At 39.2% G+C, this 461,373-nt stretch carries 431 protein-coding genes, 2 tRNA genes, 1 other RNA gene and 1 pseudogene (1 of these 435 only partly in view); 356 read left to right on the top strand and 79 right to left on the bottom strand.

Translation table 11 applies throughout. The annotated features are described in order from the left end of the window. From ACFSGI_RS14865 to ACFSGI_RS14800, 14 genes are all read left to right on the top strand, one after another. Positions 1–1,070, top strand: partial view of a methyl-accepting chemotaxis protein gene (locus ACFSGI_RS14865; RefSeq protein ID WP_204824874.1) — the 3' portion only. Its footprint begins 466 nt before the window's first position; 1,070 of the gene's 1,536 nt are visible here — the last part of the coding sequence; the start codon falls outside the window, past its left edge; its stop codon occupies positions 1,068–1,070. A 385-nt stretch (positions 1,071–1,455) separates the two neighbouring features. Next, entirely contained in the window at positions 1,456–1,749 is a 294-nt protein-coding gene (locus ACFSGI_RS14860) for an acyl carrier protein (RefSeq protein WP_204824873.1), read from the top strand. Between the two features lie 201 nt (positions 1,750–1,950). Beyond that, complete coding sequence (locus ACFSGI_RS14855) at positions 1,951–3,153, top strand: radical SAM/SPASM domain-containing protein (protein WP_204824872.1); 1,203 nt, start codon at positions 1,951–1,953, stop codon at positions 3,151–3,153. Positions 3,154–3,168: 15 nt separating this feature from the next. Beyond that, a complete protein-coding gene (locus tag ACFSGI_RS14850; RefSeq protein WP_204824871.1) occupies positions 3,169–4,527 on the top strand; it encodes a preATP grasp domain-containing protein in 1,359 nt (452 codons plus the stop codon). A 39-nt stretch (positions 4,528–4,566) separates the two neighbouring features. Then, on the top strand, positions 4,567–4,812 hold the full coding sequence (locus ACFSGI_RS14845) for an acyl carrier protein (protein ID WP_204824870.1): 246 nt from the start codon (positions 4,567–4,569) through the stop codon (positions 4,810–4,812). Next, on the top strand, positions 4,805–5,821 hold the full coding sequence (locus ACFSGI_RS14840; protein WP_204824869.1) for a BtrH N-terminal domain-containing protein: 1,017 nt from the start codon (positions 4,805–4,807) through the stop codon (positions 5,819–5,821). The genes ACFSGI_RS14845 and ACFSGI_RS14840 overlap by 8 nt, the downstream gene beginning before the upstream one ends. Positions 5,822–5,852: 31 nt before the next feature. Beyond that, a complete protein-coding gene (locus tag ACFSGI_RS14835; RefSeq protein ID WP_204825039.1) occupies positions 5,853–6,845 on the top strand; it encodes an ABC transporter ATP-binding protein in 993 nt (330 codons plus the stop codon). Then, a complete protein-coding gene (locus tag ACFSGI_RS14830) occupies positions 6,835–7,641 on the top strand; it encodes an ABC transporter permease (protein ID WP_204824868.1) in 807 nt (268 codons plus the stop codon). Before ACFSGI_RS14835 ends, ACFSGI_RS14830 begins: the two co-directional genes overlap by 11 nt. A 4-nt stretch (positions 7,642–7,645) precedes the next feature. Then, positions 7,646–8,458 (top strand): ABC transporter permease, encoded by an 813-nt coding sequence (locus ACFSGI_RS14825; protein ID WP_204824867.1) that lies wholly within the window; start codon positions 7,646–7,648, stop codon positions 8,456–8,458. Between the two features lie 27 nt (positions 8,459–8,485). Continuing rightward, a complete protein-coding gene (locus ACFSGI_RS14820) occupies positions 8,486–9,916 on the top strand; it encodes an ATP-grasp domain-containing protein (RefSeq protein ID WP_204824866.1) in 1,431 nt (476 codons plus the stop codon). A gap of 73 nt (positions 9,917–9,989) precedes the next feature. Beyond that, entirely contained in the window at positions 9,990–11,129 is a 1,140-nt protein-coding gene (locus ACFSGI_RS14815; protein ID WP_204824865.1) for a UDP-glucuronosyltransferase, read from the top strand. Positions 11,130–11,143: 14 nt separating this feature from the next. Further along, a complete protein-coding gene (locus tag ACFSGI_RS14810) occupies positions 11,144–12,223 on the top strand; it encodes a Gfo/Idh/MocA family protein (RefSeq protein WP_379283540.1) in 1,080 nt (359 codons plus the stop codon). 20 nt (positions 12,224–12,243) lie between these two features. After that, complete coding sequence (locus tag ACFSGI_RS14805; protein ID WP_204824864.1) at positions 12,244–13,539, top strand: type III PLP-dependent enzyme; 1,296 nt, start codon at positions 12,244–12,246, stop codon at positions 13,537–13,539. Next, positions 13,536–14,993 carry a hypothetical protein gene (locus ACFSGI_RS14800; RefSeq protein ID WP_204824863.1) on the top strand — a complete coding sequence of 486 codons (1,458 nt, stop codon included), beginning with the start codon at positions 13,536–13,538 and terminating at the stop codon, positions 14,991–14,993. Before ACFSGI_RS14805 ends, ACFSGI_RS14800 begins: the two co-directional genes overlap by 4 nt. Before the next feature lie 123 nt (positions 14,994–15,116). Here the strand turns inward: ACFSGI_RS14800 and ACFSGI_RS14795 are convergent, their stop codons facing one another. Next, on the bottom strand, positions 15,117–16,361 hold the full coding sequence (locus ACFSGI_RS14795; protein WP_379283973.1) for a pectate lyase family protein: 1,245 nt from the start codon (positions 16,359–16,361) through the stop codon (positions 15,117–15,119). A 399-nt stretch (positions 16,362–16,760) separates the two neighbouring features. Continuing rightward, on the bottom strand, positions 16,761–17,435 hold the full coding sequence (locus ACFSGI_RS14790; protein WP_379283971.1) for a 4'-phosphopantetheinyl transferase family protein: 675 nt from the start codon (positions 17,433–17,435) through the stop codon (positions 16,761–16,763). A gap of 106 nt (positions 17,436–17,541) precedes the next feature. Between ACFSGI_RS14790 and ACFSGI_RS14785 the strand changes: the two genes are divergently transcribed. Then, positions 17,542–18,396, top strand: a complete 855-nt coding sequence (locus ACFSGI_RS14785; RefSeq protein ID WP_204824860.1) for an alpha/beta hydrolase fold domain-containing protein — start codon at positions 17,542–17,544, stop codon at positions 18,394–18,396. Between the two features lie 56 nt (positions 18,397–18,452). Then, entirely contained in the window at positions 18,453–21,527 is a 3,075-nt protein-coding gene (locus ACFSGI_RS14780) for a PAS domain S-box protein (protein WP_379283537.1), read from the top strand. Positions 21,528–21,621: 94 nt separating this feature from the next. Here the strand turns inward: ACFSGI_RS14780 and ACFSGI_RS14775 are convergent, their stop codons facing one another. Both ACFSGI_RS14775 and ACFSGI_RS14770 read right to left on the bottom strand, forming a co-directional pair. After that, positions 21,622–22,479, bottom strand: coding sequence for a DegV family protein (locus tag ACFSGI_RS14775; protein WP_204824858.1), 858 nt, complete (start codon positions 22,477–22,479; stop codon positions 21,622–21,624). 178 nt (positions 22,480–22,657) lie between these two features. After that, positions 22,658–23,245, bottom strand: a complete 588-nt coding sequence (locus tag ACFSGI_RS14770) for a hypothetical protein (protein ID WP_204824857.1) — start codon at positions 23,243–23,245, stop codon at positions 22,658–22,660. A 117-nt stretch (positions 23,246–23,362) separates the two neighbouring features. Here ACFSGI_RS14770 and ACFSGI_RS14765 point away from each other — a divergent pair, with 117 nt between their 5' ends. Next, a complete protein-coding gene (locus ACFSGI_RS14765; protein WP_204824856.1) occupies positions 23,363–23,746 on the top strand; it encodes a DUF423 domain-containing protein in 384 nt (127 codons plus the stop codon). 133 nt (positions 23,747–23,879) lie between these two features. Here the strand turns inward: ACFSGI_RS14765 and ACFSGI_RS14760 are convergent, their stop codons facing one another. Next, on the bottom strand, positions 23,880–24,422 hold the full coding sequence (locus ACFSGI_RS14760; protein ID WP_204824855.1) for a hypothetical protein: 543 nt from the start codon (positions 24,420–24,422) through the stop codon (positions 23,880–23,882). A 318-nt stretch (positions 24,423–24,740) separates the two neighbouring features. Then, complete coding sequence (gene mtnA / locus ACFSGI_RS14755) at positions 24,741–25,838, bottom strand: S-methyl-5-thioribose-1-phosphate isomerase (RefSeq protein WP_204824854.1); 1,098 nt, start codon at positions 25,836–25,838, stop codon at positions 24,741–24,743. A 285-nt stretch (positions 25,839–26,123) separates the two neighbouring features. On the opposite strand from mtnA, the gene ACFSGI_RS14750 reads away from it, so the two are divergent. The 7 genes from ACFSGI_RS14750 (at position 26,124) to sufB (ending at position 32,720) form a co-directional block, all read left to right on the top strand. Further along, on the top strand, positions 26,124–26,588 hold the full coding sequence (locus ACFSGI_RS14750) for a Dps family protein (RefSeq protein WP_204824853.1): 465 nt from the start codon (positions 26,124–26,126) through the stop codon (positions 26,586–26,588). A gap of 109 nt (positions 26,589–26,697) precedes the next feature. Then, positions 26,698–27,294, top strand: coding sequence for a DUF1802 family protein (locus ACFSGI_RS14745; RefSeq protein ID WP_204824852.1), 597 nt, complete (start codon positions 26,698–26,700; stop codon positions 27,292–27,294). A 249-nt stretch (positions 27,295–27,543) separates the two neighbouring features. Continuing rightward, entirely contained in the window at positions 27,544–28,326 is a 783-nt protein-coding gene (sufC, locus tag ACFSGI_RS14740) for a Fe-S cluster assembly ATPase SufC (RefSeq protein ID WP_069326962.1), read from the top strand. 29 nt (positions 28,327–28,355) lie between these two features. Then, positions 28,356–29,657 carry a Fe-S cluster assembly protein SufD gene (gene sufD / locus ACFSGI_RS14735; RefSeq protein WP_204824851.1) on the top strand — a complete coding sequence of 434 codons (1,302 nt, stop codon included), beginning with the start codon at positions 28,356–28,358 and terminating at the stop codon, positions 29,655–29,657. Continuing rightward, positions 29,654–30,874 carry a cysteine desulfurase gene (locus ACFSGI_RS14730; protein ID WP_204824850.1) on the top strand — a complete coding sequence of 407 codons (1,221 nt, stop codon included), beginning with the start codon at positions 29,654–29,656 and terminating at the stop codon, positions 30,872–30,874. Before sufD ends, ACFSGI_RS14730 begins: the two co-directional genes overlap by 4 nt. Beyond that, positions 30,864–31,289 carry a Fe-S cluster assembly sulfur transfer protein SufU gene (sufU, locus tag ACFSGI_RS14725; protein WP_069326965.1) on the top strand — a complete coding sequence of 142 codons (426 nt, stop codon included), beginning with the start codon at positions 30,864–30,866 and terminating at the stop codon, positions 31,287–31,289. Before ACFSGI_RS14730 ends, sufU begins: the two co-directional genes overlap by 11 nt. Before the next feature lie 33 nt (positions 31,290–31,322). After that, positions 31,323–32,720 carry a Fe-S cluster assembly protein SufB gene (gene sufB / locus ACFSGI_RS14720; RefSeq protein ID WP_204824849.1) on the top strand — a complete coding sequence of 466 codons (1,398 nt, stop codon included), beginning with the start codon at positions 31,323–31,325 and terminating at the stop codon, positions 32,718–32,720. An 84-nt stretch (positions 32,721–32,804) separates the two neighbouring features. Here sufB and ACFSGI_RS14715 read toward each other — a convergent pair whose 3' ends face one another. The 3 genes from ACFSGI_RS14715 to ACFSGI_RS14705 all read right to left on the bottom strand — a co-directional run bounded on the left by ACFSGI_RS14715 (position 32,805) and on the right by ACFSGI_RS14705 (position 36,183). After that, positions 32,805–34,136 carry a TerD family protein gene (locus tag ACFSGI_RS14715; protein WP_204824848.1) on the bottom strand — a complete coding sequence of 444 codons (1,332 nt, stop codon included), beginning with the start codon at positions 34,134–34,136 and terminating at the stop codon, positions 32,805–32,807. Positions 34,137–34,298: 162 nt separating this feature from the next. Further along, entirely contained in the window at positions 34,299–35,345 is a 1,047-nt protein-coding gene (locus ACFSGI_RS14710; protein WP_204824847.1) for an HD-GYP domain-containing protein, read from the bottom strand. An 88-nt stretch (positions 35,346–35,433) separates the two neighbouring features. Next, positions 35,434–36,183 (bottom strand): molybdenum cofactor biosynthesis protein, encoded by a 750-nt coding sequence (locus ACFSGI_RS14705; RefSeq protein WP_379283530.1) that lies wholly within the window; start codon positions 36,181–36,183, stop codon positions 35,434–35,436. Positions 36,184–36,275: 92 nt separating this feature from the next. On the opposite strand from ACFSGI_RS14705, the gene ACFSGI_RS14700 reads away from it, so the two are divergent. From ACFSGI_RS14700 to ACFSGI_RS14675, 6 genes are all read left to right on the top strand, one after another. Continuing rightward, the gene (locus tag ACFSGI_RS14700; protein ID WP_204824845.1) at positions 36,276–37,718 is read left to right on the top strand and encodes a bifunctional metallophosphatase/5'-nucleotidase; all 1,443 of its coding nucleotides are present in this window, start codon (positions 36,276–36,278) and stop codon (positions 37,716–37,718) included. A 98-nt stretch (positions 37,719–37,816) separates the two neighbouring features. Continuing rightward, positions 37,817–38,950 carry a radical SAM/CxCxxxxC motif protein YfkAB gene (yfkAB, locus tag ACFSGI_RS14695; RefSeq protein WP_204824844.1) on the top strand — a complete coding sequence of 378 codons (1,134 nt, stop codon included), beginning with the start codon at positions 37,817–37,819 and terminating at the stop codon, positions 38,948–38,950. Between the two features lie 62 nt (positions 38,951–39,012). Further along, on the top strand, positions 39,013–40,401 hold the full coding sequence (locus tag ACFSGI_RS14690; protein ID WP_204824843.1) for a hemolysin family protein: 1,389 nt from the start codon (positions 39,013–39,015) through the stop codon (positions 40,399–40,401). 96 nt (positions 40,402–40,497) lie between these two features. Beyond that, entirely contained in the window at positions 40,498–41,184 is a 687-nt protein-coding gene (locus tag ACFSGI_RS14685; RefSeq protein ID WP_204824842.1) for an HAD family hydrolase, read from the top strand. Between the two features lie 132 nt (positions 41,185–41,316). Next, entirely contained in the window at positions 41,317–41,664 is a 348-nt protein-coding gene (locus tag ACFSGI_RS14680; RefSeq protein ID WP_204824841.1) for a YlbF/YmcA family competence regulator, read from the top strand. A gap of 226 nt (positions 41,665–41,890) precedes the next feature. Further along, on the top strand, positions 41,891–43,228 hold the full coding sequence (locus ACFSGI_RS14675; protein ID WP_204824840.1) for a DRTGG domain-containing protein: 1,338 nt from the start codon (positions 41,891–41,893) through the stop codon (positions 43,226–43,228). A gap of 293 nt (positions 43,229–43,521) precedes the next feature. Here ACFSGI_RS14675 and ACFSGI_RS14670 read toward each other — a convergent pair whose 3' ends face one another. Next, positions 43,522–45,474, bottom strand: a complete 1,953-nt coding sequence (locus tag ACFSGI_RS14670) for a methyl-accepting chemotaxis protein (protein WP_204824839.1) — start codon at positions 45,472–45,474, stop codon at positions 43,522–43,524. Between the two features lie 232 nt (positions 45,475–45,706). Here ACFSGI_RS14670 and ACFSGI_RS14665 point away from each other — a divergent pair, with 232 nt between their 5' ends. The 6 genes from ACFSGI_RS14665 (at position 45,707) to ACFSGI_RS14640 (ending at position 54,427) form a co-directional block, all read left to right on the top strand. Further along, complete coding sequence (locus tag ACFSGI_RS14665) at positions 45,707–49,522, top strand: DNA polymerase III subunit alpha (protein WP_204824838.1); 3,816 nt, start codon at positions 45,707–45,709, stop codon at positions 49,520–49,522. A 234-nt stretch (positions 49,523–49,756) separates the two neighbouring features. Next, a complete protein-coding gene (gene accD, locus ACFSGI_RS14660) occupies positions 49,757–50,656 on the top strand; it encodes an acetyl-CoA carboxylase, carboxyltransferase subunit beta (protein ID WP_204824837.1) in 900 nt (299 codons plus the stop codon). Next, positions 50,657–51,757: an acetyl-CoA carboxylase carboxyltransferase subunit alpha gene (locus ACFSGI_RS14655; RefSeq protein ID WP_204824836.1), complete on the top strand. Its 1,101-nt coding sequence runs from the start codon at positions 50,657–50,659 to the stop codon at positions 51,755–51,757. It abuts the gene before it with no gap. Positions 51,758–51,916: 159 nt separating this feature from the next. After that, positions 51,917–53,344, top strand: a complete 1,428-nt coding sequence (gene pyk / locus ACFSGI_RS14650; RefSeq protein ID WP_204824835.1) for a pyruvate kinase — start codon at positions 51,917–51,919, stop codon at positions 53,342–53,344. Positions 53,345–53,467: 123 nt separating this feature from the next. Beyond that, positions 53,468–53,986 (top strand): acyl-CoA thioesterase, encoded by a 519-nt coding sequence (locus ACFSGI_RS14645; RefSeq protein ID WP_204824834.1) that lies wholly within the window; start codon positions 53,468–53,470, stop codon positions 53,984–53,986. 30 nt (positions 53,987–54,016) lie between these two features. After that, positions 54,017–54,427, top strand: a complete 411-nt coding sequence (locus tag ACFSGI_RS14640; RefSeq protein WP_379283524.1) for an FxsA family protein — start codon at positions 54,017–54,019, stop codon at positions 54,425–54,427. Between the two features lie 207 nt (positions 54,428–54,634). Here ACFSGI_RS14640 and ytvI read toward each other — a convergent pair whose 3' ends face one another. Beyond that, complete coding sequence (ytvI, locus tag ACFSGI_RS14635) at positions 54,635–55,750, bottom strand: sporulation integral membrane protein YtvI (protein WP_204824833.1); 1,116 nt, start codon at positions 55,748–55,750, stop codon at positions 54,635–54,637. A gap of 385 nt (positions 55,751–56,135) precedes the next feature. On the opposite strand from ytvI, the gene ACFSGI_RS14630 reads away from it, so the two are divergent. From ACFSGI_RS14630 to nrdR, 17 genes are all read left to right on the top strand, one after another. Beyond that, positions 56,136–57,248, top strand: a complete 1,113-nt coding sequence (locus ACFSGI_RS14630) for a citrate/2-methylcitrate synthase (RefSeq protein WP_204824832.1) — start codon at positions 56,136–56,138, stop codon at positions 57,246–57,248. Between the two features lie 250 nt (positions 57,249–57,498). Beyond that, positions 57,499–58,794 (top strand): NADP-dependent isocitrate dehydrogenase, encoded by a 1,296-nt coding sequence (gene icd, locus ACFSGI_RS14625; protein WP_204824831.1) that lies wholly within the window; start codon positions 57,499–57,501, stop codon positions 58,792–58,794. 12 nt (positions 58,795–58,806) lie between these two features. Continuing rightward, positions 58,807–59,751 (top strand): malate dehydrogenase, encoded by a 945-nt coding sequence (gene mdh / locus ACFSGI_RS14620; protein ID WP_204824830.1) that lies wholly within the window; start codon positions 58,807–58,809, stop codon positions 59,749–59,751. A 224-nt stretch (positions 59,752–59,975) separates the two neighbouring features. Beyond that, positions 59,976–60,401, top strand: coding sequence for a hypothetical protein (locus ACFSGI_RS14615; RefSeq protein WP_204824829.1), 426 nt, complete (start codon positions 59,976–59,978; stop codon positions 60,399–60,401). A 332-nt stretch (positions 60,402–60,733) separates the two neighbouring features. After that, positions 60,734–61,594 (top strand): SDR family oxidoreductase, encoded by an 861-nt coding sequence (locus tag ACFSGI_RS14610; protein WP_204824828.1) that lies wholly within the window; start codon positions 60,734–60,736, stop codon positions 61,592–61,594. Positions 61,595–61,833: 239 nt separating this feature from the next. Continuing rightward, positions 61,834–62,808, top strand: a complete 975-nt coding sequence (locus tag ACFSGI_RS14605; RefSeq protein WP_204824827.1) for a bile acid:sodium symporter family protein — start codon at positions 61,834–61,836, stop codon at positions 62,806–62,808. Continuing rightward, entirely contained in the window at positions 62,805–64,622 is a 1,818-nt protein-coding gene (pnpS, locus tag ACFSGI_RS14600; RefSeq protein ID WP_204824826.1) for a two-component system histidine kinase PnpS, read from the top strand. Before ACFSGI_RS14605 ends, pnpS begins: the two co-directional genes overlap by 4 nt. An 89-nt stretch (positions 64,623–64,711) precedes the next feature. Next, complete coding sequence (locus tag ACFSGI_RS14595) at positions 64,712–65,443, top strand: response regulator transcription factor (RefSeq protein WP_204824825.1); 732 nt, start codon at positions 64,712–64,714, stop codon at positions 65,441–65,443. A gap of 125 nt (positions 65,444–65,568) precedes the next feature. Beyond that, positions 65,569–66,750, top strand: coding sequence for a methyl-accepting chemotaxis protein (locus ACFSGI_RS14590; RefSeq protein WP_204824824.1), 1,182 nt, complete (start codon positions 65,569–65,571; stop codon positions 66,748–66,750). A 132-nt stretch (positions 66,751–66,882) separates the two neighbouring features. Then, positions 66,883–67,638 (top strand): phosphate ABC transporter ATP-binding protein PstB, encoded by a 756-nt coding sequence (pstB, locus tag ACFSGI_RS14585; protein ID WP_204824823.1) that lies wholly within the window; start codon positions 66,883–66,885, stop codon positions 67,636–67,638. Between the two features lie 25 nt (positions 67,639–67,663). Next, complete coding sequence (gene phoU, locus ACFSGI_RS14580) at positions 67,664–68,323, top strand: phosphate signaling complex protein PhoU (RefSeq protein WP_204824822.1); 660 nt, start codon at positions 67,664–67,666, stop codon at positions 68,321–68,323. A gap of 170 nt (positions 68,324–68,493) precedes the next feature. After that, positions 68,494–71,160 carry a DNA polymerase I gene (gene polA / locus ACFSGI_RS14575; protein WP_204824821.1) on the top strand — a complete coding sequence of 889 codons (2,667 nt, stop codon included), beginning with the start codon at positions 68,494–68,496 and terminating at the stop codon, positions 71,158–71,160. A gap of 35 nt (positions 71,161–71,195) precedes the next feature. After that, positions 71,196–71,324 (top strand): hypothetical protein, encoded by a 129-nt coding sequence (locus ACFSGI_RS14570; protein WP_379283517.1) that lies wholly within the window; start codon positions 71,196–71,198, stop codon positions 71,322–71,324. 85 nt (positions 71,325–71,409) lie between these two features. Continuing rightward, positions 71,410–72,255, top strand: a complete 846-nt coding sequence (mutM, locus tag ACFSGI_RS14565; RefSeq protein ID WP_204824820.1) for a DNA-formamidopyrimidine glycosylase — start codon at positions 71,410–71,412, stop codon at positions 72,253–72,255. Between the two features lie 9 nt (positions 72,256–72,264). After that, positions 72,265–72,861: a dephospho-CoA kinase gene (gene coaE, locus ACFSGI_RS14560; RefSeq protein ID WP_204824819.1), complete on the top strand. Its 597-nt coding sequence runs from the start codon at positions 72,265–72,267 to the stop codon at positions 72,859–72,861. After that, positions 72,858–73,421, top strand: coding sequence for a lytic transglycosylase domain-containing protein (locus tag ACFSGI_RS14555; protein ID WP_204824818.1), 564 nt, complete (start codon positions 72,858–72,860; stop codon positions 73,419–73,421). Before coaE ends, ACFSGI_RS14555 begins: the two co-directional genes overlap by 4 nt. Positions 73,422–73,544: 123 nt before the next feature. Further along, complete coding sequence (gene nrdR / locus ACFSGI_RS14550) at positions 73,545–74,024, top strand: transcriptional regulator NrdR (RefSeq protein ID WP_204824817.1); 480 nt, start codon at positions 73,545–73,547, stop codon at positions 74,022–74,024. A gap of 214 nt (positions 74,025–74,238) precedes the next feature. On the opposite strand, the gene ACFSGI_RS14545 is transcribed toward nrdR, so the two are convergent. Beyond that, the gene (locus ACFSGI_RS14545) at positions 74,239–75,117 is read right to left on the bottom strand and encodes a LysR family transcriptional regulator (RefSeq protein ID WP_204824816.1); all 879 of its coding nucleotides are present in this window, start codon (positions 75,115–75,117) and stop codon (positions 74,239–74,241) included. 166 nt (positions 75,118–75,283) lie between these two features. On the opposite strand from ACFSGI_RS14545, the gene ACFSGI_RS14540 reads away from it, so the two are divergent. Both ACFSGI_RS14540 and ACFSGI_RS14535 read left to right on the top strand, forming a co-directional pair. Beyond that, positions 75,284–75,679: a tautomerase family protein gene (locus tag ACFSGI_RS14540; protein WP_204824815.1), complete on the top strand. Its 396-nt coding sequence runs from the start codon at positions 75,284–75,286 to the stop codon at positions 75,677–75,679. Next, positions 75,680–76,663, top strand: a complete 984-nt coding sequence (locus tag ACFSGI_RS14535; protein WP_204824814.1) for an aldo/keto reductase — start codon at positions 75,680–75,682, stop codon at positions 76,661–76,663. A 74-nt stretch (positions 76,664–76,737) separates the two neighbouring features. On the opposite strand, the gene ACFSGI_RS14530 is transcribed toward ACFSGI_RS14535, so the two are convergent. Further along, positions 76,738–76,821 (bottom strand) — tRNA-Leu (locus tag ACFSGI_RS14530). 268 nt (positions 76,822–77,089) lie between these two features. Further along, entirely contained in the window at positions 77,090–78,064 is a 975-nt protein-coding gene (locus ACFSGI_RS14525; RefSeq protein WP_204824813.1) for an ABC transporter substrate-binding protein, read from the bottom strand. Between the two features lie 233 nt (positions 78,065–78,297). Here ACFSGI_RS14525 and ACFSGI_RS14520 point away from each other — a divergent pair. The 7 genes from ACFSGI_RS14520 to ACFSGI_RS14490 all read left to right on the top strand — a co-directional run bounded on the left by ACFSGI_RS14520 (position 78,298) and on the right by ACFSGI_RS14490 (position 84,962). Continuing rightward, positions 78,298–78,370 (top strand) — tRNA-Ala (locus ACFSGI_RS14520). A 97-nt stretch (positions 78,371–78,467) separates the two neighbouring features. Continuing rightward, on the top strand, positions 78,468–78,836 hold the full coding sequence (locus ACFSGI_RS14515; RefSeq protein ID WP_204824812.1) for a hypothetical protein: 369 nt from the start codon (positions 78,468–78,470) through the stop codon (positions 78,834–78,836). A 59-nt stretch (positions 78,837–78,895) separates the two neighbouring features. Next, entirely contained in the window at positions 78,896–79,051 is a 156-nt protein-coding gene (locus ACFSGI_RS14510) for a hypothetical protein (protein ID WP_204824811.1), read from the top strand. Positions 79,052–79,068: 17 nt separating this feature from the next. After that, complete coding sequence (locus tag ACFSGI_RS14505) at positions 79,069–80,127, top strand: hypothetical protein (RefSeq protein ID WP_379283511.1); 1,059 nt, start codon at positions 79,069–79,071, stop codon at positions 80,125–80,127. 350 nt (positions 80,128–80,477) lie between these two features. After that, the gene (locus ACFSGI_RS14500) at positions 80,478–82,379 is read left to right on the top strand and encodes a beta-glucoside-specific PTS transporter subunit IIABC (protein WP_204824809.1); all 1,902 of its coding nucleotides are present in this window, start codon (positions 80,478–80,480) and stop codon (positions 82,377–82,379) included. A 150-nt stretch (positions 82,380–82,529) separates the two neighbouring features. Further along, positions 82,530–83,984 (top strand): glycoside hydrolase family 1 protein, encoded by a 1,455-nt coding sequence (locus ACFSGI_RS14495; protein ID WP_204824808.1) that lies wholly within the window; start codon positions 82,530–82,532, stop codon positions 83,982–83,984. A gap of 303 nt (positions 83,985–84,287) precedes the next feature. Next, on the top strand, positions 84,288–84,962 hold the full coding sequence (locus ACFSGI_RS14490) for a TetR/AcrR family transcriptional regulator (protein ID WP_204824807.1): 675 nt from the start codon (positions 84,288–84,290) through the stop codon (positions 84,960–84,962). Between the two features lie 150 nt (positions 84,963–85,112). Here ACFSGI_RS14490 and ACFSGI_RS14485 read toward each other — a convergent pair whose 3' ends face one another. Beyond that, positions 85,113–86,201, bottom strand: coding sequence for a low temperature requirement protein A (locus tag ACFSGI_RS14485; RefSeq protein WP_204824806.1), 1,089 nt, complete (start codon positions 86,199–86,201; stop codon positions 85,113–85,115). A gap of 225 nt (positions 86,202–86,426) precedes the next feature. Then, positions 86,427–87,503 carry a polysaccharide deacetylase family protein gene (locus ACFSGI_RS14480; protein ID WP_204824805.1) on the bottom strand — a complete coding sequence of 359 codons (1,077 nt, stop codon included), beginning with the start codon at positions 87,501–87,503 and terminating at the stop codon, positions 86,427–86,429. A 307-nt stretch (positions 87,504–87,810) separates the two neighbouring features. On the opposite strand from ACFSGI_RS14480, the gene ACFSGI_RS14475 reads away from it, so the two are divergent. Continuing rightward, positions 87,811–89,649 carry a UbiD family decarboxylase gene (locus tag ACFSGI_RS14475; protein WP_204824804.1) on the top strand — a complete coding sequence of 613 codons (1,839 nt, stop codon included), beginning with the start codon at positions 87,811–87,813 and terminating at the stop codon, positions 89,647–89,649. Between the two features lie 433 nt (positions 89,650–90,082). Continuing rightward, the gene (locus ACFSGI_RS14470; RefSeq protein ID WP_204824803.1) at positions 90,083–91,528 is read left to right on the top strand and encodes an FAD/NAD(P)-binding protein; all 1,446 of its coding nucleotides are present in this window, start codon (positions 90,083–90,085) and stop codon (positions 91,526–91,528) included. Positions 91,529–91,661: 133 nt separating this feature from the next. Here ACFSGI_RS14470 and ACFSGI_RS14465 read toward each other — a convergent pair whose 3' ends face one another. Continuing rightward, on the bottom strand, positions 91,662–92,039 hold the full coding sequence (locus ACFSGI_RS14465; protein WP_204824802.1) for a ribosomal protein L7/L12: 378 nt from the start codon (positions 92,037–92,039) through the stop codon (positions 91,662–91,664). Between the two features lie 226 nt (positions 92,040–92,265). On the opposite strand from ACFSGI_RS14465, the gene ACFSGI_RS14460 reads away from it, so the two are divergent. The 3 genes from ACFSGI_RS14460 (at position 92,266) to ACFSGI_RS14450 (ending at position 95,232) form a co-directional block, all read left to right on the top strand. Next, a complete protein-coding gene (locus tag ACFSGI_RS14460) occupies positions 92,266–92,919 on the top strand; it encodes a serine/threonine protein kinase (protein ID WP_204824801.1) in 654 nt (217 codons plus the stop codon). A gap of 109 nt (positions 92,920–93,028) precedes the next feature. Further along, positions 93,029–94,021: a Gfo/Idh/MocA family protein gene (locus ACFSGI_RS14455; RefSeq protein ID WP_204824800.1), complete on the top strand. Its 993-nt coding sequence runs from the start codon at positions 93,029–93,031 to the stop codon at positions 94,019–94,021. Positions 94,022–94,242: 221 nt separating this feature from the next. Further along, positions 94,243–95,232 (top strand): D-cysteine desulfhydrase family protein, encoded by a 990-nt coding sequence (locus ACFSGI_RS14450; protein WP_204824799.1) that lies wholly within the window; start codon positions 94,243–94,245, stop codon positions 95,230–95,232. Positions 95,233–95,370: 138 nt separating this feature from the next. Here ACFSGI_RS14450 and ACFSGI_RS14445 read toward each other — a convergent pair whose 3' ends face one another. Continuing rightward, entirely contained in the window at positions 95,371–95,991 is a 621-nt protein-coding gene (locus ACFSGI_RS14445; RefSeq protein ID WP_204824798.1) for a 50S ribosomal protein L25, read from the bottom strand. A 383-nt stretch (positions 95,992–96,374) separates the two neighbouring features. Here ACFSGI_RS14445 and ACFSGI_RS14440 point away from each other — a divergent pair, with 383 nt between their 5' ends. The 5 genes and pseudogenes from ACFSGI_RS14440 (at position 96,375) to ACFSGI_RS14420 (ending at position 100,722) form a co-directional block, all read left to right on the top strand. Further along, positions 96,375–97,556, top strand: a complete 1,182-nt coding sequence (locus ACFSGI_RS14440; RefSeq protein WP_204824797.1) for a glycosyltransferase family 4 protein — start codon at positions 96,375–96,377, stop codon at positions 97,554–97,556. 1 nt (position 97,557) lies between these two features. After that, positions 97,558–98,667, top strand: coding sequence for a prenyltransferase/squalene oxidase repeat-containing protein (locus ACFSGI_RS14435; protein ID WP_204824796.1), 1,110 nt, complete (start codon positions 97,558–97,560; stop codon positions 98,665–98,667). Continuing rightward, positions 98,660–99,502 (top strand): annotated as a pseudogene (locus tag ACFSGI_RS14430) (mannose-1-phosphate guanylyltransferase); the annotation flags it as partial. The gene ACFSGI_RS14435 and the pseudogene ACFSGI_RS14430, both read left to right, overlap by 8 nt. Beyond that, the gene (locus tag ACFSGI_RS14425; RefSeq protein WP_379283969.1) at positions 99,482–99,739 is read left to right on the top strand and encodes a hypothetical protein; all 258 of its coding nucleotides are present in this window, start codon (positions 99,482–99,484) and stop codon (positions 99,737–99,739) included. The pseudogene ACFSGI_RS14430 and the gene ACFSGI_RS14425, both read left to right, overlap by 21 nt. A 20-nt stretch (positions 99,740–99,759) precedes the next feature. Next, complete coding sequence (locus tag ACFSGI_RS14420; RefSeq protein WP_204824793.1) at positions 99,760–100,722, top strand: DUF1861 family protein; 963 nt, start codon at positions 99,760–99,762, stop codon at positions 100,720–100,722. A 137-nt stretch (positions 100,723–100,859) separates the two neighbouring features. On the opposite strand, the gene ACFSGI_RS14415 is transcribed toward ACFSGI_RS14420, so the two are convergent. Then, positions 100,860–101,630: a cyclase family protein gene (locus ACFSGI_RS14415; RefSeq protein ID WP_379283503.1), complete on the bottom strand. Its 771-nt coding sequence runs from the start codon at positions 101,628–101,630 to the stop codon at positions 100,860–100,862. Positions 101,631–101,933: 303 nt separating this feature from the next. Between ACFSGI_RS14415 and ACFSGI_RS14410 the strand changes: the two genes are divergently transcribed. From ACFSGI_RS14410 to ACFSGI_RS14365, 10 genes are all read left to right on the top strand, one after another. Then, on the top strand, positions 101,934–102,680 hold the full coding sequence (locus ACFSGI_RS14410; protein WP_204824792.1) for a DeoR/GlpR family DNA-binding transcription regulator: 747 nt from the start codon (positions 101,934–101,936) through the stop codon (positions 102,678–102,680). A gap of 2 nt (positions 102,681–102,682) precedes the next feature. After that, complete coding sequence (pfkB, locus tag ACFSGI_RS14405) at positions 102,683–103,594, top strand: 1-phosphofructokinase (RefSeq protein ID WP_204824791.1); 912 nt, start codon at positions 102,683–102,685, stop codon at positions 103,592–103,594. A 36-nt stretch (positions 103,595–103,630) separates the two neighbouring features. Beyond that, positions 103,631–105,586, top strand: coding sequence for a PTS fructose transporter subunit IIABC (locus tag ACFSGI_RS14400; RefSeq protein ID WP_204824790.1), 1,956 nt, complete (start codon positions 103,631–103,633; stop codon positions 105,584–105,586). 442 nt (positions 105,587–106,028) lie between these two features. After that, complete coding sequence (locus ACFSGI_RS14395; RefSeq protein WP_204824789.1) at positions 106,029–106,793, top strand: DeoR/GlpR family DNA-binding transcription regulator; 765 nt, start codon at positions 106,029–106,031, stop codon at positions 106,791–106,793. 166 nt (positions 106,794–106,959) lie between these two features. After that, a complete protein-coding gene (locus ACFSGI_RS14390) occupies positions 106,960–108,342 on the top strand; it encodes a PTS fructose transporter subunit IIC (protein ID WP_204824788.1) in 1,383 nt (460 codons plus the stop codon). 120 nt (positions 108,343–108,462) lie between these two features. Continuing rightward, complete coding sequence (locus ACFSGI_RS14385) at positions 108,463–108,921, top strand: PTS sugar transporter subunit IIA (RefSeq protein ID WP_204824787.1); 459 nt, start codon at positions 108,463–108,465, stop codon at positions 108,919–108,921. A 214-nt stretch (positions 108,922–109,135) separates the two neighbouring features. After that, positions 109,136–110,062 (top strand): prenyltransferase, encoded by a 927-nt coding sequence (locus ACFSGI_RS14380; protein ID WP_204824786.1) that lies wholly within the window; start codon positions 109,136–109,138, stop codon positions 110,060–110,062. Between the two features lie 224 nt (positions 110,063–110,286). Beyond that, positions 110,287–111,450 (top strand): sn-glycerol-1-phosphate dehydrogenase, encoded by a 1,164-nt coding sequence (locus tag ACFSGI_RS14375; protein WP_204824785.1) that lies wholly within the window; start codon positions 110,287–110,289, stop codon positions 111,448–111,450. 61 nt (positions 111,451–111,511) lie between these two features. Beyond that, on the top strand, positions 111,512–112,606 hold the full coding sequence (locus ACFSGI_RS14370; RefSeq protein WP_204824784.1) for a GntR family transcriptional regulator: 1,095 nt from the start codon (positions 111,512–111,514) through the stop codon (positions 112,604–112,606). Positions 112,607–112,649: 43 nt separating this feature from the next. Further along, positions 112,650–113,255: an SMI1/KNR4 family protein gene (locus ACFSGI_RS14365; RefSeq protein ID WP_204824783.1), complete on the top strand. Its 606-nt coding sequence runs from the start codon at positions 112,650–112,652 to the stop codon at positions 113,253–113,255. 141 nt (positions 113,256–113,396) lie between these two features. Here the strand turns inward: ACFSGI_RS14365 and ACFSGI_RS14360 are convergent, their stop codons facing one another. Then, the gene (locus tag ACFSGI_RS14360; protein ID WP_204824782.1) at positions 113,397–113,999 is read right to left on the bottom strand and encodes an XRE family transcriptional regulator; all 603 of its coding nucleotides are present in this window, start codon (positions 113,997–113,999) and stop codon (positions 113,397–113,399) included. Between the two features lie 602 nt (positions 114,000–114,601). Here ACFSGI_RS14360 and ACFSGI_RS14355 point away from each other — a divergent pair. The 6 genes from ACFSGI_RS14355 (at position 114,602) to racE (ending at position 118,328) form a co-directional block, all read left to right on the top strand. Further along, complete coding sequence (locus tag ACFSGI_RS14355) at positions 114,602–115,255, top strand: 50S ribosomal protein L25 (RefSeq protein ID WP_204824781.1); 654 nt, start codon at positions 114,602–114,604, stop codon at positions 115,253–115,255. 154 nt (positions 115,256–115,409) lie between these two features. Further along, entirely contained in the window at positions 115,410–115,697 is a 288-nt protein-coding gene (locus ACFSGI_RS14350; protein ID WP_204824780.1) for a Dabb family protein, read from the top strand. Between the two features lie 15 nt (positions 115,698–115,712). Further along, positions 115,713–116,186 carry a DUF86 domain-containing protein gene (locus tag ACFSGI_RS14345; protein ID WP_204824779.1) on the top strand — a complete coding sequence of 158 codons (474 nt, stop codon included), beginning with the start codon at positions 115,713–115,715 and terminating at the stop codon, positions 116,184–116,186. A 168-nt stretch (positions 116,187–116,354) separates the two neighbouring features. Then, positions 116,355–116,996: a helix-turn-helix transcriptional regulator gene (locus ACFSGI_RS14340; protein WP_204824778.1), complete on the top strand. Its 642-nt coding sequence runs from the start codon at positions 116,355–116,357 to the stop codon at positions 116,994–116,996. Between the two features lie 126 nt (positions 116,997–117,122). After that, a complete protein-coding gene (locus tag ACFSGI_RS14335) occupies positions 117,123–117,437 on the top strand; it encodes a YtxH domain-containing protein (RefSeq protein WP_204824777.1) in 315 nt (104 codons plus the stop codon). Positions 117,438–117,512: 75 nt separating this feature from the next. Further along, a complete protein-coding gene (racE, locus tag ACFSGI_RS14330; protein ID WP_204824776.1) occupies positions 117,513–118,328 on the top strand; it encodes a glutamate racemase in 816 nt (271 codons plus the stop codon). A gap of 192 nt (positions 118,329–118,520) precedes the next feature. On the opposite strand, the gene mtnK is transcribed toward racE, so the two are convergent. The 4 genes from mtnK to ACFSGI_RS14310 form a co-directional block, all read right to left on the bottom strand. Beyond that, positions 118,521–119,729, bottom strand: a complete 1,209-nt coding sequence (gene mtnK, locus ACFSGI_RS14325) for an S-methyl-5-thioribose kinase (protein WP_204824775.1) — start codon at positions 119,727–119,729, stop codon at positions 118,521–118,523. Between the two features lie 122 nt (positions 119,730–119,851). Continuing rightward, the gene (locus ACFSGI_RS14320) at positions 119,852–120,838 is read right to left on the bottom strand and encodes an ABC transporter permease (RefSeq protein WP_204824774.1); all 987 of its coding nucleotides are present in this window, start codon (positions 120,836–120,838) and stop codon (positions 119,852–119,854) included. Next, complete coding sequence (locus ACFSGI_RS14315) at positions 120,835–122,364, bottom strand: sugar ABC transporter ATP-binding protein (RefSeq protein ID WP_379283493.1); 1,530 nt, start codon at positions 122,362–122,364, stop codon at positions 120,835–120,837. Before ACFSGI_RS14315 ends, ACFSGI_RS14320 begins: the two co-directional genes overlap by 4 nt. Before the next feature lie 108 nt (positions 122,365–122,472). Further along, a complete protein-coding gene (locus ACFSGI_RS14310) occupies positions 122,473–123,567 on the bottom strand; it encodes a sugar ABC transporter substrate-binding protein (RefSeq protein ID WP_204824773.1) in 1,095 nt (364 codons plus the stop codon). A 505-nt stretch (positions 123,568–124,072) separates the two neighbouring features. Here ACFSGI_RS14310 and ACFSGI_RS14305 point away from each other — a divergent pair. The 6 genes from ACFSGI_RS14305 (at position 124,073) to ACFSGI_RS14280 (ending at position 129,453) form a co-directional block, all read left to right on the top strand. Further along, complete coding sequence (locus tag ACFSGI_RS14305) at positions 124,073–125,452, top strand: methyl-accepting chemotaxis protein (protein WP_204824772.1); 1,380 nt, start codon at positions 124,073–124,075, stop codon at positions 125,450–125,452. Between the two features lie 31 nt (positions 125,453–125,483). Continuing rightward, a complete protein-coding gene (locus ACFSGI_RS14300; RefSeq protein WP_204824771.1) occupies positions 125,484–127,433 on the top strand; it encodes a hypothetical protein in 1,950 nt (649 codons plus the stop codon). A 6-nt stretch (positions 127,434–127,439) separates the two neighbouring features. After that, positions 127,440–128,078, top strand: coding sequence for a class D sortase (locus ACFSGI_RS14295; RefSeq protein WP_204824770.1), 639 nt, complete (start codon positions 127,440–127,442; stop codon positions 128,076–128,078). A 240-nt stretch (positions 128,079–128,318) separates the two neighbouring features. After that, on the top strand, positions 128,319–128,579 hold the full coding sequence (locus ACFSGI_RS14290) for a hypothetical protein (RefSeq protein ID WP_204824769.1): 261 nt from the start codon (positions 128,319–128,321) through the stop codon (positions 128,577–128,579). A gap of 307 nt (positions 128,580–128,886) precedes the next feature. Further along, positions 128,887–129,189 carry a heme biosynthesis protein HemY gene (locus ACFSGI_RS14285; protein WP_069327047.1) on the top strand — a complete coding sequence of 101 codons (303 nt, stop codon included), beginning with the start codon at positions 128,887–128,889 and terminating at the stop codon, positions 129,187–129,189. Between the two features lie 24 nt (positions 129,190–129,213). Then, positions 129,214–129,453: a YuzB family protein gene (locus ACFSGI_RS14280; RefSeq protein ID WP_204824768.1), complete on the top strand. Its 240-nt coding sequence runs from the start codon at positions 129,214–129,216 to the stop codon at positions 129,451–129,453. Between the two features lie 214 nt (positions 129,454–129,667). Here the strand turns inward: ACFSGI_RS14280 and ACFSGI_RS14275 are convergent, their stop codons facing one another. Together ACFSGI_RS14275 and ACFSGI_RS14270 are read right to left on the bottom strand one after the other, a co-directional pair. Continuing rightward, positions 129,668–131,683 (bottom strand): LTA synthase family protein, encoded by a 2,016-nt coding sequence (locus ACFSGI_RS14275; RefSeq protein ID WP_379283488.1) that lies wholly within the window; start codon positions 131,681–131,683, stop codon positions 129,668–129,670. 52 nt (positions 131,684–131,735) lie between these two features. Continuing rightward, positions 131,736–132,887, bottom strand: a complete 1,152-nt coding sequence (locus tag ACFSGI_RS14270; protein ID WP_204824767.1) for a THUMP domain-containing class I SAM-dependent RNA methyltransferase — start codon at positions 132,885–132,887, stop codon at positions 131,736–131,738. A gap of 316 nt (positions 132,888–133,203) precedes the next feature. Between ACFSGI_RS14270 and ACFSGI_RS14265 the strand changes: the two genes are divergently transcribed. Further along, positions 133,204–133,848, top strand: a complete 645-nt coding sequence (locus tag ACFSGI_RS14265) for an O-methyltransferase (protein ID WP_204824766.1) — start codon at positions 133,204–133,206, stop codon at positions 133,846–133,848. Positions 133,849–133,965: 117 nt separating this feature from the next. Here the strand turns inward: ACFSGI_RS14265 and ACFSGI_RS14260 are convergent, their stop codons facing one another. Further along, positions 133,966–135,222 (bottom strand): MFS transporter, encoded by a 1,257-nt coding sequence (locus tag ACFSGI_RS14260; RefSeq protein WP_204824765.1) that lies wholly within the window; start codon positions 135,220–135,222, stop codon positions 133,966–133,968. 343 nt (positions 135,223–135,565) lie between these two features. Here ACFSGI_RS14260 and hemE point away from each other — a divergent pair, with 343 nt between their 5' ends. The 8 genes from hemE (at position 135,566) to ACFSGI_RS14220 (ending at position 144,908) form a co-directional block, all read left to right on the top strand. Beyond that, a complete protein-coding gene (hemE, locus tag ACFSGI_RS14255; RefSeq protein ID WP_204824764.1) occupies positions 135,566–136,624 on the top strand; it encodes a uroporphyrinogen decarboxylase in 1,059 nt (352 codons plus the stop codon). 53 nt (positions 136,625–136,677) lie between these two features. Continuing rightward, positions 136,678–137,625 carry a ferrochelatase gene (gene hemH / locus ACFSGI_RS14250; RefSeq protein WP_204824763.1) on the top strand — a complete coding sequence of 316 codons (948 nt, stop codon included), beginning with the start codon at positions 136,678–136,680 and terminating at the stop codon, positions 137,623–137,625. After that, positions 137,625–139,058: a protoporphyrinogen oxidase gene (hemY, locus tag ACFSGI_RS14245; protein WP_204824762.1), complete on the top strand. Its 1,434-nt coding sequence runs from the start codon at positions 137,625–137,627 to the stop codon at positions 139,056–139,058. Before hemH ends, hemY begins: the two co-directional genes overlap by 1 nt. 267 nt (positions 139,059–139,325) lie before the next feature. Next, complete coding sequence (locus ACFSGI_RS14240) at positions 139,326–140,825, top strand: CapA family protein (RefSeq protein WP_204824761.1); 1,500 nt, start codon at positions 139,326–139,328, stop codon at positions 140,823–140,825. 47 nt (positions 140,826–140,872) lie between these two features. Beyond that, positions 140,873–141,496 (top strand): fumarylacetoacetate hydrolase family protein, encoded by a 624-nt coding sequence (locus ACFSGI_RS14235; protein WP_204824760.1) that lies wholly within the window; start codon positions 140,873–140,875, stop codon positions 141,494–141,496. Continuing rightward, the gene (locus tag ACFSGI_RS14230; protein ID WP_204824759.1) at positions 141,496–142,332 is read left to right on the top strand and encodes a DUF92 domain-containing protein; all 837 of its coding nucleotides are present in this window, start codon (positions 141,496–141,498) and stop codon (positions 142,330–142,332) included. The genes ACFSGI_RS14235 and ACFSGI_RS14230 overlap by 1 nt, the downstream gene beginning before the upstream one ends. Positions 142,333–142,344: 12 nt before the next feature. Beyond that, complete coding sequence (locus ACFSGI_RS14225) at positions 142,345–142,968, top strand: TetR/AcrR family transcriptional regulator (RefSeq protein ID WP_204824758.1); 624 nt, start codon at positions 142,345–142,347, stop codon at positions 142,966–142,968. Continuing rightward, complete coding sequence (locus tag ACFSGI_RS14220; protein ID WP_204824757.1) at positions 142,965–144,908, top strand: ABC-F family ATP-binding cassette domain-containing protein; 1,944 nt, start codon at positions 142,965–142,967, stop codon at positions 144,906–144,908. Before ACFSGI_RS14225 ends, ACFSGI_RS14220 begins: the two co-directional genes overlap by 4 nt. 181 nt (positions 144,909–145,089) lie before the next feature. Here the strand turns inward: ACFSGI_RS14220 and ACFSGI_RS14215 are convergent, their stop codons facing one another. The 5 genes from ACFSGI_RS14215 to ACFSGI_RS14195 all read right to left on the bottom strand — a co-directional run bounded on the left by ACFSGI_RS14215 (position 145,090) and on the right by ACFSGI_RS14195 (position 149,206). After that, positions 145,090–146,130, bottom strand: coding sequence for a M42 family metallopeptidase (locus ACFSGI_RS14215; RefSeq protein ID WP_204824756.1), 1,041 nt, complete (start codon positions 146,128–146,130; stop codon positions 145,090–145,092). Between the two features lie 245 nt (positions 146,131–146,375). Continuing rightward, the gene (locus ACFSGI_RS14210; RefSeq protein WP_204824755.1) at positions 146,376–146,726 is read right to left on the bottom strand and encodes a LapA family protein; all 351 of its coding nucleotides are present in this window, start codon (positions 146,724–146,726) and stop codon (positions 146,376–146,378) included. A gap of 152 nt (positions 146,727–146,878) precedes the next feature. Beyond that, positions 146,879–148,669, bottom strand: a complete 1,791-nt coding sequence (gene pepF / locus ACFSGI_RS14205) for an oligoendopeptidase F (RefSeq protein WP_204824754.1) — start codon at positions 148,667–148,669, stop codon at positions 146,879–146,881. A 108-nt stretch (positions 148,670–148,777) separates the two neighbouring features. Beyond that, the gene (locus tag ACFSGI_RS14200) at positions 148,778–148,966 is read right to left on the bottom strand and encodes a hypothetical protein (protein ID WP_204824753.1); all 189 of its coding nucleotides are present in this window, start codon (positions 148,964–148,966) and stop codon (positions 148,778–148,780) included. 9 nt (positions 148,967–148,975) lie between these two features. Beyond that, positions 148,976–149,206 (bottom strand): hypothetical protein, encoded by a 231-nt coding sequence (locus ACFSGI_RS14195; RefSeq protein WP_204824752.1) that lies wholly within the window; start codon positions 149,204–149,206, stop codon positions 148,976–148,978. Between the two features lie 153 nt (positions 149,207–149,359). Between ACFSGI_RS14195 and ACFSGI_RS14190 the strand changes: the two genes are divergently transcribed. Beyond that, entirely contained in the window at positions 149,360–149,557 is a 198-nt protein-coding gene (locus ACFSGI_RS14190; RefSeq protein WP_069327064.1) for a cold shock domain-containing protein, read from the top strand. Positions 149,558–149,699: 142 nt separating this feature from the next. Here ACFSGI_RS14190 and ACFSGI_RS14185 read toward each other — a convergent pair whose 3' ends face one another. Next, positions 149,700–151,013: a multi antimicrobial extrusion protein MatE gene (locus tag ACFSGI_RS14185; RefSeq protein ID WP_204824751.1), complete on the bottom strand. Its 1,314-nt coding sequence runs from the start codon at positions 151,011–151,013 to the stop codon at positions 149,700–149,702. 396 nt (positions 151,014–151,409) lie between these two features. Between ACFSGI_RS14185 and ACFSGI_RS14180 the strand changes: the two genes are divergently transcribed. From ACFSGI_RS14180 to ACFSGI_RS14165, 4 genes are all read left to right on the top strand, one after another. Beyond that, positions 151,410–152,489, top strand: a complete 1,080-nt coding sequence (locus ACFSGI_RS14180) for a tetraprenyl-beta-curcumene synthase family protein (protein WP_204824750.1) — start codon at positions 151,410–151,412, stop codon at positions 152,487–152,489. Between the two features lie 26 nt (positions 152,490–152,515). After that, the gene (gene pfkA / locus ACFSGI_RS14175; protein WP_204824749.1) at positions 152,516–153,487 is read left to right on the top strand and encodes a 6-phosphofructokinase; all 972 of its coding nucleotides are present in this window, start codon (positions 152,516–152,518) and stop codon (positions 153,485–153,487) included. Positions 153,488–153,767: 280 nt separating this feature from the next. After that, positions 153,768–154,364, top strand: a complete 597-nt coding sequence (locus tag ACFSGI_RS14170) for a TetR/AcrR family transcriptional regulator (protein WP_204824748.1) — start codon at positions 153,768–153,770, stop codon at positions 154,362–154,364. Between the two features lie 28 nt (positions 154,365–154,392). After that, positions 154,393–155,274, top strand: a complete 882-nt coding sequence (locus ACFSGI_RS14165; RefSeq protein ID WP_204824747.1) for a DUF72 domain-containing protein — start codon at positions 154,393–154,395, stop codon at positions 155,272–155,274. Positions 155,275–155,361: 87 nt separating this feature from the next. Here the strand turns inward: ACFSGI_RS14165 and ACFSGI_RS14160 are convergent, their stop codons facing one another. The 4 genes from ACFSGI_RS14160 to ACFSGI_RS14145 all read right to left on the bottom strand — a co-directional run bounded on the left by ACFSGI_RS14160 (position 155,362) and on the right by ACFSGI_RS14145 (position 159,610). Then, entirely contained in the window at positions 155,362–156,729 is a 1,368-nt protein-coding gene (locus tag ACFSGI_RS14160; RefSeq protein WP_204824746.1) for an MATE family efflux transporter, read from the bottom strand. A gap of 183 nt (positions 156,730–156,912) precedes the next feature. Then, positions 156,913–158,085 (bottom strand): putative glycoside hydrolase, encoded by a 1,173-nt coding sequence (locus ACFSGI_RS14155; RefSeq protein WP_204824745.1) that lies wholly within the window; start codon positions 158,083–158,085, stop codon positions 156,913–156,915. Between the two features lie 256 nt (positions 158,086–158,341). Next, a complete protein-coding gene (locus tag ACFSGI_RS14150; protein WP_204824744.1) occupies positions 158,342–158,536 on the bottom strand; it encodes a hypothetical protein in 195 nt (64 codons plus the stop codon). A gap of 252 nt (positions 158,537–158,788) precedes the next feature. Beyond that, positions 158,789–159,610, bottom strand: a complete 822-nt coding sequence (locus tag ACFSGI_RS14145) for a YitT family protein (RefSeq protein ID WP_204824743.1) — start codon at positions 159,608–159,610, stop codon at positions 158,789–158,791. A gap of 392 nt (positions 159,611–160,002) precedes the next feature. Between ACFSGI_RS14145 and cshA the strand changes: the two genes are divergently transcribed. The 4 genes from cshA (at position 160,003) to ACFSGI_RS14125 (ending at position 163,573) form a co-directional block, all read left to right on the top strand. After that, positions 160,003–161,586: a degradosome RNA helicase CshA gene (cshA, locus tag ACFSGI_RS14140; protein WP_204824742.1), complete on the top strand. Its 1,584-nt coding sequence runs from the start codon at positions 160,003–160,005 to the stop codon at positions 161,584–161,586. A 208-nt stretch (positions 161,587–161,794) separates the two neighbouring features. Beyond that, on the top strand, positions 161,795–162,661 hold the full coding sequence (locus ACFSGI_RS14135; protein ID WP_204824741.1) for a YesL family protein: 867 nt from the start codon (positions 161,795–161,797) through the stop codon (positions 162,659–162,661). A gap of 122 nt (positions 162,662–162,783) precedes the next feature. Further along, positions 162,784–162,973: non-coding RNA, 6S RNA (ssrS, locus tag ACFSGI_RS14130), on the top strand. Positions 162,974–163,177: 204 nt separating this feature from the next. Beyond that, positions 163,178–163,573: a DUF1499 domain-containing protein gene (locus tag ACFSGI_RS14125; protein WP_069327075.1), complete on the top strand. Its 396-nt coding sequence runs from the start codon at positions 163,178–163,180 to the stop codon at positions 163,571–163,573. Positions 163,574–163,733: 160 nt separating this feature from the next. Here ACFSGI_RS14125 and tpx read toward each other — a convergent pair whose 3' ends face one another. Beyond that, the gene (gene tpx / locus ACFSGI_RS14120) at positions 163,734–164,252 is read right to left on the bottom strand and encodes a thiol peroxidase (protein WP_204824740.1); all 519 of its coding nucleotides are present in this window, start codon (positions 164,250–164,252) and stop codon (positions 163,734–163,736) included. A gap of 121 nt (positions 164,253–164,373) precedes the next feature. Between tpx and ACFSGI_RS14115 the strand changes: the two genes are divergently transcribed. Continuing rightward, complete coding sequence (locus tag ACFSGI_RS14115) at positions 164,374–165,057, top strand: rhomboid family intramembrane serine protease (RefSeq protein WP_204824739.1); 684 nt, start codon at positions 164,374–164,376, stop codon at positions 165,055–165,057. Between the two features lie 259 nt (positions 165,058–165,316). Here the strand turns inward: ACFSGI_RS14115 and ACFSGI_RS14110 are convergent, their stop codons facing one another. Then, on the bottom strand, positions 165,317–166,009 hold the full coding sequence (locus tag ACFSGI_RS14110) for a zinc metallopeptidase (RefSeq protein ID WP_204824738.1): 693 nt from the start codon (positions 166,007–166,009) through the stop codon (positions 165,317–165,319). A 27-nt stretch (positions 166,010–166,036) separates the two neighbouring features. Next, positions 166,037–166,471, bottom strand: coding sequence for a MerR family transcriptional regulator (locus tag ACFSGI_RS14105; RefSeq protein ID WP_204825033.1), 435 nt, complete (start codon positions 166,469–166,471; stop codon positions 166,037–166,039). Between the two features lie 476 nt (positions 166,472–166,947). On the opposite strand from ACFSGI_RS14105, the gene ACFSGI_RS14100 reads away from it, so the two are divergent. The 3 genes from ACFSGI_RS14100 to ACFSGI_RS14090 are packed head-to-tail and all read left to right on the top strand — an operon-like array spanning position 166,948 to position 170,187. Next, the gene (locus tag ACFSGI_RS14100) at positions 166,948–168,330 is read left to right on the top strand and encodes an ammonium transporter (RefSeq protein WP_204824737.1); all 1,383 of its coding nucleotides are present in this window, start codon (positions 166,948–166,950) and stop codon (positions 168,328–168,330) included. A 40-nt stretch (positions 168,331–168,370) separates the two neighbouring features. Next, positions 168,371–169,453: a DUF294 nucleotidyltransferase-like domain-containing protein gene (locus ACFSGI_RS14095; protein WP_204824736.1), complete on the top strand. Its 1,083-nt coding sequence runs from the start codon at positions 168,371–168,373 to the stop codon at positions 169,451–169,453. Beyond that, entirely contained in the window at positions 169,450–170,187 is a 738-nt protein-coding gene (locus ACFSGI_RS14090; protein ID WP_204824735.1) for an exonuclease domain-containing protein, read from the top strand. Before ACFSGI_RS14095 ends, ACFSGI_RS14090 begins: the two co-directional genes overlap by 4 nt. 27 nt (positions 170,188–170,214) lie before the next feature. Here ACFSGI_RS14090 and ACFSGI_RS14085 read toward each other — a convergent pair whose 3' ends face one another. Both ACFSGI_RS14085 and cimA read right to left on the bottom strand, forming a co-directional pair. Continuing rightward, positions 170,215–170,760: a M67 family metallopeptidase gene (locus ACFSGI_RS14085; protein WP_204824734.1), complete on the bottom strand. Its 546-nt coding sequence runs from the start codon at positions 170,758–170,760 to the stop codon at positions 170,215–170,217. Positions 170,761–171,061: 301 nt separating this feature from the next. Further along, positions 171,062–172,681 (bottom strand): citramalate synthase, encoded by a 1,620-nt coding sequence (gene cimA / locus ACFSGI_RS14080; RefSeq protein WP_204824733.1) that lies wholly within the window; start codon positions 172,679–172,681, stop codon positions 171,062–171,064. A 185-nt stretch (positions 172,682–172,866) separates the two neighbouring features. On the opposite strand from cimA, the gene ACFSGI_RS14075 reads away from it, so the two are divergent. From ACFSGI_RS14075 to ACFSGI_RS14025, 11 genes are all read left to right on the top strand, one after another. Further along, a complete protein-coding gene (locus ACFSGI_RS14075; RefSeq protein ID WP_204824732.1) occupies positions 172,867–173,427 on the top strand; it encodes an Imm50 family immunity protein in 561 nt (186 codons plus the stop codon). A 108-nt stretch (positions 173,428–173,535) separates the two neighbouring features. Then, a complete protein-coding gene (locus ACFSGI_RS14070; protein ID WP_379283473.1) occupies positions 173,536–173,991 on the top strand; it encodes a hypothetical protein in 456 nt (151 codons plus the stop codon). A gap of 18 nt (positions 173,992–174,009) precedes the next feature. Further along, the gene (locus ACFSGI_RS14065; RefSeq protein WP_204824731.1) at positions 174,010–174,540 is read left to right on the top strand and encodes a hypothetical protein; all 531 of its coding nucleotides are present in this window, start codon (positions 174,010–174,012) and stop codon (positions 174,538–174,540) included. Between the two features lie 12 nt (positions 174,541–174,552). Further along, complete coding sequence (locus ACFSGI_RS14060) at positions 174,553–175,029, top strand: hypothetical protein (protein ID WP_204824730.1); 477 nt, start codon at positions 174,553–174,555, stop codon at positions 175,027–175,029. Positions 175,030–175,063: 34 nt separating this feature from the next. Continuing rightward, positions 175,064–175,771 carry a metallophosphoesterase family protein gene (locus tag ACFSGI_RS14055; RefSeq protein ID WP_204824729.1) on the top strand — a complete coding sequence of 236 codons (708 nt, stop codon included), beginning with the start codon at positions 175,064–175,066 and terminating at the stop codon, positions 175,769–175,771. A 33-nt stretch (positions 175,772–175,804) separates the two neighbouring features. Next, a complete protein-coding gene (locus ACFSGI_RS14050; RefSeq protein WP_204824728.1) occupies positions 175,805–177,451 on the top strand; it encodes a HEAT repeat domain-containing protein in 1,647 nt (548 codons plus the stop codon). Positions 177,452–177,489: 38 nt separating this feature from the next. Continuing rightward, a complete protein-coding gene (locus tag ACFSGI_RS14045; protein WP_204824727.1) occupies positions 177,490–177,867 on the top strand; it encodes a hypothetical protein in 378 nt (125 codons plus the stop codon). 42 nt (positions 177,868–177,909) lie between these two features. Then, a complete protein-coding gene (locus tag ACFSGI_RS14040) occupies positions 177,910–178,287 on the top strand; it encodes a hypothetical protein (protein WP_204824726.1) in 378 nt (125 codons plus the stop codon). An 11-nt stretch (positions 178,288–178,298) separates the two neighbouring features. Further along, entirely contained in the window at positions 178,299–178,646 is a 348-nt protein-coding gene (locus tag ACFSGI_RS14035; RefSeq protein WP_204824725.1) for a hypothetical protein, read from the top strand. A gap of 91 nt (positions 178,647–178,737) precedes the next feature. Then, positions 178,738–179,184: a DUF6386 family protein gene (locus tag ACFSGI_RS14030; RefSeq protein ID WP_204824724.1), complete on the top strand. Its 447-nt coding sequence runs from the start codon at positions 178,738–178,740 to the stop codon at positions 179,182–179,184. A gap of 14 nt (positions 179,185–179,198) precedes the next feature. Further along, positions 179,199–179,705, top strand: a complete 507-nt coding sequence (locus ACFSGI_RS14025) for a DUF6756 family protein (protein ID WP_204824723.1) — start codon at positions 179,199–179,201, stop codon at positions 179,703–179,705. Positions 179,706–179,862: 157 nt separating this feature from the next. Here the strand turns inward: ACFSGI_RS14025 and ACFSGI_RS14020 are convergent, their stop codons facing one another. Further along, positions 179,863–180,027 (bottom strand): hypothetical protein, encoded by a 165-nt coding sequence (locus ACFSGI_RS14020; protein ID WP_379283468.1) that lies wholly within the window; start codon positions 180,025–180,027, stop codon positions 179,863–179,865. A gap of 142 nt (positions 180,028–180,169) precedes the next feature. Between ACFSGI_RS14020 and ACFSGI_RS14015 the strand changes: the two genes are divergently transcribed. The 13 genes from ACFSGI_RS14015 to ACFSGI_RS13955 all read left to right on the top strand — a co-directional run bounded on the left by ACFSGI_RS14015 (position 180,170) and on the right by ACFSGI_RS13955 (position 192,724). Then, on the top strand, positions 180,170–181,459 hold the full coding sequence (locus ACFSGI_RS14015; protein WP_379283466.1) for a DNA polymerase IV: 1,290 nt from the start codon (positions 180,170–180,172) through the stop codon (positions 181,457–181,459). Positions 181,460–181,670: 211 nt separating this feature from the next. Further along, positions 181,671–181,913 (top strand): ferredoxin, encoded by a 243-nt coding sequence (locus tag ACFSGI_RS14010; protein ID WP_204824721.1) that lies wholly within the window; start codon positions 181,671–181,673, stop codon positions 181,911–181,913. A gap of 238 nt (positions 181,914–182,151) precedes the next feature. Continuing rightward, positions 182,152–183,564 (top strand): L,D-transpeptidase, encoded by a 1,413-nt coding sequence (locus ACFSGI_RS14005; RefSeq protein ID WP_204824720.1) that lies wholly within the window; start codon positions 182,152–182,154, stop codon positions 183,562–183,564. Positions 183,565–183,778: 214 nt separating this feature from the next. Continuing rightward, complete coding sequence (locus ACFSGI_RS14000) at positions 183,779–184,873, top strand: quinone-dependent dihydroorotate dehydrogenase (protein ID WP_204824719.1); 1,095 nt, start codon at positions 183,779–183,781, stop codon at positions 184,871–184,873. Between the two features lie 52 nt (positions 184,874–184,925). Continuing rightward, complete coding sequence (yjbM, locus tag ACFSGI_RS13995) at positions 184,926–185,750, top strand: GTP diphosphokinase (RefSeq protein ID WP_204824718.1); 825 nt, start codon at positions 184,926–184,928, stop codon at positions 185,748–185,750. Then, complete coding sequence (locus ACFSGI_RS13990; protein ID WP_204824717.1) at positions 185,734–186,213, top strand: DUF309 domain-containing protein; 480 nt, start codon at positions 185,734–185,736, stop codon at positions 186,211–186,213. The genes yjbM and ACFSGI_RS13990 overlap by 17 nt, the downstream gene beginning before the upstream one ends. A gap of 302 nt (positions 186,214–186,515) precedes the next feature. After that, positions 186,516–188,171 (top strand): RsmF rRNA methyltransferase first C-terminal domain-containing protein, encoded by a 1,656-nt coding sequence (locus ACFSGI_RS13985; protein WP_204824716.1) that lies wholly within the window; start codon positions 186,516–186,518, stop codon positions 188,169–188,171. A 5-nt stretch (positions 188,172–188,176) separates the two neighbouring features. Further along, a complete protein-coding gene (locus ACFSGI_RS13980) occupies positions 188,177–188,929 on the top strand; it encodes a pseudouridine synthase (RefSeq protein WP_204825031.1) in 753 nt (250 codons plus the stop codon). 22 nt (positions 188,930–188,951) lie between these two features. Then, complete coding sequence (locus tag ACFSGI_RS13975; RefSeq protein ID WP_204824715.1) at positions 188,952–189,764, top strand: Cof-type HAD-IIB family hydrolase; 813 nt, start codon at positions 188,952–188,954, stop codon at positions 189,762–189,764. 102 nt (positions 189,765–189,866) lie between these two features. Continuing rightward, on the top strand, positions 189,867–191,045 hold the full coding sequence (locus ACFSGI_RS13970) for a glycosyltransferase family 4 protein (protein WP_204824714.1): 1,179 nt from the start codon (positions 189,867–189,869) through the stop codon (positions 191,043–191,045). A gap of 80 nt (positions 191,046–191,125) precedes the next feature. Then, complete coding sequence (locus ACFSGI_RS13965; protein WP_204824713.1) at positions 191,126–191,695, top strand: xanthine phosphoribosyltransferase; 570 nt, start codon at positions 191,126–191,128, stop codon at positions 191,693–191,695. Positions 191,696–192,004: 309 nt separating this feature from the next. Then, entirely contained in the window at positions 192,005–192,334 is a 330-nt protein-coding gene (locus ACFSGI_RS13960; RefSeq protein ID WP_069327821.1) for a hypothetical protein, read from the top strand. A 135-nt stretch (positions 192,335–192,469) separates the two neighbouring features. Next, the gene (locus tag ACFSGI_RS13955; RefSeq protein WP_204824712.1) at positions 192,470–192,724 is read left to right on the top strand and encodes a hypothetical protein; all 255 of its coding nucleotides are present in this window, start codon (positions 192,470–192,472) and stop codon (positions 192,722–192,724) included. Between the two features lie 305 nt (positions 192,725–193,029). Here the strand turns inward: ACFSGI_RS13955 and ACFSGI_RS13950 are convergent, their stop codons facing one another. Next, positions 193,030–193,527: a YhjD family protein gene (locus ACFSGI_RS13950; protein ID WP_204824711.1), complete on the bottom strand. Its 498-nt coding sequence runs from the start codon at positions 193,525–193,527 to the stop codon at positions 193,030–193,032. Positions 193,528–193,928: 401 nt separating this feature from the next. Here ACFSGI_RS13950 and ACFSGI_RS13945 point away from each other — a divergent pair, with 401 nt between their 5' ends. The 9 genes from ACFSGI_RS13945 to ACFSGI_RS13905 all read left to right on the top strand — a co-directional run bounded on the left by ACFSGI_RS13945 (position 193,929) and on the right by ACFSGI_RS13905 (position 203,908). Then, on the top strand, positions 193,929–195,044 hold the full coding sequence (locus tag ACFSGI_RS13945) for a glycerol dehydrogenase (RefSeq protein ID WP_204824710.1): 1,116 nt from the start codon (positions 193,929–193,931) through the stop codon (positions 195,042–195,044). A gap of 294 nt (positions 195,045–195,338) precedes the next feature. Beyond that, positions 195,339–196,541 (top strand): MFS transporter, encoded by a 1,203-nt coding sequence (locus ACFSGI_RS13940; protein ID WP_204824709.1) that lies wholly within the window; start codon positions 195,339–195,341, stop codon positions 196,539–196,541. Between the two features lie 74 nt (positions 196,542–196,615). Continuing rightward, positions 196,616–196,936: a cupin domain-containing protein gene (locus ACFSGI_RS13935; protein WP_204824708.1), complete on the top strand. Its 321-nt coding sequence runs from the start codon at positions 196,616–196,618 to the stop codon at positions 196,934–196,936. Between the two features lie 371 nt (positions 196,937–197,307). Beyond that, positions 197,308–197,748: a ribonuclease gene (locus ACFSGI_RS13930; protein WP_204824707.1), complete on the top strand. Its 441-nt coding sequence runs from the start codon at positions 197,308–197,310 to the stop codon at positions 197,746–197,748. Between the two features lie 96 nt (positions 197,749–197,844). Continuing rightward, on the top strand, positions 197,845–198,132 hold the full coding sequence (locus ACFSGI_RS13925) for a barstar family protein (RefSeq protein WP_204824706.1): 288 nt from the start codon (positions 197,845–197,847) through the stop codon (positions 198,130–198,132). A gap of 270 nt (positions 198,133–198,402) precedes the next feature. After that, on the top strand, positions 198,403–199,755 hold the full coding sequence (locus ACFSGI_RS13920) for a stalk domain-containing protein (RefSeq protein ID WP_204824705.1): 1,353 nt from the start codon (positions 198,403–198,405) through the stop codon (positions 199,753–199,755). A gap of 66 nt (positions 199,756–199,821) precedes the next feature. Continuing rightward, the gene (locus ACFSGI_RS13915; protein WP_204824704.1) at positions 199,822–200,664 is read left to right on the top strand and encodes an imm11 family protein; all 843 of its coding nucleotides are present in this window, start codon (positions 199,822–199,824) and stop codon (positions 200,662–200,664) included. Between the two features lie 238 nt (positions 200,665–200,902). Further along, positions 200,903–201,763 (top strand): hypothetical protein, encoded by an 861-nt coding sequence (locus tag ACFSGI_RS13910; protein WP_204824703.1) that lies wholly within the window; start codon positions 200,903–200,905, stop codon positions 201,761–201,763. Positions 201,764–201,790: 27 nt separating this feature from the next. After that, positions 201,791–203,908 carry an SNIPE associated domain-containing protein gene (locus ACFSGI_RS13905; protein WP_204824702.1) on the top strand — a complete coding sequence of 706 codons (2,118 nt, stop codon included), beginning with the start codon at positions 201,791–201,793 and terminating at the stop codon, positions 203,906–203,908. On the opposite strand, the gene ACFSGI_RS13900 is transcribed toward ACFSGI_RS13905, so the two are convergent. Beyond that, positions 203,903–204,175, bottom strand: a complete 273-nt coding sequence (locus tag ACFSGI_RS13900; protein WP_204824701.1) for a hypothetical protein — start codon at positions 204,173–204,175, stop codon at positions 203,903–203,905. The genes ACFSGI_RS13905 and ACFSGI_RS13900 overlap by 6 nt on opposite strands. A gap of 140 nt (positions 204,176–204,315) precedes the next feature. On the opposite strand from ACFSGI_RS13900, the gene ACFSGI_RS13895 reads away from it, so the two are divergent. The 4 genes from ACFSGI_RS13895 to ACFSGI_RS13880 all read left to right on the top strand — a co-directional run bounded on the left by ACFSGI_RS13895 (position 204,316) and on the right by ACFSGI_RS13880 (position 206,387). Next, positions 204,316–204,489, top strand: a complete 174-nt coding sequence (locus tag ACFSGI_RS13895; RefSeq protein ID WP_204824700.1) for an Arc family DNA-binding protein — start codon at positions 204,316–204,318, stop codon at positions 204,487–204,489. 334 nt (positions 204,490–204,823) lie between these two features. Next, on the top strand, positions 204,824–205,228 hold the full coding sequence (locus ACFSGI_RS13890) for a hypothetical protein (RefSeq protein ID WP_204824699.1): 405 nt from the start codon (positions 204,824–204,826) through the stop codon (positions 205,226–205,228). A gap of 72 nt (positions 205,229–205,300) precedes the next feature. After that, positions 205,301–205,753 carry a WapI family immunity protein gene (locus ACFSGI_RS13885; protein WP_204824698.1) on the top strand — a complete coding sequence of 151 codons (453 nt, stop codon included), beginning with the start codon at positions 205,301–205,303 and terminating at the stop codon, positions 205,751–205,753. Positions 205,754–205,886: 133 nt separating this feature from the next. Next, complete coding sequence (locus ACFSGI_RS13880; RefSeq protein WP_204824697.1) at positions 205,887–206,387, top strand: hypothetical protein; 501 nt, start codon at positions 205,887–205,889, stop codon at positions 206,385–206,387. Positions 206,388–206,463: 76 nt separating this feature from the next. Here ACFSGI_RS13880 and ACFSGI_RS13875 read toward each other — a convergent pair whose 3' ends face one another. Then, on the bottom strand, positions 206,464–206,733 hold the full coding sequence (locus ACFSGI_RS13875) for a hypothetical protein (RefSeq protein WP_204824696.1): 270 nt from the start codon (positions 206,731–206,733) through the stop codon (positions 206,464–206,466). 202 nt (positions 206,734–206,935) lie between these two features. Here ACFSGI_RS13875 and ACFSGI_RS13870 point away from each other — a divergent pair, with 202 nt between their 5' ends. From ACFSGI_RS13870 to ACFSGI_RS13855, 4 genes are all read left to right on the top strand, one after another. Then, positions 206,936–207,505 carry a ribonuclease domain-containing protein gene (locus ACFSGI_RS13870; RefSeq protein ID WP_379283456.1) on the top strand — a complete coding sequence of 190 codons (570 nt, stop codon included), beginning with the start codon at positions 206,936–206,938 and terminating at the stop codon, positions 207,503–207,505. A gap of 147 nt (positions 207,506–207,652) precedes the next feature. After that, positions 207,653–208,141 carry a tetratricopeptide repeat protein gene (locus tag ACFSGI_RS13865; RefSeq protein ID WP_379283454.1) on the top strand — a complete coding sequence of 163 codons (489 nt, stop codon included), beginning with the start codon at positions 207,653–207,655 and terminating at the stop codon, positions 208,139–208,141. A gap of 45 nt (positions 208,142–208,186) precedes the next feature. Further along, complete coding sequence (locus ACFSGI_RS13860; protein WP_204824695.1) at positions 208,187–208,675, top strand: GNAT family N-acetyltransferase; 489 nt, start codon at positions 208,187–208,189, stop codon at positions 208,673–208,675. Positions 208,676–208,799: 124 nt separating this feature from the next. Beyond that, entirely contained in the window at positions 208,800–209,669 is an 870-nt protein-coding gene (locus tag ACFSGI_RS13855; protein ID WP_204824694.1) for a hypothetical protein, read from the top strand. A gap of 25 nt (positions 209,670–209,694) precedes the next feature. Here the strand turns inward: ACFSGI_RS13855 and ACFSGI_RS13850 are convergent, their stop codons facing one another. Continuing rightward, positions 209,695–210,006 carry a hypothetical protein gene (locus tag ACFSGI_RS13850; RefSeq protein WP_204824693.1) on the bottom strand — a complete coding sequence of 104 codons (312 nt, stop codon included), beginning with the start codon at positions 210,004–210,006 and terminating at the stop codon, positions 209,695–209,697. A 234-nt stretch (positions 210,007–210,240) separates the two neighbouring features. Next, complete coding sequence (locus ACFSGI_RS13845) at positions 210,241–210,972, bottom strand: superoxide dismutase family protein (RefSeq protein WP_204824692.1); 732 nt, start codon at positions 210,970–210,972, stop codon at positions 210,241–210,243. Between the two features lie 182 nt (positions 210,973–211,154). On the opposite strand from ACFSGI_RS13845, the gene ACFSGI_RS13840 reads away from it, so the two are divergent. Further along, entirely contained in the window at positions 211,155–211,883 is a 729-nt protein-coding gene (locus ACFSGI_RS13840) for a class I SAM-dependent methyltransferase (RefSeq protein ID WP_204824691.1), read from the top strand. 136 nt (positions 211,884–212,019) lie between these two features. On the opposite strand, the gene ACFSGI_RS13835 is transcribed toward ACFSGI_RS13840, so the two are convergent. Then, the gene (locus tag ACFSGI_RS13835; RefSeq protein ID WP_379283450.1) at positions 212,020–213,000 is read right to left on the bottom strand and encodes an ROK family protein; all 981 of its coding nucleotides are present in this window, start codon (positions 212,998–213,000) and stop codon (positions 212,020–212,022) included. 182 nt (positions 213,001–213,182) lie between these two features. On the opposite strand from ACFSGI_RS13835, the gene ACFSGI_RS13830 reads away from it, so the two are divergent. Beyond that, complete coding sequence (locus tag ACFSGI_RS13830; RefSeq protein ID WP_204824690.1) at positions 213,183–213,800, top strand: sugar O-acetyltransferase; 618 nt, start codon at positions 213,183–213,185, stop codon at positions 213,798–213,800. Between the two features lie 161 nt (positions 213,801–213,961). Here the strand turns inward: ACFSGI_RS13830 and phnE (ACFSGI_RS13825) are convergent, their stop codons facing one another. From phnE (ACFSGI_RS13825) to ACFSGI_RS13810, 4 genes are all read right to left on the bottom strand, one after another. Next, a complete protein-coding gene (phnE, locus tag ACFSGI_RS13825) occupies positions 213,962–214,759 on the bottom strand; it encodes a phosphonate ABC transporter, permease protein PhnE (protein ID WP_204824689.1) in 798 nt (265 codons plus the stop codon). Then, a complete protein-coding gene (gene phnE / locus ACFSGI_RS13820) occupies positions 214,756–215,535 on the bottom strand; it encodes a phosphonate ABC transporter, permease protein PhnE (protein WP_204825027.1) in 780 nt (259 codons plus the stop codon). The genes phnE (ACFSGI_RS13825) and phnE (ACFSGI_RS13820) overlap by 4 nt, the downstream gene beginning before the upstream one ends. Positions 215,536–215,537: 2 nt before the next feature. After that, positions 215,538–216,377 (bottom strand): phosphonate ABC transporter ATP-binding protein, encoded by an 840-nt coding sequence (gene phnC / locus ACFSGI_RS13815; protein WP_204824688.1) that lies wholly within the window; start codon positions 216,375–216,377, stop codon positions 215,538–215,540. A gap of 147 nt (positions 216,378–216,524) precedes the next feature. Beyond that, on the bottom strand, positions 216,525–217,472 hold the full coding sequence (locus ACFSGI_RS13810) for a phosphate/phosphite/phosphonate ABC transporter substrate-binding protein (RefSeq protein WP_204824687.1): 948 nt from the start codon (positions 217,470–217,472) through the stop codon (positions 216,525–216,527). Positions 217,473–217,825: 353 nt separating this feature from the next. Here ACFSGI_RS13810 and ACFSGI_RS13805 point away from each other — a divergent pair, with 353 nt between their 5' ends. Further along, positions 217,826–219,778 carry a bifunctional 2',3'-cyclic-nucleotide 2'-phosphodiesterase/3'-nucleotidase gene (locus tag ACFSGI_RS13805; protein ID WP_204824686.1) on the top strand — a complete coding sequence of 651 codons (1,953 nt, stop codon included), beginning with the start codon at positions 217,826–217,828 and terminating at the stop codon, positions 219,776–219,778. Here the strand turns inward: ACFSGI_RS13805 and ACFSGI_RS13800 are convergent. Continuing rightward, a complete protein-coding gene (locus ACFSGI_RS13800) occupies positions 219,773–220,492 on the bottom strand; it encodes a TetR/AcrR family transcriptional regulator (RefSeq protein ID WP_204824685.1) in 720 nt (239 codons plus the stop codon). The two genes, ACFSGI_RS13805 and ACFSGI_RS13800, sit on opposite strands and share 6 nt — an antisense overlap. A 369-nt stretch (positions 220,493–220,861) precedes the next feature. Between ACFSGI_RS13800 and ACFSGI_RS13795 the strand changes: the two genes are divergently transcribed. Both ACFSGI_RS13795 and ACFSGI_RS13790 read left to right on the top strand, forming a co-directional pair. After that, positions 220,862–221,431 carry a DUF1572 family protein gene (locus ACFSGI_RS13795; RefSeq protein WP_204824684.1) on the top strand — a complete coding sequence of 190 codons (570 nt, stop codon included), beginning with the start codon at positions 220,862–220,864 and terminating at the stop codon, positions 221,429–221,431. 163 nt (positions 221,432–221,594) lie between these two features. Next, entirely contained in the window at positions 221,595–222,197 is a 603-nt protein-coding gene (locus ACFSGI_RS13790) for a cupin domain-containing protein (RefSeq protein WP_204824683.1), read from the top strand. A gap of 174 nt (positions 222,198–222,371) precedes the next feature. On the opposite strand, the gene ACFSGI_RS13785 is transcribed toward ACFSGI_RS13790, so the two are convergent. After that, positions 222,372–222,587: a helix-turn-helix domain-containing protein gene (locus ACFSGI_RS13785; protein ID WP_204824682.1), complete on the bottom strand. Its 216-nt coding sequence runs from the start codon at positions 222,585–222,587 to the stop codon at positions 222,372–222,374. Continuing rightward, complete coding sequence (locus ACFSGI_RS13780) at positions 222,533–222,886, bottom strand: sigma factor-like helix-turn-helix DNA-binding protein (RefSeq protein WP_204824681.1); 354 nt, start codon at positions 222,884–222,886, stop codon at positions 222,533–222,535. Before ACFSGI_RS13780 ends, ACFSGI_RS13785 begins: the two co-directional genes overlap by 55 nt. A 279-nt stretch (positions 222,887–223,165) precedes the next feature. Between ACFSGI_RS13780 and ACFSGI_RS13775 the strand changes: the two genes are divergently transcribed. The 11 genes from ACFSGI_RS13775 to helD all read left to right on the top strand — a co-directional run bounded on the left by ACFSGI_RS13775 (position 223,166) and on the right by helD (position 234,484). Further along, positions 223,166–223,372, top strand: coding sequence for a hypothetical protein (locus tag ACFSGI_RS13775; protein WP_204824680.1), 207 nt, complete (start codon positions 223,166–223,168; stop codon positions 223,370–223,372). 32 nt (positions 223,373–223,404) lie between these two features. Next, on the top strand, positions 223,405–223,878 hold the full coding sequence (locus ACFSGI_RS13770; RefSeq protein WP_204824679.1) for a DinB family protein: 474 nt from the start codon (positions 223,405–223,407) through the stop codon (positions 223,876–223,878). Between the two features lie 87 nt (positions 223,879–223,965). Next, positions 223,966–224,580: an alpha/beta hydrolase gene (locus ACFSGI_RS13765; RefSeq protein WP_204824678.1), complete on the top strand. Its 615-nt coding sequence runs from the start codon at positions 223,966–223,968 to the stop codon at positions 224,578–224,580. A gap of 212 nt (positions 224,581–224,792) precedes the next feature. Next, complete coding sequence (locus ACFSGI_RS13760) at positions 224,793–225,815, top strand: ABC transporter substrate-binding protein (RefSeq protein WP_204824677.1); 1,023 nt, start codon at positions 224,793–224,795, stop codon at positions 225,813–225,815. Positions 225,816–226,021: 206 nt separating this feature from the next. Next, a complete protein-coding gene (locus ACFSGI_RS13755; protein ID WP_204824676.1) occupies positions 226,022–227,458 on the top strand; it encodes a serine hydrolase in 1,437 nt (478 codons plus the stop codon). A gap of 162 nt (positions 227,459–227,620) precedes the next feature. Next, on the top strand, positions 227,621–228,361 hold the full coding sequence (locus tag ACFSGI_RS13750; RefSeq protein WP_204824675.1) for a glycerophosphodiester phosphodiesterase: 741 nt from the start codon (positions 227,621–227,623) through the stop codon (positions 228,359–228,361). Between the two features lie 168 nt (positions 228,362–228,529). Then, positions 228,530–229,066, top strand: a complete 537-nt coding sequence (locus tag ACFSGI_RS13745) for a DUF2062 domain-containing protein (RefSeq protein WP_204824674.1) — start codon at positions 228,530–228,532, stop codon at positions 229,064–229,066. A gap of 97 nt (positions 229,067–229,163) precedes the next feature. Further along, complete coding sequence (locus ACFSGI_RS13740) at positions 229,164–230,246, top strand: FUSC family protein (RefSeq protein ID WP_204824673.1); 1,083 nt, start codon at positions 229,164–229,166, stop codon at positions 230,244–230,246. Positions 230,247–230,299: 53 nt separating this feature from the next. Next, a complete protein-coding gene (locus tag ACFSGI_RS13735) occupies positions 230,300–230,740 on the top strand; it encodes a MarR family winged helix-turn-helix transcriptional regulator (RefSeq protein ID WP_204824672.1) in 441 nt (146 codons plus the stop codon). Between the two features lie 409 nt (positions 230,741–231,149). Next, on the top strand, positions 231,150–231,893 hold the full coding sequence (gene map, locus ACFSGI_RS13730; RefSeq protein ID WP_204824671.1) for a type I methionyl aminopeptidase: 744 nt from the start codon (positions 231,150–231,152) through the stop codon (positions 231,891–231,893). Between the two features lie 233 nt (positions 231,894–232,126). Next, positions 232,127–234,484: an RNA polymerase recycling motor HelD gene (gene helD, locus ACFSGI_RS13725; RefSeq protein ID WP_204824670.1), complete on the top strand. Its 2,358-nt coding sequence runs from the start codon at positions 232,127–232,129 to the stop codon at positions 234,482–234,484. A gap of 143 nt (positions 234,485–234,627) precedes the next feature. Here the strand turns inward: helD and ACFSGI_RS13720 are convergent, their stop codons facing one another. After that, positions 234,628–235,560, bottom strand: a complete 933-nt coding sequence (locus ACFSGI_RS13720) for a helix-turn-helix transcriptional regulator (RefSeq protein WP_379283441.1) — start codon at positions 235,558–235,560, stop codon at positions 234,628–234,630. Between the two features lie 690 nt (positions 235,561–236,250). On the opposite strand from ACFSGI_RS13720, the gene yicI reads away from it, so the two are divergent. Further along, positions 236,251–238,563 (top strand): alpha-xylosidase, encoded by a 2,313-nt coding sequence (yicI, locus tag ACFSGI_RS13715; RefSeq protein WP_204824669.1) that lies wholly within the window; start codon positions 236,251–236,253, stop codon positions 238,561–238,563. 162 nt (positions 238,564–238,725) lie between these two features. Here yicI and ACFSGI_RS13710 read toward each other — a convergent pair whose 3' ends face one another. Beyond that, positions 238,726–240,108, bottom strand: a complete 1,383-nt coding sequence (locus tag ACFSGI_RS13710) for an MFS transporter (protein WP_204824668.1) — start codon at positions 240,106–240,108, stop codon at positions 238,726–238,728. 33 nt (positions 240,109–240,141) lie between these two features. Next, on the bottom strand, positions 240,142–240,600 hold the full coding sequence (locus tag ACFSGI_RS13705; RefSeq protein WP_204824667.1) for a MarR family winged helix-turn-helix transcriptional regulator: 459 nt from the start codon (positions 240,598–240,600) through the stop codon (positions 240,142–240,144). Between the two features lie 348 nt (positions 240,601–240,948). On the opposite strand from ACFSGI_RS13705, the gene ACFSGI_RS13700 reads away from it, so the two are divergent. The 5 genes from ACFSGI_RS13700 to ACFSGI_RS13680 all read left to right on the top strand — a co-directional run bounded on the left by ACFSGI_RS13700 (position 240,949) and on the right by ACFSGI_RS13680 (position 246,410). Continuing rightward, positions 240,949–242,580: an ABC transporter substrate-binding protein gene (locus tag ACFSGI_RS13700; RefSeq protein ID WP_204824666.1), complete on the top strand. Its 1,632-nt coding sequence runs from the start codon at positions 240,949–240,951 to the stop codon at positions 242,578–242,580. Positions 242,581–242,591: 11 nt separating this feature from the next. Further along, complete coding sequence (locus ACFSGI_RS13695; protein ID WP_204824665.1) at positions 242,592–243,542, top strand: ABC transporter permease; 951 nt, start codon at positions 242,592–242,594, stop codon at positions 243,540–243,542. A gap of 8 nt (positions 243,543–243,550) precedes the next feature. Further along, positions 243,551–244,393: an ABC transporter permease gene (locus ACFSGI_RS13690; protein ID WP_204824664.1), complete on the top strand. Its 843-nt coding sequence runs from the start codon at positions 243,551–243,553 to the stop codon at positions 244,391–244,393. Between the two features lie 102 nt (positions 244,394–244,495). Continuing rightward, positions 244,496–245,500: an ABC transporter ATP-binding protein gene (locus ACFSGI_RS13685; RefSeq protein WP_204824663.1), complete on the top strand. Its 1,005-nt coding sequence runs from the start codon at positions 244,496–244,498 to the stop codon at positions 245,498–245,500. Beyond that, a complete protein-coding gene (locus ACFSGI_RS13680; RefSeq protein WP_204824662.1) occupies positions 245,478–246,410 on the top strand; it encodes an ABC transporter ATP-binding protein in 933 nt (310 codons plus the stop codon). The genes ACFSGI_RS13685 and ACFSGI_RS13680 overlap by 23 nt, the downstream gene beginning before the upstream one ends. 122 nt (positions 246,411–246,532) lie before the next feature. On the opposite strand, the gene fsa is transcribed toward ACFSGI_RS13680, so the two are convergent. Continuing rightward, on the bottom strand, positions 246,533–247,213 hold the full coding sequence (gene fsa, locus ACFSGI_RS13675) for a fructose-6-phosphate aldolase (protein ID WP_204824661.1): 681 nt from the start codon (positions 247,211–247,213) through the stop codon (positions 246,533–246,535). Between the two features lie 490 nt (positions 247,214–247,703). Between fsa and ACFSGI_RS13670 the strand changes: the two genes are divergently transcribed. The 4 genes from ACFSGI_RS13670 to ACFSGI_RS13655 all read left to right on the top strand — a co-directional run bounded on the left by ACFSGI_RS13670 (position 247,704) and on the right by ACFSGI_RS13655 (position 252,054). Then, positions 247,704–248,603 carry a methyl-accepting chemotaxis protein gene (locus ACFSGI_RS13670; RefSeq protein WP_379283436.1) on the top strand — a complete coding sequence of 300 codons (900 nt, stop codon included), beginning with the start codon at positions 247,704–247,706 and terminating at the stop codon, positions 248,601–248,603. A 150-nt stretch (positions 248,604–248,753) separates the two neighbouring features. Then, positions 248,754–249,428: a uracil-DNA glycosylase gene (locus ACFSGI_RS13665; protein WP_204824660.1), complete on the top strand. Its 675-nt coding sequence runs from the start codon at positions 248,754–248,756 to the stop codon at positions 249,426–249,428. A gap of 109 nt (positions 249,429–249,537) precedes the next feature. Then, the gene (gene fumC / locus ACFSGI_RS13660; RefSeq protein WP_204824659.1) at positions 249,538–250,926 is read left to right on the top strand and encodes a class II fumarate hydratase; all 1,389 of its coding nucleotides are present in this window, start codon (positions 249,538–249,540) and stop codon (positions 250,924–250,926) included. A 342-nt stretch (positions 250,927–251,268) separates the two neighbouring features. Next, a complete protein-coding gene (locus tag ACFSGI_RS13655) occupies positions 251,269–252,054 on the top strand; it encodes a hypothetical protein (protein WP_204824658.1) in 786 nt (261 codons plus the stop codon). A gap of 278 nt (positions 252,055–252,332) precedes the next feature. On the opposite strand, the gene ACFSGI_RS13650 is transcribed toward ACFSGI_RS13655, so the two are convergent. From ACFSGI_RS13650 to ACFSGI_RS13635, 4 genes are all read right to left on the bottom strand, one after another. Next, positions 252,333–253,541: a S8 family peptidase gene (locus tag ACFSGI_RS13650; RefSeq protein ID WP_204824657.1), complete on the bottom strand. Its 1,209-nt coding sequence runs from the start codon at positions 253,539–253,541 to the stop codon at positions 252,333–252,335. A 273-nt stretch (positions 253,542–253,814) separates the two neighbouring features. Next, complete coding sequence (locus tag ACFSGI_RS13645) at positions 253,815–257,525, bottom strand: non-ribosomal peptide synthetase family protein (RefSeq protein ID WP_204824656.1); 3,711 nt, start codon at positions 257,523–257,525, stop codon at positions 253,815–253,817. A gap of 185 nt (positions 257,526–257,710) precedes the next feature. Then, positions 257,711–259,468, bottom strand: coding sequence for a methyl-accepting chemotaxis protein (locus tag ACFSGI_RS13640; protein WP_204824655.1), 1,758 nt, complete (start codon positions 259,466–259,468; stop codon positions 257,711–257,713). Positions 259,469–259,957: 489 nt separating this feature from the next. Continuing rightward, positions 259,958–260,155, bottom strand: a complete 198-nt coding sequence (locus tag ACFSGI_RS13635) for a hypothetical protein (protein WP_204824654.1) — start codon at positions 260,153–260,155, stop codon at positions 259,958–259,960. A gap of 176 nt (positions 260,156–260,331) precedes the next feature. Here ACFSGI_RS13635 and rpiA point away from each other — a divergent pair, with 176 nt between their 5' ends. The 30 genes from rpiA (at position 260,332) to ACFSGI_RS13485 (ending at position 296,031) form a co-directional block, all read left to right on the top strand. Further along, a complete protein-coding gene (gene rpiA, locus ACFSGI_RS13630; protein ID WP_204824653.1) occupies positions 260,332–261,015 on the top strand; it encodes a ribose-5-phosphate isomerase RpiA in 684 nt (227 codons plus the stop codon). 193 nt (positions 261,016–261,208) lie between these two features. Then, positions 261,209–261,835, top strand: coding sequence for an FMN-dependent NADH-azoreductase (locus ACFSGI_RS13625; RefSeq protein ID WP_204824652.1), 627 nt, complete (start codon positions 261,209–261,211; stop codon positions 261,833–261,835). A gap of 130 nt (positions 261,836–261,965) precedes the next feature. Continuing rightward, positions 261,966–262,448, top strand: a complete 483-nt coding sequence (locus tag ACFSGI_RS13620) for a MarR family winged helix-turn-helix transcriptional regulator (RefSeq protein WP_204824651.1) — start codon at positions 261,966–261,968, stop codon at positions 262,446–262,448. A 278-nt stretch (positions 262,449–262,726) separates the two neighbouring features. Beyond that, positions 262,727–263,482 (top strand): FadR/GntR family transcriptional regulator, encoded by a 756-nt coding sequence (locus ACFSGI_RS13615; protein ID WP_204824650.1) that lies wholly within the window; start codon positions 262,727–262,729, stop codon positions 263,480–263,482. Then, entirely contained in the window at positions 263,482–264,711 is a 1,230-nt protein-coding gene (locus ACFSGI_RS13610; RefSeq protein WP_204824649.1) for a M20 metallopeptidase family protein, read from the top strand. Before ACFSGI_RS13615 ends, ACFSGI_RS13610 begins: the two co-directional genes overlap by 1 nt. A gap of 38 nt (positions 264,712–264,749) precedes the next feature. Then, positions 264,750–266,285 carry an ABC transporter substrate-binding protein gene (locus ACFSGI_RS13605; protein ID WP_204824648.1) on the top strand — a complete coding sequence of 512 codons (1,536 nt, stop codon included), beginning with the start codon at positions 264,750–264,752 and terminating at the stop codon, positions 266,283–266,285. A 96-nt stretch (positions 266,286–266,381) separates the two neighbouring features. Continuing rightward, positions 266,382–267,299, top strand: coding sequence for an ABC transporter permease (locus ACFSGI_RS13600; protein WP_204824647.1), 918 nt, complete (start codon positions 266,382–266,384; stop codon positions 267,297–267,299). A 32-nt stretch (positions 267,300–267,331) separates the two neighbouring features. Further along, positions 267,332–268,195, top strand: coding sequence for an ABC transporter permease (locus ACFSGI_RS13595; protein ID WP_204824646.1), 864 nt, complete (start codon positions 267,332–267,334; stop codon positions 268,193–268,195). 68 nt (positions 268,196–268,263) lie between these two features. Then, the gene (locus tag ACFSGI_RS13590; protein ID WP_204824645.1) at positions 268,264–270,276 is read left to right on the top strand and encodes a S9 family peptidase; all 2,013 of its coding nucleotides are present in this window, start codon (positions 268,264–268,266) and stop codon (positions 270,274–270,276) included. Next, complete coding sequence (locus ACFSGI_RS13585) at positions 270,273–270,740, top strand: hypothetical protein (RefSeq protein ID WP_204824644.1); 468 nt, start codon at positions 270,273–270,275, stop codon at positions 270,738–270,740. Before ACFSGI_RS13590 ends, ACFSGI_RS13585 begins: the two co-directional genes overlap by 4 nt. Positions 270,741–270,973: 233 nt before the next feature. After that, complete coding sequence (locus ACFSGI_RS13580) at positions 270,974–272,068, top strand: cobalamin B12-binding domain-containing protein (protein ID WP_204824643.1); 1,095 nt, start codon at positions 270,974–270,976, stop codon at positions 272,066–272,068. A 28-nt stretch (positions 272,069–272,096) separates the two neighbouring features. After that, positions 272,097–273,824: an ATP-binding protein gene (locus ACFSGI_RS13575; protein WP_204824642.1), complete on the top strand. Its 1,728-nt coding sequence runs from the start codon at positions 272,097–272,099 to the stop codon at positions 273,822–273,824. Positions 273,825–273,963: 139 nt separating this feature from the next. Next, positions 273,964–274,725: a class I SAM-dependent methyltransferase gene (locus ACFSGI_RS13570; protein ID WP_204824641.1), complete on the top strand. Its 762-nt coding sequence runs from the start codon at positions 273,964–273,966 to the stop codon at positions 274,723–274,725. Positions 274,726–274,821: 96 nt separating this feature from the next. Then, positions 274,822–275,259, top strand: a complete 438-nt coding sequence (locus tag ACFSGI_RS13565) for a GNAT family N-acetyltransferase (protein ID WP_204824640.1) — start codon at positions 274,822–274,824, stop codon at positions 275,257–275,259. 264 nt (positions 275,260–275,523) lie between these two features. Further along, a complete protein-coding gene (locus ACFSGI_RS13560) occupies positions 275,524–277,116 on the top strand; it encodes a PucR family transcriptional regulator (RefSeq protein ID WP_204824639.1) in 1,593 nt (530 codons plus the stop codon). A gap of 261 nt (positions 277,117–277,377) precedes the next feature. Then, complete coding sequence (gene uraD, locus ACFSGI_RS13555) at positions 277,378–277,896, top strand: 2-oxo-4-hydroxy-4-carboxy-5-ureidoimidazoline decarboxylase (RefSeq protein WP_204824638.1); 519 nt, start codon at positions 277,378–277,380, stop codon at positions 277,894–277,896. Positions 277,897–277,957: 61 nt separating this feature from the next. Beyond that, positions 277,958–278,308, top strand: a complete 351-nt coding sequence (gene uraH, locus ACFSGI_RS13550; RefSeq protein ID WP_204824637.1) for a hydroxyisourate hydrolase — start codon at positions 277,958–277,960, stop codon at positions 278,306–278,308. 101 nt (positions 278,309–278,409) lie between these two features. Beyond that, positions 278,410–279,801, top strand: coding sequence for an allantoinase (locus ACFSGI_RS13545; protein WP_204824636.1), 1,392 nt, complete (start codon positions 278,410–278,412; stop codon positions 279,799–279,801). Further along, positions 279,794–281,068: an allantoate deiminase gene (gene allC, locus ACFSGI_RS13540; RefSeq protein ID WP_204824635.1), complete on the top strand. Its 1,275-nt coding sequence runs from the start codon at positions 279,794–279,796 to the stop codon at positions 281,066–281,068. The genes ACFSGI_RS13545 and allC overlap by 8 nt, the downstream gene beginning before the upstream one ends. After that, positions 281,055–282,311 carry a pyridoxal-phosphate-dependent aminotransferase family protein gene (locus tag ACFSGI_RS13535; RefSeq protein WP_204824634.1) on the top strand — a complete coding sequence of 419 codons (1,257 nt, stop codon included), beginning with the start codon at positions 281,055–281,057 and terminating at the stop codon, positions 282,309–282,311. Before allC ends, ACFSGI_RS13535 begins: the two co-directional genes overlap by 14 nt. A 5-nt stretch (positions 282,312–282,316) precedes the next feature. Beyond that, positions 282,317–283,897 (top strand): gamma-glutamyltransferase, encoded by a 1,581-nt coding sequence (gene ggt / locus ACFSGI_RS13530; protein WP_204825024.1) that lies wholly within the window; start codon positions 282,317–282,319, stop codon positions 283,895–283,897. Between the two features lie 29 nt (positions 283,898–283,926). Beyond that, the gene (locus ACFSGI_RS13525) at positions 283,927–285,249 is read left to right on the top strand and encodes a 5'-deoxyadenosine deaminase (RefSeq protein ID WP_204824633.1); all 1,323 of its coding nucleotides are present in this window, start codon (positions 283,927–283,929) and stop codon (positions 285,247–285,249) included. 68 nt (positions 285,250–285,317) lie between these two features. Continuing rightward, positions 285,318–286,349, top strand: a complete 1,032-nt coding sequence (locus ACFSGI_RS13520; RefSeq protein WP_204824632.1) for an XdhC family protein — start codon at positions 285,318–285,320, stop codon at positions 286,347–286,349. Then, complete coding sequence (locus tag ACFSGI_RS13515) at positions 286,315–286,971, top strand: nucleotidyltransferase family protein (protein ID WP_204824631.1); 657 nt, start codon at positions 286,315–286,317, stop codon at positions 286,969–286,971. The genes ACFSGI_RS13520 and ACFSGI_RS13515 overlap by 35 nt, the downstream gene beginning before the upstream one ends. A gap of 318 nt (positions 286,972–287,289) precedes the next feature. Then, the gene (locus tag ACFSGI_RS13510; protein ID WP_204824630.1) at positions 287,290–288,246 is read left to right on the top strand and encodes an FAD binding domain-containing protein; all 957 of its coding nucleotides are present in this window, start codon (positions 287,290–287,292) and stop codon (positions 288,244–288,246) included. Between the two features lie 6 nt (positions 288,247–288,252). Further along, the gene (pucD, locus tag ACFSGI_RS13505; protein WP_204824629.1) at positions 288,253–290,628 is read left to right on the top strand and encodes a xanthine dehydrogenase subunit D; all 2,376 of its coding nucleotides are present in this window, start codon (positions 288,253–288,255) and stop codon (positions 290,626–290,628) included. Continuing rightward, entirely contained in the window at positions 290,625–291,149 is a 525-nt protein-coding gene (locus ACFSGI_RS13500) for a (2Fe-2S)-binding protein (protein WP_204824628.1), read from the top strand. The genes pucD and ACFSGI_RS13500 overlap by 4 nt, the downstream gene beginning before the upstream one ends. Before the next feature lie 502 nt (positions 291,150–291,651). Beyond that, on the top strand, positions 291,652–292,704 hold the full coding sequence (locus ACFSGI_RS13495; protein ID WP_204824627.1) for a phosphotransferase: 1,053 nt from the start codon (positions 291,652–291,654) through the stop codon (positions 292,702–292,704). Positions 292,705–293,029: 325 nt separating this feature from the next. Further along, positions 293,030–294,526, top strand: a complete 1,497-nt coding sequence (locus tag ACFSGI_RS13490; protein WP_204824626.1) for a tagaturonate reductase — start codon at positions 293,030–293,032, stop codon at positions 294,524–294,526. Continuing rightward, a complete protein-coding gene (locus ACFSGI_RS13485; protein WP_204824625.1) occupies positions 294,523–296,031 on the top strand; it encodes a UxaA family hydrolase in 1,509 nt (502 codons plus the stop codon). The genes ACFSGI_RS13490 and ACFSGI_RS13485 overlap by 4 nt, the downstream gene beginning before the upstream one ends. A gap of 206 nt (positions 296,032–296,237) precedes the next feature. Here the strand turns inward: ACFSGI_RS13485 and ACFSGI_RS13480 are convergent, their stop codons facing one another. After that, on the bottom strand, positions 296,238–298,274 hold the full coding sequence (locus ACFSGI_RS13480) for a beta-galactosidase (RefSeq protein ID WP_204824624.1): 2,037 nt from the start codon (positions 298,272–298,274) through the stop codon (positions 296,238–296,240). A gap of 111 nt (positions 298,275–298,385) precedes the next feature. Here ACFSGI_RS13480 and ACFSGI_RS13475 point away from each other — a divergent pair, with 111 nt between their 5' ends. From ACFSGI_RS13475 to ACFSGI_RS13460, 4 genes are all read left to right on the top strand, one after another. Further along, positions 298,386–299,219 carry an AraC family transcriptional regulator gene (locus ACFSGI_RS13475; RefSeq protein WP_204825023.1) on the top strand — a complete coding sequence of 278 codons (834 nt, stop codon included), beginning with the start codon at positions 298,386–298,388 and terminating at the stop codon, positions 299,217–299,219. Between the two features lie 185 nt (positions 299,220–299,404). Beyond that, a complete protein-coding gene (locus ACFSGI_RS13470) occupies positions 299,405–300,184 on the top strand; it encodes an alpha/beta hydrolase (protein WP_379283424.1) in 780 nt (259 codons plus the stop codon). Between the two features lie 54 nt (positions 300,185–300,238). Then, positions 300,239–300,901, top strand: coding sequence for an SGNH/GDSL hydrolase family protein (locus tag ACFSGI_RS13465; RefSeq protein ID WP_204824623.1), 663 nt, complete (start codon positions 300,239–300,241; stop codon positions 300,899–300,901). A gap of 47 nt (positions 300,902–300,948) precedes the next feature. After that, positions 300,949–301,827, top strand: a complete 879-nt coding sequence (locus ACFSGI_RS13460) for an SMP-30/gluconolactonase/LRE family protein (protein WP_204824622.1) — start codon at positions 300,949–300,951, stop codon at positions 301,825–301,827. Positions 301,828–301,977: 150 nt separating this feature from the next. Here ACFSGI_RS13460 and ACFSGI_RS13455 read toward each other — a convergent pair whose 3' ends face one another. Continuing rightward, positions 301,978–302,154: a YjfB family protein gene (locus ACFSGI_RS13455; RefSeq protein WP_069327434.1), complete on the bottom strand. Its 177-nt coding sequence runs from the start codon at positions 302,152–302,154 to the stop codon at positions 301,978–301,980. A gap of 452 nt (positions 302,155–302,606) precedes the next feature. Between ACFSGI_RS13455 and ACFSGI_RS13450 the strand changes: the two genes are divergently transcribed. From ACFSGI_RS13450 to ACFSGI_RS13435, 4 genes are all read left to right on the top strand, one after another. After that, positions 302,607–302,990 (top strand): NucA/NucB deoxyribonuclease domain-containing protein, encoded by a 384-nt coding sequence (locus ACFSGI_RS13450; RefSeq protein WP_273616281.1) that lies wholly within the window; start codon positions 302,607–302,609, stop codon positions 302,988–302,990. 224 nt (positions 302,991–303,214) lie between these two features. After that, positions 303,215–303,820, top strand: a complete 606-nt coding sequence (gene rsmD, locus ACFSGI_RS13445; RefSeq protein ID WP_379283964.1) for a 16S rRNA (guanine(966)-N(2))-methyltransferase RsmD — start codon at positions 303,215–303,217, stop codon at positions 303,818–303,820. After that, entirely contained in the window at positions 303,813–304,328 is a 516-nt protein-coding gene (coaD, locus tag ACFSGI_RS13440; protein WP_204824620.1) for a pantetheine-phosphate adenylyltransferase, read from the top strand. Before rsmD ends, coaD begins: the two co-directional genes overlap by 8 nt. Before the next feature lie 92 nt (positions 304,329–304,420). Further along, a complete protein-coding gene (locus tag ACFSGI_RS13435; protein ID WP_204824619.1) occupies positions 304,421–305,446 on the top strand; it encodes a YlbL family protein in 1,026 nt (341 codons plus the stop codon). Positions 305,447–305,466: 20 nt separating this feature from the next. Here ACFSGI_RS13435 and ACFSGI_RS13430 read toward each other — a convergent pair whose 3' ends face one another. Beyond that, on the bottom strand, positions 305,467–306,687 hold the full coding sequence (locus tag ACFSGI_RS13430) for a nucleotidyltransferase (protein ID WP_204824618.1): 1,221 nt from the start codon (positions 306,685–306,687) through the stop codon (positions 305,467–305,469). A 156-nt stretch (positions 306,688–306,843) separates the two neighbouring features. Between ACFSGI_RS13430 and ACFSGI_RS13425 the strand changes: the two genes are divergently transcribed. From ACFSGI_RS13425 to ACFSGI_RS13290, 28 genes are all read left to right on the top strand, one after another. Continuing rightward, positions 306,844–307,350, top strand: a complete 507-nt coding sequence (locus ACFSGI_RS13425) for a YceD family protein (protein ID WP_204824617.1) — start codon at positions 306,844–306,846, stop codon at positions 307,348–307,350. Positions 307,351–307,410: 60 nt separating this feature from the next. Beyond that, complete coding sequence (rpmF, locus tag ACFSGI_RS13420) at positions 307,411–307,584, top strand: 50S ribosomal protein L32 (protein WP_069327428.1); 174 nt, start codon at positions 307,411–307,413, stop codon at positions 307,582–307,584. A gap of 322 nt (positions 307,585–307,906) precedes the next feature. Further along, complete coding sequence (gene fapR / locus ACFSGI_RS13415; protein ID WP_204824616.1) at positions 307,907–308,503, top strand: transcription factor FapR; 597 nt, start codon at positions 307,907–307,909, stop codon at positions 308,501–308,503. After that, a complete protein-coding gene (plsX, locus tag ACFSGI_RS13410) occupies positions 308,487–309,470 on the top strand; it encodes a phosphate acyltransferase PlsX (RefSeq protein ID WP_204824615.1) in 984 nt (327 codons plus the stop codon). Before fapR ends, plsX begins: the two co-directional genes overlap by 17 nt. Positions 309,471–309,556: 86 nt before the next feature. Then, a complete protein-coding gene (locus ACFSGI_RS13405) occupies positions 309,557–310,546 on the top strand; it encodes a beta-ketoacyl-ACP synthase III (RefSeq protein ID WP_204824614.1) in 990 nt (329 codons plus the stop codon). A 46-nt stretch (positions 310,547–310,592) separates the two neighbouring features. After that, positions 310,593–311,525 carry an ACP S-malonyltransferase gene (gene fabD / locus ACFSGI_RS13400; RefSeq protein ID WP_204824613.1) on the top strand — a complete coding sequence of 311 codons (933 nt, stop codon included), beginning with the start codon at positions 310,593–310,595 and terminating at the stop codon, positions 311,523–311,525. Positions 311,526–311,580: 55 nt separating this feature from the next. Beyond that, the gene (gene fabG, locus ACFSGI_RS13395) at positions 311,581–312,330 is read left to right on the top strand and encodes a 3-oxoacyl-[acyl-carrier-protein] reductase (protein ID WP_204824612.1); all 750 of its coding nucleotides are present in this window, start codon (positions 311,581–311,583) and stop codon (positions 312,328–312,330) included. 83 nt (positions 312,331–312,413) lie between these two features. After that, positions 312,414–312,647, top strand: a complete 234-nt coding sequence (gene acpP, locus ACFSGI_RS13390; protein ID WP_069327422.1) for an acyl carrier protein — start codon at positions 312,414–312,416, stop codon at positions 312,645–312,647. A gap of 124 nt (positions 312,648–312,771) precedes the next feature. After that, on the top strand, positions 312,772–314,010 hold the full coding sequence (fabF, locus tag ACFSGI_RS13385) for a beta-ketoacyl-ACP synthase II (protein WP_204824611.1): 1,239 nt from the start codon (positions 312,772–312,774) through the stop codon (positions 314,008–314,010). Between the two features lie 12 nt (positions 314,011–314,022). Next, a complete protein-coding gene (gene rnc / locus ACFSGI_RS13380; protein ID WP_204824610.1) occupies positions 314,023–314,715 on the top strand; it encodes a ribonuclease III in 693 nt (230 codons plus the stop codon). A 158-nt stretch (positions 314,716–314,873) separates the two neighbouring features. Beyond that, positions 314,874–318,443, top strand: coding sequence for a chromosome segregation protein SMC (gene smc, locus ACFSGI_RS13375; protein ID WP_204824609.1), 3,570 nt, complete (start codon positions 314,874–314,876; stop codon positions 318,441–318,443). A gap of 171 nt (positions 318,444–318,614) precedes the next feature. Further along, positions 318,615–319,622 (top strand): signal recognition particle-docking protein FtsY, encoded by a 1,008-nt coding sequence (gene ftsY / locus ACFSGI_RS13370; protein WP_204824608.1) that lies wholly within the window; start codon positions 318,615–318,617, stop codon positions 319,620–319,622. A gap of 223 nt (positions 319,623–319,845) precedes the next feature. Beyond that, positions 319,846–320,496: a PAQR family membrane homeostasis protein TrhA gene (gene trhA, locus ACFSGI_RS13365; RefSeq protein ID WP_204824607.1), complete on the top strand. Its 651-nt coding sequence runs from the start codon at positions 319,846–319,848 to the stop codon at positions 320,494–320,496. A 178-nt stretch (positions 320,497–320,674) separates the two neighbouring features. Next, positions 320,675–321,031, top strand: coding sequence for a putative DNA-binding protein (locus ACFSGI_RS13360; RefSeq protein ID WP_204824606.1), 357 nt, complete (start codon positions 320,675–320,677; stop codon positions 321,029–321,031). An 84-nt stretch (positions 321,032–321,115) separates the two neighbouring features. Further along, complete coding sequence (ffh, locus tag ACFSGI_RS13355; RefSeq protein WP_204824605.1) at positions 321,116–322,498, top strand: signal recognition particle protein; 1,383 nt, start codon at positions 321,116–321,118, stop codon at positions 322,496–322,498. A gap of 55 nt (positions 322,499–322,553) precedes the next feature. Then, complete coding sequence (rpsP, locus tag ACFSGI_RS13350) at positions 322,554–322,826, top strand: 30S ribosomal protein S16 (RefSeq protein WP_069327414.1); 273 nt, start codon at positions 322,554–322,556, stop codon at positions 322,824–322,826. A 22-nt stretch (positions 322,827–322,848) separates the two neighbouring features. Then, positions 322,849–323,079, top strand: a complete 231-nt coding sequence (locus tag ACFSGI_RS13345; RefSeq protein WP_069327413.1) for a KH domain-containing protein — start codon at positions 322,849–322,851, stop codon at positions 323,077–323,079. Between the two features lie 110 nt (positions 323,080–323,189). Further along, positions 323,190–323,711, top strand: a complete 522-nt coding sequence (gene rimM / locus ACFSGI_RS13340) for a ribosome maturation factor RimM (RefSeq protein ID WP_204824604.1) — start codon at positions 323,190–323,192, stop codon at positions 323,709–323,711. Continuing rightward, positions 323,711–324,442, top strand: coding sequence for a tRNA (guanosine(37)-N1)-methyltransferase TrmD (gene trmD / locus ACFSGI_RS13335; protein ID WP_204825020.1), 732 nt, complete (start codon positions 323,711–323,713; stop codon positions 324,440–324,442). The genes rimM and trmD overlap by 1 nt, the downstream gene beginning before the upstream one ends. A gap of 184 nt (positions 324,443–324,626) precedes the next feature. Continuing rightward, positions 324,627–324,998: a hypothetical protein gene (locus ACFSGI_RS13330; RefSeq protein ID WP_204824603.1), complete on the top strand. Its 372-nt coding sequence runs from the start codon at positions 324,627–324,629 to the stop codon at positions 324,996–324,998. Between the two features lie 197 nt (positions 324,999–325,195). After that, on the top strand, positions 325,196–325,540 hold the full coding sequence (gene rplS / locus ACFSGI_RS13325) for a 50S ribosomal protein L19 (protein ID WP_204824602.1): 345 nt from the start codon (positions 325,196–325,198) through the stop codon (positions 325,538–325,540). 306 nt (positions 325,541–325,846) lie between these two features. After that, positions 325,847–326,518 carry a signal peptidase I gene (gene lepB, locus ACFSGI_RS13320; RefSeq protein ID WP_204824601.1) on the top strand — a complete coding sequence of 224 codons (672 nt, stop codon included), beginning with the start codon at positions 325,847–325,849 and terminating at the stop codon, positions 326,516–326,518. Positions 326,519–326,570: 52 nt separating this feature from the next. Continuing rightward, positions 326,571–327,431 carry a ribosome biogenesis GTPase YlqF gene (ylqF, locus tag ACFSGI_RS13315; RefSeq protein ID WP_204824600.1) on the top strand — a complete coding sequence of 287 codons (861 nt, stop codon included), beginning with the start codon at positions 326,571–326,573 and terminating at the stop codon, positions 327,429–327,431. 17 nt (positions 327,432–327,448) lie between these two features. Then, complete coding sequence (locus ACFSGI_RS13310; RefSeq protein ID WP_204824599.1) at positions 327,449–328,069, top strand: ribonuclease HII; 621 nt, start codon at positions 327,449–327,451, stop codon at positions 328,067–328,069. 321 nt (positions 328,070–328,390) lie between these two features. After that, positions 328,391–330,535, top strand: a complete 2,145-nt coding sequence (locus ACFSGI_RS13305) for a hypothetical protein (RefSeq protein WP_204824598.1) — start codon at positions 328,391–328,393, stop codon at positions 330,533–330,535. Continuing rightward, positions 330,532–330,837, top strand: coding sequence for an EscU/YscU/HrcU family type III secretion system export apparatus switch protein (locus tag ACFSGI_RS13300; RefSeq protein WP_204824597.1), 306 nt, complete (start codon positions 330,532–330,534; stop codon positions 330,835–330,837). The genes ACFSGI_RS13305 and ACFSGI_RS13300 overlap by 4 nt, the downstream gene beginning before the upstream one ends. Next, entirely contained in the window at positions 330,834–331,202 is a 369-nt protein-coding gene (locus ACFSGI_RS13295; protein WP_204824596.1) for a YraN family protein, read from the top strand. The genes ACFSGI_RS13300 and ACFSGI_RS13295 overlap by 4 nt, the downstream gene beginning before the upstream one ends. A gap of 122 nt (positions 331,203–331,324) precedes the next feature. After that, positions 331,325–333,079 carry a YifB family Mg chelatase-like AAA ATPase gene (locus tag ACFSGI_RS13290; RefSeq protein WP_204824595.1) on the top strand — a complete coding sequence of 585 codons (1,755 nt, stop codon included), beginning with the start codon at positions 331,325–331,327 and terminating at the stop codon, positions 333,077–333,079. A 133-nt stretch (positions 333,080–333,212) separates the two neighbouring features. Here the strand turns inward: ACFSGI_RS13290 and ACFSGI_RS13285 are convergent, their stop codons facing one another. Continuing rightward, positions 333,213–334,781 carry an FAD-dependent monooxygenase gene (locus ACFSGI_RS13285; RefSeq protein ID WP_204824594.1) on the bottom strand — a complete coding sequence of 523 codons (1,569 nt, stop codon included), beginning with the start codon at positions 334,779–334,781 and terminating at the stop codon, positions 333,213–333,215. Positions 334,782–334,897: 116 nt separating this feature from the next. On the opposite strand from ACFSGI_RS13285, the gene ACFSGI_RS13280 reads away from it, so the two are divergent. Further along, positions 334,898–335,530: a TetR/AcrR family transcriptional regulator gene (locus ACFSGI_RS13280; RefSeq protein WP_204824593.1), complete on the top strand. Its 633-nt coding sequence runs from the start codon at positions 334,898–334,900 to the stop codon at positions 335,528–335,530. Positions 335,531–335,566: 36 nt separating this feature from the next. Here ACFSGI_RS13280 and ACFSGI_RS13275 read toward each other — a convergent pair whose 3' ends face one another. Then, positions 335,567–336,796 carry a replication initiation protein gene (locus ACFSGI_RS13275; protein WP_204824592.1) on the bottom strand — a complete coding sequence of 410 codons (1,230 nt, stop codon included), beginning with the start codon at positions 336,794–336,796 and terminating at the stop codon, positions 335,567–335,569. A 717-nt stretch (positions 336,797–337,513) separates the two neighbouring features. On the opposite strand from ACFSGI_RS13275, the gene ACFSGI_RS13270 reads away from it, so the two are divergent. Both ACFSGI_RS13270 and ACFSGI_RS13265 read left to right on the top strand, forming a co-directional pair. Further along, positions 337,514–338,188, top strand: coding sequence for a sulfite oxidase-like oxidoreductase (locus ACFSGI_RS13270; protein ID WP_204824591.1), 675 nt, complete (start codon positions 337,514–337,516; stop codon positions 338,186–338,188). Positions 338,189–338,207: 19 nt separating this feature from the next. After that, the gene (locus ACFSGI_RS13265; protein WP_204825045.1) at positions 338,208–338,363 is read left to right on the top strand and encodes a hypothetical protein; all 156 of its coding nucleotides are present in this window, start codon (positions 338,208–338,210) and stop codon (positions 338,361–338,363) included. Between the two features lie 165 nt (positions 338,364–338,528). Here the strand turns inward: ACFSGI_RS13265 and ACFSGI_RS13260 are convergent, their stop codons facing one another. Together ACFSGI_RS13260 and ACFSGI_RS13255 are read right to left on the bottom strand one after the other, a co-directional pair. Then, positions 338,529–339,164 carry a hypothetical protein gene (locus tag ACFSGI_RS13260; RefSeq protein ID WP_204824590.1) on the bottom strand — a complete coding sequence of 212 codons (636 nt, stop codon included), beginning with the start codon at positions 339,162–339,164 and terminating at the stop codon, positions 338,529–338,531. Between the two features lie 387 nt (positions 339,165–339,551). After that, complete coding sequence (locus ACFSGI_RS13255; protein WP_204824589.1) at positions 339,552–339,980, bottom strand: organic hydroperoxide resistance protein; 429 nt, start codon at positions 339,978–339,980, stop codon at positions 339,552–339,554. 231 nt (positions 339,981–340,211) lie between these two features. Between ACFSGI_RS13255 and ACFSGI_RS13250 the strand changes: the two genes are divergently transcribed. The 73 genes from ACFSGI_RS13250 to ACFSGI_RS12890 all read left to right on the top strand — a co-directional run bounded on the left by ACFSGI_RS13250 (position 340,212) and on the right by ACFSGI_RS12890 (position 418,712). After that, the gene (locus ACFSGI_RS13250; protein ID WP_204824588.1) at positions 340,212–340,694 is read left to right on the top strand and encodes a MarR family winged helix-turn-helix transcriptional regulator; all 483 of its coding nucleotides are present in this window, start codon (positions 340,212–340,214) and stop codon (positions 340,692–340,694) included. Between the two features lie 276 nt (positions 340,695–340,970). Further along, the gene (gene sucC, locus ACFSGI_RS13245) at positions 340,971–342,128 is read left to right on the top strand and encodes an ADP-forming succinate--CoA ligase subunit beta (protein ID WP_069327396.1); all 1,158 of its coding nucleotides are present in this window, start codon (positions 340,971–340,973) and stop codon (positions 342,126–342,128) included. Positions 342,129–342,170: 42 nt separating this feature from the next. Beyond that, positions 342,171–343,100, top strand: a complete 930-nt coding sequence (gene sucD, locus ACFSGI_RS13240) for a succinate--CoA ligase subunit alpha (RefSeq protein WP_204824587.1) — start codon at positions 342,171–342,173, stop codon at positions 343,098–343,100. 275 nt (positions 343,101–343,375) lie between these two features. Next, complete coding sequence (gene dprA, locus ACFSGI_RS13235; RefSeq protein ID WP_204824586.1) at positions 343,376–344,515, top strand: DNA-processing protein DprA; 1,140 nt, start codon at positions 343,376–343,378, stop codon at positions 344,513–344,515. A gap of 37 nt (positions 344,516–344,552) precedes the next feature. Further along, entirely contained in the window at positions 344,553–346,658 is a 2,106-nt protein-coding gene (gene topA / locus ACFSGI_RS13230; RefSeq protein ID WP_204824585.1) for a type I DNA topoisomerase, read from the top strand. Positions 346,659–346,834: 176 nt separating this feature from the next. Beyond that, entirely contained in the window at positions 346,835–348,166 is a 1,332-nt protein-coding gene (gene trmFO, locus ACFSGI_RS13225; RefSeq protein WP_204824584.1) for an FADH(2)-oxidizing methylenetetrahydrofolate--tRNA-(uracil(54)-C(5))-methyltransferase TrmFO, read from the top strand. A 35-nt stretch (positions 348,167–348,201) separates the two neighbouring features. Continuing rightward, a complete protein-coding gene (hslV, locus tag ACFSGI_RS13220; RefSeq protein ID WP_204824583.1) occupies positions 348,202–348,744 on the top strand; it encodes an ATP-dependent protease subunit HslV in 543 nt (180 codons plus the stop codon). Between the two features lie 128 nt (positions 348,745–348,872). Next, entirely contained in the window at positions 348,873–350,273 is a 1,401-nt protein-coding gene (hslU, locus tag ACFSGI_RS13215; protein ID WP_204824582.1) for an ATP-dependent protease ATPase subunit HslU, read from the top strand. A gap of 836 nt (positions 350,274–351,109) precedes the next feature. Then, a complete protein-coding gene (gene flgB, locus ACFSGI_RS13210; RefSeq protein WP_204824581.1) occupies positions 351,110–351,520 on the top strand; it encodes a flagellar basal body rod protein FlgB in 411 nt (136 codons plus the stop codon). A 3-nt stretch (positions 351,521–351,523) separates the two neighbouring features. Next, positions 351,524–351,976, top strand: a complete 453-nt coding sequence (flgC, locus tag ACFSGI_RS13205) for a flagellar basal body rod protein FlgC (RefSeq protein WP_204824580.1) — start codon at positions 351,524–351,526, stop codon at positions 351,974–351,976. A 30-nt stretch (positions 351,977–352,006) separates the two neighbouring features. After that, complete coding sequence (fliE, locus tag ACFSGI_RS13200) at positions 352,007–352,315, top strand: flagellar hook-basal body complex protein FliE (protein WP_204824579.1); 309 nt, start codon at positions 352,007–352,009, stop codon at positions 352,313–352,315. Positions 352,316–352,360: 45 nt separating this feature from the next. Beyond that, a complete protein-coding gene (gene fliF, locus ACFSGI_RS13195) occupies positions 352,361–353,956 on the top strand; it encodes a flagellar basal-body MS-ring/collar protein FliF (protein WP_204824578.1) in 1,596 nt (531 codons plus the stop codon). A gap of 11 nt (positions 353,957–353,967) precedes the next feature. Continuing rightward, on the top strand, positions 353,968–354,984 hold the full coding sequence (gene fliG, locus ACFSGI_RS13190) for a flagellar motor switch protein FliG (RefSeq protein WP_137222700.1): 1,017 nt from the start codon (positions 353,968–353,970) through the stop codon (positions 354,982–354,984). Further along, the gene (locus tag ACFSGI_RS13185; protein ID WP_204824577.1) at positions 354,977–355,834 is read left to right on the top strand and encodes a FliH/SctL family protein; all 858 of its coding nucleotides are present in this window, start codon (positions 354,977–354,979) and stop codon (positions 355,832–355,834) included. Before fliG ends, ACFSGI_RS13185 begins: the two co-directional genes overlap by 8 nt. Then, a complete protein-coding gene (gene fliI / locus ACFSGI_RS13180; RefSeq protein ID WP_204824576.1) occupies positions 355,821–357,140 on the top strand; it encodes a flagellar protein export ATPase FliI in 1,320 nt (439 codons plus the stop codon). The genes ACFSGI_RS13185 and fliI overlap by 14 nt, the downstream gene beginning before the upstream one ends. Before the next feature lie 6 nt (positions 357,141–357,146). Beyond that, a complete protein-coding gene (gene fliJ, locus ACFSGI_RS13175) occupies positions 357,147–357,590 on the top strand; it encodes a flagellar export protein FliJ (RefSeq protein WP_204824575.1) in 444 nt (147 codons plus the stop codon). 69 nt (positions 357,591–357,659) lie between these two features. Continuing rightward, positions 357,660–358,580: a magnesium transporter MgtE N-terminal domain-containing protein gene (locus ACFSGI_RS13170; RefSeq protein ID WP_204824574.1), complete on the top strand. Its 921-nt coding sequence runs from the start codon at positions 357,660–357,662 to the stop codon at positions 358,578–358,580. Positions 358,581–358,680: 100 nt separating this feature from the next. Beyond that, positions 358,681–360,138 (top strand): flagellar hook-length control protein FliK, encoded by a 1,458-nt coding sequence (locus ACFSGI_RS13165; RefSeq protein WP_204824573.1) that lies wholly within the window; start codon positions 358,681–358,683, stop codon positions 360,136–360,138. A gap of 20 nt (positions 360,139–360,158) precedes the next feature. Then, positions 360,159–360,890: a flagellar hook capping FlgD N-terminal domain-containing protein gene (locus tag ACFSGI_RS13160; RefSeq protein WP_379283403.1), complete on the top strand. Its 732-nt coding sequence runs from the start codon at positions 360,159–360,161 to the stop codon at positions 360,888–360,890. Next, positions 360,887–361,267: a TIGR02530 family flagellar biosynthesis protein gene (locus ACFSGI_RS13155; RefSeq protein WP_204824572.1), complete on the top strand. Its 381-nt coding sequence runs from the start codon at positions 360,887–360,889 to the stop codon at positions 361,265–361,267. Before ACFSGI_RS13160 ends, ACFSGI_RS13155 begins: the two co-directional genes overlap by 4 nt. Before the next feature lie 94 nt (positions 361,268–361,361). After that, on the top strand, positions 361,362–362,177 hold the full coding sequence (flgG, locus tag ACFSGI_RS13150) for a flagellar basal body rod protein FlgG (protein WP_204824571.1): 816 nt from the start codon (positions 361,362–361,364) through the stop codon (positions 362,175–362,177). A gap of 79 nt (positions 362,178–362,256) precedes the next feature. Beyond that, positions 362,257–362,481, top strand: a complete 225-nt coding sequence (locus ACFSGI_RS13145) for a flagellar FlbD family protein (protein WP_204824570.1) — start codon at positions 362,257–362,259, stop codon at positions 362,479–362,481. Then, the gene (locus ACFSGI_RS13140) at positions 362,478–362,960 is read left to right on the top strand and encodes a flagellar basal body-associated FliL family protein (protein ID WP_204824569.1); all 483 of its coding nucleotides are present in this window, start codon (positions 362,478–362,480) and stop codon (positions 362,958–362,960) included. The genes ACFSGI_RS13145 and ACFSGI_RS13140 overlap by 4 nt, the downstream gene beginning before the upstream one ends. A 53-nt stretch (positions 362,961–363,013) precedes the next feature. Beyond that, positions 363,014–364,012 (top strand): flagellar motor switch protein FliM, encoded by a 999-nt coding sequence (gene fliM, locus ACFSGI_RS13135; RefSeq protein ID WP_204824568.1) that lies wholly within the window; start codon positions 363,014–363,016, stop codon positions 364,010–364,012. After that, on the top strand, positions 364,002–365,291 hold the full coding sequence (gene fliY, locus ACFSGI_RS13130) for a flagellar motor switch phosphatase FliY (RefSeq protein ID WP_204824567.1): 1,290 nt from the start codon (positions 364,002–364,004) through the stop codon (positions 365,289–365,291). Before fliM ends, fliY begins: the two co-directional genes overlap by 11 nt. A gap of 27 nt (positions 365,292–365,318) precedes the next feature. Further along, positions 365,319–365,684, top strand: a complete 366-nt coding sequence (locus ACFSGI_RS13125) for a response regulator (RefSeq protein WP_069327372.1) — start codon at positions 365,319–365,321, stop codon at positions 365,682–365,684. Between the two features lie 12 nt (positions 365,685–365,696). After that, on the top strand, positions 365,697–366,227 hold the full coding sequence (locus ACFSGI_RS13120; RefSeq protein ID WP_204824566.1) for a FliO/MopB family protein: 531 nt from the start codon (positions 365,697–365,699) through the stop codon (positions 366,225–366,227). Beyond that, positions 366,224–366,991 carry a flagellar type III secretion system pore protein FliP gene (fliP, locus tag ACFSGI_RS13115; RefSeq protein ID WP_204824565.1) on the top strand — a complete coding sequence of 256 codons (768 nt, stop codon included), beginning with the start codon at positions 366,224–366,226 and terminating at the stop codon, positions 366,989–366,991. Before ACFSGI_RS13120 ends, fliP begins: the two co-directional genes overlap by 4 nt. A gap of 37 nt (positions 366,992–367,028) precedes the next feature. Next, positions 367,029–367,298 carry a flagellar biosynthesis protein FliQ gene (gene fliQ, locus ACFSGI_RS13110; protein WP_069327369.1) on the top strand — a complete coding sequence of 90 codons (270 nt, stop codon included), beginning with the start codon at positions 367,029–367,031 and terminating at the stop codon, positions 367,296–367,298. A gap of 11 nt (positions 367,299–367,309) precedes the next feature. Then, on the top strand, positions 367,310–368,101 hold the full coding sequence (gene fliR, locus ACFSGI_RS13105) for a flagellar biosynthetic protein FliR (protein WP_204824564.1): 792 nt from the start codon (positions 367,310–367,312) through the stop codon (positions 368,099–368,101). Between the two features lie 25 nt (positions 368,102–368,126). Next, positions 368,127–369,215 (top strand): flagellar biosynthesis protein FlhB, encoded by a 1,089-nt coding sequence (gene flhB, locus ACFSGI_RS13100; RefSeq protein ID WP_204824563.1) that lies wholly within the window; start codon positions 368,127–368,129, stop codon positions 369,213–369,215. Positions 369,216–369,242: 27 nt separating this feature from the next. Next, on the top strand, positions 369,243–371,276 hold the full coding sequence (flhA, locus tag ACFSGI_RS13095) for a flagellar biosynthesis protein FlhA (protein WP_204824562.1): 2,034 nt from the start codon (positions 369,243–369,245) through the stop codon (positions 371,274–371,276). After that, positions 371,273–372,622, top strand: a complete 1,350-nt coding sequence (gene flhF / locus ACFSGI_RS13090) for a flagellar biosynthesis protein FlhF (protein WP_204824561.1) — start codon at positions 371,273–371,275, stop codon at positions 372,620–372,622. Before flhA ends, flhF begins: the two co-directional genes overlap by 4 nt. After that, a complete protein-coding gene (locus ACFSGI_RS13085) occupies positions 372,619–373,503 on the top strand; it encodes a MinD/ParA family protein (protein WP_204824560.1) in 885 nt (294 codons plus the stop codon). Before flhF ends, ACFSGI_RS13085 begins: the two co-directional genes overlap by 4 nt. A gap of 26 nt (positions 373,504–373,529) precedes the next feature. Further along, positions 373,530–375,047: a protein-glutamate methylesterase/protein-glutamine glutaminase gene (locus ACFSGI_RS13080; protein ID WP_204824559.1), complete on the top strand. Its 1,518-nt coding sequence runs from the start codon at positions 373,530–373,532 to the stop codon at positions 375,045–375,047. A 44-nt stretch (positions 375,048–375,091) separates the two neighbouring features. After that, the gene (locus ACFSGI_RS13075; RefSeq protein ID WP_204824558.1) at positions 375,092–377,194 is read left to right on the top strand and encodes a chemotaxis protein CheW; all 2,103 of its coding nucleotides are present in this window, start codon (positions 375,092–375,094) and stop codon (positions 377,192–377,194) included. A 27-nt stretch (positions 377,195–377,221) separates the two neighbouring features. After that, on the top strand, positions 377,222–377,683 hold the full coding sequence (locus ACFSGI_RS13070; protein ID WP_204824557.1) for a chemotaxis protein CheW: 462 nt from the start codon (positions 377,222–377,224) through the stop codon (positions 377,681–377,683). A 4-nt stretch (positions 377,684–377,687) separates the two neighbouring features. Next, complete coding sequence (locus ACFSGI_RS13065; protein ID WP_204824556.1) at positions 377,688–378,314, top strand: chemotaxis protein CheC; 627 nt, start codon at positions 377,688–377,690, stop codon at positions 378,312–378,314. Continuing rightward, entirely contained in the window at positions 378,307–378,804 is a 498-nt protein-coding gene (locus tag ACFSGI_RS13060; RefSeq protein ID WP_204824555.1) for a chemotaxis protein CheD, read from the top strand. The genes ACFSGI_RS13065 and ACFSGI_RS13060 overlap by 8 nt, the downstream gene beginning before the upstream one ends. A 3-nt stretch (positions 378,805–378,807) precedes the next feature. Further along, positions 378,808–379,257, top strand: a complete 450-nt coding sequence (locus ACFSGI_RS13055) for a hypothetical protein (protein WP_204824554.1) — start codon at positions 378,808–378,810, stop codon at positions 379,255–379,257. A 15-nt stretch (positions 379,258–379,272) separates the two neighbouring features. After that, the gene (locus ACFSGI_RS13050; RefSeq protein WP_204824553.1) at positions 379,273–380,061 is read left to right on the top strand and encodes a FliA/WhiG family RNA polymerase sigma factor; all 789 of its coding nucleotides are present in this window, start codon (positions 379,273–379,275) and stop codon (positions 380,059–380,061) included. A gap of 34 nt (positions 380,062–380,095) precedes the next feature. Next, positions 380,096–381,502, top strand: a complete 1,407-nt coding sequence (locus tag ACFSGI_RS13045; protein ID WP_204824552.1) for a DUF342 domain-containing protein — start codon at positions 380,096–380,098, stop codon at positions 381,500–381,502. Between the two features lie 25 nt (positions 381,503–381,527). Then, positions 381,528–381,839, top strand: a complete 312-nt coding sequence (locus ACFSGI_RS13040; RefSeq protein ID WP_204824551.1) for a hypothetical protein — start codon at positions 381,528–381,530, stop codon at positions 381,837–381,839. Positions 381,840–381,867: 28 nt separating this feature from the next. After that, positions 381,868–382,467, top strand: coding sequence for a DUF6115 domain-containing protein (locus ACFSGI_RS13035; protein WP_204824550.1), 600 nt, complete (start codon positions 381,868–381,870; stop codon positions 382,465–382,467). After that, positions 382,464–383,093, top strand: coding sequence for an endolytic transglycosylase MltG (locus ACFSGI_RS13030; RefSeq protein ID WP_204824549.1), 630 nt, complete (start codon positions 382,464–382,466; stop codon positions 383,091–383,093). The genes ACFSGI_RS13035 and ACFSGI_RS13030 overlap by 4 nt, the downstream gene beginning before the upstream one ends. 228 nt (positions 383,094–383,321) lie before the next feature. Further along, the gene (rpsB, locus tag ACFSGI_RS13025) at positions 383,322–384,017 is read left to right on the top strand and encodes a 30S ribosomal protein S2 (protein ID WP_069327352.1); all 696 of its coding nucleotides are present in this window, start codon (positions 383,322–383,324) and stop codon (positions 384,015–384,017) included. A gap of 135 nt (positions 384,018–384,152) precedes the next feature. Further along, the gene (tsf, locus tag ACFSGI_RS13020) at positions 384,153–384,803 is read left to right on the top strand and encodes a translation elongation factor Ts (protein ID WP_204824548.1); all 651 of its coding nucleotides are present in this window, start codon (positions 384,153–384,155) and stop codon (positions 384,801–384,803) included. 203 nt (positions 384,804–385,006) lie between these two features. After that, a complete protein-coding gene (gene pyrH, locus ACFSGI_RS13015) occupies positions 385,007–385,735 on the top strand; it encodes a UMP kinase (protein WP_204824547.1) in 729 nt (242 codons plus the stop codon). Continuing rightward, positions 385,735–386,289: a ribosome recycling factor gene (frr, locus tag ACFSGI_RS13010; protein WP_204824546.1), complete on the top strand. Its 555-nt coding sequence runs from the start codon at positions 385,735–385,737 to the stop codon at positions 386,287–386,289. The genes pyrH and frr overlap by 1 nt, the downstream gene beginning before the upstream one ends. A 66-nt stretch (positions 386,290–386,355) precedes the next feature. Next, entirely contained in the window at positions 386,356–387,123 is a 768-nt protein-coding gene (locus ACFSGI_RS13005; RefSeq protein WP_204824545.1) for an isoprenyl transferase, read from the top strand. A gap of 55 nt (positions 387,124–387,178) precedes the next feature. Further along, positions 387,179–387,979, top strand: a complete 801-nt coding sequence (locus tag ACFSGI_RS13000) for a phosphatidate cytidylyltransferase (protein WP_204824544.1) — start codon at positions 387,179–387,181, stop codon at positions 387,977–387,979. 48 nt (positions 387,980–388,027) lie between these two features. Further along, positions 388,028–389,176, top strand: a complete 1,149-nt coding sequence (locus tag ACFSGI_RS12995; RefSeq protein WP_204824543.1) for a 1-deoxy-D-xylulose-5-phosphate reductoisomerase — start codon at positions 388,028–388,030, stop codon at positions 389,174–389,176. A gap of 229 nt (positions 389,177–389,405) precedes the next feature. After that, entirely contained in the window at positions 389,406–390,677 is a 1,272-nt protein-coding gene (rseP, locus tag ACFSGI_RS12990; RefSeq protein WP_204824542.1) for an RIP metalloprotease RseP, read from the top strand. 272 nt (positions 390,678–390,949) lie between these two features. Further along, entirely contained in the window at positions 390,950–392,407 is a 1,458-nt protein-coding gene (gene proS / locus ACFSGI_RS12985) for a proline--tRNA ligase (RefSeq protein WP_204824541.1), read from the top strand. Between the two features lie 204 nt (positions 392,408–392,611). Further along, entirely contained in the window at positions 392,612–396,931 is a 4,320-nt protein-coding gene (locus ACFSGI_RS12980; RefSeq protein WP_204824540.1) for a PolC-type DNA polymerase III, read from the top strand. Positions 396,932–397,240: 309 nt separating this feature from the next. Next, positions 397,241–397,702 (top strand): ribosome maturation factor RimP, encoded by a 462-nt coding sequence (gene rimP, locus ACFSGI_RS12975; protein WP_204824539.1) that lies wholly within the window; start codon positions 397,241–397,243, stop codon positions 397,700–397,702. 34 nt (positions 397,703–397,736) lie between these two features. Continuing rightward, complete coding sequence (nusA, locus tag ACFSGI_RS12970; protein WP_204824538.1) at positions 397,737–398,834, top strand: transcription termination factor NusA; 1,098 nt, start codon at positions 397,737–397,739, stop codon at positions 398,832–398,834. Positions 398,835–398,953: 119 nt separating this feature from the next. Continuing rightward, positions 398,954–399,262: an RNase P modulator RnpM gene (gene rnpM / locus ACFSGI_RS12965; protein WP_204825018.1), complete on the top strand. Its 309-nt coding sequence runs from the start codon at positions 398,954–398,956 to the stop codon at positions 399,260–399,262. Then, positions 399,255–399,596 (top strand): L7Ae/L30e/S12e/Gadd45 family ribosomal protein, encoded by a 342-nt coding sequence (locus tag ACFSGI_RS12960; RefSeq protein ID WP_204824537.1) that lies wholly within the window; start codon positions 399,255–399,257, stop codon positions 399,594–399,596. Before rnpM ends, ACFSGI_RS12960 begins: the two co-directional genes overlap by 8 nt. After that, a complete protein-coding gene (gene infB / locus ACFSGI_RS12955) occupies positions 399,571–402,099 on the top strand; it encodes a translation initiation factor IF-2 (protein ID WP_204824536.1) in 2,529 nt (842 codons plus the stop codon). Before ACFSGI_RS12960 ends, infB begins: the two co-directional genes overlap by 26 nt. Positions 402,100–402,116: 17 nt before the next feature. Further along, positions 402,117–402,473, top strand: a complete 357-nt coding sequence (gene rbfA, locus ACFSGI_RS12950) for a 30S ribosome-binding factor RbfA (RefSeq protein ID WP_204824535.1) — start codon at positions 402,117–402,119, stop codon at positions 402,471–402,473. Between the two features lie 57 nt (positions 402,474–402,530). Continuing rightward, positions 402,531–403,508: a DHH family phosphoesterase gene (locus ACFSGI_RS12945; protein WP_204824534.1), complete on the top strand. Its 978-nt coding sequence runs from the start codon at positions 402,531–402,533 to the stop codon at positions 403,506–403,508. After that, positions 403,505–404,443 carry a tRNA pseudouridine(55) synthase TruB gene (gene truB / locus ACFSGI_RS12940; protein ID WP_204824533.1) on the top strand — a complete coding sequence of 313 codons (939 nt, stop codon included), beginning with the start codon at positions 403,505–403,507 and terminating at the stop codon, positions 404,441–404,443. The genes ACFSGI_RS12945 and truB overlap by 4 nt, the downstream gene beginning before the upstream one ends. Before the next feature lie 33 nt (positions 404,444–404,476). Further along, positions 404,477–405,433 carry a bifunctional riboflavin kinase/FAD synthetase gene (locus ACFSGI_RS12935; RefSeq protein WP_204824532.1) on the top strand — a complete coding sequence of 319 codons (957 nt, stop codon included), beginning with the start codon at positions 404,477–404,479 and terminating at the stop codon, positions 405,431–405,433. A 158-nt stretch (positions 405,434–405,591) separates the two neighbouring features. Further along, a complete protein-coding gene (gene rpsO, locus ACFSGI_RS12930; protein ID WP_204824531.1) occupies positions 405,592–405,861 on the top strand; it encodes a 30S ribosomal protein S15 in 270 nt (89 codons plus the stop codon). A gap of 225 nt (positions 405,862–406,086) precedes the next feature. Then, positions 406,087–408,195, top strand: a complete 2,109-nt coding sequence (gene pnp / locus ACFSGI_RS12925) for a polyribonucleotide nucleotidyltransferase (protein WP_204824530.1) — start codon at positions 406,087–406,089, stop codon at positions 408,193–408,195. A 225-nt stretch (positions 408,196–408,420) separates the two neighbouring features. Continuing rightward, positions 408,421–409,674 carry a M16 family metallopeptidase gene (locus ACFSGI_RS12920; RefSeq protein ID WP_204824529.1) on the top strand — a complete coding sequence of 418 codons (1,254 nt, stop codon included), beginning with the start codon at positions 408,421–408,423 and terminating at the stop codon, positions 409,672–409,674. Continuing rightward, on the top strand, positions 409,658–410,113 hold the full coding sequence (gene dut / locus ACFSGI_RS12915; RefSeq protein WP_379283381.1) for a dUTP diphosphatase: 456 nt from the start codon (positions 409,658–409,660) through the stop codon (positions 410,111–410,113). Before ACFSGI_RS12920 ends, dut begins: the two co-directional genes overlap by 17 nt. A gap of 204 nt (positions 410,114–410,317) precedes the next feature. Continuing rightward, positions 410,318–411,364 (top strand): aspartate-semialdehyde dehydrogenase, encoded by a 1,047-nt coding sequence (locus ACFSGI_RS12910; protein ID WP_204824527.1) that lies wholly within the window; start codon positions 410,318–410,320, stop codon positions 411,362–411,364. An 18-nt stretch (positions 411,365–411,382) separates the two neighbouring features. Further along, the gene (dapG, locus tag ACFSGI_RS12905) at positions 411,383–412,621 is read left to right on the top strand and encodes an aspartate kinase (RefSeq protein WP_204824526.1); all 1,239 of its coding nucleotides are present in this window, start codon (positions 411,383–411,385) and stop codon (positions 412,619–412,621) included. A gap of 54 nt (positions 412,622–412,675) precedes the next feature. Next, a complete protein-coding gene (gene dapA, locus ACFSGI_RS12900) occupies positions 412,676–413,554 on the top strand; it encodes a 4-hydroxy-tetrahydrodipicolinate synthase (RefSeq protein ID WP_204824525.1) in 879 nt (292 codons plus the stop codon). 502 nt (positions 413,555–414,056) lie between these two features. Beyond that, the gene (locus tag ACFSGI_RS12895) at positions 414,057–415,736 is read left to right on the top strand and encodes a ribonuclease J (protein ID WP_204824524.1); all 1,680 of its coding nucleotides are present in this window, start codon (positions 414,057–414,059) and stop codon (positions 415,734–415,736) included. Between the two features lie 171 nt (positions 415,737–415,907). Beyond that, the gene (locus ACFSGI_RS12890; RefSeq protein WP_204824523.1) at positions 415,908–418,712 is read left to right on the top strand and encodes an FtsK/SpoIIIE family DNA translocase; all 2,805 of its coding nucleotides are present in this window, start codon (positions 415,908–415,910) and stop codon (positions 418,710–418,712) included. A 176-nt stretch (positions 418,713–418,888) separates the two neighbouring features. Here ACFSGI_RS12890 and ACFSGI_RS12885 read toward each other — a convergent pair whose 3' ends face one another. Beyond that, positions 418,889–419,965: a stalk domain-containing protein gene (locus tag ACFSGI_RS12885; protein WP_204824522.1), complete on the bottom strand. Its 1,077-nt coding sequence runs from the start codon at positions 419,963–419,965 to the stop codon at positions 418,889–418,891. A 396-nt stretch (positions 419,966–420,361) separates the two neighbouring features. Here ACFSGI_RS12885 and yfmF point away from each other — a divergent pair, with 396 nt between their 5' ends. From yfmF to ACFSGI_RS12770, 23 genes are all read left to right on the top strand, one after another. Next, positions 420,362–421,645, top strand: a complete 1,284-nt coding sequence (gene yfmF, locus ACFSGI_RS12880; RefSeq protein ID WP_204824521.1) for an EF-P 5-aminopentanol modification-associated protein YfmF — start codon at positions 420,362–420,364, stop codon at positions 421,643–421,645. 2 nt (positions 421,646–421,647) lie between these two features. Then, the gene (gene yfmH, locus ACFSGI_RS12875) at positions 421,648–422,931 is read left to right on the top strand and encodes an EF-P 5-aminopentanol modification-associated protein YfmH (RefSeq protein WP_204824520.1); all 1,284 of its coding nucleotides are present in this window, start codon (positions 421,648–421,650) and stop codon (positions 422,929–422,931) included. A gap of 44 nt (positions 422,932–422,975) precedes the next feature. Beyond that, positions 422,976–423,704 carry an elongation factor P 5-aminopentanone reductase gene (ymfI, locus tag ACFSGI_RS12870; protein ID WP_204825017.1) on the top strand — a complete coding sequence of 243 codons (729 nt, stop codon included), beginning with the start codon at positions 422,976–422,978 and terminating at the stop codon, positions 423,702–423,704. A 322-nt stretch (positions 423,705–424,026) separates the two neighbouring features. Then, positions 424,027–424,794 carry a DUF3388 domain-containing protein gene (locus ACFSGI_RS12865; RefSeq protein WP_069327324.1) on the top strand — a complete coding sequence of 256 codons (768 nt, stop codon included), beginning with the start codon at positions 424,027–424,029 and terminating at the stop codon, positions 424,792–424,794. A 35-nt stretch (positions 424,795–424,829) separates the two neighbouring features. After that, a complete protein-coding gene (locus tag ACFSGI_RS12860; RefSeq protein WP_204824519.1) occupies positions 424,830–425,891 on the top strand; it encodes a helix-turn-helix domain-containing protein in 1,062 nt (353 codons plus the stop codon). Positions 425,892–426,017: 126 nt separating this feature from the next. Further along, a complete protein-coding gene (locus ACFSGI_RS12855) occupies positions 426,018–426,506 on the top strand; it encodes a YajQ family cyclic di-GMP-binding protein (protein ID WP_204824518.1) in 489 nt (162 codons plus the stop codon). A 128-nt stretch (positions 426,507–426,634) separates the two neighbouring features. Continuing rightward, the gene (gene pgsA / locus ACFSGI_RS12850) at positions 426,635–427,222 is read left to right on the top strand and encodes a CDP-diacylglycerol--glycerol-3-phosphate 3-phosphatidyltransferase (RefSeq protein WP_204824517.1); all 588 of its coding nucleotides are present in this window, start codon (positions 426,635–426,637) and stop codon (positions 427,220–427,222) included. Positions 427,223–427,385: 163 nt separating this feature from the next. Continuing rightward, complete coding sequence (locus ACFSGI_RS12845; protein WP_204824516.1) at positions 427,386–428,645, top strand: competence/damage-inducible protein A; 1,260 nt, start codon at positions 427,386–427,388, stop codon at positions 428,643–428,645. Between the two features lie 330 nt (positions 428,646–428,975). Next, positions 428,976–430,043, top strand: coding sequence for a recombinase RecA (recA, locus tag ACFSGI_RS12840; RefSeq protein ID WP_204825016.1), 1,068 nt, complete (start codon positions 428,976–428,978; stop codon positions 430,041–430,043). Positions 430,044–430,194: 151 nt separating this feature from the next. Next, positions 430,195–430,956 carry a regulatory protein RecX gene (locus ACFSGI_RS12835; protein ID WP_204824515.1) on the top strand — a complete coding sequence of 254 codons (762 nt, stop codon included), beginning with the start codon at positions 430,195–430,197 and terminating at the stop codon, positions 430,954–430,956. Positions 430,957–431,322: 366 nt separating this feature from the next. Beyond that, a complete protein-coding gene (gene rny / locus ACFSGI_RS12830) occupies positions 431,323–432,864 on the top strand; it encodes a ribonuclease Y (protein WP_069327318.1) in 1,542 nt (513 codons plus the stop codon). A gap of 66 nt (positions 432,865–432,930) precedes the next feature. Next, positions 432,931–433,725 (top strand): TIGR00282 family metallophosphoesterase, encoded by a 795-nt coding sequence (locus ACFSGI_RS12825; protein ID WP_153226900.1) that lies wholly within the window; start codon positions 432,931–432,933, stop codon positions 433,723–433,725. Positions 433,726–433,881: 156 nt separating this feature from the next. Next, positions 433,882–434,142 (top strand): stage V sporulation protein S, encoded by a 261-nt coding sequence (locus ACFSGI_RS12820; protein ID WP_017813748.1) that lies wholly within the window; start codon positions 433,882–433,884, stop codon positions 434,140–434,142. Between the two features lie 278 nt (positions 434,143–434,420). After that, positions 434,421–434,993 (top strand): phosphate propanoyltransferase, encoded by a 573-nt coding sequence (gene pduL / locus ACFSGI_RS12815; protein ID WP_204824514.1) that lies wholly within the window; start codon positions 434,421–434,423, stop codon positions 434,991–434,993. Positions 434,994–435,105: 112 nt separating this feature from the next. Continuing rightward, on the top strand, positions 435,106–435,846 hold the full coding sequence (locus ACFSGI_RS12810; protein ID WP_379283372.1) for a L,D-transpeptidase family protein: 741 nt from the start codon (positions 435,106–435,108) through the stop codon (positions 435,844–435,846). Between the two features lie 170 nt (positions 435,847–436,016). Beyond that, on the top strand, positions 436,017–437,567 hold the full coding sequence (gene miaB / locus ACFSGI_RS12805; RefSeq protein ID WP_204824513.1) for a tRNA (N6-isopentenyl adenosine(37)-C2)-methylthiotransferase MiaB: 1,551 nt from the start codon (positions 436,017–436,019) through the stop codon (positions 437,565–437,567). A gap of 32 nt (positions 437,568–437,599) precedes the next feature. Further along, complete coding sequence (locus ACFSGI_RS12800) at positions 437,600–438,061, top strand: YlbF/YmcA family competence regulator (protein WP_204824512.1); 462 nt, start codon at positions 437,600–437,602, stop codon at positions 438,059–438,061. 160 nt (positions 438,062–438,221) lie between these two features. Beyond that, positions 438,222–439,262: a GNAT family N-acetyltransferase gene (locus ACFSGI_RS12795; protein WP_204824511.1), complete on the top strand. Its 1,041-nt coding sequence runs from the start codon at positions 438,222–438,224 to the stop codon at positions 439,260–439,262. 29 nt (positions 439,263–439,291) lie between these two features. Beyond that, a complete protein-coding gene (locus ACFSGI_RS12790; RefSeq protein WP_204824510.1) occupies positions 439,292–439,690 on the top strand; it encodes a PaaI family thioesterase in 399 nt (132 codons plus the stop codon). A 71-nt stretch (positions 439,691–439,761) separates the two neighbouring features. Next, entirely contained in the window at positions 439,762–440,535 is a 774-nt protein-coding gene (locus ACFSGI_RS12785; RefSeq protein ID WP_204824509.1) for an NUDIX domain-containing protein, read from the top strand. Positions 440,536–440,583: 48 nt separating this feature from the next. Continuing rightward, positions 440,584–441,126: a cysteine hydrolase family protein gene (locus tag ACFSGI_RS12780; RefSeq protein ID WP_204824508.1), complete on the top strand. Its 543-nt coding sequence runs from the start codon at positions 440,584–440,586 to the stop codon at positions 441,124–441,126. A 91-nt stretch (positions 441,127–441,217) separates the two neighbouring features. Then, positions 441,218–442,672, top strand: a complete 1,455-nt coding sequence (locus ACFSGI_RS12775) for a nicotinate phosphoribosyltransferase (RefSeq protein WP_204824507.1) — start codon at positions 441,218–441,220, stop codon at positions 442,670–442,672. A 159-nt stretch (positions 442,673–442,831) separates the two neighbouring features. After that, positions 442,832–443,830 (top strand): acrylyl-CoA reductase family protein, encoded by a 999-nt coding sequence (locus tag ACFSGI_RS12770; protein ID WP_204824506.1) that lies wholly within the window; start codon positions 442,832–442,834, stop codon positions 443,828–443,830. Positions 443,831–444,036: 206 nt separating this feature from the next. Here ACFSGI_RS12770 and ACFSGI_RS12765 read toward each other — a convergent pair whose 3' ends face one another. After that, entirely contained in the window at positions 444,037–444,549 is a 513-nt protein-coding gene (locus ACFSGI_RS12765) for a MogA/MoaB family molybdenum cofactor biosynthesis protein (protein ID WP_204824505.1), read from the bottom strand. Positions 444,550–444,698: 149 nt separating this feature from the next. Here ACFSGI_RS12765 and ACFSGI_RS12760 point away from each other — a divergent pair, with 149 nt between their 5' ends. From ACFSGI_RS12760 to ACFSGI_RS12745, 4 genes are all read left to right on the top strand, one after another. Beyond that, positions 444,699–445,718: a CobW family GTP-binding protein gene (locus ACFSGI_RS12760; RefSeq protein WP_204824504.1), complete on the top strand. Its 1,020-nt coding sequence runs from the start codon at positions 444,699–444,701 to the stop codon at positions 445,716–445,718. Positions 445,719–445,797: 79 nt separating this feature from the next. Then, on the top strand, positions 445,798–446,136 hold the full coding sequence (locus ACFSGI_RS12755) for a four-helix bundle copper-binding protein (RefSeq protein WP_204825014.1): 339 nt from the start codon (positions 445,798–445,800) through the stop codon (positions 446,134–446,136). Between the two features lie 585 nt (positions 446,137–446,721). Further along, entirely contained in the window at positions 446,722–448,431 is a 1,710-nt protein-coding gene (argS, locus tag ACFSGI_RS12750; RefSeq protein ID WP_204824503.1) for an arginine--tRNA ligase, read from the top strand. A gap of 114 nt (positions 448,432–448,545) precedes the next feature. Further along, positions 448,546–449,475 carry an S-layer homology domain-containing protein gene (locus tag ACFSGI_RS12745; RefSeq protein ID WP_204824502.1) on the top strand — a complete coding sequence of 310 codons (930 nt, stop codon included), beginning with the start codon at positions 448,546–448,548 and terminating at the stop codon, positions 449,473–449,475. A 156-nt stretch (positions 449,476–449,631) separates the two neighbouring features. Here ACFSGI_RS12745 and ACFSGI_RS12740 read toward each other — a convergent pair whose 3' ends face one another. After that, positions 449,632–450,798, bottom strand: a complete 1,167-nt coding sequence (locus ACFSGI_RS12740; RefSeq protein ID WP_204824501.1) for an AI-2E family transporter — start codon at positions 450,796–450,798, stop codon at positions 449,632–449,634. Between the two features lie 343 nt (positions 450,799–451,141). Between ACFSGI_RS12740 and ACFSGI_RS12735 the strand changes: the two genes are divergently transcribed. Then, positions 451,142–452,413 carry a methyl-accepting chemotaxis protein gene (locus ACFSGI_RS12735; RefSeq protein ID WP_204824500.1) on the top strand — a complete coding sequence of 424 codons (1,272 nt, stop codon included), beginning with the start codon at positions 451,142–451,144 and terminating at the stop codon, positions 452,411–452,413. 75 nt (positions 452,414–452,488) lie between these two features. Here ACFSGI_RS12735 and ACFSGI_RS12730 read toward each other — a convergent pair whose 3' ends face one another. Continuing rightward, complete coding sequence (locus tag ACFSGI_RS12730; RefSeq protein ID WP_204824499.1) at positions 452,489–454,624, bottom strand: ABC transporter ATP-binding protein; 2,136 nt, start codon at positions 454,622–454,624, stop codon at positions 452,489–452,491. Positions 454,625–454,633: 9 nt separating this feature from the next. Beyond that, positions 454,634–456,379, bottom strand: a complete 1,746-nt coding sequence (locus ACFSGI_RS12725; protein WP_204824498.1) for an ABC transporter ATP-binding protein — start codon at positions 456,377–456,379, stop codon at positions 454,634–454,636. A 519-nt stretch (positions 456,380–456,898) separates the two neighbouring features. On the opposite strand from ACFSGI_RS12725, the gene ACFSGI_RS12720 reads away from it, so the two are divergent. After that, positions 456,899–457,198: a HesB/YadR/YfhF family protein gene (locus ACFSGI_RS12720; RefSeq protein ID WP_204824497.1), complete on the top strand. Its 300-nt coding sequence runs from the start codon at positions 456,899–456,901 to the stop codon at positions 457,196–457,198. A 110-nt stretch (positions 457,199–457,308) separates the two neighbouring features. Here the strand turns inward: ACFSGI_RS12720 and ACFSGI_RS12715 are convergent, their stop codons facing one another. From ACFSGI_RS12715 to ACFSGI_RS12705, 3 genes are all read right to left on the bottom strand, one after another. Continuing rightward, the gene (locus tag ACFSGI_RS12715) at positions 457,309–457,815 is read right to left on the bottom strand and encodes an ADP-heptose synthase (RefSeq protein WP_204824496.1); all 507 of its coding nucleotides are present in this window, start codon (positions 457,813–457,815) and stop codon (positions 457,309–457,311) included. Between the two features lie 138 nt (positions 457,816–457,953). Further along, on the bottom strand, positions 457,954–458,406 hold the full coding sequence (locus ACFSGI_RS12710; protein ID WP_373461954.1) for a DUF441 domain-containing protein: 453 nt from the start codon (positions 458,404–458,406) through the stop codon (positions 457,954–457,956). Positions 458,407–458,521: 115 nt separating this feature from the next. Further along, positions 458,522–459,505, bottom strand: a complete 984-nt coding sequence (locus ACFSGI_RS12705) for a YpdA family putative bacillithiol disulfide reductase (RefSeq protein WP_204825012.1) — start codon at positions 459,503–459,505, stop codon at positions 458,522–458,524. Between the two features lie 305 nt (positions 459,506–459,810). Between ACFSGI_RS12705 and ACFSGI_RS12700 the strand changes: the two genes are divergently transcribed. Together ACFSGI_RS12700 and ACFSGI_RS12695 are read left to right on the top strand one after the other, a co-directional pair. Beyond that, on the top strand, positions 459,811–460,326 hold the full coding sequence (locus ACFSGI_RS12700) for a DUF3939 domain-containing protein (protein ID WP_204824495.1): 516 nt from the start codon (positions 459,811–459,813) through the stop codon (positions 460,324–460,326). Between the two features lie 224 nt (positions 460,327–460,550). Further along, complete coding sequence (locus ACFSGI_RS12695) at positions 460,551–461,234, top strand: HAD family hydrolase (RefSeq protein ID WP_204824494.1); 684 nt, start codon at positions 460,551–460,553, stop codon at positions 461,232–461,234. Positions 461,235–461,373: the final 139 nt, after the last annotated feature.

Raw genomic sequence — 461,373 nt, 5'->3', positions numbered from 1 at the left:
TGGTAGTTGTAACCATTATGGTTGGTTCTGCTGGTGTATCGATTTGTATTTTGGGTCAGAAAATGATGAGCAACTTGCATCAACAAAAAACGCAAATTGATAATTTACTTCAAGAAGTAGAACGTTCTGCTCAAGAATTGACTCAATTTGGTGGACAATTACAACGTAATGCAGAAGATACGGATCGTATAGGTAAAGAACTAAATACAGGGTTTAACGAAATTGCTAAAGGGATTGATTCACAAGCAAGCAGTATTGGTGAGATCAACACATCAATGCAGAATTCAGAAACATTTATTCGCAGTATCGGTAATACCGCTAATCATATGACAGAACTTGCTGAACGAACAGCTTCATTGACACGTTCAGGAAATGAACAGGTTATTCGTTTGCGTGAGGGTGTACATGAAGTCGGTCAGACGATAGATAATACTCATGCAGCAATGGATACTTTACGTAATTACGCACAAGAAATTTCTTCTGTTTCTCAAGCCATTGAAAATATAGCTCGTCAAACGAATATGCTTTCATTCAATGCAGGCATCGAAGCTTCTCGCGCGGGCGAACATGGTCGTGGATTTGCTGTTATTGCAACTGAAATTCGTGATCTTGCGAGTGAAGCACAGCAATCAACAGTATTAATAACAGATATTTTGCATCGTATTCATGATCAGACAGAAGTGGTATCCGGTCGTATTCAGCAAGGGAAAGAAGCGATTGATGTGATTCAGCTTTCTGCCGAGCAGACAGAATCATCTTTTGGAGATATCATGACAGAAGCCAATACCGTATCTAATCGTTCTGTAGAAATCGGTGGCATGATCAAAGAATTAATCGAAGGGATTCGTCATTCCGTCTTAGAAACAGGAACGATCTCTGCGGTTACAGAACAATCAAGTGCTTCTATCGAACAAATGACTTCAAGCTTACAAGAACAATCAACACGAGTAAGCAGTATTGCGAATAGTATAGATGAATTGAAACAATTAATCGATATGTTAAATCATTCACTTGAACAAAATAATGCTCTAGTAGAAAGTGACGAAATTGTGTCTGAAAAAGTATCTTAATCTGTCAATAAACAGACAAATTGTATTCAGATTGATGCACTATTTCGACAAAATAATTATCGGGATATCTACTTGCTTTCTGTAAAACAAAGATTAAAAAGTGTTGTAAAACGATTGAACAAACACTACTCATGTGGTTTTCACATACGAGTAGTGTTTTTTTTGGTGGTAATTGTGCATGTTGGGTCTTTTGACCAGTTTCTTATTATAAGGATTGACTAATTCTGGAATATAGATGAATATATATGCATATAATTCCATTAATTGGTTTACGGAATTGTCGATTGTGTAGCATCCACTTTCGTTTATGATTTTGTTCATTTGTAAGCGTGCTTTACCTGATTCTCGCCACTCGATACATCTATATCTAGAAGGAGGAATTAGAATGCAGCAATCCCCAGTTTCTGTCGAGCAAATTATTACTATGATTAGTGAGGTAAAACAAGACCCTTCCTGTTTGACACGTCTAGACCGCGATTCTGATATTATTCATGATGCCGGACTGGATTCTATCCAATTAATTCATTTTATTTTACGTGTAGAAGATGACTTTAATGTCGAGATTGATTTTGAAGAGTTTGATATGGAGCATTTGGGCTCTATTCAAGCGTTCTGCAATTTTGTCAGTCATGAGACAGGTCAAGACAATCTAACTGAAGAAAAGGTCAACACGTTATAAGCGCTTACATAAAAATTAAAGCGCTAACACTTGTTGATGATATACACGCTCACATGCTAATTCCAAACCTGTTTCATCGAACATAACTAACACATATTGTGTACAAATCACTTTTTCTGACACTTATCGGGCTTATGATGCTATGCGTCATTAGATTCAAGTATGCTTTGAACATTGAATTCAAAGGAAGAGGTGTTTTTTTTGCAACCAAGAAGCGAAGTAACCATTGACCGCAAAGAATTCCAACTGATCAAACGAACTGTTCGTAATGCAACTGTCTCTTACCGTAATCAGATTAAAGACCCGACATACAAAACGCCTATCCCTCAATCGCTAGGCATTAAATTAACCAACCGTTGTAATCTACGGTGTACACACTGTTTCCAATGGAACGAAGACGGATATCATCATCAAATGGACAAAGCCGAGCAGAATATGGATCTAGATCCAGCTATTTTCAAACAACTGTTGGATGATACTAAAGAAGCCAAATCTCGTCTGTACCTATGGGGCGGAGAGCCGATGTTCCACCGTCAATTTGGACAAATATTAGAATATATTCAAAATGATCGTCGTGAAATGACTATCTGTACCAATGGATTGTTAATCGACAAATTTTTGGAACCTATTTTGGATTTGTCTGAAAATTTAGAGTTATTGATTGCTGTTGAAGGATTTGAATATGAGCATAACCTGATTCGTGGTAAAGGCACATTTCAAAAAACAATGGCACAAATTGATCGCCTCGTAGAATTGCGTGATCAAGGATTATACAAAGGCAGAATTTCAGTTCATGCAGTTATCAATGACAATATGATTGGACGTATGACTGAATTGCTAGAATTTTTTGAATCGAAAAAGCTAGATTTAGTAATGCTATGCTTCCCATGGTATATTTCACGCGAGACATCCCTCAAAATGGATACGTATTTCTCGGAAAAATTCCAGTGGTTGCGTCAGTTGGATGAGCGTCATATCAGTAGCTGGCATGCATTTAAATATAAAATTAATCCTGATCGTATGGATGCGTTGATGGAAGATTTGCATAAAATCAATGATCGTATCTGGAAAATACGTGTTCGTTACCAACCAGGTCTAGATTACGATGAGATTGATAAATTTATTCATGGTGATGAAATGACAAGTCGTTGTTCTAATCACTGTCTGGCGTTAACATCGCGTACAGATATTGTACCGGATGGTAGCGTTATGCCTTGTAAATTCTTTTCCGAGTTTACGGTAGGGAACTTGAAAGAGAAAAGCTTGAAAGAAATCTGGGATTCTGAAGAATACGAAAATGTAAGACATATTATTAATAAAGAAGGGCTCACGCCTGCGTGCTCGAAGTGCAGTGTATTGTATCTACATGGTGCAGGTACAGTAAATTCGCTCGACTATATCTAAGAGCGGAGGGAGTTTATGAGACAGCAGTTATCTTTAATGGATGCTTTGACCGATCGGCGTGATAAAGGTCGCTTAGTATGGATTTTTAATATTGGAGCTGAATCGGTCTGGCATAATATCAGTAAAGGAGTGAGTGATCCCCAAGAACAAGAAGTAGTCAATCGAATAGAAGAGATGAATCTTTTACTCTGTCGTAAGCAGGATATTATGATTTTACGTAAACAACCAGACCCGGATTATCTAGATATGTTGGAAAATCTGGGTTTTGAGTTACCTCGAATCGAGATTCCTGAAGGGGAAAGTGATGATCCTTTTGTATCGATATCGCAATTGATTTTGCAAGATGAAGCATTGTTAGAACGTTTGCAATTATACGGTATGCAAGGGCGCGCCGCTTACGAAGAAACGTATCTTGTTCCTTATGCAGTCACGCAGTGGGAAGAAGAAATTGCGCATACTTGTGAGATTCCATATATCGGAGCGCCTTCGGATATCTGTAAATTAGTCAATGACAAAATATTTAGTCGTCAGGCAGCTATTGAATTAGGATTCCCTGTCAGTAGCGGAACTGTATGTGCGACAGTAGAAGAGATTAGACGTGAGTGTTTGGCGATAGGTACGGCTGATGCCGATGCGCAAATTATTATTAAAGAACCGTATGGCGCTTCTGGCAAAGGCTTGTATTTATTACAGGGCACACAAAAGCTGGATGCGACGCTCAGTGTAATGAGTCGTTTTGCACGCAAGCAGAACAATCCTGATCAAGCATGGTTAGTAGAACGCTGGCACAAAAAGCAAATGGATTTGAATTATCAAATTTATATTCATCCTGATGGTGATGTAGAAGTCTTTTCACTAAAACGTCAGATTGTAGATGGAACAGTCTATATTGGTTCTTATATGCCTTCAGGAGTAAGCGAATCGATTCGTCAGCAATCCCGTCAATATGCGATGGAATTAGGGCACTATTTATACGAAAAGCAGTATCGTGGTATAGCTTCGATAGATGCTTTTATCGATGAAAGTGGTGAGTTGATTCCTGTTATTGAAATTAACGGGCGTTTTACGTTATCCACGTATATTTCATTATTACCGCAAGTGTTTGGACTTAGAATATTTCGTTCTCGTTATTTCCGGCATATTACGAAAGAGCGGTTAACGTATCAAGCTCTTTGTCAGACGTTGGAAGAGCATGATCTGTTGTATACGTCTTTGCATCCATTTGGCGTATGGATTTATACAGCAGGTACATTATCGGCAAGTAAAACGACCAGCGGGTATAACAATCGGATTTTTGCGATTGTGATTGCAGATACTCAAAAAGAAGCACAACGACTGGAAGAACAATTGGAGCACGTTATTGCTGGATTATAACCACATGATCGTTAACGATATGTCAAAGGAGGCACAACGATGGAAGTAAGTGAACAACAGGTTGTACCATTGCTTGCTCAAGTGTTAAAAATGGCTCCAGGCGATCTGGAAAATTTACAGCCTGACGATGATTTGCGGGAGTATGGTCTTAATTCATTATCGGCAGTCGAATTAATCGTAGAGTTAGAAAACCATCTGAATATCATGATTGATGATGATAATCTACTATTGGAAGAATTATCGACGTTACGCCGAATCGAAAATATATTAGCTCAGTATGTTTAAAAGGTCATTATCCAAACAAGTTTTGCCTGAAACAGTAGGAGCGCCAGGACAGCATTGCTTTTATGCTAGCCTGCACGCTTTGCTACTGCGTCATGGTGTATATACCGATGAAGCCGATTTGTATTTTCTGTGTAACGGGTTGTCGATCTCGTACAAAGGAAATTTCGATTCATTCGGTCTACGTCCGATGGCGGATTTGTTATCTCAATGGTCAGCCAATACCCAAGTCGAAGTAAAACATGTCACTATTGATCCTTCGTTATCTAAGCGAAATGATTTTTTGATTTTACAGGATTGGTCTAATGCATTGGAAAATGGTAAAAGTATTCTTTTGCATTTACAAAGTGGTTGTCTAAATTTCCATCCGGTGTATCAAAATAACCCGAGTAAAGGGCATGTTATTCAGTTATACGGGTTAGATATGAAGCAAGATGAAGCGTATGTATCGGATCACTTTTTGTTAGAAGAGTCAGGGCATGTGCTTAGTTATAGTGGCAAAACCAATCTGACTTTATTGCTAGAAGGAATATTAGAATATGCCTATCTCAATGGCAATCCAGCAGAAGAATTGAGTGTGAAGCAAGTGATTCAAGCTTGTGATCTTCATTTAGAGCAGTTTTTGCAGGAAAGTTGGTCTGCGTATGCTGTCTTATTCTGCGATCTGGATCGCTTATTGGAAATGGATGATGAACAATTTCGAGCAAGTTGCGATACATTATATTATCAATTACGGATTGAGAGCTTGATGCATTTACTGCAATATACCGAACAGTTTATTAGTCGGTATGAAGGATTGATGGGCAGTGAGCATCATACCGAGCAATTGCGATCAGATCTTCATGAACTCAGACAAACATGGAAAAGACATTTGCTTCAACTGTATAAAATAGGCTTACGTGTGAATCGCAATAAGTTACCTGAATATATTCAACATAGCCTGCGTTTGTTAGCCGAATTAAAAGCGGTATTAGAACGAATGAGAATGACGGTGAACCATATCCGTCTATAGGGAATAGGCAACATGAAGGAGGTCGTGTCATCTGTCTGCTATCACATTAAACCAACTATCCAAGACGTTTGAATATTACAAAAAAGAACCCGGCTTACGCAAATCTTTTTCCAATTTATTTAAAAGGGAAAAGTTGCATAAAGAAGCAGTGATCGATCTGAGTTTTGATATTGACGAAGGCGAAATTGTAGGCTTTCTAGGACCCAATGGAGCAGGAAAAACTACCACACTCAAAATGTTATCCGGTATTCTACATCCCAGTGATGGAGAAGCTTCAGTACTCGGATATACGCCGTGGGAACGTAAAAAAGAATTTAAACGTCAGTTCTCGATTGTGATGGGTCAAAAAAATCAATTGTGGTGGGACTTACCTGCAAGCGATTCGTTTGAACTCAACAAATTAATCTATGATCTGGACGATACAGAATATAAGCGCACACTGGATGAACTGGTCGAATTGCTCGGTGTGGGTGAACAATTACATGTACAAGTACGCCGTCTGTCGCTAGGCGAACGGATGAAAATGGAATTGATTGCTTCGCTACTTCATCGTCCCAAAGTCATTTTGCTCGATGAACCGACCATCGGACTCGATATTATTTCTCAAAGTAAAATTAGGCAATTTTTCAAAACATATAATCAGACGTACAATACAACGATTTTGTTAACCAGTCATTATATGCGCGATATTGAAGATTTGTGTTCACGAACGATGATTATTAATCATGGACAACTGGTCTACGATGGTGATCTGAAAAGTGTAAATGATGTGATCGGTTCTTGGAAATTACTCAAAATCCAACTGTCAGCACCGGTATCAGAGCTATCTTTAAATGGATACGGTAAAATCCGTTCTCGATCTGAATTGGAAGTCGTTTTTGAACTTAGCAAACACGATGTATTACGCAAATCCAAAGAAATACTGGATCATTTACCAGTGATCGATTTTACGATAGAAGATATTCCTTTAGAAGAAGGGATTGCGATTCTGTACGAAAAAGGTGGATTGCCCCATGCCCAATAAAGTATATCGCAAAATTTTACATATGGGGATTCAGAATGAAATGGAATATCGAACCAACTATTGGATTCAACTGGTCAGTTTTTTGGTACCGATGATGACCCAGTTTTTTTTATGGTTAGCGATTTTTCAATCATCCGGTCAGGGAACGATTGTAGGTTATACATTTCAAGAAATGCTGATCTATATTATTATGGCAGCGGTAACAGGTAAATTAGTAGCAGCCGGATTTGAATACGAGATTGCCGGAGATATCAAAGAAGGCGGATTAGGCAAATTTTTGGTACAACCGTTAAATTATTTTGCATATCGCATTTTGAAATTTCTTGGAGCCAAAGCTGTCCAATCTATTCTGGTGATAGTCTTTGCAGCGGTCGTATTGATCTGGTTACGGATCGCTATGCAGGTTCCTGTCGGTTGGGATAGTGCACTACGTTATCTTATTGCTTTACCTGGCGCTCTTTTACTGAACTTTGTAATCTACTATGCACTTAGTGGTATTGCTTTTTGGCTGACCGAATCGACAGGATTATTTTATACGTTATCGTTAATTATTTATATTGCGAGTGGCAGTGTATTTCCATTAACGATTTTTGGAGAAACGATCGCCAAGTTATTAGGAATGTTGCCTTTTTCGTATATCGTCTTTTTCCCAGTCAATATGATTACAGGTAAATTAACTCCGACAGAAGCTTTAACAGGTATCGGAATGCAATGGTTATGGATCGTTGTTATTTTGCTGGTGGCTAGATGGGTGTGGAGCTCAGGAGTACGCCGTTATGTAGCGGTGGGAGGATAATGATATGCAAATGATCTGGAAAGAAGCAAGGCGCTATTCACGCATTTATGGACGATTTATGAAATTCTCTGTGATGTCGCAAATGGAATATCGTACTAACTTTATTACAGCTTTTCTGATTGAGACTGCGTATCTACTGATCAAGCTATTATATGCGATTCTGCCTTATCAGGTAGGAACCGATATTAATGGCTGGTCGCCGGATGCGATTTTGTTATATGTAGGCGTATTTACGATTATGAGTGGATTGTATAGTGGGTTGTTTTTTACTAATTTTACGCAGTTACCGGATAAAGTCCGTACGGGTTCACTGGATGTATTGATTACAAAGCCCATCTCGTTACAATTTGCTGTTACTTTACGTCAATTTGAATTAGGGTATACGATTCCAAATGTGGTCGGTGGCGCTATTATGGTGGCGATTGGATGGAGTCGTATAGGCTTGCCTGTAGACTTTTATCATGTAGGCGGATTTATCTTTTTTATCGCTATCGGAGTATTAATTGCTTATTCGGTATTTCTGTTGCCTCAATTACTTGCTTTTTGGACAGTACAGACCACAGGAGTCACCGATATGTCGAACAGCGTTTTTGAAACGAATTATGTACCGATGGCTGTCTATAATCGTATTATTCAGCGTTTGGGAACCTTTTTATTGCCTGTATTTGTGATTTGTAATTTTCCGCCTATGTTTGTGATGGGTGCTTTGAATCCAGGTATGATCTGGTGGGCATTGCTTGCGCCAGTCTGGTTGTTAATTATTATTCGTGTGATCTGGAGTTATGCTTTGCGTCATTATTCCAGTGCCAGTCAATAAGGGTCTACAAATAAAGGAGGAATACATATGACAGAACGTGTTGGTAACCAGCCATTACTACACATGGGTGCTTTTGAAGCGGAACTGTACTGGCGTGAAGATGATCTAGCTACCTTACCAGCTTTACCGGATAAAGAAGCAGAGAAAATAGTTACAGCTATGGATGAACTGCTATTTACTTTTTGTCATCCTGGAGATTTGCTGTTTACTCGGTATGCGATTGAGCCGGCGCAGCGTCAATATATTCAACAATTGGGATTCAGCGTATATGGCAATACGCAAGATTTGGAAATGGATGCAGCCAAAATCAAAGATCATATTCTAGCAGGGCAAGATCAGACGATGGCAGGCATCAATCGCTTGAGCGCAGGCAAACAAGCCGGAATGTCTGCACGTCCTGTATCTGTGTTTCAATGGATGCAAGAACAAGATCAACAGCTAACCGATCCATTTCCACTGTCTACGATGACCTTATCGCCATTTGCATGGATTCCTCATATTCAAGAGATGAATCAACGCTTTGGTATCGGTTATCATGCTCCTGATCTGGAAGTCGTCAAAAGAGTCAATACCAAACATTACTCTGCTCAAATGAAACAAAAACTAAATTTGAGCGGTGTAGGGGTATTGGTGGAGAGTAGTGAAGAACTGGTTGAAAAAGGAAGCGAATGGTTGAATGAAGGGTCTTTTTTAATCAAAGACAATTACGGGGTATCCGGCAAAGGCAATATGCTGATCGATTCTCCTGAACTTCTGGTGCGGATCGGTCATGGTCTGCATAAGCAAGAAGAAAAAGGCAAAAAAGTTCAATTTCTAATCGAGAAATATCTGCAAAAAGAACGTGATTTCTCATGCCAATTCTATATCGATCCGCAAGGCAATATTGAAATGCTGTCTGTTCAATGGTTGGCTAACTCGCAATTTGCTTATCGCGAATCGCTTTCTCCTGATCCTGCTTTTATGATGCGACTTGAACAAGAAGGTTATTTTGTATTGATGGAGCAGATCGGTAAGCAATTGTATCAAGATGGTTATTTTGGACACGTCTGTATTGATTCTATGGTGTTGCAAGATGGTAGTCTTGAGCCAATGGTAGAGATCAATGCTCGCAAATCAATGAGCCTGATCAAGCACCAGATGGATCAATATCTGCGTACGTATGGATTAGTAGGTAATATGACCAACTATAATGTCTCCCATACTGGTGAAGTCTCTCATGAGCAATTGCTTCATCTGTTAGAACAAGCGAATCTGCTCTATCTGCCGAATCGCCAACAGGGTATTATCCCGTTAACATCAGCAGCTTTGCATGTGAATCATCACTTCCGCAATGACAACAAAAAGCACAAAGGCAGAATCTACCTTTCGGTTGTAGCCAGTCACGACTATATTAAGCAACAACTACTAACCCAATTTGAACAACTGCTAGAAACGAACCAATTTAGCATATTAAATTAAACCCAACTCATATCGAATTTTAAAAGTATAGTTCTTTTCTTCACCATCCTATGATTGGAAGGATTTGATGATCATGACTGTAACGATACTGTGCTCTGGTTTTGGATTAGGCTTTTATACACCTGGTTTACTGGTAGAAGCAAGCTTAAAGCGTATGGGTATTCCAACAGACGTTCTTGTTTTTGAAAATGTAATGCAATCCGATCAATTGCAAAAAGTAGATAAAAGCCGACAAGCATATCACGCTAACTTTTCGGTTGCCTTGATGTCTCAACGGATTCCGCAAGATATCCGTAAAAGTATGGACGACGAGCAGATTACAACTCTATTACAGCAGTGGGAAGCGGAAGGAAGGCAACATTTTATTTGTTTATCAGGGCATTGGATCTACATTTTAGATCGCTATCGGGAGCAAGTAGGCGAAGCCAATATTCATGTGGATTTATTATATCTGGATGTAGTCGATTCTCCATCCTGGAAAAGTGTACGTAAACGATTAGGTCAGCTCCATGAGAGTTATCATGAAGTCTGGCTATTTGGTCATGGACAACAAGAGATGTATACCTATATTGATATTCCTTTATCCGACCCGGTTATTCCATATAGTCAAAGGCAACATCGACTACTGGTGCATGGCGGTGGTTGGGGAATGGGGACGTATCGTGAACGAATTGCTGAATTAGAACAAGTCGGTTATGGACTGGATATTATTTTGTACGATCAAGATGAACGCGGTCATTCAGAACAAGGACAACGTTATTACCGAATGAATCCAGAGTGGCGTACATGGCAACAAAATGAACAGGGTAAGCATACATTTCCACCGCTAGGAGAAGTTCAAGAAGATCAATCGGTACAGTATGAATCACGAGCAGAATACCATATTTTGTGCGAGATTGAACGCAATGTACAAGCGATTGTGAGCAAGCCCGGTGGAGGCACATTAGCGGATTCTTTTGCACTTAGTACTCCGATTATCTTTCTGGAACCATTTGGTGAACATGAAGCTCAGAATGCAGCGCAATGGGAAAAATATGGATTCGGATTATCGTATGAACGCTGGATGAGTGAATATGGTGGAGGTACAGATATTTTAGAGCAGATGCACCAGCAATTACTGCAAGCACGTCAGCAATTTCCAGCGTACGCAGACGAATATATTCAACGTCATATGCAGCTCCTTCATCCTACGATAGCGAAAGGTACATTATGATGAAGTCTTCTGAAATGAGTATCAGGCAATCGATGACAGAGACAGATGAACATATTCTGGCGGCTCAAGTCAGCCATCATCCAGAAGCAACTGTCAAGTTAGGTATTCTAGGATGCTCTGGAATCGTTCCACGCGCTGTACTTGATCCTGCACCTTATGTCGATGGACTGGAAATTGTAGGTGTTGCTAATCGTACATTATCCAAAGCAGAATCGTTAGCAGAACATTATGGCATTGCGACTATTTATAACAGTTTGGACGAGTTGTTAGCTGATCCTCAATTGGATGCTGTATATATAGGGCTGAGTAATGAACTTCATGCAACATGGATTCGCAAAGCGTTATCCGCAGGCAAACATGTGCTAGTCGAGAAACCACTTTGTTTGTACCCGGAAGAATTGCCGATCATGAGTGCGGCGGCGCAACATTACGGATTGCAATTGATCGAAGGGCTTATGGTTGCACATCATCCCTGGCAACATACATTGCGTGAATTGATACAGTCTGGCGAATATGGAAATTTGATTCGTACAGTTACCCAGCTTACGATTCCTGCCAAAGACAATCATCAGGATAATTATCGTAGCCATCCAGAGCAAGGCGGAGGGTGTTTCTGGGATTTGGGCTGTTACTGGCTCCAATTTTTGCAACAGGTGATTGGTATACAACATAGCGAATTTGATGGACATTCACTGTTTGATGGCCCGAATGGATGTGATTGGACATTTGAAGCGCAAGCCAGACTTGCTCATGGAGTGACAGCAGAAGCGATATTCTCTTTTGAAAAGCCATATAGTAGCCGTCATGTGATTTACCTTGAACACGCTACAATAACGATCAATGACTTTTTCCGTTGTAATCTAGGCTTTTACAAATTGAAGTTAAAGATTGCTTTGCTGGACAATGGACAAGAAACAGGTGAGGTTCGTTATCATACGTTTGAGCCTATGAATTATTATGTAAATCAATTGCGCTTTTTTCGTGATGTAATTCATCATCCGTCTCATCATCACTCATTAGATGAATCGGTAGAACGGATTCATCTACTTTCTCATATTCATGCGACTGCCAAAGCCAAAAGTGTTATATCTTGAGTCAAAGGAGATGAACATAGATGAGTCATTTATCCGAGCACGATCCTTTACATGAAGCATTACAACAGTATCCAACCCCTTTTTATTATTACAATGGAGATCAATTAGCCGCTCATATTCAATCGTTTCAACAAATGCTACATCCCAAAGTTCAATTGCATTATGCATTAAAAGCTAACAACAATATAGCGATAGCTGGTCTTTTGCGTGAATGGGGTTGTCATATTGAGATCGCTTCATTGGGAGAATTGCGTTTAGCAGAAGCGGCAGGGTATTTACCGGAAGAGATTATTTATACAGGTCCCGGTAAAAGCGAAAAAGAATTACGCACCGCGATGGCTCATCAGATTTATTGTATTAATATCGAATCACTGGCGGAGTTAGAAACGATCCATCAGATTGCTACAGAATATGATCGCAAAGTGCAAATAGGGATTCGGGTGAATCCAGATGGAGCAGGAATCGGTGGATCATCCATTCAGATGGCAGGAGTAGCCCGTCCATTTGGAATCGATGAGTCTCAACTTGAACAAGTATTTGAGCGTGCTGCAGAGATGCCTTATATTCAAGTGATCGGTATTCAAGTATATGCCGGTACACAGATTATGGATGCAGAAGTATTGCTGAGTAATTTTAGATATACATTATCTTTAGCAGCGCAACTTCAAGCTCGATATCCGGTTCAACTGGATATTGTAAATCTGGGTGGTGGATTTGGAGTTCCTTACTTTTCCCATGAACATCCGCTGGATATGGAATATGTGATGCAACAACTGACATCGCTGATAGACGAATATAGTGTTCATCTTCCGCATAGTTCTTTTATTATCGAAAGTGGTCGCTATTTATTAGCCGCCGCTGGAATCTATGTCTGTCAGGCGCAATATACCAAAGTATCCAAAGGCGAACATTTCGTTATTGTTGATGGTGGGATGCATCATCATGCAGGAGCTACATTTCGAGGTAGACGGCCACGCAACAATTATCCAATCGAAATTATTCCAAGACATCATATAATAGATGCAGAGCAGACACAGATTACCAGTATAGTAGGGCCTTTGTGTACACCGGATGATTGTTTATTCAAAAATGTAGAATTGCCTGTTATCCATGCTGGTGATTACATATGTATTTTGCAATCCGGTGCTTATGGATTAACATACAGCCCTATTCAGTTTTTAGGGCACGCTACACCTGCTGAAGTACTATATTATAAAGGCAAATCGTATTTAATTCGTGAGCAAGGTGCTCCTGAAGATTTGTTACTGCGCCAGCAAAATATCATACCTTCTACAGAATGGACGGCGGTTCCATGATCAAATCTACTACGTATTCTTATACCCATGATGAATTATCGTTAGCCCGTCAATCTGATCAGTATGATGCGCAGAAGATATTGCCTTTAGCCAAACCATTTGTGAAAGGATATCAGTATCTGGGCTATGCGCTATCTGTTATTATGACTCATGAAGAGTCGTTGCCCTGGGTATATCATCAATTTATCCAGTTGAGCTCTCCTAATTACCAGTGGGTTGATTTTTACCATCCACATGACTTTAGCGATTATCCCTGGTTAGAAACAAACGAGACCGATTGTGCCGATCTGAATGCAGAGCAATTGATTCATACATGGATTCAACTTATTAATGAAGAAAAGTATCTGGTTATGTTTATTGATGAATATTATTTGTCTCATACTGCTTTTTATCAAGAAGAGCATTATTCTCATGATATTATGCTACATGGGTATAATTTGGAGAAAGGTGTATTCTGGGCGAGCGGATACAATCGTGATTTTCAATATGGGGAGTATTCTATTCCTATCGAAGAATTGCTTGCGGCTCACTTTTCATTTCAAGAATCGCATAAGCGTCTCATTACGATTCGATATCAACAAGCACCTGTACATTCTCCCAAAGTGATCGCTGTCGTTGTGGCATTAGAAGGTCTTATCGAACAATTACAAGACTATGTAGATTCTCGCCCTTCTTCTTGGAGACGAAATGATATTCAACAAGCCAGTGCTCACTTTTATGGAATGGAAATCTATAATATTTTACAAAATAGTATTCAGAACTTTATCGATAATCGTATCAAAGCAGATATTCGAGCATTTCATATCTGGTACGAGCACAAAGAAGCTATGGAGCAACGATTACTATATTTGATGCAAAATGTAACCGGCTTATCAGAGATAGTAGACCAACATCCTGACCTTATGCCATCGCTCAAAGAACTTACTCGCAAAGCGACTATTATTCGTAATCTATTGCTCAAATACAATCGAAGTCACAATATAGCTAGCTTGGAGCGTGCTTCAGAATTGCTATACACGATGCGTGGTGAAGAAGAAGTAGCATTACAGACAATGCTTACTATACTTCAACAAAGTATTCAGCCAGTATCTGTATTGGAACAATCGCGTGAGTTAAAACGGCGTGTAGTGGATCGTCAGCTACGCAAAACCGTCGCAGATCGCTTGATCATCTTCGATCAATTAGAAAAGCTAGATCATCCTAATGAATGGATAGAAATTATGCTGATTATCGATCAACAGCTATGGGAGCAATTAGCTCAGACCGATTCGGTACGGACAGACCGTCTAATCGTATTCTGGTGTGAGTTGCTTCAAAGCAAACCGTGGGTAGCCAGTCAATACGATACATTGCGTAATGTAGTAGAGCGAATGCAGACCGTTGCACAAGACGAGCAAGTCAAAGCTCAGTTGGACTACTGGCATACAACAATGACTGCTATTCGTTCTCAATAAGTTATGACTTTATCTCCAAGCATTATGACTTGAGATGTACAGATGATAACAACAAAATCATAAATAAAGCCGTAGGACTCTCTAATCGTTAAGAGAATCCTACGGCTTATTTGTGAGATACAGTTACAGCTTACCCGAGCCTGCTTGAGCAGTAACGGTAGCTTTGACAGTTGTAGAAGCGGCAATCGCATCATACAACGTAGGCGTCCAGCCTACATCTGTGCTAAGACCTGCACTGGTAGCGGCATTAATAGCTACTCCATTTAATAAAGTGCCATTATCATACAACGCTGTTCCTTTGAGTGGACTTGCTACTTGGTCTGCGGTTAGACCTGTCACATCGCTTACATTATTTTGAGCGTAGATTTTGGAAGATTTACCAACACCCCAGATATAAAGGGTAGCATAAGCACCTGTAGTACTGCCTTGATAATAATTGTTATACACATGGATTTGACCATAGCGTACACGAGGAGTACGTTGAACAGTATTTTTGTAATAATTATGATGCAAAGTAGCGCGTAGTTTACCTTCATCGCTGGTTGTACTATCGCTAGAGCCGATAATTGTAGTTTTGTCATGATCATGGAAATAGTTATAAGAAAGAGTGAGCAGATCAGCTCCATTGCTCATATCAACAGCGCCATCATGATGCTGGTATTCACGACCATAATATTCTCCATTGCCACTATCAGGATGAGCGCCATCGTCAAATGTACAATGATCTATCCATAAATGAGTAGCCCCTTTGATCGTGATACTATCATATTCCGAATTCCAATTTCCGGTACTGCCATCGGTAGGGTCCCATGAAGGGAAATAATCATAGGCATCTTGAAATTCAATATTACGAATAATGATATTGTCTGTACCGCTTTTAACTTGAAAATTAACACCGTTGATAATAGCATTGGTGCCTTTACCTACGATTGTAGTATTGGAAGGAATCGTTATACTAATTCGACTGGCTTGATTTTTTTGCGAAGCTTTACGAGCGTCTTCCTGTGCGCCGGAAGGGACTTTAGACATTCCCCATGTTGCCGGATCATACGCTTTGAGATAAGCATTAAAATCATAACCAGCATCTTTATAATCATTAGCGCTAAGTGATTTGTTATTATCGTCTACATTCACATTAATTGTACCGCTTACATAAATGATTTTGGGAGTGGTATTGGTGGCACTTCCAAGCGCATCGACCAATTGTTTGCGATTAGTTACAGTGAATATATTGGCAGTAGTTGCTTTGGCACCACCTGTGGTTCCACCAGAGTAAGCCGCCCATCCATTTTTGGCTCCTAATGTTTCTTTGCCGATATCTGTAGCCGCTTGTACAGAAGGATTCCAGACCGCTATTGATGAGAACATTAATAATGTAGCTAATCCTATACTCCATTTTTTATGCATAGATTATGCTCCTCCTCAAATATATACCATCACATCAATATCATAAGTAAGACAATACTAAGCGCAACAAGTGAGTAAGTAAATGCAGTCATAAAAAAGCCCGGGTACTTTTTCTAACTACCTATACAGCGTAATCATTTTTACATAAAGTGACAATATAAGAATAAATACGTAAATATAAATGTAAATGATTACATATAGAAAACATAAAAAAGACCTTTGTTATCGACTAGATATAACAAAGATCCTTTTAAATCATAGGAATTAGATGTTATGATTGTAGAAGTGTATAATACATAGTTATACAAATTGCATAAAAATAAATTTAAATTTGAACTAAATGTTTCCATATGTATAAAATTACGGAATTAGTTCTGTCCAATCTAGCATAACGAGTGGAAGCGGCCCTAATGATTCTGCGGCGCATACCGCTAATTTGTACTGTGAATCAATAAAGATATGACGGAAAAAGCTCGGTGTATCGATAGGCTTAGTGGAAGTCACTTGATAATTTTGGAGATCGTCTTGCAAAATAGAAAATGAATCTAACGGCAAAGAAAGTCCTTTACCTACAAATTTGATGTAGCTTTCTTTTAATGTCCATAATTCATAAAAAGTCTGTAGTTGTTGATATTTGGGTGCATTCAATAGCAATTGATATTCATCTTGAGTATAAAATCGTTCTGCTATTCCAAAGTCGATCGGGCGTACTTGCTCAATATCAATACCTACGGGAACATCCCCATCAGCACATACAATCCAGTTCCCTGCATGAGATACATTAAAGTGGATATGAGGATGATTGCGTAAGTAAGGCTTGCCATACTTATTTTTATCCAATTGAATCTGATCATTTTGCAAATGATAATGGGTACGCAATCTATATAAAATAAGCAATTCTCCTATTAGTCCACGCTGAGCATCTTGCTGTCGTACAAATTTCAAAGAAGCTTCTTTTCTTGCAGGCGATACTTGACTACGTAATATATCCATATCTTCTAACGATAATAAATCAGGCAGATGTATCCCTGTCACTGTAATCAATCTCTCGTCTCCCCACTTTCGAATTTGGATCTATTGTTATATAACAAATGGTTCTATTGTCTAAATTATACAATATCATTTTCAAGGAGGAAATATTGTGCCAGAAATCAAACATTTAGCTCATCAGACCGAGGACGGTTATTTTGTTCAATTGATTCCCGATGTTCAATTTGCTCGTTTTGCCAATGGACAATCTTTAAAAATGAATATTTTACGTCCGGTTTCTCATTTACCGTTGCCATTGATCGTCTGGGTAGTGGGTGGAGCATGGGTAGATATCGATCCGTACAAACATATTCCTGCTCTATCCAAATTAGCTCGTCAAGGATATGTGATCGCTTGTGTAGAATATCGAACCGTCAACAAAGCGCCTTTTCCTGCTCAATTAGAAGATATCAAAACAGCGATTCGTTTTTTACGTGCTCATGCGCTTGATTATCATATTGATCCTGAGCATATCGGTATCTGGGGACACTCCGCAGGAGCTCATTTATCTGCATTAGCAGGAGTAACAGGAGAACAATCCGAATGGGATCAACAAGGACAATGGCAAGGTTATTCGAGTAGCGTCAAAGCTGTAGTCGATTTTGCAGGTCCGATCGATATTCAAGCAGATTTTCAAAGTGAATATGAATTGCCTGTGATTTCGTTACTGATGGGTGGCCCATTACGACATAAAATAGACACTGCGGATCAATCCAATCCGATTCACCATCTTGCTTCTCATATTCCTGCTCAAGTACCGCCGTTTCTGATTATGCATGGAGATCAGGATCAAGTTGTCCCTCTACGTCAAAGTCAGTTTTTATATGATGCGTTAGCAGCAATGTCTGCGGAAGTGGATTTATATATTTTGGAAGGTGTCGGTCATTCTTCGACGACTTTTATGACTCGAAATGATGTGCTTGAAATTGTTAGTGAATTTTTTGCGCTACATTTGAAAGGTTCATGACCAATATAGGTTAATAGTAAAGTAGACCATTTATCAAAAGTCCAAACAGTTCATTAATGCTTTACATTAAGGGCATAAGAAAGATTGAGAGGGATAGACCATTGGACAATCATGAACATGAAATTCTTCAAAACCTGATATCTGAAAGTGGTGCGTACCGATCTCTTTTTGAATACCACCCTGATGCGATATACGTTATGGACAAAAAGGGAAACTATATTTATACCAATCCATGTGTAGAGAAGATTTCAGGTTATACCATAGATATGTTAGACGAAGTTGATAATGTTAGAATTTTTGGAGCGGGGCGTACTGATATACGCTCTCCTTATGTTGCAGAAGTATTGAAAGGCAAATCTATTCAATTTCAGACTCAAATTTACCATCGACAAGGGCATTTGATCGATTTAGATGTTACATATACACCGATTGTGATTCAGGAAGAAATTGTAGGGATTTATGGAATTGCCAAAGATATTACTTCACGCAACAATATCGAACAAAAGTTCAAAGAAGCTGAACGGATGTATCGCTTAATTTCTGAAAATGCAGATGATTTGATTACTTGTTCAGATGCAGAAGGTAGAATTACATATATTTCGCCTTCTGTAGAAAAGATTCTCGGATACTCTCCTTCGGAATTAATACAAACGTTATCTACGGATTTGATTTATACCGAAGATATTTTGCAATTAGAACCTCCATTTCAATCTCGGAAAGCTGTTGAAATTCGTTGTATATGCAAAGACAGAAGTTTTAAATGGATAGAACTTACAGTCAAAGCGATTACAGATGAGGATGGCGAAACGGTTCAATATATGGGTATAGGACGCGATATTACAGCGCGTAAACAATCGGAAGAAAAACTTCGCAAAAGTGAAGAACGGTTATCTTTAGCACAAAGTATTGCAGGCTTCGGATACTGGGATTGGAATCTGGATACACAGGAATTAATCTGTTCGGAGCAATTTCTGGCTATTCTAGGATTAGAATCTCCTTCTGCTAAATTGTTATACCGTCATTTTTTGGCGATGGTGCATTACGATGATCGGGACAAAGTTCGTTCTGCTTTTCGGCAATCGGTTGCTCAAGAACATATTAGCATTGAATGTAGGTTAGTTGATTCTAACAATCAGATCAAAACGGTCAATATTCAGGGTACTCTTGTTAGCGATGATCAAGATGGTACACGCCAAATTGTAGGTACGATTCAAGATATAACAGAAAGTCGTCTGATGGAAGACCTGATTCGTGAAAGTGAACGTCAATATCGCATGCTGTCTAATAATACATTAGATCTGATTTCTTCACATACCGCAGACGAACATTTGAATTTTTTATATACCTCTGCTTCGGTGAAAAAGTTACTTGGATACACAGGAGAAGAATTGATCGGCAAAAGCGCTTATCTTTTTTACCATCCTGAAGATTTTCAAAATGTGATTGATTATATCAAAGGGATCACAATTGCAACAGAGCACAATGAACAGCAGACAGTACATTATCGTTTTCAGCACAAAGCAGGTCATTATATCTGGTTAGAAAGCACAGCCACCTATACTCCTAGTCAGGTCGAAGGAATTCAAGGCACAGTGATCGCTGTATCTAGAGATGTCACCGATCGGAAATTAGCAGAACAGCGTCTACAAGAAAGCGAACAGCGTTACAAATCACTTGTCGAATATAATCCTTCGGGTGTGTATACATTTGATCTGCAAGGTCGTTTATTTAATCTTAATCCTGTAGCTGAAATTCAAAGTGGTTATGATCGTACAGAACTGAAAAATATCTATTTTGCCGAGTTGATTCATTCTGATCTGCGTGAACAAGCTTTAGATCATTTCAACAAAGCCAAAATGGGAATGCCACAAAATTATGAGACTACTCTTGTACATCATAAAGGTCATCAAATCGAAGTGAATATTACCAATGTCCCTATTATCGTTAGCGGAGAAATTACAGGTGTATTCGGAATAGCAACAGATATTACCGAAAGTAAAAAGTATGTAGAACAGATTAAAAAGATCAGTGACGAATACAATTTAATTCTGAGTTCGGTATCCGAAGGTATTTATGGAGTAGACACCGAAGGTAACGGTATCTTTTTGAATGCAGCAGCGGCTTCGATGTTAGGTGTGTCCAAAGAAGAATTTATAGGATCGCCTGTACGCGATATATTGATGCACACAAGAGCTGATGGAGAGCCATATGCGCTTGCCCACCATCCTGTAGAGTTAACGATGCAAGACAGCATCTCAAGGCGTGTGACAGAAGATGTGTTTTTTCGCCGGGACGGTTCTAGCTTTTTTGCTTCTTATCAGACCAATGCGTTACGGGATCGAGATCGGATTATCGGTGTAGTTGTTGTTTTTAGCGATCGAACGAACGAGAAAGCGATTATCGAAGCCAAAGAATCGGCAGAGCGTGTTGCCTATGCGAAGTCCCAATTTATTTCGATGATGAGCCATGAAATTCGTACACCAATGAACGGTATTGTCGGTATGGCCGAGTTGATGCTTGATCTCGATCTCAATGAAGAACAAGCTAGTTATATTCATATTATTCGTCAAAGTGGTAACGAATTGATGCAGATTATTAATGATATTATGGATGTGCATCGACTGGAAAATGGAAATGTAGAATTGGAACAAAATCTATTTGATCTTCATGAGTTGATCAACGAGGTCTATCAGTGGTTTTTACCGACAGCTCAAAGTAAACATCTTGTATTTGAAAAAAATATAGAGCAGGAAGTTCCTCAATTAGCTAGAGGAGACATGCCTCGAATTAAGCAAGTACTGGTCAATATTATCGGCAATGCAATTAAGTTTACAGAAAAAGGAAATATCCGTATTAGTGCTGGAATTTCTTATATGTCGCAAGAGGATGGAATGATGTTGCATTTCCGTATTACCGATACAGGTATTGGAATACCAGCAGATAAATTAAATGAATTATTTCATTCATTCTCACAGGTACACCCTGTTATGAATCGGCGTTATGGAGGAACAGGCTTAGGATTATTTATTTGCAAAAATCTGATCGAGCTGATGAATGGAACGATTGGAGTCGAAAGTCAAGAACATCAAGGATCTACATTCTATTTTAGTATTCCGCTACAACTAAAATAATGATAAAAAAACCTGTTAAGAGGCATACCATCAACGATGCTTCTTAACAGGTTTTTTGCTGATTTATTATAGATGGTTACAGTCTAAAGATACGTTAATCCATTTTTCTAGCATACATAATAGCGATAGTCTGAGGGCCACAATGACTGGAAATAACGCATCCTGCTTCGGTAATCATAACTTGCCGAGCATCGGTTTGTTCTCGCAACACAGCTTGCATATGTCTTGCTTCGGCTTCTGCAAAAGAATGCACTACAAAAATAACATCTTGATCGATATTATGTCGATGAGCCAGTGTATTGCGAAGAAGTTGTTCGACTGCTTTTTCACGCTTGCCTCGTATTTTATAAGCAGGCACAAGTGTACCCTGTGTAGTGACTTGAATTACCGGACGAATTTTGAGCAAGCTACCAATCAGGTTTTGCATACCTGAACAACGTCCGCCTTTGTATAAATATTCTAAAGAGTCGATAGCGAACTCGGTCTCAACCTGCGAACGCATCGATTCCAATAAATGTACAATGTCTGTAACCGATTGCTGTTGAGTGATAGCTTGGACAGCTTTCATCACCAACAAGCCGATTGAACTAGACAAATTCAATGAATCGACGATAGTGACTGCACCTGCGGGAAATGTATTTGCTGCAAGATGTGCATTGGCATACGTAGAAGATAGAGCAGAGGACAGACTAATATAAATAATCGTGTCACCCTTTTCGATAACAGGCTCAAAAGCTTGAATAAAATCAGCAGGGGAGGGCGCAGACGTTTTGGGCGTTTGTCCGGTTTGTTTTACTTTCTCATATAATTGTGCTGGCGTAATATCTATACCATCTCTGTATACTTCATCATTAAAATTCACATATAAAGGTACGACACCGATCTGATTTTCTTGTAACCATGTTTTCGGCAAATCGCAAGTACTATCTACAAAAATACGAATAGATGTCATAATAATCTCCTGTCTTTCTTTCTAATCCAATTATTCTATATACCTGTAAGCATACATTGTAATAGTATATCATGATTCACTGTATACAAAAAAGCAGGTAGTGACTGCTATTCCTAAGAATAGAAGTGACCACCTGCTGTAGATAGAATGTATCGCTTATCCTGCTAATCCATAGCTATTAATAATTACCTTCAGAGAAGATACCCAAAAGCAACGAAAATAACAGAAACGCTGCGGGAAGAGCATTTAACACGACTCCAAGAATTGCAAAAATCTTGCGACGTTGCTTGATGCAACAACCAACAATACCTAAAACAAGACCGGTAAAGTTAGCAAAGATCATAAATCCCCATATTAAAATAAGTACAACAAGTCCACCTAACATTCCAGACATCCATGCTGTAATATGTTCTTCATCCAACATCTCAAAAGAAGTTCCTGTACTGCTAACCGCAGAAGCAACCATAATCACAGCAATAACCACCAAAATGATATTGATTATGATCGTAGACAGTCCAATCACAAAAGAAGCAACTCCTAATTTGGAATGAGGCCATTTTTGCCCGGGTGGCAACGCATATGGATCATTGTAGGGAGGCTGGTTATAATCAGTATAGTTCGGAGGAGCTGTTGATGAAGAATAATCCTCTCTATAAGGTTCTGATGCTAATGGATCTCTAAATTCATTGTCTTGAGCTGGATCGTTATCCGTATCCTTTTTTAAGTTAGGAAACGATGAATTGCGCTTTGGATCATAAGGGTCCATAAATGTAATCTCCTTTACAGTATATGTATGTACCGTTACTTTTTCATAATTTCCTCACAAATGCAAGTATCTGATTAAGGTATAATTAAAATAAATAGATTAGCAGGAGGCATATTCATGCAACGCACATATTTAATCATCGGCTCTATTCTAGGCATGATCGGAGTAGGGATAGGCGCTTTTGGCGCTCATTTATTAGAACCTATTATTGGAGCGCAGTTGATGCAGACTTTCAAAACAGGGGTAGAATATCACTTTGTACATACATTAGCGATTATTATAGTTGCTATTTTAGCAGGAGTGATAGGAGAGTCCAGTCTGTTACGCTGGGCAGGTCGATTGTTCACGATCGGTGTTATTATTTTTTCAGGGAGTCTATATGTATTGAGTATCACTGGAATCAAAGTATTAGGCGCGATTACACCTATAGGCGGGGTATGCTTTATTGCCGGTTGGTTAATGCTCGCTCTAGTCGGTGCAAAATACGGCAAACGTGCGTAAAAGCAGCCGATATTCCCTATTGCTTCTACAATAAAGTCACCAAAAAAAGCGTTCTTCTCTATACAAAGAGAAAAACGCTTTTTTTGATCATAATCATTAGCACACCGATAAATGACATGTGTACGAAAATGATTTAAGTATGTTGAAAATCATCAATTTCATTTAATTTGAACGTATACACTTGTTTTTCATCAACATGATATACACTAATCGTTTGATTTTCATTATCAAAATTTAAGATACGACATGGTATAGAAAAACGGTCACCACGATTGTTAATCGTTAAACGTACCAATGTATTATCTTTGATGTAAAGGGCTAACCAGCTATTCATATCATTTTCAATTTTTTCATGTAAGATAGCTGCTGATTTCGCTTCCTGTTTTTGTTTTTCTAACTTTTTGACCAGTGAAGCTGTTTGAGCAGTAATCGCTTTTTTGCTTTCAGAAATACTTGAGATATCTAAAGGCGTCTGTTGCTTGGTTGTATCTTTCAACGAGTTTTCGATCTTTTGTCCAAGTTTGATGCCAGAAACGACTCTAAAATCCGCCAATTCTTCGTGATTATTAAGAATTTCAAGCAGTTTTTGAAGAGCAACAGCATTGTTTCGACCAGAGATCATCAGGTCAACGTTAAATAAAAATTCGGCTTCGTCGTTAGTTGGCTTTTTATCCATGATTCTCCCATCTCACTTATCCTATCAGAATGTTAAAATTTTTTACAATTCATTATAACCTATCATTTTTAAAATGAAGCATATCCTTTGTAAATACTTCTCAACCCGTTACAATTGTATCAACAAGCAAAAACATATGAACCATAAATGTAAGCCTTATCTATTACTTTTATCGGATAGAATGTCGAAATATGTTACAAAAATATATTGCATTTTAGGGGCAAAAAGACCGGTATCCTATCGGACCCGGTCGGCTCAACAAAATCATACGTGATGCAAAGCAGACATCACATTATACGAAGATAATATGAATATGGATTACACTTCAAATATATTTCTTAGACCTTCTTCATATGAAGGATAAACAATACCTTTTTCAGTGATAATTGCAGTTACGTATTCGTTAGGTGTTACATCAAATGCCGGGTTAAACACTTTAATATCTTGTGGAGCAGTACGTTTGCCGAATCCTTCAGTCACTTCTTCAGCAGAACGTTCTTCAATCGGAATTTCAGCGCCATTAGCAGTCGATAAATCTATCGTAGATAACGGACAAGCAACATAGAACGGAATATTGTGCGCTTTCGCCAAAACAGCCACACTATACGTACCAATCTTATTGGCTACATCACCATTCGCAGCGACACGATCTGCCCCTACGATAACGGCTTGAATCCAGCCTTTAGACATCACCATTCCTGCCATATTGTCACAGAGAAGCGTAACATCAATACCCGCTTGTTGCAATTCAAATGCTGTTAAACGAGCACCTTGAAGCACAGGACGAGTCTCATCTGCATACACTTTTAAGTTGATTCCTTTTTCATGAGCCAGATACATAGGAGCAAGTGCTGTACCATATTTGGCTGTTGCGAGTCCACCTGCATTACAGTGAGTCAATACACCCATACCATCGCTAAATAAAGGCAGTGCATGTTCACCGATCATCCGGCATACTTCTTCATCCTCAACATGAATAGCTATCGCTTCAGCCAAAAGACCTGCGTTACGATCAGCAGTAGTTCCAGTTTGTTCTGCTAATTGGTGAGCTTTCTTGTTCATACGATCTAATGCCCAGAACAAGTTAACTGCTGTTGGACGAGATTCCGCCAGATAAGCAGCCGTTTTGAGCACATGTTTGAGCCAGTGGTCTGCATCTTCGCCTTTGTACTCCCACGCGCCTAGAACAACGCCATAAGCCGCAGAAATACCGATAGCAGGTGCTCCGCGTACTTTCATTGAGCGAATCGATTCAAACACTTGCTCGGATGTGAACAATTCAAGCATCACAATTTCATCCGGCAATAACCGTTGATCAAGCATTAGTAATTTATCGTTATCCCAGCGCAATGATAATAGAGGTTCAAATGGCGCTTTTACTGGATTCTCATCCGAAGTTGAAAATGATGGATTCATATAAAGAAACACTCCTTGTCCTATATATCGTAAAACATACATCAACGAGCAGCAGAGAATACCTATCTCTACTATAGATATGAATAGCTTACGCTTTATTCATAACCAACATTTAAATAGTAAACGTTAAAATATAGGATATCGGAAAAGAAAGGATTTGCACAGTCTTTTTTCAATATCTATTTGTTTCGTAAATGAAATACAAGGGTAATTTGTAAACAGACGAGGCTGAGGATAGAAAGTCTCCATACTTAAACCTAAATGAAGAAAGAGGGATAACTAATCATGACGAACACAACTAATAAAGGTCAAACTAAAAAAGTTGAAGAACTTCTAAATCTACAGGTTGCTAACCTGAATGTATTATATGTAAAAATTCATAATTTCCACTGGTATGTAAAAGGTGAAAACTTCTATACATTGCATATCAAATTCGAAGAATTGTACAACGAAGTAACGTTGAAAATGGATGAAATCGCTGAGCGTCTATTGACTCTTAAAGGTTCACCGGCTGCAACGTTGAAAGAATATTTGGAACTAGCTACTATTCAAGAAGCGAACGGAACAGAAGATGCGCGTACAATGGTACAAACATTGATCGAAGATTTCGCTACAGTGAATGAGCAATTCCAAGAAACAATTGAATTGGCAGAGGAAGCTGATGATCAACCAACAGCAGATATGTTGATTGCATTCAAAGCAGATCTTGAAAAACACATGTGGATGCTTCGTTCATTCTTGGGTAACTAATCCCATCTCAGATGTACTGCATAAGTGTCACCCTGCTACATTGAAGTCCTTCACATCTGCGATATAATAGGTGATAACAAACCGTTACAGAAAGTGAGGGCGACGATGGATGGCGGAATCAGTATTGGCTTTAAAAGAATGGGCTTCGGTTATTCAGGCGTTGGAACAAGGAACACAGATACTTTTGATGCGCAAAGGTGGCATTGTTGAAGAAACACGTCACTTTGAATTGAAAGATCATTCCTTTTACTTATATCCAACTTATGAGCACCAACGTCGTGAATTGCTCAAATCTCAATATAATCATTTGGTAGACGAATCACTTAACGGCTGGTCTCCTGATACGAGATCAGTCGGTATTCGTCTGTATGCGGAAGTGACCGATGATTTGGAAATATTCGAGCAAGACCAGTTAGATGCTTTACTGGACCAGCATATCTGGACAGATACGTTTGCCGAAGAACGTTTGCATTGGAAAAGAAAAAGTCCGCTTCATTTACTGATTGTGCGGGTATATATACTTGAACGACCGATAGAGATCCCTGTGCAGGACCAGTACCTGGGCTGCAAATCATGGATTTCTATACCAAGTGGTCTGGTGACGAGCGAATTGACGCCGGTGCTGGACGCTGCGGAGTTTGAGCGAATGAGAACTGTCATTTTGCAAGCTTTGCAACAGGCGGGACATTCTACAAGGCTTGACTGAGTGATCGGTCAGGTCTTTTTTGCATGGTGTAAGATTACGTGTTTCATTGCGACTACTTCAAATTTATTATAAAATAACTTGAGAATCGTTGAGAATCAGTTTAGAATGGTTCTAAGGGAGATTTATTCTTAGACTTTATCTAAATGTATTTTTTATGTTTCGTACATCAGAGAATTTGTGTCACTGTACTCTCTGTTGACAGATATAGATCCAACCAAACTACTTATTTCACTGGAGGTCAAAACTATTATGGCAACGAATTTCGTCATTGAAGGTTTGAAAGCAACAATCGACAATAAGGAAATCCTTAAAGGGATTAACCTTTCAATGAAAGGTGGAGAAATCCACGCAATCATGGGACCTAACGGTACTGGTAAAAGTACACTTGCATCTGCTTTGATGGGACATCCTAAATATGAAGTTACTGAAGGAACAGTTACTTTAGATGGTGAAGATGTTTTGGAAATGGAAGTTGATGAGCGTGCTCGTGCAGGTCTATTCTTGGCGATGCAATATCCAAGTGAAATCACAGGCGTAACGAACTCTGACTTCTTGCGTAGTGCTATCAATGCACGTCGTGAAGAAGGTAAAGAAATTTCTTTGATCAAATTTATCCGTCAAATGGAAGGAAGCATGAAAGAGCTAGATATGAATGCTGAATTCGCACACCGTTACTTGAACGAAGGTTTCTCCGGTGGTGAGAAAAAACGTAACGAAATCTTGCAAATGTTATTGCTTGAGCCAAAATTAGTTATTCTAGATGAAATTGACTCTGGTCTTGATATTGATGCTCTTAAAATCGTAGCAAACGGCGTAAACAAAATGCGTAATGAAGATCGTGGATTCTTAATCATTACTCACTACCAACGTCTACTTGATTATATTACTCCTGACTATGTACACGTAATGATGCAAGGTCGTATCGTGAAGTCCGGTGGCCCTGAATTAGCTGCTCGTCTTGAAGCAGAAGGTTATGACTGGGTTAAAGAAGAACTTGGTATTACAGACGAAACTGTAGGTCAAGAAGCGTAAAACACTGTACGGAAGGAGGAGCTAATAACATGACATTGCAAACGATACTTCCATTAAATCTGGAAGCTCTTAAATCATTATCTCAACAAAAGAACGAACCAGCATGGTTGACTGAGAACCGTTTGAAAGCACTTGAACTTGCTTCCAAACTTGAACTTCCTAAACCGGAAAAAACCAAGATCGACAAATGGGATCTTTCGGATTATGGAACTTATCAGGCACCTCTTAAAGTATCCACATTAGAAGAATTGCCTACATTGATCAGTGCGCTGGTTGAAGGTAACGAATCGGATAACCTGATTGTACAAAAAGATTCAGGTGCCATTTTCTCCAGTCTATCTGATGAATTGAAAGCTCAAGGTGTTATTTTTACAGATTTGGAAACTGCTGCTCGTGAACACGAAGAGTTGGTGAAGCCTTATCTAACAACAGTCGTTGCACCTGAAGAGCATCAATTAACAGCTTTAAATGCAGCAATGTGGAACGGTGGAGCATTCTTATACGTTCCTAAAAACGTAGAAGTGAATATCCCTGTTCAAGCGATCTTTTTGACAGAAAATGCTGGTGCTACTTTTGCACCTCGTATTCTTGTAGTCGCGGATACAAACAGCTCTGTAACTTATGTCGATAACTATATTTCCGCAGGAGACGATGTTCGTGTCCATAACGGAGTAGTTGAGATTGTGGCTAAAGCAGGCGCTAAAGTGCGTTATGCAACAGTTCACCAATTCGGCGGTAGTACGACAGATATGAGTTACCGTCGTGCAATCACTGAAAATGATGCTTCAATCGAATGGATCATCGGTGAAATGAACGATGGCAATACGGTTACAGATACAGCAACAGTGCTAAAAGGAAATGGTTCAACATCTGATGCGAAAATCATCGCTGTAGGTTCTGGTTCTCAACGTTTGAACTATACAACCAAAGCGGTTCATTTTGGTAAAGATACAACAAGCCAAATGATCACTCGTGCTGTAATGCGCGAATCTGCGAATGCGATTATTAATGGTATTACCAAAATCGAACATGGTGCAACTCGTTCGAATGGTGAGCAGACTGAAAAAGTATTGATGTTGAGTCCAAAAGCTCGCGGCGACGCGAACCCGATTCTTTTGATCGATGAAGATGATGTTATGGCAGGACACGCAGCATCTGTAGGTCAGGTTAACCCTGAACAAGTTCATTACTTGATGTCGCGTGGTATTACTCGTCCAGAAGCAGAGCGACTGATTATCTACGGTTTCCTGGCTCCAGTCGTATCGGATATTCCTTTGGAACGCTTACAGACTCGTTTACAGGAACTGGTTGAAAGGAAGCTAGGTCAGTGAACCCGGCGATCCGCGAGCAGTTTCCGATTTTACATCAGGAAGTAAACGGACATCCGCTTGTTTATCTGGATAATGCAGCAACTTCTCAGAAGCCACAGGTTGTTCTGGATGCACTCAATCATTACTATGAGTACGATAACTCCAATGTACACCGCGGCGTCCATACACTGGGAACACGAGCGACTGACGCTTATGAAGGTGCTCGTGAAAAGATTGCTCGCTTTATCAATGCAGGACGTAGTGAAGAAATTGTCTTTACACGTGGTACAACAACAGCACTTAATCTAGTGGCTTCTTCGTATGGTCGTCCTCGTCTACAACCAGGAGACGAAATTGTGATTACGCCGATGGAACATCATAGTAATCTGATTCCATGGCAACAATTAGCCAAAGCGACAGGAGCAACACTTCAATATATTCCGCTACAACCTGATGGTAATATCGATCTGGCTGATGTGGAAAAAGTAATCAATAGCAAAACAAAAATTGTTTCGGTTGTCTATGTATCTAATGTACTTGGTGTAGTCAATCCAGTGAAAGAAATTGCTGAGATTGCTCATCGTCATGGTGCAATTATGGTTGTCGATGGCGCACAAAGTACACCACACATGAAAGTGGATGTACAAGATCTGGATTGTGATTTTTATGCATTTTCCAGTCATAAAATGTGTGGCCCTACTGGATTCGGTGCTCTATATGGTAAGCGTCAATTGCTTGCGCAAATGGAACCTATCGAATTTGGTGGCGAGATGATTAACGATGTAGGATTGTACGAATCCGACTGGAAAGACGCTCCGTGGAGATTTGAAGGCGGTACGCCGATTATCTCAGGAGCGGTTGGACTGGGAGCAGCGATTGATTTCCTCACTGAAATTGGAATGGATGAAATCGAAAAGCATGAAGCGCATCTTGCGAATTATGCGATGGAACGTATGTCTCAGATCGAAGGTTTAAAAATTTATGGACCTGCTAAGCGTAAAGTCGGTATAGTGACGTTCAATCTGGATGGTGTTCATCCTCATGATCTAGCTACTGTACTTGATACGTTCGGGGTAGCGATTCGTGCAGGACATCATTGCTGTCAGCCATTAATGAGATGGCTTGAAGCAAGTTCTACGGCACGCGCAAGCTTTTACCTGTATAATAATGAACAAGACGTAGATCGTTTAATCGATGCGTTGGTTCAGACGAAGGAGTATTTTGGCGATGAAACTTGATGATCTCTACCGACGTGTGATTATGGATCACTACAAAAATCAACGTAACCGCGGTTCTTTTGAAGACGGAGCGATGACGGTTGAACTGAATAACCCAACCTGTGGTGACCGAATATCTCTACAACTTTTGGTGGAAGATAACAAAGTGAAAGATGCCAAATTTTCGGGAGACGGTTGTTCAATCAGTATGGCTTCCGCTTCAATGATGACAGAAGCTGTAAAAGGCAGAACTTATGAAGAAGCACTTGAACTTGCAGACCGCTTCTCTGCTCTGATGAAGGGCGAAGATGTGGAATTTGAAGAATACGAAGAGATCGAAGCCCTATCTGGAGTTAATAAATTCCCTGCTCGCATCAAGTGTGCTACGTTGGCCTGGAATGCCCTACGCAAGGGAATTGTCACAGAAGACAACTAAAATCTTCACAAATTAGATGGGGAGGCTACACAAATGGCTAAAACAGCACCAGAAATGGAAGAATATAAATATGGTTTCCGCGATGATCACAAGTCAATTTTTCAATCCGGTAAAGGACTGAACAAAGAGATCGTAATGGAAATTTCTCGTATGAAAGATGAGCCGGAATGGATGTTAGAATTCCGCTTGAAAGCTTTGGAACAATTTGAAAAAATGCCTATGCCAGACTGGGGCGGCGACATCAGCGATTTGGATTTCAATGATATCCAATACTATGTTAAAGCATCTGAAGGACAAGGTAAGACTTGGGAAGAAGTACCGACAGAAATCAAAGAAACGTTTGATAAACTAGGTATTCCTGAAGCGGAACAAAAATTCTTGGCTGGTGTATCTGCTCAGTACGAATCTGAAGTTGTATACCACAGCATGCAAAAAGAATTGGAAGATCAAGGCGTTATCTTTATGGATACAGATACAGCTTTGAAAGAACATCCAGAAATTTTGCGCGAATACTTTGCAACAGTTATCCCTACAACAGATAACAAATTTGCAGCATTGAACAGTGCAGTATGGTCAGGCGGAAGCTTTATCTATGTACCTAAAGGTGTACAATGCGAAGTGCCTTTACAAGCATACTTCCGTATTAACTCCGAGAACATGGGTCAATTTGAGCGTACGCTAATCATCGCAGACGAAGGCAGTATGGTTCACTATGTAGAAGGCTGTACAGCGCCGATCTATAGCACGAACTCATTGCATAGTGCTGTTGTTGAGATCGTATGTAAAAAAGATGCTCGTGTACGTTATACAACGATTCAGAACTGGGCTCCAAACATCTATAACCTTGTAACAAAACGTGCAGTTGCTGAAGAAAATGCAACAATGGAATGGGTAGATGGTAACATTGGTTCCAAATTGACAATGAAATATCCTGCGGTTGTTCTTAAAGGACGCGGCGCTAAAGGTATGGTATTGTCTATCGCTGTTGCAGGTAAAGCACAACATCAAGATGCTGGCGCAAAAATGATTCACCTTGCACCGGATACAACATCTACAATTGTGTCTAAATCGATCAGTAAACATGGTGGTAAAGTAACGTATCGTGGTCTAGCATCTTTCGGACGTAACTCCGAAGGTTCTAAATCCAATATCAAATGTGATACGCTGATTCTGGATAACCAATCCACTTCAGATACGATTCCGTACAATGAGATCAAGAACGATAACATCACTCTTGAGCATGAAGCGACCGTATCTAAAGTATCGGAAGATCAACTCTTCTACTTGATGAGTCGTGGTCTAAGCGAAGATGAAGCAACCCAAATGATCGTTATGGGCTTTATCGAGCCATTTACAAGAGAATTGCCTATGGAATATGCAGTAGAAATGAACCGTCTGATCAAGTTTGAGATGGAAGGTTCTATCGGTTAATTCCTTTTATAGCAAGGTTTTATCAAATAAAAAACGGGACAGAAAAGGGGCTTGCCCCGATTCTGCCCCGTTTTTATTTATTATCTATTTTTCAGTAACCTCTAATCCAAATCCTTCGCACAATGCTTGTAATCCACCAAAAAATCCTTTCCCAATCGGATTAAATTTCCAATCACTTTTGTGCAGATACATTTCTCCAAGTACAATAGCGGTTTCTTTTGTTAAATCTTGTCCTGCTTCAAAATGTGCTAGTTCTTTGCCTATGATTGGATCGATTAAGCGAATATGAATTTCACTAACTTCACTAAAATGATACTGCTGTTCATCTTCTTGATAGATCGTCAATGCAAAAGCAATCTTTTGCACCTCAAAAGATAATTTAGCCAAATTAACTTTGAATTGAGCTTTATTTGTACGTAATTTGGAATACGAAACTGATCCTGTTGCTGTATCAGGTTGACCATAAAAAATACAGTCCGAATCGCTTTTACATTGCTCATTGGCATATAGAAGAAAAGCTGTAGCATCTAGATCGATATTGGCATGATCTACATTCCAGTCGATCTCTATTAATAACTGCGAACTGCTTAATTTAGAACTAATAGCGATTTTCTGACCAGCCATTAATCCAGCAACCGATTCATTTGTAGTAGTAGATATTAGGTTATTTTGGATTATAGAATCAGATGTAGGAATAGGTGGTACAGTTGAGTCATGTTTTAAAGTGGAAACATCAATAAGAAGAGATTCAGAAGTATTATCCACTGTAGGCGCTATGGTCGAAACGTTTGACTTTGTATTTGCAGGAGTCGATTTAGACTTTTTCTTCTTCACAGTAGAACCAGAGAAAGAGGTATATCCACCTGCATACATCTGACCAATCTGATACCCATATGCTTTGGCAAGCTCGGAAGGACTAAGCTGTTGTTCTTGTTCCAACAACTTCAACAACACATTCGCTGTTGCTCGTGCGTCTTCTAGCGCATCATGATGATTGAACGTAATCCCGTAATGATTAGAGATCACATTTAATTTATGAGAAGGCAGATGTGTCAGTATTTTTTTGCTTAATAAATACGTGCAATAATACTCAAAAGCAGGATAATGTAGTAGTGCATGATCCAGACAATATCGTAATACACTCATATCGAATGAAGCGTTATGCGCTACAATCGATTTATTTTCAAAAAAGGGTAACAGTGTCGGCCATAATTCTTGAAATGTAGGCTGACCTTTGACCATCGCTGGTGTAATGTTGTGAATACTGATATTTATCGGGTCAAAATGTTGATCAGGATTAATCAGCCATTCTTGTTCAAATACGATTTTGCCTTGCGATACTTCTACAATTCCGATCGAACATGCACTGGATCGGCTAGAATTGGCAGTCTCAAAGTCAACAGTCACAAAATCCATATGATGATACTCCTCTCTATTTCTGAGTAGCAGTTCTTATATCGTTAAGTATAAGATAGTGCCTACAAACCACAAAAATAACTGACAACGAAAGATCGCCGCCAGTTACGTCTGTTTGTCTATTTCATATACATTAGAAGCTATTAACTACCTAGTAACCACTTACATAAAAATCTCTTCAATATCCAAATTCGATTGCATCGCCAAATCTGTAAATCCTTTGTCCGTTTTGATCAGTGGACGGAAGAAGTTAGAAGGGTTAGTCATAATAATCTGACCGACTTCTCCAGAACTAAGCAATACTTGTTTGCCAATAAAGTTAGGTAACATATTACGGATAAACGTTTGCGTTGTCTCCGCATGCAGTTGACCAAAGCTCATTCTGTGCAATTCTTTAAGAACACGCAGTAGCTCTTGCTTGGTCTGATATACCCTTGCTGTAGTCATAGCACTATATACGTCCGCTACAGCCGTTATACGTGATAAAGGATGAATCTCATCCAGACTCAATCCGTTAGGATATCCTTTGCCATCTGTACGCTCATGATGCTGTAAAGCTACCATTGCACTGATCTTATCACCTGTAGACTGCATAATAATATCATGACCATAAATCGTATGACGCTTCATTTCTTCAAATTCTTCTGTAGTCAAACGTCCGGGCTTATTCAAAATATGACTTGGGATTTTGGATTTGCCAACGTCGTGTAAATAACCTGCTCTACCTGCTTGATAAGCTTCTTGTTCAGTGTATCCCATCCATGTTGCAAGGTAATAAGAGAGCATACCTACTTGTAGCGAATGGGTATACGTATAATTGTTATCATCATTTAAAAAAAGTAATACAGATACAACATCTTTTTGTTCTTGCAATTCGGTAAGTAAAGGTTCTAATTTGGCATCTACCTGACTACCATCAAATTCTCCACGAGCGGCTGCATTTAGAAATAAATCTTCAAAACCTTGTAAAGCGGTATTGAATTGAATTTTAGCATCTTGAAGAGGATGGATAGATGAAGGTTGGCTAATATCAGCAGGTTCTGAGAAAACTTCTTCAATGTCGACATCATCCACACCATGCTGTAGCAACTTAGCAATATCTTCCCGCTGAAGAGTATGGCCCTTTTGCATAATATGAATGCCGAATGTATTGAATGTATCTCTAAGAAGCGTATCTCCCGGCTTCAAATCGGTAACATGCACTCTCAATATGGGCACCCCGTTTATTAAACAAATTGTAAATGTATCATATCAGGAAAAAAAAGCAGGATCAATGGTTGAAATCAGTTCATTTAGCTCAAGATTTTGGCTCGATAGGGTTCCAAGGACCTGTTTGGACACCTTTCCACTCTGAACCATCTGCCCAGATCTCTTTTTTCCAAATCGGTACTGTTTCTTTAAGACGTTCAATCGCAAATCGACTAGCTTCATAAGCATCATTACGGTGAGCCGAAGAAACAGCGATAATGACACTGGTCTCTGCAATACCAACTGTTCCTATACGATGGCTGATCGCGCAACGTGTTCCGGTCCAAGTTGTTGCAATATGCTCTCCAATTTTTTGCAATTGATGAAGAGCCATCGGTATATAAGCTTCATATTCTAAATGAACGGTCTGCATCGCACCTGTCATTTCACGAGTGGTTCCGATAAATGTTAACGTTGCTCCATGATTAGGATCAATCACTTTAGCGATCACATCTTCAGCTTGTAATCGTTCACTGGTAATGAGATATAAACCGTCCGCTGTCTGTGAAGTAGTCGTATCTATTCCTGATCCACCGGATACAGGAGGAATAAGAGCAATCTCATCCACAGGCTTAATCTTATTATCGGCTAATGCGTACTCTTGGTTAACAGCAGCGAAGGCTGCTTCAATTATTATTTTTGCTTCTGGATATTGTTCAGACAAAAGTTTTTTTAATTGAGCAACGGTAAGTTCTTCAGTAGGTGGAATTTCTATGATAACTTGCGATTGGCCGATGCGCTCAGCAAGACCTGCAAATAGTCGAACCGTATATTGTTGCATAATATTTAACGCCTCCATGTGCTTTTTCAATCTCTTTAATATATCATAAGTTCATATGTATATTATATAACCCCGATTAGAGGGAACGGATGCAGGAGGACATGCTATTTATGGACATAAATGAAGTGGAAGATACGTTAACACTATTACACACCAATGATATTCATAGTCATTTTGAAAATATGGGTGCTATTGCAGCGATTATCGCAGAGCGCAAGCAACGTTTGGGAGCAGAGCAATTACTGGTACTGGATATCGGCGATCATATGGATCGCATGTCGATTGAAACCGAAGGATCTGCCGGTGGAGCCAATATCGATATTATCAATATGACCGGTTACGATGCGATCACGATCGGGAACAATGAAGGGCTGACGTATACGCCCGAACTGCTTCATCAAGCTTATGCAGGAATAAGCTGTCCAATCATTTGCAGTAATGTAGAAGAGATGGAGACTGGTGTTCCACCTGTATGGATGGAAACCCATCGTATTATTCAAAAAGGAACATGGAAAATAGGTCTAATCGGAGCTACAGCGCAATATAGCGATTATTATGAATTGTTAGGATGGAATGTCAGTGACCCGATAGCCAGTTTAGCACCCTGGGTAGCCAAATTGCGCAGTGAAGTGGACTTACTTGTCGTGTTATCTCATTTGGGATTACCGACCGATCAGAAGCTTGCTGAACAGTTACCTGATATTGATGTGATTTTGGGAGGACATAGTCATCATGTGTTAGATCGTCCACTGTGGATCGGTTCTACAGTATTAGGAGCCGCAGGTAAGTTCGGTCAATATATTGGAGAAATGGTCTGGAAAAAAGATACACAAGGAGCGCGTGCTCATCTACTGGATGGTGGATTGATTCCTATTACAGAACATATGGAACGTGATGCATCTATTGAAAATGCAATTGTGATTCATCGACAACGTGCAGAAGAACGAATGAATCGTACAGTAGCGATGTTAGAAGCACCGCTCGAAATTCAATATGAACAAGAGTCTCCGTTCGGCAATTTGCTTGCACAGGCTGTACGGCAATTTACAGGAGCGGAGTTATCGATTGTGAATGCAGGTCAATTGTTAGCTGATCTGCCCGCAGGCGAAGTTACAGAAGGTCTGCTTCATCGTCTATGCCCATCTCCGGTTAATCCATGTATTACTTTGCTAAAAGGAAAAAATATCAAGTTAGCGTTAGAACAATCGTTATTACCTGAATTTACGCACAAAACAATTATGGGATTTGGATTTCGAGGGAAAGTGCTGGGTTGTCTGTGTGTAGATGGAATCGATATCTCGTATGATCTATCCCGACCTGCTTATGATCGTATTACAGCTATTCGATTAGGGGATCAAGAGCTTAAAGATGAACAAGAATACAGTGTAGGTTGTCTGGATATGTTTACATTTGGGATTGGCTATATGTCTCTTAGTGAAAGCCATGAAGTGAAATATATTTTGCCTGAATTTATTCGTGATCTGTTACGAATGCAGTTGCAGACCCCTGGAGCAGCGTTAGCGTCTGCCGAAAAACGATGGTTTATGGTATGATAAATGAGATCTTGCGTCATATTTTGCATATTTAATGAATTAAAGAACGTTATGCAATACATGATTTAAGGTTAATACATGAAATAAGGTGAAAGCAAATGACAGTAATACAAAGAAGTGAATGGCCTCTCAAAGAGTTATCCCCAAGTTATGATCCGTGGGACCCTTTGCTATCACTTCGCAAATTTGGACGCAATACGCTAACCAGCGTGGAGATGACAGTAACCAATCTATGCAATATGCGTTGTGAGCATTGTGCAGTTGGAGATTCACTGGTGATGCGTGAACCTGATATGATTCCTTTGCCTTTAATGTTGAAGCGATTAGATGAAGTGGAACATCTTCAGACAATCAGTATTACAGGTGGTGAACCAACTTTCCGCAAAAAAACGGTAGATGAAGTTATCGTTCCTTTGCTTAAATATGCGCGTGAGCGTGGTATTCGTTCACAGATTAATTCTAATTTAACATTAGATATCGGGCGTTATGAGAAATTATTACCATACTTAGATGTGATGCATATTTCATTTAACTATACATCTGTAGATGATTTTCATGAAGTGGGCTTTGCAAATAGCGGACATCCTGTTCCGCGTGAAGTCGCTGTCAAAATGTACGATAAAATGATTGAAAATGCTCAGATATTAAGTAAAGCCGGTATGTTTATTTCGGCAGAAACGATGATTAATTATCGTACTCATCACAAATTGCCTGAGATTCATCGATTGATCAAAGAAATGGGTTGTAGACGTCATGAAGTGCATCCGATGTATGCAGCCGACTTTGCAGCGAATTTACCTGTAGTCTCACTGGCTGAATTCCGTACAGCGATTCATGATCTGTTAGATCATCGGGATCAAGACATGTGGATGTTATTCGGAACATTGCCGTTCTTCGCTTGTAATTCAGAAGTGGAAGATCGTGAATTGATTCAGCGTTTGCGTCGCGAACGCAATGTGACCGTTCGTAATGATCCAGACGGACGTAACCGGGTCAATGTTAATATGTTTACAGGAGATGTATTTGTTACTGATTTTGCAGCTATTCCAGCGTTTGGCAATGTGTCTCATAGCCAGCTTGACGATGTATTTAGCGAGTGGAGTAACAATCATCCACTGAATCAGACTGTAAATTGTCATTGTGATGCGGCTGCTTGCTGTGGACCGAATTTGTTAGTAGCAGACATGTATTACAAAAATACAGATTTCAAATCAAGACAAGCTATTTTGTAATTCAACAAGCATTTTGCGTTATCAGATCAGAGACAAAAAAGATGACAACAGCATAACGCAGAATGCTGATTAACTATGGAAGAAATGGGGCGTTCTGGTTGGGCCATTCGGAGTTTGAGATAGGAACTTTAGTATTGAATTTGGCTTTGGTTTTACTGCTCGTATTTTTAAACGGCTTTTTTGTAGCTGCTGAATTTTCACTTGTGAAAGTACGTCATTCTCGCTTGACACAATTAGAGAGTGAAGGCAACAAGCTTGCAGGATACGCGCTTAAGGTCAACAAGAAGCTGGATGCTTACTTATCAGCTACCCAATTCGGGATTACGCTGGCATCTCTTGGACTCGGTTGGATTGGTGAGCCTGCTATCTCGGAATTACTTGTCGAACCAATTATGTATAAGTTAGGGTTCGGTGAATCTCCATTAGTGACCACAATTTCAGTCATTATCGGTTTTGCTGTAATTACATTTCTACATATTGTTATCGGTGAATTAGCTCCGAAGTCGCTCGCTATTCAGCGTACAGAAGGAGTATCGTTATGGTTGTCAGCACCATTATTATTCTTTTATCGTGTGTTCTTCCCATTTATCTGGGTGTTAAATGCAGCAGCTAACGCTGTGTTACGAGCAGTAGGTATTGAACCTGCTAATGAAGCGGAAGCGGCTCACTCGGAAGAAGAAATTCGGATTTTAATGAATCAAAGTGCCAAAAGCGGTGTGATTGATGAAGGCGAAATGGAACTGATGAACAATATTTTCGAGTTCTCTGATTTACTGGCACGCGAAGTTATGTTGCCACGTACAGACATGACTTGTTTGTACACGAATTTTTCCAAAGAAGAAAATTTGGCGATTATCAATGAAACCAAACATTCACGTTACCCTGTAGCCGTAGAAGATAAAGACCGAATTATCGGTTTTGTGCATATTACAGATGTATTGTTATCTCCTGTGAATCAACCGTATGATCTGGTTGCGCTGGCACGACCTATTTTGAATGTACCTGAGTCGATGGAAATTAGTCATGTCTTACAAATGATGCAAAAAAACCATTCTCAGTTAACACTGGTTGTTGATGAATATGGTGGAACAGCCGGCATATTGACAGCAGAAGAAATTTTGGAAGAAATCGTCGGTGAATTGTATGACGAATTTGAAGATGAACGTCCTGATATGGAGCGAGATGGAGATACGATTTCGGTCGATGGACGAATGTTGATTGAAGATGTAAATGAACTAAGCGGTGTAGAAATCGATGATGATGAAGTCGATTCGATCGGTGGATGGATGTTTAAAGAGCTTGAAGGTGTGCCGGAAACAGGCGGTAAAGTAGAAATTGATGGGGTAACCTTTGAAGTGGCTGAAGCCGAGCGTTTACGTATTATGCGTGTGCGTATCTATCCTGTTCCTGAGATTACCAATGATGAAGAAAATGAGGACGATTCAGATTAAAGAGTTGTCCTTTGATCCAGACTCAATCTATACAATAAGCAATGATATAAGGGCAGTGTAATGCTGCCCATCATACATAGACAGGAGTTACGTGGAATGAATGAACAGCCGAAGTTACGCAAGCCTCAAGCAATGATGTTTGATATGGATGGTACACTTTTTCAGACAGAGACAGTGCTTATTCCTGCGTATCACAAAACGTTTGAAATTTTAAAGCAAGAAGGTCTGTATGATGGAGAAACACCACCGGAAGAGATTATTTTGAGCTGCCTGGGAATGTTGCTTGAAGATATCTGGGCGCGTGTAATTCCAGGTGCAGGTGCTCCTACAGTAGCAAGAGCGAATGAATTGTTACTACAACTGCAACTAGATGAGATGGCAGCAGGAATCTCTGCAATGTATCCACAGGTTAACGAAACGTTGCAATATTTGCATAATCAAGGAGTACGTTTATTTGTAGCAAGTAACGGTCTGGAAGGTTATGTTAAAGGAGCGGCTGAAGTTCATCAATTATCTCCTTTACTAGAAGGAGTATACAGCGCTGGCGAATATAATACCGCTTCCAAAGTCGATCTGGTCAAACTATTGCTTACAACGCATCAGGTGACAGAAGCATGGATGGTGGGAGATCGCTCTTCAGACGTAGAAGCAGGCAAAAAGAACGGTCAAGTCGTGATCGGATGCAATTATGCAGACTTTGGAGATACATCCGAGTTGGAAGGTTCTGACGTAATTATTACTTCGTTTGATCAATTGATTACCTTATATGATCAAGCAGAATAATCACTAGAATGGTTTAAGCTTATTTGACCTTATTTTACTTCTGCTAACAAATCAGTTACTCTAGTAAAAGTTCAAATCGCCAATGATTGGGTACAATATAAAAATGATATCAAAGAAAGCAGGGATACAATAATGAATATTTATGACAAAGCTAACGAACTATCGAAATCGATCCGCGAGAGTAAAGAAGTAGAAGATATTACAGCAGCTATGAAGCTGATCGAAAATGATCCAGAAAGCAAACGTATGTTAGATGATTTCCGTACGCGTCAAATGGAAGTTCAACAACGTATGATGTCTGGAGATATGCCGAATCCAGAAGAAATGGAACAAATGGAAAAAGTTTTTGAAGTGTTAAACTTAAACTTGAATATCCGTCGTTTGTTCGATGCAGAGCAACGTTTGAGCGTGATTATTGAAGATATCAACAAAATTATTACAGAAAGCTTGAGCGATCTATACGGCGGCGAAAACGCATAATTCGTTATGATCTGTTTTAATCTATAACGATTATCAATTATAACAGGTTGATAATTAATACAAATTTAAAGTATATATTATTGGAGATAGATGTACTTCTGTTAAAATAATATATCAAAATAGCGCCATCTCAAGCGCCTCTAGCCAGATATCTATGGTTGGAGGCGCTTGTTTTTGTGCTATAATCAAATAAGAGTGATACAGATCAAGAACGGTGGTGTTACAGTTGGAAGAACAGGATGAGACGATTACAAAGCATGAGCAGTTATTACAACATATTGAAAAGCTACAAGTCGGTAGCAAAATTTCTGTTCGCAAACTAGCCAAACATATGGGAGTGAGCGAAGGCACTGCTTATCGAGCAGTCAAAGAAGCTGAAAATATGGGAATTGTAGTGACGCGTGAACGTATAGGTACGATACGTGTAGAAAAGAAACCTCGCGGTATCTCTGAACAACTTACCTTTGCAGATGTGGCTGAGATTGTCGGTGGTCAAGTATTTGGCGGAAGTGATGGTCTTAATAAAACACTTGTTAAATATGCAATCGGGGCGATGAAAGTCGAAGCGATGATGCGTTATGTAGAAGCAGGAAGCTTATTGATTGTGGGTAATCGCGAAGATGCTCATTCGCTTGCACTGGAACATGGCGCAGCCGTTTTGATTACCGGAGGATTCGGCACAAGCGCAGAAGTGAAAGCTTTGGCAGATGAATGTGATTTGCCTATTATTTTGTCCCGTCATGATACATTTACCGTCGCTTCTATGATTAACCGCGCGATCTTTGATCGAATGATCAAAAAGAAAATTATGCTGGTTGAAGATATTATTGCAGGTAAGCCAAAGCCAGAAGTACTCAAAGCTTCTAGCACCGCTCAAGATTTTCGTGAAATGACAGAAAAAACAGGTTATGTCCGATTAGCTGTTGTCGATGAATGGAACCGGGTCATCGGTATCGTCGGACGAAAAGAGATCGAAGAATTGACACCGGAACAGCCGATTGAAAAAGTATTAATTCGTCGCCCGATAACAGCAACGCTACAGACTTCGCTCGCTTCAGCAGCACAGACGATGATGTGGGAAGGGGTCGACTTTTTACCCATTGTAGATCGTAATCGCAAATTGATCAGTACTGTAACCCGTCATGAAGTGTTGCAAGCGATGAGAGATGCACAGCAACAACCTAATGCAGGTACAGGCGAGACATTCGATCATTTAATTTGGAACGGATTTGCGGAAGAAAAAGATGAAGATGGTGGAATCGTATTCCATGGCTTTATCACTCCGCAGATGGCAACTGATTTGGGTACAATCTCAGAAGGCGTACTGACAACAGTGATGATTCAAGCCGCTACACGTACAGCCAAATTGCTGAGTGGATGCGATTATGTACTGGACAATATGAGCACTTATTTTCTACGTCCGATCCAGATTGAAGATGCTGTAGTCATTCGCCCGATCATTTTAGAATCCAGTCGCCGTACATGCAAGCTAGAAATTCAAATGTCGTACGACGACCTTCCTGTAGCCAAATGTATCCTAACCTTACAATCTATTGACCACTAGCACTTGGCATTATAAGTGCTACCTAGCGCTTGGCACTATAAGCGCGACCCAGTCCAATAAAAAAATGATTTTCGCAAAGCAAAATATCTTACATTAAACGCTTGGCATTATAAGCGCGACCCAATTTCAATAGAAAAGTGATTTTTGCAAAGCAAAATATCTTACATTAAGCGCTTGGCATCATAAGCGTCAAACACTAAAAAAAGAAGCACTACAGACAGCATCACCATCTGTAGCGCTTCTTTTTTTATATATTATATCTATCCTACATCTTATGATTTACACACACATGATCAGACTTGGAATTTCTCGACCATGCCTTTTAATTCTTGAGCTACATCAGACAATACCGCAGAAGAAGCAGCAATTTCTTCCATTGTCGCTAATTGTTGCTCGGTTGCAGCAGATACCGATTCAATCTCACCTACTGAAGTATTTGTAATATCAGACATTTGATGAACCGAACGGATCACTTGCTCTGTTCCTTTAGAAAGTGTAGATGAAGCATCCGATACACTTTGAATATTAAAAGTCACTTCTTGCACATACTGACGAATCAGACTGAATGATTGTTCCGCCGTATGCACAGCCGAGATACTTTGCAACACCTCTTGTGAACCTGCTTCAGTACGATCTACAACCGTATGAATCTCAGATTGAATACTATCGATTAGCGCACTGATCTGACTTGCAGAAGACGAAGCTTCATCAGCTAAGTTACGAATTTCTTTAGCTACTACGCTGAACCCTTTACCATGTTCTCCAGCACGAGCGGCTTCAATACCTGCATTAAGTGATAATAGATTGGTTTGTTTAGCGATCTGTGCGATTACATTAACAATTTGTCCAATCGTTTCAGAATGATTGTTTAGACTATGAACCGAACCGGAAAGTTCTCCGAAAATAAATTTCAATTTACTGATTTCGCTATCTGCTGCTTTGAGAGCAGTATCGCCTTCATTTACTTTTTCAGAAGCCATTACTGCTTTGGATGCTACTTCATGAGCGCTGCTTGCTATGCCTTGAATACCGTCTGCCATTTGATTGACTGTATTTGATGTATGACTGACGTATTCTGTTTGACGCTCTGATCCTTCTGCCATTTCTTGAATAGATAGTGCAATATGTTGAGAAGCATTGGACGTTTCGCCAGCGCTTGCTGTTAATTGTTCTGAAGAAGAAGCAAGATGAAGTGAAGTATCTTTCAAATGAGACACCATTTCACGCAGACTGTTGGTCATTGTAGCCAGTGCTGTAGATAATGCGCCAATCTCGTGTTTGGATTTGATATCCCATGTAGAAGTCAGATCGCCTTTCGCTACGGCTTCAGTCACTTTGACAAGTTGCATAATAGGTTTGGTTAGGCGAGTAGAGAAAATATAACCAGCGATAATCGCTAGAATAAGAGAAATGACCAGAATAATAATACTGTTGCGGAATAGAATAGTGGAATCTGCCATAATTAAATTATATGGCTTTTCGCTAAATATGCTCCATCCGGTTAAAGGATCTTTAGCGTAAGACACTAACACTCGGTCTGATTTCTCACCATACGATAATGTGCCTGGTGTGCCTTGAGAAGCATTTTGGAAAGAAGGGGTATCTTTGATATCTTTATCTAATGAATTAGCATCAGGATGCGCAAGAATCGTTCCTGTACGGTCTGCAATATAAGCAGTCTGACCATTTGTAGAAAATTCTTTGGCGTATGTGCTCATATTATCTAAAGGCAATGTCACTTGAACCATGCCACTAAGTGTGTTAGTTGTATCGAATACGGGGTAAGCAAGAGTAACGATCTTTTTTCCGCTCGTTTTACTGACCAAAATATCGGAAATTACTTGTTTTTGAGTCGCTATCAATTGTTTGAAATAATCACGATCACTGGTATTGGTCAAATCTCCATCGGAACTTTTAGCGATTTGTTGACCGTCGGTAGCAGTGAAGATAATCGCTTGAATTTCAGGATGTAATTTGCCAACCGATGATAATAAATTTTTAACTTGTGGTAATTGCTGTGGTGTATAATCTTTAAACTCTGGATTTTCAGATAATTGTTGCAACATTTCAATTTCCGAATTAATCAAAGCTGTTGTTTTTTGAAGCACTAGATTGACATTCTGTTCGTTCATGCTGTAAGCATCTTTTTCGATTTTATTGCTTGTAGTGATCAGACTGAATGTTCCGTAAACCAGTAACGGAATAAGTGCGATTAATGACATAATCATAATCAGTTGCTTTTTCATTATTATTTCCCCCGATGAATGAAATCAAATAAAGTTGACATTGATACGTTTATCGGCAGTTTCTGTGATAAGTTTAGATTTTTTGTCAGCATATGTCGAAATAGGCGTAACCTCTATACTATCTAAAGAACAGATGCATGATTTATTGACGGGTATGATAAAATAAGAAGTAATGAATAAATATCAAAATACGATGTACACATAAATAATTTTGCTGAAAGTAGGGAAGCGTATGACCCCATTTGTTCACCTGCATGTGCATAGCGAATACAGTCTACTGGACGGGGCTGCGCGCATAAGGGATCTTGTTAGCCAGGCCGCAGAATCAGGTATGAAAGCACTGGCACTTACCGATCATGGTGTAATGTACGGAGCGATTCCATTTTATAAAGCATGTAAGCAACATGGGATTAAGCCTATTATAGGTTGCGAAGTGTATTATACTGCTGGATCACGCAAAGAAAAGGCAGCACGTAAAGACCAACCGATTCACCATTTATTATTGTTAGCCAAAAATGAAACCGGTTATCGCAATCTGATGAAGTTGAGTTCGATTGGACATTTAGAAGGATTCCATTACAAACCTCGTGTAGATGCTGAAGTGTTACAGCAGTATCATGAAGGGATTATTTGCCTGAGCGCTTGTCTTGGAGGAGAAATTCCGCAACATTTATTACATGAACAACCAGAAGAAGCCAAAAAAGCCGCTCTTCGTTATCAAGCTATTTTTGGTGAAGATTTCTATATAGAATTGCAAGACCATCATATTCCTGAACAGAAAAAAGTCATGCCGTTATTGATCGATCTTGCCAAAGAACTTCATATTCCACTGGTAGCGACCAATGACGTGCATTATCTAACCGAAGAAGATGCCAAAACACAGGATGTTTTGATCTGTATCGGTACAGGTAAAACGATGGATGATGAAGGTCGTTTTCGGATTCCAACCAATCAGTTGTATCTCAAAGACAGCCAGCAAATGGAATCATTGTTCCGTCATGTTCCTGAAGCGATAACCAATACAACAGTGATTGCAGATCGTTGTGAATTAGAACTGACTTTTGGAGAGTCATTGCTACCTTCGTATTATCCGATTCCTGATGAGCTATCACCTGAACGTTATCTGGAGCAATTATGCCGTACAGGATTAGAGCAACGTTATCAAGATACGATCTACTGGAATGATCCTCAAGAACGTCAGAAAATCGAAGAACGATTAAGTTATGAATTGAAAGTGATCGGCAGTATGGGGTTTGCAGATTATTTCCTGATTGTATGGGATTTTATGAAATATGCGCATTCTCAAGGTATTGTAACAGGCCCAGGAAGGGGTTCTTCCGCAGGTAGTCTGGTTGCTTATGTACTGGAAATTACCAATGTCGATCCGATCAAGTATAAATTGCTATTTGAGCGTTTTCTTAATCCTGAACGGATAACTATGCCTGATATTGATATCGATTTTAGTGATTTACGTCGTGATGAAGTGATCGAATATGTCGTTTCCAAATATGGAAGAGATCATGTGGCACAGATTATTACATTCGGTACATTAGCTGCGCGTGCAGCAGTACGAGATGTAGGACGAGCACTCAATGTTCCCTATGCAGATACAGACAAAGCTGCCAAGTTAATTCCGGCACAAGTCGGAATGACGATCAGCAAAGCATTAGATCAAGTGCCTGAATTACGTGATCGTTATCAAAAGTCTGCACCTGTTCGTGAAATGATTGATACTGCACTCAAAGTGGAAGGTATGCCACGTCATGCTTCTACTCATGCGGCAGGCGTTGTTATTTCGAGCGGTGTACTAACGGATATTGTTCCGATTCAAGAAGGTAGCGAGATTGCTGTCTTGACTCAATATCCGATGGAAAGTCTAGAATCGATCGGAATGCTCAAAATGGATTTTCTAGGTTTACGTACATTATCGATTATGGAACGCTGTATGACATGGATCGAAGAACAAGAAGGGCATCCAGTTGATTTTTCTCAGATTGAAGATAACGATCCACAGACCTATGAAATGCTTAGTCAAGGTGATGCGATGGGCGTATTCCAGATGGAATCACCGGGCGTAAGACGGGTGTTACGCGATCTCAAACCGACTGCTTTTGAAGATATTGTCTCGGTCGTGGCTTTGTATCGTCCGGGTCCGATGGACTTTATTCCTAAATATATTGAATCCAAGCATGGTCGCACGATTCCAGAATATCCACATCCTGATTTGGAGCCGATTCTTAGCGATACGTATGGCATTATTGTATATCAAGAGCAGATTATGCAGATTGCTTCTCAGATGGCTGGTTTTACATTGGCGGAAGCTGATTTGCTACGTCGCGCCGTCTCGAAGAAAAAGCGTGAGATTTTGGATGAAGAACGGGTTCATTTTGTCAAAGGAAGTATAGAACAGTCCTACACCGAAGAAGAAGCCAATGTAGTCTACGATATGATCGTACGATTTGCAGATTATGGATTCCCACGAGCACATGCTGCGGCATATGGTGTACTTGCTTTCCAGACCGCTTATCTCAAAGCGCATTATCCGGTGCAATTTATCGCGTCTATGTTAACAGCAGTAATGGGCACACATCGCAAAGTCGCCGAATATGTGTTGGAATGTCGTCGTATCGGTATTGATGTATTGCCACCTGATGTGAATACGAGCGGAGTTACATTTACACCAGTAACGGTAGCGATGCAACAGGAATTAGAACAACAATTATTAGCCAAAGAAGCTGCATCATCAGATAGTGCAATCGCAGAACATGATTCAGAACATCAAGTTACTAACGATCACTTGAAATCAGCAGATTCAGCGAAATCTAAAGCTTCACTTACAGGTAATATTCGCTTTGGTCTTGGTGCAGTCAAAAATGTCGGCACACAAGCGATCAACAGCATTATCAAAGAACGGCAAGATCGTCCTTATGATAGCCTGATCGACTTTTGCCGTCGTGTTGATCCCAAAGCTTGTAACAAACGCGTGATTGAGTCGTTGATTCAAGCAGGAGCTTTTGATAGCCTACCCGGGCATCGTGCACAGTTACTTACAATGCTGGATGACACGATCAAAGAAGCGGCAAAATGGCGTAAAGAACGTGAAGAATTGCAGATCGAAATGTTTGCTGATCTGGGATTTGTAGAAACGCATAATTGGGAAGTATCTTATCCTGATGTAGCGCCTTATACGACTGGAGAACAGCTTGAATTTGAACGTGAATTATTGGGTCTGTATTTATCTGGTCATCCATTAGATGATTACGAGCAAGTGATCGAAGATACAGGATTATCACGCTTGATGAATCTACATGAAGGCGAAGATGAAAGTATAGTAGCGGTAGCTGGTATGGTCGTATCGCTCAAAACGATTACCACGAAGCAAGGTAAATCGATGGCATTTATGGAACTAGAAGATCAGATCGAACGATGCGAAGTCGTTCTTTTCCCGGAAGTATGGCGTAAAAGTAGCACTATTGTTGATAAAGGATTACTGCTCAGTGTACGGGGGAAATTGCAAAAAGAAGACGAAGGATTCAAATTGTTAGCTGAAGAAGTAGCGACCCTTAGCGCAGAAACAGCACGCGAATTAGCGACTAGAGCTCGCCAACGGATGCATATTGCCAAAAATAAAGCTTCCGCGCAGACCAAGCAGACTAGCAAATCAACATCCGATTCGACTGCTAAGCCTTATACCAAAAGTACAACGTCTACCCAAAAAGTAGCTCCTGAGCAAGAGACAGTACCTGCTTCATCCGGTGGTGGTGTAGCAAGTGTGGTTAACGATGCTCCTCATACTGATCGACATCCTGAACCGGTAGCGAAGCAACGCGTATTTATCAAAATCACCAAAGAATCTCAACAAGCAGATAAATTAGCAGCTCTCAAACAACTGCTAGCCAGTCATGCTGGGCCTGTAGGTACATTACTATTTTACGAGGAAACGCAAAAGTTATTCGATCTCAGTGAAACCTATAGTATCAAGCCTTCACCAGAACTTTTCCAAGAAATGGAGCAGATGTTAGGCGAAGGAACTGTCAAAGTCAAATAAGTCTAAAATGCTAGTGCACATTGATTGTCAACCCGTCAATGTGCCAATTTATCTTTATGTATCTTTGTTGCGATAAAAAAGTGTGGTATGTTATCATTATCCCATTATGTGGGCTTAAAGCACTGCAATTATTTTGTGAACATTTTAAGTCCAATTAGGCTCGGTATAAGTGAATAATATATGATATGAATTCCATTAGTTGAGGAATACGTATATGGCTGGAGAGGTGTAGTTGTGTTTAGAGATTTATTTCAAAAGAAAAAAAAATATGCGACCATTCCATCCCAACGTTGGGGGAATGACACAGAGTCTACCGAAGAACAGCAAGAGCGTCCTAAGCGTGAGATTCCAGAAGGCTTGATGAATAAGTGTAGCAAATGCGGCACGATTCATTACAGTAAAGAACTGGAGAAAAACCTGAAAGTCTGCCCTAATTGTGGTTACCATATGCGCCTCAATGCAATTGACCGTATTATGATGACTGTAGATGATGGACAGTTTACAGAAATGGATGCTCGTATGGAGTCCAAAGACCCTTTGAAATTTCCTGGATATGCAAGCAAGCTAGAGCAACAGAAAATGAACTCTGGTCTGCGTGATGCTGTAATTACAGGAGAAGGTCTAATTGATGGTCAACCGGCAGTACTGGCTGTAATGAGCTTTGACTTTTTTAGCGGCAGTATGGGTTCGGTTGTAGGCGAAAAGATTACTCGTGCGATTGAACATGCAGATGCGCGTAAGATTCCGATGATTATTTTCTCGACTTCGGGTGGAGCGCGAATGCAGGAAAGTATTTTGAGTCTAATGCAAATGGCTAAAACCAGTGCAGCATTAGCTCGTTTTCAAGAAAACGGAGGATTGTATGTCTCTGTTATTACCGATCCTACGATGGGCGGGGTATCTGCCAGCTTTGCAATGCTTGGAGATGTCAATATTGCTGAACCAGGAGCATTGTTTGGTTTTGCTGGACGTATCGTAATTGAACAGACGATTCGCCAGAAATTGCCGGAGAATTTCCAGACAGCAGAATTCAATATGGAACATGGTCAATTAGATATGGTGATTCACCGCAAAGAGATGAAGTCTACTTTGTCTCAATTATTAGATTTTCACAGTGGAAAAGGGGGATTTTAAGTGGCAGGAGAAATGCCTTTTGAAATGCCTCTCGTTGAAATGCGCAAAAAAATTGACGAGTTAAAGCAATTCGGACAAGAAAAAGGAATAGATTTCAACGATGAGATTACACGTTTGGAAGAACGTTATCGTCAAATGGAAAGTGAAATATATACTCAGATTTCACCGGCACAGAAAATGCATCTGGCACGACATCAACAACGTCCTACATCACTCGATTTAATTTCGATCGTTTTTAGTGATTTTATGGAGTTGCATGGTGATCGTATGTATGGCGATGATCTAGCGATTGTTGGTGGTATTGCCAAATTGGATGGTCATCCTGTGACGATTATTGGTCATCAACGTGGAAAAGATACCAAAGACAATATTGCTCGCTTTTTTGGCAGTCCGCATCCTGAAGGATTCCGTAAATCGATGCGCCTGATGAAGCAAGCTGAGAAATTTGGACGTCCAATTATTACATTTATTGATACCAAGGGTGCTTATCCGGGTAATACAGCAGAGGAACGCGGACAGTCTGAAGCGATTGCTCGCAACCTATGGGAAATGGCAAAATTACGTGTTCCTGTAGTCTGTGTAGTCATCGGAGAAGGCGGTAGTGGCGGTGCGCTGGCACTTGGTGTAGGTAACCGTGTACTTATGTTAGAAAATGCGATTTATTCGGCGATTTCGCCAAACGGTGCAGCATCGATCCTCTGGAAAGACGCATCCAAAGCCGATCAAGCTGCGGAAGCGATGAAGATTACAGCGGAAGATTTGCTACGGATGGAAGTCATCGAAGATATCGTTCCTGAACCTCGTGGTGGAGCGCACAAAGATTACGAAGAAACAGGCGAAGCGATCAAAAAACATCTGCTTGTTCATTTGCGGGAACTTTCTCAAATGAGTGCAGAAGCGTTGATTGAAGATCGCTATCAGAAATTCCGCAAAATCGGTGAATTTACAGAGCAAGCGATGGGAACATTGCCTGCGAGTAGATCGGAAGTCAATATAGAAGATCAACCTCAAGAAGAGTTGCAATCTGATGTGGAGCCTATACTGGTGAATGAAGAAGAAAAAGCGGTTACGAAATCTTCGCGTTCCAAGCGTCATTCGTAAGATAGCATTTCCACAATTTCTGAGGAATTTTGACAATCTTCTATACAAAGTAAGCAAACTGTAGTAGATTTAATTGTTGGGGCTTGTTGAATGGTTTCGGCAAGTCATGTTGGGAAAACAAAATAAAGAGAGACCTTTAAAAACGGAGGAAAATCAATTATGCGTAAAACTAAAATTGTATGTACGATCGGACCGGCAAGTGAATCTTTAGAAAACACAAAGAAATTAATTATGGCAGGTATGAACGTAGCTCGCCTTAACTTTTCTCATGGTGATTTTGAAGAGCATGGTAACCGCGTTAAAAACATTAAACAAGCTAGCAAAGAACTAGGTAAAACAGTAGCCATCCTGCTGGATACCAAAGGTCCTGAAATCCGTACGGGTAAATTTAAAGAAGAGCCAGTTGAATTGGTTCAAGATGAATATGTAACTTTGACTACAGAAGACATTTTGGGTGACCAACACCGTATGCACGTTACTTACAAAGATCTTCCAAGTGACGTTGAAGTCGGTTCAACGATTTTGATCGATGATGGTTTGATCGGTTTGACTGTTGTTGAAATTCAAGGCACTGAAATTAAATGCCGTATCGTTAACGGTGGACAAATCAAAAGTCGTAGAGGCGTTAACGTACCAGGAGTAAATATTTCACTTCCAGGTATTACAGAAAAAGATGCTAACGATATTATCTTCGGTATCGAGCAGGGTGTAGACTTTATCGCGGCTTCTTTTGTACGTAAAGCAAGCGATGTTCTTGAAATTCGTCAATTGTTAGAGAGCAAAGGTGGTAGCCATATCCACATCATCTCTAAAATTGAAAACCAACAAGGTGTAGACAACTTGGATGAAATCCTTGCTGTTTCTGACGGTTTGATGGTTGCTCGTGGTGACTTGGGCGTAGAAATTCCTGCGGAAGAAGTACCATTGGTACAAAAACGCATGATCGAAAAATGTAATCGCGTAGGTAAACCAGTCATTACAGCTACACAAATGTTGGATTCGATGCAACGCAACCCGCGTCCTACTCGCGCTGAAGCAAGTGACGTAGCGAACGCTATTTTTGATGGTACAGATGCAATCATGCTTTCTGGTGAAACGGCTGCTGGTAAATACCCGGTGGAATCTGTATTGACAATGTCTCGTATCGCTGAAAAAGCAGAGTCTGCTTTGAACTATCACGAATTGTTCTTAAAACAAACTCATGCTCAACAAACAACAGTAACAGAAGCAATCAGCCAATCAGTAACGAACTCTGCTATGGACTTGAACGCAGCAGCGATCATTTCTTCTACAGAATCCGGTCATACTGCACGTACGGTTTCTAAATACCGTCCTCAATCTCCAATCATCGCAGTAACAACATTGGATCAAACGATGCGTCGTCTTTCTCTAGCATGGGGTGTATTGCCTGTTAAAGGTACACAAGCTCATTCTACAGATGAGTTGTTTGAAATTGCTTTGCAAGGTGGACATGATTCAGGTCTACTAAAAGAAGGCGATTTGGTTGTTATTACAGCGGGTATTCCTTTGGGTCAATCTGGTTCTACGAACTTAATCAAAGTGGCTCAAATGCCTGCTAAATCATAATTTTATATCAACGTATAGCAAGATAGCATGACATCAGAGAAAGCAGTGGATCATTCCATTGCTTTTTTTGATGGTTTTTATAAAGATAGTTACATTTTGAAATGAAAGTAGAGGTACAGCATAATGGCAAAAGAACAATTACATTTACCTAGCGACTGGCATGGTATTTCGTTTCGTGTACGTTATCAAGAAAATGACCCTATGGGTGTGGTGTATCATACCAATTATTTGAACTGGTTTGAATTAGGACGTACTGAAATGATTCGGGATCTGGGATTCCGTTATAGGGATATGGAAGCCGCAGGATTATTATTACCATTAATCGATGCGTCACTGTCATATGGACATCCAGCAAGATATGATGATCGTGTAGCAATCTATACCCGTATAACAGAGTTTTCTAAGCTGCGGATTGATTATGAATATAAAATTCACTTACTAGATGAGCATGATACTTCTGTTGGAGATTCATCATCTTCGGGAGAACGTCCTATTTTCAAAACAGATGATGTGTTACCCGGCGAACCTTTGACTAGCGGTTCTACCAGACATGTCTGGGTTAATAAAGACTTCAAGCCTGTGCGACTTGATAAACAAGTGCCCGCGTTGTATTATGCACTTGTAGAATCTTTACAGATGTAGTCGGGTTGGATCGAGAAAGGAGAGGTACGTTTGGGTAAAGGAATCGGCAAATGGATTATTGCATTTATTATTATCGTACCGCTCCTAGAATGGTATGTTTTTTTACAGATGATTGAATGGATAGGTGGCTGGAATACACTTATTCTTTTGCTGACCACTTCACTGGTAGGTATATTAATGATGAGATTTGAAGGACGTAAAGTGATCGAAGATACCAAAAAGCAAATGGATGCTGGCGAACCACCGGGACGACGGATGTTAGACGGCCTATGTATATTTGTAGGTGGCGTGATGCTAGTATTGCCGGGCTTTATTTTGGATATTGTCGGGTTTACACTTGTTTTTCCATTAACACGTCCTATTTATCGTAATCTGTTATTGCGCTGGATAGAGAAGCGGATGAAAAAAGGCAGTATTACGATTCATCGTGGCGGTCAATAAGTGAACAAGCTTTAATGATTATTCAGACTGATATGCGATTCATATGAGGATAGCAATCGACTATAACAAACAGGCAGTCCTTTAGATATTTACTTCTAAAGGACTGCCTGTTTTCGTATATTTTGAGGATATAAGCGTATCTATTTCTAATATGGAAATGTGAAAATATGTTGTTGAGATATTGATTCTGCTTCATGATGCCATGATTTATCGTGCTTTACCATTCACAATATAGTTACGTAAATCACGAAAAACATTCGCACGATTAAGAGCAGAGACAATCACCAGTGTAACCGGCCCGATCAATAGACCCAGTGCTCCGAATAATTTGAGTCCGACAAACATACTGATTAGAGTAGCTAAAGGATCAAGACCTACACTGCTTGCTAACACTTTAGGCTCCATAATCTGCCGTACAATCAATACAACAACATAAAGTATACTTAGACCAATCCCCAGACTTAGATCGCCGCTCATAAAGTTATAGATCGCCCAGGGGATCATCACAATTCCTACCCCGAGATAAGGCAGTAGATCGACAGCCCCGATCAGTAGACCAATCAATAGAGCAGATTCGACTCGTAAAATAAACAGTCCAATAATCACAATAATACCTGTAATTGAAATTAGAATAAATTGAGCACGGATGTACCCGAACAATGCTTTTTGCAAATCCCGCCAAATTGTAACCATAGTCAATCTAATATTGGAAGGAAACCACCCAGCTACAATACGTGTATGTTTTTCCCAGCTATTACTGATAAAAAAGGCGGACAATACAATCACGACAATAATCCAGGCGAAGTTAGGTAGTGCGGTTAAAAAATCCAGTAAATAATTAAGAATCGCTGTGACAATGCCACTGATTGTACTGGAAAGACTTTGAGTCGTCTGATCAAGATTATTATTGATCGTATCTCCATAAGGAGTGTCTTTGAGAAAGCCGTTAATTTGATTGGTGATATTTTGCAGACTATCATTTTTAGTCCAACCAACCAACATTTTACGCCAACTATCCATATGATCATTGAACGTTTGCATCAATGTGATCGTTTGTTGAACCAATCTTGTCACCAGAAAAGACAGAAGCGCTAACAATCCACCAAAATAAACAAGTAATGAGATCGAAACCGCGAGCCAACGTGGAAAGTGAGCACGATGTTGTAGAAGCCGAACGAGCGGATTCATAGCATAAGCAAATAACCATGCAAGCAATAATGGGTACAGAAGTGGAAAAAGATAACGTACAGCAATCGCAGTAATAATAATTGCTACAAGCACCCATATCCCACGTAAAATCCGATTACGGATCATAATATTCAATGAATTGATCTCCTTATGTTCAATATAGTAATTATGTAATCAGCATCATATATATGATGTTAAACGACAGACAAGACTTTTGAAACGAAAGGGCTTATAATTGATAATGTAAAGGGTTACAAAAAAATTCTTATGAAGCTGATAAAACAATTTAATGTCACAAACAGTCTTCATTTTGTTCACAACTCCGTCAAAATAAAGTATGATGAGTGAAGGTCCTTGGAAGGTTAATGGTAGGTGTTTGGATCATTAGAACTCTTTTCAACAATTGGGAGGGACCTCAATATCTATTTTTTAAAATTTTCCATATTTAAAAATGTAAATGTTTTCATTCCCAAAAATGGGCAAAATCTCAATCATTCCGTTCTGCAAAGGAGACAGTAATATGACAGCTACTAAAGGATTGGAAGGCGTTGTTGCAGCAAGCTCATCGATCAGTTCTATCGTCGACGGTGTACTTACATACCGCGGAATCGATATCGATGATCTAGCAGTGAACGCAAGTTTTGAGGAAGTGGCTTATTTGTTGTGGTTTGGTAAACTTCCAAATCAAGCAGAGCTAGATCAATTGCAAAAAGATCTAGATGAATATGCTACCTTACCGGAACCATTGATTGCGCAAATGAAACTTTATCCTAAAGATATGAATCAGATGGCAGCTCTTCGTAGTGCGATCTCTGCTCTTGCTCTATATGATGATCTAGCTGAAGATATGAGCCAAGAAGCGAACCATAAAAAAGTAGTAAAATTACAAGCACAATTGCCAGCTATCGTAGCCGCTCTTGGACGTATTGCTGCTGGTAAAGAGCCAGTTGCTCCTAAAAAAGGCGTATCGATTGCTCATAATTTCTTGTATATGTTAAATGGTGAAGAGCCTGAAGACACAGCAGTTAAAGCATTAGATCAAGCGCTTGTATTGCACGCAGATCATGAATTGAATGCGTCTACTTTTGCTGCTCGCGTAACAGTAGCGACTTTGTCTGATATTCATTCCGGTATCACTTCAGCGATTGGTGCGCTTAAAGGGCCACTACATGGCGGAGCAAATGAAGCTGTTATGAAAATGTTAGAAGAGATCGGTTCGATGGATCGTCTAGAAAGTTATATCCAAGAACAACTCGATAACAAAGTCAAAATCATGGGCTTTGGTCACCGCGTATACAAAAATGGTGATCCTCGTGCCAAGCATTTGCAAAAAATGTCCAAAGAACTAGGCGAAATGAACAACGATCTCAGTCTATACGAAATGTGTATTCGGATCGAAGAAATTGTAACAGGTAGCAAAGGATTGAAACCAAATGTTGATTTCTATTCCGCTTCTGTCTATACAATGCTAGGCATTCCGCGTAACTTGTTCACACCTATTTTTGCAATTAGTCGTGTATCTGGATGGTCTGCACATATTTTGGAACAATACGAAAACAACCGTATTATCCGTCCTCGTGCAGAGTATGTAGGGCCGGTTGATCAAAAATACGTTCCAATTGAGCAACGCTAATCATTAATTTTTAGCGTTCGACAAGTAGATATTTCTCATATGACCCAACGTCTGGTAAAATAAAATACAGAACTGTGCATGTCTGTGAAGGTGAGCATATACAAAAGGATTGTATCGTGCCTATGAAATGAGAAGAAACGAGTGAGTACATTATACTCAGACGTATAATTTATTCAAAGTTTCTTTTCCTCATGTGTAAACGCCTTCTCTGACAATGTCACAGCCATATCCCTTAAGGAGGAACATGATTATGCCTAAGTTTGAAAAATACGAATTACCTACTACTGGTGAGAAAATCACAATTGATAATGGAGTTCTTAACGTACCTAATAACCCGATCGTCCCTTTTATTGAAGGTGATGGTACAGGACGCGATATCTGGAAAGCATCTGTACGTGTATTGGATGCAGCAGTAGAAAAAGCTTACGGCGGTTCCAAAAAAATTGCTTGGTACGAAGTATTTGCTGGAGAGAAAGCATTCAATACATACGATGAGTGGTTGCCGGCTGATACGCTGACAGCGATTCGCGAATATATTGTAGCGATCAAAGGGCCTTTGACTACACCTATCGGTGGCGGTATTCGTTCATTGAACGTAGCTCTTCGTCAAGAATTGGACTTATATGTATGTCTTCGTCCTGTTCGTTACTTTGACGGTGTACCTTCTCCTGTAAAACGTCCTGAATTGGTAGATATGGTTATTTTCCGTGAAAATACAGAAGATATCTATGCAGGTATCGAGTACCAAGAAGGTACAGAAGAAGTGAAAAAAGTATTGGCATTCTTAAAAGACGAAATGGGCGTTAACAAAATCCGTTTCCCAGAAACATCTGGTATCGGTATTAAGCCTGTATCTGAAGAAGGTTCCAAACGTTTGGTTCGCGCTGCTGTTCAATACGCTATTGACCACAACCGCAAAACTGTAACATTGGTACACAAAGGAAATATCATGAAATTTACTGAAGGAGCTTTCAAAAACTGGGGTTATGAAGTGGCTGAAGCAGAATTCGGAGATAAAGTGTTCACTTGGGCACAATATGACAAGATCAAAGAAGAAAAAGGTACAGACGAAGCAAATGCAGCGCAAAAAGCAGCAGAAGATGCTGGCAAAATCATCGTAAAAGATGCAATTGCTGATATCGCATTGCAACAAGTACTAACTCGTCCAAATGAATTTGATGTGATTGCTACATTGAACTTGAACGGTGACTATTTGTCTGATGCTCTTGCTGCACAAGTAGGCGGAATCGGTATCGCACCGGGCGCTAACATCAACTATGTAACAGGACATGCTATTTTTGAAGCAACTCATGGTACAGCTCCTAAATATGCAGACAAAGATGTAGTAAACCCTGGTTCTGTTATCTTGTCTGGTGTAATGTTGTTGGATCACTTGGGATGGAACGAAGCATCTCAATTGATTTACAAAGGTCTAGAAAAATCGATCAATAACAAAACAGTAACGTATGACTTTGCTCGTCTGATGGATGGCGCAACAGAAGTGAAATGTTCTGAGTTTGCTGACAAAATTATCGAAAACATGTAGGAGGATAAACCTATGACCGTCATTAAGCGCAAAAAAATCACAGTGGTCGGTGCTGGTTTTACCGGTGCAACTACAGCTTTGATGCTTGCTCAAAAGGAACTTGGTGACGTAGTACTGGTTGATATTCCACAGTTGGAGAACCCGACAAAAGGTAAAGCGCTCGATATGATGGAAGCAAGCCCTGTACAAGGGTTTGACAGCCAGATTAAAGGGACATCTGACTATGAGGATACAGCATCTTCGGATGTAGTGATTATCACAGCAGGTATTGCTCGTAAGCCAGGCATGAGCCGCGATGATCTAGTTAACACGAATGCCGGAATCGTCAAATCGGTATGTGAACAAGTCAAACAATATTCACCGGATGCGATTGTGATCATTTTGAGTAATCCGGTAGATGCGATGACTTATGTAGCTTATCAAGCGTTAGGATTTCCGAAAAATCGTGTGATTGGACAATCCGGTGTACTGGATACAGCGCGCTATTGCACTTTTATTGCCGAAGAATTAAATGTATCGGTCGAAGATGTACGCGGATTTGTGCTAGGTGGTCATGGAGACGATATGGTTCCACTTGTACGCTATTCTAGCGTAGGTGGAATCCCGATCGATACCCTGATCTCCAAAGAACGTATTCAAGAAATTGTACAACGTACTCGTGTAGGTGGAGGCGAAATTGTGAATCTGCTTGGTAATGGTAGTGCTTACTATGCGCCGGCAGCGTCACTTGTACAAATGACAGAAGCAGTTCTGAAAGACAAAAAGCGTATTTTACCGATTATTGCTTATTTAGAAGGCGAATACGGTTATGATGATCTCTTTATGGGCGTACCTGCTATTTTGGGTGGCGGTGGGATCGAGAAAATCTTTGAATTGGAATTGACCTCCGATGAAAAAGCTGCTCTTGATAAATCTGCTGATTCTGTCCGTAACGTGCTTCAGATCGTTAACGTATAATCTATAAACAAAAAGGTTTCCACATAGGGTGGAAGCCTTTTTTGTTGTACATATATGCAAATATAAATAGACACAATAGGTACTCATATGACAAAGATTAGACACATGAACTTATCAAATTAAGGCAAAAATATGTATTTTCATATCATCATCCGTTAAAATAATGAAGTATAGCAGAGCAATAGTGATGGTCTGCGATTTCTCAAAAGAGAGGAGGTTCTATCATGGCTGAAGTATTAGTATTTATACACATTTTGGGAGCGTTATCGATGGGTTTTTACTTATTTTTACCTGTTGTAACAAGTAAATTGGCAAATGGTTCAGCAGAAGCACAATCAGGCAGTATTGAGCTGATTCGTACATTGAATCGAATAGCTCAATTTGGCTTAATTGTACAGTTGTTAACAGGTGGATACTTAATGACCAAAGGCAATTATTCTATCGCTTGGATGGTTGTAGTATTTGTATTATTTTTGGCAATTGCAGCAATCGGTGGTATTATGGGCAAGCCTTTGCGTTTAGCATTAGCAGATATTAATGAAAATAAAAATATTACAGCACATACCGGTAAAATTCGTTCATTAAGTATGATGTTGGCGATATGTCTGGTTGTGATTAGTTTCTTTATGGTATTCCGCGATATTATTTAAAGGCATAACATGATAGTAGAAAAACACACATAGTAGACCATCTTTATCGATGGATTGAATAACACACATATACACAAAATCGCATCAACTGTCGCTTAATAATGGGCAGGTGATGCGATTTTTTTTACACTAGGTTTCATTTGTACAGACATAGGATAACTACCCTAAATATTAAATTTTAATACATAATACACTATAAAAAATAGATGTTTAAACATATATAGACAGTGGTAATAATGGACGGTAAGCAACAAGTGAGAGCAGTCGTATACAGAAAAGAATATATACGTTCGATCAATTGACAAGTTTTATATTTGAAAGGGGAATATATGATGTCTAGCGAAGAAAACACATTACCTCCACAACATCAGGAAAAACAACCAGGAATCGAATCGGAAATGACTCCTCGTCCAGAATATAAAGCTCCTGCCTATCAAGCAGCAGGTAAGCTTAAAGATAAAGTAGCTATTATTACAGGCGGCGATAGCGGTATCGGTCGTGCTGTAGCTGTCTTGTATGCTAAAGAAGGTGCAGATGTAGCGATTGTCTACAAAGACGAACACAGCGATGCAGAAGAAACCAAACAAGCTGTAGAACAAGAAGGGCGCAAATGTATTCTACTTCCAGGTGATGTAGGAGATGAATCTTTTGCCAAACAAGCTGTAGAACAAACTGTCTCTGAACTCGGTAAGCTTGATATTGTAGTCAATAATGCAGCAGAACAACATGTACAACAAAGTATCGTAGATATTACAGCCGAGCAATTGGAACGTACTTTCCGTACTAACATTTTCGGTATGTTCTTTATTACAAAAGCGGCTGTTCCGCATCTAAAAGAAGGTTCTACTATCATCAATACCACTTCTGTAACAGCGTATCGTGGTGAGCCAGTATTGCTGGATTACTCTTCAACCAAAGGTGCGATTACAGCCTTTACCCGTGCACTTTCAATGAATATCGTAGAAAAAGGAATTCGTGTCAATGCAGTTGCTCCAGGGCCGATCTGGACACCATTGATTCCTGCTTCATTTGATGAAGAAAAAGTAAGCAAATTCGGAGCAAGTCAACCGATGAAGCGCCCGGGTCAACCGGAAGAAGTCGCTCCAGCTTATGTTTATCTAGCAAGTACAGATTCTTCTTATGTAAGTGGTCAGATTATTCATGTTAACGGTGGCGAGATCATTAACGGTTAATCTGGACAGAAGATAGCGTTAGAGACACATTTACAGATACAGGCTGATAAAATGCAAAACAGATAAAGGCGATAGATCAGGAGCGATACACCTGTTCTGTCGTCTTTTTTTGGATACCACAACTTATCATATTATCTCTGAAAGGGACTTATTCTACAACCTCTGGTATGATAATACTTGTTATGATAAATAATGAATATCAGTGAAATATGTTACCTTTTGGAGATGACGATTACATAATGAGAGAACAGGCAGCTAGATTTACTCGTTTTTTTGAAAAGTATATGTTTTTGATTATTCCTTGTACACTGGTGTTGGGATTCTTTATCTCCAAGCCATTATTACCTTTTGTCGGTTGGATTCCAGGATTGTTTGCTTATGTTACGTTTGTGATGGGACTTGGTTGTGGACGACAGCATTTAAAAGGCGTATTGACCAGACCTGCACCGATTATTGTCACTTTATTACTAGCACATATTGCCGCTCCATTAATCGCGTATGGACTGGGATTGTTGCTATTTGGTAGTGATTCACCGTATACGGTAGGGCTTGTGTTATTTGCAGCGATTCCATTAGGCGTATCTTCTGTATTATGGGTAGGAATGTCTTTTGGAAATGTTGCGTTAGCATTGACGCTAGTCATCGTAGATTCAGCACTTAGCCCTTTTGTGGTACCGGTGTTGATCGAGGTATTTTTCGGTGCAGATATACAGTTCGATACTTTACATATGTTCAAAGATTTATTATTACTCATTGTATTGCCTACATTTGCAGGTATGGTAGTATACGAGATATCTGGCGGCAAATTCAAAGACTGGTCTGCTCCAATCACTCAACCGATAGCGAAATTGTGTTTTGCAGGGGTTGTTTTGTTAAATGCAGCGGCAATCGCTCCTCAATTGCAATCATTACGGCGTGATCTATTGTTAGTGGTACCGTCTGTATTGGTGCTGGTTGCGTTATGCTATGGACTGGGTTATGTGGCTTCTGCTATCCTTCGTCGCAAAGGAGAAGGGCAGACATTGCCTGTCACGCTAGCCTATGCTTCAGGTATGCGTAATATCTCGGTTGGGATGGTGATTGCGATGGCTTATTTTAGCCCTCAGACTGCGGTTCCGGTAGTACTCGGGATTATGTTGCAACAACCGATGGCAACACTCCAATATTCTATTTTTATGCGTATTTCAAATTATCGTAAAGGAAGAGATGCATGAAGCCTTTCCGCATTCGTCTGACATTGATTCTGATGATACTGCTTGGTGTACTTGGTCTAGCAGCAGCACTCACAATGGGACAAATATTTAAAAGCTCACATATTGCCACACTTGAAGACAATATGGTGCGTGAGATCCGTTTGTTAGAAACCACATTTGATTTTAAAGCAACAGGAACAGACGGTCAGCCTTCTGAAGATGTATTTCAATATTATTCTCAAGAAGCTCATCAGATTGGTAATTTAACCGATTCACGAGTGACTTTTATTGAGAAAGATGGAACTGTTATCGGCGATTCTGAAAGTGATCCGCATACGATGAACAACCATATGGATCGTGAAGAAATTCGCTCGGCTGCTACAGGCGGTGTAGGCAGTGCTATTCGTTACAGTGCTACACTCGACAAAAATATGCTATACGTCGCAGCTCCTGTACAAGCAGGCAATCTATTTGATGGATATATTCGTTTATCGATGAGTCTTGAAGCAGTAGAAGTAGGTGTACGTAATGCCTGGACAGTGATGGGCATTAGCTTATTGATTTTATTTCTAGTCGCTGCTGTTGTAAGTTATCGCGTTGCTTCTGGCTTGACTAAGCCTCTCGAACATATCACTGTAGTTGCCAATCGTATTTCCCGTCTTGATTACGGAGCACGAGTACGCTTAGAACGACGTGATGAAATTGGTGAATTAGGTAAAGCGATTGACAATATGGCGGATAGTCTGGAGAAACAACTCAAAATTATTCGCGATAATGAAGACTTGCTTCAAAGTGTGCTTGCTAATATGACCGGCGGTATGTTGATGGTCAATTCATTAGGAAATGTAGCACTGGTGAATCGCTTTGCTGAAGACGTGTTAGGAGTGAGTTCAAAGCGTCTGACTGGTAAGTCGTATCAGGAGTTAAAGCGTCATTATGAATTGACCAAGTTACTGGGTGAAGGATTGCGCCGCAAAGAACGTATTCATGATGAACAGACCCTGTATGATCCAGAGCCACGCTTGATTCAGATCGATGGTGTACCGATGTTTGAAGATGATGATACGTATCGCGGTATGCTGTTTTTGATTCAAGACATTTCCAATATTCGTCGTTTAGAAAGAATGCGTAGTGAATTTGTAGCGAATGTATCGCATGAATTGAAAACACCTATCGCTGCTGTCAAAGGGTTTGCTGAAACGTTATTAGGGGGCGGTGTACAGGATGAACAGACTTCACGCGCCTTTTTGCAAATTATTTATGATGAAAGTGAACGTCTTAACCGTCTGATCGGAGATATTCTGGAATTATCCAAAATTGAATCAAAGCGTTCGCCACTGAATTTCTCACCGATTCATTTACAACCTTTCTTTGATACGATTCGAGAGATGTTAAATTCTTCGGCAGCTAAAAAGAATATTACGATGGAAATGAATGTACCTGAAGAAATGTTTATGGAAGCTGATGAAGATCGATTACGGCAGATTTTTGTCAATTTGATCTCTAATGCGGTAAACTATACTCAAGACGGTGGTAAAGTAAGATTAACTGTGGAAGAACAAGTATCAGAAAACGGCGAAGAACGTATTCTTTTCCATGTCAGAGATACAGGTATGGGTATTCCCAAAAAAGATTTACCACGTATTTTTGAACGTTTTTATCGAGTAGACAAAGCACGTTCACGCAGTTCAGGTGGTACAGGGCTAGGATTATCGATTGTAAAACATCTTGTTGATCTACATCGCGGAACTGTAACAGTGGAAAGCGAAGTTAATATTGGAACAACATTTACTGTCAATTTGCCGTTGTTACAAGAGGATGAACCAGATATTTGATATTTTATTACATCATTTTACACAGGGTTAACATAAGAGTGATATGCTGACATTGATGTATGAAATGCGAACCCTTGTGGGAGGTTATCATGGCTAAACGATTACTGGTCATAGAAGATGAATCAACGTTATCTCGATTGTTGTCTTACAATTTGACACAAGAAGGATATGAAGTCACTGTAGAAGATCATGGAAGTGCAGGATTGGATCGTGCACAAAGTGAGCCGTTTGAATTGATTTTGCTTGATCTGATGTTGCCAGGTATGGCGGGATTGGATATTTTGCGTAAATTGCGCAGTTCAGGGGTTCGTACACCTGTGGTCATTTTGACCGCCAAAAATGCAGAAGAAGAAGTTGTAGAAGGACTCAAAGCAGGAGCCGATGACTATATTACGAAGCCATTTGGTGTATCTGAACTACTAGCACGTGTCGCCGCTGTATTGCGTCGTGCAACAGGTAGAGAAGATCAGCCTGAAGAAGAGTTGTCGCATGAAAGTCGTATTGAACTGGGTGATTTGACGATTTATCCTGATAAATACGAAGTGACGTTAGGTACACAACAGATTACACTCCGTCCAAAAGAATTTGAAGTCTTACTCTATCTGGCACGCAAACCAGGAGTAGTAATGACAAGGGATGATCTAATGAATGCGGTATGGGGATTCGATTATATTGGTGGTCAGCGTACTGTCGATGTACATGTCAGTTCCTTACGCAAAAAATTAGAACTTGATCCTGAATCGGTACATATCGATTCAATTCGTGGAGTCGGTTATAAATTAGTAGTACGCAAAAAAACAAGCGCTCAACATTCCATATAATATGGAGTGTCGAGCGTTTTTTACATACTTAGCGAATTGTAAGGCATTGATTTTTACATTGATCCTTTAGTCTTAGTATATGAGTCTAAAAGACTATATTACTTTGTTAGGAGAGGTTATCAATCATGTTAGACATGCTGATACGTGAACCTGAAATGATTCAGCCGGTTGATATAGAGAATAAGCACACGATTATAGGAACTGTAGAGCAGGATATAGATACAGAGCTACAACCTACAACAGCAACAGATACAAAAGAACTTCACCTACGCCATTATTTAATTACAGTTCCTGCGATTCGTGCTCAAGAAACATGTAGAGAAACGTTTATTCGTTTTAAACGTCAGACGCATCTTCCTTGTATAGTATTGTGTGATGAGCAGGAGCGACCAGAAGGTCTGATTATGCGTGAACAATTTTATCGGCATATGGCAAGTCGATTTGCGAGTGAGTTGTATGATACCCGTTCTACAGTGATGTTTAGTCAGCGTAATATGTTAGTGATGGATATCGATACTGAAGCGTCAATTGTTGTCGATGCTGCTCTAGCTCGTGAAGGCGATTCTTTTTATGAATGTGTAGTCTTAATAGATCAAGAACGATTAGCAGGGATAGTGACCATACGCGATATTATGGAACTGTCTAATCAACTACAAGTAGCTACAGAACAAAGACGCATTTCTTCTTTGCAAGACACACGTCAATTTGTAGAGCAGATTGGAGAAGCAGTCAAAGTAGTACAACAAGCCGCTCAGGAAAGTCATCATGAACTTCATCTTATGAAGCAACAGACCATATCCGGGCAACAGGATCTGGATCAAGCGCATCAACAATTTCAACAAGTACAACAACTGGTAATACGTCAGCGTACCCTAGCAGAAGATATGCTTGATTACACAGGGCAAGCAAGTAAAGTGGTTCATGCGGTAACCGATCTTGCAGGTCAGAGTAATATGCTTGCACTTAATGCTTCGATTGAAGCAGCTCGCGCCAAAGTGGCAGGACAAGGATTCGCTGTAGTTGCAGAAGAAATGCGCAAACTATCTTCGCATATTACCGCCCTTTCTACCGATGTACATCGATTACTTACCGGACTCAGTGAAATGATCGGCCAATCGGCTTCTTCTACACATACTACCGAGACAGTCATGAATCAGAGTATGACGTATATAAAGCAAGCTAATCAATTATTTGGCAAAATGACGATCGAAGCAGAAAAAACTTCTCATAATGCAGAACAGTTGATGCGATCTGCTGATCAAGCTGATCATTTGACCAGTATTGTCGCGCAAGCTTTACAGCGTTAATTTTTCTAGCTTACATTTTTTACATTCCGTTTACAATTCGAACTGATGGGATTTACAAATATGATTTATGATGAATAGATGTAAAAAACATTCGTCACCAAAAATGAATTGAAAATCAGGGGAGTGTACCTTGTGTCAGCGATTATACGTATAGAACAATTGAACCTGTATTATGAGAAACATCAGGCTCTTAAACATATTAATTTGGATATTAAAGAAAAAGCGATTACTGCTTTTATCGGCCCTTCTGGTTGTGGTAAATCCACATTGCTTCGTACATTGAATCGCATGAACGATATGATTCCAGGCACGCGTATTGAAGGTGTGGTGGAGATTAGCGGTTCTAATATTTACGGGGAAAATGTAGAAGTCGAAAATTTGCGTCAGCAAGTAGGTATGGTATTTCAACAACCGAATCCTTTTCCGAAGTCCATTTATGAAAATGTAGCTTATGGGCCACGTCTACATGGGGTCACTTCCAAAAAAGACCTCGATGAGATCGTAGAAACAAGCTTGCGTCAGTCTGCGTTATGGGAGGAAGTAAAAGACTATCTCAAACGCTCTGCACTTAGCTTATCCGGTGGACAACAGCAACGCCTGTGTATTGCGCGTGCATTAGCAGGTCAACCGGATATTCTACTTATGGATGAAGCCACTTCAGCTCTTGATCCAATCTCTACATTGAAGATTGAAGAATTAACGCGTGAGCTCAAAAAAGATTATACGATTGTGATGGTCACACACAATATGCATCAGGCAGCGCGTATTTCAGATCAGACTGCATTTTTCTTAAATGGAGAAATTGTGGAATCATCCGATACACCGGAGATGTTCTCCAACCCTACGGACTCTCGAACAGAAGATTATATTTCGGGAAGATTCGGCTAATACCTACACCAAGGAGGACTTGTTCATGCCCAACCGGAAAGAATTCGACCAAAGTCTAGGCGAGCTACGTCGCTTGCTCACTGCTATGGGAGATCATGTAGTTCATGCTTTGGAAGAAGCTGTACTATCACTGCAACACCTGAATATCGAACAGGCCAAAACGATTATCGGTAATGATTACAAGCTAAATGAATTAGAAGAAAAAGTAATGGAGATCGGTTCACGTCTGATCGTAACACAACAACCGGTAGCCAAAGATTTACGCCGTATTATTGTGGCTTTCAAAATCTCTAGCGATCTAGAGCGTATGGGTGATCTGGCACTAGATATTGCGAAAGTAACTTTGCGTCTACAAGATGCTACATTGATTCAACCGTTAGTAGATATTCCTCGTATGGCAGATATCGTTGGCATTATGACCAAAGAATCGATCCAATCGTATCTGGATGAAAATACAGATTTGGCGTATAAAGTAGGCGTAGATGATGATCAAGTAGACCATATGTATAGCGGAATGATTCGTGAACTGCATAACTATATGATTGATCATGCTGTAGACGGCCCACAAGTGATGTTGCTGAATCTGACAGGACGTTACATCGAGCGTATCGGTGATCATGCAACCAATATTGGTGAAAGTGTAGTATATCTGGTGACAGGTGTACGCCCTGATCTTAACCGTTAATACACACAATACGTAATAACATAGCGCAACTTACAAGCATCGGACATAAATCCGGTGCTTTTATTTTTTGATTAGAAGGGCTTGTGGTATCATAGAAAGAGCGAGTATTTCTCACAATCATCAACCAGCAGATGGTTCAATATATAGATGTTCTAACTACAGGAGGTTCTATGGAAAAGTTTCTTTTAATCGATGGGAATAGTATTATTTATCGTGCTTTTTTTGCGATGCAACAACCGATGACAACCAAAAGTGGACAGCATACGAATGCAGTCTATGGATTTACCAATATGTTAATTCGTTTGCTAGAAGAAGAAAAACCAACTCATGTGATGGTGGCTTTTGACGCAGGTAAAATCACGTTCCGTCATACCACTTATGGAGATTACAAAGGTGGACGTCAAAAAACACCACCAGAGCTATCCGAGCAATTTCCTTTACTGAAAGAATTATTAACCGGTCTTGGAATTACGTATTATGAATTAGATACGTATGAAGCCGATGATATTATCGGTACACTATCCCGTACGGCTGAAGAAAAAGGACGTAACGTACTGATTGTCAGCGGTGACAAAGATATGCTACAACTGGCTTCAGATCATGTCAAAATTGCGCTGACTCGTAAAGGGGTAAGCGATATTGAACCTTACGGCCCGGCAGAAATCGAAGAACGTTACGGTCTAACACCGGCTCAAATTATTGATCTCAAAGGATTGATGGGTGATACATCAGATAATATTCCAGGTATTCCAGGTGTCGGTGAAAAAACAGCCCTCAAATTATTACATCAATTTGGTAGTGTAGAAGAAGTATTAGCAAATACCGATCAACTCAAAGGCAAAATGAAAGAAAAAGTAGAAGCTCATGCCGACGATGCGCGGATGAGTAAAGAATTAGCTACGATTTTCCGCGAAGTGCCTTTTGAAGCGACATGGGAAAGTATGAAATATGATGGTTTTAATCCGGTAACATCAATTGTAGCTTTGCGTAAATTAGAATTTAATTCGATTATTCAGCGTCTCAATTTGTCTGATATTGATGGGGAAGATCTACATGATCCTGCTCAAGTAGAAGCTTCTGAACTAGAAGTAACAATTGTAGGCGAAGAACAACTTCCAGAACTGGAAAAAGTACTGAATACGGTCGAAGTGTTGCATATCGAAAGTCATGGAGATAATCCGCATCATGCTGAACTGGTCGGTATTGTATTGTCAGCGCCGGATCAGTATTACTTTATGACGCCTGAGACTTTGCTGAGTGAACGTGCAGCAGGTGTACGAGCATGGTTAGCCGATGAATCGATTCCGAAGCATGGACATGATCTACATCGCGCAGACCTTGTGTTGTACTGGAGTGATATTCCGTTTGCAGGGGCTTCTTTTGATGTACAGATTGCAGCGTACTTGCTTGATCCTACCGAATCGGGACAAAGCTTGAACGCACTTGGAGCCAAATACGGTCTACCTCATATGCCAGAAGACGAGACGGTTTTTGGTAAAGGGGCTAAATATAAAGTGCCTGAAGAAGATGTATTAAGTCATCATCTAGCACGCAAAACAGCAGCCATTCGTGAACTGGTTCCACTTCAACGTGAACAGTTAGAACAAAATGAAATGACCAGCTTATTTGATGATCTAGAAATGCCTTTATCTCGTATTTTGGCGGATATGGAGAAACAAGGGGTTGCTGTGAATACAGACGAATTGCGTGAGCTAGGCAAAGAGTTTGAACAAAAGATTAATCTGTTAGTCACTGAAATTCATGGTATGGCTGGCGTAGAATTCAATCTAAATTCACCGAAGCAACTAGGTGAGATTTTATTTGATCGTCTAGGTCTACCTGTAGAGAAGAAAACCAAAACAGGTTATTCTACCAGTGCCGATGTACTGGAAAAATTAGCACCTTATCATGATATTGTACAGTTGATTTTGGTGTATCGTCAGCTTGCCAAATTGCAATCGACATATGTCGAAGGATTGCTTAAAGAAGTGCATCCTAAATCAGGCAAAGTGCATACCTTTTTCCGTCAGACGATAACAGCAACAGGTCGCTTATCCAGTCAGTTCCCGAATCTGCAAAATATTCCGATTCGTCTGGAAGAAGGACGTAAATTACGTAAAGTATTTGTGCCATCTGAAAGTGGTTGGAGTATTTTATCATCCGATTATTCTCAGATCGAACTGCGCGTACTTGCTCATATGGCAGATGATCCAGGCTTGAAAGATGCCTTTTTGCATGACATGGATATTCATACCAAAACAGCTATGGATGTATTCGGCGTAACCAAAGAGCAAGTCGATGGCGATATGCGTCGTTCTGCCAAAGCGGTTAACTTCGGGATTGTCTATGGAATCAGCGATTATGGATTATCTCAAAATCTAGGCATTACCCGTAAAGAAGCAGGCGACTTTATTAATCAATATCTCGAAGTATTCAAAGGCGTAAGCCGTTATATGGATGATATCGTGATCGAAGCGAAAAAAGATGGCTTTGTAAAAACGATGTTAGAACGTCGTCGTTATCTACCGGATATCAACTCGTCTAACTTCAATCTGCGCTCTTTTGCGAATCGTACAGCGATGAATACACCGATTCAAGGAACAGCCGCAGATATTATCAAATTAGCGATGGTGCATATGGATCAAGCACTCAAAGACCATAAGCTAAATAGTCGTATGCTACTTCAAGTACATGATGAATTGGTATTTGAAGTACCTGCAGATGAATTGGAACAAATGAAGACTTTAGTGCCAGAAGTTATGGAAAAAGCATTGTCTTTATCTGTTCCTCTCAAAGCTGAAGTTAGCTATGGTGCGAACTGGTACGAAGCGAAGTAAATAGTCTATAATTAGAGTGCAAGTAAGCGCAAGGAATGCTTGGAGGCGGAATGGTGATTCGTTCTGTCCACAAAGATATTGCTTACGGTCGCTTCGCTTGTATCGGATCATTTTTTGACTTCATTCCGATTTGGACTTTTGATATAAGTGATTTTGATAATTGATTGTCTTTTAATGCTTACTATAGTCATGCGGTGTTATAACTCTAAAACTTATAAATTTATTATGTTAAAGGTTAGGTGAAAGGTTATGCCGGAATTGCCGGAAGTAGAAACAGTTAGACGCACGTTAAACACCTTGGTTGCCGGCAAAACGATTGATCATGTTACGGTATCTTTACCACGTATTGTTCAATTGCCAGACGATCATAAGCAGTTTGAGATTGAGCTTCAAGGGCATACGATTGAGAAAGTAGAGCGTCGCGGAAAGTTTTTGCGGATCGTGATGGATCATTTAGTGTTGGTTTCTCATTTACGGATGGAAGGACGCTATGGTGTCTATACTAAGGATGAGCCTGTAGAGAAGCATACTCATGTTATTTTTCATTTTACAGATGGTACAGAACTTCGCTATAAAGATGTACGTCAATTTGGAACGATGCATTTGTTCAAAAAAGATGAAGATCTACAGTCGAAGCCACTGATGCATCTAGGGCTTGAACCGCTTGCACCGGAATTTACAGCAGAGCAATTTATCCATATGATGAGCAAGCGTCGTACGATGATTAAGCCTGTATTGCTCAATCAGAAGTATGTAGTAGGGATCGGAAATATTTATGTCGATGAAGCATTGTTCCGTTCAGGGATTCATCCAGAGCAGATAGCCAATACATTGTCAGCAGAGCAATTGACCCGTCTGCATGAAGCAATCGTATCGACACTTGCAGATGCGGTAGAAGCAGGTGGTTCTTCGATCAAGTCGTATGTGAATGGACAAGGCGAGATGGGAATGTTCCAGCATAGTCTACGTATTTACGGTCGTAAAGCAGAACCTTGTTATGAATGTGGAACACTTGTCGAGAAGACGGTTGTCGGCGGAAGAGGAACACACTTTTGTCCGGTGTGTCAGCCGCTACCTACTCGTCAGAAACATTGAGGTGATATCATGAATATCGGGTTAACCGGAGGAATCGCCACAGGTAAAAGTTCTGTCTCTGCTTGGTTGTCAGCCAGAGGAGCCAAGCTCATTGATGCTGATCTGATTGCGCGGGAAGTCATGATGCCGCATCATCCGGTGCTTGCTCAGGTGGTACAACGTTTTGGCGCAGATATGTTGCAAGCAGACGGAACACTGGATCGCAAAAAGTTAGGGGAACATATTTTTACCCATCCAGAAGAACGGAAGTCACTTGAAGATATTACACATCCTGCGATTCGCGAGCTGATCCAGACACGTACGGTAGAATTAGAACAACAGTATCCTGATACTCTGGTTGTAGCAGATATTCCACTGTTGCTCGAAGCCAAAGGAGTCTACACATTTGATCAGATTATGGTTGTATACGTTCCTCAATCTGTTCAATTACAACGCTTGATCTCACGCGATGGACTTACTGAAGAACAAGCCTGGAAACGAATTAACGCTCAGATGGATATTGAGCATAAGAAAAAAGTAGCTGACATTGTAATTGATAATAGCGGTACCCTTGAGGACACGTATACTCAATTGGAACAGTTCTGGCAGAGTAAAGGTCTTTCATGAAGAAATTGATTCGCAAACGATTTCTGTTACCGCTATTCGTACTTGTTGTGATTGTGATTTTTTTCAATAGTCGCTGGCTAGGTTGGATTTATCCGATTGAGTATAAAGAAGAGATTCGTGCGCATGCTTCTGCTTATGAAGTCGATCCTTTTCTAGTCGCTTCTATTATTCGAGTAGAGACTAACTTTAAGCCCAGCATGGAGTCCAAAAAAGGCGCACTAGGCATCATGCAACTGATGCCTAACACGGCTCAATGGATTATGGAGCAAGCACATTTAGATAATATGTCACTGGAAACGGTCAAGCACGAGATTGATCCAAATATTCAGATTGGTACATGGTATCTTAGACAGCTTAATCGTCAGTTCGGAGGCAACAAAATCGCGGTAATTGCCGCCTACAATGCAGGCCCTGGTAATGTAAAATCATGGCTAAGTTCCGGCAAATGGGATGGTACTCTAGAAGATGTGAAAGATATTCCTTTTGGCGAAACGAGACATTATGTCCAACGTGTATTATATTATTATAAGCAGTATACTGAATTATACGATGCCTTTTAGATCGAACAAGCACTATGTTGGATTCTGTAACTCATATTTACTCATATCCTGAATATATATGCATGAACTTAACTGAAATGATGTCCGAATGAACGGTTGGCGAGAAAGGAAGTGACGTGAGCAATGAAATGTCCATATTGCAGTCACAATGGAACCAAGGTGCTGGATTCCCGTCCAGCCAATGACAATAAATCGATTCGTCGTCGACGTGAATGTGAAAGTTGCAATCGCCGGTTTACGACGTTCGAGATGGTCGAAGAAACACCACTGATTGTGATTAAAAAAGATGGAAGTCGGGAAGAATTTAGTCGCGACAAAATTCTGCGCGGTCTGATTCGTGCTTGTGAGAAACGTCCGGTGTCAGTAGATCAACTGGATATGATCGTTTCTGAAGTGGAAAAAAGTCTACATACTACAGCGATGGCAGAAGTAGAAAGTCGTGCTGTAGGCGAGTTAGTGATGGAACAGTTGTACCCTGTCGATGAAGTAGCCTATGTGCGTTTTGCTTCGGTCTATCGTCAATTTAAAGATATTAATATGTTTATGAAAGAACTCAAAGGTCTACTGTCCAAAGAAGACGAGAGCGATAGCTCAAATAGCTAATTCCAGTGAGATAACCTGAATAGGGCTAATCAAAGTATGCTAGTCTATGTATATTTCAAAAAAGAGCACTTCTACATGTATAAGTAGAGCGCTCTTTTTTGGTATTTCTGTTCTGCTATCGATCGCAATTTTGCAGATGATAATCGTTATAGGGGAGTGATTTATTATTTATAGTTGCTCAACAATAACATTAACATCGAATCAATAATGTAGATCAATGATGCGCTTTAAAATACTTCCGAACTTCTTCTACAAAAAGTTGTTGTATCCCACTGTTATATTTGATGTGCCGGGGTTGCAAAATGCCAATCTGCAAATAGTGATCCAGAGCTGGAAAAGGTAAACGCGTATACTCAGCATCTACATGCAAAGAAGAAGGTACAATCCCGATCCCATTCAATCGTTCAGCATACAGCGGAATCAAAGAAAGTTGATTGATCGTATAAAATAATGGCTCTTGTTCATACACTCTAAAAGCTTTTTCGACCTCAAAACGATACTTGCATGATGATTGTCCAATAATCAACAGATGCGACAACAATTCATCGATAGTTACTGTTTGAGTGTTAGCTAATGGATGATCAGCCGGTATAACCAATGATACAGATTCTTGTTCCAAAGGTTCAAATACAAAATGATGAGACGACTCTGAATCTGAGCATAGTGCTAACGTGATTTTCTCCTCTTGTAGACATTCTTCTAAAAAAGCTGAATTACCGACTGTAATCTCGCAAGTGATTTTAGGTTTATATTTCCGAAATTCATATAGAATAGCGGGCAAATGACGATCTGCCCATGTCTCTGTTACACCAATGTGTAAAGTCCCTATTTCTTCTTCATTTAATTGTTTTGCAATATCTCCGACATAACGCCAGTGATGAATTAATAGATCCACTTGTTCTGCAAATCGTTGCCCGGCAGGCGTCAACGTCGCTTCCCAATTACGATAAAACAAAGTCAATCCTAACTCTTTTTCCAAACGCTTAATCTGGTTAGTAATCGTTGATTGTGCATAATTCAGCTTTTCAGCGGCTTTGGAAAAAGTCCCTTCACGCATCACCGTCTGAAAAGCAATCAATTCTGTCAAATCCATCGCACACATCCTTCTCCTATCTTGGTCTGGATTCTTTATCGGTAAAACGAATAGACTCTATGATTATTATCTATTATATAAATAAAGAAGATACAGATACAATAATGATATTCCCGAAAGGTAGTGTTATTATCAACCAATTGAAGTATATGGAGGGTCAAACGATATGCCATTTACAAGAGTCAGTTATATGGAGAATCAGTATAATGCAGATCAGTTACAACAGATTAGTGAGGTTATTTTATCGGCTTTAATCGATTGTTGTGATGTACCGGAGAATGATTGTTTTCAAGTCTTTCATAGCCATCAACCCGAACAGTTTGTATATGATCGACACTATTTACAAGGAGATCGTTCAGATCAATTACTATATATTCAGATTACATTAAAGTCTGGTCGAGGAGTGGTGAAAAAGAAAAAGCTTTATCTACAATTAGCAACAGAATTAGCACAACAAGTCGGTATTCGGATTGAAGATGTATTTATTATGTTAATCGAGACAGAGTTTGAAGATTGGTCATTTGGAAGTGGATTAGCACAGATGGTTAAGGAGAACAGTTGAATGGATAAGCAGACATTAGGTATATCAAATATCCAAGTATCCAAAGTAGGTCTGGGAACGATGGCATTTGGAAGATGGATCGATGCTTCCACTTCAAGGCGCATTGTAGGTCAAAGTCTTGAGATTGGCATTAACTTTGTAGATACGGCTAATTTTTATGGCAAAAGGCAAGATATCGATCATATTGGAGATGGGCTAGGAGAACAGATCATTGGAGAAATTCTTAAAGGGAAACGAGATCAGATTATCCTTGCGACCAAAGTAGGGATGCGTATGAGTGAGGGCAAGATGGGGGAAGGATTATCGCGCCACCATATTATGCAAGAGATCGACCGTTCTTTACAACGACTACAGACCGATTATATTGATCTCTATCAAGTTCATGAATTCGATCCGCATACGCCACTTGAAGAAACGTTATCTATATTACACGAGTTAGTGCAACAGGGTAAAGTTAGAGCGATTGGTTGTTCCAACTTTGCTGTAGATCAGCTACGTGCTGCTTACGATATCAGTAACTATCATCACCAGACACCTTTTACTTCTATTCAATCACAGTTTAATTTGCTTGCGCGTTCGGTAGAGCACAATGTATTTCCGTATTGTGATCAAGTGAATATCGGCAAGATTATTTACAGTCCATTAGCAAGAGGGATATTAGCAGGACGTTATAGCTCTATTGAAGATATTCCTGTAGAAAGTCGCTTGGCGAAAGGAGAAGCGCGCATTAAGCACTATTTTACTAACGAGAATTTCAACAAAGTCGATAAGTACCGCCAGATAGCAGAAGAAGTCGGATGTACATTGGTGCAATTGATACTCTGGTGGACATTAGAGCATCCGCAAGTAAATTCTATGCTAATCGGAGCCAGTCGTACAGCACATATAGATGAAATTGAAAAAGTAATCCAATTTGGGAAAATGCCTGTATCGTTATGGAATCAAATATCATCGATAGATAAAATACCGAATATAGAAGAATAGAACAGGATAATAAAATGGAAATATAAAAAAGCCTATCCCGCAATCGACGAGACAAGCTTAGTAAACAATAGGTATGCGGTCAAGAGGACTCGAACCTCCACGGGGGTAAGCCCACACGGACCTGAACCGTGCGCGTCTGCCAATTCCGCCATGACCGCGAATATGTAACTTCCACATGTTCATGATGGTTATCTAAGAAGTTAATGTGGGAGTAGTGAATAAATCACCGTAATTACGATTATATCGGATTTGAAAAGTGAATACAAGTTTTTTTGCTTGTTCTGTTAACACAATTAGCACACAACAAAAAAACAACGATGAATTATATAAGCTGTTCCCTATATCAATCAAAAGGGACGCACATTCATCGTTGTTTTTTACATAGACAAGCTTTTTATAAATTGATTATTTAGAAGATAGACTAGATTAAGATGTACCCTGTACTTTTTTCAAAATCGTTTCTAATACATACGTTTTGGCAGGAGGCGTATTATTGAAAAAGGCAGGATCTACAATATAAACATGCCCATTTTGTACTGCTGTTAATTGATTCCATGCAGCACCATCTGCTGTAGCTGTTATGCGTTTGGTCAATGCTTCTGGTGTATCATTTTTGACCCCTGTAGAGATAAACAGGTAATCAGGATTGATACTTTGCAATTGTGCAACGGTGGCTGGAGCAGACACCGTATCTGTTGGCAAAGTTGCTGGAGCTTTGAGCGCCATATCCTGATACATCACTTCACCGACACCATTTTTAGCATTGTTGTATAATGTCATACCGTCTTTGGTGATCGAAGCCGCGGCTACTGTAGATGTTCCGATAATCGGCGTTAGTTTCGATTTGCTGGCATTGGTCGCTTGTTGGAATGCATTTAGGAACTGCTTCACTGCGGTTTCTTTATCAACGATCGTACCATAGTTATATAGCTCACTACGCCAGTCATTGGTTTGTGCAATATAGATCGTAGGTGCAATTTTGGACAATTCATCGTATACAGCACGATCGCTATTGTTCGTAAAGATCAGATCAGGTTTTTGCCCTTTCAGTGCAGATAGATTGATATCTGTACCTTCGCTTTCGATCAATGAAATGTTGTTCTTTTCTTCATCTGTCATATAGATCGGAAAAGGATTACTTTCTGTCGGCTTCGGAGCCAGAGACACATTCACATCAATCGCATTCAGATAATCTAGCGCATACTGGCTAGTGACCGCAATACGCTTCGGAGAAACAGGAATACTAACCGTTCCAAAAGAATCATTGATGGGCATCGTTTTGATTCCGTTTGGATTGAAAATATCGGCACGCGTTTCTTTAGGCTGTCCGCAAGCCGTCAAAAAAACCAACATTAGGAGTAATCCCAATCCTGCTTTGGCATAAGTGGTATTAAATTTCAATGCTTTCGCCTCTTTTCTGAGTACTATACTTCATTATACCAATACACACAGAACCAAAGTCAACGCTTCCGCCCAACTGTCACCCGCTTGTCACAGACTGTGAGGATAGAGGTGTGAATTGAGGTTGTAGGGAGGGCAGAAAGAGGGGTAAAAGGATGTTTCTTGACGAGGTACAGGTGAATGTGATAAATTAATATAGTTGTTGCTTTACATATCTATAACTTCATACACATGGGGCCTTAGCTCAGCTGGGAGAGCGCATCGCTGGCAGCGATGAGGTCAGGGGTTCGATCCCCCTAGGCTCCATAAAATAAAAGTCCGCTAGACACTTTTCGTGTTTAGCGGACTTTTTGCGTATAATAGACTCATCCCAATACATATCACTTATAGGAGGTTCCAATCTATGTCTTACCAACAACTCACTTATAACATTGACAGCAACGGCACCATCTACGACAACGACTCGATTGAAGCATCTGTCATTTCCGATATCGTTCTCAATTTCCAGACAGGTATCTATGACTATATCATTATCACACCGAGTCAGCCCATCGAACACAGTATCTACATACAAGCCGCTTCAGAGCAACATGGAGGAGAAGGGATGGTGATTGAGATTCGATTGGTACCTGAAGGCGACAAATCGGCTTTTCAACATTATGCGTACCACACATCCAATCATCAAGAAATCATCCAAATTCTTTTAAATTACTGGGGTGAGCAGAAATTACCCTATCTCATCAATTGGCATAATATTACTAACGAATTTTGAAAATTTATATTAAGGAAACAAATATACTAGCAAATTTTATTATTCAGGAGGATGATTTCATGTCTAACTTTTACAATAATAAAGATTTGATTTTTCTTAAAAATAAAGAATTGTTAAATGAGACTAAAAAAAATAGTTCTATACAAGAATCGATGTCTGTTCCTCTTATTCAACTTCAAAAAAATTTAGGTAACCGTGAGTTGGTAAGCAATTAAAACGACTAAATAAAACTATGTCTTTTAATACGAATAAAAATGCTATTGGGAATATGAATATTATACAAAGATTAGAATCAGACGCTGTTCAATATCTTAAAAATCATAATTTTAATAGTATAATACCTGAAAATCTTAAATCTTTTATTGAACTGCTCAATACTTTAGGCGATGAGCATGAGTACTATTATGATTTGAAAGAAGAATTACTAAAAGATATGAGTATTGTAGATAATTATTTTATTCAAAGTCAACTTAAAGAGGAAAGTATAGAAACTATCATGATTAATGATTTTAATGAGGAATCAAATGATTCTGCTTATGAGAGTTCTTTACTAGCAAATAGTGTGAAAATTAAGAAAAGAAAAATAAATAAAAATGTTGGAAAGTATTTAATAAATAAAAAATTTTATACTGAAGATATGCACAAAACTAAAAAAGGTCCAATGAAAAAAAGATCTAAAAAATATGGTGGAATTTATATAGAAATGGAGATAATCAAACATAGTGTATTAGGCGAAGTTGAACGACCAGTTAGTGTTATAGGATATGTAGAACCTACATCAACTACAGGAAGAGTCACTGCTCCAGAACCTTCATCTGGTCTTCAAGTTGGTATAAAATGGAAGGAGGTTGGAGAAAGAAATAATACAGGAATAGTAGATGCACAAAAAGGGCATATTATGGCTTTAGAATTAGGTGGTCCTGATGTTCCACGTAATATTGTACCGCAATGGGCGAATTGGCAGGGAAACGGTGTATGGCGTGAAGCAGAAAAAGAAGCTTTGAAAAGAGCAAAATCTGCTTTTGAAAATCATAATAAGTTATGGTTTGAAGCATCCGTTTTGTATAAGCCTGTAAAAAATTTAAGGATTGCTTCTCATAAAAGTATTGCTTTTCCTACTGGATTTAAAATGAAAGTTCAGGAAAGAGATATGAACAATAAAGAAGTATCTCCTTTCGAAATTTTGTTTGATGATCAGCAGGTACAAAATCATACAGACGAAATGATAGCAGAACGCGCTATGATAAAAATTGATAATCTAGATTCAGAAAGTGATAGTGATGAGGAATAAATAATGTAAGCGTATACTTTTTCTCTTGCCAAATGAATCAAACGATGGTATTGTTGCTTTAGGGATTGTTACTGCAAAGGCAAAACCCAGTACATGTAGATAGCTCTGACATGTGTTGGGTTTTGCCTTTTTGCGTATAATATCTCTATCTAGAGTAGTCAATATCGCTTTATAGTAAGCGCTTACTATTCAGTGATAAAGCAAGCTCAGGATACTACTGACACTCAAAAGAATAGAAGTAGGATTGTTACTGGTCATGCAGGCAAAACCTAATCAGATCGTATTGTATATACGCGGTCTAGTTAGGTTTTGCCTTTTTTCGTACCTCAATGTCAAAGGAGCGATAGAACATGAAATATGAACAATTAGCCAAAGATATTATCCACAATATTGGTGGTCGGGACAATGTGAATAGTCTGACACACTGTATCACACGATTACGTTTTAAATTAAAAGATGAAAGCAAAGCCAATACCGATGTACTTAAAAATATGGATGGCGTTGTGACTGTTATTCAAAGTGGTGGGCAATATCAGGTGGTTATTGGGAATCATGTACCTGATGTATACGCTGAAGTGAGTACTATTGGAGGCTTCCAAGCAGATACGGGGCAAGATACATCCAGTGATGAAAAGGTAAGCTTATTTAATCGCTTTATTGATATGATCTCCGGCGTATTTACTCCGATTCTAGGTGTGCTGTGCGCAACAGGGATGATCAAAGGATTTACCGCATTACTGCTTGCTTTACATGTATTAACGAAAGAGTCAGGAACGTACCAAATTCTTAACGCTTTAGGTGATTGTTTATTTTACTTCTTCCCGATCTTTCTTGGTTATACGGCTGCGAAAAAATTCAATGCCAACATATTTATTGGGATGGCTATTGGTGCAACGTTAGTTTACCCGACGCTTAGTGGCTTAACTGCTGGTGATCCATTGTACACCTTATTTGCAGGTACATTATTTGAATCACCGATCCATATTACGTTTTTAGGGATTCCTGTCATTTTGATGACCTATTCGTCTAGTGTTATTCCAATTATTTTAGCAACGTATGTAGGATCGAAGTTAGAAGTATTTTTCAAAAAAATCATTCCAAGTGTTGTTCGCACCTTCTTAGTTCCATTCTGTACATTGCTTGTTATTGTGCCGTTAACGCTACTTATTATTGGACCTATCGCTACATGGGCAGGGCAGTTACTAGGTGCAGGTACACTATTTGTCTACAATTTAAGCCCGATTATTGAAGGTATGTTGATCGGTGCATTCTGGCAAGTATTTGTTATTTTCGGCTTACACTGGGGTCTTGTTCCGATTGTAATTAATAACTTAACCGTTATGAAATTCGATCCAGTACTTGCAGGGATGTTCGGTGCTTCTTTTGCACAGACCGGTGTTGTACTAGCGATCCTACTCAAAACGAAAAATGTCAAACTCAAATCGCTTTCGATTCCTGCATTTATCTCAGGTATCTTCGGTGTAACCGAGCCGGCAATCTATGGAATCACGCTTCCTCGTAAAAAACCATTTATTATCAGTTGTATAGCGGCTGCGGTAGGTGGAGGTATTATTGGTCTTGCAGGTACCAAAGCTTATATTCTAGGTGGATTAGGGATTTTCGGGATTCCAAGTTATATCGGACCAAATGGTATCGATGCTGGATTTTATGGAATGTTGATTGGTATTGGAGTCAGTTTTGTTCTTGGTTTTGCTATTATGTATGCTATGTTCCAAGACGACAAAGAGACTGCTAAAGTCACAGAATCACAAGCACCCAAAACAACGATCAAAATCGCGCAAGAAACGATTGCAAGTCCATTACAAGGAACCATTCTTCCACTTAGTGCGGTAGAAGACGAAGCATTTTCTTCCGGTGCGCTTGGTAAAGGAATAGCGATTGAACCGTCTGAAGGTAAAGTATATTCACCTGTTGATGGGGTACTAACTTCGATGCTTTCTTCAGGGCATGCACTTGGCATTACCAGTGATCATGGTGTCGATATTTTGATCCATGTCGGTCAGGATACAGTGAAGTTAAAAGGCAAACATTTCACACCTAAAGTCAAACAAGGCGATATCGTAACCAAAGGACAATTATTGATGGAGTTCGATATTGAAGCGATCAAAGCCGCTGGATATATTGTGACTACGCCTGTGATTATTTCCAATACAGCTAATTTTCAAGATGTGGTACAGACTGACAAGCAAGCGATTCATTTCAAAGAAGATTTGATTACTGTTTTGATCTAATCCAGATGTAAAGTAATTGTTGAATACGTCTACAATCTCTAGCTAATCCAAATAACGTTCACTGATATTCAAGTTCCAGGTGTCTAACAGCTTCTAGCTCAATAGACACTTGGAACGATACTAATAACTATCTACGAGGAGGAATAGATGATGAGTACAGTACAACCTACATTTCCAAACGGATTTCTATGGGGAGGAGCGACAGCGGCGAATCAATTAGAAGGCGGATATGATCAAGGAGGCAAAGGGTTAAGTACATCCGATATGCTGACCGCAGGCACACATACCACTTCTCGTCGTATCACAACCGAATTAGATCCTACTTTGAACTATCCAAGCCATGAAGCGATAGATTACTATCATCGTTATAAAGAAGATATTGCTCTGTTTGGCGAAATGGGATTTAAAGTATTCCGAATGTCGATCGCATGGTCGCGTATTTTTCCGAATGGCGATGATCTTGAACCAAGTGAAGAAGGATTGCAATTCTACGATCAAGTCTTTGCCGAGTTGAAAAAGTATCATATCGAACCACTGGTCACGATATCGCACTATGAAGCACCATTTGCTCTGGCGCAAAAATATAACGGTTGGTCAGATCGTCGTCTGGTAGAGTTCTACACCCGTTATTGTGAGACTCTGTTTACAAGGTATAAAGATACAGTAAAATACTGGCTCACTTTTAATGAAATTAATATTTTGACGCTACCCTTTGGAACATTTCTTGCTGGAGCGATGATTCCAGAAGGCAACGGCGAATTAGTCGATACTTCACAGGATGACCCGCAAGCAAGATATCAAGCGCTTCATCATCAATTTGTCGCTAGTGCCAAAGCTGTTAAGTTAGGGCATCAGATCAATCCTGATTTCAAAATTGGTTGTATGATCGCTTATATGTGTTCTTATCCGCTGACTTCCAATCCAGAAGATGTGATTTTGGCGCAACAGAAAGATAATTTAACCAATTTCTTGTGTTCAGATGTACAAGTTAGAGGAGCTTATCCGGGCTTTGCTAAGCGTTATTTTGCAGATCATAATATTACACTAACAATAGAACCAGAAGATGAGCAGACTTTGAAAGAAGGCTGTGTAGATTATTATACATTTAGCTATTATTCTTCGACCTGTGTAAGTGCTGATCCTGATCAAGAGCAAATAGGCGGTAATCTATCGATGGGTCTCAAAAATCCGTATCTCAAAGCAAGCGATTGGGGATGGCAGATCGATCCACAAGGATTGCGCTGGTCGCTGAACAACATTTATAACCGTTACCAGATTCCTTTAATGCTTGTGGAAAATGGTCTGGGTGCTGTCGATGAAGTACAAGCAGACGGAAGTATTCATGACGATTATCGGATAGAGTATTTGAAGCAACATGTAATTGCGATGCAAGAAGCTCTAGCAGATGGAGTTGACCTGATCGGTTACACACCCTGGGGTTGTATCGACCTTGTCAGTGCGGGTACAGGCGAGATGAAGAAACGGTATGGATTTATCTATGTGGATAAAGACAACGAAGGTAAAGGTACACTGGATCGCTCGCGTAAAGATAGCTTTTTCTGGTATCAGAAAGTGATAGAGAGTAATGGAACTGTATTGGAATAGATATCTTTGAATAAATAATTGTCAAAATACAATAAAAAGTCTGCTGTACTCCTTGAGAGGGGTTAAGCAGACTTTTTATTTTCATATGAAATAGAAGTGCTAAGATGTAGTAGTTATAAAATACTGAATAACAACAAATGATAAAAAGGACAAAATTATCCAAGCTAAATCATCAAATTAAAATACAGATACTATCTTTCTAGCCCTACAAGTTGAATCTAACACCGTTAGGTGATATCATAAACAAAATAAGAAAAATAACAAGTGAACAAAAATTTTAAAGTGTTAGATAAGAGGGATGTAATGACTAAAAAAATAGCAGTAAGTGAAGCTAGAGTATTAGAAGCATCGTGGGAATTATTATCTCAAGATGGATTGGAAAAGTTCAGTATGCGTAAATTGGCTGATCTGATCGGGATTCAAGCGCCTTCGATTTACTGGTATTTTAAAAGTAAACAATTATTGTTTCAAGCGATGGCGAATCAGGTCGCAAAAGAAATTATGCTTACGATTCATCCGCATGGGGAGTGGAAAGAACAATTGCATCATTATGCAGGAACGATGCGAGAACAGTTACGAATCTATCCATGCTCTGCTCAATTACTGATGAGAACGTTACCTTTAGAAAGCGATTATTTGCAGTTACTTGATCAATTTTTACAACCGATCGAATCCCTTCCACTTACAGATAAAGAAAAGTTAAATTATGTTTTATGTATTATTAACTATGTACTATGTCATGAATTGGATGAATATGAACGTCAGCAAGTGGCGGTAGGTATTGGTGTTGAAGATGAACAGTTATTAGAAGATTGGGCAATCCAAGCATTTGACCAGATTCCGCAAGAAAAGGTCAGTATTATTCGCCGGATGTATATCAATGGTTTATTTGGAGAAGTAGGCACCGATGAGATGTTTGAATCCGGGTTAGATATTTTGTTACGTGGTATTGAGCAAAAGGTGATTGCTAATTTATAAGCTATCGATTAGATCAACATAGACGTATATTCTTTAAGCCAAATAACATAATAATCCCTGTATCCACAACCTCAGCAGGCAATAGTATACAGGGATTATTGATGTTCTTATCGTAAACGAAAAGATATAGAAATACACAAACAATCACCGTTACGTCGTTACTTTGGCAAATACGATAAAAAAGACCATCAATTCAGCTAACACCACATGCGGTGATACCATTACCAACCAATCAAAAGCGAATAATATCCCCAGTGTAAGTACAAGCCCGATGATCACTTTAAATCGTGGTTTGAAATTGTGGTAGCGATAGCGGTGGAATACAATCATCACTGCCAAAAAGTAAATCAATACAGAGGCAAACGTAAAGATAAGAATAAATAGATAAGACAATTGCTCCAAAAATAGTAATTGAATCGAAGCCGCAATCATACTGAGTGAAAAGTAAATAAATAGATGTCCATACATAATTGTTTGCCCGGCTGTTTGTTTTTCTTTATCTACATGCTTTTCGACATTTTCAAAATACTGCCACCAGATTGCAATAATCAATACAAAAGCCATCGCTGCAAACAGGATAGATGAAGGTGTAAATTGATCCGATTGCAATACAGACAACATACTAATCACTGATTCACCTAGCAAAATCAATGTAAATAAAGCAAATCGTTCTAACAAATGAGCAGTATGAATCGGTGTTTTAACTAGATTTCGGCGACCGATCAAAGGCACGAGAATATCGACAGCTATTCCTGCATAGAGAATAAGGTAACGAATCCATGTATCGAAAAACAAAGAACAGCATGAAATAATAAGCCCTAGCCAAAAATAGGTTCCAAAAAAACGAGCTGTTTCTTGGCGGTGATGCTTTTCTTGAGCGGCAGTGATCATATACTGAATAACCATCAATGCTCTAAGCCCGATATAGCCCACCAGAAAAGGTATGTAATTTGAATCAAAATCGATATTGAGACTGGCTGTCATAATCAGTACAAAAAATAACTGCACAATCATAAATATTCGATCTTTGGTATTGTCTTTGCCAAAGCGATTATTATATACACTTTGTCCAACCCATGCCCACCAGATCGGAATAAAAATAAGTATAAACTTGCCTAGCTGTTCGAGTGAAATGCCACCATGTTCTACATGAAGTAATACATGGGTCGCTTTGGAAACAGCGGCTACGAATAGCAGATCATAAAATAACTCTAGCCAGGTCACTTTTTTTTCTGACATATAGTGCCCCCTTGGTGATCAATCTTATTTCCATATCTATTGTATAGAATTGGAAGAAAAGTGTCAGCTTATTATTTTAATTTCAAAGTAATGCAATAACGTCTATCTTTAAAAGCACAAACTAAAAGTCCGCTATCTGGAATAAGCGATAGCGGACTGTGTACACGAACTTATTTAATTTCATCATAACAGGTAGAAGATGATATTTGTGTGCAGATCGTATTCTTATTTAGAAGTGTTCGACTTTTCCGATTCTCCTGCTTCGCGACCACTATGCTGGATAGAATCAGGAATAAATAGATTACGACCAGGCAGTTTGTTTTCCCACATAATAGAATTGTATAGGCGCTCTGGATCGATCAGTGGCGAACCTCCATTAATACGTGGAATCGTCATAAGATCAGTATCACGAGTAACCAATCCCAATTCAGTGGTAAAAGCATAACGGATACCTACATTTTGAGCTACTTTCTCTACTTCTGGTGTATGCAACCCGTAAGGATATGCAAATGTATTGATCACATGAGGCGTAAGCGGACGAAGTGCTTCTACACAACGTCTAAGATCATTTTCGATACGTGCAAGATAATGTTCATGAGTCTCGGTTACTCCATCTTTCACCAGCGGGGCTGTAAGGGCATCGGTAGTATCGCTTGTTTTGTAATGCAATTTATCGGTGTGTGCTTGCACTTCCATATTTGGATCAGAGCTGGTCATATTTTGGATTTCGGCTTTGGTCATATGAGGAGTGGCTACAAGAGCGCCTTTACTGAAATCTCCTGTGATGACAAAGCTTACCCCGGGAATATGACGTTCTTTCATAATCGGATAAGCCGTTGTATAAAAGTTCTCATATCCATCGTCAAAAGTAACCAGTACTGCATTATCCGGTACTTTGCCACCTTCCATAAACAGACGGAATTGTTCAAGAGAAATAAAATTCATGTCTTTAGAACGCAAATAATCCAATTGAGCAGCAAAAAGAGCAGGCGTAATAATATCGCCCCCTTGCTTAATAGGATCGATATCATGGTACATCAGTACAGCGACTTTATTTTGATAATAATCTTTTCTAACAATCGAAGCAAATTGTTCTACAGGTGGAAGTTGGTCTGAGGATAACGGTGGATTCACTGTTGCTGTAGAAGTTCCCTGAATAGAATCTCCTAAGCGATCTGCTTGTGCAGTGGTGAATGATGAGAATAAATGTCGATCAGAATACACTGCCATCACAATAAGCGCAATCGCTAGAGTTGTCACCAGACCAGCAATAACATAAACCGACGTTTTGAATACTTTCATACATAGATCATCCTTTATTAGAAAGTGAGAGGCATCAATAGACATAATATCGGAAAATAAAGAGTGGGATATAACATATATATTGGAAAAAAATCATTTAACTCATATTTAGTGTATAAGATGCGTTTTGTAGCATTATATCGTACACTAAAAGAAGTGATCTGATGTTCACATAATAGTACCATCTCTATATCGTTACAACATGCCATAATGGGGATATAACATATATACTTATTTTTAAATCAAATTGTAATCAATGTAAACCTATACTATAGATCAAGTAATGAACGTAGAATGGAGCTGGAATATGAACTACCGTAATATGGAAGAATGTGTGAATGATCTGGAAAAAAACGGGCATCTGATTCGGATTCGTGAAGAAGTTGATCCTTATCTAGAGATGGCTGCGATTCATATGCGTGTATTTGAAGCAGGCGGCCCTGCACTGCTTTTTGAAAATGTAAAAGGTTCCAAATTCCGCGCTGTATCGAATTTGTTTGGAACTGTAGAACGAAGCAAATTTATTTTTAGAGATACATGGGAATCGACAAAAAATGTAATTGGTTTACGCAACAATCCAATGCAAGCACTTAAGCATCCTTTTCAATATGTAGGTACAGGCTTGTCTGCTCGTAAAGCATTACCTTTGAAAAAATCGAGTGGATTACCAGCAGAATTTGAAGAAATTCAGATTGCGGATCTACCGTTGATCCAGAACTGGCAAGATGATGGCGGAGCTTTTGTAACTTTGCCACAGGTCTATAGTGAAGATCCTGAAAAGCCTGGTATTATGAACTCGAATTTAGGTATGTATCGTGTGCAGTTGAATGGTAATGAGTATGAATTAAACCGAGAGATTGGTATCCATTATCAGATTCATCGGGGGATTGGTATTCATCAGGAGAAAGCGAATCGTCAAGGCAAGCCACTCAAAGTAAGTTGTTTTATCGGTGGGCCTCCAGCACATACTTTATCTGCGGTTATGCCTTTGCCTGAAGGAATGAGTGAATTAACGTTTGCAGGATTGTTAGCAGGACGCCACTTTAGCTACAGTTATGTGGATGAATTTTGTATAAGTAATGATGCGGATTTTGTAATTACAGGTGAGATTTATCCTGATGAAACAAAGCCTGAAGGGCCTTTTGGTGATCATCTTGGGTATTATAGTCTAACTCATGAATTCCCGATGTTACGAGTACACAAAGTATATGCACGCAAAAATGCTATTTTCCCATTTACAGTGGTAGGTCGACCACCACAAGAAGATACAGCTTTTGGTGCTTTGATTCATGAGTTAACAGGTGGAGCGATCAAGCAAGAGATTCCAGGGGTCAAAGAAGTACATGCTGTCGATGCGGCAGGTGTGCATCCATTGTTATTTGCGATCGGTAGTGAACGCTATACACCGTATCAGAAAGTAAAGCAGCCGGCTGAGATTTTAACGATAGCGAATCGGATTCTGGGTACAGGGCAGTTAAGTCTTGCCAAATATTTATTTATGACTGCTGAAGAAGAAGAGATACTGGATTCTCACGATGTGGAACATTTTCTTACTTATATATTGAAGCGAATCAATTTGCATCGTGATATTCATTTCTATACAAATACAACGATTGATACACTTGATTATTCAGGAACAGGATTGAATACTGGCAGTAAAGTTATTTTCGCTGCGGTAGGAGAGCCGAAGCGTGAATTGTGCACAGAAGTTCCGGCGATCTTACATGATCTACCGCAATGTGGAGTAGCTCATCTGGTCATGCCGGGTGTCGTTGCTTTGCAAGGAGCTAGCTTTGTAGATTATGAGCATAACGAACAGCAATTACATGATCTGTGTCAGGCTATTGCAGAGCGTGGGGAACTACCTGATTGTCCACTGATTATTTTGTGTGATGACAGTCCATTTTTAAGCGCGACGATTGATAATTTCTTATGGGTTACATTTACCCGTAGCAATCCTTCTCATGATATATATGGAGTAAATAGCTTTACCAAGCATAAGCATTGGGGTTGCGATAATGTGATTATCGATGCACGTACTAAGCCTCATCAAGCACCACCATTAATTCCTGATCCTGATGTAACGCAACATATTGAACGATTATTTGTACAGGGAGCTAGTTTGAGTTCTTTGTCCAAATCGTAATCAATACAAGCATAGAGATAATGTTAAAAAGAACCTTTACTCTTATCACTAGAGAAAGGTTCTTTTTGCTGTGAAAAATATGACAAGCTAGTACATCTATAAATAATCGATACAGTATAACATATTTTCTAAAAATAAATATGTTATATAATATAACATTAAATATGTGAATTTTATCGTTTTATTCGTTATTTCAAACAAACTGCATCTTATAATTTAGAAATAATGACAATAAATCTATCATTAACTTTTAAAAATGAGAATAATACATATATAATAAGTCTAATCTTTATCATTGCTTACATCAAAATATGAAATACTAAATATATAAAGCTGATTTGTCATAAAAATAAAGTTGATAGAGAACAAATCGAAAGTATATAGATTTGTTGTATCTTCAAATAGATCCAGAGTACAGGAAGGATGAGAGAGTATGAGTTTGGCAGAACTGAATCAACGGGTAAAAACAGACCTTTCTTATCTAGCATATGGAGGAGCCGATTGGGTACGTCCATTGCAACATCCTGAAGGACATGTCTACGATGTCGTAATTGTAGGTGGCGGTCAAAGTGGATTAGGTGCAGGTTTTGGATTGTTACGTGAGCGGATATCCAATATTTTGATTATTGATGAAAATAAAGAAGGTGTTGAAGGCCCGTGGGAAACGTATGCGCGTATGGTTACGTTGCGTACACCCAAGCATCTAACATCGATTGATCTAGGTATTCCTTCATTAACGTTCCGCTCGTGGTGGGAAGCACAGACCGGTGCAGAAGGATGGGAAGCAGTAGATAAAATTCCACGCGGAGATTGGATGAATTATCTGCGCTGGTATCGCCATATTCTCAATCTTCCTGTACGTAATCATATTCGTCTGAAATGGATTGAACCGACTGAAGAGGGCATTCATCGTCTGCATATCGAAAGTACACAATCACCGACTGTACAATCTACAGAAATACTGCTAGCACGCAAAGTAGTACTGGCAACAGGGATACAAGGCGGTGGAGAATGGCATGTTCCGCCGATGATTCGTGATCATTTACCTTCACATTTGTATGCTCATACTTCGGCAGATATCGATTTCAAACCATTACAAGGTAAAAAAGTCGCTGTATTAGGCGGAGGGGCTTCAGCTTTTGATAATACTAATTTTGCACTTTCTCAAGGGGTAGGCGAAGCTCATGTATTTGTACGACGCGAACATTTACCACGTATTAATCCTATTCGCCAAATGGAAGTATCGGGCATGATCGAACGGTTTGCTGCTTTGCAAGATGAAGATAAATACGCAACCATCGGACACTTTTTTAAATATAATCAACCGCCAACTAATGATACTTTTGAACGTGCATCTGCATGGGATGGATTTCAACTTCATTTAGGAGCGCCCTGGTTAAAAGTCGAGCAAGTCGGTGAGCAAGCTGTCGTCACTACACCTCAAGGGACGTTTTCGTTTGACTTTTTGATTATCAGTACAGGGTTAATAAGTGATCCGGCGTTACGTCCAGAACTGAAAGATGTAGAACCTTATATAGCGCGCTGGAGTGATAAATATACCGCACCGGCAGACGTTGCTAATCCGTTACTGGATGCTCATCCTTATCTTAGTCCGGGATTTGCACTACAGAGCCGGGATGAAGCAGGCAAAGACAAATTGCATGGATTGTATGTGTTTAACTATTCTGCATTGGTGAGTTGTGGATTGTCAGCTTCTGCAATTTCAGGGATGCGATTTGCGATACCGAAGTTAGTCGGGGCAATAGCTGATGAATTATTTTTAGATGATCGAGCAGATATTTTGCATCATTTCTTTGCTTATGCAGAAGATGAATTTATCGGACAATGGCCTAAAGTAGCCAACACTGTAGATGTATAAATAATTTGTGCAGTGATCGCTAGTCTTGTGTGTCGATAAACGTCTATATAGAAGTGAAAGTCCATTGAATCCAAGTACAATTATGTGTGCAAAAGCATATTACAACAAAAACCTGTAAACATATTCATCATGTTTACAGGTTTTTTTGTTTGTATTCATTTTCTAATTGATCTACGTAATCTTTCGCTTCTTTCAGTCCCCAACCACGAGCTTCACGTACTTCTTTAATCGCTTGAATCTTTTTGTTTTCATGAGTCAAAAATAATATTCGCTCTTCAAATGTAGCTTGATCAATCGTTGATGGTACGCTTGGATGATCTTGAGCACCTGTAGATGGCGAGAAAGATTTGGGACGATGTGTTGAAGCAAGTCCGCCATTACCCGGTCGATTTTTGAGCCATTCGAGATCTGATTTTACTTCGTTCAATTGACTTTGCAAGCTGATAACGCGTAATAACAATAATACTGATAAAATAAGGGCAATCATCGCTACAATTTCGTATGTATTCATTTGATCTAACTCCTTTCTATATCCACTCATCTACAAGAGTATAGCATAGATAGATAGTAGGGTCATATGACCAACATATTGAATATAATTTATACTGTAAATAGATGAAATCATGATGCGTTTTGCCCTGTTATAACGTAAAATAATGTAGTAGATTATCTACAGTATTTACATAACTAGCAAAAGAAAGATAAGTTTACGAATGAAGCTATAGGGAGCGTATTAGATGGAGAAGTTATTACAGCAGGTAACCGATGAATTAATCGCTAATGTGACGGTAGAAAGTTTTCATTTTATGGAACCTGTAAGAGTAAAAAATGCACCTCAGCCATGGATTTTACTGGGTGCAGGAAATTATGCGGCTGTATTTTATCATCCTGATTATGAAGATTATGCAGTCAAAGTGTATGCAGTCGGTAAGCCCGGTTTACAAGAAGAAGCCGAAGTATATGAAAAGTTAGGTGTACATCCTGCTTATTCTGCTTGTTATTATGTAGGTGCCAACTTTTTGATATTGAAGCGTCTACGTGGTGTGACCGTCTATGAATGTATGAAACGAGGGATTCTCGTATCCGAGCAAGCGATCAAAGATATTGATGCGGCACTAGATTATGCTCGTTCCAAAGGATTACGTCCTCATGATATTCATGGCAAAAATGTTATGGTTGAAAATGGACGAGGATTGATCGTAGATATCTCTGACTTTTACAAACAAGAAGAATGTAAAATGTGGGGCGACTTTAAAAAAGCATATTACCGTCTATATTTACCTGTCGCTTCCCGTATATTATTTCCTATGCCCGGTGTTATGCTTGAAGGGGTACGCAAAGGATATCAGGTATACCGCAAGCGTAAAAAAGCTCAACTTACCAGACACTGACGTTATGTCGTGTCTTTTTTTAGGAAAGGACAAATGTCCTTTTTTAACACTTTTTAAATCGTTATGATGTGTTCACAGATCATATTATGTTGTAACAGGAGAGATGATTGTGACCAAAGCTAGACTTTGTTTTATCGGTGCAGGGTTTCACGCATCTACTAATATTTTCCCTTCTGTTATCGAAGCAGGAGCACATATTCAAGCGATTGCTACCCGTCATATCGAACGTTCGCAAGATGCACTGCGACGTTTTGGAAGTACAGGCAATGCCTATGACAATGTGGAATTGATGTTAGAACAAGAAAAGTGTGATGGTGTAGTTATTGTGGCTCAACCTACCGATCAGACAGACCTTGTACAACAATGTATAGCTGCTGGCAAGCATGTGTATGTAGATAAGCCATTAGGCTGGACTGCTATAGAAGCTTTGCAAATAGCGAATGCTGCAGACCAAGCAGGAGTTCAAGTGATGGTCGGGTTTATGAAACGTTATGCACCTATTTATACTCAATTAAAAGAATTAATTACAGCACATACGCTTGGTAAAGTACGTTCGTTTCAGTTGAGTTTTGCTGTAGATAGTACTCCTTTTTGTCAAAATGAAGAGCAATATATCAAATTAGCAGCTATTCATATGATTGATTTAATTCGTTTTTTATTTGGCGAAGTGCACCAGCTTAGTGGATTCCGCAATAATCATCATGAACATATTTCACAAAGCATTTCGCTACAACTAGCGAATGGTGTTGTAGGTAATGTTTCATTTTCAGGAATGACGGCATGGTCGAGAGAAAGTGAAAAGATCGCTGTTACTTTTGAACATGGATTTGCTTGTGCAGATGAAGTGACGACTTTACAGATTCATCAAGCGATAAAACAAGAAGGATTACCATGGCAGTCACTAGCAGAGTATGATCAAGTATATACACCATCGGCTTCAGCAATGTCAGGTGGTTATCGAGATTTGTATTTACGTGGATTTGTAGGAGAAATGGTACATTTTATACAATGTTGTCAGACGAACCAGCTTCCAGATTCTAGCGCAACAGATAACGTCAAAACCATGGAATTATGTGATCGCATTTTGGCTTCATTATTATAAAATAGAAAAAACTATAAAAGACAGATAAAACAAAAGATAAGCAGTACGCACACAAAATGAAATAAATAAAAACCAGACAGCGATTCAATATGGCTATCTGGTTTTTTTGTATCAAAAAGAACATAATACATGTAGTAAAGAGTATGCATTTAACATTATGCAACTAACTGGAAAATCATTGACGATAATACTTAACCATTACACTAAGGAGGCATTACCCTATGATTACTATTCCGGAACGAATCTCACTGGCTAATCTACCGACCAAGATAGAAAAATTAGATCGTTTATCTGCACAGTTGCAAGGGCCTTCTTTGTATATCAAACGAGATGATCAGACAGGAACTGAATTTGCAGGTAACAAAATTCGTAAGCTGGAATATTGTATTCGTGAAGCACTGGATCAAGGGTGCGATACATTGATTACTTGCGGAGGGATTCAATCTAATCATTGTCGGGCTACCGCCGCGGTAGCAGCAAAGTTAGGCTTAAAAGCTATCGTTGTATTACGTGGTGAGCAACCTGATACGTATGAAGGAAACGTTCTATTGGATCATTTGTTAGGTGCAGAAGTACGTTGGATTAGTAGTGAAGATTATCGTGATCATCGGATGAATATTATGAATGATATTGCTAGTGAAGTCTCTGCACATGGACAACAAGCTTATGTTATTCCAGAAGGAGCTTCCAGTGGTATCGGTGCATTTGGATATTATACAGCGCTACAAGAAATCGTACAGCAAGAACAAGAATTAGGAATTTCATTTGATGCGATTGTTGTAGCATTAGGATCGGGTGGTACACATGCTGGATTACTGCTAGCTCAACAACTACTTGAAACTTCGCACCGGATCATAGGAATCAATGTATGTGATGATGAACAATATTTTCAAAAAGCGATCTCCACAGTTATCCAAGAAAGTTCGCACTATATCGATCAACCTGTACACATACCGTTAAAAGCGATAGAAATCATAGACGGTTATGTAGGGAAAGGCTATGCTCAGAGTCAACCGCAAGAATTAAAATGTATCCAAGACTTAGCTTCATTAGAGGGTGTGATTCTTGATCCTGTATATACGGGCAAAGCTTTTTACGGGCTATTAGAAGAAATTCGCAAAGGCACATTCGAGGATATGCAAAACATTTTATTTATTCATACGGGTGGTCTGTATGGATTATTTCCACATGCTTCATCGTTTCGATTTTGAAAGTGAACACAAAAAAGTCCACTAAACACACAATAATAAAGTGTTAGCAGACTTATGAGTTACAAATAAATAAGTACATTATACGATAGTAATTTATTTTAATATAAGTTTATATCGTATAAAATCTACAAAAGGTGATTATGCTGATGGTTTGTCTACTTCTGGAACGACTGGAGTAGCTTCAGCTGATTCATCTTCTAGTTCAGCTTCAATCGCAGCAGATACTTTGATTACAACGGCTGTAGGATCTGTTAATACTTCAATTCCTTTGTGGAATTCAAGATCAGATACTAATAAATGATCACCGATACCGACTTTGGTAATATCGACTTCAAATGCACTTAACAAGTCATCAGGCATACAGCGAACTTCAACTTCATACAATTCAACTTGCATAACGCCACCTTCGTATACACCAATAGGTTCGCCAGAGAAATGAATCGTTACCTTAGTGTCCATCGCTACATTCATATTCAATTGGTGAAAATCGATATGCAAGATTTTGCGACTAAGCGGATCTTTTTGAATATGTTGAATCGTAACCGGCTTTTTACCTTTTTGCGGGATATCAGCCATAAGAATAGCACGAGGATTTTCTTTAATAGTAGCTAAAAACAATTTCTCTTCCACCATCACAGAAACACTACCAATGTCTTTGCCGTACACAGTAGCAGGAATATGACCACTGTTTCTTAGACCGCGAATTTGCGAACCTGTTTGTTGGCTACTACGTTCATTTAATACGATAGCATTACTCATTTGTATTGCCTCCTTGGACATTCAAGAAAATTTTACGCAAAAAAAGCCGATTAGCAATGAATGTCTAATCAGCTCGCTATGCGAACACATTTTCTTGTTGTTATCTAATATGTTACTACAAGTTTAGTGCTTGTCAAATATGTTACCTTAGAAAGTCAATTATTTGACAACTTATCTATGCAATGGTAAAGTTAGGGAAGCAGATAGGAACGGAAAGATACACATATCAGCTAAGAACATACATCATGACTACATTTAATAACGCACACTACAAATACACACTCCAATATAAAATCAACTCGATCTTAAGAAATAAAGATATCTTTATTTCTTTTTTGTTATTTGATTTTGGAAAAAAATATAATAAAAGGGAGATAATAACTATGAATGAAGAGACAACAAAACGCAATATTGTATTTTTGGGAACAAGTCTGCCAAGAGAATGCGGGTTGGCTACGTTCTCGCAAGATATGCTTGATGAAATTAAAAAAATAAATGACTTTAATCCACCGCATATTATGGCGGTTAATAACGATAAATCTTATGAATACGGCAGTCAAGTAATGGGTGAAATTAATCAATTTGAACGGGCAGATTACTTGCGAGCAGCTAATGATTTGAATCAATCCAATACAGATGTACTGGTTATTCAACACGAGTTCGGTATTTACGGCGGCGAAAGTGGAGAATATGTTGTCGAGCTTGCAGCACAGTTAACGATACCTTTTATAGTTATTTTCCATACGGTTCTATCTGAACCTAGTGATAAACAGCGTCAAATTATGAAACAACTTGCTGATCTTAGTTATAAAGTAGTAACAATGGTGGAGAATAAAGTACAGGACTTAATCGAAGTGTATAATATTCCTGCTGAAAAAATAAAAATGTATCATCATGGTGTTCCTTTTGTTGACACAGGTAGTCGTACAGAATTGAAAGAGCGTTATGGATATAGCGATCGCCAAGTTTTATCTACATTTGGATTTTTGAGTCCAGGTAAAGGGATCGAATATGCTATTCAAGCGATGAGCGGTGTAGTCAAAACCCATCCAGAAGCACTTTATATTATCTGGGGCAAAACGCATCCTGTGGTTAAGCAACAAGTAGGTGAAGTATATCGTCAGAAGCTAACTGATCTGGTATCTGAACTTGGACTTGAAAATAATGTTGCGTTCGTCGATCGACTGTTAACACAAGAAGAAGTGGTTCAGTCGCTAGTATTGTCTGATGTATATTTGACTCCTTATTTAGGCAAAGATCAAGCAGTTAGTGGCACGTTAGCTTATGGCATAGGGTATGGAAGAGTTATTATTTCGACTCCTTACCGTTATGCAATAGAAATGTTAGCAGACGGAAGAGGATTGCTAGCAGAATTTAACGACTCGGCTTCTTTGGAAACGCATATTTTGAATATATTAGATCATCCAGCACTTAAAGCAGAAATGGAAGAAAAAACGATGGCTTTAGGAAAAACAATGATGTGGAGCGAAGTAGCGAAGTCTTATGCTCAGTTATTTCGTGAAGTCATGTCAAGCAGTTACGGATTAAAAGGGAGTGCAGTTTAAAATGGAAAATATCATCGATTCAACGCCAACATCTACTCTATCAGCACACTATTTACGACGCTTAACCGATGATACAGGTATTTTTCAACATACCAAATTTGGTATTCCTGACCGTTCAAAAGGATATACTTCTGATGATAATGCAAGAGCATTAATAGCAGCGGTATTACTATACAAAACAAAACAAGATCAAGCGTCTCTGGATCTTGTTCATACGTATCTTGCGTTTATCTATCATGCTCAAAATGAAAATGGTAGTTTCCGTAACTTTATGGATTATAATCGTACATTTATAGAAAAAACAGGTTCAGAAGATTGTCAGGGCAGATGCCTATGGGCACTGGGTGTAACAATTGCTGAACCTTCGATTCCAGATAATTTGCAGAATACGTGTAAATTTATGATTAATCGTGCGCTTCCCTTTTTGGAAAATATCCGCGCGCCAAGAGCGATCGGTTATGCATTAATTGGTCTGACGACGATGTTAGAAACACCGGATGCACTAACCTATACATTCCCATTTGCTACAGGGGAAAGATCAGGCGCTTCTTTCTTGCCACGTGCACGAATTGAAGCATTGATTCAGAATATGGGTATTCGTCTGCATAATCTATATCAAGGGCATGCCAGTGCAGATTGGCATTGGTTTGAAGATAAAGTGACTTATGGTAATGCTATGTTACCGTGGGCTTTATTCAAAGCTTCGCAAGTTTCTAATACAGCCGCTTTTCAGCAGACAGCGCGAGAAAGCTTAGATTTTCTAGCAGACTTAACATTTACAGATGAAGGTTATTTCAAGCCGATTGGTAGTCATGGTTGGTTACAGCGTGGGAAGCCTGCTGCACCGTATGACGAGCAACCGATTGAAGCTTCTGAAATGCTTATGGCTTGTTATGAAGCGCACAAAGTGCTTGGCGTACAAAAGTATCATGATCAGGCTTTGCTATGTTATCAATGGTTCCACGGTCGCAATTCACGCAATGAATCGTTGATCGATCGTCAAACCGGTGGATGCTATGATGGTATTCATGCGGTAGGCTTAAATCTCAATCAAGGGTCAGAGAATATCGTCTCTTACTGCATGGCTCATGCGGTGATGGGTAATGAATAGATTTGCAACGATTCTGGCAGGTGGCGGAGGTACAAGATTCTGGCCTCTATCCCGTCAAGATCTTCCCAAACAATTATTAAATATCAGCGGTAATGATATTATGTTAAACGATACGATTCAGCGCTTTGATGGAGTGATTCCGATGGAGAATACCATTATCGTAACTCATCGTTCTTAAGCCGTTTTGCTAGAAAGTATTATGCATAATAGTGTGCAAGCTTCTAATATTCTCGTCGAACCTGTATCCAAAAATACAGCCGCCAGTATTCTGCTAGCGGCTCTCTATATCGAAAAAAATCATGGTGATTCATTAATGATTGTATTTCCTTCTGATCATCATATTACTCAAGAAGAAAAATTTCGCGCTAAATTAGAAGAAGCCTGCCAAATTGCTATGGAAACTGATAAAATTGTGACTATAGGAATTAAGCCTACTTTTGCAGCAACAGGCTATGGTTATATTTCATGTAAAAGTGAACCGATGATGAGTGTACCTTGCCCTGTATATGAAGTAGCTGAATTTGTAGAAAAGCCTACGTTTGTCAAAGCGAAGTCCTATCTGGAAACTGGTCATTATCTATGGAATAGTGGTATGTTTATCTGGAAAACGTCTACGATTATTGATAATTTCAAGCGTTTTCTACCGAGATTGTACAAAACGATGGTTCCTTTAATCGCTTATCTAGGTACAGATCAAGAAGAAGAAATGATCAATCAGATTTATCCGCTTTTGCAAAACATTTCAATCGATTACGGGATTCTGGAACGTTGCGATGAAGTGGTTGTGCTTGAAGGTGATTTTGGCTGGAACGATATCGGAAGCTGGGACGCATTAGGAGCTATTTTCCCACCGGATGAAGAAGGCAATATTGTCAAAGCTAATTATGTAGGTATTGATACGCGTAATTCGATTATTTATGGAGAAAAGCGATTGATTACTACGATTGGGATTGACCATTTAATTATTGCGGATACAGAAGATGCGTTACTGATCTGTGCCAAAGATCGTGCGCAAGATATCAAAGATATGGTAATCATGCTAAAAGAAAAAGGACTTCAGGAATATACCTGAGAAAGGTTGCCTCTTACCTCATGATGAAATTAGAATGGGATATCAAAACGTGCCGGGAACTACTGCTAGAATATACACCTGCTAAGGAGAAAGGAACTAAGATTCACTTTGCAGGAGTAGATGGTCTGGATGTGTATAATATTACAGCTCCGTTTTGGAATGAAGGCGAATTATATATTGCTGGACGTGTTGAAGCAAGAGATTCCGAAGATTCTGAAGTGATCTTTTTTACTCGTAATGGAGAGGTCTGGGAACCGAAAGAAGATATCACTCCGTTTCAACTACAAGATCCATTTATAACAAGGCTGGATAATGAATTGATTTTTGGTGGTGTTGAAATTTATCGTAACCAAGAACCAGATCACAAAATCATCGGCTGGCGTACTTTATTGTATCGTGGCAAAACGATTCGTGATTTTGAATATGCAGTCAGTGGGCCCTGGAGTATGAAAGATCTTCGTCTCAATGAAATGGCTGATGGTAATATAGCTGTTTTTTCTAGACCTTTTGGTGTAGAAGGGGCGGTAGCATTGATTGGATTTGGTATTTTTGAATCGTTCCAAAATTTATCAGAGTCTAATATTATTAGTGCTCCTGTATTTAAAGATCAATTTGATAAAAATGAATGGGGCGGCGCTAACGAAATTCATTTATTGAAAAATGGCTTATTGGGTGTATTGGGGCATATAGCGTATCGAGACGAACAGAAAATGCTTCATTATCATGCGATGTCTTTTGTCGTGAATCCATGGACACGTGAGAAATCTGCAATGAAAATTATAGCAGTGCGAAGTGATTTTCCTGAAGGGCCTGCTAAGCGTCCTGATCTGGTAGATGTTATTTTCAGTGGCGGAATGACTCGTGAAGCGAATGATCGTGCGATCTTGTATGTAGGTGCTAGCGATGTAGAATCGTATTGTCTGGATATTCCTGATCCATTTACAGAGTACGAGCAGATTGTACTGGCAGAAAAGAATACGTAGTAACCCATCCATTCATAATATGTTACCGAAATTGTATAGAAATAATAGTGCAACCAAAAGGCTATCTTACAATCAGTGATCTGATTAAAGATAGCCTTTTGGCTGTAACCATGTAGAATCAAAGAATAACGAATCGATCAGTCAGGTACTATAGCGACAGCTCTAATCCAGCCAGCACTAGCTTTGTCGATTTTGATAGGTAGCCCTATAAATTGAAAGCCGGTAAAAGGCAATTTCTCCAAATTACATAATTTTTCTATATGACAATACGTTTTCTCGATGCCTGCAAAATGCCCTTCCCAGATCAGACTAGCATCGCCTGTTTCTTTGTAGCGTTCTGCGATAGTAGGTAAAGGTGCATCCCAACTCCAAGCATTTGTACCCATCATTTTGACTCCTTGCTCAATCAACCATAGTGTAGCTTCGCGTCCCATACCGCAACCACTTTGCAAATAAGCGGGTGTACCGTAATGTTCCATAGCACTTGTGTGCACGAGCACGATATCACCTGCTTTGAGTGTATACTGGCGAGCTTCCAGATACTGCTTTACATCTTTAGCTGTACACACATAACCATCTGGACGATCTGAAAAATCGATCACCACTCCATTGCCTATACACCATTCCAAAGGAATCTCATCTATTGTTAGCGAACGTTCACCACCATTCATTGTAGGATGATAATGATAAGGAGCATCTAAATGGGTACCTGTATGTGTAGTCAATGAAATTTGTTCGATTGCCCATCCTAATCCTTGAGGTAAATCGCTAGCAGTTGCTCCTGGAAAAAACGATAACATCGTAGGCACAGACGCCTGATGATCAATATATTGGATAGTTGCCATCTGTGCAGGCGGATCAACAGGTAATTGAGATACGATAGATACGCTTAGATCAATAATCGCCATGATATTCAACTCCTTTGCATAGTATGCCATTATCATAACAAGCCCAGAATCTATTTGTATAGAAACGCTCTTTATAAGACGTACAGTATATAAAATAACTTATCTACAGTAAAACTTTATAAAAATCATTTTTTTACCGATGAAAATAATAGTGAATCTTATAAAACAATCCAAATTCCTCCAAATATTTATCGAAATGTGAACGAAAACAGTCATTGATTGAATTTTTATGGATTATTTTGAACGAAAATGATTGTTTTTTGTTAGGTTTGTGATACGATAGTGGAAGTTGGAGGAATGAATATGCTGACAGAAGAACGCTACCATTTAATTCTACAGCGCTTACAGGAACGAAGCATTGTTAAATTACAAGAATTAGTTGATATTTTAGGTGCTTCTGAATCAACTATTCGTCGTGATTTAATCGATCTTGAAAGTCGCCAACTGCTAAAGCGTATACATGGGGGAGCAGCCCTAGTTCATCAAAAAAGCCAGGAACCTGGTATGGATGAAAAAACATTCACAAACGTTCAACAAAAAGATGTAATTGCCAGATTAGCAGCACAAGAGCTTTTGGATGGAGAATGTATCTATCTCGATGCAGGTACCACTACGCTTGCGATGATTCCTTATATTGAAGCGAAAGACATTACAGTCGTGACCAATGGCTTGTCTCATGTGGAAGCGCTGGTTCATCAACAGATCCGCAGTTATTTGTTGGGAGGTATGATGAAAATGCATACAAAGGCCGTTATTGGAAGTATAGCGCTCCAAAATATGGACAACTTCCGCTTTGATAAGTGTTTTCTTGGAGCAAACGGTATCGATGCAGAAATGGGATATACTACTCCAGATCCTGAAGAAGCTTTAATTAAAAGACGTGCACATGAATTGTCCAGTCAGACGTATATATTAGCTGATTCTAGTAAGATCGGTGAGATTACGTTTGCTAAATTGTTTAGCCTGAATGAAGCTGTATTGATCACAGAAGCGATGCCGGAACAATGGCAGCGTTCGATTGCTCAAAAAACTAAAATAATCGAGGGATAACCATGATATATACAATAACGCTTAATCCTTCCATAGACTATATCGTGGAAGTGGACGAATTGAAGTTAGGTGACTTGAACCGAATGAAGCGCGATTTGAAGCTTCCGGGTGGGAAAGGCATTAACGTATCTCGTATTTTGAATCGTTTGGATGCACCGAATACAGCACTTGGATTTGTTGGTGGATTTTCCGGTCAATATATAGAAGATAAACTTCATGCAGAACACATCTCGACTGATTTTGTTCATGTCGCAGATGATACACGTATCAATGTAAAGCTCAAGCATGGTGAAGAAACAGAGATCAATGGTCAAGGCCCGAATATCAGTACCGAAGAAGCGGATGCCCTGGTAGCCAAATTATCTCAATTAAGCCAAGAAGATGTTGTTGTTCTTTCAGGAAGTGTACCACCGTCTTTGGGAGCGAATTTCTATGATCGTCTGATCGAAGTATGTAAGCAGACAGGAGCAGAATTTGTGATCGATACGACAGGGCCAGCACTGCTCAAAGCACTTGCAGATCGTCCATTATTAGTGAAGCCTAATCATCATGAGTTAGCAGAACTATTCAGTGTTGTGATTGCAAGTCGCGAAGATATTATTACGTACGGTCGCAAATTGCTTGAACTTGGCGCCCAGCATGTACTGATTTCAATGGCTGGTGATGGAGCATTATTAATTACACCGGATGAAGTCTATCATGCGAATGTACCGAAAGGAACTGTCAAAAACTCTGTCGGAGCAGGCGATTCTATGATCGCTGGATTTACCGGTACACTGGTATCGACTCATGATCCTATAGAAGCTTTCCGTACAGGTGTTGCTTCTGGTAGTGCCACTGCATTTTCAGATGATCTAGCAACACGCGCCAAAATCGAAGAATTACGTCCACAAGTAACTATTGTCAAACTATAGAGCTGTTGATTGAATCCAATAAAGGAGTGTAACCTAATGAGAATTACAGATCTGATGATCAAAGAAACGATGATCATGGACTTACAAGCGACAACCAAAGAAGCAGCGATTGATGAATTGATCGCTAGCCTTGCAACCAGTGGAAGAATCAATGATAAAGTGTTATTCAAAGAAAAGATTTTGAAGCGTGAAAGTGAATCAAGTACAGGTATCGGTGGCGGGATTGCGATGCCTCATGCCAAAACAACAGCAGTAAACGAGCCTACTGTTGTGTTTGCTAAAAGTACAAGAGGAGTAGATTACGAGTCTCTTGATGGCGAACCTGCTCATTTATTCTTTATGATTGCAGCACCGGAAGGAGCAGCAAATACACATTTGCGTACACTAGCTGCGCTCTCCAAGCTACTGATTGATAGCGATTTCATCGAAAAATTGATGAATACGACTAGCCCTGATGAAGTATCCGCACTTTTCGATGCACAACAAGCTGAAAAAGAAGCGGCTGAAAAAGCAAAAGCGGAAGCTAAAGCAGCAAGAGAGCAAGCCAAACAACAAGAAAATGCAACAGTGCAACAAGCAGAAGCTACTTTAGAAGGCAAAGACAACAAACCATTCGTAGTTGCTGTTACTGCTTGTCCTACAGGAATTGCTCATACCTTTATGGCAGAAGATGCTTTGATCAAAAAAGCGCAAGAAATGGGCGTAGAGATCAGAGTCGAGACGAACGGTTCTGAAGGTGCACAGACTGTACTAACTGACGATGAAATTCGTCGCGCAAGTGGTGTTATTGTAGCGGCTGATAAAAATGTAGAAATGGCGCGCTTTGATGGTAAGCCTGTGTTACAGAGACCGGTTAGTGATGGTATCCGTAAATCCGAAGAGTTGATTCGCAAAGCGATGAATGGAGACGCTCCTATTTATCACAGCACAGGCAAATCATCTTCTGATAGTTCTAGTTCAAATGAAAAAACAAAAGTAGGTAGCAAAATCTACAAAGACTTAATGAATGGTATCTCTCATATGTTACCGTTTGTTGTCGGTGGTGGTATTTTACTTGCAATCTCTTTCTTAATCGAGCAGACAGCAGGCGAGAATAGCCAAATCTTTAAGCTGTTGCAAACGATTGGTGGCGGAGAAGGAGCATTCTTCTTCTTGATTCCGATTTTGGCTGGTTTTATCGCAATGAGTATCGGTGATCGTCCTGCATTAATGCCTGGTATGGTCGGCGGTCTGATGGCGGCGAACTCTAATGCTGGTTTCCTCGGCGGTCTAGCGGCTGGTTTCTTGGCAGGTTATGTGATTATTGGTCTACGTAAGTTACTAGCTGGATTACCAAAAACGTTAGACGGTCTCAAACCGATTTTATTATATCCTGTACTTGGTTTGTTCATTACCGGTACGATTTCGTATTATATCTTTGATCCAATCTTTGGTGGTATCAATACATGGTTGGTTAACGTATTGAATAATCTAGGAACAGGAAATGCTGTTATTCTAGGTCTGATCTTAGGTGGAATGATGTCGATCGATATGGGTGGCCCATTTAACAAGGCTGCTTACGCGTTTGCGATTGGTGTATTCACATCAAGTGGGAATGTAAATGGTACAATGATGGCGGCTGTTATGGCCGGCGGTATGGTTCCTCCATTAGCCATAGCTTTGGCGACTACATTCTTCAAAAACAAATTTACAGAGCAAGAACGTAAGTCTGGTCTGACTAACTATGTGCTTGGATTATCCTTTATCACAGAAGGTGCGATTCCATTTGCAGCAGCAGATCCACTACGTATTTTAACATCTTGTATTATCGGTTCGGCGGTTGCAGGTGGATTGACTCAACTTTGGGGGATTAATATTCCTGCACCTCATGGTGGTATTTTTGTAGCAGCACTTGCTAACCATGCTTTGCTATTCTTATTAGCTGTTGCGATTGGCGCTGTTATTTCAGGACTGATTCTAGGGATATGGAAAAAGGTACTTGTAACTAAATAATATGGATTAATATTTAAAACCTCTGTGTGAAGATCAAGCTGATTGTATATAGCTATTGTTCTTTCCACAGAGGTTTTTTGCTGTATATTGCTAAAATCGTTCAGACACTTTCATTTATATCGCTTATAAATGTCGAATTTTGTATTGTATGACCATTTTAAAAAATAAATTGAGAAAATGAGCGGATTCATGCAAATAAATGTAAATATTAGGCAAGATAATGACGATATATAATCTATAACTCCTAGAATAATAAATAGTTCAAAAGAATTATAAAAATCTATTTACAGTCTATGAAAACGCTGTTATAATCAAAATCAATCAATACCAATCACAAATGATCACGAAATTTGTCGAAAGAAATCAACAAACGATCATTATCGATCATGAGAGTATGTTGAGCAAAATAATAGCTAATATATGTAGACAGGTGGAATGTCCCATGCTTTTTGAAGAAGAACGAAAGCATAAAATGGTTCAATATTTGCAAGAGAATCACAGGGCATCTGTTCAAGAACTAGGTGAAGCTTTTGGAGTATCAGATTCAACGGTTCGTCGAGATCTCAAAGAGTTGGAAGATGCAAGGCGATTGAAAAGGACACATGGGGGAGCCGTATCACTGCAAAGTGTCAATTTTGAACCTAATATGGTAGACAAAGAAGATTCTTTTCGAGAAGAGAAAGAGCGAATCGCGAAGCGAGCGGTAGAGATGATTCATCAAGGCGATACGATATTGCTTGACTCGGGAACGACTACTCTTCCGTTAGCAAAAGAACTAAAGCATATGTCGGGTATTCGAGTTATAACGAACTCAGTGATTGTTCTTAGTGAACTTCGAGATTGTCGGAATATAGAATTGTCTATTATTGGCGGATTGTTAAGGCCAGACACACTAGCGTTTGTGGGGCCAATAGCAGAACGGTCACTGGATATGGTACGTGTAGACAAAGCTTTTATTGCAACTAACGGTTTAGATCTCAAAGAAGGTGTAACCACCCCTAATCTGACAGAAGCTGCGATCAAGCGCAAAATGATTGATATTGCTAAGCAGGTCATTCTACTCGCAGATCATAGCAAAATTGGTAATATCGCTTATGCCAAATTTGCAGATGTATCCGAAATTGATCATTGTATTATGGATACTGGAGTACCGCTTCATATGATTCATCAATTGAAAAAGCTTGGTATAGGAGTCACGATCGCATAACTATATTCTTCTATTCAAAGCTTTATCATAGAGCATATTTGTAAGCGTTTTATTTAAAAATCATCAGCAGCATGAAATCGCAATAATATTTGAAAAATGTATTGTAAACGCTCCAGATTACGATTGGCTAAGGTTAGACCATTACTCATTATAAGGGGATATTACCATGAAAAAATTATTGGCTGTTACCGCTTGTCCAACCGGTATTGCTCACACGTATATGGCTGCTGAATCATTGCAAAAAGCCGCAGATCAAAAAGGTGTACCTATCAAAGTCGAAACACGTGGTGCAGTTGGAGTCGAGAATGGTCTAACCGCTCAAGAAATCGCTGAAGCACATGCTATTATTATCGCTGCTGATACAGATGTAGATGAAGATCGCTTTGCAGGCAAACCGGTTATTCGTGTAGCTGTTGCACAAGGGATCAAAGTTCCGGGGGAATTAATCGATCGTGCTTTAGCAAAAGAAGCTTCTAGTGGTCTTGCTGCTTCACCAACAGCTACACCTGAAGAAAATGCAGGTCGTAAGCCTAACATGTTCTACAAACATTTGATGAATGGTGTATCTAATATGTTACCGCTTGTTATTGCAGGTGGTCTGATTATCGCATTCTCATTCTTATTCGCTTTCACTAAAGGTGGAGTCGATCAAGTTGATGGTTCATTCGGAGCTGCTTTATCCACAATTGGTGGCGCTTCAATGGGACTGATGGTTATCGTATTGTCTGGATTTATTTCATTCTCTATCGCTGGTAAACCCGGACTTGCACCTGGTTTGGTCGGTGGTGTACTTGCTAAAGATATGGGCGCTGGATTTATCGGCGGTATTATCGCAGGTTTTGTAGCTGGTTATATTGCACATTACTTGATCAAAACAATCAAAATGCCTAAAAACTTTGAAGGTCTTAAACCTATTCTAATCGTTCCTGTCTTGTCTGTACTTGCTATTGGTCTATTGATGGTATACGTTATCGGTCAACCGATTGAATGGTTGTTGACAGGTTTGACAGCTTGGCTTACAAATATGGGTGCTGGAAATGCAATTATTTTAGGAGCTATTCTTGGTGCAATGATGGCACTTGATATGGGTGGGCCTTTCAATAAAACAGCGTATACTTTTGCAGTAGGTTTGCTAGGTGCTTCTCTTTATACACCAATGGCAGCAGTTATGGCAGCAGGTATGACTCCACCACTTGGTATTTGGTTAGCAACTGTTATTGCTAAAAATCGCTTTACCAAAGAAGAACGTGAAGCTGGTAAAGTCGCTTCGATTCTAGGTTTATCGTTTATTACAGAAGGAGCTATTCCATTTGGAGCGGCTGATCCAATTCGTGTTATCCCTTCCTTTATGGTAGGTTCGGCTGTAGCTGGTGCATTATCGATGTACTTTGGTGCAGGTCTACATGCTCCTCATGGTGGTGTATTCGTTCTCTTTATCCCGAATGCAATCGACCATTTACCACAATATGTATTATCTATTGTAATCGGTACAGTCGTTACAGCATTGATGGTCTTGTTGCTTAAACGTAAAGCACCTGCTAAATTATAAGTAATTATAATTCATTACAAGCGACCGGAACGATGATTTGTCCGGTCGCTGTCCATATTTACACTCGCCTTTAACAAAACAACAATAAGACATTGACTATTAGAAGGAGTGACACTACCTATGAATATCAGCGAACTATTAAGCACAGAAAGCATATTTTTACCTTCTACAGCAACAACACGCGAAGAAGCGATTCAACAAATGGCATCCGGTATGAAAGCTTCTGGAGCAGTCACTGATGAAGCTGCTTATGTAGATGCAGTGATGGCGCGTGAACAACAAAGTTCTACAGGGATTGGTTTTGGTGTAGCGATTCCGCATGGCAAATCAGCAGGGGTAGCCAAAGCTGCTTTAGCATTTTCACGATTTGCAGAACCGATTGATTGGGAATCTTTAGATGATCAGCCTGCTCAGATTGCATTTATGATCGGTGTACCTGAAGCGAATACAGGAAATGAACATTTGCAGATTCTAGTGGCTCTTTCTCGTAAATTAATTCATGAAGAATTTCGGGCTGAATTGATTAATGCACAAAGTAAACAAGAAATTATAGATATTTTAACTCGTACTATCGGTTAATCATCATTCAATATAATAGATATGTAAATAAAAGCGTATTGCCTATTTATAGGTGGTATGCTTTTTTTATAATGAATTGGCGTTAAGGTGGATTGATTCTGATCGGGGTATATATCATCGGTCTACGTTTGAAAGTCATACATACGGTTAATGAACATTATCTTATCAAAGTATATGAAGAAGAAAAATGAATCTAATTTAAAGGTGGAATATAATGAGTAAATGGGTAGAGTTTAGTCAAGCTTCACGATTGCATTTTGTACCTTTAATGGCGATCTGTGTAGTACAGGGAGCTTTGGCAGCATGGATATGGAATAATCAATTTAGTGTGTTGATCTTTCTTTTAACTCTAATTGGTTCAAGTGCAATACATATTTTTTCGATGATGATTAATGATCTATGGGATTATCGTAGTGGTGTCGATGTCGCTGCTTATCAATCAGAAGAATCGATTTCGACAGATTCAGGATATTTGACGACTGGTAAATGGAGTGAGCAGACATTTGCTAGAGTAACATGGAGTATGCTTGCTATCACGATTGTCTGTGCAGTAACATTATACTTTTTAAGTGGATGGGGCGTTTTACTGCTTGGAGGAATCGGCGGCTTGCTGGCTTTATTTTATGTTGTTCCACCGATCAAGTATGGATATATCGGTAAGGGTAGCAGTGAACTGGCACATGTATTATGTTTTGGCGTGTTTCCGGTAATGGGCGCTTATTATGTGCAGACAGGTCATTTTGATATACGGTTGTTCTTTTTATCGTTGCCTATGGGCTTGCTGACCACACTGACATTTTTCAATCATCATTTTTTACATTGGAAAACAGACAAACAGGTGGGTAAGCGCACACTGGTTGTTGTATGGGGAGAACGTAAATCGTTTCGCTTTTCTATTTTCTTGTTATGTCTTGCTTTATTCAGCATCTTAATCTGTGTACTTGTCGGTGGATTGCCAATCTACGGTATTCTTGCTTTGTTAACAGCTATTCCGTTGTGTCGTATGTACCAGCATATGAAAAATAAGCGTAATTTGCAGACACATCAGCAATTGCTGTGGTTGTCTTTACGAACTTCGCTACAATGCGGAACAGTCATGATTTTAGTATTGTTGGTCGGTCGCTGGATATGGTTTATATAAAATATAGAAGCTATTTAATCAAGGTAAGCAAAAAAGATATCTATTATAAGATGTCTTTTTTTGTTTAGTCTAACCGAATTCATTTTAGAGAATAGACATAATTACAAATTTTTTCTAAAATGTATGTACAAGTTGACTGTAAAAGCGCATAATTTAATAAATGATATGTACAAGTTAATAAATATTGTAAGCGGTATCTTGATTATACAAAAGGAGATGACAACATGAAGCAGCCATCATTATCTATCAACGAGCAAATTACAATGTGGAATCAAAAAGCGGCGTTACTTGCTGGCAATCAATCTTTTGAAACGATTGGTATTCAGATTGAATTAGAAGCAGGGGCTATTCGTAAATTACCGGCGTATATCCATAGAGAGCGATATCAACAGGTTATGGTCGTCTATGATACGTATACGTATGAAGCGGCAGGGCGACAAACGATAGATTTACTGCAAAGTATTGATGTAGGTATAACCGAATTGGAGTTGCGTGAAAATAAAGAAGGCGATGTGATTGCAGATGAAGCAACAATCGTGCAATTATTGTTAGCCGTTACTCCTCAGACAGATGCTATTATAGCAATCGGTTCAGGAACAATTCATGATGTTGTACGAATTGTTAGTCACAAAATGAATAAGCCATTTTTGTCTGTACCTACTGCGGCTTCTGTAGACGGATTTACTTCAGCGGGTGCACCGCTTATCGTCAATGGAACAAAAGAAACATTTCAAGCCAAAGCACCTGAAGCTATTTTTGCAGATATTAATATCCTGATTAATGCTCCACAAACGTTAACAGCCGCAGGATTTGGCGATATGTTAGGCAAATGCACTTCATTAGCAGATTGGAAAGTATCCCGCGATCTTGGACAAGAGCCGTATAATCAATTGGTATATGATATTACAGAAGAAGCGCTTAATCAATGTATCGAAAAAGTAGACTTGATCGCTTCAGGTAGTGCAGAAGGGATCTATACAGTTATGTATTCACTACTTGCTTCAGGGATAGCGATGTTGATCGCTGATCATTCACGTTCAGCATCAGGTGGAGAACATCATATTTCTCATCGCTGGGAAATGGAATTGATTAAAGGTGGACACAGACAAATTTTGCATGGAGCCAAAGTAGGGGTAGCTTCAGCACTTCTAGCCGATCATTATCGTCAACTAGCGATCGATCATCCAGAAGTCAAAGCTTTTGCCGCTTACAAAGATATCCCAACCAGCGCACAGATGAAAAAGTGGCTATCGGCAGCAGGCGGCCCAAGTGAATACGAGCAATTAAGCATGCCAGCCGAATGGTTAGAACTAGCTCTACATTCTGCTCATACGCTACGTAACCGCTATACAGGGCTAAAATACATGAATGAACATCAGTTGATCTAATACATTGTGTTTATGGTAAAATAAAATATCTATATATTTTTATCAACCGTTCGGAGGAATTATGGCTGCAAAATACAGGCAAGTTCGAGATGAAATATTATCGTGGATTCATTCGTCCAAATTATTACCAGGTAGCCGACTACCTTCAGAACATGAGATTGCTGATCAATTTAGTGTCAGTCGACAAACGGTACGTCAAGCTTTAGGTGAATTGGTGCGAGAAGGCTGGTTGAACCGGATGCAGGGCAAAGGGACATTTGTTGCTGATCCTGCTGTCAAATCAGTCGATGATAACAAAACGGTAGGCGTTATTACTACGTATATTTCAGATTATATTTTCCCGCAAATTGTGCAAGGGATTGAGACAAGACTACGTAGCGAAGGATATCGACTACTGCTAGCCAGTACAGAAAATGATCCAACCAAAGAGCGCGAGTGTCTTGAAATGATGCTTAATCAGTCTCCAGCGGCTTTGATCGTAGAGCCTACTCGAAGTGGAGAACGTAGCGCTAATCTCAATTATTTTCTTACGATTGAAAATCGTTCGATTCCTTATCTAATGATTAATGCTAGCTATGAAGAAATGGATTCTGCATGTCTACGAATGGATGATGAACGCGGAGGATTCTTGGCGGCACAACATCTGATCGAACTGGGACATCAGCGGATCGCTGGCTTTTTCAAAACAGATGATATGCAAGGCGTACGCCGTATGAAAGGATTTGTTGCGGCACATCGCAAGCATGGGATTCCATTGCAACCGTCTTTGATTTTTACTTACAATACAGATGACAAAACCACTGCGCCGATCGAACAAGCACAACAGCTTATTAAGCAATCTGCTCAGGAACGTGCGACAGGGTGGGTGTTATACAACGATGAATTAGCGATTAATTTGTTACAAGTTGTACGGGAAGCCGGTCTTTCTGTACCGAATGATCTATCGTTAGTCGGCTTTGATGATTCTTTTTTAGCTACGGCTACAGAAGTGAAATTAACGACACTCAGTCATCCCAAGCATGCACTGGGAACAGCAGCAGCAGAAATGATTTTGCATATGTTAGATGGAGAACAACGGGGCTTGGGCGAAAAGATACATACTCCCGAGCTGATTATTCGTGAATCCACTTCATCGCCTGCTGTATTACCGACCTAACTGTCTGCATAAGTGAATATATCTTGTCGTTAGGAGTGTAGGCATGAGAGCGTTAGAACAAGCATTAGCCCAATTAGCAGAGACTCACCGGCAATATGAAGTTAGCGGACAATTTATATCTGTACCACCGGATACCTTTCAGCGACAATGGCCGGATACTATTCCAAGTTCGTCTGAACTGGATTATTATCTACGTCATTATGAACCGTCCGATGTAGTTGTCGAGACTGGCTTTGCTCCGATTATGTTATGGTCTATCGATCAGTTACGACAAGCCTTAATCGGTTATCGCTGGGTAGGTATGTCAGAGCCTTTTGCAGAAAGCGATACATGGCGAGCAGACTTTGTGATTATTGCAGATGATATAGGCAAAGGTAATCCGATTATCGTAGCCACTAGCGAAAAGAGTACGCCTGTATATGCAGGTTATGATGCAGGAGAACCTTTTTTGATTGCTTCTACACTAGCAGATTTTGTTGTAGCACTAGCATTGCTTATTGAGATCGTATATGGCTCATTTGAGATTTTTGAAATAACAGATGATGATAGTATAGTGCTACCTGAATTTGAAAAGCAGTTAAAAACTGCGATTGAGCCGATTCTTGGAGCTGACTTGTTTGCGAATTTTTATGATTACTTTTACGGATAATTGTTCACAATCATAGGATATGTAAGATATCTATAGAAAAGACACAGTAAAAACTCCGCTTCTCACTAGATTCAGTGGGAAAGCGGAGTTTTTGTACTGCTTATTTGGTTATACCTATACATTCAATGTAAATATGCTGAATTACGCTTGAGATTGTTCATCTTCGCCCAATACACAATCTGCAAATAATACAGATTTGGGAATACGGAAAAATTGTTCGGTTTTTTCTTGAAATGCTGGTGAAGGCAGTGTAGCTTGATGTAACCATTTACGGAAAGTACCTGGATGAACACCAATCCAATGGCTCACATCGGTTACAGACAGATCATGTACCATACATAAACCTGTCAAAATATGATTGCGTACCGGTGAACGAGTAATCGTTCTTTTCATAAAGCGAGATGGTTCTTGCTGACAAATCACAGGGCTGTTATGAATCACCTGTTGGTTAAACAAAATGTGGTGCGGATATCCCAATTCCCGGCATACTTTTTCAAGATTGGCTTTGCCAGGGAGGCGGCCTTCATAGACCCAAGCGCTTACGCTTCGTGATGAAACCGATAACCGTTCTGCAAGCTCAGATAGTTTGATATCATTAACCATGAGCACAGCGAGCAATACTCGATTGCGGATTTGGCAACGTGTTGGTCTGCGGAATCGCTTAACTCGTACTCCTTTGCCGAGATACTTACGGTTGATCAGAGACCACGCCTCTATAAAGTGTCGTTCTGGTTGATTAGGCATATTTCCTCCGATTAATCTATTTTTTCTTGATATTAGGTTTAGTGTCCTTTCAACATCCTACAACACCCAGACGCTCGTTTCAAGCTGACATGGTCACTATTTTTGACCATTTAATAATATTTATCAAATAAGAATGATTATAAGCATTTTACTATACCTTAATCAGTCCTATCGATTGAAATAAGATCGTTTATTCTCAAATGATATATCAGATAACGATCAATATATTATCATAATAAGTCTGAACGAAATTGTAGCTATTGTTATCTATATAGCATGCAAAATAGCATGCGAAAAAGTGTATTTAATATCCTTTTTATGGAATATTCATCTTTGAAATTGATCAACTACGCGCCAAATGGAAGAAAAAAATGACATCTTTTTGCTGATAGACACATGTCTGCTTTTTCCTTGATACCACTCACTTTTGAAAGGTTATCGCTAAACATACAGGTTGTTATTTGAAAAAAATAAATCTATTTCTGATACATTTGTTGGTGAATGGGGTATTAAATAAGACGATAGCCGATTGCTTACTAAATCGGTTGCAACATTTAAAATTAATCACATAATCGTTTTATATTATTAGGAGGCCAATACTTATGAGTACAAGTCATGAAAAACTTACAGCTACAAAAAGAGAAAGTTCAAAACGTTCTGAAATGCGTGAACTTCGTTTAAAAGGACGCGTTCCAGGTGTAGTATATGGTCCAGATTTGGGCAGTGTTCCTGTACATGTAGATTCCAAACAACTTCTTGCTCACGTTAAACGCGGTGGAGCAGAAATGTTCTCACTTGCTGTAGAAGGCGGAAAAGAAGTACAAGTTCTTATCAAAGACGTACAACGTGTAGACGGTCGCATTTTGCATGCTGACTTTATGCAAGTTTCTGATACGAAGCCAATTCACGTAACGATGCCAATCGACTTCCACGGTGAAGCAATTGGTACTAAATCTGGTGGTGTGTTACAACACCAAGCAACAGAATTGGAAGTAAGCGGTTTGGCTAAAAACTTGCCAAGTAGCCTTGAAGTTGATATTTCCGCATTGGAAATTGGCGACAGAGTAACTGCTGGCGATGTTAAATTGCCTTCTGGCGTTACATTGGTATCTAGTGAAGAAGAGATCATCGCTTCTGTTATCGTACCTCGTGTAGCTGACGAAGATCTTGAGCCTACAACGGCTGAAGAATCAGAACCTACTGATGCTGCTACAAACGATGAAGGCGAAGAAGTTCCAGAAGTAGGTAAAGAATAATATTTGCATATATCAGTACGAATGCGTACTGTATAGTATAACGAAAAAGCTGATACTCTTTAGGAGTGTCAGCTTTTTTTATCAGCGCATCTATTAATCATTTATGATACGATAAGAAAGAAACTTATTGTCTATATAAAGGAGCTACTCTGTTATGATCAAACACATTGTCTTATTTAAGTTGAAAAATCCTACTACTGAAGTTGTGAATGAAACCGTCGCCAAATTGAGAAGTTTGGAAGGTAAAGTGGATTCACTGATCGCTTTGGAAATCGGGGCAGACATTTTGCGTACAGAACGTTCTTATGATGTTGCTTTAACAGCTACATTTGAGACATTAGAAGGTTTGCAAGCTTATCAAGTCCATCCAGAACATGTAAAAATTATTGAATATATGAATAGTGTAAGAGAAAGTTCTATTGCGGCTGACTATGAATACTAAGGTGGTGTGACTCTTTTGTACTATGTGAATCGTGAACAGATTGAACGGAGAATTGTAGCCTTAGAAGATGTATGCGAAGCATTACAACAAGTATCCACTCATTGGGATAGCAGTCTGACTTCTGGCTTTGTGCAAGAGCGTGCACTGCATCTAGCGATTGAATGTGTAACTGATATTGGTAGTTATTTGATTGATGGTTTTATTATGCGTGATGCCAGTAGTTACGATGATATTGTAGATATTATGCGTGACGAAAAAGTGATCGATCAACCGATGGGCGAAATGTTGACTGCATTGGTGCGTCTGCGTCGTCCACTGGTGCAAGAGTATTATGATTGGAATCGCACTGAACTTCATCCGCTGAGTACTCCTTTAGTGAAGGTCTTAAAAGAATTCGGTCAACGGATTCATACGTATCTAGATCAAGAATTAGATTCGTTAACAGTGGTAAATGTAGACAGAGCATCAGGTACTTCTACGTCTACATAATATGAAATCTATTTGTAAATATCTTGTTTGAAAAGATAGCTTTGGAATTTACATCGCTGAGTGGATACGCTACAATAGCGTTAATCCATAAAGGGATCATATGACCCTTTTCGCTGACCAAGCGGATCGGGTCATTTTTATTTTAATTTAGAGCAAGGGGGTCATACGATGAAGTCCCATCAGGAACCATCGACCCGGCGCAGTATAATGATTATGCTCAAAACACAAGGCCCTTTCAGTGTATCTGAGCTAGCACGGGAATTGAATATTACAGAGATGGCGGTAAGACGTCATATTCATACGTTAGATCAAGAAGGATTATTAATTACGGAAACGGTACGTATTCCAACAGGCAGACCGTTTTTGCGCTTTCGGTTAAGTGAACGTGCAGAAGAACATTTTCCTCATAATTATCATCAACTGGCTTTGGATCTACTCAGCGAGTTAGATGAGGAAGCAGTAGCTGTATTATTTGAAGGGCGTAAGCAGAAATTGTTATCTCGCTATCAAAGTATTGCAGATACTCAAGATCACAAAGAACGAGTGGCTGCTTTGACTGATATTCAACATCATGGTGGTTATATGGCACGTTATGAACAACAAAGCGAAAATCAGTATACCATTTATGAATATAACTGTCCGATCAATCAGATTGCGAATCGCTACGATATTGCTTGTCAATGTGAAAAGCAGTTATTTGAGCAGTTGTTACAAGCTGATGTACAACGAACAGAATGTATCGCTAAAGGTGGACGTTGTTGTGTATACCAGATTCAATTTCAATCTAATTCATCAGCACGTTCCAAGTAAAAGCAGATCGATTATCGGTCTGCTTTTTGATTTATCTTATGATGATCTATGAACAAGTGGGATTTTTAAGCGGTGTGTGGGTAATACACATATAGAAAAGATAAGTGAAACGAAGGAGAGATAACGATGCCAACTTATAACAAATCTAAAAGCTTAACATGTGGTATTTTGACAGGATTATTAGTAGGGGGATCGACAGCGCTTTTGTTAGCTCCCAAAGGTGGTCGAGAACTGCGTTCAGATATTTCGACCAATGCTCGAATTGCAGGCGCTAAAGGTCGTGAATTGGCAGAACTAAGCAGAGAAGTAGTAGGCGTAGTCAAAGATTGGAAAGAACAGATCAATATCGCAACAGCAGAAGTGAAAGTAGAACTAGCTGCGCTCAAAGCAGAACAAGCTGACCAACCAGGGCCACAAACGAAAGGGAATTATAGCGTCTAACTAAACGTTATATCTTTCACTTGCCACCTGGCATGTATACGGTATAATAGGTACAGTTTACGAAAAGGAAGCGATATGTACGTGCAACAACCGATAGCTATATTCGACTCAGGTGTGGGAGGATTAACAGTTGCAAAAGAAGTGATGCGACAACTACCACGCGAAAAAATTATTTATTTTGGAGATACAGCGCGTGCACCGTACGGCCCTCGTTCTCTAGAAGAAGTGAAAGAATTCACCGAGCAAATTGTGAATTACTTGATGACTTTTCAGCCGAAAATGATAGTAATTGCTTGCAACACCGCAACGGCAGCAGCTTTGGAACATATCAGTTCAAAAGTATCTATACCCGTTATTGGTGTTATTCATCCAGGATCACGAGCAGCGATTAGCGCGACCAAAACAGGCTTTATCGGTGTGATAGGTACATCAGGAACGATTAACAGTGGAGCTTATTCAGCGGCATTGAAGCAATTATCCCCTTTTGTACAAGTATATAGTCAGGCTTGTCCTGATTTTGTACCGTTGGTGGAACGTGGAGTGTTTTTGGATAACGAAGCTTATGAGGTAGCTCAGCAAGTATTAGCACCTGTGCGCAGCTATCCTATTGATTGTCTGATTCTAGGTTGTACACATTATCCATTTCTGACAGAAGCGATTCAAGCAGCAGTCGGATCTGATGTGAAATTGATTAATTCAGCCGAAGAAACGGCACGCGAGATCAGTACGATTTTGTATAACAAAGGAACGCTTGCTCTTACAGAAGAATTACCTGTACATGAATTTTTCTGTAGTGGAACCGCAGAGATTTTTCAACAGATTGCTCGTCAATGGTTAGGAGAGCAGATTAAGCTTACTCCGGTACTATGGCAAGTGTCACGTATGGTCTAACAGCATAAGTAGACTATCTTACAGTTCTAAAAGTACATAAAAAAGCTACCTTCATGTCATATCAGTTGAAGGTAGCTTTTTTGGTTGTTGTTTGTAGAGTTCAATTTATACTTTGGGAGAATAGTTGATCGTTGATTTGTATCATTCATACATATTATTCATTTGAGTAAACAAATTCATAAGCCTATACAGTTACGTATGGACGATAGATGCTCCTGTAACGACCTGTTGTAGCGCCTGTACGAGTTGTACAGGGTTCTGGTATAAAGAACGGTTAACGATAAAGTCACGTCCTAGCGCCGCTGCATTGCGCTTAACAATAAGCCTGTGATTATCTTCTACAATCGCTTCGATATCTCTTGCATGAGCCAAACCAAAAATGCGGCGCATTATTTCACTTCCAGCAAATCCAACAGCATCTTCAAAAATGTGTTGTAACTGATATTCTAGATAGCCTTGGATCGGTGCAAAATCTTCTACATTATGCTGTTGCCATAGAGTAGAGAATGTATCTACAAATATATCCCATACATTAGTGATATGGAATAACAGCGCGTCTCGTCCACTTTCTTCACGAGCAAGAGCAGATAATAATGTATTAGCGATAAAGAGTCCAATATCGAATCCAATCGGCCCGTAAAAAGCAAATTCGGGATCGATAACTTTGGTTTCCTCATCACTCGCAAAAATACTTCCTGTATGCAGATCGCCATGTAACAATGCTTCTGCATGAGTAATAAAAGTCTGTTTTAATTTGGCGGCTTCCAGTAAAAGTACTTGATCTCCCCAGATCTGCTCGGCAATTGGACGTAGTAGGGGCTCTACATCATTTGTCTCATGATCAAATAACGGATACGTAAATACAAAATTTTCTGTAATTTTACACAGTTCAGGATTATGAAATTGTAGAGCAAGTTCGCGTTTATTTTGAGGCTCCATTGCAAAATCGGACGTTGCAAAAAGAGTCTTTGCCAAAAACTCACCAATATGTGTAGACAGCAGTGGATAAGTAGAGCCACTTGCTAATCCAGTGCGTACAATCGTGAGATGAGACAAGTCTTCCATTACTGTAATCGCATACGTAGGATCGGTATAATAAATTTCAGGTACATATTGAGGAACATGTTGGGCAAAGTGTCGTAGCGCTTCGCTTTCAATCACAGCGCGATTCAATGTTAAAGGCCATCCTTCACCAATCACACGCACATAAGGAAGAGCTTGCTTAATAATAATGCCACGCTTAGCCGCAGGTTCAGTGATCCGAAAAACCATATTCAGATTACCATCACCAATCTCATGACAGATGAGATCAGCATCTGCATTGAAAAGTTCTAATGTTTTGGCAAGAGCGATTGCTGTTGTTTCTGTTAACGCTTCATAAGATGGTTCAGAGCGTGTCATACTTTAGATCCTCCTTTGAAATAAAAAGTATAGTCATTAATAATGAATACAATAAAATCAATCTAGATCAATTCAGTTTCATATAAACCTAAATCATGCTATATCACTTCAATAGCTCTAACTCAGACTTTTTGTCGTTTGCGATGAACAAAAGTTACTGCCAAAGCGAGAACAAGTACAGCTCCTTTGATAATATCTGTGGTGTAGTACTGCACATGAAGCATTGTCATACCATTAACAAGTACTCCCATTAATACAGCACCGAAAAAAGTACCGATAACATTGGGACGACCTGCACCAAATACAGAATATCCTACAAAAACAGCCGCCAGTGCATCCATTTGCATCGATGATCCTGCATCAATCTGACCGGAACCTACACGAGCCGCGAATAAAATCCCTCCTACTGCTGCAAAGATACCGGAAGCAACATAAGCAAGTGTACGTACACGATTCACACGTAAGCCGGATAAGCGTGCAGCTTCTTCATTACTGCCTGTCATAATCATTTGCCGTCCACCACGTGTATATTTGAAAAATAAGTGCATCCCAATCACTGCAACTAGCATCAGAATAACAGGAAAAGGAACACCTAATAATTTACCCTGTCCAATCCAGAGAAACGAATCCAACATCACACCAGGCGCTTTGGTTCCATCTTGAAATTGCATATTGTTGTAGATTGAGTAGCCTTTGGTATAGGTTCTATGAATTCCACTGACGATATACATTACAGCTAGAGTTGCTAGAAGATCAGGAATCCGAATTTTGACAATTAAAAAGGAATTTAATAATCCGACCAGTGCTCCAATAATCAAAGGAACAATCAATACCAAAACTAAAGGCATCTGGTGCCAGACCATCATCGCTGCTACTACTACAGTCGTAAGAGATACCGTTGAGCCAGCCGAGAGATCGAATCCATCCACAGTTAGTGAAATCGTAATGCCTATCGCTACAAATGTAACAATAGAGATTGAACGTAAAATATCACTGATATTGTTATATGTGAAAAAGTGTTGATTATAAATAGAGAAAAATAGTAGCACCAATCCAATAAAGATCAAAGCTCCATAACGATACGAAAACTGAGCGATTTTGTGATTCATACAAGTTCCTCCCGGCCAGCGCTGGCATAGTATAACAAATCTTGTTGTGAAGCTTCTCCGTAGTTAAAAGATTTCATGATTTTGCCATCACACATGACGAGAATACGATCAGCCAGCCCGATCGCTTCTTCAAACTCACAGGTGAGATATAATATTCCTTTTCCTTGCGCAGCCAATTCTCCAATTACTTTGAAAATATCACGTTTGGCGCCTATATCGACTCCTTTGGTCGGTTCGTCCAAGATAAATAGTTCAGCATCTGTCTGCATCCATTTACCGATGGCTACTTTTTGTTGATTGCCTCCGCTAAGATAGCCTGTTAATTGCTGGTCAGACGATGTTTTGATACCTAGTGATCCAATCAATTTATCAGCATGCTGTTTTTCGGCTGAGTGGGATACAATACCAAGACTTGTGATTTTTTTTAATAAAGGCAAGCTTAAATTATGCAATACAGACTCTTTGACCAGAATCCCTTCTTTGCGACGTTCTTCAGGAACAAGAACAATGCCAGCATTGACTGCATGATAAGGGGTTTTGGAATGAATAGGGCGACCATTCAGTTGAATAGATCCTCGTTCCGGTTGATCTGCTCCGAATAAGAGTTTAGACAATTCTGTTTTGCCTGCTCCGACTAAACCCACTACAGCAACCACTTCACCGCGCCGAACATCAAGATCGACTCCTTGTACATAGCGACCTGCGGCAAGATCAGATACGGTTAGTAAAGGCTCACCAATCGGGACAAACGTTTTGGGGTATTCTTCTGCAAAAGCTCTACCGAGCATCGAATGTACAACTTCATTCGCATTGGTATCTTTTGTAAGAACAGTGCTTACTTTTTTGCCATCACGCATAACTGTGATCTTATCACACACTCTGAAAATTTCAGGTAGTCGATGAGAGATGAAAATAACGCCAATGCCTTGATTCTTTAAGCCTTCCATAATAGTAAATAAACGTTCAGCTTCTTCCATACTAAGTGGAGCTGTCGGTTCATCGAAAATAACGAATTTGGCTTGTTCAGCCATAATACGTGCAATCAATACCAATTGCTTTTCGGCTAATGATAATTCGCTCACCGGTTGACGGGCTGAAATAGCAAATCCAAGCTTTTGCAAAATTTCTTCTGCTTGCCGGTATATGGATTTCCAATGTAGAATCGGACTGCCTTGAGAAGAAGTCAGATAACTCAGTAAAATATTTTCGGCTACTGACAACTGCGGAATAAGCGAAGTATCGACTTCTTGATACACACACTGAATCCCGGCTTGTTTGGCAGCGGCTGGTGAATCGATATGAACTTGCTGACCATGAATAACAATCTGACCCTGATCCGATGTATAAGCGCCGGATAAAATTTTCATGAGTGTACTTTTACCTGCACCATTGGCACCAAGTAAAGCATGAATCTCACCGCTATTCACTGTAAATTCAACGTCAGTTAATGCGGGCACATTAGCAAATGATTTGTAGATTCCGCTCATCACGAGACTGTCAGATGATGAATCGATAGGAGTAGTCATCGGATTCTTCCTTTCTGAATCTTGATCCATATAGACAAAATCCGGATCGGTCTCCTAAGAAACCGCCGGAATTAGAGTCTACTGTGAAGTAGAAATGAAAATATTTAATTATTGTCCAGCTACAGATTTTTCAAGTGCTTTTAAATTATCTGTATTGCCTTGATCACTTTCGCCCCAGCCTTTTACATATTCATTCAGATCGGCTGTTGTTACTTTTTTATCTTTCGGTAGATCATCACGCTGTACATAGACAGGTTCCAATTCTACTTTTTCATCTTTGGTATTGCCATCGAATCTTTGGTACAAATAACGAACTTGTACACGTCCGATAGTGGTTGGATCAACAGCAGCAGAAGCGATCCACGGACTATTTTTATCTTGAATCAATGTCAAATCTTCATCACTTAGATCGATACCATACACTTTGATCTCATCACGTCCAGCTTGCTTGATCGCATTGGTTGCTCCTTTAGCAAATTCATCCCATGCTGCCCAGACGGCTGTAATATCGCCTTTGTTTGGATATTGTTTTAAAATAGCTTCCATCTGAGTCTGTGCATCAAGTTGGGCATTATCGGCTGTACCAAAAGCAGCGATTTCTTTAATGTCTGGATATTTCGCTTGAAAAGCTTTGTATGAAATTTGACGAGATTCCATCGGAGGGAAGCCAGCTACCCAGATTTTGACGATATTGCCTTTACCATTTGCATCTTTTGCCAGTTGATCTAATGTTAACTCTGCCATTTTTTGATCATTTTGAGCCAGGTTAGTAACACCTTGCACACCATCCAAAGCAGAATCAAAAGCAACGATAGGAATATTTGCTTGAACAGCTTTTTGCACACCCATTGTTAACGCTCCTGCATCACCATGATCTAACAAAATTCCGTCAAATTCACCTTGATTGACCGCTGCATCTAAAGCAGATGCCATTTTGCTAAGATCATTATCTGCTGTAATAACCGTGACTGTACCGCCATATTTCGCTACTTGATCTTTTACACCATCTACATATTGAGCAGAAAAGGTACCATTGTTCAAACGCATAATTAAAGCAATATTTTTACCTTTGAGTGGCTGATCTGTAGATGAACCTGTAGAAGCCGCATCATTACTAGCTGCACCATTGCCGCAAGCACTTAAAGCGAGTACCAGAACTACCATTAATGTAAGCAAGCTAGCAATCTTTGAACTTTTTCTCATTTTCTTTTCCCCCTGTACATAATCGCTTTAAAGCTTTCAAGTAATTACTAATGTTAAAATTTAATATAGAAGCTAAAACCAAGTATGTCAATGGGTTTTATTTAATTTGCTGATTTTTGTCGAAAAAAAGTAATGTTCATTTCCAAATGATGATAGTACATGCAAAACAATACAGATCGTACAAACTCAATCAAAGGTTAAGTAATACCCAATTATACTTGTATGTTGTAAGTTCTAAAATCGCCAAAAAGCCCTTTAAAATATGGAAGGGCTTTGAGAGATATGAATAAGCAATGAAGTGAATATTTGCTATAGACGCAATACGAATAATGATATATCAAAAGTCTGCGATAAGAATAAATATTAATCCTAAAAAAGTATAAAAATGGATATCAAGCAGTAACCTGAAGGGTAATACATAAGTAATTAAAACGTTAACTGTTGCAATGATTGTCTGAACATACTTGTCTCAACATTCTTATATAGAAAGGAGGTGAAAGCTCCTATGAAATATCGAGTGTTAGCTTTATTGATTGCTTTGTTTTTGTATTATTTTACCCATCATGATATTGCTCATGCAGATGGAGAAGTGTCTACTTCAGAACCAACTTCGTCTCAGACATCATCTACTGCTAATGATTCTCCCAAAGCAACACCAAGTCTAGTCGGTAATATAGTTAACAAAACAACAAGTTCAGTTACAGATGTAGTCAAAGACACCGTTAAAGGTACAACAGAAACTGTCGACAAAACAGTAGATAATGTAGCAAACACAGTAAAAGATACAACAACTCAAGTATCTACAACTGTAGATCAAGTGACCACAGACGTAGATCAGGTTGTCAAAGACGCTGTAGATCTCCCTGCTCATGTCATTACAGAGGTAGACAAAGCAGCCAATGGACAATCTTCGGACGTACTGGGTAGTGTAACTTCTTCTGTAGATCAAACAGTAAATAATGTAACAGGAACAGTGCAAAATGCAGTTGGAAATACAACCAATACCGTAACAGGTGTTATTGACTCTACTGTTCAAACTGCTAGTGATGCTGTAACTTCTGTTGTAGATACAACGACAACAGTTATACCTGATGTAGTACCTGCTGTTCCAGATGTACCGGTGATCCATCTTCCGCCGATTGTACCGCAGCTTCCAGTAGAAGTTACACCTACTCCGGTACCGGATGATGTGACAGCACCGATTCCATCTAAGAACACTAACTCAACTACCCATCCTAAGAAAAATAGTACTCAAGGTAACCCGGCAACGCTACCATCTTCTCAACCGGTTCAACCTGCTGTCCCGTCGGTTCACAAAGCAACTGAGTCCCCATCAACAGAGGCAGTACAATCTTCAACGATTCATGAGTCTAACGATAAAGATCCGCAAGGTTTTATTCCATCGATTCAAAAAGGAACAACATTAAATATTCCTATTGTTCCACAACCAGTCCAACCAAAAGTAAAATCGCAGTATCCTGCATCCAATATAACTGCTGTTTCATTGGATGATGCTGTATCTACTGTATCGGATCTATCAGATACAGATGTTGTTACAACTCCAACAACAGTTCAACCTCAATCAGATAGTATTCCTACTCTTTCAGGTGAACAAGGTACACAACCTGTTTCTTCAACAGCAGCTATCTGGCTGGATATTAAAGGTATTCAAGGATTAATCGTAGCCGGTTCTTCAAACGTAATCGAATCGTCTAATAGTAATACTTCTAATTCGCAAAATGTATTTGTTAATAATCGTTTGGCTAATTGGAAGCATTATCGTATTCATCTATTAACGTATCGTGCTCAATCTGAGCATGGCAGTAATCAATGGACACATGCACCACCAGGACAACCACCGCAAGAAGCTCCCTATTTTATTTGAAAAAATAAAAAATTAAAGGGAGCGATTAACAATGAAATGGTCAATAAAAACAATGGTAGCGACAGGTTGTCTAGCAGCGGTATTGGGATGGTCACAAGGAACAGTATCAGCAGATTCAACAAATGATGCATTGCTAAATATTAATCTTCCTTCTGAAGAATCTTTATCAAGTACTGCGGAATCGAATGCAGTCATTAGTATTCAGACAGAAGATACAATACTGGGTGATGAATTAAATGTTGATATTTTGCCAGAAGACAATAAAAATACGACAACTGATCAACAGCATCATCAAGCTGTAGTCGATGTGACAGGAACAGATACCCTCGTAGCAGACGACTTACATGTCGGTGTATTGGATCAACATAACCAATCCACTAACAACAATACCAATGACCATGACGCAGTAGTAGAAATCAGCGGAACAGATACAGTTGTAGGAGACGACCTGCATGTAGGAGTGTTAGATAACAACAATTCGTCTACAAACACTACAGATACTAACCATGAAGCTGTAGTGGAAGTGAGTGGAACGGATACGATTGTAGGCGATGACGTACACGTAGGCGTGTTGGACAATAGTAATTCGTCTACAGACACTACCGATAGCAACCATGAAGCAGTAGTGGAAGTGAGTGGAACTGACACTATTATCGGAGACGACTTACACGTAGGTGTGTTGGACAATAGTAATTCGTCTACAGACACTACCGATAGCAACCACGAAGCAGTAGTGGAAGTAAGTGGAACCGATACTATTATCGGAGACGACCTACATGTAGGCGTGTTGGACAATAACCATTCTTCCACAGACACTACCGATAGCAACCACGAAGCTGTAGTGGAAGTGAGTGGAACCGACACTATTATCGGAGACGACTTACACGTAGGAGTGTTAGACAACAACAATTCGTCTACAAACACTACAGATAGTAACCACGAAGCAGTAGTGGAAGTAAGTGGAACCGACACTATTATCGGAGACGACCTACATGTAGGCGTATTAGACAACAACAACTCGTCCACCGATACTACCACTAATCATCAACAAGCTGTTGTAGAAGTAGCAACTACTGATCTGATTGTAGATGCGATTGATCTTGCTATTTTAGAAAATAGCAGTCAGCAAAATGCAGAAGGTCAGACAGACCATTCTTCTCTTATTTCTGTAGGGGTACTGGATAATGTATTACCTGGTATCGATCTAGCTGTATTAGAAAATGAGACATTTACACCGACACCAAATACAGAAGATCCAGACAATACTAATCCTGATAACAGTACACCGACAATTCCACAGCAACCAGATAACAATAATGGTAATGGAACAGAAGGTAACACTGGAAATAATGGGAATAACGGAAATGGCAATAATAGCAATGATGATGGTACAACAGGTGGAAATAATAACAACGGTTCTAATGCTAACAATAATACAGGCAATACCAGTAACAATTCTAATGGAAATACTAGCAATACTACCGACACTTCTAGTACAAATAATGGCATCTCATCTACAAGTAATGGTAGTAGTCTAGCAGTTGATTTATCCAGTGACACTACAACATCTAATCCTACGTCTACGCCAACTGAAGCTGGATCGTCTACGGTAACAACTGCTTCTACTACTGATCCTGTGCCAGCAACGATTGACGATATGGACGCAACAGCGTTGCCATCTGATATTATCAACGCGCATCAACCAGATAGTGTAATTACAGCTTCTGCTGATGTGCCACAATGGGTATCGTTATCTACAGATCAATCTTCACAGCCAGCACGCGGAATAGTTACTGCCGCTACTGTCAATGCTAATCATGCAGATACCACAACTGATATGTCTACACCTTCCTTATCTGTTTTGCCAAAAACAGGAGAATGGGCAGACTCGAAAGTGCTTTACACATTGGGTAGCTTGATGGTGATACTTGGATGGATCGTTCGTCGTCGTTCTTTACGCTTTAATGGTCAAGGACGGTGAGTAGCAATGTCCTCATTTGTAGCTAGATGTGGAACGTTATTATTATTGCTAGGTATAGCGACGATTGGCTATACACTGTATTCCAACTGGCACACGAATCAAGTACAAGCTTCGCTCAAGCAGACTTTTGCTACAGGATTGGATCAAGCTACAGAAGTTGAAACAAAGATACAATCTGTTGCAAGCAAAAGTAGCACAAATAAACAAATGTCTACGATAAGTCAAAAGGTAAATGGCCTGAATGTACAGGGAATTCTCACTATTCCTAAGTTGAATCTGGAAATAGCTATTGTAGAGGGTGCTAATCCAGAACAATTGCAATCTGCTCTTGGGCATATTAGTGGTGGCGGAGAAGCAGGTCAATTGAATAGTAATTATGCTATTGCAGGTCATCGGTCTAGTCGATATGGTAAGTTTTTTAATCGTCTGCATGAATTGAACAAGCAAGATTATTTTCAGTTACAGACGTCCACTGGTAAATATGCTTATCAGGTCTACACTATTCAGATTGTAGAGCCGGATCAAGTAGAAGTACTACAACCTGAATCAGGCCAATCGATTGTGACGCTGATTACGTGCTATCCTGATCATTCCAGTCAATACCGTCTTATCGTCAAAGGAAAGATCGTATCACAATCAACATAATCTGTGGCACAGATAGAGAAAATAGGCTTGGAGAGGTAAGATGATAAAATAGACCAAGGCTTTCTTCGAGTAATATGACGAAGAAAGCCTTTTTTATTATGTTATGTATAGATATATCCCATTTTATAATATGTTCGAACAGAGAATTGAAACTTTCTGATTAGTTTACCGTAATACTAGAGCAAGACACTAAAAGTGTCTGTAGATATTGGTTTGTTATAGAAAAGGGAGAGATGGATTGTGAAATGGAATCGATTTTTTTCGTTACAACAATGGTCGCATGTATTTAAAAGACTGCCAAGCTTGTTAACCTCCCGGGAATTACCTCTAGGAGAAAAATTATTGTTTCTTATACCGGTGTTAGCGTATTGGGTATTGCCTGATGTAATGCCATTTATGCCTATAGATGATATTGGAGTTACTTTGTTGATGATGAACTGGTTTGTAAGTCGGGCTGAACGCAAAACAGCCTTTGTTTACGAGCAAAAGAAAGTTCGCTAAGTAAAGTATTTAAATTACCAATAGCAATATAATTCACTGTGCAACGTCCAATTTTATATTAGAATAAAAGCAAGAGCGCTTGAGGTTCTAAGCGCTCTTAGTCTTGCGTATTATGCAGTAGAGCTATACAATAGTATAGGTTAAAGTTACGGAATAAGTATCTAAACCGATCATGAATTTGGACGTAAAAGAAACCCAAAAAAGAAGTATTGGGTTCATTTCTTTTTCAAAAAAGAATATAATGATTGGATATTCCAAATATGGTTCCTGCATACAGCAGGCTAGTCGATGAAGAGGAGCTGATCTTATGAAAGTCAAAATTACACGTAATGCAGCGAAAGTGATTCAAGCTGAATTGGATAAACCCGAAAATGAAGGTCTAAAATTGCGCGTATTTATTACGAATTCTCATGGTGATCATGTTCATTATGGTATGGATTTGGGTCAACCAGAAGGTGCAGAAGAATTAGTAAGCACAGATAAAGAAATTGATGTAGCTGTTGATCCGAATGAATCGTGGTTAGATGGGATCAAAATTGATTATTTATATTTGCCAGAAGAAGGTTTTGTCATTACTAACCCTTCTAAAGGCAATCATGGCGATCACTAAGACCGCTACAGAAGGGAAAGTATAATGGCTAACGATATTCGCGTATGTGATAAATGTAATCATGTTCGCTTGAAAACGATGATTCCAAAGTTGGAAAAAATGGCTCCTGATGCTGAAATTAAAATAGGATGTAAATCTTACTGCGGTCCTTGTGGCAAACGTGCTTTTGTCTATATCAATGGACGTTATGTCAGTGCACCAACAGAAGATGAAGTTCTAGAAAAAGCATCTAAATTCATTAAAAAACCATCTGTGCAAGCGTAAGAACAGGTATAACCAAGCAATACACTATATAAGAACAGATTGATCAGATCGGTATGCGGTTATGGAGCGATATATTCGTTTTATCGCATAGCCGTATAACATCACCAAAAAGCCTTTGTAGATCCCACATTAACGTGATGATCCACAAAGGCTTTTTTGATATTTATACATATAAATGAAAACGAATGATGTACACTCATCAATTGAAAATGAATTATTTGGCAGTAGTCTTTGCTTTATGAAATTGACGAATCAGATCGTAGGTGATGAGTTCATCCGATATATTCAGTCGTTTTTGCGCTTCATCGTAACTTGAACGAGCCTGTTCTACATCAGTTACTTCACGTGTTTTCATATCATAAGCAGTACCATTTTCAAATATCCCATCTGCTGAAGGAATATAGAATACTTTGCCATCGGTAAATGCACCGGTACGTAAAACGACAAGTTTATCTTCTTTCTGATTGAACATATCGTTACCCATCAGATAATAAGGACTTGCTTGAATACCAAGTAAATGCAAAATCGAAGGGGTCATATCTAACTGTCCGGCAGGTTCATCATAAGTACCTGCATGACCATCATCAGGTAAATGAACAAGCATAGGCACTTGATTCATCAATTGTTCCATATCTAGATCGGATAAAGAATGACCTAGAAATTCTTCCATCGGTTCTTTTTCTTTTAATGAATTATCATGATCTCCATAGAACATAAGAATTGTTTGATCCCATAATCCATTATCTTTCATTTCTTGTTCCATTTCACCTAGAGCGGCATCGACATAATGAAGCGATTGAATATAATCACCGAATGTGGTTCCGCTTAGATCGCCCATATCTAATTCTTGAACAGAAGCAGGCAAGCTAAAAGGATGATGGCTTGATAAAGTAATCAAAAAAGAGTAAAACGGTTGCTTGAGTTCGACCATTTTATCAAGCGATTGACGGAAAAATGATTTGTCGCCAAGTGACCAGCCCAGTGGCTCATCGATGGTGTAATCGGGTTTACTGTAAAAGGTATCATAGCCCATATTTTCATACATGATTGAACGATTCCAAAAGCTACTTTCATAAGCATGGAATACATTAGTACTGTAATCTTTGCTTTTGAGTATCTTAGGTAGCGTATCGAATTCATGATCAGGATAACGGATAAATACCGAACCTGTTGGCAATGGATGAAGAGAAGCATTAGAAGCCATATCTGCATCAGATGTACGACCTTGACCGGTCTGATGATAATACTGACTAAAATACATACTTTTTTTCATTAAGCGATTGATATTCGGTGTGATTTCTTGTCCGTTGTAGCTTTTGCCAATTACAAAGTTCATAAAGGCTTCACCTTGAACAACGATTACATTTTTACCTTTGTAAGCGCCGAATAGATCATCATCACCAGCTTTGGATCGGGTGGCTTGTTTGGCATCAAACCATTGTTTGACTTCATCTGTTTTGTCTGTCGACAATTGATCTTGAGGACCAAAATGATCCTCAGCATACCGATAAGCATCATATCCATGAAAAGCAAGTAGCCCTGTTACATTGTAAAGAGACATATTCCACCAGTTCCCTACAAACAGTCCTGTTGCCCATGTAGATGTAGCAAATTTGATCGGCCCTACTGTCAATACCAGACCAAGAACAAACACGATCATTCCTTGTAGCAACCGTTTAGAAAAGCGTTTCGTCCAACGATCATTATCCATAGAGGAATACGAACGATTCGATGAATAAGAACGTTGAGTACGTCTACCGATGCGACGCACAAGTAAAAATAACCCTACAATTAACAGTACAATCCAATCTGCAAACATCCATATATCTTCTACATAGATCAATTCCCAGATGCTATCTCCAAGCGAGTCTACTTGACCGGCTTGTAACAATACAGGAATCGTTATGAAATCTTGAAAATAACGGAAATATACCAGATCTGAAAAAATTAAAAAAGTTAATAATACATCTAAAACGATCAAAGCAATTATCCGTCCACGCGGTGGCAAAAAGATCGTCCAAAAAGAGGCAAGCATAATAGAACCCACAGCCGTAACAACATCAAGTGGGTTCATATCAATATTTTGCAAATGCAAATGACTATGCAAAATGATTAATTTAACCAGCATAAGAATTATAAAAATTATATAATCTATTCGACTAAACGACACCAGCCACTTCAGGCGATCAAGCCAACTGCCACGCTCTGAACGAGAAGTTAAGTATGGCAAAGCCAGACCTCCTTACTTTTAAAAAACGAATCTGATTTGTATAACAGGTTTGTTATGCTTCTACTTTCGGTTGACGCGGAGGCAAAGGTCCAAGATATTGAAGGAATTGACATTCAATCCGTCCATTGTATAGCTTGCGACGTTTGTCTGCTTTACGACCAAAATATTGTTCAAATTGACGCGTCGGGCTGATCGCAAATACAGACCAATCCGGTAAATAGATGGTGGCACGCCCTAGATCACGAATCATTTTTTCGACTTCTTTTACTTCACTTAAACGCTCACCATAAGGAGGGTTCGTGATAATACAGCCGAATTTTCCTTGAGGTTGAACACGAGATACAGGCATGACTTTAAATTCGATTTCGTTACCAAGCCCCGCACTTTTCGCACAAGCTTGAGCGATTTCGATTGCTTCTGGATCAATATCACTGCCGACTAATTGTAAAGGCACATCGTCTTTGACAGCATCATACGCTTCGTCACGCGCTTGTTCCCACAGTTCATCAGGAATAATCGACCAACCTTCAGAAGGGAATGAACGACGAAGTCCGGGAGCAATATTCCAACCAATCATTGCCGCTTCGATCAGCAATGTACCTGAACCGCAGAACGGATCATAAAGCGGGCGATGAGGGCCCCAGCGACTAAGTAGCACAAGTGCAGCCGCTAATGTTTCTTTAAGTGGCGCTTCAGTTGCATGTTTACGATAGCCCCGTTTGTGAAGAGAAGGGCCTGTAGTATCTAAAGTAAGCAAAGCGATATCATCGTATAAAGAGACATCTAGCTTATACAATGCTCCATCTTCAGGGAACCATTCAGTGTTGTACGTTAATTTAAGCTTTTCAACAACTGCTTTTTTAACAATACCCTGACTCGCAGGAACACTGCTTAATTGAGATTTTTGTGAACGACCGGATACAGGAAATTCACCATCAGCAGGGATAAATTGATCCCACGGTAACGCTTTGGTACCTTCAAATAACTCATCAAAAGTAGTGGCTTTAAACTCGCCCATTTTGATCAATACACGATCAGCGGTACGCAACCAGTAATTACAACGGCAAATATCAGCAAAATCACCACTGAACGTTACACGTCCATTTTCAGTTTGCGTATCATGATAACCGAGTAATTTTAATTCTCTTGCAACTACAGCTTCAAGTCCCATCGGACAAGTCGCTATTAACTTCAATTCTTTCATTTTACAATGTCAACTCCATTTAAACTTGTAGGGTAGTTCCGAAAACCATACAATCTAGTATAGGTGAATGAGGCTATACTTACAAACGTTTCTATGCCAATATAAATAAAATAAACAGGCATCATTTGAGGGCATATCGCTATTTTAAAAAGGATATTGCGCTTATATACGTGATTGTATAGGATAAGGTACTCCGCACATATTGATTTTAATTTCTATTGTAACAGGTTAACGCCATGTAAAACCAAACAAAAATGATCAACAGACTATAAAGTTTTAAATTATGATCATCATATCCAAAGGAGAAATAAAGATAATGACAGAACAATCACTGCACAATGCTGAACAATATATGGACGAATTGCTTCAAGAAGATCCATTATTAATTCAAATTAAACAAACGATTCGCGAAAAAGGAATGCCTGAAGTATCTGTAGCGCCGGGATATGGTCGACTGTTAACCATGCTAGTGCAGTTAACGCGTGCAGAACAAGTGCTTGAGATCGGAGCGCTTGGTGGCTACAGCGGTGTCTGTCTGGGTAGAGGATTACCGTCTACAGGTCATATTACTTCATTAGAGCTACAAGCGGATTATGCAGAGCTTGCCAGACAACATATGACACTTGCAGGTTTTGGAGAGCAAGTGGAATATCGTATCGGTGAAGCGATTCATAGTTTGGAGCAATTGAAGCAAGAAGGAAAACAGTTTGACTTCTTTTTTATCGACGCAGATAAAGGAAATTATTTGAACTATTTAGAATATGCAATAACATTGGCTCGTCCTGGTGCGATTATTGCAGGTGATAATCTGTTGTTGCGTGGACGTACACTGAATCCGGACAAAAATGGCCCTGCTGTACAAGCGGTACGCGAATTTAATCGCCGTATGGTGACTGATCCTAGACTTACCGGAACGCTGTTGCCTGCTTACGATGGATTAGCGCTGGCAATGGTCAAATAGAATAAAGTGAACAGTTACATCTAGATGAAAGAACCATCTGATTTCTTCCTGCTATCTTATCGAAGAGATCGGATGGTTCTTTGTGTATTCTATCAATCATCAATTCCCGAAGTAGTATCATTTTTTAGTATAGTTGTCTTGCTTAGAAGGCATTGCGCTTGATGGATTGTGTTTCAGTGCACCTGGCTTCACGTACAATTTGGTGCGCACCCATACCATATTTAATAATAGTAAGACCCCTGCCATAATAAAGAGCCCTTCAATCCCGATAAAGCCTGCTAGTACACCGCCCATAACGGCTCCTGTCATATTACCAAGTGCTGTTGTACTGCTGTTAAATCCAAATGCTCGACTTTCCATACCATCCGGTGTGTAATAACGAATTAATGAGTTGACGCTAGGCAGTAGACCACCCATACAGATTCCCATCATAAAGCGTACAATAATCAATTGTTCTACACTTTGGACAAAAGCTTGCGGAATCAGCATCAATCCTGCTCCTATTAATGAGAAGGTGAGCACGCGATGAGCTCCGTACTTATCACTGACTTTGCCCAGAATTGGAGCCATGAGCATATTCGATAATCCGGTAACGGCACTGACAAGCCCTGCCCAGAAAGCGACATTTTCGGCTGTACCATGTAATTTCTGTACATATAGAGGCATCAGTGTCATCGGACTGATCATCGCAAATTGTAGCAATAAAGTCACTGTGAATAATGCAGGTAATTGCGGAGTCAAGCTAAGTTCACGGAATCCAGATAATACCGATACTTTAGGCATTTTAGACGCAGCTAGACGGTCGAATTTTTCACGTACAAGGAATAGCGCTAACAAGGTCGCTATAAAAATACATGTTCCTGTAATATAAAAAATCGAACGGAATCCAACAGTATCAGCCATAATTCCACCAATCAACGGGCCAAGAATACTACCAGCGACTGTTCCTGATTGACTGATTCCCATTGCAAAGCCCATTTTTTCTTTAGGTGTACTGCTAGAGATCAAAGATATCGAAGCTGGATTAAAGCCGGATATCGTTCCGTTCAATAACCGCAGTACCAGCAGATGCCAGGGTTGAGTAGCAAAGCCCATCGCTGTAAATACAATCGCCATTCCGAATCCAGAGCGAAGCAGCATAACTTTGCGTCCATATTGATCTGATAATTTGCCCCATAACGGTTGGAACAAAAATGAAGTCACAAAGTTGGCAGCAAAAATAACCCCGGACCAGATTGCTACCCGGTGTTCACCTTGCACGCCAATATCTTGTGACAAATACAGCGCTATAAAAGGAATGATCATTGTAGTTCCGGCATTAACCAGAAATTGACCAAACCATAACACGATCAGATTTACTTTCCATGCTTGCATAATGTTTCACTTCCTTAAAAAAGTCCATTCATATAGTATACCATAATTGATCAGACTTTTTAGAGGTGAAAGCAAGATATTTTGCTATGTCAAAATCATTTTTGGTTAAGTAGGATAGTAGCACTTATTGGGCTAAGCGCTGAATTCATCGGATTGTCATGGGATGTTCATGGTTGGGGAGTTGTTCCACCACTTAAAAAAGGGCATAATTAATAGGTGAGGTTATAGACAGGAAAGATATTTTGCTACGTAAAAATCATTGTTGATTGAAGCAGAAGATATAGCGCTTATCATGCCAAGCGCTACCGTAAAATGATTTTTATTAAGCAGCGGAGGAAAAAAGATGACATATAATGATTCCTTTATACGCGCATGTCGAAAACAAGACGTAGATCGTTTGCCTGTCTGGTATATGAGGCAAGCAGGACGTTATGATCCCGATTATCGCAAAATTAAAGAAAATTACAGTTTGCTTGAAATCTGCTTACAGCCAGAACTTGCCGCAGAAGTGACAATGATGCCTGTACGCAAGCTAGGTGTAGATGCAGCCATTTTATATTCAGATATTATGAACCCTGTCGCATCGATCGGTATCGATTTTGATATTGTCAAAAATATTGGACCGGTAATTGCGAATCCGATTCGTAGTGCTGCTGATATCGAGCGCTTACGTCCGATTCAAGTAGAGCAAGATTTGTCTCATATTTTAGAAACGATTCAGATTTTGGATAAAGAATTAGAAGTTCCTTTGATTACATTTGCAGGTGCGCCATTTACGATTGCTAGTTATTTGATCGAAGGTAGACCTTCCAAAAACTATATTCGTACCAAAACGATGATGTACAGTGAGCCGGAATTATGGCATGCCTTGATGCGTAAGCTAGGAGATATGGTAGCGACCTATTTGCGTGCACATGTACAATATGGCGGCAAAGCATTCCAGTTGTTTGATAGCTGGGTAGGAGCATTGTCACCACGAGATTTCAAAACGTATGTATTGCCAACGATTCAATATATTTTTGAGCAACTTCAAGATTTAGATGTACCAAAAATTTATTTCCCGGGCGTCAGTTCAGGAGAATTGTTGCCGGAACTTCGTCAATTGCCTGTAGATGTGATCGGTGTAGATTGGCGTGTATCTCTTACTGAAGCACGCAAACGGTTAGATTATAAATATGCGGTACAAGGTAATCTTGACCCTTATTTGTTGACTGGCCCTTCTTCACTTATCCATGAACAAGCCAAATTGATTATAGATGAAGGCTTGCAAGATCCAGGGTATATTTTCAACTTGGGTCATGGTCTATTTCCAGAAGCTTCGATTGATAAGTTAAAAGAATTAACAGATTATGTCCATGAGTATTCAGCCAAAGTGCTTCGTCAACGTATTACTTCGAAGTAATGGATGTATAGGTAATCTAGAATAACGATACGATGTGAAGGAGAGAATAAATCATGAGTAAAAAAATTGGTGTTTTGGTTATGTCTTATGGTACTCCAGCAAGCTTGGATGATGTAGAAGCATATTACACACATATCCGTCGAGGGAATCCACCTGCCCCTGAACAATTAAAAGAACTAAAAGATCGTTATGAAGCAATCGTTGGCGGAGTATTTCCGCTACGTGAAAATACAGATAACCAAGTTCTCGGTATGCAAAATATGCTCAATGAACATACAAAAGATAGCGAATTGGAATTTGTATGTTACCAGGGCTTAAAACATGCTTTTCCATTTATTGAAGATGGTGTGGAACAAATGGTAGCCGAAGGGATTACAGAAGCAGTAGGTATCGTGCTGGCTCCTCACTATTCTACAATGAGCGTAGCTAGTTATATCAAACGTGCTAAAGAAACAGCAGAAAAGCACAACTTGCCAATCTCCTTTATCGAAAGTTATCATTTGCATCCTAAATTAATCGAAACATTATCGAATCGTGTAAATGCGAAATTAGAGTTGTTTGAAGAAACAGGAGCTACTCGTGAGCAAGTTCGTGTCTTGTTTAGTGCGCACAGTTTACCTGAACGTATTTTGACGATGGGCGATCCTTATCGTGATCAGTTGATGGAGACTTCCAAAGCGATAGCAGAACGCGCCAATGTACCTTCATGGCAGTTCACATGGCAAAGTGCTGGACGTACTGCTGAGCCTTGGTTAGGGCCTGATGTATTGGATACGATGCAAGAATTAGCGAAAGAGCAAGTCAAATATGTATTGGTAGCACCGATTGGATTCGTATCAGATCATCTAGAAGTTTTGTATGATCTGGATATTGAAGCACAAGAATTAGCAAGTGAAATAGATATGCGTCTTATGCGTATTGATTCTTTAAATACCGATCCATTGTATATGGAAGTGTTAGCAGACGAAGTTATTCGTAAATATAACGAGGTGCATGCGTAATGAGTCAATCTACTCGCCGCGTAGTTGTTATTGGCGCAGGGATAACAGGACTCAGTGCCGCGTACTACATGCGTAAATTTTTGCAAGAAGCAGAGATTACTGCACAGATCACGATTGTAGATCAAGATGATCATATTGGTGGAAAAGTGAACACATTACAACGTGATGGTTTTGTTATCGAACGCGGGCCGGATTCTTTTCTTGCTCGCAAAACAGCAATGGTAGATTTAGCAACAGAACTTGGGATGGAAGATGAATTAGTAACCACCAATCCTGATGCGAAAAAAACCTATATTTTGCATGATGGTCAATTACATCCGATGCCTTCTGGTCTGGTGCTTGGTATCCCTACAGAATTGAGATCATTTATGGAAAGTGATCTTTTATCTATGGATGGCAAAATTCGTGCATTGGATGATTTTCTTTTACCTGCCAAAATGGATGGCAAAGATGAATCGTTAGGTGACTTTATCGAACGTCGTCTGGGCAAAGAAGTATTGGAAAATGTAACTGAGCCACTGCTTGCAGGCATCTATGCTGGAGATACACGCAAATTAAGTCTACAAGCGACTTTCCCGCAATTTGGTGTAGTGGAACGTGAATATGGCAGTCTGATCAAAGGAATGAATACAGGTAGCAAACCAGTAGAAACCCATACAGGTACAAAGAAAAGCGCATTTCTAACGTTTCGTCATGGATTGCAAAGTTTGATCAACCGTCTTGGTGAATCACTATCCACAGCAGATTTACGCCTGAATACAGGTGTACAATCGATACAGCCTCAAGCCGATGGTACGTATATTGTATTGTTAAATGATGGACAACAAGTGGTTGCTGATCATGTAATCGTTACAGTACAGACATTTGCTGCTTCCAAATTATTAAAGTCTTTGGTAGATACCAAAGCGTTAGAGATGATCAATTATGTATCTGTAGCGAATGTCGTTATGGCATTTGATCGCAAAGATATTCAGACTGAATATGATGGTTCAGGCTTCCTTGTACCACGTAAAGAAGGGCGTACGATTACAGCGTGTACATGGACGTCAACCAAATGGCTTCATACCAGTCCAGATGATCGTGTACTGATGCGTTTTTATGTAGGACGTTCTGGTGACGAACAGGTCGTTGATGAGACCGATGAACAGATTACAGCAAAAGTGTTGAAGGATATGCGCGATTTGATGGGTATAGATGCACAGCCATTGTTTACCGAAATTACACGACTTCATCATTCTATGCCTCAATATCCAGTAGGGCATATGGATAATATTGCGATGCTACGTGCTCAATTAGCGGCACAATATCCAGGTGTATTAGCACTTGGAGCAGGGTATGATGGTGTAGGATTGCCTGACTGTATTCGTACAGCTAAGGAAATGGCAATCAAAGAAGCAGAACGTGTGACTTCATTCTCTAATAGTCATTCGTAATAATCTAATAGCTATATAAGCAACCTTCTGTTGTGCAAAGTCTTTGGAACATATCGACAAGTTGTATCTCGTATACACTTGGATAGATGTGTAATAAAGATCAAACACGACAGAAGGTTTTTTGTACAGACAGGTCAGCTTTTGCCGAACAACTAGAACCTGTTATAATAGACAAAGTGTAAAAACGCTACAAACAGTCTGGATGATTGGATTCATCAAAAAGACATGTAATATAGTAAACTATTTTATGCTTTAAAGGAGTTCGTTATGTACACAACAAGGTCTCAACAATCTCGTCAGCGTCAGCAAGCAAAAAAACAGCGTCAAAAACGTATCCGTAACTGGATCATGTTTAACACTGTGCTGGTTCTGTCTATTGTTGCGCTTGGCGGTTATTACTGGCTTCATATCAAGCCACAGGAAGTACAGCAAGCCTCTAGTAATCAGATAGACCATACACTAGATCCGGCAACTATCCCTTATCAAGATGGTACAGATCCTGTTACCGAACAGAATGATTCTTCTGATCCATTAGATCATGAAAATGCGAGTAATCCATCGCTTTCTGCAACAGAAGGAGATGTAGAACATTTAGATCAGACATCCACCGATGATACAGAAACACCATCTTCTGATTCGGAGCAAAATACAGCAGGAACTGACTCGGAGTCAACAGATTCATCATCAGGTGACTCTATATCAGCAGATGAAGTACCAGAACAGCCAACACCAGATTCATCTACAGATAAGAAATCATCTTCTGAACCGTCTGCCGATTCATCTCATCAAGCACTTCAACCTGCTACCAACACTACACCATCCGGTCAGACGGTGACACTTCATTTTGGCGGAGACGTAATGTTTTCAGGAAAAGTCGGTGAAAAGTTAGCGAAAGCAGGATATGATTATCCATATCAATATGTAAAAGGTCTATTTAGTTCAGATGATCTGACCGTGGTGAATCTAGAAACGCCTGTGACCGATTCAAATACAATAGCTGCTGACAAAACATATGCTTTTAAATCATCACCTGAAGCCCTTCCGCATATGGCGCAAGCGGGGATTGATGCAGTAAATTTGGCAAATAATCATATTTTAGATCAAGGCATTACAGGATTAACCGATACGATTACTCAATTAGATCAAAGCGGAATTGCTTATGTAGGAGCTGGCAAAGACAGCACTCGTGCGTATCAACCGGTTTATTTTGATCGTAAAGGCATCAAAATTGCTCTGTTAGGATTTAGTCGGGTGATTCCAGAAACCAGTTGGAATGCTGGCAAAAATCAAGTCGGTGTAGCTACAGCTTATGATGCAACGGCTGCACAGGCAGCGATTCGTGAAGCCAAAAGTAAAGCCGATCTTGTCGTTGTCGTCGCTCACTGGGGAGTAGAACGTTCAGATACGCTTGCAGATCATCAAAGTGATCTAGCGCATACTTTTGTCGATGCCGGAGCTGATCTTGTTATTGGTGGTCATCCTCATGTGTTGCAAGGGCTAGAGAAGTATAAAGGAAAATGGATTGCTTACAGTACAGGCAATTTTATTTTTACCCGTTCACTGGTTGAGAAAACATGGGATACCGGTGTATTTCAAGCCAAATGTACAGTCAACGGTGATTGCAGTATGCAGGTGATTCCGTATACAGCAGAGCTAGGTCAACCTGTACCTATGGCGTCAGACAAAGCACAGACATTACTGCAACGATTACAAACACTATCCAGTAATATTTCATTTGATACCAAAGGAAATGCTATCGCTAATTAATCTTATTTATTCATCATAATACTATTTATCACAGAGGAGAATGTACAATGGCTGCTATTCAAAACGTATATTGTGTAGGTCGTAATTATCGTCTTCATGCTGAAGAATTAGGAAATGAAGTACCGACAGAACCGATGATTTTTATGAAGCCTTCTCATGCAGCAGTACCTCTAGAACATGCTGAATTGGTATTACCCAAAGACAAAGGTGAGATTCATTATGAAGCCGAGTTAGTGATCCGAATTGGACGCGATTATGCACCCGATCTTTCGGTAGAACAAATGGTCGATGGATTGGCACTTGGAATCGATTTTACATTGCGTGATGTACAAAGTGTAATCAAGAAAAAAGGACATCCATGGACAGCCGCTAAAGGATTTAAAAACTCTGCACCATTGACTGCTTTTGTTCCTTTTCCAGATGAGACTACATGGTCTGAACAACCTTTTGCTTTGCTCAAAAATGATCAACAAGTTCAACTAGGATACACACGTAATATGATCTTTTCACTCGAAACGATTATTGCTCATATCGGAGACAATTATGGACTTACAGCCGGTGATATTATTTTTACAGGTACGCCTGAAGGTGTAGGCCCTGTAGCAACTGGCGATACTTTTGAATTAATCTATGCAGGCGCTTCTGTAGGCAAGTGCCGGATTGCTGAATAATGTTAGATTGGTTGATTGGTGCAGTGTGTGCTGGATTGATTGCTGTGCTTGCTTATAAAAAGCAATGGCTATCCGGTTCAGGTGCATATGCGGCAGGTATTATGGGTACCATTTATTATGGAGCAGGCAATCTACTCTGGTTTGGCTTGCTTATTTTGTTTTTTATCAGCGGTAGCCTGCTGTCCAAAATGAAAGGCGAACGCAAACGTAAATTAGAACAAGATTATGCCAAAACGTCACGTCGTGATGCAGGTCAAGTATTTGCGAACGGTGGACTTGGTATGATTCTTTGTCTCGGTCATGCTTGGATTCCTCATCCAGCATGGATATATGCTTTTGTAGGCGTGATGGCAACTGTTACAGCAGATACATGGGCAACCGAATGGGGAAGCCTTAGCCGCAAGCCTCCGCGCTCTGTATTGAACGGTCGTATATTAGAAGCAGGAGCTTCAGGTGGCGTATCGGTTCGTGGTACGGTCGCAGCGGCTATCGGGGCATTGATGATCGGTCTAGCAGCATGGGCATTTTCGCTATGGTCAGGTGTATCTATCGAATCAAGCAGCGTAGGCGCCAAAGATGGTATACTTACTATTGGTCTATTGCCACTGGTTGGATTGGTTGGCGGATTAGCCGGTTGTTTTGCCGATTCATTTTTAGGAGCAACAGTACAAGTCATGTATCAATGTGAGGTCTGCGGTAAAGTCGTAGAAACTAGAGTACACTGTAATCGTCCAACATCCTACTTACGTGGCTGGAGATGGATGAGTAATGATATTGTGAATGGGCTTAGCTCTATTATCGGTGGAGTGGTGGCATTGATATTTTTATGGGTATAGGAGAGTGGGCTAATGAGCAGCACCACAGGTGAAAAGTTAGAATTGATTTTGGATGCTGCTTACGATCTTTTTGGTTCCAATGGATTTTATGAGACCAAAATTTCAGATATCGCACACCAGGCTGGAATAGCAAAAGGCACTGTATATTTATATTTTAAAAGCAAAGAAGAACTATTTATGGCTGTTACTCGTCGAGATTGCGAACATTTTCTTGACGGTTTAGATACTAATTTGCAAAATTGTAGTACGATGGCAGAACGATTACTTGTGATTGCTAAGCATCATTCGATGTATTATTTTGAACGCAAACATCGTACTAAGTTATTTTTCCGTACGCCTAATAACGATCCTGAACTTATGGCGTATATGAAGCAGTTTATGTTGCGCTATATGCAAGCTGTAGAGAAAGTACTCACAGAAGGTGGGGTATCTCAGCCTGTATGGTGTGCAGAGTCCTATATTGGGATGCTGGATCGGATACGTATGGATATTTTATTCAACCCTGAATTTCCGATAGAACAACTTCATGAACGAACAGATTTTGTAGCACGTTTGTTTTTAGAAGGATGTAATCATTCGGTAGATCATCAGGATCAAATAGACCGGGATAATTCCCAAGAAGGTGAGTCACAATGAATATTATGACAGTGGAGTCAATCTCCAAAAGTTACGGTGAAAAAGTATTATTTGAAAATGCTTCATTTGGGATGGAAGATCAAGATAAGATCGGAATCGTCGGAGTCAATGGAACAGGGAAATCGACATTTCTTAAAGTGATTGCAGGTATGGAAAGTACAGAAAGTGGACGTGTTACGTTAAATAATGGATTGCGTATTCGTTATCTAGCACAGAATCCGCCGTATGATCCAGAAGCAACCGTATTGCGTCAAGTATTTGACGGTGGCGGAGAAGAACTTCAAATTGTCGGCGCCTATATGAATGTATTGGAACAATTAGAGACTCATCCTGAAGATGAAGCTGTATTAGAGCAATTGATTCATCTGAATCAAGAATTAGAACGTCTGGACGCATGGTCACTCGAAAGTGAAGCCAAAAATATTTTGTCCAAATTAGGCATCTATCATTATGATGCTTTGATGGGTACACTATCCGGTGGTCAACGTAAACGGGTAGCGCTTGCGTCTGCGCTGATCCAGCCATCTGATCTGTTAATTTTAGATGAGCCTACCAACCATATTGATCATGATTCGATCACATGGTTAGAGCAATTTTTGCAAAAGCGTCGTGGCGCTTTACTAATGATTACCCATGATCGCTACTTTTTGGATCGTGTCGCAAATGTCATGATCGAACTGGATCATGGTAGTCTATACCGGTATGAAGCGAACTATTCACGTTTTCTTGAGCTCAAAGCAGAGCGGGAAGAACGAGAAGCAGCGTCCGAAGACAAACGTCAAAATCTATTGCGTCGTGAGTTAGCATGGATCAGACGTGGAGCCAAAGCACGTACAACCAAGCAACAAGCGCGTATTAACCGTTTTGAACAATTGAAAAATGACGGGCCGGGTCGTCGTGATGAAGCGATGGATATGTCAGCGATCTCTTCTCGTCTGGGCAAGCAAATTGTAGAACTGGATCATGTATCATTGACACTGGGCGGTAAAGAACTTATTCATGATGTGACCTATCATGCAGTTCCAGGAGATCGTATCGGAATTGTAGGGCCTAATGGACGTGGTAAATCGACATTACTCAATCTAGTATCCGGTCGTCTGGTTCCTAGTGAAGGTAATGTAGTGACAGGTCAGACGGTTAAATTTGGCTATTTCACACAGGAGCATCAGGAAATGGATGAATCGATGCGTGTGATCGAATATATCAAAGACGTAGCAGAAGTAGTAGAAACAGCAGATGGTAGCAAGATTTCAGCTTCCCAAATGTTAGAGCGCTTCTTATTTACACCAGCGGCACAATGGACGCCAATCTCCAAATTATCGGGTGGCGAAAAGCGCAGATTGTATTTGCTACGTGTATTGATGGGTGCACCTAACGTATTATTGCTGGATGAGCCTACCAATGATCTGGATATTACAACATTGACCGTTCTGGAACAGTATCTTGATGAGTTCCCTGGCGTTGTATTCTCAGTTTCGCATGATCGCTACTTCTTAGATCGTACTTGTGATCGTATTTTTGCTTTTGAAGGTGAAGGTCAGGTTAGTATTCATGCAGGGAATTACAGTGATTATGAAGAGCGAATCGCTGATCTTGCCAAAAGTGCTAAAGCAGCTAGTGCGCCAGTCGTAGCACCCAAAGCTGTAGAACCTGTTAAAGAAAAAACACCTGCGCCGGACAAAAATGCTTGGCGTAATAAAGTAAAATTCTCATACAAAGAACAATTAGAATATGAAAAAATTGATGATGATATTGCAGCAACAGAGCAGAAGCTAGTCGATCTTGCGAGTGATATGGAGAAAGCGTTCAGTGACTCTGTCAGACTACAAGAACTGATGGCTGAGCAGACAGCAACTGAAAAGCATCTAGAGCATCTTATGGAGCGTTGGACGTATCTCACAGAACTGGCTGAAAAGATAGAACAAAGTCAGAACCAATAGGATTGAATTTTCCAAAAATGATACGGTGTAAAATGGGGATTAGGTTATACACTATTAACATCATTTTAAATAAAAAACCCTTCTTTCTCGTCAGATATGATAAGAAAGAAGGGTTTTTTGTTGTTTACTATAGTTATCGACTATGACTATAGAGATTTTCTAGTTACTAATACGGGATCGTTTATTTGGCAGTAATATAAGCACCTAGCAACTTGGCTGTATTGATAACAGCATCCGTATGAGTACGCTCCATAGAATGAGAAGCATGTACGCCCGGGCCAATTAATGCTGCGCGAATATTATGACCGGCACGTAGAGAAGCAGAAGCATCTGATCCATAGTGAGGATATACATCAACAGCATAAGCAATATTGCCTGCTTGAGCCAGTTCAATTAATTTGCCTGTCATTTCATAATCATAAGGGCCGGAAGAATCTTTTGCACAAATAGAGACATCTGTTTCTTTACAGCTTAGATCGTCTCCAATACAACCCATATCGACAGCGATCATTTCATGAATACCTTCAGGAATATAAGCTGTACCATGGCCCACTTCTTCATAATTGGAAATAAGAAATTGGGTACGATACTGTGGCGTCCATTTCTGAGTGAACTGTGATTCTAGCAGTCCTAGTAAAGCAGCAACACTTGCTTTATCATCCAAATGACGGGATTTGATATATCCACTTGGTGTAACAACAGGACGTGCATCAAATGAAATATAATCTCCTACTTGTATACCAAGTTGTTGTACATCTTCTTGGGAAGCTACCAATTCATCAATCCGAACTTCCATATTTTCTTCTTCACGTTTGAGCCCGCGAGCTTCATCGTATACATGCACAGAAGGTTGAATAGACAAAATAGTACCTGTATATGTTTTACCACTGCGTGTATGAATCGTGCAGTATTCATTTTCAATACTGTTCATACTGAATCCACCTAGAATGGTAAAGCGAATCGTTCCTTGTGGCTTAATCGCACGTACCATCGCACCCAGCGTGTCCACATGTGCACTTAAAGCGATTGTTTTGGAATCATCCTGACCGTCTAATGTCAAAATAAGACCGCCTTTTTGATTGTATTCTATAGAGACACCGAATTTGCCAGCTTCTTCTGCAATACGCTTGATAATATCGTGAGTGAATCCGGTAGGGCTAGCCGTAGATAATAATTCGGTAAGCAAAGAGATTGTATAATCTTGATTAATCGTGATCGTCATAATAAAATGTCCCCTTTATAGTGCAACCCATTTTAACAATATTTAGTATCTATACATAAAATCATAATACTACAGATGAATGTGGATCAATCTATAATCCATCGTTACAACTAACGATCTCAAGCTACTTTTTCCAATAATGACCAACAAAAAACCACTTATCTATTGCCTCAAATCAGACAACAAAAGAGAAGTGGTTTTTCATCTTGATCGGCAAGTAATTATACGTAGTTTCTCAATAATAATTACTTACGGTTAGAAAAAGAAGTTGCAGTCGTATCATTATCAGCATACATCGGTTTAAGCGGATCATTATCTACAGATGATGTAGTTAATGGAGTTCCAGCAGTTGGAGCTTGAGCTAACTCTGCTTTCAACTGTTTGATCTCACGCTGTAAACGGTACTGACGATAGATACCATAAAATCCTACAATTAGACCACCTAGCAAAGCGCATCCAATAATCAAAAGAATTAAAGGTACTTGTACTACATTGAAATAAAGATTTACCTGTACTGGATTTACATTGATTACGGCAAACACCGCGGTAATCAGTGCAAATATCAAACCTAAAATAAGCATCCATTGCATTTTCAAAATAATAACCCCCTCGAATTAGCATAAGGTCAAATCTATCCTTATCTAATCTATAAAACGCAATCAGTCCTATTGTAAACATGTCTTTACAAGTATTAGGCGAATTTTGGAGGAAATGCAAGGTCTGGTTGTGATTCACCGATGTTCAATACTTATTTTGCTAACTGTTCCATTTCGGTAATAAGAGCTTCAAATACACTCATCGCTTCACGAATCGGAGCTGGAGTAGACATATCAACACCTGCTTTGGCAAGAATATTGATAGAATAATCGCTACCACCGCTTTTTAGGAAACCTGTATAACGATCTACCGCAGATTGTCCTTCTTCCAAAATTTGTTTGGAGAAGCTAGTTGCAGCCGAGAATCCTGTCGCATATTTGTACACATAGAAGCTGTTATAGAAATGCGGGATACGTGCCCATTCCATTTCGATATCCTGATCCACATGCATACCTTCACCATGATATTTCACATTCAAATCATAGTAGATTTTGGATAGTTCTTGTGGAGTTAAAGATTCACCAGCTTCTGCGCGAGCATGTGTAATCATTTCAAATTCGGCAAACATCGTCTGACGGAATACTGTGGTACGGAATTGATCTGCATAATACGTTAACAGATACATTTTTTCTTTCGGATCTGTCGATTTTTTCAAAAGATAATCCATCAATAGTGCTTCATTTGTTGTCGAAGCGACTTCTGCAAGGAAAATAGTATATTGTGCATCACGATAAGGAAGAGCATTGTCTGAATAATAACTATGCAGCGCATGACCCATTTCGTGAGCCAGTGTAAACATACTATTCAGATTATCTTTGTGATTCAGCAGAACGTAAGGATGGACACCATAAGCACCCCAGCTATAAGCACCTGTACGTTTGCCTTCATTTTCATACACATCGATCCAGCCTTCGTTATAACCGGCTTGAAGTGCTTGTTGATAATCTTCACCGAGTGGCTTGAGACCTTCTGCTACAGTCGCTTTTGCTTCTTCATAGGTGATATCCATTTTGAATTCATCTACAAGTGGAGCAAATAGATCATACATATGCAGTTCATCAACACCAAGTAATTTTTTGCGTAACGCGATATAACGATGCAGTAGAGGAAGTCCCTCATGAATCGTATCAATCAAGTTCGTATACACTTCTTTAGGAATATTATCTCCATAAAGTGCTTTTTCCAGAACCGATGGATATTTACGTACGTTCGCGTAGAAAATATTTTTATTGATATTGGCAGTTAATGTAGCACCAATCGTATTTTTTTGACGAGCATAAGCACTGTAAATCGCTTTGAATACACGCTCACGTAGTTCACGATTCGGATTTTCCAAAAATTGAATATAACGTCCATGAGTAAGTTCCACTTCATTACCATGTTCATCGATAATATTAGGGAATTTCATATCTGCATTATTCAACATTCCGAAAATCGTTTGTGGTGCTTGAGACAGGTTGCCTACTTGTGCTAACAAAGCTTCTTCAGCTTGAGATAACACATGCGCTTTTTCCCGTTTCATTTCTTGCAATGTAAAGCGATAAGGAGTTAGAAGAGGAGACTCTAGCAATTCATCTAACTTTTCATCAGACAGACCTAAGATTTCAGGTGTGATAAAAGAAAGAGCTTGTCCCAGTTCTACGCCTAATTTTTTAACTTTTTGCGACAATGCCTGATATGTAGGATTCGTTGTATCTTCATCCTGATGCATATGAGCATACGCATATAATTGTTCTACCTGTAGACCGATACGATCTTCTAGCTCAAATGCTGCTTTGACCGCTTCGGCTGTATGCAGTTTACCTTGTAATTGACTCGCTTCAGGCAATTCTTGTTTTACTTTGTCATAGGCTTGATCCCAAGCTTGTTGATCTGCGAACAGATCGGATAAATTCCAGCAATTTTCCTGTGACACTTCAGACCGTTTGAGTACTTGCTGCATAAATAAATCCTCCTCTTGAGCCATAATTAATAGATATTTGAAATGAATAGCACTGATTGGGGTATATTCCATTCAGCGCCAGAGTACATTGATCTACATCAAGCTATATTAGGTGTTAGGGTTAACGGCAACTAAAAATCCGTAGATCATTAAGAAGAACGCAACCAATAACATGACAATCGCAAAAATAGCAAGCCAGCGCTTCAAAGGCGCTGGAATGGTTTCCTTATAAGCAATCAGTACAAACCCTTGCAAAAAAGCAAGAATAATAAATATGATAATCGCTGTATAATTCATGGGAAAGGGTTATACCTCCCGGAAAGCATTCATAATTTCTTCCCATTCCGCTTCTGTCTCAAAGCGTTCTTTAGGAAAACGATCACTTGCCCATTGCATCAAAGCTGGACGACTCAAGAAATCATGTGTTTCTTCGCCCCATTCGTCAGAGATTTCTCTCAGCACGATTTTGCGTCCTTGAACTTCAACAGTCATCATGTTCCAATTGTCTTTTTTATAAATCTGGTGTTTTTTTATCATAATAGTATTCTACTCCCTGTTCGTTTGCTAAAATCATACCCTTTGCCTTCATTAATTGCAAATCATAACCGTTGTTTTATTTGCTATTTCACAACAGGTACGTTATACTAGGTTCATGCGTCATATATGGCGATATTCTAGGAGGTTTTTTGAATGAAAGGTACAGTTAAATGGTTTAATGCAGAAAAAGGTTTCGGATTTATTGAAGTTGAAGGTGGAGAAGACGTATTCGTACATTTCTCAGCTATTCAAAGCGATGGTTTCAAATCGTTAGATGAAGGTCAAGCGGTAGAATTCGACATCACTGAAGGTAACCGTGGTCCTCAAGCAGCTAACGTAATTAAATTATAAGACCGATATCCGGTAACGGATCACTTATATATTGAACATTCATTGTAATGTTCATCTCTATGTTAGTAAAAGCGCAAGTTCTCTTGATTCATTTCAAGAGACTTGCGCTTTTTTTAGTTATAAACGTGAGATAGATATATGATCAGTTATTAACTTGAAGCCCGGAACGTCGACCTGTACGTCTGATAACCAGTGTAATAATAGCCAATTCAGCAGCAAGCCCTAACGATTGTGCCAAAGCCCCAATCACGCCATTCCATGCAGGGAATATAAACAATAATACGATTAGAACAATAAAGGTACATATAGCATTCGCCATTTGAGAGCGAAACATCGCTTTGGTTTGTCCACGTAACAGAATCAATCCATTGGAATAATCTAACCAGGGCATAACAAGTGCATATAATACAAAAGCACGAAGTGTATACAGGCTTTGAGTTAATAATTCTCCATTTACATTCATAATATGCCCGAGTACCCAATAACTCATTGGTGTATAAGCAATCAGAGCTAACAAGGTCACAGGAATGAATCCGGTCACCAATCCAAACCGACGCACTTTTTTGGGATCGATATGATAGAAATTTAGTACAATCTGATGAATATAAGTAAAAAAGCTAAGCATCAACTGTAATAGGCTACTTGCGATGGCAAATGAAGAAATAGCCAAAGCAATCCCATCTGTTTTACCAAGTACTACGTTAATAGCAGGGCCAATTAACATCGCAACAAAAGAAGAAAAAAGCAGTGGTTTATAAAATTTAAAAACATCTGCACGCGTTTCTACCGGATGATCAGGACGTTTGTGAGGCATGGTTTTAGCGATATTCCGTCCTTCGCTATAACTGACGATCGCTTCTATAATCATACCTGTCAAAAATAGAATAGCCCCGACTGTACCGCTTGTAATGTGATGATAATAAATAAAATAAAGCGATAATGAATACATTCCTGCCAAACGAAACACCATTCCAATCGTTAACCATTTGGTGCGATTGTTCGTAATAATAATACCTTGATAAATATTTCGAATCACTGAAAAGATACTGACAAACATCAAAATAGCATACACATCAATAACCAGCGGAACCATAGTATCTTTGATACCGAACAATGTACTAAATATCCATTTTCCTATAGGCGTGTAGACAATCAAGATTCCGATTGCCAAAACAAAAGCTAAAAAAATCCAAGTCACTTTAAGTAGTGCTTTAAATGAAAGTCGATCTCGAACCAGAGCAGAACAAGTCTGGCGTAACAAAGTAGACGGTCGCTCTGTAATAGTCACCAGACTCATTGCTAAAGCGTAACTAGCAATAACCACTTCAGCATCAACAGCAAAAGCAAGTGTACGATTGATAATGACATGTGAAATAGTGACCAGTGAAGCTGAAATTCCAAGTGGTACAAAAAATGAAAACAACCGCCTCCATGAGAGCGGTTCTTGTGTAGACATATGTAATCTTCTCCCTTTGGTCTATAAAAATTATCGTTAGTATATCATAACGCTTTCAAAGAGAGTATGATTTATCGAACAAAAAGTTACATTTCTTTAAAATTATATCTATTTTTATACATGTTTGGCGGAGGATAAACGTTGGGACACTCTATGTGGAAAAACAAAACAAAAAGTAGTGTTTTTGATCCGATTTCCAACATTGAATATCCTTTTTGTATTCTATTCAAAGACCATACTGAAAATAAGAAATATATGACCTTAAAATGAATAGCAAAATGATCAAAACCCATATAGGGCGCGGTGTGATAAATTCAATTGTACGTTGTGAGCACTCTGAATATAATGTATGATAATACTGATAGGTTCAACAGACAACTATGTGGAGGAAGCCCATTGAATGATATGATGAAAGTCCGTTATCCGTTTCCGCGTAATGCTGTTTCTTTGATGAGACGCGTATACAAACACGGAATACCGGAAGTCCGTAAAGAGTTTGCTCGCTGGCGTGAACAGGCAAACTTAATACCTGATGCAGAATTGCGATACCAAGCGCTCGATAGCCTAAGCAATAAGCAATTCCACTGTGATGGTGGATCAGTATATGCCGTAGCGAATATGGCTCAATTTCATAACTTGTTACCTTTAATTGTAGCCTTCCAGACGATTTGTGATTATGCAGATAACTTATCTGATCGTCCTCAATGTACAAATGTTGAAGATTTTCGTCTATTGCATCAAGCTTTGTTGGATGCGATTGTGCCGGGCGTAGAACCAAGAGACTATTATGTATTTAATAGTGAAAGTGAAGTTGGTTATATGTCTACACTGGTAAAAGCTTGCCAGGGATATATTAGTGAACTTCCAGATTACGATATTGTATATCCTTATTTGCGTGATCTGGTTGAATTATATTGCGGTTTACAAACATACAAACATATCGCTCCTGAATTGCGTCAAGCAACATTGATGGAGTGGTGGTCTGAGCATAAGCATCGTACACCTCATTTATACTGGCATGAATTTGCTGCTGCAACAGGTTCAACTTTAGGTATATTTATGATGTTTTTAGCAGCGAGTGGTCTTCCGGGCATGAATGATGCGGCTGCTAAGCAAGCACATGCTGCTTATTTTCCAAATGTATGTTGCCTTCATATTATGCTGGATTATGTAATTGATCAGGAAGAAGATCAGCATTCTGGCGATCTTAATTTTTGCGATTATTATGACCCATCTATTAAGGTCATTGATCGTATTGAGAAGATCGTTGATTGGGCGCGTGCAGATGTACAACAACTGCCGGGTGCTTCATTCCATCTTATGATTGTTGAAGGTTTAGTCGCACTATACTTAACAGACCCCAAGGTCAAAACACAACAAGAAGTGCGTGCTATCTCTAAACGGCTATTGCGAAAAGGTCCTCCTATGCGTGCCTTTTTTATCTTGAATAGCCAGGTGATCCGCAAGTATTTGTAAACATATTAACAAGGGGGCAATTTGAAATGTCAGCAGTCAAAAAAATTGCAGTACTAACAAGTGGAGGAGACTCCCAAGGAATGAACGCTGCGGTTCGTGCAGTTGTACGTAGCGCACTTTATTTCGGTCTTGAAGTATGCGGAGTTCAACGTGGATACCAGGGATTACTAAACGAAGATATTTTCCCTATGGATCTACGTAGTGTAGGCGATATTATTCAGCGCGGGGGAACTGTACTTCAATCTGCACGTTGTAAAGAATTCATGACACTTGAAGGTCAACAAAAAGGCGCTGATATTCTGCGCAAACACGGTATCGACGGATTGGTCGTTATCGGCGGAGACGGATCTTATCAAGGTGCGAACAAATTGAGTAAATTAGGTATCAAAACAATGGCATTGCCAGGAACAATCGATAACGATATTTCGTATACAGATACAACGATTGGTTTTGATACAGCAGTAGGTATTGTAGTAGATGCTGTGAACAAATTACGTGATACGATGTCTTCTCATGAACGTGTATCAATCGTAGAAGTAATGGGTCGTCATTGTGGCGATATCGCTCTTCATTCCGGTCTAGCTTCTGGTGCAGAGACAATCCTTGTTCCTGAAGTATCTTACGATTTAAAAGAAGTAGCTGATCGTATGCATCACAACTTTGCTTGTGGTAAACGTCATAGTATCGTAATCGTAGCTGAAGGAGCAGGTCGTGGAGAAGATATTGCAGAACAATTGCATATTCATTATCCGAACCTAGAGCCTCGTGTAACAGTACTTGGACATATCCAACGCGGCGGGACACCAACTCCTCGTGACCGTAATCTAGCAAGTCGTCTAGGTGATTTTGCAGTCCGTAAATTAATCGAAGGTGAATCCGACAAAGCTTGCGGTGTAATCAGAGGCGAAATCGTATTGACTGATATCGATAAAGTAGTAAACAGCAAAAAAGAGTTTGATCACGAAACATATGAACTTGCACTTCGTTTATCTCAATAATTAGTGTTATGGTTAACAAAAAGTAGATATTTCAGTATATATCTTTAAAAAGCGTGCTAAATCTTACGTAATCTTCGGATTGCTAATATTTGTGCGCTTTTTATTTTACTATAAATTGTTTTTAGATATCACTTTTGTAAAAAATATGATAAGAAATGGTAAAAATTTTGAATTAAAGATTAGAAGTAACGGTTAAATTATTGTACTATAAGGGAGTAAGTCATTTATATCCTCACTCCGTAGGAACTGGAGAGACCAACTAGAAGGGGGCTACCATACATTGGCGAGAGAAAAAGGAGCAAAAGGAAGGGAGAGCCGTTTACGTTTGCTACACGCTGCTGCTAAACAATTTGCTATTCATGGTTTTCACGAAACGAAAGTGAGTTCTATTGTTGCAGAAGCCAAGCTTTCACAACCCGCATTTTATTTGTATTTTGAAAGTAAAGATGCTGTTTTTGAGGAGTTAGTGAAGCTTTTCCATGTTCGCTTAACGACGGTTATTAACGAAAGCCGTCTTCCTGAAATTCATTCAACCGATGGGGTATTGAATCAATTATGTCATACGTTGACATTGATGTTTGATTATTTTTACGCTAACCCTTATTTAACTCGGATAGGATTTCATTTAGCACCACAATCACAAAATATGAAACAAGAACTGGTTCAATGGGTTGAGCAGATGTTATCGGGTGAACAACGTTCTGGACAATTCAAATCTGAATTTCGGATGAATATGGTCTCAGAATGTCTGGTAGGCACGATCGAACGTATTGTATTTACACAACTTCTTCCTGGTAAAGTTGCACCAGAACAATTAGCATTAGATATTGTGAATTTATATGTATCCGGTATTGGGATGAAACAAAGTAAAGTGTAACGGATAGAGCTAGGAGGTTCATTTTCATATGATTACTGTCGGTTTAACCGGTTGGGGAGATCATGATTCTCTCTATCTGACCAAAGAAGCAAATAAGAACAAATTACCCACTTATAGCTCTCTATTCCGCACCGTAGAGGTAGATAGTTCATTTTATGCGATCCAGTCCCGGCGGAATATGGAAAAATGGACCGAGGAAACACCTGATTCTTTTCGTTTTCTTGTCAAAGCTTTTCAGGGTATGACAGGGCATTCGCGTGGCAAAATCCCGTTTGATAGTGAAGCTGAAATGTTTGAAGCATTCCGCTTATCGATTAGTACTATGGATCAAGCTGGCAAATTGATGGCTGCTTTATTTCAATTTCCACCCTGGTTCGATTGTAATCGAGAAAATGTTAGAACACTTCGACATATTCGTGAACTGATGAGGGACTATCCATGTGCACTTGAATTTCGTCATCAAAGTTGGTACACGCCTGAAATGCGAGAAAAAACAATCCAATTCATGCGCAAAGAGAACTGGATTCATAGTATCTGTGATGAACCACAAGCAGGAATCGGTTCTGTACCTATTGTAGAAGAAGTGACAGATCGTCAATTAACAGTCGTGCGTATGCATGGTCGTAATGAATCAGGCTGGAATTCATCGGGTCAACCGAATTGGCGCGAAGTCCGTTATCTGTATCGCTACAATGAGACAGAATTACAAGAATGGGCAGAACGTTTACAGCGATTAGAACAGCAATGTGATGAAGTGTGTGTGATTTTTAATAATAATTCTGGCGGAGATGCAGCAGATAACGCCAGACAATTGATGGCAATGTTAGGACAAGACATACCCCCGATTCCAGAAGAAAAGAAAGTGGAAATGGAACAGATTGATCTTTTCGACTGGAGTGGACAAGAATAGAAAAGCGGCATTTTCCTGATAGAGGAGAATGTCGCTTTTGTTTTTTTATAAATGAGGGGTAGTTTGGAGGTAAATAGTTACTCGGTACTATTTGGATTCAGAAATGGTTACACGTATCGCTTGCCGTTGTACCCATAACAAACGAGATAGTAGAGTGATAGCACCTACAGCGAGTCCTATACTAAGACCAATCCAGTATCCAAAAGCAGCATAATCGGTATAATTAGCAATAATGTAACCCACAGGCAATCCTATAATCCAATATGAGATAAATGTTAAAAAGAAAGCAGGATTCACATCTTTATATCCTCGTAATGCTCCTTGTACAGGTGTAGCAATAGCATCTGATATTTGATAAAAAGCAGCATAGATCATAAAATGAGCAATCAGATCAATCAATACAGGATCAGCGGAATAAAGTGCTGAGACCGATTGACGAAAAGCAAGCAAAATCACTGCTGTACACAATGACAAAGCAAGAGCTAATCCAAGACCAAGCTTCGTATACTGCCTTGCATCTTTCAGACGCTTAGCACCGACCTCGTAACCGACGAGAATAGTTAACGCTGTACAAATACTTAACGGTATCATATAAAGGGTTGCAGCAAAGTTCTGAGCCGCCTGATGAGCTGCAATCGTCATCGTATCGTAGTTGCTCATAAATAAAGTAACTCCAGCAAAAATAGCGACTTCAAAAAAGATGGCAAATCCCATCGGAATCCCCAATTTCAAAATTTCGCTCCATTTGCGCAAAGAAGGAGAATACCATGTACTAAAGATCTGATCTTGACGAAAAGGTTCTGCTACACGTATCACTAACACTGCGATCAAAAACACACACCAGTACGTAATCGCCGATGCCACACCAGCACCAACGCCACCCAATTTAGGAAATCCAAATTTACCGAAGATCAATAAATAATTAATAGCTACATTGATCGGTAAAGCGCATAACGTAATCATCATTGAAAATCGCGTTTGACCTAGAGCATCGATATAACTTCGTAGAACAGTGTAAGCAAATAAAGGAATAATCCCTATCGATAAACATACAATAAAGCCATGAGCCACTTCGCGTACATAAGGTTCCAGACTCATCAGATCCAGAATCGGATTTAATAACAATCCACCAACAATAAGAATAATAATCGATACAACAACCGATAATAACAAGGCTTGAACAACATTAAAACTAACTTTTTTCCGTTGATTGGAACCAATGAACTGCGACACAATCGGTGTAACTGCTACAAGAATACCGCTAAGTCCAGCTTGAATCGGAACCCATAGACTAGAGCCTATCGCTACGCCAGCCAAATCTTCTGCGCTAGCATGACCGGACATATTCGTATCAAAAAAAGTCATCAGAGATAAAGCAATCTGTGTAATCAAAATAGGGAATAATATTTTCAAAAACTGACTAAACTTTTGTAACAATGTAACAGTAGGGATCATAATCTAACCTCATTCACGATACTAAAATCGTATATATTTTATGTAATTTCCAAATCAGTCCATCAAGAAATGATTGTACAGGATATCATTTATTTTGAATAGGCACAAAAAAGAACTCGGATCATGATCCGAGTTCTTAGTTATTCGTACATATACTCACAAATACAAAGCGCAGACTAATGATTAATAATCAGCATTAGCTGTATAACGGTTACCAGCGTTCCATAATAGATACTCGTCAATTCCTTTTTCATGCATAGCACGAATCTGATCATTGACTTCTTTAGCACCGTATTGTGTATAATGACCGCTACCTAACCAGCTTGCTGTAAAGTCTTGAATCCATGGACGAATAATAGGCGTTTGATCACCCAGTGGTTTCAATTTTTTCAATGTGTCTTCCATAGAACCTTTAATCGTTGCATAAGGGTTTCTATCAGGATCTTTCACACCGAACCAACCGGTAGAATAGTGACTTGGATATACCATTGGACTAATAACATCTACGTTTTCTGAAATTTTGGCAAAATCTTGTCCAATACCTTCAGCAGCAGGGACAGAAGCCGCATAACCGAAAATATCTACAGATACACGTACACCCAGTGGAGCAAGTTCTTTACGAGCATACTGTACAAATTCAGCAATTACATCAACACGAGATTGTTTGGTTTTGGTAAATTTCAGCTCAGCTTCATGATTTTCAAATCCTTCAGGGAAACGAACGTAATCAAATTGAATTTCTTTGAAGCCCATTGCTGCTGCTTCTTTAGCCAATTCAATATTGTAATCCCATACATCTTTGTTATATGGATTTACGAAGTTATCACCTTTACCATTACTCCATACTTGTCCGTTGCTTTTAACAAAAGAAAGTTCAGGATGTTTTTTGGCAAGAATAGAATCTTTGAATACTACGATACGAGCAATCGGATAGACATCATGTTTTTTCAAACGTTTCATCATAGCGTCTGGATCAGCGATAAATTTTTGCGGGCTTCCCATTTCTTTTAACTTGGCATTTTTCGTTTGATACGTTATGTATCCAGCATCATCTTTTAGATCAATAACCATAGCATTTAGCGCTGTTTTATCCAAAAGATCAAGCAGGGTAGTCATACGTGAACCACCAGCACTATAAGCAGTAACATACACGCCTTTGACTTTAGGTGCATCAACTTGTGGATCAATTTTGGCAGGAGGATTATCTGCATCTACCTCTGTGTTACTTAATTGACTGTGAATAGCGGCCTGATTCAAAGCAGATTTGAGAGTGGTTGTCTTTGCTGTAGCTTGTCCATCTTGACCACCACTAAGCGTTGTCGATGCGAGCAGCATAATTGCCCATAAAATTTCCATGTGTTAGCTCCTTCTCTGTATGTATAATCATGACGTTAGAATGGATTTACTTTTTAAGTATAACGGATGTCCATGAACTGTAAAGCAACATAATTGTTACCGTTAGTGCCTAAAAATACCCATCTTCACTATTTAAACAAGTAAAAGCATAGCGAAACAAGTATATTGACATCATAAGTATACAACATAAAAATGCCACTGCAATCATCTATAAAAGATGTAACAGTGACATTTTTAATATCGTTATCAATCAATTTTATTGCATGAATTGCTGACTTTGATTTTCGCAAATACTGTGGTGAATAATTTCCATTGCATCCTCTGGTTCCAAAATACGCAACCCATCACGTAAAACGATAACAGCGTTCAATTCTTGCTGTTTTAGGGAAGGCATCATATCAGGAAACCATTTCATGACGATTTGTGACAATTTGACCGTTTCCATTTCCACAATAATCACCCTTTCCTATTCTGGAATCATTACGCTTAATGAACGAAATCATTCTAAATGAGAACTTTAGGAAAAGCATGGCTGTGTAACAAAGGTTAGGGACTGAACACAAACTGCAAATAATAAAAGGTAGAGGTGGCATGTTTTTAGTCTACTATATATTACGACAAAAAGCGACTTTCAGTGTATAGCAAAACCAAAATAGTTTACATTTTTCTAATAAAACTTTAATACCTATCTGATCAATAACTATTAGCCTTTGCGGAAAGATCCCATAACACCAACCGTTTCAACCATATTGACAAAAGCAGCAGGGTCGGTTTCTTTGATAATTCTACGCAGTTCTGCTAATTCATAGCGTGTGGTTACTGTCATCAACATATCTTTGGGCGTATGAGAAAATGCGCCTTCTGCTTTGATCATTGTCACGCCGCGTTGAAGAGGCATTAATTTTTCAAGCAACAAATCAGTATGATTGGATACGATAAATAGGGTTACTTTGACATGGCTGACATGAATAAGGTCAAGCACTTTACCTGCGATATAGATCGATACCATAGAAGCAAGTGCGATATTCCAGTTATTAGACCAGTAACCCATAGCAAGCACAACAAGACCATTTAATCCAACAATAACATTACCAACTGGGAAATCCCGATAACGAGTAATAATCGATCCCAAAATATCGAATCCACCGGAAGAACCGCCTACACGGAAAGAAATACCCACACCTATTCCGATTAATACACCGCCGAATACAGCAGATAGCAATAAATCCGGCGCTGCGGCTTCAACAGGAATAATAGTCATCATCCATGTTGTTGCTGCAACAGAGACGATACTAAGCAAAATATAGCGTTTGCCTAGCAAAAACCAACCCGCGATTAATAGAGGTATATTGTATACAAAGTAAAGCAGACTAATATTAAACGGTGTAAAATAACCGGTTAACATAGCAAGTCCTGATACACCACCACTTAATAATTGATGGGGAATCAGGAACAGGTTAAACGCAGCAGCTGTGAATAAGGAGCCCAGAAAAACAACGAATAGGGCACCGATTTTTTTTGACACAAAAATCACCTCGGGTTGTAAGTTAGTAAGTTATGGAAAGTATACCTGTTAATTTATAAGAAGTATCTTTCACAAAAGTAATTATATTATGATTCAGCTAGTAATCATTGTGTATTTTGTGATATAATGATTTAGATATTCTTGAGTAGGGATGTTTTGCTGAATTATGTTGACTATTCTATAAACGCAATACTGATTTATTTCATCATAGAAACTATTGAACAAAGGTATAGTTTATACTAACTACTGAATTATTCAATAGTTCATAACAAAAAAAGAATAAGTGGCGGTCCACAAGGCCTCCTGCGATGCAGGTATATACTACTCATTTGCTACTTAAGAATACAAACAAGTTGGTGGATTGTCCACAATATAGAAGGAGCACGAATATTTTGACTAAATTTGCAGATTTCGGGTTAGATGAAAAAGTACTACAAGCGGTAATGGAGCTAGGTTTTGAAGAATCAACACCTATCCAAGCACAAGCTATTCCTATTGCTATGAGCGGCAGTGACATGATCGGACAAGCTCAAACAGGTACAGGTAAAACAGCAGCATTCGGCATACCCCTCATTAACAAGATCGAACGTTCGGAAGATAAAATTGTAGCATTGATTATGGCACCAACTCGTGAGTTGGCGATTCAAGTAGCAGAAGAAATCGAGAAATTATCCCGCTTTAAAGGTATCCGTTCATTGCCAATCTACGGTGGACAAGATATCGTTCGCCAGATTCGCGCTTTGAAAAAGAAACCTCAAATTATTATCGGTACACCTGGTCGTTTGCTTGACCACATCAACCGTAAAACAATCAAACTAGACGATGTACAAACTGTAGTATTGGATGAAGCAGATGAAATGCTTGATATGGGTTTCATGGAAGATATCCAATCTATTTTGAAACAAGTTCCAGAAGAGCGTCAAACAATGTTGTTCTCAGCAACTATGCCTGCTAACATCAAGCGTTTAGCGCAACAATTCTTGAAAAACCCTCAACATGTTTCTGTAATTCCAAAACACGTTAGCGCACCTTTGATCGATCAATCTTATATCGAAGTGAACGAGCGTCAAAAATTTGATGCATTGTCTCGCTTGTTAGATATGGAATCTCCTGAGCTAGCAATCGTGTTCGGACGTACAAAACGTCGTGTTGATGAATTAGCAGAAGCTTTGCAAAAACGTGGCTATACAGCTGACGGTTTGCATGGTGACTTGTCTCAGAACCAACGTGATAGCGTAATGCGTAAATTCCGCGACGGTAGTATTGATGTTCTAGTTGCTACAGACGTAGCAGCACGTGGACTTGATGTATCCGGCGTAACTCATGTTGTAAACTTTGATTTGCCACAAGATCCAGAAAGTTATGTTCACCGTATCGGTCGTACAGGACGTGCTGGTAAAGAAGGCGCAGCTTACTCTTTCGTAACACCACGCGAATTAGATCATTTGCACTTTATTGAGCGTGTAACTAACCAAAAAATCGCACGTAAACCTCTTCCATCTTTGGCAGAAGCGATTGAAGGTAAACAACGTATTACAGCTGAGCGCTTGCTTGAGCTAGTACAAGACGATACAACTCCTTTGAACGAATACAAAGGTATTGCTATCCAATTGTTAGAACAATATGATTCTGTGAACTTGCTTTCTGCAGCAATCAAATTGTTAACTGGTGAGAAAAAAGATGCACAGGTAGATTTGACTCCTGAAGATCCAATTCGTGCAAAACGCCGCAAACCTGATGTTCGCTCTGGTGGACGTAAACCAGGCGGTAGCTATAACCGTGGTGGAAGTAGCACAGGCGGATACAAAGGCAACAACAGCAGTGGCGGACGCGGTGGATACAGTAGCGGTGGAAGCTCTAGCGGTGGCGGATACAAAGGTAACAAAGATGCTGGACGTGATCGTAACAAACCACGTACAACTAGCAGCGAAAACCGTCGTCCAGCTCCAAAACGCGACGATTCTTTCAACGCATAATTAAATTAGATACAGTATAGATAAGAAAGTCAGGTCTAATCGCCTGGCTTTCTTTTTTTATTTTAACTGAGGGAGAACCTCTCAATTCTCGTACATACTCAATAGACACTGGTATTATAATGAAGAGTTAGGTATATTTAATATATGTAGGTTCAGAGAAAATAGGCATAGAACCAAATGCTGATGCAGACGCGAGGGGGAAATTGATTTGGAATTTAGAGGGGTAATGGGTGGGATATACAGGCTATCCGAGTGGATTATGCGCTTGGCAGGTAGCAACCTATTATGGGTCATTTGTTCTTCACCATTTTTGTTTTTTTTAGTAATGCGATTTATTTTCGGTCAACCAGGTTTTACGGCTAATGATATTCTGCAAGCAAATTGGGGAATGGGTATTATGGCGCCGTTCACATTATTTCCAGCTACTGCGGCTCTTTTTACAGTGGTTCGTAAATGGGTGATGGGTGAAGGGGACGTATCTGTTTTTAAAACTTACTTTAGAGGATATAAAGAAAATTATAAACAAAGTATGTTAGGTGGATTTTTCTATACGTTGCTGTTTGTTATTATGTACGTAGATTACACCGTCTATATGAACCAATTCCCGAATCTGCAACTACTCGGAATTGTGATGTTGATTTTCTTATTAGTATTATTTGTATCGTTATTTAATTTCTTTGCAATGATTGCTCATTATCATATGAAATTAAAAGATATTATCAAAAATGCCATTTTGCTATCGATCGTAAGACCGTTTCGCTTATTCTCTACCTTACTAGGTACAGTAGCCTTGTTGTTTATCGGTACAAAGTATCCAGTATTATTTGTATTCTTTTTAGCGTCAGGTATCGCATGGTTTGCTTTCTTTAATTTCTACGGTATGTTCCTCAAAATGCAAGAACAATCCGAAAAGCAAGCTTTGGCAGACGAAGAAAAAGAATTAAAAGCAGACGAACAATTAGTAATTGGCGATCAGTCTCCTACCGAGCAAGCGCAACAGATCAATGTGGAACAACAACCTACTTCGATGAACGAGAACGTTAAAAAAAGTTTGACCAAAAACAAAGAGCGTTAACATAGCGAAAACATTACCTTGATAATACATCGATTTTCTTCTGTATTATGGTATAAAAATAGCTATCAGGAAAAAATTGGTGTAAAGGTTTACATTTCTCGTCACCAGGTTTATAATGAATTTACATCCTGCAATGTACGTTTTGATTATCTGTTGTTTTGAACCAATAACAATGTCTTGGGAGATTCAAATTGAACTGTAGCTGACCAGCCCTATCCATTGGATGCGGGGACTTCAAAAACAGTTTTGCGATCACCCACCTGCTACGCAGGTTCGAAGACAATGTAATCAGACGGCATATGCGGGACTTTTTAGTAGATTCATCAGTAAGCAAGAAGTTGGTGTAATACGAATGATCCACACAGTAAATACGAGAACGCTCTAGCTACAATTCTGAATCAGAATTGATAGAATAGAGCGTTTTTCGTGTGCGCTTACATAATATTAGTTTTATTATTCATATACTAATGATACACTTAGAATAAGGTAGGTTTTACACGTAAAGGAGGAAAAATCTTGTCGTTAAAAAGAACATTAGTGGGGATTATACGTAGCCAAGAAGGAACAGGCGATCGTGCTAAAGATCCTCAAATGAAAACAAGATATTACAATCTATCCCGCGAAAGAGCATGGGAAGAAGTTTCTTCAACACTCAAAAAAATTCCGGGTTATAAAGTATTACATGAGGTTCCAAGTGTAGGCGAAATTATACTGGAGAAAAAAACAGGTTTTGGACGCACAATGGATATTACTGTGTCGATTGTATCTGTAAGCCCTGTGCGTAGTGCGATTGATATTTATTCAGCTTCTCGTGGATCATTAGGTGATCTAGGAGCGAATTACCGCAATATCCTGAATCTTTTTGGTTCGTTGGATAAAAAACTAGCACAATACAAAACAACCAGTACTTAATGAAGCCAGATGCTTCATACATACGTATTTGGTATACGATTAAAAAAGCTTCCTTTTCACATCTCATGTGAGCAGGAAGCTTCTTTTTTTGAAACGTTAATAAGCTTGTATCGTAATATTAAGAATTAGCATGTTGAGATACAACCTATAGTAATAGAGACTATAATAGATTTTTTACAGCTTCGACAGCTTTGTCGTAGTCTGGATGTTCTGCCATTTCGGATAGATATTCTACGTATTGAATAACGTTATGTTGATCAATCACAAAAATAGAACGCATATCGATCACAAATTCTTTAATTAATACGCCATATGCTTTGCCAAATGAATTATCGCGATAATCAGATAAAGTGATTACTCGATCTACTCCTGCTGCTCCACACCAGCGTGCTTGCGCAAAAGGAAGATCAGCACTGATTGTGAGTACGATCACATCGTCACCAAGTTCAGAAGCGGCTTCATTAAAACGGCGTGTCTGTGCATCGCATACACCTGTATCCAGAGAAGGAACAACACTAATCAATTTGACTTTACCTTCATAATCGCTAAGTGTTGATTGTTCGAGTAGATTTTTACTAAGATTGAAGTCAGGCGCTTGATCGCCTACTTTAAGTTCAGGCCCAATAAGAGTAATAGGGTTTCCTTTAAAAGTAGCTATACCTGTACGTTCTTGTACCATATGTTATTGCCTCCTTATTCATTGCTATCATTTCGCAATCGTAACCAGAATTCATTATAATAGAGTAAGGGTAATAAATCAAAAATGAGATTCACTACTATATTCAGTAAAGGAAGATCTTATGTTATTTGTCCGTTATGAGAATTGGAAAAGTTTTTTACGGTATTATCCAGTCACTTCTTTGATATTATTGCTCAATGTTGCTGTATTTATCTTTTTAAGTTTTAAAGGCGGTTCTACCAATCCACAGACGTTAGCTGAGTATGGTGCTGTTACAAATGTGCCACCGTATGATCAATGGTGGAGAGTGATTACAGCTATATTTCTGCATAATGGATTCAGTCATTTATTATCGAATAGCTTTGGACTGATTGTATTTGCTCCGCCACTTGAACGATTGATAGGTAGTTGGCGTTATGTAGTTCTGTATATGGCAAGTGGTATTATCGGAAATGTAATCAGTTTGGAATTATATCAACAAGCGGCTAATAGTGTTGTGGCTGTAGGAGCATCAGGAGCGATTTATGGTATTTACGGGGCATTCCTCTATATTGCACTATTCCAACGTCAAATCATGGATGAGGCTTCTCGTAAGACGATGTACACGATTTTGATACTAGGACTTATTTTCACCTTTGTGGTTCCTGGTATCGGCATCTGGGCGCATCTAGGCGGTCTAATAGCTGGATTCTTCATTTACGGATTAATGTTGCGCTTAACTGGATTACGTGGACGGTGGAGACGTCTAGCAGAAGCGTACGCCAAAGCACTATCAGAAGCAGATCATCATAACAAGACTGAATAATCTTTAATGATATCTTTGCAATTGGTTTATGCCGAATAACTACGTTGTAAGCATAGATATGATGAGTGTGAACATCAAAAAAATGTACTATTGTTTATAATAAGGTTGAATGAAATAAACAGTTCGTGCAGATCTACTAAATAAACAATATTGAAAAACAAATGAATAAATAGCAAAAACCACTTTCGATCTATCAAAAGTGGTTTTTGTTTTGAAATATTTAGTTCAATGATTAGATCATCATCTTGTTACAACGCTTTTAGTCACGGTTACCTACAAACATAAATACTAGACGTAACAATTCAAGTACAGATAATAAGGCAGCAGCTACATACGTAAGAGCAGCAGCATTCAATACTTTACCAACACTACGTTCTTCTTCATTTGTTACATAACCTTCAGCGACCATAATATCTCTTGCACGATTACTTGCGTTAAACTCAACAGGTAATGTAACCAATTGAAATACAACAGCAGCCGAGAAGAAAATAATACCCAATCCCAACAGACTAAATGAGCTAAAAATAGCGCCTGCAAGAATTAAGAATGGTGCGATACCGGATGTAAAATTAACAACCGGGAAAATACGGTGACGAAGTGCTAGCATCGGATAATGCGTTTTGTGCTGAATCGCATGACCAATCTCATGACAAGCTACAGATACAGCAGAGATACTGTTTTGGTAATATACATCTTCAGAAAGACGTACAACCCGGTGAACCGGATCATAATGGTCACCTAGTGAGCCGCGCGAGCCGATTATAGGTTCGATAGGAACATTTTGTAGACCATTACTATCTAACATATGACGGGCTGCTTCATAACCGGTAAGACCGCGGGCATTGGGCACGTCAGCGTATTTTTTGAAAGTACCTTTAACTCTAAATTGTGCCCAGATCGTTAATCCGAACGCAAGAATAATTAAGATCCAAAAGAAAGCATTAATACTCATTTCTCATTCCTCCATAGTATAGACAAATTACATCATGCCTGAACTTTGACCTAGCAGGAATTTTAACGCCTCGATACAGGCGGCACTTTGAGGAATCAGATTAACAAATGCACGTTTGGCTTGATTAGGCTTCATTTGAGAAAGTAAAGGTTCGAGTTCACGTACTTCACGTTGTAATTGAAGCATGTGTTGTTCCAACTCGGTAAGTCGTTGCGTAACCTGTTCTTCGTCTGAAACCCGATCCCAGGCGTGCAATTTATCTCTAATTTCATCAAGAGTGTATTTATCCTGCTTTAACTTTGTTATACGTTCCAAGCGTGTTAAGGTTTCAAAACTATAGAGCCTATAGTTTTTTAAGGAACGACTTTCTGGTTGTATTAATCCGAGCTTAGTATAGTAATCTACTGTTCGCTCACTGATACCGGCAGTTTTGGCTAATTCGCCAATCCGGTAAAGCTTCATATCCCCAAGGTATCCACCCCCATTTATAGTCATGATCAAAACAGGATCCCTTGAGTTTGCATCCTGTTTGTTTATATTACAGGAATACAAACGTTACAGTCAAACCATACAGTTTAACGTTATGCTTACTTTTACATATTCTGTAATTATTGATTAGGTATCTATTAATTAGTATAATCATTGTCCCTTAAATTTAGATGAAAATGATCTGAATACTATATAAGTACGACAAAAAAGAAGCTAAAAATAAATATAAAAAAATCAAGACAAATAGTAGAGTCAAAAGCTCAAAAGCTTGATGAATCTAGACTTTGACGATGTTAAACGGTGAAGAATTAAAGAATGAATAGATGTAACAAAAAAAGTATTTTCAAAAATTGAAAATTAACTCTTGTCATTCTTTCATTATTCTGATTATAATGACATTAAGGATTTCACGACATGTGAAGTAATATTACATAAGGAGAGTGGGTTATATGAGAAAAAAATGGGCCGTTATGGGGTTAGCGGCATCAACCCTTCTTGCTTTTCCATTAAGTGCTTTTGCAGCAGCCGAGGTAACAACGGCTGAAGTATCCACAGGGTTAAACACGTTCTTCGTGTTCCTTGCGTTCGCACTGGTGTTATTCATGCAAGCTGGTTTTGCACTGTTAGAAGCAGGTTCAGTCCGTATGAAAAATGCAGGACACGTTGCAGGTAAAACAATTCTTACATTGGGTATTGCTCTTATTGCTTTCTGGGCTTTTGGATTCGGTCTTGGATTTGGTAATGGTAATGGATTTTTCGGTTATGAAGGATTTTTCTTGAGTGGTGAAGGAATGATGGGGTCCTTTGATGCACTATCTGGACTCGGTATTCCAATCTCTATGATGTTCCTTTTCCATCTTGCCTTTGCAGCAGTATCTTTGTCAATTGCTTTTGGCGGATTTGCTGAACGTGCGAAGCTGAGTGTGTATATTATCTTCGGTATTTTGTTCACTGTTATTATTTACCCGATCGTTGCTCACTGGGTATGGGGTGGCGGATGGTTAGGCGCTATGCAAATGCAAGATTATGCAGGTTCTACTGTTGTCCATTTGACAGGTGCAACCGCAGGTCTAGCGGCTACATTGATGCTCAAGCCACGTCTTGGTAAATATAATAAAGATGGTAAGCCTAACATTATTCCAGGTCATAACCAGATTTATTCTGTAGTCGGAGTATTTATTCTCTGGTTCGGATGGATGGGCTTTAACCCGGGTAGTGCATTATCTACATTAAATGACGGATTCTTCACTTATGTTGCGCTGACGACTAACCTTGCAGCAGCAGCGGGCGGTGTAGCAGCTCTATTAATCTCATGGGTTGTATTTGGGAAAGCAGATATTCCAAGTATGTTAAATGGTGTATTGGCTGCGCTTGTAGCAATTACGGGTTCTTGTGCTTTTGTCGATGTATGGGCAGCCATCGTGATTGGTCTAGTAGCAGGTATTGTCACATTCTTTACAGCACAATGGTTTGAAAAAGCAGGTATTGATGATCCAATCTATGCGTTCTCTGTTCATGGTATTGCAGGAATGTGGGGAGCGATTTCTACAGGATTCTTCGCTACACCAGAATTAGTAGAAAAAACAGGCGTAGGTTCTCCAGGATTATTCTACGGTGGTGGATTCCATCAGTTGGGTGTTCAGTTGCTAGGTATGATCGGTACATTTATCTTTGTTCTAGTTATCTCTCTTCTGATCTTATGGGTGATGAAGTCGATCAATGGTATTCGTGTAACGGAAGAAGAAGAAATGATGGGCTTGGATATTAGTGAGCATGGTTCTTATGGTTATCCTGAGCAAATGAGAGCATTAGGCGAAGACGCGCGCAAATAACGCTCTTTTCTCCAACATCATGAAGAAAGAGCAGTAGGGGATGAAGCTAATGAATGAATATTCTTTTGATCTTCCCTTGCGTGATCTTGCCGATGCTGATACTCCGCAATTATTGAAAGAAAAGCGCATATTGATGCAGACTGAATTGTATCAAGCTTTGCCTGATAGTGACACACGTCAATGGGTGAAGCAGGTCAATGAGATGCACGATCATGTGATGCAACAGGCAGTGATCATTTGTGAAAAACAATTGAGTGAGGCGGGCTACGGTCCGCCTCCTGTTGCATATTCTTTTATTGTTTTCGGTAGCGCAGGGAGATTGGAATCCACATTGTGGAGCGATCAAGATAACGGATTGATTATAAGTGACGAACCTCATGAGGGCAAAGAAACTTATTTTAAGCAATTCGGAAGTATGCTTGCAGATATATTAGAAGCAATAGGTTATGAGAAATGTCAGGGTAAAGTCATGTGCTCTGAGCCAATGTGGCGCAAAACATTAACTGATTGGCGTACGCAATTAAATAATTGGCGTAACGATCTTAGTTGGGAACCTGTTCGTAATTGGATTATCGCTTCAGATATGCGTCATATGGCAGGTGATGCAGAACTTTCAGCGTCATGGTTAGAGACATTGTATAGTGGAGTAAAAGAAACCCCACAGTTGCCAGCAGCGGTACTTCGTAATACGGTTCGCCATAAAGCTACCCTTAATGTATTAGGTCAGGTGGTCGCAGAACGATTTGGTGAACATGCAGGTGATTTTGATGTGAAGTATGGCATTTATATTCCGCTGGTGAATGCATCGCGCTACTTGGCGTTACAGCATGGTATCTATGAATCGTCTACATTGAAGCGTCTAGAGCGATTAATTCAATTAGAAGCTGCTACGTTATCATTGCTTGAAATGATGCAAGAAGCTTTTTTGACAGCACTTCGTATGCGCAATTCGACACCTGTACAAGTAGTCGATGGATTGTATATCAGTACTGGATTTATGCCGCAAAAAGATTGGAAACAAAGACCGTTTTTTCACGAACTTCGAGATAGTCTGGGAACGGTTAAAAAAGCACATCGTGTGCTTCAACGGCAATTACGCTTTTTAGAAAGGAGACGCTTATGAAAGAGCCAGTGAAAACAGCGAACAATGGTTTTTGGAGAAGTCTGCGTAGTGGTGGGGTTCCATCTGCTATTGCTTCCGTATTCGGTGCACCTTCTGCACAGCAAATGGCATTTATAAGATCCCTTTCTCGTGAACAGCGTCGCCCTGAAGTACTCTATATGCCACTTAATAAGCTGGAAACCGTCGTTTTCGATCTGGAGACGACGGGATTTCATGCGCAACATGGAGATGAAATATTATCGTTTGGAGCAGTCAAAATGATCGGTGACGAAGTGACAGACGAGCACTTTTATACTTTGGTCAATGCGAAAACAAATGTACCTGAAAATATCACAGCACTTACCGGTATTACCCAGGAAATGATTGAAGATGCTCCATCTTTAATAGACGGTTTGCATGACTTTATGGCTTTTGTAGGCAGATCTGTGTTGATCGCTCATGGTACAGGTCATGATAAAGCATTTCTAAATGCAGCCTTATGGAAAACATCCAAAATTCAATTGACCCACCGAATACTGGATACAATGATGATTGGTAAATGGCTCAAACCTTCACTTGGTAGTTACGGATTAGATGAATTATTGGAAGAAGCACGTATTCCGATTACACTTCGCCATCATGCACTAGAAGATGCTAAAATGACAGCGTCTTTATGGGGAGAGTATCTTCGTCTAATGCGTCACAAACAGGTGGATACCCTTGAAGATTTGTATGCTTATTTGAGTAATTTTTAAAATAAATTGTAAAAGAAATAGAATAATTTAAATTAATTGTAATGTGGCAGATTGTAAAGTATACAAAGGCAAATGGGATAAAGTGTTATCCCTTAGATGGTTATGGATGGCATAATAACCTGCTACAGTAAAAGGTTGCGTATGATTCTGCTCTAGATTCGAAATCCATTTTTTATTCAGCGCTTGTCTATGATCTATCCAAGAAGTAGATGGTGATCCAATAAGATAAATAGGGGTCAAAGCACCAAATGACTGTAACTGATGAAGATCGGTTGAAGAAGGAATAGGAGCTGACCATGGGTGAGAGTGGAAAATGCCAATAAGATCCGATTCTTGATAACAACATTGAACCCATTCGATAGGGTCAAAAAGGAAGTGGTGCAGCGGGTCAGGTGCAACGTTGCGTAACTTTCGATAGGAGTCGATGCGCATACCGCCCGCTGCTTTTCTACCGAGCAAGACCCCGCAGACTTCTGAGGATAGGGAGCTACTCATATGGTCGGTCAGTAGCTGTAGGGCTGTTGGACGAATGAAGATGCTAGTCTCCCTATCAGTGCACAGCAGGTCTGCCATTGTATTTACCCCTCTCTTTATTAGACTCTCCATACGATATGGGGAGTCACTTTTTTTATTATATTTGATGTTGTCATTATCTTTTAGTGAGATTTCATCAAATAAGGTTCTAGAAGTATACCTCAAAAAGATATACGATCCAGAACCTTATTTTTAATATCTACTATACAAATAACCAATACAGATATCGACCGCAGTCATATGTCGTATCATCCAATCAAATACAAAGCATGCAATAACACCTTGTAACGCTATGAAGCATTACAGTGCGAAGTTATCTTAAACATACTTAAATGTAGTATTAATGATTAACGATTCCATGTACAGAAGGGCTATGTGAGACATTTTGATCCGGTAAAGCTTGGCCGATCAATGCATAACGAATACTGTCTACCAATGCTTCCCAACTGGCTTCGATAACGTTAGCAGATACACCAACAGTACTCCATGTGTTACTTAAATTCTGCGATTCGATCAATACTCGAACTTTAGAAGCGGTTGCGTCTGCTTCATCCAATACTCGAACTTTATAATCAGATAGATGCATTTCACGCAAATTCGGATAATGTTCGACCAATGCTTTACGAAGTGCATTATCTAGCGCGTTTACAGGTCCATTACCTTCTGCGGCTGTATAAATACTTTCTCCACCGATTCTGAGTTTGACAAAAGCTTCAGATACAACAGCAGAACCTGCATTTTTTTCGACTAACATTTTGAACGATTCAAAAACAAACAGTTCTTTGATCTCACCATTGGCTTCACGTAATAGCAATTCAAGAGAAGCGTCTGCACCTTCAAATTGATATCCTTGATGTTCCAAATTTTTGATTTTGCCGATGATTTGCTTGGTATTTTCATTTTCAGGATCAAGGATCAGATCCATTTCTTTTGCTTTGGAAAGAATATTGCTTTGTCCGGCTAATTCAGAGACTAAAATCCGTTGTTTGTTACCAATTTTCTCAGGTTCAATATGCTCGTAAGTTCTGGAATCCCGCAAAATAGCAGAAACGTGAATACCACCTTTGTGAGCAAATGCAGCATTACCTACATAAGGTTGATTCACAGGCATATGGACATTCGCAATTTCACTTACATATCGCGCTGTGTTGGTAAGTTGAGACAATTGATTATCAGTTATACAGGTGTAATCCATTTTTAATTGTAATGTCGGCAAAATCGAACACAGATTAGCATTACCACAACGCTCACCATATCCATTGATCGTACCTTGAATCTGTCTTGCTCCGGCTTGTACAGCGCTTAATGTATTAGCTACAGCTAGTTCGCAATCATTATGTGTATGAATTCCTAGAGGAGCGCCGCCTAGTTCAAGATCTAATCTGGATACGATTTCGTAAATTTCATGAGGAAGTGTACCACCATTGGTATCACACATCGTTAACCAATCGGCACCAGCTTCACGCGCAGTACGCAATACCGATACAGCATATTCAGGATTGTTTTTATATCCATCAAAAAAGTGTTCGGCATCAAAAATCAGTTCCATACCCTGTTGCTTCAGGTAAGAGATCGAGTCTGCAATCATCGCTAGATTCTCTTCGAGTGTAGTCTGAAGTGCGGTGTGCACATGGAAATCCCAAGATTTGCCGACCAATGTAGCCGCTTGCGCACCTGATTCGATCATTCGTTTGAGATTATCGTCCTGATGGGCAATACTCCCCTTGCGACGTGTACTACCAAAAGCTGTAATTTTGGCATGTAGTCCAAGTGTCTGTACTCGTTTGAAAAACTCGATGTCTTTACCATTACTGCCTGGAATACCGCCTTCAATATAATGAACACCAAGCTCATCAAGTTTTTTGGCAATTTTGAGTTTGTCATCTGCGGACAAGCTGATACCTTCACCTTGAGTACCATCACGAAGCGTAGTGTCGAAAATCGATATAGACTTTGACATAATGGGGAGTCCTCCTTCATTTGTGCAAAAAAATGAATAATTGTTTTTAGTGTTTCGTTAATCATTTGTGAAGTGGGGTGTCAATAAACCATTGTTTTTTAGTATAATTTATTATTATATCACCTGACTCATGTAAGGGATACGATAATTTTGATTTTATTTAGTTTACTAGGAGGCATTACAACATGCAATTACATATTCAAAAAGTTGAACAAAATAACAAGGTATTCACACTTTATTATACGTCTGAACAACCATTACCTTTCGATCCACACGATGTTGTGATGGTATCTGCGGGTGATTATGTTGTGGCAAGTGTACGTGAATTAACAGCGGATCATATTCAATTATATATTTCGACAGATGAACCGCTAGAATGGGGCGACCAAATTGTAATTCAATTGGCATTTTCGCCGACTGTATCGATTGTAGGGAGTAAGGATGTTATTGCAACATTGGGTCATTTCCCTGATTTTGAACATGGAATAATTACCGATCATGAGATTGGCAAAGATCAAGTGAAACTAGATATTCAGCTTGCTGAACCTTTTGCAGATCATACGGTTACCCTTACTTTTTTAGAAGCGACAGAGATAGAATTTTCTGCACCGGATGTAGAAAAAAATGAAATCGCTGCAATAGATTTTCGTTATGATGAGACATTAATGGTTGTAGATATTGAAGCGGCAAGAGGAATGTCAGGCAGTTTCTTCTGTGGTGGAATCAAAGCAGAACTCAAGTCATAATTATTATTAAATTGAACTGTAACCTGATGTTAGAAAAATAAATACAAACGAAATACAGATTTGTTATGAAGCTAATTAGATGAGTGCTGATGTAGAGGAGATTAGATTATGCCTAATTTAGAAGATAGTAATCGACCATTGTCTGATCAAATTGTGCATATGGTTGAACAAGGCAATAGACTACAAGAAAATCATCAGTTTGATCAAGCGTTAAAAAAATATGCGGAGGCTTGGGAATTGCTCCCAGAGCCTATCGCATACTGGGATTTAACCGAATGGATAGCTTCGTGTAACACAAGTATTTATATGGAGCAGCAGGATTACAAGCAAGCACTCCAATGGGCTTTGATTGCTGTTGAAGCAGTCAAAGATAATCCGAGACATACATCAGCCAAAGTTACTCTCGGAATCATTTGTTATGAAACAGATGCCAAGTCAGAAGCATACACATGGTTTGAGCAAGTGTATGATTTTGGTGGTTCGCGTGCTTTTCAAGGATTTGACCATAAATATTTACAATGGTATACGCAAATAAGACAAAATGAGATAACCAGAAAAGGGTGAAGCAAAATCGTATTATCTATGGATCAATTAACCGTTCAAGATATTCCGTGGAAACGTATTACAACGCCTTATGGTCGAGCAACAGAAGTACCTCAAATGCTTGCAAAACGAAATTATAGTGGCATCGCTGATATTGTAGAGCATCAATCCACACTATGGCAGGTAACACCGTGGGCATTATTCTTTTTATTAAAAGAATTACCTCTCCAATCGCCAGATGAAGTGAGTGCTGTTGAAATTGATTTGTATGCTACTATCATTGAAGCGTTATCTGTCCATGAAGAATTGGAAGATACAGAGCAGACATTAATCGATATGCCATTGTTATTAGAAGAACAATACCTTTGGGATGAAAATAGTGAAGAAGATGAATTGGAATGGGAAAATGAACAGCCACGTGGCTATGATTCAGAAACCTTTTTTTATTATTATGTCTATAGTTATCTGCTTCTAAAACAAGCGCTACCTGCATTTGAACATATTTCTCGTCATACCAAAGATCAGGATATGCAACAAGTATTACAAGAATGTATGGAGTATTTAGAGTAAGGAGGATTGGTTGTGGAGTACATCAAATCATTTTTTGAAGATGAGATTTATTATTTTGAAATAGATGATCAACAGATTGCTTATCGCCAAATGGTAATAACCGATAATCAATCCAAAGTATCGATTGCACCTGATTTTATGCTAGCTGAAACGGAAGTTGAATATGAACCTCATGAAAAAATCAGCGTAGTTGAATTTGAGATAGCCTGGGAATCGGCAATTTCTACCTATCGTAAACAGTGGGATTATTACAAACAACAGTATCTACCGGGTGATTCAGTAACAGGAGTATTACGGATGTTCTATCCGCAAGGATGTATTATTCAATTAGATGAGCATACGTACGCGATTGCAGATAGAGCTATGTTACCTGAACAGATTGATGGACTTCCGCTCGGGATAGGGATTGCCGTAGCAGGTCGAGTTAGCGGATATGATGAGCAGAACTTATGGGTGCAGTTGGATCAGTGTACTATTCATCATGTATAAAATGGCAATTATATAATGAAAGGAGCTTGCTACGATGATCTATATAACCGGCGATATTCATGGTACTCATAGTGTGAATACACGTTTTAATACTCGGAATTTCCCGGAGCAAAAAAAGTTGAATAAACAAGATATTGTAATCGTAGCAGGTGATTTTGGATTGGTATGGAATGGAGACAAAGAAGATCAATACTGGTTGAAATGGTTAGATCGGACTAAGTCGTTTACAACGGTGTTTATTGATGGGAATCATGAAAATTTTGATCTGTTAGAACAATATCCTACCGAATTATGGCAAGGCGGATTAGTACATCGAATCAATAACAGTGTATTACATTTAATGCGTGGACAGGTATATGAGATAGAAGGATTAACCTTTTTTACATTCGGAGGGGCTGCTTCACATGACAAAGCATTTCGACGTGAAGGAAAGTCATGGTGGGCTCGTGAAATGCCTAATGAAGAAGAATACCAATTCGGACTATCCAATCTGGAAAAGTATCAATGGAAAATAGATATCGTAATCACTCATACATGTACCGCTCAAAGTCTAACTTGGATACAACAACAGTATTCAACAGAAGTGATTGTTGATGAAATGCATAAGTACTTTCAAATGATCCACAATCGACTAGATTATGGTCAATGGTATTTTGGTCATTTTCATCAAGACGTACAATTACCGGATCGTCAGAGATTGTTGTATCACGACCTTTTGATGATTTCTGAACATCATACTTAAAAGTAGAACTCATAGAAATAGGAAGGTGAACATATGAGTGGCATCAAAAAGAGTAGGCGTATATCTATTGGTGTAGAGTATTTGTTAGATCAATTGTATGAGCAAGAATCGGTAGAAATTTTTGTTCATATAAAAGAAAGTGGCGAGTTTGCTGCTATTCCTTATCTCAAATCTTTTTTATTCTCACAATCACCTGAGATTGTAAGGGCTGCTGAAAATGCAATTAGTGATCTGTTACTACAATGCCCTGTAAGTGAACTGATCTGGTTAAATGAACGTTGTCGTGAAATACTCCCTTTTCATTATCAACAGCGTGGCAAAGCATGGATTGAACTTCAACCAGAAACAGTATTGCATTGGTCTAACGATATTCATCCTATTCAGATTATTATGGCTAGCTTTCATTGGGATGGATATGTGCGGGAAGTCGCTGTACGACGATTAAGTCAATTTCAAAATGGATCGGAAATCCCATGGTTACTGATTCGGTTGAATGATTGGGTATCTCCTATTCGCTTCAAAGCTTATCGTGCACTGAAACAAAAAATACATATCCGCAATATCGAATACTTTATTCAATCGATCTGGTTAGTTCAGCGATTAGTAGGACGTGGTAAAGAACATCACGAATTGTTAAATACTCAGATTCAACAGCTTATTGCTCAGCCTGAAGCCCAACTCGCTGTGACACATCATTTGCACTCGCCTGATGTCTATATTCGTAAGTTTTGCTATAGCATGATGTTGCAAACAGAAGCGGCAGATCAATATTTTTTATTAACTTCTGCTTTACAAGACCAAGCATTAGCGATTCGTTTGTGGGCTGCTCGTCAAATTGATCGAATGATTGAATTAGATCAGTGTTCATCAGAGAAGATATCCGATCAATGGTTAGATATCGTGTATATGATGTTAGCGGATCATTTCCCGGCATTACGTCGTCTGGCACTGGATATACTAAGTTATCATTTTCCTATGCAAGCAGAGACTGCATTAATTGCTGGTCTGCTGAGTCATAATCTGACGATCCGCGAGACAGCACGTCGTCATTTATCCAAAATCAAACCGATATCTTATGTTGAATATTATTTGGATCAGATATGGAATGGAGACGAATCATCTCTGGCTATAGCGATAGCTGGGTTGGGAGAAACGGGAAGCGCAGAAGATGCTGAGGTCATTGCTGAATATAAAGATCACACACAGATTAAAGTACGTAAAGCTGTGTTGATTGCTTTGAGTAAATTACAGCCTACCGCTTATATCGATGTGTTCTCTCAAGCGTTAGAAGATCCACAACCAAGTGTATCCAAAATCGCTAAGCATACTCTTATCCAATACACATATATGCTAGATCGAGAGCGATTGATCCAAATTGTGCTACATCGTCCATTGTCTTATATTACGCAAAATACGCTTCGTATTCTTTTTAATTTCGACTTCTGGCAGAGTCTCGATAGTTTGTTACGAATACTATTCCAAACAGAACATATCATAGTACAGAATATGGTGAAGCAGTTGCTAGACAGTTGGATCACCAAAGCTAATTCTCAATTTCGAGTGGAACTTTCAACAGAAATGAAACAACAACTTTTAGGTTATATAGATCAAAGTACGAATGTGTTAGACCAACAAAAGCGTCGTACACTAGAATGGATTATTCAATTTGATAGCAAGTAATCTCTGGCAAACGGTCAGTAAAAGTGGGGGACTACCACATGAATAAATTTCTAAAAGAACAAAATGATCATCGAGATGGATCTTTACGAGCGATAGAAGTGAATCAAGCCGAGATTATTGCGTTTCAAAAAGCGATGTTGTATCTGAAATTCTCTTGCGAAGAAACAGATTCACTATTGTATGCAGGTAGCGATTCGCTGAATAGTTTACTATATAAAATGATGAAAGCAAGTGATATGGCTGAGAGTGAAGCTTCTTTCTACAACAAATCGTTACCGGTGAACGAAGCATTTGTTGCACAAAAAGTAAAACGGCTGGAACAAGAACAGCCGTATGTACAGCCACCATCTCCAGAACAAGCCAAAGAAATCATGAAGTCGTATATGTATCCATTTCTACTTTCCAATCAAACATAAATTGTGAACAGATGTCATTCAATACGAAATGAGGATGAACAAATGAGAACGATTACGTATAAGCATAGTAAAGCTGATGGACTACTGGGATATGAATTATTGCCTGCACGTTATGGCGAAAAGTGGGATCAGATTCAAGCAGATTCTGTTTTTATTTATGCCGGTGATTTTGATTATTTGATTCCTTATTTGAAAAAGCATTATCCTATTGTTGATCCAGTAACCAATGATCGGTACGGTTACTTCGATACATCCGGTTTTAATCCGATAGCCAAAGCACTCTGGACAAATATATTAGCAGAAATGAAAGCTTATCAGACCAAAGATCGTGAGCTCAAAGCTTTTATCCGCTCATTAGTTACATGGTTAGAGATTCAATTAGAATGGGCAGATGAGATTATTATTTTCGGAAATTTATGAGGTGAGTTATAGTGGGTTGGGAATACGGTATTCAATGTATAGCAGATGATAGCAGAAGTAAAGAACAGCAAGCCAAGCAGTTAATGGAGCAGTTAAGACAGGCTTTTACGACGTTAGATCTGGGTGACATGGTAATAGAGCAAGTAGAAGATGGATTGGTTATCACAGATCCTTCTCATACAGAGTGGCCGCATATGGCACAGATTCAAGTGGAGCAGGCTGATCTAGCAATCGAATCCATAGCTGAAGGCGAAGTGTATATTTATTGTTTGTTTCATCGACATGACGCACCTGTACGGCGAATAATCGATACGATTCAACAGATTATTTCTACCGAAGATCAGTGGATTGAATTGTAAATGATCACAAGAGTATTGGAAGAGATGAGATTGTAATCAGGATCAGATGTGCACATGATGAAATGAGTATAACCAAGGGAGGAGCGATCCGATGTCTAACCAAATTCAAGTCATTACAGATACAGCAACATTATGTATCTATGATCTTCAAGCACTGAAGCATCGATTGGAAGATACAGCAGATTGGTGGTCTATTCCTGAAGATGAATTATTAGAAGTGAATTTAGGAAATATCGCTTTTCTAAACGTAGGTGCAGATGGATTATACACGATGGAACAGGTAGAAGAGATCGAGCAACCCGTAGTTCAATTATGGATCAATGTTCCTTCGGGTCAAATCTATGCAGGAGCAGCGGAAAATGTGACAGGGGGCGAGCTAGAACCAGAAGATGGGGACAGTGGACAGTATATAACGGTTGAGCCGGGCGTATATCATTTGAAAATAGCAATAATACAGCAAAATATTGAATTTGCTTTGTTACGAACTGAACAGGCAATCGCTAAAAATCAGTTTGAAGATTTGATTCGTATTGGATAAGGAGGTCAGTATATATGTCTGGTCAACATTATGCTAGTACAAGGGATGAAATAGAACACCTTGTACAACACTATCGTATTCCAGCCCCTCGCTTTCACGAAGTAGGTAAAATGCAGTGGTCATCTATACTTTCAACAATCACACAAACGTTTATCATGTCTTCACATGCAGGAAGCGAATCTGCATTAATGCGAGGATATAATCATTTGCAAGAACCGTATGTAAGTTATCAGGTAGGGGCAGAAGGGTACCAAGAGATTGCTAAACTGATTGATCGCACCGAACAAGTCTGGTTTCTCGCTCCTGAACGCTTTTATAGTGGTAAACAATATTGGGTGTATGAAGCTTATGTAGATGCGATTCAATGGATAATTGAACAAACAGGAATGACTGAATATTATATCGTCTCCAAAAAGCTACAATGGTTATTATGTGAGACTCATCATGAAATCATCATCGGCACAGGTGAACCAATAAGTGGACGTATTCAGAAGCGTAAAAAAGAGCTAGCTGATGTTTAAAAAAGTAAAATATAAAGCAGGCGATATTTTGGTTATTCCAATAAAAGACAATCGCTTTGCGATTTGTCAGGTTATCAGTGCTCTGTATCCAAGAAGATCAAGTCTATCGCGGTGAGCAACATAACGACAGGTCGTCTGATAATTCCAGTGATCTGTATTAACAGTATGTTACAACTTCAGCATCTAATATCTCATCGAACCAACTCCGCCAATTGTAATATTGTGTTAACCACGAATTAGCATGATCTCCAAGTAGAATAAAGTTTTGAAATGATCCACATAACTCTCCATATCCAATATCTATTTCAATAACTCCGAACATTTGTACTTATTTTTGCGTGATATCGTAGGCTAAATGAAACAGATACGATATAATAAAATCATACGATATCTGTTGTAGATGATTCGGATAGTAGAGCACAATAAATAGGGTAAAGTCTGCACAGGCAAGGAGGATGATCAGCTTGAGGCAACATGCCAATTACTACCCTGCCAAAGGAAGAGTCATTCTGCATGTGGATATGAATGCTTTTTATTGTTCTGTTCATACAGCGGAAGAACCAGAAAAATATCAAGGCAAGCCAACAGCCGTTGCAGGTAGTGTCGAACTGCGCAAAGGAATAGTCGTTACTTCTTCATATGAAGCTAGAAAGCGTGGCGTAAAAACAGGAATGTTGGTTCGAGAAGCATTGCAGAAATGCCCGAATTTAATCTTAATTTCGCCTGACTTTTATTTATACAAACAGTACTCAATGGCATTCATGAATATTGCGTATAGTTACACACCGATGTTGCAAGCAACGTCCATTGATGAATGCTACTTGGATATTACAGGTTCAAGTCAATTTGGCACGCCTCCTCAGATTGCTGAACAGTTACAACAACGAATCTGGGAAGAGTTACATTTACCTTGTTCGATAGGGATTGCTCCTAATAAATTACTGGCAAAAATGGCTTCTGATATGAAAAAGCCTAAAGGTATTTCGATTTTGCGTATACGAGATATGCCCAAGTTATTATGGGATAAGCCATGCGGACAATTATTCGGAATCGGCGGGAAAACATCTGCCAAATTAGTAGATATGGGTATTCGTACGATAGGACAGCTTGCGGTGGCAGATGAAGCTAGATTAACAGCTAGATTTGGTGTGATGGGAAGCTGGCTAAAACAAGCGGCAAATGGTATAGATCATTCACCTGTAGAAATTGATCGTGAAGTCAGTAAATCGATCGGGCATACTACAACCTTACCTGCTGATATTCAAGATCGCGATGATATTAGAAGAGTGATGCTGAATTTAAGCGATCAAGTATGTCGCCGATTGCGTCGTCAGAAATTAATAGCTCAGACGATTCAGATTACGATTCGTACACCGGATATGAAAACGATCACTCGTTCCAAATCACTAGCTGTTCCTACAGAAACTGCCGATGAAGTGTATCGTGAAGCTTGTACATTATATGATCGTCATTGGGGTGATCGTGCACCTGTACGATTATTAGGAGTAGCTCTTCAGAATTTGCAGCCCAAAGAAGAAGCAGCCCTGCAAATGGATTTGTTTGATTATAATCGTCAACCGGTGAAAGAACAGTTAAATGAAGTCATGGATAAGTTGCGTGATAAATTTGGCGAAAGTGCGATATTAACAGCAGGTATGTTAGGCAATGATCCATCGGTGCTGATTCGCAATCACAAAATTAGAGGGACTTCATTGCAAAAAGACGGTATGATCTTGCCTGGTATGGAAGAATAATCAATAATAATTGATTCACTTTCTAACAATATAGTTTAAATTTTAGTGAATATTGGATTAGTCGCACAGGTGTGTTACAATTTGTGTACTGGTAATTGTTGGTTATTCATTTGAAATAATCAATCTTTTATATTATATTGTGAGTATATGTACACTGGTGTCGGTTCTCAAAAAGACAACTGGTAAGTAACGATAGGAGGCATATATAAAGATGGGGAAATATAGTTGGGTTGACAAAGATACATGTATCGCTTGTGGTGCTTGTGGAGCAACAGCTCCAGACATTTACGATTATGATGATGAAGGTTTGGCTGAAGTAATTTATGAAGGTGACGCTAACCGCGGTATTATGGCAATTCCAGACGATATGTTTGATGATTTGCAAGATGCTTGTGATGGTTGCCCTACAGACTCAATTAAAATTGCTGATGAGCCTTTCGCTCAATCTGAATAAGTTATACAATTGTACTGTATAAGCAGTACATGGTCCGATAAAAGGCGTTGAGAGACACAAATTGTCTCTCAACGCCTTTTATAATCCCATTTTGCAGTAACTTGAAGAAATACACAGATTAACCGATATACATAGTAATACATTATATTTTAAATATAAAAATAGCTATCCCTAAACTATACATACTATAGAGACAATATAGAATATTGGAGCGTAGTGTCCATGCTGGAGGTAATCAATGAAAAATCTACTGTATCTAAAGCGTTATGTAAAAATGCACCCCAACAACAGAATGGGCTGGTATTTGCTTGGCAAAGAATATGAATCAGATGGACAAATGGGCAAAGCTAATTATTGTTATAATCGCGCTGGAGATGTATATGAAGCTTTTGAACATAGTAAAGTACCGGCAGATATTTTAAAAGATTACGAAGCCAAGCTTATGGAAATGGCTGAAAAAAGAGATCGTAAAATTCGTCGTTGGCGATACAGTATATTTGCTATCTTATTGCTATTTTTGATGATGTTACGTTCTGTAGAAGCTCCTCATGCCACAGATCAGACGATTGCAGATCGATCGTCTCAACATATGACCAAGCCACCAACCAAAGTAGCATCGTCTATTCCTAAAAAAGATGTATTCAAAGGATACTCGGCCCCGCTTAGTTTTACAGCAGAAGCTTCGCTCAATAATACCAATGCTTCATTATCAGCCGTCTCTAAATATATGCGGCAACAAATGTTAAAAACAGCACCACAAGTTGCCGCAGTGCTGGGTATGGACAAGCAAGATGATTGGTTATTGTGGACACCGAATATGCCTGTTCTTTATACGATGGCAGCCACCGATCAACCCGGACAGATCGATCTTCAATCGTATGATCCCAAAGCATGCCAGTGTAAACCCGGAGAGTTGGATCATTATCCCACTGAATCTGCGGCTTGGGTACAGCAACAAGAACAATTGATTGTGATGAAGACCGCGATGATCAATTATATAACGGCAAAAGGAAATCTTCCAGAGCAGATGAGTCAATTGGAATCTCCTTTTCCAGGGAATTGGTTAGCCGGTAATTCGGATACGATGAATCAAACGTTTACAGCTTTGAAGAAGCTACAAAGCAGTGGTAGCCAAAGTACTGACGATAGTGGCAATACGATCGGAGACGAAGTCTTTTCATCGACACTTGGGAATCATCCTTATTTTACAAAACCGCTGGAAGTGATTGTTGATAAACAAAAGCATCGTTTAGCGATAGTTAGCGGATCGATTATTTTACGCAATTATGAAGTAGGGCTTGGTGGAAGTAAAACGCCTGAAGGTACTTTTCAAGTATCGATCAAAGTGATGAATCCAAATGGCAAATCTAATGGAGAATTTGGTAGTCGGGGTATGCAGTTATCCGATACTAATTATGCTATTCATGGTACCAACGATCCTGATAGTGTGGGGCAAGATGAATCGTTAGGATGTGTGCGGATGGATCAAGCCGATGTAGAAGAATTATTTGATATGATTCCGTTAGGAACCAAAGTAACCATCGCCAGTAATGTATTGCCGGGAGACACTTCTGTACCCTCTGTGCGTTTCCAGACAAACCGTACACAAGATCAGACAGATCCTTCTCGTCATTATCACTGGTTAAATTAGGATCGTTCCTTGTAGCCACTGGATTGATTCATTATATACCGTTTGAGTTTATGTACACAGTGGACGCTCTTTTCAAATGAGAAGAGCGCTTTTCTTTTGTCCCCGAAAAGGATAAACTGGTATAGAGAATGATTTTACAGGTTAATAGATAATAATCCCTGCAAAATCATGCATAAAGGCTTTTTGCAAATGCCAGGAACGGAGTGAATGTAACTTGCTTTATCGCAATGTTTTCAAACCTATGTTATTTCGGATGGATCCGGAAAAAGCACATCACATGGTTATTGGAGGTCTGGGCGCGGGGGTGCGTATACCAGGCACATTAGCTGCGATGAGGTCGATGTATGGAGTGACAAGTACACCTGATATGACGACTGAATTGTTTGGACTTTCATTTCCTAGCCCTGTAGGTCTTGCAGCAGGACTAGACAAAAATGCTCAGGCAGTTCCAGGATTGTCTGCGTCAGGCTTTGGATTCATGGAAGTCGGAACAGTAACACCCAAAGCACAGTCCGGTAATGAATTGCCACGTTTGTTTCGTTTGCCTTCAGATGAAGCGCTGGTGAACCGAATGGGCTTCAATAATGAAGGGGCAGCAGCAATGGCGGGAAGATTACGTTCGTTATCTTCTAGACCTATTCCAATAGCAGTCAATATCGGTAAAAATAAAGTCACTGCAAATGCGGATGCAGCTAGCGATTATGAAACTTGTATTCGTACGTTGTATCAATACGCTGATTTTTTTGTAGTGAATATCAGTTCACCTAACACACCTGATCTGCGCAACTTGCAACATGGTGATGAATTGAAAGATTTGCTTCGATTGGTAATGGGTGAAATGAAGCGCCAGGCGAAGCAAAATGGCACTTCCAAATCTGTACTGGTCAAAATTGCACCGGATGTCAACGATAATGAACTTGAACATATGGTCGATACGATCGCTGCAAGTGGGGTAGCCGGATTGATCGCTACCAATACTACATTATCCCGCGATGGATTAACCCATCAGCATGCAAGTGAAGCCGGTGGATTAAGTGGAAGACCACTAACAAAGCGATCGACAGAGATTATATCTCAAGTATATCGTCAAACAGAAGGCAAACTGCCTATTATAGGTTGCGGAGGAATTTTTTCGGGACAGGATGCTTATGAGAAAATCAGAGCAGGTTCAAGTCTGGTCGAAATCTATACTTCATTTATCTATGAAGGACCGGAAGTGACCCGGAAGATACATATGGATATCCGGGAGCGTATGCTACGTGACGGATTCACGCACATTTCCCAGGCAGTGGGAGCAGATCATCATTAATCCAATATACCCTCGACTCAAGGAAGAGGTCATAGACTGAGGAGGCATGAAGATGGACGGAAGAGACTGGGGATTATTCTTGCTTCCCTATGAGCAAGCGGTTGAAGAATTAAAGGTCAAGTTCAAAACGATGCGTGCAGAACTGAAAAAACGTCAGGAGTATGCACCGATTGAATTTGTAACCGGTCGTGTCAAAAAGATATCGAGTATTCTAGATAAAGCCAAACGTCTGGATGTACCGATGGATCAGCTTGAAACTGGAATCGAGGATATCGCTGGCATCCGTATCATGTGCCAATTTGTAGAAGATATTCGTTGGGTTGCCCAGTATGTTCGTTCTCGTAAAGATTTAACAGTGTTATACGAAAAAGATTATATTACTAATTTCAAAGATAGTGGATACCGTAGCTTCCATATGATTGCTGAATATCCGGTGCAGACCGCTTTCGGGCAAAAAATGGTGCTTGCTGAAATTCAGATTCGTACACTTGCGATGAATTTCTGGGCAACGATTGAACACTCTTTGAATTATAAATATCATAATAGTCTACCCGATGATATTCGAAGCCGACTCAAAACGGCTGCGGAAGCAGCGATGGTGCTCGATAACGAAATGTCTAGTATTCGCGAAGATATTTTATCAGCGCAGAAGAGTTTTGAAGATGATTCCAGTATCGTCCATCGGATTCTGACAGATATTCATAAGCTGTATTTCTTCCATCTGATTGTAGAAGCAATAGACTTCCGCAAGCGATTTGATGAACTATGGCAAGAACATGATTTTGAAGGACTCAAAGAATTATCCAGCGATATCAAAGCTATGCTTCGAGCAGAGTCTGTTAAAGTAAGTGGAGAAGAAGATGAAAGCCAATTTTGAACCATTGTATGTAGCTTACCTGGTGTACTTTAATCGGGATCGCGATTACTTTGAATGTCATGAAGTGCTGGAAGAGTTATGGCTGGAAAAGCAACGAGAACCGGTATATCAGGGATTGCTACAAATTGCTGTTGCACTATTTCATTTCCGCAATGGAACAGTGAATCATATGTATAACAAAATCGATGGTGCTGTCAAAATGATGAAGAGCAGTTATCGTAAGTTACTGCCTTATCAACATCACGCGCTAGGGATCAATATGGAGAAGCTAATGGCAGATGTGCAACAGTATATCGAGCAACTAGAACATTATCAAGAACAACCATTTGACTTCTATGATCTTAATATCGAAATCACTGACCCATTATTGCAAAACGAAGTAGACCAAGCGTACCAAACGATTCAACCGAATCTACCGATGCGTCTAGGCTACGAACGAGGCCCCAAATCAAAAGAACTCTAGCGCTTGGCAGTATAAGCGCGACTCAAGTTCAATGAAAAATGATTTTTGCAAAGCAAAATATCTTACATCTAGCACTTGGCAGTAAAAGTGCGACCAAGTTCAATGAAACAATGATTTTTGCAAAGCAAAATATCTTACCTTTAGCGCTTGGCAATATAATCAAGTACACAAAAAGCTTGCCGTTATGGCAAGCTTTTTGGTATGAATAGCTTTAAATTATGGTAAAATAAAATGATGTTTGTCTACATCGACCCAAATAAGCATATCTATTATCAACCCCACTTAAAGGAGAACGACCAATTATGGCTTTGCAACTCCCGCCGCTATTTGTGCAGCGGATGCAAGATTTGCTCGGTGACGAATTCCAGTCTTTTCTAGACAGTTATCAAGAATCTCCCCATGCAGGTATACGCATCAATACACTCAAAATTTCAGATCAGGATTTTCAACATATAACGCCATTTGCGTTGCGTTCGATCCCATGGTGTCCTACCGGATATTATGTGGAAGAAGGAACACGCCCGGGCAAACATCCGTATTACCATGCAGGACTTTATTATATTCAAGAACCGAGTGCTATGGCTCCTGTAGAAGCGCTAGAGGTACAGCCGGGTGATCGAGTACTTGATCTATGTGCGGCTCCGGGAGGCAAGTCTACACAGATTGCAGCGGCTCTACGCGGGCAAGGAATATTGGTTACCAATGATATCAGTGCAGATCGTACCAAAGCACTTGCTAAAAATATGGAATTGTATGGTGTACGAAACGCAGTCGTTTTGAATGAAACGCCAGAGCATATTGCTACTCAATTCCCCGGATTTTTCAATAAAATATTAGTAGATGCTCCTTGTTCTGGTGAAGGCATGTTCCGTAAAGACGAAGATATGGCACGCCAGTGGGCAAATCATTCAGTCGAACGTTGTGCGATTATGCAACAAGATATTCTGAATATTGTCGCTACAATGTTGGCTCCAGGGGGACGTATCGTCTACTCTACCTGTACATTTGCTCCCGAAGAAAATGAGCGTAGTATCGCTGTATTTCTAGATCAACATGCTGAATTTGAAGTGACTACACCGCGACAAGCAGAACATTTTGCAAGTGGTCATAGCGATTGGGCACATCAAGTAGAACAAGAATTACAAGCAGGGACTTCAGTATTAAGCGGAACAGCTTTGGATGCAGATCGTGATACCCAATACCAATCGATCTCGACAGCTTCACTAGAACAGACAGCAAAAAGTGCTAGATTGTGGCCTCATCGGATCGAAGGAGAAGGTCATTATATCTGCGTACTGGATCATCAGGGAGAAGCAGAGACGATTGAACAGCATCCTTTTATACAAGTGACCCAACAATCGACACTTTCCAAAACGTACACCGAAAAGCCCAAACGTACAGATAAGCGTCAATCTGCTAAAGATCAACAAGATTGGAAAAGTGACCGTCGTTCAGGTAAAAAAGGCAAAGAACGTCGTTCAGATAGTAAGTTTCCATCTGCCGATCAACATGAATCGTTATCGATGATTGAAGTGATCGAAGAATTTACAGCACGTGAATTACAGTTGGAATGGTCACAGAACTGGATTCATTTCGGTGGACGTATCTATCAGTCTCCCATTACAGAGCAACAACTCAAAGGTCTCAAAGTGGTACGACCAGGTTGGTTTGTAGGGACAATCAAGAATGGACGTTTTACGCCTTCGCATGCGCTTGCTACCGCATTACATCCTGTAGAAGCCAAGCGCTGTATTCAGCTACAATCCGACTCAGCCGAAGCCATTTCTTATTTAAAAGGAGAAACGTTAACGATAGATGCAGAGCGAGTAGAGCGGTCTACAGACACTTTGCCTAAAGGATATGTACTGGTATGTATAGACGGTTATTCGGTCGGATGGGGAAAATGGCTAGACGGTATGCTCAAAAATGAATATCCAGCAGGATGGAGATGGACATAAAATTTATGAAAAAAACAGTCAAAAAACAGCGCGTAGACAAAATATTAGGAAATCTAGGTTACGGTACAAGAAGTGAACTCAAACGTGCCGCCAAGCAAGGACGTATTAAAGTCAATGATGAAGTGATTAAAGACAGCGGATTACAGATCGATCCTTATCAAGAAAAGCTAGAATTTGACGGAGAACAAGTGAATTATCGCGAATATATTTATCTATTGATGAACAAACCGCAAGGGGTCATCTCAGCTACTGAAGATCGTCATGACTCTACGGTGGTTGATCTATTGGATATCGAATATCAGGTATTTGAACCATTCCCTGTCGGTCGCTTGGATAAAGACACCGAAGGATTGCTACTGATCACCAACGATGGTCGATTAGCCCATGAACTGCTATCTCCACGCAAACACGTTCCCAAAACATACGAAGCTGATGTATTGGGAGAAGTGACTGAAGACGATATCGTTCAATTTAGCAAAGGTGTTACGCTTGAAGATGGTTATGTGACGTTGCCTGCTGAATTACAAATTCTTAATCATACGCCAAGTCCAGAAGGAACCATGTCCCAGATCCGCCTCACCATATCGGAAGGCAAATTCCACCAAGTGAAACGGATGTTTGAATCGATAGGCAAAAAAGTAACATTTCTCAAGCGCGTTTCTATGGGTGCTTTGCAACTAGACCCGGCTCTACCAACTGGTGAGTATCGCGAACTTACTGCTGAAGAACTGGTTCAGATTGGGCGAGGAACAGAATAATAAATATGAGGACAGGTGAACAATGACATACCGTTTAATTGCACTCGATATGGATGGAACTCTTTTAAATGATCAACATGAGATTTCACCGCAGACCGCAGCATCGATCAAGCAAGTAGCCGCTCAAGGCGTGGAGATCGTCTTTTGCACAGGAAGAACACCAATTAACTCGATTCCATATATGGAACAGCTAGGATTACATGAAGACGGCTATGTTATTGTCCATAATGGAGCAGCCACTGTTCATGCAGGTACACGAGAGATTGTGCATCAATTTCCGTTAGCCGCGCAAGGGCTTGATCCTTATATTCAGTACTGTCAGCAACATGATATTCATTTTGATATCAATACAGCATTTGGATTATACGTAGATTCGATAGATAAATTACAAGCAGATGCTGGTAAAATGTATGATAACTTTCTGATGACACCCCAAGTGTTGCCACCATGGAGTGAATTTACAGAACCGGTGCTCAAGCTAAGTGCTTTTGCTTCGATTGAACAATTAGATCAAGCGTATGCAGAATGGAGTACATGGAATCCAGAGTTCAATATGTTACGCAGTGGCGAATTTTTTATTGATCTGATGCATCCTCAATCTTCCAAAGGAGCTTCACTTCAAGCACTGGCTGAAAGTAAAGGGATTGCTTCTTCCGAAGTGATAGCGATCGGTAACTATTTCAATGATCTATCAATGATTACCTATGCTGGACTAGGAATCGCTATGAATAATTCTCCTGCTGAAGTCCAAGCCGCCGCAGATGAAGTCACGTTATCTAACAATGAAGATGGAATTCATCACGTTCTGGTCAAGCATGGACTGATATCTGCTTAAATTTGCCAAACCGCTCGATACTTTGAGCGGTTTTGTTGTGTTGGTTGACTTCAATACATGGTACAATCAATAATTATGAGCATACAGGAAGGAGGAACAATTTTGAGATTGTTGCAAGCTTTGTTTTTTCCTCCTGAACAGCCAGGGGGCGTATCGTCCATGATCCCTTATTTGCAGGAACGGTTCAGTTCTGCACGCTGGGAGATGGAATTATTTTCTCTGCCCAAACGGATTCGCAATAAAGGAAAAGAAGACGTTGTTTTTGAAACGTTTGACTGGACGATGTATAGTGCAAGTCCTATCGTGCAAAAGTATATTCAGACGTATAAAGATTATCGTTGGTGGGCAAAAATGAGATTGAATAAACCGTATGATCTTATTCATTCTCATCATCCACTGGTCGGTATGGTGATGAAAGAAGTATTTCCAGAGACACCATTAGTACAGACGATTCACTCCAGTTATGAACGTGAATTGATTTTGAATGGCAAAATCGAACGCGGTGGATTGGAAGATCAGTTTTTGACATCGTTGTACCGAGAACTCGAACATAAAGCAGATATTTTGATGACGGTGTCTCATTCATTCCGTCAATACTTAACACCTTTTTTAGATCGTCCTGAACAAGTGAGAGTACTACCGAATGGATTTGACGAGAAACGATTCAAGCCGATCGCTCATGAAAATGAAGTGGCTCAACTGATCACTGTATGTCGCCTTGTGCCTGCCAAAGGGCTAGATACACTGCTGGAAGCTTGTGCGCTTCTCAAACAGCGTGGACAAGCGTATGTACTGCATATTATCGGAGATGGCCCGAGTCGTACCGATCTTGAAGATTTGGCGAAAAAGTTAGGCATTTACGAAGAAACGATTTTTTACGGGTATACATTACATCCAGAAGAATTTATGCCTTTCTTTGATATTTTTGTTCTGCCTTCGCGTGCAGAAGCATTCGGTTCTGTATTTGCCGAAGCCGCACTTTGTTGGTTAGCACTGGTAGGTACAAATGTTGGTGGAATCGCCGAGCAGATTGAAGATGGTGTCAATGGATTACTTGTTCCACCGGAAAACGAAGTTTTGCTTGCAGATGCGCTTGAAAAAGTGATCAATGATCCTTCGTATCGGTACGAATTAGCACGCACAGGCTGGGAAAAAGCCAAAACACAATATTCATTAAGCCATATTGTAAATGAACTCAAAAAGTTATACCTTGAATTTCAACCTGAAAATTCAGTAGAATCGGTATCCAATGTATCTATATTACCGACTGAGTTGGAATAGAAAAGCCAATCGTAGTACTAAATACATGATATGATGATAGTAAGGCAACACAAGAATACCGGTGATGGGGGTCGGAGAATATGGAAGAATTAAAAGAACGTATTTTGGCAGAAGGATCGGTTATGTCTAACGATGTGCTGAAATTAGATGCACTATTGAATCATCAAGTCGATCCGCAATTGATTATGCGTATGGGTAAAGAATTTGCTGATCTGTACCGGACAGAAGGAGTGACCAAAGTCGTCACTGTAGAGTCCTCAGGGATTCCGGTTGCTTTTACGACTGCTTTTGAATTAGGTGTACCACTTGTTTTTGCACGTCGCAAAAAAACATTGCTAGCTGATCCTGATTCTTTAATCGAGCGCGTACCTTCATTTACAAAAGGGATTGTGACTGATATTATGCTTTCCCGTCAATTTGTAACCGAGCACGATCGTATTTTATTTATCGATGATATTATCGCTAATGGAGATGCAGCTCGTGGAATGATTCGTATTATTGAACGATCCGGTGCAACACTGGTTGGTGTAGGGATTGTGATCGAGAAATGTTTCCAAAGTGGCGCACAAGCGATTCGCGATCAGAATATTCGTCTGGATTCACTGGTCAAAATCACTTCACTTCAAGATGGACAGATTACATTCGGGTGATCCAAAGCGATATCATACACGTAGTTATGATGTAGATAGACAATTGCCAAATAAGTTTCTAGTTGAATCAAATTTGTTGCAACAAAGTCTTATATTCGGTAAAGAAGATTCCGATATGTTACAATATAACCCATATTCTTGTTTGGTTGTACAGACGCAACTCATAGTTATCAACAGATAAATGATCGACACATCTGTCACTACATTTACAAATATCTTTAACCTTTTGTTGAAAATATGAGCAATCTCTTTCCAAATGGGGTATATTTGTCTTATAATAAAGATATGTTATCGAGGGGAGGCAGACCAATGGGGAAAGAACCGATTACTGAAGAGTTCTTCATCAAAAAACTAGCCGATGCAAAAATTCACTTCGAGCGTGCGTTAGATTGTAAGCACACTGAATTTGATGACCTGTATCCCTATATGATTGAACATCCTCAGTTCTTTTGGTATAAACGCTATGTTGCCTGGTCAGAACTATTGACCATTGTAGGATTGTGTAAAGACCTAGATTTCGCTTGGGAGCAAGAATTTTCAGCTCATCAAGTAGAATATGTAGAACAACGTGTGATGTCAGCTAAAGTGCTTGATTTTTGGTTCGAGAAAAATGATACCAAAGAACCTGCACAGCGTTAATCCGCTTTAGGAAAATCCTTTGTCGTTACAGTCAACTAGAATCTACAGACATTTCAACAAATTATCAGACCTAAATGGGATTTCATTTAGGTCTTTTTTTGTACAAATAAATACAATAGAAAAGAGGGTGACATTATGATTACAGATGATGAATTAGATGCGTATCGTGTATCCGGTGAGAAAGTACGCGTCGTTCGTGATGATATTCGAGAAAATGATATTCGCGGTATTGTAGTAGCATGGGATGATGAACAGGTATTGATTCGTCGCCCGAATCGTAACGTTGTCAAATTAAGTCGTAGTTATATCTACCAGCCTTCCAAAGAAGAGCGTCGTAGCCCGTTAGATGAAATGGATGATAACGCTACTAATCCAACGGCTGAATCATAAATTATTGTATTTGCAAATATCATACAGCATCATTCTAAAGCCAAATAATTAGGTCATGATATAATCATGACCATCTACAACAATCTTGATCATTTTCGATATGGAAATACTAGATACCTATACCAAGCATAAAAAAAAGCATCTATTGATCGTCTGAATACAAGACAGATCATAGATGCTTTTAGTATATAAAAGCCATTCAAGGAGTTGAATGAGAATATAGTATAGCGAAATGTGTGGTTTCACTAACAATAGCGTTGATTGAATCTAGGTCATATATCTGTTAACCCCTAGAACAACTGTAATTAACCAAGAGTACCTGTACGATAAGGACGATAACCAGAATAACGTGAAGGTTCACGTAACTTGGTATTGGTAGATACTGTTGCAGGATGTGGAGAACCTTGATCTTCATGGGACGAAGGTGTATGAACAGCGGGAACAGGAGACAATCCCAGATAAGCACGCATCCGCTCGTTCGCTTCTTGATGAAATTCAGTTATTCCTAGTTGAAATACACCATGATGACCACTGCAAAGAATCTGAGCTTCAATATGAGTAGTAGATTGATTAATCTCATATAACCGTAAATTATGGTTACGTAGATCACGACGAACTTCTGACAACAATAGATTAGCGCGGTCAATTCCGCTACGAATCACTTCCATATATAATTCAGCCGACGGTAGTTGGTTACTTTCCTCTAACGACTTCGCATCACGATCAAATTTCTTTTGAATATAAACAAGCAGCAGATAGCTTTTTACCAGAGATCGCTCTTCTTCAGATAAAAATACAGCCATTCATATCACCACCTAGTATAAGAACTTATGTTCTTATTATATGGTATAACTTGTAAAGATGCAATACTTTGTTCGTAAAAAAGGCGAACAAAATAAAATATGATTCGCTGTTAGCAGAACTTTATTGTTTTTACATTATTTATTTGACGTTACTTATATGGATTCTATAATTCATTCCATCTTTTAACTGAAAAGGAGAAAGCTAATCTTCTTAGTGTTCATAAAGGTCAGTTTTGGTGAAATTAGAAGAAGAGACTATTGATCCGCGATTACCGATTCCTCATCATCAAGATGAATAATGAGCAAGATTTTTAATATAGGGAAGTATACATTCAGGTACATAGCGGAGTAATAGGATCGATTCGACCAACTATTTTATGAATTGGAAGGGGAAGATCTTCATGACAGAACGCATATTTATCAGCCCGGGAAAATACGTACAGGGTAGAGATGTTACCGACAAAGCAGGAGAATATGTCAAAGGAATTAGTGATGGCAAAGCATTGGTGATCGCTGATGATATTGTCTGGGATATAGCAGGTAATCGAGTATTAGAAAGCTTGGACAAAGCAGGTGTGCAATATACCAAAGCTGTGTTCAATGGTGAAGCTTCAACCAATGAGATCAATCGTCTAGCTGGATTGGGTAAAGAAGGTCAAGCTACAATCGTTGTTGGTGTAGGTGGTGGTAAAACGCTCGATACAGCCAAAGCAGTTAGCGATCAATTAGGCGGTTATAGTGTTATTATCCCAACAACAGCGTCTACAGATGCACCAACCAGTGCGCTTTCAGTGATTTATTCGGATGAAGGTGTTTTTGAAAGTTATAAATTTTACAACAAAAATCCCGACTTGATTCTAGTGGATACCAAAACGATTGCAGGCGCACCACCACGCTTCTTGTCTTCAGGTATAGCAGATGCACTGGCAACATGGGTAGAAGCTAGAGCAGTGATTGAAGCACGCGCTACAACAATGGCAGGCGGTCTAACGACGATTGCTGCTGAAGCGATTGCACGTAAATGTGAAGAAGTATTATTCGACTATGGTGTCCTTGCTTATGAATCGGTCAAACGTAAAGTAGTAACTCCTGCGCTTGAATCGGTTGTTGAAGCGAATACTCTATTGAGTGGATTAGGATTCGAAAGTGGTGGTCTAGCAGCCGCACATGCGATCCATAACGGATTCACTGTACTAGACGGAGAGATTCATCATATGACACATGGTGAAAAAGTGGCTTTTGGTACATTGTCGCAACTAGCATTGGAGAAACGATCTATTGAAGAAATTGAGCGTTATATCGCTTTCTATATTAGTCTGGAATTGCCAGTGACATTGGAAGATCTACATTTACAAGATGCAAGTGACGAAGATCTTTATCGTGTAGCAGAAGCCGCGACCAAAGCAGATGAGACGGCTCATAATCTTCCGTTCCCTGTAACTGCGGACGATGTCAAAGATGCGATTATCGCTGCGGATCAATATTCCAAAGCATTCAAAGCCAAATTAAAAAAATAAATAAAATTGTATCTACTATATACTGCTTCTAGTGATGCCTATTATAGTGTCTTTATAATCGTGTACTGTAGAAATTGTATAATATAGAAGTCAGCGTATCCTGATAAGAATATTTGTATAACAAATAAAAGCCTGCTTTTGCCATTGATTTGGTGAAAGCAGGCTTTTTTACTTTCATTATTCGACATTTTCTGATAGGGTAGAAAAGATAGGATATAAGAATGTAGAGATAGCGATCTATTTTTTTATCGAGTAAATAAAGATGGTTGCGTAAGTGCAAGGAAGGTTGGGAAGATGAAAAAATTTGCGTTTGCTTCATATCTAATGTATTTTCTAGCAGGATTAGTCGTGACAACTATTGGAGCAATTATGCCGCAGTTACTCGGGCATTATAATCTAAGCTATACAGAAGGTGGGACACTGGTATTTATTGGTTCGATCGGATTCCTGATCGGAGTTCCACTGTCTGCTTATATGATGCATCGATTCGGTGAAAAGGTAACACTGGCAAGTTCGGCACTTATTATCGCGGTAACGCAGGGGATAATGCTCACTTTACCGCAGTACTCATGGATTACTGTATTGAACTTTTTTAACAGTCTCAGTGTCTCTGCGATTGAAGTGGTTGTTGCGGCTCTAGTGATGGAGCGATTTGTAAGTCGTAGAGCAGTAACAATGAGTTATTTGGAAGTGTCGTTCGGTCTTGGGGCGTTAGGTATGCCTGTTTTTGCAAGCGGTTTTATTGCACTAGGGCACTGGCAATGGGTATTTGCAGTCACAGGATTGATCTCGCTTGTGATGGGGATTGTATGGATGCGAATTCAATATTCTCGAGAAGAAGAGTCTACATCTAATCAAGCGGTAGATGCCGTAGAAGTTGCACCTTCTGCTACGGTAACAGGAAGACATAAAATAGTATTATTAAGCATATTTTTGTTGATGATTTTTGTGTATTGTGGAATAGAAGGTAGTCTGAATAATTTCTTATCTTCTATCTTTATTACGTATTTCGGCAGTTCAGAATATTATGCTTCGATCAGTATAGGTGCATTCTGGGGAGCGATGGTCGTTGGACGACTTGCTACCGGTTGGATTATTCGCCGCGTGAATTACAGTCGTTTTCTATTAATCAGTATGTCGCTTAGTCTGTTGATTCTGTTAGCATTCCTTGTATTCCGTCAAGAATGGGCAGGATACTTATTAGTGCCATTGCTAGGATTCACGATGTCGGGTGTCTATTCTATTACGATGGTCTATGCAAATCATACACTACCTGGTATGGCGCGCACGGTTACGAGTCTGATCACAGGATTTGCAGGCTTTGGTAATGCGGTGTTCCCTGTGTTGATTGGCTATACGATGGATCGTGCACCGATTCAAGTATCTTTGATGTTGATTGCAAGTTATGCGGTAGCCTTCTTAATTCTGTTATCGATCATTATGGGCAATTATCGCAAATGGAAACGTACCGATGCAGATGCAGCAATCAAGATATAAAGCAGTCCAGATGATTTTAGAATAAATCAAATCATAAAAAAACTATTCAACATCAATAAGGAGGCAGGACAGACATGAGTAATCTAGGGGTATGGGAAGATGCAGAACCAGGGGTGAAACGTTGTATTCTTAATGCCAATAGTGGATTAATGATGATGGAAGTTCATTTTGCCAAAGGAGCAGAAGGATCCCAGCATCAACATCCTCACCAGCAGATGAGTTATTGTTTGCGTGGTTCATTTACATTTACGATCGATAATCAGCAGACCACACTTACTCAAGGACAGTCGATTAATATTCCGCCTAACGCTAGTCATGGAGTGGTAGCTCTAGAAGATGATTCTGCTCTGCTAGATGTATTTACTCCGATTCGTGAAGATTTATTAAAATTGTAAACGCAGATCAAGCTATCTCTTTACATTACGTGAAGAGGTAGCTATTTTTATATCTGTAGTGACTTGATAAGCATACCTAGAACATATGATAGAATTTCTGATTTCTATGGATTAATATGGTAAAATTAAAAAGAGTGTTTATATTCATTATTCTGCTAGGTATATAGCTAGTATATGGTACATCATGTGTCGTTTTTACTCTCATTTTACGTTATATTTAGAAAAATTTACAAATAAAGCGATTGAATTTAAAATTTGAAACAAACTTGTGTGATATAAATGGTAAAGAGAACTCTTGTTACCTATAATGTGCGTAGGACGTTATAAGTTAACAACGTTCATCCAATACAAGCTACATAGGAGGCAGGAAAATGAAAAGATTTTTGTCCACAGCACTACTTGCATTGATGTTAACGGTTGTCTTCTTTACCGGCTCACAAGTTACACCTGTTGCACAGCCAGAAAAAGCTTCAGCAGCAACGTGTACGATTATCAACACATTTACAGGTGTATCGAATTACATCAAAGCCAACAAAACATTGCCTTGTAACTTTATTACCAAATCTCAAGCATCAGCGCTTGGATGGGTGTCTTCTAAAGGAAACTTGGCAGATGTAGCTCCAGGTAAAAGTATTGGTGGAGATGTATTCAGTAACCGTGAAGGATTACTTCCAACAGCAAGTGGACGCACATGGCGTGAAGCAGATATCAATTACACTTCTGGCTTCCGTAACTCCGATCGTATCTTGTACTCTAACGATGGTCTAGTGTACAAAACAACAGATCACTATGCTTCATTTACAAAAATGTAAAAGATGAACGTTGTTCATACGCGTATGCCAGAGCAGATCATTGCTTCTGGCATATCGCTGTGAATAGCACTTTAAGATGTAAAGGATGATTGAACAATGAAAATGGTAACGATCAATGGCGAGGACTTTCATACCATCGCAGAATTACACGAGACACTACAACAGAAGCTAGAATTGCCTGAATTTTACGGAAAAAATCTTGATGCGCTCTGGGATTGCTTAACAGGCATGATCGAATTGCCACTACAGATGGAATGGCTGAACTATGATGTAAGCCGTCAACGTCTAGGCGACAAAGCCGATCAGGTGTTAAGTGTATTAGAAGAAGCTCAAGCGGAAGGTAATGGCTTTCGGATATGGGTAAGGGATCAAGTGGAAGAGTGAATATAGAAGATTAGGATAGGCAATATAGAGATTTCATACATCACCAAGAAGGTAAAAAGAAAAGCTGTTGCTCTTAGGAGCACAGCTTTTTTTGTATTTGTTTACCGTTAGATTGCTATAGAAGTACTGAGAGTTAGAATATTATGAGTAAAGCTTATTATTTTAAATAAATTAATTTTTGCTTAATGATATGTAAATTAAATAAGAGCAAATGCCGTTAATAAAATAGTACTTATTAGTAATAAAAACATACATAAAAGGGGTTTGTACATGAAAAAAGTATATGGATTGATTATTAAAGGAGTACTTGTAGCAGGGCTACTCGTGCAGTGTTTGCCTGTGTCTACAGTTGCTTACGCAGATAGTGAAAGCAAAATGGAGGCATCTCAATTAGAAGCATATGTATTACAAATTAATAATGGTAATCAACAAAACGTGAAAACTACAGGCTTTATACAAGATGGGTTATTAATGGTTCCAGCCGCAGATTTATTTAATCATACTGGATTTAAAATAACACATACGCGTAAATGGATGAACGAATACAAAGTAGAGCGCAACGAGTTTCTTTCAAGTACTATTTTTAACACTTTAGAATTTAGCGATCATACCTCTGATATAAATGTGAAATTAAAAGAAGGATTTAATCAAGATGAAACAGATGAATTATTATATATGCCAACATATGCTACCTTCAAAAACGGACGTTTGTATGTGCCTCTAAAGTTTATAGCCTCTATGTTAAATTATGATGTAGTTTATGATCAATCAACACATTTAATTAAGCTTAATTACTGGGGCGATCAAAATCTAGATGAAACGAATCAAGTTAAAGATTTTGTGAATCATTATATGAAAGATTCGGTAGATGGCTATAATCCTGATCATTCGTTATATACAACAGATTATTTGGATTATGAAGCAGATTGGCTGGATTCTACCTTTTCAAATGGAGAATGGCCAGAACCAAATCTCGTATTAAAAGATTGGAATATACGATATTTATTTTTCATGTCTAAAAATGAAGCAATAGTTAAAGTTCCGTATTGGGCTGAAGGTAAAGCTTCAAGAAAAGTCGGCGGAATATGGCTCAGTATTTTAAAAGTAGATGGAAAATGGAAAGTAGATAGTTCTAGAGCATGGTCACAATTATTATACTTAAAAAATGTTAATCAAATTATAGAAAAAATGAAGCTAGATTCGCCTGAAATGGTGAAATCAGTAACACAAGCTGTATATCATTCATTTGCTACAGCTAATGCCAAAAAACAAAAGATTGATGGAACTAAAGTGAAATATAAAACATTCCCTAAAAATATGGAAGTATTGTATGGAGATGATCATATTGCATACGTATATGCAGAATACAATTGGTCATTTAAGCCAACTAATGAAAACTTTGAAAAGTACGAGGTCAATACTTATGAAGATTTTATTGTGATGGAGAAAAATAAAGAGGGACAATGGATTTTTAAAGATCATTATAATTCAAATTTAAGTAATTCTCGACCATGGACAAGCCTTAGAGGAAACTATGAAGGTGGTAGATATATTGCTTTTATGGCTTTTGATGATTATTACTTGAATGATCCTAGTGTAAAATCTTATATTTCATTTTTTTAATATAGGATAAAAATTAAATTAGAACTCAATAACTTTGAAAAATAATGTTTTAAAGAGGAGTATCACATGAAAATTTGGAAAATAAAACCTAATAACAGTAGTATTAGTTTAGATGTTTTTGATCTACAAAAGTCTATGGAATTTGAACTTCCTTATTTTGATGGAGAAATACTACCTGTACCATGGCCAGAAGAATATAGGTTAATTACAGACAACCAAAAATATAAATACAATGATTATGCTATCTATTTAAATCATATTTCTGTTATTAGCGAGAAGGTATTTAAAATTGTAACACCACTTGTTAATGATTTGGTTCAATTTCTTCCTGTACAACATTCTGATTTTAATTTTTATATATGCAATATTATTAATGTGATTGAATGCGTAGATGCTGAAAAATCTATTCCTGATACTATCCTTGATGGAGAGATAAGAAGCTATAGTAAAATCTCTTTTTTAGAATCTGTACTAAAAAATAATGAGAAAAGGCATATATTTAAAATACCTGGATTGACTAGATTGACGTATTTTGTATCAGATGAATTTAGAGAATTGCTTTTAGCCAATAATATTAAAGGTATTGATTTTATAGAAATTTGGGATTCTGAAGCTGATTTTGAATTAGAGCAACAACACGAACAACGTATAAAAGAAGCATACGATGCTCATATTATCAAAATTAATAATCAGCCACATGATCCATTAAGTTGGAACGAAGCCATCGAAAAATTAAAACTGGGTAAAGCAGCAATTAGTGCAGATTGGAAAATTCAATACAATTCCAAAGGTGATATTTTAATTGGAGAATTGAATAGAAATCTAGAATATGAGTTTTTTAGTCCTGTGTATATACCACCTATATTGCTTGATCTTACATGGCAAGAAGTCGATAAAAGTACTATTTAAAACTATATTTCATTCTTTAATACACAGTAGCAAACCAAGTAGAAATCGTAGATTGATAAATGATTTCTACTTGGTTTTTTAGATAGAAAATGGATAAGAACCTAAAACTGTATAATTTACTTTAATTTGTCGATATAGAAATAAGTAAGAGAATTACATAGTTTAATTGTTGATTCAACGTGTTTTAAATTTTGATATGCAAAGAAATAAAATCAAATACAGAAAGGAATTTATGTGAATGGAAGTTTCACCAGTCATTCTTTCAGCAGTTATTTCTGCTGCTATTGCTATAATCACACTAATTATCTCAACATCAATAACACTTCGTAAAAACATTCATGAAGAACGAAGTTACTTTGAAAAGAGTTTAAAGGAAAAATTAGAGAATATTTATTTACCTTTAAACCTAGACATCGCTTCTAGAAAAATAGAAGAACAACTGATTAAAGAGTCCAATCAAGAATTAGTGCACAGATATGGTTATTTATTAAGTCCAGAACTTTTAGATGAACTAAAAGACTTGATCCATATTGAACGAAATCAGGAAGATTATGTGGATACAGAAGAATATATGGCTTTGCGAAGTAATGTGATCGAAGGATTTAAAAAAGAGTTTGCAATGTTACAGGAACTATATAATAGCCATTTTGAAAGTTATCGTCAGAAATATACGGCTACAAATTTCTTGAAAATAAAGAATATTGTATTAAAAATATGTATCACTATTTCACTTGTTATTTATTTAACAGCTATGACCTTATTTGCTTATGAATATTTTAATAGCAAGCCTAGAATGATTGAGAATCCCATTTTAAATGCTATTATCGTATTCATGATGTCTATCACTCTTTTTACTACAGGATTAGGTATAGGAACAATAGTGCTTAAATTTCTAAATTGGCTAGAGAACAGAGTAGGCAAGATAAAAAGAGCATATAAGTTTGATGATAAAGTTCCAACTACAGGGGATTATCTCTGCGAGGCATGTAAAAAGGTGAAGAGAAAAATTCAACATACTACGTTTGGCTATTGTGAAGATCACACAATGAAGCAGAAGTGGAAATCTATTTTCACTTTTGGATTATGGAAAAGAATATAGTGAAACAATAATTAAAGGAGTGATTGTATGTTTGTTAGTAAAAAAAGATATAATGATGCTCTTTACAAAATTAATGAATTACAAGAAGCTAATGAATTAAAAGATACACAGTTATTAAAGAATGAAGAAATGATTATATATTTAAAAAAAGAATTTAAGCTTATTACTCAAATATATCGAGATACTAAATCAGAACTAAACAAAACTATTAAATCCGCTAATACTATTGAAGAATTAAAATCGCAAGAAGAAATTATTAAATCAGATATTTTATATGAGAGTATAAAACTTTCTGATTTAAAAGAAAACATAGTATCAATAGAAAAAAAATTAAAAACAATAGATACAGAAATTATTAAAAAATCTAAATTTACAATTCCAGATTTACAGAATTCTATCAAAGAATTAGAATTTCAAGAAATAAATATTAAATCAAATATTTCACATGAAAATATAAAACTTTCTTCTCTAAAAAAAGAAGCTTTATCTATAGAGAAAAAATTAAAAATTTTAGATAATGAAATAAGGGATAAAAATAATGAAAAAATGGACATCGAATTAGATTTAAAGATATCTATTGAAGAACTAAAATCGCAAGAAAAAATGCTTAAATCAATTATTGTATGTGATAGTTTGACAGTTGATTCCTTAAAAGAAAACAGTAATTCCATCGAAAGAAAAATCGAAATTCTAAACAATGAGCTTATTAGCAAATCAAATTTAAAAATCAAACTAAATTTAGATATAGAAAATATAACAATAAAAAAAGAACATCTAGAAAATTCTATTGAAGATTTGTTGGAAAAACATGATAAAGATAAAATATTATTAAATAAAGAAATTGAAAAAATAAGTAATAATAAATATTTACTAGCTTCAACTTTAGAAAGAAAATTGTTACAAGAACTTAAACAAAATGTTATTTTATATGAGAAGACTATTAATAATTTAAATGTAGAATTAGAAAAATTAGATAAAAAATTAATAAATAAAAATATTGAATATGAAGAATTTAAAGAATTAAAAAAATCTCTTATTCTACTTAGAGAGGAAAAAGATCTTCAAGAAGTAGCATTTTATAAAAGTATTTTTCCATTTAATACTACAGAAAAATTTAAAGATGAATTATTTGAAAATAATCTAAAACAAAAAGAAATGATAAAATTAAAAAAAGTAATTAATTCAGAGATTGATTGGACTGTCAATGGTAGTGTACGTGAAGGAAGAAAGATGACAGATTTAAATATCAAATCTATGATACGTTCTTATAATACCGAATGTGATAATGCTATATCCAATCTAAAATACTCTACTTTTAATAGTACTGTTACTCGAATAAATAAATCGCGTGATGCTATTAACAAACTTAATGAGAAAAATGTTCTATCAATAAGTGAAAGTTACCATAAACTAAAATTAAAAGAATTAAGATTAGTTTATGAATTAAAAATATTTGAAAAAAATGAGAAAGAAACGTTAAGAATATTTAGAGAAGAAGAAAGAGAAAGGAAAAAGGTGGAACAAGAAACAAAAGAGAAATTATTAGAATTGAGTCTTCATGAAAAACAAGTTGAGAAACAATTAGTCGATTTAAATAAAGAATTTATACAGACAAATGGAGAAAATGTTTCTCTATTAAATAAAATCAAAAAATTAGAAGATTCATTAGCATTAGTGCTGAAAAAAAGGGAAGAAATACATCAAAGACATCTTATTGGAAAATCAGGATATGTATATATTATTTCAAATATAGGAACATTAGGAGAAAATATATATAAAATAGGAATGACCAGAAGATTAGAGCCGTCAGATAGAATTAAAGAATTAAGTGGAGCAGCTGTTCCCTTTGAATATGATGTACATGCAATGATTTTAACAGATGATGCCCCTCGGTTAGAAAACCACTTACACTCAGTTTTTCATTCTAACCGTGTTAATTTAATAAATAATAGAAAAGAATTTTTCAATGTGACTTTAGATAAAATAAAGAAAGAAGTTTTTTCTATAATAGGAAAAAATGTTGTGTTTGAAGATATGCCTCAAGCTTTACAATATTTTGAAACATTATCTATAAAAAATGGAATTTATAATGAAGTACAAATACCAGACTTTTTATTTAATAGTAATAGTCAAATTGTTTTATAGATGAGTTGTAGTAAAAATTAATCCATCCCTTAACCCCTGCTCATACATCACCGACTCTGCTATTCCTTGTAGCAGAGTCACTACATTACAATAATCCATCAACAACTTCATTCCCTCTGGTTTCACATATGTACATAACTCGGTAAACAGCCGATCACTATCTATCATCAATTTCTTATACTCTTCTGAACTATAAATAGTTACATTTGCAATGCTCTCCATACGCATTGACTTAAACTGATTAAAAGCTTTCTCAAACTCATCCATTAGTTTACCTCCAAAGGTGATGTCACTTTCAATAATTGATTTTATTCTAAAGTGATATCACTTAGATGTCAAGGTGATCGTATATGTGATTAATTCACAATGATACAATAATGACATCACTTTTTGAGGAGATTTCATTCATGGCTACAGATAAAAGAGTGTTCACCCTAAGATTGAAAGAAGAGAACTTCGAGAAAATTAGAGTGATTGCTGAGAGAAATAAACGTTCTATAGCGATGCAGATCGAGTATCTAATTGAACAGCATATTGAAGAATATGAAAAAGACAAAGGTACAATTTCTTTGGATAAATAAAATGACGTGTAGATGCTACGCCCGAATAAAGCGTAAAATCTATACGTTATTTTTTTAGCTTCGTAACTATTATTCTTTTAAATATAAGCTGTTGTATCGACTGAAATCGTATTTGTGTAACTGATGCTTGGAGAACCTAGAAAGTCTATGTAAAACAAAAGAGTTCTATTAAGGAGGATAAACAAATCTTTTTTGAAGGCTATGGGGATAAGATCATTGATAATGATGATTATAATTATTTTGTAAATGGGTTGTATGAGTTTTTTTAATATACTTTTTCAAATGTACATTAAATTATAATACATTCTTATTATAAAGGAGTCATTACAAAGCCATGACTATCAAACGAGATGAACAAACATTAGTGAATTTAACGAATACATTTCTGCAAAGAATCCAGTATAAGGATTTTGTTTCTGCTCCTGTTACTTTGATCGAATTAAGAAGCATACCTAAAAAAGAACAAGCTTGGTCTAAACAAGCTGGTGTATACTACTTTTTGCAAAATGATACTGTGAAATACGTAGGTAGAGCTACTCCGAATGTAGGTCTAGGGAATAGAGTATATCAACAAGCTAATGCACTAGGAGGTTTAGATGGATGGGATGATGTTATTACTGATCCTAACACTACGTATGGATTGATTATTTTTGAAGATAATGAAGATTGGCATTGGTTAGCAGCATTAGAAGTTTTCTTGATTGATAAGTTAAGACCGCAATTTAATAAACGTTTTTAATTGACTAGAAGATAACGTATCAGATAATACAAACACAACTCCTATTAAAATTTAATAAAGGCGGTACATCACATGCTATGGATCAGTGGAAATATTCGATTTGAACTCAACATCTTACATTATGATTATCCACCAGAAAAAGTTGAAGATATGTATGATGACTGGCTAACGGTGCAGTTGATCGCTCAAGATGAGAATGGATTACAGTGGGAGGCGAGCAGTTCTTGTATGCTAGCCAAAGAATTGCAGGACTTACGAGATTGGTTTAGTTCGATACGAGTACAGAATGTGGTGTGGCAGACCTTCTTTTTTATGGAACCTGAACTAAGCTTTACATATATTCCAAATGGAACAGTAGAAATAGGTATATCTCAATCTTTTTATCCTAAAGCTTTAATGAAGCATGGTAGGCAAACGGTAGAAAAAAATCTCATTATGGAATTGCCGGAAGAGGTTTTGTACGATCTTATACAGCAATTGGATCACATGATTGTAGAATTTCCACAGCGTTCCACCAAACAATGAGTTAATTATTAAAATGAAATCAAAGGGAATTTCAAGCATTACATAAAAGTAGATATGTGCAAAATAACTGAGGTCGAATAATTAAATGCTGAATTCATTCGTTTGAGGCAGCATAAGGAGAGTGACATGCACGATGATAAGTATAGATCGAACATTTGCCATAAAACTTAGTATAATGATTCGAAGCCAATTAATAGATTATCAATATTATTACCCTTTTTGTGACGCAATTATTGAAAAGAATGATAAGACGCCTTATTGGATTATTGAACTCAGTATGACTAAAGATCCAGAAATAGCAGGGAATATTGCTTTATTATATGCTAGTTTTGATTCATGTGAAGAATTTGATATCCGCTATAAATGTAATCTTTACATTGCTTGTTTGTATGTGAAATATGTAGAAGAGCATCTATCTTGGTCGAATTTTCTATTGAACGCTGGAATGTACACTGATGGTATGCCATATGCTAACAAGAATTACGATTATTTTTTTAATCAATTAAATGTAGTTGAAAATAATAAACATCATACATTGTTGCTTGAACAACAAAGACAAGAGGTTTTTTCTATTTTTGAGAAAGAAATTAACGAAATAAGTACACAATTAGAATTTTTTAAAAATATATTATAAGCCATACTTATCCGAATATAATGAAACTTAGCGTATTCATACATGTTATCTGAAAAAGCCAGTTCAACCTAGTCAATTAGAAACGGCAATAAAGGCGAATAAATGTAGTAAGCAAAAAAGGGTAAGAATAGTTTTTATCTATTTTTTTACTAATACCATAGTCACTATGAGAATTGTAAGGCTCCATTTCTTCATGCGGTGTCAAACCGTATTGTTTCATTAGGCGTTCTTTGAGTACAGAATCGCTTTGATTAGATGGTTCAGCATAGATAGGCTGAGGTTGGATCATAGTGATAAATAAAGCCAGACTAAACACTGTAGTTAGTAATACTATTTTGAATTTCAATAGAAAGTACTCCTTTTAAATTATAATCAATCATTTCAATGTTCAATATGTAAGAGGGCATGCATTTGATAAAATCATTTCACCAGTATACCGCAAAAATGTTCTATCACCAACCTACATCAATGCTCTCTAAATAGGGTATGTTATCATGAAGAGTATATAATCAATCACAACATAGAGAGATCGAACAGGGGGCATTTTTTTGAAAAAGATATTATCAGGTATTGTATTAATCCTTGTATTGGGCGTCATCTTTATCACCCAGTTGCAAGATGGATCGTCTACCAATACAAGTACCACAGCATCTAACCAGACCGCACAGGTAGATTCGAATGATTCGCAGACATCGAATGGATCACCAAGTAAATCGACAAACAACACTAGCAAAGCCCAAAACAACCAGAGTAGCAATACCAGCAAGTCTAATTCATCGAACACTTGCAAAGTTATCAATACCTTTGACGGCGTTGCGAATTATCTGAAAGAGTACAAAAAATTACCTTGTAACTATATCACCAAGTCTCAAGCACAAGTGTTGGGCTGGGAATCGTCGAAAGGGAATCTGGATAAAGTAGCACCTGGTAAAAGTATTGGCGGCGACTATTTTAGTAACTATGAGAAATTGTTGCCAACTTCCAAAGGACGCAAATGGCATGAAGCCGATATCAATTACACGTCTGGTTTTCGTGGAGCCAATAGGATATTATATTCTACCGATGGCTTAATATATAAGACAACCGATCACTATGATTCTTTTCAGCAAATCAAATAAATGTGTCTATACAACTTCATATTTCATCATCGAAGATCGACAATCATTGTCGGTCTTTTGTTATAATGATAGCGATCTCATAGGAACAGATAATAGATCGAATCAAGATTGAAGTATAGGAACAACAAGTTGAAAGGAAGAACCAAGATGATAAATACTCAGATGCAAGAAGCGATTCAATTACGTCAAAATGGACAAGCCGAAGAAGCGCGCACGAAATTGCTGGCTTTATTATCGGACAATCCACATGATCCTGTGTTGTTATATCATGTCGCATGGACGTATGACAATTTAGGATTAGAAGCAGAAGCTGTTCCGTATTATGAGCAAGCGATCGCTAATGGACTACAAGGTGACGATCGCCAGGGAGCGATGCTTGGACTGGGTAGTACGTATCGCACATTGGCTCATTATGACAAAGCAGCATCTCTTTTTAAGCAAGCGATTCAAGACTATCCTGAAGCACGAGAATTTAAAGTGTTTTATGCAATGGTGCTGTACAATCTAGAACAATATGCAGAAGGCATGCAGTTGTTAATGACTGAACTTGCCGAGACTACAAATGATAAAGGGATTGAACGGTATCAGCGAGCGATATTATTTTATGCCGATAAGTTAGATCAGGTATGGGAATAAGCAGGTATAGACAGAATACATATATAAATAAAGGAGTTGTTTGCTATGTATACATGGAGTATCCGGGCAGTGACCGCAGACGATCAGGCTTTTTTATGGGAAACATTATATTTATCCTTATATGTGCGCGAAGGGGAAAAACCGTTTGATCGGGAAGTGGTTAATGAGCCGCATCTAGCGAAGTACCTAGAAGATTGGGGTCAAGCTGGAGATGTCGGCTATATAGCAATCAATGACCAACAACAACCGATTGGAGCTGTAACGGCTAGAGTATTGCCAGCAGACAATCAAGGATACGGTTATATTGACGATGTGACACCAGAGTTAGGATTAGCTGTATTGGATGAGTATCGCGGACAAGGTGTAGGTACAGCGCTTATGCAAGCTTTACTGACTGAATTGCGCCAACAGCAGATCGCTCAAGTCTCATTAAGTGTTGATCCGAGCAATCCTGTTGTGCGCTTGTATGAACGATTAGGATTTCAAGAAGTTAGTGTTGTTGGTACATCGATTACGATGTTATTGGTTTTGTGATTTTTTACGATTGAGCATCGAAAATATCCAAGATTTTGGTTATAAGCAATCAAAGGATCTTATCTATTCTTATTTGAGTTGATAAGATCCTTTGATATTCATTTATCTGAGAATAGGAGTCACTATGCGTAAAATAATAAGTAGTTTATCTATAAGCAGTATGATTTTACTTGCTAGTTGTACTACACCTGCCTACAGTGTAGATCCTAAGCAAGAAGTAGAGAAAGCGCTATTGCAAGATATTTATACATACCAATTCAATACCATTGAGCCACAACATCAAAAGTCTATTCATGAATGGCTACAGCAATCTCGTGCCGATCATTCTAAAAATCATATCTATTTATATACGATTGATAATGGTGATTTGAAGCATGGTTATAAGTATATGTATGTATTTGGTAAAGGCTATCAAACGATTGAAACCGCATTTATGTATTCACAAGACAACAACAAAAATAATAACAATACTACTGTAAAAAGAGAAACTGAAAATATAACAGACGAAGGAAAAGGGACTCTTTATATTAAAGGAGTGAAAGGAGAAGCAACCGATGAAGTCATTTTGTGTATTCAATACAATGCAGAATATGTGAGTAGTATAGGAGTCGAGAATATGAAGAAAAAAATAAGAACGATTATCGTTAACGAAAATACATATGTATACGTTCTAAAAGATTTTTATCAAAATGGACAATGGCAAATACGTCTAAAAATTACATTGCAGAATCAAAAAAATCTGGCACTAATTTATCATTTTACAACTTGGGATGATGTGATTGCAGGTTGCCCTTTATTAATAGGAATCGAATTACATCATTTTAAGGAGCAAGAGAAGATACTATACAATTTGAACCATCCCGCTAGAGTAAAAGAATTAATAGAATACGGACTTCACCAAAAATGGACAGGGGAACAAACGGTAGAGTATAAAGATGGTCTCACGATATTAAACAATATCGGTTACGATAGTGATATTCTCAGACCTAGATAATGACAGGAGATATAACTTTAATTAGTCACCCTGCACTTTTTGGAGAGACCAGTTGAATATCTTCTAACTTGGGATGGCGTATCCAGTCTGAATGATAGCGGATAAAGTAAAGCTGGTCGATCTGTACCAACTGCATAATATCCGGTGTTGTTTTGAGATTAGCAGTTTCTTGCCCTTGTTGAACCACAATACCTTGATCGGTTACGCCGACCACGCGGAATACACCTTCTGTTGTCTTAATACTACTTACATATAGAAACGTCAAAGCCACTACGGCAATAGCAATCAATGTGATAATCTGTCGTGTACGTCTGATCGGCTTGCGAAGAATGGGCATATCTGACACCTCTTTCACGAAAAAATGCGATATAACCAGTATAGTCGATAGCGAAAGATACTTCTACGTTAGATCATGTTGAATATCAATCTAATAGATAAAAAGGTAATCTAACGCCAAATTCTGAGATAAAAGATGAGTACGTGAAAAAACTCCCTAATCGATATAGAGAGTTTTGAAATAAACATGTATTTTTTTCCTATCCTTATACATTCAATTACTGCATAGATTCTATTACTGTGGAATATTTCCTCCAGCAATACGATCTCCTGAATTTCCTGTCGGATCAGTCATCTCATCATCAGGAGCAGCGTGAATAATAATCGAAGCCCCTAAAAGAGAGTGTTTAGCTCCTTTTTCTAAAGTCGCATTCGGCAACACCATTGTCGTATTAGCTGTACCATCTGCGGCTACTTCTAAGTTAGGTAGATCGCCTGTATGTTGTCCTTTGGGATTGAGTCGACCATGTTCATGTCCTTCTGGATTCAGATGCGATCCTGCTGTAGCAAAGTCGTTATTGGTGATAGCTGATTGGTGAACATGAATTCCATGTTTACCGACGGGTAAATTTTTCACATCAACTTTGATATTCACATTATTTTGATCTTGTGTAAGGATAGCCGTACCTATCGATTCACCTTTACTATTTTTGATTTCTACAACAGGACTGTTAACAGAGATCGTTGCAGATTGAGGTTCCCAGTACATTTTGTTACCTAGCAGATCGCTAACATGGCGAATAGGTACATACGTAGTGCCGCTATACCTGAAAGACTGTGGAACCATACTACCCTGATTATTATATTGAGCAGAAGTAATCTTTTGTTCGCCATCTACATAAAATTTTAAAGCATCTGTATTCGGAGTGACTGTTGTGGCATCCGCCGCGAACGAAATGCCCGAGAAAAATAAAGCTCCACCCAGAAAAGAAAGTACCATGTGCTTTTTACCTAAAGGCTTTTTCATACGTCAAAACTCCTCCTTTGAATAAATAGGTTCTTTTTACATTTATACCCTTAAATTTACATTGTAAGCAGGAGTACTCAAAGTTATCTGGAATATATAGATACAATAATAGATAGCATATGTAACCATTTTTGTATGAAAAGAAGAGACTCAATTGATTTCAATATTGGAGGTTGTATGTGATGCGACAAAATATTTATGATGATCCTACTTTTTTTGAATATTATAAAAAATTACGTAGCACAGGCGTTACTTTTAACGATTTTATCGAGCAACCTGCTTTGAAAGCATTATTGCCTGATCTGCAAGGATTGAACGTACTTGATATGGGTTGTGGATTTGGTAAGTTGGCTTTAGCTATGGTAGAGAAGGGAGCGGAGCATGTAACAGGCGCTGATATTTCAAGCAAAATGTTAAGCCTTGCTCCTAAGATTCCGCAAATTACATATATTCATGCACCGATGGAAGAATTAAATTTTGAAGCAGAATCGTTTGACTTGATTGTTAGTTCTTTGGCTTTTCATTATGTGGCTGATTATGATCGCCTGATGGTACAGATTGCGAAGTGGTTACGTCCAGGAGGAACATTAGTCTTTTCAACCGAGCATCCGATTACGACCGCCAAGTTAGATATGGAAGGTTGGATAGAAGATGAACAAGGGAATAGACTGCATTATGCGATCGATAATTATGGAGAAGAAGGACAACGTAGTACTCACTGGGTCGTGGATAATGTGATTAAGTACCATCGCAAAGTATCGACACTGGTAAATGGGATGATCGCTCATGGACTGATCGTACAGCAGATCGAAGAACCTGAATCGATTCCAGAGGGTCTGGAGAAAATGCCAACGCTTGTGCATGAGCGGAGAAGGCCTTCTTTTATTTTGTTTAAAGCGGTCAAATCGTAAAGCAGTAAAGGAAAGCAAAAGTGAATGATCGTTTATTTGTGATGACAAACATGAGAGTCAAAAACAACCATTCCTACTTTCTAAGGAATGGTTGTTTTGATTTTCCAAAAGCTAAAAGTAGTCTACATCTAACAACTTATCTTCGTTTTTCAACCAATTGTAATGCGTAATCTAAACTTTCCAAAGTCATAGAAATTAGCCCATACATGTAATCTTGATCAGGTTGTTCTAACATATGAAGTTCTGCCATATGTTCTACAGGAATATATTCCAGACAAGCGTTGTATAAATCTTTAATCTGTTCTGAGTGCACTTGATCGCCTGTTAAAGCAATCTTTTCCGGGTTGATCGTAGCTATTAAATTGACAAGCATTTTGGCGGCTAAAGGGATAAAAGTAGAAGACTGATGAAGTTGAGCATATTGTTCTTCACGTGTTATTCCGAAAGCAAGAAAAGAGATTTCGCCTGCAAACCGAGTATTGCCTTTGTGAATATGTCCATCGATCATTAAGCCTGCACCAGGGAAACTTCCTTTAATAAAAGTAACTACCGCTATTGTTTTTTCTTGATCATATTGTTGTTTTTGATAAAATCCATAAGCCATCAGATTCATATCATTTTCAATAATAATATCGATGCTATACTTTTTTTTCAATTGAGGTGCTAAAGGAACCTGAATCAGCTCTTGAGCATCACAGATCTGAATAGTACCTTGATGTGCGACACCAGGAATACCTATACCAATCGCTTTGATATTTCCATAGGTATGAATCAATTGTTCAATCAAACGATCAATCATGGTAGCATTTACAGAAGGCATTTCTTCATATCCGCTTTCTATATGTTCACCTATTGAATTGGCTACTGTATACGTAAGCGAATGACTAAATTCCTCTACTTTAATATAGATACAAGCGATATAAGAAAAATGAGCGTTATACATAAACCTTTTCGCAGGACGTCCACCATGAGAATCTTCTTGTTCATCTTCTAACACTTCACCGGTTTCTAGTAATTCATTAAGTATTGTCCCACATGTAGCAATACTTAATCCTGTAGCTTGGGCTAGATTTGCTTTGGTAGCAGAAGTGAGTGCTTTTAGAGTTTTTCTGATCAATTCAGTATTAATTTGTTTTACATGTATAGTGTTATGAATAAACGGTTGTATAAGTACCACCTCTAGGCAATTTTGATATTACTTATTAAAAGTATTATAATAAGTAATATTATAATTTAATACACCATACATGTCTAATTTTATAAGCAGATATAGGTGGATATTCAAGGAGGAACATACATATGCCAACAGATAAAGAAAGAATGTTAGACCAGAAATTATACATGGCTGGTGTAGGCGAATTAGCAACAGATAATAAGAAATCTCGAAGGCTTACCCGGTTATTTAACAACACAACCGAAGAACAACAGAAGTATCGTATCGAATTACTTCAGCAATTATTTGAATCGGTAGGTGAAAAAGTATTTATTGAACCACCATTCCGTTGTGATTATGGTTGTCACATTACAGTTGGTAATAACTTTTATGCCAATTTTGATTGTATTATTATTGATGTAGCCAAAGTGAATATAGGCAACAATGTGTTTTTTGGACCTAGAGTAGGTGTGTATACAGCAGGGCATCCGATCGATCCTGATGTACGCAATACATTATTAGAATTTGGTAAAGAAATTAAGATTGGTAATAATGTCTGGGTAGGTGGGAATACAGTGATCAATCCAGGTGTCACGATCGGCAATAATGTCGTTATCGGTTCAGGTTCTATTGTTACCAAAGATATTCCTGACAATGTAATCGCGGTAGGGAATCCTTGTAAAGTACTGCGAGCAATAACAGCAGAAGATAAGCAGTACTGGGAACAGCAAAAAGCAGAGTATGAAGCAGATATCGAGCATTAAGATAAGATTTGAATAGGTCATTTTAAAGAAATACCACATCAATAGAAAAGGCATGAATACTCGGATTACATCCAGAAGTACTCATGCCTTTTTAGTGTTGTTTATATACATTTACATATAGTATCTACAAATTTCTTATAGAGTAGATTTAATAAACTGTCTTAGACAATACGTTTGCGAATCCAACCAGAGATAAGATCAGTTAAGATAACAAGGATAATAATTCCTAAAAGAATCACACCGACTCGATTCCAATTACGCATATTTAATGCGAAAATCAGTGGCGTCCCGATACCGCCCGCACCGACAAGACCAAGTGTAGTAGCAGAGCGAATATTAATTTCAAATCGATACAACGAATACGAGAGAAATTGAGGAATCACTTGTGGCAATACAGCAAACCATAGAATCTGCAATCGACTTGCTCCAGCAGCGGTTAATGCTTCACTAGGGCCTGTATCTATACTTTCTATCGTTTCTGAAAATAATTTGGCAAGCATTCCAATAGAGTGAATACCTAATGCTAATACACCGGCAAAAGAACCAGGGCCTACAGCTTTGATAAATAAGATTGCTACGATCATTTCAGGAAAGACGCGAATGACACTCAGGCTGAACTTCCCTGTTCCAGAAACTGGACGGCGACGACTCATATTGGTCGCTGCCCAGAAAGCAAACGGAATACATAGAAAAGCAGAAATAAATGTACCTAAGATCGAAATGACTAAAGTATCGAGCAATCCACGCAATAAATCTTCGCCCGCAGGATCATAGACAAATGACCAGTCAGGATGCATAAATCCATCTAAAATTGATACAGATACACTTTTGGCAGTCGATTGAATTCCTTCGAATTGTAGCCCATTGAATGCCCAGATATACACAACAACCAGAAAAATAATCCAACACCACGGACGAATTTTGTGCCAGAGTGGCTTAGCAGGTAACGTATGATTCATAGTAATTTCCTCCGCAATACCGTACTTCCGTAATCAATCACCAGTACAATCACAAGCGTTAGCAAAATAATCATTGCCGCGCGATCATATCGGAACAATCCAAGAGAACGATCCAGTAACAGACCAATACCACCAGCACCCACTAGACCGAGTACAGAAGCAGCCCGTACATTAATTTCAAAAGCATACAATAGATAAGACATATAATAAGGTAGCGCTTGAGGAATCACGCCAAATACGATCAATTGAATCTTATTCGCGCCTACAGCAGTCATCGCTTCCATCGGCCCCGGATCAATCGCTTCGATCGCTTCAAAGGTAAGCTTAGCAATCAGTCCGAAAGAAAAAAATAAGATAGCTAACATCCCGGCAAACGGCCCTATTCCAAAAATCGCTACAAAAATAGCAGCAAATAATAGATCAGGAATCGTACGTACCAGATTTAGAATCAATCGTACAGGCAAAGAAACCAATCGACTTTGTACAATATTGTAAGCACACAATAACGATACAGGAATTGCTAATAGTCCACCTAGCATCGTGCCGACTAAAGCAATCTGCACCGTTTCAACCATCGGCTTCCAGATTGTAGGCAAGTAACTCCAATCAGGAGGGAACATTTCACCAAGTAAAATACCCATTTGCGGTAGTCCACGTATTAACTGATAAGGCGTCACTTCGGTCTGAATACTACATAAGACAAGCACAACGATAAAGAATAGCCATGTTAATATCTTTTTATATTTTTTAGGAGCTGTCGGTGCTTCTATGGTCATATTCATAATGATTCTCCAGAAGTGGCTTTGATCTCGGAAGCATCTGGAATAACGGTAACGATATCTTCACCTGGTGCATTAGCGCCTAATACTTCATCACGATGAATCGGTCGTCCGTAAATATGAGAAAATACATCGTCTGTTGCTTCAGCCGGTGTACCATCGAATACAATTTCTCCTGCCCGTAATCCGATAATACGAGTCGCATATTCACGAGCGAGATCGATAAAGTGTAGATTAATAATCGTAGTGATTTTGAGTTCCTGATTAATACGTTGAAGATCGTCCATCACCTGACGGGTTGTTAATGGATCTAGAGAAGCAACCGGTTCATCCGCTAGAATAATCTGTGGTTGTTGAGCAAGAGCGCGTGCAATAGACACCCGTTGTTGCTGTCCACCGGATAACTGATCTGCACGACTATAGGCTTTTTCTTGCAAATTAACACGAGCCAGAGCATCTAGAGCAAGTCCGTGATCTTCTTTAGGAAACATACCGAATACGGTGCGTAATGTGGAGTGATGACCGACCCGTCCAGATAATACATTACGCATCACTGTAGAACGCTTAACCAGATTGAAGCTTTGGAAAATCATCCCGATACCACGACGGATACGGCGCAATTTGGCACCGGAAGCAGATGTGATCGATTGATTGTTGATCTGAATATCACCTTCACTAATATCGATCAAGCGGTTAATTGAACGAAGCAATGTAGATTTCCCTGCACCGGATAGACCTACAATTACAACCAGTTCACCTTCATGGATCGTAAGATTAATATTTTTAAGCCCTTTGGTGCCGTTAGGATAGACTTTGGAAACGTTATTGAATGTAATCATGATTTGCCAACTTTCTATATTCAGAATAATAATTTCATGATGATGTCCGCGAAATAACTACGTTTTCGATCCAGTGTGCTATGTAAAATAGCAAACACCGCCCGTAAAAAAAGGACGGTGCTGCTAAATGCTCACTACATGCTTTGTTTACTTCGTAGCTTGACCTACAGCTTCAGCATATTTACGAACAGGTTCGAAGTTTTTATCGTCGCCTTTTTCATAACCTACATGACTGTAGATTTCTTGGATAATTTTGCTACCTTCTGGATCATTACCGATATCGATAAATGCTTGACTGATTTTATCGCGCCATGCTTGATCCATATCAGAACGTACGCTGATCGTATCGTTCGGGATCGGAGCAGTGAAGTGAAGGACACGCGTTTGTTCAAATACGTCTGGAACATCTTTTTTCACATTGTTACGAGCATCTTGGAATACAGCGACAGCATCAACTTGTCCATTTAACAAAGCCATAACTGCTGCATCATGCCCTTTGATCGTTATGCCTTGTACATCGGTATCAGGATCAATACCTGCTGCTTTCATTTCAGCCGCCGGGAATACATAACCAGCAGAAGAGGTTACATCTTGCCAGCCCATTTTTTTGCCTTTAAGATCAGCAAGTGTTTTGATATCTGAATCTTTTTTAACAATAATCATTGATTTGTAAAAGTTTACTTTATCTGTTGTAGGTTGACCGGTCTCATCATTCACACCGAAACGAAGTGCTTGTAGCAATAGATCAGCCGCTTTGCGATTGTCATGAGCTAATACGTAAGCATTCGGTGGCAAGAAGCCAACATCAATTTGTTTGGAAGCCATCGCTTCTACGATTGTATTGTAATCAGGGGAGACTGTAACTTTGACAGGAATCCCTAATTTGTCGCCTAATAATTGTTCAAGTGGTTTGGCTTTGGCTTCTAGTGTATCTGCATTTTGTGAAGGTACAAATTGTACTTTCAATTCAGTCGGTACATAGCTAGAAGATTGAGCGGCATTACCTGTTCCTGTAGATGCTGCTTGATTACCACAAGCGGCAAGCCCTGTTGCTAGAGCAACAGTCATACTTAACATTAATATTTTTTTGAACACTTTTATTTCCCCCTAGAAAAGTAGTCTTACTGGTTGTGTAGGTAAAGCTGTGCATGATATAGACTGTAGGCACCGTTTGAAGTATGCAAAACTCCCTTATGTAATCATTTGCAGGTTAGATATTTACTATTTACGACAAGCTAAGGTATAACTATGATAGTTAATATCACTTTTAAAGTTGTTATACATTTGTAAATGGTGATTAATAACCCACAAAAGCTATTCTACTTTTTTATCGGATGTAAAGGGTCAGCGCAAATGATGACTTCTGTCAATTATTTGTAAAATATTAAACAGTGGTCAAATGTTTTGTAAAATGGTTGCTATTATGAATATGAAAGAAGGAGTCTATCATGAATACCATACAACCCGTAACCGCTCAGTTGCGTTTATTAGGAACTACTGATCTACATGTAAGTCTTATAGGATATGATTATTATCGAAATGTAGAGACGGTAGATATTGGATTATCGCGTACAGCTACTCTTATTCATCAAGCACGTAAAGAAGTGAATAATCATCTGCTTTTTGATAACGGAGACATTTTGCAAGGAAATCCGTTAGGTGACTATGCTGCTTCCAGTCGCTTCTGGCAACAGGATTCTTATACAGAAGATCAGGCAAATGTTCATCCGATGTATCAGTTAATGAACAGGTTATCTTATGATGCAGCAACAGTAGGTAATCATGAATTTAACTACGGATTGGATTATTTACAGCAGTGTATCGCAGGAGCGAACTTTCCATATACGAATGCAAATATATATCAAGCTTCGATTGAGGGTACACATTCGCCAACAGCTATAATAGAAGGAACAGCAGATACATGGCTACCACCTTATCTAATCTTAGAGCGACAAATTGTAGATGATCATGGGGATATACATAATATTCGTATCGGTGTTATTGGTGTCGTGCCACCTCAGATTATGCAATGGGATAAAGCACATCTCGAAGGTAAAGTGACGGTTCAACCTATGCTAGAAGCTATAGAATATTGGATTCCGCAGATGCGTGAAGCAGGAGCCGATCTGATTATTATGCTTGCACATACGGGATATGTAGATTCAGAAGATACTGGTGTACTTAGCGAAAATGCGGTGCTACCTATTAGTCAGATGAAAGGAATCGATGCTATTTTTTTCGGACATGCGCATAAGTTATTTCCAGGCAATGAATTTGCAGGTAAGCAAGGAGTAAACCTAAAGCGAGGAACTATTAACGGGATACCTGCTGTAGAAGCAGGAGTATGGGGAAGTCATCTGGGTATTATCGATCTAAATTTACAATATGACAATCATAGCTGGACTGTTCAATCTGGGTCTTCTCAGTTACGAGCTATTTATCAGCGGGAACAAGGACTTGCTAGTGTAGAAGCCGATACTGAATTAGAACAAATAGCTTCGGTTCCTCATCAGATCATACTGGATCATATTCAGACTCCTGTAGGTGAAAGTGATATTCCGTTATACAGTTATTTTTCACTAATAATGGATAGTGCTTATGTTCAAGTGATTAATAATGCGCAAATATGGTATGCAGAACAAGTATTAGCAGATAGTTCGTATCGACATCTGCCTATATTGTCTGCTGCGTCTGCTTTCAAAACAGGCGGACGGTATGGGCCTCAATATTACGCTGATATCGAAGCAGGCGAAATGACACTACAGCATACATCAGATATTTATAATTACGCGAATACGTTATGTGCAGTCCGTCTAACCGGAGCAGAGATTCGAGAATGGCTAGAATGGTCTTCAGGTCTATATCAGCAAATGGATCTACAATCTACAGCAGAACAAGCACTGATTAATCCTGATTTTCCATCGTTTAACTTTGATGTGATCGATGGAATAACGTATCAGATTAATGTCTGTCAGCCGCCACGTTATCATCCAGCAGGATATATATTGGATGAGCAAGCCCGTAGAATCGAACGCTTATGTTATCAGGGAAAAGAAATCGAAGACGATAGCGAATATATAGTAGTCACCAATCAATATCGGGCATATTCTACGCCATTTGCTAATCCAGATGGGGAGCGTGTTATTTTAGACGTACCTGTAGAAAATCGAGAAGTGCTAATTCAGTATATTCGACAGCAACAGGTGATTCATCCAGCAGCCGATCACAATTGGTCGCTTACACTGGGCATATCCGAACAAGAGCGATTGTCTTTACCATCACAACCAACGATAACGATATTATCTTCACCGGATGCACAAAAAATCCTATCCGCTTATCCACAGCTATCTTATAGTGGAATAAACGGGGAAGGATTCGCTGTTTATCGTTTTACATTATAGATCAGGATCAGACTCGGGCAATACTGTACCTGGATTGAGAATACTATTCATATAATGACGAAGTGTAAAATCAATAATTTGCTGTTTATAAGGGGATATACTGTTGTCTTTTTTAGACGGTATATCCTTTTGTTCGGTCTGTTCTGCTGATTGTTGCTCTTGACCAATATGCTCGGAAAAGCTAGATAATGTCGTAGTCAGCCCATGTAACATCGCCCAGAGAGAGCGTACGATCATATCTGCTTCCGCACGTACAATATAATTTTGATCGATAGCAATCTGTACAGCTTCATGGAGAAACGTATATCCATTAAGTCGATCGTTGATATCAAGTTCAGAATTAGATACCGCTTCAAGATTACTGATAAACATAATATCGTAATGATCGGGATGTGTAATACCATATTCTACATATGTTTTGGAAACCAGAAATAAGCGAGCTGGAATATCGTATCCATTTTCTTCTAATTCATTCGCTTGCTTGGTTAACACGGTAAAAAATTGAGAGTACACTTCACGTAATAATTCTTGAACAATCGCTTCTTTATTCGCAAAATAATGATAAATCGTGGTTGGTGAATATTCAATACGATCTGCAATTTTACGCATAGACACATGAGCATATCCTTCTGTAACAAAAAGGGTACGTGCGGCATCCATAATTTTGCTTCGTAATTGTTCATTATCTCGTTCACGTCTAGCATGGTGCTTCATGATCGTTTAATTCCTTTCTTCAAATAACAGTTAGCGATACAAATAGCGTACATACATGGTTAAACAAAACAAAAAGTTATTAATCAGTAACATTTTTTGAGGAGAAAAGACTACAATTTATCTATCATACTGCAATTGATCGTACTCATGCTAATCGCAAATCTGTAAATCTCCTATATTTTGATAAAAAATGACAAAGGTAGTACTGTATATTTCGGCATATAGTCGACATTTGTAAAGTGATAAATCAAGCTTATACAAATATTTAATCGCTTACATGATAAAAAATAATTGGGAGTGATATCCATATTGCTTTAAAATACAATGTAAGATCAATACTATCCTATTCAAATAGTGGAGGTTAATGTTATGGATATCTATACTAATATATTATCTAGTACCCGTAAGCAATTTCTATATTATAAAACGCTCGGTGATAAAGCGATGGCTCAGTTAGAAGAAAATCAGTTATTTATGATTCCAAATGAAGAAAGTAACAGTATTGCGATGATCGTCAAGCATTTATGGGGCAATATGCTTTCACGATGGACAGAGATATTTACAACGGATGGGGAGAAAGAGTGGCGAAATCGAGATGCAGAATTTGAAAATGATCTTGTTACAGCGGCTGACGTTATCAGCAAGTGGGAGGAAGGATGGCAATGTTTATTTAATACGCTGGATCAAGTGAAACCTCAGCAGTTAGAACAGATTATCTATATTCGTAATGAAGGGCATACATTGCTTGAAGCAATCAATCGACAGCTTGCTCATTATCCTTATCATGTAGGACAAATAGTGTATATTGCCAAAATGCTCAAAACCAGTGAATGGACTAGCTTATCCATTCCTCGCAAAAGCTCTGCTACGTACAATCAAAACAAATTTGAACAAGAAAAAGGGATACGCCATTTTACTGATAGTGAATTAAAACAATAATCAATTAAAAATAAATCGATAATCAGGTTGTATACATCACGCTCTAATTACCATACCAGTGTAGGAACGAAACGGAAGGATGCACGCCAGGGAATAGCGACTCCTTACCGGATTCCTTTTCGAACCTAACACTATGATGGATAAGAGAAGGGTGGATATTCAAATGGCAGGATCACCGAATCTAAAATTTAACACACAAGGTAATGTATTATTTCGTCGTAACGCAAACAATGTAGGGTATGAAACGAATGTTTCGCAAATTCCTTCACTTGAAGGGGTCGCCTCAACTGATTTGTATATGACCAAAGGTAATATTCGTGAGCCACACTGGCATCCCAACTCGGCGGAATACGATTATGTTATTGAAGGCGAGCTAGAATTTGTTATTTTCGATCCTGTATACAAACAGTTGCAGAAATATCATCTTAAAGCTCGGGATGTGCTATTTATTCCACAAGGGTACTGGCATTGGATTACACCACTAACAGACAAAACGCATATTCTGGTTGTATTTAATAACAACGAACCTACGACAGTTGCCGGTTCCGATATTTTAAGATTTACACCGGGAGAAGTGTTCGATCTAGCGTATGGTATTCCAGCAGAAGATTATGAAGAATTGGTGTCTCCGATCACAAGTACGGTAGTGATTGGCCCTGCTGATCCAGAAACAGATGATACACTGAAAGTAGGCACAGATACCGATAATGATCCACGCTCGGATGAAGACACCGATGATAAAGACAGCAAAAAATGCAAAAAGTAAGTAAGGTTTACTATCAGTAAGCACGCTCTTTCTGACTAACGGTACTCAAATACCCGATATCCTCTGGAGTCATCTTGCAGAGGATATCGGGTATTATTATGTCTATATATTTGGATTAAAAACGAACAAATAAGATCATTCCTATATTTTCTAGAAACGATCTTATTTGTTGTTTTAAAAGCCGCTTAAAATAAGTTCGATCAGTGCAAGCTTCAGAGTCTGCAAAGCATCTTCCTGGGGCATTTTAATAAATCGACTTAATGCAATCATTTCTTGTTCAAACAAATCAATAACCTTTTGCAAAGCATTTTTGTCGGATGTAGCTGCTTGACGAATCAATTGGCATAATTCATCTTCTGATAGATGGATTGAAGTGCTTTCTTTTTCCATTTGCTCACCGCCTGTTGTGAAATATTAAATTGTTGGGCAACTTGTTTTTCGGTTTTTTCTTGAATAAAGAGAGAATGTATAATTTCTTGTTCTTTGACAGTAGGTAGAGAATGAATCCACTGCTCTACCAGTAATTGAGAATCGACTTCTTCTGTAAAAGAAGGCGAACTACTAAAGTCATATAAGATAGGTAATTCTTTGCGGAGGCGTGTATGGGTACGATATTGTAAGCGCCACGCGATCCGCTGAAGTTGTTGCTTATAGCGTTCGTACGTCTGATTGGTGGTTAGGTCTGACATGATGTACCTCCTTTGCGATAAAATAGCTTTCATATCTATAGTAAAAATTTGGATAAAAATACAACTTGAATAAGGAAAAAATTACATAATAAAACAGAAGTACCTTATCATCCAGTTGATATTTTTAACACATACAATTGTGATATAGATAAATAGCTTGCTCATAGTTCTATCGCAAAGTCATTTTATTTGTAAAATCAGGCAGAGGAAATGGTAGGAAAAATAAGAGGATGTCATGTATACTATGGGATAACACATATCAACAAGGAGTGCTTGTAAATGACAAACGCGAATATAGGAACTTGGGATATTACATTAGAAGATGACAAGCATGATCAGGTACTGCGTTTGCAATTTGATGATCAGATTCAGTTGCAGAAATTTATTCTTTCCTTAACGGTAGAACAATTACTTACTTCTCATATCTATGATCCAGATCAGCGTAGTATGAATGGCAAAACGTATCTGTATCATTGTTTTCAGTAGCATACTTATATCGAGAGAACGGAGAGAGAGCTATGGAAATGTTGTTTCGTTATAACTGGCAGGTACGACAAGAATGGTTCGACTGGTGTGAATCATTATCCCAACAAGAATTATTGCAACAACGTACCGGCGGAGTCGGGAGTATCTTGTATACGCTCTATCATATTATTGATGTAGAATATAGCTGGATTAATGATTTGAGAGATCAACACAGCTTGCTTACTGATTTTGCAGATTATCAGACGGTAGAGCGATTACGCGCGTTATCGTCTCAATTGCATATAGAAGTAGGCGGATATGTAAAAGCATGGACATCTGATCAAGAAACGAAGATTCTGCATAATGTACGTAAAGATGGTTCTACAGAACAATTAACATATGGAGAAGTGATGCGTCATGTGATTGCCCATGAGATTCATCATATAGGGCAGTTATCGATCTGGGCGCGCGAAGTAGGGCGTGAACCTGTCAGCGCCAATCTTATTCGTAGAGGATTAACAGTATAACAAAGCAGGTATAAGACTCTTTTGTTGTAAATCAAGTATATACCTGTGCTTGTGGAATGATCACATTATTGGGATAGGAGGAATATAATGCTGAAACGCAAAATTATCGAAACCCAGTCTTATTGGGGAACAACATGCAGACATATACATATCACACAAGGCTCTTCTACACTTGTGATTTTATTTCCGGGTAAAAGTTATTCTTGCGAACGTTCTTTACTATACTATGCGACACAAATTGCTCTGGAAAAAGGAAACGATGTTCTTCAATTAGAGTATGGCTATCAAGCAGCTCGAACCGAATTGGAATCCGATCAAATGGATATTCTGGTCAAAGAGTGTACAGAAGTGATTCGTCAATCCAATGTGCATGACTATACCAACTATATCAGTATTAGCAAAAGTCTCGGTACATTAGTAGCAGGAGGAGTATTTGACCAATATAAAGCATTGCCTGTGCGTCATTTGTTTCTAACTCCGCTCGATCAGACACTGACTTATATTACTCAATCGCAAGGGTTATTGTTATACGGTACAGATGATCCAATGTTCAGCCAGAGCAGTCGTGAAAAAGTAAAACATCTGCAACAGATGGAGACTATTGTGTTACCAGAAGCCAATCATTCTTTGGAATCGTCCAATACAGAGAAATCGTTACACTTTTTGAGACAAGTGGTTATCCAATATAATGAATTTTTATAATAGAAAATAGTTATCGATATAGATGAATGATCTGATAAGTAAAGCTTTCTATACCTCTTTGATTGGCAGTTATCTTTCAAAGGAATAGAAGGCTTTTTGGTGTAGAAATATACTCAAACAAATAAAATTAGAAATGTTTAGATTCATAAAAGCAAATACTATGTTATATTTATAAATGAGAATTATTCTCAATAAATCAAAGGAGTGAAGAAATGAATTTATTATCAATACGTACATTGTTATCTGTATCTATCCTTACCCTATGTATAGTTATAGCAGGCTGTGGTGCTACAGGTTCATCTGACTTATCAACAGCTACAAGTAAAACTGATGATACACAGACTCAATCGGTAGAACATCTATTCGGAACCACAGCGATTCCATTACATCCTAAACGTATCGCTTCATACAATCTTGAAGATATGTTACTTTCGCTCAAAGCTCCATTAGTGTTAGGAGTATCGGTTGGCGAAAATTATTATTTGGAAGATCGTCTCAAAGCACAACAGGTATCTATTCTAAATATGGATAGTGGCTTAGCCAATCTAGAAGCTTTTGCCGATGCACAGCCTGATTTGATCGTAGCCAGTGCCACGATTGATCGAACTACATATGATCAGTTGAGCTTAATTGCTCCTACGATTGTGTATGATCGTGAAGATTGGAAAAGCTCTATAGTTAAATTAGGTAAAGCATTAGATCTGGAAAATCAAGCTCAACAAGTCATAACCGATCATAATGATCAGGTTCAACAAGCCAAAGCTGATATTACTCGAGCTGTGGGTGATAAAGCAACGATCGCTTTTTTACGGACAACAAGCAAAGATATACGCTTATATCTGCCAGGGTATCAGAATAAAGAAGGTCAAACATTACCTGGCTATGCAGGCATGTTGTACAACGATCTTGGACTGCAACCTATGCCACTGGTATATCAATTGCAGAAAGACAATCCAGATAAGCAAAATGTAAATCTGTCGACAGAAGTACTTCCTGAAGTGAACGCTGATTATGTATTCGTTACATCAGGCAGTGCAGGAGGAACAAGTGAAGATTTGCAAAAAGATCAGGCAGAATTTGCTGAATTGCAAAAATCACCGATCTGGCAAGCGCTACCTGCTGTACAAAATCATCATATGTATTCTGTAAATGCAAAGTACTGGATCAGTACAGGGCCGATTGCAGATGAATTGAAGATCAAAGATGCTGTAAAACAGCTAACCACATCGTCATAACATCAACAAAATCAGAGATAAGCACAACTTTTAGGTCAAGCAAAGCGTACACACTATGACGATGTTTTTGGATCAATTGCATATTTCATTGTGGATTCGCCTTGCTTGTACGAAGGCTGAACTACTATAATAGATATTGCTGCATATTATCGGCTACGTGAGCATGCGTTTTAATGCTACATCTGATTTAGGAGGATTTTACCGTTATGACATTTGTTAAAAAGAGCAATTGGGTATCCTTAGCGACCAAATTGTTAATCGTTTCTGCACTTACTGTTTCTATTGCACCTGCTTCGCATATCGCTCCCAAAGCTCAAGCAGCAAGTACAGACAAGCCTGCTGTAATTACGATTGCGGGCAAAGAAGTGACTTGGGAAACTGCACCATTTGTAACTAAAGGCACAACATTGGTTCCTTTACGTCAAGCTGCTCGTGAATTAGGAGCAACAGCGCAATGGGATGCATCGACTCGTTCTGTTGTTATGTATAGTCATGGAGATAAGGTTGTACATACGCCGAATACCAATAAGATTACATTAGATGGATATGAGATTGAAATGCCAGAAGTCTCTCGTAATGTATACGGTACGATGATGGTTCCGGCACGCTTTTTGTCAGATTCACTCAAAGCTAATTTGACAGTAAGCTCTACACCTGAAGTAACAACGATTAATTTGACGCCAGATCAATCTACTGTATATGCAAGCTCTGCCAAAACAGTAGATACGTATTTACAAGCTCAAAATTATTCAGGTCTAGCTCTAGTAGCTTATAAAGGAAAAGTGATTATGCGTAAAGGATACGGATTAGCTGGTGGCGAAAAAGCAACACCACCTGATGGCAAATCTCGTATCGCTTCATTAAGCAAATCATTTACTGCATCAGCCGTTATGAAATTGATCGAAGATGGCAAAGTAAAATTAACAGATCATCTATCCGATTATATTCCAGATTTCCCGCGTGGTAATGAAATTACAGTGCATATGCTGTTATCTCATACCGCAGGCTTTAACTCTAACTTTACCCGTACAGAAGGCATGACGCTAGAGCAGACTGTGGATGAAATCAAAACAAAACCATTACGTTTTGAGCCAGGTGAACGATTTAACTATAGTAATCAGGGTTATGTATTGCTAGCTTATATTATTCAACAAGTATCGGGTGAATCGTATGGACAGTATATTCAACACACATTCCTTGATCCATTGAATATGAAAGATACTGGCGAGACTACACCTGCAACCAAAACGATCACTGGTTATGTCAAAGACGGCGATGCGTGGGATGAAGCAGGATACTATGTTTCTCAATCCGGTACAGGTACATTTTATTCGACACTGGACGATATGATGAAATGGTACAAATCGTTTGATAATCATACGATTTTGAGTGAAGATACAGTCAACAAAATGTTTACAACGTATTCCGATCTGAAGCCCTATGGCTACGCCTTTTTGATCAAAAATGTAGATGGTAAACGCACCATCTATCATAATGGTAGCGGCACAGGTTATGCGACAGGATTTACGCATAATTTAGATGATGATGTGCTTGTGATCCTACTTGGCAATCATTATGGTATGGATATGCAAAAAATGCTGGCTGATACACAAGTATTAGCGAATAAAGCACTTGTAAAATAATATTTACAATGAATCAGGATAGGAACAGCTTTTGAAAAAAAACCACCTTTTAGCATATAGAAAAAGGTGGTTTTTTTTATATTCTGCTAATCATTAAAGTGTATAATTGGTAAAATAGAATACTGAGATTACAAATCATCTATATCGAAAAGGAGCTATTCCATGAAATCGATCATCAATTACGCGCACAGAGGAGCTTCCGGATATTGCCCGGAGAATACAATGGCGGCTTTTGAGAAAAGTTTGGAATTGGGAGCAACCGGGATTGAGACGGATGTACAAATGACCAAAGATGGACAGCTTGTTCTTATTCATGACGAAAATTTAAAACGTACTACCGGTTATGATAGTCAGATCAAAGATGTAACTTATGATGAAATTAAAACATTAGATGCCGGTTCATGGTATAGCGAAGAATTTGCTAATGAACATGTGCCATTATTGAGTGAATTACTAGCATGGATCGCATCCACAGAGATGATCCTTAATATTGAGATCAAAAATAATATTGAACCGTACATAGGGATCGAACAGAAATTAGTCGATGCTATCCATGAATATGGTCTAGCCGATCGTGTAGTGATTTCAAGCTTTGATCACTATACACTTGAAACTTGTAAGCAATTAGCACCGGATATACAGACAGGTATTTTGTATGTCGAAAATCTAGTAAGACCGTGGAATTATGCGAACAGTATAGGCGCTACCGCTTTACATTCTCATTATGCTACAGTGACAGCAGAAGCTGTTCAACAAGCACAACAAGCAGGTGTTATTTACAATGTATGGACAGTTAATGACCCTGCTATCATGCGTAAGCTGATCGATATGCAAGTAGGCGGTATTATCACCGATTATCCTGATATTCTCGCCCAATTATTAAAAGACAAAATTGTGATATAAATGTAACCTATACAGCTATACATTTCCGAGCGCCTAATGCCGTTATCATACGGAAGGGCGCTTTTTGTCACGTTTCGACAAAATTCATATAGTCAGACTTTCTTTACGTAAAAGAACGAGTTACAATAAGGAATACTGACATGGATAAGGCTCTGATTGGAGGTCCTGATGAAAAAAATTCACCCGGGACGATTTTTGAAATTAAATATGATTCGCCTGCTTCGCTTAAAAAAAGGAGCACATCAAGTAGCTATAGGTTTTTCGGTAGGATTATTTCCAAGCTGGTATCCGTTAATTGGTATCGGTCCCATACTATCGTTAGGATTAACGCGTCTGTTCAAAGGAGCGATGCCAGCAGCGATTTTTGCTGCTTCACTGGATTCTTTTGTATGGCCATTGACGTTTTTTCTCAATTACCATACAGGGCATTTTTTGGTGACCTTGTGGCGTTCTTCTCGTCTTCCTGCAAGTATGCCTAATATTGATATTCCAGACTGGCCCGAAGATTATATGCAACCGATACACCAGTCTCATCATTGGCGTGATGCAGGGGTTGATTTTATTACAGGTGCTGCTGTAAACAGTGTTATTTTTGCTATTGTTATTTATATTGTGATCAAATGGGTGATGTTAAAGTATCGTGTACCGCTGCTACGTAGACTGCGAGGCAAAAAAGTTCATCCTTCTGCTTCACAAAAGGACTAATCTGGGGTAATACTATATATTCCACTATTTTCGCAACAACTATTATACTCAAAGATTAATCTACTCGAACCCGTATCATTCAGAAGGAGGAACACATGTGAATTTTGGAGCCCGCATGCTCAAAACCGGAATTGCGGTTACGCTTGCTTTGTACATTAGCTCCTGGCTTAATCTGACGCCACCGGTAATTGCTGCTGTTGCCGCTATTTTTGCGATGCAGCCATCGATTTACCGCTCTTTTCGTTATTTTCTGGATCAGATTCAGACCAATACATTAGGAGCCATACTAGCACTACTTGGAGGGATGTTTTTCTCTAATGAGCCGATTGCGATTGGCTTAATGTGTGTTGTGGTGATTATGATTTGTTTGCGTCTCAAAATGGGAGATACGATTGGACTGACGCTAGTTACTGTTATTTCGGTAATGGAAGCTTCAGGTCAATGGCAATTTGCACTTAATCGTTTTTCACTCAGTATTATTGGTATCGTATCTGCCTTTTTAATTAATATACTGGTTGCACCACCTAAGCCATTAGAACAATTTAAAGGGCAGATTGAGAATACATTCGCTAAATTATCTTTGCTATTACGGACAGCCGTTTCAGATGAAATCAAAGAATCTGTATTTCGCGAAGAAAAAAAAGCGCTGGAAAATTCGATCCAGTCTTTGAGCGATAAGTACAATCTGATGGAAGAAGAACTGAAAAAATTAAAACGAGCTTCTTTCAGCCGACATCGACACATTGTTGTAAATAAACAAATGCTAACAGCGCTTAGGAAAGGAGTAGATGTACTAACTGCTATAGAGCAACATTATTTTCAAGCAGAACGTACTCCACAATTAGATGATTATTTCGACAATCATCTGGAACAGTTGATTAAGTTCCATGAGCATATTTTGCTGAAGCTAGATAATAAGATTAAAAATGATGGCCATGAGGCTGAAGAAGTAGAACAAGCAAATGATCAATTTTTGGATACCATGATTGATCGTTATCAAGAAAATTTTAGCGGTGTGCTAAGGTTGTCTATTGTAGCCGCTGTGATGTATGATTATGGCTATCAATTAGAACGCCTTAATCGCTTAGTAGATCACACCAGTTCTAAACATGATGCAGTTGAAAAAGAAAACGAAGAGAAACAGGAACGCAGAAATTTTCCGACTTGGCCTTGGAAGTAATACTACCCAAGTCGATACATCGAAGATGACTGTTTAAAAGGAGACTTATGGGAATGACAAATATCCCCTACACATTAGAGAACTCAATTGGTTACAAACTTTCTATCGCTACACGTCTGGCACACAATCGCTTAAATCAATATTTTCGTGACGGTGGCTATCCAGTTACACATGAACAATGGATTTTGATTTCATTCTTATGGAGACGGGACGGGCAGACACAGAATCGTCTTGCACGTCTGTCTCGTAAAGATCAACCCAGTGTATCGAGGTTAATCGATAATATGATCAAACGCGGGATGGTGGTACGCGTACCTCATCCTGATGATCGTCGTACCAATCTTATTTATTTGACTGATTATTGCCGTAGTATTGTAGACGATCTAGGCGATAAAGCCAGTCAAACGATCGAAGAAGTATTTAATGGATTTACAGTAGAAGAACGTAATACAACTATCAAAATGCTTGATCGTATTATCGATAATTTGGATTAAAGTTCCACATAGTATTACAAATTTGTACAATAGTTATCATTCGATGTGAAGAAGATACCTATTTAGTCGTTATCTATGTAACTGTAAACTGGATAAACATATAGCTGATGTTTACATCAACTTATATCAAGTGTTAGTTGCATGGCAATCGATTGTCATATCAATTAAAAAAGAGAAAGGTGATGCCTTTCTCTTTTTTTTATGGTGTTTATCAGATATAATAGTAGATCGTTGTTAGACATGTTTATTTGTAACCTGATCAGATTAATTATACAATATAGAATATGGTCTAGAAGATGAATCAGGAATGATACAGAAGTGCGACACGAAGTCGCCGACAAAAACGGGTAAACATATACCTGCTTATTTGTCGGCGCTTCCTGACGTTTACGACAAAGGAGAAAAAGATATGATTGCCAAAACAGAACAAGATATCGAAGGATTAAAAAAAATAGGTAAAGTTGTTGCAATTATTCGTGATGAATTAAAAGAAATGACCAAACCAGGAATGCGTACGATCGATCTAGATCTTCATGCGGCTAAATTGTTGGAACAACATGGTGCATTATCAGGTCCTAAAGTGACGTATGATTTCCCTGGATTTACTTGTATTAGTGTAAATGAAGAAGTGGCTCATGGCATTCCAGGTGATCGAATTATTCAAGAAGGCGATCTGGTGAATGTAGATGTATCTGCTTCGTTAGATGGTTATTTTGCAGATACAGGTGTATCATTTGTAGTCGGTAACGGTGATCCCAAATTAACACAATTATGCGAAGCTTCTATTCTGGCATTTGAAGCTGGAGCTCAAAAAATTCGTGCAGGTTCTAAGCGAAGCAATGCAGGCAAAGCTACTTACAATACAGCCAAAAAATTAGGATTCAAGATCATTACTAACTTAACCGGACATGGTATCGGAAAATCATTACATGATGATCCTGAATATATTTTGAGCTATTACGATCCTACTGATAACGGACTATGGAAAGAAGGAATGGTTATTGCTTATGAGCCATTCGTATCTACCAAAGCGGAAGAAGTAGCAGAAGGTAATGATGGTTGGACACTCAAAACAGATGATGGTAGCTTTGTAGCTCAATACGAACATACGATGATTATCACCAAAGGCGAGCCTATTATTTTGACTAAATAAAAAAGATATAAAGGCAAGTATGTATCAAAAAAGCCGCATTGCTGGATGATTCCAGACATGCGGCTTTGATATTTGCAATTTGTAATAGATGAGCGTACAATAAAATTTGGTCTGCAAAATAGCATAAATATACCAAAATTATCAATATAGAATTAACATAACATAATTAATATATATTGTCAAATGTATATTTGCATAGAATATTTAGATAGAGACAAAGGAGATGATCTAATATGGCAATAGATGATCAGGACTGGAAAGATGAACAAGCACGCGTAGATGATGTAACGACCAAAATTAATCGCAAAATGGCTGTGCTTGAACAAGAAGTTGGAGCAGCGCGTGGCGATGTAGTCGGTATGCGTAAAGACTTCTGGGATGAAGTTACAGTCAACTTCAGTGAGCCGGATGATGTAGGGGAAACGTCAACAAGTCTACGTCAGCAATCACAGGTATTGACCGAGATCGAATTAGCTCACAAACGTTCCAGTCTTACATTGGATAAATTGCGTCGTTTGTCAGGTTCTCCTTATTTTGGACGGATCGATTTTAAAGAAGTGGGTGAACCTGCAACAGATCATATCTATTTGGGAATTGGTTCTTTTTTAGATGATGATGAAGAGACATTCTTGATCTATGACTGGCGTGCTCCGGTATCCAGCCTTTATTATGATGGAGCACCTGGAAAAGCATCGTATCGGACACCTGTAGGGAATATCGAAGGGCATATGGAGTTGAAACGACAGTTTGTGATTCGTGATGCCCAAATAGATGTATTGTTCGATACAGGGGTTACTATTGGCGATGAATTGTTACAGCAAGTACTGAGTCATACCGCCGATAATCAGATGAAAAATATCGTAGCAACAATTCAAAAAGAACAAAATAGCGTCATCCGTAACGATCGTAGTCGTCTATTGGTTGTACAGGGAGCGGCAGGAAGCGGTAAAACGTCAGCAGCGTTACAACGTGTAGCTTACTTATTGTATCGCTACCGAGATAGCTTGCGCGCCGATCAGATGGTACTCTTTTCTCCGAACTCGATGTTTAATAGTTATGTCTCTACCGTATTGCCAGAGCTTGGCGAAGAGAATATGTTACAGACTACATTTCAGGCGTATCTGGAACGTCGTATCGGAAGAGAATTTGATCTGGAAGATGTCTTTTCACAAATGGAATATTTGTTAGCCTGGAGAGATGATCTGGAACATGATGCACGCGTGCAAGGAATCCGTTACAAATCATCAGCGACTTATCTCAAAGCGATTCGTCGTTATACCGAGCTACTATTAACAGAAGGCATGGTATTCCGTCCGATCCGTTTTCAAGGTAGAGATATCGTAACCCGTCAACAGATGCTAGACAAATTCTATGGCTTTGATTCGGCTGTCAAATTAGGTAATCGGATTGAATTGATGCGTGATTGGTTGCTTAAAGAAGTCAGTCTATTTGGACGCAAAGAGCGTAAAGAAGCATGGGTAGAAGAACAAGTACAGTTGATGAGCACCGATGATTATCATCGTGCATATACAATGATGCGTCGTAAGCAAAAAGGTAAAATGCCTTCTTTTGATGATTTTCAATTAGAAGCAGAATTAGCAGCACGTATGGTTGTAAATGATTGGCTCAAACCATTACGTAAATGGGTCAAACGACTTCGCTTTGCAGATATCAAAGCCGTTTATCGCAAAATGTTTACCGATGAAGTGTTATTTGCCAAAATCAACAATGGTCTATTGCCTGAAGGATGGGAAGATTTTGCCCGTCAAACGGTGAGTCGTCTGGATCAAGGAGAATTGGGATATGAAGATGCAACACCTTATCTCTATCTTAAAGAACAACTACAAGGATTCCGTTCCAACCATGCGATTAAGCATGTGATTGTCGATGAAGTGCAAGATTATTCACCGTTCCAGTTGGAATTTATGAAACGATTATTCCCGCGTGCTCGCATGACTGCATTAGGTGATCTGAATCAAGCGATTTATAGCCATAATTCTGTGTTTGATGAAGAAGATCCGTTATTAGAGCTATATGGTAAAGAAAACAGTGAGATTATTCGTTTGACGCGCAGTTATCGTTCGACATATGAGATTGTAGATTTTACCCGTGGTATGATCAAAGGTGGAGAGCATATTATTCCATTTAATCGCCGCGGAGATAAACCTCAAGTCTCACTGTATGATGATCGGGAATCGATGCATAACGATATTATTCGAGATATTCATGGACTTCAACAACAGGGTTATCAGTATACAGCGATTATTTGCAAAACAGAAAGTGAATGTGAAGAAGCTTATCAAGTGCTTAAAGAACAGATTACACTGCGCAAAATCACTAAAAATACGCCTGCTTTTGAAAAAGGAACAGTTATTATTCCGGCTTATCTTGCTAAAGGTGTAGAATTTGATGCTGTTGTACTATACGATGCTTCCAGTCAACAATATCATCGTGAAGCAGAACGCAAACTATTTTATACAGCGTGTACGCGGGCGATGCATTTGTTACATTTATATGCTATCGATGAAGTGACCCCATTTATTACAGATATGGAAGCGGAACGTTATATACTCAATGATCATCGCGGTTAAATATAGTAGATGATGATATCAGAGCAGTTCAATAGAAATATGATCGCTTAATAAGTAAACAAGCCATACACTATAGGAGGACATCAGTAGACAATTACTGTTGTTCTCCTTTTTTGGTAGATCGTGATCCTATGATCTTATCTTTATTCTAGCCGGCTTTTTTGCAATTCAGTAATCAATGAATTAGAGACACCATTGGTCTGTTTACGATATTGAGAAGGAGTAGAACCTCGATGTTGCTTGAATACAGAGATAAAGTAACTCAAGCTATCAAATCCCACTTCAAGAGAAATATCGACAATTTTGCGATCACTGCTTTGGAGTAACCGGCAAGCCTGTTGCGTCCGATACCGATTGATATAATCGATCGGGCTTTTTTGAGTGAGACTTTTGAAAAAGCGACAAAAATGCCCTTCGCTCATATTGATCTGTTCAGCTAATTCTCGCAAACGTAACGGTTGCTGATAGTTATCATGAATATGACCGAGTACTGTTTTGAGCCGTTCTACTTTATCACTCGGTGCAGGCAAAGGAGTGACCTGAGTATCCATATGTTCAATCATTTGTGCAAAAATAAGATAAAGATACGCTTTTGTCGTCAATTCACATGTCGCTGTCTGTTGTTTGTTGATATCGACAATAGCGGTTAATAATTTCAACACTTCGTGTTCCCAGACTTCCTGTCCGCGAATATGCACAGGTAATACTATTTGCTTGCGTACTAAAGGATCGATAAATCGCGCTTGTACCATATCATACCCTGCACTATTTAACAGCGACATACTGAATACAGTCGCTACAAAGCTACAGGATTCATGCTCGATCTGATACGCGGTATGGATCTCACCACTATTCACAAATATTGCTTCACCCGCATGTACTTCATAAGGAATCGTTCCAATCTGAAACAACGCTCTTCCTTGTGTGACCAAAATCAATTCCGGTTCTTCATGCCAGTGACACTCCAGCACTGTCTCTTCTTCAATATCATCCATAGGATACACACTCACTGGATACATCAGACTCCCATGAATCCGATCTTCTTTTAACTCTTCCCGCAACTGCTCCTGAATCAACGACCTCACCGCCTTAAATATTATAATATTATATGCATTAGAGCGGCTTCACGCCCTACTAATAGATCATTCTTACAATCACTGTTGTCATTCAATCTCTTTTATCACACTCATTAGCTTCTGTAAAAATTAGATTAATATTTCAATTATCATGTTCATGTTCAAAAGTACCTATAGTTTTTTTGAAAATTACCTTTTATTTCCTCAGAACTTTCTTTTGTTATATCTATCATTAAAAGCTAAATTCCATATCACTATTCATATGATTAGCAATCAACATCTCGCTTGCCAATTTCATTTTTTGATTCTTATCCATTCCCACTACTCACCACCTTATTGAAATTTCCTGCATTCTTGTGAGAAGTGGATGATCTCCCACCACGAGCGGAGGGAAGGAAGCAGTGCTGAAAGAGCGAAGCGATCGCCTTTGAAGAAAAATGCTAACTGCTACAGCAGTGATTCAAAGCATTTTCCTTCACCAGCGACGACAAGCACAGCTTCCTTCACGCAGCACCCCCACATCAAAGATCATACACTTCTCACCATATCAGCCAAAGATCAATATCCTTACACATATGATCAAAATAAAAGAAGAAAAGCGCTTTCTTTATCAATATTATTATAACTATAGGCAAGTGATTTGCACAAATACATTTTAATGATCAAATGAAGACTATTGGAGGAACTAACATGAAATTTACTGATGGTTATTGGATGACACGCAAAGGATATAGTATGCAACATCCTGTAGATATTCGCGATATTGTGAGCAAAAATGATGAGTTAACTGTATATGCAGCTACCAAAAAAATTGTACATAAAGGCGATACGTTAAATGGAACATTGCTCAAAGCTTCTTTGAGTTCTCCAATGCCAAACGTGATCAAAGTACAATTTAATCATCATAAAGGTGGAATCAAAAAACTGCCTGAATTTGAACTGGCTCAATTAGAGACTGATATTCAAGTGATCGAAGATGAAGAACGTACTGTATTTCAATCAGGTGATTTGACAGCAACTATTCGTAAAAATAGCAATTGGGGCATTAGCTTTGATTATGCAGGTCGTCATTTAACAGGTAGTGTTCATCGGGGACCTGGTTATATTAATGGGCCTGAAGATACCGTCTTTTTCCGCGAACAATTGGAATTAGGGATCGGCGAATATATTTATGGATTAGGTGAACGCTTCACACCGTTTGTCAAAAACGGTCAGGTTGTTGATATCTGGAATGAAGATGGTGGTACGAGTAGTGAGCAAGCGTACAAAAATATTCCATTTTACCTTTCTAGCAAAGGGTATGGTGTGTTTGTTAATCATCCTGAAAAAGTCTCATATGAAGTCGCTTCTGAAAATGTATCCAAAGTACAATTTAGTGTAGAAGGCGAAAGCTTAGAATACTATATTATCGGTGGTCGAAATCCAAAAGAAGTATTGGATAACTATACGACACTTACAGGTAAGCCTGCATTGCCACCAGCTTGGACATTTGGACTGTGGTTAACGACTTCATTTACAACTGATTATGATGAAGCCACTGTAAATCATTTTGTCGATGGGATGAAAGAGCGCGATCTTCCATTGTCTGTGTTCCATTTTGACTGTTTCTGGATGCGTGAATACCAATGGTGTGATTTTGTCTGGGATGAGCGGATGTTCCCGGAACCGGAAGCCATGCTTACTCGTTTGAAAGAAAAAGGGCTCAAAATCTGCGCTTGGATCAATCCGTATATCGCAGAGAAATCCTATTTATTTGATGAAGGTATGGAAAATGGATATCTAGTCAAACGTAAAGATGGAAGTGTATGGCAATGGGATCTATGGCAAGCTGGAATGGGCTTAGTCGATTTTACCAATCCAGAAGCAGTCGCATGGTATAAGAGCAAGTTGAAAGTGCTTATTGATCAAGGGGTAGACTCATTCAAAACAGACTTTGGTGAGCGTATTCCGACCGATGTTGTCTATTATGATGGCTCTGATCCTGTAAAAATGCATAACTATTACACTTTCTTATATAACAAAGTGGTATTTGAACTATTAGAAGAAACGCTAGGCAAAAATGAAGCTGCATTATTCGCACGTTCCGCTACAGTTGGTGGACAACAATTCCCTGTACACTGGGGCGGCGATTGCTCTTCTACATTTGAATCGATGGCAGAATCGCTACGTGGTGGATTGTCTCTAGGAGTGTCTGGTTTTGGATTCTGGAGTCATGATATTTCAGGGTTTGAAATGACGGCTGCACCAGAAGTATATAAACGTTGGGTACAATTTGGTATGTTGTCTTCGCATAGTCGTCTGCATGGTAATGAATCGTATCGTGTACCGTGGTTGTTCGATGAAGAGTCTGTTGATGTATTACGTGCATTTACCAAGCTGAAATGTCGCCTGATGCCTTACCTATTCGATGCGGCTGTTAATGCGTCTGAACAAGGTGTACCGATGATGCGTCCAATGGTACTGGACTTCCATGAAGATCCAACCACTCATACGTTAGATCGTCAGTACATGTTCGGGGATTCCTTATTAGTGGCACCGATCTTTAATAGCGAAGGGTTAGCGACTTATTATGTACCTGAAGGCAAATGGACAAACTTCTTAACAGGAGATGTGGTACAGGGTGGACGCTGGTATAACGAGACATTCGACTTTATGAATTTGCCTTTACTGGTTAAGCCAAATAGCATTATTGCATTAGGCGCAGAAGAGAATAAACCTGATTATGATTATACCGATGGTGTAGAACTTCATATTTTTGAGCTAGAAGAAGGACAATCCACTTCAATCCGTCTTGTGAATATGCAAGGTGTTCAAGAAGCGATAGTCACGGCTTCCCGTCAAAATAATACGATTGATATTTCTACAGAAGGTACGCTCAACTCATGGTCTATCGTTCTACGTGGTATTACAGATGTAAGCGGAGTAGTAGGAGCGAATCAATTGACTGGTGAACACGGTATAATTTTGAAATCACAAGATCAAAAAGTAACGGTTACACTATAATACGCATCATCTGATTGTGGTAGGTTAAGAAATTATCACAGATATCTGTTAAATGATAATAATCTAGCTATCGATAGAGATAGATTGATTACGGATAAAAGAATACAAAAAAGACTGCTTCTACATTTGTAGGGGCAGTCTTTTTGAGTTGTCATATAGTTTTTATTTAATTTTGATATGAATACTATGCTGAGTCTGAGCAGGCGTTGTTTTGGCTTTGACCATATATACAATACCGACCACAATATAAAGAACGATAAATAGCGCAGAGAAGCGGTACATAGAAGTGTAACTGGTAATACCTGCAATCGTACCTAAGATCATTGCCCCAAGCGCTACACCCATATCAAGCGAATTCAAGAACATACCGTTAGCCATTCCACGTTGATGTGGACTGACCACTTGAATCATCCATGTCTGCATCGTAGGTTGCAATGCTCCCCATCCAAGACCATAACAGATTGCTGAAGCAAATAATCCCCACGTAGAATGAGCAAAGGATAATAGCAATAGACCCGCAATTAACATGACTGCTCCGGGTACAATAAGGGCTTTGGGCCCTTTACTATCATAGATTTTACCGGAGAATGGACGAACAATAATAACAGCCAGAGCGTTAAATAAGAAAAAGTAACCCGGGTTAGCAAGATGAGCTTCTTTGCCAAATAAAGCGATAAAACTGACAAGCCCACCATAAGTTAAAGACATTAAAAAGTTTAACAAACTAGGTAACAACAATCTTTTCTCAAAAGCAGAAGCTTTGGTGACAGGAAGTGGGCTCTCTGTTGTTTCAACAACTATTCCTTCAGAAGCGGCTTTAGCTTGTGTAGCTAATTTACGCTGATCGGCAACTATTTTTTGCGCAGCTATTTTTTTATCTTGTCCTTTGACAAGGCTATAAGCAAGAGGGAATAGTATCAAAATAAATATTGAGCCAATAATAATAAGCGGTGTAAATCCATATTGTTTTTCAATACTCATACCGATAAGTGGCCCCATCGACATAGAAATTGTAGTCGACAAACCAAAGTACCCCATACCTTCACCCATACGCTTGCGAGGAATAATATCGGATACCATTGTTGGGAAGGTTGTACTGTACATCCCGAATCCAAATCCAAAAATAACACGCATCACCAGCAATAAAATAATCGTCGCACTAAAATAGTATCCGACTGTACCGAGTAAAGCGATTAATAATCCACCAAACAAAATAACATTTCGTTTACCAAGTTCTAGCGCTCTAGCCGAGAATAGACGCGACACTATAGCAGCTAATGCCATTAAGCTTGTACATAGACTCACATAGAAATCGCCTGCATTGAAATGCTCACGCATATACAAAGGCAGGGAAGATAAAATCATATGCAAATTCAAAAAAACAAGCAGATTACAAGCGGTTAAAATCAAAAATTCTTTTGTCCACAGACGAGAAGGCGCATCTGTATCTATATCTGCTACAGGTGTGGTCTCTATTGAGGATGTTGATTGTTGGGATGGAATATTTTCTTTTGATAAAAGGTTCTCTTTGTTAGTATGCTCCATAGTCTTTATTTCTCTCCATTTCTTTAGCCAATCCTATACTTTACTGTTAAGCGTTTCATGGGTATCAGGATCTATCTCTAATTTATTGCGTAGCAAATGCAGTAAATGATGAAGTTCTTTAAATTGCTCTGGTGTTAGCAGATTTGTTAAATCTTGATTATGCTTTTGTTCTATCGCATATATTTTTTCCATCAATTCACGCCCGGCAGGTTGAGGATAAACTAAAAAAGCTCTCCGATCTTGTGGATCTGTTTCTTTACGGATTAAATTTTTGCGATGTAATACATCCAAAATACGAGCAGTGGTCGGTTGATCTTTGAACACATGCGAAGCCAGCACTTTCTGATTCATGCCTTCTTGCGCACAGACATAATAGAGAACACTCCATTGTTCGGGTGTAATATCATGTTCTTTTAAATGAACTGCTAACGATTGACTGACTTTGCGATAAGTGGTTCCTAACACAAAACCAATCGATTCTAATTCTTGCATAATAGCAGTACTCCTTTCAGCGTATAAAATAACGATCTAAAATAGATGTTATAGCAATTATATCTAAGACAATTAAAATTTGCAATAGATTTACTATATAGAAGAAAGGAATCAAATAGAGGGAATATATTTGAATATCCTTGTTTATGACATATATGTTATATAAAGAAGTAGTTTAAAAATATGTTGTTGACCGAATAAATATAGTTCAGTAGAATTTGATCATTGATAAAGAATCTGTCTGTAATAGATGAGATTATTCAAAATAGAAAGGAGTACAAATTTTTTTGTGTATAAAACCAAGTATTCAGATGAGTATTATTAATAATACAATTAGGGGGAAATAAAATGGTGAAACAAATCTCTCGGTTTCAATGGATCAGTGTATTGGCTCTTGTGCTTTTAATGTTGGCGGTTACTGCTTGCTCTAGTAGCGGTTCAACAACAACGAATACAACTGCTCCTGCTTCTACAGATACAACAGCAACAGATAATGGACAACCGAAAGACGGAGGAAGTCTTATTATTGCGGTAGCAGCAGACCCACAGGTGTTAAACCCTAACTATGCAGGTGATCGAGTCAGTCTAACAATTGACCAAGCACTATATGCACCTTTATTTCAAGTTAACAAAGGCAAGAAAACTTTTTACTTAGCAGATAGCTTGGATTTGTCTAAAGATAATCTAACGTATACGCTCAAACTTAAAAAGGGATTAACATGGCATGATGGAGAAAAGTTGACAGCAGATGATGTAGTATTCACTATCGACAAAATTTTAGATGAAAGTCAACATAGTTTTTTACGAAGTAGCTTTGTTATCGGTGGTGAGCCTGTACAAGTCTCCAAAGTAGACGATACAACTGTTCAATTCAAATTGGCTCAAGTCAGCCCTGCTTTTGAAGCAGCACTTGTTCAAGTAAGTCCGATACCTAAGCATATTTTTGAGAACGAAACAGATATTGAAAAAAGTACTAAAAACAATAATCCTATTGGATCAGGGCCTTTTAAATTCAAAGAATACAAAACAGGTGAGTATGTAACTTTAGAACGTTTTGATAACTATTTTGGAGGAAAACCTCATCTGGACTCTGTTACTTATCGTATTGCTAAAGATACAAATGCTGCTAATCTAGCTTTGCAAAACGGTGAGATCAATGTGAAATACCTTGATCCACAAGATGTAAGCACGATTCAAGCAACAGGTAACTTTGATATTCAAGCCTATAGTGAAGGTCGTCTTGCGTACTTAATGTTTAATGAGAAAAGTGATACTGGAGTCTTAAATAAAAAAGAAGTTAGACAAGCAATCTCATATGCGCTCAGTCGCGATGAAATCATTCAAGTTGCTTATACATCTACTGATTATGCAGAGCCGGCTCGTTCGCCATTTACACCGGATGCTCTGTATTTCGATAATGATGTAACCACCTATGATAACAATATAGAAAAAGCCAAACAATTATTGCAACAAGCAGGAGTAAGTAATCTGAAGTTGAGATTCATCGTATCTAGCGGTAACAAGTCACAAGAAGCACAATCGCTTTATATTCAGCAAAAGTTAAAAGAAATCGGTATTGATGTTGAACTACAAAATATGGATTCTTCTGCATGGTCTAGTAAATTTGTAGATCCGAATGCTACAGATTATGAACTAGCCATCTCTGGTTATATTATGGGTTACGATCCTGATGCTTATCGTATTCTGTATACTTCTACAGAATCGTCTAACTACACTCATTACAACAATAAAAAAGTAGATCAGTTGTTTGTTGAAGGCTCTGCCGAAGCAGATCCGACAAAGCGTGCCGCTATCTACAAAGAACTTCAAGAAACCATTGCAGCAGATGCACCAATTTATCCTATGGCATATACCAAAACGATTGTAGCGATCGACAAAAAATATGGTGGTCTAGATCAAGCGGTTCTAAAACCTGTTGTTATTTTTGAAGATTTATCCAAAATTTATCTTAAACAATAAGGGAGACAGGTATGAAATCGACTATAGTCAAACGGCTTATACAGATCATACCGATGCTTTTATTCGTTTCGATTATTTGCTTCGGGATGATCAAGTTAGCTCCTGGTGATCCTGTGCTGTCTTTTGTAACTCCAAATATGCACCCGGAAGATATTGAACGGATGCGTCAAAGTCTTGGTTTGGACAAACCTGCATATATTCAGTATTTATTATGGATCAAAGAAGCATTATCCGGTAATCTAGGATATTCACTTATTAATCATCAACCTGTTTTAGAGCAAATGCTAGATCGTTTACCTGCAACAGCCGGTTTGATGGGGATTTCTATCCTCATCTCGGTTGTTCTTGCTATTCCGATCGGTTTGGTAGCGGCAGCTCATCGTAATCGTTGGATAGATAAAGTGATTAATATACTATGTTATATCGGAATTTCAATTCCTGTATTCTGGTTAGCTATCTTGCTAATTTATGTATTTGCGATCCAATTGCACTGGTTACCCAGTGTTGGTATGCGCACGATAGGTGAAGATTCATTCTGGGATATCGTTAAGCACGGCATATTACCATGTACAGTGTTATCGTTCGGCTTTTTAGCAGTGTATGTACGTTATATTCGCTCCAGTACACTCAGCCAACTTAAAGAAGATTATGTGCAAATTCAATTGGCTTACGGTTCAAGTCCCAAGTTAGTGTTGTTTAGACATATACTCAAGCATGTGCTACTTCCTATTATTACATTACTCGGGATGTCTTTAGCTGATCTAGTTGCAGGGGCTATCGTCACAGAGACTATATTTTCTTGGCCTGGAATCGGGTCACTTGGGATGACTGCGGTCAAAGGTATGGATTACCCAATGATTATGGGAATAACGTTATTTTCATCGTTGATGTTGATTCTAGGGAATCTGATTGCAGATATTCTTTACCGATTCGCAGATCCAAGAATCAAATCAACGAGGTGAATGATAGCATGAGAAATAAATGGAAACAGGTGAGTAGCGAGATAACGTCATCACCTTTAGGATGGTTAGCAGTTATAGTATTGATTGTATTTTCGCTCGGCGCTATATTGGCATTTTTATCTCCCTATGATCCAGACCAGTTAAATGTTATGCAGCGGATGCAACTGCCTAGTAGTGGACATTGGTTTGGCACAGATGATTATGGTAGAGATTATTTCACGAGAGCATTATACGGTGGACGTGTATCACTGTTGGTGGGCTTTTTATCGATGATTATCGCTACTGTGATTGGTGTAGGAGTGGGGGTGATCAGTGGATATGCTGGTGGATGGATCGATAATTTACTAATGAGAGCTTTAGAAATTTTGATGTCTATTCCTTCCTTTTTGATTATTTTGTTGTTGAGTGTGTATTTGAAGCCAGGCATTGGCAATATTATTCTGATTATTGCTTTGTTAATGTGGATGAATATGGCGCGCATTATACGTGCAGAGACGCTGACATTAAAAGAACGAGAGTATGTATTGTATGCTCAAGCATCCGGTCAAAGTAATATTGGTATTATTATCAAGCATATTTTGCCGAATTTGATTCCACTTATTATTGTAGGAGCAACCAACAATGTTGCTTCGGCTATTATGATGGAATCAGCCTTGAGTTTTCTAGGATTTGGAGTGCAACCTCCGAATGCAACCTGGGGAAGTATGCTTAATAATGCGCAGGGTTATTTAGCGCAGGATCCTTTACTGGCTATTTTTCCAGGATTGCTTATCTTTTTAACTGTACTTAGCTTTAATATTTTGGGCGATTTATTACGAGCAGGCTTTGAACCCAAGTTGATCCGTAGATAATAGTCTTTCTTAATTGATATGTAATTAGCTGTTGTCCTTCACTTTTAGAATAGATTTGTATATCGATAAGAAGGGCTTTTTTTGAAAAGAGGTGAATATTCGATGACAGAACCTTTACTATCGGTGAATAATCTAAAAGTTTCATTTGATACCAAAGAAGGAGAAAATCAAGCACTTCGAGGAGTTAGCTTTGATATTTATGCAGGAGAAACGATCGGTATCGTTGGTGAATCTGGCAGTGGGAAAAGTGTAACTGCCAAAGCAATCTTATCTCTGATTACACCACCCGGACGTATCTGGAATGGAGATATTCGATTTCGTGGACAATCACTTATCGAATTAAACTCCAAGCAATGGCGTAAGATTCGTGGGAAACAAATTGCAATGATTTTTCAAGATCCGATGACTTCTTTGAATCCAGTCAAAAAAATCGGCGATCAAATGATTGAGATTATACGTCGTCATCGTGGTATGAATAAGCAGGAAGCGCAAGTCGAAGCAATCAAGCAATTAGAGCAGGTAGGAATAGGGCAAGCAGAAGCAAGACTCCATCAATATCCACATCAATTTAGTGGTGGTATGCGTCAACGGGTTATGATTGCAATCGCTTTGGCTTGTCAGCCAGAACTGATTATTGCGGATGAACCGACTACAGCATTGGATGTTACGATTCAATCGCAAATTCTGTTTTTGCTCAAGCAGTTAAAAGAACATTCTGATACGACTATAGCTTTGATTACTCATGATTTGGGCATAGTTGCTCAAATCTGTACGCGTGTCATTGTAATGTATGGTGGCATGATTATGGAAGAAGGACTGGTTGAAGATATTTTTTATCGTCCTCACCATCCCTATACCAAAGGACTACTTCGTTCACTACCTAAACGGAGCGAAGGATTTCGAGAGAGGTTGATTCCTATTGAAGGATCACCACCTGATTTGTTGCATCCTCCTAGCGGATGTCCATTTATGGAGCGTTGTCCGCAAGCACATGAACGTTGTGCCATACTTCCACCTGTACATCATTTATCTGAAAGTCATCATTCGATGTGCTGGTTAGATCAGGAAGGAGCGTATACAGCAGATGAATTCAATATACAAGTCTGATAACCGAGTAGATACGACTCCATTAGTAAAAGTAGATCAACTTAAAAAACACTTTGTAACCAGTACTAATATTTGGGGGAAAAAAGAACAGGTTCTCAAAGCTGTAGATGGAGTTAGTTTTCATATTAATCGGGGCGAAACATTTGGTTTAGTAGGTGAATCAGGGAGCGGTAAATCCACAGTAGGGCGCTGTCTGTTACGTCTATATGATTATACAGATGGGGACGTTCATTTTGATGGGCAAAATATTTCTCGTATGTCAGCCAAACAGCTCAAGCCATATCGCAGACGTATTCAATCTATTTTTCAAGATCCTTATTCTTCCTTAAATCCTGGGATGAATGTAGTTGAATTGATCAGCGAACCGATGAATATTCATCGTATGTATACAGGTAAAGAACGCAAAGAAGCTATTGTATCTTTATTAGAAAAAGTAGGTCTACAAAGTGCACATCTATATCGCTACCCACATGAATTTAGTGGAGGGCAACGGCAACGATTATCTATTGCAAGAGCGTTATCTGTAAATCCTGAATTTATCGTGTGTGATGAACCTATCTCAGCGTTAGATGTTTCGATTCAAGCGCAAGTCATCAATACACTTGAAGATTTACAAGGCGAATTAGGATTAACATATCTTTTTATTGCACATGATCTATCGATGGTTCGTCATATTTCTGATCGAATTGGTGTCATGTATGGAGGACGTTTGGTAGAAGTGGCAACCAGTGATGAATTGTACAATAATCCGTTGCATCCTTATACACAGGCATTGTTATCTTCTATGCCTGTTCCTGATCCGCGTGCAGTCATTGAGCCTATTTCATATAGTCCTGCACTAACAGATCATGCAGAACCGGAACCTGTATTACATGAAGTGAGTCCAGGTCACTATGTCAGTCAATACTAATGTAGAGCAGTAAATACCATCTAATCTAACAAGTCTTGCTCTTCACCAAATCATAATATAAAAAAAGAACGGGGAGCATAAAAAATGCTCGCCGTTCTTTTATTTATAAAGGAAAAGAAGAATTATTTAGTTCCAGCTTCTTCTTTAACTTGTTCTTTAGCTTGAGGAACAGATTCCCAATCTTTCAAGAAACGTTCGATACCACTGTCAGTCAATGGGTGTTTCCATAGAACTGGAACCAAAGTACCTGGAATAGTAGCGATGTGAGCACCAGCAAGAGCAGCTGCTTCTACATGACCTACATTACGGATACTTGCAGCGATAATTTCTGATTTCAAACCATAAGTGTCTAAGATTGAACGAAGATCGCGAATCAATTTCATACCATCAACAGCGATATCATCTAGACGACCTACGAATGGGCTGATGAATGTAGCGCCAGCTTTTGCTGCCATCAAACCTTGTGCTGCGGAGAAGATCAAAGTTACGTTTGTTTTGATACCTTCTTTAGAAAGTTGGTTACAAGCGTACAATCCTTCTTCAGTCATAGGCAATTTAATAACAACGTTTGGTGCCCATTTTGCGATTTCGTGAGCTTCTTTTAACATTCCTTCAGCATCAAGGCTTACAACCTCTGCGCTTACTGGTCCTTCAATAATCTCACAAATTTCGTCGATTACATCTTTAAATACGCGACCTTCTTTAGCGATCAATGAAGGGTTAGTTGTTACACCATCTACGATTCCCAAACGTGCAATACGTTTGATTTCTTCAAGGTTACCTGTGTCTAAGAAAAATTTCATTTCTCTTTTCCTCCTCGTAAAATTCTATAATTTTATCGTACTAGGCATTAAAACTGCAATTTGCAACATGTATCTACAACACGCTTAGAAATAAACACCTATCATTCTATTACCCAAAATGATCGATATGTACACTTTCAAGCGATTGTTTATTATCCAAGACAAATTGCTGAAAAACAATGTCTATGTATCATTTTTACCATAATTAAAGCTTTCACACAACTGTTCCTTTTGGTTTTGAAGTCAAATGAGAGCGAACCAAAGACAAACCCAAATCGATATGTTGATTTTAAGAATAACAATAAACCATATATAGTAGAAAAACACCCTTATTATTGTCGAAATGAGACTTTCAAAAGAAATAAAAAATATTTTTAAAATGATAGATTCATTATGTAATATACAATAAATATGAACATTGCTATTCATAAATAACTTGAAAATGACGAAATTAAATTATGAGCAACTTATAATATGAGGAGTGAACAACTTGGCTGATACATCTGCACATGCAACAAATGATTCTGGTAATTTTTCTGTTTCAGGTCATGGATCGATAAGTATTATAGATATGATGGTAATTTGCATACAGTATTTTGAGAAAATTGTAGGTAATGATATTATGCTAGGCGTATGTGATATGACAGAGTTCAAATATTACCGTCCTGCGAGAGAGTTAGATCTGGGGTTGCGTCCGGGTACCCCTATTTCACCTGATGATAATAATTTGCGGACAGCATTAGTAGACGGCAAATCGTCGGTTACTCGTGTGCCTGCGTCCGCGTACGGATTTGAATTAGATGCAGCCGCTGTGCCGATCAAAGACAGCACTGGTAAAGTAGTAGGCGCTCTAGCAACAGCATATACACTGCAACATAACGAGCTTTTGGGTAACTTTACGATAGATCTTGAAACGATCAGTGGACAGTTGAGCGACATGGTGCAGACAATTGCTGCTCAATCCGAGCAACTATCTGCAACTACAACAGATATTCAGTCCAATACACGTCAAGCTGTTGAAAATTCTAAAGATGTGAATAAAGTAGCCGGATTTATCCGCGAAATTTCAGAGCAAACGAATTTGTTAGGTCTGAATGCAGCGATTGAAGCTGCGCGTGTAGGCGAAGCAGGAGCAGGGTTCGGTGTAGTTGCTTCTGAAGTGCGCAAATTATCTGTAGATACCAAACAAGCTACACAAAATATCGAAAAATCATTATCTAGTGTGCAACAATCGATTCAGTATATGGAACAAGAGATTTCTGCCATAGCTACATCATCTCATGAGCAAGCACATTTAGTTAACGAATTTAGTGAAGTGGTAGATAGCTTGACTCAAATGAGCCATAAATTCAAAAAGTTTACCGATGAATTTTTGCAATCTCGTCTGTAAGATCGAACTTCAATTCATAGATTTGATCCTATTGAAATAAATCAAAAATAGTAGTTTTCTTCGGATAGATGAAGAAACTGCTATTTTTTGTTATGGTTAAAAAAGGTTAATACTATAACAATCTAATCCATGAAAGGAAGAACGTTATCTATGACTGCTATTTTTCGCAACGATTGGGCAGATGTATTAGAATCGGAACTGCAAAAACCATACTATCTTGAGTTACGCCAATTTTTGGCACAAGAATATCGTACAGCCACGATCTATCCTGATATGTATGATATTTTTAATGCTTTACATTATACGTCGCTTGAATCAACCAGAGTCGTTATTTTGGGACAAGACCCTTATCATGGCCCGGGACAAGCGCATGGATTAAGCTTTTCGGTAAAACCGGGTGTTTCTATTCCACCTTCATTACATAATATTTATCAAGAGCTGTATGATGATCTAGGATGCGCTATTCCCAAGCATGGATCATTGATTCATTGGGCTGAACAAGGTGTGCTGTTATTGAATGCTGTACTCACCGTAAGGCGTGGACAAGCAGCTTCTCATCAGAATCAAGGTTGGGAGACATTCACAGATCGTATTATACAAGCGGTGAATGAACGAGAAACACCGGCTGTATTTATATTGTGGGGAAGTCACGCACAGCGCAAAGGAGCGGCGATCGACCGTAACAGACATCATGTGATCACTTCTCCGCATCCAAGCCCATTTTCAGCGCACAAAGGATTTATGGGGAGCAAGCCATTTAGCAATACGAATCAATTTTTGCAGTCTCAGGGAATGGAACCGATCGATTGGTGTATAAAGGATTGATTTGCAGAGCATGTAAGCGTTACAATCATAGAGGTTAATCTTTAGCAGCAATATGCTAATCTGTCCTACTATTTTACAGATGATTTGATCCAAAGGAGGATTTTGTCGAGTGGAATACCGTGTAGAGAAAGATACAATAGGCGAAATTAATGTACCTGCTGATAAATTATGGGGTGCACAAACACAGCGCAGTAAAGAAAATTTCAAAATCGGTCAAGAAAAAATGCCCAAGCAAGTGGTCTATGCTTTTGCATTACTTAAAAAAAGTGCAGCTCTTGTCAATGAACAATTAGGTAAATTATCGACTGATAAAGCACATGCGATCGCTCAAGCCGCAGACGAGATTCTAACAGGTCAATGGGATGAACATTTCCCGTTGGTCGTCTGGCAGACCGGAAGCGGTACACAGTCCAATATGAACGTCAATGAAGTGATTGCACATCGTGGTAATCAGTTGCTTGAAGAACAAGGCAAAAGTGAACGTCTACATCCGAATGATGATGTAAATATGTCACAAAGTTCAAATGATACATTCCCAACTGCATTACATGTAGCAGGAGTATTAGCTGTTGAAGATCATTTGATTCCCGCGATAGCGAAGCTACAACAGACGTTTACACAGAAATCAGAAGAATTCAAAGATTTAATCAAAATCGGGCGTACTCATTTACAAGATGCAACACCACTTACACTGGGTCAAGAAATCAGTGGATGGGAAGCTATGCTAGCGAAAAGTACGCGTATGATCACACATAGTGTAGAAGAAATGAAAGAACTGGCTATCGGTGGTACAGCCGTTGGAACAGGGATCAATGCACATCCTGATTTTGGACGATTAACATCTGACAAAATTTCAGAATTAACAGGCAAATCTTTTGTAACAGCACCGAACAAATTCCATGCGTTGACCAGTCATGATGAAGTTGTCTATGTACATGGCGCTGTTAAAGCGCTAGCGGCTGATCTGATGAAGATTGCTAATGATGTGCGCTGGCTTGCTAGCGGGCCTCGTAGCGGACTAGGAGAGCTTACAATCCCTGCTAATGAACCAGGTAGCTCTATTATGCCGGGTAAAGTCAATCCGACACAATCGGAAGCAATGACGATGGTTGTCACGCAAGTCATGGGGAATGATGCAGCGATTGGTTTTGCTGCAAGTCAGGGTAATTTTGAATTGAATGTATTCAAGCCTGTGATTATTTATAATTTCTTGCAATCGGTGCAATTGCTTGGCGATGCGCTGATCTCTTTCAATGATCATTGCGCTATCGGGATCGAAGCGAATGTAGATCAAATTAAACACAATCTGGATAATTCATTGATGCTTGTTACAGCGCTTAATCCGCATATCGGTTACGAAAATGCAGCTAAGATTGCCAAACATGCTCACCAAGAAGGATTGTCTTTGAAAGAATCTGTTTTGCAAAGTGGATTATTAACAGAAGAAGAATTCGATAAGTATGTCAACCCTTCTCAAATGATTCATCCCAAAGCATAATCGCTAGAGTGAGTAAAAGCAGATCGTGAACTACAGAATTGTATCATAAAATGATTCCACTAAGTCTTTTTCGAGTGATTTCTGAATTGATCTTCAGAGTCGCAAGAAAAAGGCTTTTTTCTGTTGACCGATAGGGTGCAATAAATCCGTAAGCTTGAGTTTATATCCCGATTATCCGCATAATTGTGAATGTATCTGATGTGGTTTAAATTTTATAGACACAGATTCGCCATAAATGCTTGCCAAGTGAAATTGAATAAGCTACAATATCGATACAAGTTAATTGATAATAATTATCATTATCAATCGATAACTAAAAATTTGAAATCAAGGAGGGCCAGTGTGAATATACTATCGGATTGCCTTTCACAACTGACAGAACATCTCCGTGGTGATTCATCGGTGAAAGGACTGTTGATTACCGGTTCAGTCGCTTATGGTTATTCTTCACCTCATTCAGATATGAATATTATGATTATCGTATCCGATCAAGAATTTGAAGAACGTTTTCAATCAGGTTCGCTACATTATGACGGAACCGAATGTAAAGTAGGACGTTCTTTGCACAATATAGATGGCAAGTACATCAGTATGGCTTATTTGGAAAAGGTAGCTCGCTTTGGTAGTGAACCTGCGCGTTTTGCTTTTTTGGGTGCTATTGTCGTATTTTCAGATATTCCAGAATTGCGAGATGTATTAAATACGATTACCGAGTATCCGATGTCGCTCAAGCAAAATAATATTCATCGATTTTATGCTCAATTTGAAGCCTGGTATGGAGAATGTAGACAAGCATTGAAGCGTGATGATGCATATTTGCTACATCAAGCAGTTATGAATATGGTGTTATTTGGTGGGCGGATGGTACTTGCACATAATGAAATGTTATATCCGGGACATAAGTGGATGATGCGCGTTTTGGAAGGTGTTAGAGAAAAGCCTGAACGGTTACGTGAACAGATTCAATCGTTAATGTCTGAGCCTAAAGAAGCGATGATCGAGCAATTTTATCGTCATATTACCGAGTTCCGTAATTGGGGGATTGGAGATATGAAATGGGCTGATTATGTCATTCGGGATAGTGAATTACACTGGATGCAAGGAAGCTTGTCTGTAGCAGAATTATAATCTATCTTATCTATATAAGAGTGGTAACTAAAGAATAACCAAAGAACAAAATAAAAGCGTCGTGTCTCTGGCTGAGAACGGCGCTTTTATTTTTGGATGAGCACAGGTATAAACCTTAGCTATTTGGATGCATATAATGATTTGATGTGGATCAACATAATACTATATGAATAGAGTAGGTTGTAGTACATAGAAGCTGCGTCATCAAGTGCAAAACAGGGAAAAGTATTCTCTATATGAACATGTCAACCTTTCAAGGGAAAGCGGACATGGGATCATTAATTAGAAGCAAGAATAGATGATTTACCTAATAAATGCTGGAAGCTGATCATACCGTTACCATACAAATTGTCTTTGCCTGTTGCGCCCAAATCAATACTTCCTTGATCTAGTGCTTGACGAATCTGTGTATTGGTACTACCTGGATAAGCTTCTTTGAGAATAGCCGCCATACCTGTTACAAATGGAGCTGCAACAGATGTACCGCTACGAAGCTCATATTTACCATTACTAGAAGTACTTACAATGTCTACACCTGGTGCTGCCAGTTCAATCTCAGAACCACTAGAAGAAAAATCAGCACGTTGTAGATTATCATCTATAGCTGCTACAGCAATAACATGACTGGATTTGGCAGGGTATTGAACAGTATCTGTAGACGCATCAGCAGTACCTTTGTTACCGGCTGCTGCAATCAGCAAGATTCCATTTTGATCAGCAGAAGCAAGTACTTGTTCTACAACAGGAGAATCTTCAGGAAAAGCGATAGACATATTTACAATATCCATATGGTTTTGAATAGCCCAATCGATCCCTTTTGCTAGATCTTCAGTAGAACCATTACCTTGACTATCTAGAATTTTAACTGCGTAAATTTGAGCATCTGGCGCTTCGCCTACAAGACCTTTACCGTTAGATTGAGCACCAATAACGCCTGCTACAAAAGTTCCATGTCCGTTATCATCAGCATAAGACTGAGTGTAGCCCACTTCAGATACACCGCCGGCAATATTTAATTCAGAGTGAGCAGAAATGCCTGTATCTAAAATCGCTACTTTAACGCCTTTACCTGTATAGTTATCGTTAGAAGCGATTTGAGCATCGATTGTGCCGTATCCCCATGAAGCTTGTTCATTTCCTTTTACATTTACTGTTTTGATATTACCGCCAAAAGCTTGAGCAGCAGAAGTGTAGGTTGTATTTTGCTCGATACTTGTAATGCCTGATTGTGTAGCAAGGTTATTTTTTTGATCATTTGTCAAATTGACAGCTAACATATTAAGATGGTTAAAGGTGTGGATATCATTAGATTGACCGGCAATATTTTCGATATTTTGTTTGCCTTGAGTATCCGAGTAAGCAACAAGATAACGATGAGTTGTTGCGTCTGCAACATTCATAGATGGTGTATATAATGAAAGTGTCAATGGAATAGCTAAAGTGGCAATCAGTGCCGTTAATTTTAATTTAGTGTTTTTAAAGTTCATTAGTCTTAGGTCTCCCTACTTATATTTAGGTATTAAGTATTATATATTTAACCAGATTATACACTGCGAAACATATTATTACAATAAACGACAAAATTTATTTTGTTTTATTTTGTCTTAAAATGTCGTATTATGTATTAATTATATCGGTATTATATCTAGAAAGTTTATAGTTTTCAATTAAGTTGTGTAAAATCTTTTAAAAAAAGTAAAAAACCCGGTGTATTTAGCCGGGTTTTTTGTGTATTTATTGCTTATTTATAATGCTACCAATTAATAATCGCTAGAAATCATTTTGTCTATGACGATATCTTCTTTAACAGGTGCAGTAGGGAAGTAACCAATACTGGATGCATAACTCAACATAGCAGATATAAATTCATAATCTGGTTTGGTGCAGAGTACACCTTGTTGTTCTAGTCGTTGAGCCGTATTCGGATTAGCAAGACGATAAGGAGAATCTTTGGCTCCATCGCCGTCTAATTGTCCCATCGCAAGTAACAGCGCTTCGGGTTGTTTTTCAATCGAAGAATCTAATAACCATTCAGCATATTGTTTAGCAGGTAACACATCGACAGCATATCCAAATTCTCTAATCATTTCAATCAAATGATCATAATGAACTTGTTGCGGATTGCAGATATGAAAGAGTTGTCCGGCAGTATCTGTTTGTAGGGCAAGATGAATAATAGAGCGACCTGCATAATCGATCGGTGTAAAGTCCATCCATTGATTAGCTGCGGGTGCTTTGCCTAACAATAACATTGCTTTGATCATGCGATACATTGCATTGCTGTCTATATTACGCTGGAAACGACCTGTTACTGATTGACTGGATAAGTTACCCGCGCGATAAATATTGACCGGAATTCCACGTTCTCCAGCTTCAAATATTAATTTTTCTGCTTCCAATTTACTATTGGTATACATATTCTCTGTTTGTAGACCATCGAGAAGAGCACCGGATTGTTTGACCTGATCCCATTTGCCTTCTAACGATAATTCTTCAGGGATTCCCATTGTAGAAATATGATGGAAACGAATACCTGGACGTGTGCTAGCGATAGAGAGCAATTCAGCCGTTGAATAAATATTTGATTTGGCAAATTGTTCTGTGTCCCCAAAGTGTCTTACATCTGCTGCACTATGGATAATAGCATCAATGTGATCGATAATCATTTCGTAATCATTATCACTTAATCCCAGACGTTGACTTTCCAAATCTCCTTCTACAGCAGTAACACGATCTTCAAATTGATGCAAGATTTCTTGCCCAAAATACAATTCCATAGTGCCTTTAAGACGCTCTATACTAGCTGCACTACCTGTTTTGCGTACCAGTGCATACACATGAGCATCGCTTTGTTGTAACAGCTCATACAATAAATGCGACCCTAGGTATCCGGTAGCTCCTGTTAGCAATACATGAGTAGTATTCAAAACTTCTGGATGATGATCATGAATACGAGCAGGATATTCAACGAGATCAATTGTTTGTTCCATAACCATTTCTGCCGATTCGGTTATCAATTCATCAACAAGTTGTGTTGCATACTCTTCTAATTCAATAATAGTTTTGTATACAAAAAGGTCAGCAATTTTTAGATTCGGAAATTGTGGTTTTAACAATGTAAGTACATGAAGTACTTTCAGAGAATCTCCGCCAATTTCAAAAAAGTCATCGTGAATACCAATTTGTTGCTTATTCAAAACTTCTGACCAAGCGTTAGCGATCAATTGTTGTGTTTCATTTTGAGGTTCTACATAGTTTGTTGCTGTTTCTTGCATTTCGATATGATCATAAGCGATCAATTTTTTGCGTTCTGCTTTGCCTGTTGGAGAAATTGGAATCTCGTCTAACTGGCATACAAATCGTGGAACAAAATAAGAAGGCAATCGATCTGATAAAAATTGTTTGATTGCTGCTGGCGATAAAGCTGTACCATCAATTGTTGTAAAATAAGCAACTAACATATTTTGACCGGTCTCGTCTACTTTAGGAACCACAACTGCATCTTGCATATTTGGATATTTGTTTAAGCTGTCTTCGATTTCTCCAATTTCTATCCGGTGTCCCCGAATTTTGATTTGAGAATCGCGTCTGCCTACATATTCAATCGTGCCATCAGCTAACAATTTAGCAAGATCACCAGAACGATAGATTTTTTCACCGTTACCGGATGGGTCTGGAAGAAAAGCGGCTGCTGTTTTTTCGGGTTGATCCAAATAACCATGTGCAAGACCTACAGTAGAAATATAGATTTCGCCAGTTACACCGATAGGAGCAAGCATTTGGAACTCATTCATAATATAGACTTTGTAATTAGAAAGAGGGCGTCCAATAGGCACATTCACGATATCGTCGCTTAATGTTTCTTCGACTTTATGCATTGTTGCACATACAGTGCTCTCTGTAGGACCATACGCATTCACAACTTGGATTGGTTTGCCAAATTTCTGCTGGAATGTACGCACGCGCTTGCCGTATAAGGCTTCGCCAGCGGCTGCAATCAACTTGAGACTGGCTAAGCGAGCATAACCTTCGTCAGACAAATAAGCTGATAATTGATTAAAAAATACAGTAGGCAAAGCTGTCACAATAGTTGTTTGTGTACGCTCAATCGCAATTGCAAATTCCTCGATAGACACTCGTTCTTCAGCATCTAATAAGAATAATGTAGCACCGTGGAAAAGGGCTGCAATTGTTTCCCAGACAGAGCCGTCAAAGCTATAAGTAGCAAACTGAGTCATGATATCTTGAGAAGTTACATTAAATTCTCTTTGCAAAATTTCGCCTAGATTGACAACTCCACGATGTGCTACTAATGTACCTTTAGGCTTGCCTGTAGATCCAGAAGTATAGATAACATAAGCAAGATCATCTGGAAGTACGGTAACATTAGGATTGATCCAAGATTGTGGGTCAGAGGTCATCGTCAGATATTCAATATCGATAATTCCGCGTAATGTAGTAATACCTTCTGTTAATTGAAGTACTTTGTTGTTGTATTTATGTTGAATCAATACAAAGGCAGATCGTGTATCTTGTACAATATAATGATTGCGTTCATCAGGATGGGAAGGATCGACAGGAACATATACACCGCCGGCTTTCATAATCCCAAGCAAACTAATCACACTATCCAGACTACGATCAATATACATGGTTACAAATTCACCAGATTTTAATCCTTGTTTTAACAACAAATGCGCAACTTGATTAGCACGTTGATTCAACTGTTCATACGTATATTCTGTGCCTTGAAAGGATATTGCGATATGTTGAGGATATTGGCGTGCGGCTGCTTCAAATGCGCCATGATACGTTTGCTGTTGTTGATAAGGAAAAGCTGTATTGTTCATTTCTTGATATACGGCTTGATCTTGAGCGTTTAATATATCAATAGAACCAATTGGAGATGCTGTATGATCTAATAATCCTTCTAACAAACGGATATAATAATCTGCAAATCGCTCAATAGTTGCAGCCGTTAATAGAGAATCGTTATATTCGATAGCAATAGATAAAGAAGTAGCATGAGCTTCTAAATTCCAGTTCATGACTTGTCCAGGTTGTGCAGGAATCTGTTGACCAAAATTAAACACCGTTTCACTTTTAACTGGTGATGTAGCAGGGGAAGTATCAAGTTGAGAAGCAACATAATCTACTAAAGATTGAAAGTGAGGATAATCTTCAATAGACAGAGAAAACGGAAATAATCCTGTTGGTGATGCAGATACAGCATGTATCTCATGTTCACCAGAGATACGGTAAAGCCAGCCAAGATAAGCAGAAAACAGAACAGCTTGACGCTCAATAGGGTTGACTAATGTCCCGATGTATAAAGCAATTTTGGCACCAAGATCAAAACGATAAACAGCAAAAGTGTCTTTTTGTTGTTGTCTTGCTTTATCTAGTGGAATTTGCAGGGCAGGCAGTTGAATATAATCGTTAGGTAAAAAGGCATTTTCCGACAGGGACATAAAACATCTCTCCTTTGAAGTTGATCGCTGTAATGGTAAATACAAAATGATAAGCGATATATGTGAATTAAATATGACGATCTAACACAAACAATAAAAAATTCTTAACATAGAGATATTAGGATATAAATTGAATGCCATCCACAATTTCTGTGGAAGGCATTCTTCCAATACATATTTAAGGATTAATCGATTTTGCGTACATGGAAATGAGAAATCAATTCTTGCAATTGTTCAGCCATCGTAGAAAGCTGATTAGCTGCATCTGTTGTAGAAATAATCGAAGATTTTTGACCTTCTACATGCTGAGATACTTTAGCACTATTTTCTGCTGCAACACTTGCGGTTGTTTTAAGATTCTCTGTAGTTGCAGTCATTTCTTCTGTACCTGCGGAAATTTCTTGAGTCGCGCTAGAAATATCTTGAATTTGCTCGGTTACTTGTTTGGTAACAGATTGAATTTCGGCAAATAGTTTGCCAGTTTGGTCAGCAATCGATAGACCATATTCGACTTCTTCTGTTCCTTTTTTCATAGCTGTAACAGCATTTTGAATCTCGGTTTGAATTTCTGTAATCAAAGTACTGATCTGGTTAGCTGATTGAGCCGATTGTTCTGCAAGGTTACGAACTTCGCCAGCAACTACTGCAAATCCACGTCCATGTTCACCTACACGAGCCGCTTCGATAGACGCATTCAAAGCAAGCAAATTCGTTTGACCAGAAATACCTGTAATAATACCTAGAATATTACCAATTTCTTGTGAACGACTTTCCAACAATTCCACTGCTTTGGAAGTATCATGTACAGAATTAGAGATCAAAGTCATTTGCTCGGTTACTTGATTGACTACTTTATTACCTTCAACTGACTTTTGTTCCATAGAATAAGCTTGATCTGCTACATTGGAAGAATTATTTGCTATAGAGTGGATAACTGTTGAAATCTCGCTCATTGCTTTGGCTGTATCTTCTGTAGCTTCTTCCTGATATTTCATACCATTCGCAATATCTTGAATATTACTAATCAATGTTAATGAACGTTCACTATTATCAGATGAAGTATCCATCAGCATTTTCGCAGATTCAGTAACTTGTTGAGAAGCGGATTGTACATTCACGATAACACTATTCATTTTTTCAACCATTTGGTTAAATTTATGATTGATAATACCGAGATCGTCTTTACCTGTTTTGATATGAATATCCAAATTACCTTTACTTACATCTTCAATTCCGCGAATCAATTCACGAAGAGGTGCTAGTGTTCTACGAACAACAAAGAATTGAAGTAGGAAGATAACGATAAGGAATAACACCATGATTGTAATACCACGTACTAACAATTGATTTAGACCTTCAGGAACAGCACTTGCATCAGCATCAACGCCAAAATAAGCAACAACTTTACCGTCACCATTTTGGATCGGATACAAAATAGTTGTCCATAGTCCAAGATCATCTGTATAGAAACTTGTAAATGTAGGTTGTTTTGTTTTTAGCATTTCTTGAATACCATTTACAATTTCAGTAGGTTGTTCATACAAATATCCGATATTGATATTTCCTTGTTTCAAAGCTTCCATAACTTTAGTTGGAACAGCAATAAGAGATGTTTTGTTGCCATCTGCTAGTTCTGTACCAAAAATATAAGCTTGAGAAATATTAGGGTTATATTTGTTGATGTTATCTAAGTAACTACGGATTTCTGTTTGTTTAGCACCGTCATAACTTTTTTCTGCTACAAGTTTTTCAACATCAGCAAGAGTAATACCTTGAGCAAAAGTATCTGTTACCGCCTGAACTTGACCATGTAGTTGATTGATTAAGATCGTTTTCTGCGTAAAGTAGCTGCTCACTAGCAAAATAACACCAATAAGTATGATGCTAGCTGCTGAAATTAATAAGTTTTTGGCGAAAAAAGATAGTCTGCTAATTTTCTTCAATGCTCTCACTCCTATTTTTGATTGGTAGATCTAAGATTGTGTGCCCCTATAAAGCTTATCGGTCAGGATAGCCAACAACCTAAGATTTTTTAGATTGGATTATAGGACCGTTACAAAACTGTGGAGAACAGCGAATAAGAAATAAAAGTGACAAATTACTCCAAATAAAAATTAAGCAAATTAGGTATTTAGTATGAATATCAAATTTGCTGATATAGGATAATTTGTCGCTTTATTTCCAAAACACTGTAAAATATGGCACAGTAACACTCAATTCTATATGTCGGAATTTGTATTCCAATAATTTATAGTTAAAATTAATTTTCTTTTAAATTATAAACATAGTTCAATAGAATTGAATCAAAAGACCTAAAATAATTTTTAAAAATGTATAATTTGTCACATTTTGCAATAGAAAAGGTAGGAATTTTAGAGAGGAATTACTTTTGTAATTCTGAATTGATTCAGATAAAATAGAATGTAGCATGATTACGCATGATATTTTCCTAGAGGTTCATTCAGTACCCATTCCAACATACTGGACATATCTTCGAGACGAACGAGTTGTTCATTGAGCGAGGTATAAGAAGCAGTTTCAGGTGTTAATTCGGCAAGACGAGTTTGGATATTTCGTTTTTGAATTGTTAATTCGTTGAGTTTGGATTTGATCTGGTTTTCGGTTCGCATGGTTAGTAAGCTCCTTTTAATTTGTGAATGTGTATAGTATGATGCTAAGAATATTCACCCGTATACAGTATAGTGCAAATGTTACATGAAATCTATGGATGGTACTCATTCTGTTATTTCATATCGTGAACATAGTATTCAATAAATTATTAGACTAATAATGGAGTGAACAGGTAATGAATATTAAAAAGTTAGCTGCGGAAAAAGCAGTCGATTGGGTAGAAGAGGGCATGATGGTTGGTCTGGGTACAGGTTCTACAGCCGCTTATGCTATCGAAAAAATCGGTGAACGTGTGAAGCAAGGACTACATATACGTGCAGTAGCGACATCAGTTCAATCTGAGAATTTAGCTCGCAAATGGTCAATTCCTATTATTCCTTTTGCTGAAGTTGGTGAAATCGATCTGACGATTGATGGAGCGGATGAAGTTGATCCTGATCTTAATTTGATTAAAGGTGGCGGGGGAGCATTATTGCGTGAAAAGATTGTCGCTGCTCGAAGCCGTCAGGTGATGATTATTACAGGCGAAAATAAAGTAGTGCAGAAATTAGGGGCATTTCCTTTACCTGTAGAAGTCGTTACATTTGCTCATGAATGGACTATCGAGAAGTTAGCCAGCTTTGGTTGTAAGCCTGTTTTGCGCCAGACAAAAGAAGGTGATATTTTCAAAACAGACAACGGCAATTATACAGTCGATTGTCATTTTGACGTGATTGAAGATGCGGCTCGCTTACATCATAAGCTTAATAATGTACCGGGTATTGTAGATAATGGGCTATTTATTCGTATGGCTAGTGCTGTAGTCGTGGCTTATGAGAGTGGTGTAATTGAAGTTCTACGCGCGCCATCACGTCGTTAATGCTCTAAAGTGTAGATCCAAACATTGAATAACCGTCTGATAGAGGAAGCCTTCAGGCGGTTATCTATATATAATGTTCACATATGCACTATATAATTTATAGTTGACAAAATTCTATTTATCTATTATCTTTAAATTAAGATTTATGAATTGATACTATTACAGTGTCCAAATAAAAGGAGAGATTTTATCCATGTCTAAAGTTCTTTTTGTCAAAGCAAACAACCGTCCTGCTGATCAAGCAGTCAGTGTACAATTATACGAATCATTCCTAAACAGCTACAAATCGTCTCATCCACAAGACGAAGTTGTAGAACTTGATCTATTTGCTGAAAATATTCCTTACTATGATGCTTTTGTACTGGGTGCTAACTTCAAAGCTTCTCAAGGTATGGAAGTATCTGCTGAAGAGCAAGCGGCTGTAGATCGCGTAAACAAATACTTAACTCAATTTTTGGATGCAGAAAAAGTTGTAATTGCTTTCCCATTGTGGAACTTTGCTGTTCCTGCTGTATTGCATAGCTACTTTGATTACTTGTCTCAAGCTGGCAAAACATTCAAATATACTGCTGAAGGTCCTGTAGGTCTTGCTGGCGGTAAAAAAGTAATGTTGTTACATGCTAGTGGTGGTGTATACTCTGAAGGTCCTGGCGCTGATATCGAATTGGCTGTACGTTATGTACAAACATTGCTTGGCTTCTGGGGTATTACAGATGTTGAGAAATTCATCATCGAAGGTCACAATGCATTCCCGGATCGTTCACAACAAATCGTTGCTGATGGTCTTCAAAATGCAGCTACAGTTGCACAAAGCTTCTAATATTTCTTTAATAAGCATGGAATAAAATAATAAAGCGTCTGCGTATATTTTTCTGGATAAATAATGAAAAAAATCGCAGGCGCTATATGTTTAGAATATCACTATTTCTACAGTAAGGAGGTTTTCAGCTATGACACACTCATCGTTACAACCTGGTTCCAATACAGAAAGTGATGAAGAAAAAGAATCACTTCATTTACTGATTATTTTATCACGCGCTTATCAAGCTGTTATGAATCAAGTAAATGATGATATTCAGAGTTACGGTCTAAATCCAACTGAATTTGGCGTGCTAGACTTTTTGTACCACAGTGAGAATCCGCAGCCATTACAGAAAATTGGACAAAAAGTATTGATTTCAAGCGGGAATATTACGTATGTTGTCGATAAATTAGAAAAGAAAAAAATGTTATGCCGCAGAGCTTGTGATAATGATCGTCGTGTTATTTTCGCAGAGCTTACAGCAGAAGGTAATCAATTTTTTGAGAGTATTTTCACCGGTCACAAACAAGCGATTATGAAAGCTACTCAAGGTCTAAACCATAATGAAAAGTTGGAAATTATTCCACTGCTCAAAAAGTTAGGATATGCGGCTGCTAATAAAGAAGTCTAATCAGGGATTATACCACTGATTAGGCTTTTTTTATTTAATAGATATAAAACCTATCAATTTGGTATGAATAATCGTTGACCTCTGAGCATCCAGAAGGTATATTAAATAAAAGTCACTTTTTGTCGCCTGATGAAATGGTCTAAAGTTCGTACCTTATACCATTATATCAGTTCATAAGACAATTGAGTATGAAATACTAATGATAAATAACCATGATTACACTTACATTAATATTAATCTTTGATGTTGTACTATTATCTGCTCATCAGGAGGAAAACATGCGAACTTATTTTCCACAACAATTTGAGAAAGTTTCTCCTAAAAAAGTTAGTGATTTTATTTTTGATCAATTAGAAGAAGCAATTATTTTAAAAGAATTATTGCCTGAAGAACAACTTCCTAATGAACGCGATATGGCGGTGATGTTCAATGCTAGCCGATTAGCTGTACGCGAGGCTCTTTCTCGATTAGAAGAAGAAGGATTGATCGAGAAGCGTGTAGGCGCCAAAGGTGGAACATTTGTCTTGCCATTAACGCTCAATTCGCATCGTCGCCATCATGAACAAATCGCGACGAATTGGGAGTCATGGAGCAAAGTATTTGAATACCGCCTTATTATTGAACCAGAAGCTGCTTTTTTAGCGGCAAAGCGTATTCAAGCAGAGGAATTACATCAATTGCAATTATATTTGGAGATGAGTATTGAACAAGATTGTTCACGCGAGTTATTTCGTGCTCTGGATGTGAAATTTCATTTGATGATTGCTAAAGCATCCGGTAATTTATATTTTGAAAAAGCAGTTCGAGAGATTCGTACCAAAATCAATCCTGCTCTTGATCTTATGCCATATAGTCAGGAAGTACGGGTTCGCAATTCAGATAGTCACTTTGAATTGTTAGATGTGCTTCGTGCCCATGATAGCGAACGTTCTCGATTATTAATGCGTCAACATATTGAGCAGTCTGCTTCTTCTATCTATCATCGAGTATTTAATCAACCGGTATCGATTCTGGAAAAGGAGAGTGAATCATAATGGATTATTCTGATCAGCAAGAGATACAGACAAGACTCGCACAGTTATTACCGGCTGCGCAGTCTATGCAGGAGACGTTAACGGCATGGCGACGTGATCTACATATTCATCCTGAGATCGGATATGAAGAAGTACGAACTTCAGCGATTGTCGCTGAGCATTTACAACGTCTGGGACTTGAAGTACAGACAGGGATTGGCAAAACAGGAGTTGTCGGGCTATGGCGTGGATTAGAACCCGGCCCAACGATTGGATTGCGGGCTGATATGGATGCTTTACCGATTCAAGATGCCAAGCAAACGAGTTATGCTTCACAAACGGAAGGCAAAGCTCATCTGTGCGGTCATGATGCTCATACCACGATGCTGATGGGTGCCGCTGAATTGTTGACTTCTATCGGTAGACCGGCATCCGGCAATATCAAATTTGTTTTTCAACCGGCAGAAGAAGGATTAGCAGGAGCAGATGCGATGATTCAAGACGGTGTACTAGAGCATCCTCATGTGGATGCAATGGCTGGTCTACATGTTTTTCCGAGTTTGCAGATAGGAGAAGTATCAGTATGTAAAGGGGTAGCTTTTGCTTCGGCTGACTTTTTTACTCTTCGTATTATCGGCAAAGGAGGACATGGGGCGCGTCCGCATGAAGGAGTCGATGCGATCACTGTATCTGCTCAAGTGATCTCTGCCTTGCAACAAATCACAAGTCGTATGATAGACCCTCTGGAGACAGCAGTTGTAAGTATTGGTCAGATTCAAGGAGGAACGATGGCAGCAGCTATCGCTTCAGAAGTGAACATGCTAGGAACTGTACGTACATTGTCTGCGGAAGTTCGTGCGCAAATGCCGATCAAGATCAGGCAGGTTATAGAAGGCATTGTCTCATCATTTGGCGCTGATTATGAGCTGGATTATCAAATGAATTATCCTGTTGTCAAAAATGATAATCAGATGGTTGATTTTTTAACAGCCACTTGTGATCTGATGGCAGCAGGGCCGGAGTGGCAATATACACGCCCTTCTACAGGTGGCGAAGATTTTGCTTTTTATGCAGAACAAGTACCAGCAGTCTTTTTCCGCTTAGGGACAAGCAATGGACAGCCAGAGACTTCTTATCCACTGCATCATCCGATGTTCGATCTGGATGAATCGGCACTTCCTTACGGTGTGGCTATGCTGTCTGCTATTGCATTACATTACTTGGATCAACCAGTGAATCACCACACATAAAGATAAATATGATCTCAAAAGGGGTAGGAGTGAACAATATGAAAACAAAGTCCTGGATAACAAGTACAGTATTACTACTTATAGTAGCAGTGGTCGTAGCAGGTTGTGGTAGTAGCAAAGGAACATCTACTGATTCCGCTACCAACAGCAAAACATTAACTATCGGCAATGCAACTGATATTGAAAGTTTTGATCCGCATAATAATAACAATACGTCTAGTGAAGCAGTACTGGTAAATATGCTCGATTATTTAGTCAAAAATGATAATGAACAAAAGAAAGTACCTGTACTGGCGACTTCATGGGAGCAGATCAATGATACAACATGGAGATTCAAGCTACGTGAAGGTGTAACATTCCACAATGGGGATCCTTTTACAGCGGCAGACGTGAAATATACGATTGATCGTGTCGCCAAAGACAGTGCCCTCAAACAAAATTCGTACTTCAAATCTATCCAACAAGTTAAAGTGATTGATGATTATACAGTAGATATGATTACCGATGGCCCTGATCCATTGTTATTAAATCGTTTATCCAAAATGGGTGCAGGAATCCTTCCATCAAAGTATATCAAAGACAAAGGAATCGATGCGTTTCTTAAAAATCCAGTCGGTACGGGGCCTTACAAATTTAGCAAATGGATCAAAGATGATCGTGTAGAACTGGTTAAAAATGATAAATACTTTGGAGATGCACCGAAATGGGATACGGTTGTGTTCCGTTCGATTCCAGAAGCTTCAACACGTGTATCAGAATTGTTAGCAGGTGGTATTGATATTGCTTCAGGTATTCCTTCAACAGATGTCGAACGTATTCAAAGTGAAGAAGGCAAACAAATTGTCAAAGCTCCTATCCAACGTGTATTGCAATTGATTTTGCGTGAAACCGAAGGGACAGTAACTGCTGATCCTAAAGTACGTGAAGCGATTGACTTGGCTATTGATAAGCAAGGAATTGTAGATAGTATTGCAGGCGGAGCAGGAATTGTGACACGTACCTCTGTAACACCGGGTAATTTTGGAGCTGATCCTTCATTATACAAACAGACCTTATATGATCCAGCCAAAGCCAAACAATTATTACAAGAATCAGGGCATACCGGAGCAGAGCTGAATATGACGGTATCTTCTCAATACAAAGAATATGCGGAAGTAGTAGCAGCGATGCTTAATGAAGCAGGATTCAAAGCCAATCTAGAAGTGCTTGAACCTAGTGCTTTTAGTGAACGTTATAGCTCCAAGTCATTTAAAGAAATCTTTATGATTGGAATTGGTAATTCGTTATTCGATGCTTCTAATAACTACAATCGTTATCTCAAAACAGAAGCAGCAGGCGAAACAGACTATAACAACCCTAAAGTGGAAAAGCTGTTGCAAGATGCACTTGTAAATATGGACCCAACAGCACGTGAAAAACAATACCAAGAAGTACAGCAGATTCTGGCAGAAGAACGCCCGGCAGTGTACTTGTTCCAAATGGAAGGCATTTATGGAGCAGATAGTCGTGTGAAATTTACGCCAAGAAGTGATGAAATGTTCTATGCAGATGATATTACACCTGTGAATGGATAACAAAATGAAGCAGGGATGGCACTGGATCTTCCCTGCTTTTTGTTATCGTCATTATTGAAATGTAAGCACTATATGCTAGGTACGGAGGTGATTAGCTTGAAAAGTTATATTGTGAAATCACTACTTCAAATTATTCCGGTATTGCTACTTGTATCGTTAATCGTTTTTATTTTGGTACGTGTAACTGGTGATCCTGTAGCTTTGATGTTACCCGAGACAGCGACAGCAGAAGATTGTGCTGTACTTACAGAAGCATTGGGCTTAGATCAACCATTATATAAGCAGTACATTACATTTTTGGGCAGTGCGATTCAAGGCGATTTTGGGACTTCGTTTCGTTATGGAGAATCGGCATTACCACTTGTATTAGAGCGCTTGCCAGCTAGTTTTGAATTAGCAGTCGCAGCGATGATCTTTGCGATTGTAATGGCAATTCCGTTAGGTATTTTGTCAGCAGTAAAGCGCAATACCTTTACTGACTTATTGATATCTGGTATTTCGGTTATAGGCAAAGCGATGCCGAACTTTTGGATGGGTATTATGTTGATTTTATTATTTTCAGTCATATTAGGTGCTTTACCTGTATCGGGTAGAGGTGGAATCGAACATTTAGTATTGCCTGCTTTTACACTGGGTATCGGTATTGGAGCACAGATGACGCGATTGGTTCGTTCCAGTATGCTGGAAATTTTGCATCAAGATTATATAGTCACAGCCAAAAGTAAAGGATTAGGCCCGTTTATTATTGTGATGAAGCATGCTTTTCGCAATGGCTTAATTCCTGTAGTGACTATTGTAGGTCTACAATTTACCAGTCTAATCGGCGGAACATTGATTACAGAGACTGTGTTTGCATGGCCAGGATTGGGGCAACTTCTAGTTACTGCTGTTAATACACATGATATGGCTATTGTACAAGCGGCAGTATTTGTAATTGCACTAATTGTTATTATAGGAAATCTATTAACTGATATTACGTATCGTCTGCTTGATCCTCGTATTACATACCGTTGATCAGGAATGAATGGTAGAAAGGATGATAAGATATGCCTGATCAAGGAATGATCCGTCAATTGTTGAAAAGTAAAACCGGTACGTTGGGATTACTTATTATTTTGGCGGTAGTGTTATGTGCGTTGCTGGCACCATGGCTGGCAACTCATGATCCTGCTTCAGTTGCACCGCTCAAACGACTCAAGCCTCCGGTATGGTTAGATGGAGGAGAATCTAGCTACTGGTTAGGTACAGATAATCTAGGTCGTGATATTTGGAGCCGAATTGTATACGGAGCTCGTGTATCTTTAATTGTCGGTGTAGGCGCAGTACTGGTATCCGGTATGATTGGAGCGGTATTGGGATTATTATCCGGTTATTATGGCAAATGGATCAATGCGATTATTATGCGTGTTGCAGATTCATTTCTAGCGATTCCTTCAATATTATTAGCGTTGGTTGTACTTGCTGTCACTCAGCCTGGACTGCTGACTTTGATTATTGTAATCGGGTTAACTAACTGGGTGTCGTATGCGAGAGTGATTCGCAGTGAAGTGTTAAGTCTTAAAGAACGCGATTTTGTCAAAGCTGCGCAATCAGCAGGAGCAGGGCAGGGTCGCTTACTATTCCGTCATATTTTACCGAATGTGATGTCATCATTGATCGTTATTTCCAGTATGAATGTAGCGACAACGATTCTAATGGAAGCGTCGCTTAGCTTTCTTGGACTGGGCATCAAACCTCCTGATGTATCTTGGGGTGGAATGCTTAGTGATGGCAGACAATATATTGCGACCAGTTGGTGGGTGGCTACTTTTCCAGGATTAGCGATTACATTTACAGTACTGGGCGTTATTTTTCTAGGAGATTGGTTACGGGATAAATTAGATCCTCGCATTACAAATGATCAATCTTAATCTATAACAAAAGCGATAAAAAAACTCTAATATCAATCCTTATTACATCTGTAAAGGAGCCTATTCTGATGAGTCAAAAGACGATACAACCTGAAGATTTATACAAATATAACTGGGTCAGTGATCCTTCTATTCATCCTGATGGGGCTGTAGCTTATGTACACAAAATCATTGATCGTGAACGCAATCAATACAAAACGCATATCTATTATCTATCCGCCGATCGCACGCAAAAGAAAAGAATAACCGATGGCGATTATGATACAGCACCTGGCTGGTCTCCAAATGGAAGATATTTAGCCTTTATTCGTAAAACAGATAATAAGCCACAATTGTGGATAATGGACATGATCGATAGCTCAATCAATCAGTATAGCAAGCTTGAACGTGGGATTGGCTTATTTCGCTGGTCTCCAGATGGACGGTCTATCGCTATAACAAGTCGTGTGATCGGAACACATGAAGTAGAAGCACATGTACCTGATCGTGGACAAATTATAGAGCGAACTACACCCAAAGCAGAAGGTTCTGGATTGTGGAATGGAACATATCAACATCTGTTTTTGCTTGAATTATCAACTCGTCATATCCAACAGATCACAGAGGGTGATTTTGATGCTTCGGCTCCTGTCTGGTCACCGGATGGAACCGAAATTAGTTACCTTGCTCAAAAAAACTCTTCTATTATATATAGTGATATGGATCTCGTTTTTTATCAAGATTTGTACACATTAGATCTGTCTTCTGGACATACAGAAATCTATACAAATCATGATCGGATGATTACTCAATTAGCATATGCACCGGATGGAAAGTCATGGACATGTATTGCCAATGATCGAGAATATGGAAGTGGTACTCAGAATCAGGTATACCGGATCGATAGATCAACCAAACAAATACGTTCATTAACACCACAATCGCAGATCCAGTTCGGTAATTTTATACTGAATGATATGAAGAATGCGGCTGCTATCCCCGGGCCGATCTATAGTGCAGATGGACAATCTATTTATGTATTAGGAACTTATCAAGGAAGTGTAGATCTATATCGTCTTACTGAAGAAGGAATATGCACGCCGATAACAACAGGTGGAAAAGATATTCATCAGATTGTCTATGCTCCACAACAAAATATAATGGTGGCTTTGGTTGCTGATGCAACTCATCCATATGAATTTGTTGAATTTCCATTTCTTCCAGTATCTAATATCCAATGGGAGGAAGTAAAGCCATTAACAGACAATCATCAATGGTTAGCTGATTATAACGTAGCTGTACCCGAATTATTTTGGTATACCAATAAAGAAGGTATCCATATTCAAGGATGGTTTATGAAGCCAACGCATATAGCAGATAATGATTCTAAAATTCCATTGATTTTACAGATTCATGGTGGGCCACATGCGATGTATTCCGATGCGTATAGCCATGAAATGCAGACATTAGTATCACAAGGCTATGCTGTAATGATGGTGAATCCGCGTGGTAGCTTCGGGTATGGACAGCATTTTGCTCAAGCATGTCGTCAAGATTTTGGTGGTGGCGATTATCGTGATCTGTTAGAAGCAGTAGATGATGTGTTACAACATCATCCCGAATGTGATGAACAGCAATTAGGTATATGCGGTGGTAGCTATGGCGGGCTTATGGTGAATTGGATTATCGCTCATGATCATCGTTTTCGTGTAGCTGTTACACAACGTTGTATTTCCAATTGGATTTCCTTTTATGGAATAAGCGATATTGGGATTTCCTACACAGAAGGGATCATTGGTGGTAATCCATGGGCAGATTTTGAAAAGTTATGGTCACAATCGCCATTAGCTCATGTTCAGCATATAGAGACACCTCTACTAATTATTCATGGAGAGCAGGATATGCGTTGTCCTATTGAACAAGGAGAACAATTGTATACTGCACTCAAACGTCAAGGCAAAGTGACGAAGATGGTTCGCTATCCTGATTCTAACCATATGGTACTCAAAAGCGGTAAGCCTAGCTATCGTGTAGACTTGTTAACCCATGTGAATGATTGGATCAAGCATTATATCGATATTCCAGCAGAGGTTAATTTATGACAGAGTCCTTTTTGGAAAAAGTGAAGTTGTCATTACCAGTAGGATTATGGATTGAGAATTGTATGAGCAGTGGATTGGATGCAGCAACTATCATTTCATCTATTCATAACCAAGAATGGACAGCGTTATTAGCCAAAGTCGCTGATCCACAAATGGATATGGTAGACCGTCTACAGATAGCTACCGATATGAACGATCCCTGGGAACAAGCGATCATAGAAGGGTATAGATTCAAATTTATCCATATTGGCGGTGTCAAACGACTTTTACACTTCCGATTTCAACTGCAAGAACATCGTGATTATACCCAAACCGGAAACAAATTATCTGGATTAGTATTACATTCAGATATGATATCGAGTATAGAAGAAAAAATCGGTATTCAGTGGGAAATTGTGACCGATCCGCAAACGTTATCAAATCAGTTCGCTCTACAAATACGTTTAAAAAACGAAAGCTGTTGATTCTTAACAGCTTTTTCTGTTTTTTTACATTTATATATGTAGGAAAAGTGGGTTTTGTATGCGAAATGCAACCTATAGAACTTGCTTAATTCGTCAATCTATGGGAAAATTTCAGCAAGGTATACATTCTGGATATAATCATAAGCTGAATAATCAGCAGTTATAAACACATCTTACGATCTGTGCAAGCGAATTGATCCTCGTAAGGTCTTTATGACAGGGAGGTCAGCGCGATGGCACTACAACGAGAAGGAACAGCAGGACAGCAATTAATATCGCAAGCAGATCGATTTGCAGAAAAAGTAACACAGATGCAGTATCGCCAGCAACCGGATTTAATACAACGATTTGGACCCAATGGCAGAATAAGAACCAAGCAAGATTCTTTATATACGATTAGCTATTTAGCTGAAAGTGTACTGATGAAAAGTCCAAGTTTGTTTATGAATTATATTTCATGGCTAAAAGTACTGTTACATGGATATCGAGTCTCTGAACAAGATTTATTGATAAATTTATATGCGATCAAAAAAGCGCTTCAAAAAAGTTTTGATCATCCTCATAAATCCAATGTAATTGATTATCTGGATATGGGTATACATCATGTTCAAACAAGTGAATCGCAAACATCGTATATGGTGGATACCTCGTTATTAGGAAAAGAAGCGAAACAATATCTAGATTGTTTGCTACGTACAGAACGCAAAGAGGCCTACGCGCTTATCGTACATCTTCTTGAAAACGATACTCCTATCAAAGATATATACATTCATATATTCCAGACTGTACAATACGAGATCGGTCGATTATGGCAAATTGGTGATATCAATATTGCTCAAGAACATTTTTGTACAGCAGCAACACAAAGTATCATTTCACGTCTGTATCCATATTGGATAAGTGCAGGTGAGGAACGATATCGCTTAGTTGCGGCTTGTGTGGGAGAAGAACAACATGAGATCGGGATTCGAATGTTGGCTGATTTTTTTGAAATGGAAGGCTGGAATACCTATTATTTAGGTGCGAATGTTCCAGATCACAGTCTTTTACAATCCATTGTGCATCATCAGGCGGATGTAATTGCTATTTCTGCAACAATGACCTTTCACGTTCATTTAGTGCAAGACTTAATTGAAAAAATTCGCGCTGAAGAATCAACCAGATATGTCAAAATCATTGTCGGCGGATTGCCGTTTAATATTGACAGGGAACTGTGGAAGCGAGTTGGGGCAGATGGTTTTGCACCTGATGCAAATGAAGCTGTTGAAATAGCGACAAGCTTAGTAGCCCTGAATGATTCAGGCAGCCAGCCCTCGGTAAAAGGTTGAATAGCCTTTAGAAGGGAAGATGAACGCAATGACGAATGCTGAACAAGAAATTACTATTTTGCGTAAAACTATAGAAGATCTTTCCCATAAGATGATCAAAGGCAAGTATCAAGAAGAACAAATATTAGCTGAATTTTCAGCAATGAATAATGAAATGGTAACGCTACAACGTCAGTTAGCCAAAACAAATGCTGAGTTGAATGCTGCCAAAGAAGAAGCTATTCATGCCAATCAAGCACGCGCTCGATTTTTGGCGATTATGACTCATGAAATACGTACACCGATGAACGGAATGATCGGTATGTCCGAAATTCTGATGAGTTCTGGATTATCGACAGAGCAACAGCAGTCTGTGATGTTAATTCAAGAGTCGGCTGAATTGTTGCTCAGTATGATTAACAATATGTTGGACCTTTCCAAAATGGAAGCCGGCAAAATGCGATTGCAAGAAGAGCCTATCGATTTGCGATTATTATTGGATCATATTATTCGATTAAGTGAACCCAAAGCGCAAAAAAATGAAAATGTGATTTCGGCTTTTATTGATTACCGGGTAGAGAATGAGTTAGTAGGTGATGGCGGCAGAATCAGACAAATTTTGCTTAATTTGCTCAGCAATGCTAATAAATTTACCAAACAAGGAAAGATCGAAGTCAGTATACAATTGAAACATAATAGTGCAAATTCACAAGTTCTTCACATCGAAGTTACAGATACAGGAATCGGCATCTCAGAAGAAAATCAAAAAAATATGTTTCAGCCTTATGCACAAGCTGATCAACCTGGCAAAAACGATGTGGAAGGAACGGGGCTGGGGCTCTCCATATGTAAATCATTTGTAGAGCTGATGGAAGGAACGATTGATTTGAAAAGTGAAGAAAATAAAGGGTCAACTTTTTGGTTCGATATTCCGCTCAAAAAAGTTCAAGCTTCTTCGGACACTCAAGAGTTAATCCATACGAGTCTCGATGAACAGCAGATCGATTATAATCAACTTCCTTCTCATTTGCATCATAAACAGACGGATAAAGCGATATTAATTGTAGAAGATAATCCTATCAATCGTCAGGTGATTCAACTACAACTGAAAAAGATGGGAATGGAACAAGTTCATACAGTCAGCAACGGGCAAGAAGCCATCTCCAGATATCTTGGACAAACGTATCATTTAATTTTGATGGATAACCGTATGCCTATTATGGACGGTCTGCAAGCCACTCACAAAATTCGCGAATTAGAAACAGCAGAGATGCGCTTACCTGTACCCATTATTGCTCTAACAGGTAATACAAGTCAGGAAGATCGGCAGAAGTGTCTTGATGCAGGGATGAATGATATTTTGACCAAGCCGGTTAATCTTGAAAGTCTAACGGTCATGATGCGTAAATGGCTTCCAGATATCGTCCATGAAAAAGCATTAGATATGAGTGTTATTCAAGAAATATTGGAATTGAATGATGATGGTGATCCAGAAGTATTGCGAACACTAATCGAAATGTACAAAAGTGAGACTCCTACTAAGCTAGAACGATTAAATAAGTTAGTTCTTCGTAAAGATGCAGCCGAATTGTCTGAAGCCGCACACGAACTCAAATCGGGTAGCTTGAGTATAGGAATTAAATATATGGCGCAATTATTGCATCAGATTGAGACTCTAGCTAAAGAAGATGATTTGCGAGGAGTTCAAGAGCTTGTCCAATTGCTGGTTCCTGCTTATGAACAAGCATGTCGGGAACTAGAGCATTTAGTCAAATAAAAAAGAATTACAAAGGAATCTGCACTTTGCAGGTTCCTTTTTTGGTATACATGAATAAATAAATAAGCGTTCCCCTTTAGAATATGTGATTACTTGGGTAATGGTAGATATACCAATTGAAGATAAGGGGCGATACCTGATGTGCGCAGCATTCGATACAGCTAGAGAGTCGGAATCCGATTACCATGAAAAGTTTTATGAAGAAAATAAATTATTTGAACCCGGCACATGGATGGCAGGGCCTACGCCGATTGTGATGGAGCTGTTAGCACGTCTGCAAAAATATACACCGGCACCAAAAGTATTGGATATGGCTTGTGGAGTGGGGAGACATACAATTCCAGTTGCTCAACAATTAACTGAAGGCGGTGTGGTAGTAGGAGTAGATTTGCTGGATTCCGCGATTGAACAATTGCAGAGATATGCGGAAGAATATAAAGTCGCTGATCGGATTGAAGCTGTTACCAGCGATGTAGAAAGTTATCATATTGAACCTGATGAATACGATTATATGATTGCTACCGGATGCTTGGAGCATGTGTCATCCAAAGAATCGTTGCAAAAAGTTATTCATAGTATGCAAGCAGGTACTCGTACAGGCGGTATTCATTTAATTTCTATGACTTCTTCTGTTCAGCAAGTCGATCAAAAAACTCAAGAAGCAGAAGAAGGCAATATTGAGCTGAATTTGACGACAGAACAATTGTTAGAGCTTTTAAATGAATATTATAAAGACTGGAATATTATCGAACGCAAAGCAGTAGCACAAGCGATCGAAGAAACCAAAGATGGCAAAGAGATCGAACTGCAAGGCAATTGGATTACATTTGCAGCGTGTAAGGAAGAGGCTCAAGCTCATCCTGAAGTATTACAACAAGTACAAGAACCTACAGATCAATAATAGCTAAACATTATTATCATAGTGTACTGTGTAGCTGTTTGACACATCATGTAAAATAGAGAAGTAGTCAAGCAAACCGTACAGGAGGAATACATTGTGTTAGAACGGATCGATCAAAAATTAGAACAACCACAATTACAGGAATTATTATCATATGCTGTATTTCCTGATCCAAAAGTGTTGGAGGCTGTGATTGAACAGTATCATACACAGGATCAGATGCACTTATATGGATATCAAGAAGATGGCGAATGGATTGGCGTGATCGGCTGTGTTGAACAAGCAGATACAACGGACATTTTACGTATTCGTCATTTAGCCATTGCTCCGCATGAACGTGGTAAAGGATATGGACGCGGTATTTTGTTAGAATTGTTAGAAACAGCTCAGCCTTCTGTTCTGCTTGCTGAAGCAGATGATGAAGGAGCAGAGTTTTATCGTAATATTGGCTTTACAGTTATTGGTAATGGAGAGCTGAACGCGGCTTCTGAACGTTATCTCTGTCGTTATGAAGTAGAAGAGGAAGAAGAATAAACCGACCTACTGCAATATAATTGGCAATTTCAAATACACTCTTTGTCTCTATAAGTCTGGCTAATGATTAAATCAGACATCAATTATAGTGGATCAAAGGGTGTATTTTTTTGCATAAATCATACATATTTTTTGTATACATCATACATATAAGAGAAAAGGTATAAATAATCGTTATACTAATGCAAATGATTTGTATGTTATAATACATCACAATATTATTTGGAATTTCGTATAGATGTTAGCGGAATAGGAGGTACTCGTATGCAATTAACAGTTCAAGAAGCGCTTGCAGTGTATCCTCTGTCTGAAGCGCGCCTTGTTGCGGGTGCCCGGGGAACGTCACGACTTATGAAGTCTGTGAATGTTATGGACGCGCCAGATATCGCCGACTGGATCAAAAGCGGAGAAATGTTGTTTACCACTGCTTTTATTATGAAAGACAGTGAAGAAGAAGCTATCAAATTGATGCGAAAGTTAAATGAACGTGGTTGTGCAGGACTTGGAGTGAAGTTAGGACGATTTTGGGAAGTGATTCCACAGGCTATTATTGACGAAGCCAATCGTTTACAATTTCCATTACTTGAGCTTCCGTTTCAATTTACTTTTTCGGATCAGATGAATGCTCTTTTTCAAGCAGAACATGAACGGAGCACCAAACTGTTGCAATCGGTTTTACATAAGCAAAAGCGTTTGATGCAGTTTGCGCTTAATCAGGATCAACAGGGAAATGTATTTGCTGTACTGGAAGATATTTTGAAATACCCGATAGCGATTATCGGTTCACGCGGACATATTCTATATAATGGTGGCGAAGGCGGAGACAGTGTACTTCAAGGATGGCCCTGGAAAATGTCACCGACGCGCGTGAAATGGAACGCGGGTAGTTGTTATCGTGTTCCTATTATGAAGCGTAGTGAACAGTACGGATTTTTGTTAGTATTTACAGATAGCTCGATGCCACTGAAAGAAGAAGAAGAATTATTTCAGCAAGCTGCTGAAGTATTAGCTTTTCATATGGATACGACGTACCGCGAACATGTGAATCCTGGGGTACAAGACAAAATGCGCACACTGGTTACACAATATTTATCCAAACGAATGTCTCTGGATGATCTGACTGAAGGAGCAGGGCGTTTAGGAGTTAATCTATTTCCTGGCCCCTATCAATGCGTATTAACAACACTTGAACCACAAGCATTTTCTTCAGAAAAGCGTCTGGCACAGATTCATCAAGAGTTACAGTATAATCCGCTAATGCAGTTGTTTCCTTCTCAACATTTTCGGATTGAAGAAGGGATATTATCGATCTATGCTTGTCCATCTGAACGAGATTACGGTGAGGAATTATCTACGTTTTTGATCAATCGATTTGAAGATATGGAGTCTCTTGGTCATGATGGAGGTAGTCCGCGCTTTTGGATTAGTAAAATCAAAACAGAATCCAGTTCTTTACGTGAAGCTCATCAAGAAACACTGGAGACTCGCAAGTTAGCGAAGCGCTTTGGAATGACCCATATTGCTTTACAATTTCAAACGTTAGAATTTGCTTATGTCTTTCAGTATGTTCCTGAAAATATTATGGAGACATATTGTCATAAAATACTGGAACCGTTACTGATCAAAGATAGCGATCCTAATCAGGTGCTTATGAATACACTTGAAGCTTTTGTTGAAAATGATGGACTAATTAATGAAGCGGCTAAACAGTTATATGTACATCGCAATACAGTCACATACCGGATGGATAAGATCGGTGGTCTGTTGCAGATGGATTTTAAAAAGACAAATGATCTACTCAAACTTAAAATGGTGTTTACATTTCGCAAATTTTTGAAAGATAAACAACAGTCATAAGTGAAATAGTAGTAACGATACTAATGATGCTAGATATACTTACAACCGCATAGATTATTGAGTATCGTATAAAATTTTCAATCGATTCAAGTGATGTATGATTATGATAAAGACCCTTGCCTTTTGGTGAGGGTTTTTTGTATTATTCACAAAACACTACTTCAATGTTATGTTATATAACAAAATTATATCCGATTAGTTGATATGTTCTATAACCTTACGTAAAATGATAAAAAAGAATGAACGAAAAGAGGAATAGATTTGGAACATACACAGAAATCATGGCAATCATGGACTAAAGAAGAATTTTTACAACAATTTGGCGGCTTATATGAACATTCTGCTTGGATTACAGAGCAGGCATGGGAGCATAGACCGTTTAATACATTACAAGATATGTTAAATACGATGAAAAAGATTGTATCTGAATCAGATACTTCTACCCAATTAACGTTATTAAGACAACATCCAGATTTGGGAACCAAAATTGAAATGAGTGACCACTCGCAATCAGAACAAGCAGGAGCAGGACTAACCGGACTATCGGCAGAGCAATATGAACAATTAGCTGAACGGAATCGTGTGTATACCGAGCAATATCAATTTCCTTTTATTTTGGCAGTCAAAGGAAAAACGACTGATCAGATTTTAGAATCTATGCGTGATCGAACAGGAAAGCCGGCTGAAGAAGAATTTCAGACAGCTCTTGGACAGGTACATACCATTGCAGGGTTGAGACTGCAAATGTGGGCAGAAGAGCAAGGATTATCTCTTTCCTAATGATTCTGCGTTATATTCTGTCACAAGAGAATTAGGTTAATTTAGAAAGCAGGTGAAGCAAGTGAGCGGTAAAATAACAACTCATGTGTTGAATTTGGTACAAGGCACACCCGCCGAAGGAGTCAAAATCGAGCTGTATGATCGTCAAAAGCAGACATTACTTGCTACAGCTTTTACAAATGCAGATGGACGTGTCGATCAACCATTGCTAGCAGGAGAAGATATGCAGACTGGAGTATACGAACTGATCTTTTACGTTGGTGATTATCATCGTGACATTGGTATCAGTACAGCAGACACATTATTGTGGGAAATGGTTCCTTTACGCTTCCATATTATAGATACTGAACAAAATTATCATATTCCTTTATTGGTAGCTCCCGGTGGATACAGCACTTATCGCGGAAGCTAATCAGTCCAATATATCAACACCAGACAGACCACTCATCTTTATCGGATAAGAACCAAGCCTAACAGATCAAAACTTTAGAATAGTGAGAAGGAGTGTAGAGGATGCAACCAGAACTGGATCTGATTATTACTGGAGGCACTATTGTATTACCAGATCGTGTAGCCAAACTGGATATCGGTATTCGAAATGGCAAAATACAATCGCTAACTCCTTCTATCCCTTATACGCATGAAGTACCTGTAATTCAAGCGGAAGGATTGCATATTTTACCGGGAACTGTAGATATTCATGTTCATTTTAATGAACCAGGATTAGGCAGTTGGGAAGGATTCCAGACCGGTTCGGCTGCTCTTGCCGCAGGAGGAATTACCACTTATGTCGATATGCCGCTGAATGGTGTACCGCCGACTACGAATGCTGAACATCTGGATGCCAAAAAGCAAGTAGCCAAGCAACACTCTTATGTCGATTATGCGCTCTGGGGTGGGCTGGTAGAAGGCAATGTCGATCAATTAGCAGGATTATCAGCAGGCGGTGTAGTCGGGTTCAAAGCATTTATGTCAGAACCAGGTGGAGAAGGAGAAGATATTTTCACCAGGGCAGACGATACTACGTTACGTGCCGGTATGAAAGAGATCGCTAGATTAGGTCATGTGCTTGCTTTGCATGCTGAAGATGAACCAACCGTATCTGCGCTGTCCAAGCAAGCAATAGCCGAAGGCAGAACAGGAGTTAGAGATTATCTGAATTCCAGACCGATCGAAGCTGAAGTAATTGCTGTAAAGCGGGCACTGGAGTATAGTCGTCAGACGAATTGTGCATTGCATTTTGTGCATATTAGTAGTCGGGAAGCAGTCGATATAATCACAGCCGCTAAGCAAGAAGGACTCAATGTAACGGTAGAGACATGTCCTCATTATTTGGTACTTACAGATCAAGATGTAGAGGATCAAGGCGTACTTGCTAAATGTGCACCGCCTTTACGTCATATTACAGAGCAATCGGCTCTCTGGGAGGCAGTCACGCTTGGGCTTATAGATATTATCGCTTCCGATCATTCTCCTTGTCCGCCTGAAATGAAGCAATCAGACAACTTTTTTGAAGCATGGGGCGGTATATCTGGCGCACAGAGCACGTTACTATTGATGCTAGAAGAAGCTTATCATCAACGTCAGATTCCTTTGCCAGCTATAGCGAATATGTTATCAAAGCATCCGGCTGAACGTGTAGGCTTATCCAAGTCTAAAGGTCAGATTGCAATAGGAATGGATGCTGATCTGGTGCTTGTTAATTTAGGGCAATCTCATACGTTAGAACGTGATGATCTTTATGATAAACATCGTCAAAGCCCTTATGTAGGATATTCGTTTTCCTCCACTGTGCAGAAAACGATGGTACGTGGACATATCGTATATGATCAGCAATCTGGATTGACTGATACATGTATAGGACAATTTATTGCTTATCAGACAGGAGGAGTGATTCATGGCTAAGCAAGCAGCGCCAATGATCGAAAATTACAGTGCAAAGTTACACAGTATGGTGGAATGGCTGGCTCAATTTGGAGCGGATGAGCAAGGCGGAGTCACTCGATTATTGTATACTCCTGCTTGGTTAGAAGCTCAACAAGCATTGTTCCATTATATGAAAAATGAAGGATTAGAACCTTTTTACGATCAAGTAGGAAATCTTACAGGGCGGTTAGTAGGTAAGCAGTCAGAACAATTACCGATTGTCACAGGTTCTCATATCGATACAGTTGTATTTGGCGGCAAATATGACGGAGCATTAGGTGTTGTTGCAGGGGTACTGGCACTTTCTTATTTGAAAGAAACGTATGGAGAACCGTTACGAACGATTGAAGTGATATCACTAGCAGAAGAAGAAGGTAGCCGATTTCCTTTAACCTATTGGGGATCAGGTAATATCACTGGCTCGTATCAGGTGAGTGAAGTTCCGGTAGTGAAAGATCGAGACGGTATTAGCTTAGAGCAAGCGATGAAGCAAGCAGGGTTTGGAGAAGGATCGATATACACGCCATGTCAGCGCGAATTTGCTGCTTATATTGAACTTCATATTGAGCAAGGATTTGTACTGGAGCGAACAGAGCATCAGATCGGTGTAGTCACAGGGATTGTAGGCCAACGCCGGATTGAAGTGAAAGTGCTCGGTGAAAGTAATCATGCAGGCACAACACCGATGCAATGGCGTCGAGATACATTGGCAGGTGCAGCATTGATGATTAGTAGTGTGAAGCGTTCTGCACTAGAGTGGGGTGATCCATTGGTCGCTACAGTCGGAAGTCTTCAAGTATCACCGAATGTACCGAATGTGATTGCAGGCGAAACCACATTTACATTGGATATTCGTCATCTGGATCATCAAATATTGAATGATTATACAGATGCTCTATATGAAGAAATTTCAGCGATAGCAGAGCAAGAAGGATTAACACTCTCTTGGAAAGAGCATTTACGAGCTGAACCTGTGCCCATGCATCAAGCAATGATTGATGATTTGCAACATGTATGTGATCAAGCAGGCATATCATCGCTATCCTTACCAAGTGGAGCAGGGCATGATGCTCAAATTTTCGGTGTAGAGTGTCCTTCTGCGATGATCTTTGTACCAAGTCGTGAAGGAATTAGTCATAATCCACTGGAATATACAGCCGAAGCCGATATAATACAGGGCTTCAAAGTGCTGACCGAATTGCTATATCAATATGCTTATCGAGGTGAAGGCCATGAAGCGTTATAAAGACTTATCTCCACCCCCGCGTACGATTATGACACCCGGTCCTGTAGAAGTCGATCCGCGTGTATTACGAGCCATGTCGATGCCTATTTTGGGACAATTTGATCCTGCATTTACCGATATTATGAACGAAACGATGGAAATGTTACGCGAATTGTATATGACCCAAAATCAATGGGCTTTTCCAGTAGATGGCACTTCGCGTTCAGGGCTAGAAGCAGTGATGGTGAGCTTGATCGAACCAGGTGATAAAGTGCTAGTTCCAATCTACGGACGATTTGGTCATTTATTAACTGAAATTGCGGAGCGTTGTGGTGCAGAAGTTGTGACGATCGAGACGGAATGGGGAACTGTATTTGACCCGGAGGTTGTAAAGCAAGCGATCGTTCAATATCGCCCTACTATCGTAGCGATGGTACATGGTGAAACATCGACAGGATGTATGCAACCTTTATCTGAAATCGGACATTTTTGCCGGGAAAACGATGTGCTGTTTGTTGTCGATGCGGTAGCTACAATCGGTGGCGTTCCTTTTTATACCGATGAGTGGAAAGTCGATGCAGTAATGGGTGGTACTCAGAAATGTTTGTCTGTTCCTTCAGGCATGGCGCCTATTACGTATAATGATCGAGTTGAACGTAAGATTCAAGGACGTAAAAGTATAGAACGTGGACTTCGGGCTGCAAGCGATATTCCGTTAGCAGGTATGTCTGGACACAATCGTATCGCTAGTAACTATTTTGATCTGGCGCAATTGCAAGATTATTGGAGTCCTAAGCGACTTAATCATCATACAGAAGCGACAACCATGTTATATGGATTACGTGAAGGATTGCGTATTTTACTAGAAGAAGGTCTGGAAGCACGCTTTGCCCGCCATGCTGAAAATGGAGCGGCAATTGTAGCCGGTATTCGCGGGATGGGATTAGAATTATTCGGCGATGATAGTGCACGATTACCTGTGGTCACTTGTATTCAAATTCCAGCAGGTGTAGATGGAGAAAGTGTTCGTTCGATGTTACTGCATGATTTCGGTATTGAGATCGCCAGTTCTTTTGGGCCATTACAAGGTAAAATCTGGCGTATTGGTAGTATGGGATATAGCAGTAGTCGCAAAAATGTACTACATGTCTTGGGAGCACTGGAAGCAGTATTGATCCATCATGGTGTGAAATTGCCGGCAGGACAAGGTGTGCAAGCAGCACTTCATGTATATGCTGGTCAGAAAGAGGTGACCTACCAGTGAACATTATGCCCCAATCGCGTAGAGGAATGGTTGCAGCACCGCATTATTTGGCAAGTCAGACGGGTGCTTTTATTTTGCAGTCCGGTGGTAATGCATTCGATGCTGCGGTTGCGGTAAGTGCTGTACTGGGTGTCGTGTATCCACATATGACAGGCCCTGGTGGAGATGCTTTTTTTCTGATTCACGATGGTCATACAGGCAAAATTGAAGGCTATAATGGAAGTGGACGTTCTGCTTCCAAAGCAACACCTGAATGGTATACCAAGCAAGGATATACAACGATTCCAAGTCGTGGTCCTTTAGCGGCAGTGACTGTACCTGGTATGGTAGATGCCTGGGAAGCGGTCTGGAAAAAGTATGGACGGTTGTCGTGGGCTGAAATTATAGCTCCTGCGGTGCGATATGCAGAAGAAGGGTTTCCAGCTTCACCGAGTCTAGCGCGCTGGATTATGCGTGATCTGGAATGGATTCAGCAAGATACGCATCTTCAATCGGTATTCTGCCCTAATGGTATTCCACTGGTAGAAGGCGATATCGTTATTCAGACCAAGCTTGCTCAGACGCTACGGTTGATTGGCAAGCAAGGGAGTGCATGCTTTTATAGTGGATCTATCGGACAGATGATTGGAGAAGCTACAGAACGAGATGGCAGTGTATTAACGAAGGAAGATCTAGCAGCACATCAAGGTGAATGGGTAGAACCGGTGTCTACTACTTATCGAGGGCATGTCGTCTATCAAATGCCACCAAATACACAGGGATTCTCGCTATTGATGATGCTGAATATTTTGGAAAATGTAGATTTGTCGTCGATTGCCCGCTTTTCGCCTGAATTTTATCATCTGGTAGTAGAAACGGTTAAAAAAGCTTTTCAAGATCGAGATCGTTATTTAACTGATCCTGCTTTTCGTGATATTCCTTTAGCGAAATTGTTATCTAAAGAGTACGCACAAAAATTATGGTATGACATGCAATATCATCCACAAGCGTCTCCGCATCTTTCACCTGCAATGGGTCAGGATACTGCATATGCGGCTGTAACGGATAATGAAGGCAACACTGTTTCGTTTATTCAAAGTCTATATTTCGATTTTGGATCTGCGTATGTGCCGGGCGATAGTGGTGTGATTTTACAAAATCGAGGATCATTCTTTTCACTGGATGATCGTGCACCGAATGTATTGGAACCACGTAAACGCACTTTCCATACATTGATGCCAGGAATGGTAACGAAAAATGGTAAACCTTATCTGTTGTTAGGTACACAAGGCGGAGAAGGACAACCTCAGACGCAATTATCTATTTTGACCGGAGTTATCGATTATCAATTAAATATCCAGCAAGCGATAGGATTGCCACGATGGTTATATGGACGAACTTGGGGCGACCAAAGCGATACGTTAAAAATCGAAAGCCGTTCATATGAAGATATTTATTCGCGCTTAGAAGCTTACGGGCATATTGTAGAACCTATTCGTGATTATGATGCGGTAATGGGTGAAGCGCAAGGGATTATGATTAATGAACAGGGTGTATTTAGCGGCGCGGCTGATCCTCGCAGTGATGGAATTGCGATCGGCATATAGAGCGGGATAGAGACAGAGGGGGAAGCATCATGGGAAGCATCATGATTAGACAAGCACAGATGGTGACAATGAACGATCGTGAAGAAGTATTTATTGGTGATTTATTGATCGAACATAATAAAATTGTCAAAATGGCTCCACACTTGGATGATCATGCAGATCAAGAAATAGATGGACGAGGCAAAACGTTATTGCCTGGATTTATTCAGACGCATATTCATTTGTGTCAGACCTTATTTCGTGGTCGAGCAGACGATATGGAATTGATGGATTGGTTACGTAAGCGTATCTGGCCACTGGAAGCGGCGCATGATGAAGAATCTATTTTTTATTCTGCTTTGCTCGGGATTGGCGAACTCATTTCCAGTGGAACGACAACGATCTGTGATATGGAGACTGTGCACCATACCGATTCTGCTTTTCAAGCGATGGCGCAAAGTGGACTACGGGTTATTTCCGGTAAAGTCATGATGGATCATGGAACAGATGTACCTGAACCTTTACAAGAAAATACCGATGAATCTCTTCAAAAAAGTGTAGATTTACTTGAGAAATGGAATGGTTTCGGCGGTGGACGTATTCAGTATGCATTTTGTCCGCGATTTGTTGTTTCTTGTACAGAACGTTTACTGACCGAGGTTCGTGATCTTTCAGCTCAATACCATGTCAAAGTGCATACACATGCTTCTGAAAATCGGGGAGAAATTTCACTGGTAGAACAAGAACGAGGAATGCGCAATATCGTATATCTGGATCATATTGGTCTGGCTAATCCACGCTTAATTCTGGCACACTGCGTATGGCTCAGTGAAGAAGAAAAGCAGATTCTGTATAAACGCGGAGTAAAAGTAACCCATTGCCCCGGTTCTAATCTCAAGCTTTCTTCCGGTATCGCTGAAATTCCAGATTTGATGAATCGTCATATTCATGTTGGTCTTGGAGCAGATGGAGCCCCTTGTAACAATAATTTGGATATGTTTCAAGAAATGCGCTTGGCGGCATTGATTCAGAAAGTCCCTCATGGACCAACTGTTATGGATGCTAGAACAGTATTGCGTATGGCGACGATGGGCGGAGCAGAAGTGCTAGGCATGGCTAAAGAAATTGGCAGTCTAGAAGTAGGTAAAAAAGCAGACGTGGTCTTGCTTGATCTGGAAGATTATCATACTTTCCCTTCATATGATGTAGACGTATATTCTAGAGTGGTGTATTCGGCAACACGCAGTAATGTGGATACGGTTATTATTGATGGCAGTGTTGTACTGGAAAATCGCCGCGTCAAAACCATCGATCGCAGTATTGTATTACGTGAATCTGATCGTTCGATCAAACGTTTAATGACACGTATGTAATATCAATTTATTTCCTACTTAAAAGTATTTGCATTATTCACATTCAAAAATAAAGGAGCTGGAGACTCATGGATATGAAAGACCTGTGCAAAATCGCTTTATCTCAACATCAACAGCAAATACGTACAGTTCTTGCTACTGTTGTCCATGTAGAAGGACATGCCTACCGCAAAGAAGGAGTCTCCATGATTCTGACTGCTGATGGTCAACAATTCGGCAGTATAAGTCCGGGGTGTCTAGAAAGTGATCTTGTGGCTCGTGTAGATGATGTCTGGAACAGTTCACAAGTGTGTATGGTTGAATATGATATGCGACCAGCCGATGATCTATCATGGGGCGAAAATATCGGCTGTGGTGGATTGTTAAATATTTTGTTAGAACCCATCCGAGATTCCTTTTTGAATGTGATTTGTGAATTAAATGATCGTTTGGATCAAGGTGATAATGTAGTGCTTACTCGTTCATTTCAAAAAAATGGACAGCAGATAGATTATCAATTATCAGACCAACCGTTAATGCTAGCTCACGATGCCAATTCAGGCACTGAATCTATATCTTATGGAGAACGGGAACAGTATACTTTTGTACGTACTTATCGCCCTAAGCCACGTCTAATTCTAATTGGTGCTGGTGATGATAGTATGCTTGTTAGTTCGCTGGCGCAGTTATCTGGATTTGATGTAGTTGTAGGGGATTGGCGTGCTGGTTTGTGTACAGAGGAACGGTTCAAAGGAGCTACATGTATCGTGGGCTTTCCGCAGTCTTTGTATGAACAGATCCAACCGAGTGGACAAGATTATATAATCTTAATGAGTCATAATTTCCCGCGTGAACGAGAGTGGGTTGAATTGATGGTAGATCAGCATTGTGCTTATCTAGGCATTATGGGTTCCAAAGAAAGAACCCGTCGGTTAATGGATCAATTACCAGTGTATCCTTCGTTGCATTCTCCGGTAGGCTTATCGATTGGAGCAGATGGGCCGGATGAAATAGCGATAAGTATTATCGCAGAACTGATCGCTGTCAAACGTGGACGTGTACTTGTACCGAGAAAGGATGTTACACATGAACATCACCGCATTAGTGCTTACAGCGGGTAAAAGTAGTCGTATGGGTAAAGACAAATTGAGCTTACCTTTGTATTCAGCACAAGATACTCATCGATCCGAGCCTATAATGACTATCGGTGGTAAAGTACTGTCTACTGTTTTGACAACGGAGCAGATTCAGCAGGTAGTAACAGTGACTGCTCCTTATTCTTCGCCTGAATGGCAACAAGAAATTCAACAATGGACAGACCGATATCCTGCTAAAATGCTATCGGTCGTATGCGAACAAGCTCATTTAGGAATGTCCTATTCGATTCGTTGTGGCATGAAGCAAGTACGGTTATCTCAAGCGGATGCCGTACTTATTTTGCTTGGCGATCAGCCTTTAATTACCTCAACGATGTTAACTGAACTAATAACGATCTATCTGCATCAGCCTGATATCGATTATATTGCTTCCGCCGATCAGGAAGGAATCAAACCTCCTATTATTTTCCCCGCCCATATGTGGACACATTTAGAGCAATTGCAAGGTGATCAAGGAGCTCGCAAAGTAGTCATGAATCCTGATTTCTATAGCAATATTGTCAAATATCCGGCTCATTTTTTCTGGGACGCTGATACTCCTGAAGCTTTAGCTCAAATCCAGTATTATCTACATTCTTCTACCTAATTACCTAGCATCAAAGATAAATAATTACATATTATTCAGTTATAAAGTAAATATACTTGATGTAATCTATTGTGAATAAAAATAATTATTTACTAATTTTTATCTTTTATATGTTAGAATATATTACATAATAATTTATTTTAGTGATTTAAAAAGTGCATAAAGCACAAAATAAAGCTTTTAATTTATATTTACTACAAATATAAGTAAGAATAATTGACATAAATTCATGATTTTATTAAGATTTGTTCAATTAGTAGATGATGAAGGGCATATTTCATCATCTAAAGTGCGAAACGAGCAAATGGAGGTGACATCATGGAGATGAATATAGAGACGAACAGGGGCCCGGAGCTTTTTCCACGTAAAGTCTGGGAACCCGCAAATGCAGAAGAAGCCATGATGATCAAACGTCAATATGGAGACAATGCTGTATTCGTAGCAGGAGGAACATTACTACGTACACAGTGGGAAAGTGGCATCGTAAATAGACATGAACACTTTATTCGACTCGACACGATTGCTGATCTATGCGGAATAGGCGAAAGCGATCAACATATAGAGATCGGTGCATTAACACGACTGCGTGAATGTGGAACAGATGCTACTATCGCTCATCATGGAGCGACATTATACGAATCATGCCGTCATATTGCCGCCCCTTCTATTCGCAATCAAGCTACGATTGGTGGAAATATCTCTTCGGCAGTAGGGGATGCTATTCCTGCTCTACTCGTACACAATGCTTCACTTCGCTGGGTAGATATCGGAAGTGAAGTAACCACGATCGAACAGGATCTTGTCGATTGGTTAGAGACGGTGAAAAGTGGTCGAAAAAGTAGTACTGCTGTGTTGTTAGCAATACGTTTGGAGAAGCAGACTTCTTCTTTAACTACAGAAGCGACAGAGCAATCTGTCGATCATCAGCAAGAAATCACTTTTTTTCGCAAAATTGGTCGTAGAGAAGCTTTTACACCATCGCTTGTCACAGTAGCATTTCGAGCAAAGATAGATCCATTAGGATACTTCTCACAAGTACGAATAGCCGCAGGTGGTGGCTCTGGTATTGCGATGCGATTATTGACATGTGAGCAATTATTAGAAGGCCATAGATATCATGCTGAAATGATTACTTCTTTAGCTATGCTCGCCAGTGAAGAATTTGTAACATACAGTGATCCTTTTGCCAGTGAGCAGTATCGTAAGCAGACAGCAGGAAATCTGTTAGCAGCAGGATTATGGGAAACGATACATGCGCAGATCGAAAGGAGATGACAGAGTATGTTACTGAATCGAGAAAGCAGTGGAGAGCGCTGGCGTAAACGGCGAGACGGCAAAGAAAAAGTAACCGGAGAATTGCAATATTTGACCGATATGACTGCTGAAGGAATGTTGTATGGACGCGTATTACGCAGTATTCATCCTCATGCACGTATTCTGTCAATAGATGTGTCTGCCGCAGAAGCGTATGAAGGTGTTATGGCTGTTATTACTCATCATGATGTACCCGGGCTGAATCGCTTTGGTATAGCAACACCTGATCAGCCAGCACTATGTGAAGATACAGTGCGCTATATTGGAGATGCAATAGCCGCTGTAGCATCAACTTCATTAGAAATTGCGGAACATGCTCTTTCTCTTATAAAGGTAGAGTATGAAGTGCTAGAGACAATTACAGACACGACTAGAGCATTAGAAGAATCCGCGCCAAGACTTCATCCACAAGGCAATGTATTACACCGGACTCAAGTCAAGCGTGGAAGTACCGATACTGCTCTTGCCAACTGTGCTCATGTGGTTCATCAAGTGTATCGTACACCGAGACAGATGCATGCTTATATGGAGACAGAAGGCGGATTGTTCGTTCCTGAAAAAGACGGTCGTCTAACAGTATATGCCCCTACACAGCATGGATATAAAGATCGAATGCAAATTGCTCGTATTCTGGGATGGGAAGAAGAACGGATTCGTGTCATATCCAGTCCAATTGGCGGTTCATTTGGTGGGAAAGATGAATTAAATGTCCAACCGTACGGATCGCTATTAGCACTAAAAAGTGGTCGTCCGATCAAAATGCATAATTCAAGACAAGAATCGGTTCGTGCTGGACTCAAGCGTCATCCAATGAAAATTGAAATGAAAACAGGAATTGATGAATACGGTCATTTAGTCGCTCATTATGTGCGTATTGTAGCAGATACAGGAGCTTATGCCACACTGGGAGCACCTGTACTTAATTTTGCAACAGAACATTCAATGGGACCTTATCGTATAGAGCATGTCGATGTAGAAGGTGTATCGGTGTATACCAATAATGGATTATCCGGTGAGTTTCGCGGATTTGGTGGGAATCAAGCGATATTTGCGATGGAAGGGCAAATGGATCGCTTGGCTGAAATGATTCAGATGGACCCGTGGGAATTTAGACTGTTGAATCGACGTCAGCAACATGATCCAGGGCCGTTAGAACAACGTATTTTACAAACCAATGGTCTTGAACAGGTGATGGAAGCACTCGCTCAATCCAAGCTATGGCAACGTAGACTACAGACTCCTCAAGATCACGAACAACATCATTCTATTGAAATCATGAGTGGAATGAGTGAACAGAACTCTGTACCCCATCCACCCTGGATCAAGCGTGGTATAGGAGCAGCACTGGCTATGCATGGTGCAGGTCTGGGTTATGGTATAGATGATCCAGCAGGTGGACGACTTGCGCTGAATGAACAAGGTAAGATTGAAGTTTTTTTTAGCTATGAAGAATTCGGGCAAGGATTAATTGCAACATTAGAAATTATGTTAATCGATCTGTTCCAATGTGAGCCTGATGATCTGAGTATCGTTATCGGAGATACAGATCGTGTTCCTCATAGCGGATCAAGTACAGCTTCACGCTCAACCACAATGGCATGGATGGCATTACAACGTCTCAAGACTCCTTTTCTTCAAAGCATTTTAGGAATAGCCACTGAGATCACTGGTGTACCTTCCGAGCAGTTAACTACAGGAAAAACAGGTATCTGGTTATTAAACGACAATCTTACCGTTGTAAATGAATCTGAACCTGTAATCACATACCTTGAAATTGCGCAATATATGAGTGAAGCTGGCAAGCAAAACGAATTGATTTTTGATACTGAATTTGCTTATCCTACTACACCGGATGCTGTAGTGGGTGGACATTATTTATATACGTATGCCGCTGTTGCCGCAGAAGTAGAAGTGAATACATTAACAGGGCATGTGAAATTGTTGGATAATTATCATACAGTTGCCGCAGGGCCTGTCATTAATCCAATGGGATTTTTGGGGCAGATTGAAGGCGGTAGTGTAATGGCATTAGGATTTACGCTAACTGAAGATGCAGTGATGGATGAAGGGCATTATTTGACCAAAAATATGGATACGTATCTTATTCCTACGATCAAAGATATGCATACTTCGCTTGAAGTCGAAGCGATCGAAGATTTGCCAGAAGGCGATACTTTCGGGCCGCGTGGGATAGGAGAGATTGGTTCGGTTGCTCTGGCGCCAGCTATCACTGCTGCGATTCGTGATGCTGTTGGGGTATGGGTTCCTCATTTACCGGTTGCGCGGGAGTTACTGATTCAACCGATAGAGACATGGCAAGCAGAAAGGGTGAGTCCACGATGAAAACAACAGATACAACATGGCAAGCTACTGTAAATGGAGAACATCGTGAATTGGATATCGATCCTTCACGCCGTCTGCTCGATGTGATTCGTGGAGACTTGAATCTAACAGGAACCAAAGTCTCTTGTGAAATTGGTCGCTGTGGTGCTTGTATGGTAATGATCGATGGAGAGCCGGTAAATTCCTGTCTGACGATGGCATATCAATGTGCAGGTAAAGAAATTACAACGATCGAAGGATTGCATGGAGAAAGTAAAGATCAATTGCATCCAATTCAAGAAGCATTTTTGGAAGAAGGCGGATTTCAGTGTGGATATTGTACACCGGGTATGATTATTTCCACCAAAGCATTACTGGATCAGAACCCTCATCCTGAAGATCATGAGATCAAAGAAGGATTATGTGGTAATCTATGTCGTTGTACAGGATATGGCGGTATCATGCGGGCAGTGCAGAGTGCAGCAACCAAATGCCAGCAACAACAACAACAACGATCCATTACATCTCAAATCATTCGTTAAATAAATAGGATCAAATACCGTATTCATATATGTGATGTATAAGCTTATCCTTTCCTTACAGCAGATCATTGCTTCAAGGGGAAGGATTTTGTTTTGTACATATCGTTATTCTCAATCTTTTTTGCACATCTTTTAACAAAGCACTACCACTATGAATCTGATATCTATGACAGCATAAATAGCCTGTAACCAAAGTGTAATTTAAAACTTTTCGTATTCACTAAAATTTGGATTGGTAAGGACACCTGAATTGTTATATTATTAACGAACAGGTAAAAGGTTATGCGTTGGCTTTTCATCGAAAAATAAGATGCAATAAGCTGATAGGATTGCTGAATAGTAGACAGACAATGGAATAGATGAAGTATGATTGAATAGCCCTTTATAGGAATTATATTTGGGCTTGTGATCAGTCAGTGTCTGCACCTAGAGTTCTTATGGATATGGACTCAATCAGCTTCTCCATTACCCGCATTACAAAAGGCAGCAAGGAGGGGAACCTTTGGAAAGCGAATATATAGATTCCATGGAACAACTGGCAGATCATTATTTTCCATCTGGAAATTGGCATATGGTTGAAGGCAAAGGCGGTATGAATAATACCACTATGTTTATTGATCACGCGTCTAGTCGCTATGTGCTACGACGATATGAAACACATAAAGAACCAGACAAAGTTCGCTATGAACATGAAGTGTTATCTGCGCTTCCTGCTGTTCTAGTTGGACTCAATACACCGAAGCCTGTCAAAGATATTAAAGGACAGACGATCCATGTTACAGGGCCAGTCAATGAAGAAGATTCTCGTAGCGCCGGCAGAATAGCCGCGTTATTTCATTATATGGATGGTCATACACCGCAATTAAGAACAACGGAAGAGATTTTTCACTTTGGTCAGGTGACAGGGCAGTTATCAGCCGCATTAGCTCAAATTGATATTGATCTTCATCCGGTATATCCGCCGTATTATCGATTGGGACAATCATATCCTTTATGCAGTCCAGGTCGATTAGAAGCATTTTGTGCTCATCCACCGGAAGACTTTAATAGTATTGCAGATATTTTATATCGTATAGGAGAACGTCTTGGTGAGCAGTTGATGCGGATTACCCGGTTAGTATCATTACCTCATCAATTGATTCATGGCGATCTGAATGCATCCAATATGTTAGAATCGACAGATGGACAGATTACAGCGATTTTAGATTTTGAATTTGTTACACGTGATTTACGAGCGATGGAGCCAGCAGTTTGTTTGTCAGACATATTGCAGACTGTAGAATGGAATGTAGCAGACGAGAAGCAATGCACTGCTTTTTTAAAAGGGTATGCTACCCGTATTCATTTGTCAGATCAGGAGATTGAAGCAATCCCACTGCTTATTTTGTTGCGCCGTATAGATGTATTTATGCACTTTTTAAGCCGTTATTTTGAAGGAATCGATGACGCTGACGTAGTGATTGCGCAAGCACAACGGTTAGATGCTGGATTGCAATGGTATGAGAAAAGTGGCCCTATTTTGCAATTGCTGTGTCGCCGCATTTTCAAATCATAAACGATCTAGCTATTCCAAAGTAAACATAAAAAGAGCGAATGTCGAAAAGTTTATCGATATTCGCTCTTTTTGTATCTATAACAAAAGAATATACAGGATATCTCATATCAAAATGCTAATTTACGAAATATAAATATATTTTCTTTACCTATTTTGATGAATTTGATGCTACAATAGGTAGCAAATAAGAGTCATATTTTGTAAAATGTTAACGTGAACAATATTGATGCAATCATTCAAGGAGTTGAAATAGCAATAATACATCCTTTAGCCAATGATGTGTATACACGCATCTATCCAATATATCAATGAATGGAGGAGTACAATGTCGCTAGGAAAATATAGACAACCATTACGAATAAGCATCAATAGTCAAGATGAACGTCGTAAGATTGAACATATTCATCAGATGCCGATCAAAATTTTGCAAATAGGAGCAGGTAACTTTTTGAGAGGTTTTTTTGATTGGATGATCTACCAAAGTATTACACAAGGAAAATATCATGGCAGTATTGCACTAACACCGCCAACTCCGAATGGAGCGGTTAAATTAAAACAATTAGCAGAGCAGGACGGATTGTATACCTTAATTACCAGAGGAGTACAACAGGGGGAAGTGATCGAACATCAATCGATTATTCCTGTATTCAAAAATTTTATCGATCCGTATACACAATGGGAGCAATTTCTACAGTTAGCAGAACTGGAGTCTTTGGACATCATTATATCTAACACCACAGAAGCGGGATTAACATATGAACCGATTGATTATATCGCTGGAAAGCCTTTGCATAATTATCCTGCACGATTGACTGTATTTTTGTATCGAAGATTTCAACATTTTGCTGGAGATTCAAGTTATGGGTTGTTAATTCTACCTTGTGAATTGATTGAAAATAATGGTGATTTGCTCAAACAATATGTTCTTCGTTATGCAGATGACTTTGGATTTGGTACTGATTTTGTCAAATGGATCGAACAGTCACAACGCTTTTTGAACAATCTGGTTGATCGCATTGTACCAGGAATGCCGCCGGAAGAAGAATATGCACGTTTGGTGGAACAATACGGGTATGAAGATCCATTTATCAATACAGCAGAACCTTATCATCTATGGGCGATTCAAGGAGAACCTGCTTTAGATAAAAGGTTACCTCTGGCACAGATTGGACTGAATGTGCACTGGGTGAAAGAGTTACAGCCTTTTCAGCAACGTAAAGTACGTATTCTTAATGGAGCGCATACGTTAATGACACCTGTTGGCTTATTGTACGGCAAAACTACGGTTCGTGATGTGATGGACGATACAGACCTTAGCGAATGGATCATTTCCACGATTACAGAAGAAGTGATTCCAGCACTGACTTTAGATGAAAAAGAACTTCGTGCTTATGCTACAGACACATTTGAACGCTTCCGTAATCCTTATCTGGAACATCGATTACAAGATATCGCACTGAATAGTCTAAGCAAATTCAAAACCAGAATTTTGCCAACATTGAAAGCGTATACAGAAAAAGTTAATCAAATTCCTGCCGAGATTGTGCACTCATTTGCCGCTTTGATCTTATTGTACCGATTACAACCGACAGCAGAAGGGCATTATCAAGCGCAGACGTTATCCGGTGCTACCCTTACGATCAAAGATAATGAACTGTATATTCAGCGCCTTGTAGAGCACTGGCAACAACCAGAGTTATCAGCTATTGTGACCTCGATTCTGTCAGATCAGCAGATCTGGGATGAAGATTTAACGCAGATTCAAGGATTAGAAGAAGGAATTGTATCAAATATTCAACTATTGGAGGAGCAACGGCAATGAATACTATGATAAAAGATTGCATCACTATTCAGAAGCAAGATGATGTTGTGATTGCACTTCGAGATGTATTACCAGGTGAATCTATTATTTTGGAAAATGGAACAATCTTATCTGTCAGTGATCATATTCCGCGCGGTCACAAAATAGCTGTACATGAGATTGCTCCTGATCAGGATGTTATTAAATATGGATTTTCAATCGGCAAAGCCAAAGAGCATATTCAACCCGGGCAATGGATTCATACGCATAACCTGCGGACAGGCTTAGAAGGTACATTAGATTATCGTTATGAACCTTCGCCTAGCTGGAATCCTAATCATGTTCCTGAACATTTACAGACATTTGAAGGATATGTGCGTGAAAATGGCGAAGTCGGTATTCGCAACGAAATCTGGATTATCAATACCGTAGGTTGTATTAATAAAGTGTGCGAAGCGTTGGCGCGTACTGCTCATGCAGATATGCAAGGACGTGTCGAAGGAGTATATCATTTTCCACATCCATTCGGTTGTTCGCAATTAGGCGATGATCTGGAATATACCAAGCAGTTGTTAGCTTCTCTTGTACTTCATCCTAATGCAGCCGGTGTTTTGGTAATTGGATTAGGTTGTGAGAACAACCAGATTGAACAGTTTGCCGAAGCTATCCCAGACGAATATGCTCATAAAGTTCGTTATCTCAAAGCACAAGAAGAAGATGATGAGATCGAAGCAGGATTATTACTACTAGAAGAATTGGTTACTCAAGCAGAACAAATATCACGTCAACCTGTACCTTTATCCAAATTAAAAATAGGTTTGAAATGCGGTGGTTCGGATGGGTTATCCGGGATTACAGCCAATCCATTAGTCGGTTCTGTAGCTGATCTGATCGTTTCTGCTGGTGGAACGGCTATTTTAACAGAAGTGCCCGAGATGTTCGGTGCAGAGACTATATTGATGAATCGCGCTCAGACTACGCAAGTATTTGACGAATTGGTAGATTTGATTAATGGATTTAAGCAATACTTTGTGAATCATGGTCAAAATATTTACGAAAATCCTTCACCTGGTAACAAAGCTGGTGGGATCACTACACTGGAAGAAAAATCGCTAGGCTGTACACAAAAAGGTGGACATTCTAACGTAATCGATGTATTAAAATATGGTCAAAGGGTACATCAGTCAGGATTGAACATTATCGAAGCACCAGGTAACGATCTTGTATCTGTAACTGCTCTATCAGCGGCTGGCGCGCATATCGTGTTATTTACAACGGGTAGAGGTACACCTTTTGGCGGGCCTGTGCCTACAATGAAAATTGCTACTCAATCCGATCTAGCAAATCGCAAAAAACATTGGATCGATTACAATGCAGGTCAATTATTAGAAGGTAAAACGATGGAAGAGGTATCCCTTGATCTGTTAACAACAATTGTCGATATCGCTTCTGGACGAAAGCAGACCAATAGCGAAAAACATGGTTTTCGCGAAATTGCTATTTTTAAAGATGGTGTTATTTTATAAAAAAAGACAGTCTCGTTTCTGTATATAAACCAGCAAATTAGTTCTTGAAAGGATCAAAAGCAACTAGAAATAAGATTGAAAAAAAGCGATACGTAAATGTAATTAAATACATTTTACGTATCGCTTCATTCGTGGTAAAATAAGGATGTTAATCGATTACCATGTCATATATTACCAATTGAGATTGATATTACTCTAAATTGGTTTTAACTGCTATACGGAGCGCTTAGAATGACCGTACCGCGTGCAGGCACTTCAATCGATTGGCCAGTATGATCAGGATCTAGCAGATTGGTTACTTGTAAATCGTTTAATTCTACAGTAGCTGCTTCAGCATTGTGGTTAAGTAAGAAAATGAATTGTTCACCGTTTTTGATACGCCGTCCAGCTTCTACACCGGTTGGAGTATGAAGAACAGGTTGAATTCCTTTTTGATCAGCTACAAATTTCATCAGACCGGTAATAAATGCTTCTTCTCCATCGGAAGCAATATACCATGCTTCACCTTTGCCATACGTATTACGAGTAAGCACAGGCATTCCTTTATAAAAGTCATCACCATAGTGGGCAAGAACTTCGGCACCTTCGGTATGAAGTAAATCGCAGAGCATTCCGCATTCATAATCGCCGTTTAGATCACCTAATGATTGATTCATTACAATCTGGTTCCGCATCGTAGGAAGTAGAGCATCTGTTTCTTCTACCCAGATTCCAAGTAACTTGCGTAGCTCGCCAGGATAACCACCAAGTGCAACCAGATCACTCTCGCCTACAATACCGCTAAAGAATGTGGTGACAAAAGTGCCTCCATTTTGTGTAAATTGTTCTAGTTTGTCAGCTAGTCCTGGTTTGACCATGTACAGAACAGGAGCGATGACCAGCTCATATGCGCTAAGATCAGAATCTACACCAACTACATCGACCTGAATATTACGATGATAAAAGGCTTTGTAGTATTTATGTATCTGATCTACATATTTGAGCGCGATCGTTGGGCCGCTTGATTTCTCTATCGCCCACCAGTTGTCCCAATCAAACAGTATAGCAACTTTGGATTCTATACGCGAATCAAGCAGAGTATCACCTAATGTCTGAAGTTCGCTACCAAGTGCTGCTGTTTCGCGGAAAACACGAGTATTGGAATGACCAACATGTTCAATAACAGCGCCATGGAACTTTTCACATGCGCCTGCTGAACGGCGAAGTTGGAAAAACATAATCGTATCTGCTCCATGAGCAACAGCTTGATAGCTCCATAAGCGCATCACACCGGGACGTTTGAGCGAATTGTAAGCTTGCCAGTTTTGTTGACTAGGCGTTTGTTCCATAAGCATAAATGGATCACCGTTTTTGATACCACGCATCAGATCATGAGCAAGCGCGGTGTAACTTACCGGTGTAGCGAGTCCTGGATAGTTATCCCATGAGATAATATCCATTTGTTTTGCCCATTTAAAATAATCTAAAGGTTTGAAAAAGCCCATTAAATTTGTAGTGATCAGCGCATCGGGAACAACATGTTTGATCGCATCATATTCTAATTGATAACATTCAAGCATGCTATCGGAGTTGAAGCGGGAATAATCAAGAGACATACCTTGAAAGTTAGTGTTGTCTTCTCCCCATTCTTCGCTCAGATTACTTGGCAATACAATTTCATCCCAGTCATAGAAAGTATGACCCCAGAAAGAAGTATTCCAGGCTGTATTCAATACATCTAGCGTCTGATAGCGTGTTTTGAGCCAGACACGAAAAGCACGTTCGCAGTTGTCACAATAACAATCGCCACCGTATTCGTTAGATACATGCCATACCACGATAGCGGGATGATTTTTGTAGCGTTCTGCCAGTCGACTAGCTATTTCTGTAGAGTATTTACGATAAGTTGGACTGTTAGGGCAAGAGTTATGACGACCACCGAATTTTCGTTTTCTGCCGTCTTTATCAGTACGTAATACATCGGGATATTTTTTCGCCATCCATGCAGGATGAGCAGCGGTACTTGTGGCAAGACAGGTATAGATACCGCTTTCATAAAGGCTATCGATCAATTGATCCAACCATTCAAATTGATAATGAACCTCATCGGGTTGATTGCGTGCCCAAGAGAATACATTGACGGTGGCAATATCGATTCCTGCTTGTTTAAATAGTTGTAAATCTTCTTGGTGAGTCTGCTGATCCCATTGTTCAGGATTATAGTCACCACCGTAAAAAATTTTAGGAAGTTTGCTGCTAATCATAACTGTCACTCCTTGTATAAGAATAACTCTATAGTAATTCAACTCGTTCCCTTATAAAATATAATAAAATGCGCTTAGTATATAAAAATATGGAGATTGGAAGTGAAAAATATGTATGTAACTATACCTGACCGCCGCTTTTTTACAGAGCTCAGAGACTTACAGTTACCTATTCATATGGAGAGTATCGGATACAATGCGGATCAAGAATCGATTGATCGTCCAGACGGGTATCCTTGTTATCATTGGATTCAAGCAGTAAATGGAGAAGGCGAACTTTATTTCGGGGGAACTAGCTATACAGTCAAAGCAGGATCAGGTGTATTACTTGCGCCCAGAGATGCTCATGGATATCGTCCTATCAGCGGAGTATGGGAGACAGCATATTTAACATTTGGAGGGCCTCAATCTCTTGCGATTGTATCGACATTAGGGTTATCTCATTCCGCCTATTATGAATGGGATCGTGGATGTGAATTAGAGACTTTTGCTAGTGGTCTATTAGGGCAGATTCGTAGTGATCGTGATCTATCTGGTCTGGATACCAGTTCTGATCTATACCGCTTTTTAACATTGCTCAAAAAGCATGGACGTGTAAATAATCTTCCTTCATTATCCCATACAGTCGAACGACTTAAGCCACTGATGTCATTTATGGAATCTCATTATGATGATCCTAATATTGGACTGGAAGATATGGCAGATCAAGTAGGGGTAAGTGCAAGACATCTAAATACATTGTTCCGTCAGACATTCGGTATGACAGCATATGCTTATTTCATTTTACTGCGTATTCGCAAAGCAAAAGAATTAATGACACTTTATCCACGAATGACGATCAAAGAAGTAGCAGGTCAAGTTGGATTTAGAGATTCCAGTCATTTTGTAGCTACATTTCGCAGATTAGAAGATGTAACGCCTGAACAATTTCGAAATTTATATTGATGATCGTATCGATTTGTTTTGATATTCGAAAGGTTTATTTTTAAAACGAGGTATATGATGTACCTATTGTCTAATCAATGACTCATGAAGCGGATAGGTCCGGTCTGCTTCAATTATTGAGTTGATTTTATTAAGCGCTTACAATATATTGATAACCAGTGTTATATAAGAAAGGGGAATATCATGTGAGTGCAGAGAAGATCTGGATTGATGAAGAAGAACATAAGAATAGCGCAGCAGAAAGAGCTTATTTGGTACCATTTATAGTGGATTCTTCGGATAGTGTGGTTATTGTATTACCAGGTGGAGGATATGAACATCGCGCAGATCATGAAGGTGCACCTGTTGCGCAGTGGCTAAATGAACATGGTATTTCTGCTTTTGTACTTCATTATCGGTTATCGCCAAAACAGCAACGTATTCCGTTAGAAGATGGCAAGCATGCTATTCGTTATGTTCGGGCACATGCGGCTGAATATGGCATCAATCCGTCCAAAATAGGCATATTGGGGTTTTCGGCGGGTGGTCATTTAGCCGCTATGACAGGTACAGTATATGAAGAGCAAGCGATAACGGTAGCAGGAATGACTCAATACATCAGTTCCAGACCGGATGCGATGATTTTGTGTTATCCCGTTATTACGATGAAGCACTACGGTCATGAAGGATCTCGATTAGCTCTTTTGGGAGCAGACGCTTCAGAACAACAGATTACTGCTTATAGTGCAGAAGAACGTGTTACAGCACAGACCCCGCCTACATTTATCTGGCATAATACAGATGATGATGTGGTACCTGTGCAAAATAGTTTGCAGATGGCACTGGCTTTGGAACAGCATCATGTTCCATTTGAATTACATATTTATGAGAGTGGTGGACATGGGCAAGGGCTTGCTTTGGAACACCCAGTTATGGGAAACTGGACCAAGCAATGTATGATTTGGCTTCAACGTCAGGGCTGGTAATCTGTACATTAGCCGCTAACCCTATTTTTGTCAGTCTAGAGGAGATGGATAGAGATGAAAATTGAAAAAAACAGCACATTATTGATGATTGGTGACTCGGTTACAGATTGCGGACGCGGTCGACCTGTAGGGCAATACTGGGAGATTGGCAATGGTTATGTGTCTTTAGTCGATTCTCTTTTGCAAACGGTTTATCCTGATTATAATATTCGTGTTCTTAATACAGGAACAAGTGGAGATCAGGTCAAACATCTCAAAGAACGCTGGGAAGAAGATGTGTTCCAACACAATCCAGATTGGGTATCTATAATGATCGGGATCAATGATGTCTGGAGACAATTCAGTCATCCGTTAGAAACGGATTGGCATGTATATTTAGAAGAATATGAGCAGACATTACGCGAATTGGTACAGCAGACATTGCCTAAAGTTAAAGGGTTAGTTTTAATGACTCCTTATTACCTGTCAACAACAACTGAAGATCCGATGCGTGCCACAATGGATGTATACGGAGAAGTAGTGAAGCGTATTGCGCAAGAAACAGGAGCAATCTTTGTCGATACTCAAGCGGCTTTTGATGCACTATCTGCTTATGTATATCCAGCTTCCTTATCCAATGGATGGGATCATGTTCATCCGAATCAAAATGGACATTTAGTGCTTGCTCGTTCATTTTTGCAAGCTGTTCAATATGATTGGAACCGTTCTACGACATAATGGAAATGTAAGGAGGGGTACTTATCAAAACTTATACAGCAAATATTGTGGTCGATGCCAAAGCCAAATTAGGCGAAGGCCCCAGTTGGGATCAACAATTTGGGCGATTATTTTGGGTAGATATCGAAGGCTATCAATTGCATATTTATGATCCGTCTACCAATGAAGATCGTACTATAGATGTTGGCGAGCATGTTAGTGCTGTTGTGCCTTATTTAGAAGATGAAGTCATTGTCGCACTGATTAGTGGTCTGTATCGCTTCAATATTCAGACAGGGGAGAAAATCTTGATTCACGACCCTGAAGAAGGCAGACCGGGTAATCGATTTAACGATGGCAAATGTGATCCGGCAGGGCGTTTTCTTGCAGGAACAATGAGTTTGAATGGAGAATCAGAGCAAGGCGCATTTTATAGCTTGAGTACAGAAGGCAATGTATCTTTGCTAATTGATGAAGTCTCTACGTCTAATGGATTAGCATGGAGCGCTGATCATAGCACGTTGTATTATATCGATACCCCTACACTTGAAATTGTATCTTTTGATTATGATGTACAAGAAGGTACCATTTCGAATAAACAAGTGATTGCTACAGTAGATGAAAGTGAAGGATATCCTGATGGAATGACGATCGATGCAGAAGGGATGTTATGGGTCGCTCGCTGGGGAGGTCAACGTGTCTCACGTATAGATCCAACCAGCGGTAAAGTGATTGCAGAAGTATCGTTACCTGTAAATTGTGTAACTTCTTGTGCGTTTGGTGGAGAACATCTGGACGAGCTGTATATTACTACAGCACAAGATGATAGCGAAGACCAACCTTTAGCAGGCGGTTTATTTATGGTTAAGCCAGGTGTGAAAGGTATGCCTACGATTTCTTTTAATCAGGGTCAACGTGCATCTAAGCTTGAGCAATCGATATCGTAACATATGATCGTGGATATTCTATAAAGACAGCGCAAAAAGCTTCAATCGATGTAGACTGAAGCTTTTTGCGCTGTTCCCAAGTCTGTGTACTACAGACAAGGCTACATATTCGGTAGAAATAAAAAGGAACAAAAGTGATCTTGACTCCTTTTAAGCGCGAATATCTAGTGATCCTCCCAAATTCGGGTGAGGTGCTTGTTTGAGCATTTCTGCCATCTGTTGACCTTGTTGTTCAGCCATGTCTTTAGATAACGAAAGTACTTTGATACCTACAGCTTGCGAAAGCGAGCTTTGGCTCATTGCCGTGGATAATGAAGCGATATCCATGATAGGACCTCCTTTCGTTGCCTTTATTGGATGAGAAGGCATACATTACTATATATCGGACAATTTCTGTAAATTATAAATAAAAAACATAGAAATTTAATCTTATTTTCAGGTTATCATCAGATTAATTTCATCTGAAGTGGTTAAAATACAAGCATACCCCTTTTGAAATAAATATAAATATAGACCCTGTCGTTTAGCGGCAGGGTTCTTTTTTTGTTTATTTGTGTAAGTTGAATGTTAACTATATGTAAAATGTAATCTGAAATAAAGGAGATTATTAAATATTACTCACAATTTATGTTTGTTAAATTTACATAAACCTATTTTAAAAATCACAATTATGCGTTAAAATAATCTCAGTTCTTACCTTATTTAAATAAAAAATGGAAGGAAGTTGATGTATGAAAAAGATTTTGTTTACAGCTATGACGTTTATGATGTTGGTTACGATGTCGGTTTTGTTTCAAGGCGAGGGGAAAATACATAATACGGTATATGCAGCAGCAGCCTATGATTACACACTTACTTTTCCAACCAGTCGCTATCCTGAAACAGCAGATCATATCAAAGATGCGATTGCAGATGGACATTCGGATGTCTGTACAATTGATCGCGATGGAGCAGACCAACGACGCGAAGATTCTTTAAAAGGAGTACCTACCAAGTCCGGTTATGATCGTGATGAATGGCCCATGGCGATGTGTCTGGAAGGTGGAACAGGAGCAGATATCCGTTATGTTACCCCATCAGATAATCGTGGAGCAGGGTCTTGGGTAGGCAATCAACTTACCAAATATCCAGATGGAACCAAAGTGAAATTCATAGTGCAATAATCAACTTTAGATGTCGTATTTATACCTATTTTAAAATACAAAAAGTCCCTACAGTTTATTGTAGGGACTTTTCAATTTATGTATCGCTTATCTATTACTATATTTATCCTGCTGGTCTAAGCCTATGATACATTCCTTTTGAACCATAGACATGATATGATACGATAGCTTTGTACATCGTAGAACTAACATATGAAGCAAAATAAACTGTGCTACGAAATATTATAAAGACAGGTGAATGCAAGATGAGAGTCATATCAGGTAGTGCCAAAGGACGCCCACTCAAAGCTGTACCCGGGAATGGAACACGTCCGACAACAGATAAAGTTAAAGAATCGATTTTCAGTATTATTGGGCCTTATTTTGATGGTGGTAAAGTATTAGACCTTTTTGCAGGTACAGGTGGTCTGGGGATAGAAGCACTCAGTCGCGGTATAGAGCAAGGAGTATTTATAGATTTGGAACATAAAAGTATCGAAGTTATTCGTAGTAATCTGCAAGTGGCTGGTTTGACCGAACAAGCCGAAGTGTACCGTAATGAAGCAGGGCGCGCACTCAAAGTACTAGCCAAACGTGAAGCTACATTTGATCTTGTTTTTCTCGATCCTCCTTACAAAATGAAAAATGGGATTGAATTGATGAACGAAATGCATGAACGTGGACTATTAGCGTCAGCAGCAACGATTGTTTTAGAGTACGAATCAGGACATGATTATCCACAAGAGCTAGAACATTTTGTATGTATTCGTCATGTAGTATATGGAGAAACAGCGATTAATGTATACGAATATGAGCCACAAGCGCAGGAAGGACAACCCTCTCATGAGTGAACATATCACCAAGTCACATCTAGCTGTGTATCCAGGAAGTTTTGACCCTGTTACGATGGGACATATGGATATTATTCATCGTGCTGCTAAACAGTTCGATCATCTGGTTGTCGCTGTTTTGAACAATATGAGCAAAAAGCCACTGTTTAGTGTAGAAGAACGGGTGGAATTGTTACAAGAAGTGACTGCCGATTTGCCAAATGTTACGATTGAAAGTTTTCGCGATCTGTTAGCGAATTACATACGTGAACGCCAAGCACAGGTGATTGTGCGCGGTATTCGTTCGGTGACTGATTTTGAATATGAATTACAGATGGCTTCTATCAATCGTGAACTTAATCCTGATGCAGAAACGATTTTTATGATGACCAATCCAAAATATTCTTATTTAAGTTCTAGCGTTGTCAAAGAGATCGCTCGTTTTAATGGGAAAGTGTCTGATTTTGTACCTCCTATTATAGAGCAACATTTAAAGCAAAAATTTAGTCAAGGGCCAGATACCGAATAGCTATATTGCAAATATGGAATTGAAGGCATAAGCATGGGATAATAAAAGTAGCCGCGAATGTAGGCTGTAAAAGAATCAAAGGAGCGAAAACCATGCCTGGCCGATTATTAAAATCCCCAATGAGCCGTAAACAGTCTTTGTTGTATATCATCTGTGTCGTGATTCTAGTCTATGTGCTTGTGTATATGCCAACACCTTACATGATCAATGGACCCGGTAGCGCAGATGAACTGAAGCCGATTGTCAGTGTGACTGGCGGGCAGAACGATGAAAAAGGAACATTTATGCTTACGACTATATCTGTGACGTATGCCAATACAGCGATGCTGATTGCTTCTTTGTTCGATTCCAATGAAGAAATTGTCCGCAAAACGATCCAGAGTAATCGTGCTGAATACGAAGCAGAGCAGTTGTATTATATGAGTAGTTCACAATCGTATGCGATCGCTGCTGCATACAAAAAAGCAGGTATTCCTTACCGGGTACAACCTCAATATGTGTTTGTCGTCAGTGTACCGGATACCAATACAACGATTCATGCAGGCGATAAATTTGTATCTATCGATGGTCAATCCATTACTTCTTTTGAACAGTTGGAACAAGTATTAAAAAGTAAAAAAGACGGTCAGCAAGTGAAAGTGGTGTTAGAACGCGCAGGCGCTCAAGTCACCGAGCAAATTGGTCTAACTCAATTTAAAGACAGTCAGGGGCAGACTCGTGTTGGATTTGGCGTATCGATCGGAGAAGTGCAAAAAATAGCACCTGAAGATGCTAGACACGAAGTCAACTTTGCAAATACAAATATCGGTGGACCTTCGGCTGGATTGATGTTTACATTGGAAATTTACAATCAATTAACAGCAGGAGATTTGACCCGAGGACATCGTATTGCAGGTACAGGAACGATTAATCCTCAAGGTCAAGTTGGAGAAATTGGTGGTGTTCAGCACAAAGTAGTCGCTGCTCAGCAAGCAGGCGCTACTATTTTTCTAGTGCCTAAAGGTAATTACGCAGATGCCAAAGCACAGTTATCCAAAATGAAATCTTCGATGCAGTTGATCTCAGTGAGTACGTTAGACGATGCACTGAAAGCATTAGATACATTATCTACTTCGTAATATACCTAGATTGAAAATGTCTATATTCTGATCGGAGAACGTCTATAATCCGAATATAAATAAGAAGATTGTTGTACTGCAAAACAAGAAGCTTGAATTGCGGAAGCACGAATATCTAGCTCCATATGAGGATGATCGGTATCTGTTGGTCGTGTAATCACCGGCAGAGAAGCGGTCTTTTTCATTTGCCGTAATAATGCTCTACCTGTATCTGTAAAGCCTAATACACGAATATAGCCGGGCCCTTTTTCCAGCTGTGCAGTATTTAATACCGATGTAGTATGACCTAATAGCAAATGAGCGATAAGCCGTTGCAATCGAGTATACGTGTAACGTTTGGTTTTGAGTGCTGTTATCAGATCGGTAATACGGCAATGTTGTAGAGTAGGCAATATTTTTTTGAAGCGATATTCTAATCCTTCACTCATATCATAATACTGTGCTAGTTGCTCCGGCGAATGAGTCGTAATGATATGAAATAAAGATTGCCATAGTTGATTAAGTTCTACAGGGCCTTTTCCTGCTGTCATTTCACGCTCAATAATGCGCATCGTAGTCTCTGGTAAATACGAAGATACGTGATGGTCATCGTTAAAAAGAAGCTGACGTACTGCTGTAGCACTTGCAATTTGATGATGAGTCGGTTGCAGATCATGATATTGAGATTGCTCTCGCTGAATAGTAGCAGGAACAATCGAACTATGTAGACGATTAAGTGCAATCATATATTGAAGTCCGAGCGTATTGTTAGGTTTTGCTAACAAAGATGTAGCTTGATCTGGTATACTATAGAGACGGTCTACCGCTTGACCAAGCGCTCGAGGATAGCTTATGCCTTCTTTGAGACTATTCTGGATCAATAGGCGCAGTTCAGGTGATTCATTCGTTAGCAGGTCAGCTAAAGCCTGTAATTGGGAGAGCGAACCAGACTCACTACCGAACACAAGTGAATCTACGATTCCAGTATGTTCAAGAAGTGATACAGCACCATAAGCGAACCATTCAGCAGGTTGTACTGTATAAGCAGAAGGCAGTTCAATCACCAGATCACAGCCGGCTTGTAAAGCCATTTCTGTGCGTGCCCATTTGTCAAAAATAGCGGGTTCGCCACGTTGTGTGAAGCCACCGCTCATCACAGCTACAATCGCATCAGCTTGTGTGTGTTCACGCGTTTTTTGCAAATGAAGTAGATGTCCGTAATGAAGCGGGTTGTATTCAACGATAATTCCTGCGACTTTCATAGGTAGGCTCCTTTATCAAAATTTCAAGCTTTGAGATTGAATATAGGTATAAGTATAAACGAAAATAGGTGTTAACCAAAATACCTTAACAAATATTCATTGACAAAGCTTGCGTATAATCGGTATAATAATTTTTGTTTGTTTGGAGTGATAATGATGCAATTTCAATTTAGAAAATTGGCGCAAAGCGATCAACCGATAGAGTTTCATGACACGCTTGACATGAGTTCCATTTTGAAGGAACATAGCGATGTTCTGTCTTATACACCTCTCCAAGTAGATGTGAAAGCGGCGCAAAGAGTCAATGAAGTGGTTGATGTACAAGGAACACTGAAACTTGACTTACAGATGGCGTGTGTACGTTGTCTGAAGCCTGTGGATTTGAACTTACAGTTCAAGATTCAGGAAGAATTCAAGCATGGTGAAGAACCAGAAGATGTAGCAGAAGATGACGATACGCTGTATGTGAATACAGATACTGTTGATCTAGCTCCATATATGGAACAAGCTGCTGTACTTGAACTTCCACCTGGAGTATTATGCAGTGAAGACTGCAAAGGTCTTTGCCCGACATGCGGAGTCAACCTGAACGAGCAGGATTGCGGTTGTGACAACACACCTATCGATCCTAGAATGGCAGGACTCAAAGATTTCTTTAAGTGATTTAATGATCATGTAATATGTTCATTGGATAAGATTGATTAGATGAAGGAGGTGGGAACAATGGCAGTACCTCAACGGAGAACTTCCAAAACACGTCGTGACAAACGTCGTACACATTTTAAATTGGCAGTACCTGGTTTGGTGAAATGCGAGCAATGCGGAGAAATGAAATTGGCTCACCGCGTTTGCAAAGTATGCGGAACATACAAATCAAGAGAGATTATCAAACAATAATCTTTCACAAAGGTAGTACTTCATCTTTTGGTGAAGTACTATTTTTTTGTATGTAGACTTTTATGTATTGAATACAATGTTCACAGAAAAAGGAAGTTTGCAGGATTACCTAGACCAGACACTTTCTTTTTGAAGCAATATGCTTTATACTACATTCTTAGTACCAGGTTCTAAAAAATGAATAACAACTAAAACCACATAGGTTTACATATATTATGAATTGTAATAAACAATATAGAGAGTATAGTTGGTATGTTCTATAACTATTCTAAATCTGTGTGCGATATGCGTAACACCAAGGAGGTGCGTAGCCATCGAACGTTTGCCCAAACGGCAGCGACAACAAAGGCTCGTGAAGATTATCGAAGAGAATCCGTTTGTGACTGATCAAGAATTAACCAGACAATTAAAAGTCAGTATTCAGACGATTCGTCTGGATCGAATGGAACTCGGAATACCGGAGTTGCGCGAGCGAATGAAGTTGATGGCTGAGCGCTCCTACGATCAGGTAAAATCACTTCCTCTAGATGAAGTCATCGGAGATGTTGTTGATCTGCAACTCGACAAAAGTGGAATTTCAATTTTTGAAATTCGTGAAGAACATATATTTTCTCGTACACAGATTGCACGTGGACATCATATTTTTGCACAGGCTAACTCGTTGGCAGTAGCGGTTATTAACGATGCGATTGCTTTGACAGCATCAGCAGATATTCGTTTTGTTCGTTCGGTTCATCTTGGTGAAAAATGTATTGCCAAAGCATACGTTCAATCTAATCCTTCGCGCAAAGGAAAAGCAAAAGTAGAAGTGCTAACCTATGTAGGTGAAGAAATGGTATTTCAGGGAAACTTTACGATCTATCGATCAGACGGTGAAGAACAGCATGAAGGAGGAGTAGATCATGATAATCGCCATTGATGCGATGGGCGGAGATCACGCTCCAGACAGTAATGTGTTAGGTGGGCTAGAAGCCGCCAAAGAATGGAAAGATACCGAAATCATTCTAGTAGGAGACGAATCTCGTATCCGGGCACTACTTACCGAGATTCCATCCAATTTAAAAATAGTACATACGACTGAAACAATTGAAGCTGAAGACGAACCTGTCAAAGCAGTTCGTCGCAAAAAAGACGCTTCGATGGTTGTAGCAGGTCGTATGGTCAAAGAAGGCAATGCTCAGGCGATGATCTCAGCAGGGAATACAGGTGCTCTGATGACAACCGGTCTACTGGTTGTCGGTCGAATCAAAGGCATCGAACGTCCTGCACTTGCGCCTATGATTCCAACGATTGATGATGGCGGAACACTTGCGCTTGATCTTGGAGCTAATATGGATGCGAAGCCAGAGCATCTAGCACAGTATGCGTTGATGGGTAGCATTTACAGAGATAAAGTTCATGGCATTTCTAAACCGCGTGTAGGATTATTGAACGTAGGTACAGAAGCCAACAAAGGAAATGAATTAACTAAAGAAGCATATCCACTACTAGAAGCATTGCCTATTCATTTTGTAGGAAATGTAGAAGCACGCGATGTACTGAATGGTGTATGTGATGTATTGGTCTGTGATGGTTTTGCAGGAAATATTATGTTAAAGTCACTTGAAGGTACCGCATCGGCTATGTTTTCACTGCTCAAACAACAATTTAGCAAATCGCTCAAAACGAAGATTGGAGCAGCATTATTAATGCCTGAACTTCGCGGTCTAAAGAGCAAGCTGGATTACAAAGAGCATGGAGGTGCTCCTTTGCTTGGATTGAACGGGCTTGTTCTTAAAAGTCATGGTTCATCTGATGCTGGAGCGATTAAGCATGCTGTTCGTCAAGCTAGAATAGCGATTAGCAATCAACTGGTTGAAAATATATCTAAAGAAGTTATACAATAAGCATCTTGCGTCATGTTTTATCCATCCCCACCGTAATGACATAGAATGAAAACGATGAGGAAATTAGTGGGAAGAGAGTGACACCAATGATTAATGTTTTACCTATCGGAATTATCGGAACAGGAAAATATGTTCCTGAAAAAATATTAACAAATGCTGATCTAGAAAAAATGGTGGAAACGAATGACGAATGGATTGTCAGTCGTACAGGTATTCGTGAGCGTCATATTGCAGCTCCTGAGCAAGCGACTTCTGATTTGGCTTATGAAGCAGCGATCAAAGCGTTGGAATCAGCAGGTATGGATGCAACAGAACTAGATTTGATAGTTGTAGCTACGATTACACCGGATACTTTTTTCCCGTCAACCGCTTGTATTTTGCAAGATAAATTAGGTGCAAAAAACGCGGCGGCTTTTGATCTATCAGCAGCGTGTTCTGGATTTGTCTATTCACTAGCATCTGCGACAAGTATGTTGCAAATGGGTTTATATAAAAATGCACTTGTTATTGGAGCAGATACATTGTCTCGTATTACAGATTATACTGATCGTAACACTTGCGTATTGTTCGGTGATGGTGCTGGAGCAGTGATTATCGGTGAAGTGGGCGAAGGTCGTGGTTTCAAATCATTTGATCTAGGCGCTGAAGGTTCTGGTGGCGAGTTGTTGACGATGCCAGCAGGTGGTTCACGTTTGCCAGCTTCAACAGAAACATTAAGCAATAATCAACATTACATCCGTATGGGTGGACGTGAAGTATTCAAATTTGCTGTACGTGTAATGGGTTCAGCAACAGATGAAGTACTTCGCAAAGCAGGAATGACCAAAGACGATATCGATATCTTGATTCCGCATCAAGCGAATATTCGTATTATTCAATCTGCAATGAATCGTCTGGAATTATCAGAAGATCGCGTCATGATCAATGTAGACAAATATGCGAATACATCAGCAGCTTCGATTCCGCTTGCTTTGGTAGAAGCAGTAGAATCAGGACGTATCAAAGAAGGCGATCGCGTAGTGATGGTTGGCTTTGGTGGCGGTCTGACTTGGGGCGCATCGGTATTAGTCTGGTAATAATAGTGATTTAACGAGTAGAAGTAATAGGGAGGAGATTATTCCTATGGGTAAAATAGCATTTGTATTTCCAGGTCAAGGTGCGCAAAAAGTAGGTATGGCAAAAGATGTTTATGATGCACTACCTCAAGCAGCACAACTATTCAAAACAGCGGATGAAACACTGGGCTTTAGTATCAGCGAGCTTGCTTTTGAAGGACCGGAAGAGCAATTAAAACAAACAGCCAATACACAACCTGCTTTGTTAACAGCTAGTATCGCTTTACTAGAAGCTTTGAAATCTAAAAATATTATACCTGATTATGTAGCAGGACATAGTCTTGGAGAATATAGCGCTCTTGTTGCAGCGAATGCTTTAGATTTTGAACAAGCGGTAGCGATTGTTCGTGCACGCGGGCAATTTATGGAACAGGCAGTTCCATCCGGTCAAGGAGCTATGGCAGCAGTACTTGGAGCAGAACGTGAACCTTTAGCAGCTTTATGTGCTGAAGTCTCAGCTACAGGACATGCAGTTGAACTAGCTAATGTGAACTGTCCGGGGCAGATTGTAGTCTCCGGTTCTGTAGAAGGTGTTAACGCTGTATCTGCAAGAGTCAAAGAAATTGGTGGTAAGCGCGCGATTATGCTTGAAGTTAGTGGGCCTTTCCATTCTTCACTCATGAAATCGGCAGCAGATCAATTATCTGAGCGTTTGCAGTCGGTGTCTTTCCGCGATGCTACAGTGCCAGTAGTAGCAAACGTCACAGCAACCACGGTTACAAATGCAAGCGATATTCAAGCATTACTGGTAGAACAGGTATACTCTCCTGTATTATGGGAAGATAGTGTTCGCTTTCTGATTCATGAAGGTGTGGATACTTTTATCGAAATTGGTCCTGGCAACGTATTAACAGGATTGATTAAAAAAATAGATAAAAATGTACGCTTGATTAATATAAGCAGTCTGGAAAGTATAGAAGCACTTCAAGTGGAAGTATAATCTTCCCTCCAGAAGCCGGATCAGATGATTCATTTGAAAAGGAGATGCGTATGTTATGAGTAAGCCACTTCAAGGACAGGCTGCTTTGGTTACAGGAGCTTCACGTGGCATAGGACGTAGTATTGCGCTTGCACTAGCAGAAGCTGGAGCAGATATCGCAGTCAACTATGCAGGTAGTGAAGATGCTGCTAATGAAACGGTACGTCTGATCGAAGAATTGGGTGTCAAAGCTTTTGCTGTTCGCGCTAATGTAGGTATAGCTGCGGAAGCGGAAGCGATGGTCAAACAAGTCAATGAAACATTTGGTAAAATCGACATTTTGATTAATAATGCAGGTATTACTCGTGATAACCTGATCATGCGAATGAAAGAAGACGAATTTGATCAAGTGATTGAGACGAACCTCAAAGGCGTATTCAATTGCCTCAAAGCGGTTACTCGTCCCATGATGAAACAACGTTACGGTCGCATTATTAATATTTCTTCTGTAGTTGGTGTGCTGGGTAACCCTGGTCAAGCTAACTATGTCGCAGCCAAAGCAGGTGTGATTGGTTTAACCAAAGCATCGGCAAAAGAATTAGCTTCACGTGGCATCACAGTGAATTGTGTGGCGCCCGGATTTATTGCAACAGATATGACGGATGAACTGAGTGAAGAACTGCGTAACAAAATGCTAGAAGGTATTCCGCTTGCACGTCTCGGTCAACCCGAGGAAATTGCATCGGTTGTTTCTTTCCTAGTATCACCGGCAGCTTCTTACATGACAGGACAGACGCTTCATGTGGATGGCGGTATGTACATGTAAAAGAAGTATGATATCCCTTTTAGGGATATGTGGCTTTTTGCGTGTGATTTTCGTATAATACTTTGGAAGAGGAGGTGAAACGGATGTCTGATGTTTTGGATCGTGTAAAACGCATCGTTATTGACCGTTTGGGAGCTGACGAAGCTGAAATTAAATTAGAATCATCTTTTAAAGATGATCTTGGCGCAGATTCGCTTGATGTAGTGGAACTGGTTATGGAATTGGAAGATGAGTTTGACTTGGAAATTTCTGACGAAGATGCGGAGAAAATTACGACCGTAGGTGAAGTTGTAACTTACATACAATCTCATACCTAAGGCTTAACAAAAGTCCCGTTACCTGCTTGTTAGTGGGCCGGGACTTCTCCTCATTTTGGCGTCTTTTGTTTTTTGGATGGAACACAAAAATATACACATGCAGTCGATATAGAGGTGAATGTGTTTGAAGCATAGAGTAGTAATTACAGGCTTGGGAGTTATGACTTCCCTTGGTAAAGACAAAGATACATTTTGGAATAATATTATTACCGGTCAATCCGGTGTAAGTACCATTGAAAGTTTTGATGTCAGTGGTTATCCTACGCAAATTGCTGCCGAAGTCAAAGATTTCAATGCAGAAGATTATATGGAACGCAAAGAAGCTCGCAAAATGGATCGTTTTGTTCAATTTGCAGAAGCGGCAACAGTTGAAGCTTTGAAAGACAGTAAGCTTAATATTGCAGAAGATACTGATCCTGAGCGTGTAGGGGTTATTATCGGATCGGGTATTGGTGGTCTGGGCACATTTGAAGATCAACATGCTATTCTAATGGAAAAAGGACCAAAACGGATTAGTCCGTTCTTTATTCCAATGATGATCGCTAATATGGCTTCTGGTCATGTATCTATTCTTCATGGCGCAAAAGGACCGAATCTGGCTCCTGTTAGTGCTTGTGCAAGTGGTAGTCATGCGATTGGAGATTCATTTAAGTTTATTCGCGATGGTGAAGCAGACGTTATGATTACTGGTGGTGCTGAAGCAACAATTCGTCCTTCTGGATTGGGTGGTTTCTGTGCGATGCGTGCGATGTCTACACGTAACGACGAAGCAACAACAGCAAGTCGTCCATTTGATACCGGTCGTGATGGATTTGTAATGGGTGAAGGTTCAGGAATTATGGTTCTTGAATCGTTAGAACACGCTCAAAAACGTGGAGCTCATATTTACGCTGAAGTGATTGGTTACGGATTAAGCGCAGATGCTCACCATATGACAGAGCCTGATCCTGATGGCCCAGCTCGTTGTATGAAAATGGCAATTCGTAGTGCAGGCATAACACCGGAAGATATTGATTATATCAATGCTCATGGTACATCTACTCCTGTAGGTGATAAGTCTGAAACGAAAGCAATCAAATTAGCATTAGGCGATCATGCCTATAACATCGCTGTAAGTTCGACCAAGTCTATGACAGGTCATTTGTTAGGAGCGGCTGGTGGTATCGAAGCTGTAATCTGTGCACTATCTTTGCAAAATCAGATTATTGCTCCAACGATCAATTTGCATAACCAAGATCCTGAATGTGATTTAGACTATGTGCCGAATGAAGCACGTAAAGCAGATTTGAATGTAGTAATGTCCAACTCTTTTGGATTCGGGGGGCATAATGCCTCAATCATCCTGAAGAAATTTGAAGTGTAAGGAGTCAGTTTCTTGAACGGAGATGTGAAACAGCTACAACAGCAAATTCAAATCCAATTTCAAAACCGTCAATTGCTCAAACAGGCGTTCACGCATGCTTCTTATGTAAATGAACATCGTTTTAGTCAGCATCAAGATAATGAGCGCCTTGAATTTTTGGGTGATGCGGTTTTGGAATTGACAGTGTCGGAGTACCTGTACAATGCATATCCTGAGCGTCCTGAAGGTGAACTTACCAAATTGCGTGCAGCGATTGTATGCGAACCTTCATTAGTGAAATTTGCAGAAGCGCTCGACTTTGGCAAATACGTTTTGCTTGGCAAAGGAGAAGAATTGACAGGGGGACGTCAGCGTCCAGCACTGCTCGCTGATGTTTTTGAATCTTTTATTGGAGCATTATATCTGGATCAAGGCTTAGAAGCTGTGAAGTCTTTTCTAAACACACATGTATTCTCAGGCATTTCTCCAGGTGGGCAGTTCCAGATGATGGACTTCAAGACCGAGCTTCAGGAATTAACCCAGCATCACAATATGGGAGTACTGGAGTATCGTATTATTGAAGAGAAAGGCCCTGCACATGAGCGGGAGTTTGTCTCGGAAGTATGTATGGGAGAAGAGAGTTTAGGTCAGGGAGCCGGGCGTTCTAAAAAAGAAGCAGAGCAACGCGCAGCCGCCGCGGCATTGAATCGGTTGAAGTTGAAATAACCGTTCTCTTTTCTGACAATTACAGGACAAACAAAGAGCAAAGAGCAGTCACAGCCAGCTTGCGTGAATCAAGAGGCATCGACCGCTTTTTGCTCTTTTTCCATTGATGAAGCAGCAGGTAATTATGCTACAATAGCAGTAGAGGTGAACAACGAACTATGTTCCTGAAAAGAATAGAATTAGCAGGATTTAAATCTTTTGCTGATAAGACAGAAATGGAATTTGTAAAAGGCATTACCGCCGTTGTCGGACCAAATGGTAGCGGCAAAAGTAATATATCTGATGGAATCCGCTGGGTGCTTGGTGAGCAAAGTGCCAAGTCTCTTCGTGGTGGCAAGATGGAAGATATCATTTTTGCAGGTAGCGATAGTCGAAAAGCAGTAAGTTATTCAGAAGTATCACTGACACTCGATAATGAAGATCAGACATTGCCACTCGATTTCGGTGAAGTGACGATTACACGTCGGGTACATCGCAGTGGAGATAGCGAATATTTGATCAACAAACAATCGTGTCGTCTCAAAGATATCACCGAACTATTTATGGATACAGGAATCGGGAAAGAAGCCTATTCGATTATCGGGCAAGGACGGATCGAAGAAATACTAAGTACTCGTTCTGAAGATCGACGGGGTATTTTTGAAGAAGCATCAGGTATTGTAAAATACAAATCTCGTAAAAAAGACGCTGTTCGCAAATTAGATGATACCGAGCAAAATTTATTGCGTATCTATGATCTTGTGCATGAGCTTGAAGATCAGATTGAACCGCTAAAAGAACAATCTACCAAAGCGATTCATTTCAAAGAACTCAAAGAAGAACTGAAACATAAAGAAATCTCTCTCTATGTTCATGGGATAGAACGAATTCATACTGCTTGGACTACAGCAAGCGGTAAAATGGCTGAACTCGAAAAAGTACAACAACGATTAGCTAGCGTAGTATCCGGTCATGATGAGAAGCTTGAAAATGAACGCGGTGCTCTACGCGAAGCAGAAGAAGCAGTAGAAACATTACAAGGGCTGTTACTGCAATATAGCGAGCAGACAGAGAAGTCTGAAGGTTTAGGCGAGTTACTCAAAGAACGCCGTCTTAATTTAGAGCAAAATCAAAAGCAATTAGGTGTAGCACTAGAACGTAGCGAAGAGCGTACCAGTCAGCGTACAGATGAAAGTCAGCAGTTACAGACCAAATTTGCAACATTGACCAAGCAGTTAAGTGAATTACAACAAATGATCGCTCAAGAAGAAAATAGTTTGTTGCAGATCAATGGTGGTATTGGACAGCATCAGGAAGAAAGTCTAAAAGGTGAACTTTTGGAATTGATGAATACAATGGCACAAGCTCGTAATGAAATTCGGTATGCTGATCAACAGACTGAGAATACCCAGCGACGGATGGTACGAGCTGAAAGTGAATCTGGTAAATGGCAGACCGAGAAAAAGCGGCTAGAAGATAGCAAAGCCGCTTCTGCGGTACAAACGGATAAATTAGCTAAAGAAATCGCTAAAGTGCGTGTTGATTATATTCAACATAGTGAACAATTGCATAAATTGCAGAAGTCTGGCGAAGAAATGCAGACTGCGATCCGCAAATGGGAACAACGCCGCGAAGCTTTGATATCTCGCCGCGATACGATGCAGGAAATGCAAGAAGATTTTGAAGGCTTTATGCTAGGAGTCAAAGAAGTACTCAAAGCATCGCGCAATGCCCAACTTCAAGGTGTACATGGAGCAGTAGCTGAACTGATTACCGTGCCTGAGAAATTAGAACTGGCTATGGAGACGGCACTAGGTGCTTCTGTGCAGCATGTGGTGATGGAAAATGAAGAAGTATCGCGTAAAGCGATAGCTTTTTTGAAACAACGTCAATTAGGTCGGGCTACTTTCTTACCGCTGGATGTTATTCGTCCACGCAAAATACAAGATAATGATAAACGAATAGCTGAAAGTGCAGAAGGCTTTGTCGGTATCGGTGCTGAGCTTGTCGGTTATGATGAGCGTTATGCAGCGATCGTAGGCAGTCTGATCGGTAGTGTAGTGATCGCAGAGACGCTAGAACAAGCGAACCGTATAGCAGGTAAACTAGGTTATCGTTATCGGATTGTTACTCTTGAAGGCGATGTGGTGAATGCTGGTGGATCGATGACCGGTGGTAGTCAACACAAAAAGAATAATAATTTACTTGGACGCAAGCGTCAGCTTGATCAATTAGAGCATGAGATTGTTGAAAGTGAATCGCAAGTCAAATGTCTGCAAAAAGAAATTATTGATGTGCAGAAGCGTCTGCAAGATCATGAGAATCGTCTCGACCAATTGCGAGCCGATGGTGATCGCAAACGTACAGAAGAACAGCAAGTTGCAAGTGAACTCAAACAAATCGAACATGAGTTACGTCATGTGAATGAACAATATGAATTATACGGGCAAGAGAAAAGTAGCTATACCGAAGAGTTAGCAGCTATTGCCAAAGCACGTAAAGAAGCAGAACAAAAGCTGATTGAACTGCAAAAGCAAGAGCAAGCTATTCAAGACGGTATTCAAAATGCAGAAAAAATGCGTAAATCAAATGAGTCTGCCAAAGAGCAATTGCAAGAAAAAGTAACAGATCTCAAAATTCGTGAAGGTAAGCTGAGTCAGGAAATATTTTCGCTGGAAGAACAATTGTCTCGTTCACAGGAAGAATCGCAAGATTACGGTCAAGAGCTACAGAGCAATCGTGATCAATTGGCTGTAATTGTCAAAGATTTGGAAAAAAATGAACGCGAACAAAAACGTCAGCGTGAAGAGTTGGAACGTCTGCGCCGTAAACGTACAGAGACCAGTGAACAACTGGAATTAAAACGTGCAGAACGTGCACGACTACAACAAAAGTTAGAATTAGAAGAAAACGAAACACGTGAACAACGAAATGAACTGAAAGTCGTAGAAGATGAATTGCGCAAAATAGAGATTCAAGTCAATCGACTGGATGTAGAGCTGGAAAATATTTTAGCAAAATTGCGCGAAGATTATGAACTCACTTATGAAATGGCAAAAAGAGATTATGAATTGCCAGAAGATATCGAGTTCGCTGAAAAAGAAGTACGTCATCTCAAATCTAGAATTACTGCTTTGGGTGAAGTCAATCTAGGAGCGATCGAAGAATATCAACGTGTGAATGAACGTTATGAATTTTTGACGCTTCAACAAAACGATCTGGTCGAAGCCAAAACAACACTATACCAAGTCATTCGCGAAATGGATGAAGAAATGTCCAAACGCTTTAAAGTGACGTTCGATGCTATTCGTGGTCAATTTGGTACGGTATTTAGTAAATTGTTCGGTGGAGGTCGTGCAGACTTGGTATTGATCGATCCTGAACGTATGCTGGAAACAGGGATAGATATTGTGGCACAACCACCAGGTAAAAAGCTACAAAATCTACAATTGCTTTCTGGTGGGGAACGAGCATTAACTGCGATGGCATTGCTATTTGCTATTTTACAAGTCAAACCTGTACCGTTCTGTGTACTGGATGAAGTAGAAGCAGCACTGGATGAAGCGAATGTGGTGCGGTTTGCGCAGTATTTAAGAGAGTTTTCAGGACTTACCCAGTTTATCGTCGTTACCCACCGTAAAGGCACAATGGAAGAAGCTGATGTGCTCTATGGAGTCACGATGGAAGAAGGCGGCGTATCGAAGCTGGTATCGGTCAAATTGGATGATGAAGAAGCAGATATTGCTTAATCTATCTCTATTTTGATAAAGCAAATGTTCTTATTTAATATCTAAATGATAGAATTTAATAGATATATTGCTATAACTGCACAATCACTACTGTATTTAGCAACATTTATAGATATCGCTGAGATAAAGTAATGACTGTGGATTATATAATTGATCATCTGGAGGAATCTCATGAGCTTTTTTAAAAAGTTAAAAGAAAGTATTTCTACAAAAACAGAAACAGTTACCAAACAGTTCCGTGATGGTCTGGAAAAAACACGTAAAGGATTTGTCGAAAAAGTATCTGACCTTGTTATCCGTCGTAAAAAAATCGATGAAGAATTTTATGAAGAATTAGAAGAAATTCTGATTGGGGCAGATGTAGGCGTTAATACAGTAATGGAACTGATTGATGATCTGCGTGATGAAGTACGTATTCGTCGAATCGAAAATGCGGCTGAACTACAACCTGTACTATCTGAGAAATTAACAGGCTTACTTCGTGGAAGCGAAAATACAGGCTTGAATATGCAACCAAGCGGAATTACCGTTATTCTATTTGTCGGTGTCAATGGGGTTGGTAAAACAACAACGATCGGTAAAATGGCACACCGTTTCAAACAAGAAGGCAAAAAAGTACTGCTAGCAGCAGGTGATACATTCCGCGCAGGAGCTATCGAGCAATTAGAAGTATGGGGTCAACGTGCAGGAGTAGAAGTGATCAAGCAACAATCAGGTTCTGATCCAGCAGCAGTAATGTATGATGCTGTACGTGCAGCGAAGCAACGTGGAGCAGATGTATTGTTATGCGACACCGCAGGACGCTTGCAAAATAAAAGTAATCTTATGGATGAGTTGAATAAAATTTTCCGGGTTATCCAACGCGAAATTCCAGATGCTCCGCACGAAGTACTGATGGTACTGGATGCAACAACAGGGCAAAATGCACTCAGCCAAGCCAAACTATTCGGTGAGAAAAGTGGCGTAACTGGCTTAGTATTGACCAAGTTAGATGGAACAGCTAAAGGTGGAATCGTAGTAGCGATTCGTCAAGAATTAGATTTGCCTGTTAAATTTGTAGGTCTGGGTGAAAAGATTGACGATCTACAACCATTTGATAGTGAGCAGTTTGTACATGCTTTATTTGCCGGTTTGATTCAAGAAGAGGAAGAGATCGAACAAGCAGACTCCAAAGAGTAAGTACAATCGCCAAACTAGCATCTGAATTAGCAACTACGTTATACTAGAAGTATAAGATATATCATTGAAGACAGTAGCGATCGAACATTATAGTAAAAGATACCGTTCGATCGCTATTGTTTTTTAGATATAACAGACAACTATTTGTTTTATATACATAACCTTTAAGCATCAAGTAGATATAGTAGATTTGGGATATAGGTTAGGAGAAAGGAAGTGAATAATGGCTGATACACACACTTATAGTCGTAAAGAAGAAGTAGCTAATGCAGTAACACATGGTATAGGAGCTGCTCTTAGTATTGCTGCCCTTGTTATTTTGATTGTATTTGCTTCACTAAAAGGTACACCCTGGCATGTCGTTAGTTTTACGATTTATGGAGTGAGTATGTTGTTGTTATATATTAGCTCAACATTAGTACATGGATTTAGAGATGGTAAAGCCAAAGATTTATTTGAAATTTTTGATCATTCAGCTATTTATCTATTTATTGCAGGCACATATACGCCTTTAATGCTTATTGTGGTTAAAGGAGTTCTTGGTTGGAGTATTTTTGGAGTTGTCTGGGGAATAGCTATTTTAGGCTGTGCCTTCAAAGCATATTTTGTCAAACGGTTTTTATTTATGTCGACGATTTTTTATATTTTAATGGGCTGGTTAATTGTTGTAGCCTGGGAACCGTTAACGACTAATATGGCAAGCGGGGGGATTATTTTACTCGCTATTGGTGGATTGATGTATACACTGGGCACGATTTTTTATGTGTGGCGTGGATTTCCTTTTCATCATGCAGTCTGGCATCTATTTGTGCTAGCAGGCAGTATTTTGCATTTCTTTATGATTTTATTTTATGTTTTGCCGATTCATCTGTAAGAGCTGAACCGACGTAAAAAGTTCATATTTTGGGCTTGAAATATCAATATTTTGAGTTCATTTATAAAAGTAATAAGATGTTAAGTAATTATGCTTGACATCTTATTTTATTTTTTGCTATGATATAGAACGTTGATAAGGTGTAAAGTGTTTTTCCTTGACGGAGGGAGTGCCCCACATGAGTCAAGAGAATCGGCTCGATAAAACGACCCGTATAAATTCATTATTTGATTTCTATGAGCTTCTGCTTACAGACAAACAGCAGATGTTCCTTAAATATTATTTTCATGATGATTACTCTCTTGGAGAGATCGCCGCAGAGTTCAGTATTAGTCGACAAGCGGTATATGAACATATCAAACGTGCAGAGCAAGTATTGGAAATGTATGAAGAAAAGCTTGGTTTGATGGAAAAGCATTATCGTCGGTTACGCGACCTAGAAGAACTCAAAACTACATTATCTACAAGCGGAATTGCTCATGATCAGCAATCTCACATGATGGATATCGTAGAGCGCTTGGAAGGTAACGATTAATTCATATATACTTATACATGTAACGATATTCGATATAGATACAGACGTAGTACATTTAGTTGAAATAAACGGAGGTGAAGACACATGGCATTTGAAAGCTTAACAACACGACTGCAAAACGTATTTAGCAAACTTCGCGGTAAAGGTAAAGTATCTGAAGAAGATGTAAACGAAGCAATGCGCGAAGTACGGTTAGCGTTGCTCGAAGCAGACGTTAATTTCAAAGTCGTAAAAGAATTCATTTCCAAAGTAAAAGAAAAAGCGGTCGGTACAGATGTGATGGAAAGCTTCACACCTGGCATGGTTATTATCGACATTGTTAATAAAGAATTGACTGAATTGATGGGTGGGACACAATCCAAACTCGCTAAAGCAGCCAAATCACCAACAGTGATTATGATGGTCGGTTTGCAAGGTGCTGGTAAAACAACCACATCCGGTAAACTTGCGAAAATGCTTCAAAAGCAAAATCATCGTCCTTTACTGGTTGCAGGCGATATTTATCGTCCGGCAGCGATCAAACAGTTGCAAGTACTGGGAGAGCAAATCAATACACCGGTATTTACAATGGGAGATCAGACAAGTCCAGTTGAAATTGCTCGTCAAGCTCTGCAAGAAGCCAAAAATAACAATAATGATTACGTGATTATTGATACAGCGGGTCGCTTGCATATTGATGAAGAATTAATGGATGAATTGCGTCAGATTCATGAATTAACGAATCCAGACGAAGTGCTGTTAGTTGTAGATGCGATGACAGGTCAGGATGCAGTCAATGTAGCCGAGAACTTTAACAGTCAATTGCAATTAACAGGTGTAGTATTGACCAAGCTTGATGGAGATACTCGTGGTGGTGCGGCACTGTCTGTCAAAGCCGTAACAGGTTGCCCGATTAAATTCACAACACTTGGTGAAAAGCTAGACGCTATGGAAGCTTTCCATCCTGAACGTATGGCTTCACGTATTCTAGGTATGGGTGATATGTTATCACTGATCGAAAAAGCTCAAATGAATATCGATGAAGACAAGGCAAAAGAAATGGAACGCAAAATGCGTAATGCCGAGTTCACATTTGAAGATTTCTTAGAGCAAATGGATCAAGTGAAAAAGCTTGGACCGCTTGATCAGATTATGGACATGATTCCTGGTATGGGAAAAATGAAAAACCAAAATCTACAAGTTGATGACAAACAAGTAGGACGTATCGAAGCAATTGTTCAGTCGATGACTGTTCAGGAGAAACAACATCCAGAAGTGATTAATCATAGTCGTCGTAAGCGGATTGCTACAGGGAGCGGAACTTCTGTTGCAGAAGTAAACCGTCTGATCAAGCAGTTCGATGAAATGCGCCGTATGATGAAGCAGTTCTCGGATATGATGGATCCTAAGGGCGGCGGCAAAAACAATAAAATGATGAAACAAATGCAAAAAATGGGCGGTAAAGGCATGAAATTTCCTTTCCGTTAAACCCAGGAAATGCAATGTATATACTATTGAACTAATTTGAAGGAGGTGAATTTTCGTGGCAGTACGTATTCGTCTAAAACGCATCGGTGCTCATAAAGCGCCTTTCTATCGTATCGTGGTTTCCGATTCTCGGTCCCCTCGTGATGGCCGTTTCATCGAAGAAATCGGTACTTATAATCCAGTTGCAGAACCTTCTGTAACTAAGATTGATGAGGAAAAAGCTCTTCAATGGCTTCAACAAGGAGCACAAGCTTCTGATACCGTTCGCAACTTGCTTAGCAAAGCGGGCGTTATGAAAAAGTTTCATGAGCTTAAACAGCAAAAATAATTGCTGATTCGGAGGAGTATCTATGGAACAATTAGTAATGGTTATTGCTAAAGCTCTCGTGGATCATCCCGATGATGTAAAAGTGAACGTTGTGGAAAAAGAGAACTTGATCGTATACGAACTTAGCGTCCATCCGGACGATGCTGGTAAAGTAATCGGCAAGCAAGGACGTATCGCCAAGGCTCTCCGCACGGTCGTTACATCAGCAGCAGTCAAGACTAATAAACGGGTGACCGTTGATATAATGTCTTAAAAATATACGAAAGAGGGTTAGGATGATGTCCTAGCCCTTTTTCGTACATTTTCAATCAAATTTAATGTAATATAGCATCAACGATAGATTATTTGTTAGAGGAGAATAACATGACTGAACAATTTTTAACAGTAGGTAAAGTAGCTAATACACATGGTATACGTGGAGAACTCAAAATCTATCCAAATACCGATTTTGCTGAGATCCGTTTTGCAGAAGGTAAAAAGCTATGGATGATTAATGAAGAAAACGGCAGTAAATTAGAAGTGCAAATTGTCAGCTCCCGTTTGCAAAAAAATATGTATGTGGTTCGTTTTAAAGGATTCAGCAATATTAACGAAGTAGAAAAATATAAAGGCTGGACATTAAAAGTATCTAAAGATGATACGATCGAGCTAGAAGAAGACGAGTTTTATTTCCACGAAATTCTGGATTGTGAAGTATTTACAGAAGAAGGAACCAAAATTGGCAAAATCGTTGATATTTTAAAGCCCGGTGCTAATGATGTATGGGTAGTCCGTCCAGATAAAGGCGAAGAAGTGTTGATTCCTTATATTCATGATGTCGTGCTTGATATTAATGTAGAAGAGAAAAAAGTATTGATTCATGTGATGGAAGGTCTTTTGGAATGATGAAGATCGATGTGCTGACGCTATTTCCAGAAATGTTTACCGGTGTTTTTGGTTCAAGCATTCTAGGCAAAGCAGCAGCTAAAGGTATCGTAGAATTAAATGCAATCAATTTCCGTACGTATTCTAAAAGCAAACATGGTACTGTAGACGATACGCCTTATGGTGGAGGTGGAGGAATGGTGCTCAAGCCAGAGCCTATTTTTGATGCTGTAGAAGATTTGGCACCTTTATCTGCTACTACATCTCCACGCATTATTTTGATGTGTCCACAGGGAGAACCATTTACACAGCACAAAGCTGAAGAGCTTGCTCAAGAAGAACATTTGATTTTTATCTGTGGTCATTATGAGGGTTACGATGAGCGCATTAGAGAGCATCTGGTGACAGATGAGATATCAATCGGTGATTATGTACTTACCGGTGGTGAAATACCCGCTATGGCGGCTGTAGACAGTATTGTACGCCTGTTGCCAGGAGTATTAGGCAATGCTAACAGTGCAGTTACCGATTCATTCAGTACAGGACTGTTGGAATATCCACATTATACACGTCCTGTAGAATATAGAGGGATGAAAGTGCCCGATATTTTGTTATCCGGTCATCATGCTAATGTAGAAAAATGGCGCCGCGAACAATCGTTACTGCGTACTTTAGAACGTCGCCCTGAATTATTAGAAGAGGCTGATTTGACAACCAAAGAACGTGAATGGCTCAAACATCAGCGTAACTAAATATACGTCAGAATTTCGCTGTAGGAAGATCTTAATCGATCCATTATAGGGAAATTCTTTTTTATTTATATCCTATGTACATAGGTGTAAAAATGAACCAGTTCAAGCTATAACATAGATCATAAGACTGATGCTATAGTTGTAGCACTCATAACAGGGTGACAAAGATAGGAGTTCAGACATCATGAATGAATTGCAGCAGGAGTATTCACAATGGTTAGAGCGATTGAGCAGTGACTTGCGTAGTCAGGGATATGCTTCAGTGTTAAATAAAGAGTTTGTAGAGAGCGATGCCACGATCGTATTGAATCGTTTATTAACGGAATTTACCCATCTAATCTATATCGAAGTCGAATCATACAAAAAATATTTTATTGCCGATTATAGCGGCCGCAATACAGTAGTAAAATTAATCGATCGTAGTATAGATCATCAAAAAACAGCCAGACTTCGTACATTAGAACATAGTCGCTTAACAGATCATCATCTTTTTGAACAAGAAATCAATCGGTTGCGAAGTCTGCAATCCTTATTAGAAAATAGTGACTTTGAGTAAGAGGTAATAACGACAATTTTCTATACCTAATCTCAAATAATAAGTTATTTTATACTTTTTTTGAAAAAGTATTGTTATTCTCTTATGTTCTATGATAGTATTAGACTGTTGTGTGAATCTGATGGTCCTCTACGATCAATGATGAGGAATTATTCCCTGAGACGTATGAACATCTGTGTGGAAGGAGGAAGTTATTAATGAATATCATTCAAGAAATTACTAAAGATCAACTTCGTAAAGATATCCCTAATTTCCGTGCAGGCGACACTTTAAAAGTGCATGTTAAGGTAATCGAGGGTACTCGCGAACGTGTTCAGTTGTTCGAGGGAGTTGTAATCAAACGCCAAGGTGGCGGCATCGGTGAAACTTTTACAGTACGTAAAATTTCTTACGGTGTAGGTGTGGAAAGAACTTTCCCAGTAAATTCACCTAAAATCGATAAACTAGAAGTAGCTCGTCGTGGTAAAGTTCGCCGTGCGAAATTGTACTATCTTCGTGAGCTTCGCGGTAAAGCAGCTAGAATTAAAGAATTGCGTCGTTAATCCTTTTGGATACGCGATTGAGAAGGGCTTGGTGAAACAAGCCCTTTTCGTTATTTTTAAGCTGTTATTTATAAAAATGATTAACATCCGATTCCGCCGGACAGCCTTTATATACGGCTGTAGACGGGATTTTTTGTATTTCTTGACCAATAGAATCCTTCAAAATTTGGTTTTTATAAAATTGTGTGTAAAATAGATAGAGTGAAATCGTATAGGTACTTGGTATACACTACATAAGGCTTAGCCGAATATGGTAGTCAGTACATATACAAAGCGCCAATTCAACCAGGAAAGAAGGCATGGCCTATGGAGCAAGACACAAAACCATCTAACAATGAAGTACATGCAGCAAATACGACAGAAGTACAAGAACCTGTCAACACTGGAACTCCAGATTCAGGAACGATTCAACCTGAAAAGAAAAAGAAAAGTGAAACGAAAGAGTGGATCAAAGCGATTGTGGTTGCTTTGTTACTCGTTGTCGTTATTCGCTGGTTCCTGTTTGAACCGTTTATTGTAGACGGCCCATCGATGCAACCGAATTTTCATACAGGTGAACGTGTGATCGTGAACAAAATTCTGTATGATATCCGTACTCCGCAACCTGGAGAGGTAGTTGTACTAAAAGTACCTTCTCAAAATCGTGACTTTATCAAACGTGTTATCGCTGTCGCTGGAGATACTGTTAAAGTAGAAGGTGACAAAGTAACAGTCAATGGTAAAGAAATCAGTGAGCCTTATATCCAAGCTGCATTAGACAAGGCACATGCACAAGGTAGCGATTATAATATTAACAATTTCCCAACAGAGAACTTCCCTGATGGAACAGTACCTGCGGGTCATGTATTTGTAATGGGAGATAATCGTTCCAACAGTCAAGACAGTCGTATGATCGGTTATATACCGCTTGGAGATATTATTGGACGTGCAGATGTTATTTTCTGGCCGTTTAGTGATGCGAAGTGGGTTGAACAATAAAGCTGCCTAACATATAAGGACAGCTAATTTAAAGAAGTAAGGGGGAAAACCGATGGCTATTCAATGGTTTCCCGGACATATGACAAGAGCACGTCGCCAGATCGAATCGAAGCTTAAATTGATCGATATGGTTATTGAACTCGTGGATGCACGTCTGCCACTCTCCAGTCGTAATCCTATGATTGATGAGATTTTGCAGGGCAAACCGAGAATGATTATTTTGAACAAATCCGATTTGGCTGATCCCAAAGTGACTGCCGAATGGGTGGAATATTTTAAGCAAGAAGGACATGCTGTTCTTCCTTTAGACTCGGCAAGCGGACAGGGTATCAAAGAAATTGCTGAACGTTCTAAAGTATTGCTTAAAGACAAGCGTGATAAACGTGCTGCTAAAGGGATGAATCAACGCCCGATGCGCGGATTAATTGTAGGGATTCCGAATGTGGGTAAATCGACTTTGATCAATCGCCTTGCAGGTAAAAGTATTGCTTTGACCGGTGATCGTCCGGGTGTAACCAAAGGACAACAATGGATCAAAGTAGGTACCGAAATGGAATTGCTTGATACACCAGGTATACTATGGCCTAAATTTGAAGATCAAATTATCGGTTATAAGCTGGCGGTAACAGGCGCTATTCGTGAAGAAATTCTAAACGTGGAAGATGTTGCTTATTTCGGTATGAAATATATCTGTCAGCATTATTGGGATAATATTGCTGAACGTTTTGAATTATCTGAACAACCACAAGATTTTGAAAATCCGAATGAAATCGTAGAAATTATGGAAGAAATCGGACGTAAACGTGGTTGCTTAATGAGCGGTGGACGTATCGATTTAGAAAAAGCGTCCAAAGTCATTTTGCGTGAATTACGTGCAGGTAAAATGGGACGAATCTCCATGGAGACTCCTTAAGTATTGGAGGAATCATCATGTCAGAATTGTTAAAGTATGAACGTGAATGTATCACAGAAGGTTATCATTATATTGCTGGTGTAGATGAAGTAGGACGAGGTTGCCTATTTGGTGATGTGATCGCTGCTGCGGTAATTATGCCTGAAGGTGTAATCATCGAAGGTGTGAATGACTCCAAAAAGCTGTCTGAAAAAAAGCGAGAGCAACTCTATGATCAGATTATGGAGCAAGCGCTCGCTGTAGGTGTCGGCTATGTCGATGCAGCAACGATTGATGAGATCAATATTAAGCAAGCCGCTCGTTTAGCGATGAAGATCGCTTTGCAACAATTAAGCGTATCTCCTGATTATATTCTAGTAGATGCTGAAAAGGTCGATCTGGATATTCCGCAACGCTCGATTATTAAAGGAGATTCGAATAGCCATAGTATTGCAGCAGCTTCCATTATTGCCAAAGTCACTCGTGATCGTCTGTGTGTAGGTGAATGGGAAGAGCAATATCCTGGCTACGGGATCGCTGGACATAAAGGATATGCGACCAAAGTTCATCGTGCTCAGATTATAGCGCAGGGCATCACACCACTACATCGTAAAAGCTTTTTAGGTAATTTGTTACTAGAACAACCGACTTTATTTTAAACATAAAAGTATTGAATTCTAGTATAGAATGATTTATCATGCATCTATATTACTTTATGTGAAGATAGAAATAGACATGCTAAGGGAAGAACCCGCATCTTACTATAAAGAGCGGGTTCTTTTTTTGTACAGATCTATGCTCATGATCAACAGCTTTTTAGCCGATAAATAAGATAATCGAACCAACAAACATTAAATCAAAATATACATAAGCATAGACTATACATCGTCTGTATTACTATGAATATATTTATAGTCTACTTGTTATCTATACCAAAATGTAGGCAACGTTCAATAAAAACAATGATAGGAGGGATTACTATGAATATTGGATCACTATTCCGTGGACTTATAGGAGATAGCAAACCAGGTGAAGCAAAGCAAATGGAATTGAAAGAAGGGCAAGTTGTCCGCGGAGTGGTGACAAGCGTATCTGAAGACGGACAAGAAGCTGTTGTTCAAATTCAAGGGGTCAAAGTAAGAGCCAAATTAGAGACTCCTTTACAGCAAGGCGCAACCACTTTACTGCAAGTACAGCCTCCTGATCAAGATGGCATGCCTGTGCTCAAGCCTGTAGCAGGTAATCCAGCCAATCCTTTACCGAATGCGTCTATGGGAGAAGTATTGGATTCTTTTAATTTACCGGATACCAAAGAAAATCGTGAAATGATTACCCAGATGAGAGCATCAGGAATAACACTGAACGCCGATAATGTCAAAAATATACAAGCTACTCTTTCTCAAAAGCCAGCCGGTGTGCCTGTAGGAGAATGGGTACAATCTGCGGCTGTAGCGATTCAGCGCGGTCTACCTGTTACAGCGCAAAGCGTGAGCGGTCTACAACAAGCTATATTCGGCCCTCCTCTTCATGATCTATTGAGTAATCTGGATAATCTGGTTCGTGCTACAGTGACACAAGTACAAAACAATGCTGCTAATGTAAATACAGGCACCAGTGCCAATCAAAATCCAGAGACTGTATCTTCAAATCCAGCGGGAAATAACCCGGCAGTTAGCGGAAATGCAAATCCAGCACCAAGCAATAATACAACGTCTGCTTTATTGGGAAAATTGCAGACTGTACTTGATCAATTGGGAAGTATTGTTGCTCAATCTGGAGAACAGGCTACAGATGCCACTGGTGGTAAATTAACTTCACCATCTGTGCCGAATCCTACTGTACCTCAATCACCAATAGCATCTACAACGATAGCAACAGTAAATGCTCAAGCACAGCCAGCAGATGATGTCGCTCCATCTGCTGCTGCATCGGTTAATCAATCCTTATCTGCAACAACAGATGATGATGCTCAGCCTGTTCCAGCAAACTCTACAAATACAGCAACAACAGTCAATCTTAAAGCTCAAGCAACAGAACCATGGTTAGGTCGTGTGTTGAAATTATTAGGAGCAGAGCATGAACAACAAATGGTGCGCGCAAGTGTAAATAACTCTTCACCCGAAGCAGTAGCTACACGCGGTGAGCAGACACCAGCATCTCTAAGTGCGAATGGACTAAATCAAACACAAGCGTTATTAGATCCTGCAACATCTCGTAATAATAATCCGGCTCTTGCATCTAATATACTGAATGGAACTTTAAATAATACAGTAGAAGAACAATTACCTACACCTGCGTCTCGGGTTGCTAATCCAGCCAATCCGAATGTATTGCAACAAACAGGTGCTAATGATTCACTTATTGCTCCAGAAGCAGAGTTACAAAATCCGGCGACTCCAAAACAAGTCACTGCAAATTCGCAGATAATAGTAAACGGGCAAAATATACCAACAGATGATCTTTTACCGAATCCTTCTCTGTTGAAAAACCCAAATAGTCTGGAAGCGACCAATCCTGCTCATATCGCTCAACAGATCGCTGCTAATACAGATGATGCAGTCAGTAAAGCTCAAGATACTTTAAAAGGGCTTTTGCTCCAATTGACAGCCGCAGATGATGTACCGCCAGCATTAAAAGATGCTGCCCAACAATTGGTACAGCAATTAACCGGTCAGCAATTATTATTAAATACCGACCGTACAGCGCCATTTGCACAAGTGACGATGTTTGTGCCTTTTAAAGGGCCGGATGGACAAGAAACGGCTTCTGTACAGATTCAGTCTCGTCGTGGCCCTAAAGGAGAACTAGATGCTTCTAATTGCCGTCTATGGTTCGATCTCGATATGCATTCATTAGGCCCTACACTTGTCGATGTGCATGTTGTAGACAAAATTGTAACTCTTAAAGTGCATAATGATCTAGAACAACTTGCACCGCTTGTCGAAAGTAAACGCGAAGAGATGGCTACAGCTATGGGAGCGTTAGGGTACCAATTACTATCGCTCAAAGTAGATACTATGCCTATTCGATCAAATACGTCTGAGAACAATACAAGTATATCTGATCCTGATCTTTTACAACGTTATGCGCCGCCTGATTATAAAGGGGTGGATATGAAAATATGAATAAGCCCAAAGACGATATGGCAATGAGAGCCAAAAGAGCAGTTGCTCTCAAATACGATCCTAATCAAAATACTGCTCCAATAGTCGTTGCCAAAGGAAAAGGACGTATTGCTGAAAGTATTCTTGAAAAAGCGAAAGAAGCTGGTGTAGCTGTTCAACAAGATGCTGCTTTAGTAGAAGTATTGTCTAAGCTTGATCTGGATCAACAAATCCCGGGCGAATTATTTGAACTGGTAGCTGAGATTCTTAGCTTTATTTATCGTGCGGATAAAAACCTGAATCGAGGCGGTCATAATCGGTGAAAACAGATGATCGCAAATACAAAGGACGCATCGCTGAAGATACAGCAGCTTATTATTTAGAACAACAAGGTTATCAGATTGGCTATCGTAATTGGAGCTGTCGTAGTGGTGAATTAGATATTATTGCTTACTATGAAGGCACGATTGTGATTGTTGAAGTGCGAAGTCGTACAAGCGATTTATTTGGTACACCGGCTGAATCGGTAGATTGGCGTAAACAAAAACAAATACGTGAAACGGCAGAAGTATATGCTCATCACAATAAGCAATCTCATTTTCCTTTTCGATATGATGTCATCACGATTCAGATGAATCATTCGTATCAGGTAGTAGAGTTAGAACATATTGTAGCTGCTTTTGTATAATTAATTGAAATTAATCTATTGAAAATAGAGGAAGCACCCTTTTTCAGTAAACCATCATGGATATCCGCACTGTAATCAGTAGCGAGATTTAGAAGGTTTTGGAGAAAGGGTGTTTTTTTGATATGTATGGTAAATTGTTTAGTGCTTGTTTGCAGGGAATCAATGGAGTAATGGTAGAAGTAGAGACTGATCTGTCTAATGGTCTACCGATGGTTGCTATTATCGGGCTACCAGATTCAGCTATTCGAGAATCAATTGAAAGAGTACGTTCAGCTATCAAAAACTGCGGATTTACTTTTCCTAATCAACGAGTCACGATCAATCTAGCACCAGCAGATCTGCGTAAAGAAGGATCAGCTTTTGATCTTGCGATCGCACTAGGGATTTTGACAACAAGTGATCAGATCATATTACCAGATGCCGAGCAGATGTTACTCATTGGAGAATTAGCATTAGATGGTACATTGCGACCTGTGCCGGGTGTATTATCGATGGTAGATACAGCACGTCAGCATGGTTTGAAATCGGTATTGGTTCCTCAAGAAAATGCAGCAGAAGCAGTATTGGTCGAAGGAATTAATGTGTATAGTATTCATCATTTACATGATTTATTTGCGGGTTCATTAGATCATTCAACTGTCTCAAAAGATCAGCCTGTCCAACAAGATCATATAGAATCGTTTCGAATGTCTTTGCCAGGTCAACCAGAGATCGTAGTCAAACAAATCCATACCAATACATCTTCCACTGAACCTATCTATACAGCTCAACCTGTCAGCGATATATCAAGTGTATCTACAAAGAAATCTGATCCACGTAAAATAGTGATTCTTCCACCGTTGCTTGTTCAAAGATCAAAAAAGGAATATCCTTCTTATTCCGGTTCAACGATGCAAGAAGATTATGGAGATGTATTTGGTCAACAGCATGTAAAGCGAGCTTTGATGATTGCTGCTGCGGGAATGCATAATATTTTGTTGTTAGGGCCTCCGGGTACAGGGAAAACGATGCTCATTAAGCGTCTGCCTACTATTTTACCTGTATTAACAGACTCGGAAGCATTGGAAGTGACTAAGATTTTTAGTGTGTCCGGGCGATTCAAAGACGCTAACGCTGGTTTGGTTTCTATGCGTCCTTTTCGTGCACCTCACCATAGTACAACAGTTACAGGATTGATTGGTGGAGGAAGTATACCGAAGCCGGGAGAAGTCAGTCTAGCGCATCAGGGCATTTTATTTTTAGATGAATTGCCAGAATTTCCGAGATCGGTATTAGAAGTATTACGGCAACCGCTCGAAGATCATCAAGTAACGATTAGTCGTGCACGAGCGGTATTCTCATTTCCAGCTAATTTCTTATTAGCAGGTTCAATGAATCCATGTCCTTGTGGATATCTGGGTAGCACACATGCGGCTCACCCTTGTACATGTAGTCACAGTCAGATTGCTCGTTATCGTTCCAAAATATCAGGTCCTTTGTTAGATCGAATAGATTTGCAAATAGAAGTTCCTCGTCCCACCGAGCAAGATTGGCAACGTGCCAAAGCAGGAACAGAAGATACCGGTTATGATTCGGCAAGTATGCGTAACATCGTAGAGCAAGCACATCAGATTCAATTGAAGCGATATCAGCATTTGGATATTCATTGGAATAGTGAATTATCAGGTAAATGGTTACGTGAGTATACGTTTTTGTCTGAATCAGCGAATCAACTGTTAGAAACAGCTTTTGAACAATTAGGAATGAGTATGCGTGCAAGAGATCGAATTTTGAAATTAGCGCGGACGATTGCAGATCTGGAAAATATAGAACAGATTGAAGCAGTTCATATAGCAGAAGCGATTCAATATCGTCAATTGGATCTGAGTCATTCGTGAGTGGAGAAGTAATACTATAGATCAATATAATAACGATGTATCAATAGGATATAGATAACCAAGTGAACAGGAGCAATGATTGATGTGAATCCTTCTGTTCACTTGGTTTGTTCATTTGAATAATCTATTCTATTTAAAGTGAGCCATAGATAGAATTTAAATATTGTAAAATAGATGTGGACTCTTCTATAGAAGTACGTAGTGCAATATAGCCATCTGGACGAATTAATAAGAGTTCTTCATTTAATATATTGTAAATTCGATAAGCATTTCCTGCTTTATCAATGATCTGATCTGTTGTCTCTGTATCCGATGGAAGTATACTATACAGGCGAACCTGGTCATGACTAAGATTTTCTAATGCAGAAGGATCGGTATGATTGACAAAAGCTAAAACTGTCCAGTGTGTACCACGTAGCAGATCAAAAATACTTCCAAAAAAATCTTTACTTTGCAGCATATCAGCATTAGGAGCACGATCTCCAGGTAGTAAAAGAGGAGTATTTTTTCCAGTAAATGAACGAGTAAGCGAACTAGAGCGATAGGAAATAGGAAGCCCGCTTGTCAGATCATCGGATATTGTACTTAAAGATTGGGACAACGATTCACTTGCAGTCACTGTTGCAGTAAGTGATTTTATTTTCTTAGAACTATCTTCAAGAACGGCTTGAGCAATAGGACGGCGCTCTTCATCATAAGTATGAAGTAACGTTCTATCAGCTCCTTGAAGTACGGCGGCTAGTTTCCATCCGAGATTATAGGCATCTTGTATACCTGTATTCATACCCTGACCTCCTGCTGGAGAATGAACATGTGCCGCATCACCAGCAAGGAAAACGCTATGGCTGTGATAACATTCAACCATCCGCACATTGATTCGGTAAATAGACAGCCATGATGCATGAGTGAGCTTAACACGCCCAGTACCTGCTCGTTGATCTAACATAGTCTGATACAATTCTAAAGATGGTTCTGCTGGATTTTGAATGTCTGCTGAAATAGTAGCTTGCAGTTGCCAAATATTCGATTGGGGTAGTGGAGTTAGCCCTAACATTCCTTCTGAAGATGTCCAGATATGAATACGATCACGATCCAGACCTTCTAATTGTATATCTCCCAGATACCACCGCTCATTATCATATGTTTCTCCAACCAGTGGCAATTGAATAAATTTGCGAATATTACTTTTACCCCCATCTGCACCGACTACATAAGAAGCATGAATTTGCTCTTCTCCTTGCAATGTCTTGACAGTTACTGTTACTCCACTCAAATCTTGAACAAGCTTTACAGCTTCTATCCCTAACTCGACTTGACCACCCAGATCAGCATAGCGATCACGTAATGCTTTTTCTACATCAAATTGAGCAATCCAGACTGGATTACGATAGCGTGTCTCAAGCTTGCTACTAGCGGCAACAGTAATAGAAGGCTTATCTATGCTTTTACCATCTGCATTATAATAACGAACAGGCAAATCGACAACACCGGTATCTAAAATGTAGTCAATAGCTTCCAAATCGTCAACAACTTCAAGAGAACGAGGTTGAATAGCTTTGGATCGGGATGCGACGTTATAGAAAGTGTTTTTATCAATGATGCGATGGTTAATATTTCGACGGGCAAGATCGCAAGCAAGTGTAAGCCCTGTAGGTCCAGCTCCAACAATAAGCACATCAACAGAAGAAAAGATCGTTTCCATGTATATAATCCTCCTTGAGATAGTAGATTATAAATTATACTACACCGTGCAGTGTAATTAGTAAAGTGGAAGTTTAATTGAATTTTGATAATATACTTATAAGGGGGAATGTGAGAATGAACACTATAGAAAATAAAAAAATTCGTAAAGGCTCTTTAGATAAACGAACTAAAATTATTGCAGCAGCACGAGAACTTTTTTTAACGGAGGGATTTAACCAAGCGAGTGTTGATGCTATTGCTCATAGAGCCGGGGTCTCTAAGCGGACTGTGTACGATTATTATGGGGATAAACAACATTTATTACTTACGGTTATGGAAGAAACCAGTTCAACGGTTCTGAATATGATTGAACAAGCGATTTCAGATCACCTTTTGGAATTTGATGATTTGGAGCAAGCTCTTATTTTATTTTGTGAACAAATAGTTGTTTTTGCTAATGGTTCGTCTGATTATAAAGCTTTGATCCGTCTAACTATGGTAGAGGTTGCTAATTTGCCAGAATCTTTTTATGAAGATATGGATCGTGCAACAGAAGAAGGTATTATCAAGAGGTTTATAGCGTTTGGAGAAAATAAATTATTGAATATCCCTGATCCTCATATGGCTGCCAAGCACTTTGTTGCATTAACAATTCTGCTAGTATTTAATCAGCCGAAACCTGAAAATTTGGATCAAGAGCAAGTGAAGCATATCATCACTGAAGGGGTACGTGTTTTTCTTCGTGCTTATGCGCCTATGGGGTCATAAAAAAGAGAAGTGGCTATTATAGCTACTTCTCTTTTTTTAAGCTTTGGTGAAGTCTAGCATAAATACATCAAATGTATAATCACTAAAATATTTTTTATTGAGATATTGTCTAAAGTAACCACCAGACATCAATTGTGGATCACGAACATCTGTGATAATAATTTCAATATCTTTGTCAGCTACACTATGTAACATCGCTTGAACTTCTAGATTTAGCTGTTCTTCACTCATAGCAATAATGTACTGATTCAGCTTTTCGGCAACAGTCGCATAATATTGTTGTTGTAACTGCGACTTTTGTTCTTTTTCTAATTTGATAGCTTGTTGTCGATCCAATTCGATATCCAGTTCCGTTTTCTTTTTGCGATAATCATTTTTTAGCGCAGCTACAGTATAAGCTGGAATATCGTTTACACGTCCACTCAGTACATCTATTTTGACTACATCTAGAATCTCTGTAATATATTCTTTTTCATAAGATTTTAGAATCGTTTGAATTGTGACGGTAGTTAATCCAAATTCTTTTTTTAACCGATCGCTCAACCGATTGGCTGTATGAGGTTGTACAGTGGCTAACGCTTCGGTAGGAGGAAGCATCGTTACGGTCTGCTTAGCTTTGGTTTTGATCGTGAATACGATCTCATCTACTTTACGACCACTTTTACGCTCCACATAATTAAATTCGATATCTGTACTTTTGTTGATTTCTTGCTGTGCTTTGGTGATTACACGCTTTTTAAAATCAGAGTACACAGGATATTGATCTTCTATACCGAGTAATTCTTTCAAACGCTGTACTTTAAGCGTACGTTGACCTAGCTTTTCATATTGTTTCAATAGTTCATAAATTCGCATCGAATACGCACTTTTTAGTTTTAAAATATCGTTTAAACGAAAAGAAGTGAATTTTTCTTTCAATTGAAGTAGATAAGGCTTGAGCTTGGGTGAAAATTCTACTTCTATAATACCTTCATTAGGAAAGTACTCAGCAGACGCTAACCAGTTTACTTGTAAGTTTTCATTGATGTAAAAAGGATGCGACATCAGATTAAGTGTATATTCTTTCACTTGTGCATAAATATTTTTATTTTTAACACCTGCTAATTTGGCAAATTCACTGATTTTAAAGCGATATCGTTGAAATTCCTGATCATCAGGCGAAATAATACTAATAAGCACATAAATGATACGTAATTCTACTACACTCATTTTCAAAGGCATTTCTATAAGATCATTAGACTTTGTAACTAAATTATTTTTCTTCATATGTTATAACCTCCAAGACGTTCCTTCATTATAATAGATTATTTATTATAAAAGTAGCTTAATCAGCACAATGATTTACTTTGAGTTGTTTATCTTATTTTACATAGCTTGTTTTTATTGTTTTAAAATATTTACTTGTTTACCGCATCATCAATCTGTTGGTGCTAATAGCTTTAGAGTCGTAATATAAGACAAAAATAGGGTGAAAGATGGACAATTATAGGGCGAACTATAGACCAAAAGAGGGCAAGTCTTAGACAGATTTAGGGTGTGACTATAGACAATTGTAGGGTAGAGTGCGACAAAAATAGGACGAAGTGTAGACAATAGTAGGGCGTACTATGGACAGAAATAGGGCGTGAATAAACGACTAATATTATCCACTAAAGACCAATTTCAAAATGAAATGCGACAAAAATAGGGTGATGAACAAGTTGATCTTGTTTTTCGACGGACAAAAATAGGGTAATCATATAAAAATCAAAATATACACCCTATTTTTGTCCATAGTAAAGTTAAATTGAGCTTGTTTTGCTGAAAATATATCGTTTACAAGCGATTTTGGAGAAAATGACCCTATATTTGTCCGATTTCGTATCATCATCAAAAATCTTTTGTATCTATACTTCGTATTGCTTATCAATAACCATTGCTATAAATAGGTCATAATTAATGTTAAAATATAGAATATAAATGAAACCGACAGGAGAGTTGAGGATGCAAAATAAAGCAGATCGTCTAAAGGGTGCTAGAATCCCGCAAACGCCTGAATTAGGGCAAGATATGCAACATCGCTTACCTCCAGGACAGACACTTACAGAGAGTTTCCCGATTTTGCATGAAGGTAGTGTGCCTGAATATGATATGAATCTATGGAATCTACGTATTTTTGGAGAAGTAGAAGAAGAGCAGTTTTTTACATTTGAAGATTTGCAAAAGTTACCTGTAACGCGTACTGTAAGCGATATTCATTGTGTAACTCGCTGGTCTAAATTTGATACAGCATGGGAAGGTGTCAAATTTTCTGATCTGTTGAAGGTATTGAAAGTAAAATCAGAAGCAAAATATGTAATGATTCATGCAGATCCTGATTACGAGACTAATGTAGCGCTGAAAGATCTAATGGATGAAGATGTACTGTTAGCTTGGAACTATGATGATCAGCCAATTACAGCTAAACATGGTGGCCCGTTACGGATGATTGTTCCGAAATTTTATTTTTGGAAAAGTGCTAAATGGATACGTGGGATTGAATTTATGAAAGAAGATCGCCGGGGATTCTGGGAAAATCATGGATTCCATAATGTAGCTGATCCTTTCCAGGAACAACGTTTTTCTTCCGATGAATATGAAATGCCAGAAGATGAATGGAAATATTGTGAAGCTGACTAATCATTAGGAGCTGATAAATATGAATGGAATAGGTTTTATTATCGTAACAGTTGTATCAGCAGTGGCTGGCGTTCTGTATTATGCAGGAATCGGTAAACGTATAGCACATGAAGAGAAAAAAGCAGGGCGTGATCTTACGTATGAGATCAATCCTTTTACAGGTGGAAGAGAATAGATATACTCATAGTTGATAGCAGTAAGATCGAGTACAGTCATAATATGAATAATAAGTGCAGAAAAAAGAACCGTTTATAAAAAAACGGTTCTTTTATAAACGGTTCATTTCATATTACAACATATTTATAGGATTCAAACTTGTATGCAAAAGTCTGAACTTAACTTACAAGCTATCTACTGCTTTTTGAAGTTGAGCATCTAACATGCCTTTTTCTTTGCTACCTTTGTTTAAAGAAGGCTCAAACCAATATACCACTACAGCATTACCTTTAGTGTAAGTAGATTTGTTAAGCAAGTCATAAGGTGTTTTGCTTGTTTGAGTTTTCAAATCTTCTAGACCTTTTTTAGCATCGTCAGCGGATTTGAAGCTATAAATCGAAACCGTTTCTTGTTTATTTAAGTCTTTATCGGTTACATAACGAGTTGCTTTTACATCGTTTAGTACCCAGCTATTTTGTTCATCTGGAGCAGAGATCAAATCGATTTTTTGTGCTTTGATTGCACTTGCTACTTTTTCAACAGAAATGTCTGTTGCAGTGCTGTCAGTAGTAGTATCTGTTGTTGCTTTGTCTGTGCTGTCTGTAGCAGTGTCTGTCGTAGTTGCGTCTTCGTTTGTAGCATTTTCGTTGTTAGTTACAGCAGTACTTTCATCTGTTGTTGCTGTAGAATCGGTAGCTGTAGATTCATTCGTTGTTGTTGGTGTAGTGCTTGCTGGTGTTTCAGTGTTGCCATTAGAACATCCGGCGGTCGCAGCTACAACGGTTAGTGCAAGTAGAAAAGTACTGATTTTGAGTTTCATAAAATAGACCTCCTGTTTGTTAAGTTCATCTTTAGAAATTGATGAATCTTTTGAATCGGAAAACGAAATAACGTTTTTCACTATAACATACATACACACAACAGTCGATTTTGACACGAACCTTACATTTTGTAAGAAATGTCAATCCATTATAAGAATGATGATATCCCAGTTGTAGCAAGGTTTTTAAGCATTTGTAATCAAATTGTTCTTTCTGAAAATAAATCATAATAAAAACAAAATTGTTTTATTTGCATACAAAAAAGAAGCAGTTAGGGGACTGCTTCTTTCGTTACATCTATATGAAAATGGTCTTCCAAACTCTATATAAGGGGGTAGAGTTAGAAAAGGTTTATTGGGATAGTGTACAAGTTGGACAATCTACAATTAGATAACGTTTAATTCAACAGCGATATTTCCGCGTGTTGCACGAGAGTAAGGACATACGTTGTGAGCTTCTTCTACAAGTTTAGTAGCTACTTCACGATCTACGCCTTTAACCAAAACATCCATTTTTACAGCTAGCGCAAATCCGCCATCTTCAGCTTTACCAAACATAACAGTAGCGTTCACTTCTGTACCTTCATGTTTGATTTTTTGCATACGAGCAACCATATTTAGAGCACTATCGAAACAAGCAGAATAACCTGCTGCAAATAATTGTTCAGGGTTAGTACCAGCACCGCCAGCGCCGCCCATTTCTTTTGGTGTTGCGATATCTAAACGAAGTTCAGGGCTAGAAGATTCAATATAACCTGCACGTCCGCCGACTGCTTTTACTGTAGTTTCATACATTTTTTGTTGAATTGTTAACATGAATAACTCCACCTTTTTAAACGATTTATTTTACAAAATTAAATTTAACACAATTAATATGAAAAGTAAAATATTTTTCGCTATATTTATGTAAATCAGTAGATTTTATGATATAATCATACTTATAAAGTAGATTTCGCACACTCTTGTTCGTCGCTCATTTTGTTGTTTGTTTACAGATTTAGATAAGAATATTGATATTTCATATTAATTATAGGTAGGTGATATAGCATGACTACAGAATCAAATGAATATCCACACCCACAGTTAAAGCTTGAGAATCAACTTTGTTTTGCTATTTATGCTTCTTCTCGTGAGATGACTAAAATGTACCAACCATTGCTAGATCGGTTGGGAGTAACTTATTCTCAATATTTAGTAATGATTGTTTTGTGGGAACAGCAAGAATGCACAGTCAAAGAATTAGGTAATGCATTGTATTTGGATTCAGGTACATTAACACCGTTACTCAAACGTTTAGAGGCTGCTGGCTTGATTATTCGTAAACGTTCTACAGAAGATGAGCGTAAAGTTCATATTACGCTTACTGAAGCAGGACAGAAGTTGCAGGAACAAGCAGTTAATATTCCAAACGATGTTTTAACTGGAACTTGTATGAATACGAAGAAGCTTGAAGAGTTATTAGGTGAATTCAAACAGCTACTTCATAATGTGCATCAAACCAATATGGAAGCTGCTAACAATAAATCGTAATTGTTGCAAAATACGTGTATCTTGTGCAATACAATCTAGCTCCAAATCAGCCCTTTTATCGAAATTTGGTAAAAGGGTTTTTATTTTTTTACTTTGATAGCGTATACATGATATATTAAGTAAGAGCTAGCTTACTCAAGATAACTTCCAGTAAATGGAGTAAATTGGCGAAATTTTTAAGGAAAGCGTTTTAAAAACATGTTACAATATTGAAGGTTATTGATTTGCCGGGTGATGTTGCCGGAATGCATTCATGTTGATAGGAGGATTTATTGAATGAATATCCATGAATATCAGGGAAAACAAGTACTTAAACAGTACGGAGTAGTAGTACCGGAAGGTAAAGTTGCTTTCACGGTAGAAGAAGCTGTAGAAGCAGCTCAATCACTGGGCAGCCCGGTGTGTGTTGTCAAAGCTCAAATTCATGCTGGTGGTCGAGGTAAAGCTGGCGGAGTTAAAGTAGCTAAAAGTCTAGATGAAGTACGTACGTATGCTCAAGAAATTTTGGGTAAAGTGCTTGTAACGCATCAGACAGGACCTGAAGGAAAAGAAGTAAAACGACTTCTTATCGAAGAAGGCTGTGATATTCAAAAAGAATATTACATAGGTGTTGTTATTGATCGCGCTACAGGTAGAGTCGTAATCATGGCATCTGAAGAAGGCGGCACTGAGATTGAAGAAGTCGCTGAAAAAACACCTGAAAAGATTTTCCGTGAAACCGTAGACCCGGCTATTGGTCTACAAATGTTCCAAGCTCGCAAACTAGCGTACGCAATCAATATTCCGACTAAGCAAGTGAACAAAGCAGCTAAATTTATGACTGCATTGTATACTGCATTTATCGAAAAAGATTGCTCTATTGCAGAAATCAATCCATTGGTTGTAACAGGCGATGGTGAAGTGATTGCTTTGGATGCGAAATTGAACTTTGATTCTAATGCGATCTTTAGACATCCTGATATTCTTGAACTTCGTGATCTGGATGAAGAAGATGCAAAAGAAATTGAAGCTTCTAAATACGATCTAAGTTATATCGCTCTTGATGGTAATATCGGTTGTATGGTCAACGGTGCAGGTCTGGCGATGGCGACAATGGACATTATCAAATATTATGGGGGCGAACCGGCTAACTTCCTTGACGTAGGGGGCGGTGCTACAACGGAGAAAGTAACAGAAGCTTTCAAAATTATTTTGTCCGATAGCAGTGTAAAAGGTATTTTCATTAATATATTTGGTGGTATTATGCGTTGCGACGTTATCGCTAACGGCGTAGTTGAAGCTGCCAAACAAATCGGTCTGGATCGTCCTTTGGTTGTAAGACTTGAAGGTACGAATGTAGATTTAGGTAAACAAATTCTCGCCGAATCAGGGCTAAACATCGTTGCCGCGGATTCTATGGCGGACGGAGCACAGAAGATCGTAGCTCTCGTATAAAATCCAGGACCTAAATTAAGTGATAGGAGCTGTGTCTAAACAATGAGTATTTTGGTAGATAAGCATACAAAAGTCATCACTCAGGGTATCACCGGGGCAACAGGACTCTTTCATACTAAGGGTGCGCTAGATTATGGTACTCAAATGGTAGGCGGCGTAACACCTGGTAAAGGTGGAACTGATGTTGAAATTACACTGGAAGACGGCAAAACTGTAAAATTGCCAGTCTTTAATACCGTTGTAGAAGCCAAAGAAAAAACTGGCGCTACAGCAAGTGTGATCTATGTACCTCCTGCATTTGCAGCAGACTCTATTCTTGAAGCAATCGATGCTGAATTAGATCTGGTTATCTGTATTACAGAAGGTATTCCAGTACTGGATATGGTTAAAGTATCCCGTTACCTAGAAGGCAAAAAAACAGTTTTGATCGGCCCTAACTGCCCGGGTGTTATTACACCAGGCGAGTGTAAAATTGGTATTATGCCAGGTTACATTCACAAGCCAGGTTATGTAGGTGTTGTATCACGTAGTGGTACATTAACGTATGAAGCTGTTCATCAATTGTCTACTCGTGGAATTGGTCAATCCTCTGCGGTAGGTATCGGTGGAGATCCAGTTAAAGGTTCAGAATTTATTGATATTCTGAAATTATTTAACGAAGATCCAAATACACGTGCTGTGATCATGATCGGTGAGATCGGTGGTACAGCAGAAGAAGAAGCTGCAGAGTGGATTGAAGCGAATATGACGAAGCCTGTTGTAGGCTTTATCGGCGGCGCTACAGCTCCTCCAGGCAAACGTATGGGACATGCAGGCGCAATCATTTCCGGTGGTAAAGGTACTGCTGCTGAAAAAATTTCTAAATTAGAATCTTGCGGTATTAAAGTAGCACCTACTCCTTCTGAAATGGGTTCAACACTTGTTGAAGTTTTAGAAGAAAAAGGGCTTTTAAGTGAGTGTACTACGCACTAAAAAAGACTTTAAGCCATCTGTATAGACTTTTAATAGCCTGTTCTTTATAATGGGTGTAATTAGATAGTCACAAACGTATAAGGTAAGCAACCTTTGTATTCTCTTGAGGAGACAAAGGTTGCTTTTTTTGCGTTCATTTCCATTTATTTTGCAAAAAAAGATCAAGATAATGGAAAAAAATACCTAAAAATGAAGTAAACGCTTGCAAAATAGTTAGGTTTACGATTAAATGGAGAAGGATGATTTGTTCCTGCTCCTGAAAAGGAGATTATATGATGAATGAGAAATTAGTATGGCTTGGACTATGTGAAGCTTCTGGAATCGGTTGGAAACGAATGAGCGATATACTACAGAACCATGTAGATCTGCGCGAACTGCCGGAATGGGATGCCGGAAGTTGGCGTGGATTAGGCATGCCTGAAAAAGTAGCTCAATCTTTACCGGAGCAGTTACAACCGGAATATCTTATATCCAAAATGAAGAAGTATAGCGATCAAGGAATTCATATTATTACAATGCTAGATGAAGAGTATCCTACTTTAATGAAGGAAACTTTTCAACCACCCTGGATCTTATACGCTAGAGGCAGATTAGAATTATTATCTAGCTTCTGTATCGGTATGGTAGGGACAAGGGTTCCGACCGCTTATGGACGCAAAGTTGGTGAGTTACTTGCTGGTGAAATGGCAGAACGTGGTGTTACCATAGTAAGCGGAATGGCTAGAGGAATAGATAGTGTCTGTCATGACGCAGCGCTTAGAGCGAATGGACAAACGATCGCGGTTCTAGGTACAGCGATTGATATGATTTATCCAGCAGAAAATCGTTCATTATATCATCGAATAGCAGAGCAAGGGTTAATTTTATCTGAATATCCGATAGGAACCAAATCTTCGCCTGGTTTATTTCCACAACGCAATCGAATTATATCCGGGTTATCTTATGGCTCAGTTGTGGTCGAAGCAGATGCTAGAAGTGGTTCTTTGATTACAGCCGATTTTGCTATGGAACAGAATCGTGATGTATTTGCTGTACCGGGGCCTATCACTTCTCCCAAAAGTCAGGGGACACTGTCTCTACTTAAACAAGGAGCGATTCTAGTCACATCTACAGAAGATATAATGAAGGAATATGATTCAAGTTTAATTAAACGGTGTGATAATCCATACGAAATGAAAGAAAATTCCAGTCTAATTAGCGGCTCAAATGCTTCAATTTCAGACTTTTCTAAAAAATTCGATTTGACAACAGACGAAAAAACGATATACCTTATATTGGAGCAGGGTGATGCAACGATCGATGAACTTCATGTTCAATCGAATTTTGATTTTGGACTTTTGCATACGGTTCTGTTATCTTTAATCATAAAAAAACAGATCAGTCAACGCTCTGGCGCGTTATATACCTTAATATAAATCACATAAAAGATAAAATGAAAGGGGGACGAACCTAATGGCAGATACACTTGTTATTGTAGAATCACCAGCGAAAGCGAAAACAATCGGTAAGTACCTGGGTAGTAAGTATATTGTGAAAGCATCCATGGGACATGTTCGAGATTTGCCAAAAAGCCAAATCGGTGTTGATGTGGAACATAACTTTGATCCTAGATATATCACTATTCGTGGCAAAGGCTCTATCCTCAAAGAATTAAAAGATGCCCGTAAAAAAGTAAAAAAAGTCTATCTCGCAGCCGATCCGGATCGCGAAGGTGAAGCAATTGCTTGGCACTTAGCTCATGCGCTTGATGTTGGCGAATCCGAAATGTGTCGAGTTGTTTTTAATGAAATCACCAAACAAGCAGTCAAAGACGCTTTCAAAACACCACGCCAAATTAATATGGATCTTGTTAACGCACAACAAGCACGTCGTATACTGGATCGCTTGGTAGGTTATAAAATAAGTCCGTTATTGTGGAAAAAAGTAAAAAAAGGTTTGTCCGCAGGTCGTGTACAATCGGTAGCTGTTAAAATTATTATTGATCGTGAAAATGAAATTTCTGACTTTGTAGCTGAAGAGTACTGGAGTATTACAGCGAAGTTAACGATTGATGATACTACGTTTGAAGCCAAGTTCAACAAATTGAACGGTGAGAAAAAAGACCTTCATAATGAAGAAGAAGTAAAAGAAATTTTGGCTGCGATTGGAGATTCTTCTTTTGAAGTCACCAATGTTAAAGAGCGTGAACGTCTACGTCATCCTTCAGCTCCGTTTACTACATCTTCTTTACAACAGGAAGCTGCTCGTAAGTTGAATTTCCGCGCTGCTAAAACAATGTCGGTTGCTCAACAATTATATGAAGGTATCGATCTAGGTAAAGAAGGTACTGTTGGTCTTATTACTTACATGCGTACCGATTCCACTCGTATTGCTGCATCAGCACAAGAAGAAGTGAAAGAATTCATTTTAGAAAAATACGGTAAAGAGTTTGTTCCTGATGAACCTCGCCAGTATTCTAAAAAAGCCGCTAATGCTCAAGACGCCCATGAAGCGATTCGTCCAACTTCAGCATTGCGTGAACCTGACACTTTGAAACCACTGATGAGTCGTGATCAATTCCGTCTATACAAATTGATCTGGGAACGGTTTGCTGCAAGTCAAATGTCTTCCGCAGTATTGGATACATTGTCTGTTGATATTGCAGCAGGTCCTACTACGTTTCGTGCTGTAGGTTCCAAAGTACGTTTTCAAGGATTTATGAAATTGTATGTTGAAGGCAATGATGATGGTAAAGAAGAAGGAGACAAATTTTTACCACCACTTGCTCAAGGTGATCAACTTCAAAAAGAAGAGATTGAACCCAAACAGCATTTCACTCAACCACCTCCACGTTATACAGAGGCACGTCTAGTGAAAACGTTAGAAGAGTTAGGTATAGGACGACCAAGTACGTATGCGCCTACACTTGAAACGATTCAAAAACGTGGTTATGTGGCAATAGAAGAAAAGAAATTTATGCCGACAGAACTGGGCGAATTGGTTATTCAGCAAATGGAAGAATTTTTCCCTGAAATATTGAATGCCGAATTTACAGCAAATATGGAACAGAATTTGGACCATGTAGAAGATGGAGAAGAAGACTGGGTTCATGTATTAAGTGAATTTTACGAATCTTTTGAAAAGCGCTTAGAATTTGCTGAAGAAGAAATGAAAGAAATTGAAATAGAAGACGAAGTGTCTGATGAACTGTGTGACAAATGTGGATTGCCAATGGTTTATAAATTAGGACGCTTTGGTAAATTCCTAGCCTGTTCTGGTTTCCCTGATTGTCGTAACACCAAACCGATTATTAAAGATATAGGCGTAACTTGCCCAACATGTAAAGAAGGGCATGTCGTTGAGCGACGCAGCAAAAAAGGTCGGGTATTCTATGGTTGCGATCGTTATCCTGATTGTGACTTTGTATCATGGGATCGTCCATCACCTAAACCTTGTCCGGTCTGTGAATCTATGATGGTCGAAAAACGTAACAAACAAGGTGTGAAGTTGCAATGTACTCATTGTGATCATACCGAAATGGTGGAAGAACAAGAAGATGAAGCATTAGAGGTGGATTGACGTTTCCGATCTATAAAATAGGATTTTGAGACTTTTTCACGTATAATACGTATCATTAAATACAGTGTAGATCTTCTTGATCTACGTTACCTATCATAACTTGTATCTTGTTTATTCAAACAGGGTACAAGTTATAACTATTTAGATTAAGTGCATTATGCAGGAGGTTTTTTATTGTGTCAGATATTCAAAAAGTAACCGTTATTGGAGCAGGTCTTGCTGGTAGTGAAGCAGCCTGGCAAATAGCAAGTCAAGGTGTACCTGTTACCTTATACGAAATGCGTCCTGTGGTAAAAACACCAGCGCATCATACAAATCAATTTGCAGAATTAGTGTGTAGTAATTCTTTACGTTCCAATACGTTAGCGAATGCTGTAGGCGTAATGAAAGAAGAAATGCGTATGCTTAATTCGTTGGTTCTTGGAGCAGCAGATCGTCATGCCGTTCCAGCAGGTGGAGCACTTGCAGTAGATCGTGATGGATTCTCCGGTGAGATTACATCTACGCTACACAATCATCCGTTGGTTACTGTAGTGAATGAGGAATTACAACAAATTCCTACAGATGGTATTGTTGTTATTGCAACAGGCCCTTTAACATCGCCTGCTTTGTCGCAACAAATTCAATCCTTATTGGGTGAAGAATATTTCTATTTCTATGATGCAGCAGCTCCTATTGTAGAAAAAGATTCTATTGATATGAATAAAGTGTATTTAGCTTCACGCTATGATAAAGGTGAAGCCGCTTACCTGAATTGCCCGATGAATGAAGAAGAGTTTAATGCGTTTTATGAAGCACTGATCGAAGCAGAGACTGCTCAATTAAAAGATTTTGAAAAAGAAATCTATTTTGAAGGTTGTATGCCTATCGAAGTAATGATGAAGCGTGGTAGACAAACAGCTTTATTTGGACCGATGAAACCAGTAGGTTTGGTGAATCCTCATACAGGTGAGTTACCTTATGCGGTTGTTCAATTGCGTCAAGATAATGCTGCGGGTACTCTTTACAATCTTGTGGGATTCCAAACGCATTTGAAATGGGGCGAGCAACGTCGTGTATTTTCAATGATCCCTGGTCTTGAAAATGCAGAGTATGTCCGTTTTGGTGTTATGCATCGTAATACGTTTATCAATTCTCCTAAGCTGTTAGAAGATACATATCAGCTTAAAAATGATCATCGTATTTTCTTTGCCGGACAAATGACAGGTGTAGAAGGATATGTAGAATCTGCGGCATCTGGATTGATTGCTGGTATGAATGCTGCACGTCTAGCTAAAGGGCAAGAATTGCTTCATTTACCTTTGGAGAGTACACTAGGAAGTATGGCTCACTATATTACACATGCTGATCCAGATCATTTCCAACCGATGAATGCCAATTTTGGTCTGTTGCCTAAACCAGAAAAACGTATTCGTAACAAAAAAGAAAAAAATGAAATGCTGGCAAATCAGGCTTTGGAAAGTATCAAAACATTTTTTGAGTTAGAACAAACAGAAGTTACACAATAATTCACGTTTGATTATGTAGAGGAGGGGAAGTATAAATGGATCTCTCATTTCACGCTACAACGATATGTGCTGTTCGTCACAATGGTAAAGCAGCAATCGCTGGTGATGGTCAAGTTACATTCGGACAAAATGTTATTATGAAGCAACATGCTAAAAAAATACGTCGCCTCTATCGTGGACAAGTGTTAGCTGGATTTGCTGGTTCGGTAGCTGATGCGATTACGTTATTTGAAAAGTTTGAAGCAAAGCTTGAGGAGCATCATGGCAATTTGCAACGTGCTGCTGTAGAGCTTGCTAAAGAATGGCGTTCTGATCGTGTACTTCGCAAATTAGAAGCTTTGTTGATTGTTATGGATCAAAGTGGAATTTTGTTAATCTCTGGTGGAGGAGAAATTATCGAACCGGATGACGATGTGATTGCGATCGGTTCTGGAGGTAATTTTGCTTTGTCTGCTGCTCGTGCACTTAAACGTCATGGTAAAGATTTAGAAGCAAAAGATATTGTAGAAGCTTCACTGCATATCGCTGCGGAGATTTGTGTATATACGAATGATAATATTATTGTAGAAGAATTGTAAGATGGACCGGTGCTACTACGTACTTTAGTAACAGGTGCGATAAGCACCGGTTTTTATATAATCGTTATGTTGTTTATTCATTATAGTTACTATCAGTTCACTACTTTTATCGATATGGAGGTAAGATCATGACAACCACTGCTTTGACCCCTAGAGAAATAGTTACCGAATTGGATAAGTATATTGTTGGACAAAAAAATGCTAAAAAATCGGTTGCAGTTGCACTTCGTAATCGTTATCGCCGTAGTCTTTTGCCTGAGAATATGCAGGACGAGATTGTACCGAAAAATATTTTGATGATCGGTCCAACAGGTGTAGGTAAAACAGAGATTGCTCGTAGACTTGCGAAGCTTGTTCATGCTCCGTTTATCAAAGTAGAAGCAACCAAATTTACTGAAGTCGGTTATGTTGGACGAGATGTAGAGTCAATGGTACGTGATCTCGTCGAAACGGCTATTCGTATGGTTAAATTAGAACGTACTGAAAAAGTAAAAGATCAAGCAGAAGAAATGGCAAATGAACGTATTGTCGAAATTCTAGTACCTTCTGGCTTTAAAAATAAATCACAACGCAATCCGCTTGAAATGCTATTTGGTAACCAAAATCAATCGGAAGAACCTCAGACTAATTTTGAACAAGATGGTTCGATTCAAGATAAAAGACGCAGAGTACGTTTTGATTTGTTGGGCGGAAAATTAGAAAATGATGTGATTGAAGTTGAAGTCGAAGACTCTATGCCTTCGTTGATGGATATGTTTGCAGGTCAGGGTAACGATCAAATGGGTATGAATATGCAAGAAATGTTAGGTAGCTTTTTACCTAAAAAAACAAAAAAACGTAAACTGCCCATTAAAGATGCTCGCAAAATATTAACACAGCAAGAAGCGAACAAATTGATGGATATGGATGATGTGAATCAAGAATCACTACGTCGCGCAGAACAAACGGGTATTATTTTTATCGATGAAATAGACAAAGTAACCAGTTCTGGACGCGGTACAGGCCCTGATGTTTCCAGAGAAGGGGTACAACGTGATATCCTTCCTATTGTTGAAGGGTCTACGATTATGACTAAATATGGTCCGGTTAAAACAGATTATATTTTATTTATCGCAGCTGGTGCTTTCCATACATCGAAGCCATCTGATCTGATTCCTGAATTGCAAGGTCGTTTCCCGATTCGGGTAGAACTGGATAGTTTGACATTAGAGGACTTTGTAAATATTTTAACAGAGCCTGAAAATGCGTTAACAAAACAATATGTATATCTTTTACGTTCAGAAAATATAGAATTGGAATTTTCTAATGAAGCTATTCGGGAAATCGCTTCGATCGCAGCGGCAGTTAATCAAAACACTGAGAATATTGGTGCACGTCGCCTGCATACCATTTTGGAAAAATTGCTAGAAGATTTATCTTTTGAAGCGCCTGAATTGACATTAGAAAAAATGATTATTACTCCTCAATATGTACAAGAAAAATTACGTGAGATTGCTCAAAATAGAGATTTGAGTCAGTATATTTTGTAATTACCTACCTCTGTAGTCCTTGTACTAGTCGGTTTAGATCGAAATTGAATAGGAAATCATCTTTTTAGGAAAAAGGTGGGGTACTGTTTCTCAAAGTTCCCCGCCTTTTTCCTATATTTTCATACTCGCGAAAGAGGTATGATGAGTACAGAAAGAAAAACGTTGTACAAGTTTTTGTAACATGATCCGATATAATAAAGAACACGTATATATTATACTAGCCAATTTACAATGAATAAGTTATGATTGATTCATTTTCGCAAACATGCAAATTATTTCTCCTCAGCATGTACCATTTTCTAAAAAGCAAATTTGTTAAAAAATAAATGATTACAAGCAAGAAAATTCACAAAATAGTAAAAAATTATTTTGTAGTAAGTAAAATGCACTAGGCTATATGTCGTGAAAATAGAAGTTGTTATCATCTATTAACTTATTTGGTTAATTTTTATCGTAGTACTATGAATGATAAAAGACCTAAAATATTTAAAATTAATATAAGGGTCTAAAAGTTAAGTAAGTTAAATTCGTGCATAATCGACAATTATTACATGGTTTTATTGTTCTAAAATGGTATTTTCTTCATGTAATTTGGAAGATTTTTTTTAAAACAAGACAAAAAGACTCAGTTTTTGTCAAAAGATAGGGCTTTATTCTCATTGTGTTATAACCAATTCTCTAGGAAACTTATGTTAAGAGATTTTAGGAAGAATGACGCACAAATGGTGCTGGACTAAGAATAAGTTTTTGATGATTTTGTCGAAAAAAAAAGAATTATGATAAAAATATGGAATTTACTTTCCAGAACAGCATGGATATTGAAAGGAATGATGTTAATGAACCTTTTAAATGATGTTGGGTTTAAAAGATTAGAAGGAGCAATGGGAGCTGCTACACTTCGTCAACAAGTGATTTCAAACAATATAGCGAATGCAGATACTCCTTATTTTAAAAGATCAGATGTTTCTTTTGAAAATCTGCTTCAAAGCCAAATGGATGATTCTCAAATGCCATTTAGTGGTAAAGTTGAAGATAAAAGACATTTCCAAATTGGTAATACCAACTCTGTTCCTCAAGCAATGGTAACTAGCAATCAAAGCACAGTCATGAACAACAATTTAAACAATGTGGACATGGATGTGGAAATGAGTAACCTTGCTGAAAACCAACTTCGTTACAATTCTTATATCGAACAAATCAACCATCAGATTAAAATGATGCGTACCGCTATTCAAGGAGGAAGTTAATCCATGAGAATTAGTAGCAGTTTTGATATTAGTGCTTCTGCTTTAACAGCACAGCGACTTCGAATGGATGTTGTTTCTTCCAATATTGCGAATGCAGAGACAACAAGAGCACAAGTCGTTAATGGTGAAGCTGTTCCTTACCGTCGTAAAGAAGTTGTGTTATCGACAAATAAACCATCTTTTGCAGATACACTTGATTCCGCAATGAATGGAAGCCGCAGCGGGATTAACGGTGTTAAAGCTTCAGCCATTCAAGAAGATCAAGAACCTTTCAAACTTGTATATAATCCGACACATCCAGATGCAGACAAAGATGGCTATGTAAAAATGCCTAACGTCGATAATTTAAAAGAAATGGTGGACATGATATCAGCTTCGCGTTCATATGAAGCTAACGTAACTGCACTTAATGCTTCTAAAGCAATGATTACCAAAGCTTTACAAATTGGTAAATAAACAATCAAAAATGGAAAGGTGGGGTAAATAATGATAGAGAACACAATGTTCAATGCTGCATCCCCTTTGAAAATGACGACGGGAATGACGACTCAAGCCAAATCAACACCTGGTGAAGCAATGGAACAATTTGGTTCTTACTTAGAAGATGCTATGAATCAAGTTGGACAACAGGAGAAAACAGTTCACCAGATGAACGATAAGTTTCTGTTAGGACAAGTAGATGTGGATCAAGTCATGGTCGCCTCTGAGAAATCACTACTTAGTCTACAAATGGTTTCTCAAGTTCGTAACAAAGCGCTTGAAGCTTATCAGGAAATCATGCGTACTCAATTGTAAGTAGCTGTATATGTTCCATAGCATAGTTTCGAGTGGGGTGACATTGTGAATGAAAGAGTTGCCCAGTATAGAGATAAACTTGTCCAATACTGGAAGAATTTTAATAAAAACCAAAAAATATTACTAATCTCGACGCTGGCATTTATTATTCTGGCTATTGTTGTACTAACTATTCAATTTTCTAAAGTCCAATATGAAGTAGCATTCCAAAACTTAGATGCTACAGATTCAGCCGCGATTATGGAATACTTAGATGGACAAGGTATTCCTTACCAGTTAAGCAGTGATGGCACAAGCATTTCTGTAGCAAGTGAAAGTGCTGCTAAAGCCAAAGTCGCTGTAGGATCACAAGGTTTGATGCAAAACGGAACGATTGGATTTAGCGAATTTAATGCAAGTTCTTCTGCTATTGGTATGACAGATAATGAATTTAACGTGAAATACAACAATGCTTTGAATGGCGAAGTATCGCAATTGCTCAAACAGATGAACGGAGTAAGCAATGCAAAAGTATTAGTGAATTTACCACAGGAAAGTCTTTTTGCTAGTACAGAAGATGAAGATACAGGAACAGCATCAGTAGTTATGCAGTTCAAACCAGGATTTCGTGTAACACAAGAAGCGGTTGACGGTTACTATAACTTGGTGAGTACTGCTGTTCCGCATTTGCCGATTGCGAATATTACAATCACAAATGGAACAGATGGTAGTGAATTAGTATCTACGGTTAAAGGTGGCGGTCCTTCTGGGCTTGCCGGAGCAGTACAAGAAAACATGGCTTTGCAGAAAAAATATGAAGCTGATGTTGAAAATAATGTAAGACAATTTCTGGGAAGATTGCTGGGGCCTGAACGTGTAAATGTACTGGTTGCTTCCAACTTGAATTTTGATCAAAAAAATTCTAAAGAAGATCTTGTACAGCCTGTTGATACTGAGAACATGAAAGGTATCGAAATCAGTGCACAACAGATTCAAGAAAGTAGTACAGGTTCTTCTACTCCTGATAGTGGTGTTGCTGGAACAGGTAGCACAGACACTCCAACTTATCCAGGTGGATCATCTTCAGGTAGTAATGAATCTGAAAAATCTCAAAGTACAATTAACTATGATGTAAATAAGATTCATAATGAAATTGTATCTAGTCCTTATTTTGTAAAAGATTTGACTATCAATGTTGCTATTGATCCAGTAGCAGGTCAAACGCAAGCTCAACAAGATGCTGTAAACACAGAAGTTCAAAAAATGCTAGAAAGCATTGTAAGAACTTCGTTAGCTGAGAATGGAGTAACTTACGCAGCAGGCGATGTTAATTTGACTTCTAAAGTCAATGTATTCTCACAAGCGTTTGCTACAGATACAACTGATACAGGATTTTTTGCTAACAATATGACTTGGATTATCGGAGCTATTGCAGCACTCATTATCGCAGCGGTTGTTTTTATAATCTTACGTCGTCGCAAGCAACAACAAACAGGAGACTATGAAGAAGATATGCTGTTACCAGTAGTAACTGAGCTTCCTTCGATTAGTTTGGATAACTTGACGAATGATAGTCAAGTACGTAAGCAACTTGAATCACTTGCCAAAAAGAAACCAGATGAATTTGTTAACTTATTACGTACATGGCTTGCTGATGAATAAGAGGTGAATCGATGGCAAAGGGAAGTACTCAGGCGCTTAACGGAAGACAAAAAGCAGCCATATTATTAATCTCACTCGGACCGGAAGTATCGGCTCAAATATTTAAACATCTACGTGATGAAGAAATAGAACAATTAACACTCGAAATCGCTAATGTACGTAAAGTAGAAAGTAGCGAAAAAGACTCAGTGGTTTCAGAGTTTCACCAGATTTGCTTAGCACAAGAATATATTTCTCAAGGCGGTATTAACTACGCTAAAGAAATTTTGGAAAAAGCTTTAGGTGAGAATAAAGCTCTTGAAGTGATCAATCGATTGACAGCTACTTTACAAGTAAGACCATTCGATTTTGCTCGTAAAGCTGATCCTAGTCAGATTTTGAACTTTATTCAAAATGAAAATCCACAAACGATTGCTCTGGTACTTTCTTATCTACAATTTGAGCAAGCAGCCGCTATTCTCTCTTCGCTACCTCAGGAAAAACAAGCTGAAGTAGCAAGAAGAGTAGCGATGATGGATAGTACATCGCCAGAAGTTATCTCGCAAATCGAACGTGTATTGGAACAGAAACTATCAGCTACCGTTACACAGGATTATACAAATGCGGGTGGTATCGAATCGATTGTTCAAATCTTGAATGGTGTTGACCGAGGAACAGAAAGAACAATCCTTGATTCACTAGAAATTCAAGATCCTGAACTGGCTGAAGAAATCAAAAAACGGATGTTTGTTTTCGAAGATATTGTCAATATCGACGATCGTTCGATTCAACGGATTGTACGGGATGTCGAGAATGCCGATCTTCAATTGGCACTCAAAGTGGCAAGCGAAGATGTACGCGAATCGGTATTCAAAAATATGTCCAAACGTATGGCAGAAACATTCAAAGAAGAAATGGAATTTATGGGGCCTGTCCGCTTGAAAGATGTAGAAGAAGCACAGACTCGTATAGTTGGAATTATTAGAAGACTTGAAGAGTCAGGTGAAATTATCATAGCACGCGGTGGAGGAGATGATATCATTGTCTAATTTGATCAAATCATCCCAATATATTCCGGTAGAAGTGCTTAAAAAGCTTGATTTCAGCCGCGATTACTACAAACAATCTGATACATCTACTCAAGACACTTATACCGTTTCTCATCCACATGCTTATGATCAACCTCATGTGGACGAGCATACGGTTCGTCTAAAAGAAGAAATGCTTACAGATGCTAAAGAATTTGCGGAACGTCAAGTACGTGAAGCAGCAGAAGAAGCAGAACGTATTCTCCAAAATGCTCAAGAAACGATTGCTGCTTGGTGGGAAGAACGCCGACAACAAGATGAACATCTGATTGAAGCGATCAAAGTACAAGCTTTTCAAGAAGGCTTTGAAGAAGGTCGAGAACGCGTAGAAGCAGAAATGCAAGTTCATATGAGTGAAGTAATGCAAGAAGCGCAAACCGTTCTCGGTCAAGCCTATGAGGCAAAAGAACAAATTATCCAAGAAGCAGAACCTTTTTTAGTAAACCTGAGTTGTGGTATTGCTGAGAAAGTAATCAATAAAAAACTGGAAGAACAACAAGATTACGTTATCGATTTGATCAAAAGAACACTAGCTCGTAAACGCGAACAAGGTGTTATCACATTATGTATTAGTCCTAGCCAATTTGATTTTGTACATGCTGCTAGAGAAGAGTTAACACTGTCAATCGATTCTCAAGCAGAACTTCAAATCTTACCGGATTCGACGGTAACCGATCGCGGATGTGTCATTCGGTCAGCATTTGGTAGTGTAGATGCTCGTATTGATACTCAACTAAGCGAAATTAAAAAAGAATTGGTTCGCTTAGCGCTTCATGACGAAGAGCGGGGGAATAGTAATGCAGGATCTTAATTATTCACGATATTTAGAATATCTCAAACAACTTGATCCAGTTCGGATTAACGGTAAAGTAACTCAAGTGATTGGATTGATGGTTGAGTCCGAAGGACCGGATGCAAGCATTGGCGATGTATGTTACATCTATCCAACTAAAGGTATTGCTCCTTTACGAGCTGAAGTTGTTGGTTTTCGAGATAACAAAGTGTTATTGATGCCTCTCGGTGAATTACAATCGATTGGCCCCGGATGCGATGTTGTAGGTACAGGTAAACCACTTACTGTTCAAGTAGGTTCAGAATTACTGGGTAAAGTGCTAGATGGATTGGGTCAACCATTAGATGGTTCATTAATTCCAGCAAGAATGACTCATTATTCTACTTTTAATACACCACCTAATCCACTGTCACGACCAAGAGTTCAAGATCCTATTAGTATTGGAGTAAGAGCAATAGACGGTTTGCTTACGATAGGCAAAGGTCAACGTGTAGGTATCTTCGCTGGTTCTGGTGTTGGTAAAAGTACGTTAATGGGAATGATTGCTCGTAATACAGAAGCAGATGTGAATGTGATTGCACTTATTGGAGAACGTGGACGTGAAGTAAGAGATTTTATCGAACGCGATCTAGGTCCAGAAGGTTTGCAACGTTCCGTAGTTATTGTAGCTACATCTGATCAGCCTGCACTCATTCGTATCAAAGGTGCTTTGATTGCTACAACGATAGCAGAGTATTTCAGAGATCGCGGAATGAATGTAATGTTTATGATGGACTCTGTAACTCGTTATGCTATGGCTCAACGTGAAGTTGGTTTGGCGGTTGGTGAACCACCAGCAATGAGAGGATATACACCATCTGTATTTGCAGGATTACCTAAGCTTCTAGAACGCGCAGGTACAGGTCCTACAGGCTCTATCACCGCTTTTTACACTGTGCTGGTAGATGGTGATGATATGAATGAACCGATCGCTGATGCAGTCAGAGGTATCTTAGATGGTCATATTGTATTGAATCGTTCTATTGCCAATAAAGGACAATTCCCGGCTATTGATGTATTAGCTAGTATCAGCCGGGTTATGAAAGATATTGTAGAAGAAGAGCAGACAGATGCAGCAGATAACATGAAACGGTTAATGTCTGTTTTTAAAGAATCCGAAGATTTGATTAATATTGGTGCTTATCAAAAAGGATCAAGTCCTGATATTGATGAAGCCATTGAACGCATACAGGATATATGGAGATTCACCAAACAAAAAGTACATGAAAAAACGACACTATCTGGAGCACAAGAGCAGATGATTGCCGAATTTGCGAGGAGCTGATAAATTATGAAATTCCAGTATACTTTTCAAAAAGTTGTTGATATCAAATCGAGTGCAAAAAACCAGGCAGAATGGCTACTATCTTCAGCGCTGGGAGAACTACAAGCACAGGAACAAACATTAGATCAACTGCTGGAAGATCAGAGTCGCACGTTGGAAACGATTAATCAAGCAATTGAAAATAGAGCACCTATTTCTGAATTGCAAGATTTACAGCGTTACGTCGTTTATCTAGACCAATGCATATCGCGCAAAATTGTTGATATTCGTGAAGCTCAAGTAGAAGTAGAGCACAAAAAACTTCATTTAACTGAAAAAATGGTGGATGAAAAAGTATGGCTACAAGCTAAAGATAAAGCAAAAACTAAATTTACTCATGAATATATGGTACGTGAACAAAACGATCTCGATGAAATGGCTACAGTACGTTATGTAATGAACTCCAAGTAATATATACACCAAACTATACCTGCATGACGCTAATAAGAAATAAGCATGTTTTGATCAAGGAGGTTTACCGTGGCTAAAAAAAGTCCAGAAATGGAAGTAGAAAAGGAATCAGGTGGAATGGGAAGATTCCTTTTTATTGCTACTCCAATTCTGTTTACCCTTGTGTTAGTAGGCGTAATCGTTATGTTATTTAACGTAGATTTACGCAATAGTATGTTTAGTACACTAGACAAAATTCCTATAGTGAAAAATTGGGTGCCTTCTGCCGATAAAGGTAGTAGTACTACTGCAAGCACTACTCAATCAGAAAGCGATAGTGCTACAGTAGACAAATTAAAAAAAGAACTTGCTGCTTCAAAAGCAACCCAAGAAGAACAAGCTAAAGAAATTGATACTCTTAAAAAGAATGCTACAACAAATACAAATGGAACATCAACCACACCGGCAACGACTGGAACCACACCAGCAACTACAGGAACGACAACAGGTACAGGTACTACGAGTACAGGCACATCAACACTTAATGATTATCAAAAACAAGTTAAAAATGTTGCGAAAATATATTCTAATATGAGTTCTTCCAAAGCAGCAGCCATTTTGCAAAATATGACTACACCTCAACAAGTAGAAATATTAAATGCAATGAATGCAACAGATCAAGCAGGTATTTTGCAAAAGATGGATGCAAAAGTTGCTTCAGTGACTTCATTGGCTTTACAAAACGCTACAACGACAGTAGCACCTACACCAGCTTCATCTACTACAAGTTCTAAGTTAGATGATCAAGCATTGGCTCAAACATTTACCAGTATGCCAGCAGCTAGTGCAGCAGACTTATTACTGCAAACAGCTAAAGGTAGTCAGGCTAAAGTATTGAAAGTCTTAAATACAATGGATGACACTACAAGAGCAGGAATTTTATCTGCAATGTCTACTAAAGATCCAGCAGCGACAGTAAAAATTATTAATCAGTTGATGTCAAGTAACTAATAATGATAAGAACAGTCGGAAGCATTTCCTATTGTAGGGCTATAGGTCACAGTTGGGAAGTCTGTCTTATTAACCTTTTCCTTAAAGGAGGTGATAATAAATGAGTATGATACTTCAAAACTTATTAGGCAGTGCAGGCGCAACGACGGCAACCAAAGCATCAGGTACGAATGCAGCTGCGACTCCAGGATTTAATCAAGCTCTTGTACAAGTAATGGGGATAAATGGTACACCAGCTAATCCACTAGCTCAAACCGCTTCTGGAATTATGGGTACTGCTGCTTCTTTATTAGAAACACTACAGGCGATGATTTCTGGTGGTCAGCAATCTACTGATGTTACAGGTGAGGGCACAGATGGAGAACAGGTTGAAAAAGTAGGTAAACTTCTAGATGACTTGTTAGACAAATTGCAAGATATGGACCAGGCGATTACAACCGATCCTGCTCTTGTTCAATCATTACAAGGTTGGCTAACACAAGTTCAACAAGTTTTATCTGGTTCTTCAGAGCAGACTCCTTCTACAGATGGAACAGAAACACAAGATGTAACAGCTTCTAACGTTTTAAATGCAGGTCAAGAAGCGATGAATCATTTAGCTAAAAACCCGGAAACACTTCGTTTTGCAGTTGCAGATGCGGTAACGCAAATCGTAGATACTTTGCAAGCAGTCAAAAATGGTACACAAGCTGCTAATCCCGAACTTGAACAATTGCTAACAGGATTACAAACGATGTTGCAAAAGGCAAGTAACAAAACACCGGATAGTGTAACTACTGGAGTGAATAATCAAGGAGCTATTATCACAGCACCTAAAGATGAAGCCAAAGCAAATACGGCGGCACAGATTACAGTAGTAGACGAAACGAAAAAAGCTGCTGAACAAGGTGCGGTACAAAGTATTGTTCAAAATGCTGCAAAAGATGCAAGTGGTGAACAAGCAGCAACATCTGATCAATCCGATGAACAGCCTGAACCAGTAGTAATGACTGTAGGACAATTTGCAATGCGTGCTGAAGCTGCTCCAACAGCTAAAGTTATAGTGCCAACGACTACAGTAAATATTCAGAATTTTCCAGATGAAATGAGCAAATTTATCGTTAACAAATTAGATGTTCAACAAGTAAAAGGAATGTCTGAAGCGACTATTTCTTTAAACCCTGAAAACTTGGGTCAAGTGGATGTCAAAATTACGATACAAAATGGTCAAGTATTAGCTCAATTTGTGACTGAAAAGCATATGGCTAAAGATATGTTAGATCAACAAATGTCTCAATTACGTTCAGCTCTTCAATCTCAAGGGCTTCAAGTCGAAAAACTAGAAGTAACACAAAGTTCTTCATTACAATCACAGATGTATAACGGCGGACAAGGATTTGGTTCAAGTGCAGGTCAACAACAATCCGGACGACGTTCTAACGGAAGAGAAGACCAGAATGATGATGCAATCCTTGCTGTTGAATTGAATGGCGAATTGAAAGAATGGCGTGAAGAAACAAAAGCAGCTACAGCATCGGGCACTATGAATTACGGTAGTACGTATGTAGCGAAAGCATAAACGAACGGAGGTGAATACAATTGCCAGATGTAATATCAACATCAAATATGTGGCCTAATTATTCAACAAGTAATGTACAAAAAGCAGCAGCGACAAGTAAAAGTGAACTAGGTAAAGATCAATTTCTAACGATCTTAGTCGCTCAATTAAAAAACCAGGATCCAATGTCTCCTATGGAGAATACAGAATTTATCGGACAGATGGCTCAGTTCTCCTCACTAGAACAATTGATTAATATCGGTAAAAAAATTGATTCTGTAGGTTCATCTGTAGATAATTCACTTGGAGCTTCTTCACAATTGATCGGTAAAAAAATCACGTGGCCTGAAGAAAAAACGGATAGTGCAACAGGTGAGAAAACAACAACGTATCAATCAGGAGTTGTTGGATCAATCGTTCTCAAAGCTGGCGTGCAATATGCGCAGGTAGGAGAAAATGCTGTTCCGCTTAGTATTATTGCTATGGTAGAAGCAGCAAATGCAACGACAACACCAACCAAAACAGATACAACAACGCCTACACCAGCGACAACAACACCATCAGGCGTAACTGAGACACCAACAGCACCCGTAGAAACAACAACACCAGCTACAACAACTGAACCAGAAGCAACAACGCCTACTACAACTACTGAAGAAACAGCTACTCCGTCTTCAGGAGAACAAGCAAGTACGCCTACAGAAGCAACACCGGTAACACCAGAACCTGCAAAGGATACAACAACGCCAGCTAGTGAAGAAGGTTCATCATGAGTGGCCCTATCCAAGTAGGTCAGTTATATCCGACTAATCTTAATTCAGGTCTACTGGGACGTACCAAAAATGTAAGCAACGAAACGTCAACATCTGACTTTCAAAATATTTTAGATAACAAATTACTCAAGTTCAGCAATCATGCTTCTAAACGATTAGAGCAGCGAGGAATAGAACTTAGTGCAGATCAGTTAAAAAGTGTAAACCAGGCAATAGATAAAGCCGCTGCCAAAGGTGCTAAAGAGTCACTGATACTCATGCAGAATAGCGTTGCTTTAATAGTGAATGTACCCAATCGGACCGTTGTTACCGCCATGGATGGCAAATCAATGAAAGATAACGTTTTTACTCAAATCGACAGTGCCGTAATTATATGATTGCTGACTGGACCATCACTGGAAAGTCAGGAGACTAGCCGACCGACTGAAGCAGTCTCAACCCACTAATTGAACATCCATAGGAGGAAACACAATGTTAAGATCTTTATATTCAGGAATTTCAGGTATGAAAGGCTTTCAAACAAAATTAGATGTTATTGGTAATAATATTGCCAATGTAAATACAGTAGGTTTCAAACAATCTCGCGTTATGTTCCAAGATATCTTGAGCCAAACGGTTAAAGGAACATCAGCTCCAACAGATACTGCTGGTGGTGTCAATGCTCAACAAATCGGGCTAGGTAGTTCTGTATCTTCTATCGATACTCTTCACTTAGCAGGTAGTGCACAAACAACAAACAACCCAACAGATTTACGTCTAGATGGTGATGGATTCTTTGCTGTTAAATTATCGGCAGATCAAGAGACGCCTTATTTAACACGTGCAGGGGACTTTCACGTTGATGCTAACCGTAACCTTGTAACTTCTGATGGTGCTTATGTAGTCGATAGTGACGGCGCTCCTGTAGTCGTTGGAGAAGAAGCAACTTCATTTACTATTCAGCAAAATGGTCAATTATTGTATACATTGGCTGACGGTACAACAGCTACCGGGCAAACTTTGGGAGTTGCTAAAGTTACTAACCCTGAAGGTTTGGAAAAAATCGGAGGTAGTTTGTATCGTGTAACACCAAATGCGATTACTGATGGTGCGATCGAATTGACTACAGCTAATAATGCTGAAACAGGTACAGGTTCAATCGTAGCCGGTCAACTTGAAATGTCTAACGTTGATTTGACAAGTGAATTTACAGAGATGATCGTAGCACAACGTGGTTTTCAAGCGAACTCTCGTATTATCACAACATCTGATTCTATTCTTGAAGAGATTGTTAACTTGAAACGATAATTAATTAAAGGTTCGAGAAGGATAATCCTATCCTTCTCATCCTTTTGCTGTATAAGGACATTTTTTGAGGAGGGGCAAAATGATCCCTGTAACACGATTGAATGGTTCACCAATGTGGCTTAACTCGCTATTAATCGAGATGATCGAAGAAACACCTGATACGTATGTCACATTAACTACAGGCAAGCGAATTATCGTTTTAGAAAAAGCAGATCAATTAAATAAGCTCATCCACGAATACAATAAAAGTATAGGTACACTTACAGGCACTATTAAAGTGCAAAATATGGAGGAATTATCATGAAAAAGTTACTACCTTGGATCGTTAGCGGGGTATTAGCAGTAGGATTAATCGGTGTAGTTGCATATTTCTTGATGGGGAATATGTTTGGAGAAAAAGAGCCGGTAAGTGCAGCGGCTGCTGCAGCAGCAGAAAAAGAAGCATTGTCTAAAATGACAGCTTCTGAAATTGCAGATGTTTCTTCAACTATCGATGATATTAAAACGAATTTGGGCGATCCTTCATATGTAGTTAATATGAGTTTCTCTTTTCAACTTCAAGATGCCAAAACAAAAGAAGCTTTTGAATTGATTAAAGATTTGAAAGTGAAGCCTTTAATTATCAAAACACTTGCTGATACTAACCCAGATGCTTTGAACGGAGCAAAAGGAAAAGATGCTCTTAATGATAAGTTGCTTAAATTGATTAACAGTTCTCTTCCAGAAGACGGAGGTAAAGTTGTAGATATTGAGATCACTAATTTTATTGTGAGTGCGATTTAATCTTGGAATAAGATGATTCTCATTATAAATAAACTAGCAAGGGGGGTGAGATTATGGTAGATGTATTATCCCAAAATGAGATAGATGCTCTTCTAGCAGCACTTTCTTCCGGTGAGATGGATGCAGAAGAACTGAAAAAAGAAGATACGCAGAAAAAGGTTAGAGCATATGATTTTAAGCGGGCTGTCCGTTTTTCTAAAGATCATATTCGAAGTTTGACAAGGATTCACGAAAACTTTGCCAGATATCTGACAACCTATTTTTCTGCTCAACTTCGTACTTTTGTTCAAATTAGCGTTGTACAGGTAGAACAGCTTCCTTATGATGAATTTATTCGTTCTATTCCTAAAATGACGATACTTAATATTTTTGAAGCTGAACCACTTGAGGGTAGAATGGTTATGGAAGTTCATCCTAATATTGCTTATGCGATGTTAGACCGCTTGCTTGGTGGTGTAGGAAACGCTCCTTCAAAAATAAATGCGTTGACAGAAATTGAAACAACTATTATCGAACGAGTGTTCAGCCGTACATTTGATAGTTTGCAAGAAGCTTGGAAAACCGTTATCGATCTTTCACCAAGAATGGAAGCACTAGAGACAAATCCTCAATTTATGCAGATTGTCTCACCCAATGAAACGATAGCCTTGATCTCACTAAGTACCAAAATCGGGGATACGACAGGAATGATTAACTTATGTATTCCTCACGTCGTTATTGAACCAATCATGACCAAACTATCTGCGCATCACTGGTTCGTTTCTCAGAAAAAAGAGCCTGCTCCTGAAGAGGTAGAAGCTCTACAACATCGTGTAAATCGTGCTACATTACCTGTTATTGCAGAATTGGGAGAATCCAATTTATCTATTCAGGAATTTATCGGGTTATCGATCGGCGATGTCATTTCATTGAACAAACCGGTACATGATGCTTTATCGATTAAGATTGGTAACAAAGTTAAATTTATTGGTAGTCCGGGTACTGTAAAAGACCGGGTAGCTATCCAAATTGATGAAATTGTGAGTGAAGGAGTGGAAGAATTTGACGAGTAAGGATTATTTGTCACAAGAAGAAATCGACGCTTTGCTGAAACAGTCTGCAAGCGATGAAGATACTTCTTCGTCATCGTCTGTCAAAACGGTAGACGACTTTTTGACTCCTATGGAGCAGGATGCTCTTGGTGAGATTGGTAATATTACTTTTGGTAGTGCAGCAACAGCATTATCTACACTACTTGGACAAAAAGTAGATATTACCACTCCGCAAGTTGGAATTATCACACGTCCTGAGTTTGAAAATGAATTTCCAAAACCACATGTTGCTGTTCATGTTGAATATGTAGATGGGTTTCAAGGTATCAATTCATTAGTTATTCAAACAAGAGATGCGCAGGTAATCGCTGATCTGATGTTAGGCGGCGAAGGAGATCCGAAAGACGAAGAATTAAATGAGATTCATATTAGTGCTGTTCAAGAAGCGATGAATCAGATGATGGGTTCTTCTGCAACTTCAATGTCTACTATTTTTAACCGCTTTGTTAATATTTCACCACCAGGAATTGATATCCTTGATGTAAGCAATGATCAAGGAGTAACAATGCTTCCTAATGATGAAACATTAATCAAAATCTCATTCCGACTTTTGATTGGTGATTTGATTGATTCTACAATTATGCAGTTGTTGACAGTCAAATTTGCTAAATATATGGTAGATATATTAATTAATGGAGGTGTTGAAGAAACTGTAGCCGAACCAGAAGTTCCAGTCGCACCACCAGCACCTACGGCTGCCGTACCACCTCAACAGGCTCCACAGCAACCCGTTGCACCGCCTGCTATGCCACAACCTGGTATGCAACCGGATTATGGCCAACAGCCTCCATATGGAGCGCCTGAACAACCATATCCACCATACCCGCCGTATCCGCAGTATCCACCCGGGTATGCGATGCCGCCACAGCCTTATCCACCACAGGCTCCACAGCATTACGGTGGTATGGCTGGAAGAGAGGTTAATGTTCAACCAGTTCAATTTGCAAACTTCCAATCACCAGCGCCAACAAACATGGATGAAAATAATTTGAACTTATTGATGGACATACCGCTCAAAGTAACCGTAGAATTAGGTAGAACCCAAAAGCAGATTAAAGATATCCTCGAATTGTCTCAGGGCGCAATTATTGAACTAGACAAATTGGCAGGTGAACCAGTAGACATCCTTGTAAATAACAAACTAATTGCCAAAGGCGAAGTGGTTGTTATTGATGAAAACTTTGGTGTTCGTGTTACGGATATCATCAGCCAATGGGACCGCATTCAAAAAATACAATAATGATCATTTAGGGAGGATTTTAAATCAATGGCAAACCGAATTCTTATCGTGGACGATGCAGCTTTTATGAGAATGATGATTCGAGACATTTTGAGTAAAAACGGATATGAAGTAGTGGGGGAAGCACAAGATGGCTCACAAGCTATCGAGAAATTCAAAGAATTGCGTCCTGATTTAATTACTATGGATATCACAATGCCTGAAATGGATGGTATCGCTGCTCTTAAAGAAATTAAAAAGCTTGATGCAGCTGCAAAAGTAATTATGTGTTCTGCGATGGGTCAACAAGCAATGGTTATTGATGCAATTCAAGCAGGAGCTAAAGATTTTATCGTTAAACCCTTCCAGGCTGACCGCGTTATCGAAGCTATTAGCAAAACGCTTGGCGTGTAGGAGATTATTCCCATGTCAGGTGAAACAGCCACAATGGGAGGAACAGGCGATTATTTCCTAAGCATAGTCTGGGTTATAATCGTCTTGGCTGTAATTATAGCGCTCATTATTGTATTGCTTAAATTTCTTGGCCGCAAAAGTCAAACCTGGTTATCACGCCGTGCAATACGCACAATCGGCGGGGTAGCAATGGGACCTAATAAATCATTACAAGTTATTGAAATTGGTAGCAGTATCTATCTAATTGGTGTTGGAGATGATATTACTTTAGTAGATAAAATCTCTGATCCTGAAGAAGCGATGCTGATTATCAATTCATTTCAAACAGAAGCGGTGGAGCAGAAAAATATTCTTTCTCCACTAATCTCCAAAATCAGTGAAAGATTTCGTCCGAAATCAGATGTACACGAAGAGGAATTAGGAGAAACAGAAGCTTTTCAAGAAGTTTTTGAAAGTAAGCTACGTCAAATTCCAAATCGCAAACAGAAGATGGAAGAGCTGATGAAGGAGGAAAACTCTACAGATCGGTCGAGGGATTCATGAAAAAAAAGCTGATTATAACGCTCGTACTGCTTTTTATCGTTAGTCTGACATCTGTAAGTTCAGCATTTGCCACTGCCGATCCGATACCTAATATTGATATTCAGATCGGCAATGATAGTGGCTCAGGAGATGCAGCGCCAGCAACTAGCTCGTTATCTATCCTGTTGCTGCTTACCATTATCAGTGTTGCGCCAGCATTTTTGGTTTTAATGACCAGTTTTACACGTATTGTTATTGTGCTCAGCTTTGTCCGGACGTCGCTCGGGACTAACCAGATGCCTCCTAACCAGGTATTGGTGGGGCTGGCTTTATTTTTAACTATTTTTATTATGTCGCCGGTATTATCGACGATGAATCAAACAGCGCTTCAACCGTATTTAAAAGGTAGTATCACACAGACGGAGGCTTTGAAAGCTGCTGAAATACCAATTAAAGAATTTATGTTCAAACATACACGTGAAAAAGATTTACTTCTTTTCCTCAATTACACTGGTGCAGAAAAACCTAGCAATATCCAAGATATTCCGCTTACGGTTATGGTGCCTTCTTACGCAATCAGTGAATTGAAAACAGCTTTTCAAATGGGCTTTATGATTTTCATACCGTTTTTAGTTATTGATATTGTAGTCGCCAGTGTACTGATGGCGATGGGTATGATGATGCTACCACCGATTATGATTTCATTACCTTTTAAAATTTTACTGTTCGTTCTTGTAGACGGATGGTATTTGGTCGTTAAGTCCCTCTTACTCAGCTTCAATTAGCGAAGTTAGAGATGTTCCTAATTAAGGGAGGTTAATCATGAGTTCGGAGTTTATCATCGGTATGGCGGGACAGGCAGTGTATACAGTACTCAAAGTCAGCGCACCGATGCTTGTACTTGGACTTGTAGTCGGTCTATTAGTAAGTATTTTTCAGGCGACTACGCAAATTCAGGAGCAAACGCTTGCCTTTGTACCTAAAATCGTGGCTGTTATGCTTGCACTTCTGCTATTCGGTCCATGGATACTGAGTGTTTTAGTAGATTACACGTATAATATTCTCGACAATTTATACAAATATGTCGGTTAGGCTGATTGCTTATGGAGATGTTACAGCAAAGTTTTCCTGTTTTTTTGCTTGTTTTTTGTCGAATGATTGCTTTTTTTGTAGTTTCACCCGTCTTTTCATCAAAAGGGGTACCAAACACATTTAAAGTAGGTATGGCTTTTTTTATCTCGCTTCTGATTTATTTGATCAAAAGCACAACTGTGACTGTATCGGAAAGCCCTGAAATTTATGTTCTACTGGTTATGAGAGAAGTCATGATTGGCTTGATGCTTGGATATGTCGCATATTTGATGTTTACTGTTATACAAATGGCTGGTGCGTTTATTGATATTCAAACAGGTTTTGGTATCGCTAGCGTACTTGATCCATTAACAGGTGCATCTTCACCTTTGTTCGGTAATTTGAAGTACATGATTGCTATGCTTTTATTTTTAAGTATGAATGGTCATCATTACTTGATTCAGTCAGTACTTTATAGTTACGACTGGATTCCGATTGATTCAGAGATCATGAGTAAAATGATGGATGGTTCTATGAGTGAGTTTTTGATACGAACATTTAGCAATTCGTTTTTGATTGCTTTTCAAATGGCTGCTCCAATTGTAGTAGCAATGTTTTTAACAGACGTAGGACTTGGATTCCTTGCACGTAGCGCACCACAATTTAATATTTTTGTTATTGGTGTACCTGTAAAGATTATTCTTGGTCTCTTTATGTTAATGCTGTTAACTCCAAGTTTTGGTTATCTGTTTGAACATTTGTTTGGTCAATTATTTCAAGCAATGCAATCGTTTTTAAAAGTAGTAGGTAACAGACCACAATAAACTTCATTTGGAAGGAGGTTGTGAATTGGCATTCAGATTACGGATCAATCTGCAATTATTTTCTGGAGAAAAAACAGAAGAAGCAACATCTCAGAAAAAACAGGAAACTCGTAAAAAAGGTCAAGTTGCCAAAAGTATGGATATACCTGGTTCTGCTGTATTGCTAGGTGGATTATTTTCTTTGATGATGTTTAGCAGTTTTTTTATGAAACGAATTGAATGGCTATTCACAGATTCTTTTCTACATCGTTTATCTACAGATGTTACCGTTGCTAATATTATGCAGATGCTAGGTCAATATGCGATACAAATTATGTTATTAGTATCACCAGTATTCGGAGTAGTCGTGGTACTTGCTCTGGTTGCCAACTATGCACAGGTTGGATTTTTGTTAGTTGGAGAACCGATACAGCCTAAATTCAGTAAGCTTGATCCTATTAAAGGGTTTAAAAATATTGCTTCTATGCGCTCGGTTGTTGAGTTTTTAAAATCAATATTAAAACTTTCGGTAATAGGATATTTAGTCTATCAGACGTTATCCGGTGCTTCTCATGAATTATCCAAAACAGCATTTATGTCTGTAGAAGCGATACTTCATTACACAGCGGGATTAACGATGAATTTGGGAATCAAAGTAGGGGTAGCTTTAATGGTACTTGCTATTTTTGATTATATGTATCAGAGGTATGAACATAATAAAGGTATACGGATGTCCAAACAAGATATTAAAGATGAATATAAAAAAGTGGAAGGGGATCCGTTGATAAAAGGGAAAATTCGTGAAAGACAACGCCGAATGGCGATGCAGCGAATGATGCAGGACGTTCCCAATGCTGACGTTATTATTACTAACCCGACTCACTTTGCTGTAGCTTTGAAATATGACAATGGTCAGATGGCTGCTCCGCAAGTGATCGCAAAAGGACAAGATTACGTCGCCCTGCGAATAAGAGAACTAGCTAAACAGCATGGAGTTATCGTGATGGAGAATAAACCACTTGCAAGAGCGTTATTTGCTCGAGCAGAAATTGGAGATTCTATTCCTGGAGATCTATTTCAAGCGGTAGCCGAAGTTCTTGCTTATGTGTACAAAATGAAAGGCAAAACAAAGTAAACCAGGGGATCGGAGGGCTGGATAGCATTGAAAACTAAAGATTTGGTTGTGCTTGCGGGTGTCATAGGAATTGTTATGATGATGATTCTACCGATCCCGACATGGCTACTCGATATATTGCTAATTATAAATATTTCCCTGGCAATGATTATTCTTCTAATTGCAATGAATACGAAAGAAGCATTAGAATTTTCTATTTTCCCAGCTATGTTGCTAATCACTACATTATTCCGGCTGGCTTTGAATATATCTACAACAAAATTGATTTTAGGACAAGGAGATGCCGGTTCTGTTGTTGCTACATTTGGTAGCTGGATCGCAGGCGGACAAATCGCTATTGGATTTGTAGTTTTCCTTATTCTTGTGGTTGTACAATTTATCGTTATTACCAAAGGTTCGGAACGGGTAGCAGAAGTTGGAGCCCGTTTTACACTCGATGCTATGCCTGGTAAGCAGATGAGTATTGATGCAGATTTGAACGCAGGTCTAATCAATGAACATCAAGCTAGAGAACGTCGTAGCAAAATCGAACGCGAAGCCGATTTCTACGGAGCTATGGATGGTGCGAGTAAATTTGTTAAAGGGGATGCTATTGCGAGTATTATCATCCTCTTAATTAATCTAATTGGTGGATTTATTATCGGGATGACTGTTCACGGAATGGCATTCGCTGATGCACTTTCAACGTATTCTGTTTTAACAATTGGTGATGGTCTCGTGAGCCAGATTCCAGCATTGCTTATTTCCACAGCCGCTGGTCTGATTGTAACCCGCGCTTCTTCTGAGGGTAACTTAGCAGATGATATCACTTCCCAACTATTCTCATATCCAAAATTGTTATACATCGTAGCAGGAGTAATTACACTGTTAGGTATTTTTACACCGATTCACTTTATTACAACATTCCCACTAGCAATTCTGTTGGTGCTTGCCGCTCGTAAAATGCAGTCGAATCTGGATCAAAAAGTGGTTGAAGCAGAACAACAACAAGAAGAACAACAAATTGAAGAAGTACGTAGCCCCGAAAGTGTTATCAATTTATTGCAAATTGATCCGATTGAATTTGAATTTGGTTATGGTTTAATTCCTCTTGCCGATACACAACAAGGAGGAGATTTATTAGACCGTATCATTATGATTCGTCGTCAATGTGCATTAGAACTAGGTCTTGTGGTACCTGTTATTCGTATTCGAGACAATATTCAATTAAAACCGAACGAATACGTGATCAAAATTAAAGGAAATGTAGTAGGTGGCGGTGAATTACTACTAAATCACTACCTTGCTATGAGTCCTGGGTTTGATGATGACTCGATTACTGGTATAGAGACTTTAGAACCAGCCTTTGGATTACCAGCACTATGGATAGATGAATTAACGAAAGAACGGGCTGAATTATCAGGGTATACCGTTGTTGATCCACCTTCTGTAGTAGCGACTCATTTAACAGAACTTATCAAAAAACATTGTCACGAATTATTAGGTCGTCAAGAAACAAGAGCATTGATTGACAACTTACGTGAAAACTATCCTGTGCTTGTAGATGACTTAATTCCTTCTGTGTTAGCAGTAGGGGATATCCAAAAAGTATTTGTCAAATTGCTAAGAGAAAAAATTTCTATACGGGATATGGTTACAATATTCGAGACACTTGCCGATTATGGAACATATACCAAAGATCCAGACGTATTAACTGAATATGTGCGCCAAGCTCTATCCCGACAAATTACGCAGCAATTTACAAGCCAGGGTGAAACACTACGTGTGATTACAGTAGGACCTAATCTGGAGAAAAAGATTGCCGAAAGTGTGCAGCAATCTGAACAAGGAAGTTATCTGGCACTTGATCCGGTATCAACCCAATCGATGTATCAAAAGATGAACGAACAAGTGAATCGTTTATTACAAATGGGACAACAACCGATCGTTTTGACTTCGCCAGCGATACGCATGTATCTGCGCCAAGTGATTGAACGCACGATGCAGGATATTCCAGTTCTTTCTTACAGTGAACTTGAACCTAACGTTGAAATTCAAAGTGTCGGGGTGGTGAACTTATGAGGGTAAAACGATATATCGTTGATACAATGCCCGATGCGATGTTAAAAATTCGAACTGATCTTGGTAGCGATGCTGTAATTTTAAGTACCAAAGAGCTTAAAACAGGTGGCTTTCTAGGTATGTTTCAGAAGAAAAAGATTGAAGTGATTGCCGCAGTAGAAAAAGAGCAAGCTTCTGAACCAGCCAAAGCGCAGCCGGAAACGATTATTCCGGCTGCATCGCCTGTGCCTAAACGTGTAGTACCAGATGCCTATCGCAAATCAAGCGAAGCTTTTGCTGAATCGATGCGCCAAGCGCTTGCTGGAGAACCAACCAATTCATCAGAAGGTAACTCGGTAGCTTCTCCAGTACCGACTCCATCATTCAATCCGTCTGTACCGGAAATTCCGCAACCAACATTACAGCATGTTCCATTCGTACCTGAAGAACCTGCACATCGGGTCTCAGAATATAATGGATTATCCGATGGACTTCAACAAGAAAAGCTGTTTGAAGAATTGCGTGAAATGAAAAAAATGATGGCTGAATTAAGCCGCGAAAAAGAAATGGCAGCATTACCAGAATCATTGATCGAAATCGCAGACCGTCTGAAAAAACAAGGTATACAACAAGAACTGCTGGATACCTGGTTAAGTGAAGCGATGGGACAGTTTCCAGCTCCTGAATTAATTACTACTGTAGATGCCAAAGCAGCTATGAAATTTCAGATCGAACAGTTTACGCAATCACGCATAGGTGGAGGTATCAATACTTCCACCAAAATTGTATACGTCGCAGGTCCTACTGGAGTAGGTAAGACGACTACAATTGCGAAGCTGGCTGCTGAACAGTTATTCAAATATAAACGCAAAGTAGGTTTTATTACTTCGGATACATATCGTATCTCGGCAGTAGAGCAGCTTAGAACCTATGCTTCTATTTTAGGAGTTCCTTTAGAAGTGGTTCAATCTCCCGGAGATTTGCAACGCTCACTACAACGTTTAGCTGAATGCGATCTGATTCTAATGGATACAGCAGGACGTAATTACCGCAATGAATTACTTGTTTCTGAATTGCAAAGTTTGTTGGCTCCTTTGGAAAATAGCGAGACGTATCTAGTGTTATCATTCACTTCCAAAACAGAAGATATGAGAACGATCACAGAACATTTCAGCAAATACCCATTGGACAAAGTTATTTTCACCAAAGTAGATGAAACAGGAAGCTATGGTGCATTATTTAATCTTCTTCAAGAATATCCATTACGATTATCGTATATGACTAATGGACAAAATGTACCTGATGATCTGTTAATGCCAAGTCCCGATTTTCTCGCTAATCTATTACTTGGAGAGATATTGCCATGATGGATCAAGCCCAATCATTAAGAAATTTGATGTCGTCTAAAACGGTGCAGCCTCCTCCAACAGAACCGCGCGGTGCAAAGTTTATTACAATCACCAGTGGTAAAGGCGGAGTAGGGAAATCGAATTTCACGCTTAATTTTGCGCTTGCACTTCAGCGGTTAGGGCGGAAAGTATTGGTGTTTGATGCCGATATTGGAATGGCGAATATCGATGTACTGATGGGTGTACGATCTAAATTCAATTTATCTCATCTGCTTAGCGGAGAGAAACAGATCAACGAGATTATTGAAAAGGGAGCAGGATCATTACCTTATATTGCAGGTGGATCAGGACTTTCTTCGTTGTTCTCTTTATCTGATAAAGATTTGATCTATTTTACAGATCAGATTCAGAAAGTCGCCACAGACATGGATTATATTCTTTTTGACACCGGCGCAGGTTTATCGAAAGAAACACTACAATTTATCATGTCAGCTGACGAATGTATTGTAGTAACTACTCCTGAACCTACTTCGATTACAGATGCTTATGCATTGATCAAAGTGGTACATGGTATGGAGGAAGATGTATCTTTCAAATTAGTAGTAAACCGGGCTGAAAACGAAAAAGAAGCGGTACAGACTTCAGACAAAATAAGATTGGTTACTAGCCGCTTTCTGAACTTGGAAATTCCTCTTCTGGGATTTGTAAGTGACGATTCTCATGTTAGTCAATCGGTAAAAAAACAAGTTCCTTTTTCTATTTATTCTCCAGGATGTCTTGCTTCTAAAGATATTCAACATTTGGCTCAACGCTACATGGTTGCACCAAACGCAAGTTCAGAAGGAACCTTAACAGGAATCAAGGGATTTATGCAAAAATGGCTCAAACGGACTAAATGATTCTGTAGGGAACAGAGGTGCTGATAATGGCAACTTATAAAATATTAGTTGTTGACGATTCTCCTTTTATGAGAAAAATCATTTCAGATTTAATTGAGACAGATCCTCTGTTTCAAGTAATAGATACTGCAAATAACGGGCGCGAAGCTGCTAAAAAAGTAGTCGAGCTTAAACCCGATGTTGTTACAATGGATGTAGAAATGCCAGAAATGAATGGTCTGGAAGCACTAAAAATTATAATGTCTCAGCGTCCTCTGCCGATAATTATGTTATCAGGCATTAATGAACAGGGTATGCGAGAAACAATTATGGCGCTGGAGAACGGAGCTTTTGACTTTATCCGTAAGCCTTCAGTCAGTAATTCGCAAGATATTGAAGAAGTTGGGCAACAATTACGCAGACAACTTCATACCGCTGTTCATGCACTGGAAAGAAACCGTAAACGGGCTGAACAAAAAAACATGGCGGCTGACGTTGCTCCGTCGCCATATCTGCAAGACAGTCAAGAGCTGCACAAAGAAGGGCAACAACCTTCTACAGAGCCTCAGGCAGCACCTTCTGAGAAAAAACTATTAAAACGCGACGCTGACAAACGTCTGGATCAAGGTCGTCCAGAGCGTTTTCAGGTCAAACCTGCACCACAGACTCCAAACAAAAATGTACGTCCTTCACGTCCAGAAGTATCAACAGACAAACAAGCGCAAGATAAACGTACAGTAGCTCCTAAACCTGCTGATACACGTCCTGTGTCTAAGCCATCTTTTGTTACTGGAACACCGGCTAAAAAGCAACCGGACATTCCAACCAAACCTGTTCGCGAAGAAGAACCAAAACGAACAAAACCGGTTATTACTCCACCGGTAGCTCCTGTTTTCAAAAAAGAAATCGAAAAACCAGTAATACCTTCTTCACCACCAACGGCTCCGCCTGCGTTAAATCGCCCAGCAGCCGTTGAACGCAATACAGCTCCTTGGCGTCAATTGGTAGCAGTTGGATGCTCTACCGGCGGTCCTAGGGCGCTTAAAAGCTTGCTAGAAAATATTCCGGCTAACTTCCCGGCTCCGATTGTGATTGTTCAGCATATGCCGCCGAATTTTACACGATCTCTGGCACAGCGTTTGAACAGTTTAAGTCGTATTACTGTTGTTGAAGCAGAACAGGGAATGGTTCTTCAAGCAGGTACAGCTTATATTGCTCCAGGTGGCTATCATATGACAGTCACTCGTAGCCAAGGAAGTTACCGAATACAGCTTTCACAAGAACCACCACGTAATGGACATCGCCCTTCAGTGGATACGCTTTTTGCCTCTATCCAACCTTTTACCGATCTACAGCGTCATGCTGTATTAATGACTGGTATGGGAAGCGATGGCGCAAGAGAAATGAAAAATTTATATGATAGCGGTATAAACTCTACAATCGCAGAAAACGAAGATACCTGTGTAGTGTACGGGATGCCGCGGTCGGCTGTAGAGCTTGGATGTGTAAATCATCTGCTCCCACTGCCAGAAATTGCGCCTAAACTTATACAAATCGTTAAATAGTTTACAACAAGCTATATGCTATCTTATGGAGGAGGTGTCTCACGGTGGACATGAATCAATATTTAAACATGTTTATTGATGAGTCGAACGATCATCTACAATCGTTGAATGAAAAAATGCTGGAATTGGAAAGCAGCCCGGCTGACCTTGGGATTGTCCAAGTGATTTTCCGTTCAGCACATACGCTTAAAGGTATGGCTGCAACAATGGGATTTGAAGATTTAGCAGCTTTGACGCACCAAATGGAAAATGTACTTGATTTGGTACGTAATGAAAAATTAGCTATGCAAGAATTTATTTTCGATACATTATTTAAAAGTTTGGATGCTTTGGAATCTATGGTTCAAGACATTACGCAGGGTGGAGAAGGTAAAGCGGATGTAACAGCAATCGTAGAATCTCTGCAAGCGATTGTACGCGGAGAAATGACGCCTGCTCCTACTACACCGGCAGCACCAGTAGCTGCTACGCCAACACCATCTGCTACTCCTGCTGAAGTTGTACAAGAGAGCAAAGGAATCCAATTGGATGAGTTCCAGCAATCTGTGATTGAACAATCAATGTCTGAAGGTCACCAAGCGCTTTATGTTGAAGTCTTTATTCGTGAAGATTGTCAATTAAAAGCGGTTCGTGCATACATGGTATTCGATATGTTAGAGCGTTTCGGTGAAGTGATCAAATCCGAACCTTCTACACAAGATATCGAACAAGATAAATTTGATCGTAGCTTCTCGCTTTATTACATTACGCAAAAAGATGAAGCTGAACTCCAAACAATGATTCTAGGCGTATCTGAGATTGAAAATGTAACAATGATGCGATTAGATGCAGAATCTTTAAGAGAAATGTCTGCTACAGCGGCTAAATCAGCTCCAATTGCTGCTGAAATCGTACCTGTAGAAGCTGCACCTGTTGCTTCAGCTCCTGTCGTTGAAGATACCAAAGCAGTAGCAGCGCCACCAGCAAAAGCAGCGGCTAAAACTGCTGTAGCTGCTCCATCTCGTACAATCCGCGTAGATATCGATCGTCTGGATGTTCTTATGAACTTGTTCAGCGAATTGCTAATCGATCGTGTACGTCTAGAGCAATTGGCTAGTGAAGTCAAAGTACCTGCATTAACCGATGCTGTAGAGCATATGGGACGTGTAAGTAGTGATTTGCAAAATATCGTACTGAAATTGAGAATGGTTCCGGTAGACACAGTATTCAACCGTTTTCCTCGTATGGTTCGTGATTTAGCCAAATCGTTAGACAAAAAATTAGACTTGATTATCACAGGTGCTGAAACCGAGCTAGACCGCACAGTTATCGATGAAATTGGTGATCCGCTGGTGCATTTATTGCGTAACTCAGTTGACCATGGTGTTGAGCCGATTGCAGATCGTATTGCAGCAGGTAAAGACGAAACTGGTGTTGTTAGACTAAGCGCATTCCATAGTGGTAATCATGTATTTATTGAAATTGAAGATGATGGACGTGGTATTTACCGCGACAAGATTCTTCAAAGCGCAATTAAAAAAGGCGTGGTGACTCAAGAACAATCGGTCACAATGAAAGATGAAGAAGTATACCAACTTCTTTTTGCACCAGGATTCAGTACAGCAGAAGTAATCTCTGATATTTCTGGACGTGGTGTAGGTCTAGACGTGGTTAAATCCAAAATTTCATCACTTGGTGGACATGTAACGGTATACTCCACACCAGGTAAAGGAACCAAGTTCTCTGTACAACTACCACTAACATTGTCCATTATCTCAGCAATGTTGATCCGCGTAGGTTCGGAGAAATATGCGATTCCATTAACTTCGATTGTGGAAACAGGCATTATCAAATCCAAACAGGTACGTGATTTGCATGGTAGTCAATTAATTCCTTATCGTGAAACGCATATTCCGTTACTTTCACTCAGTCGTGTATTCGAAGTTCCAGACTTTGATGAGCGTGAAGAGGAAGAAACAGAGATTGTTGTTATCCGTAAAGGCGACAAACTAGCAGCACTAGCTGTTGAGAACTTCATTGGTCAAAACGAAATCGTTCTGAAAAGCTTGGGCAAATATCTTCCAGATATTCAAGGCGTTTCAGGAGCAACGATTCTTGGAGACGGCCAAGTGGCTTTGATTATTGATCCGAATGCATTTATCAAGTGATGTAGTTTATAACAAGGAGGATTTACCATGGCAGAAGATATAAAAGTTATTGTTTTCAAACTTGCAAAAGAAGAATACGGTATTGAAGTAGATAAAGTACAAACGATTGAGCGTATGTTACCAATCACGCGTGTACCTAAAACATTTGATTTTGTAAAAGGTGTTATTAACTTACGCGGTGTGGTTATTCCAGTTATCGATCTTCGTGGACGTTTTAACCTTCCAGAAAATGAATATAACGATCAAACACGTATTATCATCGTAGAGGTAGATACAACACAAGTTGGATTTATTGTAGATTCGGCTAACGATGTAGTCGATTTAGATCGTGGACGTATTGAGAAACCGCCAGAAGTTGTAGGCGGAGTAAAAGCAAGATATCTTGATGGAGTTGCTAAGCTGGACGAAGAACGGCTGCTGATTATGCTTAACCTTGCTGAAGTCTTGAACCGAAGCGAAGTCAGTCAACTAGAAAATATCGAGGATTAAGCGTATGAACCTTTTTGGTAATCTTGAAGGGTTCAAAATGGATGTTCTAAAAGAAGTAGGGAATATAGGGGCAGGCAATGCAGCCACTGCCCTTTCCCAGCTTTTAGATAAACCGATTGATATGGCAGTGCCCAAAGTTCAAATTCTACCGTTTGAAAAAATCGCTGATAAAGTTGGCGGCCCTGAACAAATCGTTCTTGCTGTTTTCTTTCGTGTAGAAGGTGAAGCACCAGGCAATTTGTTTTTTATTCTAACTCCTGAAGCGGGTAAAGGATTGCTTCACCGCTTAGCAGGGATTGAAGCTAGTGACGAAGAATTTTTTAATGAGATGGAACAATCTGCACTTTCAGAAATTGGAAATATTTTAGCAGGTTCGTATTTGTCCTCATTAGCAGACTTTACACAACTTTCTATGACACCTACGGTGCCTGGACTCGCAATGGATATGGCAGGTGCTATTTTAAATTATGGTCTGATCCAATTCGGAGAAATGGGCGACGATGCGTTGTTGATCGATACAACGTTTTTAGAAGGAAAAGACGAAGTGGAAGGGCAGTTTTTCTTGATTCCGGACCCTGAATCTTTTGATAAAATTTTCAAATCATTAGGAGTTCCATTAACTGATGATTGAAGAGCAAAATATTGTTAAAGTGGGTATGGCGGATTTAAACGTCGTGAAAACATCCGGAATTATTCGAACGACGGGACTTGGTTCTTGTGTGGGCCTAACGCTATACGACAAAAACATTCAACTTGCAGGGATGGCTCATGTGATGCTTCCTTCATCGGATATTGCTAGAGACGGACAATTGAATATAGCAAAATACGCAGATACTGCACTTCCAGAACTGGTTCGCAAAATGACTGGGCTTGGTGCTTCACGCTCAAGATTGGTTGCTAAAATGGCTGGTGGTGCTCAAATGTTTAATTTTTCTAGTGGTGGTGATCACATGCGAATTGGTCCTCGTAATGTGGAAGCATGTAAATTGTTTTTAGAAGAATACAAAATTCCATTGTTAGCAGAGGATACTGGCGCTAATTACGGACGAACGATAGAAATGGATTGTATTTCTGGGATTTTGTTCATAAGAAGTGTACAAATGGGTAAGAAGGAATTATAGCCTATGGTAGGGAATATTAAAATTAATCTCTGGTTAGGCTTTATCGGTTTTTTGGTTACTTTTTTTGCTTCTATCGAAAACAATTTATGGACCACAAGTTTATTTAGAGGGGTTTTAGGATTCGCATTATGGTTTTTATTGGCATTCGTGTTGCGCTTTGTTTTGGGGATTCTAGCCAATCCTGCAAGCGCAACAACGAATAAGCCTTCTAGTCCTGCTTCTTCGGGAAATGATTCAACTTCTTTTTCCGCAGATGATCCGAACAGAGGCAGCCAATTTGATGTAGTCACACCTGATCAAGATCAGGAATTAAGTGATCTGCTAACACCGAAACCAACAGACACAGTGGAAAAAGATAGCTTTGCTCCTCTTAATCCACCAAAACTGGTTTCAACCAAGCAACAAGATCCGGAGGAAATGGCGAAGGCTGTTCGTCACCTGACACAAAAGTAAGGAAGGTGAAAGCAATTGAGCGAGCAAAAAGCAACCCATCTAAATCATTCAGAGTTGTGGGTACAGTGGAAGGAGTATGGAAACGTCGAAGCCAAGAAGAAGCTGATCGAAAACTACTATGGCACCGTTGAATATGTTTCCAGCCGCCTTGCGATTGGATTGCCCAAAAATGTCTCTAAAGATGATCTAATGAGTAATGGAGTTATGGGGTTAATTGACGCAATTGAAAAGTTTGATTACAAACGTGGACTTCAGTTTGAAACATACGCTTCTTGGAGAGTACGTGGTGCGATATTGGATGGTCTTCGTCAAGGAGATTGGGTTCCAAGATCGGTACGTGAAAAAGCACGTAAAATTGAAGATGCTTATCAACAATTGGAACAAAAATATCTACGCTCTGTATCGGATGCAGAAATTAGTAACTATTTGGATATTACAGAAAAAGACTTTCAAAATATGCTTCAAGATGTAGCAGTGATGACGATTACTTCTTTGGAAGATCCTATTCGTGAAGAAGAGTCAGAAACAAGAATGTCTTTGATAGTAGATGAAAAAGCCAAAAATCCAGATCGTGCTGTAAACGATTTTGTACTTAAAGAATCGCTTATGAAAGGCATAGAAAAGCTTACCGATAAAGAGAGAACGGTTGTATCACTACTTTATTATGAAGACCTATCACTCAGTGAGATTGCTGAAGTCATGTCATTATCACCATCAAGAATCTCTCAACTTCATTCCAAAGCTATTCTACGATTACGTGGAGCACTGGATAAGCAAAAAGGTCTATTAATGCAAGACATGTGAGACGCCGCTACTTGTATGAAAGGGTGAATTAGGCGTGACCTCTCAATTAGCAATAGACCCGTATCTAAAAGTTATTTTTTCTGATGATAAATCTGTCGCTTATTTGGAATTTACTAAGTTTGACCAAGAATTTGAATGCACAGCCGAACAACTGGAGGGATTTTTGCGTACGCAAGGCTTGAGTAATGGAATTGATTCAATGATCTTACAACAAATTTCTAGTAATCCTGAAGCTTATACTTTGGACAAAGTGATCGTTGCTCAAGGTCAAAAGCCAGTGAATGGAATAGATGGAAGAATTGAATACACTGTATCATTTGATGATATTGGTAAAAGACCACTCGAAACTCAAGATGGTAAAGTAGATTATAAAGAATTAGTGCAGTTGAACAATGTTCGTAAAGGACAAATGATTGGCAAAAAAATTGATCCTATTCCTGGTGAAGATGGCATATCGGTTATAGGTGAACCTATTCCTTACAAAGCAGGAAAAGAAGCTCGATTTAAAGTAGGTAAAAATATTGTATTAAATCCTGAGCATACTATAATATATGCTGCTCTAGATGGTATGATATCTTTAACCGAAAAAAGTAAAATCAATGTGTTTCCTGTTTACGAAGTGAATGGAGATATCGATTACCACACAGGCAATATCGACTTTGTAGGGACTGTCGTTATTCGAGGTAATGTTTTATCTAATTTTCGCGTTAAAGCATCTGGAGATATTAGAATTGTTGGCGGTGTAGAAGGCGCAGAGCTTGAAGCCGGTGGTTCAATCGAAATTACAGGCGGAGTGATCGGCTATCATAAAGGGCTGGTCAAAGCAGCAGTCAATGTCAAAAGTTCATTTATCCAGGATGGCAATGTAGAAGCTGGTGAAGCAGTAATCGTTTCTCAAAGCATTATGCATTCCAATGTACGGGCAGGCAAAAGTATTATCTGTAATGGATCTAAAGGATTAATAGTAGGTGGACAATTACAAGCAGGTGAAACAGTTGTTGCGCGAACCATTGGCAATACTAGCTTTACAGTAACGGATATTGAAGTAGGCGTACTGCCAGAATTACGCAATCAATTAGTGATATTACGTAAAGAACTCAAAACGCATGTAGAAAATTTGGAAAAAACAGAAAAAGCACTTCATTTACTAGATCAGCTTGCTTCTGCTGGACAACTGGGTTCAGACAAATTGGCTTTGCGTATTAAATTGTCGGCAACTAAAAAAAGCCAACTGCGTGAACATGATGAAATCAAAGAAAGTATTTGGGAAATCGAAACAACACTTGAAGAATCAGCTAAAGCCAAAGTTGAAGTGATTCATACTATTTTTGGCGGTTCCAAAGTTGTTATCGGTAGATATACCAAATATATTAAGGATACCTCTGAACGTGTTAGCTTCACATATGATGATGGTGATATTGTGATGGTTTCCAACCATTAATTAACCATAAGGTGGGGTGTTTGAAATGAGTCTACGAAATATTGAATTGCAAATTGCTATTCCTAGAACCAGTGAAGTTAGTAAAATTCAACAAGCACATTTGTTGCGTCCAGCAATTGATCAGACTTTACTGGCTGAGCAAATAAATGAGCATACTGAACGTATGCGTAACCGTAGTGGAGAAGTAAGCGAATCATCATCTAATTTTATTCACGATGGAGAAGCTGGAGAGCATCATCATACAGCTAGCGAGCATCATTCAGACGAACACCCTACTCAAGAAGCTACGCCAGCGGAACATCCTTACAAAGGCAAAAATATCGATTTGTCTTTCTAAAATGTAAACCACATAAAAAGTGAGTTGAATGAATTTGCCAGGATGGATATATATTGTTCTGATTGGGGCAGTCGCGATTGTCTATGGATTTTTGTTACCCAAAGCTCGTAATGTGGCAGCTACCGCTCAGTCTATGGCTACTGTTGATAAAGTAGAGGATACATTGGAACATTATATGGCTGAGATTGAGAAAGAGAACGAAGAGATTATTGATCTAGTCTCCAAAATCAAACAAGAATCTACAGCTAAGCAATTAGCACTTCAAGAACAGTTGACCGAAATGAGACAACGTTTGATACAACTAGAACAAAAGCCAGATCCTATTATCATACAATCGGTTGCTCAGCCGATATCTTCTATGCAGAATCCTTCACATATGCCCCCACAGGGCACAGGAACGCAAGGAGATGCTTTGCGAGAGTCCGCGGCGCGAATGGCGCAAGAGCATAGTGAACCGATTGTAGAACAGCAACCGGAGACAACAGAACGTATTCAGGATCGCTATCAAGAACTGTTTGCCCTTTACAAAAATGGGAAGTCTATTGATACGATAGCCAAAACGATAGGTTTGCAACGTGGCGAAGTTCAATTGATTTTGCAGTTGGCCAAGCAGGAGGATCACACGTGATTAAAAATCGTTCTTTGATGATTGGACTAGGAATAGGCATTATTATTGGCGCTGTATTGCTTCAACTTTTCAATATTGGTAAAGGACAAACGATGCTTGATGGTACACAGCTCACAGCGGATCAGATTCGTGAAGCCGCTCAAGCTCAAAATATGCAGGTGTATGCTTCAACAGAGAAAGTCTACAGTAGCGACGAGTGGAAGCAATTGCAACAAGAAGAACAGCAAAAACAAGAAGCAGCCAAACAAGCGAAAGAAAAAGCAAATGGTCAGGCTACTACCAAACAACCGACCAGTGAGCAACCTACAACGCCTGAAGATCCATCAACACCAGAGTCGACAGAAACAAAAACGACAACTAATTCAACAACGCCAAAAACGAGTAATCCAAGCTCTCCGACACAACCGAATGCACCGACTACTTTCAAAATTACAAGTGGAGAAATGTTAAATGATATCGCTTATAATTTAAAAACAGAAGGTGTTATCGATAGTCAAAAAGAATTTGTGAATCGTGTTTCTGAACTCAAAGCAAATACGAAATTACAGGTAGGTACATTTAAGTTAAATACAGGTGAAGATCTGGATTCGATTATTGATAAGATTACGCATGAGCCGTCTCAATAATGTGCTTACTGCATTATTAAGGCGGCTTCACGTCTGAATATGATCCCATATACATAACGATCAATTTGGGTGTTGCGCAATAGCTATTTGATGTGATATATTAACTAATGGTGTTAAAACACACGCATTCTGATTTCAGGTAAAGGTGCTTTTCAGACGAAAAGTTTTACCGAAAGTTGACGTTTGCGGAGGCACACAAAAAACCAAAATAATAGGAGGTACATGGATATGGCAGTTATTTCCATGAAACAGCTTTTAGAAGCTGGCGTACACTTCGGTCACCAAACACGTCGTTGGAACCCGAAAATGGATCGTTACATTTTTACAGAAAGAAACGGAATTTACATCATTGATTTGCAAAAAACAGTGAAAAAAGTTGACGAAGCTTACAACTTTGTAAAATCCATCGCTGCTGACGGCGGTACAGTATTGTTCGTTGGTACGAAAAAACAAGCTCAAGATTCTGTTAAAGAAGAAGCTGAGCGTTCTGGTCAATTCTACATCAACCAACGTTGGTTGGGTGGAACTCTAACTAACTTTGAAACGATCAAAAAACGTATCAATCGTTTGAAAGAGTTGGAAAAATGGGAAGAAGACGGTACTTTTGAAGTTCTTCCTAAAAAAGAAGTAATCTTGCTTCGCAAAGAAAAAGATCGTCTTGAGAAATTCTTGGGCGGTATCAAAAACATGAAAGGTTTGCCTAGCGCGTTGTTCATCATCGATCCTCGTAAAGAGCGTATCGCTGTTGCAGAAGCACGTAAATTGGGTATTCCAATCGTAGGTATCGTTGATACTAACTGTGATCCAGACGAAATCGATTATGTTATTCCTGGTAATGATGACGCGATTCGCGCTGTTAAATTGTTAACTGGAAAAATGGCTGATGCTGTGGTTGAAGCTAACCAAGGCGAGCAAACTGCATAATTGTTTCTATTCATATTATCTTTAAATGAATGACAAAATAAAAAGGGTGGTTGGCAGGTGGATAACCTCTCACTGCCCTTTTTTTAAGATGATGTATAAAAAAACTAAATTTCTAATTATATGGAGGTTACAACAATGGCAGTTAATGCTAGCGCAGTAAAAGAACTTCGTGAAAAAACAGGCGCAGGAATGTTGGATTGTAAAAAAGCGCTTGAAGAAACAAACGGTGATATCGCTAAAGCAGTAGACGTACTTCGTGAAAAAGGTCTTTCTGCAGCAGCTGGTAAAGCTGGACGCGCTGCAACAGAAGGCGTAGTTGAATCTTACATCCACGCTGGTGGTCGTATCGGCGTATTGGTAGAAATCAACTGTGAAACTGACTTTGTTGGTAAAACAGACCAATTTAAAGAGTTTGCACGCGATATCGCTATGCAAATCGCAGCAGCTAGCCCATTGTATGTTCGTCGTGAAGAAGTTCCTACAGAAGCACTTGAGAAAGAAAAAGAAATTTTGAAAGCTCAAGCTTTGAACGAAGGCAAACCAGAAAAAATCGTTGAAAAAATGGTTGAAGGCCGCATCGGTAAATACTATGAAGAGTATTGCTTGATGGAGCAAACTTTCGTTAAAAACCCTGATAAAACAATCGATCAATTGTTGAACGAAAAAATCAGTACAATCGGTGAAAACATTTCTATCCGTCGCTTCGTTCGTTATGAACTAGGTGAAGGTCTTGAGAAAAAACAAGACAACTTTGTTGAAGAAGTTATGGCACAAGTAAATCAATAATCGCGACTAGCGACAAAGCGATTTACAATAACCGGAACACGATTTAAGAATAGAACAGAAGGAAGGGACACAGACTGTGTTCCTTCTTTTGTAAAATCTTATCATTCCGAGAACCTCATGGCAGAGCCGGAACAGGCAGTATTAACGCCCTATCCGGCTTTATTACCATCAGGACTAATTTTCACAAAGTGGAGGGTATACAATTGAATAAACCTGTATTTAAAAGAGTTGTCTTGAAAGTCAGCGGTGAATCATTATCGGGTCAAAACGGATACGGTATTGATGCCGATACAATCGTCTCAATTGCCAATCAGATCAAAGAAGTTGTCGCGTTGGGTGTAGAAGTTGCGATTGTATGTGGAGGAGGCAACATCTGGCGGGGAATCGCGGGTAGCGCAAACGGTATTGACCGCGCGACAGCCGATTATATGGGTATGCTTGCTACTGTAATGAATTCTTTAGCTTTGCAAGATGCATTAGAGCAACTTGAAGTTCCTACTCGTGTGCAGACTTCTATTGCCATGCAACAAATCGCAGAACCCTATATTCGCAGAAGAGCTATTCGTCACTTAGAAAAAGGTCGCGTCGTTATTTTCGCAGCGGGTACGGGTAATCCTTTCTTCTCTACAGATACAACAGCTGCTTTACGTGCTGCTGAAATCGAAGCAGAAGTTATTTTGATGGCGAAAAATAAAGTGGATGGTGTCTACTCAGCAGATCCATTCAAAGATGAAAATGCTCAAAAATTCGAACAGCTTACATACCTGGATATCTTGAACCAGAATCTAGGTGTAATGGACTCTACAGCTTCATCATTATGTATGGATAACAATATTCCACTCATCGTGTTTGCGATTACCGAAGAAGGAAACATCAAACGGGTCGTGCTCGGCGAGAAGATCGGGACGATCGTCAAAGGGAGTGTAGATTAATGCCTCAATCTATCAAAAAAAGTGCTGAAGAACGCATGGAAAAAGCGATTCAAGCATTAAGTCGTGATCTATCCACGCTTCGTGCTGGACGTGCTTCATCTTCTATTTTAGATCGTGTACAAGTTGAATATTACGGTGCTTTGACGCCTCTAAATCAATTGGCAAATATCAGTACTCCAGATTCTCGTACATTGATTATTCAGCCATGGGATAAATCTTCTTTAGCTGATATTGAACGTGCGATTATGAAATCAGATTTGGGTCTTACTCCTGCTAATGATGGTAACATCGTACGCTTGAGTATTCCTGCTTTGACTGAAGAGCGTCGTTCTGAATTGGTGAAATTAACTAAAAAGTTTGGCGAAGAATCTAAAGTAGCGATTCGTAATATTCGTCGTGATGCAAATGACGATATTAAAAAGCTAGAAAAAACAGATATCTCTGAGGACGAATCACGTCGTCACCAAGAAGATGTTCAAAAACTTACGGACAAATTCATTGCGGAAGTCGACAATGTACTTGCTTCAAAAGAAAAAGAGATTATGGAAGTGTAAGAGACTTACGACCCCTCCGAATAGGTGGGGTTTGTCTCTTTTCACTACTGGCATGGAGGAAAAGTGATGCTCAAGCGTGTTCGCTCGTGGTGGAAAAAGGAAGAGCTACAGGTTTCCGCCGAGCTTTCGCAAGATAATATTCCAAAGCATATCGCTATCATTATGGATGGCAATGGACGATGGGCGAAAAGTTTGGGATTACCGCGTGTAATGGGTCATCAAAATGGTATGAAGGCTGTAAAGCGTGCCACAATTGCTGCGGATGACTTGGGAGTTCAATATTTAACCATGTATGCTTTCTCTACTGAAAATTGGAAAAGACCCAAAGAGGAAGTCGACTTTTTGATGAAACTTCCTGGTGAATTTATAGTATCTGAATTGGATGAATTGATTGAAAAAAATGTACAAATTCGGCTGATGGGACACAAAGATGTATTGCCTCCTCATACGATAGAACCTTTAGAAAAAGCGATTCGCGATACGGCTAATAATACAGGGCTGGTACTTACATTTGCTTTGAATTATGGAGGTCGTGATGAGATTACTGAAGGTGTGAAAGAAGTAGCACAAGCGGTACAAAACGGTACAATGCGTATAGAAGATATCACTTCTGAAAGTTTTGAACGCGTTTTGCAATCGTCAGGAATGCCTGATCCTGATTTACTTATACGAACAAGCGGAGAACTTCGCCTGAGTAATTTTATGTTGTGGCAACTTGCCTATACAGAATTATGGTTTACTCCTATTTTTTGGCCAGAGTTTGGCAAGCAACATATGATCGAAGCGGTATTAGAATACCAGCGTAGAACTCGTAGATATGGTGGTTTGAAATGAATGGGAATCTCTGCAATGGCAGGGGATATCCATTTGTTCGGATGGAGGATGGATTGTGAAAGAGCGGATAATCACTGGCATTGTAGCCGGAATACTCTACTTAGGGCTTTGCCTGCTCGGTGGCTATGCTTATCATGGCCTGCTGGTGGTGATGGCTCTTATTGGATATTATGAGTTTGTAATCATGACAAAGTCGACTCCGTTTGGAGCACCGGCAGTAATCGGATATATTGGTGTACTATATATGCTTTTCCCATGGACATTAATGCATCTTGAACCGCCGTTGTCTATTGATCGCAGTATGTGGATTGTAATGCTATTGTTGTTATCCATTACTGTTATTTCTAAAAATAAAGTGGATATCAAACAAATGGCGCTACTGTTTATCGGAGCCGTTTATATAGGTACAGGATTTGCATATATTGCAGATACACGTCAGACACCAGATGGACATGGATTATTCTGGACCTTTATGTTGCTTGCTTCGATTTGGGCTAGTGATATTGGAGCTTATTTTACAGGCAAAATGTTGGGCAAAAATAAGTTATGGCCTTCGATCAGCCCTAACAAAACGGTAGAGGGTGCGATCGGTGGAGTTGTATTTGCTATTGTAGTGGCTGTTATTTTTTCACTGATATCACCAGAATTACTGCCAATGACCAATGCGATATTTATAGGTATTGCGGCGGCTGTAGTAGGACAAATGGGTGACTTGATTCAATCCGCATACAAACGTATCTATGGAATCAAAGATTCTGGTAAATTATTACCGGGTCATGGTGGCATTTTGGATCGTTGTGATAGCTGGTTGATGGTATTTCCTCTTGTTCATATTGCATTACTATTGCCTTTTTAAGTAAGAAAAATGGAAACGATAACCTATTGTAATCTAACGGGGTGCACAATGAAAAAATTAGCTATTCTTGGCTCTACAGGTTCAATCGGTACTCAAACATTAGATGTTGTACGTGCTCATCCTGAAGCTTTTGAAGTGGAAGGACTTGCAGCAGGCAATAATATAGAATTATTCATTCAGCAAGTGTTAGAATTTAAGCCTTCTAAAGTTTCTGTCGGTTCGAAAGAGTCAGCAGAGAAGATCAAACAGCAATTGCCCGCTCATATTCAAGTATTTTATGGAGAGCAAGGACTGATTGAAATTGCAGCCGGAACAGATGCAGATACGGTAGTAACAGCCGTTATGGGCAGTATGGGTCTTCCTTCTACATTAGCAGCGATAGATGCAGGCAAAACAATAGGGTTAGCTAACAAAGAGACTTTGGTAACAGCAGGTCATCTAGTTACTGCTCGTGCTAGACAAAAAGGCGTTCAATTGTTGCCGATTGATAGCGAACATTCAGCATTATTTCAATGTCTAAATGGAGAACCTCGTGAACGTATACATCAATTAACGTTGACTGCTTCAGGTGGTTCATTTCGTGATCGTACACGAGAGCAATTGAAGCATGTGACTGTAGCTGATGCACTCAAACATCCTAACTGGTCAATGGGTTCCAAAATTACGATTGATTCTGCAACGATGGCGAATAAAGGTCTAGAAGTTATTGAAGCACATTGGTTGTTTGATATGCCGTATGATCAGATTTCTGTCTTGCTACATCCTGAAAGTATTATTCATTCGTTTGTTGAATTTGTAGATACGAGTATTATTGCACAACTGGGTAATCCTGATATGCGCGTACCTATTCAATATGCACTAACGTATCCTGATCGTCAGCAAGCTCCTTCTTCACGTCTGTCTTTAGCTCAGATCGGACAGCTTAATTTCCGCGAAATGGACTATGATCGTTTTCCATGTTTGAGTATGGCATTTGAAGCAGGTCGTCTGGGTGGTACAGCTCCGACTGTATTTAATGCAGCGAATGAAATTGCCGTCTCTCGATTTTTGAATGGAGAAATTCCGTTTCTATTGATTGAGGATATTATTGCAGATGCGCTACAACAGCATGAAGTGATTGCGAATCCAGAGCTAGAAGTCATCTATGCTACTGATGCACAGACCAGAGCAAGAGCAAGTGCATTTTCAGTACTATAAGTAGTCAGATATAACGTTAAATAATGAACTGATCATGATATAGACGTTTCGTATCGATTATGCGGTAGTGGTTTTGTATCATTACGATTATGCCTATAACCGGGATTATCAACAGAAATGGAATTTATTTCTTGATGTTCGCCATGCTCTGCTTGTATCAGACCGTACAAAAGTGATAATCTAAAAGTGCAGACCTTCGGTCGCAAGCGAAAAAGGAGGATTTGGCGATTTGGAGACACTTCAAGTAGTAGTTATGACGGTACTCATGTTTTTTATTATTGTAACGGTGCATGAGTGGGGGCATTATTATTTTGCCAAGCGTGCAGGAGTTTTAGTACGCGAATTTGCTATTGGCTTCGGCCCAAAACTGTTTTCATATAAAAAAGATGAAACTGTATTTACATTGCGTTTACTGCCTTTCGGTGGTTATGCACGTATGGCTGGCGAAGATCCTGAACTGGTAGAGATTCAGCCCGGACAGACGATTGCTATTCGCACAGCAAATGAAGTTGTAAAAACGATTTTTGTAGATCAATTAGATAATCGTAAAAATGTAATTCGTGGTGAAGTACAATCGATAGACATTATAGATGATCTTAAAATTGTATTGGATGTTGATGGTGATATTCAGACATTTAACGTAGATCCCAAAGCAATGATGTCGATCAAAGGTCAAGATATTCAGATTGCCCCACGTAATCGTCAGTTTAATAGCGCAACTGTAGGTCAACGTGCGTTATCTATTTTTGCAGGACCTGCTATGAACTTTATTCTTGCTTTTATTCTTTGTCTGATTTTGGTACGTATGACAGGTGTACCTGTAGATAATCCGACTGGTGTTATTTTGGGTCAAGTTACTTCTGATTCTCCTGCTCAATCTAGTGGGCTAATGAAAGGCGATCTTGTTGAAAAGGTTAACGGTACTGCTATTGCCGGAGATTCTGTGAAAATGATCAGTATGATCGAATCTTCTGCCGGAAAGCCAATGCAATGGACGATTGAACGCGGTGGACAAGAGCAGACAGTAACGATTACTCCCAAAGCCAATGAAAAAAATGTAGGTAAAGTTGGTGTGGCTGTAGAACCACAGACTCGTTCAGCTTCATTTGGTGAAACATTTAGCTATGCAGGTGAACGTTTTATCGATATGAGTACAACAATTTTAACAAGTTTGAAAATGTTGATTTTCGGACAGTTCCATTTGAATGATCTTGCGGGGCCGGTAGGTACGATTCAAGTGACTACTGAAGTAGCTAGACAAGGACTTGATAGTATGATTCTTTGGACAGCATTAATCAGTACCAACTTGGGAATATTTAATTTACTGCCTATTCCAGCATTAGATGGAAGCCGTTTGATTTTCTTACTGGTTGAATGGGTACGTCGTAAGCCGCTTGAACCAAGCAAAGAAGGTCTGGTTCATTTAATCGGATTCGGAATGCTATTCTTGCTTATGATTGCTGTAACGTATAATGATATTGTGCGTCTGATCAAAGGTTAATTTTGAACTTTAACATCTAGACAGCCATGATATACTAAAGGAAAGACCTCAGAAGCAGAAGGGTGGAAATGCAACATGTACGCCTCAGCGTAAAGTTGATGGATGTTGCAGTACTCACTCTTTTGCTTCTTTGTCTGAAATCATTCAACAAGCACTACTAATCGTGATACAATAAGATAAAATGAGTGAGCAATAATGATAGATATTTGTGCTAACATTATTGATGTACACTCGCTAAATATTTGGTTACTTACAGGAGGATATCCATTTTTATGTCGAATGATAAGCAGGACAAACAATTTGTAACTGAAATTACACCACAAGGTGAAGACTTCTCACGCTGGTATATTGATGTAATTAAAAAAGCTGATTTGATGGACTATTCACCTGTGCGTGGTTGTATCGTTTTCCGCCCGGATGGATATGAGATTTGGGAGCATATTCAGCAAGATCTAGACCGCCGTTTCAAAGAAACCGGTCATCGTAATGCTTATTTCCCACTATTTATTCCAGAAAGCTTTTTTGAAAAAGAAAAAGAACATATCGAAGGATTTAACCCTGAATTGCCATGGGTTACTGAAGCAGGTGGAGACAAGCTAGAAGAACGTTTAGCGATTCGCCCTACATCAGAAACCATGTTCGGACATATGTATTCCAAATGGATTCAATCGTACCGCGATCTACCTGTATTGATTAACCAATGGGCTAACGTAGTTCGTTGGGAAAAACGTACATTACCATTTTTACGTACAAGTGAGTTCTTATGGCAAGAAGGTCATACTGCTCACGAAACAGAAACAGAAGCACGCGAAGAAACAATGCGTATGCTTGAAGTGTATCGTGACTTTGTAGAAAGTTTCTTAGCAATTCCTGTAATTACAGGTCAGAAGAGCCCTTCTGAGAAATTTGCGGGTGCACGCGATACGTATTCGATTGAAGCTATGATGAAAGATGGACGTGCTGTACAAGCAGGTACTTCTCACTTTATGGGTACTAACTTTGCAGAAGCTTTTGAAATTCAATACTTAAGTCGTGAAAATACGCAAGAGTATGCACATACAACATCATGGGGTGTAAGTACACGTCTAATCGGTGCACTTATTATGGTACATGGTGATGATCGTGGATTAGCATTGCCTCCTAAAGTAGCTCCAAAACAAGTGATGATTATTCCAATTGGCCCTCCTAAAACACGCGATATGGTTGTAGGACGTGCTGATGAATTATTTGCCGAGTTGAAAAAAGCAGGTGTACGTGTAGGTATTGATGATCGTGCAGATGTACGTCCAGGTTGGAAATTTAACGAATACGAGATGCGCGGTATTCCTGTTCGTCTGGAAATTGGCCCTCGTGATATGGAAAATGGAGTATGTGTATTGGTTTCTCGTATTACCGGCGAGAAAAAACAAGTCGCTCTTGAAAATATCGTAACCGAAGTTCAAAATATGTTAGAGCAAGTACAACAAGAAATGTATGATCGTGCACTGGCTTTCCGTCAAGAAAACATGCATGAAGTAGATACATTAGATGAAATGAAAGCTATTATGGAAGAAAAACGTGGCTTCTTTATCGCAGGCTGGGATGGTACAATCGAATCCGAAGCAAAAGTTAAAGAAGAAACAGGAGCAACGATACGTAATATTCCTTTCCAATTGGATGTTCAAAAAGAAAAATGTCTAGTTACAGGAGAGCCAGCGAAACACACTGTTGTATTCGCTCGTGCTTATTAAGATATCCTGTAATAAAAGATCTATTCAAATAGATCGAATACATGTACAATTCAATTTCTAGCTGCTGTTGGTATAGGGCTGAAATGAAAATATAGCTAATGGTTCAAAGCTATTGAAGCAGGCAAGCTTCCAACAGAGTGGAGTAGACGGCAGTCTGATACCAACTTTTGTGGAGGCTTGTTGCTTTTTGGAAAGGGGGATCTTATGAGCGTTAGTGGAGAGAAAAGAACACGTTTTGAACTGTTAATGAATCAGGCACAAGTACCTGCTGGATTAATGGAGCCTCATTTTGCAGATGGAATGATTGATCGTGTAGAGATTAGTCGTAGCAATAAAGAGTGGAAAATCGTCATTGCGAAAGAAACATTAGTAGCCGCGCCCACTTATCGTGCATTTTGTTTGCATATTCAAGAGAAAATGGGGCATATCGCGAAAATTCGTTTTCTTTTTCAATATGATGAAGCTGTAGATGTAGTACAGATTGTAGAAGAATATTGGAATATGTTTTTGGAATGGGTACAACGCGAAATTCCTTCTGTCAATGGTTGGATGACACGTGCTAAATATATGGTAGATGATCATACCGTTACAGTGACAATGAGCGATAATATGTCATTGGAACTTGCCAAAAAGAAACAAATCGATCAAGCAATTATTCGTTTTTATCAGGATTATTTTAATCTGACTTTACGGATCAAGCTTCAAGTCGGTGAAAATACAACAGAAGCAGTAGAAGAATTCCATGTACAGCGTCGTAAAGAAGAACTGGAAGAAATCGAGAAGTTGATGACCAGTATGGAATCTGAGTTTGAAGAAGATACCGACGCAGATGGAGAACCTGTTCGTTTGCAAGTCGGTTATGAAATAAAAGAACAGCCTACACCGTTACAAGATATTCAAGATGAAGAAAAGAAAATTACGATTCAAGGAACGATTTTCGGACTCGAAAGCAAAGAGCTTCGTAACGGCAGTACATTATTTACGTATTTCTTAACTGATTTTAGTGACTCGTTGCAAATGAAGATGTTCGCTAAAAATAAAGAAGATCTCAAAATTATGAATCTACTGGCTAATGGTAAATGGGTGAAAGCTCGCGGTAGAGTAGAATATGATCGCTTTATGACGATTCCAGAACTTGTGATGATTCCATCTGATCTGAGTGAAGTGAAAGCTCCGGCTGGACGTAAAGATGATGCAGATGAAAAACGGGTTGAATTCCATTTGCATACAACGATGAGTTCGATGGACGGCATTACACCGATCGATCAATATGTGAAAACAGCGGCAGCATGGGGACATTCAGCGATTGCTGTTACTGATCATGGCGGGGTGCAATGTTATCCTGAAGCGTATAAAGCTGCCAAAAAGCATGGTATCAAAATCATGTATGGACTTGAAGCGAATGTAGTGAATGATGCCGTAGCGATTGTACTCAATCCTCAACCGATTGATTTGAAAACAGCTACGTATATCGTTTTTGATATAGAGACCACAGGTTTATCTGTAACACAGAACAAAATTATAGAAATTGCAGCAATCAAAATGGTAGATGGCAAAGAGCTGGATCGTTATGCTACCTTTGTTGATCCACACGAACGTATTCCTTATAATATTCAACAGTTAACCAATATTACAGATGAAATGGTTCGCGGAGCGCCAGAGATTGATCAAGTGATTCGTGAATTTGTAGAGTTTGCTGGTGATGGTATTCTAGTCGCACATAACGCGCGTTTTGATATAGGATTTATTCAAGCCACTCTAAAAAATCACGATTTACCAGAAATGGAAAATCCGGTGTTAGATACACTTGAACTAGCACGTTTACTTTATCCAACATTGAAAAATCACCGTCTGAATACATTAACAGCCAAATATAAAGTTTCGCTAGAAAGTCATCACCGTGCGATCGATGATACTATAGCGCTTGGAGGTATCTTGTTCGGCTTATTGAGTGATGCTGATAAAGAGCGCCGCTTAACTCGTTTGGATCGTTTAAATGAATTTGTAGGACAGGATCTATCCAATGTACGTCCTTTCCACTGTGGAATCTATGCATTGAATGAGATCGGTAAAAAGAATCTATTCAAATTAGTCACTTTATCACATACTCAGTATTTCAAACGGGTAGCTCGTATTCCTAAGTCAGTATTGACCGAATATAGAGAAGGGTTAATTGTACTATCAGGTTGTGAAAAAGGAGAGTTTTTTGAAGCGGTTCTGAATAAATCTGTTGAAGAAGCAGAGGAAATTGCTCAATTTTATGATGTATTAGAAATCCAACCGTTAACGATGTATATGCATCTTGTAGATAAAGGATTGGTTGCAAGTCCTCGTGAGCTAGAGATTGCAGTCAATAAAATTTATGATATTGGAGCTAAATTAGAAAAGCCTGTAATAGCTACAGGAAATGTGCATTATTTAGAACCAAGACAAAAATTGTTCCGCGATATTACGATTAACGGGATTACAGGCTTTAGCCCGCTTAAAGATCAGCGTAAACCGGATGCTCATTTGCGTACTACCAATGAAATGCTAGAAGAATTTAGCTTTATGGGCGAAAGCAAAGCAAAAGAAGTTGTTATCACCAATACGCAAGCATTAGCAGAACGTTTTGAAGCATTTGAACTGTTCCCTGATAAATTATTTACACCGATTTTAGAAGGAGCAGACGAAGAAATTCGGAATACTTGTTATGATACAGCGAAGTCGATCTATGGTGAAGAGCTACCAGATGTAGTAGTAAAACGTCTTGAAAAAGAACTAGAACCGATTATCAAGTTCGGATTTTCTGCCAACTATTTGATTTCAGAAAAACTGGTTAAAAAATCGAATCAAGATGGTTATCTAGTAGGTTCAAGGGGTTCTGTAGGTTCTTCAGTTGTAGCAACATTTCTAGGGATCTCTGAAGTAAATCCTTTGCCTGCTCATTATATCTGTACTAATCCAGAGTGCAGACATAGCGAATGGTTTTTAGATGGTAGTATTCCAAGTGGATTTGATTTGCCTGATAAAGACTGCCCTGATTGTAATGGTAAGCTTAAAGGGGAAGGTCAAGATATTCCGTTTGAAACGTTCTTGGGATTTAAAGGGGATAAAGTTCCCGATATCGATTTGAACTTCTCAGGAGATTATCAGCCGAAAGCTCATAATTATACCAAAGAATTATTCGGCGAAAAAAATGTATTCCGCGCAGGTACGATTGGTACAGTAGCCGAAAAAACAGCTTTTGGATTTGCCAAAAAATACGAAGAGTTACATCAAAAGAAATGGCGCAATGCAGAACTCAGTCGTCTGGCTTCTGGATGTACAGGAGTTAAGCGGAGTACAGGACAGCATCCCGGCGGTATCGTTGTTGTACCGGATTATATGGATGTAGAAGATATTACACCGGTTCAATTTCCAGCAGATGATGTAACAGCAGAATGGAAAACCACTCATTTTGATTATCATGCATTTGAAGCGAATTTGCTCAAGCTTGATATACTGGGACATGATGATCCGACAATGATGCGGATGTTGCAGGATTTGACAGGTGTTGATCCGACTAAGATTCCAATGAATGATCCTAAAGTAATGAGTATGTTCAACTCGACAGAAGCACTAGGAATTACAGCGGAACAATTGCGTAGCCCTGTAGCGACGTATGGTGTGCCTGAGATGGGTACTAAATTTGTACGTCAGATGTTGATAGAATCTTTGCCATCTTCCTTTGCCGATTTGTTGCAGATCTCTGGTCTGTCTCATGGAACAGGGGTATGGCTAGGCAACGCACAAGATTTGATCAAAAATAATACATGTAATATCAAAACTGTTATTGGTTGTCGTGATGATATTATGTTGTTCTTAATTTACAAAGCAGGTATGGATGCCAGTCTTGCTTTTAAAATTACAGAGAGTGTACGTAAAGGTAAAGGGTTATCGCAAGAGTGGATCGACGAGATGAAGAAATGCAAAGTACCGCAGTGGTATATTGATTCTTGCCTCAAAATCCAATACATGTTCCCGAAAGCCCATGCGGCTGCTTATGTTATTTCAGCAGTGCGGACAGCTTACTTCAAACTGTACCACCCGATCCAATATTATGCGACCTACTTTACAGTGCGGATTGAAGACTTTGATCCTGATCTATGTTGTCAAGGATACGAAGCCATCTATCGCAAAATTGTAGAGATAGAGCAAATGGGATTCCAAGCACCAACCAAAGAAAAAAATATGATTCCGATGTTAGAAATGGCACTCGAAATGACAGCTCGTGGATTCAAATTTCAACCGGTTGATCTGTATCGCTCGGAAGCCACAACATTTACAGTGGATGAAGATAGCTTGATTCCTCCATTTTCCGCAGTACCGGGTATTGGTGATAATGCAGCACGTAATATTGCAGCTTCACGTCAACATGGAGAATATTTATCGATAGAAGATTTCCAACAGAAGTCCAAAGCAAGTAAAACGATTGTAGAATTGATGACGCAAATGGGTTGCTTCCGCGGCTTGCCAGAAAGCAATCAGTTATCGCTGTTTTAAGAAAGTTTGTGATAAGCTTACATCAAGCGCTAGCGCGGTGTAGTCAAGGTTATTTACTTGTCACTCCTTTGGAATTATGATATAATTTTAAGGTGATAAGGAAGATAAAACCGTTTTGTGAAGAGTGGGGAAACCCACTCTTTACTCTTTGGTATAAGGTTGTTGAATACATTTACAGGAAATAATGACGCAGACGATCGAACCGAGAGACTTAAATTGGTTCGATTTTCTACAAAAAGCGGCAATAATGAATTTGTTCAACAACATGTTTTGCATATAGGATTTTAAGGTGATGGAGGGTTGAATTGTTTGAGCACACCGAAGATTAAAACGACCGTAGAAGAAATGGTACAGCCATTTTTGAGTGAGCATGGCTTCGAGTTGGTCGATGTGGAATATGTAAAAGAGGGTAACAACTGGTTTTTGCGAGTGTTCGTGGATAAGGACGGCGGTATTGATATCGAAGATTGCAGTCGGGTTAGCGAATATCTAAGTGAACAATTGGATGGTAATGATCCGATCTCTGGAGCTTATTTTCTAGAAGTATCTTCTCCAGGTGCAGAGCGTCCACTTAAAAAGAGTGAAGATGTTGCAAAAGCAGTTGGCAAAGATGTTTTTGTAACGACTTATGCACCTTTAGACGGACAGAAGGAATTTGAAGGACGATTGCTTTCATTCGAGAATGAAGAATTGCTGATCGAAGCGGGCAAAAAAACGCACACTATTCCATATGAAAAAGTAGCCAGCGCAAGACTGGCAATCATTTTTTAAACGGTAGTTTTTTGAAAGGGGGAACTTGAAGCACATGAGTATGGAGTTTATTGAAGCAATGAATGAATTGGAAAGAGACAGAGGGATCAGCAAAGACATCCTGTTTGAAGCGATCGAGGCAGCCCTAATTTCCAGTTACAAGCGTAATTTTAATGCGGCACAAAATGTACGTGTTGATATGAACCGCAATACAGGAGTTATCAAAGTATTTGCACGTAAAAATGTAGTGGAAGAAGTCATGGATGTACGTACAGAGATTTCTGTCGTATCTGCACGTGACATTAACCCGAATTTTCAATTGGATGATGTAGCTGAGATCGAAGTCACTCCACGTGATTTTGGACGTATTGCTGCACAAACAGCGAAACAAGTAGTAACTCAACGTATTCGTGAAGCAGAGCGCGGTCTGATCTACAATGCATTTATCGACAAAGAAGAAGATATTGTAACAGGTATCGTTCAACGTCAAGATGCACGTAATATCTATGTAGATCTTGGCAAAATCGAAGCTGTACTTCCTTTAACTGAATTGATGCCTAACGAGAAATTCACGATGAATGAACGTATCAAGGCTTATATCACTAAAGTTGAAAATACAACTAAAGGTCCTCAAATCATTTTGTCACGCACACATCCAGGTCTACTAAAACGTTTGTTTGAACTTGAAGTGCCTGAGATTTTTGATGGCGTAGTTGAGATTCGTTCAGTAGCACGTGAAGCAGGCTTCCGTTCTAAAATTGCTGTGTTCTCACGCAATGAAGAAGTAGATCCTGTTGGTTCATGTGTAGGTCCTCGTGGTATACGTGTACAGATGATCGTTGGTGAACTTCGCGGTGAAAAAATCGATATCGTTCGCTATTCTGAAAGTGTTGAAGAGTATGTGGCTAATGCTCTAAGTCCATCCAAAGTGCTTGAAGTTCAAGTATTTGAAGATGAGAAAATGGCACGTGTGATCGTTCCTGATTATCAACTATCTCTAGCAATTGGTATCAAAGGGCAAAATGCTCGTCTTGCTGCCAAATTAACAGGATGGAAAATTGATATTAAGAGCGAGACGCAAGCAGAAGAAGAGTACGGTCGTCCTAAAGAAGCTGGCGAAGAAATGCATCAAGATTCAATATCGGTTGACTAAACATTTTCATTTGTATGCCTGAAAGGACTTTCCCTCAAAATGGCAGGGGACAGGTGCCGCTTTGGATGTTGATGTTATGATAACAATATGGGGAGTTCAAAGGGGGACATGGGATTATGATAAAAACCAAAAAAGTACCGCTGCGCAAATGTGTAGCTTGCCAGCAGATGATGCCCAAAAAAAGTCTAGTGCGTATAGTACGTACGCCAGACGATCAGGTAGAAATGGATTTGACCGGTAAAAAATCGGGACGTGGTGCGTATATTTGTGGCAACATAGCCTGTTTTCGTTTGGCGCAAAAGAGTCGTGCGTTTGATCGTGCACTCAAAGCGCCTGTTAGTGCGGAAATATATGAGCAACTTGCCAATGAATTTAGCAACGTAGAAAACGATTTTTGCACAGTACAGGAAAGAGGCGCTAATGAATAACGAACTATCCCTACTCGGGCTTGCGATGCGAGCCGGCAAAGTGTTATCGGGAGACGAATTGGTTCTCAAAGCGATTCGTTCTCGCGAAGCCACCCTTGTCGTATTAGCTGGAGATGCTTCAGATAATACACAAAAAAAATTCCGTGATAAATGCGGAAGTTATACTATTCCGCTTCTTATCGGGTATGATCGTGATCAACTCGGCTCAAGCATAGGTAAAGATGGGCGAGTCGTGTTGGCTCTAACCGACAAGGGTTTCGCAGAGTTATTCCGCAAACGAATGGGGAATTCCTCGGAGGTGGAATATATTGAGCACACAGGAGCAGAAGGATAAACTGAGAGTTTATGAATATGCGAAATCTCTCAATATGAGTAGTAAGGAAATCATTACGATCTTAAAAAGACTGGATGTACCGGTCAATAATCATATGAGTGTTATGGAAAATGATGCTGTATCCAAAGTGGAAAAGTTTTTCAAAGATATCAAATCCAATGCTGCGGATAAGCATGTCAATGCAACAACTAAAAACACGAGTGCGGATAGTACTCGTCCAAAAATTCAACAGGAAAAGCAGGTAGGTATGGATACGAAAACGCAGAACAACTCAAATAGTGGGAATAACAAACCCCAAAACGGTTCCTCTAACAGTAACCGTAGTAACTCGTCGTCTAGTCAATCAAGTAACCGTCCAAGTACGGGAAGTAACAACAGCAGTGCTAGAACATCTTCAACATCAGGACAAAGTAGCCGTCAATCAAGCAGCGCTTCTCGTCCACCATCTCAATCCAGTTCGCAGAACCGTCAACCTTCTGGTCAAGTAAGAAGTGCTGGTTCTACAGGCGGTAACAGCAGTACTGGCAGCAATGGTAACCGTAATGCTAGTGGCGGTGCTGGAAATGGTAATGCTGGCCCTAAACGCAACAACAGTACTGGTGGCGGTCAAGGCGGAGGCAATCGCTCCGGTGGCGGCGGTGGTAACCGTTATGGAAGCAACAACGGTAACCGTAACAATAACGGTCGCGGTGGTAAAGGTCGCGGTAAAAATCAATATAGCAACCAACCTCCTCGCGAGAAAATTGATAATACACCTAAGAAAATCATCGTTCGCGGTGAAATGACTGTTGGTGAAACAGCTAAATTACTTCACAAAGATGCTTCAGAAGTTATCAAAAAGTTGATCACAAGTGGCGTAATGGCTACGATCAACCAAGAGCTTGATTTAGATACTATCCAGTTGCTTGCAGGTGACTATGGTGTAGAAGTCGAAATCAAAATTGCGGTTGAAGATGATCGTTTTGAAACAGTTGAAGAAGTCGATGATGAAGCTGATTTGAGCACACGTCCTCCAGTTGTAACAATCATGGGTCACGTCGATCATGGTAAAACAACATTGCTTGATGCGATTCGTTCTACAAACGTAACGGGTGGCGAAGCTGGTGGTATCACTCAGCATATCGGTGCATATCAAGTTGAAATCAACAAAAAGAAAATCACTTTCTTGGATACACCGGGTCACGAAGCGTTTACAGCTATGCGTGCTCGTGGTGCACAAGTAACAGATATTACAATTATCGTAGTTGCAGCAGATGATGGCGTTATGCCACAGACAGTAGAAGCGATTAACCATGCGAAAGCAGCGGGTCTTCCTATTATTGTTGCTGTAAACAAAATCGATAAACCAGGCGCTAATCCTGACAAAGTAAAACAAGAATTAACAGAGTATGAATTGGTACCGGAAGAGTGGGGCGGAGATACAATCTTTGTAAATGTATCTGCAAAACAACGTAATGGTATTGAAGACTTGCTTGAAATGATCTTGTTGGTTGCTGAAGTTAATGATTACAAAGCAAACCCTGACAAACGTGCTCGTGGTGCAGTTATTGAAGCTGAACTAGATAAAGGTCGCGGTCCAGTAGTTCGTGTCCTTGTTCAAAACGGTACGCTTAAAGTTGGGGATGCTTTCGTAGCAGGTAACTGCTTCGGACGTATTCGTGCAATGGTAAGTGATAAAGGTCGTCGTCTCAAAGAAGCAGGGCCTTCTACACCAGTAGAAATTACAGGTCTGACAGAAGTTCCTTTAGCTGGAGATCCGTTCATGGTGTTTGAAGATGAGCGTAAAGCTCGTTCAATCGCTGACAAACGTGCGATTACACACCGTCAGTCTGAATTGGGTGCTAACACTCGTGTAACTTTGGATGATCTTTTCCAACATATCAAAGATGGTGAAATCAAAGATCTTAACGTTATTATCAAAGGTGACGTTCAAGGTTCGGTTGAAGCTCTTAAAGGTTCATTGGAAAAAATCGAAGTCGAAGGCGTTCGCGTCAAAATTATCCACCGCGGTGTAGGTGCGATTAACGATTCCGATATTATCCTTGCTGCTGCTTCAAATGCGATCGTTATTGGTTTTAACGTTCGTCCTGATAGCCAAGCAACACAAACAGCAGAACAAGAAAAAGTAGATATCCGTCTACATCGTGTTATCTATAATGCTATTGAAGAAATTGAGCAAGCTATGAAAGGCATGCTTGATCCAGAATATAAAGAAGTTGTTGTTGGTCACGCTGAAGTACGTAGCGTATTCAAAATCAGTAAAGTTGGAGCTATTGCAGGTTGTATGGTTACTTCCGGTAAAATGGTCCGCGCTGCTGAAAGCCGTTTGATCCGCGATGGTATTGTTATCTTTGAAGGTAAACTCGATTCACTTAAACGCTTCAAAGACGATGCTAAAGAAGTGGCTCAAGGGTATGAATGTGGTATTACATTAGATGGCTACAATGACCTCAAAGAAGGCGACATTATCGAAGCATTCATAATGGAAACCGTAGAGCGCTAAGTGCGAGGTGAAAAAACATGGCTAAAATCCGAACAGGTAGAGTCGGAGAACAAATCAAAAAAGAATTAAGCTTGCTTATTCAAAGTGAAATGAAAGACCCGCGTATCGGTTTTGTAACGGTAACAGGTGTAGATGTCACTAATGATCTATCACAAGCTGAGGTATACCTTAGTGTGATGGGTGATGAAGAGCAAAAAGCAAATTCTTTAAAAGGTATCGAAAAAGCAACAGGATTCCTTCGTTCTGAATTGGGCAAACGAATCCGTTTGCGTCACACTCCTGAGTTGATTTTCAAAACTGACGAGTCGATTGCTTATGGCAGTCGTATCGAAGAACTTTTGGGTGAGATTAAAAAAGAAGAAACGAACGAATAACGATAAACACTTTTACAAGGATCAAGTCATATAGCTTGATCTTTAAAGGAGACGGCGATGCAGACCTATGAACAGGGGCTTCTGAATGCGAAAGCATTTATTGAGGAGCACGATGATTTTCTAGTGGTTTCGCATGTTCAGCCGGACGGAGACGCAGTCAGTTCCACTGTAGCAGTGGGCTGGCTTCTGTCTTGTCTAGGCAAAAAATTCACTCTGGTGAATGAAGGACCGATTCCCAAAAGAATGCACTATCTAACATTGTCTGATGAGATTATTGATCAACAGGCTGAAGGTAGTAAACGTCAATATCAACATATTATTTGTGTAGATTGTGCAGATTTCAAACGTGTTGGTTTAGTGAGTGATTGGATGAGTGATACAGCATCGATTTTAAATATCGATCATCACCCAACAAATGATAATTATGGCGAAGTTAATCTAATCAAAGCAGATGCAGCCGCAACTGCTGAAATTTTATACGACTGGATTGAATGTTTTGATGTGAAATGGACGACAGAAGTAGCCGAAGCTATTTATACGGGTCTGTTAACAGATACAGGTGGATTCCGTTATTCTAGCACTTCTCCTAAAGTAATGGAGATAGCTTCACGATTACTTGATCTAGGGGTAAATGGACCTGATTTGGCAGAAACGTTGCTAGAAGAAGTGACTTTACCGCAAGTAAAAGTATTGGGAATGGCATTATCCACATTACAAGTAAGTGAAGATGGCAAAATTGCTCATGTCCATGTTACACCTGAACATATGATGATAGCTGGAGCCGATAATGAAGACTTAGAAGGTATTGTTAACTATCCTCGTAATATTCAAGGAGTCGAAGTTGGCATCTTTTTCAAAGTGATTGATGATACTGCTGTCAAAGCAAGTCTCCGTTCTGCAGGTAAAGTGAATGTGGCAGCCGTTGCTCAACATTTTGGCGGTGGAGGTCATATCAAAGCTGCAGGTTGCCGTTTGGAAGGTACTCTGGCAGAAGTTACAGCACAGGTGATCCAGCAGGTGAAGGAGTCATTATGAATGAATTTGATGGAGTGCTTGCGGTACATAAACCGGCAGGCTTCACGTCGCACGATGTGGTAGCCAAAGTTCGGCGTCTTGTGAGCATGAAAAGAATAGGACATACAGGTACACTTGATCCAGCAGTAACAGGTGTATTACCATTATGTCTGGGCCGTTCAACGCGAATTGTGGAATATTTACAAGAAATGCCCAAAGAATATGTGGCTACACTTCGATTAGGAATAGCTACCGATACCGAAGATATGACTGGGACGATTACAGAGCAGATTGAATCTGTAGATGTTTCGGAAGAGCAAGTACGTCATGTACTCGGACAAATGATTGGAACGATCTCTCAAGTACCACCGATGTACTCCGCAATCAAAGTAGATGGTAAACGTCTATATGAATTAGCACGAGAAGGCAAAACGATTGAACGCAAAGCACGAGAAGTCACGATCTATGAATTGGAAATTATTGATTTCAAAGCAGGAGCTCATCCTGAAGTTTCTTTTCGAGCATTATGTTCCAAAGGAACTTATATTCGTACGCTTTGTGTAGATATCGGGCGTGCTCTGAATGTACCTTCGGTGATGGTTGAATTGATCCGTACACAATCGGCAGGTATTTCACTTGATCAATGTGTCACTTTTGAACAAATTGCAGAAGCTGTAGAACAAGGCGTATTAGAACAACATTTGATCCAACCAGATCAAGCTATGTCTAATCTACCTTCTTATACAGTAGACGCTTCGGTATATAAGCATACACTACAGGGTAAACGTATTAGCATCGATGCGATTCAGCCACATGATGAATCACAACGACTAGCTGATATAACAACAGAGTCACCTGTATTTAAATTGTATGCACCAGATGGAATTTTCATCGGTATTTTCCGTCTGGAACAATCCAAACAAGAAATTGTACCTGTTAAAGTATTTTTACCGTAACGAATCCATTGTGGAATTGCAGGTGATATCGTAATGAATACAGTACATTTATCTTATCCATGGCCTGAAGATGTAGTGGAGCATGCCTCCAAACCACAAGTACTTGTGATTGGACAGTTTGATGGATTGCATCTTGGACATGCAAGTGTAATTGACCATGGTATTCGTCTAGCTAGACGACTGGGTGTTCCTGCTTCAGTGATGACTTTCAATCCTCATCCTAAAGAAGTGATGGGAAAAGGCGATTATGAAGGCTATCTTACACCACTCGCAATGAAAGAAGAATTATTGCGTGCAATGGGTGTAGATACGTTGTATATTGCTGAATTCAATCATGCTTTTTCACAGGTAACTCCGTTGCAATTTTATGAACAAATGTTATGCCCGTTACAAGTGCATACAGTAGTGGTTGGTTTTGATTTCCACTTTGGTTATAAAGGGGAAGGGAATCCTGATCTACTGCGTACATTTGGCGAAAATGTATTATCTGTAGAAACAGTTCCTGCCTTTTTATTAGAGGGAGACAAAGTAAGCAGTTCAGCTATTCGTAGTGCATTGCGAGAAGGCAATGTTGCTCATGCATACAAACTTTTAGGGCGACCTTATCAGATTCGCGGAAAAGTCATTGATGGCGATAAGCGTGGACGGACGATAGGTTTCCCTACTGCTAATCTAGAGCTGGATGGAAACTATGTTGTACCTTCTTCTGGTGTATACGCTGTACGTGTTCTTGCTGAAGGAGCATGGCGTGCAGGTGTAATGAATATCGGGTACAAACCTACTTTCCAGACAGGCGAGACAAGACCGAGCTTTGAAGCGCATATTCTTGATTTTCAAGGTGATTTGTATGGTCAGCAATTAGCAGTAGAATTGATTGATTATATTCGTCCCGAGCAAAAATTTAGCGGAATTGAAGAATTAGTCACTCAAATTCGCAAAGACGCAGATCGTGCACGTTTATTATTATCTAATTTTGAACATGAATCATAAGAATACCGTTGATATTTAATATTGGTTTGTGCTATACTAATCAACGTTGTCATTCTAATTAAATGACAGTCTTCAAAACCTTGGCTTGGTTATACGATCTCACCGTCGGTAACGAGGCTAACGGTTATCATGAATTACACTATTAGGAGGTGAACAGGATGGCATTAACACAAGAACGTAAGCAACAATTGATCGAAGAGCACAAAACTCACGAATCCGATACAGGATCTGTTGAGGTGCAAGTCGCTATCCTTACTGAGAACATCGTGAACTTGCAAACGCATTTTCGCGCTCACAAGAAGGATCATCATTCCCGTCGCGGATTGTTGAAAATGGTTGGTCAACGTCGTAAGCTTTTGGCTTACATCAAAAAGACTGACGTTAAACGTTATAGTGCATTGATCGAGAAGTTAGGTCTTCGTCGCTAAAATTAAACAGTATGTCCAAAGCAGCCTGGTTGTTCAGCCGTATGGTCTTTTCGGAGCCGACGGTGACGGCCGGGTTGCTTTTTGTAAGTAGAGGTAATTTGACTATTTTTATACTTATTGAAATGATAATAGTAACATAGAGTCTAGCGGTGAGATTTCCTTGAAGCAGGGAATCATCACCTTTTTATAGAATACAAATAATGGACTTAAAAAAGGAGGAATTTCATGGAACAGCGAGTTGAAATGCAGCTCGGAGGAAGAACGCTGACATTTGAAACAGGTCGTTTAGCAAAACAAGCGAATGCAGCAGTTATGGTACGTTACGGTGATACAGCAGTTTTATGTACAGTAACGGCATCATCAGGTCCTAAAGACTTAGACTTTTTCCCACTTACCGTAAACTACGAAGAAAAATTATATGCAGTAGGTAAAATTCCAGGCGGATTTATCAAACGTGAAGGTCGTCCAAGTGAGAAAGCAATCTTGGCAAGCCGTTTGACAGACCGTCCTATTCGTCCGTTATTCCCTGAAGGTTTCCGTAATGATGTTCAAATTGCAAACCTTGTAATGAGTGTAGAGCAAGATTGCGAGCCTCAAATTGCGGCAATGATCGGTACTTCAGCAGCATTGAGTATTTCTGATGTTCCTTTTAATGGCCCTGTAGGTAGCGTAGCAGTTGGACGTATCGATGGTCAGTTTATTGTGAACCCAACAGTAGCTCAACAAGAAGTGAGTGACCTTTATCTTGTGGTTGCAGGAACAAGAGAAGCAATCATGATGGTTGAAGCAGAAGCGAACGAAATGCCGGAAGACGTTATGTTAGAAGCAATCATGTTTGGTCATGATGAAATTCAACATATCGTAGCCGCTATTGAAGAGCTAGTAAGCAAAGCAGGCAAACCGAAAATGGAAGTTAAACTTCATACGGTAGACAGCGATGTGAATACAGCGGTACGTGAATATGCTCAGACTCGTTTGGTTGAAGCTGTACGTGTAGCTGAAAAACAAGCTCGTCAAGATGCTATTGATGAAATTAACGATGAAGCTGTAGCCTTTTTTGAGGAGAAGTACATAGAGACTCCTGACCTCATGAAAGATGTAAAAGAAATTTTGCATGATATCGTAAAAGAAGAAGTACGTCGTCTTATCACTCATGAAAAAGTACGTCCAGATGGTCGTAGTTTGGCTGAAATTCGTGCCATCGAATGTGATGTAGACTTGTTACCAAGAACACACGGATCTGGATTATTTACACGTGGACAGACTCAAGCATTGAGTATTTGTACACTGGGTGCTCTTGGAGACGGACAAATCTTGGATGGTATCGCACCAGAATCATCTAAACGCTTTATGCATCATTACAACTTCCCTCCATTTAGCGTAGGGGAAGCTCGTCCACTTCGTCCACCAGGTCGTCGTGAAATCGGTCATGGTGCGCTAGGTGAGCGTGCATTGATGAAAGTCATTCCTTCTGAAAAAGAATTCCCATATACGATTCGTCTAGTATCTGAAGTATTGGAATCCAATGGTTCTACATCACAGGCTAGTATTTGTGCAAGTACACTTGCGATGATGGATGCTGGTGTACCGATCAAAGCGCCTGTAGCAGGTATTGCAATGGGTCTAATCAAAGATCAAGAGCACGTATCGATTCTAAGTGATATTCAAGGTATGGAAGATCATTTGGGAGATATGGACTTTAAAGTGGCTGGTACGGCTGAAGGCGTAACTGCTATTCAAATGGATATCAAAATTGATGGAATTAGCCGTCAAATTTTATCTGATGCATTATCACAAGCACGTGAAGGACGTTTGTTTATTCTTAGCAAAATGATGGAAATCATTCAAACGCCAAGAACAAGTCTTTCTGCGTATGCTCCAAAAATTATGATTATCAATATCAATCCAGACAAAATCCGCGACGTTATTGGACCGGGTGGTAAAATCATCAACAAAATTATTGATGAAACTGGCGTAAAAATTGATATCGAGCAAGATGGTCGCGTGTTTATCGGTTCTTCTGATGAAGCAATGATCAAACAAGCTCAAACGATGATCGAAAACTTGGTACGTGAAGTGAAAGTTGGCGAAACGTATCTTGGTAAAGTAAAACGCATTGAGAAATTCGGTGCATTTGTAGAAATTATTCCAGGTAAAGATGGACTGGTTCATATTTCTCAACTTTCTACAGAGCGTGTAGCTAATGTAGAAGATGTGATTGCTATCGGTGATTCGATTACTGTTAAAGTAACAGAAATTGATAATCAAGGTCGCGTTAATCTTTCTCGTAAAGCTGTACTTGTTGCTGAAGGAACAGCTAAAACACAATCGTAAGATGAGGTATAGCTAGTTACGTAGCATTCATTCGATAAAGTAAAACAATTCAAAGAGCCAGAAGATTTTATTCTGACTCTTTTTTTGTAGCATTTTATTTTCGTGATTGTGAAAAAATAACGATCTGTACATTGATTGATAAGTCCAGCTAGAGATAGCGAAGCCTTGAGCCGTTTTTAAAAGTCTGGTAGGATAGGTATGCATTTATCGAATGGAGGCCCTCGCATGGAACGAGTTCAACTACACAATGGTCTACGAATAGTTATGGAAAAAATGCCGACCTTCCGTTCTGTCACCATCGGAATCTGGATCAAAACAGGTTCACGTTACGAAGATTTAGTGACCAATGGAATTTCACATTTTATCGAGCATATGTTATTTAAAGGAACAAAGCGTTTTGACGCGCAAAAGATAGCTGAAGTATTTGATGGTATCGGTGGCGATGTGAATGCTTTTACCGCCAAAGAATATACATGTTTTTATGCTAAAGTATTAGATGAGCATTTATCGATCGCAGTCGATATTTTATCAGACATGTTTTTCCACTCGTTACTGGACCCGGAAGAATTGAAAAAAGAAAAAAATGTTATTCTGGAAGAAATTTCGATGTATGAAGATGATCCAGACGATCTGGTTCATGATCTGGTTACGATGTCTTCCTATGGCGATCATCCGTTAGCTTATCCTATTTTGGGAACCGAAGAGCGACTTCACCCGATGGGTAGTGACGAACTTAGAGCATACATGAAAGAACATTATACGATTGAAAATACAGTCATCAGTGTCGCTGGCAATATAGACGACAGTGTAATTCCTTTGCTGGAGAAACATTTCGGTGATTTTGATAATCATGGAACCAAGCAAGACTTAACAATACCTGCTTTTGCAGGTGGACAGATTTTTCATAAGAAAAAAACAGAACAAAATCATATCTGTATGAACTTTCCGGGTGGTAAAATAGATGATCCACGCTATTATGCTATGGTTCTGCTGAATAATACACTTGGCGGTGGAATGAGTTCACGTCTTTTCCAAGAGATTCGTGAAAAAAGAGGATTAGCGTATTCGGTCTATTCGTATTACACTGCTCATGCAGATAGCGGATTATTTACGATTTATGCAGGAACAGCACCCAAACAGACCAAAGATGTTTTTGAATTGACTCATGCGCTGTTACATGATGTCAAAGATAACGGTATTACCGAACAAGAATTATATCAAGGCAAACAACAGCTCAAAGGCAGTCTTGTATTGAGCCTTGAAAGTACAAGCAGTATTATGAATCGTCTGGGTAAAAACGAAATTATGCTTGGCAAGCACAATACAGTCGATCAGACATTGCAATATATTGAAGAAGTGACGATGGAAGATATTCGCTCGGTGATTGATGATATGTTTGCAGAGCCTTATGCGCTCGCAATGGTAGGTCATTCTGAACGAAATCTTGCTCATGTTAGGAGAGATGAACTTGTCTATTAATGTTGAAATTATGGCTTTACCCGGAAGCGAAGGATTAGAATTACCACGTAAAATGTCTGAACTTGCTTCTGGATTCGATCTATATGCCGCGGTGACAGAACCGATGGTATTAGAACCAGGTAAAAGAGCGTTAGTACCTACAGGGCTAGCATTAGCAATGCCTGCTGGACTTGAAGCACAGATTCGCCCGCGCAGTGGACTTGCTTATAAGCATGGTATCACTTGTCTAAATACACCGGGTACGATTGATGCGGATTATCGCGGAGAGATCAAAGTGTTGTTGATCAATCTAGGTGAAGAAGCATTTTCTATCGCTCGTGGCGAACGTATAGCACAGATGGTATTCCAGATTGTGCCTGAGATTGATTTGGTTCAGGTGCAACAATTATCAGAAACGGTACGTGGTACTGGTGGTTTTGGACATACAGGAACGAAGTAAAGCTTTACATGATTAAAATGTTTTTGCGAAAACAGTTGAAAGATATAACAGGGAATGATATTATTTCTACAATTATTGCAGAACACTGAAATTATAATCCAGTGCAAACTGGCTAAAAGTTGACGGTAGTCTTTGCGACTGCCGTTTACGTTTACATTCAGATGTAAATGGACTTTTTGAAATCGAAGGGGAGAGATATGCCAGATGTCTAATCAATCGTTTAATGTGGCTGTCGTAGGAGCGACAGGAGCAGTGGGTCAACAAATCGTAAGATTACTTGAAGAACGAGATTTTCCGGTGAACACATTGAAGTTATTATCTTCTGCACGTTCCGCTGGGAAAAAGGTAATCTTTAAAGGTCAGGAAGTGACAGTAGAAGAAGCGACACCGGATAGTTTTGAAGGTGTACATATCGCTTTATTTAGCGCAGGAGGAGATATCAGTAAAGATCTTGCTCCTCACGCCGTCAGACATGGCGCTGTATGCATCGATAATACAAATGCATTCCGTATGGACCCGAACACCCCTCTTGTCGTTCCTGAGGTCAATAGCGACCGTATAGCAGATCATAACGGGATTATTGCGAACCCGAACTGTTCTACGATTCAGATGGTTGCAGCACTGAAACCTCTTTATGATCGTTATGGTATCGATCGTATTATCGCTTCTACCTACCAAGCGGTATCTGGAGCAGGGAATCAGGCGATTGATGAGTTGAAACGTCAAAGCAAATCAGTGCTTGAAGGCGAAGAAGTGAAGCCGGATATTTTGCCTGTAGGCTCATTACCGGTCAAACACCAAATCGCTTTTAACGCAATCCCGCAAATCGATAAATTTCAGGACAACGGATATACTTTAGAAGAAATGAAAATGGTAAATGAAACGAAAAAAATTATGGAAGATGAGTCGATCCATGTAACAACAACATGTGTACGTATTCCTGTTGTCTATGGTCACTCTGAATCGGTCTATGTAGAATTAAAACAAGATTATGATCTAGATGAAGTCAAAACATTGTTGAAAAATGCGCCAGGTATTACTTTGGTCGATGATCCAGCGAATCAAGCTTATCCATTAGCAACAGAAGCAGCTGGCAAAAATGATGTGTTTGTAGGACGTTTACGTCGTGATCTAGGTCATGAACGTGGTTTGAATATGTGGATTGTATCTGACAACTTGCTTAAAGGTGCAGCTTGGAACGCCGTGCAAATTGCCGAGATTATTGCAGCAAAAACACCAGCAATTAGCTAACGGAGGCGCATAGTTATTATGTCTACTTTGGTAGAAAAGCAAAATATTTTAGTGCAAAAATTTGGAGGAACTTCGCTATCTACACCTGAAGCGAGAGTTCATGTACTTCGTCATATCAAACGCGAGCTGGCAGAGCAGGTCAAGCTTGTGATCGTAGTTTCAGCAATGGGACGTAGTGGTGATCCGTATGCTACTGATACACTACTGGAGAGCACTGTACTTAATGGCAGTATTCCTTCTCCGCGTGAACGTGATTTGTTAATGGGATGCGGGGAAATGATTTCGGCAGTGACGTTAAGTGGTATTTTGAATAGTGAAGGTATCGCTTCGATCGTTTTAACAGGTGCACAAGCTGGATTTATTACAGATGATAATTTCGGCAATGCACGTATTCTGGCTGTGCGTCCAGATCGTGTTAGTCGTGAATTAGAAAGTGGTAAAGTCGTTATTGTTACCGGTTTTCAAGGGCAAAGCGAAGCAGGTGATCTAACAACACTTGGACGCGGTGGAAGTGATACGTCAGCTACAGCACTTGGAGCAGCCCTTCATGCAGATATGGTTGATATTTATACCGATGTCAATGGGATTTTAACAGCCGATCCGCGCATTGTAGAAGATGCGAAGCCACTTGCTTATGTGAGCTACAATGAGATCTGTAATATGGCACATCAAGGTGCAAAAGTGATTCATCCGCGTGCGGTAGAGATTGCTATGCAAGCACAGGTACCTGTGCGTGTTCGTTCTACTTTTGGAGATACAGAAGGAACACTGGTCACTCAATCCGAGCGTTTTGCAGATACACCTACAGGTGTCATAGATCGTCTGGTAACAGGTATCGCTTATGTGAATAACGTTACACAGATCACTGTAGGTCAACAAGAAGGTGTAGAACATCTGCAATTGAAAGTGTTCCAAGCGATGGCTGAAAACAGTATCAGTGTAGATTTTATCAATGTAACGCCATTTGGAGCAGTATATACTGTATTTGATTATGAAGCTGAGCGTGCACTGGCTGTATTGGAAGGAATGGGTCTGCAACCAACAGGATTGTCAGGTTGCGCTAAAGTGTCTGTAATTGGTGGCGGAATTAATGGAGTACCTGGAATTATGGCTCGTATTGTTGCTGCACTTACAGGACAAAATATTCCGATATTGCAATCTGCGGATTCAAATACAACCATATGGGTGCTTGTGAAAAAAGAAGATATGGTGCAGGCTGTTCGCGCACTGCATTCTCAATTCCAATTGCATCTGTAATAACGTGCTGAATACAGGTCATCGGATAGCTCCGTATTTGAAGGAGGAAATAGAGTGGTAGACTTTGGAAGATTAATGACAGCGATGATTACCCCTTTTAATGAACAAGATGAGATTGATTGGGATGCTACAGCAAGATTAATCGATTATTTAATTGATGAGCAAAAATCAGAATCGTTGGTCGTATGCGGTACAACGGGTGAATCGCCTACACTGAGCGATGAAGAAAAACTACAAATGTTTGAGTTTGCAGTAAAACATGCAGCAGGACGATGTAAAATTATAGCTGGAACAGGCAGTAATGAGACACGTCATTCGGTTCATTTGACTCGTGAAGCATCCAAATTAGGCATTGATGGTGTATTGATTGTTGTTCCTTATTACAATAAGCCTAATCAAGCTGGAATATATGCACATTTTAAAGTGATTGCAGAAGCAACAGACTTGCCTGTGATTATGTATAATGTGCCGGGTCGTACGATAACCAGTATGTCTGTAGCAACAACACTGAAGCTAGCAGAAATTCCTAATATTGTAGGAACCAAAGAATGTGCTTCACTTGAACAAGTGACACAGATTGTGGCTCATGCACCAGAAGGATTTATCGTATATTCAGGCGATGACTCTTCAGGATTGCCAGCACTAGCAGTAGGTGCTCATGGCATTATCAGTGTAGCTAGTCATGTAGTAGGCGTAGAAATGACCGATATGATCGAAGCGTATCTTGCCGGTCGTCCTGTAGAAGCAGCTAAGCTGAATCAAAAGCTGTTCCCTATTTTCAAAGGGCTATTTGAGAGCCCTGAGCCGCTTCCTAATCCATCCGCCGTGAAATATGAATTATCCAAACGCGGTTTCGGTAATGGAAACGTAAGATTGCCATTGCTACCGCCGACAGAGCAAGAACAACAATTTATTGATCAATTGTTCGTATAAGTAAATAATGGAATATAAAATAGATAGACAAGCTGCTCGCATTGTAGAGCAGCTTTTTTTGATGAATTTTTATAAATACATAATAATTTTTTGTGAATATAGAGCAAGTAGTCATCAAAATATAGCGAATCGCTACATAAAATTTGAATGAAATCGTGCAGATTATAAAGGCTTTAGTAGACTCATGTAAAGATGACTTGTGTTTTTGTTTTTTAATCATGTATAATAATCTCAAGTGACTGGGTGCGGTATAAAGAAATAGAGGTTTGCTGAATGAATTCTTTGTCAGGCAAAGTATTCGTGCAACTCAGCAGACGGTCAACGAACCGATAAAGCTTTCGGGTGCTGATTCCTTGCGGAATCGAAACGGTTTGATACATATCCGTTTTGAAAAAAGGACTCGCCTTTATTGAAAGTTTTGTAATTATTGTATGTACACATTATGTTTTGTTTAAAAATATTTAGTAATAACGTCCAATACTTATAGGAGGTCTAGATAACATTGTCGAAAAAAACAAATAACGAAAAACTGACGATCTTTGCTTTGGGCGGCGTCGGTGAAATTGGTAAAAATATGTACGTCATTCAATATGGTAATGACATTGTCGTGATTGATTCAGGTCTTAAATTCCCAGAGGAAGATATGCTAGGGATCGATATCGTTATCCCTGATATTTCTTACCTTACTGAAAATCGTGACAAAGTGCGCGCTATCATTTTAACGCATGGTCATGAAGATCATATTGGTGGTTTACCATACGTATTGAAACATTTAAATGTACCTGTATACGGTACCAAATTAACGATTGGATTAGTGGAGAACAAGCTAAAAGAAGCTAATTTGCTTGGCGAAACGAAACGTATCCTAATCAACGAAGATTCAGAACTTAAATTAGGTAACACCCTCACTGCTACATTCTTCCGTACGAACCACAGTATTCCTGATTCTGTAGGTGTATGTGTAGCAACACCAGAAGGTAACGTTGTACACACAGGTGACTTTAAATTTGATCATACGCCTATAAATGGTGAGTTTGCTAACTTGCAACGTATGGCTGAAATTGGTAGTAAAGGTGTTCTTGCACTACTATCTGATAGTACAAATGCAGAAAAACCAGGCTTCACGCCTTCAGAACGCAATGTAGGTATTGTGTTAGAAGATATTTTCCGCAAAGCAACACAACGTGTAGTTGTAGCTACATTCGCATCTAACGTTCACCGTATTCAGCAAGTAGTTAACGCTGCTGCTGCAACAGGTCGTAAGATCACAGTAATCGGTAGAAGTATGGTAAATGTAGTAGGGATTGCTTCTGATCTTGGATATCTTGATATTCCAGACGGCATGATTATCGAGCCGGAAGAAGTAAACAAAATGGCAGCAGATCGTGTAGTTATTTTATCTACAGGAAGTCAAGGCGAGCCGATGTCAGCACTTACACGTATGGCCCGTTCGACACACCGCAAAGTCGATATTTTACCGGGAGATACTGTTATTATTGCAGCTACACCTGTACCGGGTAATGAAAAATATATCGGACGTACGATTGATGAATTGTTCCGCTTAGGTGCAAACGTTATCTACAGTGGTTCTAACTCAGGCGTCCATGTATCTGGACACGGATCACAAGAAGAGCTTAAATTAATGCTTAACTTGATGAAACCGAAATTCTTTATCCCGATTCATGGTGAACACCGTATGCAACGCAAACATGCTTTACTAGGTGAAGCTGTTGGTATCGCTCCAGAAGATATCTTTATGATTGATATCGGAGATACGGTTGAGATTCAAGGTGGAGTAGCACGCAAAGCCGGTAAAGTCACTTCTGGTAACGTGTTAATCGATGGATTAGGCGTAGGTGATGTAGGTAATATCGTTCTTCGTGATCGTAAACTATTGTCACAAGATGGTATTCTTGTTGTTGTCGTTACCCTGAGCAAACAAGATGGACAGATCGTATCTGGACCAGACATTATCTCTCGTGGATTCGTATATGTTCGTGAATCTGAAGGATTACTTGATGAAGCTAACCGCATCGTAACAAGCACGTTACAACGCTTAATGAGCGAACGTGTGAATGAGTGGGCATCATTGAAAACAAGTGTTAAAGACTCTCTTGGTCGTTTCTTATATGAGCAAACGCGCCGTAGACCAATGATCCTTCCGATCATTATGGAAGTCTGAGTTCATGAAATATAGAATAAACGGGTAAGAGGCAACCAGTCGCCCCCGTTCATCACATGGTATATTGGACGGTCCCATGTGATGAACGGGGGTTTTGCGTTTTTTTTCAGAAGTCAAATAGACTTCATTTGCTTGGTATATGATATAATAGTGCATCGGAGGTGGTGACACATGGCGAAGCCAACAACACAGAAGTCCAAGTCAGCACAAAGTTCACCACGAAAAAAAATGGTGTCCAAATCATCGTCTGCTACTCGGAAAACAACAACGACAACAAAGCGCAAACCGGTTGCCCGTAAGCGAAATACCAAAGTAAAAGCTTCGGCTTGGGCAACATTAAAATATGAAGTTTACGGTATTATTTTGATTACATTTTCTGTAATTGCTTTATCCAGACAAGCGGCAGTAGGCGAATTTTTGCATTACATAACAGCCTTTATACTCGGCAAAGTTTATTTTGTGCTGCCTTTAGTTGGTATTTACATAGGGCTGGTTATTATGCTTCGGCGCAAATGGCCACGAGGATGGAATGGTAGATTATCTGGATTGGTATTACTAACTTGTGCGGCTACATTGATCAGTATTTTGACCTATGTGCCAGTTGAACAATTAACTTCGTTGCCAGCAAGACAAGCGGCAGGTGGTTATATTGGTGCTGTGCAAATGTGGTTATTTATGATGTTATTCGGTGTGATCGGTACCAAACTCATTGCTACAGTTATGGTTATTATCAGCTTAATGTTGATTACTCAATTATCAGTCGCTGATCTAGTGGATCGTATTCGTGGATATGTAAAACAATTATCTGCATGGGGTCAAGAAAAGCTAGAATTGATGCAGATTGCCAAAGCTGAACGTCAAGAAGAACGTGAACTACAAGCAGCAGCAGAAGCAGAGATGGAAACGTATGAAGAGGAATTAGAAGAAGAGGAAGAAGATTCCAAACGTTCTGCATTTGGTCTATTTTCCTGGAATCGTAAACGTAATCGTCAGGTAGAAGAGGCTGAAGAAAATCCATATGCCGCAATAGATGCTCAGTTTGAAAAAGATGATAGACAGGCATCTGTTGTTACTCCTATGCCAACAAGGTCGAGAAGTCGTGTATCTCGCAAAGCAGAGCTTACTGAACAAGCCGATATTTTATCTTCACCTGCTATAGCTGCTACACCTGAAAGTGATCTCTGGGATAATGCAGATACAGAAGGACAGGTGGATGAAAAGCCGCCTATTATTCGCGACTTTTTTGCACAAATGCAGTATGAGCGTGGAGATCGTAATGAAGAAGAAACAAATTTTGAACAGATAGCTACTGATGCGGATAGTTCAACAACAGATATAGAAGCAGAAGCTTTAACAGCTATCCTTCATTCTGATCCGAGTGAATCGAACGTAACACCATTACGTGTATTGGAAGAAGATATGACTAATATAGACGAAGAATCTATTTCGTCTGAGGAAAATCAATCGGTAGCAGGACAGCCAAATTCAACTGTGAGTTCTGTAGCAGTAGAAGGCGGTACTCTTATCCCTCCTCCTGTGCCACAGCCTAAGCCTTACAAATTGCCTTCGTTTGCATTATTAGCGAAGCCTAAGAATATTAGTACTGCGAATGATCAGAATGATTATATGGTGATTGCACGTAAGCTAGAGACTACACTTGAAAGTTTTGGTGTACGGGCTAAAGTCGTTGAAGTGGTGCGTGGGCCAGCAGTAACTCGTTATGAGCTTCAACCGGATGTAGGGGTAAAAGTAAGTCGGATCGTAGGCTTAACCGATGATATTGCTCTAGCACTAGCTGCTAAAGATATACGGATGGAAGCACCGATTCCAGGTAAAGCCGCAGTCGGTATAGAAGTACCTAATAATGAAGTGGCTATGGTAACGATGCGTGAAGTGATGGAAACATCGATTTTCAAAGAATCCGAAGCCAAATTATCGATTGCTTTTGGACGAGATATCGCAGGGCAGACGATTGTAGGCAATCTAGCCAAAATGCCCCATTTACTTGTCGCAGGAGCTACCGGTTCTGGTAAATCAGTCTGTATAAACGGTATCATTACCAGTATTTTGTACAAAGCTAAACCGGATGAAGTGAAATTCCTAATGGTCGATCCCAAAATGGTAGAGTTGAATATTTATAATGGTATTCCGCATCTATTAGCACCTGTGGTAACCGATCCAAAGCGTGCATCCTTAGCACTGAAAAAGATCGTTGTCGAAATGGAAAAACGGTATGAGTTATTTTCCAAATCAGGTACACGAAATATGGAAGGCTATAACAATCTGATGAAAGATAACCCAGCGGCAGTGTTACCGTACATTGTAGTTATTGTCGATGAGTTAGCCGATCTAATGATGGTAGCTGCTGGAGATGTAGAAGATGCGATTGCACGTTTAGCGCAGATGGCTCGTGCGGCAGGTATCCATTTGATTATTGCAACTCAGCGTCCTTCTGTTGATGTTATTACCGGGGTAATCAAAGCGAATATTCCTTCACGTATTGCTTTTGGTGTATCTTCACAAATCGATTCACGTACTATTTTGGATATGGGTGGAGCAGAGAAATTGTTAGGTCGCGGAGATATGCTATTTATGCCTGTAGGTTCTTCTAAGCCTACTCGTGTACAGGGAGCATTTATGTCTGATGAGGAAGTAGAAGCGATTGTATCTTATTGTCGTGGTCAAGGCGATGCACAGTATGTGGAAGACCTGGTGCCAGAGATTGATGATACAGTAAACAATATAGATGAACAGCTGGATGAATTGTATGATCAAGCGGTACAGATTGTAGTGGAAGGTAAGCAAGCTTCGGTATCCCTATTACAACGCCGAATGAGAGTCGGTTATACACGTGCAGCTCGTCTGATTGATTCACTTGAAGCTCATGGAATCGTAGGGCCTTATGAAGGTAGTAAGCCTCGTGAAGTATTGATTACGATTGAACAATATCAGCAAAAAGCAGCTAGCAATTCATAGTACAGTTGATAGTACATTATATTCAGTTTATTCATGATCCAAATATGTTTTATGGACTAATCATATTTGTTAAAATAATTAAAAAAGAAGCGCCACTCCTATGTATAAGCGAGTGGTGCTTCTTTTTGATATTAGATCAAGATTTCAAAAAAATCAAAAGATCACTAAACAGAATCTTATGAACCGTTATAACGATCTAAAATACTTGTTTTGTTAGAGCTATCATATACAAATCCATAAATCTTTTTGTTCATATTGCTATAGGCACTGTCAATTTCTTCAGCGACACTATTGAACAATGTATTGGTTTGATATGAAGTTAATGAATTCCAATCGCCTTTGTTAGCATAGATACGGAAAACGATTTCTTCATCATTATCGTTAGACAATTCGATCGACAATTTAACACCTTTGTACGTACCAAAGTCATTATTCAATGTCGTTTGAACAGTGCTCAAATCAACATTTGAACCGATGATGATACTGTTACTGCTATTCGTTGAGAATGTTAGTAATTTTACAGAGTTTTTGTTAACTACTGTTCCTGTTACTGTAGCGTCATCATAAGTGCTGTTATCATGAATAGCATCTACGATATTTTGCAACAATGTTCTGCGGTTAGATGTAGACAAATCATTCCATACACTTTCAGTGACTTTGATATTCACTTTCAATTTGTCTGAATTACCTGTCAATTCAATATTAGCACTTGTGCCTTTGTAATCAGCATAAGAATTGTTAAGTGTTGTTTGTAGCTTATTCAATGTAGTGCTGTTTGAATTGGAGCTAGTATTGTTGTTTTTCAAATCTGTAATTTGAGTATTTAAGCTTGTAATTTGAGCTTGCAATTGAGCAATCGTTGTATCTTTTGTTGTGTTTTGTGCTGTTGCTGTATTCAATTGCAATTGTAGATTTTGAATTTGAGAATTCAATGTGTCTACAGTTGTTTGAGGCACTTGAGTTGTTTTGTCAGCTACATTTACGATTTTGTTTGTATTGTCCCAAGTTACTTTTTTATCAAATACATCACCCATCATACGAAGTGGAATGTATGTAGTACCGTTTACCATAAATGGTTCTTGGCTGGCATCTACAGTCACTTCTTGGTTGTTGTAAATGACTTTAATGTTGTTGTACATTGCTTTGAGTTGCTTGGTCGCTTGAGAAGCATAAGTGCTATTCACAAAAATACTGCCGGAAATAGCAAGAGCGGACACAGTAGCAATAATCACAGGTTTTTTTCTTAGTTTCATGTTGTTCGTCGAGCTCCTTTTTTTCTAGATTTGGAGATATACTTTTTTACTATACGTAATCTAAAGTATGACCCCTTGATAGTACTTTTTGTTTTTGCTCGGTAGGTTGAGCATGACCATTCCTCGTATAGTATGACGAAGTGTGTGTAAAATATGTTGCTATAAAGATGCTGATTTCCAGAAATTCGACATCAGACCGTCGATATTCCTCTATCAGAGACTAAATTTTATCACAAATACAGGTAGGAAAGAAACCCAACGCCTTTTTTGAATCCTTTGTCTTGTAGGACATCATGACGAAATACCTATCATCTCGTTTGCTTCTTGTATTTCGATTGGTATAAAATAAGTAAAGTTAGAGTATTACCAAATTGGCTTGATAAAGGAGTTTTGACGTTGAATAAGACCGGATTCGAACGCGGTGAAGTGAATGGAATACGTGTACATGTAATGCCAACTACACGATTCAAAACATTTGCCGTTTCACTTTATATGGGAACACCTCTTGCAGAAGATACAGTTACTCCTACAGCTTTGATTCCTTTTATTTTGCGTAGAGGAACAGCCAAGTATCCAGAAACAACACAATTTCGTGAAGCTTTAGAAAATATGTATGGTGCAGGATTTGGATTTGACGTATACAAAAAAGGCGATTACCAGATGGTGCAATTCCGTATGGATACGATCAATGATTCGTTTGTATCGGCGGATGAGTCGCTGTTAAAACAAAGTATTTCGTTTTTAGGGGATGCAGTAACCAATCCTGTACTCGAAAATAATGCTTTTCGTGAAAAATATGTAACCGCAGAGCGCGAAAATGTTCGTAAACGCTTGGAGTCTGTAGTGAACGATAAAATTCGTTATGCTGCGGAACGTTGTATTCAAGAAATGTGCAAAGATGAACCTTATCGCTTAAACGCTTTGGGACAACTAAGTGATCTGGACGGGCTTAATGGCGCTAACGTATATGAACGTTATCAACAATGGCTTGAAAATAGCACGATGGATCTGTATGTGGTAGGCGATACTACACTTGAAGAAGTATTAGAACTTGTAGGCAGTCAATTTGCTCGCAAAACAAATACTCAACATGCTTACAAAATATCTATTCCACGCTCTGCTGGTGCAGAAGTTAAACGTATTGTTGAAAAAATGGAAATTAGTCAAGGTAAACTGAATATGGGATTACGTACACCGATTACTTACGGAGATAACCGTTATGCTTCTGCATGGGTAGCGAATGGTATTCTAGGTGGTTTCCCACATTCTAAATTGTTTACCAATGTACGTGAAAAAGAAAGTTTGGCTTATTATGTAGGCTCACGCTTTGATCCATATAAAGGAATTACGACGATTCAATCAGGAATCGAAATCCAAAACTTTGATAAAGCATTAAATATTATTCAAGAACAATTGGCTAATCTGCAAGCTGGAGAAATTAGCGAATCAGAGATTAGTCAGACCAAAGCGATGATCCGTAACGACTTGTTAGAGTCTCGTGACTCTGCATATCAAATGATCGGGTATGATTTTAATGGTCGTTTTGCAGATAAAGATCGTCCGGTAGAACAACTATTGTCTGAAGTAGAATCGGTGACACCAGAGCAGATCCAGTCTGCTGCGAGTGTATTAACACTTGATACGATTTACTTCCTTACGACAGAACAGAAGGAGGCATAATTATGGAAAGTATCCGCTATGATCGTTTACAAGAAACATTATATTTCGAAACTATGGATAATGGACTACAAGTATATGTGCTTCCAAAAGAAGGATTTCAAAAAACGTATGCTACCTTTGCTACCAAATATGGCTCTGTAGATAATCATTTTCAGGTAGAAGGACAAGAAGAAGTCAAAGTACCTGATGGTATTGCTCACTTTTTGGAGCATAAAATGTTTGAAGAACCTGATGGTGTAGATGTATTTTCTAAATTTTCTGTTAAAGGTGCTTCTGCTAACGCATTTACTAGCTTTGAGCAGACTGTATATTTATTTTCGGCAACGGAACAGATTGAAGACAATTTAGAAACTTTGCTTAACTATGTACAAAACCCTTACTTTACTAAAGAAAATGTAGATAAAGAAAAAGGGATTATCGGTCAAGAAATTCAAATGTATCAAGATAATGCTGACTGGCGTGTATATTATGGATTGCTAGAAGCTATGTATCAAAAAAATCCGTTGCGTATCGATATCGCAGGTACAATTGAATCGATTAGCACGATAACGAAAGATACGTTGTATGAGTGTTACAACACATTCTATCATCCTTCTAATATGATGTTATTTGTAGTAGGTGGAGTCGATCCTGCTACAGTTATGGAGCAAGTACGTTCCAACCAACAAGCGAAAGATTACCAACCACAAGGTTCGATCAGTCGTTTCTTTGAAGAAGAACCGGTAGCTGTAGGTGAGCCCTGGCATGAAGTTCGTTTGCCTGTGTCAGAACCTAAATGTCTATTAGGTCTTAAAGAAGTCGAAAATGGTCTTACAGGTGAAGCACTGCAACGCCGTACACTAACTACTAAGCTGATGCTTGATTTGTTGCTTGGTAATAGTACACAGTTGTATCAGACTTTATATGATGAAGAACTGATTTCTGATGATTTCGGAAGTGATTATAGCAGTACAACAGAGTACGGTTATTCGATGATGGGTGGAGATACCCGCGATCCGAAGCTACTTGTACAGCGTCTGCAAGAAGAGATCAACAAAGTAATTGCTACAGGTTTTAGCCAGGATGCGTTTGATCGTGCGTTACGCAAAAAAATCGGTGGGTACTTGCGGATGCTAAATTCGCCTGAAAGTATTGCTCATGAATTTACACGCAATCGTTTCCGTGATAGCGACTTTTTCGATATTCTTCCTATCTATGAATCACTAACTGTGGAAGATGTGAATGCTCGCTTGCGTGAACATATGAATTGGGATCAACTGGCTGTATCGGTGGTTGTTAGTCCGTGAATCAGCCTCAATCTATAGGTGCAAGTAGCAAGCCTTTTTCTCAAATGACTGTACTGATTACAGGGGCAAGCAAAGGGATAGGCGCTGCGACAGCAAAGCGATTTGCTATGGCTGGAATCAATGTGGCTGTTCATTATCGCAGTTCACATGAAGAAGCTAATGATGTGGCTCGTATTTGTCTGGATTACGGTGTGAAAGTATTGACGATTGCAGCAGATCTGCGCAGTATGGAGCAGATTAAGCGAATGCGTGATAAGTTAGACCAGCATGATATGCTACCTGATATTTTGGTCAATAATGCAGGGATTGCTCATTATGGTATGCTTACCGATATGACAGAGCAAGATTTTGACGATGTTATAGCAACAAATCTCAAAAGCGTTTTTCTTTGTACTCAAGTGTTTATGCCTTATATGATCAATCAACGTTATGGACGGATTATTAATGTATCTAGTGTCTGGGGCATCACAGGCGCTTCTTGTGAAGTATTGTATTCAGCCAGTAAAGGTGGTATCAATGCTTTTACCAAAGCGTTAGCCAAAGAACTAGCCCCTTCAGGTGTGACTGTGAATGCCATCGCACCTGGAGTAGTCCGTACTGAAATGATTGCTCATCTGGAACCAGCGGAGATTGAATCGCTAGAAGAAGAGATTCCCGCAGGGCGAATCGCTGAACCGGATGAGATTGCTTCAATGGTTTACTTTTTGGCTTTACCTGAATCAGGTTATATGACAGGTCAAGTAGTCAGTCCTAACGGTGGATTTTTGACCTGATCTTGTTAGAGATCAACAATATTTCATACTATGAAGGAGCTTCTATATTTAGGTATAGAAGCTCCTATTCATATCATGCTATAATCATGTAGTTTGAGTGATTACGAAGTTGTTACTGTCTGCTTCTTGCCTTTCTATTTTATTTTATATATCATTAACGTGTTAATGACTTTGCATTGAACAGCAGAAAAGGGTCGGAGTTGGTCTAGACTATCTGCTTTGATGACTATATAGCAGTGCGATTATAAAAATAAATGTTTGATCCATCGACATAGGATTCGGGCTATAAAGTATTCATGCGATAGAAAGGTTAGAGGTGAACGTGGAACTAAAACAGTGGTATTTGGAATACAGGATACATAAAAATCGTCCTGGTCTATTGGGAGATGTAGCGTCTTTATTGGGTATGCTGAATGTTAACATTTTGACCATTAATGGTGTAGAGGGTAAGACACGTGGTATGCTATTAGAGACGGATGATGATGAGAAGATTCGTCTACTTGGCGATATGCTTGCCAAAGTTAGCAATATTACAGTGACGGCTTTGCGTCAACCCAAGCTTGTTGATATTCTAGCTGTACGTCATGGACGTTATATTGAGCGTGATTCGGATGACAAAAAAACATTCCGTTTTACAAGAGATGAATTAGGCTTACTGGTTGATTTTTTAGGTGAAATCTTCAAACGTGAAGGCAATCAAATTATCGGTTTACGCGGAATGCCGCGTGTTGGTAAAACAGAATCGATTATTGCAGGTAGCGTATGTGCGATGAAACGCTGGACATTTGTGTCCTCGACATTGCTAAGACAAACCGTACGAAGTCAATTGTCTGAAGAGGAAAACAATCCAAACAATATCTTTATTATCGATGGAATTGTAAGTACGATTCGTTCCAACGAACGTCACCATCAATTGTTGCAAGATATTATGGCGATGCCAAGTACCAAAGTCATCGAACATCCCGATATCTTTGTGCGGGAATCCGATTACGAATACAGTGATTTCAACATTATTATTGAATTGCGCAACAATCCGGGAGAAGAGATCGTCTATGATACATTCACGGAAAGTTATGCGGATGATATATAAAAAGTCAAAAAACATTCTAAGCAGGAGGTAATAGTATGTCAGATCTAGGTCGGCAGTTAAGGGATGCCCGCCTTGCGAAAGGTTTATCACTTGATGATGTGCAAGAAATGACCAAAATACGTAAACGCTATTTGGAAGCAATCGAAGCAGGAGATTTTAAGGTGCTTCCAGGAAGTTTTTATGTACGTGCATTTATTAAAACGTATGCGGAAGCGGTAGGTCTTAGTGCGGACGAGTTGTTACAAGAGCATCAAGACGATGTTCCAGAGACCGAAACAGAAGCAGTGATGGAACCGGTAGTGCAACAAAGGCGAGCGGCAAGAAGAACATCTTCATCAGGAGCACGTAGCGGCAAATGGTTATCAACCACATTAATGTGGATATTCCCATTGTTGATTGTTGTCTTGGTTTATATTTTTGTAGTGCGTAACGATAATGGTGCTCCTGAAGTGGCAAGCAATAACAAAGGTCAGCAGCAACAAGAAGCGACGACTAACCCAACAACCACTACACCGCCAGCGACTACAACACCTGAAAGTACAACAACGACTCCAGAAAGTACAACAACCACACCACCTACTGGAGGAGGAACAGAGCAAGAACAATCAACACCTGATGCAACAGGTACGGATGAAGAATCTACAGATTCTACAACACCGTCTACAGACACAGCGTCTCAACCTGTGGTTACACAAGCAGGCAAAGAAGGAAGAAATACTATTTTCAACGTGAATTATACGGGTACTACACCGCTTAAAGTAAATATCAAAGCAACAGGTCAAAGTTGGCTTGAAGTATACAAATCAGCAGATTCAAGCGGAGAGCGTTTATTTTTCAACAATACCGAAAGTGGACAAGATCTTTCTTACGATCTAGGTGATACAGGATTGTATATCAAATCCGGTAATTCTCCAGCTACAGATATTACTATCAATGGACAATCGATTACAGATGGTAAAGCAACGTCACGTATTGTTTTAAAATTAGTAAAAGAAGCTGCTACAGATAGTAGTACTGATTCTACAAGTACATCTACTGATTCTTCTACAGATGCAACAACTGACGAATCAACTTCTACAGAGACAAGCGGAAATTAATGGTCAGTCACACAAAAGGACATACCTTCAAGCTGCCATAAGACAGCAGATTAAGGATGTCCTTTTTGTGCCATTAGACTTGTAACAACATATATTCTATAATTTTACCTAAAAGGGGGAGATCACATGGCAGATAGTTCATTCGATATCGTGTCCAAAATGGATATGCAAGAAATGACCAATGCTATTACTCAAACGGAGAAAGAATTAGCGAGCCGTTTTGATTTTAAAGGAAGTAAAAGTAGTCTAACTTTGGAAAAAGAAACATTAGTCGTTGTGTCTGATGACGATTATAAGTTAGGTGCTTTGATCGATATTTTGCAATCCAAAATGATTAAAAGAGGATTGCCAATCAAAAATATAGAATATGGAACGATAGAGTCAGCTTCGATGGGAACAGTACGTCAGCGACTCAAATTAAAACAAGGTATCGATCAAGAAAACTCCAAAAAAATCAATACATTGATTCGTGATGCGAAGCTGAAAGTAAAAAGTCAGATTCAAGGCGATCAGATTCGGGTTACCGGAAAGAATAGAGATGATTTGCAAGCAGTGATTCAATTGCTTCGCAAAGCTGACCTTACTGTGGATCTTCAATTCACCAATATGAAATAACCATGGTTTTATCCTATTTGATATAGAATTGATGGAGGCAGTAAAAGTATGAAACAAAAGATGCAGGCGGGAGCAATTACATATCATTGGTTCGCTGTGGACAATAGATACAGCAAGGAGGATACACAATGAATTTACCTAACCGCATAACGCTTACACGTATTTTCTTAGTACCAGTGATGATGTTGTTCCTGCTCGTTAATTTTTCGTTTGGAGAAGGGCTTTTAAAAATCGGAGCATCTTTTGAGGTTAGTTATAACGATCTGATTGCCGCATTGATTTTTATTATTGCAGCCAGTACAGATGGAATTGACGGACATATCGCTCGTAGTCGTAACCTGGTGACGAATCTAGGCAAATTACTTGATCCTTTAGCTGATAAATTATTAGTATCAGCGGCTTTGATCTCTTTGGTTGCTTTGGGTAAATGTGAAGCATGGATGGTTGTAGTTATTATCAGTCGTGAATTTGCAGTAACAGGACTTCGTCAAATTGCTTTATTAGATGGCAAAGTAATGGCTGCTAGCAATTGGGGCAAAGCCAAAACGATTACACAAATTATTGCGATTTCCGCTTTGATGATTAACAATTTTCCGTTTGCTTTACTAGGTATTCCGTTTGCAGACATTATGATCTGGATAGCTACCTTGATCACAATCTATTCAGGGATTGATTATTTTGTCAAAAACAAATCAGTTATTCATTTTTCTGAATAAACCCCTGTTTCTGTTTAACAGCAAATAGGTGATATAACAAGTAATACAGAGTCAGTGGCAATAGGGTTCTCTCTATTGCCTTTTACTTTTGTCATCAAGATAAACTGTTTATGTTTAAGCAGTTACATCACAGAGCAACCCTAATAACGAGGAGGCACTTGTAATGAAAGCAGAAATTATTGCAGTAGGCACAGAACTATTATTAGGTCAAATTACCAATACGAATGCCAGATATTTATCTCAACAATTATCATATATAGGAATAGATGTATATTATCAGACGGTAGTGGGAGATAACTTGAATCGACTAAAACAAGCGATTGAGCTTGCAAGTAGCCGTGCCGACGTTATTTTATTTTCAGGTGGGATTGGGCCTACTCAAGACGATTTAACCAAAGATGCGTTAGCTGAAGTGCTAGGAAGATCTATTTATATAAATCCTGCTTCTATGGAAAAAGTTGCAAGCTTTTTTGAAGGTAGAAATATTGCGATGACTGAAAACAATCGCCGCCAGGCATTAGTGATTGAGAATAGCCATGTATTGGCAAATTCAACAGGGCTTGCTGTGGGGATAGCGATTGAAGATAAAGAAAAATATTATATCGTGTTACCAGGGCCACCGAAAGAGCTACAGCCTATGTTTGAAAATGAAGCTAAACCTTGGTTGCTAGAACATGTATTAACAGACGAACATCCTATCTATTCGAAAATGCTTAAATTTGCTGGTATCGGTGAATCAGCACTGGAGGAAGCATTAATTGATCTGATTAGTGCTCAAAGTGATCCTACTATTGCTCCGTATGCAAAAGAAGCTGAAGTCACTATTCGTCTGACAACTAAAGCTGCCACAGAAAAAGAAGCAATGGTCAAACTCAAACAGATGGAATCTCAAATTCGAGAACGCTTGCCTGATCATATGTATGCTGATCAAGATATAGCAATAGAAGAACAGATTTTACTTATGATGACCGGGATGAAGTTGACACTAACAGCAGCAGAGAGTTGTACAGGTGGTCTACTGATGCAGAATTTAACCGCTATTCCGGGAAGCGGAAATGTTTTTATGGGTGGAATCGTCTGCTATTCCAATGAAATGAAAGAAAAAATGTTGAATGTTCCGCGGGAATTGTTAGAAGGCGAAAATGCACCAGGAGCAGTAAGTCAGGAAGTAGCAGAAGTATTAGCTGATGAAGCGAGAAAAATGCTAGATACGGATTTTGCTGTTTCTATTACTGGTGTGGCTGGGCCAGGATCTTCAGAACGCAAACCTGTAGGCTTGGTATATGTCGCTCTAGCAGAACGCAATCAACCGACACAGGTATTTGAATTAAATATACGTGGGAATCGTGAGTCGATTCGTGTTCGTGCCGCCAAAAGTATTCTATACCGCTTGTGGCTTCGTTTAAGTGAACTTCAGAAGTAATCTGTAATGCAATTAGAAAATGTATTTAGAGGTATGTAGTGGATGTTTTACGAGTTCAAGCATATGTTGCAATCCATAGTTCTACTATGGTAAAATAAGGACAGACGGAAGAACCGCAGCAAATTTATTTGTTGCGGTTTTTTTTATGTTTATACCCTAAAAAGTAAAAAAAGATAAGCGAAAAATGAAATTCATGATAATTACCAATTAATGTAATTTAATATGGATTTCATATCAAAAACACGAATATATGTTCGAAAAAAGCTTGGCAAATGAGAAAAAAAGTAGTATAATTAGAGTATAAATAAGAAGAAGAGGGACGTGAGTTTATTGTCAGATCGTCGTGCAGCGTTAGATATGGCGCTTCGTCAAATAGAGAAGCAATTCGGTAAAGGTTCAGTTATGAAACTTGGAGAATCCACTCATATGCAAGTTGAAGTTATTCCTAGTGGATCTATTGCGTTAGATATTGCTTTAGGTACAGGCGGTATGCCAAGAGGACGTATTATCGAAATATACGGACCAGAATCTTCAGGTAAAACAACTGTAGCACTTCATGCAATTGCAGAAGTTCAAAAAGCTGGAGGACAAGCAGCATTTATCGATGCAGAGCATGCGCTAGATCCTCAATATGCTAAAAACTTGGGTGTTAACATTGATGAATTATTACTTTCTCAACCAGATACAGGTGAACAAGGTCTAGAAATCGCTGAAGCACTTGTACGTAGTGGTGCTGTGGATATTATTGTTGTCGATTCTGTAGCAGCATTGGTACCAAAAGCAGAGATCGAAGGCGAAATGGGAGATTCTCACGTTGGTTTGCAAGCACGTTTGATGTCTCAAGCTTTGCGTAAATTGTCTGGTGCTATCAGCAAATCCAAAACAATCACGATCTTTATCAATCAGCTTCGTGAAAAAGTTGGAGTTATGTTTGGTAACCCTGAAACGACTCCAGGTGGTCGTGCGCTTAAATTCTACTCTACTGTACGTTTAGATGTACGTCGTATAGAAGCAATCAAAAACGGTAACGATGTTGTTGGTAACCGTACACGTATCAAAGTTGTTAAAAACAAAGTTGCTCCTCCATTCAAACAAGCTGAAGTAGATATCATGTACGGAGAAGGTATCTCTAAAGAAGGTAGCTTGATCGATATCGGTGTAGAACATGACATCGTAAATAAAAGTGGTGCTTGGTACTCTTACGAAGGTGAACGTATGGGTCAAGGTCGTGAGAACTCTAAACAATTCTTGAAAGAAAATCCGCATATTGCAGATATCATTGAACAAAAAATCCGTGTATCTAGCAATTTGACAACTGTTGTTGAAGAACCAACTGCTGAAGAAAAAGAAAAAGAGAGTCTTGAAGAGCAAGAATTATTCTCTAAAGCAACTGAATAATCACTTTAAGATGCTTCAAGATTAAATCCTGTAGCGCCCAGGACGTGAAATACGTTCAGGGCGCTTTTTATTTATATCTACTAGATTACATTTGGATGATATCTGAAAATCATAGCTACTTTAAAATATAGATAGACGAAAGGAAACAATTATGGCTGATTATCGTCGTTATTCTAAAAAACCATCCAATACTACATCTGAACCAGAAGGTGATGAAGATTGGGATATCTACGCAGATGAAGGAGAACGCTTAGATGGGTTTCCAGAAGAAGGTGAAGTAGAGATTACCGCTGTAACCCCTCTGCGTAAGCCTAGGCATCATTATAAGTTATCTTTTGGGGAATTGGCTCTTATGGTGCATGAAGATGTCATGATCAAATATAGGCTGTTAAAAGGCATGTCTTTTTCTAAACAAGAACTAGAGGATATTGTTATTGCGAATGAACGCCAGACAGCGTATGCCGAATCTTTAAATTATTTAAGTCGTAAAGCACGAACTCGTACTGAAATTGCACGTAAGCTCAAAGAAAAAGAAATTCATCCTGAAATTATAGAAACTACGCTGGTGCGATTACAACAAGAAAAATTGATCGATGATGAACTCTATGCACAACAATGGGCGAAACAAAGAGTAAAAAGTCAGAAAAAAGGTAAAGTATGGATTAGACAAGAATTACGCCAAAAAGGTGTAGATAAAGAAAATATTGAGCAAGCTTTGGAAGATATCGATCCTGATGATGAAATAGCAAGTGCTACTATTTTGGCAGAAAAAAAATGGAAATCGACTTCGGGAGAAGTTTTTGATAAAAAAAGAAAAACGATGGCTTTTTTAATGAGAAGAGGATATTCTTCGGATATTGTAAGGAAAGCTTTGGACGCTGTTCAACAAAAACCAGAAGATGATTGGGAATAACGACCAAAATCCAAATATAATAAAACAGAATAACAGGTTATTTTATAGTAACAAACTTGACATCAATAAATACGGTTAAGGCAATTGCTTGACAATGTCTTTTGGCAAATAATAAAATGTACTTGTGCAGATTGTCATTTTTACGTCATCTTTTCCCGGCAGGTGATAAGATGAATGTGATCATGGATTCTGTAGCAAGGCATTTCTGAAGAATTTTAGAATGTTTGATCTCCCTATGAACAGGGAATTAGCACATGTACCCGCATGAGCAATGGAACGAATGCATAAGGGACGAATCATCGATTAACCAATGAACATGTAATTCCCAGGGAATACCTTGGAGGAATCAGCGAGGAGGTGAACAGAATGGAAGTTCTCTGGACCACAATTCTCGTTGTTGCCGCATTATTCTTTGGGTTCTTGGTCGGATATTTTATTCGCAAGTCTCTTGCAGAAGCTAAAATTTCTAGTGCTGAACAAGCTGCTATCCAAATCGTAGAAAGTGCGAAGAAAGAAGCAGAAGCACAAAAGAAAGAAACAGTTCTGGAAGCAAAAGACGAAGTGCACAAACTCAGAACTGAAGCTGAAAAAGACATTCGTGAGCGTCGTAATGAAAATCAACGCCTGGAAAGACGATTGTTGCAGAAGGAAGAGTCGCTGGATAAAAAAATTGAATCATTAGAACGCAAAGAAGAACAAGTGGCTAACAAAGAGAAACGTATTGAAGAGACTCAGCAACAAATCGAACAACTTCACACCAGTCAGGTTGCAGAACTCGAACGAATTTCTAATCTGTCGATGGAAGATGCTCGTGGTATCATTTTGAGCAACGTGGAACAGGAAGTTCGCCACGAAACATCACAAATGATCAAGGATATTGAACAACAGGCGAAAAATGAAGCAGACAAACGTTCTCGTGAGATTATTACTCTTGCTATTCAACGTTGTGCTGCTGATCATGTAGCCGAGACTACCGTCTCTGTTGTCACCTTGCCTAATGAAGAAATGAAGGGCAGAATTATCGGACGTGAAGGTCGTAATATTCGTGCATTGGAGACACTTACAGGTATCGATTTAATTATCGATGATACTCCTGAAGCAGTTATCCTTTCTGGATTTGATCCGATCCGTCGTGAAATTGCCCGTACAGCTCTTGAAAAACTGGTAGCAGATGGACGTATACATCCTGCAAGAATTGAAGAAATGGTGGATAAAGCGCGCCGCGAAGTGGATGAGCGTATTCGTGAATACGGAGAGCAATCTACATTTGAAGTTGGTGTGCATGGACTTCATCCAGATCTGATCAAAATTTTGGGTCGTCTCAAATTCCGTACCAGTTACGGTCAAAACGTACTCAAGCACTCTATGGAAGTGGCTTACCTTACAGGTCTGATGGCTTCCGAATTGGGTCAAGATATCACATTAGCGAAACGTGCAGGTTTATTGCATGATATCGGTAAAGCATTAGATCACGAAGTAGAAGGTTCTCATGTAGAGATTGGCGTAGAGTTAGCTAAAAAATACAAAGAACATCCAGTCGTGATTAACAGTATTGCGTCTCACCACGGCGATACGGAAGCAACTTCTATCATAGCGATGCTTGTTGGTGCAGCAGATGCATTGTCTGCCGCAAGACCAGGCGCACGTCGTGAAACATTAGAAACGTATATCCGTCGTCTGGAGAAACTAGAAGAAATCTCTGAATCCTTTGAAGGCGTAGAGAAATCTTACGCTATTCAAGCCGGACGCGAAATTCGTGTAATGGTTCAACCGGATAAAGTAGATGATGCAGATAGTTTCCGTTTGGCACGCGATATTACCAAAATGATCGAAAATGAACTGGATTACCCAGGACATATCAAAGTCACTGTTATTCGTGAAACGAGAGCAGTCGATTACGCAAAATAAAGAACGAAGAGAAAAAGTGACCTGTCAATCAGGTCACTTTTTCTCTTCGTGGACGGAGGAATTATCATTAAAGTTATTTTTATTGGAGATATTGTAGGAAGTACAGGTCGTAAAGCGATTAAAGAGACGCTACCTCGGTTAAAATCAAAGTATACCCCGGACATCATCATAGCCAATGCCGAAAATTCTGCTTCAGGTCGAGGAATCACAAGAGGGATTGCTCGTCAACTTTTTGAAATGGGTGTACATGGTATAACAATGGGTAACCATACATGGGACAACAAAGAGATTTTTGAATTTATAGATGATGAACCTCGTATGATTCGTCCCGCTAACTTTCCTCCAGATACGCCTGGACGTGGATATACAATTATCAAAGCTGGCGGTAAGCAGCTAGGTATTGTTAATCTACAGGGTCGTACCTTTTTACCAGCGATCGATTGTCCTTTTCGCAAAGTCGATGAGATTATGGATGAGCTAAAAGGGAAAGTGAATTGCGTATTAGTTGATTTCCATGCAGAAGCCACTTCAGAGAAGATTGCTATGGGATGGCATTTGGATGGTAGAGCTTCTATGGTCGTTGGTACACACACTCATGTACAAAGTAATGACGATACCTTGCTACCTGGCGGAACTGCTTATTTGACCGATACAGGGATGGTAGGATCATATGAAGGCGTACTCGGTATGCAGCGTGATGCGGTATTATATAAATTTCAAACACAGTTGCCAGCACGTTTTCAAGTTTGTGAAGGCAAATGGCATTTTCATGCTGTGTATGTGGATATAGACGATCAGACAGGTAGAGCGAAAAAGATCGAAAAGATTCGCATGTATGAAGATGAATGGCATATGGAATAGTTTCAAGTGTGAGCAAGGTGTTTAAAATCTTTATAAATTTTCTCTGAAAATAATCGATTTTTGATTTAATTCAGAAGGAACAGTAGAGATGTTGTCGAATATTATCTACTAATCATGGAATCAAGCCATCATTCATTCCCAGGGGAGGTACTTATCATGGAAGTATTAAAAGTTTCAGCAAAATCCAACCCGAATTCTGTAGCAGGAGCATTGGCAGGTGTATTGCGTGAAAGAGGTGCCGCTGAACTTCAAGCGATTGGAGCAGGTGCCCTTAATCAAGCGATTAAAGCAGTAGCTATTGCCCGGGGATTCGTAGCACCAAGTGGAGTTGACCTGATTTGTATTCCAGCCTTTACGGACATTGTGATTGATGGAGAAGACAGAACGGCCATGAAATTGATTGTAGAACCTAGATAATACTGCTGCTATCCTGAACGTAAGTAGATGACTATCATTTTAACGATGGTAGTGTATCCCTCTTGCAACAGAGATGATGGTGAAAGTAGTCATTTGTTTGAATACTTGGGACCTGTAAGCTTGTTTTATAAGCTTGGAGGTCTTTTTGCTGAGTTGCTTTTCATTTGTAGGGCAAAAGATGTATAATAAAGTAGCATGCATTTTGCAAATGTGCGAGTATGTGCGTTTTGTTACAAAGTGCAAATGAAAAAGAGAATATTAGAGGAGTGAGTGATTACATGAGTAAAATCGTATCTGTAGGCGTGTCAGCACGTCATATTCATCTAAGCCAAGAACATATCGAAGTATTATTTGGTGAAGGTTACCAATTAACAGAATTTAAACCTTTGTCTCAACCAGGACAATTTGCTGCTAATGAAACAGTTGCTGTTGTAGGAAGTAAAGGAAGTTTTGAGAAAGTTCGCATTTTGGGACCTGCTCGTCCAGCGACACAATTGGAAATTTCTCGTACGGATTCTTTTGCAATCGGAGTTAAAGCTCCAGTTCGTGAGTCTGGTAAAACTGATGGTACACCGGGTATTCTTCTTAAAGGACCTGCCGGTGAAGTACAAATCGAAGAAGGCGTGATTGTTGCAGCACGTCATATTCATTTCCATACTTCTGATGCAGAAAAATGGGGAATCAAAGATCAAGACTTGTTGAAAGTTCGCTTGTCTGGTGAACGTGGTCTTATTCTTGAAAACGTCATTGCACGTGTATCGGATTCATTCAAATTAGATATGCATATTGATACAGATGAAGCAAATGCTGCTGGTGCAGCAACTGGCGATACTGCTGAAATCATCGATTAATTATAGATTGATCACAGAAAGCCTATTTCGTTCTTTATGAAATAGGCTTTTTTGTTATTCTTTTTTATGATACATTCCTTATTAAAATCAAATGTACGATGGAGGAATAAAGATGCCGAATAGAAGCCTATTCAAATGGATATCGTTAGCGATCATTATATACACATTAAGTACGATTATGAATACAACTACATCTATCAGTGTCGCCGCATCTAATCCATCTGCAACGAACCAACAAGATGCTTATCAGCAGAAGCTTTTTCAGACGTTTGATCAATTGCATACTGAACAGGTTGTGCTCATCACTGCCGCACATAAGAATACAATTAAAGGGACGCTTCAGATCTACACCAAACAAAATGGACAATGGATATCTCAATTATCGGCAATACCTGTTGTCTTGGGTAAACGTGGTCTGGGCAAAACCAAAGAAGGTGATGGCAAAACACCACTAGGCACGTATTCATTAGGAACCGCTTTTGGTACAGCACCTAAGCCTGAAGGGTTGCAAGTGGATTATCAACAGCATACCGCTCAAGATTATTGGGTCGATGATGTTAATGCTAAAGAGTATAATCAAAAAGTAACAGAATCAGGAGATCCTAACCAACGCTGGGCATCTTATGAGAAAATGAATAATCCTCTTTATAAATATGGCATGGTAGTTAACTACAATATCAATCCGATTGTAAAAGGCAAAGGCAGTGCAATTTTTGTCCACAAATGGAGAAGTTCTAATCAACCAACAGATGGTTGTATTGCATTATCAGAAGCCAATTTGCTCAAAGTATTAAAAGCGATTGATCCTGCTAAATCACCTAAAATTCGTATCGGTACAGTAAACGCTCGTTAAATTGTAACAAAGTAACTTAGAACGTGAACCATTGTACTGGTGGATCAGGTACGATTTGACAGCTTTTTATAATAGAGTAAGCATGATATAATTAGCAGTAATGCTTTTTTAAGATGTTGGAAGAGGCATACAGAAACTTTAGAATGATGCTTACAGTGGGGAGTGGCAGCATGTCAAAAGAAATTAAGGATTATTCCAAGTATTTTGATTTTTCGGATGCTAAAGTTATTTCAGAAGATGAAAATGGCAAAAAAATTCGTATCCGAGGTCGGGAAATCCATATTATATCTGAACCGAATCAACGTGAAGAAAAGAAACGTGGTAAACAAGATGTACAAGTTGTCTATGAAGAAAGTATTCCAGAAGAACTACGTACCGTTGGGATAGGCAAGCATTATCTGGTCTATACATTTGGTTGTCAGATGAATGAACATGATTCGGAGACGATTAAAGGTATGTTAGAACAAATGGGCTACCAAGCCACAGAAAGTCGTGAAGAAGCAGATATTATTTTGTTAAATACATGCGCTATTCGCGAAAATGCAGAAGATCGAGTATTCGGTGAATTGGGTCATCTCAAAACATTGAAACTTGAAAAGCCCGGCTTATTATTGGGCGTATGCGGTTGCATGTCTCAAGAAGAAGGCGTTGTTAACCGTATTATGCAAAAGCATGGCTTTGTCGATATGATCTTTGGTACACATAATATTCACCGTCTGCCGTATTTGATTCAAGAATCGCTATTCAGTAAAGAAATGGTCGTCGAGGTCTGGTCCAAAGAAGGAGATATCGTCGAAAATTTACCGAAAAAGCGGCAAGGTATGCGTGGTTGGGTAAATATTATGTATGGATGCGATAAATTCTGTACGTATTGCATTGTACCTTTTACACGCGGGAAAGAACGCAGTCGACTTCCGCAAGATGTTATCGCTGAAGTGCGCGAATTAGCGCGTCAAGGATTTAAAGAAATTACACTACTAGGTCAAAATGTTAATGCTTATGGCAAAGACTTGACAGGTATGAACTATACATTTGGAGATTTGATGGATGATATCTCCAAAATTGATATTCCGCGTGTTCGTTTTACCACATCGCATCCGAGAGATTTCGATGATCGCTTGATCGAAGTACTGGCTAAAGGCGGCAATTTGGTAGAACATATTCACTTGCCTGTACAATCAGGTAGCAGTGCTGTTTTGAAAAAAATGAGTCGCAAATATACACGCGAGTTATATTTGGATCTGGTAGGTAGAATCAAAGCATCGATTCCGAATGCTGTACTGACTACTGATATTATCGTAGGTTTCCCTGGTGAAACAGACGAGCAATTTGAAGAAACATTATCACTTGTACGCGAAGTTGGTTTTGATTCGGCGTATACATTTATCTATTCACCACGTGAAGGTACACCAGCGGCTGTGATGGAAGACAATGTACCGATGGAAGTGAAAAAAGAACGACTACAACGCTTGAACCAAACGATCAAAGACTACAGCTTGATCGGTAGTGAAAAGTTCTTAGGTCAAGTGGTTGAAGTATTGGTTGAAGGCGAAAGTAAAAACAATGCAACAGTTCTTGCAGGGCGCACTCGTTCTAATAAATTAGTGCATTTTGAAGGATCAGCAGACTTGATCGGTCAATTCGTACATGTACAAATTACTGATTACAAAACGTTTTATATCAAAGGCGAACTGGTTGCTGAACCTGCTGTAGCCTATTAATTAAATTTGGGAAAGTAAACGGAGGATTGTCGATGGAGCATCATGATCGCAATGTTGAATCAACGACAGGCGGAGCACCACTTGAATTAAATACACAAGGTCTTTTTATTCGTGAAGATATTATGGCCAAAACCAAGCAATTGGCTGCGCTAATCTCAGAAAGTGAAGAAGTGGATCATTTCAAAAGAGCAGAAAAAATGATTCAATCTCATCCACGAATAGAAGAATTAATTCGTACGATTAAGAAAAAGCAAAAAGAAGTAGTTGCGTTTGAATCGATGAAGAATGAGAAAATGATTGCTAGAATTGAAGGCGAATTAACTGCTTTACAACAAGAACTGGATGATATTCCGTTAGTATCGGACTACCAAGAAAGTCAGGTCGAAATTAACGATATGTTACAAATGGTTATTTCAGTTATTCATGATACCGTTTCTGAGAAAATCAATGTAGAGAGCGGTAAGGATTCACCTCCATCGTCCTGCAATGACTAGAACAAATCCAAAGACGCGGAGCATATAGCCGCGTCTTTTTTTATTTTTAGAAGTGTATTTTTTTAGAACTCTATTTTGGAGTATCTTATTGGCTATCGCATAGCTATATGCCATATGATTTCGTATTCTTGACTCTATATGCAGAAAGAAGTGAATGGTCATGGAATCGTCTAATTATAGTTATGATTCTGTGTTAATCCGTGCTCAATCCAATCACGAATGTATACCTATTGCATTATTAATGCTTGCTGATCCAGATATAGAAGCTATACAGCGTTATAAGACGTATTGTCGTTGGTGGACAGCAGAGATAACGAACCATGTAGTAGGAGTCTGTGGAGTGCTTCAACGTACAGCACAAGAATGGGAAATTATGAATATTGCCGTCGAAGATAGTTATGAAGGTCAAGGTATTGGAAGCAAATTACTGGACGAAGTATTACAGCAACTCAAGCAGTACAAAGCTAAAGTGGTTACTGTAGCTACAGGTAATTCCAGTCTGGGAGCACTTGCTTTTTATCAGAAACATGGGTTTCGTATCGTAAGAATCGAACATGATCATTTTACAACTCATTATGAACAACCTATTATTGAAAATGGCATTATATGTCGTGATCAGATCATTTTGCAAAAAAGCTGGGGCGATTCTAACTCTCTGTCTTATCAGTATCCTTATAGCAAAGAACCTTATCTAGCGATGGTTGTTTCTGTGCGGATTGCTCAGATTCGCGATTCTGGTGCTCTGATTCGGATGAAGCAGAAATTAGACGAGCAGACTACATTTATGTTACTTGAGCCAGGCGAACGAAATCTTAACGAAGCAGAACAACGCGATATGATTCGTTATGCATTACGTAGTGCGAATTCGAATATTTTTCTAGCTGAACATGAAGGTCAGATTATTGGATATTTGGAAGCGATTGGTGGCAAAGTTGCACGTAATCGCCATAGTGTATATATTGTTGTAGGTGTACTTCAAGAGTATGCTAATCGTGGTATAGGGCGACGGTTATTTCAGACGATGATTCACTGGGCACAAGATCGTCATTTGCATCGTCTTGAATTGAATGTACAAGGTAATAATGAACGCGCTTTACATTTATACCGTTCATTAGGTTTTCGGATTGAAGGGATTCAAAAAAACGCATTAGTGGTAGAACATCGCTATGTCGATTTGATACAAATGGGATTGTTATTGTAACAAGCCGTTTTGAATAGGAGGAGCATTTTTTGACACATTGGGATGAGATTTTAAAAAAAAGCGAACAATTATACTGGGGATTACTAGGTTGCCGGCTTATAGCCAGTGAACAGGATTATATTACGATAGGACTTACAGCAACACCTCAACATCTGAATCATATGCATATTGTACATGGTGGAGTACAGATGTCGATGATGGATCAAGTGATGGGGATGTTATCGATGGCGATTCAAGATGGACAACCTTGTGTAACGACAAATATGAATACTCATTTTGTAGAGTCGATGAAAGAAGGCGAACTATTTGCGACTGCTCGTGTTCTTCATTTGTCTGGCAGAACAGTCACTTTACAAGCAGAAGTATCCAATGCAGACGGAACAGTAGGAGCGATTTCAACTGCAACATTTATAGCAACTCGCAAATAAAGATTGACCTATCTGAGAGAATCATTCATAATGATATTATCAAATAGATAAAATGAACAGTGGTGATAACGATGACGGATAACAGCAAACAGCATTCGTACGATGTCAAAAAGTATCGTACGCCCGATGGCGCACCAGCCGATATTGTCATGTTTACTTTGACTAAAAAAGAGCGGAAGACTTTTACTAAAACATTACCTTTGCGTGAATTGAAAGTAATGTTGATTCGTCGCCGCTCATGGCCATTTGCCGGGAAATGGGCGTTGCCTGGTGGATTTTCGCACGACGATGAATCGTTATTTGAAGCAGCACAGCGTGAACTCAAAGAGGAAACAGGAGTAGATGGTCGCCATCTAGAATACCTCGGTGTCTACAGCGAACCAGGGCGTGATCCTCGTGGTTGGATTATCTCTCATGCGTTTTTTGCTCTGGTAGAAGAACAGGTTTTGGAGAAACGGCAAGCGGCTGACGATGCTGAAGAAGTAGGTCTATTTACGATCGAAGAAGCTTTGGAAAAGTTAGAACTTGGATTTGACCATCATGATATTATTCGTGATGCTTATATGCGGATTCAAGAACAGATGCTGAGTACAGTAATCGCCAAAAAGTTTTTACCGCCGGAATTTACGCTAAGTGAATTGTATCAGGTGATCAAAGCCGTTGTTCCTGACTTTGAAGAACCGAACTTTATTCGCAAAATTACTTCGACACGTAGTCGTAAAGGGATTATAGAAGAGGTTCACGATGAAGAAGGGAACTTGTTGAGTTCTAATCAATATTCTCAGCGTCCTGCACAATTGTATCGTTTTACAGGTCTTGTACCACGTCTTTCGATTTATTCGTAAACACATTCTGAATCGTTATTTTTATTTCGATATCTGGAGGCGTATATCATGAAAGCTCTGATTGTAATTGATTATACACGTGACTTTGTAGATGGTGCTTTACCTGTAGGGCAACCTGCAATCGATATTGAACCACGTATGGTAGAACTGACAGAGACATTTGTCAATAACGATGATTATGTAGTGATGGCTGTTGATATGCATGAGCCTAATGATATATACCATCCAGAGACGGCTCTGTTTCCACCGCATAATATTCGCGGTACAGCAGGTCGAGAATTGTATGGTGGATTGAGCGAAGTGTATGCGAATCATCAACAGCAGATCGTATGGATGGACAAGACTAGATATAGTGCGTTTGCAGGTACTGATCTTGAATTAAAATTACGTGAGCGTGGTATTACAGAAGTGCATTTAATTGGAGTATGTACAGATATTTGTGTGTTGCATACAGCAGTAGATGCTTATAATAAAGGATTTAAAATCGTGATTCATACCGATGCAATAGCAAGTTTTAATCCAGAAGGGCATCTATGGGCAATCAGTCATTTTGAACAAAGTATTGGTGCAGAGCTTATTGATAGCTATTAATGTGCAATGATTCACAATTCTGCTTGTGCAGCAGAAAGACGTGCAAGCAGAATTGCTTTAGCATGATCAACAATGAAGAGGTGACATGGTGATGAATGAAATGGGACTGGCTTTACATACAGATAAGTATCAGATCAATATGATGTATGCGCATTGGATTAATGGTACGCATCATAAGAAAGCAGTATTTGAAGCTTATTTCCGCAAACTTCCTTTTGGTAATGGATATGCTGTTTTTGCAGGTCTGGAACGGATTGTGAATTATATAACCAACTTGAGTTTCCGAGAAGAAGATATTGCTTATCTGGCAGAACAGGAAGAAAACTATGACGCGAAGTTTTTAGAAGAATTGCGCCAGTTCCGTTTTCATGGCAATCTGTTTTCGATGAAAGAAGGGGCAGTTGTTTTTGCAGATGAGCCATTGATCCGCGTAGAAGGTTCGATTATAGAAGCACAGTTGGTAGAAACAGCTTTACTCAACTTTATGAACTATCAGACGCTAATCGCTACCAAAGCTTCACGAATCAAGCAGGTGGGCGGTAATGATATTCTATTGGAATTTGGTACAAGACGTGCTCAAGAAGCAGATGCAGCGATCTGGGGAGCTAGAGCAGCCTATATCGCAGGCTTTCATGCCACATCTAATATGTTAGCAGGAGCCAGATTCGGGATTCCGACCAAAGGAACACATGCTCATGCTTGGGTACAGAGCTTTGGCAACGAACAAGAAGCATTTGATCGTTATGCCAATGCGATGCCAGACGGAGTAACATTGCTGGTTGATACATTTGATACGTTAGGTAGTGGGGTTCCACATGCGATCAAAACAGCCAAAGATTTAGAAGCTCGTGGTAAAAAGATGGTCGCGATTCGTCTGGATAGTGGTGACCTTGCTTACTTATCGATTCAAGCGCGCAAAATGCTAGATGATGCAGGATTGTCTTATGTCAAAATCGTGGCTTCTAACGATCTCGATGAAAATACGATCTTGGATCTGAAATCGCAAGGCGCACGTATTGATACATGGGGCGTAGGCACACAATTGATCACAGCATCCGATCAACCTTCTTTGGGTGGCGTATACAAATTAGTAGAATGTGAGATCGATGGCGAAATGGTACCAACGATCAAAATCTCGGCTAACCCTGAAAAAGTATCAACACCAGGAACGAAAGAAGTATATCGGATTATCAATCCGACTAATGGTAAAGCTATCGCGGATTATATCTCTTTCCCTGATGAAAAAGAACCACTTGAAGGCAAACGTCTTAAATTGTTTAATCCGGCACATCCGTATATCCGTAAATATGTATCAGATTACAAAGCGGTTCCGATGTTACAACCTATTTTTATCGAAGGCAAGCAAGTGTATACCATGCCTAACTTGGAAGAAATTCGTGCTTATCATATAAGTCAATTGGATGAGTTCTGGCCTGAATATTTGCGTAAATTAAATCCTGAGATTTATCGTGTAAATGTAAGTGTGAAAGCTTGGGAAATGAAGCAGAAATTGCTTGCACAGTATTTACCAGAAGAAGAATTGTAATGTATAGGTAATCGGATACCAGACCTGCCTTTTTTATAAAGGTGGGTTTTTTGGTTATATTACGTAAGAGAGTGTAGCTGATAGAGTGTATAATTTATCGCTGTTTTGTTATAGGTTAATCATTATAATTAACAAGGGAATACAGAAAGGATGAATCACATGGAACAGACATTTCGTGCTTTTGTGTTAGAAAAGACAGATCAAGAAGTTACAGGCGGGGTTCAACAATTAGAATTGAATCAATTACCTGAAGGTGCTGTAACGATTAAAGTATCTTATTCCGATGTAAATTATAAAGATGGACTGGCAAGTATTGCAGAAGGCAAGATCGTGAAGCAGTATCCATTTGTACCGGGTATAGATCTAGCAGGAGAAGTAGTAGAGTCTAGTGATAAACAGTTTGAAGTAGGCGATCAAGTGTTATGCACCGGCTATAAGCTGGGTGTAAGTCATTACGGAGGGTATAGTGAATATGCTCGCGTGCCAGCAGAATGGTTGATTAAGCTACCTCAAGGATTAAATGCGAAAGAAGCTATGATTATCGGCACTGCTGGTTTTACCGCTGGCATGTCTGTTGATGCATTGATTCAGCATGGGGTACAACCAGAAGATGGGCCTATTCTTGTCACCGGAGCTACCGGCGGAGTAGGTACAATCGCAATATCGATTCTAAGCAGATTGGGCTATGAAGTATATGCAGCAAGTGGCAAAGCCGATCAGAAGGAATGGTTAACTCAACTGGGAGCATCCCACATCATTTCCAGAGAAGAAGCAGAGCAGACCGTACAAGGCCCATTAGGTAAATCTACATGGGCAGGTATTATTGATCCTACAGGCGGTAAAGGATTAGGAGAGCGACTCAAATCGTTAACGTATCGCGGGGTAGTTGCAGTATCTGGAATGACCGCTGGTAATGATTTTGAAAGTTCAGTCTTTCCGTTTATTTTACGCGGAGCGCATCTGATTGGGATCGATTCAGTGTTCTGTCCGTTAGAGATTAGACAACGAGTCTGGAAGCATCTAGCAAGCGACTGGAAGCCAACAACAGCAATTGATCAAGCAGTTACTGAATATACTCTAGAAGAGATTCCACAAGCGTTAGAAACGATTCTGGCAGGGAAAGCACTAGGCCGTCAGTTAATCAAAGTAATATCTTGAGTTGGATCTGGTATCGTCATATTAACTCATAGGTAAAATAGCAAAAGTTAACTCCTAACTAAAATAAAAAAAGCACACTGGCTATTAGTCGCAGTGTGCTTTTTGGTATATTTTTTTGATCATTAAGCATATCTACAGCAGGTAACATCAACACCGTATATACAGCATCATGTAGTAGCAGAATATCAGTTTTTCGTAATTTCCGATTATTTTTTATAAATTTCTCGCATCACATGACCTAATTCGGGAATAATAATGCGTTCCATCGCTAGCTTGACAGCTCCTCGTGAACCGGGCATAGAGAATACAGCCGTTCCTCCGATCGTACCAGCAATTGCACGACTCATAATCGCCGCCGAACCAATATCTTCAGTAAAACTCAAAAAGCGGAAAATCTCTCCAAAACCAGGTAATTCTTTAGTCAAAAGGCTTTGTACCGCTTCAAATGTTACATCTTGCGGAGCTATTCCGGTTCCACCTGTTAAAAGAATCGCTTCTACGTCCGCGCGCTCTGCGGCATCATGAAGCAATTCACGAATACCTACATAACTGTCTTTGACGATCGTATAATCTATAACCTCATACCCATTTTCAGTTAAAAGGGATTGCAATAATTGTCCACCAGTATCGGTTTCTATCGTACGTGTATCAGATACTGTAATCACCATACAGCGTACAGTATTAGGTGCTTCTGCGCGGTGTTCATCAACAGATCTCATATCATCAATCACTCCTTTGTTCTCGTTCAAGCATCCTTGTCATTGTAACACAGGTGACGATCAATCATGAACACTTGCCAGGTCGGTGTATAATAAAAGAGTAGAAGTAAAATCAATCAAGTAAAGAGGTAACAACAAGGAGGATATCAATGACAACACCTGTATATATTTTATCTGGATTTCTAGGCAGTGGCAAAACGACATTGCTTCAACATATGATTCAAGAATGGAAAGCTCTTGGCAAAACACCTGCTGTGATCATGAATGAGATAGGTGATGTCAATCTAGATGGTATGATGGTAGATCAAGATGTGGCGATGGCTGAATTGCTTAGTGGATGTATCTGCTGTTCTATTCGTGCCGATCTCAGTATGGAATTGTACAATCTGATGGAGACCGAAAAGCCTGATGTTATCATTATCGAAGCATCAGGAGTAGCGAATCCGATCGAAATTCTAGATGCGGTTACAGAAACTTCATTGTACAACCGGATGGAATTGAAAAATTTAATAACTGTTGTTGATGCGGCTCATCTATGGGAATTGTATCAAGAGCAAAAAGGCAAAACGTATCGTCTTATGCAAGAACAAATTCGCTGTGCTTCTGTATTGATTTTGAATAAAAGCGATCGTGTCGATACCGAAACAATTACCAAATTAGAAGCTATTTTACGTGGCTGGAATGCGTACGCGCCTATTCATACGACCGTACGCTGTGATGTGCCAAGTACAATGTATACAGACCTTTCCTCTGTAGTAGATGCAAAGGAAACAGTAGACAGACATAAGTCTACTTCATCTGCTACTGAACACCATCGCGATCACTCTGAACATCATCATACTCATGATCATTCAGAGCATATGCATGGTTCTCATAGTCATGTTATGGCGTACACGCATTATTTTGAGCATCCTATCAATAGTGAAGATTTTGAGAACGTGATTCGGTCTTTACCAACTGAAGTCTATCGTGCAAAAGGGATTCTAACATTTAATGACACTGCAAGTCGATTTTTGTTCCAATATGCTTATCGTGAAATGGATTTTATGAAGATTACTCCACAAAAAGAAGTGCCAGATGTAGCTGTATTTATCGGTGAACATTTCGACAAACGGCAGATACAGGAACAGTTGTTAGCATTAGAAGAGCAAGCAGCTAAATTATTGTAAGTATACAGTTTCAATATGAGTATAGCCGGGGTAATAGTTCGATATAACTATTACAATCGTAACGGAGGTCATACTAATGATGACTAATCAAAAATTATATCATGCTCATATTGAAGCTTGTGTCGAGGCTATGAATGCTTGTAACCTTTCTTATGTAGCTAATTTGAAAGAATATAATCTTGAGAAATTATGTGAATGTATTCGTATTACTCGTGAGTGCGCAGAGATCTGCTCGTTTACCGCACAATCGTTAAGTCAGGGTAGTCAATTTGCAGGTGAAATCGCTGAATTATGTGCAAAAGTATGTGAAGCTTGTATCGCTGAATGTGCTAAGCATGATAATCAACATTCTCGTGAATGTATCGAAGCTTGCCGTTATTGTGTAGAAATGTGTAAAGATTTAATGGTAGCGGTATAATCTACTACTTTATACATAGATAACTTTATATTAATATTCTATTTGTTAAAGGCCTTTGCATATTTGCGAAGGTCTTTTTGTTTAATTTTTATTTGTATTATGATTGTCGATATACTATGGGTAAAGTCAAATATATTCAAAAATAAAGTTGCTTCAACCTAACATAGTATGTATAATACATTCTAACTTTAATATTTATCGTTGATGAACGAGAGAGTAGCCATAACGATTATTGTTTGAGCAGCGAGCCGGGAGAGTGAGAGCCGGTAAAACATTCGTAGGTGAACCGCACTCGGGAAATGACTTATTGAAAGGGAAACGCAATTCTATATTTGCGAACCTGTATAGATAAGTCCGGCTGACACCGTTATCGTAATCAAGTGACAGTGAAGTTGATCAATTGGGCAGGATAAAATGTCTTGATGGATTATCTATATACTGTACAAAGAGTGGTACCGCGGGAATGCTTATCATAAGCACTCGTCTCTTAAGTGATAATTCACTTAAAAGACGAGTGCTTTTTTGCTTTTCATTCCGATGATTTTTGTTAACGTACCATTATATGATACAAAGGAGATCAGAACAATGAAATTAGCATCTTTTTTCAAACAACAAGCAGTTGCCATACTAGAGCCATTAATATCACTTCCCGAAGAACAGTGTATACATATGTTAGAAGTTCCACCACAGATCGAAATGGGTGATCTGGCATTTCCTTGTTACCTGCTTGCCAAAACATGGAGACGTTCACCTCAAGCGATTGCTGTTGAACTTACAGCATCTATTCAAAACCATTCTGCTTCTTTTGTTCAAGCTACTGCTGTAGGTGCTTATGTTAATTTGAAGTGGAATCGTGAGCATTATGGAGCTCAATTATTATCCAGCTTAGAAGAAAAGCAAAATACAGAAATTGAAATTGGCGCAGGTCAACGGATTGTGATCGATATGTCATCACCGAATATAGCAAAGCCATTTGGAGTAGGGCATTTGCGTTCAACAGTGATCGGAGCAGCATTGCATCGAATCTACGAAGCAGCAGGATATGAAGCTATAAGAGTCAATCATTTAGGAGATTGGGGCACTCAATTTGGCAAATTAATTACAGCCTACTTACGCTGGGGTGATCCACAACAGCTCAAGCAGCATCCGATTCGTGAATCGTTAAGAGTGTATATTCAATTTCATGAAGAAGTGCAACAAGCACCAGAATTAGAAGACGAAGCAAGAGAATGGTTTGCTAAATTAGAGCAAGGTGATGCTCAAGCGCTTGAATTATGGCAGTATTTTGTAGAAGTGAGTATAGAGTCGCTTCAACCAATGTATCAGCGACTGGGTGTAGAGTTTGATTATGTTTTGGGAGAAAGTTTTTATAATGATAAAATGCCAGCAGTTATAGAACAATTGCAAAGTAAAAGATTGCTAGTCGAAAGCGATGGAGCGCAGGTCGTCAGGTTGGATGAGCATCAATTACCACCATGTTTGATTTTGAAATCAGACGGTACAACGATTTACCCTACACGTGATCTAGCTACTGCTATTTATCGTAAAGAAGTGATGGGCGCAGATCAGTTGGTCTATGTAGTTGGTGGAGAGCAAAGTCTTCATTTTAAACAAGTCTTTGAAGTGCTTCACAAAATGGGTTATACATGGGCAAAAGATTGTATCCATGTATCGTTTGGATTGATGAAAGTGGATGGCAAAAAAATGTCGACACGTAAAGGCAAAGTTGTCTTTTTGGAAGAAGTACTCGATGAAGCTGTCGAACAGGCAAGACAAATTATTGCTGAAAAAAGTCCAAATTTGCCAGATAAAGAACGTGTAGCAGAGCAAGTAGGTATTGGTGCAATTATTTTCGGTGATCTCAAAAATAATCGTCAAAACGAAATTGATTTTTCATTACAACAGGCAGTCACCTTTGAAGGAGAAACAGGGCCTTATATTCAATATACGTATGCTAGAATCCAGAGTATTTTGAGAAAAGTAACCCCAAATAAAAGTGCTCTCGACCCCACAATATCAAATAATCTCTGGAGCAATGAAAGTTGGGCTTTGTTGGTTCATTTATCTACCTATACACAGCAATTAGAGCGCGCTGTTACTCAACACGAGCCATCGATTTTAGCTAGATATATTATCGAAACGGCAAAGCTATTTAACCAATTTTATAATAAAGATCGGATAATAGATGCACCTGTAGAATTGCAAAATCAGCGTGTAGCCTTAACGTTACAAACGGGATTATATTTAAAAAGGGTCATGACGTTATTGGGAATAGATACTCCTGCTCAAATGTAAGACAAGATTAAAAAGGTGCAACAAATAATTACTTCTGTGCGTCTAGGGCATTGTAAGGTTGAATACAGATCAACTATTCAACAACAAACCTATTCAATGGAGGGAATATAATATATGTGGAATCATAAACAAAAAGCAGTAGCGGTATTAACGTTATCACTGGCAATAGCAGGGGCAGGAAGTGCAAGCGCAGCTTCTACTTTTACAGATGTAAAAGATAAAGATAACCAGACGATTGTCAATGCGTTACATGATAAAGGGGTTATTAATGGAGTGAGTTCAACTCAATTTAAGCCAGACATGACACTAACCCAACCACAAGCTATTCAAATTTTAGTAAAAGCATTTGATCTAAAAGGTGATACAACAGAACCGGGCGACGATCTAGCACGCAAAGCATGGTATACCGATTCTTTACGTATTGCCAAAGCAAACAACTTATCATTGCCAGCTACATTCAGTGCTGAGAAAACTGTAACTCGTGAGCAATTTGCACTGTGGTTACATGAAGCTATTAATGTAACAGGTAATTATCCTGCTACAAAAATGTTTGTCGTTTTTACCGATCAAGATAAAATTAGCAAAGCAGCTTCAGGAGCTATTCAAGATTTGGTAAATATGAATGTGATTGATCGCAGTACAGCGGGTAAAGCATTTATGCCAACTAAAGAGATTACACGTATGGAAGCAGCAGAATGGGTATATCATGGTGTACAAATGGTAGATCGCTACAATAAAGCAAATGACGATACTACAACGCCTACACCAGGCGAAACGGATGGTGGTCAAATGGGTTATGATCCAGAACTTAGTGTTGCACCTGCAACTACAGCAGATCAACAAACAGTAACATTAACGGTACAACTTCCCAACCCGGGATACTCGGTCAAAATTACAGATGTAAAATTAACCGATGATAAACGAGCTGTTATTAGCTATGCTACAGACAAACCAGCTCCAGGGGAAATGAATCCTCAGGTCATTACAGAAGGTAAAGTAACAACGAATATACCGGTAGGTTATACACCGGAACTAGCAAAATAAAACGGTAATTCTGTATATCTACAATTTCAATAACTTTTCTATATCAAAAAAGACCTGAATTCTACTGTGCTTACTTAGACAGTCGATACAGGTCTTTTTTGATTACTTTTTAGTTTTATTACTTTAATGAAGAAAATCGTAATCTACTTTACAATATTAAGGCTTAATGACAGGTGGTTCAGTTGCCTTTTTAGTCTCATATAGATTGGAACTAACTTTAAACCAATCAAATAGATGAGTAACGATTACTTTGAGAACAGCATATCCAGGAACAGCTAACAATATCCCAACCACTCCGAACAATTTACCAGCTGTTAAAATAACAAAAATAATCGTAATAGGATGCACTTTAAGCGATTTACCCATAATTTGTGGTGAGATCAGCTTACCTTCAACTAATTGGACAATCGTCCATACAATCACCATTTTAAGTAACATAAATGGTGAAGTCACTAATGCGACGATCAAGGCAGGAGTAATCGCAATCGCAGGCCCTAGATACGGAACAATACTCGTACATGAAGCTACAATAGCTAATACTAATGAATAATCGAGTCCAATAATCTGATAACCGATATACAGTAAAATCCCTATACATAGACTCACAATAATCTGTCCACGAATATATGAACTGATTTGATGATTCATTTCAGACATAACTTTGCCTGTCTGACTGCGTAATGTAACCGGTACAAATTTCATAATAAAGCCTGGTAATTTGGCTCCATCTTTTAGTAAGTAAAATAAAATAAAGGGTACGGTAACGATAGATAAGATCGTTTCTGTTAATGCTCCCAAAAATCCACCAATACCGGTAAATGTCTGATTGATAATCGAAGACCCTTTTTCAGATAAATTTTGTACCAGATCATTAGGATTGATACTAAATGTATGTTGAATTTGTTTGGAAACATCTCCGCCTAACCAGTATTGAATCTGATTGACGATACCATCATAAAAGGCTGGAATATTGCGGATCAATTCTCGAATCTGTGTCTGAATAACAGGAATCACAAGACTAACAATTAATACAATAAGACCGATAATAAGAAGGTATAGCAAAATGATGGAATAAATTCTTTTTACTTTGCGTTTTTCCAGAAAATTGACTAATGGATTTAATAAGTAAAACAAAATACCACTTAAAACGATTGGTAAAATAACCGTTTTGATCAAAACAAATAGAGGAGTAAACACATAAGGTATTTTGGAAAGTAAAAAAATATTTAGCGAGATTAATAATAAGACGAGTAAAAAAATAACAAACCGATTGTTTAGAAAAAATAATTTGAATCGCTCGCTCCAAAGCCGAGTTCGTTCCATAGTGATTCATCCCCTTTGACGACGTTATGCTCTAATTAGGTTGGTGAAAAAGCTTTAAGTTAAGAATAGCTTGCTACAAGCAAGAGAGCAAGTTACATATACAAGGATATGAAAAAAGACACAAAAATCATTATTGCGTCGAAAGACTCATAAAATTTACTTTGCTATGACTTTTATCACACCGATTTTGCTTATTATTTGCTAAAATTTAAATTAATAAGTGACTCAAGTGATACAAAAGCAACTAGAAGTAGGAGCAAAGTACGGATCATCTTTTGACTCATTATCCAGTATATGACCTTATTTATTTCTACTCTAAATCTTAGATATATGAGGTGTATTCATGAAATTATCTTTAGGTTCAAAGTTAGTATTGAGTTTTATCGGCGTGTCTATTATTACGTATGGAACGAGTGCATTTTTTATTTTTTACTTGAAAGCGTATTTAGCAACAGAGATGAGTGATTGGTTATATGTATCTATTATATTGCTAATGGGTATTACATGGAGTGGGATATTAGGATTTGTGATTTCTAAATTTTTAACAAAACCAATCGTTAATTTATCCAAAGCCGCCAAACGTGTATCAGATGGCGACCTGATGGTAGAGATTCCAGAGCGTCGTGAAGAAGATGAGATTAAAGTGCTTAATGATGCCTTTCGCGTTATGGTTACTAATATTAAAGATATAATTAACGATATCTCGAACAATACGACAACCACATCTCATAATGCAGATAATCTAAGTCAATCAATCACCGAAGCCACAAGCCAGATTGAGTCTATGGCGGCAGTAGCAGATGATATTTATCATGGTGTCGGCAAGCAACGTGAGTCTTCTGAATCTTCGCTTCAAACAGCAGAGCAGATGTTAGGTTCTTTTCAAGAAATGAAAGAAAAGTCGTCTCATATGCGCGAATTGTCCAGCAATATGGAGCAATCAGTAGAAGCAACCCAACATATTTTTTCATCGTTAAAATCAGGTATGAGCACCCTTGCAGAATCTCAGACGCAAGCTGAACAAACGGTACGTCTATTGGATCATCAAGCTTCTGATATTGGTGCTGTTACAGGAACCGTCAAAGAATTAGCAGAACAGACTCATTTATTAGCGTTAAATGCTTCGATTGAAGCCGCTCATGCAGGTGAGCATGGCGCAGGATTTGCAGTAGTAGCGACAGAAATCCGTAAATTGGCAGAACAAAGTAACGATTCTGCGCAAAAAATTCATAGTCTGATTATGGCAGTACAATCTCAGATCCATGATACCGTGCAATTGATTCATAATCAAAATGAACTGGTACAAAATGAAACATCCAACACGCACAAAGTAGAATCGACACTGATTGAATTTGCAAATGTAGTCTATGAATTTATGTCTGCTGTTCAAGGAATGGAAGATTCGATCACTGAACAAACCGATCGTGTAGAATTAACATATCAGAATGTGCATACGATTCGTCAAATGGCTGATAAATTTTATGAAGGAGCCAAACAAATCTCGATGGCTACTCATGAAGAAACAGCTATTATGGAAGAAATCTCATCATCGTCTGATGAATTAAGCATGATGACCAGTCGTTTATTAGAAAAAACAAAAGCGTTTTCGTTGTAAAAATTGAAAGAATAAGTAAATGAAAAGAAGCTTGCGTGATCCATATCTAAGGATCATACAAGCTTCTTTTGTTTATTATGTGGTACGTCCAATCAGATGTGTAGGAACAGGGACTTCTTGGTCTTTGGCAGACTCTGTACCATCAGCGATAGCGTTAGAACCAGCACCTACTTGCATTCGGTACATCTGACGGTAGCGTCCATCGATCTCCATCAATTCGTCATGGTTACCACGTTCAACAATTTCACCGCGGTGTAGGACTAGAATCTGATCGGCACTACGGATAGTGGATAAGCGGTGAGCAATAATAAAAGTCGTACGACCTTTTTTCAACACATCCAAAGCCGATTGAATCAAAGCTTCAGTCTCTGTATCAATATTGGCTGTCGCTTCATCCAGAATCAGAATCGCTGGGTCAAAAGCAAGTGCTCTAGCAAATGAAATTAATTGACGTTGTCCAGCCGACAATGTACTTCCTTTTTCCATAACAGGTTCATCATAGCCTTTAGGAAGGTCAGACAAAATCTGCTCTGCACCGACATCACGTAATGCTTGTTCGATGCGCTCGCGCGAAATTTGTTCATTTTCCAAATTGACATTAGAAGCAATCGTTCCTGTAAATAGATACGGATCTTGCAATACAATGCCCATATGTTGACGTAACCATTGTTTGGGCAATTGTTGTACATCTTGTCCATCAATCGTAATTCTACCTTGCTGTGGATCATAGAAGCGGAACAGTAGATTAATGATTGAACTTTTACCAGAACCTGTATGACCAACCAGAGCAACAGTTTGACCTTGCTTGGCTTCAAAGCTGATATGCTTGAGAACAGGATCTTTTTTATAAGCAAAGGTTACATCTTTAAATTCTACGTTACCTTTGTAACGAGGCATTCCACCATCGGTAACTTGCTCGCCTTTTTCATCCATTAATTCAAATACACGTCCTGCTGATACCATCGATAGATCGAGTGCAGCTAGCTGATTGACCATACCTGTAACCGGCTGGAACAATCTTCCCAATACATCGACAAAAGCATACAGAACTCCTAGCGAGATGACGCCTTCAACTCCACCTAATGCAGAAGCACCGAAATACCATAATACGATAGCAAATGTAAGACTACGCAATACATTGACTAGATTATGCGAAGTAAAAGCATTGAGATTTAGCATTTTGTTCTGATAGAAAAGGTAATCGTTATTTAGGTTTTCAAATTCTTCTTGCGTCTGACGTTGCTTACGGAATACACGAATAATCGACATTCCTTGAATCGATTCATTGATAATAGCGTTAATTTCACTAAGTCTAGAACGAATAATCGTATTGTATTTGGTTGCAACTTTGCGGTATAACACAATCCACAACACAAGCAATGGAACCACAAACAAACAGATTAGACCCAGTCGAAAGTCTAGTAAAAACAGTGCAATATAGACACCGATCATATATACAATTCCTGAACTAAAGTTAGCCAGTACTGCGACGAATAAATCTTTGACTGCTTCGGTATCATTAGTAATACGTGATACTACTTTACCAGCAGGTAGATTATCGAAAAAAGGAATCGGTAATCGCTGAATATGAGCATATAAGTCCAAGCGCAATTGCTGAATCACTTTGTTGGCTGACGATTGGAGCCAGTACGTTTTTCCGAACTCCATAATAATTGTAATGAGCAAGAATACAAAATACCATCCAATCAGCTTATAAATACCAGGTAATTCTGGTTGGTAAAATGCAAATAGCTTGTTAGCTGTTAATGGAACTGCTGGATATTGTGCAGTACTCTGGTTATTTTGAATCGTTAACACACCATTGTTGTAGGTACGTTCACCTTTAGTAGATTCAACAGCACCTTCAATAAAATAAAAGCTCGTTCCACTTTGGATCACATGAGCCTGTGCGCCTTTGGTTTCGCCTGCTGTCCAGAATCCTTCGCGTTTATAATAATTGCCGTTATACAATACAGCATTGGTACTAGAAGAAGTCTGATAAAAAGGTTGTTCAATCGCAAACAAATGATTGTCGATAATATTTTTAGCGATAAAAGGGCCGGCAAGTTCAGCCCCTACACCAATCGCTAACATAATCAAAGCGATAATAAATGTTTTTTTCGAACGTAATGCATATTGATAAAGCCTTTTGGTAATTGTTTTGTTATCGAGCTTCGTTGTCGGTTGCTCGTTATAATCTTGAGTCTCCAATAAAGACACCTACCCCTCTAAGGAATCTGCCAGTTGCTGACGTTCATATTGCTCACGATACCAGCCATCAGACTGTAGCAATTCAGCATGAGTTCCTTCTTCAATAATTTTACCGCGATCGAGTACTACGATATGATCTGCATGTTCTACCGCTGATAGGCGATGAGTTGCGATTAGTGTTGTTTTACCCGCACGTTTGGTACGGATATTTTCGATAATTCTGGTTTCGGTACGAGCATCGACAGCAGATAAAGCATCATCCAGAATCAGTACTTCAGGTTCAGCGATAAATGCACGCGCAAGCGACACCCGCTGTTTCTGACCACCGGACAAAGCCACACCGCGTTCACCGACAATCGTATCCAGACCATCGGAAAGGGTATGCAAATCTTTATCAAATGCTGCGGTATGAATCGCATTCAATACTTCATCATCGGTTGCATCTGATTTGCCGAAGCGGATATTTTCACGCACACTGCGAGAGAACAAGATCTGTTCTTGCGGAACATAACCGATCCATCCATGCAATTGGTCTTTGGCGATATCGTGGATAGATACACCACCAATTTCAAGTTCACCTGTTCCTGTAGGATATTCATAGAGTAGTTGTTTGAGTAGGGTAGACTTACCACTACCTGTTCTACCGACTACGCCTAGCGTTTCACCGGCACGAATCTGTAGATTCAGATGCTCTAGATTATCCACTGTAGAAGTTGGATAACGGAACGTGACATCTTTAAATTCAATCTTATGAAGCGATGGAACATGAACTGGTTGAGTGATATCTTCTACATCCGGTTTGACATATAGAACTTCGTTGACACGATCTAGCGAAGCGCTACCACGTTGCATTAAGTTGATCAATTCACCTATCGCAAACATCGGCCAGATCATCATTCCCAGATACAAGTTAAACGATACAAGATCACCAAGTGTCAACTCATTATGAAATACCAGATAGATTCCATAACCGAGTGCAATAATATAACTTAGTCCAACAAATAATCGAATTGTTGGTTCAAATAATGCATCTACCATAACAACGCGTAAGTTTTTGCGATAAACATCATCAGTAATCTTTTCAAAACGATTCTCATCAAAACGTTCTTGTACATAAGCGCGAATTACGCGAACCCCTGCGACAGATTCAAGTACCTGATCGTTCATATCTCCAAAAGCATCTTGTGCTAGTGTGTAACGTTCATGTACTACTTTGCCGTAAATCGCCATCGCAAGAGCAATAAAGGGCAGAGGAAGAATCGCAGCGATTGTTAATTTCCAGCTAATAACAAATCCCATTGCTAACAATATCGTTAACAAAAAGAATGTGGAATCCGTAAGCGTCAACATTCCGAATCCTACAGTCATAGAGACAGAACGTAGATCATTGGTAGCGCGAGCCATCAAGTCACCTGTACGATTCCTTTCAAAAAAAGGTGGAGTCATCCGCAAGAGATGAGCCATAAATCGAGTCCGTAAAAGACGTTCTACTAGATTCGATCCACCGAATAGACTGTGCATCCATACATACGTAATTCCATAAATAACAACTAAAATAACTAACGTGACTGAAATATAATAAACCAATGAAGAGACAGTAATCGTTCCTCCTGAAATCTCATCAATCGCACTTCCTAACAGCTTGGGAGGCGCTAATTCAAGCACGCCGGCAATGATCAATAAAATAACACCGATCAAATACCGCTTTCGTTCACGACTGAAAAACCAGCCTAAATTTTTGAAAACTGCAAACATATACTCACTACCTTTCTTTCGAACACTGGTCAAAATCCACATAAAAAGACACGTCGTCTGCAAACGCAAACGACGTGTCTTGTATGGACATCATATAGCGCGATTGCTGAGCAACCGCCATATGATAAATAGATATCATTGTGGATAAAGATCAAGCGTGATTTAAAGTACACAATCTACTTGAAGAATTCCATCTGCTGGGGTGCTCCGATATTTAATTGTGATAAAGCTACGGGAATATACGCGTCAGTATGTACGTTCATCATTTTATCCATGGAGATTCACCCTTTCTTCTCAAATGTAGTATGCAGATGGTAATAACTTCTAAATTAGTACCTGTCTGCTGTTGATTGTATCATTGCAATTTTTGCATTGTCAACGTAAAATTCATAAAATCTTCATATTTTTTTAATACATCGCTTTTTTGCTACACAGAAATGAATAAAAAAGCAATCGTAATATCGTGTTATAATAGAGTAGAGCATAGAGTAAAGGTAAAAAAGAGAGGTGGTATAAATCATGAGTATAGTTGTATCTGATGAAGCCGCACGCTGGTACAAAAAAGAATTGAGTTTGGCTGAAGGCGATGCAGTTCGCTTTTATGCACGATACAGCAGTAATAGTGAAATTCATCCTGGATTTTCATTAGGTATTTCTGTAGAACCACCAGTGAGTCCGGCACTAACGCAGGATGTTGAAAATATCCATTTTTATATGGAAGATCAAGATTTATGGTATATCAACGGATATCAATTGAATGTAGAATATATTGAACATGAAGATGATATTCGGTACGCGTATATGCCGGAATCTCAGTAAAACGAACGGTATTTTTGGATCATCGGTTCAAAAAAAGCTTCTTCCTTATAAACAGGAAGAAGCTCTTTTACGTATGTTATCTTAGCGTACATATCTGTATTTCTATCCATTTAGACGGTAGGAGTGCCTTCAAGAGCAAAAGAGAAGTCTTCAATATCATACACTTGAACAGGAATTTTGGCTTCTATGATCCGATGAATCATTTCAAATTGATCGGTTAACATAGGAACTTCTTTTTTTAGAGCAGACAGGATCATTTCGGTTTCAATCGGATCAAATGATTCGCCATAATGAGCATTATCCATCGCATTGATAATTTTCAATTGTACTTTTTCACTGAGTAAAATCGCTGAACTTTGCGCCCAGGGAACATTCAATGAACGTTGAATTTTCTTTTTGTTTAGCGGTTCTTCGAAATAAGCAATCAATTGCTGAATTCTTGTTTTGACATACTGGTTCTCGTTGTCTTCATTCATTAGAGGTTCAGTACTTTCAGCAAATTCGTATAATTCCATAATACTTGTGTATGGCACAATATATTCTACCGGTTTTTCCGGATCAAGCAGTTGACCATAGATAGCGATCATAACCGCTTCAATAACAAAAGTTTGAGACATAGGTGTATCCTCCTGGATGATGCTAACACATTCAATATAAGCATTTTATCATCGATTCATATTTAGAAAGTATAACACACCTAAGCCTATCGGATAAGCATAATCGTGCAATAGAGTTTGTGCTAAATAGAACGGTGGTTATGATTTCCCTATTAATAAAGAAAGCAGACCTGCTGCAATCAATGGCCCAACAGGTACACCTTTGAAAAAAGCTACACCGATCAGCGTTCCAATTAACAATCCAGCGACTACTGTCGGTTGATTGGTCATTAATATAGTTCCTCGTCCACCTAAGTAAGCGACAAACAAACCAATTCCAATAGCGGCAAGTGATTTCCAACTTAAAAAAGAAGAAAGGATCGTATCTAGTGAAATTTTGCCACTTGCTAGTGGAGTCATGACACCAATCGTCAAAATAATAATACCGATCGTTAACCCATATTTCTGTAACCACGGAAAAGCTTGATGCCAGCCCAAAACACGAATAAGCAATAAAACAAGCATAGCAATCGTGACTGTAGAGTTGTTCCCGATAATCCCGAGAGCCACAAGCACTAACAAAATAATTGCTGGTGTATCAATCGCAGCCATTTTGATAAGATCACTCCTTTCATTATGTCTTTACATAGCAAAATGCCCGCCTAAGCGGACACTTTTTACAAGTAAACAATCAGCATGTACTTTATCTGTATTGATACTAGAGTGATTAATGAGCCAGTTGTTTATGAATATGGTTAGCAATTTTGTTACCATGACGACGACCGGTTTCAATAAATACTTCATTAGCATTACGACCAGAAGCAATAACGCCGGCTACATAAAGACCTGGGATATTGGATTCCATCGTTTCCAGATCGAACTTCGGTTTATCCATATCATCGCTCATTTCAATACCGGCAGAAGTGAGTAATTTACGATCAGGATGGAAGCCTGTCATTGCAAGTACGAAGTCATTTTCGATAGTGGCTGTTTCACCATCATTTTGTGTGATAACAACTTGAGATGGAGTAATCTCGGTTACTTTAGAGTTAAGATGAAGAGTGACATTGCCTTTAAGCACCTGAGCTTCAAATACAGGACGTACCCATGATTTGATATTTTGAGAAAGATCGCTACCCCGGTAGACCATATCGACATGTGCACCTACACGTACAATCTCAAGTGCAGCATCGACAGCAGAGTTACTTCCACCAATTACGGTTACCTTCATACCTGCATAAGGATGAGCTTCGCGGAAATAGTGAGTGACTTTATCCAATTCTTCGCCCGGGATTCCCAGATAGTTAGGATGATCAAAATAACCTGTAGCCAAAATCACTTTGCGTGCTGTATAGGTTTTGTCTTCGCCATGACGATTGGTCGTCTGAATTGCAAACGTACCATCTTGTAATGGTTGCACTTCAAGTGCTTCGGTATAAGGTTGAACACGTAGATCATAATGACCTGCTGCACGACGATAATAAGCTAAAGCTTCATGACGGAAAGGCTTATCATATGGAGTTGAAAATGGTAAATCTCCGATTTCTAACAATTCAGCAGTACTAAAAAATTGCATATTTGTGGGGTACAGATAAATAGAATGTACCATATTATACTTTTCGATCAATAATGTCTTCATGCCTAAGCGTGTGCATTCGATTGCAGCAGATAATCCGCAAGGTCCTGCACCGATAATAATTACATCTTCTATCACAGTGGTCTAGCTCCTTCCATAATCTCTTTTCTGTATAAACGATCTATATCCGTTCAGAACGTTATTAAAATAGAACCATATTTATCCTACCTTAATATGTTATAAATTTCTAGCATACTTAGGCACATAGACACAATTTGCTACTCAAAACGCACAAATTTGTAAAAAGTTGAATCAATATATGTTAAATGAGGTACAATGATAGTAAGCACAAAAAAGTTAGCAGCTTTCTTTACACGTATCTGAAAACGTTTTCGCACTCGATCGCTTAATAATCCCAGTTTGAGGGAGGAGAGACCGATATGTCTGTACTTGGACTATTTAGAAGAAAAGACAAAGAAGACGTCAATAAGTTACCATCTGTTCATGTCACCTTAGATGAGTTGCGTTGTGCAGTATTGCAATTTGAACGCGAAATGGATAATGGTATCAATCGTACGGTGTTGATGAAGGAAGACGGAAGTCTCGATCTACCGCGAATTGCTCGCTATTTAGGTGGAGTCAGCGATCAGAAGTTTTATTTATCGCGTGAGACTTTTGAAATTTTTGCAGAAGAAGAACAATCTATTCCGTATCATTTGGATCGTGTACAGCTTGCTGTTGATGATTACCTGAATGAAACTGGAAAATTGCCGATTGTAGAAGATTCTGTGTATTTTGAAGTGGATTGCCGTATGCTATATCAGCAACATTATTTGCACGAGATTCCTGAATTTAAATTGTATGTAACCGATCAAGAAATGATGGTTACCCATCGTCAACCTGTAGCATTACCTGATGTCAAAGCACAGGAAGATCATTCTTACGTATTATTGTAAAATTCCTGCTACAGTATAACGAAGTGATAACTAAAACAGAATATTCACAGATCAAAGAGAACACATTCTCTGTAAACTGTATACTTAATACAACCCGTTTGATCTTAAACGGGTTTTTTGCTGTGATCATGTATGTCCTATACGAGACAACAGCGAAGTTCAATAAGGTTTGGTATACTTTCAGAAGAACGTCTATTTTATTTACATATAGGAGTGAATAAAGCATGAAAATTAGTGCAGTTATTTTTGATCTAGACAATACATTAATGGATCGAGATTATACGTTTCGAGCCTTTTCACAAAAGCTGGTAGCAGATTATTTAGGTCATATAGATGCAGAGAAAGCAAGAGATATTATAGGCTATATGCGTATCGCCGATGCTGACGGATACCGACCTAAACGCGGATTTTTTGAAGAATTAGTGCAACTCCTACCTTGGACAGATAAGCCTACGGTAGATGAATTATTTGCTTATTATACAGAGCACTATATGAAAGAAGCTCGTCTGATGAACCATGCGCTTGAAGCTATCCAATCATGTAGAGATCAAGGCTATAAATTAGGCATGTTAACCAATGGAACGCATGAAATACAATACGGTAAAGTAGAGCATTTAGGGTTAGAACCTTACTTTGATGTGATTCTAACGTCAGGTGAAGCAGGGATCAAAAAGCCAGATCCGAAGATTTATGAGATGGTATTAGAAAAGTTAGGTACAACCGGAGAAGAAACGATATTTGTCGGTGATCATCCTACCAACGATATCTGGGGAGCTTCTCAATCAGGAATGCGCGGCATTTTCCTGCGTCGAAGTTTTGAGTGGGATAAGCAGTTGGGTGTAGAACCCTGGTATGTGATTGACGAGTTGAACGAGTTGGAAGATATTTGGCAGGGAGTTAAGAGATAGTATTAGGTGTTATGATCTAGTTTTACAGATAATAAATAAAGCAAAAGACCTTTAAATAAGGTCTTTTTTGTCTTTTAATGAAAAATGAACTATTTCTTTAGAAAAATATATGGTACTATATGCTTACTTATTTACTTTA

The sequence above is a fragment of the Paenibacillus nicotianae genome, from assembly GCF_042681745.1.
GTDB lineage: Bacteria > Bacillota > Bacilli > Paenibacillales > Paenibacillaceae > Saccharibacillus > Saccharibacillus nicotianae.
Note: the sequence above shows the minus strand (reverse complement) of the source record. Positions and strands in the feature narration are given on the sequence as shown.

Bases quoted from the DNA above. Each gene is read 5' to 3' on its own strand.
- ACFSGI_RS14420 (WP_204824793.1), top strand. From the start codon at position 99,760: ATGATGAAATTAGAATGGGATATCAAAACGTGCCGGGAACTACTGCTA.
- flhF (WP_204824561.1), top strand. From the start codon at position 371,273: ATGAGGGTAAAACGATATATCGTTGATACAATGCCCGATGCGATGTTA.
- ACFSGI_RS13255 (WP_204824589.1), bottom strand. From the start codon at position 339,980: ATGTTAACAATTCAACAAAAAATGTATGAAACTACAGTAAAAGCAGTC.
- fliP (WP_204824565.1), top strand. From the start codon at position 366,224: ATGAAAAAAAAGCTGATTATAACGCTCGTACTGCTTTTTATCGTTAGT.
- ACFSGI_RS13580 (WP_204824643.1), top strand. From the start codon at position 270,974: ATGGCACTACAACGAGAAGGAACAGCAGGACAGCAATTAATATCGCAA.
- ACFSGI_RS13510 (WP_204824630.1), top strand. From the start codon at position 287,290: ATGGAGATGAATATAGAGACGAACAGGGGCCCGGAGCTTTTTCCACGT.
- ACFSGI_RS14615 (WP_204824829.1), top strand. From the start codon at position 59,976: ATGGCTGAAGTATTAGTATTTATACACATTTTGGGAGCGTTATCGATG.
- ACFSGI_RS14850 (WP_204824871.1), top strand. From the start codon at position 3,169: ATGAGACAGCAGTTATCTTTAATGGATGCTTTGACCGATCGGCGTGAT.
- ACFSGI_RS13280 (WP_204824593.1), top strand. From the start codon at position 334,898: ATGAACACTATAGAAAATAAAAAAATTCGTAAAGGCTCTTTAGATAAA.
- ACFSGI_RS14770 (WP_204824857.1), bottom strand. From the start codon at position 23,245: ATGGACCCTTATGATCCAAAGCGCAATTCATCGTTTCCTAACTTAAAA.
- ACFSGI_RS12945 (WP_204824534.1), top strand. From the start codon at position 402,531: ATGCAGACCTATGAACAGGGGCTTCTGAATGCGAAAGCATTTATTGAG.
- ACFSGI_RS14780 (WP_379283537.1), top strand. From the start codon at position 18,453: ATGCTTTACATTAAGGGCATAAGAAAGATTGAGAGGGATAGACCATTG.
- ACFSGI_RS14050 (WP_204824728.1), top strand. From the start codon at position 175,805: ATGAGTGGCATCAAAAAGAGTAGGCGTATATCTATTGGTGTAGAGTAT.
- ACFSGI_RS14260 (WP_204824765.1), bottom strand. From the start codon at position 135,222: ATGCAAGCATGGAAAGTAAATCTGATCGTGTTATGGTTTGGTCAATTT.
- ACFSGI_RS13305 (WP_204824598.1), top strand. From the start codon at position 328,391: ATGAATATTGGATCACTATTCCGTGGACTTATAGGAGATAGCAAACCA.
- ACFSGI_RS14375 (WP_204824785.1), top strand. From the start codon at position 110,287: ATGAAGCAGCCATCATTATCTATCAACGAGCAAATTACAATGTGGAAT.
- ACFSGI_RS14040 (WP_204824726.1), top strand. From the start codon at position 177,910: ATGAGAACGATTACGTATAAGCATAGTAAAGCTGATGGACTACTGGGA.
- ACFSGI_RS13665 (WP_204824660.1), top strand. From the start codon at position 248,754: ATGACTGCTATTTTTCGCAACGATTGGGCAGATGTATTAGAATCGGAA.
- ACFSGI_RS12885 (WP_204824522.1), bottom strand. From the start codon at position 419,965: ATGAAACTAAGAAAAAAACCTGTGATTATTGCTACTGTGTCCGCTCTT.
- ACFSGI_RS14360 (WP_204824782.1), bottom strand. From the start codon at position 113,999: ATGCCTAATCAACCAGAACGACACTTTATAGAGGCGTGGTCTCTGATC.
- ACFSGI_RS13270 (WP_204824591.1), top strand. From the start codon at position 337,514: ATGCAAAATAAAGCAGATCGTCTAAAGGGTGCTAGAATCCCGCAAACG.
- flgB (WP_204824581.1), top strand. From the start codon at position 351,110: ATGAACCTTTTAAATGATGTTGGGTTTAAAAGATTAGAAGGAGCAATG.
- ACFSGI_RS14230 (WP_204824759.1), top strand. From the start codon at position 141,496: ATGTTAGATTGGTTGATTGGTGCAGTGTGTGCTGGATTGATTGCTGTG.
- pgsA (WP_204824517.1), top strand. From the start codon at position 426,635: ATGAATTTACCTAACCGCATAACGCTTACACGTATTTTCTTAGTACCA.
- ACFSGI_RS13265 (WP_204825045.1), top strand. From the start codon at position 338,208: ATGAATGGAATAGGTTTTATTATCGTAACAGTTGTATCAGCAGTGGCT.
- ACFSGI_RS14540 (WP_204824815.1), top strand. From the start codon at position 75,284: ATGCCATTTACAAGAGTCAGTTATATGGAGAATCAGTATAATGCAGAT.
- ACFSGI_RS14840 (WP_204824869.1), top strand. From the start codon at position 4,805: ATGTTTAAAAGGTCATTATCCAAACAAGTTTTGCCTGAAACAGTAGGA.
- ACFSGI_RS13700 (WP_204824666.1), top strand. From the start codon at position 240,949: ATGGTGAAACAAATCTCTCGGTTTCAATGGATCAGTGTATTGGCTCTT.
- ACFSGI_RS13760 (WP_204824677.1), top strand. From the start codon at position 224,793: ATGAATTTATTATCAATACGTACATTGTTATCTGTATCTATCCTTACC.
- ACFSGI_RS14400 (WP_204824790.1), top strand. From the start codon at position 103,631: ATGAGAATTACAGATCTGATGATCAAAGAAACGATGATCATGGACTTA.
- fabG (WP_204824612.1), top strand. From the start codon at position 311,581: ATGAGTAAGCCACTTCAAGGACAGGCTGCTTTGGTTACAGGAGCTTCA.
- yjbM (WP_204824718.1), top strand. From the start codon at position 184,926: ATGGACGGAAGAGACTGGGGATTATTCTTGCTTCCCTATGAGCAAGCG.
- sucC (WP_069327396.1), top strand. From the start codon at position 340,971: ATGAATATCCATGAATATCAGGGAAAACAAGTACTTAAACAGTACGGA.
- ACFSGI_RS13900 (WP_204824701.1), bottom strand. From the start codon at position 204,175: ATGGATGAGTTTGAGAAAGCTTTTAATCAGTTTAAGTCAATGCGTATG.
- ACFSGI_RS13615 (WP_204824650.1), top strand. From the start codon at position 262,727: ATGCGAACTTATTTTCCACAACAATTTGAGAAAGTTTCTCCTAAAAAA.
- ACFSGI_RS14065 (WP_204824731.1), top strand. From the start codon at position 174,010: ATGGATCAATTAACCGTTCAAGATATTCCGTGGAAACGTATTACAACG.
- icd (WP_204824831.1), top strand. From the start codon at position 57,499: ATGCCTAAGTTTGAAAAATACGAATTACCTACTACTGGTGAGAAAATC.
- tsf (WP_204824548.1), top strand. From the start codon at position 384,153: ATGGCAGTTAATGCTAGCGCAGTAAAAGAACTTCGTGAAAAAACAGGC.
- ACFSGI_RS13250 (WP_204824588.1), top strand. From the start codon at position 340,212: ATGACTACAGAATCAAATGAATATCCACACCCACAGTTAAAGCTTGAG.
- ACFSGI_RS14235 (WP_204824760.1), top strand. From the start codon at position 140,873: ATGGCTGCTATTCAAAACGTATATTGTGTAGGTCGTAATTATCGTCTT.
- ACFSGI_RS14055 (WP_204824729.1), top strand. From the start codon at position 175,064: ATGATCTATATAACCGGCGATATTCATGGTACTCATAGTGTGAATACA.
- ACFSGI_RS13930 (WP_204824707.1), top strand. From the start codon at position 197,308: ATGAAAAGATTTTTGTCCACAGCACTACTTGCATTGATGTTAACGGTT.
- ACFSGI_RS14795 (WP_379283973.1), bottom strand. From the start codon at position 16,361: ATGTTCTCATCAATAGCGGTCTGGAATCCTTCTGTACAAGCGGCTACA.
- ggt (WP_204825024.1), top strand. From the start codon at position 282,317: ATGCCCCAATCGCGTAGAGGAATGGTTGCAGCACCGCATTATTTGGCA.
- ACFSGI_RS14115 (WP_204824739.1), top strand. From the start codon at position 164,374: ATGTTATTTGTCCGTTATGAGAATTGGAAAAGTTTTTTACGGTATTAT.
- ACFSGI_RS14265 (WP_204824766.1), top strand. From the start codon at position 133,204: ATGACAGAACAATCACTGCACAATGCTGAACAATATATGGACGAATTG.
- trhA (WP_204824607.1), top strand. From the start codon at position 319,846: ATGGCTGATACACACACTTATAGTCGTAAAGAAGAAGTAGCTAATGCA.
- ACFSGI_RS12995 (WP_204824543.1), top strand. From the start codon at position 388,028: ATGAAAAAATTAGCTATTCTTGGCTCTACAGGTTCAATCGGTACTCAA.
- rpsO (WP_204824531.1), top strand. From the start codon at position 405,592: ATGGCATTAACACAAGAACGTAAGCAACAATTGATCGAAGAGCACAAA.
- ACFSGI_RS13435 (WP_204824619.1), top strand. From the start codon at position 304,421: ATGCCTGGCCGATTATTAAAATCCCCAATGAGCCGTAAACAGTCTTTG.
- ACFSGI_RS13575 (WP_204824642.1), top strand. From the start codon at position 272,097: ATGACGAATGCTGAACAAGAAATTACTATTTTGCGTAAAACTATAGAA.
- ACFSGI_RS12800 (WP_204824512.1), top strand. From the start codon at position 437,600: ATGGAGCATCATGATCGCAATGTTGAATCAACGACAGGCGGAGCACCA.
- ACFSGI_RS13935 (WP_204824708.1), top strand. From the start codon at position 196,616: ATGAGTAATCTAGGGGTATGGGAAGATGCAGAACCAGGGGTGAAACGT.
- ACFSGI_RS12715 (WP_204824496.1), bottom strand. From the start codon at position 457,815: ATGTCTCAAACTTTTGTTATTGAAGCGGTTATGATCGCTATCTATGGT.
- ACFSGI_RS14020 (WP_379283468.1), bottom strand. From the start codon at position 180,027: ATGTTCGGAGTTATTGAAATAGATATTGGATATGGAGAGTTATGTGGA.
- ACFSGI_RS14190 (WP_069327064.1), top strand. From the start codon at position 149,360: ATGAAAGGTACAGTTAAATGGTTTAATGCAGAAAAAGGTTTCGGATTT.
- hslV (WP_204824583.1), top strand. From the start codon at position 348,202: ATGGATCTCTCATTTCACGCTACAACGATATGTGCTGTTCGTCACAAT.
- map (WP_204824671.1), top strand. From the start codon at position 231,150: ATGATTGCCAAAACAGAACAAGATATCGAAGGATTAAAAAAAATAGGT.
- ACFSGI_RS13300 (WP_204824597.1), top strand. From the start codon at position 330,532: ATGAATAAGCCCAAAGACGATATGGCAATGAGAGCCAAAAGAGCAGTT.
- ACFSGI_RS14485 (WP_204824806.1), bottom strand. From the start codon at position 86,201: ATGTCAGAAAAAAAAGTGACCTGGCTAGAGTTATTTTATGATCTGCTA.
- ACFSGI_RS12835 (WP_204824515.1), top strand. From the start codon at position 430,195: ATGGCTGATTATCGTCGTTATTCTAAAAAACCATCCAATACTACATCT.
- truB (WP_204824533.1), top strand. From the start codon at position 403,505: ATGAATGAATTTGATGGAGTGCTTGCGGTACATAAACCGGCAGGCTTC.
- ACFSGI_RS13545 (WP_204824636.1), top strand. From the start codon at position 278,410: ATGCAACCAGAACTGGATCTGATTATTACTGGAGGCACTATTGTATTA.
- ACFSGI_RS14505 (WP_379283511.1), top strand. From the start codon at position 79,069: ATGTCTTTTAATACGAATAAAAATGCTATTGGGAATATGAATATTATA.
- ACFSGI_RS13805 (WP_204824686.1), top strand. From the start codon at position 217,826: ATGAATACCATACAACCCGTAACCGCTCAGTTGCGTTTATTAGGAACT.
- ACFSGI_RS14670 (WP_204824839.1), bottom strand. From the start codon at position 45,474: ATGAAAAAGCAACTGATTATGATTATGTCATTAATCGCACTTATTCCG.
- ACFSGI_RS12795 (WP_204824511.1), top strand. From the start codon at position 438,222: ATGGAATCGTCTAATTATAGTTATGATTCTGTGTTAATCCGTGCTCAA.
- lepB (WP_204824601.1), top strand. From the start codon at position 325,847: ATGGAGCAAGACACAAAACCATCTAACAATGAAGTACATGCAGCAAAT.
- ACFSGI_RS14745 (WP_204824852.1), top strand. From the start codon at position 26,698: ATGGCGGAATCAGTATTGGCTTTAAAAGAATGGGCTTCGGTTATTCAG.
- topA (WP_204824585.1), top strand. From the start codon at position 344,553: ATGGCAGATACACTTGTTATTGTAGAATCACCAGCGAAAGCGAAAACA.
- ACFSGI_RS14215 (WP_204824756.1), bottom strand. From the start codon at position 146,130: ATGACGATCACGATTAATCAAGATTATACAATCTCTTTGCTTACCGAA.
- ACFSGI_RS13285 (WP_204824594.1), bottom strand. From the start codon at position 334,781: ATGGAAACGATCTTTTCTTCTGTTGATGTGCTTATTGTTGGAGCTGGA.
- ACFSGI_RS14690 (WP_204824843.1), top strand. From the start codon at position 39,013: ATGCTGATTAACTATGGAAGAAATGGGGCGTTCTGGTTGGGCCATTCG.
- ACFSGI_RS13880 (WP_204824697.1), top strand. From the start codon at position 205,887: ATGATAAGTATAGATCGAACATTTGCCATAAAACTTAGTATAATGATT.
- ACFSGI_RS13855 (WP_204824694.1), top strand. From the start codon at position 208,800: ATGCGTAAAATAATAAGTAGTTTATCTATAAGCAGTATGATTTTACTT.
- dapG (WP_204824526.1), top strand. From the start codon at position 411,383: ATGTCTACTTTGGTAGAAAAGCAAAATATTTTAGTGCAAAAATTTGGA.
- ACFSGI_RS13685 (WP_204824663.1), top strand. From the start codon at position 244,496: ATGACAGAACCTTTACTATCGGTGAATAATCTAAAAGTTTCATTTGAT.
- frr (WP_204824546.1), top strand. From the start codon at position 385,735: ATGCCTCAATCTATCAAAAAAAGTGCTGAAGAACGCATGGAAAAAGCG.
- ACFSGI_RS14825 (WP_204824867.1), top strand. From the start codon at position 7,646: ATGCAAATGATCTGGAAAGAAGCAAGGCGCTATTCACGCATTTATGGA.
- ACFSGI_RS13915 (WP_204824704.1), top strand. From the start codon at position 199,822: ATGAAAATTTGGAAAATAAAACCTAATAACAGTAGTATTAGTTTAGAT.
- ACFSGI_RS13500 (WP_204824628.1), top strand. From the start codon at position 290,625: ATGAAAACAACAGATACAACATGGCAAGCTACTGTAAATGGAGAACAT.
- ACFSGI_RS13040 (WP_204824551.1), top strand. From the start codon at position 381,528: ATGAGTCTACGAAATATTGAATTGCAAATTGCTATTCCTAGAACCAGT.
- ACFSGI_RS14810 (WP_379283540.1), top strand. From the start codon at position 11,144: ATGAGTATCAGGCAATCGATGACAGAGACAGATGAACATATTCTGGCG.
- ACFSGI_RS14715 (WP_204824848.1), bottom strand. From the start codon at position 34,136: ATGGATTTTGTGACTGTTGACTTTGAGACTGCCAATTCTAGCCGATCC.
- fliE (WP_204824579.1), top strand. From the start codon at position 352,007: ATGATAGAGAACACAATGTTCAATGCTGCATCCCCTTTGAAAATGACG.
- ACFSGI_RS14465 (WP_204824802.1), bottom strand. From the start codon at position 92,039: ATGAATACATACGAAATTGTAGCGATGATTGCCCTTATTTTATCAGTA.
- acpP (WP_069327422.1), top strand. From the start codon at position 312,414: ATGTCTGATGTTTTGGATCGTGTAAAACGCATCGTTATTGACCGTTTG.
- hemY (WP_204824762.1), top strand. From the start codon at position 137,625: ATGAGTCAATCTACTCGCCGCGTAGTTGTTATTGGCGCAGGGATAACA.
- sufB (WP_204824849.1), top strand. From the start codon at position 31,323: ATGGCTAAAACAGCACCAGAAATGGAAGAATATAAATATGGTTTCCGC.
- ACFSGI_RS14760 (WP_204824855.1), bottom strand. From the start codon at position 24,422: ATGGATAAAAAGCCAACTAACGACGAAGCCGAATTTTTATTTAACGTT.
- ACFSGI_RS14860 (WP_204824873.1), top strand. From the start codon at position 1,456: ATGCAGCAATCCCCAGTTTCTGTCGAGCAAATTATTACTATGATTAGT.
- ACFSGI_RS14315 (WP_379283493.1), bottom strand. From the start codon at position 122,364: ATGACTACTCCTATCGATTCATCATCTGACAGTCTCGTGATGAGCGGA.
- ACFSGI_RS13975 (WP_204824715.1), top strand. From the start codon at position 188,952: ATGACATACCGTTTAATTGCACTCGATATGGATGGAACTCTTTTAAAT.
- phnE (WP_204824689.1), bottom strand. From the start codon at position 214,759: ATGAATCATACGTTACCTGCTAAGCCACTCTGGCACAAAATTCGTCCG.
- ACFSGI_RS14665 (WP_204824838.1), top strand. From the start codon at position 45,707: ATGACCCCATTTGTTCACCTGCATGTGCATAGCGAATACAGTCTACTG.
- ACFSGI_RS14095 (WP_204824736.1), top strand. From the start codon at position 168,371: ATGAAGCTAATGAATGAATATTCTTTTGATCTTCCCTTGCGTGATCTT.
- pfkB (WP_204824791.1), top strand. From the start codon at position 102,683: ATGATATATACAATAACGCTTAATCCTTCCATAGACTATATCGTGGAA.
- helD (WP_204824670.1), top strand. From the start codon at position 232,127: ATGGCAATAGATGATCAGGACTGGAAAGATGAACAAGCACGCGTAGAT.
- ACFSGI_RS14445 (WP_204824798.1), bottom strand. From the start codon at position 95,991: ATGAGTAATGCTATCGTATTAAATGAACGTAGTAGCCAACAAACAGGT.
- miaB (WP_204824513.1), top strand. From the start codon at position 436,017: ATGTCAAAAGAAATTAAGGATTATTCCAAGTATTTTGATTTTTCGGAT.
- ACFSGI_RS14645 (WP_204824834.1), top strand. From the start codon at position 53,468: ATGGCAAAAGAACAATTACATTTACCTAGCGACTGGCATGGTATTTCG.
- ACFSGI_RS14380 (WP_204824786.1), top strand. From the start codon at position 109,136: ATGAGTAAATGGGTAGAGTTTAGTCAAGCTTCACGATTGCATTTTGTA.
- ACFSGI_RS13985 (WP_204824716.1), top strand. From the start codon at position 186,516: ATGGCTTTGCAACTCCCGCCGCTATTTGTGCAGCGGATGCAAGATTTG.
- ACFSGI_RS14225 (WP_204824758.1), top strand. From the start codon at position 142,345: ATGAGCAGCACCACAGGTGAAAAGTTAGAATTGATTTTGGATGCTGCT.
- ACFSGI_RS12810 (WP_379283372.1), top strand. From the start codon at position 435,106: ATGCCGAATAGAAGCCTATTCAAATGGATATCGTTAGCGATCATTATA.
- ACFSGI_RS13080 (WP_204824559.1), top strand. From the start codon at position 373,530: ATGGCAACTTATAAAATATTAGTTGTTGACGATTCTCCTTTTATGAGA.
- ACFSGI_RS14680 (WP_204824841.1), top strand. From the start codon at position 41,317: ATGAATATTTATGACAAAGCTAACGAACTATCGAAATCGATCCGCGAG.
- ACFSGI_RS14475 (WP_204824804.1), top strand. From the start codon at position 87,811: ATGAACTACCGTAATATGGAAGAATGTGTGAATGATCTGGAAAAAAAC.
- fliM (WP_204824568.1), top strand. From the start codon at position 363,014: ATGGTAGATGTATTATCCCAAAATGAGATAGATGCTCTTCTAGCAGCA.
- ACFSGI_RS13610 (WP_204824649.1), top strand. From the start codon at position 263,482: ATGGATTATTCTGATCAGCAAGAGATACAGACAAGACTCGCACAGTTA.
- ACFSGI_RS13585 (WP_204824644.1), top strand. From the start codon at position 270,273: ATGACAGAGTCCTTTTTGGAAAAAGTGAAGTTGTCATTACCAGTAGGA.
- sucD (WP_204824587.1), top strand. From the start codon at position 342,171: ATGAGTATTTTGGTAGATAAGCATACAAAAGTCATCACTCAGGGTATC.
- ACFSGI_RS12860 (WP_204824519.1), top strand. From the start codon at position 424,830: ATGTCAGATCTAGGTCGGCAGTTAAGGGATGCCCGCCTTGCGAAAGGT.
- ACFSGI_RS13605 (WP_204824648.1), top strand. From the start codon at position 264,750: ATGAAAACAAAGTCCTGGATAACAAGTACAGTATTACTACTTATAGTA.
- ACFSGI_RS12820 (WP_017813748.1), top strand. From the start codon at position 433,882: ATGGAAGTATTAAAAGTTTCAGCAAAATCCAACCCGAATTCTGTAGCA.
- ACFSGI_RS13155 (WP_204824572.1), top strand. From the start codon at position 360,887: ATGAGTGGCCCTATCCAAGTAGGTCAGTTATATCCGACTAATCTTAAT.
- ACFSGI_RS14685 (WP_204824842.1), top strand. From the start codon at position 40,498: ATGAATGAACAGCCGAAGTTACGCAAGCCTCAAGCAATGATGTTTGAT.
- ACFSGI_RS14805 (WP_204824864.1), top strand. From the start codon at position 12,244: ATGAGTCATTTATCCGAGCACGATCCTTTACATGAAGCATTACAACAG.
- flgG (WP_204824571.1), top strand. From the start codon at position 361,362: ATGTTAAGATCTTTATATTCAGGAATTTCAGGTATGAAAGGCTTTCAA.
- ACFSGI_RS13060 (WP_204824555.1), top strand. From the start codon at position 378,307: ATGATTGAAGAGCAAAATATTGTTAAAGTGGGTATGGCGGATTTAAAC.
- pduL (WP_204824514.1), top strand. From the start codon at position 434,421: ATGAGTAAAATCGTATCTGTAGGCGTGTCAGCACGTCATATTCATCTA.
- ACFSGI_RS13310 (WP_204824599.1), top strand. From the start codon at position 327,449: ATGTCAGAATTGTTAAAGTATGAACGTGAATGTATCACAGAAGGTTAT.
- ACFSGI_RS14160 (WP_204824746.1), bottom strand. From the start codon at position 156,729: ATGATCCCTACTGTTACATTGTTACAAAAGTTTAGTCAGTTTTTGAAA.
- ACFSGI_RS13920 (WP_204824705.1), top strand. From the start codon at position 198,403: ATGAAAAAAGTATATGGATTGATTATTAAAGGAGTACTTGTAGCAGGG.
- ACFSGI_RS14310 (WP_204824773.1), bottom strand. From the start codon at position 123,567: ATGAGAAAAAGTTCAAAGATTGCTAGCTTGCTTACATTAATGGTAGTT.
- ACFSGI_RS13595 (WP_204824646.1), top strand. From the start codon at position 267,332: ATGCCTGATCAAGGAATGATCCGTCAATTGTTGAAAAGTAAAACCGGT.
- ACFSGI_RS13520 (WP_204824632.1), top strand. From the start codon at position 285,318: ATGGATATGAAAGACCTGTGCAAAATCGCTTTATCTCAACATCAACAG.
- ACFSGI_RS13145 (WP_204824570.1), top strand. From the start codon at position 362,257: ATGATCCCTGTAACACGATTGAATGGTTCACCAATGTGGCTTAACTCG.
- ACFSGI_RS12710 (WP_373461954.1), bottom strand. From the start codon at position 458,406: ATGGCTGCGATTGATACACCAGCAATTATTTTGTTAGTGCTTGTGGCT.
- ACFSGI_RS13570 (WP_204824641.1), top strand. From the start codon at position 273,964: ATGTGCGCAGCATTCGATACAGCTAGAGAGTCGGAATCCGATTACCAT.
- ACFSGI_RS13905 (WP_204824702.1), top strand. From the start codon at position 201,791: ATGTTTGTTAGTAAAAAAAGATATAATGATGCTCTTTACAAAATTAAT.
- ACFSGI_RS13890 (WP_204824699.1), top strand. From the start codon at position 204,824: ATGACTATCAAACGAGATGAACAAACATTAGTGAATTTAACGAATACA.
- ACFSGI_RS14815 (WP_204824865.1), top strand. From the start codon at position 9,990: ATGACTGTAACGATACTGTGCTCTGGTTTTGGATTAGGCTTTTATACA.
- ACFSGI_RS14440 (WP_204824797.1), top strand. From the start codon at position 96,375: ATGAATGAAGAGACAACAAAACGCAATATTGTATTTTTGGGAACAAGT.
- ACFSGI_RS14285 (WP_069327047.1), top strand. From the start codon at position 128,887: ATGAAAGTCAAAATTACACGTAATGCAGCGAAAGTGATTCAAGCTGAA.
- ACFSGI_RS12910 (WP_204824527.1), top strand. From the start codon at position 410,318: ATGTCTAATCAATCGTTTAATGTGGCTGTCGTAGGAGCGACAGGAGCA.
- ACFSGI_RS13940 (WP_204824709.1), top strand. From the start codon at position 195,339: ATGAAAAAATTTGCGTTTGCTTCATATCTAATGTATTTTCTAGCAGGA.
- ACFSGI_RS12890 (WP_204824523.1), top strand. From the start codon at position 415,908: ATGGCGAAGCCAACAACACAGAAGTCCAAGTCAGCACAAAGTTCACCA.
- pnp (WP_204824530.1), top strand. From the start codon at position 406,087: ATGGAACAGCGAGTTGAAATGCAGCTCGGAGGAAGAACGCTGACATTT.
- ACFSGI_RS14460 (WP_204824801.1), top strand. From the start codon at position 92,266: ATGGAGAAGTTATTACAGCAGGTAACCGATGAATTAATCGCTAATGTG.
- ACFSGI_RS13845 (WP_204824692.1), bottom strand. From the start codon at position 210,972: ATGAAAAAGCCTTTAGGTAAAAAGCACATGGTACTTTCTTTTCTGGGT.
- ACFSGI_RS13425 (WP_204824617.1), top strand. From the start codon at position 306,844: ATGCAATTTCAATTTAGAAAATTGGCGCAAAGCGATCAACCGATAGAG.
- ACFSGI_RS13955 (WP_204824712.1), top strand. From the start codon at position 192,470: ATGATTACAGATGATGAATTAGATGCGTATCGTGTATCCGGTGAGAAA.
- ACFSGI_RS14365 (WP_204824783.1), top strand. From the start codon at position 112,650: ATGAGAGCGTTAGAACAAGCATTAGCCCAATTAGCAGAGACTCACCGG.
- sufC (WP_069326962.1), top strand. From the start codon at position 27,544: ATGGCAACGAATTTCGTCATTGAAGGTTTGAAAGCAACAATCGACAAT.
- ACFSGI_RS12735 (WP_204824500.1), top strand. From the start codon at position 451,142: ATGAAATTATCTTTAGGTTCAAAGTTAGTATTGAGTTTTATCGGCGTG.
- rbfA (WP_204824535.1), top strand. From the start codon at position 402,117: ATGGCTAAAATCCGAACAGGTAGAGTCGGAGAACAAATCAAAAAAGAA.
- ACFSGI_RS13590 (WP_204824645.1), top strand. From the start codon at position 268,264: ATGAGTCAAAAGACGATACAACCTGAAGATTTATACAAATATAACTGG.
- tpx (WP_204824740.1), bottom strand. From the start codon at position 164,252: ATGGTACAAGAACGTACAGGTATAGCTACTTTTAAAGGAAACCCTATT.
- ACFSGI_RS13735 (WP_204824672.1), top strand. From the start codon at position 230,300: ATGACAAATATCCCCTACACATTAGAGAACTCAATTGGTTACAAACTT.
- ACFSGI_RS13165 (WP_204824573.1), top strand. From the start codon at position 358,681: ATGAGTATGATACTTCAAAACTTATTAGGCAGTGCAGGCGCAACGACG.
- ACFSGI_RS13960 (WP_069327821.1), top strand. From the start codon at position 192,005: ATGGGGAAAGAACCGATTACTGAAGAGTTCTTCATCAAAAAACTAGCC.
- ACFSGI_RS13990 (WP_204824717.1), top strand. From the start codon at position 185,734: ATGAAAGCCAATTTTGAACCATTGTATGTAGCTTACCTGGTGTACTTT.
- dprA (WP_204824586.1), top strand. From the start codon at position 343,376: ATGAATGAGAAATTAGTATGGCTTGGACTATGTGAAGCTTCTGGAATC.
- ACFSGI_RS13035 (WP_204824550.1), top strand. From the start codon at position 381,868: ATGAATTTGCCAGGATGGATATATATTGTTCTGATTGGGGCAGTCGCG.
- ACFSGI_RS12855 (WP_204824518.1), top strand. From the start codon at position 426,018: ATGGCAGATAGTTCATTCGATATCGTGTCCAAAATGGATATGCAAGAA.
- ACFSGI_RS13085 (WP_204824560.1), top strand. From the start codon at position 372,619: ATGATGGATCAAGCCCAATCATTAAGAAATTTGATGTCGTCTAAAACG.
- ACFSGI_RS14100 (WP_204824737.1), top strand. From the start codon at position 166,948: ATGAGAAAAAAATGGGCCGTTATGGGGTTAGCGGCATCAACCCTTCTT.
- ACFSGI_RS14355 (WP_204824781.1), top strand. From the start codon at position 114,602: ATGAGTACAAGTCATGAAAAACTTACAGCTACAAAAAGAGAAAGTTCA.
- ACFSGI_RS13480 (WP_204824624.1), bottom strand. From the start codon at position 298,274: ATGATTAGCAGCAAACTTCCTAAAATTTTTTACGGTGGTGACTATAAT.
- ACFSGI_RS14090 (WP_204824735.1), top strand. From the start codon at position 169,450: ATGAAAGAGCCAGTGAAAACAGCGAACAATGGTTTTTGGAGAAGTCTG.
- polA (WP_204824821.1), top strand. From the start codon at position 68,494: ATGGAAAAGTTTCTTTTAATCGATGGGAATAGTATTATTTATCGTGCT.
- ACFSGI_RS14010 (WP_204824721.1), top strand. From the start codon at position 181,671: ATGGGGAAATATAGTTGGGTTGACAAAGATACATGTATCGCTTGTGGT.
- rimM (WP_204824604.1), top strand. From the start codon at position 323,190: ATGACTGAACAATTTTTAACAGTAGGTAAAGTAGCTAATACACATGGT.
- mtnK (WP_204824775.1), bottom strand. From the start codon at position 119,729: ATGACACGCTCTGAACCATCTTATGAAGCGTTAACAGAAACAACAGCA.
- ACFSGI_RS14450 (WP_204824799.1), top strand. From the start codon at position 94,243: ATGATTACTATTCCGGAACGAATCTCACTGGCTAATCTACCGACCAAG.
- rpmF (WP_069327428.1), top strand. From the start codon at position 307,411: ATGGCAGTACCTCAACGGAGAACTTCCAAAACACGTCGTGACAAACGT.
- ACFSGI_RS12980 (WP_204824540.1), top strand. From the start codon at position 392,612: ATGAGCGTTAGTGGAGAGAAAAGAACACGTTTTGAACTGTTAATGAAT.
- ACFSGI_RS12740 (WP_204824501.1), bottom strand. From the start codon at position 450,798: ATGGAACGAACTCGGCTTTGGAGCGAGCGATTCAAATTATTTTTTCTA.
- yfmH (WP_204824520.1), top strand. From the start codon at position 421,648: ATGGAAAGTATCCGCTATGATCGTTTACAAGAAACATTATATTTCGAA.
- ACFSGI_RS12695 (WP_204824494.1), top strand. From the start codon at position 460,551: ATGAAAATTAGTGCAGTTATTTTTGATCTAGACAATACATTAATGGAT.
- ACFSGI_RS14510 (WP_204824811.1), top strand. From the start codon at position 78,896: ATGTCTAACTTTTACAATAATAAAGATTTGATTTTTCTTAAAAATAAA.
- ACFSGI_RS13860 (WP_204824695.1), top strand. From the start codon at position 208,187: ATGTATACATGGAGTATCCGGGCAGTGACCGCAGACGATCAGGCTTTT.
- fsa (WP_204824661.1), bottom strand. From the start codon at position 247,213: ATGAAATTTTTCTTAGACACAGGTAACCTTGAAGAAATCAAACGTATT.
- ACFSGI_RS14195 (WP_204824752.1), bottom strand. From the start codon at position 149,206: ATGATAAAAAAACACCAGATTTATAAAAAAGACAATTGGAACATGATG.
- ACFSGI_RS14590 (WP_204824824.1), top strand. From the start codon at position 65,569: ATGTTAGACATGCTGATACGTGAACCTGAAATGATTCAGCCGGTTGAT.
- ACFSGI_RS14075 (WP_204824732.1), top strand. From the start codon at position 172,867: ATGCAATTACATATTCAAAAAGTTGAACAAAATAACAAGGTATTCACA.
- ACFSGI_RS14480 (WP_204824805.1), bottom strand. From the start codon at position 87,503: ATGAAAGTATTCAAAACGTCGGTTTATGTTATTGCTGGTCTGGTGACA.
- ACFSGI_RS14595 (WP_204824825.1), top strand. From the start codon at position 64,712: ATGGCTAAACGATTACTGGTCATAGAAGATGAATCAACGTTATCTCGA.
- ACFSGI_RS14185 (WP_204824751.1), bottom strand. From the start codon at position 151,013: ATGTCTACACAAGAACCGCTCTCATGGAGGCGGTTGTTTTCATTTTTT.
- ACFSGI_RS13560 (WP_204824639.1), top strand. From the start codon at position 275,524: ATGCAATTAACAGTTCAAGAAGCGCTTGCAGTGTATCCTCTGTCTGAA.
- ACFSGI_RS12775 (WP_204824507.1), top strand. From the start codon at position 441,218: ATGAATGAAATGGGACTGGCTTTACATACAGATAAGTATCAGATCAAT.
- ACFSGI_RS13140 (WP_204824569.1), top strand. From the start codon at position 362,478: ATGAAAAAGTTACTACCTTGGATCGTTAGCGGGGTATTAGCAGTAGGA.
- ACFSGI_RS14555 (WP_204824818.1), top strand. From the start codon at position 72,858: ATGAAGAAATTGATTCGCAAACGATTTCTGTTACCGCTATTCGTACTT.
- smc (WP_204824609.1), top strand. From the start codon at position 314,874: ATGTTCCTGAAAAGAATAGAATTAGCAGGATTTAAATCTTTTGCTGAT.
- ACFSGI_RS12780 (WP_204824508.1), top strand. From the start codon at position 440,584: ATGAAAGCTCTGATTGTAATTGATTATACACGTGACTTTGTAGATGGT.
- fliG (WP_137222700.1), top strand. From the start codon at position 353,968: ATGGCAAAGGGAAGTACTCAGGCGCTTAACGGAAGACAAAAAGCAGCC.
- ACFSGI_RS13475 (WP_204825023.1), top strand. From the start codon at position 298,386: ATGTATGTAACTATACCTGACCGCCGCTTTTTTACAGAGCTCAGAGAC.
- ACFSGI_RS13625 (WP_204824652.1), top strand. From the start codon at position 261,209: ATGTCTAAAGTTCTTTTTGTCAAAGCAAACAACCGTCCTGCTGATCAA.
- ACFSGI_RS14750 (WP_204824853.1), top strand. From the start codon at position 26,124: ATGACGAACACAACTAATAAAGGTCAAACTAAAAAAGTTGAAGAACTT.
- ACFSGI_RS14005 (WP_204824720.1), top strand. From the start codon at position 182,152: ATGAAAAATCTACTGTATCTAAAGCGTTATGTAAAAATGCACCCCAAC.
- ACFSGI_RS14335 (WP_204824777.1), top strand. From the start codon at position 117,123: ATGCCAACTTATAACAAATCTAAAAGCTTAACATGTGGTATTTTGACA.
- ACFSGI_RS13840 (WP_204824691.1), top strand. From the start codon at position 211,155: ATGCGACAAAATATTTATGATGATCCTACTTTTTTTGAATATTATAAA.
- ACFSGI_RS13950 (WP_204824711.1), bottom strand. From the start codon at position 193,527: ATGGCTGTATTTTTATCTGAAGAAGAGCGATCTCTGGTAAAAAGCTAT.
- cimA (WP_204824733.1), bottom strand. From the start codon at position 172,681: ATGTCAAAGTCTATATCGATTTTCGACACTACGCTTCGTGATGGTACT.
- ACFSGI_RS14605 (WP_204824827.1), top strand. From the start codon at position 61,834: ATGAGAGAACAGGCAGCTAGATTTACTCGTTTTTTTGAAAAGTATATG.
- ACFSGI_RS13755 (WP_204824676.1), top strand. From the start codon at position 226,022: ATGACATTTGTTAAAAAGAGCAATTGGGTATCCTTAGCGACCAAATTG.
- ACFSGI_RS14470 (WP_204824803.1), top strand. From the start codon at position 90,083: ATGAGTTTGGCAGAACTGAATCAACGGGTAAAAACAGACCTTTCTTAT.
- ACFSGI_RS12920 (WP_204824529.1), top strand. From the start codon at position 408,421: ATGGAACGAGTTCAACTACACAATGGTCTACGAATAGTTATGGAAAAA.
- hemE (WP_204824764.1), top strand. From the start codon at position 135,566: ATGACATATAATGATTCCTTTATACGCGCATGTCGAAAACAAGACGTA.
- ACFSGI_RS13360 (WP_204824606.1), top strand. From the start codon at position 320,675: ATGAGTCAAGAGAATCGGCTCGATAAAACGACCCGTATAAATTCATTA.
- ACFSGI_RS14610 (WP_204824828.1), top strand. From the start codon at position 60,734: ATGTCTAGCGAAGAAAACACATTACCTCCACAACATCAGGAAAAACAA.
- ACFSGI_RS14700 (WP_204824845.1), top strand. From the start codon at position 36,276: ATGGACATAAATGAAGTGGAAGATACGTTAACACTATTACACACCAAT.
- mdh (WP_204824830.1), top strand. From the start codon at position 58,807: ATGACCGTCATTAAGCGCAAAAAAATCACAGTGGTCGGTGCTGGTTTT.
- ACFSGI_RS13290 (WP_204824595.1), top strand. From the start codon at position 331,325: ATGTATGGTAAATTGTTTAGTGCTTGTTTGCAGGGAATCAATGGAGTA.
- ACFSGI_RS14085 (WP_204824734.1), bottom strand. From the start codon at position 170,760: ATGGCAGACCTGCTGTGCACTGATAGGGAGACTAGCATCTTCATTCGT.
- ACFSGI_RS13830 (WP_204824690.1), top strand. From the start codon at position 213,183: ATGCCAACAGATAAAGAAAGAATGTTAGACCAGAAATTATACATGGCT.
- ACFSGI_RS14300 (WP_204824771.1), top strand. From the start codon at position 125,484: ATGAAATGGTCAATAAAAACAATGGTAGCGACAGGTTGTCTAGCAGCG.
- ACFSGI_RS13450 (WP_273616281.1), top strand. From the start codon at position 302,607: ATGTCGGTTTTGTTTCAAGGCGAGGGGAAAATACATAATACGGTATAT.
- pyk (WP_204824835.1), top strand. From the start codon at position 51,917: ATGCGTAAAACTAAAATTGTATGTACGATCGGACCGGCAAGTGAATCT.
- ACFSGI_RS14410 (WP_204824792.1), top strand. From the start codon at position 101,934: ATGCTGACAGAAGAACGCTACCATTTAATTCTACAGCGCTTACAGGAA.
- ACFSGI_RS13795 (WP_204824684.1), top strand. From the start codon at position 220,862: ATGGATATCTATACTAATATATTATCTAGTACCCGTAAGCAATTTCTA.
- ACFSGI_RS12935 (WP_204824532.1), top strand. From the start codon at position 404,477: ATGAATACAGTACATTTATCTTATCCATGGCCTGAAGATGTAGTGGAG.
- ACFSGI_RS13055 (WP_204824554.1), top strand. From the start codon at position 378,808: ATGGTAGGGAATATTAAAATTAATCTCTGGTTAGGCTTTATCGGTTTT.
- sufU (WP_069326965.1), top strand. From the start codon at position 30,864: ATGAAACTTGATGATCTCTACCGACGTGTGATTATGGATCACTACAAA.
- phnE (WP_204825027.1), bottom strand. From the start codon at position 215,535: ATGACCATAGAAGCACCGACAGCTCCTAAAAAATATAAAAAGATATTA.
- ACFSGI_RS13710 (WP_204824668.1), bottom strand. From the start codon at position 240,108: ATGGAGCATACTAACAAAGAGAACCTTTTATCAAAAGAAAATATTCCA.
- ACFSGI_RS14320 (WP_204824774.1), bottom strand. From the start codon at position 120,838: ATGAATCACAAAATCGCTCAGTTTTCGTATCGTTATGGAGCTTTGATC.
- pucD (WP_204824629.1), top strand. From the start codon at position 288,253: ATGTTACTGAATCGAGAAAGCAGTGGAGAGCGCTGGCGTAAACGGCGA.
- ACFSGI_RS14155 (WP_204824745.1), bottom strand. From the start codon at position 158,085: ATGGAAATTTTATGGGCAATTATGCTGCTCGCATCGACAACGCTTAGT.
- hslU (WP_204824582.1), top strand. From the start codon at position 348,873: ATGACAACCACTGCTTTGACCCCTAGAGAAATAGTTACCGAATTGGAT.
- coaD (WP_204824620.1), top strand. From the start codon at position 303,813: ATGAGTGAACATATCACCAAGTCACATCTAGCTGTGTATCCAGGAAGT.
- argS (WP_204824503.1), top strand. From the start codon at position 446,722: ATGAAATTAGCATCTTTTTTCAAACAACAAGCAGTTGCCATACTAGAG.
- ACFSGI_RS14370 (WP_204824784.1), top strand. From the start codon at position 111,512: ATGGCTGCAAAATACAGGCAAGTTCGAGATGAAATATTATCGTGGATT.
- ACFSGI_RS13945 (WP_204824710.1), top strand. From the start codon at position 193,929: ATGACAGAACGCATATTTATCAGCCCGGGAAAATACGTACAGGGTAGA.
- ACFSGI_RS12765 (WP_204824505.1), bottom strand. From the start codon at position 444,549: ATGAGATCTGTTGATGAACACCGCGCAGAAGCACCTAATACTGTACGC.
- nusA (WP_204824538.1), top strand. From the start codon at position 397,737: ATGAGTATGGAGTTTATTGAAGCAATGAATGAATTGGAAAGAGACAGA.
- ACFSGI_RS13065 (WP_204824556.1), top strand. From the start codon at position 377,688: ATGAACCTTTTTGGTAATCTTGAAGGGTTCAAAATGGATGTTCTAAAA.
- ACFSGI_RS13535 (WP_204824634.1), top strand. From the start codon at position 281,055: ATGAAGCGTTATAAAGACTTATCTCCACCCCCGCGTACGATTATGACA.
- ACFSGI_RS12725 (WP_204824498.1), bottom strand. From the start codon at position 456,379: ATGTTTGCAGTTTTCAAAAATTTAGGCTGGTTTTTCAGTCGTGAACGA.
- ACFSGI_RS13745 (WP_204824674.1), top strand. From the start codon at position 228,530: ATGAAAAAAATTCACCCGGGACGATTTTTGAAATTAAATATGATTCGC.
- ACFSGI_RS14200 (WP_204824753.1), bottom strand. From the start codon at position 148,966: ATGAATTATACAGCGATTATCATATTTATTATTCTTGCTTTTTTGCAA.
- trmD (WP_204825020.1), top strand. From the start codon at position 323,711: ATGAAGATCGATGTGCTGACGCTATTTCCAGAAATGTTTACCGGTGTT.
- ACFSGI_RS13690 (WP_204824664.1), top strand. From the start codon at position 243,551: ATGAGAAATAAATGGAAACAGGTGAGTAGCGAGATAACGTCATCACCT.
- ACFSGI_RS12700 (WP_204824495.1), top strand. From the start codon at position 459,811: ATGTCTGTACTTGGACTATTTAGAAGAAAAGACAAAGAAGACGTCAAT.
- rpsB (WP_069327352.1), top strand. From the start codon at position 383,322: ATGGCAGTTATTTCCATGAAACAGCTTTTAGAAGCTGGCGTACACTTC.
- ACFSGI_RS13490 (WP_204824626.1), top strand. From the start codon at position 293,030: ATGTCGCTAGGAAAATATAGACAACCATTACGAATAAGCATCAATAGT.
- ACFSGI_RS14490 (WP_204824807.1), top strand. From the start codon at position 84,288: ATGACTAAAAAAATAGCAGTAAGTGAAGCTAGAGTATTAGAAGCATCG.
- fliR (WP_204824564.1), top strand. From the start codon at position 367,310: ATGGAGATGTTACAGCAAAGTTTTCCTGTTTTTTTGCTTGTTTTTTGT.
- ACFSGI_RS14045 (WP_204824727.1), top strand. From the start codon at position 177,490: ATGAATAAATTTCTAAAAGAACAAAATGATCATCGAGATGGATCTTTA.
- ACFSGI_RS13485 (WP_204824625.1), top strand. From the start codon at position 294,523: ATGAATACTATGATAAAAGATTGCATCACTATTCAGAAGCAAGATGAT.
- ACFSGI_RS14800 (WP_204824863.1), top strand. From the start codon at position 13,536: ATGATCAAATCTACTACGTATTCTTATACCCATGATGAATTATCGTTA.
- yfkAB (WP_204824844.1), top strand. From the start codon at position 37,817: ATGACAGTAATACAAAGAAGTGAATGGCCTCTCAAAGAGTTATCCCCA.
- ACFSGI_RS13645 (WP_204824656.1), bottom strand. From the start codon at position 257,525: ATGTCCCTGTCGGAAAATGCCTTTTTACCTAACGATTATATTCAACTG.
- ACFSGI_RS13750 (WP_204824675.1), top strand. From the start codon at position 227,621: ATGAAATCGATCATCAATTACGCGCACAGAGGAGCTTCCGGATATTGC.
- ACFSGI_RS13770 (WP_204824679.1), top strand. From the start codon at position 223,405: ATGGAAATGTTGTTTCGTTATAACTGGCAGGTACGACAAGAATGGTTC.
- ACFSGI_RS14570 (WP_379283517.1), top strand. From the start codon at position 71,196: ATGCTTGGAGGCGGAATGGTGATTCGTTCTGTCCACAAAGATATTGCT.
- hemH (WP_204824763.1), top strand. From the start codon at position 136,678: ATGAGTAAAAAAATTGGTGTTTTGGTTATGTCTTATGGTACTCCAGCA.
- phnC (WP_204824688.1), bottom strand. From the start codon at position 216,377: ATGATTACATTCAATAACGTTTCCAAAGTCTATCCTAACGGCACCAAA.
- ACFSGI_RS13465 (WP_204824623.1), top strand. From the start codon at position 300,239: ATGAAAATTGAAAAAAACAGCACATTATTGATGATTGGTGACTCGGTT.
- yicI (WP_204824669.1), top strand. From the start codon at position 236,251: ATGAAATTTACTGATGGTTATTGGATGACACGCAAAGGATATAGTATG.
- ACFSGI_RS13705 (WP_204824667.1), bottom strand. From the start codon at position 240,600: ATGCAAGAATTAGAATCGATTGGTTTTGTGTTAGGAACCACTTATCGC.
- ymfI (WP_204825017.1), top strand. From the start codon at position 422,976: ATGACTGTACTGATTACAGGGGCAAGCAAAGGGATAGGCGCTGCGACA.
- proS (WP_204824541.1), top strand. From the start codon at position 390,950: ATGTCGAATGATAAGCAGGACAAACAATTTGTAACTGAAATTACACCA.
- ACFSGI_RS13525 (WP_204824633.1), top strand. From the start codon at position 283,927: ATGGGAAGCATCATGATTAGACAAGCACAGATGGTGACAATGAACGAT.
- ACFSGI_RS13695 (WP_204824665.1), top strand. From the start codon at position 242,592: ATGAAATCGACTATAGTCAAACGGCTTATACAGATCATACCGATGCTT.
- ACFSGI_RS14845 (WP_204824870.1), top strand. From the start codon at position 4,567: ATGGAAGTAAGTGAACAACAGGTTGTACCATTGCTTGCTCAAGTGTTA.
- ACFSGI_RS13780 (WP_204824681.1), bottom strand. From the start codon at position 222,886: ATGTCAGACCTAACCACCAATCAGACGTACGAACGCTATAAGCAACAA.
- ACFSGI_RS12960 (WP_204824537.1), top strand. From the start codon at position 399,255: ATGAATAACGAACTATCCCTACTCGGGCTTGCGATGCGAGCCGGCAAA.
- ACFSGI_RS12720 (WP_204824497.1), top strand. From the start codon at position 456,899: ATGAGTATAGTTGTATCTGATGAAGCCGCACGCTGGTACAAAAAAGAA.
- coaE (WP_204824819.1), top strand. From the start codon at position 72,265: ATGAATATCGGGTTAACCGGAGGAATCGCCACAGGTAAAAGTTCTGTC.
- fliJ (WP_204824575.1), top strand. From the start codon at position 357,147: ATGAAATTCCAGTATACTTTTCAAAAAGTTGTTGATATCAAATCGAGT.
- ACFSGI_RS14165 (WP_204824747.1), top strand. From the start codon at position 154,393: ATGATTACTGTCGGTTTAACCGGTTGGGGAGATCATGATTCTCTCTAT.
- ACFSGI_RS14295 (WP_204824770.1), top strand. From the start codon at position 127,440: ATGTCCTCATTTGTAGCTAGATGTGGAACGTTATTATTATTGCTAGGT.
- ACFSGI_RS14390 (WP_204824788.1), top strand. From the start codon at position 106,960: ATGAAAAAATTATTGGCTGTTACCGCTTGTCCAACCGGTATTGCTCAC.
- ACFSGI_RS13865 (WP_379283454.1), top strand. From the start codon at position 207,653: ATGATAAATACTCAGATGCAAGAAGCGATTCAATTACGTCAAAATGGA.
- ACFSGI_RS13850 (WP_204824693.1), bottom strand. From the start codon at position 210,006: ATGCCCATTCTTCGCAAGCCGATCAGACGTACACGACAGATTATCACA.
- ftsY (WP_204824608.1), top strand. From the start codon at position 318,615: ATGAGCTTTTTTAAAAAGTTAAAAGAAAGTATTTCTACAAAAACAGAA.
- ACFSGI_RS13515 (WP_204824631.1), top strand. From the start codon at position 286,315: ATGAACATCACCGCATTAGTGCTTACAGCGGGTAAAAGTAGTCGTATG.
- fabD (WP_204824613.1), top strand. From the start codon at position 310,593: ATGGGTAAAATAGCATTTGTATTTCCAGGTCAAGGTGCGCAAAAAGTA.
- ACFSGI_RS14030 (WP_204824724.1), top strand. From the start codon at position 178,738: ATGTCTAACCAAATTCAAGTCATTACAGATACAGCAACATTATGTATC.
- ACFSGI_RS13785 (WP_204824682.1), bottom strand. From the start codon at position 222,587: ATGGAAAAAGAAAGCACTTCAATCCATCTATCAGAAGATGAATTATGC.
- ACFSGI_RS13965 (WP_204824713.1), top strand. From the start codon at position 191,126: ATGGAAGAATTAAAAGAACGTATTTTGGCAGAAGGATCGGTTATGTCT.
- dut (WP_379283381.1), top strand. From the start codon at position 409,658: ATGAACTTGTCTATTAATGTTGAAATTATGGCTTTACCCGGAAGCGAA.
- ACFSGI_RS13680 (WP_204824662.1), top strand. From the start codon at position 245,478: ATGAATTCAATATACAAGTCTGATAACCGAGTAGATACGACTCCATTA.
- ACFSGI_RS13980 (WP_204825031.1), top strand. From the start codon at position 188,177: ATGAAAAAAACAGTCAAAAAACAGCGCGTAGACAAAATATTAGGAAAT.
- ACFSGI_RS13790 (WP_204824683.1), top strand. From the start codon at position 221,595: ATGGCAGGATCACCGAATCTAAAATTTAACACACAAGGTAATGTATTA.
- ACFSGI_RS14385 (WP_204824787.1), top strand. From the start codon at position 108,463: ATGAATATCAGCGAACTATTAAGCACAGAAAGCATATTTTTACCTTCT.
- ACFSGI_RS14305 (WP_204824772.1), top strand. From the start codon at position 124,073: ATGAAATATCGAGTGTTAGCTTTATTGATTGCTTTGTTTTTGTATTAT.
- ACFSGI_RS14630 (WP_204824832.1), top strand. From the start codon at position 56,136: ATGACAGCTACTAAAGGATTGGAAGGCGTTGTTGCAGCAAGCTCATCG.
- ACFSGI_RS14515 (WP_204824812.1), top strand. From the start codon at position 78,468: ATGTCTTACCAACAACTCACTTATAACATTGACAGCAACGGCACCATC.
- ACFSGI_RS13635 (WP_204824654.1), bottom strand. From the start codon at position 260,155: ATGCGAACCGAAAACCAGATCAAATCCAAACTCAACGAATTAACAATT.
- ACFSGI_RS14705 (WP_379283530.1), bottom strand. From the start codon at position 36,183: ATGGAGGCGTTAAATATTATGCAACAATATACGGTTCGACTATTTGCA.
- ACFSGI_RS14765 (WP_204824856.1), top strand. From the start codon at position 23,363: ATGCAACGCACATATTTAATCATCGGCTCTATTCTAGGCATGATCGGA.
- ACFSGI_RS13775 (WP_204824680.1), top strand. From the start codon at position 223,166: ATGACAAACGCGAATATAGGAACTTGGGATATTACATTAGAAGATGAC.
- ACFSGI_RS13650 (WP_204824657.1), bottom strand. From the start codon at position 253,541: ATGAACTTTAAAAACACTAAATTAAAATTAACGGCACTGATTGCCACT.
- ACFSGI_RS13405 (WP_204824614.1), top strand. From the start codon at position 309,557: ATGATTAATGTTTTACCTATCGGAATTATCGGAACAGGAAAATATGTT.
- mtnA (WP_204824854.1), bottom strand. From the start codon at position 25,838: ATGAATCCATCATTTTCAACTTCGGATGAGAATCCAGTAAAAGCGCCA.
- ACFSGI_RS13620 (WP_204824651.1), top strand. From the start codon at position 261,966: ATGACACACTCATCGTTACAACCTGGTTCCAATACAGAAAGTGATGAA.
- ACFSGI_RS14545 (WP_204824816.1), bottom strand. From the start codon at position 75,117: ATGGATTTGACAGAATTGATTGCTTTTCAGACGGTGATGCGTGAAGGG.
- ACFSGI_RS13345 (WP_069327413.1), top strand. From the start codon at position 322,849: ATGGAACAATTAGTAATGGTTATTGCTAAAGCTCTCGTGGATCATCCC.
- ACFSGI_RS13070 (WP_204824557.1), top strand. From the start codon at position 377,222: ATGGCAGAAGATATAAAAGTTATTGTTTTCAAACTTGCAAAAGAAGAA.
- ACFSGI_RS14280 (WP_204824768.1), top strand. From the start codon at position 129,214: ATGGCTAACGATATTCGCGTATGTGATAAATGTAATCATGTTCGCTTG.
- ACFSGI_RS14435 (WP_204824796.1), top strand. From the start codon at position 97,558: ATGGAAAATATCATCGATTCAACGCCAACATCTACTCTATCAGCACAC.
- mutM (WP_204824820.1), top strand. From the start codon at position 71,410: ATGCCGGAATTGCCGGAAGTAGAAACAGTTAGACGCACGTTAAACACC.
- ACFSGI_RS13765 (WP_204824678.1), top strand. From the start codon at position 223,966: ATGCTGAAACGCAAAATTATCGAAACCCAGTCTTATTGGGGAACAACA.
- phoU (WP_204824822.1), top strand. From the start codon at position 67,664: ATGCCCAACCGGAAAGAATTCGACCAAAGTCTAGGCGAGCTACGTCGC.
- sufD (WP_204824851.1), top strand. From the start codon at position 28,356: ATGACATTGCAAACGATACTTCCATTAAATCTGGAAGCTCTTAAATCA.
- ACFSGI_RS14820 (WP_204824866.1), top strand. From the start codon at position 8,486: ATGACAGAACGTGTTGGTAACCAGCCATTACTACACATGGGTGCTTTT.
- ACFSGI_RS12745 (WP_204824502.1), top strand. From the start codon at position 448,546: ATGTGGAATCATAAACAAAAAGCAGTAGCGGTATTAACGTTATCACTG.
- ACFSGI_RS12755 (WP_204825014.1), top strand. From the start codon at position 445,798: ATGACTAATCAAAAATTATATCATGCTCATATTGAAGCTTGTGTCGAG.
- racE (WP_204824776.1), top strand. From the start codon at position 117,513: ATGTACGTGCAACAACCGATAGCTATATTCGACTCAGGTGTGGGAGGA.
- ACFSGI_RS13895 (WP_204824700.1), top strand. From the start codon at position 204,316: ATGGCTACAGATAAAAGAGTGTTCACCCTAAGATTGAAAGAAGAGAAC.
- ACFSGI_RS14070 (WP_379283473.1), top strand. From the start codon at position 173,536: ATGCCTAATTTAGAAGATAGTAATCGACCATTGTCTGATCAAATTGTG.
- ACFSGI_RS13925 (WP_204824706.1), top strand. From the start codon at position 197,845: ATGAAAATGGTAACGATCAATGGCGAGGACTTTCATACCATCGCAGAA.
- ACFSGI_RS14105 (WP_204825033.1), bottom strand. From the start codon at position 166,471: ATGAAGCTTTACCGGATTGGCGAATTAGCCAAAACTGCCGGTATCAGT.
- ACFSGI_RS14110 (WP_204824738.1), bottom strand. From the start codon at position 166,009: ATGAGTATTAATGCTTTCTTTTGGATCTTAATTATTCTTGCGTTCGGA.
- ACFSGI_RS13120 (WP_204824566.1), top strand. From the start codon at position 365,697: ATGTCAGGTGAAACAGCCACAATGGGAGGAACAGGCGATTATTTCCTA.
- rpiA (WP_204824653.1), top strand. From the start codon at position 260,332: ATGAATATTAAAAAGTTAGCTGCGGAAAAAGCAGTCGATTGGGTAGAA.
- ACFSGI_RS12770 (WP_204824506.1), top strand. From the start codon at position 442,832: ATGGAACAGACATTTCGTGCTTTTGTGTTAGAAAAGACAGATCAAGAA.
- rny (WP_069327318.1), top strand. From the start codon at position 431,323: ATGGAAGTTCTCTGGACCACAATTCTCGTTGTTGCCGCATTATTCTTT.
- ACFSGI_RS14500 (WP_204824809.1), top strand. From the start codon at position 80,478: ATGAAATATGAACAATTAGCCAAAGATATTATCCACAATATTGGTGGT.
- pnpS (WP_204824826.1), top strand. From the start codon at position 62,805: ATGAAGCCTTTCCGCATTCGTCTGACATTGATTCTGATGATACTGCTT.
- ACFSGI_RS13275 (WP_204824592.1), bottom strand. From the start codon at position 336,796: ATGAAGAAAAATAATTTAGTTACAAAGTCTAATGATCTTATAGAAATG.
- ffh (WP_204824605.1), top strand. From the start codon at position 321,116: ATGGCATTTGAAAGCTTAACAACACGACTGCAAAACGTATTTAGCAAA.
- rplS (WP_204824602.1), top strand. From the start codon at position 325,196: ATGAATATCATTCAAGAAATTACTAAAGATCAACTTCGTAAAGATATC.
- ACFSGI_RS12760 (WP_204824504.1), top strand. From the start codon at position 444,699: ATGACAACACCTGTATATATTTTATCTGGATTTCTAGGCAGTGGCAAA.
- plsX (WP_204824615.1), top strand. From the start codon at position 308,487: ATGATAATCGCCATTGATGCGATGGGCGGAGATCACGCTCCAGACAGT.
- ACFSGI_RS12785 (WP_204824509.1), top strand. From the start codon at position 439,762: ATGACGGATAACAGCAAACAGCATTCGTACGATGTCAAAAAGTATCGT.
- ACFSGI_RS13455 (WP_069327434.1), bottom strand. From the start codon at position 302,154: ATGGATATCGCTTCATTATCCACGGCAATGAGCCAAAGCTCGCTTTCG.
- fliQ (WP_069327369.1), top strand. From the start codon at position 367,029: ATGAGTTCGGAGTTTATCATCGGTATGGCGGGACAGGCAGTGTATACA.
- pepF (WP_204824754.1), bottom strand. From the start codon at position 148,669: ATGCAGCAAGTACTCAAACGGTCTGAAGTGTCACAGGAAAATTGCTGG.
- nrdR (WP_204824817.1), top strand. From the start codon at position 73,545: ATGAAATGTCCATATTGCAGTCACAATGGAACCAAGGTGCTGGATTCC.
- ACFSGI_RS14830 (WP_204824868.1), top strand. From the start codon at position 6,835: ATGCCCAATAAAGTATATCGCAAAATTTTACATATGGGGATTCAGAAT.
- ACFSGI_RS13430 (WP_204824618.1), bottom strand. From the start codon at position 306,687: ATGAAAGTCGCAGGAATTATCGTTGAATACAACCCGCTTCATTACGGA.
- ACFSGI_RS12845 (WP_204824516.1), top strand. From the start codon at position 427,386: ATGAAAGCAGAAATTATTGCAGTAGGCACAGAACTATTATTAGGTCAA.
- ACFSGI_RS14495 (WP_204824808.1), top strand. From the start codon at position 82,530: ATGAGTACAGTACAACCTACATTTCCAAACGGATTTCTATGGGGAGGA.
- fliI (WP_204824576.1), top strand. From the start codon at position 355,821: ATGCAGGATCTTAATTATTCACGATATTTAGAATATCTCAAACAACTT.
- ACFSGI_RS13125 (WP_069327372.1), top strand. From the start codon at position 365,319: ATGGCAAACCGAATTCTTATCGTGGACGATGCAGCTTTTATGAGAATG.
- pfkA (WP_204824749.1), top strand. From the start codon at position 152,516: ATGTCAGCAGTCAAAAAAATTGCAGTACTAACAAGTGGAGGAGACTCC.
- ACFSGI_RS14240 (WP_204824761.1), top strand. From the start codon at position 139,326: ATGTACACAACAAGGTCTCAACAATCTCGTCAGCGTCAGCAAGCAAAA.
- allC (WP_204824635.1), top strand. From the start codon at position 279,794: ATGGCTAAGCAAGCAGCGCCAATGATCGAAAATTACAGTGCAAAGTTA.
- ACFSGI_RS13885 (WP_204824698.1), top strand. From the start codon at position 205,301: ATGCTATGGATCAGTGGAAATATTCGATTTGAACTCAACATCTTACAT.
- ACFSGI_RS13800 (WP_204824685.1), bottom strand. From the start codon at position 220,492: ATGAAGCACCATGCTAGACGTGAACGAGATAATGAACAATTACGAAGC.
- ACFSGI_RS14025 (WP_204824723.1), top strand. From the start codon at position 179,199: ATGTCTGGTCAACATTATGCTAGTACAAGGGATGAAATAGAACACCTT.
- ACFSGI_RS13005 (WP_204824545.1), top strand. From the start codon at position 386,356: ATGCTCAAGCGTGTTCGCTCGTGGTGGAAAAAGGAAGAGCTACAGGTT.
- ACFSGI_RS14775 (WP_204824858.1), bottom strand. From the start codon at position 22,479: ATGACATCTATTCGTATTTTTGTAGATAGTACTTGCGATTTGCCGAAA.
- ylqF (WP_204824600.1), top strand. From the start codon at position 326,571: ATGGCTATTCAATGGTTTCCCGGACATATGACAAGAGCACGTCGCCAG.
- ACFSGI_RS13910 (WP_204824703.1), top strand. From the start codon at position 200,903: ATGGAAGTTTCACCAGTCATTCTTTCAGCAGTTATTTCTGCTGCTATT.
- ACFSGI_RS14340 (WP_204824778.1), top strand. From the start codon at position 116,355: ATGAAGTCCCATCAGGAACCATCGACCCGGCGCAGTATAATGATTATG.
- ACFSGI_RS14350 (WP_204824780.1), top strand. From the start codon at position 115,410: ATGATCAAACACATTGTCTTATTTAAGTTGAAAAATCCTACTACTGAA.
- ACFSGI_RS14220 (WP_204824757.1), top strand. From the start codon at position 142,965: ATGAATATTATGACAGTGGAGTCAATCTCCAAAAGTTACGGTGAAAAA.
- ACFSGI_RS13260 (WP_204824590.1), bottom strand. From the start codon at position 339,164: ATGAAACTCAAAATCAGTACTTTTCTACTTGCACTAACCGTTGTAGCT.
- ACFSGI_RS14535 (WP_204824814.1), top strand. From the start codon at position 75,680: ATGGATAAGCAGACATTAGGTATATCAAATATCCAAGTATCCAAAGTA.
- ACFSGI_RS14395 (WP_204824789.1), top strand. From the start codon at position 106,029: ATGCTTTTTGAAGAAGAACGAAAGCATAAAATGGTTCAATATTTGCAA.
- ACFSGI_RS13330 (WP_204824603.1), top strand. From the start codon at position 324,627: ATGAATGAATTGCAGCAGGAGTATTCACAATGGTTAGAGCGATTGAGC.
- ACFSGI_RS14415 (WP_379283503.1), bottom strand. From the start codon at position 101,630: ATGGCGATTATTGATCTAAGCGTATCTATCGTATCTCAATTACCTGTT.
- flgC (WP_204824580.1), top strand. From the start codon at position 351,524: ATGAGAATTAGTAGCAGTTTTGATATTAGTGCTTCTGCTTTAACAGCA.
- ACFSGI_RS14270 (WP_204824767.1), bottom strand. From the start codon at position 132,887: ATGAAAGAATTGAAGTTAATAGCGACTTGTCCGATGGGACTTGAAGCT.